Origin of the sequence: Paraburkholderia sp. RCC_158 (genome assembly GCF_041355255.1) — a bacterium.
In the GTDB taxonomy this organism is placed as follows: domain Bacteria; phylum Pseudomonadota; class Gammaproteobacteria; order Burkholderiales; family Burkholderiaceae; genus Paraburkholderia; species Paraburkholderia graminis.
The window spans coordinates 57,672-519,044 of record NZ_JBFUPM010000001.1; the positions used below are offsets into that span (position 1 = coordinate 57,672).

Annotated in this window: 410 protein-coding genes and 6 pseudogenes (2 of these 416 running past the window's edge); 176 read left to right on the forward strand and 240 right to left on the reverse strand. The window is 62.9% G+C overall.

The genetic code is table 11. The annotated features are described in order from the left end of the window. The 18 genes from AB6809_RS00260 to tssB all read right to left on the reverse strand — a co-directional run. Window positions 1-802, reverse strand: the start of a protein-coding gene (locus AB6809_RS00260) for a serine/threonine-protein kinase (RefSeq protein ID WP_029970281.1). It extends 2,057 nt beyond the left edge of the window; the window shows 802 of its 2,859 coding nt (coding positions 1-802); it begins with the start codon at window positions 800-802; its stop codon lies off the left edge, out of view. 10 nt (window positions 803-812) lie between these two features. Beyond that, window positions 813-1,529 carry a PP2C family serine/threonine-protein phosphatase gene (locus AB6809_RS00265; protein ID WP_029970280.1) on the reverse strand — a complete coding sequence of 239 codons (717 nt, stop codon included), beginning with the start codon at window positions 1,527-1,529 and terminating at the stop codon, window positions 813-815. After that, window positions 1,526-3,016: a type VI secretion system-associated protein TagF gene (gene tagF, locus AB6809_RS00270; protein ID WP_307259751.1), complete on the reverse strand. Its 1,491-nt coding sequence runs from the start codon at window positions 3,014-3,016 to the stop codon at window positions 1,526-1,528. The genes AB6809_RS00265 and tagF overlap by 4 nt, the downstream gene beginning before the upstream one ends. Beyond that, entirely contained in the window at window positions 3,013-6,588 is a 3,576-nt protein-coding gene (tssM, locus tag AB6809_RS00275; protein WP_371025924.1) for a type VI secretion system membrane subunit TssM, read from the reverse strand. The genes tagF and tssM overlap by 4 nt, the downstream gene beginning before the upstream one ends. A gap of 4 nt (window positions 6,589-6,592) precedes the next feature. Further along, window positions 6,593-7,933: a type IVB secretion system protein IcmH/DotU gene (gene icmH / locus AB6809_RS00280; protein WP_371025925.1), complete on the reverse strand. Its 1,341-nt coding sequence runs from the start codon at window positions 7,931-7,933 to the stop codon at window positions 6,593-6,595. Beyond that, the gene (gene tssK / locus AB6809_RS00285) at window positions 7,930-9,270 is read right to left on the reverse strand and encodes a type VI secretion system baseplate subunit TssK (protein ID WP_029970276.1); all 1,341 of its coding nucleotides are present in this window, start codon (window positions 9,268-9,270) and stop codon (window positions 7,930-7,932) included. Before tssK ends, icmH begins: the two co-directional genes overlap by 4 nt. Before the next feature lie 74 nt (window positions 9,271-9,344). After that, complete coding sequence (gene tagH, locus AB6809_RS00290; RefSeq protein WP_371025926.1) at window positions 9,345-11,036, reverse strand: type VI secretion system-associated FHA domain protein TagH; 1,692 nt, start codon at window positions 11,034-11,036, stop codon at window positions 9,345-9,347. After that, window positions 11,033-11,509: a hypothetical protein gene (locus AB6809_RS00295; protein ID WP_006049766.1), complete on the reverse strand. Its 477-nt coding sequence runs from the start codon at window positions 11,507-11,509 to the stop codon at window positions 11,033-11,035. The genes tagH and AB6809_RS00295 overlap by 4 nt, the downstream gene beginning before the upstream one ends. Before the next feature lie 68 nt (window positions 11,510-11,577). Then, on the reverse strand, window positions 11,578-13,467 hold the full coding sequence (gene tssI / locus AB6809_RS00300) for a type VI secretion system tip protein TssI/VgrG (RefSeq protein ID WP_029970273.1): 1,890 nt from the start codon (window positions 13,465-13,467) through the stop codon (window positions 11,578-11,580). 81 nt (window positions 13,468-13,548) lie between these two features. Next, window positions 13,549-14,229: a hypothetical protein gene (locus AB6809_RS00305; protein WP_006049768.1), complete on the reverse strand. Its 681-nt coding sequence runs from the start codon at window positions 14,227-14,229 to the stop codon at window positions 13,549-13,551. 166 nt (window positions 14,230-14,395) lie between these two features. Beyond that, window positions 14,396-15,406, reverse strand: coding sequence for a TcdA/TcdB catalytic glycosyltransferase domain-containing protein (locus AB6809_RS00310; protein ID WP_029970272.1), 1,011 nt, complete (start codon window positions 15,404-15,406; stop codon window positions 14,396-14,398). 3 nt (window positions 15,407-15,409) lie between these two features. Beyond that, window positions 15,410-18,196 (reverse strand): type VI secretion system ATPase TssH, encoded by a 2,787-nt coding sequence (gene tssH / locus AB6809_RS00315; protein WP_029970271.1) that lies wholly within the window; start codon window positions 18,194-18,196, stop codon window positions 15,410-15,412. 91 nt (window positions 18,197-18,287) lie between these two features. After that, window positions 18,288-19,319: a type VI secretion system baseplate subunit TssG gene (tssG, locus tag AB6809_RS00320; protein WP_029970270.1), complete on the reverse strand. Its 1,032-nt coding sequence runs from the start codon at window positions 19,317-19,319 to the stop codon at window positions 18,288-18,290. Then, the gene (tssF, locus tag AB6809_RS00325; RefSeq protein WP_029970269.1) at window positions 19,283-21,208 is read right to left on the reverse strand and encodes a type VI secretion system baseplate subunit TssF; all 1,926 of its coding nucleotides are present in this window, start codon (window positions 21,206-21,208) and stop codon (window positions 19,283-19,285) included. The genes tssG and tssF overlap by 37 nt, the downstream gene beginning before the upstream one ends. A 5-nt stretch (window positions 21,209-21,213) precedes the next feature. Continuing rightward, window positions 21,214-21,717 carry a type VI secretion system baseplate subunit TssE gene (gene tssE, locus AB6809_RS00330; RefSeq protein WP_029970268.1) on the reverse strand — a complete coding sequence of 168 codons (504 nt, stop codon included), beginning with the start codon at window positions 21,715-21,717 and terminating at the stop codon, window positions 21,214-21,216. A 54-nt stretch (window positions 21,718-21,771) separates the two neighbouring features. Next, window positions 21,772-22,275, reverse strand: coding sequence for a type VI secretion system tube protein Hcp (locus AB6809_RS00335; RefSeq protein ID WP_006049774.1), 504 nt, complete (start codon window positions 22,273-22,275; stop codon window positions 21,772-21,774). 110 nt (window positions 22,276-22,385) lie between these two features. Continuing rightward, the gene (gene tssC, locus AB6809_RS00340) at window positions 22,386-23,879 is read right to left on the reverse strand and encodes a type VI secretion system contractile sheath large subunit (protein WP_029970267.1); all 1,494 of its coding nucleotides are present in this window, start codon (window positions 23,877-23,879) and stop codon (window positions 22,386-22,388) included. An 8-nt stretch (window positions 23,880-23,887) separates the two neighbouring features. Continuing rightward, complete coding sequence (gene tssB / locus AB6809_RS00345) at window positions 23,888-24,409, reverse strand: type VI secretion system contractile sheath small subunit (RefSeq protein ID WP_029970266.1); 522 nt, start codon at window positions 24,407-24,409, stop codon at window positions 23,888-23,890. Between the two features lie 585 nt (window positions 24,410-24,994). On the opposite strand from tssB, the gene AB6809_RS00350 reads away from it, so the two are divergent. The 5 genes from AB6809_RS00350 (at window position 24,995) to AB6809_RS00370 (ending at window position 30,013) form a co-directional block, all read left to right on the forward strand. Further along, window positions 24,995-25,744, forward strand: coding sequence for a hypothetical protein (locus AB6809_RS00350; protein WP_371025927.1), 750 nt, complete (start codon window positions 24,995-24,997; stop codon window positions 25,742-25,744). Continuing rightward, window positions 25,741-26,661, forward strand: coding sequence for a DUF3365 domain-containing protein (locus tag AB6809_RS00355; protein ID WP_029970264.1), 921 nt, complete (start codon window positions 25,741-25,743; stop codon window positions 26,659-26,661). The genes AB6809_RS00350 and AB6809_RS00355 overlap by 4 nt, the downstream gene beginning before the upstream one ends. Then, window positions 26,658-28,127: a serine/threonine-protein kinase gene (locus AB6809_RS00360; protein WP_307259771.1), complete on the forward strand. Its 1,470-nt coding sequence runs from the start codon at window positions 26,658-26,660 to the stop codon at window positions 28,125-28,127. The genes AB6809_RS00355 and AB6809_RS00360 overlap by 4 nt, the downstream gene beginning before the upstream one ends. A gap of 344 nt (window positions 28,128-28,471) precedes the next feature. Continuing rightward, window positions 28,472-29,002, forward strand: a complete 531-nt coding sequence (locus AB6809_RS00365) for an RNA polymerase sigma factor (RefSeq protein WP_006049781.1) — start codon at window positions 28,472-28,474, stop codon at window positions 29,000-29,002. Between the two features lie 24 nt (window positions 29,003-29,026). Then, the gene (locus tag AB6809_RS00370) at window positions 29,027-30,013 is read left to right on the forward strand and encodes an anti-sigma factor (RefSeq protein WP_081653048.1); all 987 of its coding nucleotides are present in this window, start codon (window positions 29,027-29,029) and stop codon (window positions 30,011-30,013) included. Between the two features lie 68 nt (window positions 30,014-30,081). On the opposite strand, the gene AB6809_RS00375 is transcribed toward AB6809_RS00370, so the two are convergent. The 4 genes from AB6809_RS00375 to AB6809_RS00390 all read right to left on the reverse strand — a co-directional run bounded on the left by AB6809_RS00375 (window position 30,082) and on the right by AB6809_RS00390 (window position 34,501). Then, window positions 30,082-31,518, reverse strand: coding sequence for an amidase family protein (locus AB6809_RS00375; RefSeq protein ID WP_029970260.1), 1,437 nt, complete (start codon window positions 31,516-31,518; stop codon window positions 30,082-30,084). Between the two features lie 61 nt (window positions 31,519-31,579). Next, the gene (locus AB6809_RS00380) at window positions 31,580-32,038 is read right to left on the reverse strand and encodes a DUF3331 domain-containing protein (RefSeq protein WP_029970259.1); all 459 of its coding nucleotides are present in this window, start codon (window positions 32,036-32,038) and stop codon (window positions 31,580-31,582) included. 348 nt (window positions 32,039-32,386) lie between these two features. After that, entirely contained in the window at window positions 32,387-33,556 is a 1,170-nt protein-coding gene (locus AB6809_RS00385; RefSeq protein ID WP_029970258.1) for an MFS transporter, read from the reverse strand. Window positions 33,557-33,616: 60 nt separating this feature from the next. Beyond that, complete coding sequence (locus AB6809_RS00390; RefSeq protein WP_029970257.1) at window positions 33,617-34,501, reverse strand: oxidoreductase; 885 nt, start codon at window positions 34,499-34,501, stop codon at window positions 33,617-33,619. A gap of 368 nt (window positions 34,502-34,869) precedes the next feature. Here AB6809_RS00390 and AB6809_RS00395 point away from each other — a divergent pair, with 368 nt between their 5' ends. Both AB6809_RS00395 and AB6809_RS00400 read left to right on the forward strand, forming a co-directional pair. Beyond that, complete coding sequence (locus tag AB6809_RS00395; protein WP_029970256.1) at window positions 34,870-35,454, forward strand: uracil-DNA glycosylase family protein; 585 nt, start codon at window positions 34,870-34,872, stop codon at window positions 35,452-35,454. Between the two features lie 116 nt (window positions 35,455-35,570). Then, the gene (locus AB6809_RS00400; RefSeq protein WP_029970255.1) at window positions 35,571-36,926 is read left to right on the forward strand and encodes an LLM class flavin-dependent oxidoreductase; all 1,356 of its coding nucleotides are present in this window, start codon (window positions 35,571-35,573) and stop codon (window positions 36,924-36,926) included. Window positions 36,927-37,012: 86 nt separating this feature from the next. Here AB6809_RS00400 and AB6809_RS00405 read toward each other — a convergent pair whose 3' ends face one another. The 7 genes from AB6809_RS00405 to AB6809_RS00435 form a co-directional block, all read right to left on the reverse strand. Further along, window positions 37,013-38,596 carry an ABC transporter substrate-binding protein gene (locus AB6809_RS00405; protein ID WP_029970254.1) on the reverse strand — a complete coding sequence of 528 codons (1,584 nt, stop codon included), beginning with the start codon at window positions 38,594-38,596 and terminating at the stop codon, window positions 37,013-37,015. Between the two features lie 85 nt (window positions 38,597-38,681). Further along, window positions 38,682-39,614: a transporter substrate-binding domain-containing protein gene (locus AB6809_RS00410; protein ID WP_371025928.1), complete on the reverse strand. Its 933-nt coding sequence runs from the start codon at window positions 39,612-39,614 to the stop codon at window positions 38,682-38,684. Between the two features lie 21 nt (window positions 39,615-39,635). After that, a complete protein-coding gene (locus tag AB6809_RS00415) occupies window positions 39,636-41,453 on the reverse strand; it encodes an amino acid ABC transporter permease/ATP-binding protein (RefSeq protein WP_310032332.1) in 1,818 nt (605 codons plus the stop codon). 52 nt (window positions 41,454-41,505) lie between these two features. Beyond that, window positions 41,506-42,828 (reverse strand): LLM class flavin-dependent oxidoreductase, encoded by a 1,323-nt coding sequence (locus tag AB6809_RS00420; RefSeq protein WP_310032335.1) that lies wholly within the window; start codon window positions 42,826-42,828, stop codon window positions 41,506-41,508. A gap of 60 nt (window positions 42,829-42,888) precedes the next feature. Next, window positions 42,889-43,830, reverse strand: a complete 942-nt coding sequence (locus tag AB6809_RS00425; RefSeq protein ID WP_192699917.1) for an ABC transporter substrate-binding protein — start codon at window positions 43,828-43,830, stop codon at window positions 42,889-42,891. Between the two features lie 32 nt (window positions 43,831-43,862). After that, entirely contained in the window at window positions 43,863-44,414 is a 552-nt protein-coding gene (locus AB6809_RS00430; RefSeq protein ID WP_310032338.1) for a GNAT family N-acetyltransferase, read from the reverse strand. Window positions 44,415-44,601: 187 nt separating this feature from the next. After that, window positions 44,602-45,627 carry a succinylglutamate desuccinylase/aspartoacylase family protein gene (locus tag AB6809_RS00435; protein WP_310032342.1) on the reverse strand — a complete coding sequence of 342 codons (1,026 nt, stop codon included), beginning with the start codon at window positions 45,625-45,627 and terminating at the stop codon, window positions 44,602-44,604. 209 nt (window positions 45,628-45,836) lie between these two features. On the opposite strand from AB6809_RS00435, the gene AB6809_RS00440 reads away from it, so the two are divergent. Next, window positions 45,837-46,901 (forward strand): LLM class flavin-dependent oxidoreductase, encoded by a 1,065-nt coding sequence (locus tag AB6809_RS00440; protein ID WP_029970246.1) that lies wholly within the window; start codon window positions 45,837-45,839, stop codon window positions 46,899-46,901. A gap of 83 nt (window positions 46,902-46,984) precedes the next feature. Here AB6809_RS00440 and AB6809_RS00445 read toward each other — a convergent pair whose 3' ends face one another. Continuing rightward, window positions 46,985-48,175 carry a porin gene (locus AB6809_RS00445; RefSeq protein WP_371025930.1) on the reverse strand — a complete coding sequence of 397 codons (1,191 nt, stop codon included), beginning with the start codon at window positions 48,173-48,175 and terminating at the stop codon, window positions 46,985-46,987. A gap of 310 nt (window positions 48,176-48,485) precedes the next feature. Here AB6809_RS00445 and AB6809_RS00450 point away from each other — a divergent pair, with 310 nt between their 5' ends. Beyond that, the gene (locus tag AB6809_RS00450) at window positions 48,486-49,358 is read left to right on the forward strand and encodes a MetQ/NlpA family ABC transporter substrate-binding protein (protein WP_029970244.1); all 873 of its coding nucleotides are present in this window, start codon (window positions 48,486-48,488) and stop codon (window positions 49,356-49,358) included. Between the two features lie 27 nt (window positions 49,359-49,385). On the opposite strand, the gene AB6809_RS00455 is transcribed toward AB6809_RS00450, so the two are convergent. The 4 genes from AB6809_RS00455 to AB6809_RS00470 form a co-directional block, all read right to left on the reverse strand. Then, a complete protein-coding gene (locus AB6809_RS00455) occupies window positions 49,386-50,801 on the reverse strand; it encodes an MFS transporter (protein WP_029970243.1) in 1,416 nt (471 codons plus the stop codon). A gap of 81 nt (window positions 50,802-50,882) precedes the next feature. Beyond that, a complete protein-coding gene (locus AB6809_RS00460; protein ID WP_029970242.1) occupies window positions 50,883-51,491 on the reverse strand; it encodes a carbon monoxide dehydrogenase subunit G in 609 nt (202 codons plus the stop codon). 22 nt (window positions 51,492-51,513) lie between these two features. Beyond that, window positions 51,514-52,971 (reverse strand): UbiD family decarboxylase, encoded by a 1,458-nt coding sequence (locus AB6809_RS00465; protein ID WP_371025931.1) that lies wholly within the window; start codon window positions 52,969-52,971, stop codon window positions 51,514-51,516. 241 nt (window positions 52,972-53,212) lie between these two features. Continuing rightward, the gene (locus AB6809_RS00470; protein WP_029970240.1) at window positions 53,213-53,650 is read right to left on the reverse strand and encodes a PaaI family thioesterase; all 438 of its coding nucleotides are present in this window, start codon (window positions 53,648-53,650) and stop codon (window positions 53,213-53,215) included. A 427-nt stretch (window positions 53,651-54,077) separates the two neighbouring features. On the opposite strand from AB6809_RS00470, the gene AB6809_RS00475 reads away from it, so the two are divergent. Together AB6809_RS00475 and AB6809_RS00480 are read left to right on the forward strand one after the other, a co-directional pair. Continuing rightward, window positions 54,078-55,043, forward strand: coding sequence for a LysR substrate-binding domain-containing protein (locus AB6809_RS00475; protein ID WP_029970239.1), 966 nt, complete (start codon window positions 54,078-54,080; stop codon window positions 55,041-55,043). Window positions 55,044-55,047: 4 nt separating this feature from the next. Then, window positions 55,048-56,676, forward strand: a complete 1,629-nt coding sequence (locus AB6809_RS00480; protein WP_310032350.1) for a class I adenylate-forming enzyme family protein — start codon at window positions 55,048-55,050, stop codon at window positions 56,674-56,676. Window positions 56,677-56,844: 168 nt separating this feature from the next. On the opposite strand, the gene AB6809_RS00485 is transcribed toward AB6809_RS00480, so the two are convergent. The 6 genes from AB6809_RS00485 to AB6809_RS00510 form a co-directional block, all read right to left on the reverse strand. Continuing rightward, entirely contained in the window at window positions 56,845-57,222 is a 378-nt protein-coding gene (locus AB6809_RS00485; protein WP_006049807.1) for a RidA family protein, read from the reverse strand. Window positions 57,223-57,225: 3 nt separating this feature from the next. Further along, complete coding sequence (locus tag AB6809_RS00490; RefSeq protein ID WP_006049808.1) at window positions 57,226-58,629, reverse strand: MFS transporter; 1,404 nt, start codon at window positions 58,627-58,629, stop codon at window positions 57,226-57,228. Window positions 58,630-58,723: 94 nt separating this feature from the next. Further along, a complete protein-coding gene (locus tag AB6809_RS00495; RefSeq protein ID WP_029970237.1) occupies window positions 58,724-59,230 on the reverse strand; it encodes a (2Fe-2S)-binding protein in 507 nt (168 codons plus the stop codon). A gap of 2 nt (window positions 59,231-59,232) precedes the next feature. Next, window positions 59,233-61,548, reverse strand: coding sequence for a xanthine dehydrogenase family protein molybdopterin-binding subunit (locus AB6809_RS00500; RefSeq protein ID WP_029970236.1), 2,316 nt, complete (start codon window positions 61,546-61,548; stop codon window positions 59,233-59,235). Continuing rightward, window positions 61,548-62,441: a xanthine dehydrogenase family protein subunit M gene (locus AB6809_RS00505; protein ID WP_029970235.1), complete on the reverse strand. Its 894-nt coding sequence runs from the start codon at window positions 62,439-62,441 to the stop codon at window positions 61,548-61,550. Before AB6809_RS00505 ends, AB6809_RS00500 begins: the two co-directional genes overlap by 1 nt. A 46-nt stretch (window positions 62,442-62,487) precedes the next feature. Then, on the reverse strand, window positions 62,488-63,324 hold the full coding sequence (locus AB6809_RS00510) for an alpha/beta fold hydrolase (RefSeq protein WP_029970234.1): 837 nt from the start codon (window positions 63,322-63,324) through the stop codon (window positions 62,488-62,490). A gap of 357 nt (window positions 63,325-63,681) precedes the next feature. Between AB6809_RS00510 and AB6809_RS00515 the strand changes: the two genes are divergently transcribed. From AB6809_RS00515 to AB6809_RS00525, 3 genes are all read left to right on the forward strand, one after another. Further along, window positions 63,682-64,473, forward strand: a complete 792-nt coding sequence (locus tag AB6809_RS00515; RefSeq protein WP_029970232.1) for an ABC transporter permease — start codon at window positions 63,682-63,684, stop codon at window positions 64,471-64,473. A 121-nt stretch (window positions 64,474-64,594) separates the two neighbouring features. Beyond that, on the forward strand, window positions 64,595-65,587 hold the full coding sequence (locus AB6809_RS00520) for an ABC transporter substrate-binding protein (RefSeq protein ID WP_310032361.1): 993 nt from the start codon (window positions 64,595-64,597) through the stop codon (window positions 65,585-65,587). A 55-nt stretch (window positions 65,588-65,642) separates the two neighbouring features. Then, entirely contained in the window at window positions 65,643-66,479 is an 837-nt protein-coding gene (locus AB6809_RS00525; RefSeq protein WP_006049815.1) for an ABC transporter ATP-binding protein, read from the forward strand. A 91-nt stretch (window positions 66,480-66,570) separates the two neighbouring features. On the opposite strand, the gene AB6809_RS00530 is transcribed toward AB6809_RS00525, so the two are convergent. Beyond that, on the reverse strand, window positions 66,571-67,626 hold the full coding sequence (locus AB6809_RS00530) for a porin (protein WP_307259795.1): 1,056 nt from the start codon (window positions 67,624-67,626) through the stop codon (window positions 66,571-66,573). A gap of 89 nt (window positions 67,627-67,715) precedes the next feature. Further along, window positions 67,716-69,356 carry a UbiD family decarboxylase gene (locus AB6809_RS00535; RefSeq protein WP_006049817.1) on the reverse strand — a complete coding sequence of 547 codons (1,641 nt, stop codon included), beginning with the start codon at window positions 69,354-69,356 and terminating at the stop codon, window positions 67,716-67,718. 253 nt (window positions 69,357-69,609) lie between these two features. Between AB6809_RS00535 and AB6809_RS00540 the strand changes: the two genes are divergently transcribed. After that, window positions 69,610-70,212 (forward strand): UbiX family flavin prenyltransferase, encoded by a 603-nt coding sequence (locus AB6809_RS00540; RefSeq protein ID WP_029970229.1) that lies wholly within the window; start codon window positions 69,610-69,612, stop codon window positions 70,210-70,212. A gap of 1 nt (window position 70,213) precedes the next feature. On the opposite strand, the gene AB6809_RS00545 is transcribed toward AB6809_RS00540, so the two are convergent. Continuing rightward, the gene (locus tag AB6809_RS00545; RefSeq protein ID WP_307259802.1) at window positions 70,214-71,116 is read right to left on the reverse strand and encodes an SDR family oxidoreductase; all 903 of its coding nucleotides are present in this window, start codon (window positions 71,114-71,116) and stop codon (window positions 70,214-70,216) included. 98 nt (window positions 71,117-71,214) lie between these two features. Here AB6809_RS00545 and AB6809_RS00550 point away from each other — a divergent pair, with 98 nt between their 5' ends. Then, window positions 71,215-72,144, forward strand: coding sequence for a helix-turn-helix transcriptional regulator (locus AB6809_RS00550; protein WP_029970227.1), 930 nt, complete (start codon window positions 71,215-71,217; stop codon window positions 72,142-72,144). A 21-nt stretch (window positions 72,145-72,165) separates the two neighbouring features. After that, on the forward strand, window positions 72,166-73,608 hold the full coding sequence (locus tag AB6809_RS00555) for an HdeD family acid-resistance protein (RefSeq protein ID WP_029970226.1): 1,443 nt from the start codon (window positions 72,166-72,168) through the stop codon (window positions 73,606-73,608). 2 nt (window positions 73,609-73,610) lie between these two features. Here the strand turns inward: AB6809_RS00555 and AB6809_RS00560 are convergent, their stop codons facing one another. Then, window positions 73,611-75,776: a hypothetical protein gene (locus AB6809_RS00560; protein ID WP_029970225.1), complete on the reverse strand. Its 2,166-nt coding sequence runs from the start codon at window positions 75,774-75,776 to the stop codon at window positions 73,611-73,613. A gap of 299 nt (window positions 75,777-76,075) precedes the next feature. Between AB6809_RS00560 and AB6809_RS00565 the strand changes: the two genes are divergently transcribed. Beyond that, window positions 76,076-77,365, forward strand: coding sequence for an MFS transporter (locus AB6809_RS00565; RefSeq protein ID WP_006049823.1), 1,290 nt, complete (start codon window positions 76,076-76,078; stop codon window positions 77,363-77,365). A gap of 48 nt (window positions 77,366-77,413) precedes the next feature. On the opposite strand, the gene AB6809_RS00570 is transcribed toward AB6809_RS00565, so the two are convergent. Then, window positions 77,414-78,406: a LacI family DNA-binding transcriptional regulator gene (locus tag AB6809_RS00570; protein ID WP_006049824.1), complete on the reverse strand. Its 993-nt coding sequence runs from the start codon at window positions 78,404-78,406 to the stop codon at window positions 77,414-77,416. A 156-nt stretch (window positions 78,407-78,562) separates the two neighbouring features. On the opposite strand from AB6809_RS00570, the gene AB6809_RS00575 reads away from it, so the two are divergent. From AB6809_RS00575 to AB6809_RS00605, 7 genes are all read left to right on the forward strand, one after another. Further along, entirely contained in the window at window positions 78,563-79,414 is an 852-nt protein-coding gene (locus AB6809_RS00575) for an NAD-dependent epimerase/dehydratase family protein (protein WP_370882139.1), read from the forward strand. Between the two features lie 349 nt (window positions 79,415-79,763). Beyond that, on the forward strand, window positions 79,764-81,185 hold the full coding sequence (locus AB6809_RS00580) for a UbiA family prenyltransferase (RefSeq protein WP_371025933.1): 1,422 nt from the start codon (window positions 79,764-79,766) through the stop codon (window positions 81,183-81,185). Window positions 81,186-81,260: 75 nt separating this feature from the next. Next, on the forward strand, window positions 81,261-81,560 hold the full coding sequence (locus AB6809_RS00585; protein ID WP_232292279.1) for a ligand-binding protein SH3: 300 nt from the start codon (window positions 81,261-81,263) through the stop codon (window positions 81,558-81,560). A gap of 299 nt (window positions 81,561-81,859) precedes the next feature. Continuing rightward, entirely contained in the window at window positions 81,860-82,552 is a 693-nt protein-coding gene (locus tag AB6809_RS00590; protein WP_006049828.1) for a phosphatase PAP2 family protein, read from the forward strand. A gap of 54 nt (window positions 82,553-82,606) precedes the next feature. Then, window positions 82,607-84,172, forward strand: coding sequence for a hypothetical protein (locus AB6809_RS00595; RefSeq protein ID WP_029970222.1), 1,566 nt, complete (start codon window positions 82,607-82,609; stop codon window positions 84,170-84,172). Between the two features lie 145 nt (window positions 84,173-84,317). Continuing rightward, window positions 84,318-85,121, forward strand: coding sequence for a DUF72 domain-containing protein (locus AB6809_RS00600; RefSeq protein ID WP_029970221.1), 804 nt, complete (start codon window positions 84,318-84,320; stop codon window positions 85,119-85,121). A 197-nt stretch (window positions 85,122-85,318) separates the two neighbouring features. Further along, window positions 85,319-86,437 (forward strand): 3-deoxy-7-phosphoheptulonate synthase, encoded by a 1,119-nt coding sequence (locus AB6809_RS00605; RefSeq protein ID WP_006049831.1) that lies wholly within the window; start codon window positions 85,319-85,321, stop codon window positions 86,435-86,437. A gap of 179 nt (window positions 86,438-86,616) precedes the next feature. Here AB6809_RS00605 and AB6809_RS00610 read toward each other — a convergent pair whose 3' ends face one another. Further along, window positions 86,617-86,895: an HU family DNA-binding protein gene (locus AB6809_RS00610; RefSeq protein WP_006049832.1), complete on the reverse strand. Its 279-nt coding sequence runs from the start codon at window positions 86,893-86,895 to the stop codon at window positions 86,617-86,619. Window positions 86,896-87,245: 350 nt separating this feature from the next. Between AB6809_RS00610 and AB6809_RS00615 the strand changes: the two genes are divergently transcribed. After that, window positions 87,246-87,629 carry a hypothetical protein gene (locus AB6809_RS00615; protein ID WP_006049833.1) on the forward strand — a complete coding sequence of 128 codons (384 nt, stop codon included), beginning with the start codon at window positions 87,246-87,248 and terminating at the stop codon, window positions 87,627-87,629. A gap of 177 nt (window positions 87,630-87,806) precedes the next feature. Continuing rightward, window positions 87,807-89,780, forward strand: a complete 1,974-nt coding sequence (locus AB6809_RS00620; protein WP_371025934.1) for a putative bifunctional diguanylate cyclase/phosphodiesterase — start codon at window positions 87,807-87,809, stop codon at window positions 89,778-89,780. A 21-nt stretch (window positions 89,781-89,801) separates the two neighbouring features. On the opposite strand, the gene AB6809_RS00625 is transcribed toward AB6809_RS00620, so the two are convergent. Beyond that, window positions 89,802-90,530, reverse strand: coding sequence for a DUF899 family protein (locus AB6809_RS00625; protein WP_029970219.1), 729 nt, complete (start codon window positions 90,528-90,530; stop codon window positions 89,802-89,804). A gap of 261 nt (window positions 90,531-90,791) precedes the next feature. Between AB6809_RS00625 and AB6809_RS00630 the strand changes: the two genes are divergently transcribed. After that, on the forward strand, window positions 90,792-91,721 hold the full coding sequence (locus tag AB6809_RS00630; RefSeq protein WP_029970218.1) for a LysR substrate-binding domain-containing protein: 930 nt from the start codon (window positions 90,792-90,794) through the stop codon (window positions 91,719-91,721). A gap of 3 nt (window positions 91,722-91,724) precedes the next feature. On the opposite strand, the gene AB6809_RS00635 is transcribed toward AB6809_RS00630, so the two are convergent. From AB6809_RS00635 to AB6809_RS00645, 3 genes are all read right to left on the reverse strand, one after another. Then, window positions 91,725-94,010, reverse strand: coding sequence for an LPS-assembly protein LptD (locus AB6809_RS00635; protein ID WP_029970217.1), 2,286 nt, complete (start codon window positions 94,008-94,010; stop codon window positions 91,725-91,727). A 143-nt stretch (window positions 94,011-94,153) separates the two neighbouring features. After that, window positions 94,154-94,543 (reverse strand): hypothetical protein, encoded by a 390-nt coding sequence (locus AB6809_RS00640; RefSeq protein ID WP_371025935.1) that lies wholly within the window; start codon window positions 94,541-94,543, stop codon window positions 94,154-94,156. Beyond that, on the reverse strand, window positions 94,536-94,748 hold the full coding sequence (locus AB6809_RS00645; RefSeq protein WP_029970215.1) for a hypothetical protein: 213 nt from the start codon (window positions 94,746-94,748) through the stop codon (window positions 94,536-94,538). The genes AB6809_RS00640 and AB6809_RS00645 overlap by 8 nt, the downstream gene beginning before the upstream one ends. Window positions 94,749-95,160: 412 nt before the next feature. Here AB6809_RS00645 and bamA point away from each other — a divergent pair. Both bamA and AB6809_RS00655 read left to right on the forward strand, forming a co-directional pair. Then, a pseudogene (gene bamA, locus AB6809_RS00650) lies at window positions 95,161-97,395 on the forward strand (outer membrane protein assembly factor BamA); the annotation flags it as partial. A 136-nt stretch (window positions 97,396-97,531) separates the two neighbouring features. Then, window positions 97,532-98,782 (forward strand): MFS transporter, encoded by a 1,251-nt coding sequence (locus AB6809_RS00655; protein ID WP_029970213.1) that lies wholly within the window; start codon window positions 97,532-97,534, stop codon window positions 98,780-98,782. A gap of 21 nt (window positions 98,783-98,803) precedes the next feature. Here the strand turns inward: AB6809_RS00655 and AB6809_RS00660 are convergent, their stop codons facing one another. After that, a complete protein-coding gene (locus tag AB6809_RS00660; RefSeq protein WP_029970212.1) occupies window positions 98,804-99,409 on the reverse strand; it encodes a peroxidase-related enzyme in 606 nt (201 codons plus the stop codon). Between the two features lie 163 nt (window positions 99,410-99,572). Here AB6809_RS00660 and AB6809_RS00665 point away from each other — a divergent pair, with 163 nt between their 5' ends. Further along, window positions 99,573-100,538 carry a LysR family transcriptional regulator gene (locus tag AB6809_RS00665; protein WP_029970211.1) on the forward strand — a complete coding sequence of 322 codons (966 nt, stop codon included), beginning with the start codon at window positions 99,573-99,575 and terminating at the stop codon, window positions 100,536-100,538. 12 nt (window positions 100,539-100,550) lie between these two features. On the opposite strand, the gene AB6809_RS00670 is transcribed toward AB6809_RS00665, so the two are convergent. Together AB6809_RS00670 and AB6809_RS00675 are read right to left on the reverse strand one after the other, a co-directional pair. Beyond that, window positions 100,551-101,537 carry a zinc-dependent alcohol dehydrogenase family protein gene (locus tag AB6809_RS00670; RefSeq protein WP_029970210.1) on the reverse strand — a complete coding sequence of 329 codons (987 nt, stop codon included), beginning with the start codon at window positions 101,535-101,537 and terminating at the stop codon, window positions 100,551-100,553. Window positions 101,538-101,630: 93 nt separating this feature from the next. Beyond that, window positions 101,631-101,813 (reverse strand): hypothetical protein, encoded by a 183-nt coding sequence (locus tag AB6809_RS00675; RefSeq protein ID WP_006049846.1) that lies wholly within the window; start codon window positions 101,811-101,813, stop codon window positions 101,631-101,633. A 411-nt stretch (window positions 101,814-102,224) separates the two neighbouring features. Between AB6809_RS00675 and AB6809_RS00680 the strand changes: the two genes are divergently transcribed. Continuing rightward, window positions 102,225-102,605: a DUF3022 domain-containing protein gene (locus tag AB6809_RS00680; protein WP_029970208.1), complete on the forward strand. Its 381-nt coding sequence runs from the start codon at window positions 102,225-102,227 to the stop codon at window positions 102,603-102,605. 46 nt (window positions 102,606-102,651) lie between these two features. Here the strand turns inward: AB6809_RS00680 and AB6809_RS00685 are convergent, their stop codons facing one another. Next, window positions 102,652-103,266, reverse strand: coding sequence for a TetR/AcrR family transcriptional regulator (locus AB6809_RS00685; protein WP_029970207.1), 615 nt, complete (start codon window positions 103,264-103,266; stop codon window positions 102,652-102,654). Between the two features lie 83 nt (window positions 103,267-103,349). Between AB6809_RS00685 and AB6809_RS00690 the strand changes: the two genes are divergently transcribed. Continuing rightward, complete coding sequence (locus AB6809_RS00690) at window positions 103,350-104,501, forward strand: MBL fold metallo-hydrolase (RefSeq protein WP_371025936.1); 1,152 nt, start codon at window positions 103,350-103,352, stop codon at window positions 104,499-104,501. Between the two features lie 20 nt (window positions 104,502-104,521). Here the strand turns inward: AB6809_RS00690 and AB6809_RS00695 are convergent, their stop codons facing one another. From AB6809_RS00695 to AB6809_RS00705, 3 genes are all read right to left on the reverse strand, one after another. After that, window positions 104,522-105,607 (reverse strand): porin, encoded by a 1,086-nt coding sequence (locus AB6809_RS00695; protein WP_371025937.1) that lies wholly within the window; start codon window positions 105,605-105,607, stop codon window positions 104,522-104,524. Between the two features lie 124 nt (window positions 105,608-105,731). Further along, the gene (locus AB6809_RS00700) at window positions 105,732-107,033 is read right to left on the reverse strand and encodes a dicarboxylate/amino acid:cation symporter (protein ID WP_006049851.1); all 1,302 of its coding nucleotides are present in this window, start codon (window positions 107,031-107,033) and stop codon (window positions 105,732-105,734) included. 150 nt (window positions 107,034-107,183) lie between these two features. Further along, window positions 107,184-108,056 carry an amidohydrolase gene (locus tag AB6809_RS00705; protein WP_029970203.1) on the reverse strand — a complete coding sequence of 291 codons (873 nt, stop codon included), beginning with the start codon at window positions 108,054-108,056 and terminating at the stop codon, window positions 107,184-107,186. Window positions 108,057-108,257: 201 nt separating this feature from the next. Here AB6809_RS00705 and AB6809_RS00710 point away from each other — a divergent pair, with 201 nt between their 5' ends. Further along, entirely contained in the window at window positions 108,258-109,187 is a 930-nt protein-coding gene (locus AB6809_RS00710) for a LysR family transcriptional regulator (RefSeq protein WP_029970202.1), read from the forward strand. 68 nt (window positions 109,188-109,255) lie between these two features. Here the strand turns inward: AB6809_RS00710 and AB6809_RS00715 are convergent, their stop codons facing one another. After that, window positions 109,256-109,474, reverse strand: coding sequence for a hypothetical protein (locus AB6809_RS00715; RefSeq protein WP_307259888.1), 219 nt, complete (start codon window positions 109,472-109,474; stop codon window positions 109,256-109,258). A gap of 349 nt (window positions 109,475-109,823) precedes the next feature. Between AB6809_RS00715 and AB6809_RS00720 the strand changes: the two genes are divergently transcribed. Then, on the forward strand, window positions 109,824-110,834 hold the full coding sequence (locus tag AB6809_RS00720; protein ID WP_029970200.1) for a DUF2891 domain-containing protein: 1,011 nt from the start codon (window positions 109,824-109,826) through the stop codon (window positions 110,832-110,834). 52 nt (window positions 110,835-110,886) lie between these two features. Here the strand turns inward: AB6809_RS00720 and AB6809_RS00725 are convergent, their stop codons facing one another. Next, a complete protein-coding gene (locus tag AB6809_RS00725; protein ID WP_006049856.1) occupies window positions 110,887-111,312 on the reverse strand; it encodes a PRC-barrel domain-containing protein in 426 nt (141 codons plus the stop codon). Between the two features lie 193 nt (window positions 111,313-111,505). Between AB6809_RS00725 and AB6809_RS00730 the strand changes: the two genes are divergently transcribed. Further along, a complete protein-coding gene (locus AB6809_RS00730; RefSeq protein WP_029970199.1) occupies window positions 111,506-113,872 on the forward strand; it encodes a DNA polymerase II in 2,367 nt (788 codons plus the stop codon). A 43-nt stretch (window positions 113,873-113,915) separates the two neighbouring features. On the opposite strand, the gene AB6809_RS00735 is transcribed toward AB6809_RS00730, so the two are convergent. The 6 genes from AB6809_RS00735 to AB6809_RS00760 all read right to left on the reverse strand — a co-directional run bounded on the left by AB6809_RS00735 (window position 113,916) and on the right by AB6809_RS00760 (window position 120,192). After that, window positions 113,916-115,427, reverse strand: a complete 1,512-nt coding sequence (locus tag AB6809_RS00735) for an alkaline phosphatase family protein (protein WP_029970198.1) — start codon at window positions 115,425-115,427, stop codon at window positions 113,916-113,918. A 189-nt stretch (window positions 115,428-115,616) separates the two neighbouring features. Continuing rightward, a complete protein-coding gene (locus tag AB6809_RS00740; RefSeq protein WP_029970197.1) occupies window positions 115,617-116,840 on the reverse strand; it encodes a porin in 1,224 nt (407 codons plus the stop codon). Window positions 116,841-116,858: 18 nt separating this feature from the next. Then, window positions 116,859-117,338 carry a hypothetical protein gene (locus tag AB6809_RS00745; RefSeq protein WP_175130858.1) on the reverse strand — a complete coding sequence of 160 codons (480 nt, stop codon included), beginning with the start codon at window positions 117,336-117,338 and terminating at the stop codon, window positions 116,859-116,861. A 201-nt stretch (window positions 117,339-117,539) separates the two neighbouring features. Then, window positions 117,540-118,883: an MFS transporter gene (locus AB6809_RS00750; protein ID WP_006049861.1), complete on the reverse strand. Its 1,344-nt coding sequence runs from the start codon at window positions 118,881-118,883 to the stop codon at window positions 117,540-117,542. 107 nt (window positions 118,884-118,990) lie between these two features. Continuing rightward, the gene (locus AB6809_RS00755; protein ID WP_029970194.1) at window positions 118,991-119,350 is read right to left on the reverse strand and encodes a protocatechuate 3,4-dioxygenase; all 360 of its coding nucleotides are present in this window, start codon (window positions 119,348-119,350) and stop codon (window positions 118,991-118,993) included. Continuing rightward, the gene (locus AB6809_RS00760; RefSeq protein ID WP_029970193.1) at window positions 119,347-120,192 is read right to left on the reverse strand and encodes a gallate dioxygenase; all 846 of its coding nucleotides are present in this window, start codon (window positions 120,190-120,192) and stop codon (window positions 119,347-119,349) included. Before AB6809_RS00760 ends, AB6809_RS00755 begins: the two co-directional genes overlap by 4 nt. A gap of 399 nt (window positions 120,193-120,591) precedes the next feature. On the opposite strand from AB6809_RS00760, the gene AB6809_RS00765 reads away from it, so the two are divergent. Both AB6809_RS00765 and AB6809_RS00770 read left to right on the forward strand, forming a co-directional pair. Then, on the forward strand, window positions 120,592-121,293 hold the full coding sequence (locus AB6809_RS00765) for a GntR family transcriptional regulator (protein ID WP_029970192.1): 702 nt from the start codon (window positions 120,592-120,594) through the stop codon (window positions 121,291-121,293). Then, on the forward strand, window positions 121,290-122,636 hold the full coding sequence (locus AB6809_RS00770; RefSeq protein WP_307259896.1) for a LysR family transcriptional regulator: 1,347 nt from the start codon (window positions 121,290-121,292) through the stop codon (window positions 122,634-122,636). The genes AB6809_RS00765 and AB6809_RS00770 overlap by 4 nt, the downstream gene beginning before the upstream one ends. Before the next feature lie 12 nt (window positions 122,637-122,648). Here the strand turns inward: AB6809_RS00770 and AB6809_RS00775 are convergent, their stop codons facing one another. Next, window positions 122,649-123,761 carry a 4-oxalomesaconate tautomerase gene (locus AB6809_RS00775; RefSeq protein WP_029970190.1) on the reverse strand — a complete coding sequence of 371 codons (1,113 nt, stop codon included), beginning with the start codon at window positions 123,759-123,761 and terminating at the stop codon, window positions 122,649-122,651. 328 nt (window positions 123,762-124,089) lie between these two features. Here AB6809_RS00775 and AB6809_RS00780 point away from each other — a divergent pair, with 328 nt between their 5' ends. After that, the gene (locus tag AB6809_RS00780) at window positions 124,090-124,395 is read left to right on the forward strand and encodes a hypothetical protein (protein ID WP_029970189.1); all 306 of its coding nucleotides are present in this window, start codon (window positions 124,090-124,092) and stop codon (window positions 124,393-124,395) included. Window positions 124,396-124,622: 227 nt separating this feature from the next. On the opposite strand, the gene AB6809_RS00785 is transcribed toward AB6809_RS00780, so the two are convergent. Next, on the reverse strand, window positions 124,623-125,648 hold the full coding sequence (locus AB6809_RS00785) for a nitrilase-related carbon-nitrogen hydrolase (RefSeq protein WP_371025938.1): 1,026 nt from the start codon (window positions 125,646-125,648) through the stop codon (window positions 124,623-124,625). 94 nt (window positions 125,649-125,742) lie between these two features. On the opposite strand from AB6809_RS00785, the gene AB6809_RS00790 reads away from it, so the two are divergent. Genes AB6809_RS00790 through AB6809_RS00810 form a run of 5 tightly spaced genes read left to right on the forward strand, consistent with a single transcriptional unit; the run spans window position 125,743 to window position 128,715 of the window. After that, window positions 125,743-126,645 carry a LysR family transcriptional regulator gene (locus AB6809_RS00790; protein ID WP_029970185.1) on the forward strand — a complete coding sequence of 301 codons (903 nt, stop codon included), beginning with the start codon at window positions 125,743-125,745 and terminating at the stop codon, window positions 126,643-126,645. Between the two features lie 60 nt (window positions 126,646-126,705). Continuing rightward, complete coding sequence (locus AB6809_RS00795) at window positions 126,706-127,041, forward strand: helix-turn-helix transcriptional regulator (RefSeq protein ID WP_029970184.1); 336 nt, start codon at window positions 126,706-126,708, stop codon at window positions 127,039-127,041. Next, window positions 127,038-127,565 carry an SRPBCC family protein gene (locus tag AB6809_RS00800; RefSeq protein WP_029970182.1) on the forward strand — a complete coding sequence of 176 codons (528 nt, stop codon included), beginning with the start codon at window positions 127,038-127,040 and terminating at the stop codon, window positions 127,563-127,565. Before AB6809_RS00795 ends, AB6809_RS00800 begins: the two co-directional genes overlap by 4 nt. A 24-nt stretch (window positions 127,566-127,589) precedes the next feature. Then, window positions 127,590-128,024, forward strand: coding sequence for a DUF1801 domain-containing protein (locus AB6809_RS00805; RefSeq protein ID WP_029970181.1), 435 nt, complete (start codon window positions 127,590-127,592; stop codon window positions 128,022-128,024). Window positions 128,025-128,046: 22 nt separating this feature from the next. Beyond that, window positions 128,047-128,715, forward strand: a complete 669-nt coding sequence (locus AB6809_RS00810) for an O-methyltransferase (protein WP_029970180.1) — start codon at window positions 128,047-128,049, stop codon at window positions 128,713-128,715. 3 nt (window positions 128,716-128,718) lie between these two features. Here AB6809_RS00810 and AB6809_RS00815 read toward each other — a convergent pair whose 3' ends face one another. Continuing rightward, the gene (locus AB6809_RS00815) at window positions 128,719-130,869 is read right to left on the reverse strand and encodes a tetratricopeptide repeat protein (RefSeq protein WP_029970178.1); all 2,151 of its coding nucleotides are present in this window, start codon (window positions 130,867-130,869) and stop codon (window positions 128,719-128,721) included. 211 nt (window positions 130,870-131,080) lie between these two features. On the opposite strand from AB6809_RS00815, the gene AB6809_RS00820 reads away from it, so the two are divergent. The 3 genes from AB6809_RS00820 (at window position 131,081) to AB6809_RS00830 (ending at window position 135,449) form a co-directional block, all read left to right on the forward strand. Further along, on the forward strand, window positions 131,081-131,482 hold the full coding sequence (locus AB6809_RS00820) for a DUF2946 domain-containing protein (protein WP_029970176.1): 402 nt from the start codon (window positions 131,081-131,083) through the stop codon (window positions 131,480-131,482). Between the two features lie 133 nt (window positions 131,483-131,615). Next, window positions 131,616-133,916, forward strand: a complete 2,301-nt coding sequence (locus tag AB6809_RS00825; RefSeq protein WP_029970175.1) for a TonB-dependent receptor — start codon at window positions 131,616-131,618, stop codon at window positions 133,914-133,916. A 57-nt stretch (window positions 133,917-133,973) separates the two neighbouring features. Then, entirely contained in the window at window positions 133,974-135,449 is a 1,476-nt protein-coding gene (locus AB6809_RS00830) for a PepSY domain-containing protein (RefSeq protein WP_029970174.1), read from the forward strand. Window positions 135,450-135,494: 45 nt separating this feature from the next. On the opposite strand, the gene AB6809_RS00835 is transcribed toward AB6809_RS00830, so the two are convergent. From AB6809_RS00835 to AB6809_RS00850, 4 genes are all read right to left on the reverse strand, one after another. Then, entirely contained in the window at window positions 135,495-135,827 is a 333-nt protein-coding gene (locus AB6809_RS00835) for a DUF2322 family protein (protein WP_029970173.1), read from the reverse strand. Window positions 135,828-135,923: 96 nt separating this feature from the next. Then, entirely contained in the window at window positions 135,924-137,840 is a 1,917-nt protein-coding gene (locus tag AB6809_RS00840; protein ID WP_371025939.1) for an SMP-30/gluconolactonase/LRE family protein, read from the reverse strand. An 82-nt stretch (window positions 137,841-137,922) separates the two neighbouring features. Then, window positions 137,923-138,564: a DsbA family oxidoreductase gene (locus AB6809_RS00845; protein ID WP_310032424.1), complete on the reverse strand. Its 642-nt coding sequence runs from the start codon at window positions 138,562-138,564 to the stop codon at window positions 137,923-137,925. Between the two features lie 94 nt (window positions 138,565-138,658). Continuing rightward, the gene (locus AB6809_RS00850; RefSeq protein ID WP_310032426.1) at window positions 138,659-139,657 is read right to left on the reverse strand and encodes an SDR family oxidoreductase; all 999 of its coding nucleotides are present in this window, start codon (window positions 139,655-139,657) and stop codon (window positions 138,659-138,661) included. A gap of 178 nt (window positions 139,658-139,835) precedes the next feature. Between AB6809_RS00850 and AB6809_RS00855 the strand changes: the two genes are divergently transcribed. From AB6809_RS00855 to AB6809_RS00885, 7 genes are all read left to right on the forward strand, one after another. Then, window positions 139,836-141,671 (forward strand): thiamine pyrophosphate-requiring protein, encoded by a 1,836-nt coding sequence (locus AB6809_RS00855; protein WP_029970168.1) that lies wholly within the window; start codon window positions 139,836-139,838, stop codon window positions 141,669-141,671. A gap of 11 nt (window positions 141,672-141,682) precedes the next feature. Next, window positions 141,683-142,804 carry an enolase C-terminal domain-like protein gene (locus AB6809_RS00860; protein ID WP_310032429.1) on the forward strand — a complete coding sequence of 374 codons (1,122 nt, stop codon included), beginning with the start codon at window positions 141,683-141,685 and terminating at the stop codon, window positions 142,802-142,804. A 27-nt stretch (window positions 142,805-142,831) separates the two neighbouring features. After that, a complete protein-coding gene (locus tag AB6809_RS00865; RefSeq protein ID WP_006049885.1) occupies window positions 142,832-143,806 on the forward strand; it encodes a hypothetical protein in 975 nt (324 codons plus the stop codon). Then, on the forward strand, window positions 143,803-144,468 hold the full coding sequence (locus tag AB6809_RS00870) for a gluconate 2-dehydrogenase subunit 3 family protein (protein ID WP_006049886.1): 666 nt from the start codon (window positions 143,803-143,805) through the stop codon (window positions 144,466-144,468). The genes AB6809_RS00865 and AB6809_RS00870 overlap by 4 nt, the downstream gene beginning before the upstream one ends. Continuing rightward, window positions 144,458-146,101 (forward strand): GMC family oxidoreductase, encoded by a 1,644-nt coding sequence (locus AB6809_RS00875; protein WP_029970165.1) that lies wholly within the window; start codon window positions 144,458-144,460, stop codon window positions 146,099-146,101. The genes AB6809_RS00870 and AB6809_RS00875 overlap by 11 nt, the downstream gene beginning before the upstream one ends. Before the next feature lie 70 nt (window positions 146,102-146,171). Then, the gene (locus AB6809_RS00880) at window positions 146,172-146,756 is read left to right on the forward strand and encodes a glutathione binding-like protein (RefSeq protein WP_029970163.1); all 585 of its coding nucleotides are present in this window, start codon (window positions 146,172-146,174) and stop codon (window positions 146,754-146,756) included. A 45-nt stretch (window positions 146,757-146,801) separates the two neighbouring features. Further along, on the forward strand, window positions 146,802-147,413 hold the full coding sequence (locus AB6809_RS00885) for a hypothetical protein (RefSeq protein ID WP_029970162.1): 612 nt from the start codon (window positions 146,802-146,804) through the stop codon (window positions 147,411-147,413). A 3-nt stretch (window positions 147,414-147,416) separates the two neighbouring features. Here AB6809_RS00885 and AB6809_RS00890 read toward each other — a convergent pair whose 3' ends face one another. Together AB6809_RS00890 and AB6809_RS00895 are read right to left on the reverse strand one after the other, a co-directional pair. Next, entirely contained in the window at window positions 147,417-148,514 is a 1,098-nt protein-coding gene (locus AB6809_RS00890) for a lactonase family protein (protein WP_371025940.1), read from the reverse strand. A gap of 39 nt (window positions 148,515-148,553) precedes the next feature. Continuing rightward, window positions 148,554-150,104: a methyl-accepting chemotaxis protein gene (locus AB6809_RS00895; RefSeq protein ID WP_029970159.1), complete on the reverse strand. Its 1,551-nt coding sequence runs from the start codon at window positions 150,102-150,104 to the stop codon at window positions 148,554-148,556. A gap of 270 nt (window positions 150,105-150,374) precedes the next feature. Here AB6809_RS00895 and AB6809_RS00900 point away from each other — a divergent pair, with 270 nt between their 5' ends. Next, window positions 150,375-152,048 (forward strand): cyclic nucleotide-binding domain-containing thioredoxin-disulfide reductase, encoded by a 1,674-nt coding sequence (locus AB6809_RS00900; RefSeq protein WP_307259917.1) that lies wholly within the window; start codon window positions 150,375-150,377, stop codon window positions 152,046-152,048. A gap of 17 nt (window positions 152,049-152,065) precedes the next feature. On the opposite strand, the gene AB6809_RS00905 is transcribed toward AB6809_RS00900, so the two are convergent. From AB6809_RS00905 to AB6809_RS00940, 8 genes are all read right to left on the reverse strand, one after another. Further along, a complete protein-coding gene (locus AB6809_RS00905; RefSeq protein ID WP_029970158.1) occupies window positions 152,066-152,758 on the reverse strand; it encodes an OmpA family protein in 693 nt (230 codons plus the stop codon). A gap of 46 nt (window positions 152,759-152,804) precedes the next feature. Then, window positions 152,805-153,569: a flagellar motor protein gene (locus AB6809_RS00910; protein WP_029970157.1), complete on the reverse strand. Its 765-nt coding sequence runs from the start codon at window positions 153,567-153,569 to the stop codon at window positions 152,805-152,807. An 81-nt stretch (window positions 153,570-153,650) separates the two neighbouring features. Beyond that, window positions 153,651-154,886, reverse strand: coding sequence for a Crp/Fnr family transcriptional regulator (locus tag AB6809_RS00915; protein ID WP_029970156.1), 1,236 nt, complete (start codon window positions 154,884-154,886; stop codon window positions 153,651-153,653). A gap of 234 nt (window positions 154,887-155,120) precedes the next feature. Next, window positions 155,121-155,972 (reverse strand): carbohydrate ABC transporter permease, encoded by an 852-nt coding sequence (locus tag AB6809_RS00920; RefSeq protein ID WP_006049896.1) that lies wholly within the window; start codon window positions 155,970-155,972, stop codon window positions 155,121-155,123. Window positions 155,973-155,981: 9 nt separating this feature from the next. Then, window positions 155,982-156,950, reverse strand: a complete 969-nt coding sequence (locus AB6809_RS00925) for a carbohydrate ABC transporter permease (protein ID WP_029970155.1) — start codon at window positions 156,948-156,950, stop codon at window positions 155,982-155,984. Between the two features lie 369 nt (window positions 156,951-157,319). Continuing rightward, window positions 157,320-158,573 carry an ABC transporter substrate-binding protein gene (locus AB6809_RS00930; RefSeq protein ID WP_029970154.1) on the reverse strand — a complete coding sequence of 418 codons (1,254 nt, stop codon included), beginning with the start codon at window positions 158,571-158,573 and terminating at the stop codon, window positions 157,320-157,322. 89 nt (window positions 158,574-158,662) lie between these two features. Then, on the reverse strand, window positions 158,663-160,648 hold the full coding sequence (locus AB6809_RS00935) for a beta-galactosidase (RefSeq protein ID WP_371025941.1): 1,986 nt from the start codon (window positions 160,646-160,648) through the stop codon (window positions 158,663-158,665). A gap of 11 nt (window positions 160,649-160,659) precedes the next feature. Then, window positions 160,660-161,811, reverse strand: coding sequence for an ABC transporter ATP-binding protein (locus tag AB6809_RS00940; RefSeq protein ID WP_371025942.1), 1,152 nt, complete (start codon window positions 161,809-161,811; stop codon window positions 160,660-160,662). Window positions 161,812-162,001: 190 nt separating this feature from the next. On the opposite strand from AB6809_RS00940, the gene AB6809_RS00945 reads away from it, so the two are divergent. The 5 genes from AB6809_RS00945 to AB6809_RS00965 all read left to right on the forward strand — a co-directional run bounded on the left by AB6809_RS00945 (window position 162,002) and on the right by AB6809_RS00965 (window position 167,619). Then, the gene (locus AB6809_RS00945) at window positions 162,002-163,033 is read left to right on the forward strand and encodes a LacI family DNA-binding transcriptional regulator (RefSeq protein ID WP_371025943.1); all 1,032 of its coding nucleotides are present in this window, start codon (window positions 162,002-162,004) and stop codon (window positions 163,031-163,033) included. 391 nt (window positions 163,034-163,424) lie between these two features. Next, entirely contained in the window at window positions 163,425-164,429 is a 1,005-nt protein-coding gene (locus AB6809_RS00950) for a sugar ABC transporter substrate-binding protein (protein WP_053860103.1), read from the forward strand. A gap of 87 nt (window positions 164,430-164,516) precedes the next feature. Beyond that, window positions 164,517-165,503 carry an ABC transporter permease gene (locus AB6809_RS00955; RefSeq protein ID WP_006049903.1) on the forward strand — a complete coding sequence of 329 codons (987 nt, stop codon included), beginning with the start codon at window positions 164,517-164,519 and terminating at the stop codon, window positions 165,501-165,503. A 52-nt stretch (window positions 165,504-165,555) separates the two neighbouring features. Continuing rightward, window positions 165,556-166,353, forward strand: a complete 798-nt coding sequence (locus AB6809_RS00960; protein ID WP_006049904.1) for an ATP-binding cassette domain-containing protein — start codon at window positions 165,556-165,558, stop codon at window positions 166,351-166,353. Window positions 166,354-166,383: 30 nt separating this feature from the next. Next, window positions 166,384-167,619, forward strand: a complete 1,236-nt coding sequence (locus AB6809_RS00965; RefSeq protein ID WP_192699786.1) for an ROK family transcriptional regulator — start codon at window positions 166,384-166,386, stop codon at window positions 167,617-167,619. A 20-nt stretch (window positions 167,620-167,639) separates the two neighbouring features. Here the strand turns inward: AB6809_RS00965 and AB6809_RS00970 are convergent, their stop codons facing one another. Both AB6809_RS00970 and AB6809_RS00975 read right to left on the reverse strand, forming a co-directional pair. After that, on the reverse strand, window positions 167,640-170,726 hold the full coding sequence (locus tag AB6809_RS00970; RefSeq protein ID WP_371025944.1) for a transglycosylase domain-containing protein: 3,087 nt from the start codon (window positions 170,724-170,726) through the stop codon (window positions 167,640-167,642). Between the two features lie 215 nt (window positions 170,727-170,941). Continuing rightward, window positions 170,942-171,940 carry a LysR family transcriptional regulator gene (locus AB6809_RS00975; RefSeq protein WP_029970144.1) on the reverse strand — a complete coding sequence of 333 codons (999 nt, stop codon included), beginning with the start codon at window positions 171,938-171,940 and terminating at the stop codon, window positions 170,942-170,944. Between the two features lie 135 nt (window positions 171,941-172,075). Between AB6809_RS00975 and AB6809_RS00980 the strand changes: the two genes are divergently transcribed. From AB6809_RS00980 to AB6809_RS00990, 3 genes are all read left to right on the forward strand, one after another. After that, window positions 172,076-173,008, forward strand: a complete 933-nt coding sequence (locus AB6809_RS00980; protein ID WP_371025945.1) for a dihydrodipicolinate synthase family protein — start codon at window positions 172,076-172,078, stop codon at window positions 173,006-173,008. 77 nt (window positions 173,009-173,085) lie between these two features. Beyond that, complete coding sequence (locus tag AB6809_RS00985; protein WP_029970141.1) at window positions 173,086-174,375, forward strand: FAD-binding oxidoreductase; 1,290 nt, start codon at window positions 173,086-173,088, stop codon at window positions 174,373-174,375. A gap of 144 nt (window positions 174,376-174,519) precedes the next feature. Continuing rightward, window positions 174,520-175,230: a TetR/AcrR family transcriptional regulator gene (locus AB6809_RS00990; protein WP_029970140.1), complete on the forward strand. Its 711-nt coding sequence runs from the start codon at window positions 174,520-174,522 to the stop codon at window positions 175,228-175,230. 117 nt (window positions 175,231-175,347) lie between these two features. On the opposite strand, the gene AB6809_RS00995 is transcribed toward AB6809_RS00990, so the two are convergent. Genes AB6809_RS00995 through aroQ form a run of 3 tightly spaced genes read right to left on the reverse strand, consistent with a single transcriptional unit; the run spans window position 175,348 to window position 178,122 of the window. Continuing rightward, window positions 175,348-176,721 (reverse strand): MFS transporter, encoded by a 1,374-nt coding sequence (locus tag AB6809_RS00995; RefSeq protein WP_006052718.1) that lies wholly within the window; start codon window positions 176,719-176,721, stop codon window positions 175,348-175,350. A gap of 58 nt (window positions 176,722-176,779) precedes the next feature. Further along, window positions 176,780-177,658, reverse strand: a complete 879-nt coding sequence (locus tag AB6809_RS01000; protein ID WP_149029236.1) for a shikimate dehydrogenase — start codon at window positions 177,656-177,658, stop codon at window positions 176,780-176,782. An 8-nt stretch (window positions 177,659-177,666) separates the two neighbouring features. Continuing rightward, the gene (gene aroQ / locus AB6809_RS01005) at window positions 177,667-178,122 is read right to left on the reverse strand and encodes a type II 3-dehydroquinate dehydratase (protein WP_006052720.1); all 456 of its coding nucleotides are present in this window, start codon (window positions 178,120-178,122) and stop codon (window positions 177,667-177,669) included. 307 nt (window positions 178,123-178,429) lie between these two features. Here aroQ and AB6809_RS01010 point away from each other — a divergent pair, with 307 nt between their 5' ends. The 3 genes from AB6809_RS01010 to AB6809_RS01020 all read left to right on the forward strand — a co-directional run bounded on the left by AB6809_RS01010 (window position 178,430) and on the right by AB6809_RS01020 (window position 181,348). Further along, entirely contained in the window at window positions 178,430-180,313 is a 1,884-nt protein-coding gene (locus AB6809_RS01010) for a bifunctional sugar phosphate isomerase/epimerase/4-hydroxyphenylpyruvate dioxygenase family protein (RefSeq protein ID WP_371025946.1), read from the forward strand. A gap of 276 nt (window positions 180,314-180,589) precedes the next feature. Further along, entirely contained in the window at window positions 180,590-180,922 is a 333-nt protein-coding gene (locus AB6809_RS01015) for a hypothetical protein (protein WP_114157611.1), read from the forward strand. Window positions 180,923-181,087: 165 nt separating this feature from the next. Then, window positions 181,088-181,348: a hypothetical protein gene (locus AB6809_RS01020; protein ID WP_371025947.1), complete on the forward strand. Its 261-nt coding sequence runs from the start codon at window positions 181,088-181,090 to the stop codon at window positions 181,346-181,348. A gap of 31 nt (window positions 181,349-181,379) precedes the next feature. Here AB6809_RS01020 and AB6809_RS01025 read toward each other — a convergent pair whose 3' ends face one another. The 6 genes from AB6809_RS01025 to AB6809_RS01050 all read right to left on the reverse strand — a co-directional run bounded on the left by AB6809_RS01025 (window position 181,380) and on the right by AB6809_RS01050 (window position 186,334). After that, window positions 181,380-181,709: a hypothetical protein gene (locus AB6809_RS01025; RefSeq protein WP_371025948.1), complete on the reverse strand. Its 330-nt coding sequence runs from the start codon at window positions 181,707-181,709 to the stop codon at window positions 181,380-181,382. A 9-nt stretch (window positions 181,710-181,718) separates the two neighbouring features. Then, window positions 181,719-182,486 (reverse strand): AraC family transcriptional regulator, encoded by a 768-nt coding sequence (locus AB6809_RS01030; protein WP_006052725.1) that lies wholly within the window; start codon window positions 182,484-182,486, stop codon window positions 181,719-181,721. 186 nt (window positions 182,487-182,672) lie between these two features. Then, a complete protein-coding gene (locus AB6809_RS01035) occupies window positions 182,673-183,989 on the reverse strand; it encodes an FAD-dependent oxidoreductase (RefSeq protein WP_371025949.1) in 1,317 nt (438 codons plus the stop codon). After that, window positions 183,986-184,261: a (2Fe-2S)-binding protein gene (locus AB6809_RS01040; RefSeq protein WP_371025950.1), complete on the reverse strand. Its 276-nt coding sequence runs from the start codon at window positions 184,259-184,261 to the stop codon at window positions 183,986-183,988. Before AB6809_RS01040 ends, AB6809_RS01035 begins: the two co-directional genes overlap by 4 nt. Next, complete coding sequence (locus AB6809_RS01045) at window positions 184,254-185,381, reverse strand: NAD(P)/FAD-dependent oxidoreductase (protein WP_371026034.1); 1,128 nt, start codon at window positions 185,379-185,381, stop codon at window positions 184,254-184,256. Before AB6809_RS01045 ends, AB6809_RS01040 begins: the two co-directional genes overlap by 8 nt. Beyond that, window positions 185,378-186,334 (reverse strand): 4-hydroxyproline epimerase, encoded by a 957-nt coding sequence (locus AB6809_RS01050; protein WP_371025951.1) that lies wholly within the window; start codon window positions 186,332-186,334, stop codon window positions 185,378-185,380. The genes AB6809_RS01045 and AB6809_RS01050 overlap by 4 nt, the downstream gene beginning before the upstream one ends. 359 nt (window positions 186,335-186,693) lie before the next feature. Between AB6809_RS01050 and AB6809_RS01055 the strand changes: the two genes are divergently transcribed. Then, window positions 186,694-187,599, forward strand: a complete 906-nt coding sequence (locus tag AB6809_RS01055) for a dihydrodipicolinate synthase family protein (protein WP_371025952.1) — start codon at window positions 186,694-186,696, stop codon at window positions 187,597-187,599. 39 nt (window positions 187,600-187,638) lie between these two features. On the opposite strand, the gene AB6809_RS01060 is transcribed toward AB6809_RS01055, so the two are convergent. Continuing rightward, complete coding sequence (locus AB6809_RS01060; protein WP_307259940.1) at window positions 187,639-188,361, reverse strand: response regulator transcription factor; 723 nt, start codon at window positions 188,359-188,361, stop codon at window positions 187,639-187,641. Window positions 188,362-188,757: 396 nt separating this feature from the next. Between AB6809_RS01060 and AB6809_RS01065 the strand changes: the two genes are divergently transcribed. Together AB6809_RS01065 and AB6809_RS01070 are read left to right on the forward strand one after the other, a co-directional pair. Then, window positions 188,758-190,059, forward strand: a complete 1,302-nt coding sequence (locus tag AB6809_RS01065; protein ID WP_029970130.1) for an MFS transporter — start codon at window positions 188,758-188,760, stop codon at window positions 190,057-190,059. Between the two features lie 181 nt (window positions 190,060-190,240). Continuing rightward, on the forward strand, window positions 190,241-191,695 hold the full coding sequence (locus AB6809_RS01070; protein WP_307259942.1) for an MFS transporter: 1,455 nt from the start codon (window positions 190,241-190,243) through the stop codon (window positions 191,693-191,695). Window positions 191,696-191,908: 213 nt separating this feature from the next. On the opposite strand, the gene AB6809_RS01075 is transcribed toward AB6809_RS01070, so the two are convergent. The 6 genes from AB6809_RS01075 to AB6809_RS01100 form a co-directional block, all read right to left on the reverse strand. After that, window positions 191,909-192,181 (reverse strand): hypothetical protein, encoded by a 273-nt coding sequence (locus AB6809_RS01075; RefSeq protein ID WP_006052735.1) that lies wholly within the window; start codon window positions 192,179-192,181, stop codon window positions 191,909-191,911. 67 nt (window positions 192,182-192,248) lie between these two features. After that, on the reverse strand, window positions 192,249-192,680 hold the full coding sequence (locus AB6809_RS01080; RefSeq protein ID WP_006052736.1) for a DoxX family protein: 432 nt from the start codon (window positions 192,678-192,680) through the stop codon (window positions 192,249-192,251). Window positions 192,681-192,889: 209 nt separating this feature from the next. Next, on the reverse strand, window positions 192,890-193,351 hold the full coding sequence (locus tag AB6809_RS01085; RefSeq protein ID WP_006052737.1) for an RbsD/FucU family protein: 462 nt from the start codon (window positions 193,349-193,351) through the stop codon (window positions 192,890-192,892). A 109-nt stretch (window positions 193,352-193,460) separates the two neighbouring features. After that, the gene (locus tag AB6809_RS01090) at window positions 193,461-193,736 is read right to left on the reverse strand and encodes a hypothetical protein (RefSeq protein WP_006052738.1); all 276 of its coding nucleotides are present in this window, start codon (window positions 193,734-193,736) and stop codon (window positions 193,461-193,463) included. 65 nt (window positions 193,737-193,801) lie between these two features. Then, window positions 193,802-194,170: a nuclear transport factor 2 family protein gene (locus tag AB6809_RS01095; RefSeq protein ID WP_029970128.1), complete on the reverse strand. Its 369-nt coding sequence runs from the start codon at window positions 194,168-194,170 to the stop codon at window positions 193,802-193,804. A gap of 445 nt (window positions 194,171-194,615) precedes the next feature. After that, complete coding sequence (locus AB6809_RS01100; RefSeq protein ID WP_310032457.1) at window positions 194,616-195,839, reverse strand: IS110 family transposase; 1,224 nt, start codon at window positions 195,837-195,839, stop codon at window positions 194,616-194,618. A 275-nt stretch (window positions 195,840-196,114) separates the two neighbouring features. Here AB6809_RS01100 and AB6809_RS01105 point away from each other — a divergent pair, with 275 nt between their 5' ends. From AB6809_RS01105 to flhC, 4 genes are all read left to right on the forward strand, one after another. Beyond that, the gene (locus tag AB6809_RS01105; RefSeq protein WP_035570301.1) at window positions 196,115-197,035 is read left to right on the forward strand and encodes a helix-turn-helix domain-containing protein; all 921 of its coding nucleotides are present in this window, start codon (window positions 196,115-196,117) and stop codon (window positions 197,033-197,035) included. Between the two features lie 588 nt (window positions 197,036-197,623). Then, on the forward strand, window positions 197,624-198,847 hold the full coding sequence (locus AB6809_RS01110) for a YeeE/YedE family protein (RefSeq protein ID WP_114157621.1): 1,224 nt from the start codon (window positions 197,624-197,626) through the stop codon (window positions 198,845-198,847). Window positions 198,848-199,376: 529 nt separating this feature from the next. Then, on the forward strand, window positions 199,377-199,697 hold the full coding sequence (gene flhD, locus AB6809_RS01115; protein WP_006052742.1) for a flagellar transcriptional regulator FlhD: 321 nt from the start codon (window positions 199,377-199,379) through the stop codon (window positions 199,695-199,697). 13 nt (window positions 199,698-199,710) lie between these two features. After that, window positions 199,711-200,289, forward strand: coding sequence for a flagellar transcriptional regulator FlhC (gene flhC / locus AB6809_RS01120; RefSeq protein ID WP_371025953.1), 579 nt, complete (start codon window positions 199,711-199,713; stop codon window positions 200,287-200,289). Window positions 200,290-200,412: 123 nt separating this feature from the next. Here the strand turns inward: flhC and AB6809_RS01125 are convergent, their stop codons facing one another. From AB6809_RS01125 to AB6809_RS01170, 10 genes are all read right to left on the reverse strand, one after another. Further along, window positions 200,413-201,741, reverse strand: a complete 1,329-nt coding sequence (locus AB6809_RS01125; RefSeq protein WP_029970124.1) for an Nramp family divalent metal transporter — start codon at window positions 201,739-201,741, stop codon at window positions 200,413-200,415. Window positions 201,742-201,802: 61 nt separating this feature from the next. After that, window positions 201,803-203,005, reverse strand: coding sequence for an acyl-CoA dehydrogenase family protein (locus tag AB6809_RS01130; protein ID WP_035570300.1), 1,203 nt, complete (start codon window positions 203,003-203,005; stop codon window positions 201,803-201,805). A gap of 223 nt (window positions 203,006-203,228) precedes the next feature. Next, the gene (locus AB6809_RS01135; protein ID WP_029970121.1) at window positions 203,229-203,885 is read right to left on the reverse strand and encodes a methionine ABC transporter permease; all 657 of its coding nucleotides are present in this window, start codon (window positions 203,883-203,885) and stop codon (window positions 203,229-203,231) included. Then, window positions 203,878-205,038, reverse strand: coding sequence for an ATP-binding cassette domain-containing protein (locus AB6809_RS01140; protein ID WP_310401343.1), 1,161 nt, complete (start codon window positions 205,036-205,038; stop codon window positions 203,878-203,880). The genes AB6809_RS01135 and AB6809_RS01140 overlap by 8 nt, the downstream gene beginning before the upstream one ends. An 18-nt stretch (window positions 205,039-205,056) precedes the next feature. Beyond that, entirely contained in the window at window positions 205,057-206,454 is a 1,398-nt protein-coding gene (locus tag AB6809_RS01145; protein ID WP_029970119.1) for an LLM class flavin-dependent oxidoreductase, read from the reverse strand. Window positions 206,455-206,497: 43 nt separating this feature from the next. Continuing rightward, window positions 206,498-207,337: a MetQ/NlpA family ABC transporter substrate-binding protein gene (locus tag AB6809_RS01150; protein ID WP_006052749.1), complete on the reverse strand. Its 840-nt coding sequence runs from the start codon at window positions 207,335-207,337 to the stop codon at window positions 206,498-206,500. A gap of 211 nt (window positions 207,338-207,548) precedes the next feature. Then, entirely contained in the window at window positions 207,549-209,147 is a 1,599-nt protein-coding gene (locus tag AB6809_RS01155; protein WP_029970117.1) for an efflux transporter outer membrane subunit, read from the reverse strand. Window positions 209,148-209,160: 13 nt separating this feature from the next. Beyond that, window positions 209,161-212,346 (reverse strand): efflux RND transporter permease subunit, encoded by a 3,186-nt coding sequence (locus AB6809_RS01160; RefSeq protein ID WP_006052751.1) that lies wholly within the window; start codon window positions 212,344-212,346, stop codon window positions 209,161-209,163. A 70-nt stretch (window positions 212,347-212,416) separates the two neighbouring features. Further along, complete coding sequence (locus AB6809_RS01165) at window positions 212,417-213,625, reverse strand: efflux RND transporter periplasmic adaptor subunit (protein WP_006052752.1); 1,209 nt, start codon at window positions 213,623-213,625, stop codon at window positions 212,417-212,419. 45 nt (window positions 213,626-213,670) lie between these two features. After that, window positions 213,671-214,525 (reverse strand): alpha/beta hydrolase, encoded by an 855-nt coding sequence (locus AB6809_RS01170; RefSeq protein WP_029970114.1) that lies wholly within the window; start codon window positions 214,523-214,525, stop codon window positions 213,671-213,673. 172 nt (window positions 214,526-214,697) lie between these two features. Here AB6809_RS01170 and AB6809_RS01175 point away from each other — a divergent pair, with 172 nt between their 5' ends. Together AB6809_RS01175 and AB6809_RS01180 are read left to right on the forward strand one after the other, a co-directional pair. Next, a complete protein-coding gene (locus AB6809_RS01175) occupies window positions 214,698-215,702 on the forward strand; it encodes a LysR family transcriptional regulator (RefSeq protein ID WP_006049438.1) in 1,005 nt (334 codons plus the stop codon). Window positions 215,703-215,925: 223 nt separating this feature from the next. Beyond that, window positions 215,926-216,237 (forward strand): DUF4148 domain-containing protein, encoded by a 312-nt coding sequence (locus AB6809_RS01180; protein ID WP_029970112.1) that lies wholly within the window; start codon window positions 215,926-215,928, stop codon window positions 216,235-216,237. Window positions 216,238-216,482: 245 nt separating this feature from the next. Here AB6809_RS01180 and AB6809_RS01185 read toward each other — a convergent pair whose 3' ends face one another. From AB6809_RS01185 to AB6809_RS01205, 5 genes are all read right to left on the reverse strand, one after another. Further along, window positions 216,483-217,556: a purine nucleoside permease gene (locus tag AB6809_RS01185; protein ID WP_371025954.1), complete on the reverse strand. Its 1,074-nt coding sequence runs from the start codon at window positions 217,554-217,556 to the stop codon at window positions 216,483-216,485. 170 nt (window positions 217,557-217,726) lie between these two features. Further along, the gene (locus tag AB6809_RS01190; protein ID WP_107709391.1) at window positions 217,727-218,632 is read right to left on the reverse strand and encodes a cation diffusion facilitator family transporter; all 906 of its coding nucleotides are present in this window, start codon (window positions 218,630-218,632) and stop codon (window positions 217,727-217,729) included. A 137-nt stretch (window positions 218,633-218,769) separates the two neighbouring features. Beyond that, the gene (locus AB6809_RS01195) at window positions 218,770-223,629 is read right to left on the reverse strand and encodes an NAD-glutamate dehydrogenase (RefSeq protein WP_371025955.1); all 4,860 of its coding nucleotides are present in this window, start codon (window positions 223,627-223,629) and stop codon (window positions 218,770-218,772) included. Between the two features lie 180 nt (window positions 223,630-223,809). Next, window positions 223,810-224,589 (reverse strand): alpha/beta fold hydrolase, encoded by a 780-nt coding sequence (locus AB6809_RS01200; RefSeq protein ID WP_029970106.1) that lies wholly within the window; start codon window positions 224,587-224,589, stop codon window positions 223,810-223,812. Then, a complete protein-coding gene (locus tag AB6809_RS01205; protein ID WP_029970104.1) occupies window positions 224,586-225,620 on the reverse strand; it encodes a M14 family zinc carboxypeptidase in 1,035 nt (344 codons plus the stop codon). Before AB6809_RS01205 ends, AB6809_RS01200 begins: the two co-directional genes overlap by 4 nt. A gap of 289 nt (window positions 225,621-225,909) precedes the next feature. Between AB6809_RS01205 and AB6809_RS01210 the strand changes: the two genes are divergently transcribed. The 3 genes from AB6809_RS01210 to gabD all read left to right on the forward strand — a co-directional run bounded on the left by AB6809_RS01210 (window position 225,910) and on the right by gabD (window position 229,665). After that, entirely contained in the window at window positions 225,910-226,746 is an 837-nt protein-coding gene (locus AB6809_RS01210; RefSeq protein ID WP_371025956.1) for an EamA family transporter, read from the forward strand. A gap of 156 nt (window positions 226,747-226,902) precedes the next feature. Continuing rightward, a complete protein-coding gene (locus AB6809_RS01215; protein ID WP_371025957.1) occupies window positions 226,903-228,192 on the forward strand; it encodes a 4-aminobutyrate--2-oxoglutarate transaminase in 1,290 nt (429 codons plus the stop codon). 12 nt (window positions 228,193-228,204) lie between these two features. Further along, window positions 228,205-229,665, forward strand: a complete 1,461-nt coding sequence (gene gabD, locus AB6809_RS01220) for an NADP-dependent succinate-semialdehyde dehydrogenase (protein ID WP_029970099.1) — start codon at window positions 228,205-228,207, stop codon at window positions 229,663-229,665. A gap of 72 nt (window positions 229,666-229,737) precedes the next feature. On the opposite strand, the gene AB6809_RS01225 is transcribed toward gabD, so the two are convergent. Continuing rightward, entirely contained in the window at window positions 229,738-230,061 is a 324-nt protein-coding gene (locus AB6809_RS01225; protein WP_371025958.1) for a DUF4148 domain-containing protein, read from the reverse strand. Between the two features lie 111 nt (window positions 230,062-230,172). After that, on the reverse strand, window positions 230,173-231,201 hold the full coding sequence (locus AB6809_RS01230; protein WP_029970096.1) for a GlxA family transcriptional regulator: 1,029 nt from the start codon (window positions 231,199-231,201) through the stop codon (window positions 230,173-230,175). Window positions 231,202-231,632: 431 nt separating this feature from the next. Here AB6809_RS01230 and AB6809_RS01235 point away from each other — a divergent pair, with 431 nt between their 5' ends. The 5 genes from AB6809_RS01235 (at window position 231,633) to AB6809_RS01255 (ending at window position 236,156) form a co-directional block, all read left to right on the forward strand. After that, entirely contained in the window at window positions 231,633-232,607 is a 975-nt protein-coding gene (locus tag AB6809_RS01235) for a choline ABC transporter substrate-binding protein (protein ID WP_029970094.1), read from the forward strand. A 44-nt stretch (window positions 232,608-232,651) separates the two neighbouring features. Then, on the forward strand, window positions 232,652-233,581 hold the full coding sequence (locus AB6809_RS01240; RefSeq protein WP_029970092.1) for a 3-keto-5-aminohexanoate cleavage protein: 930 nt from the start codon (window positions 232,652-232,654) through the stop codon (window positions 233,579-233,581). 44 nt (window positions 233,582-233,625) lie between these two features. Continuing rightward, entirely contained in the window at window positions 233,626-234,591 is a 966-nt protein-coding gene (locus tag AB6809_RS01245; RefSeq protein ID WP_029970091.1) for an L-carnitine dehydrogenase, read from the forward strand. Window positions 234,592-234,664: 73 nt separating this feature from the next. After that, entirely contained in the window at window positions 234,665-235,180 is a 516-nt protein-coding gene (locus AB6809_RS01250) for a thioesterase family protein (protein WP_006049453.1), read from the forward strand. Continuing rightward, window positions 235,173-236,156, forward strand: coding sequence for an alpha/beta hydrolase (locus AB6809_RS01255; protein WP_029970090.1), 984 nt, complete (start codon window positions 235,173-235,175; stop codon window positions 236,154-236,156). The genes AB6809_RS01250 and AB6809_RS01255 overlap by 8 nt, the downstream gene beginning before the upstream one ends. A gap of 169 nt (window positions 236,157-236,325) precedes the next feature. On the opposite strand, the gene AB6809_RS01260 is transcribed toward AB6809_RS01255, so the two are convergent. From AB6809_RS01260 to AB6809_RS01290, 7 genes are all read right to left on the reverse strand, one after another. Then, a complete protein-coding gene (locus AB6809_RS01260; protein ID WP_029970089.1) occupies window positions 236,326-237,297 on the reverse strand; it encodes a response regulator in 972 nt (323 codons plus the stop codon). Between the two features lie 312 nt (window positions 237,298-237,609). Continuing rightward, entirely contained in the window at window positions 237,610-238,284 is a 675-nt protein-coding gene (locus tag AB6809_RS01265; protein WP_029970088.1) for an HAD family hydrolase, read from the reverse strand. Window positions 238,285-238,340: 56 nt separating this feature from the next. Beyond that, the gene (locus AB6809_RS01270) at window positions 238,341-238,988 is read right to left on the reverse strand and encodes a DUF2894 domain-containing protein (protein WP_029970087.1); all 648 of its coding nucleotides are present in this window, start codon (window positions 238,986-238,988) and stop codon (window positions 238,341-238,343) included. 16 nt (window positions 238,989-239,004) lie between these two features. Beyond that, a complete protein-coding gene (locus AB6809_RS01275; RefSeq protein ID WP_029970086.1) occupies window positions 239,005-239,652 on the reverse strand; it encodes an OmpA family protein in 648 nt (215 codons plus the stop codon). A 5-nt stretch (window positions 239,653-239,657) separates the two neighbouring features. Continuing rightward, window positions 239,658-242,189, reverse strand: a complete 2,532-nt coding sequence (locus tag AB6809_RS01280; RefSeq protein WP_029970085.1) for a DUF802 domain-containing protein — start codon at window positions 242,187-242,189, stop codon at window positions 239,658-239,660. 10 nt (window positions 242,190-242,199) lie between these two features. Further along, window positions 242,200-242,928, reverse strand: coding sequence for a DUF3348 domain-containing protein (locus tag AB6809_RS01285; RefSeq protein WP_029970083.1), 729 nt, complete (start codon window positions 242,926-242,928; stop codon window positions 242,200-242,202). A gap of 109 nt (window positions 242,929-243,037) precedes the next feature. Next, window positions 243,038-243,691 carry a helix-turn-helix domain-containing protein gene (locus tag AB6809_RS01290; protein ID WP_029970081.1) on the reverse strand — a complete coding sequence of 218 codons (654 nt, stop codon included), beginning with the start codon at window positions 243,689-243,691 and terminating at the stop codon, window positions 243,038-243,040. 125 nt (window positions 243,692-243,816) lie between these two features. Here AB6809_RS01290 and AB6809_RS01295 point away from each other — a divergent pair, with 125 nt between their 5' ends. From AB6809_RS01295 to AB6809_RS01305, 3 genes are read left to right on the forward strand one after another with little or no spacing between them, the layout of a single operon-like run. After that, window positions 243,817-245,103, forward strand: a complete 1,287-nt coding sequence (locus AB6809_RS01295; protein ID WP_006049462.1) for an MFS transporter — start codon at window positions 243,817-243,819, stop codon at window positions 245,101-245,103. Window positions 245,104-245,141: 38 nt separating this feature from the next. Continuing rightward, a complete protein-coding gene (locus AB6809_RS01300) occupies window positions 245,142-246,668 on the forward strand; it encodes an amidase (protein ID WP_371025959.1) in 1,527 nt (508 codons plus the stop codon). 11 nt (window positions 246,669-246,679) lie between these two features. Continuing rightward, window positions 246,680-247,912: an FAD-binding oxidoreductase gene (locus tag AB6809_RS01305; protein WP_029970076.1), complete on the forward strand. Its 1,233-nt coding sequence runs from the start codon at window positions 246,680-246,682 to the stop codon at window positions 247,910-247,912. Between the two features lie 58 nt (window positions 247,913-247,970). Here AB6809_RS01305 and AB6809_RS01310 read toward each other — a convergent pair whose 3' ends face one another. Then, window positions 247,971-248,297 carry a hypothetical protein gene (locus tag AB6809_RS01310; RefSeq protein ID WP_307259991.1) on the reverse strand — a complete coding sequence of 109 codons (327 nt, stop codon included), beginning with the start codon at window positions 248,295-248,297 and terminating at the stop codon, window positions 247,971-247,973. A 66-nt stretch (window positions 248,298-248,363) separates the two neighbouring features. Then, window positions 248,364-249,787 (reverse strand): annotated as a pseudogene (locus AB6809_RS01315) (putative bifunctional diguanylate cyclase/phosphodiesterase). A 252-nt stretch (window positions 249,788-250,039) separates the two neighbouring features. On the opposite strand from AB6809_RS01315, the gene AB6809_RS01320 reads away from it, so the two are divergent. Beyond that, window positions 250,040-250,990, forward strand: a complete 951-nt coding sequence (locus AB6809_RS01320) for a LysR substrate-binding domain-containing protein (RefSeq protein ID WP_006049467.1) — start codon at window positions 250,040-250,042, stop codon at window positions 250,988-250,990. Window positions 250,991-251,071: 81 nt separating this feature from the next. On the opposite strand, the gene mctP is transcribed toward AB6809_RS01320, so the two are convergent. Together mctP and AB6809_RS01330 are read right to left on the reverse strand one after the other, a co-directional pair. Continuing rightward, window positions 251,072-252,553 carry a monocarboxylate uptake permease MctP gene (gene mctP / locus AB6809_RS01325; protein WP_029966647.1) on the reverse strand — a complete coding sequence of 494 codons (1,482 nt, stop codon included), beginning with the start codon at window positions 252,551-252,553 and terminating at the stop codon, window positions 251,072-251,074. Further along, window positions 252,550-252,747, reverse strand: coding sequence for a DUF3311 domain-containing protein (locus tag AB6809_RS01330; protein ID WP_006049469.1), 198 nt, complete (start codon window positions 252,745-252,747; stop codon window positions 252,550-252,552). The genes mctP and AB6809_RS01330 overlap by 4 nt, the downstream gene beginning before the upstream one ends. A gap of 276 nt (window positions 252,748-253,023) precedes the next feature. Between AB6809_RS01330 and AB6809_RS01335 the strand changes: the two genes are divergently transcribed. The 3 genes from AB6809_RS01335 to AB6809_RS01345 are packed head-to-tail and all read left to right on the forward strand — an operon-like array spanning window position 253,024 to window position 255,701. Continuing rightward, window positions 253,024-254,445: a cache domain-containing protein gene (locus AB6809_RS01335; protein WP_029966649.1), complete on the forward strand. Its 1,422-nt coding sequence runs from the start codon at window positions 253,024-253,026 to the stop codon at window positions 254,443-254,445. Further along, window positions 254,442-255,089, forward strand: a complete 648-nt coding sequence (locus AB6809_RS01340; RefSeq protein WP_029966651.1) for a response regulator transcription factor — start codon at window positions 254,442-254,444, stop codon at window positions 255,087-255,089. The genes AB6809_RS01335 and AB6809_RS01340 overlap by 4 nt, the downstream gene beginning before the upstream one ends. Before the next feature lie 42 nt (window positions 255,090-255,131). Continuing rightward, on the forward strand, window positions 255,132-255,701 hold the full coding sequence (locus AB6809_RS01345; protein WP_051153887.1) for a hypothetical protein: 570 nt from the start codon (window positions 255,132-255,134) through the stop codon (window positions 255,699-255,701). Between the two features lie 40 nt (window positions 255,702-255,741). Here the strand turns inward: AB6809_RS01345 and AB6809_RS01350 are convergent, their stop codons facing one another. The 3 genes from AB6809_RS01350 to AB6809_RS01360 all read right to left on the reverse strand — a co-directional run bounded on the left by AB6809_RS01350 (window position 255,742) and on the right by AB6809_RS01360 (window position 257,648). Then, on the reverse strand, window positions 255,742-256,227 hold the full coding sequence (locus AB6809_RS01350; RefSeq protein WP_029966654.1) for a hypothetical protein: 486 nt from the start codon (window positions 256,225-256,227) through the stop codon (window positions 255,742-255,744). A gap of 27 nt (window positions 256,228-256,254) precedes the next feature. Next, window positions 256,255-257,052 (reverse strand): H-NS family nucleoid-associated regulatory protein, encoded by a 798-nt coding sequence (locus AB6809_RS01355; RefSeq protein ID WP_029966656.1) that lies wholly within the window; start codon window positions 257,050-257,052, stop codon window positions 256,255-256,257. A 257-nt stretch (window positions 257,053-257,309) separates the two neighbouring features. Next, window positions 257,310-257,648, reverse strand: a complete 339-nt coding sequence (locus AB6809_RS01360) for a hypothetical protein (protein WP_029966658.1) — start codon at window positions 257,646-257,648, stop codon at window positions 257,310-257,312. Between the two features lie 247 nt (window positions 257,649-257,895). On the opposite strand from AB6809_RS01360, the gene AB6809_RS01365 reads away from it, so the two are divergent. Continuing rightward, on the forward strand, window positions 257,896-258,201 hold the full coding sequence (locus AB6809_RS01365) for a hypothetical protein (RefSeq protein WP_029966660.1): 306 nt from the start codon (window positions 257,896-257,898) through the stop codon (window positions 258,199-258,201). A gap of 115 nt (window positions 258,202-258,316) precedes the next feature. On the opposite strand, the gene AB6809_RS01370 is transcribed toward AB6809_RS01365, so the two are convergent. The 3 genes and pseudogenes from AB6809_RS01370 to AB6809_RS01380 form a co-directional block, all read right to left on the reverse strand. Continuing rightward, on the reverse strand, window positions 258,317-259,390 hold the full coding sequence (locus AB6809_RS01370) for a DUF6765 family protein (protein ID WP_029966662.1): 1,074 nt from the start codon (window positions 259,388-259,390) through the stop codon (window positions 258,317-258,319). A gap of 220 nt (window positions 259,391-259,610) precedes the next feature. Next, window positions 259,611-260,009: an FKBP-type peptidyl-prolyl cis-trans isomerase gene (locus AB6809_RS01375; RefSeq protein WP_029966664.1), complete on the reverse strand. Its 399-nt coding sequence runs from the start codon at window positions 260,007-260,009 to the stop codon at window positions 259,611-259,613. A gap of 57 nt (window positions 260,010-260,066) precedes the next feature. Continuing rightward, window positions 260,067-260,830: pseudogene (locus AB6809_RS01380) on the reverse strand (carbon-nitrogen hydrolase family protein). Window positions 260,831-261,148: 318 nt separating this feature from the next. On the opposite strand from AB6809_RS01380, the gene AB6809_RS01385 reads away from it, so the two are divergent. The 4 genes from AB6809_RS01385 (at window position 261,149) to AB6809_RS01400 (ending at window position 267,002) form a co-directional block, all read left to right on the forward strand. Continuing rightward, window positions 261,149-263,806 carry a ligase-associated DNA damage response DEXH box helicase gene (locus tag AB6809_RS01385; protein WP_029966666.1) on the forward strand — a complete coding sequence of 886 codons (2,658 nt, stop codon included), beginning with the start codon at window positions 261,149-261,151 and terminating at the stop codon, window positions 263,804-263,806. Then, window positions 263,803-264,465, forward strand: coding sequence for a ligase-associated DNA damage response endonuclease PdeM (gene pdeM, locus AB6809_RS01390; RefSeq protein ID WP_029966668.1), 663 nt, complete (start codon window positions 263,803-263,805; stop codon window positions 264,463-264,465). The genes AB6809_RS01385 and pdeM overlap by 4 nt, the downstream gene beginning before the upstream one ends. Window positions 264,466-264,805: 340 nt before the next feature. After that, on the forward strand, window positions 264,806-266,194 hold the full coding sequence (locus tag AB6809_RS01395; RefSeq protein ID WP_029966670.1) for an FAD-binding oxidoreductase: 1,389 nt from the start codon (window positions 264,806-264,808) through the stop codon (window positions 266,192-266,194). Between the two features lie 217 nt (window positions 266,195-266,411). Beyond that, complete coding sequence (locus tag AB6809_RS01400) at window positions 266,412-267,002, forward strand: YSC84-related protein (RefSeq protein ID WP_006049483.1); 591 nt, start codon at window positions 266,412-266,414, stop codon at window positions 267,000-267,002. 91 nt (window positions 267,003-267,093) lie between these two features. Here AB6809_RS01400 and AB6809_RS01405 read toward each other — a convergent pair whose 3' ends face one another. Beyond that, on the reverse strand, window positions 267,094-267,633 hold the full coding sequence (locus AB6809_RS01405) for a YbaK/EbsC family protein (protein WP_371025961.1): 540 nt from the start codon (window positions 267,631-267,633) through the stop codon (window positions 267,094-267,096). 223 nt (window positions 267,634-267,856) lie between these two features. Between AB6809_RS01405 and AB6809_RS01410 the strand changes: the two genes are divergently transcribed. Then, on the forward strand, window positions 267,857-269,155 hold the full coding sequence (locus tag AB6809_RS01410; protein WP_029966674.1) for a YihY/virulence factor BrkB family protein: 1,299 nt from the start codon (window positions 267,857-267,859) through the stop codon (window positions 269,153-269,155). Window positions 269,156-269,551: 396 nt separating this feature from the next. Beyond that, window positions 269,552-270,751 (forward strand): porin, encoded by a 1,200-nt coding sequence (locus AB6809_RS01415; RefSeq protein ID WP_006049486.1) that lies wholly within the window; start codon window positions 269,552-269,554, stop codon window positions 270,749-270,751. Window positions 270,752-270,863: 112 nt separating this feature from the next. Here AB6809_RS01415 and AB6809_RS01420 read toward each other — a convergent pair whose 3' ends face one another. The 7 genes from AB6809_RS01420 to AB6809_RS01450 form a co-directional block, all read right to left on the reverse strand. After that, a complete protein-coding gene (locus tag AB6809_RS01420) occupies window positions 270,864-271,733 on the reverse strand; it encodes a proteasome-type protease (RefSeq protein WP_029966675.1) in 870 nt (289 codons plus the stop codon). 150 nt (window positions 271,734-271,883) lie between these two features. After that, entirely contained in the window at window positions 271,884-272,678 is a 795-nt protein-coding gene (locus AB6809_RS01425; RefSeq protein ID WP_006049488.1) for a transglutaminase family protein, read from the reverse strand. A gap of 10 nt (window positions 272,679-272,688) precedes the next feature. Then, window positions 272,689-273,639 (reverse strand): alpha-E domain-containing protein, encoded by a 951-nt coding sequence (locus tag AB6809_RS01430; RefSeq protein WP_029966677.1) that lies wholly within the window; start codon window positions 273,637-273,639, stop codon window positions 272,689-272,691. A 149-nt stretch (window positions 273,640-273,788) separates the two neighbouring features. Next, window positions 273,789-275,198 carry a circularly permuted type 2 ATP-grasp protein gene (locus AB6809_RS01435; RefSeq protein ID WP_029966679.1) on the reverse strand — a complete coding sequence of 470 codons (1,410 nt, stop codon included), beginning with the start codon at window positions 275,196-275,198 and terminating at the stop codon, window positions 273,789-273,791. A gap of 350 nt (window positions 275,199-275,548) precedes the next feature. Beyond that, complete coding sequence (locus tag AB6809_RS01440) at window positions 275,549-276,001, reverse strand: HU family DNA-binding protein (protein ID WP_029966680.1); 453 nt, start codon at window positions 275,999-276,001, stop codon at window positions 275,549-275,551. A 384-nt stretch (window positions 276,002-276,385) separates the two neighbouring features. Beyond that, window positions 276,386-277,858: a PLP-dependent aminotransferase family protein gene (locus AB6809_RS01445; protein WP_029966681.1), complete on the reverse strand. Its 1,473-nt coding sequence runs from the start codon at window positions 277,856-277,858 to the stop codon at window positions 276,386-276,388. Window positions 277,859-277,952: 94 nt separating this feature from the next. Further along, window positions 277,953-279,494, reverse strand: coding sequence for a peptide MFS transporter (locus tag AB6809_RS01450; RefSeq protein WP_029966682.1), 1,542 nt, complete (start codon window positions 279,492-279,494; stop codon window positions 277,953-277,955). A 390-nt stretch (window positions 279,495-279,884) separates the two neighbouring features. Here AB6809_RS01450 and AB6809_RS01455 point away from each other — a divergent pair, with 390 nt between their 5' ends. The 7 genes from AB6809_RS01455 to AB6809_RS01485 all read left to right on the forward strand — a co-directional run bounded on the left by AB6809_RS01455 (window position 279,885) and on the right by AB6809_RS01485 (window position 287,878). Next, window positions 279,885-280,457, forward strand: coding sequence for a helix-turn-helix domain-containing protein (locus AB6809_RS01455; protein WP_006049494.1), 573 nt, complete (start codon window positions 279,885-279,887; stop codon window positions 280,455-280,457). A 172-nt stretch (window positions 280,458-280,629) separates the two neighbouring features. After that, a complete protein-coding gene (locus AB6809_RS01460; protein ID WP_006049495.1) occupies window positions 280,630-282,258 on the forward strand; it encodes a peptide ABC transporter substrate-binding protein in 1,629 nt (542 codons plus the stop codon). Window positions 282,259-282,273: 15 nt separating this feature from the next. Next, entirely contained in the window at window positions 282,274-283,212 is a 939-nt protein-coding gene (locus tag AB6809_RS01465) for an ABC transporter permease subunit (protein WP_371025962.1), read from the forward strand. Window positions 283,213-283,214: 2 nt separating this feature from the next. Then, window positions 283,215-284,129: an ABC transporter permease gene (locus tag AB6809_RS01470; protein WP_029966683.1), complete on the forward strand. Its 915-nt coding sequence runs from the start codon at window positions 283,215-283,217 to the stop codon at window positions 284,127-284,129. 1 nt (window position 284,130) lies between these two features. After that, window positions 284,131-285,144 (forward strand): ABC transporter ATP-binding protein, encoded by a 1,014-nt coding sequence (locus AB6809_RS01475; protein ID WP_029966684.1) that lies wholly within the window; start codon window positions 284,131-284,133, stop codon window positions 285,142-285,144. Next, window positions 285,141-286,160 carry an ABC transporter ATP-binding protein gene (locus AB6809_RS01480; RefSeq protein WP_029966685.1) on the forward strand — a complete coding sequence of 340 codons (1,020 nt, stop codon included), beginning with the start codon at window positions 285,141-285,143 and terminating at the stop codon, window positions 286,158-286,160. Before AB6809_RS01475 ends, AB6809_RS01480 begins: the two co-directional genes overlap by 4 nt. A 155-nt stretch (window positions 286,161-286,315) precedes the next feature. Further along, window positions 286,316-287,878 carry an OprD family outer membrane porin gene (locus tag AB6809_RS01485; protein ID WP_029966687.1) on the forward strand — a complete coding sequence of 521 codons (1,563 nt, stop codon included), beginning with the start codon at window positions 286,316-286,318 and terminating at the stop codon, window positions 287,876-287,878. Between the two features lie 89 nt (window positions 287,879-287,967). On the opposite strand, the gene AB6809_RS01490 is transcribed toward AB6809_RS01485, so the two are convergent. Continuing rightward, a complete protein-coding gene (locus AB6809_RS01490) occupies window positions 287,968-288,858 on the reverse strand; it encodes an IclR family transcriptional regulator (RefSeq protein WP_029966689.1) in 891 nt (296 codons plus the stop codon). A gap of 279 nt (window positions 288,859-289,137) precedes the next feature. Between AB6809_RS01490 and AB6809_RS01495 the strand changes: the two genes are divergently transcribed. The 7 genes from AB6809_RS01495 to AB6809_RS01525 are packed head-to-tail and all read left to right on the forward strand — an operon-like array spanning window position 289,138 to window position 295,984. After that, window positions 289,138-290,229, forward strand: coding sequence for an ABC transporter ATP-binding protein (locus AB6809_RS01495; RefSeq protein WP_029966691.1), 1,092 nt, complete (start codon window positions 289,138-289,140; stop codon window positions 290,227-290,229). After that, window positions 290,222-291,136, forward strand: a complete 915-nt coding sequence (locus tag AB6809_RS01500; protein WP_029966693.1) for an ABC transporter permease — start codon at window positions 290,222-290,224, stop codon at window positions 291,134-291,136. The genes AB6809_RS01495 and AB6809_RS01500 overlap by 8 nt, the downstream gene beginning before the upstream one ends. A 30-nt stretch (window positions 291,137-291,166) precedes the next feature. Further along, window positions 291,167-291,961 carry an ABC transporter permease gene (locus AB6809_RS01505; RefSeq protein WP_029966695.1) on the forward strand — a complete coding sequence of 265 codons (795 nt, stop codon included), beginning with the start codon at window positions 291,167-291,169 and terminating at the stop codon, window positions 291,959-291,961. 23 nt (window positions 291,962-291,984) lie between these two features. Further along, entirely contained in the window at window positions 291,985-292,344 is a 360-nt protein-coding gene (locus tag AB6809_RS01510; RefSeq protein WP_029966697.1) for a (2Fe-2S)-binding protein, read from the forward strand. Beyond that, on the forward strand, window positions 292,341-293,774 hold the full coding sequence (locus AB6809_RS01515; RefSeq protein ID WP_371025963.1) for an FAD-dependent oxidoreductase: 1,434 nt from the start codon (window positions 292,341-292,343) through the stop codon (window positions 293,772-293,774). The genes AB6809_RS01510 and AB6809_RS01515 overlap by 4 nt, the downstream gene beginning before the upstream one ends. Continuing rightward, complete coding sequence (locus tag AB6809_RS01520; protein ID WP_029966699.1) at window positions 293,767-294,894, forward strand: FAD-binding oxidoreductase; 1,128 nt, start codon at window positions 293,767-293,769, stop codon at window positions 294,892-294,894. The genes AB6809_RS01515 and AB6809_RS01520 overlap by 8 nt, the downstream gene beginning before the upstream one ends. Before the next feature lie 43 nt (window positions 294,895-294,937). Then, on the forward strand, window positions 294,938-295,984 hold the full coding sequence (locus AB6809_RS01525) for an ABC transporter substrate-binding protein (protein ID WP_006049508.1): 1,047 nt from the start codon (window positions 294,938-294,940) through the stop codon (window positions 295,982-295,984). 87 nt (window positions 295,985-296,071) lie between these two features. Here the strand turns inward: AB6809_RS01525 and AB6809_RS01530 are convergent, their stop codons facing one another. From AB6809_RS01530 to AB6809_RS01585, 12 genes are all read right to left on the reverse strand, one after another. Continuing rightward, window positions 296,072-296,371, reverse strand: coding sequence for a hypothetical protein (locus AB6809_RS01530; RefSeq protein ID WP_029966700.1), 300 nt, complete (start codon window positions 296,369-296,371; stop codon window positions 296,072-296,074). Window positions 296,372-296,435: 64 nt separating this feature from the next. Next, a complete protein-coding gene (panE, locus tag AB6809_RS01535) occupies window positions 296,436-297,371 on the reverse strand; it encodes a 2-dehydropantoate 2-reductase (RefSeq protein WP_029966701.1) in 936 nt (311 codons plus the stop codon). Window positions 297,372-297,450: 79 nt separating this feature from the next. Then, entirely contained in the window at window positions 297,451-298,416 is a 966-nt protein-coding gene (locus AB6809_RS01540; RefSeq protein WP_029966702.1) for a nucleoside hydrolase, read from the reverse strand. Further along, window positions 298,413-298,802: a cytidine deaminase gene (locus tag AB6809_RS01545; protein WP_006049513.1), complete on the reverse strand. Its 390-nt coding sequence runs from the start codon at window positions 298,800-298,802 to the stop codon at window positions 298,413-298,415. The genes AB6809_RS01540 and AB6809_RS01545 overlap by 4 nt, the downstream gene beginning before the upstream one ends. Window positions 298,803-298,818: 16 nt before the next feature. Further along, a complete protein-coding gene (locus AB6809_RS01550) occupies window positions 298,819-300,096 on the reverse strand; it encodes a NupC/NupG family nucleoside CNT transporter (RefSeq protein WP_029966703.1) in 1,278 nt (425 codons plus the stop codon). 76 nt (window positions 300,097-300,172) lie between these two features. After that, window positions 300,173-300,382, reverse strand: a complete 210-nt coding sequence (locus AB6809_RS01555; RefSeq protein ID WP_006049515.1) for a hypothetical protein — start codon at window positions 300,380-300,382, stop codon at window positions 300,173-300,175. 29 nt (window positions 300,383-300,411) lie between these two features. Further along, a complete protein-coding gene (locus tag AB6809_RS01560; protein WP_371025964.1) occupies window positions 300,412-300,552 on the reverse strand; it encodes a hypothetical protein in 141 nt (46 codons plus the stop codon). A gap of 244 nt (window positions 300,553-300,796) precedes the next feature. Continuing rightward, window positions 300,797-301,429: a response regulator transcription factor gene (locus tag AB6809_RS01565; RefSeq protein WP_029966706.1), complete on the reverse strand. Its 633-nt coding sequence runs from the start codon at window positions 301,427-301,429 to the stop codon at window positions 300,797-300,799. Next, complete coding sequence (locus AB6809_RS01570; RefSeq protein ID WP_029966708.1) at window positions 301,426-303,057, reverse strand: response regulator; 1,632 nt, start codon at window positions 303,055-303,057, stop codon at window positions 301,426-301,428. Before AB6809_RS01570 ends, AB6809_RS01565 begins: the two co-directional genes overlap by 4 nt. Beyond that, window positions 303,054-305,216, reverse strand: coding sequence for an ATP-binding protein (locus AB6809_RS01575; protein WP_371025965.1), 2,163 nt, complete (start codon window positions 305,214-305,216; stop codon window positions 303,054-303,056). Before AB6809_RS01575 ends, AB6809_RS01570 begins: the two co-directional genes overlap by 4 nt. 151 nt (window positions 305,217-305,367) lie before the next feature. Then, window positions 305,368-305,688, reverse strand: a complete 321-nt coding sequence (locus tag AB6809_RS01580) for a hypothetical protein (protein ID WP_006049520.1) — start codon at window positions 305,686-305,688, stop codon at window positions 305,368-305,370. Window positions 305,689-305,834: 146 nt separating this feature from the next. Then, on the reverse strand, window positions 305,835-306,521 hold the full coding sequence (locus AB6809_RS01585) for a hypothetical protein (RefSeq protein ID WP_371025966.1): 687 nt from the start codon (window positions 306,519-306,521) through the stop codon (window positions 305,835-305,837). A 438-nt stretch (window positions 306,522-306,959) separates the two neighbouring features. Between AB6809_RS01585 and AB6809_RS01590 the strand changes: the two genes are divergently transcribed. Next, a complete protein-coding gene (locus AB6809_RS01590) occupies window positions 306,960-308,306 on the forward strand; it encodes a class I SAM-dependent methyltransferase (protein ID WP_029966711.1) in 1,347 nt (448 codons plus the stop codon). Between the two features lie 4 nt (window positions 308,307-308,310). On the opposite strand, the gene AB6809_RS01595 is transcribed toward AB6809_RS01590, so the two are convergent. Then, window positions 308,311-308,841, reverse strand: coding sequence for a universal stress protein (locus tag AB6809_RS01595; RefSeq protein WP_029966712.1), 531 nt, complete (start codon window positions 308,839-308,841; stop codon window positions 308,311-308,313). Window positions 308,842-309,043: 202 nt separating this feature from the next. Here AB6809_RS01595 and AB6809_RS01600 point away from each other — a divergent pair, with 202 nt between their 5' ends. Continuing rightward, entirely contained in the window at window positions 309,044-309,229 is a 186-nt protein-coding gene (locus AB6809_RS01600) for a hypothetical protein (protein ID WP_006049524.1), read from the forward strand. Window positions 309,230-309,278: 49 nt separating this feature from the next. On the opposite strand, the gene AB6809_RS01605 is transcribed toward AB6809_RS01600, so the two are convergent. Then, on the reverse strand, window positions 309,279-309,596 hold the full coding sequence (locus AB6809_RS01605; RefSeq protein WP_006049525.1) for a DUF1840 domain-containing protein: 318 nt from the start codon (window positions 309,594-309,596) through the stop codon (window positions 309,279-309,281). A gap of 300 nt (window positions 309,597-309,896) precedes the next feature. Here AB6809_RS01605 and AB6809_RS01610 point away from each other — a divergent pair, with 300 nt between their 5' ends. From AB6809_RS01610 to AB6809_RS01620, 3 genes are all read left to right on the forward strand, one after another. Continuing rightward, the gene (locus AB6809_RS01610; RefSeq protein ID WP_029966713.1) at window positions 309,897-311,063 is read left to right on the forward strand and encodes an HPP family protein; all 1,167 of its coding nucleotides are present in this window, start codon (window positions 309,897-309,899) and stop codon (window positions 311,061-311,063) included. 93 nt (window positions 311,064-311,156) lie between these two features. Continuing rightward, window positions 311,157-311,573 carry a MarR family winged helix-turn-helix transcriptional regulator gene (locus AB6809_RS01615; RefSeq protein WP_029966714.1) on the forward strand — a complete coding sequence of 139 codons (417 nt, stop codon included), beginning with the start codon at window positions 311,157-311,159 and terminating at the stop codon, window positions 311,571-311,573. Window positions 311,574-311,575: 2 nt separating this feature from the next. After that, complete coding sequence (locus AB6809_RS01620; protein WP_029966715.1) at window positions 311,576-313,375, forward strand: chloride channel protein; 1,800 nt, start codon at window positions 311,576-311,578, stop codon at window positions 313,373-313,375. A gap of 30 nt (window positions 313,376-313,405) precedes the next feature. Here the strand turns inward: AB6809_RS01620 and AB6809_RS01625 are convergent, their stop codons facing one another. Then, window positions 313,406-313,951, reverse strand: a complete 546-nt coding sequence (locus AB6809_RS01625) for a DUF488 family protein (RefSeq protein ID WP_029966717.1) — start codon at window positions 313,949-313,951, stop codon at window positions 313,406-313,408. A 195-nt stretch (window positions 313,952-314,146) separates the two neighbouring features. Here AB6809_RS01625 and AB6809_RS01630 point away from each other — a divergent pair, with 195 nt between their 5' ends. Further along, complete coding sequence (locus AB6809_RS01630; RefSeq protein ID WP_029966719.1) at window positions 314,147-315,238, forward strand: putative zinc-binding metallopeptidase; 1,092 nt, start codon at window positions 314,147-314,149, stop codon at window positions 315,236-315,238. 237 nt (window positions 315,239-315,475) lie between these two features. Beyond that, complete coding sequence (locus AB6809_RS01635) at window positions 315,476-317,323, forward strand: adhesin (RefSeq protein ID WP_307260041.1); 1,848 nt, start codon at window positions 315,476-315,478, stop codon at window positions 317,321-317,323. A gap of 76 nt (window positions 317,324-317,399) precedes the next feature. Here AB6809_RS01635 and AB6809_RS01640 read toward each other — a convergent pair. Then, window positions 317,400-317,741: pseudogene (locus AB6809_RS01640) on the reverse strand (DUF3443 family protein); the annotation flags it as partial. 160 nt (window positions 317,742-317,901) lie between these two features. Next, window positions 317,902-318,333: a phasin family protein gene (locus AB6809_RS01645; RefSeq protein WP_006049533.1), complete on the reverse strand. Its 432-nt coding sequence runs from the start codon at window positions 318,331-318,333 to the stop codon at window positions 317,902-317,904. A 374-nt stretch (window positions 318,334-318,707) separates the two neighbouring features. On the opposite strand from AB6809_RS01645, the gene AB6809_RS01650 reads away from it, so the two are divergent. Then, on the forward strand, window positions 318,708-319,163 hold the full coding sequence (locus AB6809_RS01650) for a hypothetical protein (protein WP_029966725.1): 456 nt from the start codon (window positions 318,708-318,710) through the stop codon (window positions 319,161-319,163). A 255-nt stretch (window positions 319,164-319,418) separates the two neighbouring features. Here the strand turns inward: AB6809_RS01650 and AB6809_RS01655 are convergent, their stop codons facing one another. Continuing rightward, window positions 319,419-319,811: a response regulator gene (locus AB6809_RS01655; protein WP_006049535.1), complete on the reverse strand. Its 393-nt coding sequence runs from the start codon at window positions 319,809-319,811 to the stop codon at window positions 319,419-319,421. A 133-nt stretch (window positions 319,812-319,944) separates the two neighbouring features. Then, window positions 319,945-320,937, reverse strand: a complete 993-nt coding sequence (locus AB6809_RS01660; RefSeq protein ID WP_029966727.1) for a LacI family DNA-binding transcriptional regulator — start codon at window positions 320,935-320,937, stop codon at window positions 319,945-319,947. A gap of 227 nt (window positions 320,938-321,164) precedes the next feature. Between AB6809_RS01660 and ptsP the strand changes: the two genes are divergently transcribed. The 4 genes from ptsP to AB6809_RS01680 all read left to right on the forward strand — a co-directional run bounded on the left by ptsP (window position 321,165) and on the right by AB6809_RS01680 (window position 326,932). Then, window positions 321,165-323,672, forward strand: coding sequence for a phosphoenolpyruvate--protein phosphotransferase (ptsP, locus tag AB6809_RS01665; RefSeq protein ID WP_029966729.1), 2,508 nt, complete (start codon window positions 321,165-321,167; stop codon window positions 323,670-323,672). After that, a complete protein-coding gene (locus tag AB6809_RS01670; protein ID WP_029966731.1) occupies window positions 323,669-324,724 on the forward strand; it encodes a 1-phosphofructokinase family hexose kinase in 1,056 nt (351 codons plus the stop codon). Before ptsP ends, AB6809_RS01670 begins: the two co-directional genes overlap by 4 nt. Window positions 324,725-324,737: 13 nt before the next feature. After that, the gene (locus AB6809_RS01675; protein ID WP_029966732.1) at window positions 324,738-326,555 is read left to right on the forward strand and encodes a PTS fructose-like transporter subunit IIB; all 1,818 of its coding nucleotides are present in this window, start codon (window positions 324,738-324,740) and stop codon (window positions 326,553-326,555) included. A gap of 71 nt (window positions 326,556-326,626) precedes the next feature. Next, a complete protein-coding gene (locus AB6809_RS01680; protein ID WP_081652988.1) occupies window positions 326,627-326,932 on the forward strand; it encodes a DNA-binding protein in 306 nt (101 codons plus the stop codon). A gap of 36 nt (window positions 326,933-326,968) precedes the next feature. On the opposite strand, the gene AB6809_RS01685 is transcribed toward AB6809_RS01680, so the two are convergent. Continuing rightward, window positions 326,969-328,870 (reverse strand): cytochrome c biogenesis protein DipZ, encoded by a 1,902-nt coding sequence (locus AB6809_RS01685; RefSeq protein WP_029966734.1) that lies wholly within the window; start codon window positions 328,868-328,870, stop codon window positions 326,969-326,971. A gap of 362 nt (window positions 328,871-329,232) precedes the next feature. Between AB6809_RS01685 and AB6809_RS01690 the strand changes: the two genes are divergently transcribed. Beyond that, on the forward strand, window positions 329,233-329,784 hold the full coding sequence (locus AB6809_RS01690) for a thioredoxin family protein (protein ID WP_029966735.1): 552 nt from the start codon (window positions 329,233-329,235) through the stop codon (window positions 329,782-329,784). An 85-nt stretch (window positions 329,785-329,869) separates the two neighbouring features. Beyond that, window positions 329,870-330,784 carry a LysR substrate-binding domain-containing protein gene (locus tag AB6809_RS01695; RefSeq protein ID WP_029966736.1) on the forward strand — a complete coding sequence of 305 codons (915 nt, stop codon included), beginning with the start codon at window positions 329,870-329,872 and terminating at the stop codon, window positions 330,782-330,784. A gap of 22 nt (window positions 330,785-330,806) precedes the next feature. Here the strand turns inward: AB6809_RS01695 and AB6809_RS01700 are convergent, their stop codons facing one another. Both AB6809_RS01700 and AB6809_RS01705 read right to left on the reverse strand, forming a co-directional pair. Then, entirely contained in the window at window positions 330,807-331,061 is a 255-nt protein-coding gene (locus tag AB6809_RS01700) for a 4-oxalocrotonate tautomerase family protein (protein WP_006049544.1), read from the reverse strand. 70 nt (window positions 331,062-331,131) lie between these two features. Further along, window positions 331,132-331,842 carry an SDR family NAD(P)-dependent oxidoreductase gene (locus tag AB6809_RS01705; protein ID WP_006049545.1) on the reverse strand — a complete coding sequence of 237 codons (711 nt, stop codon included), beginning with the start codon at window positions 331,840-331,842 and terminating at the stop codon, window positions 331,132-331,134. 345 nt (window positions 331,843-332,187) lie between these two features. Between AB6809_RS01705 and AB6809_RS01710 the strand changes: the two genes are divergently transcribed. Then, entirely contained in the window at window positions 332,188-333,126 is a 939-nt protein-coding gene (locus AB6809_RS01710) for a YihY/virulence factor BrkB family protein (protein ID WP_029966737.1), read from the forward strand. Between the two features lie 49 nt (window positions 333,127-333,175). Here AB6809_RS01710 and AB6809_RS01715 read toward each other — a convergent pair whose 3' ends face one another. The 10 genes from AB6809_RS01715 to AB6809_RS01760 form a co-directional block, all read right to left on the reverse strand. Beyond that, on the reverse strand, window positions 333,176-334,054 hold the full coding sequence (locus AB6809_RS01715) for an ABC transporter permease (RefSeq protein WP_029966738.1): 879 nt from the start codon (window positions 334,052-334,054) through the stop codon (window positions 333,176-333,178). Beyond that, the gene (locus AB6809_RS01720) at window positions 334,051-334,890 is read right to left on the reverse strand and encodes an ABC transporter ATP-binding protein (protein WP_029966739.1); all 840 of its coding nucleotides are present in this window, start codon (window positions 334,888-334,890) and stop codon (window positions 334,051-334,053) included. Before AB6809_RS01720 ends, AB6809_RS01715 begins: the two co-directional genes overlap by 4 nt. 84 nt (window positions 334,891-334,974) lie before the next feature. Further along, on the reverse strand, window positions 334,975-336,036 hold the full coding sequence (locus AB6809_RS01725) for an ABC transporter substrate-binding protein (protein WP_029966740.1): 1,062 nt from the start codon (window positions 336,034-336,036) through the stop codon (window positions 334,975-334,977). A gap of 76 nt (window positions 336,037-336,112) precedes the next feature. After that, a complete protein-coding gene (locus tag AB6809_RS01730) occupies window positions 336,113-337,039 on the reverse strand; it encodes a TauD/TfdA dioxygenase family protein (protein ID WP_371025967.1) in 927 nt (308 codons plus the stop codon). Window positions 337,040-337,194: 155 nt separating this feature from the next. After that, a complete protein-coding gene (locus AB6809_RS01735; protein WP_029966743.1) occupies window positions 337,195-337,755 on the reverse strand; it encodes a c-type cytochrome in 561 nt (186 codons plus the stop codon). Further along, complete coding sequence (soxC, locus tag AB6809_RS01740) at window positions 337,748-339,043, reverse strand: sulfite dehydrogenase (protein WP_051153890.1); 1,296 nt, start codon at window positions 339,041-339,043, stop codon at window positions 337,748-337,750. The genes AB6809_RS01735 and soxC overlap by 8 nt, the downstream gene beginning before the upstream one ends. A 125-nt stretch (window positions 339,044-339,168) precedes the next feature. Beyond that, window positions 339,169-340,512: an ATP-binding protein gene (locus AB6809_RS01745; RefSeq protein ID WP_029966747.1), complete on the reverse strand. Its 1,344-nt coding sequence runs from the start codon at window positions 340,510-340,512 to the stop codon at window positions 339,169-339,171. Then, the gene (locus AB6809_RS01750; RefSeq protein WP_006049554.1) at window positions 340,509-341,249 is read right to left on the reverse strand and encodes a response regulator; all 741 of its coding nucleotides are present in this window, start codon (window positions 341,247-341,249) and stop codon (window positions 340,509-340,511) included. Before AB6809_RS01750 ends, AB6809_RS01745 begins: the two co-directional genes overlap by 4 nt. Before the next feature lie 7 nt (window positions 341,250-341,256). Beyond that, window positions 341,257-341,379, reverse strand: a complete 123-nt coding sequence (locus AB6809_RS01755; protein WP_006049555.1) for a hypothetical protein — start codon at window positions 341,377-341,379, stop codon at window positions 341,257-341,259. Further along, window positions 341,376-341,747, reverse strand: a complete 372-nt coding sequence (locus tag AB6809_RS01760) for a GFA family protein (protein WP_029966748.1) — start codon at window positions 341,745-341,747, stop codon at window positions 341,376-341,378. Before AB6809_RS01760 ends, AB6809_RS01755 begins: the two co-directional genes overlap by 4 nt. A gap of 405 nt (window positions 341,748-342,152) precedes the next feature. Here AB6809_RS01760 and AB6809_RS01765 point away from each other — a divergent pair, with 405 nt between their 5' ends. Together AB6809_RS01765 and AB6809_RS01770 are read left to right on the forward strand one after the other, a co-directional pair. Beyond that, entirely contained in the window at window positions 342,153-342,383 is a 231-nt protein-coding gene (locus tag AB6809_RS01765; RefSeq protein WP_029966749.1) for a DUF4148 domain-containing protein, read from the forward strand. 71 nt (window positions 342,384-342,454) lie between these two features. Beyond that, window positions 342,455-342,871, forward strand: coding sequence for an organic hydroperoxide resistance protein (locus tag AB6809_RS01770; RefSeq protein WP_029966750.1), 417 nt, complete (start codon window positions 342,455-342,457; stop codon window positions 342,869-342,871). A gap of 90 nt (window positions 342,872-342,961) precedes the next feature. On the opposite strand, the gene AB6809_RS01775 is transcribed toward AB6809_RS01770, so the two are convergent. From AB6809_RS01775 to AB6809_RS01785, 3 genes are all read right to left on the reverse strand, one after another. Next, entirely contained in the window at window positions 342,962-343,297 is a 336-nt protein-coding gene (locus AB6809_RS01775; protein ID WP_029966752.1) for a DUF190 domain-containing protein, read from the reverse strand. After that, entirely contained in the window at window positions 343,294-344,001 is a 708-nt protein-coding gene (locus AB6809_RS01780; RefSeq protein ID WP_029966754.1) for a protein-L-isoaspartate(D-aspartate) O-methyltransferase, read from the reverse strand. The genes AB6809_RS01775 and AB6809_RS01780 overlap by 4 nt, the downstream gene beginning before the upstream one ends. A gap of 176 nt (window positions 344,002-344,177) precedes the next feature. Then, window positions 344,178-344,633: an SRPBCC family protein gene (locus AB6809_RS01785; RefSeq protein WP_029966756.1), complete on the reverse strand. Its 456-nt coding sequence runs from the start codon at window positions 344,631-344,633 to the stop codon at window positions 344,178-344,180. Window positions 344,634-344,819: 186 nt separating this feature from the next. Here AB6809_RS01785 and AB6809_RS01790 point away from each other — a divergent pair, with 186 nt between their 5' ends. Continuing rightward, window positions 344,820-345,698 carry an endonuclease/exonuclease/phosphatase family protein gene (locus AB6809_RS01790; RefSeq protein ID WP_029966757.1) on the forward strand — a complete coding sequence of 293 codons (879 nt, stop codon included), beginning with the start codon at window positions 344,820-344,822 and terminating at the stop codon, window positions 345,696-345,698. 33 nt (window positions 345,699-345,731) lie between these two features. On the opposite strand, the gene AB6809_RS01795 is transcribed toward AB6809_RS01790, so the two are convergent. From AB6809_RS01795 to AB6809_RS01825, 7 genes are all read right to left on the reverse strand, one after another. Then, window positions 345,732-346,040 carry a hypothetical protein gene (locus AB6809_RS01795; RefSeq protein WP_006049563.1) on the reverse strand — a complete coding sequence of 103 codons (309 nt, stop codon included), beginning with the start codon at window positions 346,038-346,040 and terminating at the stop codon, window positions 345,732-345,734. Window positions 346,041-346,133: 93 nt separating this feature from the next. Further along, entirely contained in the window at window positions 346,134-346,304 is a 171-nt protein-coding gene (locus AB6809_RS01800; protein WP_307260070.1) for a hypothetical protein, read from the reverse strand. 479 nt (window positions 346,305-346,783) lie between these two features. Further along, complete coding sequence (locus AB6809_RS01805) at window positions 346,784-347,614, reverse strand: OmpA family protein (RefSeq protein ID WP_035569616.1); 831 nt, start codon at window positions 347,612-347,614, stop codon at window positions 346,784-346,786. Window positions 347,615-347,658: 44 nt separating this feature from the next. Next, window positions 347,659-351,900 carry a YadA-like family protein gene (locus AB6809_RS01810; protein WP_029966759.1) on the reverse strand — a complete coding sequence of 1,414 codons (4,242 nt, stop codon included), beginning with the start codon at window positions 351,898-351,900 and terminating at the stop codon, window positions 347,659-347,661. Between the two features lie 643 nt (window positions 351,901-352,543). After that, the gene (locus AB6809_RS01815) at window positions 352,544-354,943 is read right to left on the reverse strand and encodes a CHASE2 domain-containing protein (protein WP_029966760.1); all 2,400 of its coding nucleotides are present in this window, start codon (window positions 354,941-354,943) and stop codon (window positions 352,544-352,546) included. Window positions 354,944-355,027: 84 nt separating this feature from the next. Beyond that, complete coding sequence (locus tag AB6809_RS01820) at window positions 355,028-355,807, reverse strand: response regulator transcription factor (protein ID WP_029966761.1); 780 nt, start codon at window positions 355,805-355,807, stop codon at window positions 355,028-355,030. 916 nt (window positions 355,808-356,723) lie between these two features. After that, the gene (locus AB6809_RS01825) at window positions 356,724-358,133 is read right to left on the reverse strand and encodes a PLP-dependent aminotransferase family protein (RefSeq protein ID WP_029966762.1); all 1,410 of its coding nucleotides are present in this window, start codon (window positions 358,131-358,133) and stop codon (window positions 356,724-356,726) included. Between the two features lie 187 nt (window positions 358,134-358,320). Between AB6809_RS01825 and AB6809_RS01830 the strand changes: the two genes are divergently transcribed. The 14 genes from AB6809_RS01830 to AB6809_RS01895 all read left to right on the forward strand — a co-directional run bounded on the left by AB6809_RS01830 (window position 358,321) and on the right by AB6809_RS01895 (window position 367,807). Continuing rightward, the gene (locus tag AB6809_RS01830; RefSeq protein WP_029966763.1) at window positions 358,321-358,938 is read left to right on the forward strand and encodes a nitroreductase family protein; all 618 of its coding nucleotides are present in this window, start codon (window positions 358,321-358,323) and stop codon (window positions 358,936-358,938) included. A gap of 79 nt (window positions 358,939-359,017) precedes the next feature. Next, entirely contained in the window at window positions 359,018-359,668 is a 651-nt protein-coding gene (locus AB6809_RS01835) for an FMN-dependent NADH-azoreductase (RefSeq protein ID WP_029966765.1), read from the forward strand. A 20-nt stretch (window positions 359,669-359,688) separates the two neighbouring features. After that, the gene (locus tag AB6809_RS01840) at window positions 359,689-359,952 is read left to right on the forward strand and encodes a DUF3331 domain-containing protein (RefSeq protein ID WP_081652980.1); all 264 of its coding nucleotides are present in this window, start codon (window positions 359,689-359,691) and stop codon (window positions 359,950-359,952) included. A 25-nt stretch (window positions 359,953-359,977) separates the two neighbouring features. Next, window positions 359,978-360,688: an SDR family NAD(P)-dependent oxidoreductase gene (locus AB6809_RS01845; RefSeq protein WP_029966767.1), complete on the forward strand. Its 711-nt coding sequence runs from the start codon at window positions 359,978-359,980 to the stop codon at window positions 360,686-360,688. Between the two features lie 36 nt (window positions 360,689-360,724). After that, window positions 360,725-361,681 (forward strand): AraC family transcriptional regulator, encoded by a 957-nt coding sequence (locus AB6809_RS01850; RefSeq protein WP_029966769.1) that lies wholly within the window; start codon window positions 360,725-360,727, stop codon window positions 361,679-361,681. Window positions 361,682-361,851: 170 nt separating this feature from the next. Next, a complete protein-coding gene (locus AB6809_RS01855; protein ID WP_029966770.1) occupies window positions 361,852-362,616 on the forward strand; it encodes a S9 family peptidase in 765 nt (254 codons plus the stop codon). 84 nt (window positions 362,617-362,700) lie between these two features. Continuing rightward, entirely contained in the window at window positions 362,701-363,336 is a 636-nt protein-coding gene (locus AB6809_RS01860) for a nitroreductase family protein (RefSeq protein ID WP_371025969.1), read from the forward strand. Window positions 363,337-363,475: 139 nt separating this feature from the next. Next, a complete protein-coding gene (locus tag AB6809_RS01865; RefSeq protein ID WP_006049576.1) occupies window positions 363,476-364,021 on the forward strand; it encodes a carboxymuconolactone decarboxylase family protein in 546 nt (181 codons plus the stop codon). Window positions 364,022-364,116: 95 nt separating this feature from the next. After that, window positions 364,117-364,812, forward strand: coding sequence for a glutathione S-transferase N-terminal domain-containing protein (locus AB6809_RS01870; protein WP_029966774.1), 696 nt, complete (start codon window positions 364,117-364,119; stop codon window positions 364,810-364,812). Window positions 364,813-364,884: 72 nt separating this feature from the next. Then, on the forward strand, window positions 364,885-365,355 hold the full coding sequence (locus AB6809_RS01875) for a pyridoxamine 5'-phosphate oxidase family protein (RefSeq protein WP_029966776.1): 471 nt from the start codon (window positions 364,885-364,887) through the stop codon (window positions 365,353-365,355). 43 nt (window positions 365,356-365,398) lie between these two features. Further along, window positions 365,399-365,848: a GNAT family N-acetyltransferase gene (locus tag AB6809_RS01880; RefSeq protein WP_029966778.1), complete on the forward strand. Its 450-nt coding sequence runs from the start codon at window positions 365,399-365,401 to the stop codon at window positions 365,846-365,848. 170 nt (window positions 365,849-366,018) lie between these two features. Continuing rightward, on the forward strand, window positions 366,019-366,525 hold the full coding sequence (locus AB6809_RS01885; RefSeq protein ID WP_006049580.1) for a YkgB family protein: 507 nt from the start codon (window positions 366,019-366,021) through the stop codon (window positions 366,523-366,525). 54 nt (window positions 366,526-366,579) lie between these two features. Continuing rightward, window positions 366,580-367,059: a DUF3788 domain-containing protein gene (locus tag AB6809_RS01890; RefSeq protein ID WP_006049581.1), complete on the forward strand. Its 480-nt coding sequence runs from the start codon at window positions 366,580-366,582 to the stop codon at window positions 367,057-367,059. A 121-nt stretch (window positions 367,060-367,180) separates the two neighbouring features. Then, on the forward strand, window positions 367,181-367,807 hold the full coding sequence (locus AB6809_RS01895; RefSeq protein ID WP_029966781.1) for a LysE family translocator: 627 nt from the start codon (window positions 367,181-367,183) through the stop codon (window positions 367,805-367,807). A gap of 31 nt (window positions 367,808-367,838) precedes the next feature. On the opposite strand, the gene AB6809_RS01900 is transcribed toward AB6809_RS01895, so the two are convergent. Next, a complete protein-coding gene (locus AB6809_RS01900) occupies window positions 367,839-369,254 on the reverse strand; it encodes a PLP-dependent aminotransferase family protein (RefSeq protein WP_029966782.1) in 1,416 nt (471 codons plus the stop codon). A gap of 258 nt (window positions 369,255-369,512) precedes the next feature. On the opposite strand from AB6809_RS01900, the gene AB6809_RS01905 reads away from it, so the two are divergent. Beyond that, a complete protein-coding gene (locus AB6809_RS01905) occupies window positions 369,513-370,841 on the forward strand; it encodes an aspartate aminotransferase family protein (protein ID WP_029966784.1) in 1,329 nt (442 codons plus the stop codon). A 43-nt stretch (window positions 370,842-370,884) separates the two neighbouring features. Here AB6809_RS01905 and AB6809_RS01910 read toward each other — a convergent pair whose 3' ends face one another. Further along, the gene (locus AB6809_RS01910) at window positions 370,885-371,415 is read right to left on the reverse strand and encodes a DUF6496 domain-containing protein (RefSeq protein ID WP_006049585.1); all 531 of its coding nucleotides are present in this window, start codon (window positions 371,413-371,415) and stop codon (window positions 370,885-370,887) included. A gap of 151 nt (window positions 371,416-371,566) precedes the next feature. Here AB6809_RS01910 and AB6809_RS01915 point away from each other — a divergent pair, with 151 nt between their 5' ends. Next, a complete protein-coding gene (locus AB6809_RS01915) occupies window positions 371,567-371,818 on the forward strand; it encodes a hypothetical protein (protein ID WP_006049586.1) in 252 nt (83 codons plus the stop codon). 32 nt (window positions 371,819-371,850) lie between these two features. Here AB6809_RS01915 and AB6809_RS01920 read toward each other — a convergent pair whose 3' ends face one another. The 11 genes and pseudogenes from AB6809_RS01920 to AB6809_RS01970 form a co-directional block, all read right to left on the reverse strand. Next, a complete protein-coding gene (locus AB6809_RS01920) occupies window positions 371,851-373,059 on the reverse strand; it encodes an ABC transporter substrate-binding protein (RefSeq protein WP_029966786.1) in 1,209 nt (402 codons plus the stop codon). Between the two features lie 158 nt (window positions 373,060-373,217). Beyond that, window positions 373,218-376,865: pseudogene (locus AB6809_RS01925) on the reverse strand (molybdopterin cofactor-binding domain-containing protein). Beyond that, the gene (locus AB6809_RS01930; protein WP_029966790.1) at window positions 376,862-377,380 is read right to left on the reverse strand and encodes a (2Fe-2S)-binding protein; all 519 of its coding nucleotides are present in this window, start codon (window positions 377,378-377,380) and stop codon (window positions 376,862-376,864) included. The pseudogene AB6809_RS01925 and the gene AB6809_RS01930 overlap by 4 nt, the downstream one beginning before the upstream one ends. A gap of 31 nt (window positions 377,381-377,411) precedes the next feature. Next, the gene (locus tag AB6809_RS01935; RefSeq protein WP_029966791.1) at window positions 377,412-378,611 is read right to left on the reverse strand and encodes an amidohydrolase family protein; all 1,200 of its coding nucleotides are present in this window, start codon (window positions 378,609-378,611) and stop codon (window positions 377,412-377,414) included. 29 nt (window positions 378,612-378,640) lie between these two features. Then, window positions 378,641-379,354 (reverse strand): ABC transporter ATP-binding protein, encoded by a 714-nt coding sequence (locus AB6809_RS01940; protein ID WP_029966792.1) that lies wholly within the window; start codon window positions 379,352-379,354, stop codon window positions 378,641-378,643. Further along, window positions 379,351-380,160 (reverse strand): ABC transporter ATP-binding protein, encoded by an 810-nt coding sequence (locus AB6809_RS01945; RefSeq protein ID WP_029966794.1) that lies wholly within the window; start codon window positions 380,158-380,160, stop codon window positions 379,351-379,353. Before AB6809_RS01945 ends, AB6809_RS01940 begins: the two co-directional genes overlap by 4 nt. Further along, complete coding sequence (locus tag AB6809_RS01950) at window positions 380,157-382,109, reverse strand: ABC transporter permease (RefSeq protein WP_029966795.1); 1,953 nt, start codon at window positions 382,107-382,109, stop codon at window positions 380,157-380,159. Before AB6809_RS01950 ends, AB6809_RS01945 begins: the two co-directional genes overlap by 4 nt. A gap of 163 nt (window positions 382,110-382,272) precedes the next feature. Continuing rightward, the gene (locus AB6809_RS01955) at window positions 382,273-382,857 is read right to left on the reverse strand and encodes an amino acid synthesis family protein (protein ID WP_006049594.1); all 585 of its coding nucleotides are present in this window, start codon (window positions 382,855-382,857) and stop codon (window positions 382,273-382,275) included. Window positions 382,858-382,914: 57 nt separating this feature from the next. Beyond that, window positions 382,915-383,505, reverse strand: a complete 591-nt coding sequence (locus tag AB6809_RS01960; RefSeq protein ID WP_006049595.1) for an amino acid synthesis family protein — start codon at window positions 383,503-383,505, stop codon at window positions 382,915-382,917. Beyond that, on the reverse strand, window positions 383,481-384,425 hold the full coding sequence (locus tag AB6809_RS01965; RefSeq protein WP_029966797.1) for a UPF0280 family protein: 945 nt from the start codon (window positions 384,423-384,425) through the stop codon (window positions 383,481-383,483). Before AB6809_RS01965 ends, AB6809_RS01960 begins: the two co-directional genes overlap by 25 nt. Window positions 384,426-384,464: 39 nt before the next feature. Further along, complete coding sequence (locus AB6809_RS01970; RefSeq protein WP_029966799.1) at window positions 384,465-386,057, reverse strand: hypothetical protein; 1,593 nt, start codon at window positions 386,055-386,057, stop codon at window positions 384,465-384,467. A 425-nt stretch (window positions 386,058-386,482) separates the two neighbouring features. Here AB6809_RS01970 and AB6809_RS01975 point away from each other — a divergent pair, with 425 nt between their 5' ends. Then, window positions 386,483-387,193, forward strand: a complete 711-nt coding sequence (locus AB6809_RS01975; RefSeq protein WP_029966801.1) for a TetR family transcriptional regulator — start codon at window positions 386,483-386,485, stop codon at window positions 387,191-387,193. Window positions 387,194-387,288: 95 nt separating this feature from the next. Here the strand turns inward: AB6809_RS01975 and pcaC are convergent, their stop codons facing one another. From pcaC to AB6809_RS02000, 5 genes are all read right to left on the reverse strand, one after another. Then, window positions 387,289-387,681, reverse strand: coding sequence for a 4-carboxymuconolactone decarboxylase (gene pcaC / locus AB6809_RS01980; protein WP_006049599.1), 393 nt, complete (start codon window positions 387,679-387,681; stop codon window positions 387,289-387,291). Then, window positions 387,678-388,469, reverse strand: a complete 792-nt coding sequence (gene pcaD, locus AB6809_RS01985) for a 3-oxoadipate enol-lactonase (RefSeq protein WP_006049600.1) — start codon at window positions 388,467-388,469, stop codon at window positions 387,678-387,680. The genes pcaC and pcaD overlap by 4 nt, the downstream gene beginning before the upstream one ends. A gap of 5 nt (window positions 388,470-388,474) precedes the next feature. Next, window positions 388,475-389,854, reverse strand: coding sequence for a 3-carboxy-cis,cis-muconate cycloisomerase (locus AB6809_RS01990; protein WP_029966802.1), 1,380 nt, complete (start codon window positions 389,852-389,854; stop codon window positions 388,475-388,477). A 92-nt stretch (window positions 389,855-389,946) separates the two neighbouring features. Beyond that, complete coding sequence (locus AB6809_RS01995; RefSeq protein ID WP_029966803.1) at window positions 389,947-390,606, reverse strand: 3-oxoacid CoA-transferase subunit B; 660 nt, start codon at window positions 390,604-390,606, stop codon at window positions 389,947-389,949. 13 nt (window positions 390,607-390,619) lie between these two features. After that, complete coding sequence (locus AB6809_RS02000; protein ID WP_006049603.1) at window positions 390,620-391,327, reverse strand: 3-oxoacid CoA-transferase subunit A; 708 nt, start codon at window positions 391,325-391,327, stop codon at window positions 390,620-390,622. Window positions 391,328-391,659: 332 nt separating this feature from the next. Between AB6809_RS02000 and AB6809_RS02005 the strand changes: the two genes are divergently transcribed. Continuing rightward, window positions 391,660-392,589: a LysR family transcriptional regulator gene (locus AB6809_RS02005; protein WP_006049604.1), complete on the forward strand. Its 930-nt coding sequence runs from the start codon at window positions 391,660-391,662 to the stop codon at window positions 392,587-392,589. A 130-nt stretch (window positions 392,590-392,719) separates the two neighbouring features. Beyond that, a complete protein-coding gene (folE, locus tag AB6809_RS02010) occupies window positions 392,720-393,370 on the forward strand; it encodes a GTP cyclohydrolase I FolE (RefSeq protein WP_006049605.1) in 651 nt (216 codons plus the stop codon). Between the two features lie 12 nt (window positions 393,371-393,382). On the opposite strand, the gene AB6809_RS02015 is transcribed toward folE, so the two are convergent. Then, window positions 393,383-394,288 carry a DMT family transporter gene (locus tag AB6809_RS02015; protein ID WP_029966804.1) on the reverse strand — a complete coding sequence of 302 codons (906 nt, stop codon included), beginning with the start codon at window positions 394,286-394,288 and terminating at the stop codon, window positions 393,383-393,385. Window positions 394,289-394,529: 241 nt separating this feature from the next. Between AB6809_RS02015 and AB6809_RS02020 the strand changes: the two genes are divergently transcribed. After that, entirely contained in the window at window positions 394,530-395,597 is a 1,068-nt protein-coding gene (locus AB6809_RS02020) for a VTT domain-containing protein (protein ID WP_029966805.1), read from the forward strand. 33 nt (window positions 395,598-395,630) lie between these two features. Here AB6809_RS02020 and AB6809_RS02025 read toward each other — a convergent pair. Further along, window positions 395,631-397,204, reverse strand: a pseudogene (locus AB6809_RS02025) (diguanylate cyclase). A gap of 88 nt (window positions 397,205-397,292) precedes the next feature. Next, window positions 397,293-398,174, reverse strand: a complete 882-nt coding sequence (locus AB6809_RS02030; RefSeq protein ID WP_006049609.1) for a CHAD domain-containing protein — start codon at window positions 398,172-398,174, stop codon at window positions 397,293-397,295. A gap of 215 nt (window positions 398,175-398,389) precedes the next feature. Here AB6809_RS02030 and AB6809_RS02035 point away from each other — a divergent pair, with 215 nt between their 5' ends. Continuing rightward, window positions 398,390-399,976 carry an inorganic phosphate transporter gene (locus AB6809_RS02035; protein WP_029966806.1) on the forward strand — a complete coding sequence of 529 codons (1,587 nt, stop codon included), beginning with the start codon at window positions 398,390-398,392 and terminating at the stop codon, window positions 399,974-399,976. A gap of 177 nt (window positions 399,977-400,153) precedes the next feature. Here the strand turns inward: AB6809_RS02035 and ppk2 are convergent, their stop codons facing one another. The 11 genes from ppk2 to AB6809_RS02090 all read right to left on the reverse strand — a co-directional run bounded on the left by ppk2 (window position 400,154) and on the right by AB6809_RS02090 (window position 413,093). Beyond that, window positions 400,154-401,080 carry a polyphosphate kinase 2 gene (gene ppk2 / locus AB6809_RS02040; RefSeq protein ID WP_029966808.1) on the reverse strand — a complete coding sequence of 309 codons (927 nt, stop codon included), beginning with the start codon at window positions 401,078-401,080 and terminating at the stop codon, window positions 400,154-400,156. A 108-nt stretch (window positions 401,081-401,188) separates the two neighbouring features. Continuing rightward, window positions 401,189-401,629: a glyoxalase/bleomycin resistance/extradiol dioxygenase family protein gene (locus AB6809_RS02045; RefSeq protein ID WP_029966810.1), complete on the reverse strand. Its 441-nt coding sequence runs from the start codon at window positions 401,627-401,629 to the stop codon at window positions 401,189-401,191. Window positions 401,630-401,793: 164 nt separating this feature from the next. Continuing rightward, window positions 401,794-403,527: a gamma-glutamyltransferase gene (gene ggt / locus AB6809_RS02050; RefSeq protein ID WP_029966812.1), complete on the reverse strand. Its 1,734-nt coding sequence runs from the start codon at window positions 403,525-403,527 to the stop codon at window positions 401,794-401,796. Window positions 403,528-403,667: 140 nt separating this feature from the next. Further along, window positions 403,668-405,074, reverse strand: a complete 1,407-nt coding sequence (locus AB6809_RS02055) for an aspartate aminotransferase family protein (RefSeq protein WP_029966814.1) — start codon at window positions 405,072-405,074, stop codon at window positions 403,668-403,670. Between the two features lie 31 nt (window positions 405,075-405,105). Beyond that, entirely contained in the window at window positions 405,106-406,608 is a 1,503-nt protein-coding gene (locus tag AB6809_RS02060; RefSeq protein ID WP_029966816.1) for an NAD-dependent succinate-semialdehyde dehydrogenase, read from the reverse strand. 143 nt (window positions 406,609-406,751) lie between these two features. Next, entirely contained in the window at window positions 406,752-407,243 is a 492-nt protein-coding gene (locus AB6809_RS02065) for an Lrp/AsnC family transcriptional regulator (protein WP_029966818.1), read from the reverse strand. Window positions 407,244-407,248: 5 nt separating this feature from the next. After that, the gene (gene doeB / locus AB6809_RS02070; protein WP_029966820.1) at window positions 407,249-408,271 is read right to left on the reverse strand and encodes a N(2)-acetyl-L-2,4-diaminobutanoate deacetylase DoeB; all 1,023 of its coding nucleotides are present in this window, start codon (window positions 408,269-408,271) and stop codon (window positions 407,249-407,251) included. A gap of 5 nt (window positions 408,272-408,276) precedes the next feature. Then, window positions 408,277-409,503, reverse strand: a complete 1,227-nt coding sequence (doeA, locus tag AB6809_RS02075; RefSeq protein ID WP_029966822.1) for an ectoine hydrolase DoeA — start codon at window positions 409,501-409,503, stop codon at window positions 408,277-408,279. A gap of 9 nt (window positions 409,504-409,512) precedes the next feature. Continuing rightward, window positions 409,513-410,514, reverse strand: a complete 1,002-nt coding sequence (locus AB6809_RS02080; protein WP_029966824.1) for a cyclodeaminase — start codon at window positions 410,512-410,514, stop codon at window positions 409,513-409,515. Next, on the reverse strand, window positions 410,511-411,518 hold the full coding sequence (gene eutB / locus AB6809_RS02085) for a hydroxyectoine utilization dehydratase EutB (RefSeq protein WP_029966826.1): 1,008 nt from the start codon (window positions 411,516-411,518) through the stop codon (window positions 410,511-410,513). Before eutB ends, AB6809_RS02080 begins: the two co-directional genes overlap by 4 nt. 171 nt (window positions 411,519-411,689) lie before the next feature. Further along, the gene (locus AB6809_RS02090; RefSeq protein WP_029966828.1) at window positions 411,690-413,093 is read right to left on the reverse strand and encodes a PLP-dependent aminotransferase family protein; all 1,404 of its coding nucleotides are present in this window, start codon (window positions 413,091-413,093) and stop codon (window positions 411,690-411,692) included. A gap of 267 nt (window positions 413,094-413,360) precedes the next feature. On the opposite strand from AB6809_RS02090, the gene ehuB reads away from it, so the two are divergent. The 4 genes from ehuB to ehuA all read left to right on the forward strand — a co-directional run bounded on the left by ehuB (window position 413,361) and on the right by ehuA (window position 416,507). After that, window positions 413,361-414,215: an ectoine/hydroxyectoine ABC transporter substrate-binding protein EhuB gene (gene ehuB / locus AB6809_RS02095; RefSeq protein ID WP_006049622.1), complete on the forward strand. Its 855-nt coding sequence runs from the start codon at window positions 413,361-413,363 to the stop codon at window positions 414,213-414,215. An 86-nt stretch (window positions 414,216-414,301) separates the two neighbouring features. Continuing rightward, window positions 414,302-414,961: an ectoine/hydroxyectoine ABC transporter permease subunit EhuC gene (ehuC, locus tag AB6809_RS02100; protein ID WP_029966830.1), complete on the forward strand. Its 660-nt coding sequence runs from the start codon at window positions 414,302-414,304 to the stop codon at window positions 414,959-414,961. Beyond that, on the forward strand, window positions 414,958-415,617 hold the full coding sequence (gene ehuD, locus AB6809_RS02105) for an ectoine/hydroxyectoine ABC transporter permease subunit EhuD (protein WP_006049624.1): 660 nt from the start codon (window positions 414,958-414,960) through the stop codon (window positions 415,615-415,617). The genes ehuC and ehuD overlap by 4 nt, the downstream gene beginning before the upstream one ends. A gap of 62 nt (window positions 415,618-415,679) precedes the next feature. After that, window positions 415,680-416,507: an ectoine/hydroxyectoine ABC transporter ATP-binding protein EhuA gene (gene ehuA, locus AB6809_RS02110; RefSeq protein ID WP_053859969.1), complete on the forward strand. Its 828-nt coding sequence runs from the start codon at window positions 415,680-415,682 to the stop codon at window positions 416,505-416,507. A 35-nt stretch (window positions 416,508-416,542) separates the two neighbouring features. On the opposite strand, the gene AB6809_RS02115 is transcribed toward ehuA, so the two are convergent. The 5 genes from AB6809_RS02115 to AB6809_RS02135 form a co-directional block, all read right to left on the reverse strand. After that, entirely contained in the window at window positions 416,543-417,946 is a 1,404-nt protein-coding gene (locus AB6809_RS02115) for an MFS transporter (protein WP_029966834.1), read from the reverse strand. A gap of 174 nt (window positions 417,947-418,120) precedes the next feature. After that, the gene (locus tag AB6809_RS02120; protein WP_029966836.1) at window positions 418,121-418,885 is read right to left on the reverse strand and encodes an NTP transferase domain-containing protein; all 765 of its coding nucleotides are present in this window, start codon (window positions 418,883-418,885) and stop codon (window positions 418,121-418,123) included. Between the two features lie 27 nt (window positions 418,886-418,912). Continuing rightward, window positions 418,913-419,941 (reverse strand): lysylphosphatidylglycerol synthase domain-containing protein, encoded by a 1,029-nt coding sequence (locus tag AB6809_RS02125; protein ID WP_029966839.1) that lies wholly within the window; start codon window positions 419,939-419,941, stop codon window positions 418,913-418,915. Beyond that, window positions 419,938-420,795, reverse strand: coding sequence for a 2OG-Fe(II) oxygenase (locus AB6809_RS02130; protein WP_029966840.1), 858 nt, complete (start codon window positions 420,793-420,795; stop codon window positions 419,938-419,940). Before AB6809_RS02130 ends, AB6809_RS02125 begins: the two co-directional genes overlap by 4 nt. After that, window positions 420,792-421,493: a CDP-alcohol phosphatidyltransferase family protein gene (locus AB6809_RS02135; RefSeq protein WP_029966842.1), complete on the reverse strand. Its 702-nt coding sequence runs from the start codon at window positions 421,491-421,493 to the stop codon at window positions 420,792-420,794. The genes AB6809_RS02130 and AB6809_RS02135 overlap by 4 nt, the downstream gene beginning before the upstream one ends. A 344-nt stretch (window positions 421,494-421,837) precedes the next feature. On the opposite strand from AB6809_RS02135, the gene AB6809_RS02140 reads away from it, so the two are divergent. Continuing rightward, window positions 421,838-422,305 (forward strand): hypothetical protein, encoded by a 468-nt coding sequence (locus AB6809_RS02140; protein WP_029966844.1) that lies wholly within the window; start codon window positions 421,838-421,840, stop codon window positions 422,303-422,305. Between the two features lie 66 nt (window positions 422,306-422,371). Here AB6809_RS02140 and AB6809_RS02145 read toward each other — a convergent pair whose 3' ends face one another. Both AB6809_RS02145 and AB6809_RS02150 read right to left on the reverse strand, forming a co-directional pair. After that, a complete protein-coding gene (locus tag AB6809_RS02145) occupies window positions 422,372-424,327 on the reverse strand; it encodes a PhoX family phosphatase (RefSeq protein ID WP_029966847.1) in 1,956 nt (651 codons plus the stop codon). 211 nt (window positions 424,328-424,538) lie between these two features. Beyond that, window positions 424,539-425,096, reverse strand: a complete 558-nt coding sequence (locus AB6809_RS02150; RefSeq protein WP_029966850.1) for a hypothetical protein — start codon at window positions 425,094-425,096, stop codon at window positions 424,539-424,541. A gap of 409 nt (window positions 425,097-425,505) precedes the next feature. On the opposite strand from AB6809_RS02150, the gene AB6809_RS02155 reads away from it, so the two are divergent. Together AB6809_RS02155 and AB6809_RS02160 are read left to right on the forward strand one after the other, a co-directional pair. Next, on the forward strand, window positions 425,506-425,862 hold the full coding sequence (locus AB6809_RS02155) for a hypothetical protein (RefSeq protein ID WP_006049635.1): 357 nt from the start codon (window positions 425,506-425,508) through the stop codon (window positions 425,860-425,862). Window positions 425,863-426,032: 170 nt separating this feature from the next. Next, window positions 426,033-426,551 (forward strand): metal-dependent hydrolase, encoded by a 519-nt coding sequence (locus AB6809_RS02160; protein ID WP_029966851.1) that lies wholly within the window; start codon window positions 426,033-426,035, stop codon window positions 426,549-426,551. Window positions 426,552-426,614: 63 nt separating this feature from the next. On the opposite strand, the gene AB6809_RS02165 is transcribed toward AB6809_RS02160, so the two are convergent. From AB6809_RS02165 to AB6809_RS02175, 3 genes are all read right to left on the reverse strand, one after another. Further along, window positions 426,615-427,460 (reverse strand): AraC family transcriptional regulator, encoded by an 846-nt coding sequence (locus AB6809_RS02165; RefSeq protein ID WP_029966852.1) that lies wholly within the window; start codon window positions 427,458-427,460, stop codon window positions 426,615-426,617. Next, complete coding sequence (gene epsC, locus AB6809_RS02170; protein ID WP_006049638.1) at window positions 427,460-428,386, reverse strand: serine O-acetyltransferase EpsC; 927 nt, start codon at window positions 428,384-428,386, stop codon at window positions 427,460-427,462. The genes AB6809_RS02165 and epsC overlap by 1 nt, the downstream gene beginning before the upstream one ends. 129 nt (window positions 428,387-428,515) lie before the next feature. Further along, window positions 428,516-428,749: a hypothetical protein gene (locus tag AB6809_RS02175; protein WP_006049639.1), complete on the reverse strand. Its 234-nt coding sequence runs from the start codon at window positions 428,747-428,749 to the stop codon at window positions 428,516-428,518. 219 nt (window positions 428,750-428,968) lie between these two features. Between AB6809_RS02175 and AB6809_RS02180 the strand changes: the two genes are divergently transcribed. Further along, window positions 428,969-429,421, forward strand: a complete 453-nt coding sequence (locus AB6809_RS02180; RefSeq protein ID WP_006049640.1) for a DUF3005 domain-containing protein — start codon at window positions 428,969-428,971, stop codon at window positions 429,419-429,421. A 210-nt stretch (window positions 429,422-429,631) separates the two neighbouring features. Next, window positions 429,632-430,237 carry a short chain dehydrogenase gene (locus AB6809_RS02185; RefSeq protein WP_006049641.1) on the forward strand — a complete coding sequence of 202 codons (606 nt, stop codon included), beginning with the start codon at window positions 429,632-429,634 and terminating at the stop codon, window positions 430,235-430,237. Window positions 430,238-430,286: 49 nt separating this feature from the next. Here the strand turns inward: AB6809_RS02185 and AB6809_RS02190 are convergent, their stop codons facing one another. The 6 genes from AB6809_RS02190 to AB6809_RS02215 form a co-directional block, all read right to left on the reverse strand. Then, complete coding sequence (locus tag AB6809_RS02190) at window positions 430,287-431,216, reverse strand: ABC transporter permease (protein WP_006049642.1); 930 nt, start codon at window positions 431,214-431,216, stop codon at window positions 430,287-430,289. Continuing rightward, complete coding sequence (locus tag AB6809_RS02195) at window positions 431,216-432,130, reverse strand: ABC transporter permease (protein ID WP_029966853.1); 915 nt, start codon at window positions 432,128-432,130, stop codon at window positions 431,216-431,218. Before AB6809_RS02195 ends, AB6809_RS02190 begins: the two co-directional genes overlap by 1 nt. Before the next feature lie 2 nt (window positions 432,131-432,132). After that, window positions 432,133-433,212, reverse strand: coding sequence for an ABC transporter ATP-binding protein (locus AB6809_RS02200; protein WP_029966854.1), 1,080 nt, complete (start codon window positions 433,210-433,212; stop codon window positions 432,133-432,135). A gap of 84 nt (window positions 433,213-433,296) precedes the next feature. Beyond that, a complete protein-coding gene (locus tag AB6809_RS02205) occupies window positions 433,297-434,466 on the reverse strand; it encodes an extracellular solute-binding protein (RefSeq protein ID WP_006049646.1) in 1,170 nt (389 codons plus the stop codon). Between the two features lie 288 nt (window positions 434,467-434,754). Then, on the reverse strand, window positions 434,755-435,705 hold the full coding sequence (locus tag AB6809_RS02210) for an SMP-30/gluconolactonase/LRE family protein (protein WP_029966855.1): 951 nt from the start codon (window positions 435,703-435,705) through the stop codon (window positions 434,755-434,757). Between the two features lie 39 nt (window positions 435,706-435,744). Next, window positions 435,745-436,677: a dihydrodipicolinate synthase family protein gene (locus AB6809_RS02215; protein WP_006049648.1), complete on the reverse strand. Its 933-nt coding sequence runs from the start codon at window positions 436,675-436,677 to the stop codon at window positions 435,745-435,747. Window positions 436,678-437,275: 598 nt separating this feature from the next. Between AB6809_RS02215 and AB6809_RS02220 the strand changes: the two genes are divergently transcribed. Next, window positions 437,276-437,980 (forward strand): LuxR family transcriptional regulator, encoded by a 705-nt coding sequence (locus tag AB6809_RS02220; RefSeq protein WP_029966858.1) that lies wholly within the window; start codon window positions 437,276-437,278, stop codon window positions 437,978-437,980. Here the strand turns inward: AB6809_RS02220 and AB6809_RS02225 are convergent. Then, on the reverse strand, window positions 437,964-438,281 hold the full coding sequence (locus AB6809_RS02225; RefSeq protein ID WP_006049650.1) for a hypothetical protein: 318 nt from the start codon (window positions 438,279-438,281) through the stop codon (window positions 437,964-437,966). The two genes, AB6809_RS02220 and AB6809_RS02225, sit on opposite strands and share 17 nt — an antisense overlap. 154 nt (window positions 438,282-438,435) lie before the next feature. On the opposite strand from AB6809_RS02225, the gene AB6809_RS02230 reads away from it, so the two are divergent. After that, the gene (locus tag AB6809_RS02230; protein ID WP_029966860.1) at window positions 438,436-439,029 is read left to right on the forward strand and encodes an acyl-homoserine-lactone synthase; all 594 of its coding nucleotides are present in this window, start codon (window positions 438,436-438,438) and stop codon (window positions 439,027-439,029) included. Between the two features lie 112 nt (window positions 439,030-439,141). Here AB6809_RS02230 and AB6809_RS02235 read toward each other — a convergent pair whose 3' ends face one another. Further along, complete coding sequence (locus AB6809_RS02235) at window positions 439,142-439,831, reverse strand: FadR/GntR family transcriptional regulator (RefSeq protein ID WP_006049652.1); 690 nt, start codon at window positions 439,829-439,831, stop codon at window positions 439,142-439,144. A gap of 234 nt (window positions 439,832-440,065) precedes the next feature. Here AB6809_RS02235 and AB6809_RS02240 point away from each other — a divergent pair, with 234 nt between their 5' ends. Continuing rightward, window positions 440,066-440,545, forward strand: a complete 480-nt coding sequence (locus AB6809_RS02240; protein WP_006049653.1) for a universal stress protein — start codon at window positions 440,066-440,068, stop codon at window positions 440,543-440,545. A gap of 47 nt (window positions 440,546-440,592) precedes the next feature. On the opposite strand, the gene AB6809_RS02245 is transcribed toward AB6809_RS02240, so the two are convergent. The 3 genes from AB6809_RS02245 to AB6809_RS02255 all read right to left on the reverse strand — a co-directional run bounded on the left by AB6809_RS02245 (window position 440,593) and on the right by AB6809_RS02255 (window position 445,702). Then, window positions 440,593-440,982 (reverse strand): two-component system response regulator, encoded by a 390-nt coding sequence (locus tag AB6809_RS02245; RefSeq protein ID WP_006049654.1) that lies wholly within the window; start codon window positions 440,980-440,982, stop codon window positions 440,593-440,595. A 253-nt stretch (window positions 440,983-441,235) separates the two neighbouring features. After that, a complete protein-coding gene (locus tag AB6809_RS02250) occupies window positions 441,236-443,830 on the reverse strand; it encodes a 2-oxoglutarate dehydrogenase E1 component (RefSeq protein ID WP_029966862.1) in 2,595 nt (864 codons plus the stop codon). A 231-nt stretch (window positions 443,831-444,061) separates the two neighbouring features. Continuing rightward, entirely contained in the window at window positions 444,062-445,702 is a 1,641-nt protein-coding gene (locus AB6809_RS02255; protein WP_029966864.1) for a methyl-accepting chemotaxis protein, read from the reverse strand. Window positions 445,703-446,236: 534 nt separating this feature from the next. On the opposite strand from AB6809_RS02255, the gene fnr reads away from it, so the two are divergent. Together fnr and AB6809_RS02265 are read left to right on the forward strand one after the other, a co-directional pair. Further along, window positions 446,237-447,025, forward strand: a complete 789-nt coding sequence (fnr, locus tag AB6809_RS02260; protein ID WP_307260131.1) for a fumarate/nitrate reduction transcriptional regulator Fnr — start codon at window positions 446,237-446,239, stop codon at window positions 447,023-447,025. 125 nt (window positions 447,026-447,150) lie between these two features. Next, window positions 447,151-448,479: an SUMF1/EgtB/PvdO family nonheme iron enzyme gene (locus AB6809_RS02265; protein ID WP_371025971.1), complete on the forward strand. Its 1,329-nt coding sequence runs from the start codon at window positions 447,151-447,153 to the stop codon at window positions 448,477-448,479. A gap of 80 nt (window positions 448,480-448,559) precedes the next feature. Here AB6809_RS02265 and AB6809_RS02270 read toward each other — a convergent pair whose 3' ends face one another. Further along, window positions 448,560-449,303 carry an SDR family oxidoreductase gene (locus AB6809_RS02270; protein ID WP_029966868.1) on the reverse strand — a complete coding sequence of 248 codons (744 nt, stop codon included), beginning with the start codon at window positions 449,301-449,303 and terminating at the stop codon, window positions 448,560-448,562. A 107-nt stretch (window positions 449,304-449,410) separates the two neighbouring features. On the opposite strand from AB6809_RS02270, the gene AB6809_RS02275 reads away from it, so the two are divergent. Further along, window positions 449,411-450,334 carry a LysR family transcriptional regulator gene (locus AB6809_RS02275; RefSeq protein ID WP_006049660.1) on the forward strand — a complete coding sequence of 308 codons (924 nt, stop codon included), beginning with the start codon at window positions 449,411-449,413 and terminating at the stop codon, window positions 450,332-450,334. Between the two features lie 71 nt (window positions 450,335-450,405). Beyond that, the gene (locus tag AB6809_RS02280) at window positions 450,406-450,708 is read left to right on the forward strand and encodes a VF_A0006 family four-cysteine protein (protein WP_029966869.1); all 303 of its coding nucleotides are present in this window, start codon (window positions 450,406-450,408) and stop codon (window positions 450,706-450,708) included. 53 nt (window positions 450,709-450,761) lie between these two features. Here AB6809_RS02280 and AB6809_RS02285 read toward each other — a convergent pair whose 3' ends face one another. Beyond that, window positions 450,762-451,685: a LysR family transcriptional regulator gene (locus AB6809_RS02285; protein ID WP_307260134.1), complete on the reverse strand. Its 924-nt coding sequence runs from the start codon at window positions 451,683-451,685 to the stop codon at window positions 450,762-450,764. A 72-nt stretch (window positions 451,686-451,757) separates the two neighbouring features. On the opposite strand from AB6809_RS02285, the gene AB6809_RS02290 reads away from it, so the two are divergent. From AB6809_RS02290 to AB6809_RS02335, 10 genes are all read left to right on the forward strand, one after another. Beyond that, window positions 451,758-453,011: an MFS transporter gene (locus AB6809_RS02290; protein WP_029966873.1), complete on the forward strand. Its 1,254-nt coding sequence runs from the start codon at window positions 451,758-451,760 to the stop codon at window positions 453,009-453,011. A gap of 33 nt (window positions 453,012-453,044) precedes the next feature. Continuing rightward, window positions 453,045-453,923: an alpha/beta fold hydrolase gene (locus tag AB6809_RS02295; protein ID WP_029966875.1), complete on the forward strand. Its 879-nt coding sequence runs from the start codon at window positions 453,045-453,047 to the stop codon at window positions 453,921-453,923. 137 nt (window positions 453,924-454,060) lie between these two features. Beyond that, window positions 454,061-454,939: a sap1 transcriptional regulator SapR gene (gene sapR, locus AB6809_RS02300; protein WP_029966876.1), complete on the forward strand. Its 879-nt coding sequence runs from the start codon at window positions 454,061-454,063 to the stop codon at window positions 454,937-454,939. 5 nt (window positions 454,940-454,944) lie between these two features. Next, the gene (gene ddpX, locus AB6809_RS02305; protein ID WP_029966877.1) at window positions 454,945-455,511 is read left to right on the forward strand and encodes a D-alanyl-D-alanine dipeptidase; all 567 of its coding nucleotides are present in this window, start codon (window positions 454,945-454,947) and stop codon (window positions 455,509-455,511) included. Between the two features lie 53 nt (window positions 455,512-455,564). After that, window positions 455,565-457,172, forward strand: a complete 1,608-nt coding sequence (locus AB6809_RS02310) for an ABC transporter substrate-binding protein (protein WP_029966879.1) — start codon at window positions 455,565-455,567, stop codon at window positions 457,170-457,172. Between the two features lie 20 nt (window positions 457,173-457,192). Beyond that, window positions 457,193-458,263: an ABC transporter permease gene (locus tag AB6809_RS02315; protein ID WP_029966880.1), complete on the forward strand. Its 1,071-nt coding sequence runs from the start codon at window positions 457,193-457,195 to the stop codon at window positions 458,261-458,263. Window positions 458,264-458,321: 58 nt separating this feature from the next. Next, window positions 458,322-459,236, forward strand: a complete 915-nt coding sequence (gene nikC / locus AB6809_RS02320) for a nickel transporter permease (protein WP_029966881.1) — start codon at window positions 458,322-458,324, stop codon at window positions 459,234-459,236. Between the two features lies 1 nt (window position 459,237). Continuing rightward, on the forward strand, window positions 459,238-460,146 hold the full coding sequence (locus tag AB6809_RS02325) for an ABC transporter ATP-binding protein (RefSeq protein ID WP_035569659.1): 909 nt from the start codon (window positions 459,238-459,240) through the stop codon (window positions 460,144-460,146). Next, window positions 460,143-460,910 (forward strand): ABC transporter ATP-binding protein, encoded by a 768-nt coding sequence (locus AB6809_RS02330; RefSeq protein WP_029966883.1) that lies wholly within the window; start codon window positions 460,143-460,145, stop codon window positions 460,908-460,910. The genes AB6809_RS02325 and AB6809_RS02330 overlap by 4 nt, the downstream gene beginning before the upstream one ends. A gap of 201 nt (window positions 460,911-461,111) precedes the next feature. Next, a protein-coding gene (locus AB6809_RS02335; protein WP_307260141.1) for a branched-chain amino acid ABC transporter substrate-binding protein crosses the window boundary here: on the forward strand, window positions 461,112-461,373 show its 5' portion. 887 nt of this gene lie beyond the right edge of the window; the window shows 262 of its 1,149 coding nt (coding positions 1-262); it begins with the start codon at window positions 461,112-461,114; the stop codon falls past the right edge of the window.

Genomic DNA, 461,373 nt, shown 5'->3' on the forward strand with positions numbered 1-461,373 from the left:
GCAACGCGCGCGCCATCGCGTCGATCAGCGGCCACGCCTCGCGAAACGGCATTCCCGAAGGACGCTCGCGAATCAGCGTGCGCAGATCCGTGCCGTCGATGTACTCCATCGTCATGAAAACGATCGTGCCGTCCTTGTCGAAGTCGTAGACGTGCACGATGTTGTCGTGAGCAAGCCGTTGCGCGCGGCGCGCTTCGCGTTGCAAGGCAATCAGCGAATCCGGGTGGCGACGGAACTCGTCGTTGAGCACCTTCACGGCCACGTAGGGATCGCGGTCGCGGGCCTCGACCTTGCGCTCGTCGCGCGCCAGATAGACGACGCCCATGCCGCCGCGCCCCAGTTCGCGCTCGAGCAGAAAGCGCCCTTTGAGCAGCTTGCCCACCGATGCATGATCGCCGCTTCGCGCCTGAGCTACACGCTGCCAGCTATCGCGGTTCAGGCTGCTGTCGCTGGACTTGCTATCGCTGGCGCTGCTGCCGTTCACATCGCTGTTGTTCGCATCGTTGCTTCGGACTTCTTCCGATCCCGCGTGGCTGACGGAACGGCTCGCGGGTTTGACGACGGTCGCGTCGTCCCACGATGCGCGCGATGAAACCCCCACTGCGGGTTGCACGACAGTGAGGCCGTCGTCGGCGTCAGCGGGCCTCGCATCGAGCGCCACTTGCTCGCGGCGGTACACGGAAGAAGACGAAACCGGCGCGGCGCGCCGCGCGAACAACCGCCGTGCGCGGGCCTCGATCAGAAGGAACAGTTGCCGTGCGCGCGCGCCGCCGGCGCCGAGGCGTGAGTAGATGTCGTTCATCGAAGGTCTATCAGGCTGCTTCAAGCCGTACGATCACGGCGGAAAGGTTGTCGCGCGCGCGGCGCGCAAGCGACAGCGCGAACAGGCGGTCCACCAGTTGCTGCGGGGTGTGCGGATCGCGGCATGCGTCGGCCAGTTCGCCGTCGCTCAGTTCCTTGTTGATCCCGTCCGAGCACAGCAGGAACAGCATGCCTGGGCGGCTGCCCGCCACCGCCCAGTCGACGAACAGCGTGTCCTCGACGCCGATTGCGCGTGTCAGCACCCCCGCCCCCGCTGCCGGCGCGCGCGTGCCGAACTGTGTGATGTCGGCTGGCTGACCGTGCACGTGATCGCGCGTGAGCTGAACCAGCGCGCCGTTTTCGTGCACATAGACGCGGCTGTCGCCAACCCAGCCGCACAGCACGAATGCCGGGGCGTGGACCAGCAGCGCGAGCGTCGAGCCGATCACGTCGACCTGCCGCGCCGCGGCTGCCGCGCGCAACTCGGCGTTGACCTGCTGCAACGTGTCTTCGATGGCCGCAATGAAGTCGTTCACGTCGGCGTCGCGAGTCAGCGCACCCAGCCGCTCGACGATCAGCGTGCTGGCGTAGTCGCCGGCCGCGTGGCCGCCGAGTCCATCGGCGACGACCCACAGTCCGAGGTCGTCGCGCACCAGGATCGCGTCCTCGTTACGGCGGCGCACGTTACCGGTTTCCGTGTGGCCGGCTGAGCGGCAGACCGTCCTCATGCGTCTATCTCCACGACCGCGAGCGGCCATTCTGCGGACGGCGCACGAAGCCCGGCCGCATTCGCCAGATAGGCGCGCGCGTCGTCGCAGGTCGGCAGCGCCAGCGCCGTGGCGAGACAGTCGCGCGAAAGCCGCGTGAGTTCGCGTGTGGCGAGCAGAAGCAGACGGTCGCCGCGTTCGAGCGAAAGCGCCGCTTCCTCGCAGTTCGGATCGCCGTGGGCGCCGATGCCGGGCATGTCGAGCCATGCGTCGCCGAACAGCAGATCGTCCAACTCGCCGCCCGTGCCCGCTGCGCGCTCGACGAACGGCGCGAGCAACTGGCCGGAGCGCCAGTGCCACAGCGCCGCGGCGCCGACGCGCATCACGCGGGCGGACGCGCCCTCGAAACACACGAGGACAGCCGCGCCGTTTTCGGCAGCCGCCCCGCTTGCTTCACGGCTTGCTTCACTGTTTGAATCACGCAGCCGCGCATGGAGCGACATCAGCCCGGCCCTGAGCATCCGGGCGTCGGGCGCGTTCAGCAGCACCGTCTCGCGGATGCCGCGCGCGGCCACGCGGCGCGGATCAGACGGACCGTCGTCGGCGCTCACGAGCAAAGTGCGGCCGTTGTCCAGCCACATCGTCGTGCTGCCGATCGGGGCGGTGCGAGGGACGAGGTCGGGACTGCTCGAGGTCGCGATCAAAGGCTCGCTTGCGGAGGCGGAGGCTGCCGTTACCGACGCGGCGTCGCTTGCATCGATATCCGATGAGCTAAAAGTATCGTCAGCGCGCAAGGGTTGCTCGTACGGTTGATACTGTCGATACGCTCCATGCGGTCCGTCCTGAACCGGCAGGCGTGAAGGCGCAAGCAGCGCCGCATAACTGCGCGGCAACCCGCGCGTCGCCAGCAATCGCGCCGCGCCCGCGGTCCACCACAGGCACCACGGACCCGGCTTCATGCAAAGCTGGCGCCATGCCTCGCTCAGAATCAGCCCCGCGCACGCGCTATCCGATGTCGCGAGTTCCCATTGCCCGCTGTCCCACGGCAATTCGCGCCAAAGCGCCGCCAGGTCGCGCGCGTCGCTGAATGGCCGGGGCAGCGTCACGACGCGCGCGTCGAAGGTCTCGACGCTGACTGCCTCGCCTTGAGCGCTGCGGTACACCCGCTCGAGCGCGTCGAACCAGCCGGGATTGCCGAACAGCTCCGCGACTTCGCCGGAACAGCGCGCCGCCAGCACGGTCGGGAATGCACGGCCGACACGGTCCACGGCCGGACCGGCGAGACCGCACCACGAGCCGTTGCCGCATACCTGTGACGGAAGCACGAACCGCCATGCCGCGGCGTGCTGCCAGGCGGACGCCCATCGCTCGCCGGTCTCGCGCCGCCCGATCTCGACCGCGCGCTGGAAGTGGCGATCCCATGCATCGACGAAGTCCGGCGGCAGCCGGCGCCGCACAAAGTCGCCTGCGCCGGGCAGCTTGCCGTAGAAGCCGACGGCGCCGCTCATCGCGGACACCTGAAGCGCCGCACTTCATTGCTGTCGAACGGATTGCGCAGGCTCGCCGGCCGGATCGGCAGCTTCAGAGCATGGCCGTCGAAATCGAACGTCGCCAGATAGCGAAGATCGCCCTGCTTTTGCAGGCGAGCGGCGTCGAGCGCATGGAAGAACGCCCATTCGCCGTCGAAGCGCAGCGGCGTGCCGAGCGGACGGCCGGCCACATCGAAAGCGCTGACCGACACGTGGCCCGACTGCGGGCCCGGCCACGCCATCGCGACGCTCGACGCCCCGCTAGCCGAATAGTCGTACTTCTGCCCGTCGATCTCGATCACGGCCCGCGCGATGGGCGCCTCGAACTGCGGCGCGAGCAGCGTGAAGCCGACCTGCACCTGAGCGCCGCTGCGAAAGAACATCTGACGGATGTCGTCGGCGGCCTGCGCGCCGGCCAGTACAGATTGCGGTCCCGGCGGCGAGCCCGGTTTCCAGCGCCATGCACGGCCGCCCGTATCGACTCTCTGCGCAAGCGTCGATTTGAAAAAACTGTCGAATCTGCCGCCGTTGCCAAACAGATCGGCGAAATTCTGCAACGGGATATCCGAGCCGCCGCTTGCCGCAAACGGATAGCGTCCATCGACGAAGTTTGCGCAGTCGCTGCCCGCCGCCGCGCGAAACTGATCGGCAAGGGCCGCGCTCCCGCCGCTCGCAACCAGATCGGCGCTCTTGCCGGTGAGCCCCTGAATCAGCCCGGCCACCTGCGGCGGCAGTTGCCCCGCTTCCTGGCGCGCGGCAAGCAGCGCCGGACTGTTCTGCGCGGCAGGGTCGCCCAGGTCGTTCATAGTCAGCAGGGTTTTGCCAAGCTGATCGAGCACGGCCAACGTATGGTCGAGCGGCGTCGCGCCGCTCGTGCCCGCGCCCGTGCCCGTGCCCAGTTGATCGATCTGCGCGAAATGTTCTTCGATGGCCGCGTCCGGCTGCCGCGAGCCGGCCGGGTTCGCATCGCCCGCCTTGAGCGTGACGCCGACGGGCAGCGGCGCGCCTGCGTTGCGCAGTTCGCCCGCGAGGCGCGTGTTCAGCGCGCGCTTCGCCGCGATGTTTTCACCCGCAAGCCGCGCCTGCGAGGCCAGCGAGTCGGCGCCCGCCGCCGCGGCGCTTGCCGGCGCGCGCAACATGTCGCTCGTATTGTCGCGAACCAGGTTGAGCAGCGCTTTTAGCGGCGAACTCGGTCCGGACAGTTTCGCGGCCATCGCGCTCGCGTCCTGAATGCTCGTGACCGGCTGCAATTGCAGATCGGCGAGCAAGGCATCCCAGTTCCGGATGTAGTCCTGCTCATAGAGCGTCAGCACCTGTTGTTCGTAGCGCGAGCGGGCTAGCGGATCGACGCGCCCGCTGTCGAACACCCAGTAGTCCTTCACGAAACGATCGACGGACTGGTCTAGCCCGCCGCTCACCTCGGACTGGAAATACGGCCGCGTGAAAAGAACCGGCAAAGGCTCGGACAGCGGCGCACCGCTCTTGCGGCGGAACACGTTGCCCAGCAACCCGAGCGACTGGTCGAGCCGCAGCGGCGACGCACCGGAGCGGCCCGCGTCCAGTTGCACGCTGCCGTAGATCAGCGTGGCGACGTCCGCTGTCTTCAGCGTCGAGCGCGCCTGAGCGATCAGTGCGTTGTCGAGCGGCAGTGCGCGCGGCTTCTGCGCGTCGCCGAGCCGGGCGGAGAAGTGCTTGTCGAGCGCAGTGCGAATCGCCGGGTCCTGCGGGAACAGCCGCTGCCACTCGACGCGCGCAAGCGCGGCCAGTTCGTCCGCGTCGAGATGCTGCGGCTCGCCGAGCATCAGGTAGCCCTTCAGATCGTCGTAGAGCGCTTGCGGATTGCTGGCGTTCTCGACGAGACCTTCGCGAAACCGCAGGTCGACGCCCGGCAGCAAGGTGCCGTCGAGCTCGCGCAGATATGCGCTGTGCGCCTGCGCGAAGAGCGCGTTGCCCTGATACAGGCCGAAGCGCATCGACCACGGCACGTGCGCGCGGTACTGACCCGCGGCGTCCTGCGTCGCGGAGATCACCTCGAGCCGCGCGAGCGCCCGCGCGAAATACGACTTGAGGTCAGGCGCGCCGGCAAGCGTAGCGGCATCGGGCAAGTCCTTCAGCGCGCCCTGAACTTCCGCGACGAACGCGCGGTTGCGCGCATAGCTGGTCGCGAATCCCGCGACCAGCACGAGGGTCACGACGGCGAGGCCCGCATAGGCGGCGGCCTGCATGAAGAGCTTTTGCCGCTCGAAGCGCGGATTCGTGCCCGCGAGACCGGACTCGCGAAACAGCACATCCTTCAGCAGGCGCTCGACGAAGTAGGTGTGCCGCTGCCCGGCGCCGGCCTGCACTCGCGCGGCGTCGACGCCGAAGGTGCGCGCGACCGCTCCCAGTATCCGGTCGATCGGCGCGCCCTCCTGGGTGCCCGAACTCAGGTAAGCGCCACGCAGCATCGGTGGCGTGCCGTACTCGTGACGCCCGAACGCGGCCTCGACGAACTGCCGGGCGATCTCGCGAAACGCACCCAGTTGCTGCGGAAAGCTCAGCACCGACGCACGCCGGCCGCGGTCGCGCTCGCCGTGCAGGCGCTCGATCAGGCGCGTGTTGAGGCGGTTGAGCAGCAGATCATATTCATCGGCGAAACGGCTGGACGCACTGCCGTCGAGGCTCACGCCCAGCGGGAAGGTGACGCCCCACACCTGGCTGCGCAACTGAGCGCCCAGGTCGTCGAAGAACTCGCCGAAGCCCGCTACCAGGTCGCATTTGGTGAACACGAGATACACGGGCACGGCGACTTTCAGATGCTGCGCGAGTTCGTCCAGACGACGGCGCACGGCGCGCGCATGCTGTTCGCGCGCGGCGTCATCGAAGCCGAGCAGATCGGACACGCTCATCGTCACGATGACGCCGTTCAGCGGCCGGCGCCTGCGATAGCGGCGCAGCAGCGCGAGAAACGACTGCCATGCGCTTGCATCGGCTTGCGCGTCGGAATCCTGCGTCGTGTAGCGGCCCGCGGTGTCGAGAAACACGGCCTCGTCGGTGAACCACCAGTCGCAGTTGCGTGTACCGCCGATACCGCGCAACGCGTCCTTGCCGAAGCGCTCGGACAACGGAAAGTCGAGACCGGAGTTTTGCAGCAGCGTGCTCTTGCCCGAGCCGGGCGGCCCGATCACGACATACCACGGCAGCGCGTACAGGTTGTTGCCGTTGCGGCGTGTCTTGCGCAGCGTGTGGATTGCTTCGCGAAAGCGCTGCAGCAGTTGCGCGCGCTCCTCGCTGCCGGGCTCCGCGGCGGCGAGCTGCGTTTCCTGGCCCGCGAGGTCGCCGGAAAGCCGTGCAGTCTTGCGCTGCGCTCTCCATTGCAGGACCTGCAAGGCGATCACCCATGCGAGCACCACGGCGAGAATCAATGCGACCCGCGCCGCCGCGCTCGCGAGCGGTTCGCGCTCGCCAATGCCCACGTAAGGGCCGCCGAGCCAGATCAGTGCCGCGATCAGCAGCAGGCCGAGCGCGTGCGTGAACCACCGGGACTTGACCCAGGTTTTCAGCGTGTTCATGGGTTCAGTTCTCCGGGATAAACAGAATTTCCACGCGACGGTTGCGCGCCCGGTTCGCCGGCAGATCGGCCGGCGTCGCGATCGGCTGCGACGAACCGGCGCCGTTTGCCTCCAGCCGGCGCGGATCGTCGAGTCCTTGTGCGAGGACCGCCAGCGTGTTCTGCGCGCGCGCCGTCGACAGCGCGAAGTTGTCCTTGAATCGGAGCGAGTGCACCGGTTGATCGTCGGTATGGCCCACCACGATCACGCGCCCGCGCACCTGGTTCAGCGCCGAGGCCACGCGGCGCAGCAGCGGAATCTCGTCGGGTAAAAGATCCGCTCCGCCCGAAGGAAACAGCGCGCCTGCCGCAAGGCGTATCGTGTCGCGGCCGTCGGCCTGCTCGTCCACGGCGAGCGCGCCCGATTGCTCGAGCGGCGCAAGCAGCGCCTTCAGGCTGGGGCGAGCGGGCCTGGGCGCAGCGGCCCCGGCGGGCGGCGGCGCGCTGCCTGTGCCGATCGCGGCAAGCTGCGCGCCGACGGGTTCGGCGAGCGCATTCAGCCGCGTGAAGAAGTACAGGAACGCACCGATCACAATGACCGCCGACGCGGCAGCGGCGATCCACAGCGGCACATGACGCATGACCGGATTGCGGCGGTCATCCACGCCGCGCCAGTGCGGCGCCAGTTCGGCAGCGGGCGCTTCGCGCAAGCCGCGAATCCGGCGATACAGATCGTCCTGAATGTCGGCCAGACGCCCGAGGCCGCCCGGCTCCACCAGATAGCGTCCGCCGAAACCGAGCGCGAGGCAGATGTACATCATCTCGATCAGATCCAGATGACGCGAGAAGTCCACGCTCAGCCGGTCGAGAATCTGGAAGAACTTGGCGCCGCCGTAGGTCTCGCCGTGAAACGTCACGAGCAGCGTCTTTTGCGCCCATCCGCTCAGGTCGCCCCACGGCGCGGTGTTCACGGCTTCGTCGAGCATGGTGCACAGCACGTAGCGCGCGGCCATCACGGTTTGCGTGTTGACACCGGCATCCTGCGCGTGACGCTCGAAGCTGTGCACGTGCGCGACGGCCTGTTCGCGCAGCCGCGCGACATCGGCGGGCGCCGCCACGCTGTGCCGCAACTGCACGCTGAGGAGCAGCAGCGGATTGGCGGCGCGCACGAGCGGATTGACGACGCCGCTCATCAATTCGCGCAGTTCGATACGCGGCGCGGCAGAAGCGGCCTGCTCGTGGCCGCGCGAAGGCGCATGCCGCGGCATGATGCGGGTTGCGTCGTCGGCGCCGGCTTGCGGCTGCGGACGGATCACGGTGGCGTCGAAGCGCCCGGCCGGCGGATCGTTGCGATTGGCGGTGTTCATGCGCGAACCGCCCACAGTTGAAGATCAAGGCCGGCAAAGCCGCTGCCGAAATGCATCGCGATGCCACCGGATGTCTTCAACATTCGCCACATCGCCGAACCGCGGTCGCACTCGAAATACACGAAGCCGGACGTATAAGGCAACTGGCGCGGCGCGACCGCCATCGACGACACGCCGATGCCCGGCAGTTGCAGATTCACGAGGTCGCGGATTTTCTCCACGGGGCCGATTTTCGATTGCGTGGGCAACTGCCGGCGCATGTCCTCGGCTTTCATATCGGCTCGCGCGGCGAGCACGAAGGTTGCCGTGTCGAGGAGCGTCGAATCCGGCACGACGCCGACCCACACGCCGTACTTGCGTTGCTGCAGCGGGATCGGCACCGCGCTCTGTTCGAGCACGGCGCTCAGCGCGATCCGCAATGCGGCGATCACCGGCTCGAAGCTCTCCCGCAGCAGTTCGTGCCGGTACGCCGGAAAGCTCTGCGCGCGCTTGGCCGGCGCGGTGAAGGTGGCCAGTTCGCCGGCCAGTTCGAGCAGCAGCCGGTACAGCGCTTCGGGATGCAGCAGCGGCGCTTCGGCCAGATGCGCAACGAGCGGCTGGTAACGGTTGATGACCTGCAGCATCAGGAAGTCGGCGATCTCCGCAGCGCCGCCCCGATCCGTTTGCGTGACGCGGCTCGCGAGCGCTTCGCCGCGCTGGTGAAGCAGGCCGAGCAGTTCCGACAGAAACGTCACCAGACGCTCGGCGGCCTGAGTCTGCAACGCGCTCGGCATGAAGCCGTCGTCGAGCGTCACGCGCCGGTCGGCCCGGCACTCGATCACGCGGGCGAGCGGAATCTGCATCAGTCCCTCGGCGGGCTGCGACTCCGGCATGAGCCGCGTGCTCATGCCCGCGACTTCCAGCACGGTAAGCCCTTCCATGCTGCCGGACGCGTCGTGCACTTCCGTCTCGCGAACCCGATAGCGCAATAGCTGGTCGGCGGCGCCCGCGCCGGTCCATCCGCTGTCTGCCCGCGTGGACGAGCGCAGCGGCAAGCTCAGATGAACGACCTGATCGCGCCAGTTCGAATCGATGTCGAGCGGCGCCGGCAGTGGATCGTCGCCCGGCATCGAAAAGGGCGTGCCGTCGGGAAACACGCCCCGCGCGCGCTTGATGCCGAGCTTGCCTATCGCGAGCAGATCGGGTTCGAGTTCGAGTTCCTGGAAGCCCCACGCATGCGGGCGCAGCCCGCCCGCGCGCAGTTCCACGTAGCGCTCGAAGTAGCGTTCCTGCTGCTGCATGTGCTGCGGCCTCAGAAACAGGCCTTCGCTCCATATGACTTTGTTGCGGTGGGTCATGTCGTCGGTTCGATCAAGAGTTCTGTGTGCGCCGCCCGGCTGCGGGCGGTGCGCTGACGCGGCGGCTGGGGTCACTATTGCGGGTCGTCGGCCGCGCGGGCTTTGAGGTGCGCGAGCTGTTGCTCGTAGGCCCGCGCGAATTCGTCGCCGAACAGGCGCCGAAAGCATTCGTCGGGGTCTCGGGTTAGCGCGTCGAACTGCTCCTTGTAGCGCTCCCAGTGGCGCGGCCGGCCGCCGAGCGGCAAGCGTCGCGCGCGGCCTCCGGACTCCTCGATGCGCGCGGGATCGAACTGGGCCAGCATCGACTGGAATGCCGAACGCACGCCGGCAAGCATGGCCATCTGGTGATTGCGGATGTCGGCGGCGGCATCGTTGAGCGCCGCGTTGCCGGACAGGAAGCCGCCGTCCGGCGGCGCGAACAGCCGCCTGACCGCTTCCTGCGCGGTCGGCGCGAACTTGAGCGGATTGTTCTCCGAACGCTGGATCAGCGTTGCAGGCAGCCGGAAGCGGTTCTTCAACTCGGCGCGGGCGCGCAGCACGTCCATCATCGCGTCGACCGCGATGTGGAGCATGTCGGTCAATTGTTGCGCTTGCGCCTCGGCATCGGCATCGGCGGATGCTGGCGGGGACGCGCTGGTTGTGGCGGGGGTTGGGTCGGGGGTCGTGGGTGGCGTCGGTGGCGTGGCTGATGCTGATGTCGATGGCGACGTTGCCGGCGTGGGTGACGAATCCGTAAGCGGAGCCGCTGCCGCCGGATCGACTGACGGAACCGCTGCGCCCGTCGGAATCGATGAGACCGGCGCGGCGGCCGGAGCCGGAGCCGGAGCCGGAGCCGGAGCCGGAGCCGAAGCGGGAGAATCGACGATAGCCGGCGACGCATGCTGCCAATCCGCCGACCGCCGTGAGTCCGTCGCCTGCGCTACATCCGCCGACGTCCCGGCGACGGGCTCGACATCGACCGGCTTCCGTTGCGGCCCGGAACGCGGTTCGACGCGGCTCCCAGTTGCGTCCCAGTCGTCCGGCAGCAGCGGGCCGCTTGTTCGCGGCAGTTCGACTTGCGGCGGGCGGAAGCGGTCCGCGACCGCCGGCATGTGGTTCCAGTCCGGCGCAGGCGGACCTGCGGGCGCAGCCTCGTCGGAATAAGAAGGCGGCGCGTCGAATAGCGCGAGCGGATCGAGACTCGCGCCCGCCGCTGCGGCATCGGCTGCACCGGGAATCAGCCCTTCCGCAAACCCTGCGCCGCCAGATGCGCCGGCACGCGCGGACGGCAGCACCAGACCCAGATCGAGCGGCTCGGCGTTCTGCGCGCGACCCGCTCCCACGTGAGAGGCCGGCAACGGCGGTGCCGACGCTGGCGGCAACGGCGCGGGCGCCGCCGCTTTGCGAGCATCCGTTGAAACGTTGCGCGAAACGTCGCGCGAGGTATCGTCCTGCCCGGCCGTCGCGCCGGAAAGACGCACCGTGATTTCGAATGTATCGATCTGCAGCCGGTCGCCGTTTTTCAGCGCCGCCGGATCGCCCCTTTGCAGCGCGGCGCCATTGAGCAGCATGCCGTTGGTGCTGCGGTCCTCGACGAAATACAGGCCGTTCAGATAGCGCACTAGAGCGTGCAGCCGCGACACACCCTCGGTGCCGAGCACCCAGTCGCAGTCTTCCGAGCGCCCGATGCTGCCGTCGCGACAGTCGAACACGTGCTCGCGCCGGCCGCCGAGACGCTCGGCACGTTCGCCCTGCACCGAAAGAATCAGATTGTGAGCGGTGCTCATTGCGTCGCTCCGTCCATATCGTTAGGGATGCCGAGCAGGCTCAGCGCGTCGCGCACGAACGCGGTGCGGCGCGCGTCGATCTGCGCCGGGACCAGCGCGGCCATGTAGCTGACGGCCGCCGTGGCGGCAATCGCGCTCAGGTGCTCGGGCGGCGGCGTCGGCTGCCCGTATCGTGGATTCAGGTTGCCGCCTGTCCAGCCGGCGGAGGCACAGGCCCATGCGCCGATCGTCCGGTAGCGGTGCTCGTTGGCAAACGACGCCGCGGCGGCGCGCTGCGCTTCGCCCGGATCGCGCACCCACGCTTCGGCAAGCGCGACACCTTCGCGGTCGTGCGCGCCGAGGGGCTGGCGGCTCGCGCACTGACATACCCACGCGACCGTGTAGCGACGCGGCAAGAGGCGCGCGAGCAGGCTCAGCGCGTCGGCGGCCAGTCCGTCGTCGAGCAGCGTCTGTACGGCGGCGCGCGGCGTCATCCCTGGTTCCAGGCGGGCGTTCGCCGGCGCGGATAGCCGCATCTGCCGGGCAGCGTCGAAGAGCGTAGTCATAGCGGCAGGATCATCGGCGCCGCGCCGCCGAGTATCGCGGTGGCCGTGCCGATCAGTTGCAGGTTGGTGGACTGCACGAGGCAGTCGGCCTCGGAGAGAATCTCCATCGCGGCAATCGAACTGATGTTCAGATTCGCCTTGGAATTGAGTTCCATCGCGAGCCCCGACGTCATCGCCACGTTCAGTTCGCCATTCACCGTAACGTTGGTGCCCTCGATCGCGATCTCACCCGTGCTGTTCAACGTGATGCTCGCGAGTCCGGTCACCAGCCTGATCTGCTTGCCGGCCGTCAGCGTGTAATTGCGCGCCACCTGCACGTCGTGGTCATGCTCCGATTCCTCGCGCAAATTCTTCTGCGCATGGATCAGCACCTCTTCGCTGCCCTTTTTGTCCTCGAAGCGGATTTCGTTGTAGTCCTCGGTGGAGCCGGTGTGGCTGCGGCTTTTGACGCCGCTCTGCGTGCGGTTTTCGGGCAGGCTGTACGGCGGCATGTTGTCCGCGTTATAGACGCTGCCGATAATCAGCGGCCGGTCCGGATTGCCGTCGAGAAAGCTGACCACCACCTCCTGTCCGACGCGCGGAATAAACTGCGCGCCCCAGCGCTTGCCCGCCCACATCTGCGCGACGCGCACCGGGCAGGAACTCTGCGCGTTTGGTTTGGCCGGGCGGTTCCAGAAGAACGTGACCTGCACACGGCCGTACTTGTCGACTGCGATGTCCTCCGGCGTGTTGCCTTCGACCACCGCGGTCTGCAGGCCGGCAATCACAGGGCGCGGCGTGAGCGGCATCGTGCGAAACGGCTGACGGCTGCGAATCGCCCTGAACGCGCAGCGAAACGGTTCCTCGCCTTCGTCCGCGCCGCCGCCCGTCACGTAGTCCGGCTCGACGAGCCGCATCTCGGTTTCGATCACGAGATATTCCTGGTTGGCGTCCGCAAGCGGAAAGTCCTTCAGCCTGAATAACGCACCCGTGGTGACGCCGCATGCGTCGGTGTGCCCGGCGCTCGTCAGCATCGGCACGTTGAGCGCATCGGCGCGCACCTGCGCGTAGCGCTGACCGTCCTGCAGACGCTGGTCGTGGCCGACGTAGTCGTACGCGTAGTCGTAGATGTCGAGACCGCTCACGCTGTGGGCATCGTCCTTATCGGTGACATCCTCGGTGGCAAGCAGCGACGCTTTCGGTTTCAGATAGTCGTAGTCGTCCAGTTGCACACGCGTTGCATTCATCGCCCGCGCAGTGGTCCAGTCGCTGATCGACGCCTTCATGCGTTTGCCGCGCGCGGTCGGCGGCGCATACGGAATCTGCTCGAAACCGGGTACAGGTGAATGCGCGCCGAGCGCGTCGGCCAGCACCATCGTGTGGACACCGTCCGCATGCGTGAAGAAGTAGTAGATGCCCTCCTGCTCCATCAGGCGGCTGATGAAATCGAAGCTGCTCTCGCGGTATTGCACGCAGTAATCGCGCGGCGCGTAAGTGCCGCTCAAGCTCAGTTTTACGTCCGCGTAGCCGGCATCGGCGAGCACCGATTTGACGATCTGCGGCACGCTCATGCTTCGATAGATACGACAGTCGCGCCGGCGCGTCGCCAACCACGCCTTCGGCACGACTCCGAAGGTGTAGACGGCGTAACGCACGTTGTCGATGTTCACGAAGCCGCCCTGCTCGCACTCGTTGACCATGCCGTTGAAGTACCGCGTATAGCCCTGCGGGGTGACGAGCTTGACGGTCATCGGCGTGCCGAGCAGTGCGCGCAGATCGACCTGCGGGTTCTTGCTGATCGCCTCGATCCGGTATGAAAACAGACGGCCGAGCGATTCTGTCGCGGTCATGTTCGAGAACAGCAGACTGGTGCCGAGGTTCGAGGCGAGCGTGATTGCGTGAGCCATGTGATTGACGAAAGCGGGTTGTGTGCTGAGCCGGTCAGTGCGGCGCGCGAAGCTGTGCGATGGTGCGTGCGTCCATGCGTGCTAGAGGACGACGTCCACGCTGAACCTCGGCAGGTTCGCCGCGGACTTCACGTTTTTCTCGACCTGTGTTTCGAGCGACGTTCTGAAGTTCTCGCGAATCTCGCTTTTGAAACGCGACACCGAGACCCAGCCGTCAAGCATCTCTTTGAGTGCTTCCTTTGTGATCAAGGTTTCTTTTGCGGGCAGCGCCGAATCTTCTATCAGCTTTTTGCGCAGCGTTTCCAGGTTGTCGCTACGCTTGTCCCAGCCGCCGTCACTCGCACCGCCGATGTGGATCGACTCGGGTCCGACATCGACCGTCACGCCGCTGTCCTCGATGGTGTCCTGCACACGCTTGCGCCGCACCGTCAGATGAAACTTGCTGACATTGATCTTGAGCGGCGAGGTCTTTTTCAGCTGACCGATTTTCAGCGTGGCGTTGACATGCGCGGACAGAAACAGAACGTCCTGCGCACCGTCTTCTTCGCTCACTGTCCACGGAATCACGACGGCGTTCGAAATCAGGTTCACGGACTTCGACTTGTTGTCTTTCGCGTCGTCGGCCAGCACGTTCCTGTATGTGAAGCGGGGATTCGATCCGTGCTCGAAGTTCTGGATCAGCCTCGTCACGAACTGCACGACATTCTTGTCGCTCAGTGTCGACAGTTCCGCGAATCCATCGTTGCTCTTTGCTGCTGGCATCGCCTTATCTCCCGACGCGGTTGGTTCGTCTCTCGAAGAACACAACAGCCGGGTCTCGCGATCTATTCCTTCCTCGTGAAGTAAAAAAATCGGCGCGCGCGGCGGGGGACGCTGGTTGTATCCGAGTGCGACGTGAGGCGACCTGCGGCGGCCTGCAACTCGAGCGTCAAAGCCAGTCGTGGAAGTAGCTGTCTCTGACCTTGTACATGGGGAAATACCAGTTGTCGCGCATGAAGATCTTGTTCTCCAGACTCTGCTCTGGAAGCTGCGAGCGGGCCTGGTCCTCAAACATCCGGTCGCGCAGTTTCGTGAAGCCCGAACTCTCGGCTGCGGCCGTGGGGCCGGTCATCCTGATCGTGCTGCGGCGCACGTCCTCCATGTACTCGGTGCGCAGCTCGTCGTTGGTTTTCAGCGAACGAAACCTGCTGTGTATCAGCGCTTTATACGACTTCAGGCCATTGCTGCCGGCGTGGCTTGCAATGATCGAGTTGCTGATGGGAGGCGGTTGATCTCCGCGAATATTCGCTTGCCACCAGTCCGCGCTGGTCCAGTCGTTTTCGCTTACGCCGTTGTGCCACGCGGGATTCACGGCGGAAAACCGCGGATAAGACTGATGGCAGACGATGTCGCCGAGCGGACTCACGCAACTGACGTCCGTATCCGCATAAATGCCGCCGTACTGAAGAAGAATCTCGATGCGCAGAATGTCGCTGGCCGAACCGAAGTTGGCGCCGCGATTGACGAGTTCCCTGCGATAAATCGCTGCGTTCTTGCCCATTTTCAGGTCGCGCTGCACTTCGCGAAGCTTGATCCCGTTCTCCTCGCAAAAGTTGATGATCGAGCTGACCTGCGTCGCGCGCATGCCTCGGAGGGTCTCGCCGCGCTGATTCAGATACTCTTCCAGATAGCGGATCGTGGCTGCATCGCCTCCTTTTTTTCCCAGCACCTGTGCGACTTCCTGCCATTGCGCCGCGGAAACGCGGCCAAGGCCTTGCGCTCCGTTCTGGTCGCTGATCTGCCGGCGGCGTTCGCCGGTCAGCAACTGGTTGGCGTCGATCCAGAGATTGACTTCCCAGTCGGGATTCATCCTCGGAAACGTGACGATGCAATCGCGATTCCGTTGCGGGATATCGCCGCCGATCCAGATGATATGAATGACCTTTGGAATGGCTCTCAACTTTCAAACCTCCTCATAGAGACCAGGTTGATCGAGGCACGCAGCGGAGTCGAACGAATACGCAAAATCGCCCTGCTCCACGCTCACGCGAACCTGCCGCACCTCGCCGCCGTCGATCAAGCGCGCAAGGAACTCGCGGCTGATTGCGGGCAGCATCGTGTTGGTGAGAATTGCGTCGATCATCCGGCCGCCGGATTCGCTCTCGGTACAGCGTCCGACGATCAGGCGAACGACCGCGTCGTCATAGTCGAACGGCACGCGGTAGCGCTCCTCCACGCGCCGCTTGATGCGGTTCATCTGCAGCGTGACGATTCGCGCCAGCATGTCCGCGCTGAGCGGGAAGTACGGAATCGCCACGAGCCGGCCGAGCAGCGCGGGGGGAAACACGTCCAGTAACGGCTCGCGCAGCGCCTTCGCGAGCCCGTCGGCATCCGGCATGGCGGCCGGGCGGCTGCAGAGTTGCGCTATCAGTTCGGTGCCGATGTTCGTCGTCAGCAGAATCAGCGTGTTGCGGAAGTTGATCGAGCGGCCCTCGCCGTCTTCCATCACGCCCTTGTCGAAAACCTGAAAGAACACTTCGTGCACGTCGGGATGCGCCTTCTCGATCTCGTCGAGCAGCACGACCGAATACGGCTTGCGACGCACCGCTTCTGTCAGCACGCCGCCCTCGCCATAGCCGACATAGCCCGGCGGCGCACCCTTGAGCGTGGATACCGTATGCGCCTCCTGGAACTCGCTCATGTTGATCGTGATGAGGTTCTGCTCGCCGCCGTACAGCGCCTCGGCCAGTGCCAGCGCGGTCTCGGTCTTGCCGACGCCCGAGGTGCCCGCGAGCATGAACACGCCAACCGGACGATCGGGATTGTCGAGGCCGGCGCGCGAGGTTTGAATCCGCTTCGCGATCGCTTCCATCGCATGGTCCTGGCCGATCACGCGCTCGCCCAGCACAGTCGCCAGATTCATCACGGTCTTCAGTTCGCTGCGCACCATCCGCCCTACGGGAATGCCCGTCCAACCGGAGACGACCGACGCGACCGCCTGGTAGTCGACGCTCGGCAGGATCAACGGAGCCTCGCCCTGGAGTTCGGCGAGTTCGGCCTGCAGGCGCTTGAGACGCCCAAGCATGTCCGCGCGCGCGGAAGGGTCGGGCGCAGAGGCCGCGCCCGTTTGCGTTATCCGATCCGGCTCGGCCTCTGCCGGCTGCGCGACGTCGTCACTTGTCCCATCGACCACCGCGCTATCGCCGCGCAGTTGCGCACGCAGCGTCAGAATCCGCTCGACCAGCGATTTCTCTCTCGCCCACTCCGACTCGCGTTGCGAGCGGCGCGCGCGTGCCGTGTCGAGCGAAACAGCGACGCGCGCTTCGCGGGCCGTCACGTCGATGCCCACGCTCTTTTCGCGCTCGATGATGTTCCGTTCGGTCTCCAGCGCCTCGATCCGCTTCGACATGTCGTCGATTTCAGCGGGCGTCGCATGCTGGCTGATCGCCACCCGTGCGCAAGCGGTGTCGAGAAGGCTCACCGACTTGTCCGGCAACTGGCGCGCAGGGATATAACGATGCGACAGCCTGACGGCCGCTTCGAGCGCCTCGTCGAGAATCTGCACGCGGTGATGCTGCTCCATCACGCTCGCGACACCGCGCATCATCAGAATGGCCTTTTCTTCATCCGGCTCGTCGACGGGCACAGTCTGGAACCGCCGCGTCAATGCCGGGTCCTTTTCGATGTGCTTGCGATACTCGGCCCACGTCGTCGCGCCGATCGTGCGCAGCGTGCCTCGCGCGAGCGCCGGCTTGAGCAGGTTTGCGGCGTCTCCGGTGCCGGCCGCGCCGCCCGCGCCAACCAGTGTGTGGGCCTCGTCGATAAAGAGAATCACCGGCCTGGGCGACGCCTGCACTTCGTCGATCACCTGGCGCAGCCGGTTCTCGAATTCGCCCTTCATGCTGGCGCCGGCCTGCAACAGACCGACATCCAGCGTGCGCACCACCACGTCCTTCAGCGCCGGAGGCACATCGCCGCGCGCGATCCGCAGCGCAAAGCCCTCGACGACGGCGGTCTTGCCGACGCCCGCCTCGCCGACCAGCATCGGATTGTTCTGCCGGCGGCGCATGAGTATGTCGACGACCTGGCGAATCTCGCCGTCGCGGCCAACGATAGGATCGAGCGCACCTTTGCGCGCCTGCGCCGTCAGATCGACCGTGAATTGCTGCAACGCCTGCTGTCTTCCCATCTGCGCCGGCGCAATGGAGCCACTGCTTTCGCCAGGCGCGGGCGCCGCGCCCAGACGGAAGCCGTCGGTCGCCTCCAGGCGGTCTTCGGGCGATCCCGCGACGATCTCACCGAACGCGTCCGCAAGCGCCTCCGCCTTCACTTTCGCAAACTCAGCCGACAACGCGAGCAGCGCGTTACGCAGATGGCGCGTGCGCAGCGCGCCGACGAGCAGATACCCCGTGCGAACCTGGGCCTCGCCGAACATCAGCGTGGCGAAGACCCAGGCGCGCTCGACCATTTCCTCGACGTCGGCCGACAGATCGCTGATCGTCGTATTGCCGCGCGGCAGACGCTCGAGCGCTGCGGTGAGATCGCGAGCGAGACTCGACGGGTTGACGCCGAAGCGCCTGACGATCCGGTGCAGATCGGAGTCCTGCAATTGCAGGATCTGATGCACCCAATGCGCGATTTCGACGTACGGGTTGCCGCGCAGTTTGCAAAACACGGTAGCGCTTTCGATGCTCCGGTAGGCAAGCGAATTTAGCTTGCCGAACAGCGCGCCGCGACTGATCTCGGCCATGATGGCGATCCTTTGAAATGGGGTGATCGGCGTGATGCCGCCGGTTGAAAGTCAGGACGCGAGCGCGTCGGTGCAATGCATTCGCATGGCCTCAGTCGACTGGCGTCAGCACGACGTCGTCGGCATCGACGGGCTTCGTGTAGTGACCCATCCATGTACTGAAGCCCATGCGACCCATCTGGCCGAGATGCGTCGCCGGCACTTCTTCTTTCATGAGCACGATCTGCACGTCCCAGCGTTTTTCTCCGCCCACGTAGAGCTTGACCGCGGCGACCAGTTCGGCGAGCGCATCGCCGCCCGGCAAAAAACGTTTGAACTCGCCAAGCGGCAACGGCCCGATCCGCAAGCGAAAGCGCTGCTGCGCGCCGCGCACGTGCGCACCGAGCGTCGCGTCGCGGCCCAATGACGCCACCGCAATGCCCATTCTCAGATGCGCATCGCGCGGCAACTGCATCCAGCCGGTCATGAACTCGAGCACCGCCACCGGCACGCCGAAGTAATGCGCGAGAAAGCCCCTGAGCCCCTCGGCATTGCGCGCCTGCGGCACCAGCCGGCCGGCGAAGAAGCGCTTGTACCGATCCGGCAGCGCATCGCGTCCTTCCAGTTGCGGCGCGGCCATTCCAATCAACGCGCCGACATACGTGCGAAAGCGGTCTTCGTCGGGGCGATCGAGTTGAACCGTGGGCTGTGCGTCAGCCCACGCGCGGTAAAAAAGGCTCAGCATCCGGTGATGAAAGATGTCGGCGAACGCCACCAGGGACGTGTCCTTCGCGTTGCGCTGACGCTCGACTGCATGCTCGGTCAGATGCAATGGCAACGGACCGTTCGGTCCGAACAGGCCGAGAAACAGCCCGTATAGCTTGCCAGGCGAACCCGCCGCTCCGCGCTCGAAGCGCTCGATGCCGCGCGGCGCAAACTCGAGCGTCGCCGCATGCGCAAGCCGCACGGGATCGTCGGCCGGCTTCGTCGAATGTCCGAGCCGCGGACGGTCCGGATACGCGCATTCGAGCCGGCGCATTGCCTCGAAAAATTCGAAGTCGAACGGCCGCTCGCTGAGCGCGGCTTCCAGTGCCAGAGGATCGGGCGCTAGAGGATTGGACGCTTGCCGGGTGTGGCGGGCCATCGGGCTACCTCGTTACGTTCGAAGGTGCGCAAGACGGTCTCCGTGAACGAATTCAGCGAGACGTAGCGCGCGAAAAAATGCTGAAGAACCGACGCGAGCAAAAACGCGCTGCTGCCCTCGAAGGCCGCGTCGCTGCACGTCAGTGTGATTTCGAGCCCGCGCCCGTAGGTGATCGGTCCGGGCACCGGCACGCGGCGCGTGGCGGCTCTCGCGGCGACCTGCTTGATGCCCTCGATTCTCCGCCGCGCCGCCGCGTCGAACTCGTCGCGATAGAGGCCGAGCATCTCGCGCAATGCGGCGGCGTTCTGCTCGCCTTCGTCGTTGCCATCCTTGCTGCCATTGTCGTCGCGGCTCGCGTTGAACAGCGACAGGTAATTCAATTGCAGATGACTGATGAGCCGCCACGCGGTCTCGCCGGTAGCGGTCGGCGCGCGCGGCCGGGTCGGACCGGCGATGCAGCGAATCGATGCGACCGGCGCGTCGGTGTCCAGCGTGAAATCGGTGTACGACTTGCCGACCGGCATATGCAACGGCAGATCGCGATTGGTGCATAACACCCGCAAGCCGAGTTGACGCAGCGTGGTCGGGTACGGCGCGTCGTTTGCGTCGACGAGCGCAATGAACGTCTCGCTGCCCACATAGCTGGAGCGCGCGCCGTTCTGCAATTGCCGGCCCGAAAGAAGACGCGGCTCGCGGCGCAACGTATAGAACGCCGACTGCGCGTGATGCCAGGTGCGCGACGTGCCGCCATAGAACGGCAAAAAGCTTTGCTGCGGTTCCTGACTGTCGCCGTAGCCTTGCACGTCGAGCACACTATGCACCTCGAAATCCATCGGACGGGTGCGATCGCCGATCACGTGATACTCGGTCTTGCCTTGCTGAAGATGAATCCGGTCGGCCCGCTGCTCGAACAGGTTGACCGCGGGCGTGCAGAACAGCCTGAAGTTGCCGGCGTCGAGCGCGTTATGCAGCCTGGCAGCACCGCGGTCGAGCCACACCACGATCTCGAACTCATTGCCCTGAGCCCGTGCGAGCACGGAGCGCAGTCCTGTGAATTCGACGAAGCGAAAGCGCTCCGGGCACGCGAAATATTCCTGTAGCAGTCTGTAGCCGCTAAACGAACGGTCGCCGTACGGCAGCATCGCCTCGTGTTCGCCGAAGCCGATTGCGCGCAGCGCCGCCGCGTCGTGATGCTCGCTGACGAATTGGCCTTCCTGCGCGCCTCGCGCCCTGATCGTGTAGCCCGCACCGTTTGCGAGCATCTGCTCGTACACGACGTTGGGCAGTTCGTCCGCTCCCGCCAAGTGGATCGGAAGGCTGTCGAGCGCCAGCATGTTCGCCTGCACCCCGGAGAGGGTGGAGAAGCGCAGCCGCAACCCCGCCCGGACCTCGCGCCCTGGCGGCGGCACGAGACCGGCGGCGGCAAGCGCGGCCGGCGTGTCGAAATAGCGCGCCTCGGCGAGTTCGAGCGGCCACAGCGTGACCTCGTGCGCGCTCCGGTACTCACACGCGGTACGGTCGCCGAAACCCTTCAGGCTGCGCATCACCGTGTGGCGCGCGACCGTGTGGCCGCCAGCGGGCAGATCTTGCGTCGCGTCCGGATGCATCTGCACCACCGCCATCGACGGAATCGGCAGCAGATAGTGCGGATAAATCATTTCCAGCAGATGCTGGGTGAACACCGGGTATTGCGCGTCGAGCTTCAATTGCACGCGTGCGGCGAGAAACGCGAAGCCTTCCAGCAGCCGCTCCACGTAGGGATCGGCGCATTCGAAGCCTTCCATGCCGAGGCGCCCCGCGATCTTCGGATAGGCGCTCGCGAATTCCGCGCCCATCTCGCGAACATGCTGCAGTTCGCGGTTGTAGTAGCCGAGAAGACGTGGGTCCATGATAGTCAACCGAAATGTTGCGAGACCCGGAATTCACCGGTCTCGAGATCGACGTCGGTATGCAGATAGAGCGCAAGCGGCATGGGTTGCGCCCACATCTGCGACTCGATCCGAAAACTCAGCGAGCGTGCGTTCATTACCGCGTCGTCGATATTCACGGCCACTTGCACCGTGTCCGCAATCAGGCGCGGCTCGAAGTCGATCAGCGCTGTGCGGATACGCTCCTGCAACATGCCTGCGTCGATGCCGGACAACGGTGCGCCCGCCAGATCCGGAATACCGAAGTTCAGCACGGAGTTAGCGACGTGATCGAGTCCCGGAAGACCGTCGCTGTCCCACTGCCGCGTGCAGTTCAGCAGCGCGGCAATGTCACGCGTCACATACTCGCGCAGGCGCGCCGCCGTGATCACGCGCTGCTCGCGGCTCTCGTCGGGCTCGTCCGGCGCCATGTCGGTGAGCCGGTCGAGCAACGAGGGCTGCAAGCGCTCCTGAGGGGTTAGCTCCGCCATCCGTTCGGTATCCTGATCGTAAGAATCACCTTGTCGTCCCGCACCTCGGCTCGCTTACTGTTTGGCGACCTGCTGGATGTCGAACGTGAAGTCCTTCGTGCCGCCGCTCGCCTTGCCTTCGTCGTCCTGGGGCTGGAACGAATACTTGAACTTGCCGAAGTGCAGCGTGATGTTTTCGGTCAGACGCTCATCGCCGCCGCTGCCGCCGGTCGCCACCGACGTAATCAGCACGCCTTCGCTCAATTCAATTGTCAGGAAGTCCGTTTGCTGACCGGTCGCATTGGTCACGTACAGATAGGCCGTGTCGAGGCGCGCGCCCGTGCAGCAGGCGTTGAGAATCGCGTTCGAACAGCTGTCGACGTATTTGGTGATGGTGATGTCCTGAATGTTCGCCTTGCCGCCGGACGCGTAGCCTGCGCCTGTGTGAAGGTTGCCGGTGTTGCTGACGCCCCAGGACCACGCGATGATCGGCACTTCGTTCTTGTGCTTCGAATGGTTGGACGCGCCCTGGATCGTGACCGAACCAGCGCCGAATTTCAGGTGCATATCGAATGCCATATTGACCTCTTCCCGTTGCTAATGAGTGTGCTCGCCGGTGCGGCGAACGTGGAGCCCGTGGCGTTTGCGCCGCGGACAGGTTTTCTGCATGGTGACGTGGTGCGGGACGCCTACGCCGCGAGCGCGGACGGCAGGCGGGACACGAGCCGCAGCGACACGGTCAGGCCTTCCAACTGGTAATGCGGCTTGAGGAAGAACTTCGACGTGTAGTAGCCGGGATTGCCCTCCACTTCCTCCACCACGACCTGCGCGGCGGCGAGCGGCTTGCGTGCTTTGGTTTCTTCGCTCGAATTCACCGGGTCGCCGTCGACGTAATTCATCACCCAGTTCGACAACCAGCTCTCCATCTGCTCACGCGTGCTGAACGAACCGATCTTGTCGCGCACGATGCACTTCAGGTAGTGCGCAAAGCGGCAGCACGCGAACATGTACGGCAGCCGCGCCGAGAGATTGGAATTCGCGGTCGCCGACGGATCGTCGTACTCTTCCGGCTTCGCCACCGACTGTGCGCCGATGAACGCGGCGACATCCGAGTTCTTGCGATGCACGAGCGGCATCAGCCCCATCTTGTCGAGTTCGGCCGAGCGCCTGTCGGTGATCGCAATTTCAGTCGGGCACTTCATATCCACGCCGCCGTCGTCGCTCGGGAAAGTGTGAACCGGCAGATTCTCGACTGCACCGCCCGACTCCACGCCACGAATGCGCGTGCACCAGCCATATAGCTTGAATGAGCGGTTGATATTCACCGCCATCGAATAGGCCGCGTTCTGCCATGTGTATTTCGACGAATCGGCGCCTTCCGTGTCTTCTTCGAAATCGAACTCGTCGACAGGGTCGGTCTTTGCGCCGTAAGGCAGCCGCGCAAGCGTGCGGGGCATCGTCAGCGCCAGGTAGCGCGCGTCGTCCATTTCGCGCAGCGAGCGCCAGCCCGCGTAGTCCGGCGTCGTGAAGATCATCGACAGATCGCGCGGGTTGGCGAGCTCACTCCAGTTCTCCATGCCGAGCAAGGTGGAATCGGCGGCGGAGATAAACGGTGCGTGGGCCGCGGCGGCCACCTGTGAGATGCCGCGCAACAGTTCGATATCCTGCGGACTGTGATCGAAGTAGTAATCACCGATCAGGCAGCCGTACGGTTCGCCGCCAAGCTGACCATACTCTTCTTCGTAAACGCGCTTGAACACCGGGCTCTGATCCCATGCAACGCCTTTGAAGCGCTTGAGGTTCTTGCCCAGTTCCTTCTTCGACACGTTCAGCACGCGGATCTTGAGCATCGGATCGGTCTCCGAGTTCGTGACCAGATGATGCAGGCCACGCCACGCGCCTTCCAGCCTCTGGAATTCCTCGTGATGCATGATGCGGTTCAACTGCTCGCTGAGCTTGCGGTCGATCTCCGCGACATACGCATTGATGGTTTGCGTGACGTCATCGGAGACGATGTTCGAATCCTGCAGCACCTGCTCGGCGAGCGTGCGCACCGCCGCCTCGACTTCCTCTCTCGCGCGTTCGTTCTTCGGGCGAAACTCCTTGTTGAGCAGCGCGGCGAAGTCGCTGGTTTCGCTCAGGGTGCCTTGCGCGGCTGTGTCCAACTGCTTCTGACTTTCCATGATCGCGCTCACTCCTGTCCGGGTTCGGTGTCAACGGGCTTCGGACTGGCGCTTAGCGATTGCAGCAGCGCAGGGTCCTTGAGCGCCTCGGCAATCAGTTTTTCCGCGCCGGCCTTGCCGTCGAGATAAGTGCCCAGGTTCGCCAGTTGCGTGCGTGCCTGCAGTAGCCTGGCGAGCGCATCGACCTTGCGCGCGACTGCCGCGGGCGAAAAGTCGTCCATGCTTTCGAACGTCATGTCCACTTCGAGATTGCCTTCGCCGGTCAGCGTATTGGGAACGTTGAAGTTCACTCGCGGCTTCATCGACTGCATGCGGTTGTCGAAGTTATCGACATCCACCTCCAGTGCCTTGCGCTCTTCTATCGGCGGAAGATCGCCGCTGTTCGCGCCGGAGAGGTCCGACATCACGCCCATCACAAACGGTATCTGCACTTTCTTCTGCGCACCGTACAGCTCGACGTCATATTCGATCTGTACGCGCGGCGCACGATTTCGCGCAATGAATTTCTGACTGCTCTGTCTCGTTGCCATACGCTCGTTCCTCTGGATGCATTCAGGTTCGGGATTCGAATGAGCCGGGTGCTGATGCCCGGCCGTCGTCCACGCTCACACAACAGCGCAGACTCGCGATCTATTCCGTGATTTGTGAATCGATCTGCTAGAGCTTTCGTCCATCGACGCAACCGCATTCCGCAACCAGAACATCTGGGCCGGCGTGAATATTCCGTCGCTCGAATGATTGCTTTGAAAATTCGCGGGAACCCACGCGAGCGCGCGACGCCGCGACATTCGTCGTGACGTGCCGGAATAAATCCGGGCAGCCGGCTGTTCAGTCAGCAACAGTGGTTATCGAACAGTGGCTTCAGTACACGGCACGCAATGACATCTTCCGAAGATCCCACACGCTTGCGCCCAATTGTGATTGCACCGATGCGGCTCTTACCCCTCTGCCTGCTCGCGCTCGCACCGTATGCGCACGCCGGCTGGACGATCGTGCAAACCGGCGCACCGGTGACGACGATCCACGAAAGCACTGTGTATCGGGCCGGCTCAGGCCAACGGCTCGCGCCAGACGATATCGTCGAAACGCCGCCCGATTCCAATGGCATCGTTCAGATGCAGGACGAAACGGGCAATGTGCTTGCGATGGGAAGTGACACTCGGGTGTTGCTCGCGCGCGATGGCCATGTCGCGCTGCTACGCGGCTGGCTGAAGGTGCAGCATGTTTGCGCCGCGGTCAATTGCGCGGTGCCTGTCGTTGAGACTGAGCGTATGCGTGTCACGCCGGCCGACCCCAGCGCGCTCGTGATTGCCGCGTCCACGCCGGCTTATGCCGGCGACGACGCGCACGCTGTGTTCTGCGAAAGCGGGTCCGCACAACTGGTCACGCTCGGCAAGCCGCATGACAAGCCGGCGCAGACGGCGATATCAACTCATCAGTTCGCGCGGCTTTCGAAAGCCAACGCAGGCGTTATCGTTTCGGCACGCCTTGACCCCGCATTCGTCGCCGCGATGCCACTCGCGTTCCGCGACGCGCTGCGCCCGCTGCCGCTGCGACCCGAGCCGGCCGCGTCTCGCCCGGCGAGCCCATCGGCAGCCGGCTCGCGCCCCGTGACCTACGCTGACGTGTCCGACTGGCTCGGCAGCGCGCTTGCGGTGCGAACAGACCCGGCCACGCGCTTTACTCAACGCTTTGGCGCACGCCTGTCAGATCCGGCGTTCCGCCGCGACATCCGCCAACACCTGCACGAGCTGCCGGACTGGCGGCCGCTCCTGCAGCCACGTCCGCGACCTGCGTGGAGGGCCGGCACAGCCGCTCCCGTTTCTGCCTACTCGTCCTACTCATCCGTATGGGCTCGACCATGAAGCTGTCACTCGCCATCAAGTTCAATCTCGTGTTCATCGCAATCTTCGCGATTGGACTGAGCGCGGCGGGCATCGTCGCAAATCATGTGCTGCAGCAGCAGTCGCTCGACGAAACCCGGCACGACGCCAATGTGCTGATGAGCGCCGCCGAGGCGATGCAGAATTACACGGCTCAGCACATCACGCCGTTACTCTCGACACAGATTCAGTATTCGTTCGTGCCCGAGTCCGTGCCCGCGTTCTCCGCGATTGAAATGCTAAATACGTTGCAGGGCGCGTTCCCGAACTTCTCGTATCGTTCGACGATGCTCAATCCGACCAACCTACGCGATCGCCCGACCGATTGGGAAACCGAAGTGATTGCGCATCTGCACGACAAGCCCGCGTTGAAAGAGGTGACTGGCGAGCGGCGCACTCCCGGCGGCGAACATCTGCTGTTTCTGGCGCGCCCCAGCCGGATCACGGACGCCGCCTGCATGCAGTGTCACAGCACGCCGTCGGCGGCGCCGCGCACCATGCTCGACAAGTACGGGCCGGCGAACGGTTTTGGCTGGACCATGAACGACGTGATCGGCGCAGAGTTCGTGTCGGTGCCGATGTCGGAATCGATCGCGCGCGGCCGGGCGCTGTGGCGCAGCTTCATGACCGCCCTGAGCGTCGTGTTCGCGGTCGTGCTGGTAGTCCTGAACGTGATGGTGCATGTGCTCGTCACGCGGCGCCTGCAGGCTCTCTCGCGTGCCGCCGACGAAGTCAGCCTCGGCAAACTCGGCGAAGTGGACTTACCCACACGCGGTAGCGACGAGATCGCTTCGCTCGCGGTGTCGTTCGGAAGAATGCGCACCAGTCTCGTGACGGCCTTCGAGATACTCGACGAGACCGGTGCGGCCGCAACCGTGCCGCACGGCTTGCAACCATGACCGCGACGAGCGGAGCGCCGCGGCAGATCGGCCGTTATCTGGTCGATGGCGTGCTTGGCCGCGGCGCGATGGGCACCGTTTATCTCGCCACCGACCCGCATATCCAGCGGCAAGTCGCACTCAAGACGATCAACCCCGAGTTGCTGCGCGACTCGCAGCAAGGGAGCAGCGCGGCCGATGCGGAACTGCCCGCGCGCTTTATCAACGAGGCGCGCGCGGCCGGGCGGCTCGTGCACCCGCATATCGTCGGTGTGTTCGACTATGGCGAGGCCGACGGCGTCCCGTTTATCGCACTCGAATATGTGCGAGGAGAAACGCTCGCCGCGCGGCTCGCGAAAGAGGCCCTGCATGGCACGAGATTGCCGCTCGTGCGCACGCTCGCTTGGTTCGCGCAGTTGCTGGACGCGCTGGCGTATGCGCACGAGGCTGGCGTGATCCATCGCGACATCAAGCCCGCCAATCTGCTGATCGCGCCGCGTGGCGAATGCAAGATCGCCGACTTCGGCATCGCGCAACTCGACACGGGCCGTCTGACGCAGATGGGCATGATGATCGGCACGCCTGCGTATATGTCGCCCGAGCAGTACACGGGCGCACCGATCGACGCACGCAGCGATCTGTTTTCCGCGGGCGTCGTGCTGCACGAGATGCTGACCGGCAAGTGCCCGTTCGCCGGCTCATCGGCGGCTGTCATGCAACAGGTGTTGAACGGCATGCCGCCCGCGCCGTCGAGCGAAACGCCTGGCCTTCCCGCCTCGCTCGATGCGATGGTGCGTAAGGCGCTTGCAAAAGAGCCCGAGGCACGCTACCTGTCCGCGCAAAGCTGGCGCGCGGAGTTGCTGAGCCTGCTGGATACGCTCGCGGCAGAACGCGATCCGGACGAGACGGTGGTCGCGGCGCCGGTGAATCGCGCGGCGCTTGCACCACCGCTTTCACCAGGGGCCGCCACCGCTACGGCTCACGCCGTATCCGCCGATTCTGTCGTCTGGCCTCCGGAATTGCTGGCGCAGCTCGAAGAGCGGCTCGCGCACCACGTTGGACCGGTTGCGTCGCTGCTCGTGCGGCGGGCGGTGGCACACGCAACGAACCCGCGCATGCTGGCGGCACAACTCGCGCGTCATCTTCCCGACGAAGCGACACGTCATCAATTCGACACGCTGTTGCAACGGCATACTGCCGGGCAGGGAGGCGCGTCTTCGCGGCCGGTGAGCGAGAGTATTCAACCTGCGGCACGCGGCACTTCCACCCAGGCACGCGTGCCCGATGCCGCGCATATCGAAGCAGCCGCACGGCAGCTTGCAACGCATATTGGGCCCGTCGCCCGCATCGTCGCGCAGCGGGCTGCGCTGGGCGCCGACACCGCGACCTTTCACAACCGGCTCGCCGATGCACTTCCCGCCACCGTCGACAGATCCGCGTTTCTTCGTGCGCTGAGCGAGCGGCTTGCTAACGCTTGCGGGCCGTGAACGGGCGGCGTGGGCATTGGCGTTGGCGTTCGAAATCACGTTCGCGCGCAAACGGCTAGAGCACGCGTGTTCAGTCCTTGTCATCCTGCATCGCTTGCCGCGATGGAATAGATCACCCGCTACGCGTGTTTATGTGATGTCGACTAGCCAGCGAATCCGCATCGTTCCATGGAAACAGACCAGACATCGCAGCCGGCAGCATGCGGCACGCAGGAATCGAAACGCAGTGCGGCGCGGCCGCGACCCGCGGTGCGAACGAAGGTCGCGTGCCTGCGTGAACAGATCGCGCGTACGCCTGCGCCGGCGGACGGCGGCCGCATGACATCCGGCGATGGACCGATTCGATGACCGCGGCAGATCTGTCCGCGCTGCTTCCGTCGATGCTTCCACGCCTGTGGACATTCGCGCTGCGCATTTCGGGCGACCGGCACGACGCCGAAGACCTCGTGCAGCGCGCCTGCGTGCGGGCGCTCGAACGCGCGCATCAGCTTCAGCCGGACACCGCGCCGCTTAGCTGGATGTTTTCGATCGTGCAGTCCACATGGATAAACGAGTTGCGTGCGCGCAGCGTGCGCAGTCGCTCGGGCATGGATTGGGATGACGAATTTCTCGAAACAGTCGCCGACCCCGCCGCGCGCACGCCTGAACAACACGCGATGGACGGACAGATTGTCGAAGCCGTGCAGCGGCTGCCCGACGCGCAACGCGTGGTGATGCTGCTGGTAGCGGTCGAGGGCCTCAGCTATCAGGAAGCGGCTCAAACCCTGGGCGTCCCTATCGGGACCGTCATGAGCCGCCTCTCGCGGGCCCGGCAAACCATCGGGGCCCTGTTCAGCGAAAAACAAAAAAGCGTGGCTCGCGCGAGTAATGAGTAATAGCAGAGACCAGGGGGCTTGACTATGGACGACATCCTGCTCATGGCGTACGTCGACGGCAATTTGCAGCCGCGCGAGCGCAAGGAAGTCGAACGCACAATCGTCGTCTCGGCCGATGTCGCCGAACGCGTCGCATTGCTCAGGGCGTCGGCGTTGCCGTATCGGCGGGCCTTTCAGCATCAGCAACTGCCACCGGTTCCGGAAAGCCTCACGCGCAACGTTGCGCAGTTGATAGAAGCGCAAACGCCGGCTCCTGGCATGAGAGCCGTGGGCAGGAACGATCGTGCCGCGGCGTGGGCTTCGCGCGCGAGCGGCCGCAGCCCGTGGTCCTTGCGTATGCGCGGGCCGTCCGGGGCTTCAGGCTCCGACACAGGTATTCAGTGGGCCCGGCCGGTGCGCGCACGCATTCGCGCCGCGGTTCCGTTGGCCGCGCTCGCATTCGTGACCGGTGCGTTCTGTGGCGCCGTCGTGCTGCGCCTCGCGGGAAGCAGCGCGCCCGGCGGTGTGGGGCAAACGCTTTCACAGCAGGCTATGCCGGCAGGCGTATCGCCGTGGATCATCGCAGCGGTCAATTATCAACGGCTCTATACGCGGGAAACCGTTGCGTCCGACTTGCCGATTACCGGCCTTGCGCACATCGTCGAAGACATTCGCCGCGACGACGGACTGTCGATCCACGTGCCGGACCTGCGTTCGCTCGGACTGACGTTCAAGCGCGTGCAACGGCTGCGCTTTAACGACAAGCCGTTGGTGCAGATCGTCTACCTGCCGGAGAAAGGCTTGCCGGTTTCGCTATGCGTGATGAGAGATGACAAGCCGGATGCGGCGCTCGCGCAGCAGGACGTCAACACGATGCAGGTGGTGACCTGGAGACAGGCGAAGCAGAGCTACGCGTTGATCGCCACCTCCGGCGACACCGACCTCGCGGCAATCGGCCGGCACATTGCACAAAGCAGGGCCGGCGAGATTCTCGGTCAGGCGCTGGCAGCGTATCAGGCACCGGTAAGCTAACCGACGCATACGCTCGCACAGCCGGCAACCGCCGCCTGTGCGCTTCATGCAAGCCCTGCGATGCCGGCTCAGACGCGCGGCGTAAGCGGCGTAAGCGACGTAAGCGGAGTGACCGGCATAACCGGAGAGAGCGGTGTGCCGCGTGCTTCGATCGCTTCACCCGCGAGCAGACACAAGTCCTCGCGGTAATGCGCGGCCACGATCTGCACACCCACCGGCACGCCGTTCACCAGTTGCGTCGTGACGGCAAGACCCGGCAAACCCATCGCAGGCAGCGCACGCATTGTGAGTTGCGCTTCCCATACGCGGTCGAAGCCCGCCGCGCCTTGCTGATCGAGATCGTCCGGGAACGGAAGCTCCGCCGACACCGGCATCAGCACGACCGCATACTGATCGAGAAACAGCCGCCATTCACGTAGCAAGCTCGTGCGGCGCACCAGCGACCGGCTGATTACGTCGGCCGGCAGGTCTTTCACTTTCAGGCGCGCCGCGTTCACCACCGCTTGCGCGCCGGGGTCGCCGTCGCGCGCCACCGAGTCGGCCAGCGCCTCGAAACCGTCGCCGAGCCACAGACGTTCCTGCAATTGCGCGGCTTCGCGCATCGACGGTGTGTCGTCGATCTCGTCGACGCGCCAGCCTGCGTCGCGAAGGCGTTGGGCCGCATCCAGCAACGCGTGCTCGACTTCCTTGACGATCTGCAGGCCGCCCGGACGCAGGCAAAGCGCGGCACGCAACGGCACCGCGCGTCCTTCGAGCGGCATCGGCAGATACCAGGGATCGCGCAAGTCGGGCGCGGCCAGTGCAACGAGGCCGAGGCGAAGATCCGCCACCGTGCGCGCCATCGGACCCGTGGCCGACATCAATTGCGCACCGATCGGGCGTTCGGGCGACGACGCGTTGAACGCGGGCACGCGTCCGAACGTCGGCCTGAGTCCGTGGATGCCGCATGCGTAGGCCGGATAGCGTATCGAGCCGCCGATATCCGTGCCGACCGCAATCTGCCCGATACCCGCGGTGACTGCCGCTGCTCCGCCGCCCGACGACCCGCCCGGCGTGAGCGATGGGTCGCGCGGATTGAGCGTGCGTCCATGAATCTGGTTGGAGGTGAACCAGCGCAGAGCGAAAGTCGGCGAATTGCTGCGGCCGAGCAGCACGGCGCCGGCCTTTTGCAGATTATCGACAGCGGGACTATTCACCTCGGCCACCAGGTTTTCCTGCAAACGCGTGCCGTTGGTGGTGGCGAAACCCGCGTGGTCGGTATTGATCTTGGTCGTGACAGGCACGCCCGCCAGCGGCCCCGGATCTTCACCGCGAGCAATCGCGCGGTCGACGCTGTCTGCCTGCTCCAGCACCCAGTCGGGCCGGTGCGCCACGACCGCGTTGATGAGCGGATTGACCGCATCGAGACGTAGAAGCGCGGACTGCGCCGCTTCGCGAGCGGACACTTCACGCGTTCTCACCCGCTTTGCCAGTTCAGTTGCGGACAATTGCCATAGTTCACTCATGTAGCCTCCAGTGTCGATGCCAACCGTATGCAGGCATGCATCCAGTCGCACGTGTAGCGGTTCAAAACGGCCAGCCGGCAGCGCCTTCTATTGGCAGATCGGTGCGCTGTCCGATCGCCTCCGCGAGGATCACCTGATCGCGATTGCCGGGCACCCGCATCTGCCGGATACGCGGGCGGAATATCCGGTCGCCGCGTCTGACTGCGCGGCCTGTCAGCGCGCATACGGAACCGACCCGCGCGAGTCCGCTGCACCATATCTGCTCGGCGTAGCGCCCGGTGCACGAGTCGCTCCACGATACGCTGATGGTCGCCGGCGACAACCATTCCACTACCGCAATCCGGGCCGGCCGGCTCGCGCGATGGTGGGATGCGTCGGCCATCGGCGAACGCGTGCCTATTCGGCACCGCTTGAGCGGCACGGGCTTCTTCCGCGCGCAGGCGTCCAGTTGTTCCGCGGAAGGATCGAGGACATTCAGCAATGTGCGAACCACGATGTCGTCGTCGGATAGCACTCTCATCGACTGATCTCCGGAAGCCGGTATGTTCGTAGTGGGAAGAGCAAAAGCTCGTGCTTAACGCCGCCTTGCTCGCGCAGCGTCGGTTTGCTGCTCATCGACGTGACGCCGCGCACCTGCATCGCCGCAGCGACTGCGACGCCTTTCGTTGCGCCGCTGCGCCGTTGCGCCGTTGCGAATCAGGGGTGTTTCAATTTGAACTGCGCAATGTATCGGCGGTGTTTCGGCGACGTATCGAAATGTATCCGGCCCATCGAACGCTTGCGGCCATCGTCAGCGACGGTCGCTTCATGCGGCATACCAATGAGCTACAGCAGAAGTCGCGGCGCACCACGAGCAAGCCGAGCTCCGTCACGCATTGGACAACGGCGCAATCGCGTGCCTGTCCCGCATGACCGCGAGGACAAGCGCGCCGACACCGCAGGCCGCCATCAATGCGATCAACGCGGGCGTGCCTATATGAACGAGCACCCAGCTTGCCACCGCCGGGAAACCGAACGTGCCGATGAAGTACGCCACGACGAACCATGTGAGCGCGGGCTGCCGGTGCGTCGCCGCGCAGTCGTTCACGGCCTGCGCCTGGATGGTCGGATAGACGAGCCCGTAGCCGATGCCCAGCAGTACTGCGCTTATCGAATGAAAAGCCGGCTGGTACGGCACGACGAACATGGCCGCGGTGCCGAGCACCATGATCGCCAGCAGAAGCCTGGTCGCGACTCCGTGATATAGCCTGACTACGACGCGCGTGAGCAGCCATCGCGCAACGACGACCGTCACCGCATAGAGGCTGAAGAACGTGCCGGCTTGCGCATGCGTGCCGCGAATGATGGACATCTGAAACGTCATCGACCCCGAAAAGACGCACGCGCACAGCGAAATCATCACGATCGGATACGCGGCGCGCGTTCGCCAGACAGCACCCGACTCGCGCAGCCAGTCCTGCTGCACCGGCGCTTCGTCCCGGTGCGGCGATACCCGCCCGAACGCTTCGAGCATCAGCGCGGCGACCGCGCATAAGCCGCCGACCACGTAGAACACGCTGGTGAGCGGCCAGTGCCACGAACGGATCGCCATTGCGGCCACGGCGGGACAGCCGCCAATGCCCGCCATCTGGATCGTACCGAAGCGCATGAACCAGAATCCGCGATCGGCGTCGCTCGTGCGTTCCGTCAACGACATGGGCGCGGCGAGACAGAACGCTCCCCAGCCGAAGCCCACGAGAAAGCCGGGGAGAATGCCAGGTGCGCTCATCCGGTCGACCGCAGCAAAGCCGATCACGCCGAGGCCAATGCACAGGGCCGCTAGCGCGGTGGTGCGCGCGCTGCCGATACGCCGGGCGAACCGGCCCACCACGAGCACGCCTACCAGTGTGCCAACCGTGGCTTCCGCCAGCGCGAGTCCGGTATCCAGATCGTTGCCCCCGAGAGACCGGAAATGCATCGACAGGAAAAACGTCGCCCCGTACCCGCTCGCCGTGAGCAAGGTGCCGATGAGCACGAAGAAGGCGCTGAATGGGCGCATGGCGAAATCAGTATCGGAGATGAACGACGACGTGAAGCGGTCCGGCGGATCGCGGCCGTATCAATCCGCGCCGCCGGCTTGCGTGGCTTGCGCGACGTGTGCAGTGTCAGCAGGCGGGTATGCAACGGATTCGCTGACCGCGCGCCATTCGGCGTCCTCCTGGGCGCGAAACCTCGCGGCATCGGCGGCTACCGCTACCGCGTCGCTGCCGACCAGCAGGCGCAACGGCGGCGCCGGCACTTCGGCGATATTGAGCAGCACCTGGGCAATGCGCGCCGGGTCGCCCGGCTGATTGCCGTCACTGCGGCGCAGGCGCTCCGCCACCGGACCGATGACCGGCTGGTAGGCTTCGCTGATCTCGGGAATCGTCATCGACGAACCGGCCCAGTTCGTTCGCATCGACCCTGGCTCGATCACCGTGACCTTGATGCCGAAGTCGCGGACCTCTTTGGCGAGCACTTCCGAGAAGCCGCCTACCGCCCACTTCGCCGCCTGATAGGCCGCGAGCCCCGGTCCTCCGACGCGTCCGCCGACAGACGAAATCTGCATGATGTGACCGGCGCGCTGCTTGCGCATCACCGGCAACGCTGCGCGGCTGAGATTGCAAACACCGAAGAAGTTGACGTCCATCTGTTCGCGCAGCGCCTGATCGGTCGCGTCTTCGATTGAAGCCAGGTCGGCGTAGCCCGCGTTGTTCACAAGCACGTCCAGACGGCCGAACTGCTCGACGGCGAGACTGACCGCGTCCCGCGCCGCGACCGGGTCGGTCACGTCCAGCGCGATCACGCGAACGCGATCCCCGTACCTGTCGGCCAGAGCCCGCAGCCGTGCCGTGTCCCGCGCCGTAGCGGTGAGCCGATGACCGCTCGCGAGCACGGCTTCGGCAAGCTCGCGCCCCAGCCCCACGGAACAGCCGGTGATAAACCACACTTTGTCGCCAGTCATTTGCGAGCTTCCTTATCGTTTGCAATTGATCTATCGACGGGACTCTGACGACACGTGTTCAATGTCCTTCAGGCGAGCTGACAACGCTCGCGCCCGGCGCCATGCAGCGATTAGAAGCGCGCTATGTATCCCACGTGTGTCGGCGAGGTATCGGAATGTATCGCGGCCCGGGCGAGGCGTGAAGCGGTGCGGGTTCGACAGGCTTTGTCGGCGGGATCGCAGTAGTCGATTGCGAGCAGATGCTAAGCTATCCGGCCGTTACCACCCACGGCGCAGTCTCTTGGAGGGCATAAGACTGTGCGGCCACGTCGAACAAGTCGGTTCGTTCCGACAGCGCCGTGCCCCCGGCAAACAACTACGGAATCATCATGCTCGATAAGCTGCTAAGCGACATTCGCAGTTGCACGCTTTGCGCATCGAAGCTGCCCCATGCACCGCGGCCGGTACTGGCCGCGTCGGCACAGGCGCGCATTCTCATCGTGGGTCAGGCGCCCGGTGCACGGGTGCACGCGTCGGGGATACCCTGGAGCGATGCGAGCGGCACGCGCCTGCGCGCATGGCTTGGCGTCGACGACGCCACCTTCTACGACGATTCGAAATTTGCCATCGTTCCCGTGGGGTTCTGCTATCCAGGCCGCGGCCGCAGCGGTGATTTGCCGCCACGGCCAGAGTGCGCGCCCCGGTGGCACCAGGAGTTGCTCCAACACCTCGGTGCGGTCAGGCTCACACTGCTGGTCGGACAATACGCGCAACAATTCGGACTCGGTGACGCACGGGGGCCAACCTTGACGGACACGCTCACCCGGTGGCAGGAATACGGGCCGCGCGTCATGCCGCTGCCGCATCCGTCGCCGCGCAACATCGCATGGTTCAAGCGCAATCCCTGGTTCGAAGCCGATGTTTTGCCCGCGTTGCGAGCGCGCGTGTCAATGGCGCTGACGTCGCCCGCTTAGTCCCCTCATACATATCGATGCCACAATTCCTTCGTGGTCGCGACCGCCGCGCTCATCGACAATGATCGAATCGGTCAGCACGTTCGTTGCTGACTTGTCCCGCATTCGACACGACCATGAGAACCGATCCGCCTCGCCAGCTTCATCTGAACGTCAACATCCTCCACTCCGGTTTTGTCCCTTCCGCATGGCGTACGCGCGATGCCGATCCGCGCGCGTTCGTCGATGTCGCTCACTACATTCGCGTCGCGCAGCTCGCCGAAGCCGCGAAGTTCGATGCGGTGTTTCTCGCGGATAACGCGTCGATTGCAGATCAGATCGACTTCCGCCCGATCACCGCACTCGAGCCGACCGTGCTGCTCGCCGCCATTGCCGCGGCCACCACGCATATCGGCATCATCGGCACGGCGTCGACGAGTTATAACGAGCCGTACAATATCGCGCGCCGCTTCGCCACGCTCGATCAGCTCAGCGCGGGCCGCGCCGGCTGGAACATCGTGACGACCGCCGATCTCGGCTCGGCGCGCAACTTTGGGCGCGAGGCCGTGCCCGACCACGCGCAACGTTACGAGCGCGCGGCCGAATTCACCGAGGTCGTGAAGGCGCTGTGGGATAGCTGGGAAGACGACGCCTTTATCGGCGACAAGGCGAGCGGCCGCTTCATCGATACGGCGAAGGTGCACCGCATCGAGCATCGCGGCAAATACTTCAGTGTCGACGGCCCGTTCAATCTGCCGCGCAGCGAACAGGGTCATCCCGTGCTGATCCAGGCCGGCGGCTCGGCCGACGGTCGCGAACTCGCGGCCCGCCATGCCGAAGCCGTGTTCTCCGCATCTCAATCATTCGACGAAGCCGCCGCCTACGCACGCGAACTGAAATCGCGAGCGGCAGCATGGGGCCGCGGCAGCGATGCGATTCGCGTGCTGCCGGGGCTTACGACGATCATCGGCGCAACCGAAGCCGAGGCTTTGCGCCGTCGCGATGAACTGATCGATCTGATTCCGTGGACCTATAGCCTCACGCGACTGGCCGGCATACTGGGCATTGGCGTCGAGCGCCTGAAACTCGACGAACGCCTGCCCGACGATCTCGCATTGCCCGGCGGCGGCAATGGTAATCACACGTTCTTCCACGCCACGCTCGCGCAGGCGCGCACGCATGGCTACACGGCGCGTCAATTGATTCGCGCGCTGGCGGGCGGCGGCGGACATCGTGTCGTCGTCGGCACGCCGGAACAGATCGCCGACGACATCGAGCACTGGTTCAAAGGCGGCGCCGCCGACGGCTTCAATCTGATGCCGGATGTTCTGCCGGGCGGGCTTCAAGACTTCACCGACGGCGTGGTTCCGCTGCTGCAGCAACGCGGCATTTTCCGCACCGATTACGAAGGACGTACGCTGCGCGACCACTTCGCGCTGCCGCGTCCGTTCAGCCGCCATCTGTTGCGGCGTGAAGCGGCCGCAACGGCGTAGTTCGAGCCGACCGCCGGAGCGATGCGATGCGATGCGATGCGATGCCATCGCATCGTCGTCCCGCACTCGCCGTAACGTAGACGCAATCACTCCAGCCACACGCCTTCGAAGCGATGACTGCCGAGCGGCGAAAACACCATCCCCTTCACACGCTTCGACACAGGCAGAGAGACGATGGAATGCGCAATCGGCGTATAAGGCACCTGCTGCTTGAAGATGACCTGCGCCTGCTGATAAAGCGCCGTGCGCTCGTCGACGTTCGCGGCTGCGCGCGCCTTGTCGATCAACGCGTTGAACGCCGGATCGCACCACTTGGACACGTTGCTGCCGTGCACCGCATCGCACCCGAGCAACGTGCCGAGCCAGTTGTCGGGATCGCCGTTGTCGCCTGACCAGCCGTAGAGCATCGCATCGTGTTCGCCGCCCTGCTTCGCGCGGCGGTTATATTCGCCCCACTCGTAGCTCACGATCTTCGCGCGCACGCCGATCTTCGCCCAGTCCTGCTGGATCAGTTGCGCCATCAATTGCGCATTCGGATTGTAGGGACGCTGCACCGGCATCGCCCATAGCGAAATCTCGAAGCCGTTCGGAAAGCCCGCCTGCGCAAGCAGCGCTTTGGCTTTTGCGGGATCGTAAGGTGCGTCCTTCAACTGCTTGTTGTACGACCATTGCGCGGGCGGCATCGGGTTCGACGCGATGGTTGCATTGCCCGAGAACACCGATTGAATGATCGCGGGTTTGTCGATGGCCATATCGAGTGCGCGGCGCACTTCCACGCGATTGAGCGGCGCATGTTGCGTGTTGTAGGCGACGAAGCCCACATTGAAGCCGACGCCCGAAACTGCGGTAAGCGCGGCGTTTCGCTTCACAACCTCGAGATCGGCGGGACGTGGAAACACGGACACCTGACATTCGCCGCTTGCCAGCTTCTGCATGCGTACCGCCGGATCAGGCGTGATCGCAAAGATCAGATGCGCGAGCTTGACGTCGTCCGGGCGCCAGTAGAAGGGATTGGCGTCGTAACGGATCAGCGCGTCCTTCTGGTACGAGCGGAACACGAACGGCCCGGTTCCGACCGGCAACTGATTGATGTCCGCCTCGCGATGCGCCGCGCTCAGCTTGTCCGCATATTCCGCCGACAGAATCGACGCGAAGCTCATCGCGAGATTGCGCACGAAAATCACGTCCGGCTCCTTGAGCCGAAAGCGCACGGTCAGAGCATCGACCTTCTCTATGCTCTCGATGTTCCTGTCGAAGCCCAAGTCGCTGAAATACGGAAAGCTGCTTGGATATGCTTTGCGGAACGGATCGTCGGCATGCAGCATCCGGTTAAACGTAAACAGCACGTCGTCGGCGTTGAAGTCGCGCGTCGGTCGAAACCATGCGGTCGTATGAAACTTCACGCCGCCGCGCAGATGAAACGTGTACGTGCGCTGATCCGCTGAAATATCCCAGCTCGTCGCCAGCGCGGGTTCGAGATCGAGCGTGCCGCGGCGGAACTGCACGAGTCCGTTGTAGACGGTATTGGTGCTCGCGTCGAAATCGGTGCTGGTCGTATGCTGGCCCGGATCGAAGCCGGCGGGGCTGCCTTCGGAGCAGAACACGAGTGTGCCGGTGGGCGCGGCGTGGACAGAAGCGCCGTTCATCAGCAGCGCGCCGGTTAGCACCATCGACACGCCAAGGCGCGAACCACGAAACAGGGCGTGCCGCAGCGACGCGCCGGGAAAAACGGAACGGAAGGTCATTGGAGTTGGATCAGAATTTTGGCAGGCCCGGCGGGTTGCTTTCGGAGCGGTTCAGCGCTTCGGCCCGAATTCCCCAGCGCGCGAGCGCGCGCGTGTACGTGCCATCGGCGATCACGCCATTGGTGGCGAGTGTCAGGCCGTCGACAAGTCCGCTGCCCTTGCGCGTTGCAATCGCCACGTCCGCTCTCGCGGGCCAGCCCGCATTCACGGTTCCCACCTGGCGAATCGCGCCGCTTCGCGCGGCGTCGTAGGCAAGCGGCGCATTGGGATTGAACTCCAAATCCGCCCGGCCGGAGAGCAACGCAACGCGGCTTGCCGCGTCGTCGTCGAAATACTGGAGCTCGACGGGTTTCAGTCCTTTCGCGATGTTCTGCCGGTTCCATTCGAGGATGATCTTTTCCTGAATCGTCCCCGAGCCGGTAATCACACGCAGGCCCGCAATGTCTTTCGGCTCCGCGATGTGACGTATCGGGCTGGCGGTTCGCACATAGAAGCCGTGCAAGCCCTGACGGTAACTGGTGAAGTCGAACTTCTCCTTGCGCTGCTCCGTCACGCCGACGTTCGAGATCACGGCGTCGTATTTCCCCGACGTCAAACCCAGGGGCCAGTCGGCCCACGTGATCGGCACGATGTCGAGCTTGAGTCCCAGGGCGTCGGCGATCAGTTGCGCGTAGTCCGCATCCGAACCGACGACGGTCCGCGCATCCGTCGCGTAAGTCGCGGTCGGCGGACCATGCGGCGAGATGGCGACTGTGAAAAGCCCTTCCTTCACGAACCGGTAGCGATTCGCGATTGCCGCAATCGCCTGCTCGTTTTTGCCGGTACGTATGCGTCCGGGCTGTTGCGGACTGAGGTCGATGCCGGTCTGCGCGCCATGTGCGCGGCCGATCGCCGTGAGCGCCGCCGCGATGCCCGTCATGACGAATCTGCGCCTGTTGATCATCGTGTTGCGAAGAAGGAGTGGTCAGAGCACACGCGACAGGAATTCGCGCGTGCGGGAATGTTGTGGATGGTTCAGCACGCTCGCCGGCGGACCGGCTTCGATAATCCGGCCGCGATCCATGAACACGATGGTGTCGGCCACTTCGCGCGCAAAGCCAATCTCGTGCGTGACGATGACCATCGTGGTGCCGGAGCGCGCCAGTTCCTTGATGACGTCGAGCACTTCGTTCACCAGTTCGGGATCGAGAGCGGATGTCGGCTCGTCGAACAACAGAACCTTTGGCCTCAACGCCAACGCGCGGGCAATCGCGACGCGTTGCTGCTGTCCGCCCGATAATTGCCGCGGCCACGCGTGCGCCTTGTCCGCGAGTCCGACACGCGCAAGCAGATCCCGCGCGAGCTGCTCCGCTTCCTTGCGCGGCAAGCGGCCAAGCGCGACAGGAGCCTCGACAATGTTGTCCAGCACGCTCAGATGCGGGAACAGATTGAAGTTCTGAAACACCATGCCGACGTCGCCGCGACGCCGCAGCACGTCGCGCTCCTTTAGCTCGTAGAGCGTCATGCCGTCGCGGCGATAGCCGATCAGTTCGCCGTCGATATCGATAAGACCGTCGTCGACGCGTTCCAGATGATTGATCGTGCGCAGCAACGTCGACTTGCCGGAGCCGGATTGACCGAGGATCACCGTGACGCTGCCGGGACGCATGGTGAGCGAGACGTTGTCGAGCACCTTGAGTGCGCCGAAGCTCTTCGAGACCTTCTGGATGACGATCTCGCCGCCTGTGCGCTGATCGATCCACGGATTCGCAGCGCCGGCGATTTTCGACTCGCTCGGCGCGATGGCGGCGGCAAGCCACGACTCGCCGGCAAATGCAGTTTCGCGCCGGCGCAGCACGAATCCTGCAAGCGCCTTGATCGCCTCTTCGAATGGCGACGACGTTGTGCTGCGCGTCGCGCCGCGCGAGAAATAGCGCTCCACGTACACCTGAATCGCGGAGAGCACCGAGAGAATGATCAGATACCAGACGGTTGCCACCATCAGCAGCGGAATGACCTCGAGATTGCGCCGATAGATGATCTGCACCGTGTAAAACAGCTCGGGCATGGCGAGCACATAAACCATCGCCGATCCCTTCGCGAGCGAGATGAGATCGTTGAACGCGGTCGGCACGATGGCCCGCATGGCCTGCGGCAGCACGATGCGCCGCGCCTGGCGAAGCCGCGGCAGTCCGAGCGCGGCGGCTGCTTCGAGTTGCCCCTGATCGACGGACAGGATGCCTCCGCGAATCACTTCCGCCGAAAAAGCGGCGTGATGCAGCGTCAGGCCGAGAACGGCTGCGCAAAAAGGACTGACGACTTCAGTAGTCGGCCAGTTACCGAATGCAATGCCGGTAAAGGGAATGCCGATGCTGATCGTCTCGTACAGATAGCCGAGGTTGTTGAGGATCAGCAGCAGCACGATGAGCGGGATCGAGCGGAACAACCACACGAACACCCAGGCGCTGCCTGCAAGAAGGGGCGAACGCGATACTCTTGCGAGCGCGATAAGCATGCCGAGCGCAAAGCCGATCGACGCACCGAGCGCCGTCAGCAGCAGTGTTCGCCCGAGTCCCGAGAGCACCGGTTCCGACAGAAACCATTCGGCAAATACGCCCCAGCCCCAGCGCGGATTGCCGAGCACGGAGTCGAGCACAAGCGCGATCAGAATAGCGGCGAGCGCGGCACCGGCAGTGCGCGCGCGATGCTTCGCTGGCACGACGTGATAGCGGTTGCGGTCCCGTTGCGATTCTGCTTGCGCGGAACCTGGCGCCTGGACGGCGACTTTAGCGGCTTCGTTCATCGTTCGTACTGTGTCCGTTGTGGTGTCCGTTGTGGTGTCCGTTCGCGTGTGTTCATGCAGTTTCGGTCAGCGTGTAGCGGCTTTCCTTGCGCGGCAAACCGAAGTGATCACGCAGCGTTGCGCCGCTGAGCGTTGTTTCGTAACGGCCGCGCCGCTGCAGTTCGGGAATCACGTAGCGGACAAAATCGTCGAGGCCCTGCGCCTGCACCGCGAAGCCGAGAATGAATCCGTCGGCGGCGCCCGCTTCTATCCAGCGAATCAGTTCATCGACCACGTGTTCGGCCGTTCCGAGAAAATGCGTCTTCGGCGTCGCGACTTCGAGCGCGACTTCGCGCAAGGTTTGTCCGTTGCTGCGGGCATTGGCCTTGATGCGGTCCGTCGTCGAGCGGAAGCTGTTGCGGCCAAGATCGCCGAGTTCGGGGAACGGGGCATCGAGCGGGTACTGCGTAAAGTCGTGATGATCGAAAAAGCGGCCGAGGTACGCGAGCGCTTCGTCGATATTGAGCAGATCGCGAATCGCGCGGTACTTGGCTTCCGCTTCTTCATGCGTGGCGCCGACAATCGGGCCGATACCGGGGAATATCTTCACGTCCTCGCGGCTACGCCCATGCGCCTCGGCGCTGTCCTTCACGCGCTGCGCGAAAAGCCGCGTCTCCTCCACCGAGACCGAATGCGTGAACACGGCATCCGCATATTTACCGGCCAATGCAATGCCCGCATCCGACGAGCCGGCCTGAAAGATCACCGGCTGACCTTGCGGCGAGCGCTGGATATTGAGCGGCCCCGCTACCTGAAAAAATTTCCCCTCGTGATTCAGTGGATGCAACTTGTCGCGATCGAAAAACACGCCGCGCTCGCGGTCGCGCACGAATGCATCGTCGTCCCAACTATCCCACAGCCCTTGCGTCACGCTCAGGTATTCATCCGCGATTTCGTAGCGCAACGCATGCTCGGGATGCGATCCGCCGTAGTTCTTCGCGGTGCCTTCGAGCGGCGTCGTGACGACGTTCCAGCCGGCGCGCCCGCCGCTGATCAGATCCAGCGACGCGAACTGGCGTGCGACCGTGAACGGATCGCTATACGACGTCGAGACCGTACCCGCGAGACCGATTTTCGACGTGACCGTGGCGAGTGCCGACAGGATCGAAATGGGCTCGAAGCGATTCAAAAAGTGCGGAATCGATTTCTCGTTGATGTAGAGACCGTCCGCGACGAACGCGAACGCAATGCCGTTCGCTTCCGCTTTTTGCGCCGTGCGGATCATGAAATCCAGATTGACGCTGGCATCCGCCGGTCCCGCCGGATGCTTCCACGCGTTCATGTGGCTGCCGGCACCTTGCAGCATGATGCCGAATGGGATGTGCTTCTTGCTCATGATGTCGTTCGCCAGACAGAAGGAAAGATCGAAGCCGGTGATGCGTTTTCGACCGCCGCGTCACGACTTCGGCAAGCCCGGCGGATTGGTCGCCGCCTTCGCGATCGCTTCGGACTCGAGATGCCAGCGCGCGAGCACCGAGCGATACTGTCCGTTCTGGATCAGATTGTTCAGCGCGATGGTGAGCGGCTCGGCAAGACCGCTGCCCTTGCGCGACGTCACCGCGACCTCCGCCGTGCGCGGCCAGCCGCCGCTCAAGGTGCCGACCTGGCGCGTCTTGCCTTGTCTCGCGGCATCGTAGGCAAGCGCGGCATTCACGCTCAAGATCGCGTCCGCGCGCCCCGACTGCAACGCCACCGACCTCACCGCATCGTCGTCGTAGTACTGCACGGAAACCGGCTTGAGCCCACGCGCAACGTTCTGCCGGTCCCACTCGAGCAGGATCTTTTCCTGATTGGTCCCGGCGTCGGTGATGATCCGCAGGCCGGCGATATCTTTCGGCTCGGCGATCTGCCTGATCGGACTATCGGTCCTCACATAGAAGCCGATCTGATCCTGCCGGTAGGTCGAGAAGTCGAACTTCGCCTTGCGCTCTTCCGTCACCGTGACGTTGGAAATCACCGCGTCGACCTTGCCGGACGCAAGGGCCAGCGGCCAGTCCGGCCACGCGAGAATCACGACATTCAGATGCTTGCCGAGACTGTCCGCAATCAGTTGCGCGAGGTCCGGGTCGAACCCGACTACGGTTCTCGCATCGCTCGCATAGGTGCTGATCGGCGGATGACCGACGACGATGCCCACCGTCAACGCATTCTTCGCGACGAAGGCGAAGTTCGAAGGTATGGCCTTGATGGCGGCCGGGTCCTCCGCGCCGCGAATGCGGTTCTGTTGCGCCGGGCTCAAATCGAAGCCCGGCGCCGCGGCGAGCGCCGGGGCACTGCCGGCCGTCATGCCGGCCATGCTCGCCAATAGAAGCGTTGCAAGATGCGCGCGCAATCTCATCGTCATGTGTTCCGTTGGAGTGTCAGGTTGGCTTAGCGGATCGCGAGATCGGTTTGTTTCGCGCGAAGGTCTTCGAGGGTATCGATGCGGCCCGGATCGAGCAGGTCCTTTCCGTAGCGCAGATGAACATGCACCTCGGGAGGCAACGACGTATCGAACAGGCTCACGTAGCCGCTATTCGCATACAGCGCCCAGGCTTCGGGCTGCCGGAAACCGGTGGTCAGATAAACGCGCGTATAACCCTGGGCGAGCGCACGCTGTTCTAGTTCCTGCACGACGCGGCGCGCGAGGCCCTGACGGCGCACATCGTCGCGTGTCCAGACCCGTTTGAGTTCCGCGGTGCGCGCGTCATAGCGCTTGAACGCGCCGCCGCCGATCGCCGCGCCCTCCCGCAGCAGCAGAATGAATGCGCCCTCCGGCGGAGCGAACGCCTCGGCCGGATAACGCGCGATTTCCTGCGCGGCCGACTCGCCGTTGTCCTTGTGAAACGATGCGTAACGCGTCGTATATTCGCGCTGCAATGCGCTTAGCAGAGGTTGGGCAAGCGGATCGAGCGGAGTGGTATCGACAACGCTAAAGCTCATGATGATCGACCGGAACGCGCCGGCTCGTCTTGTGGAATTCACACGATAGCGCGCAGTCGTTCGACGGCTAAACAAGCAATTGGTATATAAATATGGTGCCGCTGCGGCGAACGTTTTTTGTTGTCCGTTCGATTGCTCGCGCATCGCATTGCGTTATTCGCGCAGCGTATCCGTCAATAGAACATCGTCAGCGCGCGAGCTGCGTAAAGAACGTTGGATCGTCCTCTGCAAGGTGAAACAGACAATCGCCTCTTCGGACCAACGCGGGCACGCGCTTGCAAACGACTTCTCCGTCGCTGTCGAAATGGCGAATCACCGGCTCGCGCCACGGCGTATCTGGGAAATGGATTCGCGCAGCGGGTTGCCCCTGACTTACCCGGTCGCCGAGTTCGACAAGCGGCTCGTAAACGCCGCTGTCGTAGGCATAAACGTAGTGCCGCGCACCGGCGACGCGTCTGAAACGCGTGCTTGCAGGCGGCGATTCGGGGACGAGCGGGCCATGCAGCACACCGACGTGCCCAAGGAAATGCAGCAGCCCCTGGCGCGCTTCGCGAATCAGCGCGGAGCTGACCGTGCCCGCACCGCCGAGTTCGGTCGTGATGGACACCGCGCCTTGACGCCGCGCCGCCGCTGCCGCATGCACCGGATTCTCGCGATGAATGAATGCGTTCGGCAAACCGAAGGCATTCAGCAAGTCGATTAGCCGCGCTTTCCCGGCCTCGTCGCGCGGCTCGATCGCGAGCATGTTGCCGCCGTGATAGAGCAGTGAACTGCCGCCCGAATGCAGATCGATCAGATAGTCGACACGCGCCAGCAATTCATGCTCGATGTAATGCGCGACGATCTGCGTGGGCGAGCCTCGCGGGTCGCCGGGAAACGCGCGATTGAGATTGCCGTCGTCTATCGGCGAAGTCCGTAGACCCTGCTCGACCGCGGGCGCATTCGCGGCCGGCAACACGATGATTTGCCCCGTTAGATGGGCCGGATCGATCTCGCGCGCGAGTTGCGCGGCGAGAATTTGTCCTTCGTATTCGTCGCCGTGATTGCCGGCCATCACGAGCACGACAGGCCCGCTGCCGTTTCGTATCGACACGACGGGGAACGGCAGCCAGCCGTATGCGGAACGATGCACGGAGTGCGGCAAACGCAGATAACCGGTGTGCCGGCCGGCCAGGTCGAAGTCGACTTCGCTGACGATTGGATTCAGGTGCATATGACAGTTCTCTGGAAAGTGCCGGCAATTCGAGGCGTTGGCCTCATTAAACATCGGCCGGCGTCTTCGCATCGAACAAATCTTTTTGCCTTTACTTATTCTTCTAGATTGTTTGACCGCGCCGTTCATCGAGAAATACCATCGCCGTACTAATGATCGGCTCGTCGCGCCGCGCAAGCCCGAAATATGCCGTACTTCCAGAACCTCACATGACCGCCTACGCTTTAAGCCTGCTGGACAAGAGCCCGATCGCACGAGGCGAAACGCCGACCGAGGCGCTCAGGCGCACGGTCGAACTGGCGCGCCATGCGGAGTCATGGGGATACCGGCGCTACTGGCTCGCTGAACATCACAACACGAGTCAGCTCGCCTGCCCTTCGCCGGAAATCCTGATCGCTTATATCCTTGCACGCACCAATCGCATACGTGTCGGTTCGGGCGGCGTGATGCTGCAGCATTACAGTCCCTACAAGGTCGCGGAAAATTTCAATCTGCTGGCCTCGCTCGCGCCCGGTCGCGTCGATCTCGGCATCGGCAAGGCGCCTGGCGGTTTGCCGCTTTCGACGCGCGCGCTGCAATCGGCGCGCGACCCTGCGCACAAGCCCGATTTCGCTGCGCTCGCGTTCGAGCTGGACCGCTATCTCGCCGATGCTCTCGGCGCGAATCGCGAACACGATGCTGCCGACGGCGACGAGCAGTTCGGTTCCGTGCTGCGAGCCACGCCGCTGCCGCCTTCGCCTGCGCGCCCTTTTCTGCTCGGAGCAAGCGTCGAGAGCGCGGCGCTCGCGGCGCGGCTTGGCTGGGACTTCGTGTACGCGGCTCACATCAACGGCGCGCCGGACGAGATCGAGCGCGCGTTGGAGCGCTATCGCGCGGCATCGAACGGACGCAAGGCATTGCTGGCTCTCTCCGTCATAGCAGCAGAAAGCGCTGACGAAGCAGCGCGGCTCGCATCGGACACGCGGCGTTTTCGCGTGCAGGTCGGCGATCAGCAGCCGGTCACGGTGGGCAGCATCGCGCAGGCCGAAGAGTTCGTTCGTCAGGCAGGCGGCGGCGCTCATCGCATCGACGAACGCGAGAACCACATCGTGCATGGCACGTCCGATGCCGTGCACGATGCGCTCAGTGAACTGCAAGACCGCTATGGCGTGGATGAATTCATCATCGACAATCCGGTGACGGAAGCCGCGCAACGTGTCGCCTCGGTGCGCTTGCTGGCACGCGGGCTTCAGCACGGCAAGACGCGCGAAGCCGCCGAAGCGGCGCGCGGCTGAAACGACTCAGCAACTCAATCACGTATCACGTATCGCGTATAAGCCACGATGGCATGCATGCGCCATGCCGTCGCGGCCTCCGGTCAGAACTTCACGCGCAAGCCTGAAAGCACGGCCACCTGACGGTTCGTCGACGAAGCCGTGCCGGCATCGGCAATCGCCGCGATGGTGCGGTAGCCCGAGCCGACCCGCGTCGACTCATCGCCGACGGCAAGCTGATACACGCCGGACAGATACACGTCGGTGCGCTTCGACAATGCATAGTCGACACCGAGCGTGAACTGATGCCAGCGCGGCTTCAGATTCGCGCCGCTGGTCCCCGGCAGATTCGTCGCGCGGCCATCCGTATAGGTGTAGACGCCGATCAGCGTCAGCGCAGGCGTGAACAGGTAGCGTGCATTCAGGTCGTAGTTGTTGAACTTGCGCGACGAGCCGTCGCTGTAGTCGAGCTGCGTGTGACTCCATGCAAAGCCGACCGTCGCGCGGCCGAATGCGTAGTTGGTGCCCGCCACCGCGATCTGCTGGCGCACCACGCCGCCGTTCAATCCGTAGAAGAACGCGCCGCTGTAATCGTCGCCGCTCGTGGTCGACGCGCCTCCGACCGCACCGCTCGTATTCGACGTCGTATCCGGGTGATTCAGCACTACGTAGCCGCCGCCGATCGACAACGGTCCATTGACGTAGTTCGCCGAGATGCCCCATGCGCGGTTGTTGCCGAACCCTGTTCCGCTGCCGCCGCTGGCCTGATTGCTGAACGCATACAGGCCGTCCACCGTGAATCCGGCAATCGTGTCGCTGCGGAACTTGACGGCGTTATTGACGCGGAAAGTCTGGTTCAGGTTGTCGTTATCGCCGATGTGGGTCGACGGCGACCAGAAACCGGAGCCCGCGTATTGCGCCGCGAGATCCGCGAGCGGTTCGTACTGGCGTCCAAGCGTCAATGTGCCGATGCCGGTTTTCTGGACGCCGACAAACGCCTGCCGTCCGAACTCGCGGCCGCCTTGAGCCAGCGTACCGTCGTTGGGACGGAAGCCGCCCTCGATCGTGAACACGGCCTTCCAGCCGTCGCCCAGATCCTCGTTGCCTTTGAGGCCCCATCGGCTGCCGCTTAGCTTGCCGCTCGTCTGCTGGAAGTTGCTCGCGCCCTTCTGGTTGTTCGTGTAGGTGATGCCCGCATCCACGAGCCCGTACAACGTGACCGAGCTTTCCGCCTGAGCGGCGAGTGGAGCGATTGCAAGCAGACCGGCGGCGCTGGTGAGAGCGACTCGTTTCATCTTTACCCCTTGTTGTCGTGGTTAACATCATCGGCTGAAAGGGGTCCAATCTTAGGATCGCGAAATGCGGGAGACAAACATCGAAGTCGGGTTTGCTACGGATTGCTCCGTGCATTTGAAATTCAGCGAGACTTTAAATTGCAATTTCCCGGCACGCTTATCGCGGCTTGCATTGCGAGCGAGAACTGGCAATTGATAAGCAGAATTAGTTGTTTGGCGTTCGAAACGGCGCGTGATCTACTGCTTCGAATTCAAAGTTCTCTAGCAACGCTGCACGGTTGCCGGTGCGATCGCCACTACTTTCATCGTCATGTTCCGAACAATCACTATCCCGTCACCCTTCAAAAAACGCGCAGCCGGCGCGCTGCTGCTCGCCACCACGCTCAGCGCTCTCACCGCGCTAACGTCCATTAGCGCGCATGCCGCCGATAGCAAGAACACCGCGCAGGAATTGCGCGTCGGCTTCGTGCCTGGTCCTTACGCGGACGAATTCAAAGCGGGTGTCGAACCGCAACTGCGCAAGAAAGGCTATGCGATCAAGTACGTCGAGTTCAGTACAGGGCTCGAAGCAAATCAGGCCGTATATCGCGGCGAGATCGTCGCCGACGTGATGCAGCACGAGGTCTATCTGAAGTCGTATAACGAGCGCAACGGGACCGACCTCGTCGGCGTGGTGCAGGTGCCGACGCCGCCGATGGGTCTCTATTCGAAGAAGCACCGAACGCTGGCTGAAGTGAAACCCGGCGCGCGCGTCGCGGTGCCGAATGATCCGGTGAATCTCGAACGCGCGCTGAAGATTCTGCAGCGCATCGGCTGGATCAGGATCAAGCCGAACCCGAATCCCGTCGACGTGACCGAGCGGGACGTGATCGCCAATCCGGCCGGCATCAAGATCGTTCCGCTGGAATCGGCGCAAGCGCCGCGCGCGCTCGACGATGTGGATTACGCCGCAATTCAGGGCAATTTCGCGATTTTCAGCGGCCACAAACTGGCCGATGCGCTCGCGCTGGAAGAGATGACGCCGCCGTATATCAACCAGGTCGTCGTGAAGGCCGGCAACCGCAATGCGCGCGCGACGCAGGACATCGTTGACGCGTATCGGTCGGTGGAGTTTCAGCAGGCGATTCGCGGCAACCGCTTCTATGACGGCTTCAGGTTGCCGGCGTATTTCGCTAATGAGTGAGCGCGCTCATCGCAACCCACCGCCTTGTCACGGCGCGATTTCCTCGAGGCTTCGTTCGCGCGTCTCTGTCATTCTGAGTGCGCAAATCGCGCCGACCACCGCGACCACGGCGAACATCACGAACACCGAGCCGATGCCCCGCTTATGCAGCAGCAGTCCCGCAAGCGACGGTCCGACCGCGGACGCAAGACGCAGCCAGGAAGTGGCGAGCCCAGTGCTCGTCGCACGCATTCTGGTGGGATAAACCTCGGGCGTGTACAGGTACAGCACCGCCGCGATCGAACCGATCAGTCCATAACTCAGCGTGCCGAGCACCATTGCGCTCCACACGTCGTGCGCGGCAAAGAGCCCGAGGCATGCGAACAGAATCGCCGCCAGACAGAAAGCGGACACCGTCCAGTTGCGGCGGCCAACGCGATCGATCACATACGCGCAGATCAGCAGCAGCGCGACTTGTGCGACGTTGGTCATCGACGCGGCTCGCAGCGCGGTTTGCAGCGGCAGGTGATAAACCGAGCGATACAAGGTCGGCAGCCAGTTGTTCAAACTGTTCGCGATGAAAAACGCGGTCGCCCACAGCACCCACACGACGAGCGTGCGGCCGCGATAGAACGGCGAAAGCAGTTCGCGCCAGCCCGCGCGCGCATTCATCACGCCTTTGTTCGGCTGCTGGCGCCGGCCGGGTTCGATGCGGCGATCCGTGCTCGCTTCCATGTCGCGGACCACGGCTTCCGCTTCGTCGAATCGTCCTTTGGAAATCAGCCAGCGCGGCGATTCGGGCAAGCGCGCGATCAGCAGCGCGATCAGAAGCCCAGGCACCGCGCCGATCCAGAACATGATCTTCCAGCCGATGAGCGGCACGAGCCATGCGCCGATCTGTCCGGTCGCCATCAAACCGACCGGGAAAATCAGTTCGTATAGCAGAAAGTATTTGCCGCGGCCGTGAGCGTTGGACAACTCGCTGATGTACGTCGCCGCGACCGGCATTTCACCGCCCACGCCGATTCCCTGAATGAATCTGCACACCAGCAGCATCGCGAAACTGCCGCTCAATGCACAGCCCATGCTCATCACGGACATGATCGCGATGGCGATCGTCACGCTGCGAATTCGGCCGCGCCGCTCCGCGTACCAGCCGAACGTCAGCGCGCCGATGAATTGACCGATGTAGCTCGCGCCGATCAGCACGCCGATCTCCAGCGGCTCGATATGCCACAGGCCGATCAGCACCGGAAGCACGAAGGCGATCGAGAGCGCGTCGAACGCATCGAAGAACGTCGCGCTGCCGACGATGATCCGCGCCTTGGTATGCCAGCGCGAAAACGGCACACTCTCTATCCGGCGAATCAGCGCCGCGCTTGCAGCGTCGACAGCCGCTTCGACGGCCGCCGTCTGCGTGTCGTCGCGTGTGACTGCGCCCTGTAGCGTATTGCCATCCTGCATCGTCGTCTCCTGTTGCGGGTGCCGCGAGCGGCGTTCGGGCTGCGGCGCCCGATACGTCGTTCACGCATCCCGTCGTTGTTATCAATGCAATGCGTACACCGCGACGAGCGCAAGGACGACCACCACGCCCAGTGCCCACGTCCAGTTTCTTGCGCTCGTGCCTGCCGCTGTCTGCGAAGTGGCGCGCGTGCCTGCGTGAGCGTCGGCAGAAGCGGTCGCCGGGCGTGCTTCATCTTCCGCCGTCTGCTGCGGCCCAATCACAGCCGCCGTGAAGCGCCCAAAAAAGTCCTCGGCCATTTTTCGCGCGACACCGTCGATCAGTCTCGCGCCCACTTGCGCGAGACGCCCCCCAACCTGCGCATGCGAGCGGTACACGAGCCGCGTGCCGCCATTGTCGGCAAGCAGATCGACGTGCGCGCCGCCCTTGCCGAAGCCCGCCGCGCCGCCCGATCCTTCGAACGTCATCGAATACGACTGCGGCGGTTGTAAATCAGTCAGCACCATCTTGCCTTTGAAGCGCGCCTTGATCGGGCCGACGCTTGCAGCCATCACCATCTGAAACTGGTTGTCGTCGACGCGTTCGAACGACTCGCAGCCGGGCACCGAAGCCTTGAGGATTTCGGGGTCGTTCAATGCGGCCCATACGCGTTCGCGCGGCAGCGGCAAAATCTGTTCGCCTGTCAGTTCCATGTGCAACTCTCCTTGTCGTCCGTCAGCCGAGAATGTGTTCCCATTTCGCGCGCGTCTTGTCCTGCAGTTCCTTGCTCGCCTCGGCAACCTGCGGAAACTCCGCGAGAAAATCGAACGGACGGCACGCGTCGATAATCGCCTTCGAGTTGAATGGCGCCTTGTACGGATTCGCAATCGACATCGGATCGTTCTTCGACCCCATGCCGCGTTTGACGATGTCGATATCGATGTCCGGGTCGGTGCGCGTCGCGACGGCCCACATCACCTCCTGAAGATTCGCTGGGTCGATGTCCTCGTCGACCACGATCGAATAGCGCGACATGTATGCGCCCACGCCGCACTGGCTGAGAATGTGTCCCGCCTGCCGCGCATGTCCCGCATAGCGCTGACGGATCGACACCACGTTGAACATGCGCGCGCCGCCGATCTCATGCGCCCACACGCCGGCGACATCGGGCACGCCGGCCGCCTGAAGCGCATCGACGAGCAACGCCGAGCGCATCACGGCCTTCGAATACGAGTAGTCGTTCGGCGGCTTCGCGGGCGGGCTGCCCATGATGATCGGGTTGTTGCGATAGTAGATGCGCTCGATGGTCACCACCGGCGCGGTCTCCGCCTTGCCGGGGTAATAGCCGTGGAATTCGCCGAACGGCCCTTCGATCCTGACGTCGCCCGGATGCGCATAGCCTTCGATCACGATCTCCGATGCGCTCGGGAACGGCAGATCCGTCAACTGCCCTTTCACCACGGAGACAGGCTTCTTCAGGATCGCGCCGATATAGTTGTACTCGCACATGCCGAACGGCACTTCGATACCTGAAATCAGGTAGCCGAGCGGATCGCAGCCGATCACGATCGCCACCGGAAACGGCTTGCCCGCCTTCATGTGCTTGTCGTACTGGATCGCGCCGTGCTTGCCCGGAATCATGTCGAGGCCGACATGATTGCGGTCGTGAATCATCACGCGGTACGTGCCGACATTGATCCACTCCGAGTCGAGATCTTTCGTCACCACCATGCAGCCGGTGCCGATATACCGGCCGCCATCTTTCTCATGCCACAGCGGCGCGGGAAACGAAAAGAGATCGACGTCGCCGCCGGTCTGCACGTTGTCGAACACCGGGCCGTCCGCCACCGTCACCGGATCGTATTCCTGTGCATGCGCCTGCCATTGCTTCGGCTTGCCGCGCAATGTCTCGACCAGCGCGCGGTGCGTCGGCTGATGTCCGACGCGCAGGATCGACGACAATCGCGCCGGGCTCGCGGTGCTGCATGTCAGCGCGCGATGTCCTTTCGGATAGTCGGGGATATCGTCGAAAAGCAGCGCGGCGGGCCGCTCCTTCTTCACGTTCAACTCGCTGATCGCGCCGAGTTCCAGATTCCAGTCCGCGCCCGAAACGTCGGTCAGTTCGCCGAGCGCGCGCGCCTCGTCGAGCCATGCCCGCAGATCGAGCGGATGGGAAGTCGAGCTGTCTGTCACGTCGTGTGTCTCCGATAGTTTGGCGATTTGTATTCGTATTCGTATGCGGGATTGCGCGCGCCGTCGTCACGTGGCGCCGCTTCACTTGTTGATCGCCACAATGAGGCAATGCGGCGGCACACGCAAACGACCATCCTTCATGACAGGGATGAGAAGGATTCATGCGATGGTCGCGAATGCGATCGTGCGAATGGGACCGCGGCGCTGCGGCCCGCCGCGCGTCAGTTAAGTAAAGTTAAGTTCAGTCGAGCTCGCCAGGCGGGGCGCTCGACGGCTCGCGCCGGCCGTAACCGCCCGCATATTTGAAGGTGCCCTGCGCGGTAGCGATCAGCGTCTTCGAATCGATCCACGCCTCGCCGCGCGCGAAATAAACCGACCGCCCCTTGCGCTCGAGAAAGCCCTTGCCGATCAAGGTCTCGCCCACTCCCTTATCGAGGAAGTTGAGCGTCAGCGACAGCGTCACCGCGTGTATCGGCCGAAGCGGATCGGCGCTATAAAGCCCCGCATAACCGCAGGCCGCATCGAGCAGCGTCGCCACCACGCCGCCTTGCAGCACGCGTTGCCGGTTCAGCAATTCGGGCTGCAAGTTCAGGCGAAACTCCGCATAGCCATCGCGCCAGGCCGTGCGCGACAAGCCGAGGCTGGCAAGAAACGGATTTTCCAGCACATCGATATCCACTGTTGTTCTCTCCCTATCCGCGCGTGAACGGGCCTGACTGCCCAACGTTTCGGTTCTTCGCGCGCGGCCCGGCACATTGACGTTCCGGGTTTGTAACGATTGATTAATGTGCGCCGATAGACGACGCTTCGCTCGACCGGACCAAGAGTGCATGAGCGCTTTCCACGCGCGCAAACTAACTTTTCTCATGCCTGCATGAAAAAGTTTCATTTCCTCGGGGTCCGTAACCAGCCGATCATCCAGGCATCGGTGCGGCTTTCCGCGGGGCGGCCCTCCGCGGGGCGGTTTTCCGCAGGGCGGCTCTCCGCAGGGGGGCTTTCCGCAGGGCCGCCGGCACGTATTCCCGCGCCCGTGCGAGGCGCCTCGCGCGCCGATGAAACCCGCTAAGATCCACTACCCAGGCGTTCCTGCATTGCGCTGACAACAGATGAGACCCTATATCCCTTCGCTTCAGAGCCTGCTCGCATTCGAAGCTGCCTCGCGGCATTTGAGCTTCACCCGCGCGGCACAGGAACTCGAGTTGACGCAGACGGCCATCAGCCACCAGATCAAGACGCTCGAAGACCGGCTCGAAGTCAAGCTTTTCGTGCGGCGCCGAAACGTGCTCACACTCACGCCGGCGGCACGCGAGTATCTCGATTCGGTGCATGAGGCGATCAATCTGCTGTCCATCGCCACGGCGCACGCGCGCAAGAAAAAACCCAGCACCGTGCTCACGGTGACGTGCCTGCCCACCTACGCAGTCAAATGCCTGATCCCCGCGCTGCCCGAATTCCAGCGTGCTCATCCGGACATCACCGTGCACGTCGCAACGAGTTCGACGTTCAACGAGTTCGATCGCAACAGCTACGACGTCGCGATCCGTTACGGCTCCGGGCGCTGGGCGTCGGCGCGCTCGGACCGTCTGCATGGCGAGGAGTTTTTCCCCGTGTGCTCGCCCGCGGTGCTCGAAGAAGCGGGCAAGTTCGGATCGGTCGCGGAAGTGCTTGCACGCATGCGGCAGATTCGCACGTACTTTTATTCGATGTATCAGGACGATTGGCCCGCGTGGCTCGAAGCGGCCGTGCATGAGCCCGTCGAATTCGCCGGCGAATCCGTCTTCCATTTGCAGCTCACGTCGCTCGCGGCAGCCGTGGACGGCGTCGGCATTGCAATCGGCCGCACGCCGCTTGTGAACGGCGATCTGGCGAGCGGCAAACTCGTGGCGCCGTTCGACGTGCGTGTGCCGTCGAATTCCGCGTATTTCGTTTCGTCGCCGACCGACAAGGCACGCACGAAGAAAGTGGAAGCGTTCCGCGAATGGGCGCTCGCGCGGCTCGGTGAAAACCGCGCTCACGACGGCGCCGCGGCGCAATGCGAGGCGGCCTCGCCTTCCGTGCCCGAGCCCTGCTGAGCTCATGGTCAGCACGCATCCGCCCACGAACGATCCGCCCTTTCGCACTGTCGCGGCCCTGCTCGAACAGCATCGGCGCGCGACGCCCAACAAGCCTGCCATCGTCGATGTCGAGCGGCGCGCGAGCATGAGCTTCGAGCAACTCGCGCAATCGGTCGAGACGATCGCCAGACAATTCGCGCGGCGTGGCGTGACGAGAGGCACGCGCGTCGTGCTCGCCGACTGCGATGCGCCCGACAAGCTGCTGCTGTGGCTCGGCGCGTGGCGGCTCGGTGCAATCGTGTGTCCGCTCGACGTGCCCTTCGTCGGCGTAGAGATCGCACGGCAGTTGCTCGACACAATCAGGCCGAAGCTGATCGTGTTTCCCGTCGATGCCGTGGACCCCGCCGACACCTCCGTCGCCGCAGCGAACGTGCAGGTCGTGCGCTTCGCTTCGTGGGCCTCGGCCGGCCGCGAGAACATCGGCTGCGATGGCGACATCATCTCGCTCGAAGCAGGCGCGCACGACGACACGCCGCTGCCCGATGGCGCAACCGTATGCACGCTTCGCGACATCGCGTCGATGTGCTGCACGTCGGGCACGACCGGCATTCCGAAGATCGTCGTCTACGATCACCAGTCGTACTGGCTCAACGGCCTCGACAGTATCGACCTGCTCGGTTCGAGCCGCGACGACCGCATGCTCGAATACCGTTCGTTCGACTGGTACTCGGCGCAGATACTGAGCTTCATTCCGTTCCTGCAACTCGGTTCGACACTATGCGTCGCGCGCCGCTTTTCGCGCAGCAGCTTCGGCGACTGGGTCCGCGATCAGCGCATTACCGTTTGCGCGGGCGTGCCCACGGTGCTCAACATGCTTCTCGAAGCACCGCTCGAGGTGAGCGCCGAAACGTTCTCGTCGCTGCGCGCGATGACCTGCAGCACAGCGCCGCTATCGCCCGTTCAATGGATGCGCTTCGAAAAGCGCTACGGCATTCGCATCCTCAATCTGTATGGGTCGTCGGAAGCGGGATGGATGTGCGGCAACCGGCTCGAGCATCGCAAGCTCGGAACGGTCGGTTATCCGGCCGCGCATATCCGCTTCGGGATCGTGGATGCCGACGGTATGCCGTGCGCTGCCGGCGTCGAAGGCCAGGTTGTCGTCGACGGTGACAAGCTCGCGCTCGGCGTGCTTCAGCAAGACGGCTCGCTGCTGCCGATTCGCGGCGCGCCGCTTTTCACGCGCGATATCGCCGCACGCGACACGGACGGCTTCGTGCGCATGGCGGCTCGCATGGACGATCTCATCATTCGTGGCGGCGTGAAGATCGTGCCGCAGGAGATAGAGGATGTGATGCGTACGCATCCTCATGTGCAGGACGTCGCGGCGCTCGGTGTGCCCGACCCGGTGTATGGACAGGAAACCGTCTGCTTCGTGGTGTTGCAGCCGGACATCGCGCCGAACGTGGAGGCGCTGCGTGCGCATTGCCGGCGGCATCTGCCGCGCGAAAAGATGCCGATCAATATCTATCCGGTTGCAGCGCTGCCGCGCAGCGCGCGCGGCAAGATCTTGCGCGACGCACTGCGTCAGCAATGGTGGGGGATTGTCAGCTCAGGGCCGGAGTTGCCGGAGGCGGATCAAGACCAGGAGTAGGTCGTCGTCGCGCATCGCGAGCATCGCGCCGACGGGGCGCGGACTCGAACCCTACGTGCGCGTCACCGTGACGGGTACGACGCGGCGGCCCGTCGCGAGCCAGTCGGCGGCATTGCGCAGCACGCTCACGTCGATGCTGTCCATCGTGTCCTCCGTTGAGCGGCGCGCTTATGCGCCGCGATGCGCGACCATCTGCAACTCGACGAGAAAGCCGTGATGCAGCTCGGGCACCGGCACCACCGCGCGCGCCGGCTTGTGAGCGCCGAAATACTCCGCGTAGAGCCGGTTGAACTCCGGCCAGTTCTTCACATCGACGATGTACGCGGTGCATTGCACGACGTCGGTCAGCGCGCAGCCCGCCGCGGCCAGCACCTGCTCGCAATGAGCGAGCGTGGCGCGCACCTGGCGCTCGAAGTTGTCGGGGCCGTCCGTGGCCACGCCCGGCCCCGGCAGCATGCCCGAGACGAACGTGAAGCCGCCCGCCTGCACGGCCTGCGAATAGTGGCCGCCCGGAGACGGCGCATTGTCGGTGAAGATGAAATTCATGGTTCAAACCTCTTCTGGTAAGGGTTGGCCGCGCGTTTCCGGCAGCCACGGCGCGAGCGCGAGGCCGACCAGATAGATGAAGCCGACTATGACCGCCGCATGACCGTAGCCGCCGAAGCGGGTGATCAGTGTGCCGGCGACGAGCGGCCCCGTCCACGCAAGAAAGCGCGGAACATTGAAGCACAGCGCGATAGCGGTGCCGCGTACGCGCGTCGGATAAAGCTCGGGCAGCCACGTGGGCATCCACGTATATTGACCGAGGCTGAAAAAGCCTGCCACGCAGGCGACCGCCAGCAGCAGGCCGACGTCGTGCGTCCACATGAAGAGCACCGGCGTCAGCACGAACGCCATCGCGAAGAATAGACAGGTGATGCGCTTGCGGCCATAGGCGTCGGCGAGAAAGCCGAGGCCAATATAACCGCTGATCGCGCCGACGTTGTACGCCATGCCGGCAAAGCTCGCCCACGAGGCCGCAGAAAGCCCGGCATGCGCCGCGACCGAGCCGATGTAGGGCGGCACCCATGTCGAGATGCCCCACCAGCCGAGCGTCGTGCTGAGCGACATCAGCACGGCAATCCACGTGCGGCGGCGCAGCTTCGCGTCGGCCAGCAGATCGACGAGCGTAAAGCGCGCGAGCGACTGTTCGCGCGCGTCGAGCGTCACGCCCGACTTCCTGCGCGCGAGCGTCGCCTTGCGCTCCGTGTTCACACGCTGCCATTGCTCGGACTCGGGAATGCCCGCGCGCATCCACAGCGTCGCGAGACCGGGCAGCACGCCGATCAGATACATGTAGCGCCATGCATGCTCGCCTGCGCCGCTCATGAAAAGCCATATCAGCGACGCGACAAAAAAGCCCGTGCCAAGGCCGCACTGCATGAGCCCCGCGCCTTTGCCGCGATGCCGGTCCGGCCAGATTTCCGCAGTCATTGCGGTGCCCGTCGCCCACTCCGATCCCATCGCGAGACCGACGATGAAGCGCAGCGCCGCGAACGATGTCCAGTCCCACGACAGCGCGCTCAAACCGGTGGTCAGCGAATACGCGAGAATCGCGAACATCATCATCCGTTTGCGGCCGATATAGTCGGTCAGAATGCCGCCGATCAATCCGCCGATGCCCCAGCCGAGCAGCGTCAACGCGATCACGAGTCCCGCGTAGAACGGAATCTGCGCGTGGCCCGACGCCGGCAGCAACTGGCCGAGCGCGCCGCCCACGGTCAGAACCAGTGCATAGGTTTCATAGCCGTCGAAGAACCAGCCGAGATTGGACGCGATCAATGCGCTCCATTGCTGGCGGTTGATCGAGCGATACCAGACGGCATGGGTCGCGTCGTCCAGGGCGACCCGCGGCTCGCCGCCCAGGCTGCCGCGCGTGCCGCTGCCGGAGCTTTCCTCCAGAGGGTGCTGCATCGACTGTCTCCTCGATGTCGTTATCGCGCGCCATGCCGTCTGTTGTTCTTCAGACGCGCGTCACTGCGTTGATTTGCCATTGTTTGCAGGCGCGCTACGCGGCCACGACGGCCACCGTCGCCTTCGACTTGCGCATTTGCGCGGCGAGCTTCACGGCCTCGATGATCTCCGGATACGCGGCACAACGGCAAAGATTGCCCGACAGAAAATTGCGGATCTCCGCTTCGCTCGGGTCCGGATTGCGGTCGAGTAACTGGCGGCTCATCAGTATGAAGCCTGACGTGCAAAAGCCGCATTGAAACGCGCCGCACTCGATGAACGCCTGCTGCACCGGATCGAGTTCGCCATTGGCGTCCAGGTTTTCGATCGTGCTGACTTCGCCGCCGTCGGCCATTGCGGCGAGATAGAGACAGCCCGACACGCTCTCGCCGTTGACGATCACCGTGCAGCATCCGCACAAGCCCTGACCGCAGCTTTCGCGGGCGCCATATAGCGCGAACTGCTGACGCAGCACATCGAGAATCGTGTGATGCGGTTCGACCTCGGCGCCCACGCGCTCGCCGTTCAGCGTGAATTGAATGTTGATGGAAGTAGCGCTCATGTTTATTCCTCGGATAGCGGTTCATTGCGCGCGGCGCACAGCGCACGGTACACACGCTCGGGCGTGAGCGGCAGCGACTTCAGACGCACGCCGACCGCGTCTTCGATGGCCTCCGCAATCGCCGACGCGACGCCGAACGTCGAACTCTCGCCGACGCCTTTCGCGCCGAACGGCCCGTTGCTCTGCACCGAGTCGACAGTCTCGCGCCCGATGACCGGCGGAATATCGTGTATGCCCGGAATCTTGTACTCGGCGAACGACGCATTGCGAAGCTGCCCGACCTCGTCGAACTCCATGCGCTCGAACAGCGAAATGCCGAGCTGCATGATGGCCGCGCCGGATATCTGCGTGTCGACCACCTTCGGATTGATCGGCGTGCCGCAATCCACCACATGCTCGAAGCGCAGCAGCTTGAAGTGGCCCGTCTCCGTATCCACTTCGACTTCGACGCCGCAGCCGCCCACCATCCAGTTCGGTGTGATGTTCTCCGACTGCCCGGTCTCGTGTTCCGGCGACTTGTACGGCGGAATAAAGCTGCCTATGCCGACGATGTTGCCCGCCTGCATGCCGTACTTGCGCCGCAGCAGTTCGCCCGCGCGGCTCGCGGGCGCGGCCGGCACGCCGAGTTCATCGGCGAGTTCGGCGAGTTTGCGGTTCACGTCTTCAGCGGCGAGACGCACCGCGTGTCCCATGTGGAATGTCGAGCGCGAGCCGAGCGTCGCCATGTCGTAGGGCGTCACGTCCGTATCGGGCCGCATCACGCGGATGCGTTCGGCGGGAATGCCGAGCACTTCACCGGCCATCAGCGCAATCGCGGTTTCCGACGCCTGGCCCATATCGACCGTGCTCGAATAAACCGTGCAACTGCCGTCGCCCGCGAGGCTCACCATCGCCATCGACGTGGTGGGCGCAACCAGCGCCTTGAAGCCGACTCCAATGCCGCGCCCGCGCCGCAGCGTGCCTGTGCCGCGCTCGAACGGCGCCGCCCAGTTCATTCGCTGCGCGACGCGTTCGAGCACGAGACCGATCGCCGCGTCGTGCATCGGCGTGCCGGTTGCATGGGGACGCCCTTCGCGCAGGATATTGCGGCGGCGGAATTCGAGCGGATCGATACGAAGCGCGCGCGAAATCATGTCGGCATGGCTCTCGTAAGCCCACACCATCTGCGGAATGCCGAAGCCGCGAAAGGCGCCCGCAGGCGGCAGATTCGTATAGACCTGATACGAATCGATCCACACGTTCTCGATGTCGTACGGACCCGAAGCGGTAAAGCCCGACTTCTGCGTGACGCGCGGCCCGATATCGGCATACGCGCCGCCGTTCCACCAGACCTCGCATTTGCGCGCGGTAATGCGGCCTTCTTCGTTCACCGCCGTTTTCATGCGGAACGTGGTGGCGTGCTTGGTGATCGTGAAGAACTGCTCTTCCATTGTCAGCGAGATTTTCACGTTGCGCCGCGACAGCATCGCCAGCGCGACGACGAGCGCTTCGAGCTTGATATACAGCTTCGCGCCGAAGCCGCCGCCGAGCAGCGCCGACTTCACGCGCACGCGGTTCTCGTCCCAGCCCAGCAGACGCGCGATTTCGATGCGCACGAACGACGGGCTCTGCGACGCCGTATGCACCGTCAGCATTCCCGTGCCCATATCCGGCTCGGCAAGCGAGACCATCGGCTCGAGCGGCGTGTGCATCACCTGCTGCGTGGTGAACGTGTCGTCGAATACATGCGCGGCGCTTGCGAAGGCCGCCTCCACGTCGCCGCGCCGCAACTGGAAATCGAGCGCGACATTGGTGCCTTTGCGTCCGGCAAGATGCTTCAGGTCCGGGAACGTACCCGCTGGGCGCAGGAAGTCGTGCACGAGTACATCCGATTGCGCAGCCTCGACTTCGTTGAACACGGCCGGCAATTCCTCGTATTCGGCCATGATCAGATGCGTTGCCTCTTCGGCGATATGCGGATCGGCTGCGAGCACGACGGCAACGGGCTCGCCGATGTAGCGCACTTTATCCAGCGCGAGAATCGGCTGGTCGTGAAACGCCGGGCCATAGTAAGGCTCGGGAATCACCTTGCGAATATCCTCGCCGGTGTAGACGGCGAATACGCCCTCCATTTCACGCGCGGCGCTCGTGTCGATGCTGACAATCCTTGCGTGCGCCATCGTGCTGCGAAAAATCTTGCCGTACAGCATGCGCGGCAGCACGAGGTTATGAATGTACTCCGCGCGGCCCGTCACTTTCGAGCGCGCTTCGAGCCGGTTCAATGCGCGGCCCACCTGCTTTTGTGCTGGCTGTTCTTCCAGCGTCTTGTCGATCTTCATCACGCATGATCCCCGAATTGAGCGGCGCGTCCGCTCGCGGCGGCCAGCGCCGTGCGCACCGCGCGGCCCAGATAGACCTTCAGCAGTTGCTTCTTGTAACTCGCGGACCCATGAGGATCGCCGACGATATCCAGTTGCGCCGCAGCCGCTTCGCCCGCTTCACGCAGAATCGCGTCGTCGGGCGCCGCGCCGCGAAGCAGCGCCTCGGCATGCGTGAGCCGTGTCGGCCGGTCCGTCGCCGCGCCGACGATCACGCTCGCGCGGCCGATGCGCGGCCCCTCGATATCGAGCACGACAGCCACGCCGAGCGCAGGCCAGTCATGCGCCGCGCGGGTCGTGACCTTCATGTACGCAGCGGGCCGGCCGGCTTGCGGCGGCACGATCACTTCGGAGATCAGTTCATCGCGAGCGAGCACCGTTTCGTAATAGCCCGTGCACAATTGCTCGACGGGCACCGTGCGTTCGCCGTGCGGACCCGTGATCGTCACGCGTGCGCCGAGCGCGCTCAGCACCGGCGGCATATCCATATGAGGATCGGCGTGACCGAGGTTGCCGCCGATGGTCGCCACATTGCGCACTCGCACATTCGACAGCGTGCGCAACGTGCGGGCGATGAGCGGCCATCCCTCCTTCACGACCGGCGAATGCTCGAGCGTCGCGAGCCGCGTCAATCCGCCGATACGCAACTCGCCGTTGTCGTCCAGGCCGACCTGCGCATAGTGCGGCTCGATATCGCTCAAACTGACGAGCCGCGTCGGCCGCAGCACGCCGGCCTTCATCATCAACATCACCGCGGTGCCGCCGCCCACCGGGCGAATATCCGGGTCTTCCGGGTCCAGCAGCGCAATCGCTTCCTTCAGCGACCGTGGCTTCGCGAGCTCAAACGGAATCATCCAGGCACTCCTTGTTGCGCGTATTCGTTGCAGGTTTCTTGTGCATCTAGCGGGCGCAGCCTGCGCGATCGAGCAGCGCGTGCAGTTCGCGCGCGACGATGTCGGGCGTTTCCAGCGGCGTCAGATGACGCGCCTTCGGGATCTCGGTGAAGGTCGATCCGGCGATGCCCGCGTGCAACGCGCGCGCCATCGCGGGCGTCGCCGCATAGTCCTCTTCACCGACGATCACGCACGTCGGCACTTTCACCTTCGCCATCAGCGCGCGGCCGTCGAACGAACCGAGCATGCGGCCCGTCGCGGCGAACGCGGCAACGTCGTTGCGTAGAAAGGTGTCCACGCAACGTTGCACCACTTGCGGATGCGCGGCGCGAAACGCGTCGCTGAACCAGCGCGTGGTCTGGAATTCGACCAGCGGCGCAAGGCCGCCCGCCTCGGCCTTCTGGGCGCGCGCGTCCCAGTCCTGCGGCGCCGTCTCGCCGTACCACGCGGTCGTGTCGATCAGGCCCGCGCCGATCGCATCAGGACATGTGGCCGCGAATTGCAGCGCGACGCAGCCGCCCATCGACGCGCCCGCGATCAGCACGTTGCGAAAGTCCGTCGCGCGCAGCACGTCGTAGACGTCCTGCGCAAACAGCGACACCGTGTACGGACCAGCCGGCTTGCCGGACGCGCCGTGACCGCGCGCATCGATGGCGAGCACGGCTGCGCGCGGCAACAGCCGCTCGACGACAGGCGCCCAAAAGTGACGGTCCATCGCGAGCGAATGCACGAGCACCACGCGCACCGTGTTGTCTTTTGCGCCGTAGAGGGTGTAGCCGATTTGCGTGCCGTCACGCACGGTAACGTGCGACGACACGACATCGGGACTGATCGGTTGATTCATTGCGTGCTCCACTGGCTATCGGATGCGTTCGAGTTCGGGTCATCGAGCCCTCAGCCGGATATTGCGGGCTCGCCGTTGGACCGGCAAACGACGATCTTTCATGTAAAGCATGAAAACAATTCATCGCTTGCGAACGGACGTTCCATCGCATCGACGACCATGCGCGTTTCCTTATTGCGCATCGCGCCGCCGCACGCAGCGGATGAATTTCTCTCATATGCGGCATGAACAATTAGCGTTTGCCCGGCGCATGGCTGGCGGTCAATCTTGCTGCCAGAGCATGCCGGCGCATGTCCGCGCGCGGTCTCTTCCAGTTCTTCCCGCTCTTCCGCTTCTCAACCATAAAGGTCGAATGCCGTGAACTTCACCAGGAAAGTCCTGAGTTCGCAGTGGGTCCGTCCGCTGCTGCTTATTGTCGTCATCGTGCTTGCGTGGGATCTCGTGATACGCATCTTCAAGATTCCGCCGTATCTGGTGCCGACGCCCGAAGCGATCTTCCATCAGATCGCTGCGCAATGGTCGATGCTGCTGGAAGAGTCGTTGCCGACGCTGTACGCGACGCTCGGCGGCTTTGCGCTTTCGGTGCTGATCGGCGTGCCGATCGCGATGCTGGTCGCCGCGTCGCCGCTAATCGAGAGCTACCTGTACCCGCTCGTCGTATTTTCGCAGAGCATTCCGAAAGTGGCGATTGCGCCGCTTTTTGTCGTCTGGTTCGGCTTCGGACTCTTTCCGCGCATACTGGTTGCGTTCCTGCTCGGCTTCTTTCCGGTTGTCGTATCGACGGTGATGGGCTTCAAATCGGTCGAGAAGGATCTGACCGATCTGGCGAAGTCGATGGGCAGTTCGCCGGTGAAAACGTTCTTCAAGATCAGCCTGCCGCACGCGCTTCCGTCGATCTTCGCAAGCATGAAGGTGTCGATCACGCTCGCTGTCGTCGGCGCGGTGGTCGGCGAATTCGTCGGCGCGAATTCGGGACTCGGCTTCGTGCTGCAACGTGCAAACGGCAACTTCGACCAGCCGCTGATCTTCTCGGCGCTGGTCGTGCTGTCGGTGATCGGCGCGCTGCTGTTCGTCGCCATCGACATGCTGGAGCGCATCGCGATTCCGTGGCATGCGTCGCATCGCTCGCGGCTGCTTGGACGCGCTTAACGCGTTCGCGGCGCTCGCGGCGCTCGCGGCGTTCGCGCGGTTCCACCGCATTCGCTTTGACTACCCCACATCAAGAAGCAGACAGCACCCATTTCAGATGGGGCCACAGGAAGGAGACACCATGAAATCACGAAAGCCGACGCGCATGGCAGCCGCGCTCGCGTTTGCCGCGGTCTGCTGCACGGGCCACGCCGCTTACGCGAAAGACTCGCTGACATTGATGCTCAACTACACGGTCAACGGCGCGGTCGCACCGTTTTATCTCGGCAAGGTGAAGGGCTACTACGACGCCGAAGGCATCGATCTCAAACTGATGGAAGGACACGGCTCGGGCCCGACCGTGCAGGCCGTCGCGACGCACAACGTGGACATTGGCTACGCGGACTTCAGCACGATGGTCAAGGTCGCCGCGATGGGCGCACCCGTCAAAGCGATCGGCGTGCTGATGCAGGAAAATCCGACCTCCGTGGTCGGCCTCGCGGACAAGAACATCAAAACGCCGCAGGACATCAAGGGAAAAACGGTTGCGGTTGCGCCCGGCGACGCGTCGTCGCAGCTATGGACGATGTTCATGAACAAGGTCGGCCTGAAGGACTCCGACTTCAAGACCATCACCGGCAATCCGCAGACCACGATCAATGCGGTCATTACGGGTCAGGCGGATCTGCTGGTCGGCTTCGCGACGATCCCGCTGATCTCCGTCGAGCAGGCCACGAAGAAGCCCGCGCGCGCGATCCTGTTTGCCGACTACAACGTGAACGTGGCGACGCTTAGCATCATCGCGCGCGACGACATGATCAAGGACCATGCCGATCTGCTCAAACGCTTCATGCGCGCGACGGCGAAGTCCGTGAACGACAGCGAGAAAGACCCGGCCGCCGCGGTCGATGCGCTACTCAAGACGCTGCCCGCCGCCGGTTCGCGCGACACGATGATCCGCACGCTGCAGGCGACGATCCCGTTCTACCGCACGCCCGAAACCGAGAAGGCGCCGATCTTCCACGTCAGCGCGAAGAACATCGACGACTCCGTGGCCGCGATCGTGCAGTACAGCAAGCTCGATCCGTCGGCGAACGTGCCCGCGAAGTACTACACCGGCGCATTCGTTCCATGAGCCGCACTAGCGCCGCCGCGTCGTTCATTTCCGTTCACCCGAAACCCGCCCCGCTATGACCACCGTACTCAAGCTCGACGACAAGCATCACCGGTCTTTTTCCGCGCCCGCGCCCGCCAGATCGCTGATAGAACTGCGCGGCGTGACCAAGAGTTATCGCAGCGCGCAAGGCATGATGGAAGCGCTGAAACCGCTCGACTTCGACATCCGCGAACAGGAGTTCGTTTCGATCGTGGGGCCGTCCGGATGCGGCAAAAGCACCTTGCTGAAGATGGTCGCCGGACTCGAAGCGATCTCGTCGGGAACGATGACCTTGTCCGGCGAGCCGATTCGCGGCCCGCAAAAGAACGTGGGCATCGTGTTCCAGAGCGCCGTGCTGCTCGCGTGGCGCAACGTGCTCGACAACATCCTGTTGCAGGCGGAAATGCGCCGCATGCCGAGGCGCGAAGCACGCGAGAAGGCAATGCAGCTAATCAGCATGGCCGGTCTCGAAGGCTTCGAGCAAAAGTATCCGTGGCAACTTTCCGGCGGCATGCAGCAGCGCGTGTCGATCTGCCGCGCGCTCTTGCACGAGCCGTCCGTTCTGCTGATGGACGAACCTTTCGGCGCACTCGACGCAATGACGCGCGAGAGCATGAACATGGAATTGCAGCGCATCTGGCTCGAATCGAAGAAAACCGTGCTGCTCATCACGCACAGCATTCCTGAAGCGGTATTCCTGTCGGACCGCGTACTGGTGATGTCGGAACGGCCGGGCTCGATTGCCGCGATTTACGACATCGATTTGCCGCGTCCGCGTTCCCTTGAGGTGATGGCAACGCCGGCATTTCTGCATCACACGAAGACGATTCGCGCGCACTTCAATGCGCAAGGGTCGCTCGACGATCACTGATCTCCTCAAACGCAAAAAAAGGAACCGGTTGGAGCCTAAAGGCTTCCGACCGGTTTTTTTTGCGTGAGTTGAGATGCAGTAGAAGCTACGGCTAGAACCAGTGATTCATACCGAACGAGATGCCCGTCTGTTTCGCGTGACCCGACGCGTTCAACGTTGCGTTAGTGACATAAACGCCGGTGAAATGCGTATAGTCGATGTCCGCATAAAGCTCGGTGCGCTTCGAGAGCAGATAGTCGATGCCGAGAATCGCCACGTCTTTCCTGCCGTCCACGCCGCCGGTCTTGTTCTTGTTGTCGTAATACGCGGCGGTCACGCTAAAGAACGGCGTCGCCTGATAACGCAAACCGCCCCACAAGTACTGATTGCGTGTCATGCTGCGCGCCGAAGCGGGCGTGTCCTGCAAATCGAGGGAGTAACCGGCCATCACATCGACAGGGCCCACGCTCACCGTGCCGCCTGCCGTGTACTGGTCATTGCTGAAGTATTCGCTCGAGGTCGCCGTCAACGGATTGGACTTGTGCGTATAGCCCGCGCCCAGCTTGATCGTCTTGCCCCGATAGTTCAGGCCGCCGGCGAGCGTCGAGCCGTGTGCGGCGCTGCCCGGCACGCCGCCCAGCGCATATTCGCCGCGAACCACCCACGGCCCGAAAATGCCGCGATAGTTGATGTCGTTATCGTCGCGTCCGGTGTTGCCGCCCGACACCGCCGTCGATTCCGTAATGCCGAGGTAATGGAAGTCGAACGGCTCGAAGTCCTTGATCAGAAAATGCTGGAGCGTGAACTGCCGCCCAAAATCGACCTGCCCGAATGGCCCGCCTATTCCGACCGTCGACGTGCGCTGGAAGATCTGGTTGTTGGTGTTGTTATTCGCGCCGGTCGACAGCACGAAGCCTGCTTCCAGATTGAAACGCGCATAGTAGCCGCCTCCCAGATCTTCCTTGCCCTCCAGGCCCCAGCGGTTCGAGTTGTAGACGCCGTTCGACGCCATCGTCAACGCCGCGCCGCCCGCCTTCGTGCCGTTCACGAGATTGCGCAAGCCGCCGTCGAGCGAACCGTATAACGTGACGCTGCTTTGCGCATGCGCCGCGCCGCTCGACAGCCCAAGCAACGTGAATGCCGCGAGCGAGCGCGTCAACATACTCATTCGTACAGCCGGAAGTGCTTCTCCTTTGTCGTGCATATCTCCTCCATCGATGTCGTTCTATTGATATGGTGGCCGCTATCCGCGGCGCGTTAGATGTCTTTCTTTTCAGCGAAGAACCAGTCGGAATCCTTATTGATCCACTCAGGCCCGACGCGTTGACGCGTCTGTTCCTCGCCCGTTTCGAAGTACTCGCTCTTCACGGCGCGCTGCGCCATCGCTTCGTTGCGCTCGTCCCAGTCGCCCATCGAGACGCCGTACCACGGCCATTCCGGGCGCAGCGGCGGCAGCCCGAGTTCTTCCCAGATGGCCTTGGCGTTTTCCATGTACTCGCGCGTCGGCAGCGAAAGCGGCGGCAGCTTTTCCTTGCGTGTCGCGTTCATCAGGATCACGCCGTCAACGGCATCGTCGCCGCGTTGCGCGCCCGACGTGCGTGGTCCGTGTCCCGTATCGCGGCCATGCAGGATCTGCACGTCCTTGATCGCGTTCATCCGGTAGCTCATCGACCAGAAGATCGCATCGCTGTTTTCGGGGTTGATGTCGTTGCTCACGGCAACGACCAGCTTGCCGACAGCCGGTTGCAGCGACGCCGCGCCCATCAGCGCGCGCCATATTTCGGTTTCGGTTGCCTTCTCGCTGAACACCACGATCACGAGCTTGCGCAGATTGGTCAGCGGCTCGTGCATCACGACTTTTTCGACGCTTGCGATACGCAGCGAATTCTTCAAGTGATCGAGAAACAGCGGCTCGAACGCGACTTTCTTGACGAGCGAACTTTCGCTCGGCGTCACCTGGCTGATGATCGACACGAGATGCGCGTTCTTGCGTCGCGTAATCGCCGTGACGTTCATGTACGGATTGAATTCCTGCAAATTCACGTGACCGTGCGATTCGCCGAAAGGCCCTTCCGGTTCGAGCGTATCCGTCGGAACGAATCCTTCGATCACGATTTCAGCGTCGGCGGGCACAAGCAGATCGTTCGTCCTGCACTTCACCACGCGCAGCGGTTCGCCGAGAATCGCGCCGGCCACGCCGAGTTCGTCCACGTCGATTGGCAGCTTCTGGACGGAACAGAACGACACGGCCGGATGGCCGCCAATCACGAGCGCGGCAGGCATCGGCTTGCCCATCGCCTTGTACTTGAGCCAATGCTGATAGATGCCTTGCCCCATTTCGATCGACGGATTGCAGCCGACGCGGCGCTTACCCTTGATCTGTCCGCGATACGTGCCCATGTTCTGAATGCCGTTTTCCGGATCGACGGAAACGTACTGCGAGCACGTTGTGTACGGCGCGTTGTCGAAGCCCGGCGTCGAAATGGGAATCGGCAGATGCTCGAGACCTTGACCGTCGACATCGAGTTCATCGCCGATGAAACACACTTCCTGGCACGGCGCTTCGTTCACGAGAACGGGCGCGATCGGATTGCCCTTCGCCTGCTGCCACTTCTTGCCGATCTGATCGACGGGCACGCCCATGCCGATCGAGTAGACCTCGCGATTGATCGACAACGCGCCGACCACGACAGGCAACTCGTAGCGGCGTCCTTTGCTGTCGACGACGTTATGAAACACGAACGCCTTTCGATCCGACTCGGGAATGCCGCCGCGCAATTGCCAGCGCACGAGCGGATGGAGTTCGGTGTCCTTGTTGATTTCGCGGTGTACGTGAACGACAAGGCCCTTTTCCTCGAGGGCCTGCAAGTGGGTCTGAAACGAGGGGAAAGTTTTCATGGTTGTCCGGTGAATGATCAAGGGGAACGACGGTGAGCGCAGACTGACGCACAACGACCTCCCCTCGCAAACGCTGATTTCTCATGTACGTCATGAACGGATTTCATCCGCGGACAATGAAAAGCCCTCATGCGAGGCATGAACAGATTTCGTTTGAACGACAGGGGCCATGTCATGCAACCTGAGTGCGGAGACAGACGAACATACGAACCTACGAACCCGCCGCGCAGCGGATCGACAAGAGACGACGAACATGGACCGACGCAAACGTATCGTGGTGGGAATCAGCGGCGCTTCCGGCGTTGTCTATGGCGTGAGGCTGCTCGAGATGTTGCGCGAGCTCGACGTGGAGACTCATCTGGTGATGAGCCGCTCGGCGCAAATGACGCTCGCCTACGAAACCGACTTGCGCGCGGCCGACGTTCAGGCGCTGGCTTTCGAGCACTATCCCAATGCCGATATTGGCGCGGCGATTTCGAGCGGCTCGTTTCGCGTCGACGGCATGATCGTCGCGCCGTGTTCGATGAAAACGCTCGCGGAGATCGCGACGGGCAACACGGGTTCGTTGCTGTCGCGCGCCGCGGATGTGATGCTGAAGGAACGCAAACGCGTCGTGTTGATGGTGCGCGAGACGCCGCTGCATCTCGGGCATCTGCGCAATATGACCGCGGCGACGGAAACCGGCGCGATCATCTATCCGCCGGTGCCGGCGTTTTACGCGCGGCCCGACAGTTTGCAGTCGATGATCGATCACACGCTGGGACGCGTGCTCGATCTATTCGATATCGACGTGGGGACGGTGAAACGCTGGACGGGCGAACACAGTCAGAAGCTCGTCAGCGTGTCGAACGGTTGAGTCACGCCGGCACATCGTCGGCGTAACGTGCTTCGTCGAGATCGGCAATCAGCGTCGGGCCTGCTGGTTGCCAGCCCAAACGTGCCTGTGTCAGAGCACTCGACGCGGGCATATCGAGCGCCGCGAAGATCGCCATCCATCCGAAATACGCCTGCGTCTGCTCGCGCGCGATCGAAACGACCGGCAGCTTGAGGCCACGGCCCAACGCCTCCGCGATCTCCCGCGCGCTCACCCCCTCCTCGCCGACCGCGTGATAGCGCGCGCCGCGCTCCGCTCTTTCGATTGCAAGTCGATACAGCTTCACGACGTCCGATAGATGTCCCGCGGGCCAGCGATTACGGCCCTCGTCCACATACGCGCAAACCCCTTTCTCGCGCGCAATCTGGATGAGCGGCGTGATCAGCCCTTGCCGGAACGGGTTGTGCACTTGCGGCAGGCGCATCACCGAGACATTCACGCCTACCTCCAGCAGAACGTTACTCGCCAGCTCCGTTGCGAGTCGCGGATTCGGGTGCGCCGTGTTGAACACATCCTCCGTGGCGGGCTGCCCGTCGTCGCGGCTGCCCGCGCCCGTGCCCGACGTGACGAGCAACGGACGATCGGAACCGGCCAGCGCCGATCCGAGCGCTTCGATCACGCGTGCGTCCTTCTCGCAGTTCGCCGCGAAGCGCGAAAAGTCGTGGTCGAATGCGAGATGGATGACGGCGTCCGCGTTCGTGACGCCGCCGCGCACGCTGTCGACGTCTTCAAGCGTGCCGCGATGAACGTCGGCGCCCGCGGCGCGCAGCGCCTGCGCGCCCGCATCGGAGCGCGTCATGCCGATCACCTGATGACCGGCCTCGATAAGTTCGGGCACCAACGCCGAGCCGATGAAGCCCGTTGCGCCCGTCACAAAGATCCGCATGGCAATGCCTCCTTAGGTAGTCACCCTGTACTATGCGTTCATCCGCTATCCTGTTTAAGTAGTGACGTTATCCCGGTAAAAGGACTAACAGGCTCAGCATGTCAGTGAACGACGCTCAAACCCTCGGTGACTTTTTGCGCAGCCGCCGCACGCGTCTGGACCCGGCGAGCTTCGGCTTTTCGGGCCGTAGGCGCACGCCTGGACTGCGCCGTGAGGAAGTCGCCCAGCTTGCCCACATCAGTTCCACCTGGTACACCTGGCTCGAACAGGGCCGCGGCGGCGCGCCGTCCGCGCATGTGCTCGAGCGCATCTGCGCGGCGCTGATGCTCACCGATACCGAGCGCGAACACGTTTTCATGCTAGGTCTCGGGAGGCCGCCCGAGGTGCGCTATCGCGGCGTCGACGGTGTGAACCCGCGGTTGCAGCGCGTGCTCGATTCGCTCGACGCGAGCCCCTCGATCATCAAGACCGCGACGTGGGACGTGGTCGCGTGGAATGCGGCCGCCGCGGTCGTGCTGACCGACTACGGCAGGCTGCCGGCCGGCCAGCGCAACATCCTGCGCTTCCTGTTCGGCGACCCGGCCATTCGCGCGAAACAGCACGACTGGGAAAGCGTCGCGCGCTTCGTGGTCGGAACATTCCGCGCCGACGTGGCGCGCGCAGGGCTCGCTTCCGAAGTGGGCGAACTCGTCGACGATCTGCGCCGCGCCAACGCGGACTTCGACCGCATGTGGCGCGAAAACCAGGTGCTGGGTCACGGTGACGGCGAGAACGTAAAGCGCCTGCTGCATCCCACGCTCGGGCAGGTCGAAATGGAATATTCCCTATTCGCCGTCGATGGCCGGCCGGATCTCGGCATGGTCGTGTACACGCCATTGGATGCGCTCATGGCCGAGCGCATCCGCGCTGCCGCTCTTCAACATCGATCGATCGCCGCCAGCCGCCGACATGAAACTGCATCGTGGTCGAACGGCTCGCCTTTAGAGTGCGAACAGGACATGACGCGCGTCGGTGCCGGTGCAAACTGAACGCGTCAAGGAGGATTCGTTATGGTTCGTCTGGTCATGATTCTGCTCGGCGTCGATTACCTGCGCACGCGTTGGCGCTCGCTCAGGCTGATGGGCGCGGCTAGCCTGCTGCTCGGCATCGTCGTGTTCATCGACGCGCTCGACGGCGCGCTCTATTTTCCGATCACGCCGTTTGCGGTTTTGTTGCTGCTCGAAGGGCTCGCCACGCTCGCGGTCGCGTGGACCGGCATGGGCGGCCAGCGCACGCTGCGCTATGCGAAGGGCATTGCGTTCTCGTTGGCAGCCGCGCTGATTCTCGCGGGTCATCATCATGGACACTTCGCACTGTCGATGATTTTCGGCACGCTGTTTCTCGCCGATGGCCTGTTGCAGATCGTCTCGGCACATGTCGTGCGCTACCGTACGTGGCGGCTCGCAACGATTGGCGGCGGCGTGGAAATCGCGTTGGCGCTCTTCTTCTATCAGCCTTATCCCACGCATTATGTCGGCACCGTACCGTATTGCCTCGGCCTCGGTTTGATCTTCGGCGGCTGGAATCTGTTGTTGCTGAGTACGCGGGCGCGGCGCCTCGTGTCGAATCCCGCAGTCGATTCGGATGCCGAACGATCGGACAACAGCGATGCAGCGACTCGGGCCGCGATGACGAACATCGAATGGGACGGCCCGCCCGCCGCCGACGAAGCCGCGCTCACCGTGCATGTGTGGACCCCCGTCGGATCGGCCAAAGGCGAGGCGCGGCGACAGCCGATTGTCGATCGTTATATCGCGGCGGTGGATCGCAACGGCGTGATCTCGACCGGACACGCGGCGCTGGAAGCACCTGACGGCATTTACGTGAGCCTCTATCCCGCGGTGGAATTCGATCGTTCGCCGGATGACTTCGCGCGGCTCTTGCGTGCCACGCGCGAGAACGATGTGCCCGGCGTGTTCCAGCCTGACTATGCGACGGAATCAAAGGCGTGGTGTCCGTCGACGGTTCAGGTGCGCATACGCAATTACGATCCGGCCCGCTTGCGCCGCTTCTGGGACGCGTACCGGCAAGACACCACGTATAACCTGACGTCCCGCAACTGTTCGAGCAGTGTCTCGCGCGCGCTCGAGGCGGCGATCGAAGGGGCTTCGACACGCGTATGGGGCGGCCTCGGTGGCGTCGGCGGCCTCGGCGGGTGGCGGCCTTTTCTTCGCGTGATCACGACGCCGGAGCTATGGGTTGCTGCGCAAATACGCAAACGCGCGGCGACGATGGCGTGGACGCCCGGCCTCACGCTCGACTATGCGCGCGCGCTCAGCATGCTTGCCGATCCGCGTCCTTCCGGCTGGGTCAGGATGGCGCGTCTGGCCATGCGCAAGATGGTTCGATCGCGGCGTCTGGATCGTGAGCCTGCCGATGATCCGTCGATGCTGCGGACGCTCGTATCCGATCATCGAGCCACCGCAGCAAAGACGAACGAAGAACAACGCTAACGCTAACTGCTGTACTTCAGGCTCCAGCCGAACGTGCGGGTACTGCCGGCGTTGATCGTGAACGGCTGCGTCGTGCACGCGAAGTTCGAGTGCAACTGGCCGATCGGCGTCGTCGACAAGGGGTTCGTGGCGCCGCCCGCTGTCGTATCGAAGTTCGACAGCGCGCAACTGTCGAAACCGGTCGTGGCGTAGCCGGTCGCGCTGCTATTGGCGTTATTGGCGTAATTGACCGAGAAGCCGTCGCCGTTGGCGGTCGTGCTCTGGTAATCGGCGAATGAAGTGAAGTCGGTTTCCACCGTCACATTGCCGGTCAGCGTCGCCGAGCTCAGCGTATCGGTGCGCGTCAGCGTGCCTCGGCCGAATGTGAGCACCGTATGCGCCTGCAAATCCAGGTCCGTCGAGAACGCCGCGTTCTTCGCGGCTTGCCTGAACTTCGCCGTGTCGAACGACACGATCACCTGACCATTACTCTCCGTGACGTTGAGATTTTTATAGTACGTGACGGGTATATAGGTCTTGCCGTTATACGACACCTGCGGAATCAGCAATGCATAGCCGAGGTCGGTCGTACCGTAGATAAGCTTGTCGGAGAAAGGAACCGGGTAATACGGCGTGAATGAATTGTAGTCGGGCGCCTGGCTCAGATTCAGATTGATAACCCGATTGCCGTCACGCACGGTCAGAAGCGCCGCACTGTACGGGTGCGCGGTATCGGTGGGCTGGTTGTACCAGGTCAGCGTATAGCGCGGCCTTGCATCGAGCCACGCCTGATAGTCGGAATCGGCCATCGGCGCCTTGCCGCCGAAACCCAGTTTGCTCCACCACGCATCGACATACATGTACTGATGCAGCAGGCTGAAGTTCTCGCCCATCACGCGCGGCTTGCCGCGGTAAGTATCGGTGCCGCGGCCTTTCACCCACATGTTCACCGACGGAGTCGGCAACGTCGGGTCATACCAGAACGTTTCATAGCGGCGAGCCGCCTTATAGATGAACGTATAGGCGATCTGCATTTCCTGCGGCGTCAATACGCCGGCATTGGCTGCGGCAGTGAGAACTTCCATGAATGCCGAATCGCCATAAGGACCAATGGACCGTCCATAGTTGAAGCCCTCGCCGTCCGCGTTCAATTGAGGAAGAATAAGATCGACCGATTTCCTCAAATAGCCCTTCAATTCCGGCGTGAGATTGGCCTCGTTGCCCATTTCGAGTGTGCGCTCGACTACTTCGCCGATCAGCAACGTGCTGTATCTGTCGAAGCGCGCCTGGTCGTAATAGGTCGTGTGCGTGTTCGATGCTTCGTCGGAGAAGCCGCCCGACGAATCGTTGCGGATATGGTTCGTGAGCGTGTATAGCAACGCGTCGCGCGCGTTCATCGTGGCAACGGCCGGGTCGGTCGCGGACGAAAAGGTCGGATTGCTCCAGCCGAGTTTCTGCCGTAGTCCAGCAATGCCGTACGACACCGCATAGTAATTCTGCGCGGTATTCAGCGATGCAACGTCGATCGGCACGCCGGCCGCAGGACAGGTATTCGTCTTTCCGCTCGAATCCGCGCCGAACATGTCGCAGAAGGTTAGACGGTTTTGCAGCGTCGCGAGCATTGTGTCGCTGAATACTTCGTTGAGCATGCCGTGCGCCTTGAAATTGTTCAGCGCCACCAGGTAATAGTATTCGCCCCACGAAGTATTGGCGTAGGTGTAATTGCCGCCGCTCGGCTGCGCCATCATCGCGGTGGTGATCTTCTGGTAGGTCGCTAGATAGTCCGCGTATTTCGGATCGCCCTTCGCCTTCATATCGATCAGGATGTACGAAAGGCCGAGCGCGAGTTTGCCGGGCAGGAATTTGTCGCCCGTGTTGGTGTCGAGAACGTGTACCGGAGTGCCGTCGCCGAGATCCATCACGACCTGCGTGAAGTCCGGCGATTTCCTGATCAGATCGAAGAGCGCCCGCATCTGGCCCATCATCGTGATGGGCACATCGGTTCCTCGCGGAACGCTGGTATCGCTCGCGCCATAAACGATTGCATGCAGCGACGGCGCGGCTGTCGGCGTGGGCGTAGGCGCGGGCGGCTGGTTCGCATCGTCGGTGCCGCTGCCGCAGGCCGACATGAGAAGAAGCGTCAATGTACTCACAGCACACCTGCCGATGGACTTTCGTGGGGAACGCATGTCTGTCTCCTGATTAGTGTTGGATAGAGCTCGGCGGCTCCTGGCAACCTTCGAGAAAACGATTAACTTATTGCAAGGCGCTTATCCTCGCACCATTTCTCCGTCGCGCACAACCCTAGGTAAACTCAGCACTAGCATTGCGGCCGCAAAGCTCCTATTCTAGAAAAACGTTTTCCTAATTGGGTCCAAATCGCTGACCGCGCGCGACTGCGCCGGGTGCTGCGCCGCGGGCCCGGGCGCTCGTCGCCCGGCACAGAAAAGCGCGGCGCGACGAGCGAAGCCGTGCGACGGAGACATCCATGCAAACTGCCGTACTCGGTCTTGCCCGTACAGCCAGCCGCTACCGCTGGACGGTCTGCGCACTGCTGTTCTTCGCGACCGTCATCAACTACATGGACCGCCAGATTCTCGGGCTGCTCGCGCCGCTGCTGCAGCATGACATCGGCTGGACGCAGGTGCAGTACGGCCGCATCGTGATCGCGTTTTCCGCGTTCTATGCAGTGGGGCTTTTGTGCTTCGGGCGCATCGTCGACTGGCTCGGCACGCGCATTTCGTATGCGCTCGCCATGCTCGTGTGGAGCGTGGCCGCAATGCTGCATGCGGCGGTAGGTTCAGTCACCGGCTTCGCGATGGTCCGCGCGCTGCTCGGCATAGGCGAAGGCGGCAATTTCCCGGCCGCCATCAAGACAACCGCCGAATGGTTTCCGCGACGCGAGCGCGCACTTGCAACCGGCATCTTCAACTCGGGCGCGAATATCGGCGCCGTGTTCGCGCCCGCGATCATTCCGCCGCTTGCGCTCGCGTTCGGCTGGCGCGCGGCGTTCGTGATCATCGGCGCGCTGGGCTTGCTGTGGCTCGTCGTATGGTTCGCGTTCTACCGCTCGGCCGAACCGCGCTCACACGACGACGATCTCGACGAGGCACGCGACGAAGTCGAAGCACTCGACGCCGCCAACGTGAACGCGCGTGCGCCTGGTTGGGGCGTATTGATCCGCAAGCGCCAGACATGGGCGTTCCTGATCGGCAAGTTCCTGACCGACCCGGTATGGTGGTTCTATCTGTTCTGGCTGCCGAAGTGGCTCAACGAATCGCGCGGCATGGACATGCAGCATATCGGCCTGCCCCTCGTGTGCATCTACGCGATGACGACCGTGGGCAGCATCGGCGGCGGCTGGCTTTCGTCGGCACTATTGCGCGCAGGGTGGACGGTGAACGCCGCGCGCAAGACCGCGATGTTGATCTGCGCGTGCTGCGTGCTGCCGATTGCGTTCGTCTCGCAGGTCGACAATCTGTGGGGCGCGGTTGCGATCGTCGGCCTAGCGGCGGCAGCGCATCAGGGCTGGTCCGCGAATCTGTTCACCACGGCGTCGGACCTGTTTCCGAAGCGCGCGCTCGGCGCGGTGGTGGGCATCGGCGGAATGGCCGGTTCGATCGGCGGCGTGCTGTTCTCCGAAGTAATCGGCCAGGTACTGCAACGCACGGGGCACTACTGGGTACTGTTCGCTATCGGCGCGCTCGCCTATCTCGTCGCGTTTGGCGTGATGCACTTGCTGACGCCGCGTATGGCGCCGGCGAAACTCGAAGCGTAACAACAACGCGAGAAGCGCGAGAAGTACGGGTTGAAAGCGCGATATGTGTCAGCCGCAGGCCGCCGTGGATTCACGCACGATGAGCCTCGGCTCGCACATCGAATGCCCTGTTTGCGCGTGGCCCGCGAGTTGATCGATCAGCTTTTGCATCGCGAGTTCACCCATCTTCTCGCTTTGAATATCGACGGTGGTCAACGCGGGGGCCGCATATTCGCCGTACGGAACGTTGTCGACGCCGGTCACCGACAACTCTTGCGGCAGCTTGATGCCGAGCGACGCCGCCTCTTTCATGAAGCCGAGCGCGATAAGGTCGTTGTAGCAGATCACCGCTTGCGGCCTGTGCGGTCCAAGCATCACGCGCGAGCACGCGTGTTCGCCGGCATGCGCAGTGGGCGCATGCGCGTCGTACACGTCGAGCGTGAGACCCGCTTCCTCGAGACAATCGCGCGCGCCGCGAATGCGCTCGTCGTTGATGCGTGCCTGCCCAAAGCCGAGATAAGCGATCTGACGATGCCCGAGATTGAGCAGGTGCCTCGCGAGCATGTAGGTTGCGAGCCGGTTGTCGATGCCGACGCTCGGGATCGGCAGGGTCTCGCTGTGCCGCAACAGCACGAGCGGCTTGTCGAGATCGAGCAGCCATTGCGACTCGCTGTCGGACATGCGCGAGCTGATGATCAGCCCGTCGACGCGCTGCGCGAGTGCTTCGATCAACGGCTTTTCGCGCGCCTGGTTTTCGTCGGTATCCACGAGCAGCAGCGTGTAATCGTGGCGCAGCGCAATGCGGTTCGCGCCCTTCACGACGTTAGTGAAGTGCGGATTGCTGATGTCGAGAATCGTCAATCCGATCGCGCGTGTGCGGCCCGTAATCATGGATCGCGCAAGCGGATTCGAACGGTAGCCGAGATCTTCGATCGCCGCTTTGAGGCGCGCCTCCACGGGTGGCGAGAAGCGCTGCGCGCCGTTCATGAACTTGGACACGGTTGCGACCGATACGCCCGCGGCAGCCGCGACGTCGCGAATAGTTGGAGGAAGTTTTTTCATCGCGCAGTTAACGGGTTCTCCTGTTAACGGATTGTCGCAGAAATGGGCTGGCGCGCGTTTGTTTTGATTCGGTTGCAGGCTGCGGCGTGCCGCCGGTCGCGCGCCGCATAAAAACATTTTTGCAATTTAACCACGCAATATGCAGGAGTTTTATCGATGAGCCAAACCATCAGCGAATCGTCCACAGTAGATCGCAAGCCGTTCCGGCGCCTGCTTCTGACAGGCGGCGCCGGCAACCTGGGCCGGCAGTTGCGCGGCGCACTCGCGGAATGGGCCGAGGTCGTGCGCGTGACCGACATTGCGAGTCTCGGCGATCCCGCGGCGCATGAAGAAACGAGTGTGGTCGATCTCGCCGACCGCGCAGCGGTGATGCAACTCGTCGAAGGTGTCGACGCAATCGTGCACCTCGGCGGCATTTCCATCGACGCGCCATTCGACGATCTGCTCGGCGCGAACATCGCCGGCACTTACAACCTGTATGAAGCCGCGCGCAAACACGGTGTCAAACGGATCGTGTTCGCGAGCTCGAATCATGTGATCGGCTTTCATCCGGTGACCGAAGTAATCGACGCCGATTCGCCGCAGCGTCCGGATAGTCTCTATGGCGTGACCAAGTGCTTCGGCGAAGCGCTGTCGCGCTACTACTACGATCGCTTCGGAATAGAAACGGTGTGCATGCGCATTGGTTCGTCGTTTGAAGAACCTAAAAATCCGCGGATGCTCGTCACCTATCTGAGCTATCGCGACTTCATCGAACTCGTGCGCTGCTCGCTGTTCACCAATCGCGTGGGGCATGTTGTCGTGTACGGCGCGTCGGACAATCCGGCCAAGTGGTGGGACAACACCAAGGCCGCGTTCCTCGGCTTCAATCCGCGCGACAGTTCCGCGCCGTTCGCGTCGGGCTTTCCGGCAACGGCGCCTGACGGCTCGCGCGACGACCCGGCGCAGCGCTTTCAAGGTGGGCCGTTCGTGTTAGGCGAGCCGATGGAGAGTGAGAAGCCGCGCTAACTTCGTGAGGTGGGCTAATTCGTCATAGCAGCGAGCCCGCCATTCGGCTCGCCGCCTTGCGCGGTTTCGAGCGACGGGCAAGAGATCGCAGAAAAGGTTTGTCCGCAACCGGCATCAGCATCTGAACCGAAGGCGCATATATCGCTCAGATGCTATGCGCAAATCCTTAAGGAAACCTGAAGAACAGTTGCGCTTTAGCCAGTGTGACAGTTTTTTTAACGACGCCGCGACAAGTGTGTTCCGACGCACAGTGCAGAGCAAATCGAGCACTATTCTTGAAGAGGAAAGTGTATGCAATGCGCGTTGCCTGACGAATCAGGCATGCAGCCCAGACTCACACGAGGTGATGATGTCCCAGGCGAGCGTACCCCTTTGCGTCGATCTCGATGGCACGCTGACCAGCACCGACCTTCTGGTCGAATCTTTCCTCGTGCTGATAAAGCGAAATCCACTGTATGCGTTTTTTTGTATTGGGTGGCTGTTTCGCGGCAAAGCGCATCTGAAAGCGCAGATTGCCCAGCGGGCGGCAATCGATGTGACATTGCTTCCCTATAACGCGCGCCTCGTGGCGTTCCTGCGTGCAGAGCGATCCAGTGGCAGGGATCTGTATTTATGCACGGCTGCGAACCGCAAGTTCGCGGAACAGATAGCCTCATACTTCGGTTTCTTCGCGGGTATTCTCGCGAGCAACGACGCTCTGAATCTGTCCGGCGTCCACAAGGCGTGCGCTTTGTCCGAGGAATTCGGTCCGCATGGCTTCGACTATTGCGGCAACGCGCTGTGCGACGTACCCGTTTGGAAACAGTGCAGACGGGCAATCGTTGTGGGAACGCGCCCGATCGCCGAGGCGGCCGAGATGGTGAATCAGAAGGTTCTCTTCTTCGAGGAGCGGCGATCGCTCATCGGCCTGACCGTCAGGGAAATGCGTGTTTATCAGTGGGTCAAGAATCTCCTGATCTTCGTGCCGCTGCTCGCATCGCACCGTTTTACCGAAGGGGACACGCTTCGAGCCGAAGGCATCGCATTTTTTTCCTTCTGCTTCTGTGCGTCATCGGTATATCTGCTCAATGACATGCTGGACCTCGATGCGGACCGGCGCCACATAAGCAAGCGCAATCGGCCGTTTGCCTCGGGACAGTTATCGCTCGCTTTTGGCATGCTTATCGGGTGTGCGCTCCTCGTCGCCTCTGCGGGTCTTGCCCTGCTTTTGCCTTCCACATTTCAGCTCGTATTGGCCGGCTACTTCGCAACTACGCTTGCTTATTCGCTCAGGCTCAAACGGTTCGTGCTTATCGATGTCTTTGTGCTCGCGGCTCTTTACACCGCCCGCGTCGCGGCGGGCGGCGCCGCGGGGGACATTCCCCTGTCGGACTGGTTGATCATGTTTTCTATTCTGATCTTTCTCAGTCTCGCGATGGTGAAGCGCTACGCGGAGCTCGACGCGCTATTGCGCGAAGCGAAAGTTTGCGCAGTCGGGCGCGGTTACGTTACGCAGGATCTCGGCATTCTGCGTTCATTCGGCACGGCTTCTGGCTACGTCGCGGTACTGGTGCTCGCGCTCTACATGAATTCATCCGATGTACGGATGCTCTATCGGCACCCGCACGCACTCTGGTTGTTATTCGGGCTACTTCTCTTCTGGATTAGCCGTGTGTGGATGTTGGCCTTTCGCGGCGAGATGCATGACGATCCGATCGTGTTCACCTTCAAGAACCGCCTTAGCCTGCTCGTGGTCTGCCTCTGCGTAGCGACGGTGATAGCGGCAAGCTGACCCTCGACCATTCAATCGATGCAATTCTTTTTTCTGTTTCTGAGCGGCACGTGCAGTGCCTCGGCGAGCATTCTTTTGCGCATTGCGGCGCGGGTTGATAACGACCCCTCGTTGTTCGCGACCGGTGGCCGGCCGTTACTTTATCGACTCGCCGCGATAGCGGCTTATGGTGCCGGGTTCGGCCTTTATGCGCTGGCACTCAAGCGCGTCGAGCTGAGCGTGGCTTATCCGCTGATGGTTGCAGTCACGATCCTCGAGATTCTTGTGTTTGGCGTCGTGTCAGGCGAAGCGGTTTCGCCGCGGATCGTCGCAGGCGCAGGCTTCCTTCTCATAAGCGTGCTGTTGCTATACCTGCCGTCGAGTGCAAGGCCGTGAGCGTGGTGCTGACCTGAACTTCGCTGCTCATACCAGTACTTCGCGAGACTGCTTGCGCGTGACCCGATGTTCCGTGACGGCAATCTGAAAGCATTCTTCATTTCAGGCCACAACGGGAAATTTTTTGGAACGTAGCGTGCGCAAGCGCGCATTCGGGAGCCGATGTCGATCCTCCGACGGTGGCAAATATCATAATCTGGGTGTACCGCAGGTAGGAAAGCGACTCGTTGGGCGAACCCCTCCGCAAGACGGAGGGTTGCCGTCCGGTCCCAGTACGAACCTTACTGTCTACGCGAAAAATGAACAGCTTCGATACGAGCATCGAGACGTTCCTTAGCGGATTCAATTCGTGTGCGCTCTGCAATCATGCGGTGCAAGCCATTGCCAACATGTACACCTTCAAAGGTCTGGTTCTGATCCCGGCTTTGTGGTGGATATGGTTTCAATCGGCGGAGCGTCGGCAATGGAGGCGTGAAGTCGTGATTGCAACGGCCGTGAGTGGCCTGTTGGCCCTTCTTGCAGGAAGGCTTCTCGCGCATTTTTTACCCTTCCGTATGCGCCCCGCCTTTTCACCCGAGCTAAACCTTCATTTCCCATTTGTCCCGCAAAGCGAAAGCATGTTGTCAACGTGGAGTTCCTTTCCTAGCGATCACGCAATGCTGTGGATGTCGGTCGCAGTAGGACTCTTTGTCGTCTCGCGCCGCATCGGCATTCTCGCGCTTCTCTACGTCGCCATTTTCATTTGCATTCCGCGCGCCTACCTCGGCTTCCACTATCCGACGGACCTGTTGGCGGGCGCTGCGATCGGCATCGTCATTACCTATGTCATGACGCGCGATTCCGTGAGACCGCTTTACGCAACTCCTATATTGCGTTGGATCGAGCGCTACCCCGGACTATCGGCGATGCTTGGATTCGTGTTGTGCCTGGAACTTGTTACCCAGTTCGATGAGATTAGAACTTTCGCGACTTCGATCCTCAAGGTTGTTTGATTCGTTCGTTACCCGCACGACGCAAAGCGCTTTAACAACCTGAAAGGGGATTTGATGACTGCACAAAGAGGAACCGTGCAGGGCGGCAGGCCGTTGACTCTGTGGGCCGTCTGGCTAATCGCCACTCTCGTGGCCTCATTGCCGCTCTTCGTTTCGTCGATACCTCCGTTGGGGCAGCACTTTTATAATATCGTCAGGATAGACATTCTTGCGCATCCGGTTTCCTATGCCGGCGACTTCGTAGTTCGGTGGGACCCCTTACCCGATCTTGCGATGGACCTGACGGTCCCGTGGATCGCGAAGCTCATGCCGGTGGAATGGGCTGCGTGGCTCTTTATCGTTGTCGAACTCGCGTTGATCAGCTCGGGATGCCTGATCCTCAGCCGTGCGCTAAACGGCCGCTGGTCATGGTTCCCATTGACCAGTTTTCTGCTGCTCTACAACTGGATTCTGATTCGCGGCTACGACAACTTTCTGTTCGGAATCGGCCTTTGTTTATGGGCCATAGCGTTGCATGTCACGCTACGCCGGTCCACGGTCGCTCGAATCGCAGTGTCGTCTTGCAGCGCGCTTCTCATCTATTTTTGCCATCTGTTTCCTTTGGCCGTCTTTGCACTGGTCACGGGAACATGGGAGCTTGGCTGTCTGCTACAGGAAGACAAGTTCCGCATCCGGTCGATGTTCAGGCATGCGAGCGCAACCCTGGTTCCGTTGATACTTCCCGTGGTATTGCTGGCGCACAGCAGTACCGGCGGGCTTCGCGGTTCCGTCGACTTCGGTTTCATTCATCTATTCGCCAAAGTGAGCCGCTGGCTCGATGTGTTCGCAATCGGTAATCCTCCCGCCGACATTGCAATTCTGGCAAGCCTGGGCCTGACGTTAGCCGTGGGCTTTCTACTGAGGTGGTGGACGTGTCAGCCTGAGTGCCGGATAACCGTCATCGCGCTTCCGCTGGTGGCCCTATTCGCGCCATTCTCCGCATTTGCTTCTTATGGCGTTGTCGAGCGATGTGCGCTGAGCTTCGCGTTCCTGCTGACTGCACTGGTGGATGTGCGGGCTTCGAGACCGCGTCTGCAACGTGCCGGCGCGGTGGCGCTCACTATCGTCTTCCTGTTCCGCATTGCGACGGTAACTGCCGACTGGCGTGCGGCGAAGCCTGCCATTCAGGCATACAGGGCTACGTTTGCGTCCTTGAAATCAGGCTCTGTTCTGTTCCAGTACAAACAGGATACGACGTACCCGTCGCCAAGAACGGCGCCCGACCGGTGGAATCCGTATCTGGATAAAGTCGTCGCGCTCGCCACGCTTGATCGTGTTCTCGTACCGGATCTCTATTTGAAGGCGGGTCAACAGCCGGTGCTTTACCGCACCAAAAACGCCGCGTTGAGGAAGTTCCAGGACGACATTGAAAACGGCGATAAGGCATTCCGCGCAAACGACGATATGCTGCGCGCGTGGGCAGCAGACTTGCAAAAAACATTTCCGGACTTGCCAACCCGATTCACTGAGGTGTACCTGGCAGTGTTCGATCCGCAACGGCGCCTGTCTGAAACACTCGCTGGCTGGCAACTCGTTGCGACTTTACCGGAACATCGGCTTTACCGGATGCTTCCGCGATAACCCCCGTTTTGATGAATGCCCCGCCCCTTCCTTACACGCGACGCACGATCGAGTAAGCTACTGCCTGACGCAACGTAGGGCTGTCAGCGCTCGAATCGACACCGGGGCGCCGCGAGGCAAACCAGAACAACGAGGAAAACCGCATATGGCAACGCGCACGAAACCGCGAATCCGTGTGGGCATTGGTGGCTGGACCTATGCCCCGTGGCGCGGGGTGTTTTATCCCGAAGATCTAACGCAAAAGCGCGAGCTCGAATACGCGAGCCGCCAGTTGTCGACCATCGAAATCAATGGGACGTTCTACGGCTTGCAAAAGCCGGAGAGCTATGAAAAGTGGTATCAGGAAACGCCGGATGATTTCGTCTTTTCGCTGAAGGCGCCGCGCTACGCGACGAATCGAAAAGTACTCGCGGATGCCGGCGAGACCATCGAGCGTTTTTTCGCGAGCGGCGTGCTGCTGCTCAAACAGAAGCTCGGGCCCGTCAACTGGCAGTTTGCGCCGACCAAGAAATTCGACGGCGAAGATTTCGAGGCTTTCCTCAAGCTGCTGCCCGCGAGCATTGAAGGAATCAAGCTCAGGCATGCAATCGAAGTGCGCAACGAGAGCTTCAGGACACCCGAATTCATCGCGCTGGCACGCAAATACAAGGTCGCAGTGGTGCTGGCCGGCGACAGCGAATATCCGCAGATCGCCGACATCACCGCGCCGTTCGTGTACGCGCGCATCATGGGCACAACCGAGAAAGAGGCCAACGGTTATCCGGCGAAAGCGCTCGACGCATGGGCCGAACGCGCGCGCCAACTGGCGACGGGCACCACGCCCGGCGATCTGGAAACCTGTGGCGCGCCGCCCGCGAAAGCAGCCGCACGCGATGTGTATCTCTACGTGATCAGCGGTTTCAAGGAACGCAATCCGGCCGCTGCAAAGGCGCTGATCGAGCGGCTTTAAGCAACGCTTTCGAGCGGCTTTTGCTCAGTTCTCACTCAGTTCTCGCTCACTTCGCGCGCACCCTCGAGCCGCGCGGTGTCCGCGGTGGCGCGCGAATGTCATAATCCCGGCAGCGAATTGCGCGCGACCCACCGCGCAACGACACCCACATTCAAGGCCGCAAGGCCAGCTCACATCGACAAGTCCGGGAGAATACCTTGAGCGCCATCGACAATCCTCTGCACGACCAGGAAGTCGGCTCGGCCGACGCCACCCAGGACACTACCCGCATCGACGACGTTCGCATCGGCGCGGTACGTCCGCTCATTTCGCCCGCGCTGCTGCAGGACGAACTTCCCGTGCCGCCCACGGTGCAATCGCTGGTGGAAAAAACCCGCGTGGAAATCGCCGACATTCTGCACGGGCGCGACGACCGCCTCGTGATGATCGTCGGGCCCTGCTCGATTCACGATCACGACCAGGCAATCGACTACGCGCAGAAGCTAAAAGCCGCCGCGGATGCGTACAAAGACGACCTGCTGATCATCATGCGCGTGTACTTCGAGAAGCCGCGCACTACCGTCGGCTGGAAAGGCTATATCAACGATCCGCGTCTGGACGGCAGTTTCCGCATCAATGAGGGCCTGCGTCTCGCGCGGCAATTGCTGCTCGACATCAACGGACTCGGCTTGCCTACCGCAACGGAATTTCTCGACCTGCTGAGCCCGCAGTACATTGCCGATCTGATCGCCTGGGGCGCAATCGGTGCGCGCACAACGGAAAGTCAGAGTCATCGGCAACTGGCTTCGGGCCTGAGTTGTCCGATCGGTTTCAAGAACGGCACCGACGGCGGTGTGCAGATTGCCGCCGACGCAATCGTCGCCGCGCGCGCAAGCCACGCGTTCATGGGCATGACGAAGATGGGCATGGCTGCGATCTTCGAAACGCGCGGCAACGACGACGCTCACGTGATTCTGCGCGGCGGCAAGAAAGGCCCGAACTACGACAGCGCTTCAGTGGCGGCAACCTGCGCAGCGCTTAAGTCAGCGGGGCTGCGTGAACAGGTGATGATCGACTGCTCGCACGCGAACTCCGGCAAATCGCATTTGCGTCAACTCGATGTGGTTCAGGATCTCGCGCAACAACTGTCCGCGCACGAGCGCCGCATTATCGGCGTCATGCTTGAAAGTCATCTGGAAGAAGGCCGTCAGGATCTGAAGGCCGGCGAGCCGCTGCGTTACGGCGTGTCCATTACCGATGCATGCGTGAGCTGGACGCAAACGGAACCGGTGCTGGAGACGCTCGCCGAAGCGACGCGCAAGCGCCGCGCGAGCTGATTGCAGACGCAGCCTCGCTGCGTCGAGCGCGCTCGACGAAAGCCGGCGCACACGCGCCGCGCCATCCGCCGACGCGTTCGTCTATCGGGGCTGCGCAGCGCGCGATTCTTCACACTCGAGGCGTCGCTCGCAGCGCCATGACGGCGCATGGCGGACGCTCCAGTGTGAAGCGCGTTGCATTACGACGCGTTGACTGCTTCCTTGAACGCCTTGCCTGCGGTGAACTTCACCGTCTTGGCTGCGGCGATCTGGATCTCGGCGCCCGTCGACGGATTGCGGCCCACGCGTGCTGCACGCGCGCCAGTCGAGAAAGAACCGAAACCGACCAGTTGCACCGTATCGCCACCGACCACGGCTTTGGTCACCGCTTCAACGATAGCGTCGATGGTTTGGCCCGTGGCCGCTTTGCTTTCGCCCGTCGCTGCGGCGACTGCATCAATCAGTTCCTGTTTGTTCATAGCACTTCCCGTATGGTAATCATGGAAACGGCGCTACATCTGTCGCGCCGGGACCGACACACTAACGCATAGGCGCGCATTCGCGCAAACCCCGCGTGTAAGCCTTGTTTCACCCGCCCACTGGGGATTTGACGATTTTCTTCGGCAAAGTGCCATAAGAATCGCGCGCTTACGCGTTTCTCGCGCCGTACCGGCGCACGCGTCGAATCACAATCCGTTGCAATTTCAGTGCTTTAGCGCGGCCTCTCGCAATCGCCCAGCGATTTTTTACTATGTTATGGTGCCGCCCGCGAGCAGCGGCATTCGCCTTGCAACGCGCCAACAAGCCAGCAATCGGGAGAAAGAAAAAGATGAAATTTCGCCATATTGCAACATGTGCACTGCTCGGCGCGCTCGTCGGCGGCACTGCTTCAGCCGATGAAAACGGCTGCGCAACGCTCGCAAGCGCCACTCATTCGGCCACGCCGCAAGCTTTTCAGGTGCGCGACGGCGAGCCCGTGGATCTCATCAGCGGAATGAAAACGGTGCATGGCAAGCTGCTCGTATTCGGCGAAAACGGCATGTTTCGCGCTTACTGGCAGCCCGAAAACAGCGCCGAAAAGTATGTTCTGGCGAATGCCGGTGAGGACGCCGTGCGCCTCGTTTCGACGCCGCCGCAAGGCAGCCCCGCCACGCACGGCGAACCCGGTACGACGCTTGGACCCTTGCGCGTGCTGTCCTGTCCCACGCTTTGAGCCGCAATCCCAAGGTCAAAGTTACTCGAACGACGCGCGAATAAACGCCCCTTTCGCAACATGCAGGTCGTTCTTACCGTCTCACGAACTGAAGCTCGCATCGACTGCGCTCAAGGTCCGACCGGCCCCTGCCGATATACCAAGCTGCGTATGCGGCGCAAATGTTAAAGGACAGGAATGGTTGCAATAACCAGATTGCGAGAAGCGTTGTCGGTTGCGGAAGGAGACCCCGAGCTCGTGCGTTCGCAGGTCCAGGCGTTCGGCCGTCAGATTCCCCTTCTCTACTTCATCCTGATCGTCAATACGATGGCCGTCACGTTCACGCATTTGCATAGCGCGCCGGCGTGGATGTCCATCTACATTCCCGGCGCGCTTTGCACGCTGTGTGTCGTACGCTGCATGCGATGGTGGCGTGGCCGCAACCTGGTACTGACTCACGAGAAAGCCGTACCCGAACTGCGCCGGCTCATCTGGGTAGCGGGCATCTTCGGCATTGCATTCACTGCCTGGTCGCTGATGCTGCTGCCCTACGGCACGCCGTATGAACAGGCGCACGTCGCCTTCTATATGGCGACGACAGTAGTAGGCTGCGTGTTCTGCCTGATGCATTTGCGCGTGGCCGCGTTGCTGCTGCTATCGATCGTTATCCTGAGTTTTTCGACGTTCCTCGTCTTCACCGGCTCTCCGGTTTTCATCGCGATGGCGGTCGACATGACGCTTATCGGACTCGCACTCGCGTTCATCATCGAACTGTATTACCGCTCGTTTGCGGGAGTCGTGCACACGCAGCGCGATTTGCAGGCGAGTCAGGAGAAGACTCAACGACTCAGCGACGAGAACTTTCGACTCGCAAGCATCGACAGCCTGACCGACCTGCCCAATCGCCGCAGCTTTTTCGCCTCGCTGCGCGCGCTGTCCGAGCAGGCGCTCGCCACTGGCGGCGGCTTTAATGTGGGCCTTATCGATCTCGACGGCTTCAAGCAGGTCAACGATATCTACGGTCACGCGAGCGGCGATCTCGTGCTGCAGGAAGTCGGCGTGCGTCTGCTTGCGCTCGCTGAGCCCGGCATATTCTTCGCGCGGCTCGGTGGCGACGAATTCGGAATACTCGCGCAAAACCGACAATCGAACGACGCGCTGCTCGAATTGGGCCAGCGCATTTGCGACGCGCTCAGTCAGCCGTATCGCGTCGCGGGCAATATCGCGGAACTGTCGGGCACGATCGGCTGGGCCGCATTTCCCGACGCGGGCAACACCGTTACTCAAGTGTTCGAGCGCGCGGATGCGGCGCTTTATGTCGGCAAGGAAGGCCGTCGCGGCACAGCGGTGATCTTTTCCACGGAACACGAAACGCGCATTCGGCGTTCGAGTCTCGTCACGCAGGAATTGCGTCACGCGGAACTCGAGTCCGAACTCTTTCTGGAGTTTCAGCCGATCTCCGACGTCGTGACGAGACGGACAATCGGACTCGAAGCACTCGGCCGATGGCACAATCCGCGGCTCGGCGCAGTCAAGCCGGAAGAGTTCATCCGCATCGCGGAGCGCACCGAAATCATTCTGCGGATTACGGAAGTACTGCTGCATAAAGCACTCGCCGAAGTTCCGCATTGGCCAGCCGAACTCTATCTGTCGTTCAATCTTTCCGCGATCGATATTTCGACGTCGGCACGCGCGCGCCGTCTTATCGACATTGTTTCGGCAAGCGGCGTGCCGCCGCATCGCGTGTCGTTTGAGATCACGGAAACGGCGGTCACGCGCGACTTCGAGCAGGCCCGCTCCGCGCTCACGATGATCAAGCAGGCAGGCTGCCGCGTTTCGCTCGACGATTTCGGCACCGGCTATTCGAGCCTCAGTTACGTGCACCGTCTTCCGTTCGATTCGATCAAGATCGACCGCAGCTTTATGACCGACGTCGATTCGAATAGCGCATCGAAGAAGATCGTCAAATCGGTACTGGATCTGTGCAAGAACCTCGGGCTCGAATGTGTGGTCGAGGGGCTCGAGACTTCGTCGCAAGCGGAAGTGGTCAAGGCATTGGGCGCTCGCGCGGTGCAAGGCTACCTGTTCAGTCCGCCCATGCGTTCGGGCGCCGTGTCAGGCTATCTGCAATCCGCGCTCGCGCAAAGTCAGGCAAACGACGCAGCGAGCTAATCGCCCTTGCCGCGCGCCGCGCTAACGCGGTGCATTGTCGTATTGCAGCTTCGGATACCAGTCGCTGCCCCTGCCGCCTGGCGTCATATCGAGCACGGTCCAGATCGGCATTACGTCGGGCGCGCCTCGCGGGTCCTGGCCAGGATCGGCGGTCCACGGACCCATTTCCGCGGCCCAGAAGTGACGCACCGTCCCATTGGTTCTCGTGAACACGTTGAATGCGGGCACGTCGTCGCCGTCCGGATCTTCTCCCGCATAGTCGCGATTGAATGTATTGCCCGCCGACGAATACAGCCGCAAATGGCGCCAGCCGCGCTCTTTCTTGAAGGCGGCGAGTTTCTCTATCGGCGAACGCGCGATCACCGCAAATGCGACGCGCTGCAGAATGTCGGGCATTTCGCCGTCATACGCACTCAGCAGCGAAGTGCACATTGGGCAAGGCCGCTCGCGCTGTGGACCGAACATCCAGTTATAGGTGACGAGTGTGTCGTGAGTGCCGAACATTTGGGACAACGTGACGGGTCCGGACTCTCCTTCGAAACGATAATCCTCCGGCACCGCGCCGCCGAGCGGCAACGCACGGCGCTGCGCGGCGACGCGTTCGATATGGCGGCGCAGTTCGATTTCTTCAGCGAGTAATTCGTTGCGTGCACGCCGATATTCGGCGCTTTCGCCGGGAAAACGGCGCGGCAAGTCGGCCAGTTCGCGGGCCGGTTTGAGCGTCGATGAAGCCTGGTTCAGTTCAGTCATCTGGCATCTCCTGTCGATGAGAAAGGACAAGTGAGCGGCTAAAGGGCTAAAGGGCTAAAGGCGCGCCGCCCATATGCAGACGACGATCGAATCCACCGAGTATCGACAACGCGTGCAAACAATTTATCGCACAGTGCGCAAGAACTTCTTTCCGCACTGCAATGAAAACCGCTGCAAAACAATCGCCACGTCGCGGTATGCTGTCGCGAAACGGCACGCACGCGGCCTCGCGGGCGTTGCGCCGTCATATGGGGATGCAACATGCCGCTACGTCTGCCGCCTTTGCCCGCGCTCCGTTTTTTCGAAGCGGCGGGCAGGCATCAAAGCTTCAAGCTCGCCGCCGCGGAATTGAATGTGACGCCGAGTGCCGTCAGTCACGGCATTGTCGGTCTCGAAGAAGCGCTCGGCGTCGAACTGTTCGTGCGCGAGCCGCGCGGCATATCACTGACCGCGACCGGCGCCGACTATCTGTCATATGTTTCAGAGGCGTTTTCGCTGATCGCGATCGGCACGCAGCGTCTGCCGAATCATCGCGCGAATCGGCCGATTGCGTTGAGTTGCGCGCCGACGTTTGCATCGCGCTGGCTATTGCCGCGCTTGCAGCATTTCAAAGCGCGTTGGCCGAATGCCAACGTGACGGTCGACACATCGCATCGCCAGGTCGGTTTTCCCGTGGATGGATTCGATTTCGCAATCCGCTTGAGCCGCGCACCGGTTGCGGGCACCGCATGGACGCGGCTCTTTGGAGAACAACTCGTCCCCGTTTGCAGCCCCGCTTATCTCGAGTCGCTGCGCGACGAGCATGGCGCGCCGTCATTAGAGAAAGCCACGTTGATTCACGTGAACGCCGCGAGCGAAGACTGGCAGACGTGGCTCGAAGCGACCGGCACAGAGAAGCTCGATCCCGACGACGGCTTGCGTGTCGATACCATCCAACTCGCGTTCGAAGCGGCAAGCATGGGGCTCGGCGTTGCACTCGGCCGCAAGCCGTTGGTAGATCGCGACCTCGAGAGCGGCGCGCTCGTCGAAGCGGCGTTCGGCACGATTGACTCGGCGGGCGCGTACTGGCTCGTCAGTGCGGAGAATGGCGAACGTCGGCCGGAACTACTCGGCTTCAGGCAATGGATACTTGCGGAGGCCGAGCAGTTTTCGTGCGACGACGCCAGCGCCGATATCCACACGCCGCGATAGACGCTATTGATAATCGCTGAAGCGCGACACCGGTTCTTCCACCGTCGACGCGGGCGTATAGCCGGGCACGTTGGCGCGAAACTGATTGAGCAAACCGTTATCGACCTGCGAAAAGCCCTTCAACTGAAGCTGCATCAGCATGCGGGTTCCAGTACTCGGCGATGTGGCCGAACTCGTCGCATTGGTGTACTTTTCGAATGCGACACCGAGGGACCAGCAGTTAGCGTCGTATTGAATCCCAAGCAAGCCGGCAATCAGCCGATGCGCACTCATGTCGTAATTGACACGCGCAACGCTGACGACATTGCGCGCAAGCGGCCATTGCCCGGAGACAATGAACTGATTGACCGGCTGATAGTCGAGCGTACTATTGGCTCGCGTGTAGCGGTACGCCATATTCAACACCTCGTGCGCGCCAGGCGCCCAGCCAAATCCGGCCTCCGCATGCGTGAGGTAATGATTGGCCTGACTGTACTCGACAGCCTGCTCGGCGCTGAGATTGGACCCCACCTTGTATGAGGCGCCGAGAATAATGCCGGTCCGCGCCACCGTGCTGATATTGTCGGTGGACTGCAACGTCACGCGCGGCGTGCGAAAGTCATATTGCTGCGCGAGAACAAAGCGCGCGCGCTCATCCCCGCTTGAGGGGTCGATGAAGCGCGTGGTCAATGCCGCCGTCGCGCGATTCGCATCGGACACCCTGTCATTACCGACAAAGCTGTTCTCCATGAACAATTCGGCGAGTCCGAAATCCGCGGCGGCCGTGTCGAATAGCGGCACATACGACTGATTGCGATAAGGCGTGTACACATAGAAGAGGCGCGGTTCGAGCGTCTGTATGTACGACTGCCCGAACAGCCGCACGCTTCGCTCGAAGCGCATGCCGGAATCGAGGCTGAACGTCGGCACGTTTACGCTGAATGATTTGGGCTCGCCCGCGGGCATGTCGGAGCCGATCGACGTCAGATCGTACGCAGCGAAATGCCACGCCAGCTTCGGTGTAATGAACCAGCCCGGACGCTCGATTGGATAGCTCACATACGGATTGAAAACGAAGCGATTGCCTTGCGTCATATCCGACGACGAGATGGTGAAGCGCGTCGCATCTGCCTCGGCGCCAAAATCGAAACCGCCCACGTTGTAGCGCGCGTAGCGAACATTGACTTGCGGCTCGCGGTTGTAAGTGGAGTCGCTGGAAAAAGATTGCCAGCGCTGCTCGCGCGCCAATACGGTCCACGGTCCATTCGAATAGGTGAGCCCGGCTTCCTGCTGATACAGCGTGGTCGAGCCGGTCGGAAAGGCAATGCCCGACGCGAGATCGGTTACGACCGTGGAGTCGGAGACGCGGTTGTAATTGACGTATGCGCCGAATCCCGAGCCGAAATCCCAGTTCTCTTTCAACGCAATCGAATAGCGCTCTGTGTTGGTTATTGCATCGTGCGGCAGCCAGGCAACTGAAATGGACCCGGAATCGTTGGGCCGCAAATAACGGTAATCAGCTGTCAGCATTGCGCCTCTGCGCGTCATGATGCGTGGCGTCAGCGTGAGATCGTAGTTCGGTGCAAGGTTGAAGTAATACGGCAGCGCCACGTCGACGCCATTAGTGGAACTCATCGAGAAAGTCGGCGGCAACAGGCCGCTGCGCCGCGCGCCCGACAGTGGAAACGATAGCCACGGACTCGCGAGCAGCGGCACGCCCTGAAAGAACAGCACGCCGTTATGCGCGATACCCTCGTCAGTACCGGTATCCATGTCGAACTCCGATGCCTTCACGTACCAGGCCGGGTCCGACTCGCATTGACACGCGCTGTACGTGCCGTGATGCACGACCGAGCGTTCCTTATCCAGAAGATCGACGCGCAGTGCACTGCCCCAACCTCCCGTGAGATGGAACCGGTATTTGGGCACGCTGATATAGCCTTCATTCGCTGCCAGGTAAACATGCGCGTCCGGGCCGTCGAACACGTTGCCATTCTGAACGAGTTGTACGTTGCCATAGGCATCGGCCTTATCCGTATCCACGTCGTAATGCAATGCGTCGCCCTTCACGATGGACACGCCGCGCCGCAACTGCGCATGTCCCTTGAGCGACACGTCCGTGTCCGCGGTGGCCGTGACGGAATCGGCAATCGCCGATACGACTGGCTGCTCTCCCGCGCGCATAGGCTGCTCCGTCAACTGCGGCGCGAGCCGCAGACCCCATACACCGTCGACAGATTCGGCTTGCGCAGCCGCGCCGCTCAATTGCGCGTGACCGGCAAGCGGCGCATAGCCCGCAGTACACAGCATCAGAGAAACGAGCCGCCTTAAGCGAATGCGCTGAAATACACTGCGTAGTTTCAAAAGAGGTAACGAAAGGAAAGAATGAAGGACGCAGCAATGCGAAAAGAAAGCACGCCGACGCCGGCAGCGTATTCACGAATGGAATGCGGCTATTGCAGCGTCACTTCGCTCGCACGAGCCTCGTTTGCAGCCACCACGCCGCCGAGCGCATGTAGCAGATGAGGAATCTGCTCGGCGGGCAACGAAAACGACAGGCCCGCATTCGCCGATAGGTGAAAGCGGATCACCACCATGCCCATGCCTTCCAGCCGGCCAACTTCCCAACCCTGACAATGCAGTGCGAAACCTCTCTCCTGACCATCGTGAGCCACGCGTTCCGCATGCTCTATGGCATTGGGCAGCGCCACCAGAAGATCGTTGAGTACCGAACGATGCAGCGCGGCCGTGGGCTGATTGCCGTGAATCAGCAGGTACTGGCCGTCCGCCGTCAATTGCATGCCGGTGATCGAATCCAGCATGAAAGTCGAAATGTCAGCCACGAATCGCATCCTCTCGCGCGGGGTTGCCGCGCTCGCGCGCATCGACCGGATCGACCATAGCGACCGCATCGATCGCATCGATCGCAGAGCGCGGCACGTCGCGGCGCACGAGCAGCGACGCTGTAGCAAGGCGCAACGAAAAGATCGGCGTCGAACTGACGCGCAAGATCGCTGCAAGAACCGCCGGTGAAAAGAACTCCATCATGACCCGCCCTCCAAATCGCGTTACGCCGGTAGCGCAATCGCCGATTTCACAATAGCAGCGCCCATGCGCCATTGGGTTACACGCGCCCTACGCATTCTTCGCCTCTGTAACGCATTATTTCCACGCACAACGCTGACAGCCCCCGCGCACCGCCTCGTCGATAGATTGGACACCGCACGACCATAAGGCGCGGAAAGTTTCCGGTAACGATAGCCGCCGCACACGTCCCTATACTTCGCGCTTTCCAGAGCCCAATACCGTCGTTTCGAATGCGCCGTTTGCCTTCGAGCGTTCTCATCTGCGCTCGCGCGCGCTGCATCAGGATCGATAACTCAAGATGAACTTTCAAGCTTTAACGAGCCGGCTGGCAGGCGCGCTTTCATTCGCCGGCATCACGCTGGCAAGCAGCCCCGCGCATTCCGCCGAACCGTTCGTCGTGCAGGACATCAGGATAGAAGGTCTGCAACGCATCGAAGTGGGCACCCTCTTCGCCTATCTGCCGATCAAACAGGGAGAGACCTTTACGGACGATAAGGCTTCCGAATCGATTCGCGCGCTCTATGCCACCGGGTTTTTCAACGACGTGCGTATTTCCACCGAAGGCAATGTCGTCACCGTACACGTTCAGGAACGCCCGGCCGTCGGCACAATCGACTTCGCCGGCATTCACGAGTTCGACAAGGAAAACCTGACGAAGGCGCTGCGCGCCGTCGGTTTGTCGCAAGGCCGCTCTTACGACAAGGCGCTCGTCGACAAGGCGGAGCAGGAATTGAAGCGCCAGTACCTGACGCGCGGCTATTACGCCGCGGAAGTGACGACGACGATCACGCCAATCGACCGTAACCGTGTGGCGATTCTTTTCTCCGTGGCCGAAGGTCCGAGTGCAAAGATCAGGCAGATCAATTTCATCGGCAACAGCGTATTCAGCACGGACACGTTGCGCGACGAAATGCAGTTGTCCACGCCGAACTGGTTCTCGTGGTACACGAAAAACGATCTGTATGCGAAAGACAAGCTCACCGGCGACCTGGAACATGTGCGCTCGTACTACCTGAATCGCGGCTATCTGGAGTTCAACATCGAATCGACGCAGGTATCGCTTTCGCCGGACAAGAAGGATATGTATCTGACGGTCACGCTTCACGAAGGCGAGCCGTACACCATTTCTTCTATCAAGCTGGCGGGCAACCTGCTCGACCGCGAGAGCGAGTTGACGAAACTCGTGAACATCAAGGCCGGCGAGCGCTTTTCCGCGGAAAAGCTGCAGGCCGCGACGAAGGCCGTGGTCGACAAGCTCGGCGAATACGGCTACGCGTTCGCCACCGTGAATGCGTTGCCGAAGATCGATCAGCAACACCGTACGGTCGACCTGACGCTGCAAGTGGACCCGAGCCGCCGCGTCTATGTGCGCCATATCAACGTGACCGGCAACACTCGCACCCGCGACGAAGTAGTGCGCCGCGAAATGCGTCAGCTCGAAAGTTCGTGGTTCGACTCGAACCGCCTGATGTTGTCGAAGGACCGTGTGAATCGTCTGGGCTATTTCACCGATGTCGATGTGACCACCGTGCCGGTGGAGGGATCGCCGGATCAGGTCGACGTGGATGTCAAAGTCAACGAGAAGCCGACCGGCGCGATTACGCTGGGAGCGGGCTTTTCGTCCACCGACAAGGTGGTACTTTCAGCCGGCATTTCGCAGGACAATGTGTTCGGTTCGGGCACGAGCCTCGCCGTGAACGTTAATACGGCGAAGACGTACCGCACGCTTTCGCTTACACAAACGGACCCGTACTTCACCGTGGACGGCATCAAGCGTATTACCGACGTCTACTACCGCACCACCTATCCGCTCTATTACTACACTGATACGAGTTTTCGCATCATCACCGTGGGCGCGGATCTGAAGTTCGGCATTCCGTTCTCCGAGGCGGATACCGTCTATTTCGGCCTCGGACTCGAGCAGAACCGGCTGAGCACGGATTCATCGACGCCGCAAAGCTATAAAGACTATGTGGCCGAGTTCGGCAATGTGGTCAACAACGTGCCCATTACAGCAGGCTGGGCACGCGACAATCGCGACAGCGCACTGGTGCCGAGCCGCGGTTACTTCGTGCAGGCCAACAGCGAAGTCGGCACGCCGGCGGGCGGCACCGAGTACTACAAGACCGACCTCCAGGCGCAGTACTACTACTCGTTCTCGCGCGGCTTCATTCTGGGCCTCAATCTTCAGGGCGGCTATGGTAATGGGTTTGCCGGCAAGGCGTATCCGATCTTCAAGAACTACTACGCAGGCGGCATTGGCTCGGTGCGCGGCTACGAATCCGGCTCGCTCGGGCCGACCGACAAAACCACGGGCGACCCGATTGGCGGCTCGCGAATGGTCGTGGCCAACGTCGAAATGACGTTCCCGCTGCCCGGCACCGGATGGGACAGAACACTGCGCGTTTTCACCTTCGTCGACGCCGGCAATGTGTGGGGCAGCGAAGGCAATAGTACCGGCGCAAACGGCTTGCGCTACAGCTATGGCGCGGGACTCGAATGGATTTCGCCAATTGGCCCGCTGAAATTGTCGCTCGGCTTTCCGGTCGTCAAACACGCGACCGACAAGTATCAGAAGTTCCAGTTTCAGATCGGCACGTCGTTCTGATTCCGTCGACGCTTATTGCAAGCATTGCAAGCGCAAGCTGCATTGCACAGGTGAGCGGCATTCACCTGTCATCAAAAACTTTTCTTTTGCCGCTTCTGATACTCGCTGCGACCATTGTGTCAAAGGAGATCAGAACATGTCGACCACCAGTAGCAAACGCTTCACGCCCGCGTTCAATCACACGACGCTCGTCATTCTCGCCGCCGCGCTTGTTCTCAGCGCGGCAATGGGCATCCGGCAAACATTCGGGCTCTTCATCGGGCCTTTTTCGTTCGATCGAGGTTTGCCCGTCACGCTGATCGCATTCGCGATCGCACTGCACAATCTCGTGTGGGGCTTCGCGCAACCGTTCGCGGGCGCGGCCGCAGATCGCTATGGTTCCGCGCCGGTGGTCGCATTCGGCGCGACGACTTTTGCAGCGGGCCTGGGACTCGCGGCAGCCACGCCGAGCGGCCCGTTGCTGATCGTCGGCATGGGTCTGCTGGTCGGCATTGGCGTGAGTTGCACCACGTTCGGTGTCGTGCTGCCTGCGGTCGGCCGCGTTGCGTCGCCAGAAAAACGCAGCATGGCGATGGGTCTTGTCAGCGCAGGCGGCTCTGTCGGGCAAGTATTGATGGTGCCGCTCGTGCAAGGAATCAGGCTCCATGCCGGCATCGCGACGTCGCTCTTCGTGCTCGCTTTCGTGATGCTGATGGTCGCCCCGCTCGGCATCGTATTGGACCGTCGCGCGCCTGTAGGAGCGCCGCGGCATGAACCTCCCGCTGCGCCGTTACGCGATACGCTCGCACAGGCCGCGCGACATCGCGGCTACCGGCTGCTCACGCTCGGCTTCTTTACCTGCGGATTCCAGCTCGCATTTATCGCCACGCACTTGCCTGGCTATCTGTCGCTGTGCCATATGCCGATCGGACTCGGCGCAACCGCACTCGCGCTGATCGGTCTGTTCAATATGGTCGGCAGTTGGGGTTGTGGCTGGCTTGGTGGCCGCTTCCGCCAGCATTACGTGCTCGGCTGGCTCTATCTGATTCGCAGCGCGACGATCGGCGCATTCTTCCTGCTGCCGAAAAGTGCCGTCACGGTGGTGCTATTCGCAGCCGTGATGGGCCTCACATGGCTCGGCACGGTTCCGCTGACGAGCGGACTCGTCGCGAAAGTATTCGGCACGCGGCATCTTGGCAGCCTGTTCGGCGTGTGCTTTCTGAGTCATCAGATCGGTTCGTTTCTCGGCGCGTGGCTAGGCGGCGTCGTATTCGATCTGACGGGCTCGTATTCGCTGCTGTGGCAAGCAACGGTGGCGAGCGGACTTATCGCCGCGTTGCTGCACTTTCCCATTGACGATACCGCGCTGCCCACGCCCGCCCTCCGTTCCGGACCGGCGAGCGCATAAACGGCATAGCGCAGAATAAGCCTATTTTGAAGCAGTATCCGATGCGGCTTTCGGCACGCGGCCCATCAAATAGAACTCGTCGTTGGGACGCATCGAAATGACATTGGCCATGCGATTCGACAAGCCGAAAAATGCCGTGATCGCAGCAATATCCCAGATGTCTTCGTCGGAGAAGCCGTGTTCGCGCAGAAGCTCGAAGTCGGCTTCATCGACCCTGCCCGATTCGCGGCACACCTTCAATGCAAAGTCGAGCATGGCTTTTTGCCGCGCGGTAATGTCCGCCTTGCGATGATTGACGGCAAGCTGGTCCGCGAGCAAAGGCGCCTTTTCGTAGATGCGCACGATCGCGCCATGCGCGACCACGCAATAGAGGCAATTGTTCACCGCGCTCGTGGCCACCACGATCATCTCGCGTTCGCCTTTGGTGAGGCCGCCTTCCTTTAGCATTAACGCGTCGTGGTACGCAAAGAACGCGCGAAACTCATCCGGCCGATGCGCGAGCGTCAGAAATACATTCGGCACAAAGCCGGCTTTCTGCTGCACTTCGAGAATGCGCGCACGGATGTCGTCGGGCCATTCGCTGGGATCGGGCACGGGGTAGCGGCTGATCGGCTGAAGCGTTGTCATGCTGTGTCTCCTTTATCGCGCTATATGTAATGACGATTGTAGCGCTCGCGTCCATTTGCGGGGCACAGTGCACTTGCGCTCCACGCAATCGTGTTGCAGCTCTTCCAGAACTCGCGGCAATCCGGTATTTTGCATCGATTCAACTCGATGAGCATGCGCGTTCATGGACCGTCTTGAAGCAATGTCGATTCTGGTGGCCGCGGCGGAAAGCGGCAGCTTCTCCGCTGCCAGCCGCAAGCTACGCATGCCGCTGCCCACGGTAAGCCGCAAAGTCGCGGAACTGGAGGCGCATCTCAACGCGCGTCTTCTCGTTCGATCGACACGCAAGCTCACGCTCACCGACGCGGGCGTCGCCTATCTCGCGGCCTGCAAGCAGATTCTCGAACAGGTGAGCGAGGCGGAAAGCGCCGCCGCGGGCGAGTACAGCGCGCCGCGCGGAGAACTCGTGGTGACAGCGCCTGTCGTCTTCGGACGGCTGCATATGCTGCCCGTCGTCAGCGACTTTCTCGCAGCGTTTGCGGAGATAACCGTGCGGCTCGTGCTCGCCGACCGTAACCTGCATCTGCTGGACGAGCATATCGACGTCGCGCTGCGCATCGGCAAGCTGCCCGATAGCAGCATGGTCGCGACGCAGGTGGGCACCGTTGGCCGCGTCGTGTGCGCAAGTCCGCAGTACCTTGCGCAAGCCGGCGAGCCGCAAACGCCTGCCGATCTGGCGCGCTTCTCATGCATCGTTTCGGACGCGTTGCCTTCGAGTTACGTGTGGGAGTTTGGTGGACACCAGGCCCCGCAGCAGACGGTGCCGGTTCGTGCGCGGCTGTCGGTCAATACCGTTGAAGCGGCGATCGATGCGGCCATCGCCGGCGTCGGTTTGACAAACGTGCTGTCGTATCAGGCAGCAAGCGCGGTCAGTGAAGGAAAACTGAAACTGGTGCTGCGCGAGTTCGAGCCCGAGCCGATACCGGTGAGCGTCATGCATGCGGGACAAGGAAAATTGCCGCTGAAAACGCGTAGTTTTATCGATTTCATCGTGCCGCGTCTGCGCGCGGCATTGGCTCACGATAAGGAAATGCTGGGTGCAAAAGATCTCGCGCGCGGCAAGCATCGACGCGCGTCGCCGGGTCGATAACTCGTTCCGCAATCACCGCATGCGCAACACCGCCGCGCCGCTTAGTCTGCCGTCGCGCAGATCGTTGAGTGCCCGGTTTGCATCCGCGAGCGCATAAGGCCTGGTTTCGATTTGCAACGGCATTCGCGCCGCGAGTTGCATGAAGGCATGACCGTCGGCGCGCGTGAGGTTGGCAACCGAACACACGCGCCGTTCGCCCCACAACAGATCGTATGGGAACGACGGAATGTCGCTCATATGAATGCCACCGCACACGACAACGCCGCCCTTCGTCACGGCCCTCAATGCAGCGGGCACGAGCGGCCCGGCCGACGCGAAGATGAGCGCCGCGTCGAGTTGTTCGGGCGGCGTCTCGTCGCTGCCGCCGGCCCAGTGCACCCCGAGCCGCAACGCGAACTGCTGCGCGGCGGTATCGCCCGGACGCGTCAGTGCGAACACCGTGCGGCCCTGGTGCAACGCCACCTGCGCGACGATATGCGCGGCCGCGCCGAACCCGTAGATGCCGATTGCGCGCGCATCGCCTGCCATGCTGAGCGTGCGATAGCCGATGAGGCCGGCACATAGCAGCGGTGCCGCTTCGAGATCGGAATAGCGCTCGGGTAGATGCAGGCAATAGCGGGCATCGGCGACCGTGCGCTCCGCGTAACCGCCGTCGATCGTATAGCCGGTGAAGCCCGGCACGTCGCACAGATTTTCGCGGCCGCTCGTGCAATAGCGGCAGTGGCCACAGGTGTGGCCGATCCACGGCACGCCAACGCGATCGCCCACCTGGAACCCGGCGACGTCGTTGCCCAATGCCGCCACCGTTCCCACGATCTCATGTCCGGGAATGACAGGCCGCTTCGGATGCGCGAGTTCTCCGTCGACGACATGCAAATCCGTTCGGCACACGCCGCACGCGTGAATGTCGATCAGCAACTGGCCAGCCGCGGGTTGCGGATCGGACATGTCGCGCTCATGCAGCACCGCAGCGCTTCCGTCGAACACCATTGCGCGCATGTCATTCCTTCGTGCGTGGCGATGGCGCGGAGCCGCTCCATGTACTCGCCGTTTGCCGCGCGATGACGCGAACCAAACGCCGGCTTTGCAAGCTTACTGGCTCGCCGCGGATGCGCCTCCCATCGGCGGCGCGACGCTATTGCTCGTGGCAGCCGGCCCGCTCATGCCGGCCGTTCCCGCCGTATCGTTCGAGCCGGAGCGTTTGCACCCGAATGTGCCGCCTGCCAGCGCCGCGATCAATACCGCGACCATTGCCTTGCCTAGAACTCGTTCCATCATCCTCTCCTCACGGGTCGTGAGCGTCGGGCATCGCGCTTCTCGCCGTCGGCGAACGCGCGATCGCTTCGACAAATCGTGCGGACGCCGGCGATTGATTGCCTCACAAAGCGCCTTGAAACAGGACGCATGATCGACATGCCGACGCGACACGGCTTCGCAATATGCGACCGCCTTCTGTGCCTGTACAAGTTGCAATCCTGTGTAAAAAGCGCAACCCGTATGCGGCGTGCGCTCGCGTCGGTTATTGCGTCCGCGAACGCGCAGTCCACTGCATCCTCGCGTACATGGTTCGATGTTTGCGAGTTCGCATTGCAGAGTAAGGACGGCAACGCATAATCGGAACGCACGCATGAGTTGCGCCCGCTTTGACCACGCCGCCCTACGAACACACACTATGCGAGGTCAGTCATGCGCGAAACGGACCGGCAGCAGCGGATCGAGGAAATAGAACTGGCGCTCGCGAGCGCCTTTGAATCGCCGAAATCGCCGAGTGTCATTACCTACGATGAAGGCGCCACCTTTTACATGCAGTTGGCGTGGGTTCTGCAATCGCACGGCGATACATCGCTCGATACGCGTTGCGCCGCGACGCTCCGGTTTTCTCAGGCGCAGATAAACCGGTATGCGGCGATGGACACCATCAAGCGCAGGACGATTCAGGAGCGGCTCAAAGCGACTGTACAGACGCGTTTTGCGGAATTGAAAAGCTCGTCCCCAAACCAGAACGACTGTGCGCTTGAAGTGAATGTGGATGACAGTCTGTTCGACGTGCCGGAAGAACCTGTTTAATCGCGCGGCAGTTGAATGCGTTGTTGCGCGATAAAACGCTCGCCGCTTACGCGTAGCGCGCGAGAAACATATCCGCCGCGGATTCGGCGATTGTCTGCTGCTCGGTCTCGCTGAGCGGCGGCTGGCCCATCGTCACTTGCGGCCAGAACGCAAACGCCTTGACGAGCCCTTGCAACTGATGCGAGGCAAACACAGGGTCTGCAATTCGCAGACGCTGGTCGGCCGCGGCCGCGCGTATCCACACGGTCAGATCTTCCTCGCGTTCGCCGAGACGCGCGACCATATCGCGCGCGCGTTCGGGCGAATGAATGCCCGCGGCGATCGCAACGCGCGCGAGCGCGAGGAACGCTTCGTCGTTGATAAGCCGCAGTTTGCGCATTAAAAGTTCGATTAGTTGCTCGCGCAACGGGACGCTCGCCCGATACGCAAGTGTCTCGCCGGCGTGACTCGCGTCCCACAACTGCCGCAGTATTTCGGCGAAGAGCGCTTCCTTGCTGGGGAAATGGTTATAGACCGTGCGCTTCGATACATTCGCGCGCGCGGCGATGCGGTCCATGCTGGTGGCGTCGAAACCGGCTGCCAGAAATTCCTCGATTGCCGCGTTAATCACGGCGACACGCTTGCGGTCGGTGAGGCGTTGGTGAGTGACTGTGGGGTCCATCCGGAAATTTTACACTGTGCAGTTTACTTTTCGAGATTATAAAGTACACTGCTCAGTCTACTTTCCAACTCGGGACGCCACACATGACATCGCTCCTCGACTCCATCAGCCGGACTTTGGGTTTCGCTGCCGCGAGGCGCGGACGCGAGTTGTCCGCGCTGTCGGCGCAGCATGACGGCGAGCGCTTTCGCAACGTGAAGCCGCGTCCTGTCGAAGGCTTCGGCAAGACCTTGCGCATTGCGTGGAATGTGCTGCTCAACAAGCCGTCGGGCACGGTGCCGCTGGCCACCTTGCCGGTCGACAGATTGACGCGCGAGGATCTCGATACGGCGCCGGATAGAAGCCTTTACCGGCTCGGACATTCGACCGTGCTGCTCAAGTTGCGCGGCGAGTTCTGGTTAACCGATCCGGTGTTCGCAGAACGCGCTTCACCATTTCGGCGCTTCGGTCCCAAACGTTTTCATGCGCCGCCTATTGCGCTCGAAGATCTGCCGCCGCTTGCCGGCGTGATTCTTTCGCACGACCACTACGATCATCTGGATCACGAAACAGTGCTCGCGCTTGCGGCCACGACAAAGCTCTTTGTCACGCCGCTCGGCGTCGGCGACCGGCTTATCGAATGGGGTATCGACGCGGGCAAGGTGCGTCAACTGGACTGGTGGCAAAGCTTGGAGATCGACGGGATTGCATTCACCGCAACGCCTGGCCAGCATTTCTCGGGGCGCAGTCTGTTCGACGGCAACAGCACGCTGTGGGCGTCGTGGGTTATCGTCGATAACGATTTGCGCGTGTTCTTTAGCGGCGACACCGGCTACTTCGACGGCTTCAGGACCATTGGCGAACGCCTCGGTCCGTTCGACATCACGCTCGTCGAAACCGGCGCGTACGACGCGCAATGGCCGTACGTCCACATGCAGCCGGAAGAGACGGTACGGGCGCACGTCGACTTGCGCGGCCGCTGGCTTGTGCCGATTCACAACGGCACGTTCGATCTCGCGATGCACAGATGGTATGACCCATTCGAGCGCGTGCTGGGTCTCGCCGCTGCGCGCGGCGTCGCGCTTTCCACACCTCGCATGGGAGAGCGGCTCGACCTCACCGCGCCGCATCGTGGCGAGCGTTGGTGGCGTAACGCAATGGAAGTCGCCGAAGCGCCGCAAACGTCGCGGGGCCTGTTCGCGCGTCTGTTCTCGTGCAACAACGCACGGCGCGCGGAACCAGGCAGCAGCGCATAAGGCGGACTGTTTCATCGCACCTAGAAGGTGTGCTGCATTCCCACGCCATATGTGCTGCCTGACGGATTCGCCGTGAGTTTGTCGTATGAATAGACGGTATAGACGAACGTGCGTTTCGACAGAATGTGCTCGTGAGCAAGGCTCGCCGTGTTGCGCACGTTGCTGTGATTCAGCGGCGCACTGTGTTTGGTGCGCGCCCACTCGGCGAGTATCACGTTCGACGGCGTGAGCGGCACCGAAACGCCCAGTTCATAAGTGTGCGAGCCGGTCTCCACATTGTTATTGCTGGTCATTTGCGCGGCGCCGTAGACCTTCATGAACCTCGCGTCATACGCGGCTCCTGCGAGATAAAGGTACTGACCGCTTGACGGCGCAACCGCCGCAGTGCGTACGCGTTGCGCGGAAAATACCGCCGTGAGCGGTCCTTTTGCGTAGGTCAAATGCAGGCCGATATTGTCGCGCCCCTGGTGCCCCGTCGTGCTGCTTACGCCATAAATCGCGGTGCCCGTGAGCCCACCATAATTTGGCGAAACGTACTCGATTGCGTTTTGCCAGACCGTATCGCCAATCACCGTGTTGCTATAGCTCGCCGTGTACGACTGCACGATCAACGGCGAAAAGACAACGGAAGAACCGAACGGATTGACGAGTTGCTGGTTGATATACGTCGGGTTGGTTTGCTCGCCAAACTTGAACGTGCCGTATGCGCCGGTAAGTCCCACATAGGCGTTGCGTGAAAATAGCCCGTCAGTCGTATTGCGTCCCATCTGCCCGGTATTCGGCCGGAAAAAACTTTCGAGGCTGAAGATCACCGCGTTGCCGCCGCCAATGTCCTCGCGGCCGCGAATGCCCCAAAACGATGTCGTCATTCCGCCGCCGCCCATCTGCACCGTACTCGAGCGTGTCGTGCTGAGTTTGGAACTGTCGACGTACATGCCGATCAGGCCGTAAATCTGCACCGACGATGAAGACACGGACGCCGCGCCCGCCGCGGCTTGTGAAGAATCGGCGTGCGCGGTGCAGCTCGCCGCCATCGAAAGAGCCGTCGCAATGCACGCAGCGTTCACGTGCAGCATGCGGCGCATGGCATTTGTTTTTGTCCACATGAATCATGTCTCCAGACCAGTTTCTATTTTTTGAATGCAAGCGTCCCCTGCTGCGTGCGCGGATGCACTCGCAGTCATCAGGACACTGCAATGTATTCGGCGGCTAGACCGTCAATTCCTGCGCTTAATCCGTGCGTCGGCGCGACATGCCTGCATTGAGCTTCGATCGATCGAGCTCGTGTTCCCACGCGGAGACGACGAGCGTCGCGACGCCGTTGCCGATCGTGTTCACAATCGCGAGACCTGTACCCATGAAACGGTGAATGCCGAGAATCAGCACCATGCCGGACACTGGAATGAGCGGGAAAACCAGTAACGTCGAAGTCAGCATCACGAATGCGGCGCCGGCCACGCCGCTCGCTCCTTTCGACGTCAGCATCGCCACGCCGACCAGCGTCAGTTGCTGCATGAGGCTCAGTTCGATGTTGAATGCCTGTGCGATAAAAAGCACGGCCATCGTCAGATAGATGTTCGTGCCGTCGAGATTGAATGAATAGCCGGCCGGAATGACGAGTCCGACAACCGATTTCGAGCAACCAAGACGCTCGAGCTTTTCGAGCATCTGCGGCAGCGCGGCCTCGGAAGAACTCGTGCCCAGCACAATCAGGATCTCTTCGCGGATATAACTCATGAAGCGCAGAATGCTGAAACCGAGTAGCCGCGAAATCGCGCCGAGCACCACGATCACGAATACGAACAGCGTCGCATAGAAGGCGCCGATCAGTTTCAGCAAAGGCACGACCGCGCCGATCCCGTACGTGCCGATCGTGAACGCAATCGAGCCAAAAGCGCCGATCGCGGCCACTTTCATGATGATGTGCACGATGCCGAAAAAGGTATGCGCGAAATAGTCGATCATCGCGATGAGCGGGCGCCCGCGCTCTCCCGTGGCGGCAAGCGCAGCACCGAACAGCACGGAAATCAGCAGGATTTGCAGTACATTGCCCGATGCAAAAGCGCCTGTAACCGTGTCGGGAATAATGTGCATCAGGAACTCGACTGTATTCTGCTGATGCGCCGCAGTCGTATAACCGGCGAGAGCTTTCGTATCGATGGTGGCCGGATTCAGGTTAAAACCGCTGCCAGGATGAAAGACATGTCCTGCCACGAGCCCGACCACGAGCGAGAGCGTCGACACGATTTCGAAGTAGAGCAGCGCCTTGCCGCCTACTCGTCCGACTTTCTTCATGTCGCCCATTCCGGCAATGCCGGTCACGACGGTGCAGAAGATAATCGGCCCGATCACCATCTTGATCAGCTTGATGAACGCGTCGCCAAGCGGCTTCATCTTCACGGCAAGCGACGGCGCGAAATGCCCAAGCAGCACGCCAATAACGATCGCGACGAACACATGAAAGTAAAGCGTGCGATAGAACGGCTTCCTTGCGCCGGACGCGGACGAGGTCATGACGGCGCTCTCGCTCATGAAGCCGCTCCTGCTCGAATAACGCGGGCATTAGTGCTGATCATCTTTGTCTCCATCGGGAATAGTGAGCGGAAAGCCGATATATATACAGGTCGCTTTCCACAGAGCTGCCATCTGATGCGGCAGTTCTCGATACCGGTACAGCGTCAACTACGATGAGCGAAAGCCGTAAAGCCGCGCGGGATTCGTCACCAGCAGCTTTTCGCGCAATGCCTCGTCGGGGCAGAAACGGAACAGCAGGTCGACCAGTTCGCCGTCGTTCGGCATGTCCTTGCTGATATTCGGATGCGGCCAATCGGTGCCCCACAGTACCCGGTCCGGCGCGGCGTCGATGAGTGCTTGCGCGAATGGAATCGCATCGTCGAACGGCCGGTAGCCTGCCGAAACGCGCTCGGAACCGCATACTTTGACCCATGCGAGCGGATTGCGCATGAGATCGAGCAGTTGGCGAAAGGGCTGCTGATCGAGTCCCGCTTCGGCACGCACGCGGCCCATGTGATCGATCACGAACGGCACCTTGATGCGCGCGATCCGCTCCGCGTATTGCAGAATGTCCTGCGCGTCCAGATGCAACACGACATGCCAGCCAAGTTGCTCGATGCGTTCGAGTACGCGGTCGAACACATCGAGATCAGGCGCGCCGCCAAGATGAGCGACGAAGTTAAAGCGCACGCCTCGCACACCGCGCGCGTCGAGGTCGGCGAGTTGCGCATCGGTCACATCGCCATCGACGATCGCGACGCCGCGATAACGGCCGTCACTTCGGGCAATCGCGTCGAGCATCGCGGTGTTGTCGGTGCCATGACAACTCGCCTGCACGATCACGCCGCGGCTCACGCCGAGAAAATCGTGCAGCGCGACGAGTTGCGCGAAAGGCGCGTCGGGCGGCGTGTAGCTGCGATCGGGCGCATACGGAAAAACGTCGGCGGGACCAAAGACATGACAATGCGCGTCGCAGGCGCCGGCGGGCAGTCGCTGCGCGGGACGGACAGGATGGGGATCGGGCGGCAAGCAGGATTTCATATGTGCTTCGTCTCTATCTGGTTCTGATGGCCGCGGCGCGGCTGCGTGCGGCGGCTGCGGCGCGGCTGAGTGCGGCGGCTGCGGCGCGGCTGAGTGCGGCTGCGTATGTAAGCTGGAGTAAGCGGATTGTGGCGGCGCGCGCGGCTCGATACAATCGCTATACCAAACTAGCTGATATGTGTTTTTCACATAGCTCTCATCATGGACCTCAAGCAGTTGGAAGCGTTTGTGCACGTCGCCGAACTCGGCAGCTTTACGCGCGCTGCCATTACGCTCGACACCAATCAGCCGGCACTCAGCAGGCTCGTGCGGCAACTCGAAGTCGAATTGCGTCACACGCTGCTCGAACGCAATGGCCGCGGCGTCACGCTCACGCCGGCGGGTCAGCGAATGCTGGCTCATTCCAAAGGGATACTTTCGCAAGTGCAGCGCGCGTCACAGGATCTCGACGAATTGCGCGGCACCGTCGGCGGGCACTTTTGCATTGGCATCACGCCGAGCTTCGCGAAAGTCGCCACCCATGAACTCGTGCGCAGTTTTCGTACGTCGTTTCCGGGCGCGACTATTTCGGTTGCCGAGGGACTGTCGACCTACCTGATCGAATGGTTGATGATGGGCCGAGTGGACGCCGCGGTTCTCTACGACACGTTCGACACACCGCTAATCGACAAGCGCACTGTCTTTACCGAGGAGCTCTTTCTGATCGGTGCGGATGACGGCAAACCAGTTGCAAAGGCCGCGCGCGAGACGGTGAAAACCATCGCACTGCGCGACATTCCACGCTATCCGCTCGTCATTCCGGGCCGCATGCATGCAATCCGGCGCATGCTCGAATCGGTTGCGGCCGAACAAGGCGTGAGACTCAATATCGAACTCGAAGTAGACGCCGTGTCGTCGATTCTCGATCTGGTCAGCGAGGGCATCGGCTATGCGGTGCTGCCGCTCAACGCAACCGTGAGCGACGCGCTCAAGCGGCGCTTTCGCGTGATCCGCATTACCGAGCCGACTCTGTTCAGCCGGCTCGCCATTGCAACGAGCAGCAAGCACACGCTGTCGCAGCTCGCGGTTCAGGCGATTGCAATGCTCGAGGAGCGGGTATTGCCTCTTTATAGCGCAGTGCGCAGCCAGTAAGAAAAGAGAAGGCAATAGAGGCGGAGAACTCCGGCTATCGCTTCTAACCCCGCCAACAAGCCGAAGCCTCAATCCGTGACGATCACTGCAACGGCTTTCGCCTGTTTCAATTCAAATGTACTGAGCCGGCCCGCGCGAACGTCGAGTACCAGACGCTCGATCAATTCGACTTCGCGCTGCTGATCCAGGTCAACGTCCGTTGCGGACGCAATCTTGTCGAGGCATAGGCGTCGTCGCGCCAGCAGGAAATTGACGGCGCTGGCACGCCGCATAAAGAACTGCTCCATCTTCGTGTTTCTTCGTGTCGTCAGTGCAAAGACGCATTGCTTGTAGCGGAGCGCGACGTTAGCACGCGCATAAAGGCGGCCATAACGGTGTAAAGAACTGGAAAGAAACGCGGCTTGGACGCCGTGTCCGCTTGCGCTCACCTCCAGGCATCTTCAAGACCCATCGCCGCAGCTTTAGCTGCAGTTGCGCGTCGTTCGCAGCCGCAAACGCTAACATCGCGGCATTCCCGCTACTGCGACTAGAATATCCAGCATGCATCCGGCAGAGAACCACGCTCGCCGCTTTGCTATTGTCGGCCGCGAATACGATACTAATGGCCTGTTCTTATTCCGCCTCGAGGAACCGCCGATGACCGCCCTGCTCACTCGCGAATCCGCGTCGAAATTCGCCAATCTCGCTCTCGCTCATCTCACACGCGAATACCCGAACAAACTCACGCATTCGCTGGCCGGTCCGCAAGACGTGCAGAGCCCCCGCGCATTGCATCCGATTTTTTATGGCAGCTACGACTGGCATTCGTGCGTGCATGGCTACTGGCTGGTTCTTCATCTTATCGAGCGCTTCCCGGATTTGCCGGAAGCAGAACGTATCGTCGCCGTGGTGGACGAGCATTTGACGGCGGCGAACGTAGCCGGGGAACGCGCTTATCTCGAGTTGCCGCATAACCTGGGCTTCGAGCGGCCTTATGGCTGGGCTTGGTTGCTCGCGCTCAGCGCGCAATTGCATTCGTCAAAGCTCTCGCATGCCGCGCGCTGGTCGAAGACTTTCGCGCCGCTTACCGAGATCTTCGTCGAACGTTTCGAGACGTTTCTGCCGAAAGCCACTTATCCGCTGCGCGTCGGCACGCATTTCAACATGGCATTCGCGCTTGCGCTCACGCTGGATTTCGCGCGGCAAACTTCGCGCGGCTCGCTGGAGGCGTTGATTGTCAGCACCGCGGAGCGCTGGTTTTTGCACGACGTAGCGTGCCAGGCATGGGAGCCCGCCGGCGACGAATTCCTCTCGCCCTCGCTGATGGAAGCGGAGTTGATGCGGCGTGTGTTGCCGTCCGCGCAATTCGTCGACTGGTTTGGGCGCTTTCTGCCCGACCTCGGCGCAAAAAAGCCGGCTACGTTATTCGAACCGGTTACGGTAACGGACCGCACCGACGGCAAGATCGCGCATCTCGACGGTCTCAATCTGAGCCGCGCCTGGTGCCAGCGCTCGCTGGCTCGCGCGCTGCCGGCAGGCGACATACGACGCACGGCATTGCTCGATGCAGCCGAGCGTCACTTGCAAAGTGCGCTGCCTCATGTGGCCGGAGACTACATGGGCGAGCATTGGCTCGGGACGTTCGCCACGCTCGCCCTGGAGGCGTAAAGCAGTTGCGGGCCGGCCCTTCTAATCGGCCTGCCCGCACGCCGCTTTTACATCACTGCGTCGACAGCTTCTTCGGCTTCGGCGGCGCCTGCACCTTGCTGTACTGAAACTCGGGCGTCGCCTTCAACGCTGCCTTCGTCGCGCCCGGCAGATAGAAGTTGCCCGAGCGAACGTCGAGTGCCGCAATAGGCACCGCTACATCATGCGACGCAACGCCGAGAAAGCCGCCCGCGGCGACAATCGCTGCGGAAAGAGAACCATCCGGCGCCACCACCAGATCGCGGATCGAACCGATCTTCTCATTCTGATCGTTGTACACGGCCTTGCCGAGAATGCTCTTCTTCACGCTCCAGCCGCTCAGCAGCGCATTCGATTGTTCGATAGTCACGCCGAGCGGTTGCGTGCCGGCAACTTGCGCCTGCGCGCCGAAACTCGCTGCGGCAACCGCAGCGGCTACCAGAAGTTTGCCCAAAGTCATTTCATTTACTCCGTTTTTTTAGAAGACTGACCGGCGCAGGATCGCGCCGAGAGAAGCGCTGCCAACTCATCATACCGGCTACGTCGCGTGGCTGCAGACACGGTGCCATTGGCATCACGCGCTGCGGCTTGCGCGCGACGGTAGAATTGCATCAGGCGACAACACGCCTTTCGCAAGATCCAGGGTGGTGAGTTTGACAAAGCTCGAGCAGGGTTTCATTTTGACGCGGCATTGGCGGGACACGCCCGCCGGCACCGAAATCGATTTCTGGCTGGCAACCGACGGCGGGCCCCGTCACGTGCGTTTGCGCCATCAAACGTCCGTGGCATTCGTGCCCGCGGAACAGCGCGAGCGCGTCGAATCCATCTTGCGCCGCGAGGCGCCTCTCGATCTGCGTCCACTGGAATTGCGCGACTTCCATCACCGGCCGGTAATGGGACTTTATTGCCCGCAATATCGTCAGTTGACCGGCCAGGAAAAACGCTTGAAGCAAGGCGGCGTGGATGTCTATGAAGCCGACATCTTTCCGCCCGAGCGCTACATGATGGAGCGTTTCATCACTGCGCCAGTGTGGTTCGGCGGCGAACCGCAAAGCGACGGCACGCTTATCAATGGCGAATTGAAACCGGCGGCGGACTATCGTCCTTCATTGAAACTCGTGTCGCTCGATATTGAAACGAGCGTGCATGCCGAACTCTATTCGATTGCATTGGAAGGCTGCGGTCAGCGCCAGGTGTACATGCTAGGACCGCCGAATGGCGATGCGAGCCAACTCGACTTCGACCTCGAATACTGCGAAACGCGCGCCCAGTTGCTTGAAAAGCTCAACACATGGATAGAGCGGCATGATCCCGATGCGATCATCGGATGGAATCTCGTGCAATTCGATTTGCGTGTGCTGCAGCAGCATGCCGAGCAATACCGCGTGCCTTTGAAACTCGGCCGCGGCGGCGCCGTGATGGAGTGGCGCGAACACGGCCTGAAGCAGAACCACTACTTTGCGGGCGCTGCGGGGCGCCTGATTATCGACGGCATCGAGGCGCTGCGTTCGGCCACCTGGAGCTTTCCCTCGTTCAGCCTCGAGCATGTGTCGCAAGCGGTGCTGGGCGAAGGCAAATCCATCGACAATCCGTATCAGCGCATGGACGAAATCCAGCGCCGCTTCGACGAGGACAAGCCCGCGCTCGCCCGGTATAACCTGAAGGATTGTGAGCTCGTCACGCGCATCTTCGCGAAGACGGAACTGCTGCCGTTTCTGCTGGAGCGCGCCACCGTGACCGGGCTGCCCGCGGATCGTAGCGGCGGCTCCGTCGCTGCGTTCACGCATTTGTATATGCCGCGAATGCATCGGCAAGGCTACGTCGCGCCCAATATCGGCGACGTGGCCGGCGCCGCGAGTCCCGGCGGTTTCGTGATGGACTCGCGCCCGGGCTTATACGATTCGGTGCTGGTGCTCGATTACAAAAGCCTGTATCCGTCGATCATTCGCACTTTTCTGATCGACCCTGTCGGGCTCGTGGAAGGCATGCTGAATCCCGGCGACGATCAGTCCGTACCCGGCTTTCTCGGCGCGCGTTTTTCACGCACGCGTCATTGTCTGCCGTCGATTGTCAGTCAGGTATGGCAAGGCCGCGAAACCGCGAAACGCGAGCACAACAAGCCGCTTTCGCAGGCGCTGAAGATCATCATGAATGCGTTTTACGGCGTGCTCGGCTCGACCGGCTGCCGCTTCTTCGACCCGCGTCTTGCGTCGTCGATAACGATGCGCGGCCACGAAATCATGCACCGCACGCGCGAACTGATTCAGGCCGAAGGTTATGAAGTCATTTACGGCGACACGGATTCGACCTTCGTCTGGCTGCGGCACGCGCACAACGAAGAGGAAGCAGGCCGCATCGGACGCGCGCTCGTCGAGCATATCAACGCGTGGTGGCGGCAGGATTTACAACAGCGCTTCGGACTCGACAGCGCACTCGAATTGCAATTCGAGCGGCATTACCGGCGCTTCTTCATGCCGACCATTCGCGGCGCGGAAGAAGGCAGCAAGAAACGTTATGCCGGTCTCACCGTATCGGCGGATGGCAGCGAAGAGATCGTCTATAAAGGACTCGAAACGGTTCGCACCGACTGGACTCCGCTCGCGCAGCAGTTTCAGCAGGAACTCTATAGACGCATCTTCACGCAGCAACCGTATCAGGACTACGTGCGCGACTATGTGCGCGATACGCTCGCCGGCAAGCTGGACGATCAGCTCGTCTATCGCAAGCGTCTGCGCAGACCGCTCGGCGACTACGAACGCAACGTGCCGCCGCACGTGCGCGCCGCGCGCGTGGCCGACGAATTCAATCGCCGGCAAGGGCGTCCGCTGCAATATCAGAACGGCGGCTGGATCAGCTATGTGATGACGATTGCCGGCCCCGAGCCGCTCGAAACGCTGCGTTCCGCGATCGACTACGAACACTATCTCACGCGTCAATTGCAACCCGTTGCGGATGCAATCTTGCCGCTGTTGCGCGACGACTTTACACGGCTCACGTCTGGTCAAAAGCAGTTGTTCTGACGCCGCGCGACTCAGGGCTAACAGATCTTCTCAATCGCAACCATTATCTCGGCGCAGGGAAGCCGAGCGCGTCCGCCTTCGTGCGCAACTCGGCGAAACGGCCGCCTGGCGCACTCATGGCCGTATTCGGCACGAGCTGGCTCTTGTCCAGTTGCGCAATGCCGCTCGCGCCCGCGCCTGCCGTCGACAGATTCGAGCATGCCGAGCCGAAGGTGCCTTGTGCCACCGCGATGGCCGGCGCGTCGGTGCGCGCGGGATCGGTAAAGTCGAGCGCGTAGGCCATATTGAATGTCGCCGAATCGCTTGCGCGCACACCGAGTGGATCGAGACCGAAACGCCATGCGAGCAACTGGTGAATCGAACTCGGATCGAACGGATAGCGCGACACATAATTGGCGCGCACACGCGGCCCGAACAGCATGCAGGGCACGCGAAAGCCGAGCCTTCCGTCGTTGCCGAGCGAAGCCTCCGCACTCGACACCGGCTTCACGGGCGGCGCCACATGCTCCATGAAACCGCCCCACTCGTCGTACACGAGGATCATCAGCGTTCTGCTCCAGTTCGGGCTCGTGCGTAACGCGTCGTAGATCTGGCCGAGCAGCACCTGGCCGTTGCGCACGTCGGCATGCGGATGATCGTCGTTCGACGTACCCTGCGCTTCACCGCCAAAGCTCGGATCGACCATGCAGAACGAGGGCAAAGTACCTGCGGCTGCGTCGGAGAGAAAGTCGGAGAAGAGCTTTGAGCGGCCCACGTACCGCGTTCCGTAAAGCGCGGTGAACGGCACGTCGTGGAAGTAGTACGTCGACGAAATGTTCTTTGCGTCGAGACGGTCCCAGATGGTCGGCAACGACGAGGTGTCGAGCGTGTCGGACAAGCGGTCCGTTTGTCCGCTATGCAGATACACGCGGTTTGGATAAGTGTCCGCGAGAATGCCGCTCATGTAGTAGTCGCACACGGTGTACTGCGTGACTGCGCCGCGATAGAAGTCGAGATCCACGGACTGGAAATAGCCGATGGGAAGCAGGTCGCCGCGCGTGAGGCTTGTACCGGCCGTGAGCAGGAAGCCGTTCATTGCGCCATTGGCGAGATGAACGCGTCCGGCATCGTATGAATGATTCGGGTCCGCGAACGAGCACGCCTGGAAGCCATACGCGGGGTTCGTGGCGAGCGCGAACGGCGTGTGTGTTTCGCCGAACACGTCCTTGAAGTTCCGACCGGTCTGCGCGGTTTCCGCATTCGGGACCCAGCCCAGCAGATGATCGAATGAACGGTTTTCCATCGTCACCAGCACGACATGGTCGATGCCCGAGGTAGCGGGATCGGGTAGTGCGGGACGCGGGAGATTCGCACGGGCGGGCGGAATCGTGCCGACGGGCTGCGATCCGCCTGAGCCGGAGCCGCCATTGCTGCTGCCTCCACCGCCTCCTCCACAAGCCGACAATGCGATGGACCCTGCAAGCGCCGCGAGCACCTTGCGACGGCTCGGATCGGCGGGATCAGCCGGGGCGGCCAGGGTGGCCGGAGTGGCGAGTGTCGTGGGCTTGCTCGTCATGATCGTCTCCCTTATTAACTGCTTGCTGTTTTCGCGGAAGAATTCGCCACGCGGCTCCTGAAATACCGCGAGGCGATTTCGTGCAACAAGGGAGCAATTACTGTTCCGCGACAACAAAAAGCCGGGCTGACGCATGCAGTACATACATGCGGCCCGGCTTTTCAAACGACCACAAACTCAATCCATTCGTCAGAAGCGGTGAATGATGCCCACGCCGAAAGCGAACTGATTGCCGGTCGTCGACGGCGCGGTGTTGTAGCCGTCGCCGAGCGTCGCGGTGGCGTCGATGATCTGCCCAGCCCCGTTCGTGCCGAGCGTCTTCCCCTTCGCATGTTGATACGCTTCCAGCGCGTAAAGGCCAGTGCGTTTTGAAAGCGAGTAGTACTGTGACAGGTTGAACTGGTGATACTGCGCGCTGTCTTCAATACCGTTCGCGCGTGTCGCGCGCGTGTAGCTGTAGCCCGCGCCGAAATCCCACGCGACCATCGGCTTCCAGTGCAACACGAGACCGCCTGTATTGAAGATGGCCGTGTCGTGGAATTTCGATCCTGTGCCCGGAATGTACTGCACGTTCGTATAGGTCGCCGTGACGTCCCACGCGCTGTTAAACGTATAACCGCCGCCCACTGCGAAACGCTGCTGCGCCTGCGCGGTCTGATAGCCGTTCGTCACCGCGGATAGGCCGATCTGCGAGCCGCCGTTCGTGGTCGTGGAATCCGCGCCCCATGTGCCGCCGCCGAGCGTCGAGTTGTTGATCCGCGAGAAGCCGACCGCGAGGCCGATCGGACCCAACGCATATTGCGCCGCAGTGGACCATGTCGAGCCGCGGTTCGTGCTGCCGGCCACGCCGCCGAGCGAATACGAACCGCTCACAGTCAGACCGTATAGTTTCGGCGACGTGTATTCGAGCGTGTTGTTCGCGCGGTAAATCGTATCGAGACCGTCGACGTCGCCAGGATGCGCGCCATAGTAGCCGGTGAGCCAGGTCGTCGGACTATACGGCGACAGCATCTGGTAGTACGACGCATATTGGCGACCCGCCGTAAAAGTACCGTACGCGGGATTGGTAACGCCGACCCAGGCCTGGCGGCCGAACATCGCATTGCTGTATTGCTGCGCGCCCGTCCCCGAGTTAAAGCCTGATTCAAGCTGGAAAATAACCTTCGTGTTGCCGCCGAGATCTTCCCCGCCTTTAAGGCCAAAGCGGCTGCCGGCCCATACACCCGGCGTGAACTTGACAGCGGATTTGCCGCCGCTCGTCGAGCCCAGCGTGGATGTCTGATTGCTGGTATAGGAAAGGCCGTTATCGACGATACCGTACAACGTCACGCTGCTTTGCGCGAAGGCCGGCACTGAGGCCGCCAGTGCCGCGCCGAATAGCGCGACGTCAATTCCCCTGAGACTTCTTTTCATTCTCCAGATCTCCAATTGCTACGTCTTTGTTGAAATACTTTTTTGCGCTTCTCTTTCGAACCGGCGCTTCACCGTCAATGCAAGCGGCACGGTGAAGAAGATGTGAGACATAAAGCCGCCGATAATCACCGCGGGGTCGTAGTAGTTCGGGTGATTATCTGAAGCGATCATGATGGCCACGTGCATGACGATCCACGCGAGCACCGCATAGAAGAGTGCGACGAGCGTCGCTTCAATGCCGCGTCGGCGAAAGTATGGCCAGACGGCGGAGAACAGCACGCCCCATGCAATCGCGAACACGAAATGAATACCCGTGCCCACTACGTAGGCCCATATACCGATCGACTCCTGCACGCCTTTGCCGAATACGAGACCCGTTGCGTTGCGCGGAATGCCGGCGAGCGGCATCAGATGCTGCGCGCCGACCCAGATCAACGCCTCGTAAATCCAGATGATCACCGCGCCGAGCAATCCGCCCGCCACGCCCGCGCGAATCATTGCGTGACAATTGGGCCACGTCCACCGGGACGAAAGTTCTGTTCTTTTAAACTCGCTCGCGCTTGCACTCAACTTGCCGTCCATGTCTGCTCCCGGATAAACGCGCTGTAGATGTAGTAAGCGCGCGGTGTTCGCGTTCGATACAAGAACGGAGGCGCAAGCTGAACGCCGCAAGTTCTCGCCACTCACTGCAAAACAGATCTATGCGTCGGCAACCGGACTCGTAATGAAACGCAAGGCAAGCCGGTTCATCCCGATTGCCACGGCCGCGATAATGGCGGGAACCGCAAGCACCGAAAACACGACCTGGAAGCTGAATCCGAGCGACAGCAACGCGCCGCCCACGAGCGAACCGAGAATGCCGCCGAGCCGCCCAAAGCCGAGCATCCAGCTCACGCCGGTTGCGCGAGCGCGGGTCGGATAGCAGCTTGGCGCGAGTGCATTGAGCCCCGTCTGCGCACCGCTCATGAAGAAGCCCGCACACGTGACGAGAACCGGCAACAAACTCGACTTCAGTGTGCCCATGCCGAGCGCGAAGATGAACACGCCGCCAAGCAGATACGCGGCGCCAATCACGCCGTTGCGATCCAGACGGTCCATCGCGAAGCCCACCGCGACGGCGCCAATCGTGCCGCCCAACTGGAACATGCCGGTGATCGCAGCCGCGCGTTCGACGGGCAAGCCGGCGTCCTTGATCAGCGTCGGCAGCCAGCCGGTCAACAGATAAATGATGAGAAGGCCCATGAAATACGTGAGCCACAGCATCAGCGTGCTGAGCGCGTAACCATCGGCGAATAACATGCGCACCGGCGCCTTTGCCGCAACCACGGGTTCGGGCGACGTGAAACGCACGTCCTTGTCGAACAGGTGGCCGCAGACGCGTCCGAGCGTCGCCGCGATACGTTCGTTTGGCATCTTGCGCACCAGCATCAGGCGAGCGGACTCGGGCAAGAGCCACAACAAAAGCGGCACGCTCACGATCGGCAGGATGCCGCCGAACATGAACACCGAGCGCCAGCCGTAGTGCGGAATCAGCGAGGCCGCGACGAAGCCGCCCGCTCCCGAGCCGAAATTGAAGCCCGTAAACATGATGGTGAGCAGCAGCGAACGGCTGCGCGACGGCACGTATTCGGAAAGCAGCGTCGTCGAATTCGGCATGGCCGCGCCGAGTCCGAGGCCAGTGAGGAAACGCAGTACGACAAGTTGTACAGGCGTTTCGGCGAACGCGCAGATCAGGCTGAAAAAGCCGAAGCAGAATACCGAAGCGATCAATACCTTCTTGCGTCCGATGCGATCGGCAATCGGACCCGCGGCCAATGCGCCGACCGCGAGGCCGACCATCGCAGCGCTCATCACCGGACCAAACGCGGTACGGCTCACGCTCCAGTCATGCATGATGACGGGCGCGACGAAACCCATCACGGCCGTATCGAGGCCGTCCATCATGACGATCACAAAGCAGAGAACGAGGACGAGCCATTGATAGGGCGACACCTTGCGCGCGTCGATAAACGCCTTGATGTCGACTGAATCTGCAGATTTCATGCTTGTCTCCGAAGAAAATAGTTTCCCGTCCCGGCTTTCGATGGAAGCCGGATTTTGTTCTGGTATCCCAATTAAATGCGCCGGCAGGCGGCACGGTGTCCGGCCTTCTACACGGCTTCCGGCACCTTGCGCGTCTTCAGAAACGCTTCGAGCGTTTCGCCTCGCATGCTTGCGTACATGCCCAGATTGGTGATCTTCACGACGCGCGCGAATTTCTCCAGCACGAAGAAACACACGCCATAGCGAATCAGGCCGATCCAGTCGGCGTTATCGACGAGCGTGCGCTCCTCGGGTGTCAGACCTGCCGCGTCATAAGCCGCCTCGCGGTTCTCGAGCCACAGCGTGCGCGCCGCGGCTTCGCGCATTTGCCAGAAGAAGCGGTTCAGCCGCATGGCCTTCATGCTCTGGCGAATGTCGAACGGATAGGTGCCCGTCAGTTCTTCGACGCCGATCAATTGCGGATTCATTGCGCCACCTCGTCTTCGTAAATCGTGACGGCCATTGCCGTGCTGGTCGCCAGGTAATAGTTGCGATGTAGCTCGCGCACCGTTGGCCCGAGCGCGCCGCGCATCGCGAGCCACATGATCGTTTCGACGCTTTCCGCGCCGCCCAGGCGCACATAGTCGACATGCTTCATCGCGGCCAGACGCTCTGGTTCGTGAACGATCAGGTCCAGAAATTCCATGTCCCATTCGGTGTTGTTAAAGCCGCTGCGCTCGCCGTGCACCTGATGCGAGAGACCGCCCGTGCCGACCACCACGACATCAAGGTCCGCTTCATACGATTCGATCGCGCGGCGCAGTGCCTGTCCGAGCCGATAGCAGCGGTTCGCGGTCGGCAGCGGATACTGCAGCACGTTGACCTCGATCGGCACGAGCGCAAGCGGCCAGCCGCCCGCATGCGGCAACATCAGCGAAAGCGGCGAATTGCAGCCATGATCGAGCGGACGATCCTGGAAGATCGTGAGATCGAACTCGTCGTTGACGAGTTGTTCGGCAATGTGAATCGCGAGGTCGGGGTGGCCCGCTATATCCGGAAGCGGGCGTTTGCCCGCGCCCTCGTCCGCGAATTCATGAGTGGCCGATACGCCCAGTGCAAAGGTCGGATAGCAGTCGAAGAAAAAGCTGTTCGCGTGGTCGTTGTAGAACATCACCATCGCGTCCGGCTTGCGCTCTGCGAGCCAGCTCGCCACAGGTTCATAGCCCTTGAAAAGCGGCGCCCATGCCGGATCGTTCTGCTTGCCCTTGTCGTACGCCATGCCGATAGTCGGCACATGCGAAGTGCCGATGCCGCCAATGATCCTTGCCATTTCGTTTGTCTTCCGTTACTTCGTGCTGCGCTATTGCCGTGTGCGAATCGTATAGGTTGCCGGGAATGCGAAAGAAGCGTTGGCAACCGCCTTGGGATACGAAGATAGGAATTGTGCGGGTTTTCGGGAAGTACGGGTTAACGCGCGAGATGAGGAGAATCGTCGCTACCAGTGCAGTGCGAGAGCCCTTCCGTCTTCATGCAATGACTCGCGAGCCGCATGGTGCCGGGCCGATTTGGTATCCCAAATGGATTTGCGCTTACTTCGCAACCGTATTTCCGCCACGGCCGCCAATAAACAAAACAGATGGCCATAAAACCAACTCGCAAGACGCTTTCGAAGCGTGGTGCAACCCGGCTCGCGTGGCTATACTGGACGACGTCCAACGAGTAGACGACGATGAACGAAACCACTCAGCAGGCCATTGTTCAGACCTTACGCGAGAAAATCCTGGCAGGCGAACTGTCGCCCGGACAACGGCTCGTCGAAGCGCAACTCGCGCAATGGCTCGGCGTGTCGCGAACGCCGCTGCGTTATGCGCTTAGCGTCTTGTCATCCGAAGGACTGCTCGATCGCTCCGGCGCCCGCGGTTATGTGGTGCGCCGTTTCAGCGTGCGCGACGTGTTGAACGCGATCGACGTGCGCGGCGTGCTCGAGGGTCTCGCCGCGCGTTCGGTTGCCGAGGGCGGCGTGGGCGCGGCGCTCGCCGCCGCACTCGACGACTGCCTGCGCGAGGGCGACGAGATTTTCCGCAACGGCCAGCTAAAACCCGGCGACGACGTGCGTTATGCCGACATGAACGGGCGCTTTCACTCGCTCATCATCGAAGCCGCGCAAAACGCAGCGGTGAGCGCCGCGCTGAGCCTGAACGACAAGATTCCGTTCGTCTCGCCGTTCACCATCGCATTCGACGAAGCCGCGCGCGAGCGCCAGTTCATGATGCTGATGTACGCGCACCGCCAGCATCATGCGATCACGGACGCGTTGAAGAATGGCGAAGGCGCGCGCGTAGAGGCGTTGATGAAGGAACATACGCACATCTCGAAGGAAAGCCTCAATCTGTCGCTGCCGGCTTTGCACCTGATTGCGGGCGCGGCATGACGCAGAACGCAGCGCCTCGTCGCGTGAGGAACCAGGGCACCGCGCAAGGAACCACGGCTACGTCCGCAAGCGCCGCCACGCGCACTACGCCCGCAAATACCAAAGACCTGCTCAACCTCGCGCAACTACGCGCGTTTCGCCTCGTCGCCGACAGGGGCAGCGCGACGCGTGCGGCGGCTGCGCTGTTTCGCGCGCAATCGGCTGTTACTCGATCGGTACAGGAACTCGAATCGGCGCTCGGCGAACCGCTCTTCGATCGTGGTCCTTCAGGCATGTTGCCCACGCCGGTCGGGCGCGCGGTCCTGCTTCGCTGCGAGCGGATTTTTGCGGAGCTCGAAGAACTCGCGCAATGGTGCGCCGCGCGCCAGACGCGTCGCCGGCCCGCTGCTGAGGGCGCGTTGCCCGCGTATTTGCTGAACACGCGGCGGCTGCAAATCTTCGTCGCGCTGGCACGGCATCGTCATATGCCGAGCGCCGCGAAGACGTTCGGCATCAGCCAGCCTGCCGTGAGTACCGCGATTCGCGTACTGGAAAGCGGCTCGAGTTTGAGCCTCTTTCATAGAAGCCCGCGCGGTATTCTGCTCACGACGGAAGGCGAAACTTTTCTGCTGCACGTGCGCCGCGCATTGAACGAACTGCGCCACGTACCCGACGATATCGCCGCATTGCGCGGCAATATCCAGGGCGCGGTGACCGTCGGCGCATTGCCGCTCGGACGCACGCTAATCCTGCCGAAAGCCATCGCGAAGATGAGCGCGGAAAATCCAGGCGTGCGCGTCGTCACCGACGAAAGCGCCTATGAAGCGTTAGTGGCGGGTCTGCGAGCGGGCGACATCGACTTCATTCTCGGCGCACTGCGCGAAAACGACGCGACCAGTGGCCTGCGGAACGAGCGCCTGATGTCGGAGGACATGGTGCTTCTCGTGCGCCGCGATCACCCGCTCACGCGCGCGCATGAGCCGCGTATCGCCGATCTGCGCGACGTGCAATGGATTCTGCCGCGCAGCCACGCGCCGGCTCGCGCGCTATTCGAAGCGCAATTCAAGCGGATGAAAATCAGGCCGCCGCTGCCCACCGTCGAAACGGCCGACCTCGCGGTGATTCGCGGCCTGCTGCTGGGCACCGACATGGTTGCGGCGCTGTCGGCGCAGCAGTTGCACTACGAAGTGCAAACGGGCCAGCTCGCGGTGCTCGACGTGCCGCTTCACAATACGCGCCGCGACATAGGGCTGACGCTGCGCGCGGCGGGTACACCGTCGCCGGCGGCTCGCGCGCTGATCGACGCGATTCGTTTGTCGGTGGTGGACGTTACGCGTACCGTCAGCACCGCCACGACGAACTAGCGGCCGTTCAGTTTATAAAGAACCTCTTTGTTCCCACACCGAAGCAGGAATGCCGACCACGCCGTCGAACAACCAGCGCGCGGTGCGCAGCAGCGCCGCGCTCAACACCACGGGACGATCGCGCTCGCCGCCGAGTGTGAGTTCGACAGTGAACTCGCCAGTCGGATGCTCGACGGACACCTGCTTGCGCGCGCCTTCTGCATCGACGTTTGCAAGGCCGTCGCAGACAGTTCCCGGCAACACAGCAGCGGTTGCCACGCTGACCGCGCCGAGCACGCCAATCGACGCATGGCAGCGGTGCGGAATAAAGCTGCGCGTGGAGATGGTGCCGCCATCGCGCGGTTCGGCGACGAGACACATCTTCGGCACAGTGCGCGTGCTGACATCGCCGAGGTTCATCATCGGGCCTACGGCCAGGCGGATTTTTTCGATGCGCGCCTTCAGTTCCTCGTCGGCATCCAGTTCCTCGCGCGTTTCGTAACCGCTGCGTTGCAGGTCGCGCGCGCGCATCAGCACGAGCGGCATGCCGTTGTCGATGCACGTCACCTCCACGCCTTCAACGGTGTCCTTCAATTGACCCGTCGGCAAAAGCGCGCCGCATGTCGAACCGGCCGTGTCCCTGAATTCGAGTGGAATCGGCGCGGCGCCGCCAGGCACGCCGTCGATGCGCGCGTCGCCTTCATACGTCACGCGACAATCCGGCGTGCTGACTGTGGCCACTGCAATCTGACCGGTGTTCACCATGTGAATGGCCACACGCGTGCTGCCGTCTTCCGCTTTGACGAGTCCGCGCTCGATCGCATACGGCCCGACGCCCGCGAGAATGTTGCCGCAATTCTGACCGAAATCGACCCGCGCTTCGTTGACGACAACTTGTGCGAACAGATAGTCGACGTCGGCGTCCTCGCGCGACGAGCGGGAAACGATCGCGACCTTGCTGGTCAGCGGATCGGCGCCGCCGATACCGTCGATCTGCCGCGGATCGGGCGAGCCCATCACGGCGAGCAGAACACGGTCGCGCTCGGTCGGATCGGCGGGCAGGTCGGACGCCATGAAAAACGCGCCCTTCGACGTGCCGCCGCGAATCAACATGCAGGGAATGCGGGTCTGTGTGCGACCGGACATCGCGGGTCTCCAACGCTAATGTGGCTGTCATTGTAGATTTGGCACGCGTCGATCAAGCGCCTAAAGCGGCCCATAAAGCCATCTAATCTGCTTATCGGTAACGATGGCATCACGCGTTTTTGCAGATCACAAAGCGCGTGTAAACGCGCTTTGTCTACGTAGCTGCAATGCGTTGGTGCAGCGCACTTGAAAGCCATGCTTTCTACAGACAAAAACCCTCGCCCCGCCCATGCCCGCGATTGCCCTTAAAAACGCCTTCTATTCGACCAATTGAAGTTCGCTCGCCCGGCGCACACTGTTTTCGTGCCAATCGCGCCAGGAGCCTCAGATGTCTTCCCGCCATCGCCCGAATCGCCCGGACCGCCCTGATCGCCCGTTCGACGAAAATCTGCCCGAGTTGACGGCAGCCGAAGCGAGCCCAGCGCCCGCTGGCGACACGGGCACCATGCACGACCTGCACCTCGCTTCGCAAAATGTGTTGCGCCTCGCGACGCAGACGTACAATGCAGCGGCGCGGGGAGATGAAAGAGCGGCGCACGCAGCGCGTGCTTCGCTGGAAAAGCAGCTTGGATTGGCCACGCATTTGATCGACGAGATTCTTTCCGCCGGCGACGACCAACCCACGATGCACTGACCGGCTGGCAACACAGTACAGCCAACGATAACGACAGCACTTCTATAACGTTCGAGACACGAAATGAGCGCTTTGACGGTAATTCTCTGCATTTGGGCGATGGTTGCTGTGTGCGCGGTGCTGTTCATCCGAGGCGCGACGGCGCGAATCGAGCGCCCCACGAAATCGACGCAAAGCCGTCCGGCGCGCTTTTCAATCGCGGAATAGGTGTTCTGGCGCGGGTCGCATCAACCGATGACGCGATTGCGTCGGACCTGCGCAAACGACACTGCAACCGCGCCTTTCGCCGACACGCGTTGCGCGTCGAAGTCCGTGGCGTTTAACGCAGAGCGGCTCAATGCGCCGTAAAGATTCGATCGACGGGCGCCGAGCCATTCGCGCCCAGGGCTAACCCCTATCAGCCTCGTGTCGAGTTCGGCATAGACGAGGCCGCCTGTCGTTTCGCCGCTCGACATGTCCGCCAATATGCGGCCGAACGGATCGACGATCATCGCTGCGCCGGCCCGTTTCGGCTGCCCGACGATATCGGCGCCATCGCTGAACACGACAAACATTCCGTTATCGACGGCTCGCGCAGGCAGCCAACGGCATAGCCATTTTTCGGCACTGCATGCGGCTTTGCAACGCGCCGCATTCGCTATCGACGCGCGGTTAAGCGCCTGCTCCATCGACATCGGCTGAGTCCACTCACTCCCCTCCTCGCTCACACCATACGTTCGATGCGGCGCGATCAGCAGCGTCGCGCCCATCAGCGCCGCCATGCGCACGTTCTCGACCACATAGTTATCGGCGCCGATCAGGATACCGATGCGAATACCCGCTGACGCAGCGAACACGGTGAAGCGATCGCCGCTGCCAATGCGCGGATGCTCGAACGCATGCAGCTTTCTGTGGCAATAGCGCACGCCGCCCGGCAGACACACCAGATAGCTGTTGAACAACTGCCCATCCGTCGCGCGTTCGATAAGTCCCACACCAGCCGCGACGCCAGTGCGCTCGACGGCATCCATGACCGCGCGCACGGAAGGACTATCCAATCGTTCAGCAAGCGCATTCAGTTCGGCACGGTTCAGCTTCGCCATGCTCGCGTATCCGCTGATACAAGCCTCGGGAAAGACCACGAGGTCGATGCTCCGCGAAGCGGCAAGCGTCAACCAGTCCGCAATACACGCGACATTTTGCGCGGCTTGCCCGCGGCACGACACCAGCGGCACCGATGCAACACGAAACGACGAAGCGAACGAAGACAGCATTTTCACGGCCCGGTGAAGTAAGAACAGCACCATTGGACCGCGCTACCATCCATACGTAAAATGAAAGTTTCGGTGCATTCGATTACTTTGAAGAATGGAACTCAAACTACTGCGGGCATTTCTCACCGTCACCGAGCTGCGCCATTTCGGCCAGGCAGCGGACGTGCTATGCGTGAGTCAACCCGCTCTTAGCAAGCAGATCGCGGCATTGGAAGCGAGCCTCGGCGCGCGTCTTTTCGAGCGTGGCCGGCATGGCGCGGAACTCACTACTTTTGGCGCTGGCTTTCTCGCCGATGCGGAAGCGCTAGTTCGCGATGCCGACCAAATCCTCGCGCGGGCACGCGAGGCGAGCAGCGGCGCGCGCGGTTTTCTGCGCGTGGGTCTCGGGCTCTCCACGCTGACCGAAGTCCCGCAACTGGTCGCCGACTTTCGCAAGCGCTATCCCAACGTCAGCGTGACGCTCAACGACCTGTCGTCGGCGGAGCAAACGCGGCGGCTTCTTTCCGGCAAGCTCGAAGTGGGCTTTCTGCGCTTGCCGGCCGACACCGGCGTCTCCGCATTCGCGATGCTCGACGAGGCACTCGGGCTGGCTATTCCGCAGCACGCACGCTGGAAACGCCTTCCTTCGGACCTGAACGAACTGAACGAGTCGGGCTTCATTGCACTCGCGCGCGGACGGGGTCCGGGCCTCGCCGCGCAGATCGACCAGTGGTGTGCCGCGCATCGTTTCGTGCCCAATGTGATCCAGCAGACCGACGACATTCAGACCGTGCTGGCCGGCGTGGCCGCAGGCGTCGGCGCCGCGTTTCTGCCGTCCCGCGTGCAGTATTTGTTGCGCGACGCGAGAGTGCTGCCGTTGCGCGGACCCGGCGCCAGTTGGCGCATCGGTCTCGCATGGCAAACCGCGCGCGACGATGCGGTCGTGAAATGCTTCGTCGAGTTTGTGAAGGCGGCGCGGAAAGCGAAGCGAAGCCGGAGCCAACCAAACGAATCGTGAGGCTTTCGCATCCACAGCCACGGCTTGACACGTATATGCCTCACGGAGTATATAAACGACATGGACTCAACTTTCGCCATCATTGCCGAGCCGAGCCGTCGCGCCATTCTCAGTCTGCTTGCATCGTCGGAGCAGTCCGTGGGCGATATCGAAGAGCAGCTCAACCTTTCGCAGCCCTCTGTTTCGAAGCATTTGCGCGTGCTTCGTGACGCCGGCTTCGTCGAGTCTCGCGTCGACGCGCAACGGCGCGTCTATCGCATCAAACCGGAGCCGCTCATGGAGATCGACGCGTGGCTTGCTCCGTTCCGCCGTTTCTGGTCGGTTCATCTCGACGCGCTCGAGCGTCATCTCGACCAGACTCATCCCGCACCACGTCGCAAGGAGAAGAAGCGATGAGCAATCGCGATTCATACAGGCCCGGCCCCGCCGCCGGCGCGGAAGTTCAGAAAGACGGAGACCGGTGGACGCTCGTCCTCGTGCGCGAACTGCGTCATTCGCCGGAGAAAGTTTGGCAAGCGCTGACGGACCCGACGAGCCTGCGCGAATGGGCGCCGTTCGATGCGGACCACAGCCTTGCATCAGTCGGTCCGGTCAAACTTTCGACAGTGGGCACGCCCACGCCCCAAGTATCGGAGACGCAAGTCACGCGCGCCGACGCGCCGAATCTGCTCGAGTACCGCTGGGGCGAGAACGATCTTCGCTGGCAACTCGAATCGCTAGGCGACGGCACGCGTTTGACGTTGTGGCACAACATCGACCGCAAGTTCATCTCGATGGGCGCAGCCGGCTGGCACATATGCCTCGACGTGCTCGACCATTTCCTCGCGGGCGATCCGCTGGGACGTATCGTCGCCGGCGATGCGATGAATTTCGAATGGCCGCGTCTGAATACCGAATACGCGAAGCAATTCGGCCTCTGAACCTAACAAGCTCGGGAGAGCACTATGAATAAATCGGCTTCGTCGGAAGCACTGCCGGCCTCGGAACTGATCGACAAAAGGATTGCCGATCTCGCGGACTGGCGCGGCGCCACTTTGAGCAGAGTGCGCAAGCTCATCCACGAAGCCGATCCTGACGTGATCGAAGAATGGAAATGGATGGGCACGCCTGTGTGGTCGCATGATGGCATCATCTGCACAGGCGAGTCGTATAAGTCGGCGGTGAAGCTGACGTTCCTGAAGGGCGCTTCGCTCGCGGACCCGGCCAAGCTTTTCAATTCGAGTCTCGACGGCAATGCGAGGCGCGCAATCGACATTCACGAAGGCGAGGAACTCGACGCGAATGCGTTTAAGGCCCTGATTCATGCGGCAATCGCGCTTAACGAATCGAGCAAGGCATCGGGCAAGGCATCGAAGGCAAAGCCGAAGCGCGCGAAGTAGTTCACACCATGCAGGAGAAACGATGGACGAGAACCTCTGGAATACGATCGACGAATATCTGACAAGCAGCCTTTTACCCGAGGATGCGTCGCTCGACGCAGCATTGCGCGCAAGTGCCGAGGCGGGTTTGCCGTCCATCAACGTCGCGCCGAATCAGGGCAAGCTGCTGCATCTGCTCGCGAAACTGCGCGGCGCGCGGCGTATTCTCGAAGTCGGCACACTCGGCGGCTATAGCACGATCTGGCTCGCAAGAGCGCTGCCGCCAACCGGTCAACTCATCTCTCTCGAAGCAAACGGCGACTATGCCGAAGTCGCGCGCGCGAACCTGGAACGCGCGGGCGTGTCGGGCGTTGCGTCGATCGTCGTGGGCGCCGCGGCGCAAACGCTCGCGCAGTTCGTCGCCGATAACGTCGAGCCGTTCGACATGATTTTTCTCGACGCCGACAAGAAAAGCTATCCCGAGTACCTGCGCCTGTCACTGCAATTGAGCCGCGTCGGTACGCTGATCGTCGGCGATAACGTGATTCGCCGCGGCCGCATTGCCGATCACGCGAGCAGCGATCCGGACGTAGCCGGCCTGCATGAATTCTTCAGGCTGCTTGGCAGCAATCCGCGCCTCGATTCCACTGCGATTCAAACGGTCGGCACAAAAGGGTGGGACGGCTTTTCGATGACGCTCGTAACCGCGTAGCGGCTACTCGCGCACACCGAATCGCGCGACGCACGCCTGTCTCACTCTTTCGACAACCGCCGTCCACTCCTCGCCCCGCTCGCGGCGAAATAGTCGCAGCGTGTGCGGATACCACGGCGAATCGCTGCGCTCGTGCATCCATCGCCAGTCCACATCTTTCTCCGGCAGCATCACCCAGCAGGGTTTGCCGAGCGACGCAGCGAGATGCGCGATCGACGTGTCGACGCAAATCACCAGATCGAGTTGCGCGACGATCGCGGCGCTGTCGGCAAGATCTGTCACCATCGAACCAACGTGGAGCAACGGCTGATCAGATGGAGGATTGCGCGCTTCATCTTCTCCGTGCCCCTTTTGCAGACTCACGAAGCTGAGACCGGCCACGCTCCATAGCGGCGCGAGCGTGGCAAGCGACGGAATCGAACGATTGGCGTCGTTATGATGCTTCGCATTGCCCTTCCACACGAGACCGATCTTGCGCCCCGGCGGCAATGCGTCGAGCACAGGCCGCCATTTTTCCACGAGCGACTCTTCGGCCGCGAGCCGGACCGGCCGCGGAATCGTATCGACGGTTGTGCGCAAATGCAGTGGCGCACTCAAGAGACTCGTCCAGCAATCATAATCGGATGCACGCGCCGCTGCCCTCTCGTGATCGAGCACAGAGTCCACACCGTCGACGCGAGTCATCAGCCGATGCAACGCGGGCGCGCAGGCAAACGCGATATGCGCGGCGCCCTGCGCCTTCAGTAACGCGAAATAGCGGCTGAATTGCAGCATGTCGCCGAGACCGTCTTCCTGCCAGACGAGCAACGATCGTCCCGAGAGCGCGTCGCCCTGCCACTGCGGACACGATAGCCGCTGAGCAGTCTGCCGATGCACGAAACCCGTCTGCTGATAGCGGCATTCATAAAGCGGCCAGCCTTCCTCGAAACGTCCCATGCTCAGCAGCAATGTCGCGAGCCCGAAGCGCGCGTCGCCGTAATCGGCGCGTAACGAAAGTGCGCGACGGTATGCGCTTTCCGCCTCGGGCAGACGCGTCAATTGCGCGAGCGCGGCGCCGAGGTTGTAATGCGCTTCGGCCAGATCGGGATCAGTGGATAGCGCCTGTTCGAAAGCATCGACGGCTTCGGGCAAACGGTCGAGCAGGCGCAGCACGCAGCCGAGATTGTTATGAGCGGGCGCTATGTCGGGACGCAGGCGAACCGCTTCGCGATAAGCGGCCGCGGCTTCCTCCATGCGTTCGAGTTTGAAGAGCGTGATGCCGAGGTTGTAATGAGCCTCGGCGTAATCGGCGCGTAGCGCGATTGCCTTGCGATACGCGGACTCGGCTTCGGGCAGCCGCGCAAGATCGGTCAGCGCCGCGCCGAGATTGACGTGAGCCTCCGCGTAGTCGGGGCGCATGGTCAACGCAAGCCGGCAAGCGAGTTCGGCTTCGGTCAGACGCTGCGCAGCCTTCAACGCGCCGGCCAGGTTATTCAATGCCTCCGGATAATGCGGCTGGATGCTGAGCGCCTCGCGATAAGCCGCGTCTGCTTCGTCGACACGACCGAGATCCATCAACACGTTGCCCAGATTGTTGTGCGCTTGCGCGTGCGCCGGCAATCGGCGCAGCGCCTCGCGATATGCGGCCTCGGCTTCATGCAGGCGCCGCAGCGTTTGCAATACGACGCCGTGGTTATAGTGCGCGTCGGCATGGTCCGGGCGAAGGGAAAGCGCACGCCGATACGACACCTCGGCCTCTTCATGATGGCCTTGCGCATGCAGCACCGCGCCCAGTTGATTGTGAGCGTCCGCATGCTCGGGCCGCATCGCGATGAGTTGCCGATAAATTGCTTTGGCCGCCGACAGGCGACCGCGCGCTTTCAGCAATGCGCCGAAGCTCTCATACACTTCGACATAACCTGGCGCGATACGCAGGCATCGGCGCCAATGGCGCTCTGCATCGTCCGCGTGACCGAGACGGCACGACGAAGCCCCGGCGATGTTCAGCGCGTCGGCCATTGCGTGAATCGCTGCATCGTCGAGCGTGCTTTCGTCGCGCTCGATCGCGGGCATTACCGTCGATAATGCCGCGGCAAATTCATCCGCCGAGTAGAGCGCTATCGCCTGCTGGTTGAGTTGTGCAATTGAAGAGGCGAGCGTCTGCGTGAAAGTCATGAGTCCAGTAACGTTGCGAGTGCGGCGTCCACGCGCGGGATCGCCCATGTTGCACAAAGGCCAACATGTACCACGCAGATTAAGCGATGCGGCCGCGTTGTAACGGCGGGAAATGAGCGGATTTCCGGCTTCAATCCGTCGTTATGCCGGACATCGGGCAGAAAAATGTGCGTGGCAGTGCTAGAATCGCCGCGTTTTCCTGCTCATCGCCATGACTCCACACTCCCGCAACCGTCTGACCGCCTGGCTTGGCCTCATCGCCATGTGGCTCGTCGTGTTTGCGCCGGTCGTGAGTCAGACGCTGGTCTCCAACCGGGCGCAGGAGCCGATTGCCGCGCTATGTTCGGCGCTGCAAACCGTTCAGCCCGGCGCGATGCAGCACGCCAGCCGCGCCGACACATCGGCCGTCCACCTCAGTCACGACGACGCCTTCGGCGCTTGCGGCTACTGTCATCTGTTGCAGCATCATGTGGCCATGCCCACGGTTGCGGCCGCGCAGCCGCCGGTTGTCATCGTCATGACAGGCACGGCGCCGCCCACTCTCTCCACCCGCTTCACACCACTCGGCGCGTTCCCTTCGGGACGCCCTAGAGCACCGCCCTCCGTTTCCTGATCGTCGTTGTTCCTGATCGCCCGCGCATTGCGTGCATTGACCACATGTGGCCGCGTTAGCCACATGCGGCCGCATTTGCCGCATCTGTCGATGGCGCGCGCGATCGTCCGTTCAATGCATGAAGGAAACGCTCATGTCGATCTTCTCATTGCGAAGGCTGCGCGCCTTCGTCCCTACAGCGATGACCGCGTTCGCGGCGGCACCGGTCCACGCCGACACGACGCTGCCCGCCGTCAGCGTGAGTGCGAATAGCGCCGCAAACGAAAGCGTCGCGCCCCGCGCCGTCGATCCGAATCTGCCGGCTTCGGTCGAAACAGTCACGCGCGAGCAATTCTCCAACTGGAATGTCGTGAACACCGAGGACGTGCTGAAGTACATGCCGAATCTCGCGGTTCGCAAACGCTTTATCGGCGATCTGAATTCGATCATCGCAGTGCGCGGCACGAGCAATACGCAAAGTGCGCGCGGTCTCGTCTATGCGGACGGGTTACTGCTGAGCAATCTGCTGGGCAACAACTTTTCATTTCCACCGCGCTGGTCGATGGTGTCTCCCGACGAGATCCAGCAGGTCGATGTGATTTATGGCCCGTATTCCGCGCTCTATCCGGGCAATTCGCTTGGCGCGACCGTATTGATCAGCACGCGCATGCCAAAGAAATTCGAAGCGGAAGCCGACGTGAAAGCATTCACGCAGCACTTCAGCCTTTATGGTGTGAACCGTAATTTCAACGGCAGTGAAGCGAGTGCTTCTATCGGCAACCGGATCGGCAAGTTCTCGTTTCTGCTCGGCGTGAACCATCTGGAAAACACGAGCCAGCCGCTGCAATTCGCGACGCTCGCCAAATCGGGCACGCCCGCGAAAGCCGGCGACACGCCGGTTACAGGAGCGTACTTCTACAACAACCAGACCAATACGCCGACCGCCATACTCGGCATTAACGGCGAAGGCATCGAGCACACCGTGCAGGACCAGTTCAAGCTGAAGATGCAGTACGACTTCACGCCGACACTGCAAGGCGCTTTTACGCTCGGCTACTGGCATCAAACGTATAACAGCGAGACGTCGAGTTTTCTGCGCGACGCGAACGGCAACGCGGTGTACGGCGGCAAGGTTTCGATCAACGGCTACGAGTACACGATTCCCGCTGCCGCATTCGCGCCGAGCCTGGGCCATAGCGAGAACTGGCTCTATGGCGTGACGCTGAAGACGCGCAACGCCACCGGCTGGAACGGCGAGGCGATCGCTTCGTATTACGACGTCGGCAACAGCGTCGCGCGTCTTGCAAGTTCCGGCGCGCCCGGCAATGGCGCGGGCACCGTGACCTTCGGCAACGGCACCGGCTGGAAGACACTCGACTTGCGCAGTACTTACACGCCGGCGTCGACGCAAGCGGGCCTCGCGAATCATGCGCTCGCTTTCGGCTACCACTACGACAATTACTTTCTCGACAACGAAAGTTACTCGACGCTCAATTGGCGCGACGGCTCCGCGACTTCATTCGCCAACGCATTCGCCGGCAAGACGCAAACTCAGGCGCTCTACGCACAGGACGCATGGCGCTTCCTGCCGCGCTGGAAATTCGTGTATGGCGTGCGTTACGAAGACTGGCGGGCGTACGACGGATCGCAAGCGTTGCCGGGCACGAGGGTTGCGCTCGCTAACGCCAGTGAGCAGCACTTCTCGCCGAAGGCTTCGCTGTCATTCGACGTGAGCGACGATCTGACGTTACGCGCGTCGGTTGGCCGCGCATATCGCTTTCCGACAGTCAGTGAGTTGTTCCAGGGGCAAATCAACGGCTCCTCGATCGTCAACAACAACCCGAACCTGAAACCGGAAGACGATCTTTCGAAAGAACTCACCGCCGAATGGGCGCATTGGAATGGCATCTTCCGTTTCTCGCTGTTTCAGGACGACGTGAAGAACACGATTTTCAGCCAGACGGATACAACCGTGATTCCGAACGTGACGAACTTCCAGAACATCGGCAAAGTGCGTTCGCGCGGCGTGGAAACGAGCTATTCCGGCGAAAACGTATTCATGCGCGGACTCGATCTTCTGGCAAGCGTCGCTTATACGCAATCGAAGATCATTGCCAATGCGCAGAACCCCGCGAGCGTCGGCAAGTACTTTTATCGCATTCCGCTATGGCGCGTGAATGTGGCGGCGACCTATCGCTTCGACGAGCGCGCGGCAGTGACACTCGCCGCGCGCTATTCGGGCCGCCAATACAACACGCTCACGAATACCGACACGAATCCGGATGTATTCGGCGGCACGAGTTCTTACACGGTGGCGGACGCGAAGTTCACGTTCAGGCCCACGAAGCTGAGCGAAGTCGGCATTGGCGTCGACAACATTTTCGATGCGCGCTACTTCGTCTATCACCCTTACCCAGGACGCACGTTCTATCTGGAAGCGAAGTTGCGCATGTAACGCGCAATCGTAGCGTTCTAGCGCAAGAACCAGATCAATTTGCTTCAGGAGGATTCAATGTCCACCATCGCACCGCATAACGCCGTATTAGGCACGACGAGTCCCAGCAGCGGCTATCGCACGCTCTGGCGATGGCACTTCTACGCCGGCCTCTTCGTGATGCCGTTTCTCATCGTCTTGGCAATAACGGGTACGTTGTACTGTTTTCAGCCGCAGATCGAACCGCTGCTTTATCCGCGGCTTCTCGTCGTCGAACCGCAAACGGCGCCGCGCATGTCAGAAGACGCGCTGCTCGCGCGAGCGCGTGCGGCCATGCCGTCCAATGCAATCGCCGTCACCGCCGCGATCTCGAACACGCCCGAGCGCAGCACGGAATTCATTTTTCGTCTCGCGGACGGCGAAAAGCAGAGCGTCTATCTGAACCCGTATAGCGGAGAAGTACTCGGCACATTGAGCGTCGAGCGTCGCTTGATGCAGGTCGACCGCATGCTTCATCGCAAGCTGTTGCTCGGCAAACCGGGCGAACTGCTGATGGAGCTTGCCGCATGCTGGACACTCGTGATGATCGGCACCGGCATCGCGCTGTGGTGGCCGCGCGAAACGACACGCGTGCGGGATGCACTCGTGCCGCGTCTGACGTTAAAGGGCCGGCCGCTGTGGAAGAGCATCCACGCGGTCATGGGCATCTGGCTCGCACTCGGCGCGCTTGCATTCGTATTGACCGGTTTGCCGTGGTCCGGCTCGTGGGGTCAGCAGTTCAAGGCGCTCGCGACCGCTGCGAAGCTCGGCGCTCCGCCTGGCACGTGGGGCGGCTTGCCGTTGCGCTCGGCGCTGCCTGCGGGCACGAGCAAAGAGATCGACGCGAAGACAAAACCAGGCGCACAAGCAGAACACGCCGCGCATATGGACTCCATGCCCGGCATGGTGATGGACGACTTGCCGCTGCCGCAAACGCCGTGGGCCGTCGGCAATGCGCCGGTGCCCGCTTCCGCCGATGCGAAAGCAGCGGCCCCGTTGCCGCTCGGCCACATCGTCGCGCAAGCCGCGTCGCTCGGTGTCACGAGCGGCTACAACATCGCGCTGCCGACATCCCCGACGGGCGTGTATACCGTGTCGTATTTCCCGGCCGATCCGCAACTGGAACGGACCATCTATATCGATCAGTACAGCGGCGCGATTCTCAAGGACATTCGCTATGCCGACTATGGCGGCGTGTCGAAAGCGGTCTCGTACGGCACGTCATTGCATATGGGCCGCTATTTCGGCGTCGCCAATCAGATTCTGTGCGCCGCGATTTCGTTGGGGCTCGCGTTGATGGCCGTGACCGGCTGCGTGATGTGGTGGAAGCGCAAACCGCAGCGCTCGCTCGGCGCGCCTTCGCGGGAAAGAGCCGCACCGCCGATGCGCGGGTGGAAAACGGGCCTCGTCATGCTCGGCATTGTCTTTCCGTTGATGGGCGCAACGCTTGTCGCCGTATGGCTCGCCGACCGCGCGATATTCGGCCGCGCGGCGCACGGCCTTCAAGGTCGTTAAAAGGCGTGCTAAAGCAAGCGGCGTTAACGGCGGCCCGAATCGAATTCAGTCCGCCGCAATTACGTCGATGCGCAAAGCCGGCGCGCCCGCTGCAATCGCGAGAAGATGGTCGACATTCGGATGAGCGCCGGGCCGGTTGCGCGCGTCGGCGGTATGTTCGCCGAACACCGCGAGGCCGTGTTCGGCGGCTTTGGCGTCGAGCGCACCGAACGTCTGTTGCAGATAGTTGTACACCGCGAGCGAGCCCTGTTTGCCCGGCTTGTTCTCGATGCTCGCAACAACGGCGCCTTGCGCGTCGATCAGATCGATACGCGCAATGCCGTCGATTGCAGGCATATGCGCGAGGTTTTCCTTGAATACGTTGCTCGGCTGAATCACTGAAACCACTCCTTTAAGCGGGAAAATGCCACGAGGGCCGTATCTTATCCGATGGCCTACGTGATTAGCGCGAAGCCTCACGCAGGCCCACGCCGCTTACGGTGTCCAGCGATGCACGATCATGCTCGACCCGTTGTAGTTGTCTTTCGTAATCACGTATTCGCCGCTTGCCCGCAGAAACGCTCGCAGTCCGTACATCGAATCGACATCGTTGCCGACATCCACAGTACCGGGGCTATTGTTGATGAGCGTCGCGTCGAGATTGCCGGTGTTCAGGTTGAACGCGTCGATGTTCGGCACCGTATGCACGTAGCCGACAAAAAGATAATTACCCACTGCGGTAATCGACTTCGGATTCGCGCTCGTGAGATTGATCACCGGCTGAGGCTGTGTCGTATTACCCGCGCTCCAGCCGTGATACACCTCGATGCGCGACTGTATCGCCGTCCAGTCCCAACTGCCTGCCACGCCTTGCGCGAGAATCATCGTGTCGCTTTCGGGCAAATAGATGATGCGCGTCAACGGCCGGATACTCATTGGAATCTTGATCGTGACGGCCGAGCCCCACAACGGCTTACCGTTTCCGTCGAAACCCGTAAGCGGGTAATGATAGATATGGTTTGTTCTGTCGAGACCCGCCCACACATCGCCCCTGCTGTCGATGCAAAAGCCTCCCGTCACCTTCACCGTCGTGTTGAACGCCGGGCCCGGCAAAGAGCCATCCGGTATTGCAATGTAGCCGCTCGCCGAATTGAAATGATAGAAGTTGAAGGTGTCGGGGTTCTGGCCGGACGCGACGAGAATGCGGTTTCCGCCCACCGCGACGAGTTGCCCGAAGTGCTGCCCGCGCTGCGTGTCGTTGATATTCAGGCGCGGGTCTGACGGATAAGTAAACGGGTCGACGGTATTCGCAACGAAGGTGCCGCCCGCGGTGCCCGTGTAAATATGCGCGCCGCTGTAAAAGTACGCGCCGTCGGTCAACGGGTCCGGTGCCGCGACCGCTTCGAAGTTCAGTGCCTGCAGTTTCCATTGCAGATTGCCGGCGCTGTCGTAGGCATGCAGATCGGTCGGACCATTGCGGCCCATGTCCCAGCCGCCGCCCCACGGATTGTTGAGCACATACAGGGTGCCCGCTGCGTCCCTGCCGATGCCCGCTACGCGCGTGAAGCGCTTGTCGCCGACCTGCCCTTTGATTCCGGTAGTCGTATCCAGGTAGCCGCCCTGAATGCCGAATGTACCGGCCAACGTCGGCGCGCCCGCCACGTTATAGATCTTGATGTTCATGTCGGGGCCTTCGTCGCCGACCATGAGCCGTCCCGTCGATGCATCGAAGTACAACGCCGATGGCCGCGAAGCGGCGGGCATCTGGATCGTGTTGAGCGACGCGCCGCCCGCGCTGAATTGCGATATGACGCCAGCGCTTTTTCGCGCGACCCACAGATTGCCCGCAGCATCGAGTGCGAGCGCGCCGGGACCGGACACCGCTATATCCTGCTGCCACACGCCGTCAGTCGTATAGACACGCACACGGTTGCCGTAAAAGTCGCTGACATAAAGCAGCGTGCCTGCCGTGGCGAGTCCGGTGATGACATCCGCATGAGGGATGCCGGTCCACACGCTGACCGGAATGCGAAGTTCGAGCGCTTTCGTTGCACGGTTATAGCGCCCGACCGAGCCGCTGCCGAACGACCTGTTGTATTGCAACGCCGTGAAAATCGACGTCGCATTGCCGGTTATCGCGCTGCCCTGGAAGTCGGCGTGCGTGCCGATCGAGCCGATGTTCTGACCGTTCTGATAGATCGCGACGCCGCCCTCGTTCTCGTCCCACAACGACGACGTATAAATCACGCCTTCCAGGGCGACCCACATTGAACGCGCGCCGTTGCCGACGTGCGCGGCCAGCGTGCCATAGGTATTGGCGAGCCAATCGGTCGTATATTGCGCATGAGCTACGCATGCAAGCGCCATCAGCGCGAAGCCGAGCAACGCGGCATGGATTCGTTTGGTGACCATGAACGGAGTTCTCCGGCTGTATTTCGTTTACGTCAAAAAAAGGCCTGCTATTGCGCAGGCATTCACATACGAAAGTGCCGGATTATGCTTCGGCCAGAATCTGCTGAATGACCTGTTCGAAGGTTTCGACAGGTTGCCCGCCGCTCACCAGATAGCGGCGATTGAAAATGATTGCCGGCACCGACTGAATGCCGTGCGACTGGAACTCTTCTTCTTCGGCGCGGACTTCGTCGGCATAGTCGCCGTTTTGCAGTACCTTGCTCGCAGCCTCGGCGTCCAGTCCCACCGACTGCGCGACTTCGACGAGCACGTCATGATTGCTCGGATCGCGGCCTTCCGAATGATAGGCGCGCAGCAGCGCGAGCTTGAGCGGCAGTTGCTTGCCTTCGAGACCTGCCCAATGCAACAGGCGGTGTGCATCGAACGTGTTGTAGACATGCGTGCGCGGACCAAACTCGAAGCCGACGCTCGCGCCGCGCTCGCGGATCATGGCCTGCGTTTCTTCGATCTGCTCGGGCGTGCGTCCGTATTTCTTGCCCAGATAATCGACAATCGCCTCGCCCTCGGGCGCCATCTGCGGATTCAGTTCGAACGGGTGCACGACGATCCGCGCATCCACTGCGTCACCGACGCGCGACAACGCGAGTTGCAGCGACGAAAGGCCGATTGCGCACCAGGGGCATGCAATGTCGGAAACGAAATCGATGGTGAGCGGCTGGGACATGGCTTTCCTAAGGGCTGTGGGATAGGTGTATTGTCACCTATCCTCGTGACTCTTACCTGGTGGCCGGCAAGAACCCTTTGTTACGCCGTCGTATCTATGCGCCGCGATTCTTTCTGATCAAAAATCCGATGCCGCCGACGATCCCTATTCCTGCCAATGCGCATAAAAAGCCACGGTGACGAACCGCGCACATCTCCAGGCTTACGGGTTTCGACTCACGGTCGAAACGTCCGTGCGCGCTGTAATCGCCGGGTACGGGATCGAACAGATTGTTAGGCGCGTCAGGAGCAAGCGGCTCGTCGGTGACCTGTCCTGAGTAGCCCGCCTTTGCCAGGTATCTGTCGAGCAGTCCGGGCGCGATGAAGTTGGCCAGTATCGCCTTGACCGTCGGAAAACCCACCCACACCTCGCGACGCTTATGCGTCGCAGCGAAATAGATCGCGCGCGCGGCCACTTCCGGCTGGAAAATCGGCGCGACGGGCTTGGCCTTCTTGCCCATCTTGTTGAGCGACCAGTCGAATTGCGGCGTATTCAGTGCGGGCAAATCGACCATCGTCAAATGCACATTGAGCCCGTCGTGAATGATCTCGGAACGCAGCGAGTCAGTGAAACCTCGCGCCGCGAATTTTGCGCCGCAATAGACGGATTGCAGCGGCACCGAACGATAACCGAGTGCGGACCCCACATTGACAATCGTTCCGCGATTGCGCGTGCGCATGCGTGACAGTGCGGCCATCGTGCCGTGCACCTGGCCGAGGTATGTCACCTTGGTGCCTCGCTCGAATTCCTGCGCAGTCAGCTTCGATACCGGCGCGAAGACCGTGGCCATTGCAACGTTGACCCACACGTCGATAGGTCCAAGCTCCGTTTCGGTGCGCGTTGCCGCTTCTTCCACGCGCGCGGCGTCGGCGACGTCGGTTGGAATCGCAATGGCACGCACGCCGTATTGAAGGCGAAGCTCGGCGGCCGCGCGTTCGAGCCGCGCCAAATCGCGTGAAAGCAATGCGACATCGTAGCCATGTCGCGCGAATTCTTCGGCGGTCGCGCGTCCCACTCCGGCGCCCGCGCCTGTCACAACGACGACTTTATTCATGACGAATCCCTTGCACGACATGCACCGCGTTTTACTCACAAGCGCCCAGCAAAAAGCGAGCCCGCTTCATTCACCGCGCAGGTTCGCAAGGAAGCAATTCATTCTTTCTGAGTGAAAGAACGCGGAACGTGGTTTGCAACCTCGCATGTGTGACGATCTTTATTGTGAGGAGCTGTCCATGTCCACAACTGTCGGTGACTTCATCGTCGAGCGACTCCAGGCGTGGGGCGTGCGCCGAATTTTTGGCTATCCCGGCGACGGCATCAACGGCGTGTTCGGCGCGTTGAATCGCGCGCAGAGTGAAGCGAAGAAGCATCACAAGAACACGGACCAGCCGGCGCCTATCGAATTCATTCAGGTTCGTCACGAGGAAATGGCCGCCTTCATGGCGTCCGCGCATGCAAAATTCACAGGCGAGCTCGGCGTTTGTATCGCGACGTCGGGGCCTGGCGCATCGCACCTCGTGACGGGACTTTACGACGCCCGCATGGACCATATGCCCGTGCTGGCTATCACCGGTCAGCAGGCGCGCGCGGCGCTCGGCGGCCACTATCAGCAGGAAGTCGATCTCGTCTCGCTCTTCAAGGACGTCGCGGGTGCGTTCGTCGGACAGGCGTCGGTGCCCGCGCAAGTGCGGCATCTCGTGGATCGCGCGATACGTACCGCACTTTCCGAGCGCAAAGTGACGGCGCTCGTGCTGCCGAACGACTTGCAAGACTTGCCGTACGAGCCTCCTGCGCGCAAACACGGCACGCTGCATTCGGGCGTCGGTTATCGCGAGCCGCGTCTCGTGCCTCAGCCTGAAGATCTTCAGCAGGCCGCCGACGTGCTCAACGCCGGCAAGAAGGTCGCGATTCTCGTCGGCGCCGGCGCACTGCATGCAACGGACGAAGTGATCGCCGTCGCGGAAAAACTCGGTGCAGGCGTGGCAAAGGCGCTGCTCGGCAAAGCGGTGTTGCCCGACGATCTGCCGTGGGTCACCGGCTCGATCGGCCTGCTCGGCACGAAGCCCAGTTACGATCTGATGACCGAGTGCGACACGCTGCTGATGATCGGCTCCGGCTTTCCGTACTCCGAGTTTCTGCCGAAGGAAGGTGCGGCGCGCGGCGTGCAGATTGACCTGAAAGCCGACATGCTGAGCCTGCGCTATCCGATGGAAGTGAACCTCGTCGGCGATAGCGTGGAAACGCTGCGCGCGTTGCTACCGTTACTCGAACACAAGCAGGACCGCGGGTGGCGCAAGACGATCGAAGGCTGGACTGCCGACTGGTGGAAGACACTCGACGAACGCGCACACGAGCCCGGCAAGGATGCCGTCAATCCACAGCGCACGGTATGGGAACTGTCGCCACGCGTTCCGTCGAATGCAATCGTGACGAGCGATTCAGGCTCCTGTGCAAACTGGTATGCACGCGATCTGAAGGTGAAGCGCGGCATGATGTGCTCGCTCTCGGGTGGCCTCGCGTCGATGGGCGCGGCAGTACCGTATGCGATCGCCGCGAAGTTCGCTTATCCGGAGCGGCCCGTCATCGCGCTGGTCGGCGACGGCGCCATGCAGATGAACAACATGGCCGAACTCATCACCGTATCGAAGTACTGGAAAGGCTGGGCCGATCCGCGCTGGATCTGCATGGTCCTTAACAATCAGGACCTGAACCAGGTCACGTGGGAACAGCGTGTGATGGAGGGCGATCCGAAGTTCGAGGCTTCGCAGGACATTCCTTCGGTGCCGTATCACAAGTTCGCGGAATTGATCGGCCTGAAAGGCATTTATGTCGACGACGCCGAACAGATGGGCGCGGCCTGGGACGCTGCGCTTGCTGCGGACCGCCCTGTGGTGATCGAAGTAAAGGCCGATCCGAACATCGCGCCGTTACCGCCGCACATCACGCTGGCTCAGGCGAAGGCGTTTGCATCGACATTGTTAAAAGGCGATCCCGACGAAGGCAATGTGATTGTGCAGACCGCGAAGCAGGTGCTTGGCGCAGTGCTTCCGGGCCGTCACGACAAGTAAGGCACGCGGCGATGAGCAAGGCGGCATCTGCACGAGGCGGCTCGCAAGTTCCGGTTAGCGCGGTGCGGGCGAGCGCCTACCGCATTCCCACCGACGCCCCCGAAGGCGACGGAACGTTCGAGTGGAATGCGACGACGCTCGTCGTCGTCGAGGTCGATGCGGGTGGTCAAACAGGAATCGGCTATACGTATAGCGATTCCAGCATCGTCGCGTTGATCGCGAACACGCTGTCGCCCTGTGTGACCGGCGAGGACGTCGCCGATATTCGCGCGCATTGGAACCGCATGCAGCGTCAGGTGCGCAATCTCGGACGTGCGGGACTTGCGGCCACGGCAATCTCCGCAATCGACTGCGCGTTATGGGACGCGAAAGCGAAACTGCTCGGCGTGCCGCTCGTGCAACTGCTGGGCGCGGCGCGCGAAAGCGTGCCGCTTTACGGTAGCGGCGGCTTCACGACATACAACGACGGGCAATTGCGCGATCAGCTTGCCGGCTGGGTCGAACGCGACGGCTGCCGTTGGGTCAAGATGAAGATCGGCAGTCAACCGCATAAAGATCAGGCGCGCGTGAAAGCCGCGCGCGAAGCTATCGGCGACGCGGGTCTGTTCGTCGATGCCAACGGCGCGTTCTCGCCGCGCGAGGCGCTGTACCATGCGCGCCAATTTGAAGCGCAACAGGTCGCATGGTTCGAAGAGCCGGTCTCATCCGACGATGCAGCCGGCTTGCGCTTTGTGCGCGAACACGCGCCGTCCGGCATGGACATCGCGGCCGGCGAATACGCGTACACGTCCGACGATTTCCGCACGCTGCTCGCCGAGGGCTCCGTGGATGTACTGCAAGCCGACGTGAGCCGTTGTGGCGGCATCACCGGATTCCTGCAGGCCGCCGCGCTTTGCGACGCGTTTCACATGCCGCTTTCCGCGCATTGCGCGCCCGCATTGCATCTGCATGTGGCTTGCGCGGTGCCGCGGCTGCGTCATCAGGAGTGGTTTCATGACCATGTGCGCATCGAGGCGATGTTGTTCGACGGCGCACCCCGAGCGCATGACGGCGTCATCACGCCCGACCTGTCGAGGCCCGGTTGCGGCCTCGCATTCAAGCACAAGGACGCGGCACAGTACTTCGTTGCATAGGCGCGAAAAACGCAGGAGCAGGTATCGATGGGGACGCAACGCATATTTAGCGTGTTATGCGCGGTGGCCGGAGCTGCCGCTTTAGCGCGATTCACCGGGCGCAGGGCAAACGCAAATCGGCGCACACGCGCGACGCCTCGAAGACCAGCGCTGCGCTCAATCGACAGCGTCACCCACGCCGCGCCCGCAACTCAGGCACACGTCGAAGCCGCACGGCGTTTCAACCATAGTTCGGCGCTGCTCGCCTTCTCGGTGCTCACGGACAGTGCGATGGAACACTACCGCGGTTCCTTCGACAATCCGGCGATGTATACGCCGCTCGTCAGCGCGAGTCTTTCGCTGATCGCCGGTTTGCACGGCGGCGCGGACCATAGACAGCAAACGCACCACGCGCGTCATTTGATCTATCGGACCGCGGCTGCGGCCGGCATCGCCGGCACGGGGTTTCACTTGTACAACGTCATGAAGCGCCCTGGCGGCTGGAGCTGGAACAACCTGGTTCATGCGGCACCGGTCGGTGCGCCGATGGCCTTGCTGTTGTCGGGCGCACTCGGCGCGGTGGCCGAGCGATTGCGCGACGAGCCCGCGCACGAGCCGCAACTTCTCGGCATGCCTGCGGGCCGCGCGCTGGGATTGCTCGTGGCGGCCGGACTCATCGGCACGGTCGGCGAAGCGGGCTTGCTGCATTTTCGCGGCTCATTCCAGCATCGTGCGATGTACGCACCCGTCAGCGCGCCGCCGTTTGCAGCGGCGCTGCTTGCGCACGCCGCGCTGGCCGCGCCGCGCGAGCGCTGGTTCACGCGCCTATGGCTGCGCATCACGACCGCGCTCGGTATCGCGGGCGCCGGCTTCCACGCGCGCGGCATCGCGCGGCGCCAGGGCGGATGGCGCAACTGGAGCCAGAACCTGTTCGCCGGCCCTCCGCTGCCGGCGCCGCCGAGCTTCTCGGCGCTCGCGCTCGCGGGCCTTGCCGCGCTGCGGCTCAGGGAGACGGAGAAATGAAAACCGGCAGACCAACGAAAAGAGCGACACGTTACCCCGGTTACGACGTGTTGAGCAAACGCGACACACCGTCATGGGATGAAGTGTCTCGCGTCGTTATCGACGAACGGCTGGCGGTGCCGCGCGAGCCGCGCTTCTTCAATGCGATGGAATGGCTTGCGGTGACGTCGCTCTGCGCGTGCGTCGTGCCGCAGGCAAACGCGCAGCCGCTTGTGCCGGTCGCCGCCATGCTCGATCATCGCCTATACACGAATCAGGGCGATGGTTATCGAAACGCCGCGTTGCCGCCGATGCGCGACGCGTGGCGCACGGGCCTAGCCGCGCTCGATGCCGAGAGCCGCGAGCGGCATGGCCTGCCGTTCGCAAGCCTCGATAGAACCGCGCAGAACGCATTGCTCGAACAGATGCAGCGCGGCGAACTCGTGCATGCGGCGTGGCGCGGCATGCAACCGGAAGTTTTCTTTGCGGAGCGAGTACTTCACGACATCTGCGGTCTCTATTACTCGCATCCGCATGCCTGGAGCGAGATTGGTTTCGGCGGCCCGGCCAATCCGCGTGGCTACGTGCGCATGTATTTCAACCGTCGCGATCCGTGGGAACCCGTCGAGGCGCAATCGGGCAGCGAGGATAAAGCCGCGAGGGAGAATCGCCGTGTTCGATGACGCTCTCTATCATCCACGCGGCAAGCATGGCCGCGCGCCCGATGTGTTCGAACCGCGCGGCTGGGTGCCAATGCGCGAATATTCGAACGACGACGAAGTGGACTTCGCGATCGTCGGCACGGGCGCGGGAGGCGGCACGCTCGCGTGCCGCCTCGCGGAAAAGGGCTTCAAGGTAGTCGCCTTCGATGCGGGCGCATGGTGGCGTCCACTCGAAGAATTCGCGTCCGACGAAGCGCATCAGCAAAAACTCTTCTGGACCGACGAGCGCATCTGCGACGGCGACAACCCGCTCAAGCTCGGCCATAACAACAGCGGCAAGGCAGTGGGCGGCAGCACGGTTCACTTCGCGATGGTCTCTCTGCGCTTCAGGCCCGAATGGTTCAAATCGCGCGCGCTGCTCGGCTATGGCGCGGACTGGCCGCTCGACTGGCGCGAGATGTGGCAGTACTACTCACAGGTCGAGGACGCGCTGAAAATCGCCGGGCCCGTCAATTATCCGTGGGGACCGAAACGTCCACGCTATCCGTATCGCGCGCATGAATTGAATGCCGCGGCGATGGTGCTCGCGCGCGGCTGCGAGGCGCTCGGCATCGGCTGGAGCGCAACACCGCTCGCGACACTCTCGGCGCCGCGCGGCAAAGCGCATCCTTGCGTGTATCGCGGCTTTTGCGTGTCCGGCTGCGCGACCAATGCGAAGCAAAGCGCCCTCGTCACGTGGATTCCGCGCGCGTTGCAAGCCGGCGCGGAAGTGCGCGATCTGGCGATGGTCGGCCGCATCGACATGAATGATGCCGGGCTTGTTACGGGCGTCGAGTACATTCGCGAAGGACGCTGGCAATTCCAGCGCGCGAAGAACGTTGTCGTCGCCGGCTATGCAATCGAAACGCCGCGCCTTCTGCTCATGTCCGCGAATAGCCGCTTTCCCGACGGTCTCGCGAATAGCTCGGGTCTTGTCGGCAAGAACCTGATGGTGCAGGCCAACCAGGCCGTGTACGGCACGATGGACGAAGAGATACGCTGGTACAAGGGACCGCCGTCGCTTGCGATTACCGAGCACTGGAACTACGCGGACCAGAACAAGGATTTTTTCGGCGGGTATGCGTATATGAGCCAGGGTCCGCTGCCCAACGCATGGGCAGCCGCGCAAAATGGCCGCGGCCTGTGGGGCGAAGCGCTCGCTGACGAGATGCACAAGTACAACCATCAGGCGGGCCTGAAGATAGTCGGCGAAATGCTGCCGCAGGAACGCAACCGCGTGACGCTCGCCGACGAAAAAGACCAGTACGGCTTGCCCGTTGCACGCGTGACGTACTCGTACTGCGATAACGACAAACGCCTCATTGCCCATTCGCTGAATTTCATGGAGCAGGCGCTCGCCGCCGCGGGCGGCAAGGACATCTGGCGCGAAACCGACGATACGTGCCACCTGAACGGCACCGCACGCATGGGCGACGATCCGGCAAAGAGCGTTGTCAATGCGGATTGCCGCAGTTGGGACATCCGCAATCTGTGGATTTGCGACGGCTCGGTGTTTCCGACAGTGGGCGGTGTCAACCCTTCGCTGACGATTCAGGCCATTGCATGCCGAACAGCGGATCGCATCGGCGCCCTCGCCGCGCGCGGCGAACTATAAGCATGGCCGCCGAGGCACGCGGGATGCTCCATTAAAAATCGCCAACTGCTGCATGAAGGAGGGCCGCATCATGAAGCTTTACTATTCGCCGGGCGCGTGCAGTCTTGCCGATCACATCGCGATGCACGAGGCCGATATGCAATTCGACCGCGTGCGCGTCGACCTCAAGACAAAGACGACTGAGACCGGCCAGAAGTTCGATGAAATCAATCCCAAGAGCTATGTACCGACACTCGAATTCGACGACGGTCAACGGCTCACGGAAAACGTCGCGATCCTTTCGTGGATCGCGCAACGCAAGCCCTCGCTTGCACCGTCGGGAGAACTCGGCGCTACTCGCCTGATTGAAATGCTCGCCTTTATTTCAACGGAGATTCATAAGCAATTCGGCCGCGTATTCAAGCCGGCGTCGGACGAGGAAGCGAATGCCGCGCGCGAGAAGATCGGCCAGCGTTTCCAGCTCATATCGACAATGCTTAAAGGCGATTATCTGTTCGGCGCAGAAGCGAGCGTCGCGGACGCCTATCTGTTCACCATGCTTCTATGGGCGAACAAAGTGAAGATCGAGGTCCCGCAAAAACTCGCAGAGTTCTCACAACGCATGCGCGGGCGGCCCGCGGTGCAACTGGCCTTGAAACACGAAGGGATCGAATAAAGCTGCGCGCTCGCGTTGGTCCGCCAGCCGTTCGCCGAGGAAATCATGTCGACCGACCCAACCCTCACGATCCTGATGTACTTCGTTTTGCCTGTGTGGCTTGCGGCCGGTTTCGCGGACTGGCTGTGCCATCGCGCGACTCGAATCGAATCCACGACCGGCGCGAAAGAATCGGTGATCCATCTGTTGATGTTTGCCGAAGTCGGACTGCCGCTACTCGCCGCGATCTTTCTCGAGATCAACGCGGGCATCATTCTATTGATGATCGTCGCGTTCTTCGTTCACGAAGCGACCGCGCTGTGGGACGTCAGTTATGCAGTGAGTGGACGCAAGGTGACGCCGTTCGAACAGCACGTTCATAGCTTTCTCGAACTCGTCCCGCTGATGGCGATACTGCTTGTCGTCGCCCGTCACTGGACGCAATTTCTGGCGTTGCTCGGCCTAGGCAGAGAGCCGGCGAGATTCGAATTGACCGCGAAAAGCGAGCCGTTACCCGTCGCCTATATCGCGATTCTGTTCGCGTTGATTCTGCTATTCGAGCTACTGCCTTACCTCGAAGAACTATGGCGCGGCTTGCGCGCCCGCCGACGCAGCGCTGCGTCGGCGGGCGGGCCGGCGTCCGCGTCGCCGCATGCGCGGGGACGCAGTTCGCCGTAGACCTCAATCGTTCGATCCGTTGAACTCGACAATCTCGATCCAGTTCGCGCCCTTGCCGACCGGGTACTGACCGAGCGCGCTCAATGCGCCCGTCTCGCGATTGATCCGGTATGCGCTCAGGTTGGTCGACAACTGACCGACCGCAAGCAGGTAATTGCCCGAAGGATCGATATTGAAGCCGCGCGGCTGCTTTTCGGTCGGATAGGTGCCGATGCGCGTCAGCTTGCCCGATGCACGGTCCACGCGATAAGCAGCGAGCGTGCTCGACGTGCGTTCCGATGCATAGACGAAGCGGCCATCGGGCGTGATGTGAACATCCGCGCCCCACGGTTTGTCGCCGGAGAAGTTGGGCGGCAGAATGGAAACGGTTTGCACCGGCTTCACCGCATCGCGTTGCTTGTCGAATGCGAGTACATGCAGCTTGCCGTCGAGTTCGTCGATCAGATAAACGAAGCGCTCATCCGGCGAGAACACGAAATGGCGCGGACCCGATTTGGCCGGCAGCGAATAGGCGGGCGCCGCGTCTTGAGTAAGCGCGCCGTTCGCCGCGTCGAACTTCAAACGCAACCATGCGTCGGCGCCAAGTACTGACGCGAACACATAACGATTGTCGGGCGCATTGCGAATAGCGTGCGCCATCGGGCCCGTCTTGACGATCTGCTGAACATCGCCGGCAACGCCATTTGCACCGATGCCGTTCACCGCCAGCAGGTTGCCGCCATACGACGCGGAGAACAGATAGCGGCCGCTCGCGTCGGTCGACACATATGCCATGCTTTCCGCGAGCGGCGCCTTGCCGAGTTCGGTCAGGCGTCCGTCAAGCGGACTGACTGCGAAGCTCACCACGCGAAAAGGCTTTGAACGCAGACCTGCATAGAGCCGCAAATGATTCGGCGAAAAAGCCATCGGCATGACCGTGCCGCCAACGCTCACTGTTTCGACCGGCTTGAGTGCGCCATTCGACTTATCGAGGCTGAACACCGAAATGTCCTGACTGTCCGCATTCGACACATACGCATACGTGGACGCGTGCACGGTGGCGCACATCGTCACGCCGGCTAACAGAATTGCGACTGTACGCGAGACGGCTTTAACGCTCATATTTGTTTTCCGACTAGTTTGGTTTGGAGACTGACGGCGTTATCGCAGACGGAATGCCGACACCGCATCGTTCATCGACTGCGCCTGATGCTCGAGCGCGCTCGCAGCGGCGGCGGCCTGCTCGACGAGCGCGGCGTTCTGTTGCGTGACCTGATCCATCTGGCTGACGGCTTTGCCGACCTGCTCGATGCCCGCGGTTTGCTCGACCGTCGCCGACGTGATCTCCGCCATGATAGTCGCAACGCCCTGCACTGCGCCGACGATTTCGTTCATCGTGTGGCCTGCCTGTGTGACAAGTTCGTTGCCGCTGCGCACGTCATCGACGGAAGCGGAAATGAGCGCCTTGATCTCTTGCGCGGCGCTCGCACTGCGTTGAGCCAGCGTGCGCACTTCACCCGCGACGACAGCGAAGCCGCGGCCCTGCTCGCCCGCACGCGCGGACTCGACGGCGGCGTTGAGCGCGAGAATGTTGGTCTGGAATGCAATGCTGTCGATCATGCCGGTGATCTCCGCAATCTTGTGCGAGCTTGCGGTAATGGCCGTCATGGTGTGGACCGCGCGCTGCACGACGTCGCCGCCGCGCTGTGCGACGTCGGCGGCGCTCGCGGCAAGCGTGCTCGCCTGGCGCGCGTTATCCGCGTTCTGTCTGACGGTGGAGGTCAGTTCTTCCATGCTCGCCGCGGTTTCCTCGAGCGAAGCCGATTGCTCTTCGGTGCGGCTCGACAAATCGAGGTTGCCCGCTGCAATCTCGCGCGCGCCGCCGTGAATCGCCTCGCAACTGACGCGCACGTTCGACACGGTATGCGCGAGTCCGGCCTGCATCCGCGACATCGACGTGAACAACTTGCCGATCTCGCTCTTGCTGCCTTCAGGAATAGACGCGGTCAGATCATTGCCCGCAATCCGGTCGAGCAGTTTCGACGCCTGCTGCAACGGGCGAATCACAATGGTGCGCAACGCAAAGTGCGTGGCGACGATCAATGCGAGGGCAAGCGCAACACCAGTCAAAACCATCGCGACGATCCACCCGTATTCGCGTTCGGTTCTCGTCGCTGACTCCTTTGCAAGCGCACCCGCAAGGTTCTGGAATTTTTCGACGTTTGCCGAATAGACCTGACCGGCAAGTGTAATGTCGCGATCGTTGATGGCGACGTAGGCGTCGGTATCGCCACGCTGAAGCGCGTCGAAAGCTTTCTTTAAAGTGGCCGCCAATCCATTCGACGAATCGACGAGCTGCTGTTTCAACGCATCGTCCTGTCCCACGAATCGGGACGCCGCCGCAAAAGCGCGCGTCTCGGCATCCGCGCGATCGAGCGTTCGTTGCGCGCTGCCAAGTGCGGAATCGCGCGTGGCGAGATCGTTGCGCTCCTTCAACGCGGCATAAGCGCGCGTAAGCGCTGCCCGCGTGCGCGTGCTGTCCTTATAGCCATCGTTGGCGAGGATCTCCTGAGTGGCGATCTCCTGAAGCCGCTGGGCGTTTTCATTCGAGCGGCCGAGTGCGAATACGCCGACCACGCCGCCGAACATGATCATCGCGGCAAAGACGACCAGCACTGCAAGTAAGCTGTTTTTTACGGTTAAATCGCGCATGCTTCCTAGACCCTTTTCATTGTCTATTTCTCTAATTCCTCTCGTCTTTTACGGCAAAAGAAGCGCGAACTTGAGCAGAAGCGCTCTCGCGCTGTTCGGCCGCACGTTCTCCGCCTTACGCACTCTTTACTGGCGAGTGGACTCTGGCGCACAATCTCGGCGAAAGCGGCCTCTCCGCGGCCTTTTCTTGCTGCCGATTGTTCGCATTCGCATGCCAATCCGGCGGCGCAGCGACACGCTGCATCGTGCGTCTTTCCAATCGGACCTCTCATGAGCGATAAAACTTCTGGCAAGCGTGAAGATTTGCTGGCAGGCGGCAGCCGTCACCACCAGATCTTCCCCAGGCTGAACGACGCGCAGTTCGCGGTACTCGAGCGCTATGGCGAGCGGCGCAAACTGAACACCGGCGACGTGCTGTTTACCGAAGGCGATCGCCACATTCCGATGTACGCGATCATCTCGGGCACCATCGAGGCGACGCGCGGCAGCGGCGATACGCTGCATGTTCTCGGCACGCATGGGCCCGGCAGTTTTACCGGCGAAGTCGGCACGCTCGCGGGGCGCGGCGCGGTGGCGTCCGCGCGCGCGACGAGCGATTGCGAAGTCATCGTGATCGACGAAGAATCGCTGCGCGCGCTCGTGATTGCCGAAGCGGAACTGAGCGAGACGATCATGCGCGCATACATTCTGCGCCGCGTCGCCTACATACAGGATCAGAGCGGCGGCGTGGTCGTGATCGGCAGTTCGGCTTCTTTTCCGACACTGGTATTGCGGCACTTTCTGAGCCGTAATGCGCAACCGTCGGCATACTTCGATATCGACGAGCACGAGGAAGCCAAAGCACTCTTGGAACGTTACGGCGCCACGAAAGAACATCTGCCGGTACTCGTCACCTTGCAAGGTGTCGTGCTGAAGCGCCCGACAAATCGCGCCGTTGCCGACGCAATCGGTTTGAGTCCCGACAGATTGAATGGCGAACGGTTCGACGTGGTCGTGGTCGGCGCGGGACCGGCGGGCCTGGCCGCAGCCGTCTATGCCGCGTCGGAGGGATTGCGCGTCGCGGTTCTCGACACGAAAGCGCCGGGCGGCCAGGCCGGCACGAGTTCGAAGATCGAAAACTACTTTGGGTTTCCCACCGGCATCTCCGGTCAGGCGCTTGCCGGACGCGGCCTTTCGCAATGCCGCAAATTCGGTGCTGAAGTCGGCGTGCCGATCGAGGCGCTCGGTATTGAATGCGACAAGGGTCAGCCGTTTCACATCCGCCTGAGTCACGACGAGCATGTGTATGGCCGCGCAGTGGTGATCGCAACAGGCGCGCGTTATCGCAAGCCGGAGCTCGCACGTCTCGAACATTTCCAGGGCCGAGGCGTGTACTACAGCGCGACGTATATGGAAGCGGCGTTTTGCGGCAACGAAGAACTCGTCATTGTCGGCGGCGGCAATTCGGCGGGACAGGCTGCCGTATTTCTCTCGGGCTTCGCGCGCCATGTGCATATCGTGATTCGCGGCGAAGGACTTGCCGCGAGCATGTCGAACTACCTGATCCGACGCATAGAGGCAGCGCCGAATATTACGGTTCATGTGCGAACGCAGATCGTCGCGCTAAACGGTGAAGCGCATCTCGAGTCGATTCAATGGAATCAGCAAGGGCGAATCGAAGAGAAGCCTATCCGCCATGTGTTCCTGTTTCTCGGCGCGCAACCTAATACCGGCTGGCTTGGCGATTGCGTCGAACTCGATAGAAATGGCTTCGTGCTGACCGGTCCCGATGTCGCTCACAAGTGGACGTCCGAGCGCACCGGGCATTTTCTCGAAACGAGCCGGCCGGGTATTTTCGCAGTGGGCGACGTGCGCAGCGGCTCGGTGAAGAGAGTCGCGGCAGCCGTTGGAGAAGGCGCAGCCGCGATTCAGTCTCTTCATCAGTACCTTGCGCTCGGCGTTTGATGCTTCCCGTTTGGCGCTCAGTACTCGACGAGTATTGTCACGCGGCGATTGGCGGCGTTGGCCGCCGCATCGTTGCCGATGATAAGCGGGAAATTGTCGGCACGGCCGATTGCCGCCATGCGATGCGCTTCTATGCCCTTGTCCGCGAAGAAGCGCACCACCGCGCCCGCGCGCGCGGACGACAGTTCCCAGTTGGATTCGTATTTCGCCGTGGCAATCGGCAAACTGTCCGTGTGCCCTTCCACGAGGATGTTATTTTTCGCACGGTCGCGCAGCACCGCTGCAATGCGTTCCAGCACCGCGAACGATTCGGGCAAAAGACGCGCATCGCCGGAATTGAACAGTACTTTCGCATTGATCGCGATTTCCACGCCTTGCGGCATGTGCGAAATCGTAATCTGGCGATTGTCCTGCAAGGGTGCAAGCAATGACAGAAGCTGCTTTTTTGCGGCGTCTTTCGCGTTCGCTGCCGTGATCGGCGGCTCTACGTCGACAGCTTCCTTCACCGGACGATGCTGCAGCGTCTGTATTTGCAACTCGCTGTTCTTCGCGAGCTGCAAGACATAAAGCGCGAGAAACAGCACCATCAGTGTAGTAATCAGATCGGCGTATGAAATCAGCCAGCGGTCCGACTGCTCGCCGCTATCGTGGCCGTCATCGTGCCCGTTCTTGTCCGTCGCGAGACGCTTGCTGCCAGTGGTTGTGCTCATACATGCAGGTCCGCTATCAGTTGATGCACGACTTCTGTCGACTCGACTAGCCGAGCAATTCGGCAGATCGTTCGCGCACGTCGCCCGCCAAACGCGTTTCGATCGTATGCGGCGATTCCTTACGCGAGATCGCGAGCAAGCCGTCCAGATACAAGCGCCTGAAACGCAATTCGCTATCCACCTGCGCGCGGATCTTTCCCGATAGCGGCAGAAATACAAGGTTCGCGAGCCCAAGGCCATACAGCGTGGCGACGAATGCGACCGCAATGCCCTTGCCCAGTTGCGACGGCTCGAGCATATGCCCCGTTACCTGAATCAGGCCGAGTACCGCGCCGAGAATGCCGAAGGTCGGCGCATAACCGCCCGCCTGTTGCCAGATGCGCGCGGCCGCCATGCAATTGCGCTCGTAGGCGTCGACTTCGCGCTGCAATGCGTCTTCGAGCACCGCAGTGGAAACGCCGTTCGCGAGCAGTTCGAGACCTCGCTTGGCGAATGGGCTAATGCCTTTCGCGTCGATCGATTCGAATGCCAGCATGCCGTTCAGTTTCGCCTGATCGCCCCATTCGAGCAGAACGGAGAGACTCTCGCGATCCACTTGCCGCGCCTTCACGAAAGCAAAGCGCAGCAGCTTCACGCCGTCGTAAAACCGCGCCCATGTGTTCTGGATCATCACTGCGCCCAACGTGCCGCCAAGGACAATGACAAACGCCTCCAGTTGAAGCAGCGACGTAAAGTCGCCGCCCTCGAGCGAGAAGCCCGCGACGATCGCCGCGACGCCGAACACTACGCCAAATACCGTCAAAAAATCCATACGTCCTCGCGACCGGCTGCACGAGCCTGCGAATTACAGTTAAAGATTGCGTTCGGCCTTCTAGACCGAACGCAACGGGCGTCAGGATTCGACCGGCGCGGCATGCGCCGCGGGCGACTTCAGTGCGCGGACGGTATCGATGAAACGCTGCTCGATTTCCACAATCTCGACGGGATCGATCTTGATCTCGCGGCGCATCACCCACGACACTTCTTTCTTTCTCGCTTCGGTCATGACGGATTGCAGGCGCTCGTCCACCGGCTGTCCGGCTGACGCCGACAGCAGTTTCGCGAGGTCGTAGGTATCGAACGCACTCACTGCTTCGAACAGGGTTCGCTGATCGACGAACTCGAGATCGTCGAGCGAATTCAATTCACCGGCACCGCGCGCATTGCGGCGCGAGAAATAGCTGAGGCCTTTCTCTTCGACGTAGTTGAGAACCTTGGTCTTGCGGAACGCGAAGAGGTCTTCGGCAATCTCCGAATGCGAGAGCTTGTTCAGAATCACCTTTCTGTCGACGCCGATCAACGCTTCCAGATCGTCGAGTTCAATCAGTTCGAGTTCGCTGCTGATCGAAACGTCGAGATCGTGATTCGCGACCTGCTGCGCGCGCTCGGTGATTTTCACCGGATCGAACGTGACGAGTTGCCGGCCCACTGCACCGTCGCTCGCCGAATAGCGTCCCGACGTATTGTTCAGCCGCTCCGAGCGTCCCGATTCGATGGAGACCAGATTGAGCTTCTCCATGCGCTTGAGCATCGCCATCACATGCGGGCGCGAATGGCCTGCAATCGCGTTGCACTTCTTGATGACTTCGGGAAGCGGAATCGAGACTTCCTCGTTCTGAGGACGGCGAGCGCGTGCATCGAACCGGTCAGTCGCCTCGGCGCCTGCCATCAACGACAGCACATGCGCGTAGGACAGTACGCCTGGGAGAAAATCGGCATGCGTATTCGTCGCGAGAATGTCGTCCTTCTTCTTGACGCGCCGTATCATCGTGCGAACGATATGACGCAGAAGCGGCGACACGCGTTCCAGTTCTTCTTCGACGATACCGCCTGCGATAGCCGTCAATTGACAGAAGCTCAATGCCTTGGCGGTGTGCGCTCGCGGCTCGGGCGGCAACAACGCCGCTTCGCCGAAAAACTCGCCCTTGCCGAGCGTAGCGAGAATGACCTTTTTTTCATCGCACTGCGTGGAGATTTCGACTTTGCCATCTGCAATGACGTAGATGACTGCGTCGCCCAAGAAGCCTTCCGAATAGATGACTTCCCCCGGAGCCGCGGTGCGAGTCCATGGCGAGCGTTGTTGGTTCACGATTGCTACCCCCGATGAGCTTTGGTCCAGCGCGTGCCTTTTCTCAGGCACGAGTCAGTTCGACGGTCTGACTTATTTCACTAGATAACGACAAGCCCTTCCCGATCTTTAATGAGGGGAAACGTGATGACAATTGCGCAAACGTTTGCCAGTCGTACTGGCAAAGCTGGGTGTGCTTTGCCGGACTTATTATTCTTTTGCCGTGGCTTTTTTTAGCGTGAGGCGATCGCCGGTTTAGCCCTTCGTCGCACCGAACGTCAAGCCGGCGACAAAGTGTTTTTGCATCGCAAAGAACATTGCCACCGAAGGCAGCGCAGCGAGAATGGAGCCTGCGGAAACGAGGTTCCAGGCAGTCGTCCATTGACCCTTCAATGCAGCAACGCCGACTGTGATCGGCGCGGCATCGTCGCCTTGCGTCAGACACAGCGCCCAGAAGTAATCGTTCCAGACAAAGGTGAAAACCAGGATCGCCAGCGCGGCGAGCGCGGGCCGTATCAGTGGAAGCACGATTTTGAAGAACACGGTCCACTCGTTTGCGCCTTCGATGCGCGCGGCCTCGACAAGTTCGAACGGCAACTGCTTGATGAAGTTGCGCAAGAAAAGCGCGCAAAACCCGGTCTGAAACGAAACATGAAAGAGGATCAGTGCGCTAACCGTATTGAACACGCCGAGTTGCAACGACAGGTCGCGCACCGGAATCATCAGCACCTGCACGGGGACGAAGTTGCCCGCGACAAAGGTGGCGAATAGCGAGGAATTGCCGCGAAAGCGATAGATGGCGAGCGCGAAGCCCGCCATCGCCGCAAGTGCGATCGAGCCGATTACCGCAGGCACGGTAATGAGTACGCTATTCCAGAAGTAATGCAGCATCGGCGAAGTGGTGAGCGCCTCGCGATAGTTGTCGAATAGCGCGAAGTGTTTGGGCCAGCCCCAATAGTTGCCCTCGCTGAGTTCTTCCGTCGACCGCACTGAGGTAACGAGCACGGCGATCATCGGCAGAAGCCAGATCAGCAGTGCAATCGGCAAGGTGAGTTTGTAGACGCGGCGCGTGGCCGGTTTCCATTTGTCGATGGGAATTGGAAACATGGTCGCTCCTTATTGCTCGGTGCGCAGCATGCGCCGCAAGTGATAAACGATATACACCAGCATGATGCCGAACAGCACGACGGCCACTGCCGCCGAATAACCAATGCGGTAGTACTTGATCGCCTGGTCGTACATGTAATAGGCGAGTACCGTCGAGCTTTCGAACGGACCGCCGCCTGTCATCACCGAGATCAAATCGAAACTGCGCAATGCGCCGATGATCGTGACGACGATTGCCATGAACGTAGTAGGTCGCAATTGCGGAAGTATCACGTGCCACAGCATCGACCAGCCGCGTGCGCCTTCCATGCGCGCGGCCTCTATCTGCTCGGCATTGAGCGATGTGAGTCCGGTCAGATAGAGAATCATGCAATAGGCGGTTTGCGGCCACAGTGCCGCGAATACGATGCCGAAAGTCGCGTAGCGCGGATCGCCGAGTACCGGCACGCCGTGGCCGAGAATCAGCGCGAGCAGGCCGAATGTCGGATCGTAGAACCACGAGAAGATCAGTCCGACGACGACGCCGGACAAGACGAACGGTGCAAAGAACAGCGATTTGACGATACGGATACCGGCCACTGCCTGATTCAGGTAGAGCGCGACGGCGAGTCCCATCGGCGGGGCGAGGAGGAATAGCAGCAACCAGATGACGTTGTTCTTCAGCGCCGTATAGAACGTTTGCGCGTTGAACAGCTCGACGTAATTGGCGAGGCCGACGAAAGTCGGCTCGGTCATGCCGTCCCAGTTGAAGAAGCTCAGGCGTATTGTCGAGAGAATCGGCCAGATCACATAAATGGCCACCATCACGCAGGCCGGCGCGAGAAACAGAAAGGCCGCGCGCCGTTGGCGCCTTGCAGTGGGCGAAGGACGGCGGCCGCGCGTGCGGACATTCGGCGCGCGGTCACGCGATGCGGGCAGCGCGGAGCCGCCCGGCTGAACGGGTCCGTCCACGGTGTGACGGGTGACGGAATGCGACAAAGTGATTCTCCTGTCGGTGGGAGTTGGTGCTTTAGCACCTACTCTCACCCCATGCAAAGCTGTCGATCAGAGTTAGCGCTTTAGCGCTTACTCTGGTCCCATGCAAAGCTGTCGGTGGGAGTTGGTGCTTTAGCTGTCGATCCGGAGTTCGCGCTTTAGCGCGTTACTCCGGTCCCATGCAAAGCACCTACTCCTACCCATGAAAAGCTGTCGACCAGAGTTAGCGCTTTAGCTGTCGATCCGGAGTTCGCGCTTTAGCGCGTTACTCCGGTCCCATGCAAAGCTCTTACTCCCACCCCATACAAAGCTGTCGACGCGTGTTATCGGCCAAGCAAAAACACCAAGGCGGCCGCCCGACCGCCCCCTTCCCTACTTCTTATAAATCCGCTTCCGCGTCTGCTCCAACTGCGCGAGCACACTATCAAGCTTCGACGGATCGGAAATGAACTGCTGCATGCCCTTCATGCCTTCATCGGCCATTTCCTTCGTCATGTCGCGATCATAGAACTGCGCAATGCCGCCCTTCGTATTCGCAAGAATCTGGAAGCCGATCTTCGAAATCGGATCTTCCGGCTCCGGTGACTTGCTGTTCGCCGACAACGATCCAAGCCCCGTGGCGAGCTTCGCGCCGATTTCCGGCGTCTCGACAAAGGCGAGGAACGTATGCGCATCCGCCTTGTTCTTCGCTTTCGACGGAATATGCAGCGATTCGACCGGACCATCTTCCGCAGTCGGCACGTTAGCGTCGATGATCGGGAACTGGAAGTAGCCCATTTGAGGCTTCACGTTCGCCGGAAAACCCGCGGTAATGAACGTGCCCATCAGCATCATCGCGGCTTTGCCCTGGAACAGGAACGGCTGCACCGAATCGAGATCGTAAGAGAGCGAGTTGTCGATGAAATAGCCGGCGTCGATCAACTGCTTCCACGTCGTATAAACCTTCTTCACACGCGGATCGGTGTACGCAATCTCGCCCGCCATCAACTTCTGGTGGAATGCGTTGCCGTTCACGCGCAGATCCAGATAATCGAACCAGCCGGCGAGCGTCCACGAATCGCGGCCCGCAACGGCAATCGGCGCAATGCCGGCTGCCTTCAACTTCTTGCAGTCGTCGAGAAACTGCTCCCACGTTTTCGGCTCACCGGAAATGCCGGCCTTCTGAAACAGATCCTTGCGATAGAACATGCCCCACGAGTAGTACACCGTGGGCGCCGCATATTGCTTGCCCTTATACGACGAGGCTTCTTTCGTCGACGCATACATGTCGTTCCAGCCGTTCTTCGCCCAATCGCCGCTCAGGTCTTCAAAGAGGCCGCGCTGCGCGTAATAGGCCATGCGTTCGCCGTCATGCCAGTTCACGATGTCGGGCGCGACCGTGGAGAGCCAGCCGGGCAACTGCACCTTGTAGGCTTCTTCGTCGATAAACGATACCTTCACGTCAATGCCAGGATGCGCCTTCTTGAAGTCGTCGACCACCGACTGCCACACCGCGCGCTGGCTCGCGCCCTTGAACGCGATGTTCGCAGTCAGCGTGCCGGCCTGCGCAGTACTGACAACGGACGTTCCGAGCGCAGCCGCAGCGAGCGCGAGTGTCAGCAGAACCTTGCGTGGTTTCATTTTCATGCTACCTGTCTCCTTTATTCCTTGATTTTGCGTCGTTGTCGTTACTGCATGGAATTCCGGCTTGCCAATCGTCCCGTTACCCGAACCGGTCATTTCGATCTATACGCTGCCACGCCCTGTGGTTCGACTGCGCGCGAACCGATAATGAACGCGTCGTCTGCCACATCGGCGATGGTGTGTGCGCAATCGCCGTAGTTGAACACATAGGTCAGCGCACCACGCCGGCTGATGCGTACGCTTTCGCCGAGCGGCATCGTTTGAATGCCTGCCTGCTGTGCGATTTGCGCAAAGAGCCGAACCGTCAGCGCGTCGTCGAACAGGCTTGCAAAGTAATGAAATGCGCCGCTTCGCACATATGCCGGGTGGCCGTCCGCGAAATGCGCGAGCACGTCGAACGAATTCGTGCCATTGCTTTCGATGAAATCGCGCCAGTGACGCGCGACGCCATCCTCAGCATCCGCGTTCTGTGTGCCGAGAAGACGCACAGGTTCGGTCACATTGGGCCGCATCGATTCGACGCGCCATACTCGCAACGGCAATACATCAGCGAGCGGGCCTGGCGGAAGATTCGCCGGGATCTGCAAGTCCTGAGTCTTCGAACCGGTACGTGGGCCGAGCACCACTTGCGCGCCCGACTTCGCGAGGCGCGCGGCAAGATCAGCGGACACGACCGGCAACGGCGGCACGACGATCAGACTGTAGCCGTCCAGCGATGCATCGACCGGCACCACATCCACATCGAGACCTAGTGCGCGCAATGCCGAGTAGTACTCGAATGCAAAGCGCGGATAGTGAAAGTCCGCACCCTGCGGATGAATCTCGAAGAGCCACTTCGCCTCATAGTCGTAGACGAGCGCGACCTTTGAACGAATCGCGGCGTCGGCGTCGGCGTTCGCCGCGAGTACAGTGCCGATTTCCTCGGCCACGCGCGCGGCCTCGCTACCGCCCACGTCGAGGCGGTTATCCGGCGTATTCAGACCCGCATGCATCTGCTCCTGCGCAAACGGCGCCTGACGCCAGCGGAAATACGACACGCAACCCGCGCCATGCGCAAACGCCTCCCAACTCCACAAACGCACCATGCCAGGCAGCGGCGCGGGATTCCACATCGCCCAGTTCACTGGACCCGGCTGCTGCTCCATCACCCAGAACGGCAGCTTCGACATGCCGCGGTACACGTCGTGATTGAACGACGCAAAGTCGGGATGACCGCTGCGCAGCCAGCGCGCTTTCACGTCCGGCGCAAACCATTGCTCTTCGAGTGCGCCGAGCGGATAGCTGTCCCACGCGGCAACGTCGAGATCGGCGGCAACATTGTAGTGATCGAACTCGGTGAAGAGCTGCATGAAGTTGTGCGCAATCGGCCGCCCCGGCGAATGCGCGCGAATGATCTCGACCTGCATGCGGTTATAGCGCGCGACTTCATCGGAAGCGAAGCGCCGGTAATCGAGCCGATGCGAAGGATGCGCTTCGGTCACGGTGGCGACCGGTGCGTCGATCTCGTCGAAACTGCGGTATTCCATGCTCCAGAACACGGTGCCCCACGCGCGGTTCAATGCGTCGACAGTTTGATAGCGCGCTTTCAGCCACTCGCGAAAACGCTCCACTGCCGCGGGCGAATAACTGACCACGGTGTGATGGCAACCGAACTCGTTATCGGTCTGCCAGTAACGAACGGCCGGGTGCTTGCCATAACGCTCGGCAATTGCAGTGCAAATCTTCTGCGACGCCGCGAAATACGACGGCGACGAAAAGTCATAGTGACGACGCGAACCGAACGCGCGCGGCCGGCCATCGGCGCCAATCGGCAAGATGTCCGGATGACGGTCGATCAGCCACTTCGGCGGCGTCGCGGTCGGCGTGCACATTACAACCTGCAGACCGGCCGCGCCGAGTACTTCGATCGCGCGATCGAGCCACGCCCAATCGTATTCGCCGGGCGTCGGTTCAATGCGGCTCCATGCGAACTCGGCTATTCGCACCTGTTCGATGCCGAGTGCTTTCATCCGGCGCGCGTCGTCTTCCCACATCGACTCTGGCCAGTGTTCCGGGTAGTAGCAGACTCCAAGGCGCATCCGAATGTCCTTTATGCGTAGTGTTCGACGGATTCCAGCGAAGCGGCGGCAAAGCCGTCTTCGGTAAACAAATGCGTGGCGTGGCGCGGCACACGCAAATGCGCGCGATCGCCCGGCGCGAGATGCGTGTCGCCCGGCGCCTTTGCGATCAGCGTGAAGCCGCCTGGCTGATCGAGATGCACGTAGCTGTGTTCGCCGAGTTGTTCGACGAGCGAGACGGTGCGTGTGAGCACCGCTTCGTCCTGAAGCGAAGACGTATCGATGAATTCAAGGTGCTCCGGACGCACGCCAAGCGTCACCGGTTGGGCGACCTGGAGCGCGGCGCCATCCACGGGCACGCGTACGTTTTCGAGCGTCGTGTCGAGCGTCACGATTACGCCTTGCGCGTCGACGGAAGCAACACGTCCCGGCAAAAAGTTCATGCGTGGAGAACCGATAAAGCCGGCCACAAAGCGGCTTTTCGGACGGTGATACAACTCGAGCGGCGCGCCGATTTGCGCGATGCTGCCGTAGCGCTCCGTATCTTTGCCCGCATGCAGCAACACGATCTTGTCCGCGAGCGTCATCGCTTCGATCTGATCGTGCGTGACATACACCACGCTCGCCTTCGCAAACTGCTTATGCAGCCGCGCGATTTCAATGCGAGTCTGACCGCGCAGTGTTGCGTCGAGATTGGAAAGCGGTTCGTCGAACAGAAACACGCCGGGCTGGCGCACGATTGCGCGGCCAATTGCAACGCGTTGACGCTGACCGCCCGAGAGTGCTTTCGGCCTGCGTTCGAGCAGTGCTTCGAGTTGCAAAATGCGCGCGGCTTCGCGTACCTTGCGGTCGATTTCTTCCTTGGGAGTTTTGGCGAGCTTCAATCCGAAGGCCATGTTCTCGAACACGGTCATATGCGGAAAGAGCGCATAGCTCTGAAACACCATCGCGACGCCGCGCTGTGCGGCCGGCACGTCGTTCATGATCTTTCCACCGATCGACAAGTCGCCGTCGGTGAGATCTTCGAGCCCCGCGATCATACGCAGCAAGGTCGACTTGCCGCAGCCCGAGGGGCCGAGAAAAACGCAGAATTCGTTCTCGCCGATTTCCAGATCGACGTCGCGAATCACCGGCGCGCCGTCGCCATACGCTTTCTGTACGCCTCTTAACGAAATGCTCGCCATCGCATCGACTCCGTGATTTAATCGGCTCGACGACGGAGATTAAGCGCTTAATCAGCAAGACCTAAAAAATCGATCGCATGCGATCGCCGGTCCTTGCCTGTCTCCATGTCGTTTTGTCTGTGCGACAGATGGTGCCGTGCCTTGCGCTTTGATGCAAATGCCGGGTAACCATCCCAAATAATGACGATCTATGCCCACACTCAGTGAAGTCGCGCGCCACGCGGGCGTGACGCCCGCCACCGTTTCGAACGTGCTGCGCAATCGCGGCCGCGTCGGCGAGGCGACGCGTCAGCGCGTACTTAAAGCCGTCGATGCCCTCGGTTATCGCCCGCATCTTGCCGCTCGCGCGCTGGCCGAAGGCCGCGCGCCGACGCTCGCGTTGATGGTGTCGAGCATCGCCAATCCGTTCTATCCGGAGTTCGCGCTCGCCGTCGAACGCGCGGCGCGTACGAGCGGCCACTTCGTCATCATTTGCAATACTAACGAAGATCCGGTGACGGGCCGCGCCTACCTCGATCAGATTGCCGGCACGCTGTCCGAGGGCGTGCTGGTGACGAACGCGAACCTCGAACTCGCCGACCTTCATGTGACCGAATCGCGCGGTACGCCCGTGGTTTTATGCGTGTGGGAGCGGCCCGACGATCCGCCGGGCTTGCCATGCGTCGCGGTCGACTTTCGTCTGGCCGGCGAGCTTGCCGGCAAACATCTGCTCGAGTTGGGACATCGGCGGATAGGCGCGATTGTCGGGAGCAAGGCGTCCGGCGTTCACGCAACGCGCTACGAAGGTTTCGTCGATGCACTGCGCGCGGCCGGCATGCGCAGGAACCGCGTCCGACATGCAGCGGATACGATCCACGGTGGCTACACGGCGGCGCGCGCGTTGCTCGAAGCCGACCCGCAACTCACTGCGATCTTCGCGACCAACGACCTGCCGGCGCTCGGCGCGATGCATGCCGCCGCGGACCTGGGCCTCGCGGTGCCCGGGGATTTGTCGGTTGTCGGCATCACCGATATTCAACTCGCTCGCGAATCGCGGCCCGCGTTGACCACGGTCGCGGTGCCGACCGTCGAAGTGGCCGGACTCGCGGTGTCGCTGCTGCGCGAGTTGATCGAGTCGTCGTATGGACAAAAGGCACGCGGCAAAACGAAAGTGCCGATGCGCGTTTCGTCCGCGCCGCAACTCGTGGTGCGAGCGTCGAGCGGCACGCCGCGCTCGCGTTGATTTTCCCCTCGCACCGCTGCAAACGGAGCGAAGCATGCGCGGCTTTTAGTCGCTAACGCATGCCTTTTAGCTTTCAGACAACTTTCACCGCAGCCAGGACTTTCCCCAATCGGCGTCACTCGACGCTGCATCGCATCACCGCCGGAGAGCCCGACCCCGTATGACTTTGCGCGCCTAGACGTGACTCGCCGCACTCTCACCCCCGCTCACGAGATTCCTTGACGCGCTCGTTCGCGCCTGCTGTACTAAATCAACCAAAGTGATTTAGGCGGCTTCTTCCGACCTCACATCACGGTTCGAATCAGCCGCCGTTCGGGTTGCGCCGCGCAGCGTTCGCATGTGCAACCGCCGGCAGTTCAAACGTCGTTGCCAATAACTGGAGGAGCGTCCCATGAATCTGAATTCCCGCAGGCTTCCTGTCGCCAGGAAAATCGTCTCCATGTGCGTCGCGGCGTCGGCGGTCTGGTGCACGAGCGCGAGCCAGGCAGCCGACCAGCCGGTCGTCGGCCTCATCACGAAGACCGACACGAACCCGTTTTTCGTGAAGATGAAGCAAGGCGCGGAAGCGGCTGCGTCGAAAGACGGCGCGAAGCTGATTACCGCCGCAGGCCGCTTCGACGGCGATAACGCGAGCCAGGTGACCGCGATCGAAAACATGATGACGGCCGGCGCGAAAGCGATTCTGATCACGCCGAGCGACACGAAAGCGATCGTGCCGAGCATCAAGAAAGCGCGCGCGGCCGGCGTGATGGTGGTCGCGCTCGACACGCCGACCGATCCGCAGGACGCCACCGACGCCCTCTTCGCCACCGACAACTTCAAGGCCGGCGTGCTGATCGGCAAGTACGCGAAAGCCGCGTTGAACGGCAAGCCCGCGAAGATCGCCACGCTCGATCTCGCGCCAGGCGTGTCGGTCGGCGTGCTGCGTCATAACGGATTTCTCGAAGGCTTCGGCGTGAAGGAAGGCGACGCGTCGATCGTGTGCAGCCAGGACACGCGCGGCGATCAGGCGAAAGGCCAGACCGCGATGGAGAACTGCTTGCAGAAAGCGCCGGACATCAACGTGGTTTACACGATCAACGAGCCGGCAGCCGCGGGCGCGTATCGCGCGTTGAAAGCGGCGGGCAAGGACAAGAGCGTGATGATCGTCTCCATCGACGGCGGCTGTGAAGGCGTGCGCAACGTGAAGGCCGGATCGATTGCCGCGACCTCGCAACAGTATCCGTTGAAGATGGCCTCGCTCGGCGTGACGGCGGGCGTCGACTACGCCAAGACCGGCAAGAAGGTCACGGGCTATCAGGACACGGGCGTGACGTTGATCACCGACAAGCCGATGTCCGGCATCGACAGCAAGGACACGAAGTTCGGTGTCGACAACTGCTGGGGCAACAAGTAACGCGCACTGCACGGCGGCCCACGTAACGGGCCGCCGAACGATTCGCCGCGCGGCGCCTGCCGCGCTCATGTCTCGAGGTCATCCATCATGTCGACTCCCTCCGCGCCCGCGGGCCATCCGCGCCATTTCTCCGACCGTCTGCCGTCGCTCGCCGAAGTCGGGCCGCTCATCGCGCTCGTGCTGGCTTGTGCATTCTTCATTTCGCAAAGCAGCCGGTTCCTGTCGTTCCAGAACCTCTCGCTGATTCTTCAGCAGACGATGGTCGTCGCCGTCATCGCAATCGGTCAGACGCTGATCGTGCTGACCGGCGGCATCGATCTCTCATGCGGGATGGTGATGGCGTTCGGCTCCATCATCATGACGAAGTTCGCGGTCACGCTCGGCCTGCCGCCGGCCGTCGCGATTCTTTGCGGTATCGCCGCGAGCACATTGTTCGGCGTGCTCAATGGCGTGCTGATCACGCGCATCAAACTGCCCGCGTTCATCGTCACGCTCGGCACGCTGAACATTGCGTTCGCGCTCACGCAGATCTATTCGAATGCGGAAAGCGTGTCGAATCTGCCCGACGCGATCATGTTCTTCGGCAACACGTTCAAGCTCGGTCCCGCCGATGTCACGTACGGCACGGTCCTCACGCTGCTCATGTATCTGGCCACATGGTTCGTGCTGCGCGACACGGTTCCTGGGCGGCACCTGTATGCGCTCGGCAATAACGCCGAGGCCGCGCGGCTGATGGGCTTGTCGTCGCAGAAGATCCTGCTCACCGTGTACACATTGGCGGGCGCGATCTATGGCGTCGCGGCGCTGCTGTCTGTATCGCGTACCGGCGTGGGCGATCCGCAAGCGGGGCAAACGGAGAATCTCGACAGCATTACCGCGGTGGTGCTCGGCGGCACGAGTCTTTTCGGCGGACGCGGTTCGATTTCCGGCACGCTGCTCGGCGCGCTGATTGTCGGCGTGTTTCGAAACGGCCTGACACTGATCGGCGTTTCTTCGGTCTACCAGGTATTGATCACCGGCATGCTGGTGATTCTCGCGGTGGCCGCGGACAAACTTTCTCATCGCCGCGGTTAAGCACAGCACCGCCAACATCTTGCATGCAGGTCCGGACCGACAGGAGCCCGTGATGTCGACAACTACTTCCGCTTCTTCCCCGCTGCCCGTTTTACAGGCGCGTGGGCTCGTCAAACGTTATGGCAATGTGACCGCGCTCGACGGCTGCGATTTCGAGGTGCTGCCCGGCGAAATTCTCGCGGTGATCGGCGATAACGGCGCAGGCAAATCGTCGTTGATCAAGGCGCTGTCCGGCGCGACCGTGCCCGACGAAGGCGAGATTCTGCTCGACGGCAAGCCCGTCAAATTCCGCAGCCCGCTCGATGCACGCGCGCAAGGCATCGAAACGGTCTATCAGGAACTCGCGGTCGCGCCCGCGATGAGCATCGCCGAAAATCTCTTTCTCGCGCGCGAATTGGTGAAGCCCGGCTGGCGCGGCTCGATCTTCAAGATGATCGACAAGCGCCGCATGCTGGAGGAAGCGACTGCGCATATGAAAGACCTGCAAATCGGCATTCGTTCGATGCGCCAGGCCGTCGAAACACTGTCGGGCGGTCAGCGCCAGGGCGTCGCGGTCGCGCGCAGTGCGGCATTCGCGCGGCACGTCGTGATTCTCGACGAGCCCACCGCCGCGCTCGGCGTGAAGGAAGGCAACATGGTGCTCGAACTGATTCGCCGTGTGCGCGACCGCGGGCTGCCGGTGATTCTCATCAGCCACAACATGCCGCACGTATTCGAAGTCGCGGACCGCATTCATATTCAGCGGCTCGGCCGGCGCGCCGCGCTCGTCAATACGAAAGACGTGCACATGTCCGAGGCCGTTGCAATCATGACGGGCGCGAAAGAAGCCGACGTCAAGGCGATTGCATGATGCAGTCACTTCGCTGAGGGGCTCATCGTCATGGATACCACGGGCATGCGCCCGCCCCTCAAACGCACGGTCGGCTCAAACCAGGTCGGCATGCGGCAATTCAACGAACGCATCGTGCTGCAGGCGATCCGCCTGCACGGGCCGCTGCCGAAAGCCGACGTGGGCCGCCTGACGCGTCTTTCGATGCAGACGGTGTCGATGATCGTCGACCGTTTGATCGACGACGGTCTGCTGGAAAAGCAGGCGCGCGTGCGTGGCAGGATCGGGCAGCCGTCGGTGCCGATTGCGTTGCGTGCGGACGGTGCCTATACGATCGGCATCAAGGTCGGGCGCCGCAGCCTCGACGTGCTGGCGATGGATTTCGCCGGCCGCGTTGTGTGCCGCGACGTGTTCGAGTATCCGTATCCCGATCCGCGCACGCTGTTTCCAGCGCTTGAAACAAGGCTCACTCGCGTGAATCAGACGCTCGGCGCGAGCGCGAGCAAAGTGGTCGGCGTGGGCGTGGCCGCGCCGTTATGGCTCGGCGGCTGGCGCGATCTGCTCGGCGCGCCGCCCGACGCGCTGGATGCGCTCGATGCATGGCACGAGATCGACTTGCGCGCGCGCATCGCGACCATGACGGGCCTGCCGGTGGAATTCTCGAAGGACACCACCGCCGCCTGTGCCGCCGAACTCGTGATGGGCCAAGGGCGCGGCATCCACAATTTTTTGTATCTGTTCGTGGGCACGTTCATCGGCGGCGGACTCGTAATCGACGGCCGCTTGCATGGCGGACCGCACGACAACGCGGGCGCGGTCGGCTCCATTCCGCTGCGCGAAGGCAGCGCGCGCAAGCCGGCCAGGCAACTGCTGCACGCGGCATCGGGCTTCGTGCTCGAACGCCTGTTGAGTGAAGCGGGCAAGCCGGCTGCGGCCGCGCACGATCATCGCGCGTTATCGCCGGATATGTGGCGGCATACCGAGGAATGGCTCGATAGCGCGTGCCCCGCGATTGCCAACGCGCTCACGAATGCGGCAGCGCTGCTCGATCTCGAAGCAGTGGTGATCGACGGTGAACTCGACCGGCAAATGGTGCGCGAAATCATTCGCCGCACGGAGCGCGTGCTCGATCGATTCGAGTGGGAAGGAATGGTGCGTCCGCAACTATTGGAAGGCGCAATCGGCGCCGACGCGCGTGCGATGGGCGGCGCAATACTGCCGCTCTACGCGCACTTCGCGCCGGTGCATGAACTCTTTCTCAAGCCGGCGACCGAGCCCGCTTATTGATTTGCAGCGACGCGTTCAGTTCATTGCGCCGCGACTCTCTTCACCGAGACCGAAGCGGTCTTTGCGGGCGCGGACTCGAGCAACGGTTGCAGCGCGGGCGCCATCGACTTCAGCAATTGCACGGAAAGCGCACTCGTGAACTCGTAGCGTGCGGCATACGGTTCGTGTACCCACGCAGTCAGCGTGCCGTAAAAGCGGTCGCCGATAGCGAACACGAACGTCGCGCTGCGATTCACCTTGCGCGATTCGATGAGGCGCGCGCCTTTGGCAAATACGTTGAAGCGCTGATCGCCGGTGCCGGTCTTGCCGTAAACTTCCATAGTCCGGCCGTCGGGGAACGTGATGCCTTGCGCGAGACGCCGCGCCGTGCCGCCCGTCACCACATCGCGCAACATGCCTTTTACCGTTCCCGCTATTTCCGGCGAAAGCTGCTGTTGCGGCGCGGTTGCCGCGCGGCGGAAATGCGTTTCGTATGGCGTGTCTTTCGCGAAGTCCAGTTGCGTGATGCTTTCGGTCGGCACCTTGTTGCCGTCGTTCGCAATCAGGCCGATCAGTTGCGCGAGCGCGGCGGGCCTGTCACCCGACGCGCCGATTGCCGCTGCATACGAAGGCGTCAGCGTCTCGAACGGATAGCCGAGCGCCTGCCACGATTTGCCGATGGCTTCGTAGGCGCGCAATTCGACCATGCGTTTGATGCGGCGATCCTGCGTCGCGTGGTAACGCGTTTTGAAGAGCCACGAATAGGTCTGCAAACGCACGTCGCCGCTTGCGTTCTGAATTTGGTTGAGCGTGGCGTTCGGATGCTCGCGCAGATAATTGAGCGTCCACAACTCCAGCGGATGCACGCTCGCGATATAGCCGCGGTCATTCAGATTGAAGCGGTCGATTCCGTATTTGGCGTAGAGCTTTGCGAGGTCTTCATCGTCGAGTATCGAGGCGGCCGGCGTGTTTCTCAGCGCAGCGCGCATCTTCTCGTTGAACCACGCGTTGGACTCGTCGGGCGCGACGCTGCGCAATACGGTCGCGACTTTCGGCGGCGATTTGCGCACGCCGAGCAGCAACAAAGCGAGCGCCTGGTCGCGCGTCTTGCCGTGATACTTCGTATAGAACCGGTGCATGTATACGCGGCTTTCCTGGTCGGCGAAACGCGTCAGATACATCTTGCGAATCGCGGGATCGTTTAGCCACTGCGACGAAGGCCCGGTCGTCTGCACCATCTCATAGTGAACGATGTCGCGCATCATCCGCACGAACACGAGATTCACCGAATGCTGGAACGCGCGACGAACCGTGAGAATGCGGCTGTTGTCGTCGGAATCGAAATTGTTGAAGCTCTGCGCGCCGCCGCCTGTATAGAACGTTTCGCCGGGACTCGCCGAGTATTTGCGTTCGACGGCTGCATCGAGCATGGGTTGCAATGAGCGGTCACGTGTATGCGACAAGTAGTCGAGCGCCCAGCGCGTCAATTGATCGTTTGGATCGGGCTTGATGGCTTTCAGCTCCGTCGCGCTGAGAGCGGCGTAACGGCCATGCAGTTGAGACACGATCTGCAAATACGTCACCATGGTGCGCAGTTTCGCGGTGGAACCGAGATTGAGCCGCGCGCCGGAATTGATGTCGAACGGCTGGTTCACGCTGTCCGTTTGCACTCGCACGAGGTTCGCGCCGTCGCGCCGCTCGAATAGTGTGAAGCTGTAGGCGATTTTCGACGGATCGTCGGACGCGCGCAGCATTTCGAAACCGACGAGACCCGCGGCCTTCGCGCCCTCGCGTGTGGCGGCGGCGGCAAGCCTCTCGCTCACGGCCTGTTGCACGGCATTGTTGAGCGTGCCCGTGGCTTGCAGGTCGAGCCGGTCAAGTTCGTAGAAGCTCGGAATGCCGAGCGCCGCGAGCAGGTTCGAGCGCATCGACGTGACGGCCTTGCGCGACACGAACGAGCCCGTGTTCTGAGCGGGTTTTGGCGCGCGGTGCAACTGCACGTTCGTCGACAGCGCCGCATCGCGCAGCGCGGCGGAAATCACGCCGCCACTCGCGAGCAAGCGCAAATAGCTGTCCGTCAGCCGCTCGAGTTCCGGATAGCCGCGATGCAGGAAATACGACGGCGCGCGCTGCGCGATCATCAACGACAGTACTTCGCGGAAGGCTTCTCCTTGCGCCGCCAAATTCTCTTCACTTGAAGGCGCGGCGAGTATGCGGTTCACGTCCGCGAAATCGCGGCCGTACCACGCGGCGAGCCCGTCGCCCATGCCGTTGATTTCGCCGATGCCAGGCTGCGCGGCCAACGGCACCGAATTCAGGTAATGCACGACGATCTGCTGACGTGCGGGCATCGTTTGCGGGCCGTTCAGATAGGCACGCACAGAAGCGGATGCAATCTGCCGCAGCTTTTCCGGCGGCGTTGCAGTGCGGCCGCCAGCCGAGTGGCGGAATTTCTCGATCTGCGTGGCGAGCGTGCTGCCGCCAGGCGTCGGCTGATGATGATTGAATACGCGCGCGCCCTGATCGGCCAGCGCGCGGCTAAAGCGTCCCCAGTCGATCGCCGGGTTACGGTTTGGCTGATTCGGATCGAGCAGATAGCGGTCTTCGATAAAGAGCAGCGAATTGACTATGACGGGCGGAATCGCCTCGAAGCTCGCATAGGCACGGCCTGGAAAATTCGCGCTGAAAAGCGCTGCGCCGGTGCCGTCGAAGAGTTGCAAACCGGCCTGGTCTTTCTCGGCATACGGCAGAAAAAGACTTCTGTCCGCGAGCGAAAGCATGCGTTCCGAATCGCGCGCCTGCGCGGTGATTTCGAAGCCGCGTTGCAGCAGGCGCTGCTGGATGGACGGCAGCAACGCGTAACCCAGGCGCGTGTCGTAAGGGCCTTTATCGGTTTCGGGGAAGCGAATGGAATGACTGGGGCCGTCGTCGACCGTGAAACCGACGTCGCGGGTCAGTTCGGACAGATAGTGCGCTTGCAGCCGGGACGTTTCTATTTCGAGCTGGCATAAGCGTGCAAGCCACGCCAAGCCCAGCAACAACGCCGCCGCCAGCGCCCATTTGATCCACTTGCGCACCGGGCTGGTGCCGGTGGCGCGAAGCGGAAACCGAACCGATGGCCGATTCATGACTGCTCTCCCCGAACGGGCGCCAGGCTCGTAAATCCGGCACCCTTTAAGGAGTTTAGCTCGGACGCCGACACGCAATTGGTTCGGATAAACCCCCAGTGTCGCGGCTACAACACCCGCTGCGGCGACATAGCAAAGTGCGAATTACCGTGCGATATTTAACGTCTGCGCGATGTCGGCCGCGAGTGGGTGTGTCAGTCGAAAAAACCGCTTGTTCAGGCGGCTTTTCGTTTCGTGGCGGGTGCGCGCTTTGGCTTTGGCTTCTGCATGTCCGGCTCGTCGCGCATCTTCATGTGCTGCCGCAGCAATTCGACAAAGCGTTCCGCTGGCGGCGACAGCACGCCGCCTTTGCGCGTCACGACACCGAAAGTCTGCGAAGGCGATTTCAGTTTGACCGGCACCGCGCGCAGCATTTTTTGCCGAATGAACATCTCGGCGATGGCAGTCGGCAACAACGACACGAGATCCGCGCGGCTTTGCAATAGCGCGACGGTCACAAAAGTCGATGCCGTCGAGATCGGGTTATCCGGCATTGTGAGCCCCGCCAGATCCATCTCGCGTTCGAGCAGCGCGTGCAACGGCATATGCGACGGATACATCACCCAACGATGATCGGCCAGATCGCCGAGCTTCACTTCCTTTCTCGGCAACGGCGGATGACCATAGCCCACCACCACCGATAACGGCTCATCCGCAAGCGGACGATACTGGTATTTCGATGGATCGGCTGCCACGGCGGCGCGGCCGATCATGAGATCGAGGCGGCCGTCGTCGAGTTGCGCGAGCATGCGCGCGCTCGTGTCCTCCACCACTTCTATCGACAGGTTCGGATGTCCCGCGTGCAGCCGATTCACGGCGGGAATCACGCACTGCGGAATCGCGCCCATGATCGCACCGATCGCGAGGCGCCCGCCGCGCCCCGAGCGTATTTCAGCCACGTCCTGACATAACGCGGTGAGGTCCGTCGCGACGAGGCGCGCATGGCGGATCACGCAATGCCCGAGCTGATTCGGAATCATGCCGCTTTTCGAACGCTCGAAAAGCGGCGCCTCGAACATCGACTCGAGTTCCTGCAACGCTTTGCTCGCGGCAGATTGCGTCATCGACATGAGGCCGGCCGCTTTATGCAGCGATTTCTGGTCGTCCAGCGCGATCAGCAATTGCAACTGCTTCATGCGCAATTTGCCGAGCAGAACGTTCAACGTGTTTTTCATGAAAGCCGCGGTGAGTCGTAAAAGCGATCACAGGATGGAAACAATTCAATATACCCGGCCGCCGCAGCGCCGTATAGTCGGCGGTGGAGACATCGACACTGCCGTGCCCTACCACTTCTAAAAGGCGCCTGAATCATGAGCCAAACCACCCATGCCGCCGCGATGCGCGGCGTCTTTCCTGTTGCTCCCACCATTTTCGACGACGCCGGCCGGCTCGATCTGGAAGGCCAGAAGCGCTGCATCGATTTCATGATCGACGCGGGTTCGAACGGCCTGTGCATTCTGGCGAACTTCTCCGAACAGTTCGCGCTTTCGGACGACGAACGCAACACGTTGATGCACGTCGTGCTCGATCACGTGGCGGGCCGCGTGCCGGTGATCGTCACGACCACGCATTTCAGCTCGCATCAATGCGCGGAGCGCAGCCGCCGCGCGCAAGAGGCCGGCGCCGCGATGGTGATGGTCATGCCGCCTTATCACGGCGCGACGATCCGCATCGGCGAGCGCGGCATAGAAGAGTTTTACCGCACGGTGTCCGATGCGATCGACATTCCGATCATGATCCAGGACGCGCCCGTTAGCGGCACGCCGCTGTCCGCGCCGTTTCTCGCGCGCATCGCCCGCGAAATCGAGCACGTGTCTTACTTCAAGATCGAAGTGCCGCAAGCCGCCAACAAGCTGCGCGAACTCATCCAGTTGGGCGGCGATGCAATCGTGGGTCCGTGGGACGGCGAGGAAGCCATTACGCTGATGGCCGATCTCGATGCGGGCGCAACGGGTTCGATGACAGGCGGCGGCTATGCGGACGGCATTCGTCTGATCGTCGACGCGTACGCTGCCGGCGATACGGAAGCCGCCGCCGCGCATTATCAGCGGTGGCTGCCGCTCATCAACTACGAAAACCGCCAGGGTGGCCTCGCATCGTGCAAGGCGTTGATGAAGGAAGGCGGCGTGATTCGCTCGGACGCGGTGCGTCATCCGTTGCCGGCGATGCATCCCGCGACGCGCGAAGGACTTCTCAAGATCGCGCGGCGGCTCGATCCGCTGGTATTGCGCTGGGGCCAATAAAGCGCGGCCGTGTCTTGCGGCAAGTGAGCGGCTAAGCGGCTGGACGCGGACACGCGAATGCCGCTACGCTAGCCGCCATGGACAACTTTTACGAAGCGACTGTCGCTCGCCCCTCTGCTTACGCGCCGCTCGCCGGACGCCACAGTGTCGACGTTTGCATCGTCGGCGGCGGGCTTGCGGGACTCTCGACGGCATTGGGGCTGGCTGAACGCGGCGTCGCGAATGTCGCCGTGCTCGAAGCGCGGCAAGTCGGCTTCGGCGCATCTGGGCGCAACGGCGGCTTCGTTTTCGGCGGCTATAGCCTCGACTGTGCCGATCTGCTGAAAACGCTAGGCGCGGTTCGCGCGCGCGAGCTTTACGCGCTTACGACCGACGCCGTCGATCTGATGCGAGCCCGCATCGCGCGCTATCGCATCGATTGTGACGCAACCGACGTCGGCGTGATTCTCGCCAACTGGTTCGACGAACCGGCGCGTCTCGACGCGCAACGGCGCCTGATGCGCGATTCGTTCGGCGTCGATTGGGAACCGCTGACGGCAGACCAGCTTGCCTCGCAATTGAAGACCCGCCGTTATCACGGCGGTCTCTTCGAGCGCAATGCGTTTCACTTTCATCCGCTGAAATACGTGCTCGGCGTAGCGAATGCCGCGGCCAATGCGGGCGTGCGGATACACGAGCAGTCGCCTGTCGTGCGTTTGCAGCGCGAGGGCGCGGGCTTTATCGTGCATACGCCGCAAGGCGCAATCGACGCGCGGCACGTCGTGATGGCGGGCGGCGGCTACGCGCGCAACGTCCATGCGAAAGTCGAGCGCGCGGTGCTGCCCATTGCGACCTATGTGATGGCGACCGAGCCGCTCGGCGCGCGTCTGCAAGATGCAATCGATACGCGCGCGGCCGTCTACGACACGCGCTTCGCATTCGACTACTACCGGCCGTTGCCCGATACGCGCATTCTGTGGGGCGGACGCATCTCGGTGCGAGATCGCGCGCCTGAAGTCATCGCGCGATTATTGCGGCGCGATCTGCTAAAGGTGTATCCGCAACTACATGACGTGCGCATCGACTACGCGTGGGGCGGACTGATGAGCTACGCGCGTCACAAGATGCCGCAAATCGGCCGCGGCGCGGACGGCGTCTGGCACGCGGTCGGCTTCGGCGGACACGGCATGGCGCCGACCACCGTCTCCGGCGAATTGCTGGCCGCAGCCATTGCGGGCGAGCGCCCGGTGCCCGAAGCGTTCGCCGCGTTCGGTCTGACGCCCGCATATGGCGCGCTCGGACTCGCTGCCGCGCAGTTGACCTACACCGCGATGCAAACGCGCGATGCGCTCGCCGCGCGCCGCCGGCTATCGCGACGCCCACACTAAAGGCGGCCGGCGCGTGGACTGCATTCAAGCCGTCTCGAGCGGGCTCGATGCAACGCGCGATGCAACGCTCGACACGCTTGAACCTCGCGTCGGCGCGGGTTTTCGCCATGCTAGAATGCGCCGTCACCGCCGCTCGAATAGACAATGAAAAAGGGAAGCAAGGCCGCCGGGCCCGATATCAACGGCATCCCGTCCGACGCGACGCAGAAGGACGCGCGGCGTAGCGATGTCCGCCGCAAGTACGATCCCGAACAAACCAAACGCAATATCCTCGACGTCGCGACGCAGGAGTTCTCCGCGATGGGACTGACGGGTGCGCGCGTCGATGCGATCGCGGAGCGCACCAACACCACCAAGCGCATGCTGTACTACTACTTCGGCAGCAAGGAAGGGTTGTATCAGGCGGTGCTCGAAAAGGTGTATGGCGACATTCGCGCGCTCGAACAGGATCTGCATGTCAGTGAACTCGACCCCGTGGAAGGCATGCGCGCGCTGGTCGAATTCACGTTCGACTATCACGACCGCCAGCGCGACTTCGTGCGCCTCGTGACGATAGAAAACATTAACGGCGCGAAGTATGTCGAGCAGGTGAAGAGCTTTAAAGGCCGCAACGTCACCGTCATTCACACGATAGAAGATCTGCTTGCGCGCGGTATCGCGGCGGGCAAATTCCGCAATGACGTCGATGCAATCGATCTGCATCTGCTGATCAGTTCGCTGTGCTTTCATCGCGTCGGCAATCGTCATACGTTCGGCACAGCGTTTGGCCGCGATCCGTCGCATCCGAGGTTGCGCGCGCGTCATCGCGCGATGATCGTCGACGCTGTGTTGCGTTTCGTGCGTAAGGAAGATTGAAGCGAAGGTTGAAGCGCGTCGCTCGCAAATGCAAAACGGGACGTGGCTTGCGCCACGTCCCGTTTTTTATCGCGCTTGAGTTTGCGTTTGCAACTGCGTTTGCACTCAAACAACCGCTCAGTCCACCAGCACAATCCGCTTGATGTCGCCGACAATAAAGATGTACGACAGCGCGCCAATCAGCGCCACGATGCCGATAAACACGAGCGCGCCGACAAACGATCCCGTCGCCGCGACGATAAAGCCGACCACGAGCGGCGTCACGATGCCGGCCAGATTCGCGGCGAAGTTGAAGATGCCGCCCGTCACGCCGAGCAGTCCTTCGGGCGCGATATCGGACACCAGCGTCCAGCCGAGCGCCGCCATGCCTTGCGCAAAGAACGCCACCGACAGGATCGCGATCACCGCGACGTTGCTCTCCACGTAGTTGGCGAGAATGATCGTCGACGCGAGCAACAAGCCGGCGATGATCGGCAGTTTGCGCGCGACGTTCGCCGACTTGCCGCGACGCAGCAGCCAGTCGGAAAAGAGCCCGCCGAACATCACGCCGATCGACGCCGCAATGAACGGCATGATCGCGAAGAAGCCGATTTTCAGCCAGCCCATATGACGTTCGGTCGCGAGGTAAGTCGGGAACCAGGTGAGAAAGAACACGAGCGTCGAGTTGCCGGCGAACTGGCCCAGACAGATGCCCGTCAATTGACGATGCTTCAGCAAGCGGCCAATGGTGCGCCATTCGAAGCCGCTTTTCGCGGGCGCCGCGGCAGAGGCGGCGCTGCTATGCCGCTGCGTGAGACCGCCGCCTGCTTCGATATAGTCGAGTTCGGCCTGATTCGCCGACGGATGATCGCGCGGTTCGCGATACAGCAGCCACCAGATGCCGCCGAACACGATGCCCACGCCGCCCACCACATAAAAGAGCGAACGCCAGCCGAATGCGCCCATCAGCATGAACAGGAACGGGCTGAAAAACGCGAGCCCGATATATTCGCCGACGGTGTAGGTGCCCGTCGCCATCGCGCGTTCGCTTTGCGGGAACCACGTCGCAACGACGCGGCTATTGGTCGGAAAGCACGGCGCTTCGGAGACGCCGAGACCGAGGCGGAATACGAACAGGCCCGCGATGCCATGCACGAGTCCTTGCGCGAGCGTGCATAAGGACCAGAAGGTCATCGACAGAAAGTAAGTCAGCTTGCTGCCGAAACGGTCGAGAAAAAGCCCGCCTGGAATCTGCGAAGCGACGTAGCTCCACGAGAACACCGAGAACAGCAGGCCCATCATCGCGGCGTTGATGCCCAACTCTTTCGTCAACTGCGGCGCGGCAATGCCGAGCACTGTGCGGTCGAGATAGTTGATCATCGTGCCGACGGCGAGCAGTCCGAGTATCTGATAACGCGCATTCGAGCGGCGCGCCGTGCTCGTGCTCATTTTCGTATTTGCGCCGGACTGTTGATTGGCGTCGGATGGACTGGATTGAATCGGTTGTGGCATAGGTGGTCGTCTCCTCAAACTATTTAGGTATCCGTCATTTACCGGCGTGCGCGACCGGTTAGCGTTCCAGCAGTGACTGGAAATGCGTATAGACGCGCTCGGCATCCGGTTCGAGCCCGGTGAAAATACGCATCGCGTCGACTGCCTGATACACCGCCATGCCGCCGCCCGACAATGTGCGGCAGCCGAGCGCTTCCGCGGCCTGCAGCAGCGCGGTGCGAATCGGGAAGTAGACGATGTCGGCGACCCACAAGTCGCGATGCAGCAATTCGGCGGGCAACGGCAGGCCCGGCAGCTTCGCCATGCCGGTGGGCGTCGCGTGAATCAGGCCGTTGGCGGTGGCGAGCGTCTCGCCGAGGGATGTGCCGGCAGTGACCGTGCGATCGGCGAAGCGCTTCTGCAATTCGGCGGCAAGCGATTCGGCGCGCACGGGATCGACGTCGAACAGCGTGAGCGTTTGCGCGCCCATTGCGAGCGCCGCATGCGCGACGGCCGCGCCTGCGCCGCCTGCACCGAGTTGCACGACGCGTTCGAGCGACACGTCAGGCAAGCCGCGTTGAAAAGCGCGCGCAAAACCGGACCAGTCCGTGTTGTGGCCGATGCGTTTGCCGTCCTTGAAAAGCACGGTGTTCACGGCGCCGAGCGCGCGTGCATCGTCGGACAATTCGTCGAGCAGCGGAATCACAGCCTGCTTGCATGGATACGTGATGTTCAGCCCGTTGTAGCCCATGCGTTCGGCGGCAATCAGCAGATCGGGCAGCGCCGAAATGTCCAGCTTCAACGCTTCGAGGTCGATGCGGCGATACACGTAATGCAAGCCGAGCTTGCTGCCTTCCTCCTCGTGCATGGCGGGGCTCAGCGAGCCGCTGATCCCCGCGCCGATTAATCCGACCAGATATGAATTGGCGCTGGCCTGCGCGTTCGTTTGTGCATTCATTGGCGTAGTCATTTCGCCGCCCTATTCTTAAGGATGGTGACCATGCGCTCGAGCGCGAGCACATAGCCTTGCGTGCCGCAACCGACGATGATCGCGTCCGCCACCGCCGACACATACGAGTGGTGACGGAACGCTTCGCGCCGATGCACGTTCGATATGTGTACTTCGATGACGGGCTTTTCGATGGCGGTGAGCGCGTCGGCAATCGCGACGGACGTGTGCGTGTACGCAGCCGGATTGATGACAATGCCGTCGACCTTCGTGCGCGCAGCGTGCAGCCAGTCGATCAGTTGATGCTCGGCGTTCGACTGGCAGAAATCGATGGACAGATCGAGGCGCTCTCCCGCATCGCGGCAAAGCCGGGCGACGTCGTCGAGCGTCTCGGAACCGTAGATAGCCGGCTCGCGTGTGCCGAGCAGGTTGAGATTCGGTCCATTGAGGACCAGTACTGACGCAAAGCTCATAGTCGTCTCCAGCGGGTAGAACAGGAAGCGCAGAGCCGCGGGCTCGCAACGCTTCTCAACGTATGGCGAAGTGTGCGCGCATTCAGCCGTGTCCGTCATTCGGGGTTTATACGAATTTGTACCATCTAGTTAGTTTGTATAGACTGTCGGAAAATGCGCTTATTCTGGGAAATTCTGGCCTGCGTCTTGCTCACAAAGTAACGAACCAGGCCATTTGACGCATCGCAACATCGCTGCGAAGAGCCTGCGCCGTAGCCACAGCGCGCGATCGCGATAAGCCGTCTGACCGTTTTTGCAGGAGCTGTTCATGCAACGTTCGATTGCCACCGTGTCGATCAGCGGCACCCTCGTCGAGAAGCTGACCGCGATCCACGCGGCCGGCTTCGAGGGCGTCGAGATTTTCGAAAACGATCTGCTGTATTTCGACGGTTCGCCCGCCGACGTACGGCGCATCGCCGAAGATCTGGGCCTGAAAATCATGCTGTTTCAGCCGTTCCGCGATTTCGACGGCGTGAGCGCGGAGCGTCTCGCGCGCAATCTCGATCGGGCAAAACGCAAATTCGACGTGATGCACGAACTGGGCACGGATCGCATTCTGGTGTGCAGCAACGTGCAGCCCGACACCCTCTGCGACGATGCGCTGATGACCGACCAGCTCGGCGCGCTCGCGCAGGCGGCCGAGGCGGCCGGCGTGATCGCCGGTTATGAAGCGCTCGCGTGGGGCCGACACGTGAAGACGTACCGGCATGCGTGGAAGCTCGTGAACGCGGTGAACCATCCCAATCTCGGACTTGTGCTCGACAGTTTTCATACGCTGTCGCTTGGCGATACCGTCGACGGCATCGCCGACATTCCGGGCGAGCGCATCGCTTTCGTGCAGATCGCCGACGCGCCCAAGCTCGCAATGGACGTGCTCGAATGGAGCCGCCACTACCGCTGCTTTCCGGGTCAGGGCGATTTCGACGTCGCGAGCTTCACGGCGCAAGTCGTGAAAGCGGGCTACAAGGGGCCGCTTTCGCTGGAAATTTTCAACGATGGCTTTCGTGCCGCGCCGACCACGATCACCGCCGCGGACGGGCATCGTTCGCTGCTGTTTCTCGAGGAGCAGACGCGTGCGTTGCTGGACAGCGAGCGGCAACCGGCCGGTGAGCTCTATGAGTCGCCGGCCGCGCCCGCGCACGTCGGCTATCAGTTCCTCGAATTCGCCGTGGATCACACCACGCGCGCGCATCTCGCCGACTGGCTCGGCAAACTGCGCTTTCGCCAGGCGGGCCAGCATCGTTCGAAAGACGTGACGCTTTATCAGCATGGCGCCGCTTCGATCGTGCTGAACGCGGAGCCCGATTCGTTCGCTAATGCGTTCTTTCAGCAGCATGGTTTGTCGCTGTGCGCGTCGGCGTTTCGCGTCGACGATGCGCATCAGGCATTCGAGCGCGCCGCCGGCTTCGGCTATGCGCCGTTCTCCGGCCAGATCGGCCCGTACGAACGCGTGCTGCCTGCCGTGCAGGCGCCGGACGGCAGCCTCAATTACTTCGTCGACGAAACACCTGACCAGCCGACGCTGTTCGAAGCCGATTTCGTTCTGACGGACATCAACGGTCCGGCGGAAGTGGGGCCGCTCAGCCGTATCGATCACGTGTGCCTTGCCGTGCCGGCGAATTCGCTCGATACGTGGGTGCTGTTTCTGCGCACCGCGTTTGGCTTTCAGGCGGAGCCCGGCGTGCTCGTGCCCGATCCGTATGGCCTCGTGCGCAGCCGCGCGCTGCGCAGCCGCGACGGCTCGGTTCGCGTGGTGCTGAATGCGTCGGTGGATCACCATACTGCGGTCGCCGAGGCGCTGCATACCTATCACGGCTCGGGTCTGAATCATGTCGCGTTCAGCACGGGCGACATCTTCAGCGCGATTCCCGAATTCGTCGCCGATGGCTTGCCGGTGCTGCGCATCCCGCGTAATTACTACGACGATCTGGCCGCTCGCTACGCATTGCCGGACGAGATGCTCGATGCGCTGCGCGAGCACAACATCCTGTATGACCGCGATGAGCGCGGCGGCGAATTTTTCCACGCCTATACGGAACAGCTCGATCAGCGCTTCTTCATGGAGATCGTCGAGCGGCGCGGCGGTTATGACGGCTACGGCGCCGGCAACGCGGCGGTGCGGCTCGCAGCGCAGGCGCAGCGGCGGAGATAGGCGGCGCTCAGCGTTGGCGTGTCGGCTTGTTGGCGTCTTTGCTTTTCGCCGCCGCTACGGGTTCGCAACCGCGCAAAGCAACGCGGCAGGCACGCGCCGTGCGGATCGGCTAGAAGCGGGCTCTCGCCCGATATAATGCAGCCTGATTCGCGGTCCAAGCCGTGCGGCTGCATCGCCGGTCATGTCAGCGGCGGTGTCCGCAGCGTGAGCCCGAGCCCGCTCGTCGCGGGCTTGCGCCCGCACTCACCGCCCGCCGAACGAAACGCCAGGAGAGATATGAAGAAGTTTGCCGTAGTCCTGTCAGTTCCCCTCCTTTTCAGCGCTTGCGCCTATTTCCAGAAGAATCCGGACGCCGGCGAGCCGGTCACGGACACCACCACGCAGCGCTCGGTCAACGACGTCGTCGCTTGCCTCACGCAACTCGCGACGAACCACAACGCCGCTTTCAAATCCACGTCGATCCCGCAAGGACAGATGCTCGACTTCGGCGATTCGAACATCGTCAAGGTGCGCAGCGACAATGGTGCGACAACGTACCGCTTCTACGCGGGCAAGCGCCACGTCAATAATCTGTGGATCGAAACCGCGGGGAAAACCTGCGCGCCGTAAGTCACGCAAGCACAGCAGAAAGCAATCGAAAGCCCGGTCGTTAAGGGTTGGTAAGCTGCGCCGCTGCCATCTTCGTGTCACGGTGTTACAGGACAATGGTTCTTAAGAACCGTTTAAGACTTCGTCCCCATCATGCCTCGGACACTACCGCACGAGGTGCGCACCATGAACCAGCCCGAACAAAATACCAACGACAACGCGCCGCCGGCGAAGCGTCCCACCATCCTGCGCCGCCTGCTGAGCCATCACGAACTGGCGACGCTGCTGCTCCTGCTGCACGCGCCGATCGACGCGTCCGCGAAACCCGAGATTCCGCAACTGCACGAAGCCGGTCTGATCGAAACGATTTCGAACGATGCCGGCGGCTCGCGCATCCGTTTGACGTCCGAGGGCAATGCCGTGCTGCGCGGACTCGGTGTTAAGTAACGCTACGCCTGCACACCTGCGCTTGCCACGGTTACGCTTGCCACACGCCGTACCCCGCTTCACGCAGTCCAATCGCCAATTCGACTTCCATGTCCTGTGCGCCGCGATAGGGCATCGGATTGAACACTTCGTATAACTCGCGCACGAGGCGCAAGCCGTAGTCGCGCACGTAGCGATTCGCCTGAATGCCGGCCTTGTGCCGGTCGAAGCGCAGATCGGGATCGAGCCCGGTCATCCCCACATACACGCAGGGCTTGTCGAACCGGTAGTCCGGATTCGCGCGGCGAAAGCGCGGCTCGTTCCAGACGGTGTCGTCGAGCAAGACGACGTACACGTAATAGTGATGCTTGCGGCGAACCATAAGCCAGGTTCAGTTCCTCGACGTGCCGTGCAGCAGCATCCGGTATTCGGTCGGCGTGACGCCGACAGTCGCCTTGAATTGCCGCGTGAACGCGCTGTGATCGGTGTAGCCGCATAGCGCGGCGACGTCGGTGACCTTGTCGTTCGAGACCAGCAGCGCGGTCGCGGCATCGAGCCGCGTCTTCAGCAGAACCTGACGCGGCGTCAGATGAAACACCTTGTGAAAGTAGCGCTCGAGCTGCGCGACCGACATATCCGCCATCGCGGCCAGTTGCTTCAGGTTCAGCGGCTGCACGTAGTTTTCCTGGATGAACTGCACGACCGTCGCGAGCCTGCTATACGCGGGATGGCTGCTCTCGTCCGCTCTCAGATCGCGTGAGATGCCGGCCAGTCCGATGATCTTGCCCGCCGCGTCGCGCAACGGCTGCTTGCTCGTCAGGCACCAGCCCGGCTGACGTCCCGGATAAAGATGCAATTCGAGCTGATCGATCATCTGATTGCCGACGTGGATCACGCCCTCGTCCTGCGCCGTGTAGATGCGGCCGAAGCGGCGCGGAAACACGTCCTCGGCGGTCTTGCCGAGCAGCGCCGTTTTCTCCTTGAAGCCGCAGCGCGAAGCGAGCGTGCGGTTCACGAGCGCGTAACGCGCGTCGGCGTCCTTCACGAAGAAAACGACGTCGGGCAGCGCGTCGAATACGGGCTCGAGCTGCCGGAAGTGCGACAGCATGGCGGACAACGGTGCTTCGTCAGGGGGAAACTGATGAGCCAGCGTGTTCATCGTGCGGGTCCCGTGGGTCCGAGCCGGTTGTGAGAGCAGATGCGTGAGCGGTTTGTGAGGCTTGTGGCGCTGCGTTGTTTGCAGCCGATGCGGTTCGGTTCTGGTCGATTCACCATGCATGCGCCGTCGATTATAAAGCCGCCGATTCGCCGACAATATGCGCGTGCCGGCGATGATCGGCGCACGTCATTCGGCCTGCGGCGGATGCCCGGCCGCTGCGATCAGCGTGCCGATTTGCGCGGGACTGAATGGCGGACGCGGCGCCGCCGATGGCCAACCAAAGTACACGTTGGCCGCGGTCCCGCAGATCTTTCCTTGGCAGGCGCCCATCCCGCAACGGGTGTGCAGCTTGGCGTCGCGCCAGTTCTGGAACGCGCGCACTTCGCCGACGCTGACGTCTTCGCAGCGGCATAGCAGGGTGTCGTCGGCGGGCGGGATGCGCGCGGCGGGCTGCAGAGCGAAGGCGGTTTCGACGCGCGCCGCGAAGCGGCGCCAGCGTTGGCGTTGTGCATGGAGCGTGCGGAGGCGGGAGCTTGCGGTTAGTTCGGGGCTCGATCCGTCGACGCTGCTGCGTTCACCCACGCCCAACCCCGCGATTTCCCCTTCGATCGACGCCAACTCCGCGCCGCCCACTCCTGTGCACTCGCCCGCCGCGAACACGCCCTCGACCGAGGTGCGCTGCGAAGCATCGACGACGATGCCGCCTGCTTCGTCGATCGCACAGCCGAACGCCTGCGCGAGCGTGACATTCGGCACCAGCCCAAAGCCGCACGCGACACGCTCGCAATCGAGCGTCACCCTGCGCTCGCCGCGCCGGATCGTGACCTGTTGCACGCGGTGTTCGCCGTGCGCCGCTTCGACCATGCTGCTCGTCCAGTAGCGCGTGCCGCCGAAACCGCGCGTCATGCTCACGGCCTGCCGCAGCTTCGCGGGTTCGCGTAGAAGCGAAGCGCCAAAACGCGCGACCTTTATGGCCGAACCCTGCTCGACGACCGCGAGCACGCGCGCGCCCGCGGCGCGTGCCGTGGCCAATGCGGCGATCAGCAACGGACCGCTGCCCGCAATCACGACGCGCTCGCCGCGTACCGGCATGCCGCCTTTTATCAGCGCCTGCAGCGCGCCCGCGCCGGTGACGCCGGGCAGCGTCCAGCCGGCGAACGGCAGCAAGCGCTCACGCGCGCCCGTCGCCAGAATCAGGCGCTCGTATGTCATGCACACGCCGCCTCGTTCCGCCGATTCGACCAGCAGACCACGCGGCGCGAGCGGCGCGATGACGCGCGTCGACGGAAAATGAGTCACGTTCCCGTGGCGGCTTAAATCGGCGAGCAGAGCGCGCAGCGGCGACTGCGGCGCGATGCCCGGTCCCTGCCGCCAGATCTGGCCGCCGACGCGCGGATTGTCGTCGAGCAACGCGACGGCCGCGCCTTCGCGTGCCGATGCAAGCGCGGCGTGGAGACCGGCCGGGCCGGCGCCTACTACGATCACGTCGAAGTGCTGAGTCACGGCGCGTTCACCTTCTGCGTATGCACGACTTGCCCATCGCGGCACAACGTCTGGCACGCAAGCACATGCGCGCGTCCATCTACCGTTACGCGGCATTCCTGACAGACACCCATCCCGCAGAGAACAGCGCGCGGCTCGCCCCGCACGGACAGCCGCGTGCCGCTCGCGCAACCGCCAACCACCAGCGCCGCCGCCACAGTCGTCCCAGCATCGACCTCGACACTCACTCCGTCGATAGTCACCCGAACCCGCGCCACACCACCCTCACTCATGCGCCACCTCTCGCACGAACCGCGCAGGCAAATAAGGCTCAACCGGAATCGCCGCCGTCTCTCCGACGATCTGTGCGGCAAGCAGCTTCGCCGTCGCAAGCGATGTCGTCACGCCCAGCCCCTCATGCCCAACGGCGAGCCACACGCCGGGCGCGGCGTCGCCGGCCGGACCGATCAGCGGCAGGCCATCCGGCGATGCCGCGCGAAAGCCGGTCCATGCGCGAATGCCGTTGAGCTGCGGCAGCATCGGCAGATAGTGCGCGGCGCGCTGCAGCATCTGCGCGAGCACGGGCATCTCGACTGCGGGGTCGGTCGTGTCGAACTGGCGCGATGAGCCGATCAGCAACTGCCCCGTCGGCCGCGGCTGCGCATTGAATGCGACCGACGTGCCCGTCGCGTGGTGCGCGCTCTTGATATAGCCGAGCTCGAGCAATTGATGATGGATCAGCTCGGGATAGCGGTCGGTGATCAGCAGATGGCCTTTCTTCGGTTGCAGCGGCAGCGTCGGCACGAGTTCGCGAGCGCCGAGGCCGTTTGCGACGATTACATGCCGCGCGCCGCGCCGCTCGCCGTTCGCGAGCGTGACGCCCGTTGCATCCACGGAAATGACAGGCGCGCCGAGCCGCACGCCGATGTTCGCCGACGCAGGCGATTGCGTCAGCAGCCACTCGGCGGCCGTCGGCGCGTACACGATGCTGTCGTGCTCGATGCGCAAACCGCCGACAAGCGACGCCGCCACCGCCGGCTCGCATTCGCGCAGCGAGGACGCGTCGAGCAGTTGCGCTGCAACGCCATGCGCTTCGTAAGCGGCGTGCATGGCGCGGGCGGCTTGCCATTCTTCTTCGTCGGCGGCGAGCCAGAGCGTGCCGCAGCGCGCGAACGCGTCGCGCGTGCGCAGTCGAGGCGCGAGTTGCAGCCAGAGGTCGCGCGAGTAAAGTGAGAGCGCCAGTTCAGCGGGCGAGTCGTTCATCACGACGATATGGCCCATCCCGGCCGCCGTCGCGCCGCCGCCGATGCCTTGCGCGTCCAGCACCTCGACGCGCATGCCGAATGCGGCGAGTTCGGCCGCGCAGGCCGCGCCGACGATGCCCGCGCCGACGATCAATGCATCCGCCGTCATGCCGTGCGGATGCCCCACGCGAACGGATCGCGTTCGTCGAAGCAAAGCCGCCCTTCCGCCGTGATATGCGCGTGTCCGGTGATGGTCGGAATCACGCCGAGGCCGTCGTCCGCGTGACGATAGCTCGCCTCGAACACGCTGCCGATAATGCTCTCCTGCCGCCACACCGCGCCTTCGGCGAGCTTGCCGTCCGCCGCGAGGCACGCGACTTTCGCGCTGGTGCCCGTGCCGCACGGCGAGCGGTCGTACGCGTTGCCCGGACAGAGCACGAAACTGCGGCTGTCGATGCCGTCGCGCGAACCCGGCTCGAAGAGCTCGATATGGTCGATCAACGCGCCGTCGGCGCCGGTGAGCCGCTGCGCGATCAGCGCGTCGCGGATCGCGGCGCTGAACGCCGTCAACTCTGGAATGTGCGCCGGCTCCAACGAACGGCCATGTTCGGCGACGAGGAAAAACCAGTTGCCGCCCCAGCCGATGTCGCCCGTCAATACGCCATATCCCGGCACGTCCACTTGAACGGCCTCGCGATAGCGATACGCCGGCACATTGCGCACGGCGACGCTGCCGTCGTCGTTGAGCGTCGCTTCCACCACGCCGACGGGCGTCTCGATCCGATGACGCCCCGGCGCGATCCGCCCCATATGCGCGAGCGACACCACGAGGCCGATCGTGCCGTGTCCGCACATGCCGAGATAGCCGACGTTGTTGAAGAAGATCACGCCGGCCGCGCACGACGGGTCGTCGGGTTCGCACAGCAGCGCGCCGACCACCACGTCCGAGCCGCGCGGTTCGGTGACGATGCCGGCGCGCCAGTCGTCGAAGCGCGTGCGGAATACGTCGAGCCGCTCTGCGAGCGTTCCGCCGCCGAGATCGGGGCCGCCGGACACGACGAGGCGGGTCGGTTCACCGCCGGTGTGGGAGTCGATGATATTGAGCGTTTTCATGACGCACATGGTAGGAACGGCGCACGCGCGAGTCTTGGTGCGACTGCGCGTGGATTGTGACGATTTCTGCATAGGTTGTAGTTTTACCGCTGCGTGGTTCCGCAGGCCACGCAACGCTGAATGAACTTGCGGCCGCGCCTCGGCCGCAGCGGCAAAGGCACGGCCGTTTGCCCAGCGCGGACCACCGCGCACGCACCGGCCAGCCGCCTCTTAACATATCGCAAAAACGCAGCACCGCCCCACGGCCGCATTGCGGCCCAGAACCCCACTATGCCGAAATCGTCATCCGCCACGCGCGATTGACGCAAGACGGCGGCGTTTTCGCTGCTTACACTGCGCTTCGACTCATCACATTCAGGAGAGCAGTCGTGGCGCATATCTGGGAAGGCGTATTGCCGGCGGTCACCACCAAGTTCAACGCGGATTTCAGCATAGACCGTGCGTGGACCGCAAAGAATATCGAAGCGCAGATCGACGCGGGCGTGGACGGCATCATCGTCTGCGGATCGCTTGGCGAAGCGTCCACGCTCTCGCTCGACGAAAAGCTGGAAGTGCTCGACATCGCCGTGGACGCGTCGCGCGGCCGCGTGCCGGTGCTGCTGACGATCGCGGAAAACAGCACGCTCGACGCCTGCCGCCAGGCCGAACACGGCAGCCGGCGCGGCGCCGCCGGTTTCATGGTGCTGCCGGGCCTGCGCTATCTGTCCGATCGGCGCGAGACGCTGCATCACTTTGGCAGCGTCGCCGACGCAAGCGCGCTGCCGCTGATGATCTACAACAATCCGCTCGCGTACGGCGTCGATATGACGCCCGAGATGTTCGCCGAAATCGCCGACGAGAAAAAGATCGTCGCGATCAAGGAATCATGCGGCGACGTGCGGCGCGTGACCGATCTGATCAACGCGGTCGGCGACCGCTTCGCGATTCTGTGCGGCGTCGACAATCTCGCGATGGAAGCCATCCTGATGGGCGCGCATGGCTGGGTGGCCGGTCTCGTGTGCGCGTTTCCGCATGAGACGGTGGCGATCTACAAGCTGTTGAAAGCGGGACGCCTGGAAGAAGCGCGGGCGATTTACCGCTGGTTCGCGCCGCTGCTCGCGCTCGACGTATCGTCGAAGCTGGTTCAGAACATCAAGCTCGCCGAAGCGATGGTGGGACTCGGCACGGAGCCGGTCCGCCCGCCGCGCCTGCCGCTTGCCGGCGACGAGCGCGCGGCGGTGGAAGCGTTGATCCGCAAGGCGCTAGAAACGCGGCCGCAATTGCCGCGCCTTTGAGCGAGTGCCGGTGTGCGAGTTTGAGCGTGAATAAAGGCTTCAGGCCGCCTGCGGCTGCGCGTGCATAGCATCCTCGTGACGCAGATGCAGCAGCCTGTAGCCGCTCTTATAAACCGGCTGCAAGCGAAACTCGTTTTGCGGCTCGATTGCGAGCAACAGACGCAGCCGCGACACGTGGCTGTCGATGGTGCGCGTGAACTCCCGGAATTCGCGGCCCCACACCATCGCGAAAATGTGATCGCGCGACATCACGCGGCCAATGTTCGAGAAGAACAGCGAAGCGAGCCGGTATTGCGTGCCGGACAAGGCGACCGGCTGGCCGCGCAGCATGACGACCTGGCGATGCGTGTCGAAGCGGTACGGTCCCACGTCGAAGCTCGCGGTGCCGAAGCGCTCCGGATAGGCGCGCCGCAGCAACGCCGTGACGCGCTCGCGGAATTCGGCCGGGCGCAGCGGCAGTGACGCGTAGTCGTCGGCGCCGTTGACGAACGCGCGCACCATGCTCTCCTCGGACGTGTCGCGCGACACGAAAATCACCGGCATCCGGTCGCCGCCGACCGCGCGCGCCGTGCGCAACACCTCGGTGCCCGACAGGCGCGTGCCGTGCCAGTCCAGCACCAGCAGATCCACGGTGGATCGGGCAAGCGTTTTCGACATGGTGAGACCGTCGTCGTAGCCCGCGCAGGTATGGCCCGCGCTCGTCAGAATCTTTTCAATCGACTGACGCATGACGGGATCACGTTGGAGAATGGCAATGCGCATGGGATGACTCATAACTGATGGCGTGGACGCGATTCTCGAAGGCCCACCCGCGCTATCCCATAGGACCAATCCTAATTTAGCGTTTGCTCAGACGAATCCGCTCGACGAATCGCCGACGGACTACAGCCGACTTCCTGTACCCAGGCCCGGCTTTCCCCAAGCCCGCCACGAAACGCGGACTCAAGCAGAACTTTCCCAATCTAATTAAGCACTTCCCGAGGCGAATCGCTTTCATCCTGTAAAATCGCCGGTTGGCTTACTTCGTCATCGCGCCGCCCTACCCGGGACGGCGCGCCGGTGTCCCGCGCTCTACCCAGCCGTTGCCACACTTCTCGCCCGACGAGCGCCGTTTTTCCACGCCACACGTGGTTTCCAATTCAACACAACGACATAGCAATGCAAGCGACAAATCTGGGTGGAGCGCAGGCTGTCACCCCACGCCCGCTTGGGCGCAGCGACTATAAAACGCTCGGCCTCGCGGCCCTGGGCGGCGCACTCGAGTTCTACGACTTCATCATCTTCGTGTTTTTTGCGCCGGCAATCGGCCAGCTATTCTTTCCGGCCGCGATGCCGGACTGGCTGCGCCAGGTGCAGACCTTCGGCATCTTCGCCGCGGGTTATCTGGCGCGGCCGCTCGGCGGCATCATCATGGCGCACTTCGGCGATCTGTTCGGCCGCAAGCGCATGTTCACGCTGAGCGTGCTGCTCATGTCCGTGCCGACGCTGATGATGGGTCTCCTGCCCACCTACGCGAGCATCGGCGTGATGGCGCCGGTTCTTCTGCTGCTGTTTCGCGTGATGCAGGGCGCGGCGGTCGGCGGCGAGGTGCCGGGCGCGTGGGTGTTCGTCTCCGAGCACGTGCCCGAGCGGCACATCGGCTATGCGTGCGGCACGCTGACGGCCGGGCTGACGGCGGGCATCCTGCTCGGCTCGCTGATCGCGTCGGCGGTGAATCGCAACTTTGCGCCCGCTGAAATCGCCGATTACGCGTGGCGCATTCCGTTCCTGATCGGCGGCGTGTTCGGCATGTTCTCGGTTTATCTGCGCCGCTGGCTGCACGAGACGCCGGTGTTCGCCGAACTCAAGCAACGCAAGGCGATCGCCGCCGAAGTGCCGCTCAAGGCCGTGCTGCGCGACCACGGCCGTGCGGTCATCGTGTCGATGCTGCTTACGTGGATGCTGTCGGCCGCGATCGTCGTCGTGATTCTGATGACGCCGACGCTGCTGCAAAAGCAGTTTCACATCGCGCCGGCCACCGCGCTGCTCGCGAACTGCGTGGCGACGCTGTGCCTGACGATCGGCTGCGTGATGGCGGGCTCGATCGCCGGGCGCGTCGGCGCGGGGCGCACGATTTTCATCGGCGGCCTGGCGCTGGCGGCGACCTACTATGCGATGTTCCAGCAACTCGCCGTCGATACGTCCACGCTCGTGCCGCTGTACGGCGTGACTGGTCTGCTCGTCGGCGTGATCGGCGCGATTCCGTTCGTGATGGTGAAAGCCTTTCCGCCGGTCGTGCGCTTCTCGGGCATCTCGTTTTCATACAACGTCGCGTACGCGATCTTCGGCGGACTGACGCCGATCGCCGTGTCGCTGATGATGAAATCGAACCCGATGGCCGCGCCGTTGTACGTCGGCACGATCTGCGTGCTGGGCGCGCTGACTGCGCTCTTCATCAAGGACGCGCCGCACAAGCGCTGATCCGGCGTGTGCGCTCATGAATGACGCGAACGGCGCGCCTTTGACGGCGCGCCGTTTTCGCATGTGCGAGCGAGTGCGTTCGTTCAGGCGGCGACGCGACTGAGCGCATATCCTGCACGGTCTTCCACCGACATCGACACTTCACGCCGGCCCGAAACATCGGGCGCGCCATCGGCCTACGATGTGTCGCATGAACTCCCAAAAAACACCCGTTTCGCCCGCCCTCGGCCGCGTGCTCGCGACCGTCAGCGTCGGCTTCGTCGTCACGCAGTTGGACGTGACCATCGTCAATATTGCGCTGCCGCAGATCGGCGCGAATCTGCACGCGAACGTCGCGGGCCTGCAATGGGTCGTCGATGCGTACACGCTCGCCTTCGCCGTGCTGATGCTGTCGGCCGGCGCGCTCGGCGACCGCTTCGGCGCGCGCCGGCTGTATGCGGCGGGCATCGTGCTGTTCGCGCTGGCGTCGCTTGCCTGCGGCCTCGCGCTCGACGCGCCGATGCTCGTCGCGGCCCGCGCGCTGCAAGGCGTCGGCGCCGCCGCGATGCTGCCGAACTCGTTGGCGCTGCTCAACCAGTCGTATGGACACGACCCGAAACTTCGCGCCCGCGCGGTCGGACTGTGGACGGCCTCGGGAGCCATTTCGATCGCCGCAGGCCCGGTGTTGGGCGGAGTGCTGATCGCGGCCTTCGGCTGGCGCAGCATTTTCCTCGTCAATCTGCCGATTTGCGCCGCCGGCTTTCTCGCGACCTTGCTGTGGGTGCCGCGTCCGCAGGCCGCCGCGAAAGCGGATACCAGCCCGCGCGGCATCGACCTCGGCGGCCAGTCGCTCGCCATCGTCGCGTTGACCGCGTTCGTCGCCGCCGTGATCGAATGGCGGCCGCTGGGGCTCAGTCATCCGCTCGTCGCGGGCGGCTTCGTGCTCGCGGCGCTCGCGGGCGGCGCATTCGTCGCCGTTGAGGCGCGGGCGCGCGCGCCGATGCTGCCGCTGTCGCTCTTCAGCAAGCGCAGCTTCAGCGCGGCCGTGCTGTTCGGCATCTGCGTGAACATGACTTATTACGGCATGGTCTTCGTGCTGAGCCTGTATTTGCAGCGGGCGCGCGGCTACACGCCGTTGCAGGCCGGGCTCGCGTTTTTGCCGCTGACCGGCGGCTTCCTGATTTCGAACGTGGCAAGCGGCTGGGTGGTTGGACGCTTCGGCGTGCGTGTGCCGATGATCGCCGGCGCCATCACCGCCGGGCTCGGCTACGGCCTGCTGCATTTCGTCGATGCCGGCACGCCGCTCATCGGCTTGCTGCTGCCGTTCCTGCTGATCCCGTCCGGCATGGGGCTCGCCGTGCCGGCGATGACGACCGCCGTGCTGGCATCGGTGGAAGCGCGGCGCGCGGGCACGGCATCGGCGGTATTGAACACGGCGCGCCAGGCGGGCGGCGCGGTGGGCGTGGCCGCCTTCGGCGCGCTCGCGAGCGGCTCCGCGGCGACGCAAATCGTGGCGGGCATGCAGACGGCGACGGCGATCTCGGTCGGCCTGCTGGTGTTCGGCGGCGTGATGAGTTGCCTCGTGCATCCGCAGCCGCATTCGTCGTCGACGGCGCGGGGCGACGCGGACTCCGTGCGCGTGGGCAATTCGCGCTGATGTTGCAGACTGGCTGTCGAGGCTTCGTGCGCCGCGTCTCGGTTCGCGTTCGTTCGTCTCGGCTCGCCTTTAAACGCACGCGCAATAAAAAACGACCCCGGCGGCTCGAGGCCACAGGGGTCGTCAGCGGTCTATCGGGCGTCTATCCGGCGTCTATCCGGCGTCTATCCGGCGCTCAGCCACGAGCGCGCCCTGCACCACTGCGCCGGCGAGCTACAGCGGCGCTTCCTGAATCGTGCCGGTGTTGATCGCGGCTTCGATCAGCCCTTCGTTTTGCGCCTTGCTGATTGCATCGGCGATCAGTTTTTCCGGCTCTTCGATCTCCGCCTTGATCGCGCCCAGGAATCCGGACGCATCGAGAACGACGAGCGTTTTCGCGGAATCGGCAAGGCTGATGATCACGCGATGCGGCGTGGGCCCTTCGCCAAGACTCGCGCACAACTGCAGCACCTTGCCCCCAATGGATTGCTCGAAACTTTGAATCATATGTGCTCCCTTGATTGCGGCCGAATACGGCAGCCGGTCGAACCGGCTAAATCGTGAACGCGGGCGCTCAAAGGCCCAACCCGCTGCGCGGCGCGCGCGCACCGTCGATACTGATACGCCCCGCGCCGGTCACGAACAGCAGCAGAAAACCACCGGCGATACCGATGTTTTTCCAGAAATGAATCACCATGTCGCGCTGCAAGGCGGCGTCGGTCACATTCCAGAAGTCGTGGCCCAGGACCGCGGTTGCCACCGTATAGACCGCCATGATGAGCGCGAGCGGACGCACCTTGAAGCCGACGATCAGCAGCAGGCCGCCCAATGCCTCCACGGCGGTGGCGATCGGCGCGGCGATCTGCACGAACGGCACGCCCTTCGAATGCAGGTAGCCGACAAAGCCCGCATAGCCCAGCAGTTTCATCACGCCGCCCCACAGGAACAGAACGGCAAGCGCGATACGCGCGATGAGAATAACGCCGGAATCGACGGGACGCGTCATGAGGTGCTCCTGTAGATGAATAAGCAGCAGACCCGGTTAAAGGGCCACAGTTCCCTGCTTTGCCTCTGAGCATAAGTGGATTGCCCGCGCTTTCCAAGGCGGGCAAGCGTTGGATGCGTAGTCTGCGACGCCGGGGATGCCCGGCGGCACGATTGGCTTCAAACGTCTTCACCGACGCTGACGCCGCGAACCGGCGGCGTCGTGCACGATCAACGCGGCGCGTCGGGCGCGAGCAGCACGCCTTTCGTGAAGACGAAGCAGCCGTAGCCACGGTCTTCACCCGTCGCGATCACGCAATACGCTTTGCGCGCGCGCTCGTAAAACGCGAAGCGTTCGATGGATGCAAACGGCACCTCGCGCCCCTCGGCGGCATTGACCTCGATCTGCGCCTCGCGCTGCACGGCCGGAATGGTATGCGGCTCGCCGACGACTTCCATCCGCGACGCCGGTTGCTCGATGAAGGTATCGAGCGGCAGCACGGAAAGCACGGCGCGGACCGCACGCGGCGCGCTCACGCCGTCCAGATGAAGCAGCTTGCCGAGCACCGTGGAATGCGCGACCGAGTTGCCCGGAAAGTTCGCGTCGCAGATCACGAGTTCGTCGCCGTGACCCATTGAGCGTAGTGCATGCAGGATGTCGGCGTTAAGCAGGGGATCGAGGTTCTTTAGCACTGTGTCTCCATGCAAGTTGCTTGCGGTTATTCGAATGGATTGAATCGATTGCCTTGATCGCAATACGGCAAACGATTGTAGCAAGCAACGTCGCGCGCTTCGGAGAGATTCAGTGCGCCGCGCAAGACGCGCCGGGCGCGCCGGACGCCCCACGCCTCTTGCCGCGGCAACGCCACCGCAACCATCCGATGATCGCGAGCAGCATCAGCCCCGCGCCGCCGAGCACCGGTTCGCGCCAGCCGAGCAACGCGGTGAACATGAACGCGCGCGTGCCGGCGAGCAGCGCGAAGCCGGCGATCGCGCCGGAGAACGCGTCCATCGCGGCAGCGAATCGCGCGAACGTTCTGACGGGCGAACGAGTCGTGACGCCGGCGGGCTCGTGCATGATGCTCTCCATGAAAGATGGGCGGTGGTGATTGGCGATGGCTAATTGCGATTGGCGGTGGCCGCTCAGGCGCCCGCTGGCACCTGGCCGAGGAAGCCGGTCACGGACTGAAGGCGCCCGTGCGCGTCGACCGTGCCGAAGTCGGAGCCCTTGACGATCGCATCGCCGGCGGGCGTCACGAGTTCCCACGAAAAGCGCAGGCGATTGCCGAAGCCGTCGACGTCGGTCGAGCGGCGAAACGTGTGACCGGCAAAGCGCTCCTGCACGGCCTGGATCATCGCGTCGATGCCGTCGTGGCATGCGCCGGTCATCAGCGGGTCGCGGTAGTCGGCGTCGCGCGCCCACGTCGCGGCGATCAGTTCGCGGCGGCGCGCGCCGTCGGTCTCGTTCCATGCTTCGAAATAACGGTCGATCAGGTTGGTATGCGCGTTCATCTCCCACTCCTATGGCGTGATAGAGCGCTACGCTCGGCACGCGGGTCGCGTGCGGCGGGCTCGGAGTGAAGATTCGCGGTTTGCGCGACGTCGGTCGATTACGTGGCAGGTAATCGGGGTGCTGCGGTGGGCGGGGCAATGTGGCGGCTGGGGTGGCGAGGCGGAGCCATGCGCTGCGAGAGGAGCAGCGAGGCGCGGCCACGCGCGGCGAGCGGCAGCGGGAGCGACGGGACGGGGACGGCCAGCGGCGAGGCGTAGCACTGCGCGGCGAGAGCGGAAGCGAGGCGCGGCCACGCGCGGCGAGCGTCGACGCGAGCGACGGGGCGGCTAGCGGCGAGGCGCAGCCATGCGCGACGAGAGGGGCAGCGAGGTGCGGCTACACGCGGCGAGCGTCAAGCCACAAACGACCCGCGGCGAGCACCACCCATTACCTGGTAAGAAGCCATTATGATGAAGAAGCTGGCTGTACCGGGTAGCCGAGATCCGTGAGGCGCTTTAGCAATCGCTTAACGGTGCTTTGCATGTCGTGCCGGGTAAAATAGTCTGCACCGAGGTCTGCATATTCCACGCCATTGCGAAGCATGTGCCACGCTGCGGTGAGCATCGACGCAGCGACTGCGATGATTGCTTTCTTTGAACCGCGCCGCGCCTTGATGCGGTTGAACTGGGCGAACAGATAGCTGTTCTTCGTCCGTACTGCGGCCCATGCGGCAGTCACGAGTGCCGTCTTGAGCCATGTGCCGCTTTTGCGGACGCGCGTACTGCGGCGCTTACCGGCGCTCTCGTCATTGCGGGGGCACAGTCCGGCCCACGATATGAGGTGAGCGGAATCGGGAAAGCGTGTCATGTCGACCCCAATCTCGGCGACCAGGACCCGGGCGGTCAGGTCACCGACGCCGGGAATGGTTCTCAGCAGTTGAACGTGCTGGCGGATTGGCGTCAGCGCGAGTCCCACTGCGGCATCCAGATCAGTCAGCGCGTGTTCGAGGGCGTCGATGAGCTGCAAATGGAGCGCGAGCATCGCACGATGATGGGAAGTTATGCGCCCGCGCAATGCCTCGCGTAGTTCACTCGTCTTCCTGCGCGCGTGACCTTGCGCAAGTGCCGCAAGCAGCACCGGATCGTCCTCGCCAGAGATAATGGCCTTCAGGATCGCGCGCCCGCTACCGCCGAGTACGTCAGCAAGAACACTGCCGAGTTTGAGGTTCGCATCCTCGAGCACCTTCTGGATACGCAAACAATGCTGGGCGATCTCGCGCGTCAGCTGTTTGCGTGTGCGTGTCAGATCACGTAACTCCTGGATCGCGGCGGGAGGGACGAAGCTGGAGCGGATCAGCCCGTGTGCGAGCAGGTCTGCGATCCACGTCGCGTCATTCACATCGGTTTTACGGCCGGGAACATTCCGGATATGTGCAGCGTTGCCGAGCACGAGTTCGAAGGAGCCCTCGAGAACGTGCCACACTGGCTTCCAGTAGACGCCTGTGGCTTCCATGGCCACGTGAGAACAGCCATGGACGGCTAACCAGTCCGACAGTGCCAGCAATCCCTTGGTGGTACTGCAAAAGCTCTGCACTTCATGGTGCTCTGGCGCGGACACACAACGAACGCAGGCGACGATGATGTCCTTATGTATGTCCAGCCCGGCACAGCGCGGATAGAGTACCTGCATGCTGCCCTCCTGCAAGATAGAGATTGGCAGCGGCGACAACCCTCGTTATCGGATTCTGGTAAGCGTGCTCCGGCAGGGCGACATGCGCCCTCGGGCACAATTCGGGGTGCTCGCAGGGTTGCGGGTCCAACTCTCAAACGGGCTCAGTGCACCAGATAATGGGCCGACCTCGACCACCGCTGCCCCGTCATCGTATTCCTTCCGGCACCCACCCGCAGCAGTCGTGCGCTTCATACTTCGGGGTCGGGCAAAACCCGATGAATCACTCCCAAGTAATGGATTGCCGCGGCGCTTTGGCTATCATCGGTGGCATGAACACACTTTCTCTTGCGCAAGGCGCCGCGTCGGCGCCGCCCACGGCCAGCCGCAGCGTCGGCGATCTGCTGCGTGAATGGCGGCAGCGTCGGCGAATGAGCCAATTGCTGCTCGCCGCCGAAGCCGACATCTCGACGCGGCATCTGAGCTTCGTCGAGTCCGGCCGCGCGACGCCGAGCCGCGAAATGGTGATGCACCTCGCCGAGCGCCTCGACGTGCCGCTGCGCGCGCGCAACGCGCTGCTGGTCGCCGCGGGATACGCGCCGCTGTTTCGCGAGCGTCCGCTGTCGGACCCGCAACTGAGCGCCGCGCGCGAGGCCGTCGAACTGGTGCTGAAGGGCCACGAGCCGTATCCGGCGCTTGCCATCGACCGTCACTGGACGATCGTCGCCACCAACAATGCGCTAGCACCGCTGCTCGCGGGCGCGAGTCCCGAATTGCTGAAGCCGCCCGTCAACGCGTTGCGCCTGAGCCTGCATCCGGAGGGCATTGCTTCGTCGATCGTCAACTGGCACGCGTGGCGCGAGCACGTGCTCGCGCGGCTGCAACGGCAAATCGACGTAAGCGCCGACGACACCCTCAGCGCGCTGCGCGACGAGCTGGCTGCTTACCCGAGCCCGCCCGGCGCCGCCGCGCCCGATGCCGCCGATAGCCCGCTCAACCAGATCGCCGTGCCGCTGCGGCTGCGCACGCCGCTCGGCGTGCTGTCGTTCTTCAGCACGACGACGGTGTTCGGCACGCCAGTGGACGTGACGCTTTCTGAACTCGCCATTGAGGCGTTCTTTCCGGCGGATCCGCAAACCGCGGCCGCACTGCGGGATTTCGCGGAGAAGCAGCGCGTGGACGGCGCTGCGGACAGGGAGACGGCTGCCGGCGCGTGAACGCGTGGTCGTGCGTAGTCGCTTATACGCGCGACGCAACGCCGGGCTGCCCGCAAGATCGGCGACGCCCTCTCGCGCGTCGCCTGAAGCAGTGCCGCGAGGTTGCGGTCGGGATCGTGGAGTTGATTGACGTCTGCGGGTTCAGCTCCCGGTCGCGAACAGGCGGAACCAGAACGCATATGACAGCGCTCCGCTTGAGCAACCGCACACGGCGACGCGACGCTCAACGGACCGCAGACGCCGGCACAGCGCTTGAGCGACCGCAGACGGCGGCGTTGCGCTCAACGGACCGCGTGTGGCAGCGCTCTGCTCAACCGCCCGCAGACGGCGGCGTAACGCTCAACGGACGGCAGCCAGCGCCACGCCGAACCGACAGGCACACGCCAGCTCCCCGCCGAACCAACGCACATACGCTAGCGCCCCTCTCGACCGAGACACACACCCCGCGCCCCGCCCCTCTGCGCGAATCTCCCCCACGTGCTATCTTTTTCGATCCACTTTGCATGTGTCGACCCAGCGCGCTGAGCCTCCCGACGACGTTCACGTCGCGAGCCGCCGCCGCGCCAAAGTCCGCCTACCGTACTCATCATGTCCGATCTCTCCACTCCGCTTTCGCGCGCACCGCGCCGCTACGATCTCAACCCCAAACCGCTGGCCGCGGCGCTGCTGCTGATCGCGCTCGGCGCCGTCTATCTGGCGCAGACGGTCAGCGGCCGCCAGGCCGCGCTCTACATAGTCGGCGCGCTGCTCGGCCTGTCGCTCTACCACGCGGCATTCGGCTTTACGTCGGCGTGGCGCGTATTTATCGCCGATGGCCGCGGCGCCGGCCTTCGCGCGCAGATGCTGATGCTCGCCGTCGGCGTCGTGCTGTTCTTCCCGGCGCTCGCGTCGGGCAGCCTGTTTGGGCATCCGGTTGTCGGTCTGGTCGCGCCCGCGGGCACCTCCGTGGTGGTCGGCGCGTTCATGTTCGGCGTCGGCATGCAGCTTGGCGGCGGTTGCGCGTCCGGCACGCTGTACACGGTCGGCGGCGGCAGCACGCGAATGATCGTCACGCTCGCCGCGTTCGTCACCGGCTCGGTCGTGGCCACCGCGCATATGCCGTTCTGGACCGCGCTCCCGTCGCTCAAGCCGCTCTCGATGGTGACGACGCTCGGCGCAGGCAGCGCCATCGCGCTCAATCTGGCGATTTTCGCGGCCATCGCCGCGCTGACAGTGCTCGTCGAACGACGCCGGCACGGAGCTCTCGTCAACGAGGCGGCGCGCCCGCCGCGCGCGTCGCCGTGGCTGCAAGGGCCGTGGCCGCTGTTCGTCGGCGCGCTCGCCCTCGTGCTGCTCAACTTCGCGACGCTCGCGCTGTCGGGCCGCCCGTGGGGCGTCACCTCGGCGTTCGCGCTGTGGGGCGCAAAGCTCTTCGCCGCGCTCGGGATAGACGTCGCGAGCTGGCCGTACTGGGCGACCCGCGCGAACGCGGGCGCGCTCGCAGCGCCTGTTACACATGACGTCACGACCGTCATGGACGTCGGCATCATTCTCGGCGCGATGGCCGCCGCCGCGCTGGCCGGGCGTTACGCGCCGGTCTGGAAAGTGCCGATGCGCTCGCTGATCGCGGCCGTGGTCGGCGGCCTGCTGCTCGGCTACGGGGCGCGCCTCGCCTACGGCTGTAACATCGGCGCCTACTTCAGCGGCATCGTCTCCGGCAGCCTGCACGGCTGGCTGTGGCTCGTCGCGGCGTTTGCCGGCAACGTACTAGGCACGCGCCTGCGGCCCGCGTTCGGCCTCGAAGTCGAACGGGTACGTCGCACCGGCTGCTGATTTTCACCGAGGAAGTTACAAAGTCGCCCTGGTTTGTAACCGGGGCGGCAGCAGTCCGTTACAACTATTCTGTCCCCAAAGCACGAAAAGCAGACGGTATTTATTACACATTTTGCTTCGGCTTTTCTCTTTCCCTTTCATTCAGACTTATTTACCGGTTGTGCGCACAACGATCGGCTGTTGCGCGGACGATACGCCGTCATCCCCGCCCTACAAGGGTTTTCATGGATCAGACCATTGCCGGCACGGCCGCAAAAGCCGTGTAGCATCGCCTATTACAGGCCAGTGAAATTCTTACCGAAATTTGATGCATCTTTTTGAGATATTTTTTCGAGAAGGGATTGATTTCTTGTTTTGCCCTTCATACAATTCGTCCCAAGCTGTTACGAAATGTAACGCGATGTATCAAAAGGTCGCCATCTGTATCAACCGAGCGACCCGTAGCCGAAGGACAACGTTTTCGGCGAGGCACAAAAGAGATAACGGCAAAAAGCCGACTTAGTAATTCGGGGCTTCGGAAACACAGAAAATGGACCGTAGCAGCGAGACGCTGGACTCAATCCGCGAGATTAACCTGTCGTACATCATGCTTGCGCAACGTATGTTGCGTGAGGACAAACCCGTCGGCATGTTCCGTCTGGGCTTGTCGTCGGAACTGGCCGATCTGCTTGCCGGGCTGTCGCTCGCGCAGATCGTCAAGCTGGCCTCTTCCGATCAGCTTTTGTGCTTCTTCCGCTTCAACGACCACTCGATGTTGTCGGCGTTGACGCAAACGACGAAGCACACCGCAGTTGCACCGACTCACGCGGCCATCCTGCTTGCAGGCCAGCCCGCCGAGCAATTTGCCTAATAGGGTGACTGCGATGCTTAAGCGTAGCCTGACGGAAGACGCACAAGAAGTGTTTCGCGCCATCGCGCTGATCGAACTGGGCGCACGCTTGCAGGTGCTCGAGAGCGAGTTGACGCTCTCGCGCGATCGCATGATCCGCCTGTATCGTGAGGTGAAGGGCGTATCGCCGCCCAAGGGCATGCTGCCGTTCTCGGCGGACTGGTACATGACGTGGCTCGCGAACATTCACGCTTCGCTGTTCTACAACACGTACCTGTTCCTCAAGAACGAAGCGCGCTGCTCGCATCTCGACGCGCTGACGAAGGGATATCGGCTGTATCTCGAGCACTGCAAGCACAGCGAAACCGAACCGGTGCTGGACTTGACGCGCGCGTGGACGCTGGTGCGTTTCTTCGACGCCGACATTCTGCAACTGACGAAGTGCTGCCGTTGCACCGGCAAGTTCGTCGCGCACAAGCACGACTTGCAGCACAACGTGGTGTGCGGCGCGTGCCAGCCGCCGTCGCGTGCCGGCAAAACGAAGAAGGCCGCGGCGGCTCGCCAGGAAGCAATGGAAGCTGCGCAGGTCGCGCAGGTCGCTCAAGCCGCCTGAGCCAGGCAACTCGTTGGACCCACGATGACGGCTGGTCCGCCCGATTCGTACCGAAGCCTCAAGAAAAAGTCCGCGCAGAATAAATTCTGCGCGGACTTTTTTGTTTGGTGCTGCGCTGTTCTCTTACCCCGCCAGTCCCACCGTCTGCACGACAAGCCAGAGATTCGCCGCAGTAATCACCGCAAACAGCGACCACGCGACGATTCTCGTCAGCAGCGTATTCGCGAACTCGCCCATCAGCGAACGGTCGCCCGTCATGCGGATCAGCGGATAAAGCGCGAACGGCAATTGCAGGCTCAACACGACCTGGCTTGCGACGAGCAGTTTGCCCACCGCGCCGTTGCCCATCATCTGCACGCCGATCAGCGCGGGAATCAGCGCGAGCGCGCGTGTGATGAAGCGACGCTGCCAGCAAGGAATCTTCAGCTTCAGAAAGCCTTCCATGATGACCTGTCCCGCCACCGTGCCCGTGAACGTCGAGCTTTGTCCCGATGCCAGCAGCGTGACCGCGAACAACACCGCCGCGAAGCCGGTGCCGACAATCGGCGCGAGCAGCTTGTACGCGTCTTCGATTTCGGTGACCTGATTGTGGCCGGTTGCATGAAACGCAGCGGCCGCGAGAATCAGGATCGCCATGTTGATCATCAACGCGAGCAGCAGCGACGCGATGGTGTCGATGCGCGACATGCCGATTGCGGAGCCGATGCTCGCGGGATCGCGCTTGACCGCGCGCGTCTGCACGATCGACGAATGCAGATACAGGTTATGCGGCATGACCGTCGCGCCGAGAATGCCGATCGCGAGATACATCGGCTCGCGCGAACTCAGCGCCTGCCACGACGGAATCAGCCCTTGCGCGACCGACGGCCAATGCGGCTTCACGAGCGCAAGTTCGACGATATAGCCGACGCCGATCGTCGCGATCAGGCCGAGCATGATCGCTTCGAGATCGCGGAAATTTTTGCCCTTCAGGCCGAGCACGATCAGCGTATCAAATGCCGTGAGCAGCACGCCCGTGGTCAGCGAGCATTTGAAGAGCAGATGGAATGCAAGCGCGCCGCCGAGCACTTCGGCGAGATCGCACGCGATGATCGACAACTCGGCGAGCAACCATTGGAACCGCGCGACGGCCGGCGAATAACGCGCTCGCGATAGTTCAGCGAGATCGCGCCCGGTGACGATGCCAAGACGCATGCTCAGGCATTGCAGCGCCATCGCCGCGAGACTCGAGAGCATGACGACGAACAGCAGACTGTAGCCGTAACGCGAGCCGGCCTCGATGTCGGTCGCCCAGTTGCCGGGGTCCATATAGCCGATCGACACCAGCAGGCCGGGGCCCGCGAACTGCAGGATCTTCTTCCAGAAAGGCGCGCCTTGCGAGACGGCGACCGAGCCTTGCACTTCGGATGGACAAAACGGCGCCGTTGCCGTGGTCGGTAGTTTGAACTGCAATCCGGGAATCTCTCGAGGAGGAATAAAACCGCCGCGCAGAATGGCTGCGCCGCGGACCGCCTCAAGTGTACAAAGAAACTTCCGGCAATGTCCCGCTCAGTGCATAACGGCCGACATCGCGCACGCGATAGTCGAGCGGATCGTGCAGCGTGTGCACGCGCGCGTTGCGCCAGAAGCGGTCGAGTGCAAGCGGCCCGTGCGTGGCGCGCGCGCCGCATGCATCGAACAGTTTTTCGCTGACGTCGAGCGCCGCGCGATGCGCGACGATTTTCGCTTCCGATGTGGCGAGCGCCACATGCGCGCGCGCTTCGGCGGACAGCGAGGGGCCTTCGCGCCACGCGGCGTCGAGCGCCTGCGCGGCGCGCTCCGCCAACGCCTCCGCGCTCACCGCCTGGATGCGCATTTCGCCGAAACGCTGGATCAGGTACGGATCGTCGGTCGCTTTGGCCACGCCCGAAGTCAGCCACGGTTTGCCGTATTGCGTGACATACGTGCGGGCTTCGTCGAGCGCGCCTTGTGCAATGCCGACGAACAGATTGGTCATCACCTGCTGCGAGACGAGCGTGCGCAAACTCGCGTATGGCGTATCCGCGCGATGCAGCACTTCATCCGGCTCGACCCTGACCTGCGCGAATGAAACGCTGCCGCTGTCGGTCTGCCGCTGCCCGATCGGATTCCAGTCTTCATTGACGGTGATGCCCTCGCGCGTGGTCGGCACCACTGCAAATACCGAGTTGCCGGTGAGCGGATCTTGTGCGGAGACCGTCATCATCTGCGAGCCGCGCGTGCCTGAGCAAAAGCCCTTCTGGCCGTTCAGAAGATAGCCGCCGTCAATCGTTGCACTTGCAACAAGGCGCGTATCGAGCGGATTCACCGCATTGCCCCACCACCAGCGTTCCTTGACTGTGCCGCTCAAATAGCGCGCGCGCTGTTCGGCATTGCCCCACACATTAATGCTCACTTCCTGCAGGAACGTGAAGCCGAGCAGATGAGCAAGCGCGCTGTCGACCTGCGCGATCTTGCGAATCACCTGATAGATATGCGGCCACGATGCGCCCTCGCCGCCGAATTCGCGCGGCACGGCGAGCGTGAGCAGGCCGGCGTCGGCGATCCACTGTTTTTCCTGCGCGGCATGGCCGCCGGCAAGATCGCGTTGCGCGGCGCTCGCATGCAATGCGTCGAGCAAACCGGTGAGATCTCGCACCGCCGGCGCGGCGGACGCCTCGCGCGCGTGCAGCGCCGCGGCGTGACCAGAATCGTTCATGCTGTTTCCAGTGATGATGTTTGCGGTGTGACCTGCGGTGCAGGCGGGACCGTGCTGGGGCTCACGAGAGGCTCACGGCCGTCATCCAGCAGGTTTCATGATAGGTGGTGATGCCCGCGACCGATAGGAGTGGCGCTATTCGTCATGCGAAAGCGCTGTATCAGCCGGTCGCCTTAAGAGCGTCGCGAGTACCCTGCGTTCGTTCGACGCACGACGCCGCTTGTCACGCGCGTTGCGCGAGCCGCCGCACGAAGCGGTCGCCCACCAGTTGCACCGCCGTCACGATCGCAATCAGCAACGCGATGACCGTGACCATCACCGTGGTATCGAAACGCTGATAGCCGTAACGGATCGCCAGATCGCCAAGGCCGCCCGCGCCGACCGCGCCCGCCATCGCGGAAGAACCGATCATCGCCACCACCGTGATCGTGAAGCCGCCGACAATGCCGGGCAACGCCTCAGGCAACAGCACATGCCAGATGATATGCCGGCGCTGCGCGCCCATTGCCTGCGCTGCCTCGATTAGTCCACGGTCCACTTCACGCAGACTCACTTCGGCCACGCGCGCGAGGAACGGAATCGCGGCGATGCTAAGCGGCACGACTGCCGCCCACACGCCGATCGTCGTGCCGATGAGTAAGCGCGTGAGCGGCAGCAACGCGACCAGCAGAATGATGAACGGCGTCGAGCGGAACGCATTGACGAGCGCGCCCAGCGTGCTGTTCACCGCACGCTTTTCGAAGATGCCGCCGCGCGTGGTCGTGACCAGCACCAGCGCCAACGGAATGCCGACGAGCGCCGCGATCAACGCGGAGATACCGACCATCAGCACCGTATCGCGTATCGCACCGACGAGTTCGGAAAGCCAGAGCTCAGACATAGCCCAGCACCTCGACATGATTCGCGTGGCCGCGCGCGCGTTCGAGCAATGCGGCAATCTGCGCGTGCACACTCGCGCGTCCGTTCGCGCGCACTTGCGCCGACACGATCAGGCGCCCTTGCGCATGCCCCTGAATCCGGTCGATGCCGCCATGCACGAAACTCACGCTGCTTCCGTCGACGCTGAGCGCGGACGCGAGGCCGGCGAGATCGGGATCGCGCGCGTCATCGCCGGTGAAGCGCACGTCGAGCAGAACGCGTGCGTCGGCTTGCGCGATATCGGCGAGCGGCTTCACGCGCTCCGCGAGATCGGCGGGCAAATCATGCACCAGCGTGCGCAGCAACGCTCGCGTGGCATCGTGCTGCGGCTCGCCGAATACGCGCCACACCGGGCCCGTTTCGACCACACGGCCACGCTCGATCACGGCAACCGTATCGCACACTTCACGAATCACCTGCATTTCGTGCGTGATTAGAACAACAGTCAGCTTCAGGCGCCGATTAATGTCGCGCAGCAGTGCGAGAATCGCCTGCGTCGTTTCGGGATCGAGTGCGGACGTGGCCTCGTCGCAGAGAAGAATGTCGGGGTCCGTAACGAGCGCGCGTGCAATGCCGACGCGCTGCTTCTGCCCGCCTGACAAACTGGCCGGATACGCATCGCGCTTCGCCGCCAGACCGACGAGTTCCAGCAATGCATCGACCTTGGCGTCAATTGCCGCCTTCGGCACGCCCGCAATTTTGAGCGGCAACGCGATGTTCTCGCGCACCGTCTTTGCGGACAGCAGATTGAAGTGCTGAAACACCATGCCGATGCGTCGGCGCAGCGTCACGAGTCCGCGTTCGTCGAGTTCGCCGACACTTACGCCATTCACTCGCACCGCGCCCGAGCTCGGCTTTTCGAGTCCGTTGACGAGCCGCAGCAACGTCGATTTGCCCGCGCCGCTGCGCCCGATAATGCCGAACACTTCGCCGCGCGCAACGTTCAACGTGACGTCCGCGAGAGCCGCGGTCGACGCGCCGCGCGTGCCCGCAAACACTTTGCCTACGTTGTCGAATACGACAGCGGCCTGCGTCGGCGCCGCGTTCGAAACAGGTTCGGCTGCGCGCGACGGCGCGTCCTGAATGAACTGCGGCACATCGAAAAGATTAGCCATGCTTTGCTCCTGTCAGACTTACGCGGTTTGCTCGACGTTTGCACGCGCGCGCCGATGCTGCGCGCCGGCATGCACATCGGGCAAACGCGCGCGGCCGCCGCCGAACAGCTTCTCGCGCAAAGTCGGCGCGGGATCGTAGTCTTCCTTGTAGACGCCGCGGTTTTGCAGTTCGGGCACGACGAGATCCACGAAGTCCTCGAACGATTCCGGCATCACCGTGCGCGTCAGATTAAAGCCATCCACGCCCGCTTCTTCGATCCACGACACGAGTTCGTCGGCAATCTGCTGCGGCGAGCCGACCACCGGTTTCGCGCGACCGCCGAGCGTCATCTGTTCGAGCACTTTGCGTTTGGTCCACACGCCGCTCACGCTCTTTTTGGAAATGGCTTCGACCGCGGATTGCATCGACTCCGTCTTCACATACGAGATCGGCTCGTCCAACTCGTATTGCGAAAAGTCGATACCTGTCGAGCTGGAAAAGTGCGCGATGCCGCCTTCAGCGCTTGCATAGCGCCGGTACTCTTCGAACTTCTCCTGCGCCGCGCGCTCCGTTTCGCCGACCACTACCGTAATTCCGGCGAAGATCTTGATGTCGTCGGGCGAGCGCCCAAAGCTCACGGCTCGCGCGCGAATGTCGTCGACAATGGAGCGCGTCAACTGCTTGTTCTGTCCGCCGACAAACACGCACTCCGCATGACGCGCCGCGAAATCCACGCCGCGGCTCGAAGAACCCGCCTGATACAAAACCGGCGTGCGTTGCGGAGAAGGCTCACTCAAATGAATCGCGTCGATCGAATAGTAGGGACCGTCATGCTTCACGCGATGCACCTTGCCCGGCTGCGAAAAAATGCGTGCGGTGCGGTCGCGCACCACGGCGTCGTCTTCCCAGCTTTGCTCCCAGAGCTTATAGACCACGTCCATGTAATCGTCGGCGCGATCATAGCGGTCGTCGTGACTGATCTGCTGCGCGAGTCCCATGCCGCGCGCGGCGCTGTCCAGATAGCCGGTCACGATATTCCAGCCCACGCGGCCTTTGGTCAGATGGTCGAGCGTCGACATGCGGCGCGCGAACAGATACGGCGGCTCATACGTGAGATTCGACGTGACGCCAAAGCCGATATGCCGCGTCACATGCGCCATTGCAGGCACGATGAGCGCCGGGTCGTTGATCGGAATCTGCACCGCCTCGCGCAACGGCGTATCGGGACCGTTTTGATAAACGTCGTATACGCCGACGATATCCGCGAGAAAGATGCCGTCGAACTTGCCGCGTTCGAGCGTCTGCGCGAGACTCGTCCAGTAGTCGAGATCCGTGTAGTGCGCAGAGCGATCCCGCGGATGCGTCCACAAGCCATGATTGATGTGGCCGACCGCATTCATATTGAACGCGTTCAGCAGGATCTTTTTCTTCGGCATCGCGTAGTCGCTCCTGTTGTTCTATCCGGCGCGCGAGCGCCCCTTACCACGCGACTGCGTACAGATTGCCGAACGCTTTATCGAGCGCGGCGCGCACGGCCGGCGAATGCTGATAGATCGAAATGAACTTGCGAATACGCGGATCGTTCGCGCTTTCCGGACGCACGACCCATTGAATCGCGTAGTTCTTGTTCTCGAGGCCGTCGAATAGCAGCGCGCTATTCGGGTCCGTCGTTCCCGCGAGCTTGATGAAGCTCGGGTAGCCTTGCGCGAGGTCGACGTCGTCGAGCGAACGGGCGAGTTGCGAGGCTTCGAGCTGAACGATCTTCAGATGCTTCGGGTTGTCGATAATGTCGAGCGTCGTCGCGCGATAGTCGATGCCCGGCGTCAGCTTGATCAGGCCCGCGCGTTGCAGCAGCAACAGGCCGCGCCCGCCGTTCACTGGATCGTTTGCGATGGCCACGGTCGCGCCGTCTTTCAGTTCGTCGAAGCGTTTAATCTTTTTCGAGTACAGACCGATCTTCATGATCGTGCCCGGCGCAATCGCGACAAAGTTATAGCCGCCCTGCTTCTTTGCATTCTCGAGAAACGGAATGTGCTGGAAGTAATTGACGTCGATGTCCTTGTTCGCGAGCGCGGCGTTCGGCGTATTCCAGTCGGTGAATTCGATCACCTTTACATCGAGTCCCTGCTCTTTCGCCTCGCGCACCGCGATTTTGAGTGCTTCGATTTGCGGGCTCGTCGCCGTGCCGATCTTCAGCGTCGGCGCATCCGCCGCGAACGCGGGCGCCGCGGGCAAAGCGAGTGCAAAGCCGAATGCGCTCAGAAGCGCGAGCGTCGGCGCACGGAAAAAGCGCCGTGCGTTGGAAAGAAAAGTGCGCATGGTGGACTCTTGATGAAGATGTGATGTATTCGCGGCGAGTCAGATCGACGGCCTGCGCCAAGGTGCGAATCATCATAGAGGCCACGATGCCTGCGGGTCTACGAACGGATTTTCGAAAGGAAAGCGCGAAAAAAGATTTGCGAAAAAAAACCGGAGCGCGCTTGCGGCGCGATCCGGTTCTACAACAGCAGTCAATAATAGACCGAAGCGTTTAGCGCTTTGCCACCTGTTGGTCGGAAGGTGCAGCCGGCGTTGCAGCCGAGCCCACAGCCGTATCCGACGCCGGCACATCGCCCCAACCGCCGCCGAGCGCGCGAATCAGGTTGACGGTCGCGACCGCTTGCGTGCCCTGCAAATGGCTCGCTTGCAGTTGCGTGCTCAACACCTGCCGCTCGCCGTCGATCACGTCCAGATAGCTGACCGCGCCCTCGGTGTACTGCGTACGCGACAGACGCGCCGCGCGTTGCGACGCCTGCACGGCATTGTTTTGCTCGCGCATCTGATCGTCGAGCAGACGCAGATCGGCCAGGTTGTCCTCGACTTCGCGGAACGCGACCAGTACTTGCTGACGATACTGCGCGACGTCCTCGTCGTATTTCGCACGAGCCTGCGCGAGATTCGCCTTACGCCGGCCGCCGTCGAACAGCGGCAGCGTCAATGCCGTGCCGGCAAACGGCCCGAGAATGAACGCGCGGCTCGACCACATGAAGAGATCGCCGAGCGTGGCCGACTCATAGCCGAATGCGCCGGTAATGTCGAGCTTCGGGAAGAACGCCGACTTCGCCAGACCGACGCGCGCATTTGCCGCCGCCATCGCGCGCTCGGCCGCCGACACATCGGGCCTGCGTTCGAGCAGCGCCGAAGGCAACCCCGGCGGCACGCGCACTCCGACCGGCACGAGCGGCGCTTCGGCGAACGAGAAGTCTGCCGGCGGCTTGCCGAGCAGAATCGCGAGACTATGCTCGGACGCCGCGCGCTGACGTGCGACGCCTACTGCGTCGGCGCGTGCGCTCGCGAGTTCATTGCGGGCACGCGACACATCCAGTTCGCTAATGTCGCCTTCCTTGAAGCGGCGCTCGACGAGCTTCAGCGTATCTTCACGCAACGCCACTGTACGGCGATACAGGTCCTGGTCGGTATCGAGCTCGCGCAACTGGAAATAGTTTTGCGCGACGTCGGCCTGCAGCGACAACTGCACCGAACGGAACAGCGCTTCGCTTTGCTGCTCGTCCGCACGCGAGGCGTTCACGTTCGAACCGACACGCCCGAACAGATCCGCCTCATACGACGCGCCGACCTGCGCGCGCCAGATGGTGCCGGTCGTGCCGCCCACGCTATCCGGCTGGAATTGCGAGGCCGCCGACGCGCGTTCGCGCGTCGGGCCGAAGCCCGCGTCGAACTTCGGAAACCAGTCCGACTTCGCCGCACGCGTGACCGCACGCGCCTGCTGCACACGCGCCGCCGCCGCTTTCAGGTCCTGATTCGCGGCAGCCGCCTGCTCTTCGAGCGCGTCGAGTTGCGGGTCGCCGAAAATCTTCCACCATTCGCCGCGATGCGCGTCGTCCGCGGGTTGCGCGGTTTTCCACGTACCGGTGTCCTGAGCCGACGCACCCGACGCACCCGATGCACCCGACGCAGCCGATGCAGCCGACGTTCCCGAAGCCGCTACCGGCGCTTCCTTGAACGCGGTCGGCGTGTCCACTTCGGGACGCTTGTACGTGGGCTCAACCGAGCAGGCGGCGAGCAGCGCGAGCAGCAAACCGCTCGCTGCCGCACGGCCCCATCCACTCAAAATCTCAAAGCGTTTCATTGTTGTTCTCTCCTCAGGCGTCCGTGACCGGCGCGCCGATGCGCGGCGAATCCTTCTGCGCGACATGAATCGTCCCGCCGGCCAACGTACGCAGCACCACATAGAACACCGGCGTCAGCATCAGCCCGAACAGCGTCACGCCGAGCATGCCGAAGAACACCGCAATCCCCATTGCATGACGCATTTCCGAACCGGCTCCGGTCGACAGAACCAGCGGCACCACACCCATGATGAACGCGATCGACGTCATCAGAATCGGCCGCAGACGCAAGCGGCTCGCTTCAATTGCCGCCGACAGCGGCGTGTGTCCGTCGTGTTCCAGTTCGCGGGCGAACTCCACGATCAGAATCGCGTTCTTCGCCGACAAGCCCACCAGCACCATCAAGCCGATCTGCGTGAAGATGTTGTTGTCGCCGCCCGTGAGCCATACGCCGGTCAACGCGGACAACACGCTCATCGGCACGATCAGGATCACCGCGAGCGGCAGCGTCAGGCTCTCGTACAGCGCGGCCAGCACGAGGAACACGAGCAGCACGCTGATCGGGAACACCCACAAGCCTGCATTGCCGGCAAGAATCTGCTGATACGTCAGATCGGTCCATTCGAGCTTCACGCCATGCGGCAGAACTTCCGCCGCCACGCGCTCAGCCGCGGCCTGGGCCTGTCCCGACGAGAAGCCCGGCGCCGGTCCACCGTTGATGTCCGCGGCCGTATAGCCGTTGTAACGCACCACCATTTCCGGACCATACGTCGGCGTGACCGTGACGAGCGACGACAACGGCACCATGTCGCCCGCGCTGTTGCGCGTCTTCAGTTGCAGGATGTCGTCGGCGCGTTGACGGAACGGCGCGTCCGCCTGCACCCGCACCTGATACACGCGGCCAAAGCGGTTGAAGTCGTTCACATACAGCGAGCCGAGATAGATCTGCATCGTGTTGAACACGTCAGTGACCGGCACGCCGAGCTGCTTCGCCTTCACACGATCCAGATCCACGTTCAGTTGCGGCACGTTGATCTGATAGCTCGAGAAGGTCGGGCCAAGCTCAGGCGTTTGCGCCGCCTTCTTCACGAATGCCTCCGCTGCCTTGTTCAACTCCGCGTAGCCGAGCGCGCCGTGATCCTCCAGTTGCATCTTGAAACCGCCGAGCGTGCCGAGACCAAGCACGGGTGGCGGCGGAAACACGGCAACGAACGAATCCTTGATCGCGCCATATTGCTGATTCAACGAGCCCGCAATCGCGCCTGCCGAGAGCTTCTTGTCGCCGCGGTCCTTGAACGGCTTGAGCGTGACGAACACAATGCCCGCGCTCGAACTGTTCGTGAAGCCGTTCACCGACAAACCGGGGAACGCCACCGCGCTTTCCACGCCCTTTTGCTTGAGCGCGATCGCGCTCATATCGCGGATCACTTTTTCCGTGCGATCGAGCGACGCGCCGTTCGGCAGTTGCGCGAACGCGATCAGGTACTCCTTGTCCTGCGCGGGCACGAAACCGCCCGGCACGATACGCGCGATCAGCACCGTTGCACCGACCAAGATCGCGTACACCGCGAGCATCGCGCCCTTACGGCGCAGCACGCCCGTCACGCCGCGGCCATAACCTTCCGAGCCGCGATGGAACACCTTGTTGAAGCCCTTGAAGAAGCGGCCCAGCAGGCGGTTCATGATGCGCGTGAGGAAGTCTTCCTTCGCGCCATGACTGCGCAGCAGCATCGCGGACAACGCCGGCGACAGCGTCAGTGAATTGAACGCCGAGATCACCGTGGAGATCGCGATGGTCATCGCGAACTGCTTGTAAAACTGGCCCGTGAGACCCGTCATGAACGCGAGCGGCACGAACACGGCGACGAGCGTCAGCGCAATGGCGATAATCGGCCCGCTCACTTCCTGCATCGCCTTGTACGTCGCATCGCGCGCACTGAGCCCGTTTTCAATGTTCCGCTCGACGTTCTCCACCACGACGATCGCATCGTCCACCACAATGCCGATTGCGAGCACCATGCCGAACAGCGACAGCGCATTGATCGAGAAGCCGAATGCAAGCAGCAGTGAGAACGTGCCGACAATCGACACCGGCACGGCGATCAACGGAATGATCGACGCACGCCACGTCTGCAGGAACACGATCACGACGATCACCACCAGCGCGATGGCTTCGAGCAGCGTATGCACGACCGCCTCGATACTCGAACGCACGAACTGCGTCGGGTCATAGACGATCTTGTATTCGACGCCCGCGGGCATGTCCTGCGCGAGATCCTTCATCGCGGCGCGAACTTCATCGGAAATCGCCAGCGAGTTCGCACCCGGCGCCTGATTGATTGCGAGCGCAACGGCCGGCTTGTTGTCGAGCAGCGAACGCAGGCCGTATTCCGACGCCGCGAGTTCGACGCGCGCAATGTCGCGCAGATAGGTCACACCGCCATCGGGCGTGGTCTTCACGATGATGTTGCCGAATTCGTCCTCGGTCTTCAGACGGCCGCGCGCATTCACCGACAACTGCAATTGCGTGCCCGGCACCGAAGGCGACGCGCCGATCACACCGGCCGCCACCTGAATGTTCTGCTCGCGAATCGCATTAGCCACTTCGGTCGCGGTCAAACCGCGCTGCGCGACCTTCTGCGGATCGAGCCACACGCGCATTGCGTAGTCGCCCGAACCCCACAACTGGACCTGGCCCACGCCCTGAATCCGCGCGAGACGATCCTTCACGTTCAGAACCGCGTAATTGCGCAGATACGTCATGTCGTAGCGGTCGTTCGGCGAGATCAGGTGCACGACCATGGTGAGCGTAGGCGAGCTCTTGATGGTCGTCACGCCGAGCCGCTGCACGTCTTCCGGCAGACGCGGCAACGCCTGGTTCACGCGGTTCTGCACGAGCTGGGTCGCGAGGTCCGGGTTCGTGCCGAGCTTGAAGGTGACCGTCAGCGTGAGATTGCCGTCGCTGTTCGCTTGCGACTGCATGTACAGCATGTTCTCGACGCCATTGATCTGCTCTTCGAGCGGCGAAGCGACGGCTTCCGCGATCACTTTCGGATTGGCGCCCGGATACTGCGCGTGGACCACGACCGACGGCGGCACCACTTCCGGGTACTCGGAAATCGGCAGCTTGAAGAGCGAAATCACGCCCGCCAGCAGAACCAATACCGATAGCACGCCCGCGAAAATCGGCCTATCGATGAAGAATTTGGATATGTTCATTGGAAGCTCTTGATGTTTGGAGCAAGCGGTTGGAGCACGCGCCGCGCGTTCAATGCCGCGGCGCGAACGCTCACGAGTTCTTGTCCGCTTTGGCGCGCTGCTGCGCGAGCGGCGCGCTGTTCGGGTCCTGGTCGGTCGTCATCGGCACCATGTGCGCGCGCACCGCGTCGCCGGGCCGCACGCGCTGAACGCCGTTCACCACAATCCGGTCGCCTGGTTTCAGGCCGCCCTTCACGACACGCAGATTGCCCTGCATGTCGCCGAGCGAAATCTCGCGATACACGACGTGATTGTTCTGGTCGACCACCAGCACGAACTTCTTGTCCTGGTCGGTGCCGACGGCGGCGTCGTCGATCAGCACCGCCGGATGCGGTTCGCTGCCGCCCACTTTCACGCGCGCATACAGGCCCGGAATCAGCGTGCCGTCCTGGTTGTCGAAACGCGCGCGCACGCGGATGGTGCCCGACGACGTATCCAGACGGTTATCCACCGACTCGATCGTGCCGCTGCGCGAGTAGCCGCTTTCATCCGCGAGACCGAGTTCCACCGGCACCTTGCCGCCGTCTTTCGCGCGACGCAGGTATTGCAGATACGTTTGTTCGTCCGCGTCGAACGATGCGTAGATCGGCGACACCGACACGAGCGTGGTCAGCGGCGCCGAGCCCGCACCTGCCGACACCACGTTGCCCACCGTGATTTCCGCGCGCGATACGCGGCCCGATACCGGCGCCGTGATCTTCGTATAGCCGAGATTGATGCGTGCGGTTTCGAGCGCGGCTTGCGCGGCCTTCAGGTTCGCACTCGCTTCGCGCGCGGCGTTCTGCTTCTCGTCGTAATCGCGCTTGGCGATCGCGTTGTCGGTGATCAGGCGTTGCGCGCGTTCCCAATCGCTTTGCGTGTAGCCCGTGCGCGCCTGCGCGGCCGCGAGCTGCGCTTCCGCGCGCGCGACTTCCGCCGCGTACGGGCGCGGGTCGATCACGAACAGCGTGTCGCCTTTCTTCACGAGCGCGCCGTCCTTGAAGTTAACGGACACGATGGTGCCTGGCACCTGCGAACGCACGTCCACTTTTTCTACCGCTTCTAGACGGCCCGAATAGCTCTGCCAGTCGGTGATCGTTTTTTGCACCACGGTGGCGACATCGACTTCCGGCACGATGGTCGGGGCGGCAGGCGAACTCGCGTCCACGCGGATTGCGCCGAATGTGCCGAGTCCGGCCAGCACGAGTACCGCTAGTGTGGCAACCGCCACGCGGCGGCGGGAAAGAGGAAGGATGGTCATGTGTAGCTCCCGGTATCGTTGATTAAAGTTCTGCTTGTTTCTGTTTCAGCGATGGGCGCGCGCATCGAAGCGCCACTGAAAAAATCGCACTGCCTCCTGCAAGGCGGGCGGATGATCGGCGAGCGCCGCATGCGAGACGGCCGGATAGCGGACCACCTGGGTCAGCACACCGGCGTCGATCAGACTGCTCGCGTATTTCTCCGCCTCGACATGCAGCACGTCGTTTTGCGCCGTCGCGATCAGCGTGGCCGGCAAGCCGGCGAGCCGCGACGATTCCAGCGGCGCCGCATACGGATGCATGCGTTGCGACGCCTGCGGCAAGTACGCGCGATAACAGGCCGCGCATTCTCTTGCCGTGATGTCCGAGCCGAGGCGCTTTTCATCGCCAAGGCGCGTGAGACTCGGGTCCAGCATCGGCCCGAACAAAGCTTGCGCGGAAATTTGCACGTCGCCGCGATCGCGCGCGATGAACGCGAGGCAATTGGCCAATTGGCCGCCCGCGTCGTGGCCGGCCACGCCAACCTTCCTGCTATTGCCGCCAAATGCACGCGCCCGCGTCTGCACCCACAATGCCGCGCGATGTGCGTCTTCGGGCGCAGCGGGAAATGGAAACTGCGGCGCGAGCGAATAACCGACCGACACCACCAATGCAGGTAAATGTTCTGCGAAATAACGCGACGCAAAGTCGGCCTGATCGATCGACCCCTTCGTAAAGCCGCCGCCGTGAAAATAAAGCAGTACCGGCAGTGCGGTTTTCTTCGGCTGCCGGTACAAACGCAACGTGATGTCCTGCGCGTGTCCTTCTATCTGTACGTCAGTGACTTCCAGTGCCGTGCTGTCGGCCCCGGCCGGCGCAATGCCGGCGGGCACAAATGAGTACGGCGGTTTGAATGCTTCCATGTCGAGCCGCGCAATGCGCAAAGAACTTCAATGGTGCGAATTGTGGGTTCGGCAGACTCGTAAATAAATGCCTATAATCCGGCAACACAATTCGGCCCCTCTGAACAATCGAACCGATTGCTCGGCGGATTCGAATCCTGCTCAGTACGCCTGCCCCTTCTGGAGGTTTGCAATGGACCGGCTTCAGGCCATGCAAGTGTTCACGCGTGTCGTCGACACAAACAGCTTTACTCGCGCGGCTGAAACGCTCGACCTGCCGCGCGCATCGGTTACCACGATCATTCAGAACCTCGAAGCGTTCCTCGGCACACGGCTCATGCACCGCACGACGCGGCGCCTGTCGCTCACGCCGGACGGCGCGGCGTACTACGAACGCTGCGTGCGCATCCTCGCGGACGTGGAAGAGACCGAGGCCAGTTTTCAGAGCGGCAATAAAAAGCCGCACGGCAAGCTGCGCATCGACATGCCGGGTTCGATTGGCCGCCTGCTGGTGATTCCACAACTATGTGAATTCCACAAGCGCTACCCGGACATCGATCTGCAACTCGGCTTGTCGGACCGGCCGGTCGACTTGCTGCAGGAAGGCGTGGATTGCGTGGTGCGCGTCGGCGCGCTACAGGATTCCTCGCTGGTGGCGCGACGGATCGGCCTCTTCGAGGGCGTGTCGTGTGCGTCGCCGGAGTACATCGAACGGGCCGGCATGCCGACTTCGCTCGAGGACCTGGAAAATCACAAAGCAGTCAATTACTTCTCGAGCCGCACGGGACGCACGCTCGATTGGGCATTCCTGGTTGATGGTAAAGAGGTTGAAGTAAAAATGAAGAGCATTGTGTCGGTGAACGACGCCGATGCCTACGTGACCTGCGGGCTGGAAGGTTTTGGCCTGATTCAGCCGGCGCTCTTCATGGTGCTGCCGCATTTGCGTGCGGGCCAACTCGTAGAAGTACTGCCCGAGATGAAGCCTTTGCCGATGCCTATTTCGGCAGTCTATCCGCACAGTCGGCATCTGTCGCCTAAAGTCCGTGTTTTCGTAGACTGGATTGCGGAAGTGTTCGACCGCTGCCCATTACTGAGTGGCCGCGGCACGCTCGACGCAACCTGCTCGAAGCGCACGCTCGAAGAACGCGAGTCCGCTCCGGCACTCGACACACCGGTTATATCCGAATGGGTCGCGTGACTCAACTCAATTGAAGTGCAAATAGTGAAACAGTGAATTCCAACCGCGGCGCTAATGCCGCGGTTGTTGTTTCGGCCTGTGTTTATAAGGCTTGTCGTTCGATTGTTCTGGAATCGCGACAATTCATTTCGCGAAAGCGCAATTTATCGGCGCTCCCTCGAAGTCTACATTTCACCCTGTCGCAGCACCCGTCGTGCTGCAAATGAATCGACAGGAGTGAATCATGAAACGCAATCTTCTCGCAGGTCTTACTCTCTCGCTGCTCGTGAGCGCGCCGGTATTCGCACAGAGCAACGGCATCGGCCACGCAGGCAGCTATCAGACTCAACCCACCGCCTCGACGACGGCGACGGGCGGCAAGACGCGCGCCGAAGTGCAGGCCGAACTGGTCGCCGCCTATCGCGACGGCTCGCTGCCTTCGCTCAATCGCACGACGTATCCGAACAAGGGCTTGATCGGCCAGACGCAAGCCGCGCGTATCGCGCTGCAGGAAGGCACGAATGGGGATGTCACGCGCGTGGCAAACGGTCAGTAAATTCTCAGCAATGCAACAAGAAGCTCGCCGCAATAGTTAGCCATCCGGATTAAATGCCGATGACGGCGAGCCGAACAGATCTCAGCACTTTATAAAGGAGCACACCATGACACCATCGGAACTCGACCACTGGAACACCGACTCCGCAGTATGGACGCCGTATCGCGCGCCGCAACGCTAATGCGCCGCGCCATTGCAACAAGGGCCGCAGTTCACATCGGGCGGCCCTTGTTGCAATCATTGGATTAGCGCTTCGGCACGCCTTCGCGCCATTCGCCCCAGTGCGTGACAATGTCCTGCACAAGCGGATTGCCCGAGCGATACAGGTTTTCCAGCGCAATCGTAAAGCCGCCTTGTGCTGAGTAGTTGAGCAAGTTATCAGCGCTCGTCTGTCCGTCATAAGGGCGGTCGAAATCCGAGCCCGCACGCACTACAGCCACGCGGTTCAAATCGACCTTATGCACCGAAGCCGCGCGTTTCAGTGCTTCATACGTCGCATTGTCTTCCTGCTGCGTCGTGCAATACGTGCCCTTTCCATCGGTCAATATTTTGGTCCAGTCGCGAGCGCGCTGCCCGAGCAATGTGCCGGACCACCATGTGTCGCCGGCGAGCGTATCGCACTGAATGACGGTCGGCGGACGATTAGCCGGCGCGTACGAATACTTGGCGCGCGCAGCCTGCGCCTGCGCATTGTCGGAAAGCACGACGTTGCGCGATAAAGCGAATGCCGTATCGGCAAGCTGCGTATTGAGCTGGAATACTTCGGTCCGGTAATCGAGCGGTGGCTTTTTCGCGGGGCTCTTTGTATTGATCCCAAGATAGCCGGTGTTCCAGCCGGCCGGAATTTCGCGCCCGTCAATTTCCCATTGAATGCCGAAGTCGACGAGATATTTCGCCCACGCCGCCGAGCCCACCGTGCCCTGTTGAGGATCGATGCCGGCAATCCCCGCGACCATGAAATACGTATGCCGCAAATCGAAACGCGGCGAGAACGTCAGCGCCATGATGGACGCCGCGGCATTCGTGTGGCCCATGCCGGTCGTCATCACGCAGACGTCCTGGCGGTTGCAATGCACTGCCGGATAATCCGGCGACAAGCCGTCCACCGGAATATCGCGCCACGGTCCGAGCTTGTCGAGCCACACCTGGCCCTCGGGACCGAACATCGAGATGATCATCACCTTGACCGGCCGCCCGCGCGAGCCGCCGTCGCCATGCGAGAAAGCGTCGCTGTCGTCCGCGCTTGCGGGTCCGGAAGTAAAGGCTGCGCATGCCGCGAGTGCAATGACGGATAGCGCGCCCAATGTGCGAGTCAGCATCGTGATCTTCCTTTTGCTTGTGATGCAGTTGGGGAGAGTGCCGCTTCAAGCCGGAAGAAGTATAGATGCGACGAAATTATTGTCCACTACACGACACGTCGATTACGTTAATCGCACGAAGCTCTCCGCGAGTGGCGAGTCGCCAGTCGCGTGCACCAGACAAAGGAAAATCACGCGCGCGGTACATCCGGTTCGAAAAACACCCAGCGCACTTGCGGAAAGGCGGCCTGCAAATCGGCCTCGATGATGTTGATCGCATCGACCATCGCGCGGCCGCTCGCATAGTCGATCATTTCGGCCTGCACTGCGACCACCACGTGACGTCCCCATTGCAGCGTGATCATATTGATGATGCCGCGAATTTCGCTGCGCGCGCGCAAATGCGCCTCGATGGCGCGGCGCACTTCGGGGCTCGCCGATTCGCCGACGATCATCGACTTCACCTCGCGCGCCACCAGTCCCGCGATCACCATCAGCAGCAAGCCGACGGCGATGGAGCCAAACGCGTCGTACATAGGATTGCCGGTCACGAGCGTGAGCAGCACCGCGGCAAACGCGATCGCGAGGCCCACGAGCGCCGCGATATCTTCGCCGGCGACAACCAGTAGTTCCGACTCGCGCGTTTCCCTGAACCATCGCCAGATGTTTTTCTCAGGATGCACGCGGCGGATTTCCCTCAGCGCGCCCCACAGCGAAAACGCCTCGAGCACCACCGACACGCCGAGCACCACGAGCGCGACATACGCGTACTGCAATGGCTCGCGCGCCATCAGCCGATGCACGCCTTCATAGACGGAAAACGCGCCGCCCACGAAGAACAGCAGTAACGCGACGAGCAGCGAATAAAAGTTGATCTCGCGGCCGCCGCCCATTGGATGCAAGGGACTCGCCGGCCGGCGTGCCTGACGCAGGCCGAACAGCAGCAGCAATTGATTACCGCAGTCGGCGGTCGAGTGAATGGCTTCGGCGAACATCGAGCCGGAACCGGTGAACGAAGCGGCAGCGAACTTGCAAACGGCAATGCCAAAGTTGGCGGCCAGCGCATAAATAATGGCTTTCGGCGATTCTTCTTTCATCGTTATCGAGGGCGTTGTTCAATTTGCGAAAGGCTTTGGGCTTCCGGGAATGCGTATTATGGCCATGCCGCACAGCATGTCCAACAGCGGCGCGCCATGTGTTGCGCCGCGCCGTCAACGCAGTCTCCACGCAACCCTCATGCCCTCTCGAGCGCGGCCATCTCGCGCACGATCACCAGCAGCATCGACAGACTCGCGCCCCCCGTGGCGCGCAAATCGGCAAGCAAACGCGCATAGCGTTCCAGTTGTGCGCCCCGCCTGTCGCGCCAGGCTTGAACCAGCGTGTCGGGCGCGGCTGAGTCGTCGGCGCCGGCGAGCGCGCTCATGGTGAGCGCGCGTTTGAGGCGCGCGAGTTCCGCCAATGCCGATGCGCGCGCGAGCATGTCCCAGTGCGACGGCGCGGGCAGCGCGGCCGCGCGTTCGCTGATCCAGTGGTAATTCAGCAGCGTGCCGAGCGCGAAATAAACGCCCGCCACGAGTTCGAGTTTGCGCTCGCACGTCGATGCCACTTCCGCAATGTCGAGCAGCGCAGCCGAGATTTCGCCACTGGCGATGCGCACCGCGAGGTCGCTGTCGACGCCCGCATCCACCAGCACGCGTTGTCGTTCGGACAGCGCTTCGAGATCCGCGGCCGGCAACAGCGCGGGCCATTGCGGCGCGAGACGTTGCGCGGCGTCGCGGCAACGCGCGAGCAGATCCGTCACGTCGTCGCCATTCACCGCCGGCGACGACAGATGCCGCAAGAACCACAACGCCGAGCGTTCGACGAGCCGCGCGACTTCGACGAACATGCGCGCCTGCACGTCGTCGGCGACGCGGTTATCGAGCGCGTCGATGCTGTGCCAAACGTGATCGAGGTCGAACACATCGCGCGCCATGATGCAGGCCCGCACGATGTCGCCCGGCCGCGCATCCGTCTCCTCCATCAGCCGGTGCACGAACTCGCAGCCGACGCGGTTCACGAGTGCGTTCGTGAGATGCGTCGCGAGGATCTCGCGGCGCAGCGGGTGCCGCTGCATCGGCTCGCTGAAACGCTGGCGCAAGGGCTTCGGAAAGTATTCGATCAGCATGTCGCTGACGAGCGGATCTTCCGGCACCGGCGATTCGAGCAGCGCATCGTACAGCCACATCTTGCTATACGCGAGCAGCACTGCGCGCTCCGGCGTGGTGAGTCCTTGTTTCGCAGCTTGCCGCTCAGCCACGTCTTCGTCGCTCGGCAGAAACTCGATTCCGCGATTCAGGCGGCCCGCGCGTTCGAGAAAACGCATGAGGCGAGCTTCCGCATCGAGCAGTTCGACGCCGAAACGGCCTGCAATCGACAGCGCCTGCGTCTGATAGTAGTTGTCCTTCAGCACGAGCAGGCCGACTTCGTCGGTCATTTCGGCGAGCAGCGCATTGCGCTGCTTGTCGGTCATCTCGCCGTCGGCCACGACCAGTCCCAGCAGAATCTTGATGTTGACCTCGTGGTCCGAGCAGTCGACACCGGCGGAGTTGTCGATTGCATCCGTATTGATGCGCCCGCCGCGCTGCGCGAACTCGATGCGGCCGAGTTGCGTGAGCCCGAGATTGCCGCCTTCGGCCACGACTTTGCAGCGCAATTCGGCGCCGTTCACGCGGATCGCATCGTTCGCGCGGTCGCCCACTTGCAGATGCGTTTCGCGCGTCGCCTTCACGTAGGTGCCGATGCCGCCGTTGTAAAGCAGATCGACGGGCGCCTGCAAAATCGCGCGCATCAGTTCGGCGGGCGACAACGCCGGCGCACTGATACCGAGCACCGACTGCACCGCGGGCGACAACGGAATCGTCTTGGCGGTGCGCGCAAATATGCCGCCGCCCGCTGAAATCAGCGAAGGATCGTAGTCGGCCCAACTCGAGCGGTCGAGAAGAAAGAGCCGCCCGCGCTCGGCAAGACTCGTCGCCGGATCGGGATTCGGGTCGAGGAAAATATGCCGATGATCGAACGCGGCCACGAGCCTGATATGCGGCGACAGCAGCATGCCGTTGCCGAACACGTCGCCCGACATATCGCCGATGCCGACCACCGTGAAGTCCATCGTTTGAGTATCGACGCCCATTTCGCGGAAGTGCCGCTTCACCGACTCCCACGCGCCGCGCGCGGTAATTGCCATCTTCTTGTGGTCGTAGCCGACCGAGCCGCCGGACGCGAATGCGTCGTCGAGCCAGAAGCCATATTCCTGCGAGATCGCGTTCGCGTAGTCGGAGAACGTGGCCGTGCCTTTGTCGGCGGCGACGACCAGATACGGGTCGTCGGGGTCGTGCCGCACCACGTCGCGCGGCGGCACGACGGTTGTGCCCGCAAGGTTGTCGGTCAGATCGAGCAGGCCGCGCAGAAACGTTTGATAGCAGGCAATGCCTTCGCGCATCGAGGCATCGCGCTCGCTTTGCGGCGGCGGGTTCTTCACGACGAAGCCGCCCTTCGAGCCGACCGGCACGATCACGACGTTCTTCACCATCTGCGCCTTCATCAGGCCCAGCACTTCCGTGCGGAAATCCTCGCGACGATCGGACCAGCGCAAGCCGCCGCGCGCGACACGTCCGCCACGCAAATGCACGCCTTCCACGCGCGGCGAATAGACCCATATTTCGAACATCGGCTTGGGCTCGGGCAAGCCGGGCACTTGCGCGGGATTGAACTTGAACGACAGATACGGCTTCGGCTTGCCATCCGCATCGAACACGTAATAGTTGGTGCGCTGCGTCGCCTTGATGACGCCGAGAAACTGCCGCAAGATGCGGTCTTCGTCGAGATTGGGAACCTGATCGAGCGCGCCGTCGATCGTCTTCATCAAGTTCTCGATGCGCGCTTCGCGTGTGCCGCCATGCGCCGGATCGAAGCGCGCGACAAACAATTCGACGAGCATTCGCGCAATCGCGGGATTGCCGGTCACCGCGCGCTCGATATACGCGTCGCTGAACGTGGAGCCGACCTGGCGCAGATACTTCGCATACGCGCGCAGTATCGTCACTTCGCGCGCGTTCAATTGCGCACGCAGAACGAGGCGGTTGAAGTCGTCGCTTTCTATCGCGCCGGTCCATACCTGCTCGAACGCGTCTTCGAAAAGGTCCTTCACGCGCTCGATGTCGAACTCCGCGTCGTCGGCAAGTTCCAGGCCGAAGTCGTGAATCCATGCTGGCGTCGAGCCGAGCGCCTCGATCAGATACGGCCGCTCTTCATCGACGCGCACGCCGAGATGTTCGAGCATCGGCAAGCTGCGCGACAGCGCGATCGGCATGCCCGCGCGATACACCTTGAAGCGGAACGCGCGCGGCCCGGCTTCGATCGGACGATAGAGGTTCATCGCGAGCCGCTCGCTGCCCTGCACGCGTTCGATCAACTCGATGTCGCGTACTGCCGTGCGCGCGGCATAGTCGTCGCGATAGCCCGGCGGAAACGAATCCGCGTAGTGTTGCAGCAGACGGTTGCCCTGCTCTTCGCCGAATGCGTCGAGCAGCGCATCGGCAAGATCGTCCTGCCAGCGGCGCGCGACCTGCACGAGGCGCGCTTCGAGTTCGCGCGTGTCGACACGCGGCATGCCGCCCGGCTTTGCATGAACCACGAAGTGAATGCGCGCGAGTGTCGATTCCGAAAGCAGCGGCGTGAATTCGACGCTCGCTCCGTTGAAGGCATCCGCGAGCAGATTGGCGATACGTTGCCGCAAATCGGTGTTGTACTTGTCGCGCGGCACGAACACGAGGCACGACACGAAGCGGTCGAAGCGATCGCGCCGCACGAAAAGACGCGTGCGCTGATGTTCCTGCAAACGCAGTACACCGAGCGCGGTATCGTAGAGCTGGTTTTCGTCGGCCTGGAAGAGTTCGTCGCGCGGATACGTTTCGAGCACCGTCACGAGCGATTTCGCGAGATGACCTTTCGGCAAGAATCCGGCGCGTCTCACGATATTTGCGCATTTGCGCCGCACGATAGGAATTTCCGCCGCCGACAAAAAATACGCGGTGGATGTGTAAAGCCCGATGAAGCGCCGCTCGCCGATCACCTTGCCGTCCGCGCCGGTCAGCTTGATGCCGACATAATCGAGGTAGCCTGGCCGATGCACCGTCGCGCGCGAGTTGGCCTTGGTGAGAAAGATCGGCGACGCGCTTGAAATGATTTCGGCGGCGGCCGGAGGCAATACAGTTACTTCCGATGCGGCCGCCGCGCCGTCAGCGCTTGCGCGCAATTCGTCGCGCATGATGCCGAGGCCCGAACCCGGCACCGCACGCAAGCCGTAGCCCGTGCCTTGTTGTTGCACCAGTTCATAGTCGCGCTGGCCAAGAAACGTGAAATGATCGGCGACCATCCATTCGAGAAACGCACGCGCTTCCATCGCATCCGGCCCGCTCTCGCCGACCTTCATGCCTTTGATCGTGACGCGCGCGAGTTCGACTATCTTCGGCCAGTCTTCCACCGCGGCGCGCACGTCGCGCAGCACTTTCGCGATGTCGTCGCGCAGCGCATCGAGCTTTGCCGCGTCGCCGCAACGGTCCACTTCGAAGTGAATGAACGAGGCCAGTTGCGAGCGCGTGTCGGCGGCTTCTTCGGCGCCTTGCGTCACGCGCGCGATGTCGCCATCGGCACCGCGCCAGATGCGAAACACCGGATGCACGACCGAATGCAGCGCGAGTCCCTGGCGATTGACCGCCATCGAAACGGAGTCGACCAGGAACGGCATGTCGTCGTTGACGATCTCGATCACCGTGTGATCGGAATGCCAGCCATGCTGTTCGAGAATCGGGTTATAGACGCGCAGCCTTTCCTTGCCCGGCACGAAGCGCTGCGCGGTCTGCCAGTGCGCGAGCGCGGCGCCGTACAGATCGGGGATGGAGCGGCCTTGCAGATCGTCGGCGTCGACGAAATCGTAGTAGTGCCGCAAAAACGGTTCGACGATGTCAAACGCCGGCTCGGGCAAGCGCGCTCGTGCAAACTCGACGACATCGTTCAGCAAGTGCGTGACGGCTTCTTCGTTCTTTGCTTGCATGATGAACTCCCCCGGTTGGCGGCAATGTGGGAATTGCCCGGATCGGATGCATCGTCTGAGGAACGATTATGCACCTGCATGCAGCAGGGCGACCGGCGCCGCGAGTTAGGTTATACCCGCTGCCTCGGCTTATGCTGCAAGCGCGCAATTGCGCGCTTAACGCGGCTGGCCTATCGCGGCTTAACGCGTGGCCGTGCTCTCGACGGTTTCGTGGGCAAGCCATGCGCGGATCTGCTCGGCGACCCACGCGGGATCGTCGTGCGGCAGATCGTGACCGGCCCACGCATGCTCGCGATGCGGCGCGCCCCACGCCGCCGCGAGCCTTGCCGAACATGCGGGATCAACGAGCCGGTCGTCGCGCGACGACAGAAGCAGCAGCGGGCAAGCCGGTTTTGCCGCGTCCGCGGTAAAGCGCGCCGCCGCCCACAATTGCCGCCATGCATTGCCGCGGCTCACCGGTGCGCCGCGGCGAATCGTGGCCCATGATTCGAGATCGGCCTGGAGCGTGTCGGCGTTATTGCACGTCAACCGATGAATAACAGTCTCGGCGCGCGTCGCGTCGTGCCAATGCGTAGCAACTGTCACGAGACCCGGCCACGCCGACGGACGCAGCCGCTCATGCACGCGGCTGAACGGACGCATGCTCGTGTTGATCAACACGAGCCGCTCGATGTCATCGGGATGCCGCTGTGCCCAGGCGGTCGCGACCATGCCGCCGAGCGACATCGCCAGTATGTTGAACGGGCCCGCCGCGCCTCGTTGCCTCGCAGCCGCGCGCACGAATTCGACCATCGCGGCGACCGTCGACGGCGCGCGCAACTGCGCGAATTCGCCGTTGCCCGGCAGATCGAGCAGCAGCAGATGCGGCCCGCCGCCAGTGGCTTCGCGCAACGCGTCGGGCAGGCGTCCCCAATGACGCGTCTCGCGTGTCAGGCCGCGCAGCAAAACCCACGTGCTCATGCGGTGTGCGCCTTGTACCAATGATCGATCGCGCTTTGCAGCAATTGCTCGCGGCGGTTGCCTTGCGGCAGCCAGCGCTGCGACGAGAAAGCCGCGCGCGCCAGAAAATCCAGCAGGTTCGCGTGACGCCGCAACACGCGCGCCGTGCGATGCGCCTTCACCGGATTGAAGAAGCCCTGACGCGAAAACAATTGGCGCGGGTTCTTCTTGATCCACAGCCATGAGCCGAGTTCGAGCGTCATCGGCAGAAAGACGTTGGGTGCGGGCGCGCGGTCGTACGCGAAGTCCCACAGGTCGCCGTGCAGCAGATATTGATGGCTTTGCGGCTCGAACGTGTAGCCATGATGCGGATGCGAGCGCTCGAACATCGTTTTCAGCACGTACATTTCCGGCAAATGCGGCATCAGCTTGCGAGTGCGCGCGTACGGAAACCAGATGCTGTCGCTCCAGCCGTAGCCCGAATGGCAATCGAGCGCGATGCTCAACGGCCGCGCCGCCAGTTCCGTTTCGACCACCTGAAGCAGCGCGGCAGCCTCGGCTTCCATCGGAGCGCCGCGGCGTCCGCGATACCACGGCAGCCATGCGCCGACGCGCTGGCCGCCGGCGAGCAGCGGCACGCGTTCGTCGGCGTTTTGCGGCGCATTGCGCATCAGGTCGACGCCGTTCGGATTGGCGCGCGTGGCCGCCCACATCCCACCGGGATTGACGATCGGCATAAACACGAGGCGAATGGACTGCAGTTGGCGGACGAGCAGTTCGTCCCACTCGAGCCGCGCAAGCAGCGCGCGCATGTAGTCGAGCACGAGTTGCGAGCCGATTCGCTCGAGCCCATGAATGCCGCCGAAGAAGCCGATGGCCGGCGCCTGCGGATCGGTCGAGCCGATGCTCGCGGTATGCACGCCGAAGCGCCGGCCGCGCACCGTCGTCTCGCAGACCGTGCGGATCGCGAAGCTCGCGCTGCCCTGATCGAGGATCGTCTTGAGATCTTCGTACTCCGCAAAGGTGTCGGGAAGGAAGCTCAAAGGCTGCATGTGGGCGTCGCGAGGAGTGCGGGAGGTCAGGGACGGCACGGCGAATGACGCAATATAGCCTGGCTGCAAGTCAACCTGCATGACGGCTGAACAGATGTGAAACGCCGTCACACGCACGTCATTTGGCCGTCATTTGCCCGTCATTTTCGGCGCCACAAATTTGCGATTTTCGCCCCATAAAGCCCCTTTGCTTTAGTCGCCCACTCATCGCGTCGCGCGTTCTGCTGGAATAATCACGGGCTTGCGGCCGGAGTCGGGCCAGCTAACCCTTGGCCCGTTCTCGCCTTCAATGGAAACCGTCGTCGTCCTGCTGGTCCTGCTGTCGGCGCTGCTCCACGCGACGTGGAATGCGTTCCTGCATCTGTCGGAAGACCGCATCTGGCTGCTCGGCATGATGGCGATTCCTTACCTCGCCGTGAGCGCGGTCGGCGTGATCGTCCTGCCGATACCCGCGCCTGCCGCGTGGCCATATATCTTCGCGTCGGTCGTGCTCGAGTTCGGCTATCTGCTCGCGTTGATCCGCGCTTATCGAAGCGGCGACTTCGGCCAGATCTATCCGATTGCGCGCGGCCTGTCGCCGATGCTGGTGTTCGTCGGCGCGCTCGTGTTCGCTCATGAATCGCTGAAACCGCTCGCGGCGATCGGCGTCGCGCTCGTGTCGTGCGGCATCGTTTCGCTCGCGTTTCGGCGCGGCATGCGCTTCTCCGGGGAGAGCGTGCCGTTCGCGCTGCTGACGGGCTTTTTCATCTCCACGTATTCGGTTGTCGACGGAATCGGCGCGCGCGTCGCGGGCAATGGCCTCAGTTACATCATGTGGGTCTATCTGATCTGGAACGTGCCGCAGTTTCTGCTCGCGTGGCATTGGCGCGGCGGGGCGAAGGGGCTGTTCATCGGCCGCGCGGTGGTGTTCAAGGGCATCGCGTCGGGCGCGCTCGCGTTGTTCGCGTATTGCCTGATCATCGAGGCTTACCGTTATCTGCCGATCGCGATGGTCTCCGCGCTACGCGAATTGAGCTCGATCTTTGCGGTGCTGATCGGCTGGCTGTTCATGCGCGAGAAGCTGACCGCGCGGCGCATCGTGGCGTGCGCACTTGTTACGCTCGGGGCAGTGCTGATTCGCATCTGACGCAAATCCGCCGCGCTCGGTGAATCCGCTCGCCGGCCAAATTGGCTCCTACATTTTTATAGAAATGGCTCTGAAGCTCAGAGCCAAATCTCACTATAGTCGCTGCATGTGCCGCGCCTTGCCGCGCGGAGTCCGCCGACAGCGAGGAGCCACGTGATGAACCTGAAGAACGCAGAACTGAAGAGCCGCAAGGACGCAGCCACGCCGCGCGGCGTCGGCGTAATGTGCGATTTTTACGCGGCGCGGGCCGAAAACGCGGAACTCTGGGACGTGGAAGGCCGCCGCTTCATCGACTTCGCCGCCGGAATCGCCGTGTGCAACACGGGCCATCGTCATCCGAAAATCGTGGCCGCGATTCGCGACCAGCTCGATCATTTCACGCACACCGCGTATCAGATCGTGCCGTACGCGTCGTATGTCGAACTCGCTGAAAAGCTCAACGAGCGTGCGCCCGGCGATCATCCGAAGAAAACCGCTTTCTTCACGACCGGCGCCGAAGCCGTCGAAAACGCGATCAAGATCGCGCGCGCCGCGACCGGGCGTCCGGGCGTGATCGCCTTCACCGGCGGCTTTCACGGCCGCACGCTGATGGGCATGGCGCTGACCGGCAAGGTCGCGCCGTACAAGCTCGGCTTCGGGCCGTTCCCGTCGGACGTGTTCCATGCGCCGTTTCCGAATCCGTTGCATGGCGTGACCACCGCCGATTCGCTGAAGGCCATCGACTTTTTGTTCAAGGCCGACATCGATCCCAAGCGCGTGGCCGCGATCATCTTCGAACCGGTCCAGGGCGAAGGCGGCTTCTATCCCGCGCCGGCCGAGTTCGTGCGCGCGCTGCGCAAGCTGTGCAACGAGCACGGCATTCTGCTGATCGCCGATGAAGTGCAAACCGGCTTCGCGCGCACCGGCAAGCTGTTCGCGATGCATCACTACGACGTCGTGCCTGACCTGATGACGGTCGCCAAGAGCCTCGCGGGCGGCATGCCGCTGTCGGGCGTCATCGGCCGCGCCGACGTAATGGACGCCGCGGCGCCCGGCGGACTCGGCGGCACGTACGCGGGCAATCCGCTCGCGCTGGCGGCGGCGCATGCGGTGCTCGACATCATCGACGAAGAGAAGCTGTGCGAGCGCGCTGTCGTTCTCGGCGATCGCGTCAAGGCCAAGCTGATCGAACTGCAAAAAGATGCGCCGCAAATCGCCGATGTGCGTGGCCCTGGCGGCATGGTGGCCGTTGAGTTCTGCAAGCCGGGCAGCGTGGAGCCGGACGCGGACTTCACGAAGCGCGTGCAGGCGCGCGCGCTCGAACGCGGCCTGCTGCTGCTCGTGTGCGGCGTTTATTCAAACGTGGTGCGCTTCCTGTTTCCGTTGACGATTCAGGACGCCGTCTTCGACGAGGCGCTCGCCATTCTCCAGGACGTCATCAAGGACAGCGTTGCTGTCGCAGCCTGAGGAAAACGACCGATGACCACGCTGACTCTGAAAGACCCGTCCCTGCTGAGGACCGCCGCCTACATTGCGGGCGAATGGCAAGGCGCCGACGACGGCGCGACCTTCGACGTCGTGAATCCCGCGACCGGCGAAGTAATCGCGACGGTGCCGCGCATGGGTGCGGCGGAAACACGCCGCGCCATCGACTCGGCGAACGCCGCGTGGCCCGCATGGCGGGCAAGCACCGCGAAGCAACGCGCGGTGGTCCTGCGCAAATGGCACGACCTGATGCTGGAGAACGCCGACGACCTCGCGCTGATTCTCACCACCGAGCAAGGCAAGCCTCTTGCCGAGGCCAAGGGCGAGATCCAGTACGCCGCGTCGTTCCTCGAATGGTTCGCGGAAGAAGGCAAGCGCGTGAATGGCGACACGATTCCGACGCCCGCGAGCGACAAGCGCATTGTCGTGACGAAGGAACCGGTCGGCGTGTGCGCCGCCATCACGCCGTGGAATTTCCCGGCCGCGATGATTACGCGCAAGGTCGGCCCGGCGCTCGCGGCGGGCTGCCCGATCATCGTCAAACCGGCTGAAGCCACGCCGCTCTCGGCGCTCGCGCTCGCCGTGCTTGCGGAACGCGCGGGCGTGCCGCGCGGTGTGTTCAATGTGGTGACGGGCGAGCCGAAGGCGATCGGCGCAGAAATGACCGGCAATCCGGTCGTGCGCAAGCTGTCGTTCACGGGCTCGACGCCGGTCGGGCGTCTCTTGATGGCGCAGTGCGCGCCGACGGTGAAGAAGGTATCGCTGGAACTGGGCGGCAACGCGCCGTTCATCGTTTTCGACGACGCGGATCTCGACGCCGCCGTGGCCGGCGCGATTGCGTCGAAGTATCGCAACAGCGGCCAGACCTGCGTGTGCACGAACCGCTTCTACGTGCACGACAAGGTCTACGATGCCTTCGCCGACAAATTGCGCGCCGCCGTCGAACAACTGCAAGTGGGCCGCGGCACCGAGGCCGGCGTCACGCAAGGTCCGCTGATCAACGAAGCGGCTGTGCTCAAGGTCGAGTCGCATATCGAGGACGCGCTCGCCAAAGGCGCGCGCGTGCTCACGGGCGGCAAGCGTCATGCGCTCGGTCACGGCTTCTTCGAGCCGACCGTGCTCGCGGATGTCACGCCCGACATGAAAGTGGCGCGCGACGAAACCTTCGGGCCGCTCGCGCCGCTGTTCCGTTTTTCATCGGACGACGAAGTAATCCGGCTCGCGAACGATACCGAGTTCGGTCTTGCGTCGTACTTTTATAGCCGCGACATCGGGCGCGTATGGCGCGTCGCGGAAGCGCTCGAGTACGGCATGGTGGGGATCAACACCGGACTGATTTCGAACGAAGTGGCGCCGTTTGGCGGCGTCAAGCAGTCGGGTCTGGGGCGCGAAGGCTCGCACTATGGCATCGACGATTATGTGGTCGTGAAGTATATGTGTGTGGGTGGGGTTTGAAGGGGGGAACGGCAGGCTGAGGCGTGCCGTTTTTTACCTATCGCGCGACGAACCTCGCCGCGCCGCCGTCAATCAGTGGCCGACATAAACCGGCGCCGAATACGAGCTCGAAGTGACCTCAGCCCGGCTGCCCGCTTGCGACGATCCGTTGGTCGCCGGGCCATAGCCGCTCGTGTGAGCGGTGCCGTTCTGCGCGGCGACGCGCGCTTCGGCGGCCTGGATGTTCGCCGGGTAATCGTAGTCGTTCGACGTTGCCGGGTTGTAGCCGGCCTTCTCCAGTTGAACCAGTTCGGCGCGAACCTGAGCGCGCGTGACCGGCTGGTTCGACCGGGCAAAAGCAGCAAGCGGTGCGGAAATAAGAGCGGCGATAACAGCAGCTTCGATCAGCGATTTCATGATGACCTACCTCCAGAGATTGTTTTGTCAGGCGCTGAAGGCGTTGTGTCTTCAGCCGATGAACACAGTCTAGGAGGCCGGCGACCTAGGGTAAACCCCGAATCGGTGAATTCACTGTTGCTGCGCTTGTGATAATCCTTCAACACGCGCATTAATTAGCGCTTTGGGTGGCACCAAACCGCCGCTCGCCTGCCGGTCGCTCCTCGGGCTTGCACCGAATCGCGCACGATAAGTCCGCGAGAAGTGCGACGGCGACTCGAATCCGCAGGCGACGCAAATCGACGTGATCGACATGTCGGTCTGTTGCAAAAGCTCGCGCGCGCGGCCGAGCCGCAACTGCAGATAGAAGTGCGTCGGCGTGTCCTTCAGCGACGCGCAAAAGAGCCGCTCCAGTTGCCGGCGCGTCACGCCGATTTCCTGCGCGAGCCGGTCGGGCGTCAGCGGCTCTTCCATGTGCTGCTCCATCACGCCGATCACCTGGATCAGCTTGCGGTTGTGCACGCCGTAGCGCGCGGCAATCTCCATGCGCTGATGGTCGGAGCGCTGGCGGATGCGGCTCACCACGAACTGCTCCGACACGGCGGACGCGAGCGCCGCGCCGTGCTTGCGTCCGATCAGGTCGAGCATCATGTCGATCGACGCAGTGCCGCCCGCGCACGTGATGCGCCGCGCGCCGATCTCGAACAGTTCCTGACTGGCATCCAGCGACGGATAACGCTCGCGAAATGCCGAGAGCGCCTCCCAATGCACGGTCACGTTGTCCGCGCCGCCCAGCAGCCCGGCTTCGGCGAGCACGAAGCTGCCCGTGTCGATGCCGCCGAGCGTCGCGCCCGCGCGCTCCAGGCGCTTCAACCATTCGGCGAGTTCGCGCGTGTAGCAGGCGAGCGGCTCGAAGCCCGCCACGACGAAGAGCGTCGCCGTGCTGTCCGTGAGGTCCGTGCCACGCAGGTCGCCGATGGCCGCGTCCGCGTTGATCGAAATGCCGTTGCTCGCTGCAACCGGCGCGCCGTCCAGACTGAGAATGCGCCATCGGTACAACTCGCCGCGAAAGCGGTTCGCCACGCGCAAGGGCTCGACGGCGGACATGAAGCCGATCGCCGAATAGCCCGGCAGCAGCAAAAACGATATTTCTTCAGGCATGTCGCGGGAATCCGGTGAAAGGCGGCGTGAAAGTGACAAGCCGTCGAAAGCAGCGAAAAGCGCAAGTGAACGCGCGGTTTCCGGCGAGCGTAGCAAGCAGACTGCGAGCGGACAAGGCGCGCCAAAATTGGTCCATAGCCGATGCCGTGCCGCAATGCCGCCGGAAGCTCGCTGCAATGCCGACGCCCGCTCGCGCATGCTGGTTTTCCCTCGTTGTCGCGTGGAAGCAAGAACGGGTCGCTGATGGTCGCTTTGGCGGCAATATGGGGCATTAACGTTAGTGCCATTCCAACCGCATCGTCGATGGACTCACATAGCACCTCACGCATCACTTATCACTTGCCGGTGGGCCGCAGTTCGCATTCGCGCATCAAAGCGGCCCTTTCGAAAACGCGCTGTCAGACGTGCATAAGCGTCAATAGGGGAAGGTCATGAAGTCACGCATCACCACCTTGCTTGCCCAACTTGCCCGGCTTGCGTGCCTCGCGGCCGCGGGCGGCGCCGCCGTCGCCGCGCTGCCCGCGTTTGCGCAGGATCCGCCCGCGTGCCGCGCGGTGCGTTTCGCCGACATCGGCTGGACGGACATCACGTCGACCACCGCGCTCGCCTCCACGGTCTTCGAAGGGCTCGGTTATCAGCCGGTCACGACCGTTGCTTCTGTGCCGATTTCGTTTGCCGGTTTGAAGACGAAACAGCTCGACGTGTCGCTCGGCTACTGGTGGCCGGTGCAGGAGAAAGCGATTGCGCCGTTCGTCGACTCGAAGGCAATCGACGTGCTGCAGCCGCCCAACCTGACCGGCGCAAAAGCAACCTTCGCCGTGCCGGGCTATGCGTACGACGCGGGCCTCAAAACATTCGCCGACATCGCGAAACATCGCGATCAGCTCGACGGCAAGATCTACGGCATCGAGCCTGGCAGCAGCGCCAACGCGGCCATCCAGAAGATGATCGCCACCAACAAGTTCGGCCTCGGCGGCTTCAAGCTGATCGAATCGAGCGAAGCGGGCATGCTCGTTTCAGTGGAGCGCGCGATCCGCGACAAGAAATGGGTGGTGTTTCTCGGCTGGGAACCGCATCCGATGAACATTCAGATCGACATGAAGTACCTGTCCGGCAGCGACGGCGTGTTCGGCCCCAACGACGGCGAAGCGCGCGTTTATACGTTGACGTCGCCCGACTATCTGACGCGCTGCCCCAACGCGGGCAAGCTCGTAAGCAACCTGCGCTTTTCGACGCAGCTTGAAAACGTGGTGATGCAATCGGTGATGAACAAGCAAAAGCCCGCCGATGCCGCGAAAGCCTATCTGAAGAAAAACCCGCAAATACTCGACGCGTGGCTCGCCGGCGTGAAGACCTACGACGGCAAGGACGGTTTGCCTGCGGTGAAAGCCTATCTCGGGCTTTGATTTTCGAAGCGTCGCGCATTGAACATCTACAGGAACTTGCACGCATGAACCATGAAGTCATCGTGACCTGCGCGGTCACCGGCGCCGGCGACACCGTCGGCAAGCATCCCGCGATTCCGGTTACGCCGAAGCAGATCGCCGAGGCCGCCATCGAAGCCGCGAAAGCAGGCGCGACCGTCGCGCACTGCCACGTCCGCGATCCGAAGACCGGACGCGGCAGCCGCGATCCGCAGTTGTATCGCGAAGTGGTCGACCGAATCCGCTCGTCGGGCACGGACGTCATCATCAATCTGACGGCGGGCATGGGCGGCGATCTGGAAATCGGTCCCGGCGAAGATCCCATGCGCTTCGGCGCGAACACGGATCTGGTCGGCGGCCTGACGCGCCTCGCGCATGTCGAGGAGCTGTTGCCGGAAATCTGCACGCTCGATTGCGGCACGCTCAATTTCGGCGACGGCGACTATATCTATGTATCGACGCCCGCGCAATTGCGCGCCGGTGCAGCGCGCATTCAGGAACTGGGCGTAAAACCCGAACTGGAGATCTTCGACACGGGGCACTTGTGGTTCGCGAAGCAGTTGCTCAAGGAAGGGCTGCTCGACGCGCCGCCGCTCTTTCAGCTATGCCTCGGCATTCCCTGGGGGGCGCCCGCCGATACGACGACCATGAAAGCGATGGCCGACAACCTGCCGCCCGGCGCGCAATGGGCCGGCTTCGGCATCGGCCGCATGCAGATGCCGATGGTCGCGCAGGCGATGCTGCTCGGCGGCCACGTGCGCGTCGGCCTCGAAGACAACATCTGGCTCGATAAAGGTGTGCCCGCAACCAACGGCACGCTCGTGCAGCGCGCGGTGGAAATCATCGAGCGTCTTGGCGGACGCGCACTGACGCCCGCCGAAGGCCGGCGCAAGCTCGGCTTGCCCGCGCGCGGCGAACGGCAACTCGAACGGCGCGCAGCCGGCGAATACGCGTGATCGCGACAACCAGCAACGCATAGGCAAACAAGGAAACGTCAGCAATGGCAGTGATCGTCAACATCAAAACATTCGCCGCGATCGGCGCGGGCGTGATCGGCAGCGGCTGGGTGGCGCGCGCGCTCGCGCACGGGCTCGACGTGATCGCGTGGGATCCGGCGCCGGGCGCGGAAAAACAGTTGCGCGAGAACGTCGCGAATGCATGGCCCGCGCTCGAGCGCGTCGGCCTCGCGGAAGGCGCGTCGCCATCGCGGCTGCGCTTTGTCGATACGATCGAGGCGTGTGTCGCCGACGCCGACTTCATTCAGGAAAGCGCGCCCGAGCGCGAGGAATTGAAGCTCGCGTTGCACGAGCAGATTAGCCGCGCGGCGAAGCCCGACGCGATCATCGCGTCGTCGACGTCGGGGCTTTTGCCGAGCGATTTCTATGCACGCGCTGTGAACCCGGAGCGTTGCATCGTCGGGCATCCGTTCAATCCGGTTTATCTGCTGCCGCTCGTGGAAGTGCTCGGCGGCGAGCGCACGGCTTCTGAGACCATCGACGCCGCGCTGCGCATTTATCGCTCGCTGTCGATGCGCCCGCTGCGGGTTCGCAAGGAAGTGCCCGGCTTCATCGCCGACCGGCTGCTCGAAGCGCTGTGGCGCGAGGCGCTGCATCTGGTCAACGAGGGCGTCGCGACCACCGGCGAAATCGACGACGCGATCCGCTTCGGCGCGGGCATCCGCTGGTCTTTCATGGGGACGTTCCTGACCTACACGCTCGCGGGCGGCGACGCGGGCATGCGCCATTTCATGCAGCAATTCGGTCCCGCGCTGGAGCTTCCGTGGACTAAACTGATAGCGCCGAAGCTGACGGACGAACTGATCGACCGCGTTGTCGACGGCACCGCCGAACAGGTCGGCCCGCGCTCGATCAAGCAACTGGAGCGCTACCGCGACGACTGCATCACGAGCGTGCTCGCGGCGATTGGCGAGGCTAAGGCGCGGCATGGGTTGATGGCTGCGGATTGACGCCGGCGCGGCGCGCGACCCAATTCGCACGTCGCACGCCGCACACAAACCCAAGACCACGGAGACCCGCAGCATGCCGCAAACCGCTTCTTCCCTGCCCTGCTATCGCGACACGGTCCGCGCGGAATGGGTCGACTACAACGGCCATTTGCGCGACGCGTTCTACATGCTGATCTTCAGCTTTGCGACCGACGAGCTGATCGACCGGATCGGTTTGCCCGACGCCGTGCGCAAGGAACGCGGCCGCTCTATCTACACGCTCGAAGCGCACATCAACTATCTGCACGAGATCAAGGAAGGCACGCGCGTGCGTGTCGATATGCGCGTGCTCGCGCATGACACCAAGCGGCTGCATCTCTACCTCGAAATGTTTGCCGACGAAGGCGACACGCCGGTCGCCGCGGGTGAGCAAATGCTGCTGCACGTCGATACGAGCGGGCCGCGCTCCGTCGCATTCGACGCCGACGTCGCCGCGCGCGTAAAAGAACTGGCCGACGCGCAAGCCGCATTACCAGCCGCCGCCTACGCGGGCCGCATGATCGGCCTGCCCGCCGCCGCGCAACGCAGCCGGAGCCAACAGCATGCTTGAGCCGCAAATGGCGGCGTTCATCGCGCGAGCCGCCGCGCTGTATCCCGGAGGACATAACACGTCGGGCGCGTCCATCGCGCCGCCCGAGCAACGCGAAGCCTATGACCGTTACGCGGCCGCGCTCACTCCGCCATTGCCGCCGCAAGTCGTCACCGAAGATGCGCAATTCGAGGCCGCTGTGGGTCATCCGATTGCGTTGCGGCTCTATCGCAACCGTGCGAAAGCGGACGGCATGCCGCGCGGCGTCGTGCTGTACTTCCACGGCGGCGGCTTCGTGCTTGGATCGCTGGACAGCCATCAACTGATCACGGCGCGCCTTGCCGCGGACACGGGCCTCGACGTGATCGCCGTCGATTACCGGCTCGCGCCCGAACACCGCGCGCCGTCCGCGCACGACGACTGCCTGGAGATCACGCGCGCCGCCCTGCAACGCAGGCTGCCCTTTGATCTTCCCGCCGACGCCGCGTTGCAACTGGCCGGCGACAGTGCCGGCGGCACGCTCGCGGCCAGCGTGGCGATGCGTTTGCGCGACGAGGGCATCGACGGGATACGCGGTGTTGCGCTGATCTATCCGATGCTCGGCACCGACCCGCAGCCGCCCGCACGCGACACCGAAGCGCACGCACCCATGCTGACGCTCGCCGACGTCCACGCGTTTCGCGACATGTATTGGGGCGGAAGTTGGGGCCGCAGTTCGGGTGAAAGCGCGCCGTATCCCGAGTGGACGGTGCCGCTCGACGCCGCACGTTATGACAGCCTTCCGCCTACGCTCGCGATCGGCGCGGAGCACGATCCGCTCAGAGACGACGCCCGCGTATTCGCCGAACGCATTCAGGCGGCGGGCGGACAAGCGCGGCTATGGATCGGCGCCGGACTCGTGCATGGCTGCTGGCGCGCCATCGAATCGAGCCCTGGCGTGCAAGCCATGCATGACGAAGTGTGCCGCTTTCTGTGCGCGAACGCCGGAGCGGCTTGAGCGGCGTATTCGCATGGGCCTTATGGGCGATCAATAAAACCGCGCCAATGCGTCGTCATCCAGGCGCCGTTACGCGAGCCCTATCCGAATTGCACGGCTCTTGTCGCGCATGAATGGCCACATCGCGCATTTCCCCAACAGCATGGAATGTCTCGTCGTGCCGGCAGCCCTAGCGTGCCCGGTCGCTCCGCCACTGCGCGAACGTCAGCGGCCTGACGCCGCCTTGCGCCACTTCCGGCGACTCCACCTGGCTCCAGCAGTAGAACGCGTCGCCCCAACCGGGAATGGGCTGCGGCTTGAGCATTCTGAATTCGACATTCGACCGGAACGCAAGATGCGGCCAGAAAAGCGGCATGACCTCGCGCACGGCCATCTGCCTGAGCAGATCGGCCGGGCCGCTTTCGTCCGCGACGATTTCGCCTTGCGCAATCCAGTCGTGCTCGGCCCACGCGACGAACACGCTCGCCCTTCCCTCGCGATCGAACATCAGAATGGCATTCTGCTCGGGACGCCAGTAATACTCGACAATGCATTTGTCCTTCACGACCTGATCGATCACGGTGCGCGTGCGCGGATCGCAATATGTGATGCCGTTCTCGCCCAATGCGAGCCAGCCCGCCTCGGAGCAATGGCGGCTCTTCGCGTCCTTCAGAAAATGCACGAGCCGGTTCGCCGAATCCGCGTCGGTCTTGCGCAGATATAAATCGACAATGCCCGCATTGAATGCCTTGACGGCGACGGTTTCGTCGGCGACGCCCGTCAGCAGGATTTTTGCGCAATGCAGGTTGGATATCGACGACAGAAACTCGACGCCGCTTATACCCGGCATGTCGTAGTCCACCACGACCGCGGCTACCTCGGAGAAACGCGAATCGCGCGCCAGCACGTCGCGCTGCGGCGACGTTTCGACGAAGCGTTCAAAGCCCGTCTCGCTCAAACACGCGGAAGCCGGCGCGAACTCGAGCGAGTTTTCGCGCGCGTGCTGACGGATAAAAGCCAGCGCCGTTTGCGGACGCGAGAAAAACAGATTGGTGGAAACATCCGGGAAGAAACGGCGCAGCGCGTCGAGGTAGTTGTCGTTGTCGTCGACGAAAACAACCGTGGTCGGATAGGAGACGGGTGGTCGAATAAACTTGTTCATATTTTCACGTGGTTCGTCAGCCCCGCCGCAGGCGGGATCGCCGTGACAGGCTCGCCGGTCGCCGCATGCGCTCACGTGGAACATGCCGGGCGCGCCGCCGCTGCGTACACGCCGGTCTTTCTATCGCTGTTGCCGGGCCGGTTCCCGTTGATCCATATAGTACAGGGAGTGCAGGGCTCCTGGCTGCAACAGTACAAAGTTCTGTGTGCTTGCTGCAGCGTATGCGGCCTGAATGAAACCAATGGGCAATGCAAAAAACGCGGCGCAGCCAGCGCATTTCGTCGCGGCCGCGTCATGCCGCAATGCGCGCAACTACGGTCGCGAGGCTACTTCGTCGAGATGATCGAGCAGAGCCGCGGGGTCGTCGTAGACGCGCAGTGCGCCGGCCCGTTCGAGTTCTTCCGTGCCGTAGCCGCCCGACAGCAGGCCCACGCCGAGCGCGCGGCAGCGGCGCGCCGCGAGCATGTCCCAGATGCTGTCGCCGACCACGACCGAATGTTCGATCTGCACGCCGAGACGTTCGGCGGCCGCGATGAAAAGATCGGGATCGGGCTTCGCGTATTTGACGTCGTCGCGCGTCACGACGACTGCTTTTGACGGATCGACGCCGAGCGCCTCCAGATTCACCGCCGCGGTTTCCATGCGGCCGCTGGTGGCGACGGCCCACGGCGTGCCCGCCTGCGTGAGCGCATCGAGCAGTTCGCGCGCGCCCGGCAGCGGACATACTTGCGCGCGCAACCTTTTATACGCCGCCGCGTGCGCATGACGAAGACGCTCGCCGCGTTCGGCGCTGATGTCGCCGTGCGTCTCACGCAGAAGCTGATTGGTGAAGAGGCCGCCGCTCATGCCGATCTTTCGATGAATCCGCCACACCGACAGCGAAATGCCCTCGCTGTCGAGCGCTTCTTTCCAGGCCAGCACGTGTTGATAGACGCTATCGACGAGCGTGCCGTCGAGATCGAACAGAAATGAGGTCTGGATACGCATGGTGGGCTCCTTTCGATGGCTACCCGCCAATATGCCACGTCAAGCGCCGCGAGGCATCAACGCGTCTTGCCGCGACCGCCCTTGGCGCCCGTCGCCGCGCGCGGCGGCTCCTTGCTGGGCGGGGCGCCGCCGTTCAATTGCTCGATCCACGACAACGCGTCGACATACGAGAGAAACTGTTTCAGATAGCCCGGCGACAACTCGCGCATCAGCGACAGCGAGCGATGCACGAGGCTGCTCGAATTGAGCGGCCCGGCGTTGCCGGGCGCCGGTTGCAGCGACTGCCGCAACTGCTTGTCGGTGCGGACTTTGGCCCACGTCTGCCGGAAATAATCGAGTTCGGGGAGTTCGGGATAGGCGGCGTGGTTGCGCTCGCGGTGTTGCGACGCGCTTTGCAATTCGGCGATGAGCTGGACGAGCGGGCCTGCGCCTGTTGTCGATTCGGCTGTGCGGGCAGCGTTATCGGTTTTCATCGCGCCGCATGCGTCGCGCTCGGCCGCAGCTATTTGCCGCGCATACGCATCAAGCAACACGGCGAGCCTCTCGTCGAGCACGCGGCGAGTCTCGCCGCGCTGCGCGGCGGCACGCCGCTCCAACGCGTCGATGAAACGAAACCGCGGCGGATCGACACGATCGGCGCCGCGCTCGCGCCACGCGTCGAGCGTCGCGCGCGGCGTCTGTGTGTCGCCTGCGGCTTCAGTCATGGGATCGCTCGCGCCGTTACTCACGAGGCTTCCCCGCGGCCGCCGACAGTCTCGGCACCGGCGCGATTTCCACGCGACGGTTGCGCGCGCGCCCTTGCTCGTCGGCATTCGAACTGACGGGCTGGCCGGAGCCGAATGCCGCCGCGAACAGCGACGGCGCCGGCACGCCCGCCTCGATCAACGCGCGCGTCACCGTCAGCGCGCGCTGCGCCGACAACTCCCAGTTGTCCGCGAAACGGCGATTGCCTTCGCGCAGCCGCTGATCGTCGGTAAAGCCGCTCACCATCAGGATCTGGTCGCTCGCGCGCAGATAGGCGGACAGCGGGCCGGCCAGGCTCTTCAACAGATCGCGCCCTTGCGGCTGCAACTGGTCGGAGTTGAGCGCGAACAGCACATTGCCGCTGATGCCGATGCGCCCGTTCACGAGCGTCACGCGGCCGGCCGCGAGCGGGCCGGCGAGCGCCTCTTCGAGCGTCTTGCGGCGCTGCGTTTCAACCTGACGCTGCTTGACCTCCTGCTCGAGCTTGTTCGACAGTTCCAGTTGCACGCCGATGACGGCCACCAGAATCAGCATGAACGCGCCGAGCAGCACGGACATCATGTCGCCGAACGCCGCCCAGATCGGCGTGCCCGGCTCGACGCCGCCGTCGATGTCCTCGCTCATCCCGCTCATGCCGCCTCGACTCCATCAGCCGAGCGCCGCGCCGCAAGCTGCTGCAGATCTTCGACGATCTGCTTTTGCGACATCACGCTCAGATCGATAACTTCGCGCGCCTGCGCCACGTAGTAGGCAAGCTGTTCGTCGCTGCGCGTGAGCGACTTGTCGAGCGCCGCTTCGATTCTCTCCAGATGCGCGACGAGCTTGTCGTTCGATTCGCCGAACAACTGCACCGCCGCGCCGAACGCGTCGCTGAGGCTCGCCACTTCGACGGCGCCGCCCGCGATCTGCGCGGCTATCGTGCCGATCTTGTGGGCCTCGGCCTCGACCTTGTCGGTGAAACGCGTGCCGACGCGTTCGAGCAAATCCGCCGACGTCGCGACGAGCGCATCGACCGCCGTGCGCTGTTCCGTGGATGCATGGTTGACCGCGTCCAGCAGCGTCTCCAGGGTTTCGAGCAGACGGCTGCGCTCCTGCAGCATCGCCGTGTCGCGCACCATGCTGTCCGACAGCTTCTGCCGCAATTCGGCGACCACTTCGGCAGCGGCCTTCGGCGCCTCGGACGCCGCCTGCACGAGCCGCGAAATTTCAGCGATGGTTTCGCTGGCATGCGCCTGCGTCTGAGCCGAAATATCGCGCGCGGTCTGCTCGAGCGTGTCGCAAATCTGCTGCTGACGGTTGGCCGTCAGTTCGCCGGCTTGCTGCCATTCCTGGCTCAGAGCGCTCGCCATCGAGTCGAGCTTCGATGTCCATGCGGTGAGGCGTGCTTCGTTGTGTTCGCCGGCTTGCTGCCATTCCTTGGTGAGGGCGCTCGCCATCGAGTCCAGCTTGGATGTCCATGCCGCGAGGCGCGCTTCGTTGTGTTCGCCGGCTTGCTGCCATTCCTTGCCGAGCATCGCCACCATCGAATCGAGCTTCGACGTCCACGCCGCGAGACGCGCTTCGTTGTGCTCTCCCGCCTGCTGCCATTCCTTACCGAGGGCGCTCGCCATCGAATCGAGCTTCGACGTCCACGCCGTGAGCCGCTCTTCGTTATGTTCCCCGGCTTGCTGCCATTTCTCGCTAAGCGTTGTCGCCATCGCATCGAGCTTCGCGGTCCACACCGCAAGCCGCGCTTCGTTCTGTTCGCCCGCCTGCTGCCACTCCTTGCCGATCATGCCCGCCATCGACTCGAGCTTCGCCGTCCACGCGGCGAGCCGCGCTTCGTCTCGCGAGGCCAGTTGCGTCTGCAAGTCCGCATGCGACTCGCCCACGTTGCGCACCAGCGACGCCGAGTGCTCCGCGAACGCCGCCGCCGCCGCAACCAGCGCCTGCTCGTGCCGCGCCGCCAGCGTCGCGCCCGACTGCTCGTGGCGCGACAGCGCGTCGTTCCACGTCTGCGAAAGCTTGCCCGCCGCGGTTTCGAGGCGCGCGGAAACGCCGTCGACAAGTCCCGCCGAGCGCTCGTCGAAAGTCTGCGTGAAGCGCTCCAGCGAAGCCTGCAATTGCTGCGTCATTGCATCGTTCGAACGTTGCTGGCCGGCGAGCGCGTCGTTCCAGATGCCCGCGATCTTGCCGGTAGCCGACTCGAAACCGTTCGACAGCGCATCCAGTTGCCGCTGCACCGCCTGCGAGACGCTCTCGTGCAACGAGGCGCTTTCGCGCGCGAGGCCGGCCATCGTCGCCTGCATGACCGGTTCGAGCGCCGCGCCGGCAGCACGCGTGCTGTCCGCGACGCTCTGCTTCAACGACTGCTCGACCGATGCGGCGAGCCGCGTGTACGCGGCCTGCGCCTTGTTGTGAAACGTCTCCTGGCTTGCAAGCTGGCGCTCGTTGAAAGCGAGGCTGTGCTGCTCCATCGCGGCCATCATCGTTTGCAGGCGATCGACCAGCGTCGGCATCAGTTCCGCTTGCCGTTGCAGGAGCCGGAAGCTCTCGTCGCGCTGATGAGCCTGCGAATAGATGCGCAGGCTCGTGGCGATCCTGAGGTCGAGCTGTTGCGCCGCTTCGAGCCGCTCGCGACGGCACAACGCCGACAACAGGCCCAGCATCGCGGAACTCGCCACGCCCGCGATCGACGTACCGAACGCGAAGCCCAGGCCCTTCACCGGCGCGGCCAGCGAAGCGCGGATCGCGGCCAGATCGGTTGCGCTTTCGAGCGCCATGCCGGTGCCGCGCAAGGTCACGACCATGCCGAGCAGCGTGCCGAGCATGCCGAGCAGCACCAGCAAGCCGACGAGATAAGGCGTGAGCGCAGGCCCCGGCAACGCGACGCGCTCGCCTTCGATGCGAAGACGAACCGTATTGCGCAAGCCCGGATGCAATTCCTCAAGCCACGCGCCAAGCCGCGGCGGCGGCTCGGCGAGGCGCGCGACGGCGCGAATGAGCGTCGCAGTCGCCGTGCTATAGCGCCGCAATTCGAGCGCGCCAGCAAGATAGAACGCGCCGATCAGCAGCGTGACGGCCAGCGCCAGCCAGTTGGACCCGACATAGCCGATGGCAATGCCGCACACCGCGGCGAGACCTGCCGCGAACACAACGAGATCAATACGATATCTGGACATGGCGTCCCGGTTAGCGAGTACGAAGGGCGGCAAGCAACCCTTCGACTGGTTGTAAACGAATATCCAGCTCGGCAAGCAACACGCTTTGCATGTCCTTGCGGAACACGTCGAGCCAGGGGCCGGGCGCGCCGGGGGCGGCTTGTGCGCCATCGCCATCGTCCGGCAGCGGCTGTGCGCTGTCGCGCAGACGCTCGAAGTGTCCGGCGAGCAGCACCGGCAGATTGGCCAGCAGGCTTCGCTCGCGTTCGCCGAGCGCACGTTCCATCACGGCATCGAGCACCGCGAGACGGCCCATCGCAGGATTCCTGGCGGCAAGCAACGCGCGCAGCCGGCCGCGCAGATTGCCGACACCCGTTTCCATCGACTGCTGCATGGCCTGGTAGCGCTGGCGAAAGAGCGCGTAGTCGACGGGCGCGGCCTGCGGCTCCACATACGCGGGACCGCGGCGCCTGGCGGTCGCGAACGCGCTGTCGCCGGTAATCGTACCGACGAGCGCGGCCCGCGCGCGCGCGCATTCCGCCTCCTCCACGCTGCCGAATGCTCGCGCGCCCGCAGCCGGCGTGGGCGGCGCGCCGCTGAGCGCCGACGACAGCGCGATCGCATCCGTCCAGCCGAGCCACTGGCTCAGCCGGTCGGATAGCGATTGCCGTGGTTCGGGAACGTCGACATTGGCGAAGCGCGCCAGCAGGCGAACGAGCGCCGGGCCGCTGAGAGCTGTGCGCTGGGGGGCTTGCAACATACCACCGGATGCAAAAAAATCAGCAGTTTACACGCTGACGCGCACGACGGCTTCGCTCCCCATTACAACGTCCTCGCACGCAGACATCGTGGCGCTCGAGAATAGGCGTTCAAATCGCTCCGCGCGGCCGATGCTCGTCCGTATCGACGCAGCACACCAGCGCATCCGCATCTTCTTCGCCGACGCTCACATAGATGTGCCCGACCGAGCTGTCGAAGTACAGGCTGTCGCCCGGCATCAGCCTGAACGACTTGCCGTTCTCGAAGCGCAATTCAAGCTTGCCGGAGAGCAGAAAGACGAACTCCTCGCCCGAATGCCGGATGTACTCGGGAAAGTCCGACACGGCGCGCGCATGGATGTGCGCGCGCATCGGCATCATGCGTTTGCCGGTGAGGTTGTTAGCGAGCATCCCGTACTCGTAGTTCGGCGTGTCGTACACCTGCTGCTTGCCGGCCGCGGTGAACGACGGCTTCATCGCGCCGGCCGCCGGCTTGCGGCGCCGGCCGAAAATCGCGTCGAACTCGAGCTCGAGCGAATGCGCGAGTGCCGCGAACTTGTCGTAGGTCAGCGCGATGTCCCCGCGCTCGGCCTTCGAGATCGTCGATACCGCAATGCCCGAGCGCTCGGACAATTCGGCGAGCGTCAGCCCGCGCGCCTTGCGCGCCTGCCGCAAATGCCCGCCCACCAGTTTGTGATCGAGCGACGGCGGCGCTTCATGCGCGTGCGCCTTCGGTTGTTTCACTACGGCTACGGCTTTGACCATGTCACTGATTCCGCCTGGCTTCCTTGCTTCTCGCCTGTCCACAAAAATTTCTCGTATGCGAGAAATTATTTTTTTCTCGTATATGATAACTCACGTCGATTCCACCTTTATGTGGGGCCCGTATCGTGTCTACCCTTGCGCTCAGTCAGTCCCGTTTGACGAAGACCCGCGTCATCACTGCCACGACCATCGGCACGGCGCTCGAATTCTACGACTTCACGATCTACAGCTTCTTCGCGATCCAGATCGGGCAGTTGTTCTTTCCGGGCGCGTCGCCCGTCAATCAGTTTTTACTGTCGATCGGCGTATTCGGCGTGGGCTTCGTGGTGCGGCCGCTCGGCGGCGTCGTGATCGGCGCGTATGCGGATCGCGCGGGCCGCAAGAACGCGATGGTCCTTACGATCATGCTGATGGCGCTTAGCTGCGCGATGATCGCGTGCGCGCCCACTTACGCGGTCGCCGGGTTTGCGGCGCCGCTCATCGTGCTCGCCGCGCGGTTGATACAGGGCTTCGCGGCGGGCGGCGAGTTCGGACCGGGCACGACGCTGCTCGTCGAATATGCCACCGACAACACGCGCGCGTTCTTCGCGAGCTGGAACTTCGCGGCGACCGCGGCAGGCCTCGTGCTCGGCGCGCTGGTCGCGACGCTCGTCAACGTGCTGCTGCCGAAGCAGGCCGTGCTCGAATGGGGCTGGCGGATTCCGTTCGTGCTCGGCATCGTCGCCGCGCCGGCCGGCATGCTGATCCGCCGGCGCCTCGAAGAAACGCTGACCGCGCGCAAGCCCGGCGAAGCCGCGCCGAGCGGCGCGCTGAAGGCCGCGCTGACCACGCATCTCAAGCTGACGATTCTCGGCACTTTCGCCGAATTGGGCGGCTCGGTGTCGGTCTACATCACCGCTTTTTTTCTGCCGAGTCATGCGGTGCGGGCGCTGCATCTATCGTCGACGTCGGCGGTGATCTCCGGTATCGTCAGTTCGCTTGCGCTGTTCGTCGCCGCGCCGCTCGCCGGCATGCTCGCGGACCGCTACACCCGCAAGCGCGTGCTCGTGATTTCGCGCGTCGTGATGCTGTTGCTCGTGTATCCGGCGTTTGCATTCCTGAGCGCGCATCCGTCGATGACGGCGCTTTGCATCGTGTCCGCGCTGCTCGCCGTGTTCGTATCGGGCCAGATCGTGCCCGTGCTCGTGATGATCCCGGAACTGTTCCCGAAGCATGTGCGTGCAACCGGAATTGCATTGACGTATGTTGTGAGCGCATCGTTTTTCGGCGGCTTCTCGCCGTTTATCGCAAGCTGGCTGGTCGCGCGCACCGGCAATCCGCTCGCGCCGGCCTGGTATGTGGCCGCCGCGTGCGCAATTTCGCTGGTGCCGGTAATCTGGCTGAAGGACCGCACCGGCGAAGCGCTCGGCTGACCAAGAAAGACACAATGAGCACAATGAGTGGAGACGATATGAGTCGAGACAACGATTTGCCCGGCCGCAGCGCGGTCGAGTTGCGCCGGATGATCGGCGCGAAAGAGATCTCGCCCGTCGAACTGCTGGAGGCGTGCATCGCGCGAATCGAGGCGGTGAATCCGGCGGTCAACGCGATCACCGCAACCGACTTTGTGGCCGCGCGCGCCGCCGCGAAACGCGCGGAAAAGCAGGTACTCGACGGCGAGCCGCTCGGCCTTCTGCACGGCTTGCCGCTCGGCGTGAAGGACCTCGAAAATACCGCCGGACTCCTGACGACTTATGGTTCGCCGATGTCGCGCGGCAACGTGCCCACGCAAGACGTGGTGCTCGTCGAGCGTCTGCGTGCCGCCGGCGCGATCGTCACCGCGAAGACCAACGTGCCGGAACTCGGCGCCGGCGCGAACCCGCGCAATCCGGTGTGGGGCGCGACCGGCAATCCGTTCAATACGGCATTGAATGCAGGCGGCTCGTCGGGCGGTTCGGCGGCCGCGCTTGCGTGCGACATGCTGCCCGTGTGCACCGGCTCGGACACCGGCGGCTCGTTGCGCATTCCCGCTTCCAAATGCGGCGTGGTGGGCTTTCGTCCGACGCCGGGACTCGTGCCGAATTCGCGCAAGCTGGTGGGCTGGTCGCCGATCTCGGTGGTTGGACCGATGGGCCGCAGCGTCGCCGAAGCGTGCTTGCAGCTCGCCGCTACCGTGGGCATCTCGGCGGGCGACCCGCTCAGCTTTGCCGCCGATCCGCTCAGCTTCGCCGCGCCCGCCGACATCGACCTCGCCACATTGCGCGTGGGCTGGACCGAAGACTTCGGCAGTTGCGACGTGGATGCGTCGATCCGCAACGTGTTTCGCGAACGCATCGCGCTGATCGCGCCGTCTTTCCGTTCATGCGAGGAAGTGAGCTTCGATCTCGGCGACGTACACCGCTGCTTCGACGTGATCCGCGCGGAGAGCTTCGTCGCCGGTCTGCACGATGCCTACACGCGCGATCCGGCGCAACTCGGCCCGAACACGCGCGCCAACTACGAGCTCGGCGCAAGCATGAGTCTCGCGGACAGCGCGTGGGCTCAAGCCGAACAGACGCGCATCTTCAAACGCTTTCAGGCCGCGTTCGAGCAGTACGACGTGATCCTCTCGCCGACCACGCCCGTGTCGCCGTTTCCGTGGCAGCAGTTGTACGCCGCGCAAATCGACGGGCGCGAGCAGGACAACTATTACCGCTGGCTCGCGCTCACCTATGTCGTCACGCTGACGACGCATCCGGCGCTGTCGCTGCCGTGCGGTGTCGATCACGCGGGCATGCCGTTCGGCTTGCAAATCGTCGGGCCGTTTCATGGCGACCGCAAGACGCTCGCCGTCGCGCATGCGATGGAGCAGGTGTTCGCGCAGTCGCCTGCGTTGCGCCGTCCGCGACCCGATCTGTCGAAGCTCACGAAAGCGGACGCGTCGTTGAAATCGATCGTGACGTCGCCCCCTCTTTTTAACGACGCCGACGCGAACGGCTCGGGCCTCTCAGCAGTTTAACGATGACAACAATGAAGTTCGATACCGTCGTACTCGGCGCCGGCATTGTCGGCGTGTGCGTGGCCGTGCATTTGCAAAAGCGCGGCCGACAGGTCGCGCTGGTCGACCGCAAGGCGCCAGGCAACGAGACCTCGTTCGGCAATGCCGGATTGATTCAGCGAGAAGGCGTGTACCCGTACGCATTTCCGCGCGGACTGGGTGCATTGCTTCGCTATGCGCGCAACCAGTCGCTCGACGTTCGCTACCACGCCGATGCGCTATTTCACGCGGCGCCGTTTCTGTGGAGATACTGGCGCAATTCCGATCCGGCGAAACACGCCGCGATTGCAAAGTCATATTCGACGCTGATCGAACATTGCGTGAGCGAGCATCGCACGCTGGCCGCGCAAGCGGACGCGAGTGCTTTGCTGCGCCCCACGGGCTGGATCAAGGTGTTTCGCAGCAACGCTGCTCAGGACGCGGAACTGCGAGTCGCCGATCGATGGAGCCGCGAATACGGCGTCGAATTCGAAGCGCTCGACGCCGCCCGCCTGCAGCACATCGAGCCCGATCTCGACAAGGCATTGCTCGGCGGCCTGCGCTACACGCAAGCGGATTCGGTGAGCGATCCGAACGCGCTCGTCACGGCCTACGCGAAATACTTCGAGGCGCTCGGCGGACGGTTCTTCACCGGCGACGCCAATACGCTGCGCAACGGCTGGGAGGTCACGACAAACGCAGGGACGATCGCGGCTTCATCGGCGGTGGTCGCGTTGGGGCCGTGGTCCGGCGTGCTCAGTTCGCGGCTCGGGTATCGGCTGCCGCTCGGCGTCAAGCGCGGCTACCACATGCATTACGCGGCACGCGCGGGCGCGCGCCTCAATCATCCGGTGCTCGACGCCGAGCGGGGCTATCTGCTCGCGCCGATGGCGCGCGGCATCCGCCTGACGACCGGCGCTGAAATCGCATTGCTCGATGCGCCGAAAACGCCCACGCAACTCGCCGCCGTCGAACCGATTGCACGCACGCTGTTCCCACTCGACAAACGCCTCGACGATCAACCGTGGATGGGCGCGCGGCCCTGCACGCCGGACATGATGCCCGTGATCGGCCGCGCCGAAAAACATCAGGGCTTGTGGTTCGCATTTGGTCACGCGCATCATGGACTCACGCTCGGGCCGGTGACCGGTCGCCTGATCGCCGAAATGATGACGGGTGAAGAAACGCTCGTGGACACGCATCCGTTCAGAGTGGACAGGTTCTAACGTCAAACGCGGGCAGCGCGCTTGCCGCTTCGTGCGGGAAGCGCGCCTGCTGCTTCATTTAGTGCAGCGGTTGCAGCGCGGTCCAGCGCGTCCAGCCGCTGTCGCCTTCCACGGCGCTGATCCGCAATGCGCGCGAGCCGTCGGCGAAAATGATCGACTCGGCATGACATGCTTCGGGGTCCGGAATATCGCGCGGACCCACAAAGCTCACGACATGTTTGAACGAAAGATTGCCTTCGCGCAATATGTCGAGATAGGCAGGCTCCTCGTTATCGAATGGCTGAGCGGTGCAACGGTTCAACAGCACAGCAGCGATTTCTGCATCACACATGTTCTCTCTCTCCTGACTGACTAACGCGACACCTCCCATGCCGGTGGCGTTCAAGCTCGTCATTTTTATGAAATCATTCTAGAAGTCATGGCCGAAAACGCCAGCCCTCTCGCGCATTCGTTATCTGGGCATACGCTTTCTCCTGAAGCGGTCCGCGTCCGATAATCTGCCGGCGCAATCGGCCGCGGTTCCAGGGCGGCCGAACAGATAACCTTGCAGCGCGTCGCAGCCCATCTCGCGCAGCATCACTGCCTGCTGTTCGGTTTCCACGCCTTCAGCCGTGACGCACATTCCGCATGCATGAGCCATTTTTACGAGCGCCTCTGCAATGGCCGCGCAATCCGTGTCGTCCGGCAAACCGGCGACAAACGAGCGGTCGATCTTCAGGCCATGCAGCGCAAAACGCTTCAGATACGACAGCGACGCGTAGCCCGTGCCGAAGTCGTCGATTGCGAGCGTGACGCCTAGTTTGGCCAGTGCGGCCATCGTCGCGCGCACGGTGGCATCGTCCGGCAGCAGAATGCCCTCGGTGATTTCGAGCTGCAAAGCGGAGGGGTCGAGCCCGCTGTTCGCAAGGCACGCAGCGACACGTTGCACGAGCCGCGCGTTGAACTGCACCGGCGAAATATTCACGGACACACTGACATCCGGCGCGATGCTCCAGCGCCAGTTCGCGACCTGTGCGCATGCCTGCTCGAGTACCCAATCGCCGATGTCTTCCATCAAGCCCGCCTGTTCGGCAATCGGGATGAATTCGGCGGGGGCCACGTCGCCAAGTTCGCTGCTGGTCCAGCGCAACAATGCCTCCACAGCTATGGTTTCGCGCGACGCCGCCGCCACGACTGGCTGATACGCAATTGTTAATTCGCCCGCCTCGAGCGCATCGCGCAGCCGGTTCTCGATCGCAAAGCGACGCTGCGCAGCCTCTTTCATATCGCGCGTGAAAAAGCACACGTTGCCGGGTGATGGACTTTCGCGCGACGCATCGCGGCGCCGGCATCGCGCATCAACAGCGACGCATCGCGAGCGCCGTCGTTGGAGCGAGCAACGCCCACCGACGCACTCACGCGATACTCGCGCCCCGCGATCACGAACGGCTCGGCGAATAACGCGAGCATCTGTTGCGCGAACGCGGCTAGCATGGGCATGTGGCCGTGATGTTCGGTAACGATCAGGAACTCGTCGCCGCCGATCCGCGCAAGCAGATCGTTCGTGGCGAGCGCGCGCGCGAGCCGCTGGGCGACGCTGCGCAACAGGCGGTCGCCGAGATCGTAGTCAGCAATGTCGTTGATCCTGCTGAAGCCATCCACGTTGACCACCAGCATTGCCACACGCGCCGCCCGCGCAGACTTCAGAAGCTGTTGAGCGCGCCCTGTCGCGTACGCGCGGTTATAGACACCCGTGAGCGAATCGACAAACAAAGCATGCAGGAGCCGTCCATCCGCCACCCTTTGCACAGTAGGGCTTTTCAATGTTGCGTCGTCATGTGCGAAGCGCAATGGAACGCCGGAAGCGGTTGCCGGCACGGAAACTTGCTCGGTCATCATTACACTCCTATGCTAGGCATTACGCATTCAGCAGACAGCTTGCCGTTTTATGCATGCAGCTAAATTTTTATAGCCGTCAAGACTACGAGGTGTAGAGCTTTATCGCGCGAGAAAAAACACGCGCCGCCATGCGGTAGCCGTGCCTCCACGATATTCCCGCATAGGCCGCTTGAGAACGCGCCACGCCGGTGAACGCGTAAAGCAACGGCAAACGCTTTACCACACGCGGTATAAACCGCTGGGCCACAAATGAAAATTCATCAGCTACGCGCCCTCATCGCCATTGCCGATGCGGGAAGTGTCAGGGGTGCCGCGCGAACGCTCAATTCGTCGCCGGCGGCCGTAACGCAAAATATTCAGCAACTGGAAGAAGCGGCACACGTTCAACTCGTTGTGCGCACATCGTCCGGAGTGACGCTCACCGAATGCGGGCAAACCCTGCTTTTGCATGCACGGCTCGTCGCCGCGCAAATGGTGCGTGCGCATCAGGCGATGGACGCAATGCGCGGCGAGCCAAGCGGGCGTCTTTCGATTGCGGTGACCGCGTGGGTCGCATTGACATTTCTGCCCGAAACAGTCGCGCGCTTTCGCGCCAGAATGCCGGCAATACAACTAGAATTATTCGAAGGCTTACTCGCGATCGCGACACCGCGCTTGCGCGACGGCAGCCTGGACATTTATGTCGGGCGTCAATCGCCGAGTGTCTCTGCGTGCGATTTCAACTATCAGCCGCTGTTCGCCACGAGCCGCGCGGTCGTCGCACGCCTGGGTCATCCGCGCGCGGAATCGCGTTCTCTCGCGGAATTGCTCGACGACGACTGGCTGGTTGCGCTCGATCCGGAAACCGAGGGGCATGCGCCCTATCAGATGTTTTCCCGCTACGGATTGCCGGTGCCGCGCAGCATCCACTTTCTCCATTCGCTCACCGTGGCGGTCGCACTGCTTAAGCGCACGGACATGGTGAGCATTTTTCCGTGGCCGCTCGTCGAACTCTGCGCGGCGCGCGACGGTTTGTGCGCGATCCCTTTGCGCGAAGAACTCGAGGACTCGACGGTCGGCATCATCACGCGCACGGGCGAGCCGTCCGATGCCGCGTCGCAGTGCTTTATCGATTGCCTGCTCGAAACGATCCGCGATGAATCGTGGGGCCGCACGACGGAGATTCGCCGCGCCATGCAATCGGTGGAAGTGCTGGTTTAGCGTGCCTCGCTCGCTTTAAATAAAAAACGCCGCGAGCCCGAAGGCCCGCGGCGTCAATAACACTCGATCCGTAAAGAACGATCAGGCGGTCACGGCCACTCGCCGCGGCGACAGCGCCGACACGACGAACGCCACCACGATGTTCGCGACCAGTGCGATCATGCCGATATAAACCGGATACACCGCGTCGCCGAGATGCAGTGCGAACACCGGCTTGAGCCCTTGCGAAATCGCGAGCGACGTGCCGAGCAAAATGCCGACGAGCCAACCGCTAAAGAGACCCGGCGTATTCAGGCGCCGCGTGTACAGCGAGAACACGATAGCCGGGAAGATCTGCAAGATCCACACGCCGCCGAGCAGTTGCAGGTCGATTGCATATTGCGTCGGCAGGAACACGATGAACAGCAACGCGCCGAACTTCACCACGAGCGACACGATCTTCGCGTTCGCCGCCTCGGCCTCAGGCGTGATATTCGGCGACACCAGCGGGCGCCACAAATTGCGCGTGAACAGATTCGCCGCGCCGATCGACATGATCGCTGCCGGAACCAGTGCGCTAATCGCAATTGCAGCCGCCGCAAAGCCGACGAACCACGACGGGAACAGCGTATTGAAAAGCGCCGGCACGATATCCGAAGCCGACTTCACATGCACGCCGGCCGCAATCGCCATATAACCGAGCAACGCGATCAAGCCGAGCAGCAGCGTATAAGCCGGCAGGAAGATCGCATTCTTGCGGACCGTTTTTGCCGAAGAGGACGAGAGCACCGCCGTCATCGTGTGCGGATACATGAAGGCCGCGAGCGCCGAACCCAGTGCGAGCGATGCATACGCGGTGAATTGCGTCGGCTTGAGAATGATGCCGGTCGCGCCGCCCTTCGCCTTGAAGTAGGTATCCGCTGCGTCGAACACATGCGCATAGCCGCCGAGTTTCGCGGGAATCAGCCACACCGCCGCGATCACGACGATGTAAATCATGATGTCCTTCACGAACGCGATCATCGCCGGGGCGCGCAAGCCGCTTGCATACGTGTACAGCGCGAGAATCACGAACGCGACGATCAGCGGCAATTCGCCGGTCACGCCGAGTCCCTTGATCACCACTTGCATGCCGACCAGTTGCAGCGCGATATACGGCATGGTCGCCACGATACCGGTCAACGCGACCGCGGCCGGAAACCACTTGCCGCCGTATTCGCCGTGCACGTAGTCCGCTGCCGTGATGTGGTTCTTCGCGTGTGCGATTTTCCACAACTTCGGCATCACCGCGAACACGAACGGGTAAACGATGATCGTGTACGGCAACGCAAAGAAACCATATGCGCCGACGGAATACACGAGTGCGGGTACGGCGATCACCGTGTAGGCGGTATAAAAGTCGCCGCCCACGAGGAACCAGGAAATGACCGTGCCGAACTGCCGGCCGCCCAGACCCCATTCGTGCAATTGCGTGAGGTCGCCGCGTTTCCAGCGGGCGGCAAAGAAACCGATTACCGTGACAAGCACGAAGAATGCGATGAAGACGGTCATCGCCACCGGATTGACGGGGTTCAGGTCGCTCATTTGACACCTCGGTACACGACGTAAATCAGCAGCGAGGTCAACGGCACCCACAGGAACTGATACCAGTAAAAGAACGGAAAACCGGCGAACGACGGACGCGTGTCGTTATAGAACGGCAGCCACAAGAGCGCGATATACGGAAGCAAAAGAATGAGCCATAGCCATGACCGGCCGGCGGATGGGGAGGTCTCCATGTACATCTCCTAGGTCTATTATTGACACCACGCATCCGGACTTGTGATCCGGCGCGCGGAAATCCGGTAACGGGTATTCGTGTGAAATACCCGCGCAGTCATCTGCCGAAACCGGAATCTGCTTTTGCGCACTACCGACGCATGAGCGCGAAAACGTCCGCAAGACGCAATGCGCCGCGGGGATGTAGTATTCGCCTTCGTAAGCGTCCTCACAAGCGCGCAACTACGTAAGCCGGCTACGTATTACTACGTAGTCCACTGGCCGTCTTTTCAACGATGAAACTCAAAGCCAAGATCGTCTTGCTGGCTATCGTGCCCTTTCTCGCGGCTATCGCCAGCATCGAAATCGGCGTGCGCCGCGAAGCGACCGCGCTCGCGCAAACACAGCACGCGACGACTCAGGCCGCGTACATGGCGAGCAAGGAAATCGAGCTCAAGCATTACGTCGAATTGGCCACGTCCGCGATCGCGCCGCTTTACGAAGCCGGCGAAGATAACGCACGCGACGACGCGCTGCGCCGCACGCGCGCGCTCGACGTGCTCGAGAAGATGGACTTCGGCAAGGACGGCTATTTCTTCGTCTACGACATGCATGGCCGTTCGCTCATGCATCCGCGCGAGCCGCATCTCGTGGGACGCGATTTGTCGGAACTGCGCGATCCGCAAGGCGTGCTCACCATCCAGAAGCTGCTCGCCGCGGCATCGCAAGGCGGCGGCTATGTGCGCTATCTGTGGCATCGTCCGTCGACGGGCAAGCTCGCTTCGAAACTCGGCTACGTGGTGCCGCTCGAACGCTGGGGCTGGATGATCGGCACCGGCATCTATCTCGACGACGTCGACACGGCGCTCGCGCATATCGACGAGCGCGCGGCGATCAATATCGATCGCACGATGATGTGGATCGACGCGATCGCACTCGCGGGGCTCGCCGCTATCGCGCTGTGCGCGCTCGTGCTCAACGTCACCGAATATCGCAGCGCCGACGCAAAGCTGAAGCGGCTCGCGCAGCAGGTGGTCGAATCGCAGGAGAACGAACGCGCGCGGCTTTCGCGGGAATTGCACGACGGCATCAGCCAGATGATGGTGTCAGTGAAGCTGCTGCTCGAATCGGCGCTCGCGCGTTTCGAGCGCAGCGAAACGCGCGTGCCCGCCGCGGAAGCCGCGCTGTCGACCAGTCTCACGCGTCTCGGCGACACGTTGCGCGAAGTGCGGCGTATTTCTCATGCGCTGCGCCCGTCGATGCTGGACGACCTGGGCGTCGCGGCAGCCATCGAACAACTCACGCGCGAACTGAGCGAACAGTCGGGCATTGAAATCGGCTTCACGCAGATCACGCATACTCACGCCGCGGTTTTAACGGATGCGGTGAACACCGTCCTGTTCCGCATTGCTCAGGAAGCGCTGACCAACATCGTGCGCCATGCGCGTGCGTCGAACGCGGCGCTCTCGCTGGAAGTGTCGAACGATGCCGTCACGCTCACAATCGCCGACAACGGTTGCGGTTTCGATGTCGCGCACGCGTTTGTCGGCCGCCGCTCGGGCGTGGGACTGCGCAATATGCGCGAGCGCGTGGAGGCGTTAGGCGGTACGCTCGCGCTCAACTCGCAGCCTGGCCATACGCTCGTCACCGCGCGTGTTCCGCTCGTCGCCGGTACGACGGAGCCTCATAAGCAGAGCTTGCAGGAAGCGTCTTCATGAACGACATCTCACATCCCATTGCCCGCCTGATCCTGGTCGACGACCATCCGCTCGTTCGCGACGGCTTGCGTGCGCGGCTCGAAGCAGTGCGCAACCTGGAGGTAGTCGGCGAAGCAGGCAATGCACAGGAAGCGCTCGCGCTCGCCGCGAGCCTGGAGCCTCACCTCGTGCTGATGGATGTCGGCATGAACGGAATGAACGGCATTGCGCTTGCCGGCATGTTTCATGAGCGATTCCCCGCGATCCGCGTATTGATGCTGTCGATGCACGACAACCTCGAATACGTCACACAGGCAGTGCGCGCGGGAGCAAGCGGTTACGTGCTGAAGGACTCGCCGTCGACCGAAATCATTCAGGCGATTAGCGCCGTGCTCGGCGGAAAGACGTATTTCAGCGCGGGACTCGGCGCGCGATTGATTCAGGCTTCGGCGATGCAATCGCCGGTTGAACGGCTCACGCCGCGCGAACGCGATATTCTCGATGCACTCGCCGAGGGTTTGTCGAGCAAGCAGATTGCTCAACGCAACGATCTGTCGGTGCGTACTGTCGAGACACATCGCCTGAACCTGAAGCGCAAGCTCGATATTGAAGGTCAGGCCGAGTTGATCAAGTTCGCGGTCGAGAACCGGCGCACGAGCCGCTAATAAGAAGAACGTCTCGCTGCGCAACGAGTGGAGACAATCAGCATGACACTGAGACGATTCACGCCGCGGCCGGCGAGTGCATTGCAATGCGCGGCTTTATGTCTATCGTTGTTTTCCGCTCTGTCTTTCGCTCACGGCGAAGAACAGCGAATCAATCGCGGAGATGACCCGTTCTTTCAGACTTCCAAAGCCATTGACGGATGCCCAGCGCCGCTCGGCCCACTCGAAACCGAACAGGAATGGCTCGCCGACAGTCATTACCGCATTGAACGCGGCAACAGTTGCTGGATAGAAGGGCGTTGCCGCTTACCCAACGCTTATCTGTACGACAAGGAAATTGCGGAGGCCGTGCAGCGGCGTCTCGCCAATATCAATGCCGCGACTCATTGGCGCGAACATTCGACGCTTTGGCTCACGCTGCAACGACGCTTTATCTATGTGGAAGGTTGCGTCTCGCCTGGCTTCGACAAGCAGGCGTTCCTCACCGAACTCGCGAAAACCGCGGACGTCGAACGCGTAATCGACAATACGACGACCAACCCGCGCGCCGCACGACTGCCTTATAGAACGCTTGCAGAGCCGGATCGGCCGGTACTCGATCCGGGCAACTAACCTGGCGCGCGGCAAACAGGCAGCGCCGCTCTGAATAGATCTACCGTACGAGTGCGAACGCCTCGCGGCTTGCGATTTCAGCCGCGCCGTATACACCGACCAGCGTGTAATCGGACGCTATGCACTCGAACGTGGACTCCAGAAACGTAATGACGAAATGACGCTTCGCCAGTTCCGGCAATGACACTGCGGCGAGTTCATCGACAAGAGAAGAGTTGATCACTTCCTGCGCGGCAAAAGCGGCCAGACCTTGCGACGCGAGCGGATGAATCTCGAGATCGCCATCGCCCGGCGGCCCTAGCCGATGAAACTGCGTGTCGGGAAATAGCACTGCGCAGAACGGATCGTCGTCGGGATCGAACGGACCGAACCGCTCGAAGTCGGATTCCGCAATCGGATAAGCGAGAATCACGCGGCGATCGCTCGCGACAATGAACGGCTCCGCTGCGTCGGCTGCGGGATGAGGAACTGAGTCCAGCAGGAGAACCTGATCCTCCTGCTGGGGCGATTCATGTACGCTCGTCATGTACTTCGCTGTGCCAGTGCAGTGCGCTTATGCGCTCGCCGCGGTGGACGCGACCGGTGCCGCTGCGGTCACTGCGGGTTGCGAACTTGCGGCTTTCTTGCGGCCCGGAAGTTTGCTCGCAGTTTTGCTTGCGACTTTCGTTGCTGCCTTCTTAGCGGTGACTTTTCGCGCGGCGGTTTTCTTTGCAGCGGGTTTTACCGCAGCTTTTTTAGTGGCAACAGATTGACTACCCGCCCGCGCCTTTTTCGCCACAACCTTTTTCGCAGCCGCGGATTTCACTTTACCGGCCTTACCCGCCACCGACGCTGCGCCGCCGTCGATCAGAAACCTGCTGCGATCCTTCACCGATGCAAGCCATGCAGGCGCCGGGCCGCGTCCGCTCCAAGTCGCGCCGGTTGACGGATTGCGATACTTCGGCGGTTGTGCGCCTTTCGGCTGACCTTTGGCTTTCGCGTTGTTAGCGGCAACGCTGCCCCACTTCGATTCGCTTGCGCCGTCGATGAGAAACACGCTGCGGTCTTTCGCGGTTGCAATCCAACCGGGCGCGCGGCCGTGTCCGGTCCAGGTCGCACCGGTTTTGTGATCGCGATACTTCGGAATCTTCTGTCCGGCCGCCGCGGCCTTTGCGTTGCCGGCATGGCCGTTAAGGCCCTTGGCCGCGCGCCGCGCTTTTGCTTGCGCTTCGATGTCGGCGGTAGTCAGGCCGTGCTTAAGCATCAATTCGCGAATCTGGTCGATTGCGACTTGCGCTTTCCTTGCAATAAGGGCGTCAGCTTGCGCCTGGAGCTTCTTAAGCTTTGCCTGGATTTGCTCTAACGTGGGCATTGAATTGCTCCTTATGTGGTAATCGAACGAACTATGCCATGAATAACGTGGGAACGGCATAGCCGGATGGCCATAAAAAACCGAATTCTGACTTGCTCTACGCGTGCGGAATACAAAAAGTTCTCTTCGATGCAATCGATAGACGCTTTTAGCATGCATTCGTTCTTTGCCTGTGCCACTTTTTATGGACTCTTTATTACGCGTTGCTTCTTTGTTTATTCCGACACTCTCTTTCTTTCCAATTGTTGCCGGATAGGTCAGGTCGGGGTAAAAACGACAACCTGACGGTCCGCAATGTATCTGACGCTGCGCAAAAAGCGATACTGCTGGCCATCGGCGGTGATCCGGTTAAGTCCTATGCGGGTCAGCGCGAGAATCTCGTCAGCCTGCTCCGCCTGTACCACGCCCTCATCGCGCAAATCTTCCAGAGAAGCGGACGGATCGCCTATATAAACACTGCGCACGTGCGCGCCAATTCTCATGAGAACGACGCTTTCGCCCTCGTCGAGCGCGAGTTCAAGATAGGCCGCCAGAATTCGCAGCGACTCGGGCGTGCAAGTCTGGGCCTGATAGATCGCGGCATTCGATGGCGTCATGTCGGTTCCCCGTCACCTGTATCGAGAAAAGGCGGCACTGTGCATTGCGGCAAGAGCCGCTTCTACTATAGGCAAGCATTCGGAGATTCAAAGGCTTCGAGTTCATTTTTTAACGCCGCAGTGGCCGTAACCGTGCGTTACCAATCTCGCAGCGCTGTTTCACCTGTGTCGTGGGCACGCTTCTACACTTCAACCGTCCATCGAGACAAAGCTTTGGCAGCGCACTTCAAGTGCAAGGAGAAGGAAAATGAACAAGAAGATCGTTGGCGCAGCACTCGGTCTGGCAGTTCTCGCCGCATCGTCGGTTGCTTCTGCTCATGTGAATCTCGCCGTCGGCGTCGGCATTCCGGTCGGCGTCTATGCGCCGCAGCCCGTTTATGTGGCGCCTCCGGTTGGGTACGGCCCTGCCCCGGTCGCGGTAGCCTATGGCGGTTATCGCGCTTATGACGGCCGCGACGCGTGGCGCGAACGCCGCGAATGGCGGGAACACGAATGGCGCCGCGAGCACTGGCGCGAGCATGAATGGCGCGAGCGGCAACGCTGGGGTTATTGAGGCGGCGCCATCGCTTTAAGCGTTGTGGCGTTCAGTACTTTCATCTGAAACCGGGCCATAAAGACATAAAGAGGCCGCCCGCGTGGCGGTCTCCACTCATTCGCGCATGAGCGCATCATGCGATTCGCAGGCCGTGAGCCGGCAGCACTTCCTGAGTCGTCACGAAACGGTGCTGTTTTACCGCGTCATGAAAGAGCCGGTAGTCGCTCTTTTCGAATGCCTCGCTCCACACGGGCTTTTCGCCGGAGTCGTCTTCCGCGCGAAGACCGGTGGCTTTGTACTTCCATGAGCCGACTCCCTTCGGCACGTAGTCCGGAATGGCCTCTTTCAGGCCGGGAATGCCGCCCTCCTTCACGAACTCGCAGATCGCCCGCAACCGCTCGTTGTCGTCCATGATCCGGTTGGTATCGAGCAATTCGGTGAGCGTCGCTTTCACGTTTTGCGGCATGCCCTCTTCGTTTTCGAAGTCTTCGCGCCCGGCCACATACGCGCGAACCGCACGGCACGCCATGTCGGCGGCCTCGACAAACTCCGGCAGGTTGTGTCGCTGTATGAACATATTCCTGCCGTCGATGTAATGCCATTTCGCCCACGGCTGATCCGGATAATGCAACGCGGCGCCGTGGCCCACAGGTAGCGCAAGCGTCAGCACATCAGCTTCGACGTGCTGCACCAGGTGCTGCATGGCAAGCGTCAGATTCTCGAGCCAGCCCGTGCGCGTGCAATCCTGCGCCTCGAGAGAATGAACCCGGTTGCCCGGACTTTCGATGCCCGCGAACCCCTGGTGCGCCCACGTATCCACATACGTATGCAGCGTCACGCCGAGACGATGCAAGCCCATCTCCGTGCTGCGCTGCCGGATGGCGCGCCGCACCACCTCGCGCGCGACCGCGCTGTCCGCGCGGCACACGGCTTTTTCGTCGAGCGTCGCGCCCTCTCCTGCCGGCAGAAAATGAAACGGCGCCCACACGAGCCGGTTCTGGTCGTTCTCGGTATTGGCGTAGTCGAAGGTCTTGTGGGCGGTGGCGAAGCGTTCGAACGTCTCGCCGCCCTGAAAGCGCAGGATGCCCGGCGTGGTTGCATCGTCGACATACTGGCACGCATGGGCGACCGTCAGCGCCTGGCTCGGCGTCATTCCGCCAACTCGCGCGACGATATAGACCACGCCGTAATGAAAGTCGATATTCATGGCAGATTCTCCTCATGCACGATGAATGACTACAACAGCACTGGTAAACGAGCGAGTAGGCGGCGAGTTGAAAAGACGTCGTTCTTTATTGCCCTACGCGGTGTTGTCGTGTTTTATTCCATCCTCTATCCGACTGCGGGCCACTGCGGGCCACTGCAGCCCATAAAAAAACCCCGCTACGTTATCCGTTGCGGGGTTGCGTTTCAGCGCACGTCGCGCCTTATTTGACGATGTCGACCAGCTCGACTTCGAACGTCAAGTCGCTGTTCGGCGGAATCGTGCCCACGGCGCGGCTGCCGTAGGCGGTGGCGGCCGGGCACGTCAGTTTTGCCTTGCCGCCCACTTTCATGGTTTGCACGCCCTGCGTCCAGCACGGAATCACGCGGTTCAGCGGGAACGTTGCCGGACCGCCGTGCTTCGCGGACGCGTCGAATTCAGTGCCGTTCGCAAGCGTGCCGCGATAGTTGACCTTCACGACATCGGTGGCGGCTGGCTGCGCGCCGGTGCCTTGCACGAGGTGTTCGACAACCACGCCCGAAGGCAGCTTCTCAGTAGAAGCGGCAGCCATCGCCGTCGACGAAAGTACAGTAGCGGCAAGCAGAGCAACGATAGATTTCAAAACGAATCTCCAGATGGGTAGTACGGTTCATTCTAGCGCACGGAATAGAGGGCGCTGCTAATCCAGCCGCAGCACCGCAACGTTATCGGCCGCCATATCGCCATGCGCGACGAAATCGGCAAGTGCGGTTTCCCGTTCGCGGACATCGGCAACCACGGCCGGATCGAGCCGCGCGACGATGACTTCTTCCCGTTCGCGGCTGGCTTCTTCAATCACATCGCCATAGGGACTCCAGATTGCGCTCGCACCGCATGTGTCCCAGCCGCCGGTCATGCCGACATGATTCGACAGCAACACATACATCGTATTGTCGAACGCGCGTGCGGGGAACCAGATGCGCGACTGGTGATAGCCGGACTTCACGCTGAAGAGCCCGCTCACTAGGTAGGCGTGCGCACCGTTTACCGCGGCCATGCGCGCGTGCTCGGGAAAGCCCGAGTCGTAGCACACGCCGAGTGCGAGCCGCCATCCGTCGAGTTCGAGCATGCAGCCTTGCGTGCCCGGCCGGTAGATTTCCGCTTCGCTTCTATATAGATACTGCTTGTGATACGGCTTTGCGTCCTCGCCGCGGCAATCGAATACGAGCGACGAAATACGCAGGCCGTCCGCGCCGCGCGTGGCCGCGCCGACAATTGCCGCAATGCCGCGTCGGCGCAAATCTCGCGGATCGGATCGAGACGTGCATCGGCGAGTTCGAATGCATATTGCGCTGGGTCGCCGGCGATCAGGCCGGGTTCATAGCCGCTCAAGAACTTCTCGGGAAAAACCACCAGTCGGGCACCGCGATCGGCGGCAAGACCGGTCAATTCGACCGTCTTCATGATGTTTGCCGTCACGTCTCCGCAAACCGGTTGCGCTTGCGCGGCTGCAATTTGCAGGGGTGATCGGGGCAACGCTGCGAACTTGTTATTCACCGTCAACTCCGTTATTGAATCGAGCGCAGGTTCAGCGCGTACCCGATTGCGGATGGCCAATGGCGGGAGCCCGCGCGTCTGAAGCGAGGCATTTAGACATGGACTGCGGCGGCGTGTCAGCGCAATTCTCTTGAACCAGCGCTTTGCGCGCGCGGTCCACGTAGAAGAGGTACGGCGAAGTATCGTCGTGCGCAACCCGATGCCAACGAGCGCTTTCAACTTTCAATGAACGAGCCGGTCGATCCCGACAAGCAGGACAGTGCGCCGCCTTCGGCCGTGCCGGAGCGACCCCGCGCGCCACGGCCGCGACGCATTCCGCGCAGCCGCGAGCAACAGGCGCGGCTCGACGCTCGCGAGCCGGCATTCGAGCCGCTGCCGTTTTCCATCGACGAAGAGGCGGCGCGGCGCCCTTTCGCCGGGAAGCTGCATGCGTGGTTCGAAGCGCGGCGTTGGCAGCCGTTCGATTTTCAGCGCGAGGTGTGGCGCGAGATGGAGCGAGGCGCGAGCGGCTTGCTGCATGCAACCACGGGCGCGGGCAAGACGTGGGCCATCTGGTTCGGCGCGCTTGCCGCGTTCGCGCGAGCCGTACCTTCCCATTCAGCGGCGACGCGTCGGCGCGCCACAAGCATGCAGCCCGAGCCGCTCACCGTCCTCTGGATCACGCCGATGCGCGCCCTTGCCGCCGATACGGCACGCGCACTGCAAAGCTCAGCGATCGAACTGGCCGTGCCGTGGACGGTGGGCTTGCGAACCGGCGACACGTCCTCCGCCGAACGCGCGCGGCAGAACCGGCGCATGCCGTCAGCGCTGATCACGACGCCAGAGAGTCTGTCGCTGATCCTGACGAGACCGGATGCGCGCGAAGTACTCTCGCACGTAAAACTGGTGGTCGTCGACGAATGGCATGAACTGCTCGGCAACAAGCGCGGCACGCAGACACAACTGGCGCTGGCGCGGCTCGCGCATTGGCGGCCCGATTTGCAGATATGGGGCTTGTCGGCGACGCTCGGCAACCTTCCCTTCGCCGCCGATGTATTGCTCTCCCCGGTCAGAACCCCGCGTGTCAGCGTGCACGGCAAGCTGCCGAAGGCATTGATCGTGGACACGGTTATTCCCGAGACCATCGAGCGATTTCCTTGGGGCGGTCATATGGGCATGCGCCAGGTCGAGGCCGTGGCCGATGCAATCGGCGAGGCGCAGACATCGCTCGTATTTACCAACACGCGCTCGCAATGCGAAGTCTGGTACCAGGCGCTGCTCGAAGCGCGTCCGCAATGGGCCGGCGCAATTGCGTTGCATCATGGTTCGCTCGATCAGGAAGTGCGCGAGTGGGTCGAGCGCGGCTTGAAGAACGGCTTGCTAAAGGTCGTTGTATGCACATCGAGCCTGGATCTCGGCGTCGACTTTCTGCCTGTGGAGCGCGTGTTTCAGATCGGCTCGCCGAAAGGCGTCGCGCGTTTGATGCAGCGCGCGGGCCGCTCGGGTCACGCGCCGGGACGGCCGTCGCGCGTGACCATCGTGCCCACGCACGCGCTCGAACTCGTCGAAGCGGCCGCCGCGCGCGAAGCAGTCGCGAAGCGGCAAATAGAAAGCCGCGAAACGCCGGACAAACCGTTTGATGTTCTCGTTCAGCATCTGGTGACAGTGGCAATTGGCGGCGGCTTCGACGCGCGCGATCTCTACGACGAAGTTCGCACGACGTACGCGTACCGGCAACTAACGCAAGATGAATTCGATTGGGCATTAGGTTTCGTCGAAGGCGGCGGCACCGCGTTGCGCGCGTACCCGGACTACCACCGCGTGGTGCGCGAAAGCGACGGCCTGTACCGCGTGCCGCGCGAAGATCTGGTGCGGCGGCATCGCAACAACGTCGGCACGATCGTCGCGAACGGCACGCTGAATGTCGCGTATCTGGCGGGCGGCCGCATAGGCGCAATCGAAGAGTCGTTTATTTCGCGGCTGAAACCCGGCGATATTTTTACCTTCGGCGGACGTGCGCTCGAATTGATTCGCGTGCAGGACATGACTGCGTGGGTCAAACGCGCGACCTCGGCACGCGGCGCGATGCCGCAATGGGCAGGCAGCCGCATGCCGCTCTCCTCGGAACTCGCCGAGGCGACGTTGACGATGCTCGCGCGCGCCGCCGGCGGCATCTATGACGAACCCGAGATGCGCGCCGTTCGGCCGCTGCTCGAATTGCAGCAGAAATGGTCGGCTCTGCCGCAGCCCGGTTTGCTGGTGGCCGAAGTACTCAAGTCGCGCGAAGGGCATCACTTCTTCTGTTATCCATTTGCGGGGCGCACCGCGCATATCGGTCTTGGCGCATTGCTCGCCTGGAGAATCGCGCGAGAGAAGCCCGGTACTTTTTCTATTTCAATGAACGACTATGGTTTCGAGCTGTTGTCCGCGCAACCATTCGACTGGGCCGCGGCATTGGAGAGTGAATTGCTCTCGGCGGAACAACTCGATCACGACATTCTGGCGAGCCTCAATTCGTCGGAGTTGTCTCGACGACGATTCCGCGAAATTGCGCGCGTGTCGGGGCTCGTGTTTCAGGGACATCCAGGGCAGCAGAAAAGCGCCCGGCAATTGCAGGCCTCCAGCGGCCTTTTCTATGAGATCTTCCGCAATCATGACAGCGGCAATCTGTTACTCGATCAGGCTGATACCGAAGTGCTATTGCAGGAACTCGACGCGAAACGCATTCGTAGCGCGCTAGAACGAATGAACGCGAGCCGCCTCGTTCTCATGCATCCGAAAAAACCGACTCCCTTTGCGTTTCCGCTTATCGTCGGACGCCTGCGCGAGAAAGTCAGTACAGAGAAGCTCGCGGATCGCGTACAGCGCATGCTTGCGGAACTCGAGAAGGCGGCCCGCGTATGAAGCCTGCGTCGTTGCCCGTTGAAATTGCCGGCCATCCGCTCGTGCTGTCGAGCTTGCGCGCGGCCTTCGATCCCGCGCTGCGCTGTCTTTTCGTCGCCGATGCGCATTTCGGCAAGGACGCCGTGTTTCGTGCGCGCGGCGTGCCGGTGCCCATCGGTTCCACTGCCGACAACCTGATGCGTCTGGACATACTGATCGCCGAATTCGAACCGTCCACGCTCGTCTTTCTCGGCGATCTGCTGCATGCACGCGAGGCGCACGCCGAAGAGATTCTCGATGCATTGCATGTCTGGCGCGCGCGGCATCCGAGTTTGCGAATCTTGCTCGTAGAAGGCAATCACGATCGGCATGCGGGCGCGTTGCCTGGTACGCTCAATGTGGAACTTGTGCTGGAGCCGTGGCGCGTTGGACCGTGGGCGCTGTGTCATCACCCGCAGACCGTCGACGGCGCGTACGCGCTCGCCGGCCATCTGCATCCTGTCTATCGAATCGCGACGCGCAACGACTCGGTTCGCGTGCCGTGTTTTCGTTTCGGCGTGCAAGGCGGCGTGCTGCCCGCATTCGGCAGCTTTACCGGCGGTGCGCGCGACGACGGCCGCGTGAGTGGAGAAAGGGTTTTCGTCGTGGCTCACGACAAGGTCATTGAAGTGCCGCGCTGAGCCTTTCACGCAACGCGCGACTCACGCGAGTTTCGTCATACCTGTCACGCCAAAACTCCGCTATTAGCAGAGTTCGCCAACACTTTCACACGCGATCTTTTCCGCAAGCACATGCACCATTCGCGGCGCCGGCATTCCGTTGTCGGCGATACACGCTCGCAAAGGCACGCTGCGCGTGCTTCGCAGCAAACAGCGAAGCGCACGCGGGTTTACGTGCGTTTGAGTAGCGCGAAGCTCGCCGTTTACTGGACGCTGAACCAGGCTGTCAACATTCTTTCGGTCTGCTTGGGTCAGCCGACAGCGCTTGAAAAAGCGCCCTTACAACACCAGGAGACAAGCCATGGCTCAAGTGTCGAGCAGCGCCATCGAAGAACTGAAAACCGCCATACGTGGGCAGCTAGTACTGCCCGACGATCCCGGTTTCAACGAAGCCCGCAGCATCTGGAATGCAATGATCGACTGCCGCCCGGCGATGATTCTGCGCTGCGCCGGCGTCGCCGACGTGCGTCGCGGCATCGCGTTCGCGCGCGCGAATGATCTGCCGCTTGCGCTTCGCGGCGGCGGTCATAACATTGCCGGCAGCGCGCTATGCGAAGACGGTCTCGTGATGGACTTCTCGCAGATGAAGTCCGTGCGAATCGATCCGATTGCAAGACGCGCGTATGTGGGACCGGGCGCAACGCTCGCGGACTTCGATCACGAAGCGCAAGCCTTTGGACTCGCGACACCGCTCGGCATCAATTCGACCACGGGCGTCGCGGGCTTGACGCTCGGCGGCGGCTTCGGCTGGCTCAGCCGCAAATACGGCATGACGATCGACAATCTGATTTCAGCCGACGTGGTCACCGCCGAAGGCGAACTGCTTCGCGCCAGCGCCGAATCGAATGAAGATCTGTTCTGGGCGATTCGTGGCGGCGGCGGCAATTTCGGCGTGGTCACGTCGTTCGAATTCGCACTGCATTCCGTCGGACCGATGGTGTACGGCGGGCTCGTCGTGCTGCCGTTCGCCGAGGCGAGAGACGCGCTCGTCAAATATCGCGCGGCAGCCGCGCAGATGCCCGACGACCTGAGCGTGTGGGCAGTGCTACGGCTCGCGCCGCCGCTGCCATTCCTGCCCGCCGAAGTACACGGCAAGCCGGTGATCATCTTCCCGATGTGCTACACCGGCCCGATCGCAAACGGTCCTTCGGCGGTCGCGCAAGTGAAGACGTTCGGCACGCCCGTCGGCGAACATCTCGGCGAAATGCCGTATGCGATGTGGCAACAGGCATTCGATCCGCTGCTCGCGCCCGGATCGCGCAACTACTGGAAGTCGCACAACCTCGCCAATATCGACGATGGTCTGATCGATGCATTGCTTCAGTCGATTGAGAATCTGCCTTCTCCACAGTGCGAGATTTTCTTCGGGCAGATCGGCGCGCAAACGCAACGCGTGCCGGTGAATGCGACCGCCTACTCGAGCCGCGACACGCAATACGCGATGAACGTGCATGGCCGCTGGGAAGATCCCGCCGACGATGAACGTTGCATCGCGTGGGCTCGTGCCTTCTTCGAGCAGGCAGCGCCGTTCTCGCTCGGCAGCGTCTACGTGAACTTCATGACGCAGGAAGAAGCGGGCCGCGTCGCCGATGCATACGGCCCGAACTTCGAACGGCTCGTCGCGGTTAAGAGCCGCTACGATCCGCACAACCTCTTCCGTCATAACCAGAACATTCGTCCCGCCATGTAATGCGTGGCAGCGAATAAAGGAACCCGCGGAGGAATCCGCGCGAGTCTCAGCGCGGATTCCTCGCACCCGACGCATGAATGTCCCTTTGCGCGGGCGGCATGGATCAGGCACGGCAAATGCTGCTTTATCATTGATGCTGGCCCTATTGGCCAACGTCACAGCATTACCTTTGATCCATAAACAAAAACCGCCTCGATAACGTAAAAGGACAACTATCATGCGCAGACGACAATTCATCACGACGGCCGGCGCGGCTTTCGCTACCGCGGGCCTCGGCCTTGCCGGTTGCACCACCACGTCAGGGTCGTCGGGCACGTCGGCGTCCGCGAACGCCAACAAGCGCGACACGATCAACGCGGGTATCGACTCCACGCTTTCGCGTCTCTACGCGAACGTCGGCGGTTCGCGCGAACTCGTGGCGAAAGCGCGCGGCGTGCTGGTGTTTCCGTCGGTGATCTCGGCGGGCTTCTGGGTCGGCGGCCAATACGGCGAAGGCGGGCTGCGCGTGGGCGGTCGCACGACCGGCTACTACAGCACGGTGGCGGGATCGTTTGGCTTGCAGATCGGCGCGCAGTCGAAGGCGCTTATCTTCCTGTTCATGACGCAGGAAGCACTCGACAAATTCCTCAATAGCCAGGGCTGGGCAGCGGGCGCCGACGCAACCGTCGCGGTGCTCAAGGTCGGCGCGAACGGCGCGATCGACACATCGACGGCGACAAGCCCGGTCGAAGCATTCGTGCTGACCAACGGCGGCTTGATGGCGGGCGTATCGCTGGAAGGTACGAAGGTGTCGCGCCTCATCATCTGATCGTCGACAAGCCACGCGGCCGCTGTGCGGACCGCGTGGCGCTTCTGCATTACTCAGTCACTCAGTCACTCACTCACTTAACCGGCGATAGTTACTCCGCCGCGAGCGTCATCTGCGCCACTTCGCAGCGCGGCCATTGACGCAACACGTCCGGCGCGAGCAGCAGTTTGGCCGCGCGAATGCCCGCGCCCATGACGATCTGCGCGCGCTCCATGACGGCGGCATCGACGAGAATGCGCCAGTCCTGCGGCAAGCCGAAAGCCGTAATGCCGCCGAACTCCATGCTGCTCAGTTCGACCGCAAGCTCACGCTTCGCGAACGACAGCCGCTGCGCGCCGAGCGCTGCCTTCACCGCGCCGTTGATGTCGAGCCGCAGCGACCCGAGCGAAACGAGCGCCGCATAGTGCTCGCCGCCGTCCTTCTTGTAGCGCACGACGATCGTATTCGCGCAGTCCTCGAGACCGAAGCCATAGCGCGCGCTGAAGGCGGCGGTGTCCGACGCGTCGTCGGTGACGGAGAAAACCGTGACGCCCTGTTGCGGCAACTGCGCGAGCACTTGCGGCGGCAAACGCGTGGCGAGTTCATCGGCGGGAATCACGTCCAACTGCTTTACGGCTTCGTGCGAATGCATGGCGATCGAGAGAAGTAGAGAGGAAGGCCATCGCATTCTAGCGGCATGCGCGCGGTGCGGCATGCAATGCGGCGCGCGGCGGGGTATGCAATGCGGCGTGCGGCCAGTGCGCTTGCTATAGTCACAGGCACAACGCTTGCGAACGACGGCCATACGGAGGCTGCGCCCGGCCGGCCCGAGCGGCTCGCGCCTGCGCACCGCCCGAACCAGTGAGACTTCGACCATGGACATCGACACGCTTTCCGCCGGCAACCTCCAGCACATGGCTCGCACGCAGGCGAACTGGGCGATCGGAGCACTCAAGCAGTTTTCCGAAGACCGCTGCACTGCGCTGGCAGCGAGCATCGCGTTCTACGCTGCGTTTTCTTTGGCGCCGACGCTCGTCATGGTGATCGCCGTGGCCGGCTGGTTCTTCGGCGCCGAGGCCGCGCGCGGCGAACTGTTCGACCACATCCACGGATTGCTCGGCGACCAGGCTGCGGCAGGCGTGCAGACCATCGTCGAAAACGCGCATCACAGCGGCAGCGCGGGCGGCGTGGCCGCGATCATCTCGTTCACGATGCTGGCCATCGGCGCGTCGGCCACTTTCTCTTCGCTTAACAGCGCGCTCAACGTCGTATGGCCGTACACCGGTCCGCGCACGTCGAGCGTGCTTGCGCTGGTGCGCGTGCGGCTGATCTCGTTCGGGCTCGTGCTGGGCGTCGCGTTTCTGCTGATCGTCTCGCTCGTGCTCGATACTGTGATCACGTATGTCGGCAAGTGGCTGTGGGGCGACTCGCCTTATGTGGTGATCGGCAATCTGCTGCAACTCGGCGTCGGCTTGCTCGTGCTGGCGTTCGCATTCGCCGGGCTGCTAAAGTTTCTGCCCGACGCGAGCGTGCGTTGGCGCGATGCGCTGGTCGGCGGGGTCGTCGCGGCTGTGCTGTTTTCGGCGGGCAAGAAGCTGTTCGCGCTGTACCTCGCGCACGCCGGCATGGCGAGCTCGTTCGGCGCGGCCGGATCGCTCGCGGTGCTGTTGATGTGGCTGTACTTTTCCGCGGCAGTGCTGCTGCTCGGCGCGGAATTTTCGGCGGCGCGCGGCCGGTTGAACGACCCGCGCGGCGGTTGGGGCATGCAGCCCGACGCGCCGCCGGGCAGCCGCGCGAAGCTGGCGTCGGTGTTGGCGGCGTCGACGGTTCCGGGCGGCGCGGCGTTGCACGCCGGTTCGTCCGATTCGGGCGACGCGCGGGCTTCGAGGATTGGCGCTGTGTCCGCCGGAGTTGAACCGCCGCGGTTCGAGACACACGCAAAAGCATCGGTAGGCGCGAAGGCGCTCGGCGTCGGACGCTCGGTGCTTTCCGCCGAAGCGGGCGCGACGCATCTGGCGGCCGTTACGCTGCTTGGCGCGAGCCGCAAAGCCGTTGCGGCGAATCGCTACGTGCGCGAGCATCCGTGGAAGTCGGTCGCGCTGGCCGCGGCCGCCGGCCTCGCGGCGGCCCGCATGGCGCGGCACGCGCGCGCGGACGACGACGGTTCCAAATAGCCCGGCGGTTGCACAATCCGCGCCGCACCTTGTTGGTGCGTGTGGATCACAATCGCACCCGTCTGTCTACTCCCTTTTCGGCCAAAATGCATGGCGCCGCTTGGCCGCGCTCCCGCCGCCGTCGCTTCGCTAGACGACTTCATTACATATCTATTACAAATAAATGCCGGAAGTAGGCACACTCAAACGTTCATCGTCAACGAAACAACAATAATGCGAATGCAACGAATCAATATTGCCGAAAAGGCAACAATCCCGGATGAGCTTTAAATACAAGGGTTTGCGCGGGTTGTCGGTTTTTGGCGACACTCTTTTTTTTCCAGTTCTTGCCGATTGACGCAGTGAGCTATTCTCCTTTCCGCAACAAGTAAACTAATCATCTGCGTGGAGAAATGGATGAAACGAATCGCACTGTCTACCCTCTCGCTGGCGCTCCTGGGCGCAACGGGCGTCGCTCACGCTCAGAGCAGCGTGACCCTGTATGGCTTGATCGATGAATCGGTCCAGTACGTTCACAACGCCAACCCGGCTAACAACAATCTGTGGCAGCTCGCAGCGGGTAACCTGCAAGGCAGCCGCTGGGGCCTGAAGGGCTCGGAAGACCTGGGCGGTGGCTTGAAGGCGATTTTCCAGTTGGAAAGCGGCTTCAACCCGAACAACGGCAAGATGGGTTCGTACGGCACGGGCACGAAGCTGTTCGGTCGCCAGGCATACGTCGGCTTGACGCAAGATGCATACGGTACGCTCACGCTGGGTCGCCAGTACGATCCGCTGGTCGACCTGGTTCAGCCGCTGACGGGTGACAACTTCTTCGGCAGCACGTTCACGACGCCGGGCGACGTTGACAACAACGACAACAGCTCGCGTACGAACAACGCAATCAAGTACGTTTCGCCGGTGTGGGGCGGCTTCCAGTTCGAAGGCATGTACGCACTGGGCGGCGTTGCGGGCGCAACCGGCGCAGGCCAATCCTGGGCAGGTGCAGCAACGTGGTCGGGCGGTCCGTTCAGCGTTGCAGCTGGCTACTTCCGCATGCAGAACGCGAACACGCTGACCAGCCGCGGCGTCGCTCCGGGCAACCAGGGTGGCACGTGGAACGCAGGCGTGACGTCTGACGGTACGTTCGACGGCTCGAACATCAACGGCGCGTACGCATCGGCCAAGCAGATCGACATCACGTCGGCGGCTGCACAGTACGTGACCGGTCCGTTCACGTTCAACGTTCGCTATAGCTTCGCGCAATACAAGCCGGACGCGTTCTCGGGCTTCACAGAGCAAGAGAAGTATCACGTTGCAGGCGCGTACGCTGGCTACCAGCTCACGCCGGCAATGCTGCTTGGTCTGGGCTATACGTACACGCACGGCGCAGGCGACACGTCGGCGAACTACCACCAGGTTTCGCTGGGCGGCGACTACTTCCTGTCGAAGCGCACCGACCTGTACCTCGTTGGCGCATACCAGCACGCAAGCGGTCATCAGCGCGATGCAGCGACCGGTGGCATTGTCAACGCCGGTGCATCGGTTGGCTCGTATGGCTACCAGGCCGGTTCGAGCAGCCAGGAGATCATCAGCCTGGGCATTCGCCACAAGTTCTAAATGGGCTTGACGGACTGCTGAAGCTTACGCAGTTCGAAACCAGCCACGGGCGCAAGCCGGTGGCTGGTTTTTTTTCGTCCGTAGGTTTTGTTGTGGCGGGCAGCGGTTGAGCCTACCGCTGCGCCTTGCCTTTTTCCGCCTGCGCCAGAGTCTGCGCCGGCTTGGCGTCGAATTCATGCTCGACGCCGTCCGCGCCCACCGGCGCGCGATGCAGCACCAGCGCCCGCTCGCGCTGCAACGTCGGCACCTGCTGCGACTCCTGCCAGTCAGGATCGGGAATCTCGCCGAACACCTGACGCAGCCGCTCGCCCCACGTGCGGTGAATCATCTGGAAGTAAGCGTTGTCGTGATCGATCGACACGAAGCGCGTGACGCGCAGCGTGTCCTTCTCGTAGACGAGCAGATCGAGCGGCAGCCCGACCGACAGGTTCGAGCGCACGGTCGAATCCATTGAAATAAGCGCGCATTTCGCGGCTTCGTCGAGCGGCGTGGACGGCGTCAGCACGCGGTCGATGATCGGCTTGCCGTACTTCGCCTCGCCGATCTGAAAGTACGGATTCACCGCCGACGCCTCGATGAAGTTGCCCGCCGCGTAAATCATGAAAAGACGCGGCCGGTTGCCCGCAATCTGCCCGCCGAGGATAAAGCTGCAATTGAAGTCGACGCCGAATTCCTGCAGCGCCTCCGCCTCGCGCTGATGCACGGTGCGCACCGCCTGGCCGATCACGCGCGCGGCGTCGCCCAACGTAGGCACGTTCCACAGCGTGGGCTGCGACGCATCGGCCGGTTCCGACAGTTCGTGCAGCACCGCTTGCGTAAGCGACAGATTGCCCGCGCCCAGCAGGACCAGCATGCGCTCGCCCGGCTGCTCGAACACCGCCATCTTGCGCGCGGTGCTGATGTGATCGACGCCCGCATTGGTCCGTGTATCGGAAAGGAACACGAGACCTTCCTCGACGGTCATCGCTACGCAGTAAGTCATAGTGAAACGTACCCGCAAAAAAAGACTTGAACGACGCTATTGTAATGCGGCGCCGATGCGCCCTTTCTCGTATTACGGCGTCTGCGGTTATGTTCTTGATAGCGATGCCGCGTTGGCGTGGGCGAAGCGCCGCCGCTGCCTCGTCGCCGGCTACTGCGGCGTGCTTGCGCTGACCGTCACCGACACGTTCAGTTGCTCCTCCCTACCGCCGATGCGCCGTCCGCGCACCGGCGCTGCGGCCTCGTAATCACGCGCCACGGCGAGGCGGCAATAGATCTCGCTGGCAAAAGCCGCATGCGTGACGTCGACGGAAACCCAGCCGTCGAGCCACACGTCCACCCACGCATGGCTCGCCGCGTGCGGCACGTCGCCCGGTTCGATATAGCCGCTCACGTAGCGCGCCGGGACGCCGCGCGCCCGGCAGCATGCGAGCATCAGATGCGCGTGGTCCTGACACACGCCGTTGCCGAGCTCGAGCGCCTGCGCCGCCGTGCTGGTCACTTCCGTCACGCCGGGGTGGTAGCCGACGCGCTCCACGATCCGCTCGGACAGCGCAATCAGGCTCGACGTGCTCGTGAGGTCAGGAACCGATCCGGCCAGTTCGCGGACCGCCGCATCGGCCTCCGTCAAACGCGTCGCGCAGGTGAAATGCTCGAGCGGAATCGGGCCGGCATCGTCGCGAAGACGGCCGTCGATGAGCGGGATCGTGTCGACTTCGCCGGATACGTGAAGGCGGATCTCGTTATGCGGCTTGTTGATGACGAGCGTGTGCAGCGCGTTGCCATAGGCGTCGACGGCCGCGTCGAGCTTGCCCGGCGCGTCGATGTTCCAGCGCCGCACGACCTGCGACGCGCCGCTTGCCGGCGTCAGCCGAAGTTGCTGGATCGAGTAATGGACAGTCGCTTCATAACGATAGGACGTCTCGTGGCGGATCGTCAGGTACATAAGCACTCCGTCAGGCGACTGGCAGCATCAGATAAGTACGCGCGACGAGATTGCCCAGCTCGAACACGCGAGCCAGGAACTGCGTCAGATACGCGTGCAGGCCGGCTTCGAAAATTTGCCGGATGTCGGAGTAAAGCAGTTCGGCGCGCAGCTTGCCGGCAAACCGTTCGCACTGGTTCGAGCCCGGCGTGCGCAGCATCGCCAGATTCGCGCAGACGCCTTCGAGCGAAGCCAGCAGCGAGCGCGGCATCTGCTGATTGAGGATCATCAATTCGACGACGCGCGCCGGCGTCACGACGTCGCGATAAACCTTGCGATAGATCTCGAGCGCCGACACCGAACTCAGGATCGACGTCCAGTAATAGAAGTCCTCCAACTGACGCGCGGCGTCGCGTGAATTCGGCTCGACGTCGGCAAAGCGCACGTCGAGAATGCGCGCGGTGTTGTCGGCGCGCTCCAGAAAAGTGCCGAGCTGCGTGAAGAAAAATGCGTCGTCCTGCAACGCGGTGCCAATCGTTACGCCACGCGAAAGGTGCGAGCGAAACTTCACCCATTCGAACAACGCGCCGGGATTGCCGGACGCCTGATCAGACGAAATGCGCTCGTTGAATTCAAGCCACGTATCGTTGATGGTCTCCCACCATTCGGTCGTTAACGTGCCGCGCACCGCACGCGCGTTTTCGCGCGCCGCATGCAGACACGAGTGGATGCTCGACGGATTGGTCGCGTCCGCCACCATGAAGTCGAGCACGTGTTCGCGCGTCGGCTCGTCATGACGCTCGGCGAAAGCGGCCTCGAGTTCGGAGATGCGCAGCACCGACCGTTGCGCGCGCGCCTCCTGTTCGGGCGTCTGCGGCAACAAAAGCGCCTTGAGGTTGATGTCGAGCATGCGGGCGGTGTTCTCCGCGCGCTCCATGTAGCGGGCCATCCAGAAAAGGTGATCGGCGGTGCGGCTTAGCATGACGGCGTTCCGTGTCTGATGACGCGAGATGTTGAGTTAAAGGCTCGCGCTGGTTATCCCGCTGGTTTCCTATGCGCCCGCGGCATCTGACAAATGCCCCGGCGCGCTGGGTTGCACGCGCGGCTATCGGGAGCCGTGCGGCAACCGCTTCAGTCGACCATCCACGTGTCTTTGGTCCCGCCTCCCTGCGACGAATTGACGACGAGCGAGCCTTCCTGCAACGCGACGCGCGTCAGTCCGCCTGCGACCATCGTGACGGTCTTGCCCGACAGCACGAACGGACGCAGATCGATATGGCGCGGCGCGATGCCGGCTTCGACGAAGGTCGGGCATGCGGACAGCGCGAGCGTCGGTTGAGCGATATAACCCGCGGGCCGCGCGATCAGACGCTCGCGGAACGCTTCAATCTCGGCCTTCGTCGATGCGGGTCCGACGAGCATGCCGTAGCCGCCCGCGCCATGCACTTCCTTGACGACGAGTTCCGCCAGATGCGCGAGCGTGTATGCAAGATCGTCCGGCTTGCGGCACTGGAACGTGGGCACGTTATTGAGGATCGGTTTCTCGCCCAGGTAGAAGTCGATCATGTCGGGCACGTACGGATAGATCGATTTGTCGTCGGCGATGCCGGTGCCCATTGCGTTCGCGAGCGCGACGCGTCCCGCGCGATACGCGGTCAGCAGACCCGGCACGCCAAGCGCCGAATCGTTGCGGAACGCGAGCGGGTCGAGAAAGTCGTCGTCCACGCGGCGATAGATCACATCGACACGCTTCGGTCCCTGCGTCGTACGCATGAACACATAGTTGTCGTCGACGAACAGGTCCTTGCCTTCCACGAGTTCGACGCCCATCTGCTGCGCGAGGAACGTGTGCTCGAAATACGCGGAGTTGTACATGCCAGGCGTGAGCACGACGACGACCGGATCGTCGACGCCTTCGGGCGACACCGAGCGCAACGTATCGAGCAAAAGGTCGGGATAATGCGCGACCGGCGCGATGCGGTTGCGCACGAACAGCTCGGGGAAAAGCCGCATCATCATCTTGCGGTTTTCGAGCATGTACGAGACGCCCGACGGCACCCGCAGGTTGTCTTCGAGCACGTAGAACTCGCCGTCGTCGCCGGCACGCACCACGTCGACGCCGGCAATGTGCGCGTAAACACCGAGCGGCACATTCACGCCCTGCATTTCGGGCCGGTATTGCGCGTTGGTATAGACCTGCTCGGCGGGCACGATGCCGGCGCGCACGATCTTGCGATCGTGATAGACGTCGTGGATGAAGAGGTTCAGCGCCTGCACGCGCTGACGCAAACCGGCTTCCAGCGTCTGCCACTCGTGGCGCGGAATGATGCGTGGAATCAGATCAAAGGGAATCAGCCGCTCGGTGCCGGAGAGGTCGCCATTCACGGCGAACGTGATGCCGACCCGGCGAAACAGCAGGTCCGCTTCCGCACGCTTGCGCGCGATTGCTTCGTTGCCCTGCTTCTCTAGCCACCGCTCAAAGCGCGCGTAATGTGGCCGCACGGCATCGTCATGATGACGCATCTCGTCATAGCATCGCATGTCACGCCCCGCTCTTGTTGTCGGATAGAAGGCGAATGCGCTGCGCATTCGGTGTTCGACTTCATTCAAGCAAGCGCTATGCCATTGGGCTTTTAGCGCGGAATCCGACCGACATGCACATGAAGCGCGCATCGAAAAGCCTGGCGCCTCGCTGCCATCGTACTGCTGCGGCCCACGATGCGCTAGTAGAGTGCATGGATCGATCGGCGATGCACCACGCCGTTGTTCGCCATGAAAAAATCCCCGTGGATTTGCATCCACGGGGATTCAGACTACTTGCAGTGCGAGGCTCGAAATACGCTACGTCAACTGTAGCCGTGAGCGACGCATCAAGTGACGCAGAAGCGCGATTAGCCTGCTGCAGCGTCCTTCAGCTTCTTCAGCGGGCGTGCCTTGATGCGCACGCTAGCCGGCTTGGCCGGGAACCAGCGCTCTTCGCCCGAGAACGGGTCTTTGCCGAAGCGCTTCTTCTTGGCCGGCACAGCTTGCACGACGATCTTCAGAAGACCCGACAGCGTGAATTCGCCCGCGCCCTTCTTGTGGACAGCGCCGAGGATCGTGTCTTCGAGCGCGGCCAGGACGGCCTTGGCAGCCCTCGGTTCGACGCCAGCGCGTTCAGCAACGTGAGTAGCCAGCGAGGCCTTCGTGAAGGTGTCCTTGATCGGCGACGGTGCGCTGGACGCCTTCACGGCGACCTTCTTAGCTGCGGAAGCTTTCTTCGCAGGGACTTTCTTTGCAGCAACCTTCTTGGTCGGTACCGGGGCAGCAGCCTTCTTGGCCACCTTTTTTGCGGAAGTCGGCATGTTTCTCCTACCTGTTGTGGTCAGTGAATTGCACGAAGCGCACACGGTATGCGCACGCTTCAACGCCGGATTCTACAAGCGCTCAAGCGATTTGCGCGACTCTTTTATGTATAACAGCGCAGGTTTGTTGCGCGGCGCAGACTGCGCAACACATTTTGAGCCTTGTTTCAGGGGCTAAACTGCTTCGGCGGAGCTAGCGGCGTCGATTCGTAAAGTGCGTTACAAGCCGTTTCAACCCATGTATAGCGGCATATTCTGCGTGACCGGCTTGTGCGGGACACACGATTGCCGCAACCTTTTTAACGCTTCGGGTAACTCCGCATTGGCCGCGCGATGTTGGCCGTTGCAACGCCATTACGTCGCGCCGGCGGTCCAGGTGCGCTATCAGGCGATGCCTGGCAGGATGTCCGCGAGCTTCGTCAACGCTGCGTCGATATGCTGCCCGGCGATGCTGCCGTAGCCGAAAATCAGACCGGGCCGCGGTTTTGCGCGCTGGTAAAACGGCGCGAGACCATACAGGCCAATCGACGCCTCGCTCGCCGCCGCCACCAGAACCTGCTCGGTCAACGGCGCCTTCAGGTGCGCGGCCAGGTGAATTCCGGCCGTCGGCACGATCGGCTCGAACCACGGCGCGAGATCGCCTTGCAGATGCGCGAGCAACGTCGCGCGCCGCGCCGCGTACGTCTTGTGCATGCGCCGCAGATGCTTGGCGAAATCGCCGTTGAGCATGAACGATGCAAGCGCAGTTTGTGTGAGCGTGCAGCCGTGCCAGTCCGCGATTTGCCGCGCCTTGAAAAGCGGCTTGTATAGCGACGCGGGCGGCACCACATAGCCGACCCGCAACTCCGGGAAGATGGTTTTCGAAAAGGTGCCCACGTAGGCGACGAGTCCCGCACGGTCGAGGCTTTTCAACGGCTCCATCGGCCGGCCTTCGAAACGGTACTCGCAGTCGTAGTCGTCTTCGATGATCACGGCGCCGCGTTTTTGCGCCCATTCCAGCAGTTCGACGCGGCGCTCGAGACTCATCGGCATGCCGAGCGGAAACTGATGCGACGGCGTCACATAGACGAGCCGCGCATTGTCCGGCAGCTTGCCGACGATCAAACCTTCGCGATCCACCGGCACGTGCGCCACCTGCGCGCCGGTTGCGGCGAAGCATGCATGCGCGGGCGGATAGCCGGGGTCTTCGATGGCCGCGACTTCGCCTGGACCGAGCGTGACGCGTGCAAGCAGATCGAGTGCGTGCTGCGCGCCTTGCGTGACGATCACCTCTTCCCAGTTGCTCGACACCGCCCGATTGAATGCGAGGTAGCGTGAAATCGCGAGCCGCAGTTCCTGTTCGCCGGCAGCGTCGCGGTATGTTCCGGGGCCGCGCGATTGCGCGCGCAGCGCGTGATTCACGCAGCGGCGCCAGACGTCGAACGGAAAGAGCGTCTTGTCGATCGCGCCGCCGACGAAATCGTAGGGCGACGCAACCGAAGGCCGCGGCAACGGCAAGCTGTCGGGCATCTGGTCCCACAGCGGTTGGGCGCGCACGGCGTCCTTCGTCGCCTGCTCACGATCGCGCGACGAGTCGGCCGCGCGCGCATGCGGCGAGCGCTCGGTCGGCAAGCGCTCGAGCCCGTCGGCGACGAAAGTGCCCGAACCGGCCCGCGCGGTGAGATAACCCTCGGAGAGAAGCCGCTCGAAGACGTCGAGCGTCGTCTTGCGCGACACGCCCAGTTGCGTCGCGAGATCGCGCGTGGACGGCAGGCGCGTGCCGCCGGCGAGACGCCCTTCGAGTATGCCGGCCCGCAGTTGCCGATAGATCTGTCCGGAGAGATCGTGATGGCCTTCGACGGCGATGTGAATTTCCATTCTGGCTGCTACCTGCTGGCTACCTGTTATGTCATCGCCATGATACTTCCGCGAGACGTATGGCAAGCGCCAGTTGAACGCGCCGGCGGGCTTGTTACTGCGCCACCGCGCCGCTTCGTGCAGCGTGCTCTTTGGCGTCGTCACGCGAAGCGTCGCTGCATCGTTGATGCTCGCGCGAGAGCTTGCGCATCAGCGGCAACAGCAGCACGGCGACCAGCGCACCCGCGGCCGCGAGCCATCCCAGGCCGGTAAACAGCTTCGTATAGAGCGGCAACGATTCGAGCGGATGCATGTCGCCGGCCGGCATCTGCGCGAAATTCGCGACCACGCTGCCCAGATACTGCGATACGCCGGTTGCCACGAAGTACGCGCCCATCATGAAGCCGCTCATGCGCGCGGGCACGTAGCGCGCGATCATCGCAAGGCCGAGGCCGCTCACCAGCAGTTCGCCGAGCGAGTACAAGCCATAGCCGCCGACCATGAACCACGACGACACGCGCCCTTCCACCGCATAGCGGCCGCTTGCCGCGTAGACGAAGAAGCCGGCCGCCACCACCGCAAAGCCGACCGCGTATTTCGCCGCGACGGGAACGTCCTTGCCCCGCTTCGCGAGCCGCGTATACAGCAGCGCAAGCAGCGGACTCAGCAGCATGATCCAGATCGGATTGAGCGCCTGGAACTGCGCCGCGCTCCAGGTGAACAGCGTCGCGCCGAACAGCGAGAAGCGCGGATCGACATTGCGCAGCGCGAACAGCGTGAGCGACGTCGACATCTGCACATAGAACACGAAAAACAGGATCACCTGCGCCGTGAGGATCAATGCGGCCACCAGACCCGCGCGTTCGGAGCGCTCGCACTTGAGCAGCATGTAGCCGAAAATCGCCAGAATCGCGAGGCCCGCCGCATACACGCACGCCACCGCGATGGCCTTGTGCTGCAGCACGAACATCGCGATCGCGCCAAGCGCAATGCCGCCGAGCGCAATCGCGCCGACGCGCTTCCAGCGCACGGGCTCGGCATCGGGCGCGGAGCCGATATGCGCGAGCGTGCGGAACATCACGAAGTAATTCGCCACCGACAGCAGCATCCCCGCACAGCAGACGGCGAAGGCCGCGTGCCAGCCCCAATGGTCCTTGATCCACGGCGTGGCGAGCATCGACACCGTCGAGCCGATATTGACCGCCATGTAGTAGATCGTGAACGCGCTGTCGATGCGCGCGTCGTCGCCTTCATAGATGCGCCGCACGAGATTGGCCGCGTTCGCCTTGAAAAGCCCGTTGCCCACGACGATCACGCCCAGCGATGCATACATGAACGCGAGCTGGTCGTTCGGCAGCGCGAGCATCAGATAGCCGGCCGCGAGCACGATGGCGCCGAAGATCATCGTGCGTCGCGTGCCGAGAATCTTGTCGCCGATCCAGCCGCCGATCGACGGCGATGCGTACACGAGCGCCGTGAACGCGCCCCACGTGAGCGTGGCGTGGCTGTCCGCGAAATGCAGCTTGTCGATCATGAACAGCACGAGCAACGCGGCCATGCCGTAATAGCCGAAGCGTTCCCACATTTCGATCAGAAAGACCGTGGAAAACGAGCGCGTCTGCGAGACCTGCGCTTCAGGGCGTTGTGGTGAATCCATCGAGTACCTCTTGTTTCAAATAGTGGGGCTGTCGGCAAACTGCCGCGCGCCGTGAATCATCGGATTGCAAAAACGGCTGGACGGCCATGCGTTGTTCGGCTGCATGCGCAAGCTTGCGTTTCGTGTCGTGCGCGGGCCGCGCTCATATCCACAATGCATGGATGCGGACACTGCCTAAAGTCGCCGTACGTCTGTCTGAATCGAAGCGCGGCTTTTCGCGTCGCCCGTCGGATCGGCGGACCGGCTGTTAGCTTCTGGCAACATAGCGTGTTGTCTCGAAAAAGGCGTTCCGTTTGAAGCCGGGATCTCAGGCCCGCAGTCCCGGCAAGGCGCCATCAAACCATATTCGCTTATATCAAACAAATTTTGACGGGCTAATTTCCTCCTGCTATGGTCACGACAATTCATAAGAGCAATTCGGCACTCGAAGTAGGCAGCAAGATTCGCGCGTTGAGGCAACGTCTGAAGCGCACGCTGGACGACACGGCAACTGCGGCGGGTATCTCCAAGCCGTTTTTGTCGCAGGTGGAGCGGGGCCTCGCGTCACCCTCCATCACGTCGCTGGCGGGCATCGCTCACGCGCTCGGGGTGACGGTGCAGTATTTCGTCGATACGCCCAGCGAAGAGCGTTCGGTCAGCCGCGGCGATCAGCTGAAGTTTTTTGGCTTCGCGGACTCGGCGAATCTGTTCGCCCGTTTGACGAACGTGACGGGCGGCCGTCAGCTCGAGGCGATCCTCGTGAAGATGCCGGTCGGACAAAAGCGTTCGGAAGTCACGACGCATGCCGGCGAAGAGTTTATGTATGTGATCGACGGCGAAGTGTCGTTGACGCTGGAAGGCAAGACCTTCGTGTTGCGCGCAGGAGACAGCGCGCATTACGAATCGACTGTGCCGCATAGCTGGGCGAATACCGCACGCGTGGAGTCGGTGGTCGTCTGGGTCGGCACACCGAGACTGTTTTAAAGAAGCAGGCTAGTTTTCCGGTTCATCCGGCAGGACAGCCTGCATTACCAAATGTAAGGATTCCTGCATGTCTGACAAACAACAAGGGCCGCCCCGGCCCGAACAAAGCAGATAGCAAGGCGCTTTAGCGCCGGCGCGTTCTTCTCCCGACCTTTCCTGCGATTCCGAACCGATGAAAACCCCGTTTGCTTACGCGACGGCGCTGAGTGCGCTCGTCCTTACCTTGACGTCTTCGCTTTCTTCTTCGGCGTTTGCCGTCACCGTGCCGGCGGGCGTCACGCTCGCCGCCAGCCAGGAAATGACCCGCCAGGTGCCGGGCGAAACCGAGTCACTCGATCCAGCGCACATCGAATCGTGGACCGGCAACACCATCGGGCTCGACATGTTCGAAGGACTCACGCGCATCGACGCGGCCGGCGCGATCGTGCCCGGCGTCGCGCAATCGTGGACGCGCACGGGGCCCGACACATGGGTCTTCAAGCTGCGCCACGACGCCCGCTGGAGCAACGGCCAGCCCGTCACCGCAAACGATTTCGTCTATGCGTGGCAGCGCGTGCTCGATCCAAAGACCGGCTCGAAATACACAGTGCTGGTCGAGTTCGTGAAGAACGGCAAGGCGATTCTCGCGGGCAAGGCGCCGCTCTCGAGCCTCGGCGTTCGAGCCGCCGATCCGTACACACTCGAAGTCACCACCGAGGTGCCCGCCGCTTTCTTCCCGCAACTGGCCGCGATGACGACAATGGCGCCGGTCAACCGCGACGTCGTGACCAAGTTCGGTGGCGACTGGACTCGGCCGGGCAATTTCGTCGGCAATGGTCCGTACATGCTGGCCGATTGGCAGCCGGGTAACCGGCTCGTCGGCGCAAAGAGCAAGACGTACTGGAACGCAAGCAAGGTCGTGATCACCAAAGTGACCTATCTGCCGATCGAAAACGACGAAACAGCAATGCGCATGTATCAGGCCGGCCAGTTCGACTACACGTATTCGATTCCGTCGGGCATCTACGCGCAGGTGAGCAAGCAGTTCGGCGGCGAGCTGAAGACCGGCCTGCAGATCGCGACGTACTACTACAGCCTGAACAACGAAGATCCGCTGTTCAAGGACAAGCGCGTGCGTCAGGCACTGTCGATGGTCCTCGACCGCGATCTGCTCACGCAGCGCCTGACCGCCGACGGCGAGCTGCCCATGTACGGTCTCATCTCGAAGGGCACGCAAGGCGCGGACATTTTCAAGCCCGAATGGGCAAGCTGGCCGATGGCAAAGCGCGTCGACTATGCGCGCAATCTGCTGAAAAGCGCGGGCTATTCCGATGCGAAGCCGCTCACCTTCACGCTCACGTACAACACGAACGATCTGCACAAGAAGGTCGCGCTCTTCGCGACATCCGAATGGCGCAGCAAGCTCGGCGTTACCGCGAAGCTTGAAAACGTCGAATACAAGGTGCTGCTTAAACAGCGCCACGACGGCAAGGTGCAGGCTTCGCGCGACGGCTGGTTCGTCGACTACAACGACGCGATGTCGTATTTCGATCTGATCCGCTGCCACAGCGTGCAGAACGATCAGCGCTACTGCAATCCGCAAGTGGACAAGACCGTCGACGAAGCCAACCAGCAGCTCGACGACGCAAAGCGCACGGCCCTGCTCACCAAGGCGCACGACATGGCGATGAACGACTATCCGATGGTGCCGCTCTTTCAGTACTCGGCGGTGCGGCTCGTGAAGCCGTATGTAGGCGGCTACACGTCGACCAACTACGTCGATCAGCGCGCCACGCAGGACATGTATCTGATCAAGCATTAAACGCGGAGCATCGACATGCTGGCCTATACGCTGCGCCGCACGCTGTGGGCGATCCCGACGATTCTCGCCGTGATCACCGCGTGCTATCTGCTGCTGCATCTCACGCCGGGCGGGCCGTTCGACACCGACAAGCAACTGTCGGCGGCCGTGCTCGCGAACCTGAACGCGAAGTATCGGCTCGACGAACCGCTGTGGCTGCAGTATCTGCACTACCTCGGTTCGCTGCTGCACGGCGATCTCGGCCCGTCGTTCCGCTATGCCGACTGGTCGGTCAACGACCTCGTGTGGAAAGCGTTGCCCGTTAGCCTCGGCGTGGGCGGTGTGTCGGTGCCGATCGCATTGGTCATCGGCGTCACGCTCGGCACGCTCGCCGCCGTGCGGCGCGACCGTTTCGTCGATCACATGGTGATGGTGCTCGGCAATATCGGCAACGTGGTGCCGCCGTTCGTGCTCGGGCCCGTGCTCGTGTGGATCTTCGCGGTCCTGCTGAAGACGTCCGACGGCCACGGCTGGCTGCCTGCGGGCGGCTGGGGCGAAGGCGAATGGCGTTACCGCGTGCTGCCGATCGTGCTGCTCACGTTCATCAACGTGGCCGCCATTGCGCGCGTGATGCGCGGCAGCATGATCGAAGTGCTGACCGGCAACTTCATTCGCACAGCACGCGCGAAGGGCTTGCCCGGCCGCACGATCGTTCTGCGCCACGCGCTGAAGCCCGCGCTCATGCCTGTCGTGTCGCTGCTCGGCTCGGTGTGCATTTCGTCGATCACCGCGGCCGTCGTCACCGAATCGGTGTTCGCGCTGCCGGGCCTCGGGCAACTGGTCGTCAACGGCGCGATCAATCGCGACTACACGCTCGTGCTCGGCCTCGTGGTGCTGACCACGGCCGTCGCAGTGCTCTTCAATCTGCTGGTCGACCTCGCGTATGCGTGGCTCGATCCGTGTATCCGGTATTGATCATGGCCCGCTCTCTTCAACCGGCTGCCGCGGCGCTCGATCCGCTCGCGGCCATTGCAAACGCTCCGCGTTCGCGCGGCCCGCTCGCCACCGCCGCCGCGCGCTTCGTGCGCAATCGCGCCGCATTCGCCGGCTCGGTCGTGCTGGTGCTGATCGTGATTGCGTGTGTCGCGGGCCCGTGGCTGCTGCCCAACGGTCCCATCGACAGCGACTGGTCCGCGATCAGCCTGCCGCCCACGCTGCAAAACATGCACTGGTTCGGCACCGACGAACTCGGCCGCGATCTGCTCGCGCGCACACTGCAAGGCGGGCGCGTGTCGCTCGAAGTCGGCCTGCTCGGCACGCTCGTGTCGGGACTGATCGGCGTCGCGTACGGCGCGACCGCGGGCTATCTCGGCGGACGCGTCGACGCGGTCATGATGCGCATCGTCGACATGATGTACGCGATCCCCTACATGCTGATCGCCATTCTTATGATGACGATGTTTGGCCGCGCGTTCTATCTCGTCGTGCTGACCATCAGCGCGTTTTCATGGCTCGACATGGCGCGCGTCGTGCGCGGTCAGACGCTGTCGCTGCGCTCGCGCGAATTTATCGACGCCGCGAAAGCGATCGGCGTGAGTTCGCGCTCGATCATCGCGCGCCATATCGTGCCGAACCTGTTCGGCGTCGTGGTCGTGTACGCGAGCGTCACCGTGCCGAACATCGTGCTCACCGAGTCGGTGCTGTCGTTCCTCGGCCTCGGCGTGCAGGAACCCATGACGAGCTGGGGCGTGCTGATTCAGGACGGCGCGCAGAAGCTCGAATCGATGCCGTGGCTGCTGCTCTGCCCGGCCGTGATGCTGTGCGTGACGCTCTACTGCGTGAATTTCGTCGGCGACGGTCTGCGCGACGCATTCGATCCGAAGGACCGCTGACATGCCGCTACTCGAAGTCAAAGATCTCAGCGTGCGCTTTACGCGCCGCGAAGGCGCGCCGGTCGACGCCGTGCAACGCGTGTCGTTTTCACTTGAAGCGGGCCGCACGCTCGGCATTGTCGGCGAATCGGGATCGGGCAAGAGCCAGACGGTGATGGCCATGCTCGGGCTGCTCGCGGGCAACGGCAAAGTGTCCGGCGAAGCGCGCTATCGCGGCGACAATCTGCTCGCGATGAAGGAAAGCGAGCTCAACAGGATTCGCGGCAACCGCATCGGCATGATCTTTCAGGACCCGATGACGTCGCTCAATCCGTTCCTCACCATCGAGCGGCAGATGACGGAGACGCTGCAACTGCATCGCAAGATGACGCGCCGTGAAGCGCGCCGCCGCGCGGTCGAAGCGCTCGAATCGGTGCGGATTCCCGATGCGCCGCGACGCATCGGCATGTATCCGCACGAGTTTTCCGGCGGCATGCGGCAACGCGTGATGATCGCGATGGCGCTGCTGTCCGAGCCCGAAATTCTGATCGCCGACGAGCCCACCACTGCGCTCGATGTGACCGTGCAGGCGCAGATCATCGAACTGCTGCGCGAACTGAATCGCGAGCGCGGCACCGCCATCATCCTGATCACGCACGACATGGGCGTCGTGGCCGGCCTGTGCGACGACGTGATGGTGATGTACGCCGGCCAGACCGTCGAACAGGCGAGCGCCGCAGCGCTCTTCGCGGCGCCGACGCATCCGTACACGCGCGGCCTTCTCAACGCATTGCCGCGTTTGACGAGCGATGACATGAGCGACAGCGACGACGATCGCCCGTTGCAAACCATTCCCGGCAATCCGCCGCTGCCTGGCGAAATCGTCGCGGGCTGCGCATTCGCGCCGCGCTGCACGTATTGCACGGACGTGTGCCGCGAGTCGCGTCCGTCACTCGTTACAGCGGACGGTTATCCAGAAGCACGTCGCGCCTGTCATCGTCCCGTGAGCGAAATCCTGGAGGCACAACACGTATGAACGCGACTTCCATTGCAAGCGGCGAAGCCGCGACGCTGCTCTCGGTCGAGCAACTGAAGGTGCAATTCGGCGTGCCGCGCGGCGCGTACCCGTGGTCGGGCAAGACCATGCTGCGCGCCGTGGACGGCGTGTCGTTCAACGTGCGGCGCGGCGAGACCGTGGGCCTCGTCGGCGAATCGGGTTGCGGCAAGTCGACACTCGCGCGCGCGATCATCGGACTCGCGCCGGTGGCAAGCGGCAGCGTGCGCTGGCTCGGCAACGAAACGGTGCTGCCCGGCACGCGGCGCGATACGACGCTTTTACGACGCGACGTGCAGATGATTTTCCAGGACCCGCTTGCGTCGCTCGATCCGCGCATGACGATCGAACAGATCGTCGCCGAACCGCTCATCGCACATGCCAGGAATCTCGCGCGCGCCGACGTGCAGCGCCGTGTTCTGACGATGCTCGAACGCGTCGGTCTCAACGCGCAGCATTTGCGCCGCTATCCGCACGAGTTTTCCGGCGGCCAGTGTCAGCGTGTCGGCATTGCGCGCGCGCTGATCTCGGAGCCGCAACTCGTGATCTGCGACGAACCCGTTTCCGCGCTCGACGTGTCGATCCAGGCGCAGATCGTCAACCTGCTGCGCGATCTGCAACGCGAGTTGTCGCTGTCACTGCTGTTCGTCGCGCACGATCTCGCGGTCGTGAAAGCCATCAGCCACCGCGTGCTCGTGATGTACCTCGGACGCGTAATGGAGTTCGGCGATAAGCGCGACGTTTATCGCACGCCGCTTCATCCGTATACGCGCGCGTTGCTCTCCGCCGTGCCGGTGCCTGACCCGACGGTGGAGCGCTCGCGCCGCCATCTGCTGTTGCGCGGCGAGATTGCTTCGCCGTTGAATCCGCCGTCGGGCTGCGCATTTCGAACACGGTGCCCGGACGCGATCGACGCCTGCGCAGCGCAGATTCCGCAGCCCGTCACGCACGGCGCGAGCGCGACACGGGTGGCCTGCATTCGTGTCGGCGACGGCTAAAGCCAGCGGCCTTTAAGACAACGACCTCATTCACCGGCGCGGCGCTTACGTCACGCCGTGGGATTCGCTCGTCATGTCATCAGCATGACGAGCGATCAGCATGGACTGGCTAAGCGCCAGCCAGAGTTTCAATAACAACTGTCGAGACATTCCCAATGAAACATAACCCAACAAAAAACCGGTCAAAAAAGTCCGGACTCACTGCCGCGATCTGCTGTGCCTTCACCCTTCCCGCGCTCGCCATCGCCGCCAACGCATATGCCGACGACAGCGTGACGCAGCCCGCGCCCGACGCAAGCAACGCTGCGCCTGCCGCGCAAACGTTGTCGTCGCCCGCGCAAGTGACGCAGGCCCAGCCCGCGAACAAGCGCCGCGCGGATCAGGGCGGCCAGCTTCGCAACGACCAGCCGGATACGACGAACGCCATCGTCAACGCCGAGGCTTCGCAAACCGTTCTTCCGCCGACACCGCCGTCGAGCCAGGCGGCGAGCAAGGGCTTCATCGCCGATAGTCATCTGAATCTGCAGTTCCGCAACTACGCGGACTACTTCCAGGCGCCGCCTAACACCTATCGTCATGCGTGGGTGCAAGGCGCGCAGGTCAACTATGAATCGGGCTTCACGCAAGGGCTCGTCGGCTTCGGCGTGGATGCGTCGCTGTTCGGCGCGCTCAAGCTCGACGGCGGCAACGGCGCGGGCAACATGGTGCATGTGGGCAAGAGCGGCGGCGGCTCGCAGCAGCTCGCGTGGGCCTATCCAGGCATGTACGACATCAAGGGACGCATCTCCGAAACGGTCGTCAAATATGGTTTGCAGGACGTAACGAATCCGTTTCTCGAACCGCACGACAACCGCGCGCTGCCGCCGACTTTTCTCGGCGTCTCGCTCGTCAGCAACGATCTTGCTCACACGACGCTCGAGGCCGGCAGCTTCACCAAGGTCGATGCACGCGGCCACACGAATCTGAGCAATCTGACCACTTCGTATGGCGGCACGCGCATCGACCGGGTGACGTATCTCGGCGGCACCTGGCACTATGCGAAGAACGGCGAGATGGCGCTCTACGTCGATCAGGCCGACGATGTCTGGCGTCAGTACTATGGTTCGGTCGCGCAGTCGTTCGGCGACCCGACCACGATCAAGTGGAGCGGGCTCGCCAACATCTACTCGACGCACGATACCGGCGCGTCGCGTCAGGGGCACATCAACAGCAATGCGTATAGCCTTTCCGTGTCCGCGCAGCATGGGCCGCATGCGCTGTTGCTCGGCTATCAGCAGGTGCTCGGCGACCAGTTCTTCGACTATGTGAACGAGACCAACGGCATCTACCTGACCAATTCGATGGATGTCGACTACAACGCACCGCACGAGCAATCGCTGCAATTGCGCTATACGTTCGACGGAAAATACGCGGGCGTGCCCGGACTCAAGGCGATGTTGTGGGGCGCGTATGGCTGGGGCGCGGACGCATCGGCGGGCGCTGCGGAGAACGCGTCGCCCAGCGCCGCGCTGCATGATCTGTACTGGAAGAACGGACAGCCGGTGCACGGCCATCATCACGAGTTCGGCTTCGTTCCGAGCTATACGCTGCAGAGCGGCCGCTTCAAGGACACCAAGGTCACGTTCATCGCGATGTGGCACAACGGCAGCAATTACTACTCGGACGGTAACAACATGGAGTACCGCCTCGTGGTGAATGTGCCGGTGAAAGTGTTCTGAGCGCCGCGCGTTTGCGCTGCGAGAGAAGGCGTCACGTTGCGCATGTCGGCACGTGACGCCGGCCATGCAGGCGCGGCGCGTCGTACTTTTTATTCCTGCTCCGAGCCCGCGATACGCACGCTCGTCATCGCGCGCGAGAGGCCGTGCATGGGCCGGCGCAACGCGACGTCGAACGGATTGGTTTGCGGGCCGATCGCCTCGGCCTGACGGCGCAGCAACTCCACCACCATCGGCAGGCGGTCGTCGCTCAAACGCGCTGCCAGCGTGCCGACGCTCAACGCGGCAACAGCCACGCCGGTGCGGTCGAGAATCGGCACGGCCACGCCCGCCATGCCGTCGAGCACGCCGCTATTGCGGCCCGCGTAGCCCAACTGCCGCACGCGTTCGATCTCGGTGCGCAAATACACTTCGTCCAGCACGCCATAGCCGCGAATGCGCGGCACATTAAAACGGATGATTTCCTCGCGCTCCGCTTCGGGCAGAAACGCGAGAATCGCGAGACTCCCTTGCCCCACGCCGAGCGCCACGCGTCCGCCAATATCGCCGGTGAACGAGCGGATCGGAAACGGCCCTTCGCAGATGTCGAGACACACTGCGTCGAAACTGCTTTTGACGAGCAGAAAAATCGTGTCGCCCAAACTCGCGCACAGTCTCAGCAACGCGGGACGGCATAGCGTACGCATGCCGCTCGGATTGCCCGCCTGGGCCGCGAGCGCGAAGAAGTTGACGCTCAGCCGATAAAGCTTCGAGCCCTCGTCCTGCTCGACGACGCCCTCCGCGATCAACGCCTGCAGGATGCGATGCACCGTGCCTTGCGTGAGCCCGACCGCTTTCGCGAGACGCGTGACGCGGGCGCCGTCCGACTGCGCGTCGGATAACGCGCGAATCACGGCAAAGGCGCGCTCCAGCATTCCGGTGCCGGGCGCCGCGCCGGTTTCATCGACGTTCTGGCTGAGATCTCGTTTGACGGCAGCATTCATCGTTCAGGCTCTCGTTTATTCCATTGACCGGAACACTATAAGGTGTGTCGTCCGGCAGCGAAATGATGCCCGAGTTTCGTTCCGTGTTGTACGTTAACGCGGAAATGCAGGGATTCTCCCAAGCTCACGCAGCGGAACGATTTGGCTCGATGCCATCGCCGCTATTCCGATTACCGGAATTTTTCCGAAACTTATATCGTCAATCGGAATTCGCAATTGACGCCGGGTAATTTGGCTGGCTAGAGTCGACTCCATCGAGGCATTCAAAGGCCACACCCCATGTCTTTCCTCACACTCACAGACGTCGGCAAATCGTTCGGCGAGCTTCAGGCGGTCGCGGACGTCAACCTGTCGGTGGAAAAAGGCGAGTTCGTTTCGCTGCTCGGGCCGTCCGGTTGCGGAAAGACGACCACGTTGCAGATGATCGCCGGCTTCCTCGAAACGACACGCGGACGCATCACGCTCGACGGTCGCGACATCACGCATATGAAGCCGAACAAGCGCGGCCTCGGCGTGGTGTTTCAAAGCTACGCGCTGTTCCCCCATATGAGCGTGGCGGACAACGTCGGCTTCGGGCTTGAGATGCGCAACGTCGACAGGGCGGAGCGCAAGGAGCGCGTGCGCGAAGCGCTGTCCCTCGTGCGGCTCGATCCGCTAGCGCATCGTTTTCCGCGCGAATTGTCCGGCGGTCAGCGGCAACGCGTGGCGATTGCGCGCGCCATCGTCATCGCGCCGCCGGTGCTGCTGCTCGATGAACCGATGTCGAATCTCGACGCCAAGCTGCGCGAGGACATGCAGTTCGAACTGCGCGGCATTCAACGCAAAATCGGCACGACGACGATCATGGTCACGCACGATCAGTCCGAAGCGCTGTCGATCAGCGACCGCGTGGTCGTGATGGAAGCGGGCCGCATCACGCAGATCGATACGCCGTATGAAGCCTACGAGCGGCCCGAGAATCGCTTCGTCTCGCAGTTCATCGGCAAGGCGAACATGCTGCCCGGCACGGTGATCGCGCGCGACGGCGACGCGATCCGCATCGACCTCGGACACGATCTGTGCGAAACCGGACGCACCGCGCAACTGCCGGCGCGCGAGCGTGTAATCGCCCCAGGCGACGCCGTGACGCTGTGCATTCGCCCGGAAAAACTGCGCCTGTGCGCGCCCGATGCGGGACGTGTAAGCGCCACCGTGACGAGCCGCTTCTTCCTCGGCAGCCAGTGGCTTTACCGGCTGGACAGCCGGCTCGGTGAAGTGCTCGTGTGTTGCCAGAACGAAGGCAACGAGCCGCTGCCCGAAGGCGCGGCGGTTGGCGTCGACTGGAACAGCGAGGCGATCCGCTTTATTCAACGGGATGCGCAGCATGGATAGCACGCTGCCCGCAACGGAGGACGGCAAGACGGCATCCGCAAGCACGAGGCGCGCGCCGTGGCGCGCATTCGTGCCGCTCTGGCTGATGTGCCTGCCCGCATTCCTGCTGTTCGTCGCGCTCGTGCTGGTGCCGCTTCTGATGACACTGGTGCTGAGCTTCTATCGCTTCGATCCGGCGAGCGGCCCGATCGCCGCATTCCAGTTCGGCAATTACGCGGAAGTACTCGGCTCGTCGTACTTTCACACGATCTTTCTGCGCACGTTCGGCATTGCGTTTCTCGTCACGCTGCTATGCGTCGTGATCGGCACGCCCGAGGCTTACGTGCTGTCGCGCATGCGCGATCCGTATCGCTCGATGTTTCTGCTGGTGATTCTCGCGCCGCTGCTCGTCTCTGTTGTAGTGCGCGCGTTCGGCTGGAGCATGTTGCTCAACAGCAGCGGTCTCGTGAACCAGGCGTTCGCTCTGATCGGCCTTGGACCGTACAAGCTCGAATACACGACGTTCGCGATTGTCATCGCACTTGTGCACGTGATGCTGCCGTTCATGGTGATTCCCGTGTGGACCGCCTTGCAAAAGCTCGATCCGCAAACGGAAAACGCCGCGCTGTCGTTGATGGCATCGCCCGCGACCACCCTGCGCCGCATCGTGTTGCCGCAACTCACGCCGGGCATTCTGTCGGGCAGCCTGATGGTGTTCGGTTTGTCGGCAAGCGCATTTGCGATTCCGGGCTTGCTCGGCGGACGTCGTCTGAAGGTGGCTGCGACCGCCGTCTACGACGAATTCCTCGGCTCGCTGAACTGGCCGCTCGGCGCGACCATCGCGCTGCTGTTGCTGGTCGCGAACCTGATCGTGATGCTCACTTACTACCGGGTTCTGGAACGCAGGTACACCAGAAGCCTCGGTTGATACAACGTACAACGGCTGCGCGAGAACATCATGAGAAAGAACGGTCCTGTTGCGCTGATTTTCCACACGCTCGTCATTGCGTTCGTGCTCGCGCCGCTCGTGATCGTGGTGCTGGTTGCGTTCACGCCCGACGAAACGCTCACGTTGCCGACGCACGGCGTGTCGCTGCGCTGGTTTCGCGCGATCCTCAATTACCCGGATTTCATCGCGGCATTCGTCAATAGCCTGAAGCTCGCGTTTGCATCGGCGACGCTCTCGCTGATCGTCGCGCTGCCCGCCGCGCTCGCGATCGGCCGCGCGCGCTTTCCCGGCCGCGCTTTTCTGAATGGCTTGCTGCTCTCGCCGCTCGTGATTCCCGGCCTCGTGCTCGGCATCGCGTTGCTGCGCTTCTTCGCGATGATCGGCGCGACCGGCTCGTTCACGTGGCTGATCGTCGCGCACATGATCATCATCACGCCGTTCGTGATGCGGCTCGTGCTCGCCTCGGTCAGCGGTCTGGATCGCAGCGTCGAGCACGCCGCGCATTCGCTCGGCGCCGATCCGTGGACCACGTTCCGCCGCATTACGCTGCCGATGATTCTGCCTGGCATCACCGGCGGCTGGCTGCTTGCGTTCATCAACAGCTTCGACGAACTGACGATGTCGATCTTCGTCACCTCACCGCAGACGGTCACGCTGCCGGTCCGCATGTACATGTACGCGACCGAGTCCATCGACCCGATGATGGCCTCCGTGTCCGCGCTCGTGATCTTCATTACCGCGGGCGCGATGCTGCTGCTCGATCGCGTGTATGGGCTCAATCGCATTCTGATCGGCCAGCACTGATGTCTTCTTCCGCTCACGCTCTCATGCCGTCCAACTTGCCGTCATCTCACCCTTCAACGTCCGCGCGCGAGCCGCAATTCGTGCGCGTGGCCGAAACGCGGCGCGAACCGCTGCGCTTTTATATCGACGGCGATGAGGTCTCCGCGCTGCAAGGCGATACGTTGCTGACCGCCGTGCTGATGCAACAGCGCCGCGTGCGCGACAGCGAATTCAGCGGCGCGCCGCGCGCGGGCTTCTGTCTGATCGGCGCATGCCAGGACTGCTGGATGCGCACCGAGGAAGGCAAGCGCGTGCGCGCCTGTTCGACGCTCGTCACCGACGGCATGCGCGTTCTCACACGCGACCGTTCGGCGGATGCCGCAATCAGCGGAGACGCGCCATGAACGACGCTCGCCGCGTGGTGATTGTCGGCGCGGGACCGGCCGGCGTGCGTGCCGCCGAAACGCTGGTCGCGGCAGGCGTGCGCCCTATCGTGATCGATGAAAACGCGCGTTGGGGCGGACAGATTTATCGCCAGCCGCCCGCCAACGGCGGCTTCGAGCGCTCGAAAAAAACACTGTACGGTTTCGAGGCGCACAAGGCCGATGCGTTGCATACGACGATGGCCGCGCTGCTGCCGCACATCGACTATCGCCCGGACACACTGGCATGGGCTTGCGAAGCGGGCCGCCTCGATACGCTCGCCGCGGGGCGCGAAATCAGCGTGCCGTTCTCGCATCTGATCATTGCAAGCGGCGCGACCGACCGCGTTCTGCCGCTTCCTGGCTGGACGTTGCCCGGCGTCTACACGCTCGGCGCGGCGCAGGTCGCGTTGAAGGCGCAAGGCTGTGTAATCGGCCGGCGTGTGGTGCTGGCGGGCACGGGACCGTTGCTGTATCTCGTCGCCTATCAATACGCGAAAGCCGGCGCGCAGGTGGCCGCGGTGCTCGACACAAGCCTTTTTTCGCGGCAGATCGCAGCCGCGCCGAAACTCGTCCGCGTTCCGTCGACGTTCGCAAAGGGTCTGTATTACGTGGGTTGGTTGAAGGCACATGGGATACGCATCGAGCGCGGCGTGCAGTTGGTCGGTATTCGCGGCGCACTGAATGTCGAGTCGATTGAATGGCGCGGCTCTTCGGTTAGTTCGCCACCCGAATCAATACAATGCGATGCGGTCGGCGTCAGTTTCGGCCTCAAGCCCGAAACGCAGCTTGCGGATCTCGCGGGCTGCCGCTTCCGCTTCGACGCGCTCAATCGCTGCTGGCTGCCCGAACTCGATTCCGCGGGACGCAGCTCCGTGCGCGGCCTCTATCTGGCCGGCGACGGCGCGGGCATTGCCGGCGCCGATGCCGCCGAACTCGCCGGACGCAGTGCCGCGCTAGCGTTGCTCGACGACCTCGGCATCGCGCATCCGCGCGGACCCGGCATGTCCGATGCCGCCTCGCTCGGACGCAGCCTGCAACGTATCGCCGTGTTTCGCGCGGGCATCGAAACAGCTTTCGCGCCGCCCGCGAACTGCGCGGCGCAGTGGCCCGACGATATGACGGTGTGCCGCTGCGAAGAAATCGACGCGGGCACGTTGAGGCACTGTATCCGCGGCGGCGAGGCAAACGAGATCAATCGCCTGAAGGCGCTCACTCGCGTCGGCATGGGACGTTGCCAGGGCCGCATGTGCGGCGAGGCGGCGCTTCAACTGCTTGCCGAGGAAACCGGCCGGCCGCTCGAAGCGGTTGGCCGTCTGCGCAGCCAGCCGCCGGTCAAGCCGATTCCGCTGTCGCCCGCGCTCTATGCGGACGACGTCGCGGAGATTCCCGAGAAGGCGCGCGATGAGTGACGCCGTGCACTACGACGTCGCGATTGCGGGCGGCGGACTTGTCGGTTCGTCGGCGGCATTGGCGCTTGCGACACGCGGCTTGCGCGTGGCTCTAATCGAGCGGCGTTTTTGCGGCGCGCAGGCGAGCGGCGTGAACTACGGCGGCGTGCGTTGCCAGGGCCGCCCGGTCGAACAGATGCCGCTCGCGATGCGCGCGCGGCGCGTGTGGGACCGCTTGCCGGAATTGATCGGCATCGACGGCGAATTCACCGTGTCGGGACATTTGCGGCTTGCGCGCAGCGAAAGCGATCTCGCCGCGCTCGAGCAATGGGCCGGCATGGCGCGCGAATACGGACTGCATGCGCAGTTGCTAAGCGGCGAGTCGTTTCGGCGACGTTATCCGTGGCTTGGCGAAGCGGCGATTGGCGGTTCGCTGTGCGCGAGCGACGGTCATGCGAATCCGCGTCTCGTCTCGCCCGCGTTCGCACGCGCCGCGCGTGCCGCGGGCGCCGACGTGCGCGAGCAAACCGAACTGGGCGACATTCGTCACGACGGCCGACGCTTTCAGATGCGTGCCGGCAATGACGACATCAGCGCGGACTGGCTGATCAATTGCGCGGGCGCGTGGGCGAATACCGTTGCAGGCTACTTTGGCGAAAGAGCGCCGATGAAGCCGATCTATCCGAACATGTGGGTCACCGAGCCATTGCCGCTTTTCATCACGCACAACCTCGGCGTATATGGCGGCGGCATCTATGCGCGGCAAGTGGCGCGCGGCAATTGCGTGATCGGCGGCGGACGCGGCAGTGGCGATGGCGAATACGGCCGGCCGTCGACGGAAACCACGCGGGCCGTGATGCGCGATGCGTGCGCGCTGCTGCCCGCGCTGCGCGAGGCGCTCCTGATCCGCACATGGAGCGGCGTGGAGGGCGAGACGCCCGACAACAATCCGATCATCGGAGCGAGCCGCGCGGTGCCGCGTCTTCTGCATGCATTCGGTTTTTCGGGCGGCGGCTTTCTGCTCGCGCCCGGTGTCGGCGAAGTGCTCGCCGATCTCGTCATCGACGGCGCCACGGCCACGCCTCTCGACGCGTTTTCGATTGGCCGCTTTGCGCAGCTTGCTACGTCATCCGTCGCATAGAACCACGCTTGGAAACCACATTCACGAAACCTGGAGATCATCAATGAAACTGTTCCGAACGATCGCGGCGCTCGCCGCCTTGTGTGCATTCGGCGCGGCAGCGCCTGCGTGGTCGCAGACCAAAACCATTTACATCGGCATGAATGGCGGGCCGATGGAAAAGGCTTATACGAGCCAGGTGCTGCCCGACTTCGAGAAAGCGAACAATGTGAAAGTGGTGGTCGTGCCGGGCACGTCGTCGGACATTCTTGCCAAGCTGCTCGCGAACAAGGCAAGTCCGCAAATTCATGTGGTGTTTCTCGATGACGGCGTGATGGCGCGCGCCGTGAGCATGGGCGTATGCAAGAAGCTCGACGATTCGCCGGTGCTCAAGGAACTCTATCCGTTTGCGCGCATGAAGGACGACATGGGCGCGGGCGTGCAACTCGGCATGACGGGCATTGCGTACAACAAGAAGCTGTTTGCCGAGAAAGGCTGGGCGCCGCCCACTTCATGGATGGATTTCGCCGATCCCAAGTACAAGGGCAAGGTGGTGTTCCAGTCGGCGTCGAGCAGCACGTTCGGCCTGCACGGCTTTCTCGCGATCAACCGTTTGATGGGCGGCAGCGAGCAGAACGTCGAACCCGGCTTCACGAAATGGGCGAGTACGGTGGGCCCGAACGTCGTCGAATACGTGCCGAACTCGGCGAAGATTTCGGAAATGGTGCAGACCGGCGAAGCAGGTCTCTTTCCGTTGACGCCGACTGCCGTCGGCGATCTCTCCGACAAGGGCATTCCGGTCGCTTACGTGAATCCGAAGGAAGGTCCGGTGCTGTTGCTCGTCGATCTGTGCGTGGTCAACAACAACCCCGATCCGCAGCTTGCGCAAAAGCTCGCGCAATTCCTGCTGTCCGCGCCGGCGCAGACCAAAGCCGCCGAAGCGGGCAAGCAGATTCCGACCAACCGCCTCGCGAAGATGACGCCGGCGATGCAGCAAAGCCTCGGCAATCTGGAAGACCTCGTGCGCAAGGTGACGGTGGTGGATTGGGACACGATCAACGCGCATCGCGCGCAGTGGGACACGCGCTGGAACCGGCAGATCGAACGCTGAGCGCAGCGGTTCGTGCTTCGACATAAATGAAAAATCGCGCGCCTCGTTGCATAGAGGCGCGCGATTTTCTTTGTGTGCGAATACGTTTTAGAAGATGACCGACACGGCCACCGCAAGCCAGATCGCCGCTACGCCGCCGAGAAACAGATGTCGCGCAATGCGTATTTTCACGTCGCTCGTTTCGGGTTCGACAGGCGTCGTTGCCATCCACGGTACGAGCCCGAGGCAGCCGAAGCCCAGTAGCGCGAGGATGAACACGATCACGTCCGCTACCCGCCAGCCGGTCGGCTCATACATTCCCCAATAGCCGAGAAACGCAATACCGATCGAGAAGATGGTCGCGGACGCAGCGCTAAGCGCGGGCACCGATCCGATTGGAGCCGGCATGTTGACCTCCTCCGGTCATGGGGCTACGACTCACCACTCACGCTCACCGCTTAAATTCTCTACGTCACGATGTACGCGTTTGCCTTGCCTCATACGTCTTCAGATGGCTATACGCGATGCGCAGCAACGACAAACTCTGCTCGCTCTTTTGCGCTTCGCCGCCGCGCGCGATCAGATCGCCGAGAATATGATCGGCCTCGGTGTGCGAGTGGTTCTCTACATCGCGCAACATGGAAGCGGTAAGCGGCGACGGCGTAAAAAGCATTTGCGTGGCACGCGCATCGAAATCCGGCGCCATCGTAAAGCCATGATGTTGCGCAACCGCGCGGGCCTCGGCGAGCAGATTCTCGATCACGCGCTTGCCGTCCGGTGCGAACAAAATCTCGCCAATCGAGCCGCGCATCAAACATGTACTCGCCGCGAGCGTCGCAAGGAACACCCACTTTTCCCACATGCGCAGCAAGATGTTCTCGCTGACCACCACGTCGAAATTCGCGTCGGCCATCGCGTCGGCAATCGCCTGCACGCGTTCGGAGACGCCGCCCGCCAGTTCGCCGAACGTGACCGCGTGCGTGTCGTTCAAATGCACGATCTGCTGATCGGCGTTGAGCGTGGCCGCAATCACGCATTGGCCGCCGAGCACGCGCGCTTCGCCGAATCGTTGCGTGAGCACGTCGATATGACGCATGCCGTTCAGCATCGGCAGAATCACTGTCGATTCGCCGACGAGCGGTGCAAACGAATCGATTGCATCGTCCAGACTGTATGCCTTGCAACTTAGCAGCACGACATCGAACGGTTCGGCGTTCACGCCGGCCAGAATCGTCTTGACGTCACGCTGCGTAAGATCGCCGCGCGCGCTTTTGATCACCAGTCCGTCGCGCCGAAGCCTGTCCGCCCGGCCCGCGCGCACGAGAAAAGTGACGTCCTGTCCCGCCGCTGCGAGCCGTCCGCCGAAGTAGCCGCCCACGGCGCCCGCGCCTACAACCAGAATTCGCATCTTTGGCCTCTCGAATGAATGTCGTCGCTCGAAGCAATGTAGCAAAGATTGGCGCAATGCACCGGACAAGCGCACATGCTCACGGCTTCGCGCAGACGGTGTTCTCGTATAACGCGAGCATGCCGGCCGCGTCGACGCCGACGCATGCCTTGCACGCGGGCCGCGAGTCCCACGCAGGCGCGGGCACCGGCATCGTGGACGGCTTCAGTATCGTCTGGCCGACGGCGATGCCTTCCGTCAACACGCGCACCGGACCGCTGCGCGTGGTGTACAGATGCGGCGCCAGCACATACGCGACCGCCGACGAGTCATGCACATAAATGCCTTTTAACTGCGCGCTTTGCTGATGAAACGCCTCGTAGTGCCGCGATACGTCCCAGATGAACTGGCCCGCGGCGCCACCGCGATCGCGGATCGACGCAAGATACTCCTGGCTCATGATGGTGCGCTGCGTGACGTCGAGCCCGACAATGGCGACAGGCCACGGCGCGCCGAACACGATGTCGGCGGCGTCAGGATCGCCGAGAATGTTGGCCTCGGCTGCGGGCGTCACGTTGCCGAGCACGCCCTCGGTGCCGAACGCGCCGCCCATCACGACTACCTGCTTCACGAGCGGCGCGATCTGCGGATCGTCGGCGAGCGCGAGCGCGAGATTGGTCAGCGGGCCGACTGCCAGCAACGTGACTTCGCCGGGATGCGCACGCACGCTGTCGATAATGAACCGGTGCGCGGGCCGCGGGTCGAGCGGTGCAGCCGCCGAGTCGCCCAGCACGATGTTGCCGAGGCCGTTGTCGCCATGAATCCACGCGAGCGGCTGCGGCGCGGCGCGCTCGAGCGGAGCCGCGGCGCCGCGCGCGACCGGCACGCCGGGCGCGAAGCGGCCCGCGAGAAAGCGCGCGTTATGCGTGGTCGTCTCGATCGTCGCGTTGCCGAACACGCTCGTCAATCCGAGCAGTTCGATATCCGGATGCAGCGCCTGGAAGACGAGCGCCATCGCATCGTCGACACCGGGGTCGGTGTCGTAAATCACCTTGTGCCTGCTCATAGATAGAACGCGTCCGGCAGTTGTTCGCGCGCGGTCGTGTCACGCGTCGCGCCATGCAGGTTGCCGAGTCGAATGCGCAACTCGGGGCCGCCGAGTTCAATGATCACCTGGCGGCACGCACCACAGGGCGCAATCGGCCCATCCGTGTCGCCGATCACGGCGAGCGCGGCAAACTGGTCGCGCTGGTAGCCCGCTGCAATCGCGCTGAAAAACGCGGTACGTTCAGCGCAATTGCACAAACCATACGACGCGTTCTCCACATTGCAGCCGTCGAATACGCGGCCGTCTTTCGTCAGCAACGCAGCGCCGACCTTGAATTTCGAATACGGCGCATAGGCCTTTTCTCGCGCGGCACCCGCGCGCTCCAACAGTTGTTCCATGTTCATGCGAGACGTCCTCGAATCAATTGAGCGTAATGAACATGCCCGCGATGGTCGCGCTCATCAGATTCGAGAGCGTTGCCGCGAGCACCACACGCAAGCCGTAGCGCGCGACTTCGGCGCGTCGTTCCGGCGCGACGGCGCTAAAGCCGCCCGTCAGCACCGCGATCGACGCAAAGTTCGCAAAGCCGCATAACGCAAACGACAGAATAGCAAGCGTACGCGGATCGAGCGCCTGCAGGCCCGCTGCGCTCACGCTCGCGGCATCCTTCAGATAGGGCGACAACGATGCGTATGCAACGAACTCGTTGAGAATGATCTTCTGCCCGAGAAAATTGCCGGCAATCGCGGCCTCGCTCCACGGCACGCCGATCAGCCACGCGAGCGGTGCGAACACCATGCCGAGGACGGATTGCATGGACAGATCCGGGTGGCCGAACCAGCCGCCTATGCCGCCCACCAGGCCGTTGAGCAATGCGATGAGTCCGACGAATGCGATCAGCATCGCGCCCACCATCACGGCGATTTTGAGTCCGACGGTCGCGCCCGAGCTCGCCGCTTCGATCACATTGGCGGGACGCTTTTCGTCGAAGTTGAGGTTGTCGAGATGAACGCGGCTCGGTTCCGTCGACGGATGAATGATCTTGGCGAACAGCAGTCCGCCGGGCACGGCCATGAACGACGCGGCGAGCAGATATTCGATTCGCACGCCGAGCCCCGCATAACCCGCGAGCACCGAGCCCGCGACCGCGGCCATGCCGCTCGACATCACCGCGAATAGTTCGGCACCCGTCATGTCGCGCGTAAACGGTTTGACGACCGCGGGCATTTCGCTTTGCCCGAGAAAGATCGTGGTGACGGCGGAAAACGATTCGAGCTTCGACACGCCAAGCAGTTTCTGGAAGACAGTGCCGAGTACGATCACGATCCAGCGCATCACGCCGAGGTAGTAGAGAACGGAAATAAGCGCCGTCACGAAGATGATGGCCGGCAGCACGCGCACCGCAAACACAAAGCCGCCGTCGCCGAATACCTGAAACATCTTCGCCTGCACGAGTCCGCCGAACAGGAATTCAATGCCGGCATTTCCGTAGCCGAGCACGCTATTCACGCCGGTCGCCGCGGCCGCGAGAATCGTCTTGCCGAGCGGCACGAACAGAATGAATGCGCCAATGCAGAATTGCGCGAGCAAGGCGCTACTTACAGTCCGTAAGCGAATAGCGCGACGATTGGTCGAAAAGATAAAGGCGATGAGCAGCAGTACGGCAATGCCGAGTACGTCGCGAGCGATAAGTGCCATGTCTCTTGTTCTTCATATGAAAGTGGCACTGATGCTAAACGAAACTGCTGCGGGAGAGAAATGTTTAAAGCGCGAATCAGTGAGATTTGGAAAAGAACACGACAGCGCCTTCTTGCGGCGTAAGGCCGAGGCTGAAATAACCTTCGAGCCGCTCAGCATCGGCGTCGTTCAGTTCGAAGGGCGCGCGAATGAAACCGGACACTACTGCATGGTCGTACCACACGCTCATCCACATGCGCAGCGCCAGTACTTCCGGCGACACCAAACCCCATTCCTGTCGGGTCATGATCCTGCCTCCGTTGCGCAAACTGCCGTTTAGGCGGCCATCATGGCGATCCTCATGGCCGGCCGCTCGTCAGGCGGAAAGACGTGCCAAAGGCCGTCGCCGTGTCGAAAGAAAAACAGCGTGAGTGCGCCGGCCTCGCGTTGCGCCTCGACGCAGACGCAGCGCTTCATCCCACGACGCGGGGACGGTTGCAACTGCACGCGTGCCGATGCGGCACCTGTTGCGTCGAGCCACTTCTCGATAAGGTCACGCAATGATCGCTCTGACGCTGCCATTAGGTCCTCCGCCGGTTCCCATCATGCATCGTAAGTCGGCGGTGGCAACGCCTCCATCGGCGGCGGCGGAATGTCGGTTCAGGAATGCCTGTTTTGAGGCTCAGGTTTTCCTGACGCGTCAAAATTACGTGTTCGTGACCTACTCGGCGACGAGTCCGTGTCTGATCGCATAGCGAATCAGATCGGCGTTATTGGCGAGGCCGAGCTTCTGCATAAGCCGCATCTTGTGCGTGCTGATCGTCTTCGCGCTGAGCGCGAACGCGTCGGCGATGTCATTCAGGCTCTTGCCGAGCGCGAGCATCTGCAGAACCTGAAACTCGCGATCGGAAAGAATTTCGTGCGGTGGCGCATCGCCCGAATAGGTTTCGAACACGATCCCCTCAACGAGCTTCGGATCGATAAAGCGCCCGCCTTCGGCAAGCTTGCGAATCCCCGCGAGCAACACGTCAGGGTTGCTGTCTTTCGTCACATAACCGGTTGCGCCCGCGCGCAGCGCGCGAGAGACGACTTGTGCCTCGTTATGGATGCTCAACACGAGTATCGGCAGCGATGGACGCTCGGCACGCACGCGCCGGATCAGATCGACACCGCTAATGCCGGGCATCGTCATGTCGAGCAACAGCAGATCGACCTGACAGGTGCGCAGCTTTTCGATTACTTCGGAGCCTTGCGCCGCTTCGCCGGCCACGACGATGTCGGGCGTCGTTTCGATTATCTGCTTGAGACCTCCGCGCACCAAAGGGTGATCGTCGGCAATCAAAAGGTTGATCATGTCTGAAGCCCATCCTGAAGCGGTATATGAATCGAAACCGAAGTGCCGGTGCCCGGCGCGCTGTCGATCAGCAACGATCCGCCAATCAGACGCGCCCGCTCGCTCATGCCGAGCAGTCCGTATGAATAATCGCGGCGCACCGCCTCCTGATCGAAACCGCAGCCGTCGTCGCTCACATGCAGGTCCAACGCGGCCTGCGTACTCGTGAGCGTGACGTCCGCGCGCGTCGCGCTGGCATGCCGCGCGACGTTGGTCAGCGAAGCCTGCACGATACGGAACATGGCGGTTGCGTGCGCATCGGACAGTATGGGCTCGTTGCCGTTCAGGCGGAACTGGCAGGCGAGTCCGCTGCGCCGCCCGAAATCGTCGACGAGCCATTCGAGCGCCGACACGATACCGTAATTGAGCGCGGCCGGCCGCAAATGACTCGCGACGTTGCGCACCATCCAGATGGTTCTCTCGACGAGTTCACGCATATCGTCGGCTCTTCTCGCGACTTCCTGATCGCCGGGAAGACGCATCTTGAGCAGCGACACATCCATTTTTAGCGCAGTGAGAAGCTGGCCCAATTCGTCGTGAATTTCCATCGCGATGCGCTTTCTCTCTTCCTCGCGAATCGCTTCCATATAGGCGGAAAGTTCTCGCAATTGCTCGCGCGACTCGACCAGTTCCTGTTCGATGCGTTTGCGTTCCGTGATGTCGTTAAGGCCGACGAAGATCGCCGGCGCATCGTCATAAGTCGCGACGCGCGCGGTGGCGATCGCCCAGAACATCGTGCCGTCCGGCCGCCTGAACTTGACCTCGGTATTGCGAAAGTTCCCTTCATGACGCAGTTGGTCGACCAGCCGGTCGCGGTCGTCAGTGTCCGCATAAAGCTCGCCGATATTCGTGATGTGTGTGGTCACGTAGTCGACGCCGAATAGTTCGCGCAACGGTTTGTTGGTATAGAGAATGCGCCCTTCCGGCATCGACGTAATGCAAAGCGGCACCGGGCTCGTCTCGACAATTGTGCGAAAACGGAACTCGCTTGCAACGAGCCGCGCTTCGGCGCGCCTGCGCTCCTCGACCTGCGCTTGCAGCGTTGCATTGGCCCGCGCGAGTTCGTCGGTGCGCTGAGCGACGCTTTCTTCGAGACCGTCGCGCACGCGCGACAATGCACTTTCGGCCCGCTGGCGCACGAATACTTCTTCCTGCAATTGACGGTTCTGCGCAATCAGCTTCTGGTGCATGCCTCTTAACGCGAGATGCGTGCTGATGCGCGCCATCATCTCATCGACGTGAACGGGTTTTGTGAGGTAATCGACGCCGCCTGCGGAGAAGCCTTCGACCATGTCATCGCTGCCCGTTAGCGACGTCATGAAGATCACGGCGATATTGCGCGTGCGCTCGTCGGATTTGAGGCGCCGGCAGGTTTCGAAACCGTCGATGCCCGGCATTCTCACGTCGAGCAGAATCAGATCGGGCTGCGAGAATTGCGCCCGCTGAATCGCCTCCGGACCGTCGAGCGCGACCAGTACCTTGAAGCCGCGCGCGACCAGGCTTTCGACGACGACCGCGAGATTCGCGGGGTTGTCGTCGGCGATCAGAACAGTGGGCGAAGCGTCGCCAGGAAGAGTCATCTCGCTCATCTTACCGCCTGACGTTCGAGTTGCTCTTCGACAAGATGCAGCAGCGTCTTGGACTGATAGCCCTTCGCGAGAGAAAGAATCCGCGCGGTGAACGCGTGGTAATGCGGGGCATGTCTGCCGACGCGCTCCGCCCACAGCGCGATTTCCTGCATATCGCCGCGGCGCGCGAGCAGATGCAACTGCTGAAGTTCTCTTTCGGGCACGGGGACAAGCGGTGCAGTCGGTGCATCGAGCACGACCGCAGGATCGTTGGCTTGCGTGTAAGTCCATTCGAGGTCGAGCAAACGCGCGAGTTGCGCGAGCAGTTTGTCGAAGTCGATCGGCTTCGAAAGAAACGCATTCGCGCCGGCCGCGAGGCTGCGTTGTTCGCCCACGCCGGAAGGACTCGCCGATGTCGCGATGACCGGCACATTCGCAAAGCCTTGAATCTGCCGCAATCTGCGGGTCGCTTCGAGTCCGTCCATATCCGCCATCACGACGTCGGTGACGATCAGCGCGGGACGTTCGCTCAAGATCCTCGCAAGTCCTTGCCGGCCGCCTGTCGCCTCGACGATCTGGAAGCCGAGCCGGCCGAGATACTCGACCATGACCGCGCGGTTCATCGCGACATCGTCGATCACGACGACCTTGCGGCGCGGCCCTTTGTAACCCGTCGCCATGCGCGCGTCCGTGCGGGCAGGCGCCGCGAGCGGCGCGACGACTGCCGCCGCGTCGAGTTCGAACCAGAACAGACTGCCGCGGCCAGGCTGGCTTTGCACGAGAATCTCGCTGCCCATTGCGCGAAGCAACTGCTGACTGATCGTGAGGCCGAGCCCCGTGCCGCTCGCGCCACGCTCCGTATGCATGATCTGTTCGAAAGGCTCAAAGATAGTCTGGAGCTGATCGGCATCCATGCCGATGCCCGTATCGCGCACTTCAAAGCAGACCTTGCCCGCCGCGCTCATTTCGATCAACAGGCTCACGCTGCCCTGATCCGTGTAATTGAATGCGTTGACCAGCAGATTCAGCAGCACCTGACGCAAGCGCCGTTCGTCCGCGCGTACTGCATCGGGCACATCGGGCGCAACGCGCCAGATAAACTCGACATGCTTCTGCGCAATCTTCACTTCAATGATCTCGCGAATTGCGTCGAGTGTGCCGGCGAGCGGCACGTCATTCATCTCAATGCGCAAGCGGCCCGCTTCGACCCGCGCGAAATCGAGCGCGTCGCCAATCAGTGCGAGCAGATGTTCGCCGCTGCGTTGAATCACGCCGACGCCTTCGCGATGGTGCTCGCTCAGGCTTGCGTCACGCCGCAAGATCTGCGCGTAGCCGAGAATGGCGTTTAACGGCGTGCGCAATTCGTGACTCATGTTGGCGAGGAACTCCCCTTTCGCGCGATTCGCGGCCTCGGCCGAGCGACGCGCTTCGCGCTCGGCGGCGGCTTCGCGCTCGTCGAGATAGGCGTGGTGCAGGCGCGCGCCCATCGAATTGAAGGCCGTCACCACGCGTTCCAGTTCGTCGGGCTCACGGGGCGCGCGCCGATTCAGTTTCAACGGCTGCGCGGGCTCGCGAAAATCGTAGTCCTCGACAGTATGCGCGAGTACCGCGAGATGACGCGTCACGAGCCGCGTGAGTACGTAGAAGATGAAAAGAGAAACGAGGAAGGTATTGGCGGCCTGAGTAACGAGAATGAGCAGCGCCGTGTGCGTGAGATCGTCGTAGAGATCGTTCAACGTCGCCTGCACATACAGCGTGCCGATGCGTTGTTCCTTGCCGAGCACGCGATAGACGAGCGGGTACTCGCGCGTGATTGCGGGTCCGCCTGCGGGCTTGCCGGCGGACACGAGCAGCGGCGCCGTGCCGCTTCCGGACTGACGCACCTGAGCCGTGCTGACGTCCGCGAGACGCACAATGCCGCCCAGTTCGAGCCGCAATTGCGCATCGTCTAACCGCCACAGCGCCTCGCCGAGACTATCGCGGTAGCTTTTATCGATGTCCGCGAGACGGTTCTCGATCAGCGCAACACCGGCGCTGTAATCGCGCTCGATCTGCAGCGCGGTCAACAACAAGGTGAGCACGCAACTAAACAGAATCACGACTGCGAGAAGCCGGAGCACGACACTGTGCCGCAACCGCCTGAGCGGATACCGCCACTGTCCCATGAGGTCGACAGCCATATTGCCCCCGCAAGCATGGTGATGTCAGTTCGCGTTGCGCGCTCGTGCAGCGACTGCGGTTTTACGGCACCCGCCTTAAACAAGCGGTTATTACGTTATGACGCCATGCGAGAGCGTTGCCGGATTGCGTGCCCAGCGTGCTGCATTCGACTCACGACGAGAGGCGGATTCCGGTTGCCCCTGCCGGCTCGTGCACTGCGCGAAGCAGAAGATCGTCCACGCAATCGGCCAGTTCGCGAAGCATTGCCGCGACGTCGCCATCCAGTTCCGTATGATGAGACTTGCGCAATTCCCGCAGTGTTTCGCCTACTCGCCTGATCGCTTTCGGTCCGCTGTCGACCAGCGGCCAGCAATGCAGCAGATATCCCAGCGGCGTGATGCAGCGTCGTTCGCACCAGATATCGAATAGCCGGAAGCAGATCGAATTGATATGCTCCACCTCGTTTTCGCGCTGCGACAGATACGGAATCATTTCTGCTCATCCGGTTAGGCCATTTTGACCTGCTCATCATAGAACGAAGCGCATCGCACGGCAGTCAGTCAGCGCGGAGAATGCGCCAGGGGTATCCCGATTCGCGGGTAAGGAAATCCTGACCCGGCTCGCACATTGCCATTGTCCTAGCGGTTGCGCGCCACAATTGGCCACTGCATCCAGTACTCTTCCGGAATCCTTCGGTCTGCTGCGGAAAGATAGCGATTCTCCAGTTCAATCACTGTCCGCTCGCGCAAATCGGCCTGCGCCAACGCACCCTGAATGTACGGATGCGCATTGAAAAGCCGCATATACGAGCCGTTTTTATATGCCGCCATGAAGCCGCGCTCGATTGTCGATGCCAAAGCCGGATTCCGGCGAGCGACATAAAACAGAAAGTCGGACCGGTACTTCAATAGCAAACGTTTTTCCACCGTCAATTCAGGGTCGATCCGATTGTGCGCTTCAATTTCGGGGAATGCCTCGATGAGTCCCCTGGGGTAATAATCTATTCGCCCGGCGCGCGTCATCGCGAAGAGCGTGTCGGTGCTCGACGTTTCGACCTTCAAACCGGCGTCGAGCAGAATGTCGGTGTCGACCCAGCCGAGCCCTTGGCCGGCCGTCAACTGCCGCAGATCGGCGAGGTTTTGAACGCGGTCGAATTGGGCTTGCCGGTCTTTTCTTATGACGAAGAGGCGGTAGCCGATCAAGCCGCGATTCACCGGAATAGGGACGACGTTCAGGCCGCTTTCGGCGCGCCTGTCCATACTCGTCCAAAGAAGATTGATCGAATTGCCGTCGGCCAATTCGGTTAACGCGCGGCGGCGCTCCATCGCGACATCGGCCTGACGAATCGAGTAGGTGACGTTGGCCGTCTTCATGGCCAGATCCAATACCGCGAGTGCGAATGCCGCGTGCACCTCGCCGCCAGTGCGGATTCGCGGATACACGATCTCGAAGTCGGCTGTCGACATGGTGGGCGGGCGGCCGAGCATGCCGGCCGTACCTAACGCCGCGAGTACAAAGTCCCTGCGCTGCATGATGTGTCGACGTCTGATGAAATGCGCGGGGCGTCCGCATCGACGCCCTGCATGTAAGCATCCTGTCACTGCAATGAAAGCTTTGCAATGAGGGGAAAGGCGGGCTAATAGCGAATGCGCTGGTTGCTATGTCAACGTTTTCGATTGCTTATACAGCGTTGCTTAGCTCGTTTGTCGCGGCACGAATGATGCTTCCCAGAAACACGAAAGTTCTCACGAGGAGTCGACGCCATGACGCTTTGGAGCCTTTTGCGTTCGCCCGCAGAACAGCAGATAGCCGGCATGCCGGTGCCCTGCGCCGTCGCGCTGCCCGACGGCCATCGTATCGGCGCGCGAGAGGCGCGTCTGTCGTTTGAGATTCGCGACATGCGGGCGCTGCTGCACCTGCGGCAGGGCGCGATCGGGCGGCTCGCGGAAGACTATGTGGAAGGCCGGCTGGAAATCGAAGGCGACATGCACGACCTGATGGCCGCCGCGCCGGCTTTGCTGCGCGGCGACCCTACGCACGAATCGCATGGATGGCTGCTCGATCGCGTGAGCCGCACGCGACGCGCCGTGTGGGAGCGCACGCATCATAGCCGTGCAAAAGACGCCGCGCAGATTCAGCACCATTACGACATCTCCGATGACTTTTACGCGCTGTGGCTCGATCCGCTGCGCGTGTATTCGTGCGCCTACTTTTCTTCACCGGATATGTCGCTTGCCGACGCACAGAAGGCAAAGCTCGATCACATCTGCAAGAAACTGATGCTGCGCTCCGGCGAACGTTTTCTCGACGTGGGCGCGGGCTGGGGCGCGCTGTTGCTGTGGGCCGCGGAACACTACGGTGTTGCCGCTACCGGCATTACGCTGTCGAGGAATCAGCATGCGTACGTCAACCGGCTCATCGAGGAAAAGGGACTGCAAGGGCGCGTCACGATGCTGCTGCAGGACTATCGCGACGTCGACGAATCCGCGCCCTTTGACAAGATCGCTTCGGTCGGCATGTGCGAACACGTCGGCCGCCCTAACCTGCCTTTGTACTTTGCCAAGATGCGGCGACTGCTCCGGCCCGGCGGTCTTATGATGAATCACAGCATTACCGCCGGCGGCGTGGAAAACGGAGAAGTCGGCGGAGGCATGGGCGATTTCATCGACCGATATATTTTCCCCGGCGGCCAGCTCGTACACGTGAGCGTCATGATGGATGCGATGACGCGCGGCAATCTCGAAGCGGTCGACGCAGAATGCCTGCGCCCGCATTACGCGCGCACGCTCTGGCATTGGGCCGATGCGCTCGACGCGCATATCGACGAAGCGCGCCGCATTCTCGGCGAGCACGCGGAAAAGATCATTCGCGCCTACCGGCTTTATCTCGCCGGGTCGGCAATGGGATTCGAACGCGGCTGGACGTCGCTGTTTCAGATCGTTGCATCGCGTCCCGCAGAGCCGGCGACAATACACGACGAATCGGCCGGCCGCCTGCCGTGGACCCGCAGCGACTATCCATTCAATCGCACGTACATGTATGCCCGCAACGCTGCTATCGATCGGGTGAATGAACTGGAGCACGCGAACGGCGGCGGGCAGATCGATTGAGGCGTCACGAATGCTCGACTGGAGACGTCGTTTCGCCGGGACTCGCGGCACCGCGCGATTCCGAGGCTGATTCCACGGCCGATTCCGCGGCCAATTCGGTTTCCGGCCCCATCGTGACGAGCACGCTGCAACTCACCCTGTCGAGCAACAGGCCATCGGTTCTGCCGCCCCACCACCGTGCGAGCCGGCCGGCCCGATGATGTCCCACAACAATCAGATCGACGTTCAGCTCTTTGGCGAAGTAAGGAATCTGATCGAGCGGATCGCCGATCGCAAAGTGCCCGGTCGCGTGAATGCCCTTGGCGGCCAGCTTTTTCAAGCCTTCGTCGAGCACGCTTTTGACCGAATCGTTAATCATATCCACCGGTATCGCCGACGTAATATCCGCGCCTTGCACCCACGCGGAATTGTCGATGACAGAGAGCACATGCACCTGCGCTGCGAGTTCTTGCGCAAGACGGGCACCGTCCGCAAGCGCGTGCTGCCCTTCGCGGGTTCCGTCATAACAGAGAAGAATGCGGTTGAAGGCCGACATGTCGTTCCTCCTCCAAGGAAAACGAACCTGCGCAATTCAGTATATGCCGCTTTGCGGCATAAGCGAGGTAGACCGCAACGCTGCTGTGCACGGCCTCCAACTACTCATCGACTGATACATCATAATATGACATATAATGAAGGCGAGGGCGATCCGCGCAACATGTTGTCGATGCCGGTCGCGCTTCCCGTGGGAGGATCAAATGATCATTGGCAACGATTTCGAAATCGGCTTTCTGCTGGTCGCCTTTGCGCTGCTCGGCATCATTCTGATCGGCGCGTTGCTCGACACTCTGCACCTGCAGAGACTGCATCCCCGGCTCATAGGCGCGACGGTCGGAGCGCTAGTCGGCTTCGCGCTGATCGAAGCCGTGCCGCTATTCACCTAGCCGATAAACGCGGCCGCAACATCTGAAGAACGCGTCGGCACGGCGGGGGTTACAGCCCCCAGATAATGTCCGCGCCGCGTTTGCGCGCCTCGCGCAACATATCCAGAAATGGCCATGCACGTTGCGAAAGCCCATTGCTCGGCTCACGCCGATTGCCAGGCGAGCGATGCAACGCCTCGAGCGCGACTTCGGCGCTGGCGTCTTCGGTAATGGCCGATTCCAGGCGGTTAATCGCGGCGGGCAATTCGTCGTGCATGATCACGCCCCGCTCGTTCAGACGCTTACCGATCAGCCCCAATAGATATTGGGCGAGGTCGCGAAGCATCACCACATCAGGTGACGCACTGGATTGAAAAGTGATCAGCATGATGGCTCCTTTTGCATACGCACGCAGCGCGGTTGAGTGCCGTTAGGCACCCATCCCATTTATATCACAACGTGATTTAAATGACAGATGAAATCGCGCCGCTAGCGCGGCCGGCGAATGGAGCCCAACGCCGTACTGATACGCTGCCCCGCTGAATCGGAACCCCTCGTCGTCTGCCCACGCGCGGGCCGTTTATATCATATTGAAATATAATCATGACCAGACGGTATTCGCGTTGCCCGGGGTTTCCCTGGTATCGTCGCACTCCAGCACAATCCACTCACTCGCCTTTTTCGCACCTTGTCCCGCTCTCTCGTCCTGCGCTGGCTGTCCAGCTTCGTCCCCGTACCAGTCACAGTGCAATGGCAGGAGCGCGCGCGTTCCTGTCTGGGCGCGCTGATCGGCATCGCGTTCACCGGCGGCTCGATGTACCTGCTGTTCGGACCCGGCGCGAACATTCCGCTGCTGGTTGCGCCGATGGGCGCTTCGGCCGTGCTGCTGTTCGCGGTGCCGGCAAGTCCGCTGGCGCAGCCGTGGTCGATCATCGGTGGAAATCTGGTTTCGGCGACGATCGGCGTCACCTGCGCTAACGTGATTGCCGACCCGACACTCGCGGCCGCGCTGGCAGTCGCGCTGGCGATATGCGGGATGTTCGCGCTTCGCTGCGTGCATCCGCCCTCGGGCGCGGTCGCTTTGACCGCCGTGCTCGGCGGGCCGGCAATTCATGCGCTCGGCTACCGCTTCGTGCTCGAGCCGATCGCCGTGCAATCCGCCGCGTTGCTGGCCGCCGCGATCGCCTATCACGCCGCGACGGGCCACCGCTATCCGCATTCGGTGCGCGCGGCACGCGGCGCGCCGGGCAGTGCGGCCGACGCGTCGTCGCGCGCCGGCTTCACGCGCGCCGACCTCGAAGCGGTGCTCAGGCGGCGCAGCGAAATGCTCGACATCGATCCGGACGACCTCGAATCGCTGCTGCGCGAAACACAGCTTCAGGCCTTCTCACGCAGCTTTAACGAGTTGACCTGCGAGAACATCATGTCGCGCCACGTCGTGTCGGTATCGGCGGCGACGCGCGCGGTCGCCGCCTGGGCGCTGCTCAAGCGCAACAAGGTCAAAGCCCTGCCCGTGATCGACGCGGACCACACGCTGGTCGGCATCGTGACGCGTGCCGACCTCGTCGATAAAAGAATCTTTGGCCAGTTCGTGCCGTTCGTCGCCTATTTCGACGGCTGGCTGCGCGGCGATGCACTGCGTGCGCCGACCGTGGGCAGCGTGATGACGACCGACGTGTGCACCGTCAAAGTGAATGCGCCGATAACGGACCTCGTGCCGATGTTCGCGGACTACGGGCACCACCATATTCCTGTACTCGATGCCGCCGGACATGTAGTCGGCATGATTACGCAAGTCGATCTGATTTCCGGTCTTTATCGTCAGACCGTGGTGAAGGCGCAGCAGGCCGCCTAAGGATTGCGGCAAGCTATCGGCAGACGAATAGCACCGGTCGATTACATCATTTTGTGATATAATTTTTGTCTTCTTCAAGCAGGCAGACGAACAATGAAAGAACGGGCTCGCGGGCTGCGCAAAGCCGACTTTGAGCAACTGTCGGAGTTCCGCTATCAGATGCGGCGCTTCGAGCGGTTCTCGGAACAGGCCGCGCAGAGCGAAGGCATTACGCCGCTGCAGTATCTGTTGCTGCTGCATATCAAGGGCTATCCGGAGCGCGACTGGGCAACAGTCGGCGAACTGGCCGAGCGGCTTCAGGCTCAGCATCACGGCGTCGTCGCGCTGGTGTCGCGCTGCGAGGCGCTCGAGCTCGTGCGCCGCCAGACTAGCGAGACCGATCGCCGCCAGGTTGAAGTGCACATTGAAAAAGCCGGCGAGCGGGTGCTTGCGAGACTCGCGGAACTGCACCGCGCCGAGCTGAAATCGCTGAAAGGCGCGTTCCAGGTTCCCCAGATCGACCTCGACTAACTATGACCATGGACTCCCACAAGCGCGACTTCTCCGCGAACGCACGGCTGCCAGGCATCTTCGCGCTCGCTGCGTGCATCGGCGCGGTCAGTACGCTGGCAGCATTCGTGCTGCTCAATCTGATTCATCTGTTCACGAACCTGTTCTTCTTCGGCACGCTGTCATTCGCCGAACATTCGCCGGCGCATAACAGCCTGGGCGTTTGGGTCATTGGCGTGCCGGTAGTCGGTGGACTGATTGTCGGATTGATGGCGCGCTTCGGCTCGGAGAAAATCCGCGGTCATGGCATTCCCGAGGCAATCGAAGCCATTCTCTTCGGCAAAAGCCGTATGTCGCCGAAAGTGGCAGTGCTCAAGCCGCTTTCGTCGGGCATCGTGATCGGCAGCGGCGGTCCGTTCGGCGCCGAGGGGCCGATCATCATGACGGGCGGCGCGCTCGGTTCGCTGATCGCGCAGTGCTTCAAGGTCACGGCGGCGGAACGCAAGACGCTGCTCGTCGCGGGCGCCGCCGCGGGCATGACCGCCGTGTTCGGCACGCCGCTGGCGGCCGTGCTGCTGGCGGTCGAATTGCTGCTGTTCGAATGGCGGCCGCGCAGCTTCCTGCCGGTCGCAGTGGCGTGCGCGGTGGCCGGTTTTGCTCGCGCGGCGTTCTTTGGCACGGGTCCGCTCTTCCCGCTCGAAACAGCCGCGCCCGATGGCTGGTCGCTATTTTCCTGCCTGATTGCAGGGCTTTTGTCCGGTGCGCTGGCGTCGGCACTGTCCGCCTCGCTCTACAAGACCGAAGATCTTTTCGGCAAGCTGCCGATTCACTGGATGTGGTGGCCCGCGCTCGGCGGCATCGTCGTCGGTATCGGCGGATGGCTCGAACCGCGCGCGCTCGGTGTGGGCTATGACGTGATCGGCGATCTGCTGCATCAGCACATCGCGTTACAGATCGCAATCGTGTTGCTCGCGGTGAAGGCCGTCATGTGGGTCGTCGCGCTCGGTTCCGGCACGTCCGGCGGCGTGCTCGCCCCGCTGCTGATGCTCGGCGCGGGGCTCGGCACCGTCCTCTCGCACTGGCTGCCGGGCAATGAGCCTGCGTTGTGGCCGCTCGTGTGCATGGCCGCGACACTCGGCGCCACGCTCGGTGCGCCGCTCACCGCAATCGTGTTCGCTTTCGGCCTCACCCACGACAGCAATGCGCTGCTGCCGCTGCTCACTGCAACGCTCGTCGCGCATGGCTTCGCCACCGTGACCATGCGCCGCTCGATCATGACGGAAAAAATCGCGCGGCGCGGCTATCACATCTACCGTGAGTACGGCGTCGATCCGCTCGAGCGCCATCACGTGGATGAAGTGATGACCGCCTCGGTCGACTCGATCGATGCCGGCATGACAGTCGGCGCGGCGCTCGACACCTTCTTCGGCGCGAAGCAGACTCGCCGCGCGTATCCCGTCGTGCGTGAAGGCGCGGTAATCGGCGTGGCCGATCGCGCATTGCTCGAACAGTTCCGCGATGAGAACCCCGATTTGCGCACTGCCATGAACGTAGACAGTGTCTTCGAGCGGCGCTCGCCAGTGTTCGCGTTGCCGACCGAAACATGCCGACTGGTTGCGACGAGACTTGCTGTGCACAGCCTCGAACGGCTGCCCGTCGTGGCGGATTCGAAGTCCATGCGTCTTGTTGGCATCGTCTCGCGCAGCGATCTCGTCAAGCCGTCGCTCACTTACTTCGAAGAAGAGCACAAGAAAGAGCGGTTCCGTCGTCTGACGCCGACGCGCGCGAAACGCCGCTTCGCTCCTATCGGCAAGGCCGGCTAAGCGCAACCGGCTAGCCGCAACGATTCCGCTTCAATGCGAAGCGGAATCCGCACGATAGATCAGCAGGCCGTCAGGCTGCGCCTGCGCAGCCGGCGTGATGGTTGCGGTGTCAACGTGCTGCGCGCTCAAGATGTGGCACACCGGTTCGCCGTGCATCAGCAGGTAATCGGTAATGATGCGCCGGTGGCAACGCCACCAGACTGCTTCGGAGCACATGATCGCGCAACGGCGGCGATGCCCCAGTTCCCGCAGTTCCGCCAGTCCCTTCTGAAAAGCGTCCGTCATTGCGTAATCGGCGTAGTTACGAAACGCGGGATGCGTCCAGTAGTCGTTCACAGACGGACCTTCGTCCTTGCGGCGGCCGCGCCGCCCACCCAGTTCCTCCAGATGCACGTAGTCGATATGAGCCGGCGCCAGCGACTCCGGCAACGTATCGCGGTTAAACTGCGGGTTCGTTCGCGAACGCGGAATGCTGCGCACGTCGACTAATACTTCGACGTCCGAATTTTCCAGCAGACCGATGAACTCGGAAAGCGTGCGCGTGGAATGCCCGATCGTAAAAAACGGCCGCGTCATGATCACCTCGTGACTTCGCAGTATGCAAAGGATTATATTGCCAGCAAGGCGTTGGCCGATTACCTGACTCGCTGCACATTCAGCACGCATCAGCCATGCCCGAAACCGGCGACGTCAGCGAAACGCGGCACGGACATTGCGCAAAGCCCAGGCTTCTTACTGGCACTTCAGGCCACTCACCGCTCGAGCTTCGTCATGAAAACGTTCCACTGCAACCGCTGCTCGCAACGAGTGTTCTTCGAAAACGTCCGCTGTGAACGCTGCGAGGCACTGCTCGGCTATCTGCCGCTACTGCGTGCAATCAGCGCGTTTGAAGATGCAGGCGAAGCGCGCTGGCGCAGCCTGCATCCCCAAGCGGACGGTGCGCTTTACAAGCAATGCCACAACTACGCGGTGGAAAACGTCTGCAACTGGATGATTCCGGCCGATTCGCCCGACACGCTATGCCGCGCCTGCCAACTGACGCGCACCATTCCGAATCTCAGCACGCCGGATAACCGGCTCTACTGGTATCGACTGGAAGTGGCGAAACGGCGGCTGCTTTACACGCTTGCCGAACTCGGTCTCGACGTCAAATCGCGTCGGCAAGATCCGCAGCAAGGTCTCGCGTTCGAATTTCTCGAAGACAGTGGCGACGGTTCGCGTGTGATGACCGGCCACGACAACGGGCTTATCACGCTCAACATCGCCGAGGCCGACGACGCGCATCGCGAGAAAGTCCGCACTGCGATGGGCGAACCGTATCGCACGCTGCTCGGCCACTTCCGCCACGAAACCGGGCACTACTATTTCAGCCGGCTGATAGCGAACAATCCGCGCTGGCTCCCAGCGTTCCGCGAGCTTTTCGGCGACGAGCGCGCGAATTACGGCGACGCACTCGACACCTACTATCGTGTCGGCGCGCCGGCCGACTGGCAGGCGTCGTACATCAGTGCGTATGCAACGATGCATCCCTGGGAAGATTGGGCGGAGACATGGGCGCATTATCTGATGATCGTCGACGTGCTCGACACGTCGACCGCGTATGGCATCGCGCTGCTTTCCGACGATCCGCGCGAGCCCACGCTGACTGACCGCACGCCCGTTGAAAACGCGAGCTTCGATACGCTCATGAAGCGCTGGTTTCCGCTCACCTACGCCTTGAACGGCCTGAATCGCAGCCTCGGCATGCCGGACGGCTATCCGTTCGCGTTGGCCGCGCCCGTGGTGGACAAACTGCGCTTCGTGCATCGAGTGATCGCGGAAGCGGGGGACAAATCGCCGGCTTCGCCGCCAGCACAGCACTAGCAGCGCCGGAGTCCGCGCTCACAGCCGCGCCGGCCTGCAGGAGTCGTCCAGGAGTTCCGTCTCAAAAATAAGACTGCTCCTAGATACCTGCCCGCTCAAATCTCTGAAAATCGTATTTAGCCGACGAGACATGCGTCGCAGTCTGATCCAGGCTGCCCGCATTTCCGCCGCTCGCGTTTTCCATTGATTACGACGGCCGCGCAGAACACCGCAAGCCGCTCACTACTGACCACGGCCATGAGCACACAATTTTCCCTCGATCGTTTCGAATCCCAGGTCCACGCCGGCGACTACGACGCCGCGCATGAAGAGTTCGCCGCACTGCTGGACACCCTGCGGCAAAATCGCGGCGGGCTCGGTATCGAGCGCTTTGCGAAAAACCGTCCGAATCCCGCCGACGACGAAGCCGCGCGGCAAACGCTGCAGCGCATCGCGGACGCCTTCACAGCGCTGCTCTCGGCACCGGAATACGCGCTTGACGCCGACAGGATCAACGTCATGTTCTGCGGCCGTTCCTGGATCGATATGATTTTCGCGGTGAGCTCGTACGGTTCGACGGACCACATCGTCGAGAAACTGCTCGAGACGTCGCGTGACAGCGACGACGCCGCGGCTCGCGACGTATTGACCCGCAAGCAACTCGTGCTCTACACGTCCGGCTCGAAGTACGACATCGATTTCGAGGAACTTCACAAGTGCGACCCCGTGCTTGCGACGAGTCTCGCCATTTCAATTGTCAGTGCTGCCGTACATATCTCGCCCGCCGCGCACGACAAGCGCGAACGTCTGCTCGAATGGCTTCCGGCAAAGGTCGACTTGGTGGAAGACCTGGACGATCTGCCGGCCAACGCGGTTTTCGGCTCGTATATGCACTGCAGCTATTCCACTTCGCCGAAGCGGCATGAGCTCAAGCGCAGCATCAGTCGTCTGGTACGCAAAAAGCTGGAGACCCTCGAGTTGCTGGGACCTGAATCCAGCGTTGCCCATAGGCCAGTTAAAGGACGTAAGCCAATCATGCTTGTCGTGCTCGAATGGTTTTCCGGCGGCCATTCTATTTACCGGACGCATTCGCGCACCATGCTCGCGGCACGCGAACATTTCGAAGTCGTCGCGTTCGGCGAAGATCAGCACGTGGACGAAACCGGCCGCGCGGTTTTCGACCGCTTCATCGAGTTCGAGCATCCGGAGTTTATCGGCGACTGCATTCGGCAGATTCAGGAATTCGCCGAGCGGGAACGACCCGACGTGCTGTATATGCCGAGCGTCGGCATGTTCGCTCATACGATCTTTCTATCGAACCTGCGCGTTGCTCCATTGCAGATTGCCGGACTCGGCCATCCCGCGACCATGCATTCCGCGCACATCGACTATGTGAGTGTCGAGGACGATTTCGTCGGCGACCCGGCGTGCTTCAGCGAGAAGTTGCTTCGTCTTCCGAAGGATGGACAGCCGTATGTGCCTTCAAAACTGCTGACGCCCATCACGGCATCCGTTCCCGAACGTCGCGACGTCGTGCACATCGGCGTGACGGCAAGCGCCATGAAAATCAACCCGCACTTTCTCGAGACATGTAAAGCGATCGTGCAGACAGCGCGTGTGCCGGTGCACTTCCACTTCATGACCGCCTGGAGCGAAAGCATCGATCTGGCCTACGTCAGGAAATCTATTCATGCAACGCTGCCCGAATCCGACGTGGACGTGTACGGCTCGCTCTCCTATCCTAACTATCTGAAAGTACTGAACGGCCTGGACATGTTCGTGAGCCCCTTCCCGTTCGGCAACACCAACGGTATCGTCGATTCATTCACGATGGGTCTGCCGGGCGTCAATCTTTGCGGGCCGGAAGTCTTCGAACATATCGACCGCGGACTTTTCGAGCGCGCGGGTCTGCCAGACTGGCTCACGACCTACTCCAAGGACGAATACGTGAAAGCCGCAGCACGTCTCGCAGAACAGCACGACGAACGCGAAGCGCTGCGCCGGCGGCTGATCGAAGATAAAGCCGTCGAGCGGATCTTTAAGGGCCGCCCGCAGGCATTCGGCAAATCCGTACTCAAGCTGCTACAAGAGTTGGACAAGCAATAAAGAACAGCAGGTCAAACGAGAGCCACACCGGCCTATAACCCGGTGTGGCTTTTTTATTGGCGGCTCTCGCAACGGTTCAATACGCGACGTAAGGCCCGACGCCGCTCGGTGTGGCCTGCTGCTCGATGGCGGCGTACACGTTGCGTCCATAGAAGAACGGCAAGCCCCAATCGAAAATCGACGATGTCACGAAAGCGGGCCCTGCCAGCAGCGGCAATGCGGAGTCGCCGGCATAGGTCTGCGCAACCGTATTCGCATTGGCCACGCTGAAATTCACCGCGCTCGTCGCGCCGTTCGCGCCTTCGATCATCGCGCTCAACTGCTGTGTCGAAGACGGGCAGTAATACGCGTTGTTCGGACTCGCGCAAACCGGCAACACGCTGCTTCCGAAAAGGAGCCCCGTGGCGCGCAGCGAAGCGAACGATGTAAGCGCGCGCTGAAATTTCCGCCGCTTTAAACGAGCAACGACGAGCGCGGCACATGAAAAAGCCGCGAAACGTTCGCCGGATTTCGACGACCTTCCGCGGCCTGGCTTGCGAACGGCATCAGCCGTCCGCGAGCGGCAGACTACTGGGCAATCACGTCTTCTGCTGTTGCTGCTGCAAAAGCGAGCGCAATTCCTGCACGTTTTCTTCGACGCGTTTTGCGATCACCGCATACGACTCCGCTTGCGTCTGATACGCCGCCTGCGCGAGCTGCTGCATGTCCGCGAGCGACTTGTGCAGGCTTTGCTGGATCAGCTCCGCGGTTTTTGGCGAAGGCGTGCTGCCGCTTGCCGATAGTTGCGTCGTCAGCGATTGCAACTCGGCCAGCGTCGTGCGCAACATCTCCGCCTGTTTCTGCGCGAGCGACTGCATGCCTTGAAACGCAGTCTGATTCGCCTGAACCAGTGCTTCGACGTCCTTGCGCCGTGCTTCCATGATGGCGGGCACGTCGAAGCCGGGCAGCTTGAACTGCTCGAGCATTTTGGTGAAATCGCCAAACGGATTGGCGGTATCAGGTCGGTCCATGCGAAATCCTCCTTTACGGTTGAACGATCGCCGGCGGCGCTGCGCCGCATGATTCACGCGACGCAAACACAATCACACACGCAGGCGCTCCCGGTGCGCCGCGCCCCTGCGGCCGCGCTGCGCGGTTGCGGGGTCGGACGGCACATTGCGTCCATCATGCGCCATCCGACGTCATTGCGCCAGCGCATGCGCCGTTCCACGCGCCGTGCGAAGTTCTTCGCGGCGCGTCTCCATCCGCATGCACACGCGCATCGGCAGCAAGAGTTCGTAAGTGTGCGGACACGCGTTCGTAACCCGCGGCGACGGTGTCTCGTCTATCTTTTCGATGAACCGGCGCACTGTCGCGCCGGCATTTGTCGAATGGGAGCGACGTGATGAAAAAACAGATATTGGGCGCGGCGCTGGCCGCCGCGATAAACCTCGCCGCAATCGCGGCAACAACCGCATCGGCAGAAGAAAACGCGCCGCCGCCCGCGCACGCGCAAGGCGATGCGCCGCATGGACCTCATGCCGCGATGGAGCCCGCCGGTCCAATCGGCCCGATGGGTCCCGGCTTCGCAGTCGTCAACGATCTCGAACAGTTGCGCCGTCTCTACGCGCTGAGCGGACGACCGGGCGACATCGTCGCGGTCTATCACGACGTGCTGAACAAAACGCAGGACCCGATGCTGCGCCACTACGTGTACGACTCGCTCGCGCGCGAGCAGTTGAAGCCCGCCAATCCCGAGCAGGCAATCGCCACGTTGCGCACGAGCCTGTCGGGAGACCTCGCGGCAATCGACAAGATGCCGCGGCCGCCATTCGATCGCGCGCCGCAAAGCAAGCCCTAGCAAACACGCATCGGCAACTGGAAGCGCTACCGCAAACACGCTCGCGCCGACGTTCTTCGCGCAGCGTTGGTTCTCCCACATTGCTGTTCACTGGCCGCTTTTTCGTCTTCCCTCTGTTGATTAGGATAAGGACTGTTTAAACGTCAGTGCGGGTGAAGCATGCGCTATCCAGTCGATGTGGCCGTCGCCGCCGGGTTGCTGGTGTTCGTGCTGTGCTGCATCGTCACGCTCGCCTTGCACTGATCGATCGCATGCTCAGTTTCTCTCGCGCCACAGCGTGCGCATCAAGGCGAGCAGCACGTTAGGCGCGGTGCCCTTCTGACAATAGCCGTCGAAATTGTGTCGGCCGCGGCCGGTCTCCCGCACGTGTTCCTCATCGAGCGAAGTGAACGCAACAATGCCGAGGCTCGGCGTGGGCAGATAGCTGCGCAGCGCGCTTGCTGTTTCGTAGCCGTCGCGCCCCGGCATCATGATGTCGAGCACGACCACGTCGGGCACCCAGTCTTTTACGCACGCGAGCGCCTCGTCACAGCCGTTCGCCGAGCGCGCTTCCACACCTTCATACGATAGATACGTCGCAAGCGCTTCGGCCGCATCCTCGTTGTCGTCGACCACGAGGACACGCGGCACCTCGTGTAATACCCGCACCTGGCGGGCGCTCCACCTTTGACAGGTACTCGTTGTTGCTGACATGTAATAGCGATTGGCGAGAGAAAAACCATCGCGATCCAGCAAGTGGCATACCAAATGGCCATGAACGTGGCCGGTGAAGCGCGAAGCGCTAGCGCGCCGCGGTGGACCCGCGAACCACGAGATCGCCAGGCAGCACGAGCGAACGTGTGGACATGGAAGGATCGGCGAGACGCTGGGTAAGCAATTGCATGGCGATCTTGCCGATTTCATACACCGGCTGCGCGACGACGGTGATGCCCGGCGTGACGAGGTCGGTCCACGCGTCGTTGTCGAAACCGGCGAGCGCGATGTCGGTTCCAGGCGTCGCGCCGCGCGCGCGCATCTCGCGATACGCGCCGAGCAGCAACAGCCCGTTGCTCGCGACAATCGCATCGGGCCGCGTATCCGCGTCGCGCGCGAGCCACGCGCCGACATGCTCGAGCGCGCTCGCCGGGTTCGGTTCGACGAATTCCGCCAGCACCGGCAAGCCATGTCGGCCAAGCGCGTGCGCAAAACCATCGTGACGCTCGCGGCCCGTCGTACTCGCGTTGCCGAATAGCCCGGCGATGCGCCGGTAGCCGCGCTCCACCAGGTGCTCGACGAGGCGCGCCGCCGCGTCGCGGTTATCGAGCACGACGGCATCCGCGCTGCCCGCCGGCCCGGCGCGGTCGATCATCACCACGGGAAAGTCATAGGCCTGCGCCTTGAAACGCTGCGCCGCGTCGTGCGTCGGCGAATAGATGCAACCCGTGACGCGCTCCTCTTCCATCAGCCGCAGGTACATGGCCTCTTTCTCGGCGTTTTCGTCCGTGTTGCAGAGGATCACGCGCAAGCCCTGCTGATAGGCGGCGTCTTCGACGGCGCGGCTGACTTCGGTGAAGAACGGATTGCGCACGTCCGACACGATCAGGCCGATGGTCGCCGTATCGCCGGAACGCAGACGCCGCGCAGCCGCATTCGGCCGATAACCCAATTGCTCGATCGCGCCCAGCACGCGCTGACGCACCGCATCGCGCACCGGCCCATTGTTCGAGAGCACGCGCGAAACCGTCGTGACCGACACGCCGGCGGCTTCCGCAACATCCTTGATTCGTAGATTCATGAAAGTGGTATCGATTCCTCGAATCGCTCGGTATTTTCCCTGGATTGCCCGACGACCTCGGTATTTGCCCGCTGTCGCCGGACACAGGCTGCTCGGCTCTTTCGAGCCATTCTACCTGCGTTCATGCCATTTCAAGTGAACTATGCCGCTTGCGGGCAACGCTTGACGGACAAAGTGGTATCGATTCCAATAACACCCACTTCAACGATTCGTTTTCAGGAGACGCGATGCCGTCGCTGCTTACCGCGGAGCTGGTTCGATTGAACGCACGGGCCAGTTCGAAACACGACGCGATCGTACAGGCGGGCGAACTGCTGGCCGCGGCCAGCTATATCGAGCCCGGCTACGTCGACAGTCTTCACGCTCGCGAAACAGTCTCGAATACGTATCTGGGCAGCGGCGTCGCCATTCCGCACGGCATGCAGGAAGACCGCCATCTGATCCGGCGCACCGGCGTCGCGGTGCTGCAATTGCCCGAGGGCGTCGAGTGGCACGACGGCGAGCGCGCCAACCTGGTCGTCGCGATTGCCGCTCAGTCGGACGAACACATCGCGCTGTTGCAACGCCTCACGCGTCTGATCGGCGACGCGGACAAGCTGCGCGCGCTCATCGACGCACGCGATCCGGGTCTGATCGTCGATGCGCTCAACGGCGCCTCAGTCGATCCGGTGACGAGCGTCGTCGACAGTACGCCCGCCGATTTCGCGCAGCGCGTGGAACTGGTGCTCGACTATCCGCATGGACTACACGCGCGGCCGGCAAGCGCATGGGTGGCCACGGCGAAGCGCTATCAGGCCGCCTTGCGCGTGCGCAACGGCAAGCTCGCCGCCGATCCGAAGAATCTCGTCAGCCTGTTGCAACTCGGCGCGACCGCGAACGCGCAACTGGTGCTGTCGGCGCAAGGCGTGGACGCCGCCGACGCGCTCACGGCCCTCAAGCGCACCATCGAAGCGCTGTCCGCCGAAGAGCACGAGCGCGCCGCCGCGGCGCGCGCACGTCGGCAGAAAGCGCAGCCGGTGTCGTGGGAACCGGCCGATCCGGCGACGGTGTTCGAAGGCGTCAGCGCCGGGCCCGGCTTTTCCATCGGCCCGATCCGCGTGATGCGCACCGCGCAGCTCGACATTCAGGACCAACCGCAAGAAACCGTCGAAGCGACGCATCGGCTCGACACAGCTTTGCGCCTTACCGCCGACGAACTCGACGCGCTCACACGCGACACGACCGCACGCCTCGGCGCGGAAGAAGGCGCGATCTTCGCGGCGCACCGCGAACTGCTCAACGACACCGACTTGCTCGCCGAAGCCGCACGCCTGCTGCTCGACGGACACGGCGTTGCGTGGTCGTGGCATCAGGCCGCCGAACGTCAGGCCGCGCGCCTCGCCGCGTTGCCCGATCCGCTGCTCGCCTCGCGCGCGACCGATCTGCGCGACGTCGCGCGGCGCGTGCTCAAGCACCTCGGCGAAAACGTCGCGACAGACACGCGCTTCGACACGCCCGCCATCCTGATCGCCGAAGATCTGACGCCATCGGACACGGCGATGCTCGACCCTGCCGTCACGCTCGGCTTCTGCACAGTGTCGGGCGGCCCGACCTCGCACACCGCGATTCTCGCGCGCACGCTCGGCGTGCCGGCGGCGGTCGCGTGCGGCGCCGCATTGATGAATATCGACGACGGCAGCGCCGCCGTGCTCGACGGCACGAGCGGCCGTCTGTATGCCGGCGTGTCGGCGCGCGACCTCGAGCGAGCGCGTCAAACGCAAGCCGAACTCGCGGAACAGGCTCGACGCGCCGCGGCGAATCGCGCGCTGCCCGCCGCGACACTCGACGGCCACGTGCTCGAAATCGGCGCGAACATCACGCGCCCGGATCAGGTGCGCGACGCGATCGCGAACGGCGCGGACGGCGTCGGCCTGATGCGCACGGAGTTCCTGTTTCTCGAACGCCACGATGCGCCGAGCGAGGACGAACAGTACGACTGCTATCGGCGCATGGTCGAAGCGAGCGGCGGACGTCATCTGATCATTCGCACGCTCGACATCGGCGGCGACAAGCAGGTGCCGTATCTGAACCTGCCGCACGAATCGAATCCGTTTCTCGGCGTGCGCGGGCTGCGTCTGTGCCTGCGCCGTCCCGATCTGTTCGTGCCGCAGTTGCGCGCGCTCTATCGCGCGGCCAAAACAGGCCCGCTGTGGATCATGTTCCCGATGGTCTCCACGCTGGACGAAGCGCGTCAGGCGCTCGCGCTCGCCGAGACCGTGCGCGCCGAATTCGACGCGCCGAAGGTGCCGCTCGGCATCATGGTCGAGACGCCGTCGGCGGCCGCGTTTGCCGATCACTTCGCCGCGCTCGTCGACTTCTTTTCGATCGGCACGAACGATCTGACGCAATACGTGCTCGCCGTCGACCGCGAACATCCCGAACTCGCGCGCATGGCCGAAAGCCTGCATCCCGCCGTGCTGCGCATGATCAAACAGACCGTCGACGGCGCGCGGCGTCATCGCAAGTGGGTCGGCGTATGCGGCGGCCTCGCGGGCGATCCGCTCGGCGCGTCGATTCTTGCGGGCCTCGGCGTCGATGAACTGTCGATGAGCTCGCGCGACATTCCCGCCGTGAAGTCGCGGCTGCGCGCGTCGCGTCTCGACGCATTGCAGGCGCTCGCGCGCCGCGCGCTGGATTGCGAGGACGTCGACGCGGTTCGCGCGCTCGAAGCCACCGAGATCAAGGCGGCCGCATGAACACGGTCGTCACCGTCACGCCGAACCCGGCGCTCGATCAGACCGTGCGCGTCGCGAATCTCGCGCTCGGCGAGGTCAATCTCGCGGCATCGCTCGAATTCAACGCGGGCGGCAAGGGCGTGAATGTCGCGGGCTGTCTCGCCGACTACGGCATTGCGACGATCGTCACGGGCCTGCTCGGTCGCGACGACGCGACCGCATTCGACGCGATGTTCGCCGACAAGCAGATCGTCGACCGCTTCGTGCGAATCGCGGGGCGTCCGCGCATTAACGTGAAGGTGGTCGATACCGCGCGCGATCAAACCACCGACATCAATCTCGCGACCTCGCTGCCGAACGCGGCCGACGTCGACGCACTGGAACGGCGCGTGATCGAACTCGCCGCGCCGGGCCGCTGGTTCGTGCTGGCGGGCAGCTTGCCGCCGGGCGTGGACGTGTCGTTCTATCGGCGGCTCACGCGCGCATTGCATGCGGCGGGCGCGCAGGTCGCACTCGACACGAGCGGCGCGCCGCTCGCCGACGCGCTCGCGGCGAACGAGCCCGGCGCGCTGCCGGATCTCGTCAAGCCGAATCGCGCGGAACTGGAAGCCGCGCTCGACCGTTCGCTCGCCGACGACGACGCGTTGATCGAGGCCGCGTGCGAGCTGGCCGAACGCGGCGTCAAGTACGTGGTCGTTTCGCTCGGCGAGCGTGGTGCGCTCGGCGTGACGCGCTTGCATTCCGAAGCGCATTCTTCGCAAGCGCACTCCCAAGCAGCGGCAAGTGCCGGAGCCTATGAAGGCTGGCGCGCGGCGCCGTTGCGCGTGCCGGTGGCAAGCACCGTCGGTGCCGGAGACGCGCTCGTCGCGGGGCTCGTCGCAAGTCTCGCGGAAAAGCGTCCGTGGCAGGAGGTCGGCCGGCGCGCCACCGCCTTCGCCGCGGGCAAGCTCGCGCGCGTCGGTCCGCATCTGCCGGATCGCGCGACGCTCGACGCGCTCGCCGCGCAAGTCGAATTGCGCACCTTCAGCGTCGCCGCGAACCCGCTGCGCGTGACCCAACATCAAGCCGTGTAAGCCAGGAAGAGCAATGGACAAGCTGATTGGACTGGTATCGTCCCCGCAACAAAGCGCGTCGCCGATGGTCGCAGCGCAGGCCTTGAACCGCGCGGCGCAAAAACGCGGCGCTTCGCTCGCCGTCGAAACGCGCAGCGCGCTCGGCGTCCAGCATCCGTTGAATGCGGCGCAGATCGACGCGGCGCAAGCGGTACTGATCGCCGCGGACGCCGATGAGCGCATCGACGAAACGCCGTTTGCCGGCAAAACGATTCACCGCGTGTCGCTCGACGACGCGATCCGCGAAGCCGATGCGGTGCTCGCACGCGTCGCCGCGAATGTGGCTTCGAATACGGCGCAAGGCGGAGGCAATGCACACGCCGCGCAAGGCCCGCAAGCCTCGCCACGCGCGCTGAAAATCGTTGCGATCACATCGTGCCCGACCGGCATCGCGCACACCTTCATGGCCGCCGAAGGATTGGCGCAAGGCGCGAAGTCGCTCGGTCACGAGATTCACGTCGAAACGCAGGGCTCGGTCGGCGCGCAAAACACGCTGAGCGACGAGCAGATCGCAGTTGCCGACCTCGTCGTGATCGCCGCCGATACGCAGGTCGACAAAAGCCGCTTTCGCGGCAAGCCCATCTACGAAACCGGCACGAAGGGCGCGATCGGCAAAGGCGCGGCGTTGATTGAACGTGCGATTGCCGAAGCGTCCGTCGATGGCAACGCGCCCGCTTCGCAAGCAAGCGCAAGCGCAAACGGTCAATCGGCGGCGGGCGGCGCGCTCGCCGATCAGGTCGCCGCAGCGAAGAAGCAGCGCTCGGCGAAAGCGTCGGGACCGTACCGGCATCTGATGACCGGCGTGTCGTTCATGCTGCCGTTCGTGGTGGCGGGCGGCCTGCTGATCGCGATTTCGTTCGCGCTCGGCGGCATCTACGCATTCGACGACGCGCACAAAGGCACGCTGGCGTGGGCGCTGTTCCAGATCGGCGCAAAGTCCGCGTTTGCGCTGATGGTGCCGGTGCTGTCGGGCTACATCGCGTATTCGATTGCGGACCGTCCGGGCATCACGCCCGGCATGGTCGGCGGCATGCTCGCCGCGAGCCTCGGCGCGGGTTTTCTCGGCGGCATTATTTCGGGCTTTCTCGCGGGCTACACGGCGTTGCTGATCAGCCGCAAGCTCAAGCTGCATCGCAACCTGGAGGGTCTCAAGCCGGTGCTCATCATCCCGCTAGTCTCGACGCTCGTCGTCGGTCTGCTGATGATCTACGTGGTCGGCACGCCCGTCGCGACCGCGCTGCACGGCCTCGAAAACTGGCTTCGCTCGATGCAAACCGGCAGCGCCGTCACGCTCGGCCTGCTGCTCGGCGCGATGATGGCCTTCGACATGGGCGGCCCGGTCAACAAGGCCGCGTATGCGTTCAGCACCGGTTTGATCGCAAGCCAGGTCTACACGCCGATGGCGGCGGCGATGGCCGCGGGCATGACGCCGCCGCTCGGCATCGCGCTCGCGACGTGGATTTTCCGAAACCGTTTCGTCGCCGACGAGCGCGAAGCGGGCAACGCGGCCGCGGTGCTCGGCATGGCGTTCATCACCGAAGGCGCAATTCCGTTCGCCGCGCGCGATCCGATGCGGATCATTCCGGCATGCGTGATCGGCTCGGCGATCACGGGCGCGATTTCGATGGCGTCAGCGGTCGATCTGAAAGTGCCGCACGGCGGCATCTTCGTGCTGCCGATTCCGAACGCGGTCACGCATCTCGGCATGTATGTGCTGGCGATCGCGGTGGGCACCGTCGTCACGGCGCTTGCGGTCGGTGTGCTTAAGCGGCCGGTTCAGGTGGCGGCGTGAGCGGCGCGAACTTCGCGAGGGTCGCGAACGTCGCGGGCCTCAGTTCACTTCGACGGCAAAGCGTGCGTGACATGAAACGGCACGATATGACGCAACGCCTCAGCGAAATTTATCGCGGCTTCGATCTGCTGATCGAAGCCCTTCCCGCTGATGACGCGCAACGCATTCGCGTACAACGCACGATTACACGAAAGCTCGGCGAGCGCATGCTTACCGTCGATACGCGTTGCGACACGACTGCGTATTCGACTGACACCTCGCATGAATTGCTATCCAACGCCCTGCGCGATGCGCGCGAAGCGGTCGACCGTCTGCTCGGCGGCTGGCATCCGGCCTATGCGCACGCGCAGTCCCTGCATAAGCCGTCGGCGCATTAGCCCGTATGCGAGTAGCGCACGGCTCGTCGCGTTTGGCTAACCAAACGTGAACGCATACGCGCTCGCGCCGGCATCCAGAAACTCGATTTCAAACGTTCGATCCTGAACCGCGCCGCTTTGGCGCACGAGCTGGTAAAGCCGCTCTTTATCGACGACGCCCACGCCGTTTGCATCCGTGTCGGCGCCGTGCGAAGCGCCCGGCGGCTTGCCGTCGAGCGTCACTCTGAAACGCACCGGCTTGCCGTCCGCCATCGGTCCCAATACGAGATGCAGATCGCGCGCGTGAAAGCGATAGGCGATCTTCGCGCCGCTCGCGCCGGATTGCGCGCGCTCGCCGGCAACGTTCCATTCGCCGTCGAGACTCCAGCTTCCTGTACGCAGCCGCGCGGGGCTGCTGTACGCGCGGAGCATGTCGGGCGCCAATGTTTCCGGCGACGCAAAACCTTCTGCCTGGCGATAACCGACGTACGTCTCGCCCGAGCGCAAATCCTGCGGATCGGCGGCGGCCTCGACGCCCGACGCTTTCGCGGCGCCAGCGGACGCGGGCAGTTTCGAATGCCCGGCGTCCGCGAGCAATTGACGGATGACCTGTTCCGACTCGTCGTATCCGCCTTCGCCGAAATGGTGATAGCGAATCTCGCCGCGCGCATCGACGATATAAAAGGCCGGCCAATACTGATTGTCGAAGGCCTGCCACACGGCGAGTTTGTTATCGACGGCAATCGGATAGTCGATATGCAGATCGGCCGCCGCGCGCTTCACATTGGCGATGTTGTGCTCGAACGCGAACTCGGGCGCGTGCACGCCGATCACGACGAGCCCCTGATCGCGATACCTGTTCGACCACGCCTTCAGATACGGCAACGTGCGCAGACAGTTGATGCACGAGTACGTCCAGAAATTGACGATCACCACTTTGCCGCGCAGATCGCTGGTTTTCAGCGGCGGCGAATTGAGCCAGTCGACGGCGCCGGACAGCGACGGCATCGCGCCTTCGGCCGGTAACGAAAGTTTTTCGGCTGCGGGCGTCGGGTTTGTCGCGGCCGCGGGTTCTGCGGTCATGCTCACTTTCAGAAGCGCGCCAGCGTTTGGCTGCTCTGCGTTCATGGCCTGCGAATCCGCAGCCTGTGAATCCGCAGCCTGTGAATCGCCGGCCGTTGAATCGACCTGCTGCGCATTCGCCTTCTCCGCTTGAACGTTCCGCGAACCCGCACGCGGCGACCAGCGCTGCACCAGTTTCTCTTCGATACCGGTCGTATTCAGCGACGGCAACAGCGCCAGCACGCGCGTATCGAAGCCGAGTGCAATGGCCGCAGCGGACAGCACCACGGCCGCGCCGAGCACCTGACGCACGCGCTCGCTCACCGCATACGAGCGCCTGAGCGACGCGACGACGCGTCCGCCGATTGCGAGCACGATCGCAAGCGATGCCGCCGCGCCCGCTGCGAACGCGAGCAACGGCAACACGCCCGCGCCGCCTGGCCGATGCAGGATCACGCCCGTCATCACAAGGCCGAGGATCGGTCCCGCGCACGGCGCCCACAGCAAGCCGGTCGCAACGCCGAGTACCACCGACGACATCACGCGAGGCTCGCCGCCGTCGCGGCGCACCGCGCCATCCAGACGATTGCCGAGGTTCACGAGCGGATGCGTGAGCCGCTCGGCCATCGACGGAAACAGCAGTGCCGCGCCGAACACGGCGAAGAACGCGAGCGCGATCCAGCGGCCGTATTCGTTGACGTGCGCGACCCACGCGCCGCCGGCCACCGCGAGGCTCGCGACGGCGGCGAACGTCAGCGCCATGCCGGCGAGAAGCGGCACGCCGTGACGCACGAACGACTGATCGACGCGCGCGAACACGAGCGGCACGACCGGAAGAATGCACGGACTCAGGATGGTAAGCATGCCGCCGGCGAAGGCGAGAAGTGTGAGCAGCATAACGGTGTCCTTTTTGTTCAATGAGCGTGTTACGGCATTCATGCATTGAACTACCGGGACGTATCGCGCTTGTGTCGGCGAACGCGGCGTTGTGCAAGCTCGTGTATCGGCCTGCTGCGTAGATACAGTGCGATACAAAACGCGTCCGGCGAGGCATACGAGCGGCACACACACGCACACACGCGCGCACGGGTTTGTATCCCAACGTATCGCACAGCGGCGCGGACACAGAACGTTGCACAGGCAGCCGCAAGCGACACACGCCAGATACGTCCACGGCGTCCAATGACTATCCAAAGACATCGCGCTTGCCGATCAACCCTCGCGCGCACCGCGCCTCTCATGCAAAGGACGATTCCATCATGCACGCCCGACTCAAAACCCTCGCCACTATCGGCTCCTTCATCGCCCTCGCGTTGCTCGCCAGCCTGCTTGCGACGCGCGGCAGCGCGCTCACTGCCGCCGAACGGAATACGCCGGTTGCGCCGCAAATAACCGGCATCGACACATGGATCAACGGCTCGCCGCTGACGCTTTCGCAACTGCGCGGCAAGGTCGTGCTGGTCGATTTCTGGACCTACTCGTGCATCAACTGCGTGAACACGCTGCCGTACGTGAAGAACTGGTACAAGCAGTACGGCAATCAGGGCCTGCAAGTGATCGGCGTGCATACGCCGGAGTACCCGTTCGAACGCGATGCCGGGCATGTGCGCGCTGCCGTGAAGAAGTTCGACATTCAATATCCGGTCGCGCTCGACAATCAGTACGCAACCTGGAACGCGTTCAATAACCAGTATTGGCCCGCGGTGTATCTGTTCGACAAGACAGGACATGTCGTGTACAGCCACTTCGGCGAGGGCGATTATGCGCAGACCGAAGCGAAGATTCGCGAGCTGTTGGCGCAACCGGGCTGATGCAGCGCCGCATTGAAGTGTTGACGCCGCCATGCCCGCCTGCGAGCATGCGGCAATCGAAATCAATCAGCCTGTCGAGCGGCCCATGCGAGCACCCAATCATCTCAATGCACTGCGTGCCTTCGAGGCCGTCGGCCGGCATCTGAGTTATGTCGCCGCTGCGGAAGAACTGCATGTGACGCCCGCGGCAATCGGCCAGATGATTCGCGGACTCGAGGAGACGCTGGAAATCGAGCTGTTTCATCGCTCGACGTCGGGTGCATCGCGCCTCGTGCTCACCGACGCGGCGCGCGCCGCCATGCCGGAATTGCAGGGCGGCTTTGAACTGCTCGCACAGGCGGTCGAAAGGCTGAAGGCCAGCAAGGCGCGCATAACGGTCACCGTGACAGTGCCGCCAGCGCTTGCCGACAAGTGGTTTTTGCATCGCGTGGAGCGGTTTCAGCGCAAGTATCCGCGCTACGATTTGCGCATCGACCTGTCGCTGAAACTCGTCGACTTTGTCGCGGACAGAGTGGACGCCGGCATCCGCTACGGCACCGGTCAGTGGCCGGATCTCGCCGCGACCTTCCTGATGCGCGACGAGTTCTTCCCTGTGTGCAGCCCCGCGCTGCTCGAAGGCGAGCATCCGCTCAGAACACCGGCGGATCTCAACTACCATCCGTTGATTCACGACATATCGATGCGCGCGGCGCCCACGTTTCCCACCTGGCGATCATGGGTGCAAAAGACGGGCAACGCAGGGCGTGTCGATTGCGATCGCGGTCTGCAGATCAACGACTCCGCCGCCGCGATTCATACCGCTATCTCGGGCAACGGCGTCGCGCTCGGCAGAACGTGCCTCGTCGAGCGCGACATCGCAGAAGGCCGGCTGGTGCGGCCGTTCCCCGACGCGCAGACGTGCGAGCTCGCCTATTACGTGGTGCATAGAAAGGACAACGGCAACGAGCCGGCTGTGGTCGCGTTCAAGGAGTGGCTGCTTGCCGAGGCGAACGCGCGATAGCCGCGCCCCGCATTAGTACTCTCTAATCTGTCTTCGCGCCGCCCGACGCCTTCAGCGCCAGTTGCTTGCGGTATTGCTCCACAGGCAAGCCGCCCCAGCCCCAGTTATCCATATCGACTTCTTCGATCACGACGAACGTCGCTTCGAGCGGCTTGTTCAGGACATCGAGCAGTACATGGCTGACACCGCTGATCAAGCGCGCTTTTTCTTCCGCCGTGACGGCAGTTGCGCCAGGCTTCGTTCCCTCGCGCGTGACCTGAATCGTGACGATAGGCATGTCGTTCTCCGTGGCAAAGGCGGGCGCCGCGAATCGGCGCCCGTTGTTCCGCTGTTGTTAAAGGCCGCGCTTAGTGGCCGGCGCTCTGGCCGCCGTCGACGTGCAGGATCTCGCCCGTCACGAACGGCGCCGAATCCAGGTACAGCACCGCTTGCACGATGTCGTCCATTTCGCCCATATGACCCATCGGATGCAATGCGCCGAGCCCCGCATGCGTTTCCGGCGCGTGCATCGGCGATTTGATGATGCCAGGCGAGACCGCGTTCGCGCGAATCCCGGCTTTAGCGTACTCGATCGCGATGGACTTCGTCGCCGCATTCAACCCGCCCTTGGTCAACGACGCGAGCACCGAAGGCACGCCGCTAATCGCATGATCGGTGAGACTCGTCGTGATCGTGACGATGTGGCCGCTTTCGTGCTTTTCCATCTCGGCAATCGCGAGCTGCGTGATATTGAAGAAGCCGTCGAGGTTGACGCCCTTCACCAATGCGTAGTCTTCAGACGTATAGCTCGTGAACGGCTTCGCGACAAACACGCCCGCGTTGTTGACGAGCGTATCGACGCGCCCGAAACGCGTCACCGCCTCTGCAATCACGCGGCGTGCGGTGGCGGGATCGGCGATGTCGCCCGCCACCGTCGCGATGTTCGGATCGTCGAACGGTGTAATGCCGCGAGCCGTCGCAACCACGCGATAGCCGCGCTGACGAAACGCCTTCACCAGTTCCGCGCCGATGCCTTGCGAGGCGCCAGTAACGATCGCCACTTTTTCCGACGTATTCATGTTGTGCTCCAGAGTTGTTGTCATGCAATTCAGAAATGAGAGCGGTTGCCTGGCCGGCTGCCGCTGTGTGCCGCGAGTCTTGCAGTGCGCCCTCGGTGACTGAACTATCGGCTTTGCGCAGGCATTAAACAAACGAGAAGATTTGCGTCGGCGGGAAAGAAAAACTACGGCGGTTCTGGATGCCGATGGCTAAACGGTCGTGCCGAACGCACCGGCCACCGTGACACGCCCGCCTGGCGGGCACGCGACATGCGGCGTGCAATCCAGCGCTGCGGCTTCGGCGGCCCGGTCATCGGCTAGTCGAATCGAATGCGGCGCGCAATCACGCTCAATGGCGAGGCGTTTATGAACAAGGTCTCTTCACCCGCCGCGGTGCCGAAAAAACACGGAAGGCTGCGCGGCGCTTTCACCACCGTGGTCAACGCAGGCAAGCGCTTCATGTCGGACCGCTGCCCGATGATGGCCGCGAGCGTCGGCTTTTACTCGGCGTTCTCGCTTGCGCCGACGCTGCTGATGGTGCTCGCGGTCGCCGGCTGGTTCTTCGGCGAGGACGCCGCGCGCGGACGTCTGTTCGAGCAGGTGCGCGGCATTATGGGCAAGGACGCCGCGGAAGCGATGCAGACCATCGTCGAACACGCGCATCGCGCGAGCGGCAGCGGCATTGCCGCCGTGGTGTCGGTCGTGTTGTTGATCATCGGTGCGTCGGCGACTTTTACTTCGCTGAACACCGCGCTCGACGTGGTGCTCGAGGCGGAGAAAAACGTCAAAAGCAAGGGCAGCATTACGTGGCTCGTGCGCACGCGGCTGGTGTCGGTCGGCATGGTGCTCGGCCTTGGCTTTCTGCTGGTCGTGTCGCTCGTGCTCGACACGGCGATCACGTTCGCCGGACACGCGATATTCGGCGATTCGCCGTTGGTCGTCGTTACCGCGATCGTGCAAACGGTACTCGGCCTGATCGTGCTGGGCGCCGCGTTCACCGCCCTGCTTCGGTGGATGTCAGACGCGCAGGTGAGTCTCCCCCATGCGGCGGTCGGCGGCATGACGGCGGCGATACTGTTTTCGGTCGGACGGCATCTGTTCGGGCTTTATCTCACGCATGCGGGCACCGCGAGTTCTTTCGGTGCCGCAGGCTCGCTCGCCGTGCTGATGATGTGGCTGTATTTTTCGGCGGCGGTGTTTCTGTTCGGCGCGGAGACGACAGCCGAACTCGCGGGACGCAATGAAGTAAAAGACGAGGAGAAAGACCGGCCATTGTCCGTAGGCGCGGCGCGCTCGCGCGGTTAAAACGCGCATTGCAAATGAAAAAAGCGGCCTCGCGGCCGCTTTCGCATGACTAGTGCTGCACGCCCCAGCGCCGCACCGTCACCCGTTCCAACGTATCGAACACGAGATGTTCGATCAAGAGCCCGATCACGATTACCGCTGCAAGTCCCGCGAAAACGCGGTCCGTGTAAAGCTCGTTGCGATTCTGGAAAATGTACCAGCCGAGTCCGCCGTTGCCGGAACTCGCGCCGAATACCAGTTCGGCCGCGATCAGCGTGCGCCACGCAAACGCCCAGCCCACCCGCAAGCCGGCGAGAATCGACGGCAACGCGGCCGGCATCAGAATCAGCAGTACGTGGCGCATTCCCGTCAGGCCGTAGTTGCGTCCGGTCATGCGCAGCGTCGCCGGCACCGACTGGAAACCGGAGTACGTGTTGAGCGCGAGCGGCCACAGTACCGAATGCACGAGCACGAATAACAGACTGCCGGTGCCGAGACCGAACCAGAGCAACGCGATCGGCAACAGCGCGATGGAAGGCAGCGGGTTGAACATCGCAGTGAGCATCGACAGCAAATCGCGGCCCACACGCGTCGACACAGCCAGCGACGTCAGCACGAACGCAAGCGCCGCACCCAGCAGATAACCGCGCAGCAGCACGGACATCGACACCGCCGTTTTTTGCAGCAATTCGCCGGACAACACGCCCTGCACGAACGCGATGAAAGTCGCGCCGAAGGTGGGCAGCAGCAGATCGTTATTGACCACGCGCGCGGCGATTTCCCACACGGCGATCAACACCAGCGCGATCAGCACCTTGCGCACCCAGCTTTGCGCGAAGACGCGTTTGCCGAGCGGCAATGGCGCTTCGAGCACGAAGTCGCCAGGCGGTTCGAGCGGGCGTTCGTATTCGTCGCGAATCGGCGGCAATAAGGTGGCGGGCGAACTCATTGCGCGGCCTCCGTCTCTTCGAACAACAGGCGATGAATACGCGCGACGCTGCGCTGAAAATCGTTGCGCCCGAAGCTGTCGTGCGAGTACTGATGACTGTTCAACTCGGCACGCACGCGGCCCGGATGCGGCGACAACAGCAGAATGCGGTTTCCCACGACCAGCGCTTCCTCAATCGAATGAGTCACGAACAGCAGCGTGAAATTGACCTCTTCCCACAAACGCAGCAGTTCTTCCTGCATCTTGCGGCGCGTCAATGCGTCGAGCGCGGCGAACGGCTCATCCATCAGCAATACACGCGGCTGCATCGCGAGTGCGCGCGCAATCGCGACGCGCTGCTTCATGCCGCCCGATAACGTGTGCGGATACGCATTCGCAAACGCAGCGAGGCCGACCTTGTCGAGATAATGCAACGCACGCTCATTTGCTTCGGCACGCGCAAGCTTCTTCGCGACGCGCAGCGGAAAGGCCACGTTTTGCAGCACCGTTTTCCACGGCGGCAACTGATCGAACTCCTGGAATACGACGATGCGATCGGCGCCAGGACCGCGCACGAGCTGACCGTCGAGCGAGATGGTGCCCGAGCTCGGCTCGATGAAACCGCCCACGGCCTTCAGCAACGTCGACTTGCCGCAGCCCGACGGGCCGAGCAGCACGAAACGGTCGCCGCCGTAGACGTCGAAGCTGACCTCGTGCGTCGCGCGGACAATGCGCTCGCGCGTGCGGTATTCGAGGCTGACGTTCTCGACTGCGAGCAGTTTTTCGCTGACGGCGGGACCGCTGCGCACGGCGCGGTCAGCGCGTTCGGGAAAGAGTAGCGTGGGATTAGCCACCATCGGATCGCTCCCAGGTTGCGGATTGCGCGAGCGGCTCACCACCGCCCCGCAGTCCGCTGAAGTTAGAAACACGAAGCGTCATGCTCAACTGCCTGCCGCGGTTGCCGGGTCGTCGAAGAAATAGTCTTTCCACGACTTCGGCTCGTTTTTGATCGCCCCCACGCGATACATGAACTGCGCGAGAGCGAGCGTGTTTTGCGGCGCGATCTTGAACTCCACTTGCGGATTCTTGATGATCTTCAGGAGCAGCGCGCGATCGATTTTCGACTTGTTCACACGCAGATAAATATCGGCGGCGGCGTCAGGATTTGCCGCAATGAAACGCGATGCGTCGGCGAGTGCATCGACGAACGCGCGGTACGTTTTCGGATTGCCGTCGCGGAATTTTTCCGTCGCATAGAGAACCGTTGCGGAACTCGGGCCGCCGAGCACATCGTAGGAATTCAGCACGATATGCGCCTTCGGATTGCCCGCAAGTTCCTGATCCTGAAACGGCGGATTGCCGAAGTGACCGGTAATTTCCGTGCCGCCCGCGATGATCGCCGCCGCCGCATCAGGATGCGGCAGCGCCTGCGTGTACTTGTCGAGACGGTTGTATTCCTTGTCGCCCCAGCGCTTCGCGGCCGCGTATTGCAACACGCGCGACTGCACCGACACATTTACCGCCGGCACCGCGATGCGGTCTTTCGCGCCGAAATCGGCAATCGTCTTGACGTCCGGATTGTTGCTCACGAGGTAGTACGGCAGATTGCCGAGCGAAGCGACGCCCTTCACATTCTGCTTGCCGTGCGTGCGGTCCCAGATGGTCAGCAACGGGCCCACGCCCGCGCCGGCGACATCCACGGCGCCCGACAGCAACGCGTCGTTGACGGCGGCCCCGCCCGAGAGCTGCACCCAATCCACCTTGATATCGAGGCCCTGCTTGCGCCCTTGCTTCTCGATGAACTGCTGATCGCGCGCGACGTTCAGCAGCAGATAGACAATGCCGAACTGTTCGGCAATGCGGATCTGTCCTTCGGCATGCGCGGGTATAGCGGCGCTCATGCCGGCCGCGCCGATAGAAACGGCGAGCAACGTCGCGGTGAAACGACGCTTGAAATGATTGACTGTATGACTGAAAGCGGTCGAATGAAACCTGGCGAACATCGAAACTCCGATCGGCGAGTGGCGTTTAAGTATTTGAGTTGTGTGAATGTCACGGCGCGCTAGTCACGCACAACGATCAGAACGGCACGTCGCCTTCGATCGTCGTGCGATAAAGCTTGCGCCGCTGGTCATCCGGCGTGCCGGCCGCGAGGTGCATCAACGAACGGTTGTCCCAGAACACCATGTCGTGTTCCGCCCAGCAATGCCGGTACACATGTTCGGCGCGCACGCTGTGCGCGAAGAGTTCTTCGAGCAATTGCCGGCTTTCGTCTTCGGGCAAGCCGATTACACGCGTCGTGAAATGCTCGCTCACGAACAGCGCCTTGCGCCCCGTCTCCGGATGCGTCCGCACGATCGGATGCACGACCGGCTTCACTTGCGCGATCTGCTCGGCCGACAGATTCGGCCGCCACGGGCTGCGCTTTTGCAGTTCGGCGTACTTCGCGAGATACGTGTGTTCGGCCGTGCGTCCTTCGACCGCGCTGCGCAGATGCGCGGGCAAGGTGTCCCACGCGAGATGCATGTTGGCAAACAGCGTGTCGCCGCCTTCGGCCGGCAATTCCTGCGCATGCAGCAAGGAACCGAGGCTCGGTTTTTCCTTGTAGGACAGATCGGAATGCCAGTAATGACCGGCATCGCCGAGACCAATTGGCTTGCCGTTTTCGACGATATTCGACACCACCAGCACTTCCGGATAGTCCGGCAACTGGAACTGATGCAGCACATGGATCTGCAACGGACCGAAGCGGCGGCTGAAAGCAATCTGCTCATCCGGCGTAATGCGCTGATCGCGAAACACCAGCACGTGATAGTCGAGATGCGCGCGATGAATGCGCGCGAAATCCGCCTGGGCAAGCGGCTTGCTCAGATCGAGGCCGAGCACTTCGGCGCCGAGCGGGCCGTCGAAAGCGCGAATCTCGATGGGCTGATCGGCAATGGCGCCGCCGGCGGCGTGGGCATCATGGGCATCGTGGGCGGCGGTGGAAGCAAAGGCTGTCGTCACGGGAAACTCTTCGTCGTATCGGGTCGCAGTCAGATGAATGTACCGGCGCGCGCACCCGACGACAACGAAGCAAATCCGATACGTTTATCTGCTGGAGTGATAAACCCGATGTTTTAACGCGCGACGACGCGCACGAGCAATATTACGGCTCCATGTCAGAGCTGGCCCGGACGCGGATCGGGCACGAAGCCATCGCGATTCGGCATCGCGACGCGCGGCAGCGATGCCGCGTCGAGCCGCGTGTCCGCGGGCACAATGCCGTTCTGGTTCAGCAGAAACGCGCTGACCGCATAGACCTCGTCGGCGGAAAGGGATTCGGGCGCGTTGTACGGCATCGCGCGGCGAATATAGTCGAAGAGCGTCGTGGCGTACGGCCAGTAGCTGCCCACGGTGCGCTTCGGCTTCGCGCCCGACAACGTGCCCTGGCCGCCCACGAGCGGATCGCCGAGACCGCCCTCGCCGCGCGCGCCGTGACACGCCGCGCATTTCGTGGCGAACACGCGCGCGCCGGTGGCCACGTCGCCGCTGCCGGCGGGCAGGCCGCGCCCGTCGGGTGCGATGTCGATGTTCCAGGCAGCGATGGTCGTTTCGTTAAGCGGCGTGCCGATGCCGTAGGTCGCGCTTGCATCGCGGGAATCGGGCTTGATGGACGAGCACGCGGCGAGCGTCGTCATGAAAACAAGCGCGGCGATGCGCGTCGAAGGGCGTTCACGCATTGCGCACCTCGCCGCTCGCATCCACGCGCCATTGCTGGATCGCGTTGTAGTGGTACTGCGAATTCAGGCCGCGCGCGGCGACGAGTTGCGCGCGCGTGGGCTGCACGTAGCCGGTGGAATCGGTAGCGCGCGAAAGTATCTCGGCCGGCGCGCCGTCCCAGCGCCAATCCGCTTCGAAACGAGTCAGCGCACGGTCGCGTGCCGCGCCATCAAGACGCGCGAGCCGCCATGACGCGCCGCCATCGGTGGAAACTTCGACTTTGCGGATCGTGCCGCGCCCCGACCACGCAATGCCGCTAATCGCGTAATAACCGTGCGTGGTGAGGCGATGCCCCGGCGATGGCCGCGTGATGACCGACTTCGCATCCATCTCGAACACGAACTGACGCGCGGTGCCGTTCGCGAGCAGGCTCGTATATTTCGACGTCTCCTCGCGCGTTTGCAGCGGCGCGTCGACCACCTTGAGTCTGCGCAGCCACTTCACATTGGTATTGCCCTCGAAGCCGGGCACGATGAGCCGCAACGGATAACCGTTCTCGGGCCGCAAGCGTTCGCCGTTCTGCGCATAGACCACGAGCGCGCGCTCGAGTATGCGATCGAGCGGCAGGCTGCGCGTCATCGCGGCGGCGTCGGCGCCTTCCGCGAGCAGCCACGCGCCGCCGTTAGCGTTGCTTTGCGCGGACACGCCGCCGACCTCTTCTAGCAACGTGGAAAGACGCACGCCTGTCCATTCGCAACACGACAGCAGACCGTGCGTCAGTTGCACCGGCAAGCCGCTCGGACCATTCCATTCGCTGCCGGTATTGCCGGAACATTCGAGGAAATGGATGCGGGATTCAGCGGGCAGCCGCAGCAGGTCGTCCATCGTGAAGAGCTTCGGCGTGCGCACGAGGCCGTGAATCGCGAGCCGATGCTGATCGGCGTCGATGTCGGGCACGCCGCCGTGATGACGTTCGTAGACGAGGCCGTTCGGCGTGATCGTGCCGTGCAGGTCCGCAAGCGGCGTCATCGACGAAGCCGCGCCGGGCAGCGGCCATTGGCGGGCACTTCGGCGCACGACGCCGGCCTCGCGCGGCGACGGCACGCCATACGGATGCTCGAGCACCGGCGCGCCCGGCACGCGGCTCGACGGCGCGACTTCGAGCGGCCTGAGCAATTCGCCCGCGGCTGCCGCCGCGCCTTGCGACGCGACCAGACCGCCCGCCGCAAGACGGCCGAGCAGACGGCGGCGGCTACGCGACGAAGGTGGATCGGGCGGCAGATTTAACGGCGTGTTGCTTTGGCTCATTGCGGCAGCGGCGCTTCATGGAGAAGTCGACGATGCTAGCAATGCGATGCGCCGCGGCAAAACGATCAATCGTGATATGCATTGCAGCGAATGCGGGCTTTCGCTTTATTCGCTACTGGCCACGCTCACTCGACCGTAGCCGGCGACGCCTTCACGAGATTGCGCAGCGTGAGCCTCGCCTCCAGCCCGCCGCCGGCGCGATTATGAAGTTCGAGCGTGGCATCCATCGCAAGCGCGAGTTGACGCGCGATCGCAAGGCCAAGCCCTGTGCCGCCCGTTTGCCGATTGCGCGATCCTTCGATCCTGTAGAACGGCTGGAACACATCTTCGAGCGAATCGGCGGGAATGCCCGGGCCGCGATCGAGCACGGAGATGGTGGCGTGCCTGTCCGGCGACATCGCGATCTCGATCTGCGCCGCGCCGCCGAACTTCAGCGCGTTATCCACGAGATTACCGACGATGCGCCGCAGCGCCTGCGGCCGCGTCATCAGCGGCATGTCGAAGCGGCCATGCAGTGACACGGCCTGGTCGGCATCCACGTAATCGCAAACGAGGCTGTCGAACAGCGCATCGGGATCGATGCGGCACGGCGTTTCCGTCGCGCCGTGCAGCGTGCGCGCATACGTGACGCCCTCTTTCACGAGCGCTTCCATTTCCTGCAAATCCTGGCGCAGCTTCGCGCCTTCGGCTTCGGCGTCCATCATGTCGACGCGCAGACGCATGCGCGTGATCGGCGTTTGCAGATCGTGCGAAATGGCCGCGAGAATCTGCATGCGTTCGGTCACGTACATCGCAATGCGTTCCTGCATGGCGTTGAAAGCGCGAGCCGCGCGTGCGATTTCGGAAGGCCCGCTTTCGCTGAGACGCCCGGCCTTGAGATCGGGGCCGAGCGCATCGGCGGCTACCGCCAACTCGTTGAGCGGACGCGTGGCCGTGCGCACCGCGAACCAGCAGCAGCCGAGCAGCACCGCGAGTTCCAGCAGCAGCACGAGCGGCAACCAGCGCGACAGCGGCGCGCCGGACATCGGCCGCATGTCGATGGTGAGCGGCGAGCCGTCGCTGAGCTTCAGATGAACCTGCAGCCGTTCGCGCTCGCCCGGCACCGCATTCACCGTGAGCGGGTAGTTTGTGCCGATGCCATCCGCGATGGAGCGCGCGACGCGCGCCGACAGATTCGCATCCACCGGGCCGCCGCTCACGCCGGGGCCCAGCATGAACTCGTAACTGCGCCGCGCGAGACGCGGCAGCCATTGAGCGCGTTCGTTAGCGGGCAGATGATCGAGCAGCGCGACCGAACTCACGACCTCGCGTTCGATGTAACCCATCATCACGTTCGTCATGGTCTGGTCGCGTTCGGTCATGGTGAGCCAGAACGACAGCGCCTGCGCCGACGCGAGTCCGACGAAGAGAATCAACGTCAACCTCGCGAACAGCGTGCGCGGCCAGTGCAGCGACCGAAGAAATGTCATTGCGGGTCCCCGATCACGTTCACGGCCGCGGAAAACACATAGCCTTCGCTGCGCAGCGTCTTGATGTAACGCGGCTCGCGCGCCTCGTCGCGCAAGCGCTGACGCAGACGGCTCACCATCAGATCGATTGAGCGGTCGAATTGATCGGCCTGACGGCCTTGCGTGAGATTGAGCAGTTGATCGCGTGTCAACACGCGCTGCGGATTGTCGAGGAATACGCGCAGCAAGCGGTATTCGGCGCCGCTTAGCGCGACCATCGTGCCTTCGGCGTCGAGCAGATGACGCGCCGTGGTGTCGAGCCGCCAGTCGCCGAAGCCGAGCATTTGCGCGCTTTCGGTCACCTGCATGCCGGGCGGCAGCATGCGCGCGCGGCGCAGCACCGCGCGAATGCGCGCGAGCAGTTCGCGCACCGCAAAGGGCTTGGGCAGATAGTCGTCGGCGCCCATTTCGAGGCCGAGAATGCGGTCCGCTTCTTCATTACGCGCGGTGAGCATCAGCACGGGCACCGTGCGAAATTTGCCCGCGCGCAGTTCGCGGCATAGCACGAGGCCGTCTTCGCCGGGCATCATCAGATCGAGCACGATCAGGTCGGGTGCGCCCTGCTCGAGAGCGGCGCGCATTTGCCGCCCGTTGGCCGCGAGCGAAACCCGCATGCCGTTCTTCTCCAGATAGCCGGCGATCAGTTCGCGAATGCCGCGGTCGTCGTCGACGATCAGTACGTGGTCGATCGTGTCCATGAATGGATCATCTCTTTTGACGTTTCACCTGCACCCGGCTCGCGCACAGCATCGAACACTGGACCGGATGCGCCCATTCGGCCGCCACACCGCCCGCGATGAACGCGATGATTGCAAGCAGCCGCTTCATGCGTCCTCCACGACGGAAAGACTGGCGCCGTCGGAAAGACCGGCATCCAGCGTATACGGATCGATCCCTTCCAGGCAACCGATATTGACGCGCCACAGCTTCGCGTCCCGGCGTGTCTGATGAAACGGATAAATACCGCAGTGCCTGCAGAAGAAATGCTTCGCGACGCGCGTGTTGAACTGATACAGCGTGAGCGCGTCCTCGCCTTGCGTGATCGTCAACTGGCCGGCCTCGAACGGCGGGCTCATCAGTGCGCCCTTGCGGCGGCACAGGCTGCAATTGCAGCGCGCGGCGGGCGCAAGCGGTGTCCTGACCTCGAATTTGACGGAGCCGCAGTGGCAGCTTCCCTTTAGCGTTTCGGTGTTCATCAGCATCTCCGTGACTCTCGATGCCTGCTTTATAACGCGCGGCCGGCCGCAGTTTATGTCGCAATGTATCCGAACCTGTATCTGACACAAAACATTGCACCGGTGCGCTCTAGCTGGGTTGGCCCGCGTTCGGCCGCGTTTCGCCCGCGTTTCGCCCGCGTTTCGCCATTTCGCGGCGCGCGGCGTCGATCAATTTGTATCGCACTGTATATGCGGCGCCGCGAGATACACAGCATTGCAATACGCCGCTTCGCCGACACAAGCCAGATACCCGGCGCGACTCTAATCTCATCAACGACGGATTCGAGGCCACGCCAGATGTTGCGATGCGGACATCGCCGCTCTTCGGCAAGCCTCGCTGAAACCCGACGGATGCTTTGCTTCCCACCTATTCTGGAGAACGACATGAAAGTTTCGATGATCGCTTTGGCTCTGGCTGTTTCCGCTACGACGCTTCCGGCTTTTGCCGCCAATCCCGCCGCTGCCGTGAGCAACGTCGACGGGCAGCACACGCAGCAATGGACGCCGGCGCAGAACACTGCGGCGAAGAGCCGCCTGGAGGTTCGCCAGGAACTGGCGCGTGCGACGAAAAGCGGCGAGTTGGCATCGCTGAACAAGATTTACCAAGGGAGCTAAAGCGGGCTGCTAAGCGGCCACGCTCTTGGTACTTTTCCTTATCTACCGACTTATTACCGACGGAATCGATCATGACCCAATCAGACAAAGTGCTGTATACCGGCAAGACCCACACCACCGGCGGACGCGATGGTGCGTCGCGCAGTTCGGACGGCCGGCTCGACATCAAGCTCGGCTCGCCCGGCGCATCCGCGACCGGCACGAACCCCGAGCAGATGCTGGCCGCGGGGTGGTCCGCGTGCTTCATCGGCGCAATGGGTATCGCGGCGAAGACGCTGGGAGTCGCACTGCCCGCCGAAACCGCCGTCGATGCCGAAATCGATCTGGCAATGAACAATAGCGGCTACTTCCTGCGCGCGCGGCTCAATGTCAGCCTGCCAGGAATCGAACGCGAGACTGCGCAGAAGGTCACGGATATGGCGCACCAGACGTGTCCGTATTCGAAGGCGACGCGCGGCAACATCGACGTGGTGATTACTGTGGTTTGATGGCGACCGCGTGTGGCTCGCTGCATGACGCCGGCGCTCTTTGCGGAGCGCCGGCGTGTTTGTCTTTGGGTCTGCACCGCAGCGAGCGCGCTACGGCGCAGCGTTCCCATCGTCGTCGCCGGTTACACCGAATTCGACGGGCGTCTTCACGTAGAACAGATGCACGTCCTGGGCGCGCAGCCGCTCGAACAACCTGGCCGCTTCGTCGCTCGTTACCGCCATCACGACCGATAACGGCTGATCCGCCAGCTCGAAAAAATGCGCCGAATGCACACGATGATGGTGGCCGATGCCCTCGCTCGCCGGTATCACGGTCGCGCCGCGCAGACCGAGTTCGCCGGCCAGAACGACGAGCCAGTCGGCCATCGGCTTGCCGCGATGCCGCCGATCCTGCTGCGTGAAAAAAGTGATCTGATAGCCGTTCATGGCGACGTCTCCTGGATGCGCTGCGGCGCCGTGCCGTCCGATTGCGCCGCATCGGGCGCGGGCCACGCGTCGGCGCCGACGAGCGGCACGAAGCTCACTTCGCCAAGCGAGCAGCTTTCGTAGTCGTCCTCGCTGCGGCGCACGAGTTTGACGAGCTTCTGATAGTGCCGCTCGCGGCCGACCGGCATCACGATCCGGCCGCCGATCGCGAGCTGCTTGCGCCATATCCGCGGAATATGCGGGCCGCCCGCTGCGGCGATGATCGCGTCGTACGGCGCATGTTCCGCGAGTCCCGCCGTGCCGTCGCCGAGATAAACGGTCACGTTCGAAATGTTCAGCCGCGCGAGAATGTCGCGCGCCATCGCGACCAGGTCCGCGTGACGCTCGATCGAATGGACATGGGCGGAAAGTGCGGCCGCGACGGCAGCCGCGTAGCCCGAACCGGTGCCCACGTCGAGCACGATGTCGGCGGACGAAAGCTCCGCGGCCTCGATCATCGTTGCGACGATCGCCGGCTGCGAGATGGTCTGATCGTTGCCGATGGGCAGCGGCCTGTCTTCGTAAGCGAGATCGCGCAGACAGTCGGGCACGAACGCTTCGCGCGGCACGCGGCGCATCGCATCCAGCACACGTGAATCGCAAATGCCGCGGCGGACGAGCTGCCGCTCCACCATCCGCTCGCGGGCCTCGTTGAAATCGCTCATGGCCACCTCCGTCTTGCAGCCGGCGTCTGCCTGCCTGCGTGCCGCGTTGCAGCAGATAGCCGCAGCGCACGCATCGACACGTTTGCCGGCGAATGCGGGACCTACATTCAGTCTACGCGCAGAACGAGTCCGACAAAACGGGCGGCGAAGATGGCATTAAACGGTGGACGTGCCCCTCAAACCGGCTCGGCCGGAATCTCCGGTTCGACCAGCTTCGCGAGTTGCATCAGCGATTCCTGCCAGCCGAGGTAGCACATCTCCACGGGTATCACCTCGGGCACGCCTTCCTGAAGAATCGAGACTTCGGTGCCGCACAGCACCGTGCGGAACGTGATCGTCGCGAACATTTCGCCGGGCAGATTCGGATCGTCGAAGCGGTCGGTATAGCGGATTTTCTCGTTCGGCACGAGTTCGACGTACTCGCCGCCGAACGAGTGGCTGTGGCCGGTGCCGAAGTTGCGAAACGACATCTTGTAGGTGCCGCCCACGTGCCCTTCGAAGTGATGGACCTGGCAAGTAAAGCCATACGGAGGCAGCCATTTCGCGAGCGCGTCCGGTTCGAGGAACGCCCGATAAACGCGTTCGGCAGGCGCGCGCAGCACGCGGTGGAGTTTGATGGTTCCGGTAGTCATGGTAAGCCGCCTTTCGGTTGAGAAGTTGGACACACTGCTACGACGATTCGACGGCAGCGGAATCGACACGCTGCGCGATAAAAATCGTCACGCGTTGTGGGTGCCGTTACGTCGGCCGGACACCGCGGACGGCTCAACCCGCCTCTGAGCGATAGACTACCAACACAGCTCTTGCAGGAGAATCTCATGCGGCTCGTCGACTGGAATATTCAGTGGGGACGCGGCGTGGATGGCCGCGTCGATCTCGCCCGCATCGTGCGCGAGGCGCGCGCGCTGTGCGATTTCGACATCATGTGCATGCAGGAAGTGACGCGCGGCTTTCATGAGCCGCAGCAGATGGGCGGACTGGCCGGTGGTCCCAGCGCCGATCAGTTCGCCGAACTCGCCGCGTTGCTGCCCGGCATGACCGTAATCGACGCGATCGGCTCGGACCTTCCGGGCGTCGGCGTCGGCGGCGGCAAGCAGCGGCGGCAGTTCGGCAACGCGATCGTCACGCGTCTGCCGGTCAGACAGGTGCTGCGCCACTCGCTGCCGTGGCCCGCCGACCCGGCGAAGCCGTCGATGCTGCGCGTCGCGCTCGAGGCCGTGATCGATACCGACGTCGGACCATTGCGCGTGATCAGCACGCACCTGGAGTTTTATTCGGAAACGCAGCGGCTCGCGCAGGTCGAGAGGCTGCGCGAGCTGCATCAGGAAGCATGCGGGCACGCACGCCGCCCGGCGCGCGCCGAGAAGCAGGACAGCCCGTTCGCCGACAGCGGGCGGCCGATGAACGCGATTGTCTGCGGCGACTTCAACAGCGCGTTCGAAAGCGCCGCGTATCGCAAGATGCTCGAGCCGATTGCCGGCGCGCCCGCATTCGCCGACGCCTGGACGCTCGCGCACGGCAACGACGCACGCGCCGCGACGGTCGGCCTGTACGACCGCGAGCAATGGCCGGACGGACCGTTTGCCTGCGACTTCGTGTTCGTCACCGAAGACCTTGCGCCGCGCGTCGCGTGCTGCGAGGTCGACGCGCACAGCCGGTCGTCGGATCATCAGCCGATGTGGCTCGAACTGCGCTGAGCGGCAACGTACGACGAAAGCGCGGGCCGCGCGCTAGATGCGCGGCAGGTCGTCGATGCATTTTTCGATGTGGCCGTCGGGGACGTCGGTGTCGATTCCGTCATGCCCGTTGGTGTGGGAGACGGCCACGATTTTCGGCCCGAGAAAGCGCGTGCCGCCGAGCGTGAAAAGCGACCAGACAGCGTCGCCGCGACGGATCGCGGCCACCACCTGAGCGACTTCGACGATCGAGGTCGGCGACAACCAGCTGCGCGTGGCGGGGTCGACCGTGGCCCAGCGCACATGCGTGATCCGGTCGTTCGAAGGGTTGATGCGCACAGCGTCGATACCGAATGTAGCCATGATATTTCCCCCCAGCACCCTGGCACTGACGATCCTAGCATGATGGTCCAAGCCGTCCGGCGGGGCAAGGGGCAGCGTTGCGGGACTTCCGCGTCATTTACCCGCGCCGGGAAACTCGCGGCAACCGAGCAGCAGTCGGTCGCCCGGCACCGCGCCTGGCGCAAGCGCCGCGGCGTGCGTCTGGCCGTCGCCGCACTGCCATTGCGCTGTCAGATCGCTGCGGCATGACAGGACGCCTCCACCGGCGACGTCACCGATCAGCATGTAGGTTCAGGCTGTGCGGCCATCGCATCGACGCGCGAGGTCGAGCGTGGCGTTGCCCTCCTGCTGGCCGCAGTTTCGGCCGTAGGTTCCTGCGACGATTGTTATGGTGTTCGATGGATTCGCGTCGGCCGCAGATGAGTTGTAGCTGGCGGACGCCTGGAATGTCAGGGATGCCAGGCATGTGGCACTCACAAGCATTCTGGCGCGCGACGCAGCGAGTCGGCGGATTTTCATGAGCGGCCTCCGGGGGGCCGGACGGCAGGGGTAAACCTATTTTAGGCGCTGCCATGCGATACGCGGGGCCGCGAGACGACTAATCGAAGAAGACCAGCCAACCTGCGAAGGCGCGGCTCTATTGCCTGATTGCGGTGGCTCTGCCCGAGCACTTCGCAAATCCGGGGTACTGGCGAGCGGTCACCGGAACAACCGCTCCCCACACTACCCCCACTGCATATCACCGCAACCCCAACCACCAACCCTCACCGCTGCCCGTAAATCGCAATCGTCACCCGCCGGTCTTTCTGCAGGCAAGCAATGACGGCAGGCGTTTCACCCGGCGGGCAATGGGAAACCGGCTGCGACGATCCCGCGCCCGAAGCGCGAATGCGCTCAGCGTCGAGGCCGTGCGCCACCAGATACGCCTTCACGGTTTCGGCTCGCGCCTGCGACAGCGCACGGTTGCTCTCGTCTGAACCGATACGGTCGGTGTGGCCCACCACGTCGATGCGCGTCACGCCGTCTTCCTTGCGGATTTTCTCGATCGCGGCGTCCAGTTCGGCGCGGCCGCGCGGCAGCATCGAGTTGAGGCTCGATTTCCCGAACGGAAACAGCGCCTCGCCTTCGAACGTAAACTGTTCGAGCGCCGCCGGCTTCGCCGCGACCGGAGCGGGCGCAACCGGTGCGGCGTCGCTCATCAAGTCCGCACACTGTGGATCGCGCCAGTACGTCGCGCTCACGCGCATGTTCTTGTCGAACTGCACCTGATATTGACACGACACCACCCGGTCGCCGCGACGGAAATCGAACAGGTAGTTCCAGACATGATTGCCCACGAACCACTCGTTAAAGTGCGGCGGCCCGATCAGGTCATAGAGCTGGTCCTTGTTGAGCCCGGTACTCACGTTGCGCAGGTTCGCCACGTTCACGAACGTGCCGCCGGCCGGCGACGCGGACGTGGCGTCCGGAAACTTCGGCGGCGTCTGCGGCACCGCGCATCCCTGCATGACGACGGCAGCCGCGAGGCACATCGAAAGCAGCATAGCTGGTTGTAATTTCATGATTCGCTTGTTGTCTTGTTTGAGGTTTCGCATCGGCTCGGCTACTGCGGCTAGTGCGCTTTCCGCGCCTTCCGCGTCTACCACTGGTAGCCCGCGCCCATTACGGCGCCGTAGGTGCCGCGCGTGTTCGTCGAGACGGCCGCCTTGTAGACCCAGTGGTTGTTCTCCGAGATCGTGGAAACGCCGAGCGCCTGGCCCGACTGACCGCGATACACGCTGCCCGCAATCGACACCATGCTCTTGCCCGGCCCCGACGGCTGCGGCAGGCCGGCTACGGCCATCGCCGTGGCGGTGCCGCCGTCGGCGTCGCGGCGATACGAGTCGAGGTTGTTGCGCAGGCCGGCCACCTGGCTGTCCGTGTAGCTGTTCGCCTGTGACAGCGCGTTGCTCACGCTCGCGTTGAGCTGGCCGACGTTCACGGCATCGGTCGGCGCCGTGCCCGCCGCGACGTTGACGACCTGGCGCGTCGAACCCGCGGAGCCCACCGCAACCACGTTCGAGCGGCCGCCGTCGTCGCTGCCCGCACCGATTGCCGCAGATCCGCTGCCCGACGAAGTCGCGCCCGTACCCACGACCGTCGAGCCGTTGCCCGTCGCCTGCGAGCCGTTGCCGACCGCCGTGCTGTTCGAGCCCGAGGCGACAGCACCGGCGCCGCCCGCGGACGAGTTCGTGCCCGTCGACGACGGCGCCGTGTTGTTGCCGGTGCCCGGCGTCGACGTATAGCCACCGCCGTTATTGGTGGTGTTCTGGTTGATGAGCGTCGTGAGCTGGGAAGCGACGGCGTCGAGTTGCGAGACGTTCACGGCGTCGGTGCCGAGGCGCCCAGGGGCCAGGCCCGTGATTTGCCGGTTGCCGACGTTGATTTCCCCCGCCGACGATTGCGGACTGCTCAACCCATACGCCACGTAGTTGCTGAGCGCGCCGACCGTTGTCAGCGAGCCGGCGCCGAGCGCGATGCTGTTCGCCATCGTCGCGCTAGCTCCCGAGCCAAACGCGATGGCATCCACGGCACTGCTGCGCGCGCCCGAACCAATCGCAACGCTGCCGACGTTGGCCGCGCTCGAATTCGCGCCCTGCGCAATCGACTGTGCGCCGCCCGCCACGCTGCCGCTGCCGAGCGCTATTGCGTCGGCCTGCGCGGCGCTTGATGCCTGGCCGATCGCCACGCCGCCCGGCGCCGTCGCATCCACGACTGCGCCGTTGCCGATGCCCACGCCGTTGTCGCCGTTCACGACCGTCGTGGGGCCCACCGCGATGGACTCGGCGCCGACGGCGAGCGAGTCGGCCGCCGTCGAGTTCGCGTGGAAGTACAACTGCCCGGTCACGGCAAACGACGACAACGCGCCGGCAAGCTGACGCACCGTGACGGCGTCCTGCGCTTCAGTGCCGTCCGCGACGTTGGTGAGCTGGCGATAGGTGTTCGTCGACGCATTGCCGAACGACACCGCACCGAGCAGCGTGCGATCCGACGTGTTGTACGGAATCGAATGCGTGCCGTTGGCAATCGAACCGACGCCTGAGAGCACGGCGCGATCTGATACGGAGCCCGAACCAATCGCCACGCCGTCGTCGACGGTGACGCTCGACAGCGTGCCGAGCGCAAGCGAGTTGGCGTTCTGCGCCGAGGCCCCATTGCCCGCGGCGAGACTCGAGGTGCCGGCCGAGACCGCGGCCGGGCCGATGGCGATGCTGTCGGTGCCCGTCGCCAGGCTGTCCGCGAGCGTCGAGCTTGCGTGGAAGTACTTGATGCCCGCGCCGTTGTTGATGTTGTCGATGGCGGTACTGTTGGCCGTCACCTGCTGGTTGGTCGCGTAGAGCTGCGAGCCGTTCACGGCGTCCGTGCTGGATTGGCTCAACTCGCCCGCGGCCACGTTCTGGATCTGCCGCGTGGCGCCCGACGTGCCCACACTCACGACGCCCGCGGGTGCGCCGCCGGCGAAGGTGTAGCTCACGCCGCCAATGGTCGCGCCCGACGTCGGTGTCGCGGCCGTGGTGGTGGAACCCGCACCCAGCGCCACGCTGTTCGCGACACTGGCGATGGCGTTGGAGCCGACGGCCACCGCGTTCGCCGCCGTCGATTGCGTGTTGCCGCCCACGGCGATTGCATCCGTGCCCGTGGCGACAGAATCGGCCAGCGTCGAATTCGCGTGGAAGTACTTGATGCCCGCGCCGTTGTTGATGTTGTCGATGGCAGTGCTGTTGGCCGTGACCTGCTGGTTGGTCGCGTAAAGCTGCGAGCCGTTCACGGCGTCCGTGCTGGACTGGCTCAACTGACCTGCGGCCACGTTCTGGATTTGCCGCTCGGCACCTAACGCGCCCACGCTCACGACGCCCGCAGGCGACGCGCCGGCGAACGAGTAGCTCACGCCGCCGATGGTCGCGCCCGAGGTGGGCGTCGACGTGGTCGTCGTGGAACTGGCGCCCAGCGCGACGCTGTTGGCCACGCTCGCGTTGGCGCCCGAGCCGAGTGCGAGCCCGCGCGATGCGGCAGCCTGCACGACGGCCGTATCGCCCAGTGCAACTGAGCCCGCGCTGTTGGCCTGCGACGCGTTGCCGAGCGCGACGGAGCCTTGTCCCGTCGCCAGGTTTCCGTTACCGAGCGCGATCGCGCCCTGTCCGTTGGACGTGTTGTTCGCGCCCATCGCGATGGCGCCGTTGCCGATGGCCGAATTCGGATCGCCGATCGCCACTGCGCCGTTGCCGCTCGCCGTCTGGGCTTCGCCGAGTGCGACGGCGCCCGTGCCGCTCGTCACCTGCGAATTATGGCCGCCCGCAATGGCGCCGGTGCCGGCCGCGGCCACGACGATGTTGTTGGCGCCGAAGGCGACCGTCATCGTGGCGAGCGCCTGTGAGCCGATGCCCATTGCCGTCGCGCCTGCCGCGGACGCGACCGCCGTATAGCCGACCGCGGTGGCGTTGTTGGCGCTTGCCGTGGTCGCGCCGCCCAACGCCGTGGTCTGCACGCCGGTGGCGAGCGCGTTGATGCCGAGGCCCGTCGCGTTCAGGGCCGTTGCATGAACGCCCGCACCCAGCGCCGTCGCGGAGGTTGCCGTGGCGCTCGCGTTGAGACCGAGCGCCGAGGTGTTGTCGACGGTTGCATTCGCGCCCGCGCCGAGCGCGACGGCCGAGGTGCCGGTCGCCCTCGCGAGATTGCCGAAGGCGCTGCTCGACAGTCCGGATGTCAGCGCGCCGACGCCCACCGCAACCGAACTGTTGCCGCTGGCCGTCGCGCCGCTGCCGAAGGCTTGAGCCGACGCGCCGCTCGCAATGGTGTTGTTGCCCATCGAGATCGCGAAGTTGCCGGTGGCCTGCGTGCCGGAGCCCGGTACGCCTGCGGTGCCGCCCACGCCGATCGCAATCGCCCCAGTGCCCGACGCGCCGCTGTTCACGCCGACCGCGACGCCGGATGCGCCGCTCACCATCGCGCCCGAACCGACCGCGACACCGGCATCGCCCGCGGTGGTCGTGATCGCCTGATTGCCGATGGCGACCGACGTGCCGGCGGCCGCAGTCGACAAGGGTCCGAGGGCCGTCGCGTGATCGCCCGATGCCGTTGCCCCGGCCGCTCCCGCGAACGAAGAGGCGCCCGAAGCGTTGGCAGCGCCCGCCGCGACAGCGGCCGCGCCCGAAGCGTTGGCGAACGATCCTAATGCGGAGCTACTGGTATTCGACGCCTTGGCGCCGGGTCCTAACGCACTGGAATTGAGGCCGGTTGCGCCTGCCGAAGTACCGTAAGCCGCAGCACCTTGAGCCGTTGCGCTGGACAGATAGCCGGTCGCAGTACTGTTGACGCCGCTCGCAACACTGGTGCTGCCGATCGATACGGCGCTGGCTCCCGACGAAACGGCGCCGAGCCCTACCGCAACGGTGCCCGTGGTGCTCGCCGTCGAGTTAATACCTACGGCCGTCGAATTGTTTCCGGAAGCCAGCGCGCCTGGCCCCAGTGCGCTCGCTGAGATGCCCGTGGCGATCGCCAGGTTGCCCAACGCCGTGGAGTTCTGCTGCGAGGCAGTCGACCCTATACCGATTGCGATTGCACTGGTCGATCCGCTCGCGCTGCCGCCGTCCAACGCAAACTGCGCATGCGCGCTCGGGGCGGCGAGTCCGCTGCCCAGCAGCACCAACGCCGCCGCGGCAAGCGATGGCATGGCACGACCACGGCTGCGCGCGTCGGTTGCGTCGCTGCTTGCGTCGGCGGCGCAGACATTGACGACGCCCGCAGACGCGCCTTTGCCCTTGCCGTTGGCCCGGTCGAGTTCGGACGCGGCGACGAAGGCGCCGAGCGCCGCGTTCCACACAGTGCGGTAAGTTCGATTCATAGATTTCCCTGCCTGTAAGCGGCGTGTTCCACACAGACGCATCACGCACTCATGGCAGCTTGAATCTGCATAAGTGCGATAAACGTCTGCCGAGCTAAATAAATAACCGTTTCTTATCGACGAATGAGGTCCTCGCCTCGAATAATTCGAGTCGAACGAATAACGTCAGACAGGGGCGAGCAAAAATACCCGCAATCCGATCGATTGCGTATTTTTTAAGCGCTGGTTGTCGTAATTCCGTTACCTGAATCAGGCGAGAACCCGGTGAAACATAGAGTAAGGGATAGGCCGATGGAAAAGAGAGCGGACAATATTGAACAATTGTCACTGAAATGTGACAAAGTTGAACGGGCATGCCGACAGTCACGGCTCGCCTGCCTGTCCGGGCGTCGGCAAAGTCAAGAAACAGGCCGACGCATGTCACATTTGACGTTTTTTTGTGCAGCCGGATTAATGCGGACTGATTGTTTATCCGTAATTCTCGAACCGGTCGAAATGCGAATTCTTTAAGCGCAAGACGCAATTGGCGTACCGCGCCATATATCGCGGCGCGATCCCGGTTTGTCGCAAAGGTTTTTCAAAGCTATTGAAGATTCTTCAGGAAATGCCGTCGCGCGCATTTGGCGCCATCAGCGAATGACTGTTATTCAGGCGAGCCGGATTTTTTCGGCAAAAGAAGCGTAAAGAGGGAACCGTGTCCCACTTCGCTCTCGACATCAATGTGCCCGCCGAGCGTGTCGATGACGTGCTTGACGAAGGCGAGCCCGAGTCCGTGTCCAGGCGCCGGATGATCCGACGGAAGCCGGAAGAATTCCGTGAACAGGTTGGGTATCTGATCGGCCGGTATGCCGCTGCCCGTGTCGGCGACGGTCACGGCCCAGCGCTCTCCGCGCTCACCTGCCGCCACTCTGACCGTCGCCCGCGGAGGGCTGAACTTGATGGCGTTGTCGATCAAATTGGCGAATGCCCGGCGCAGCAGCGGCGCATCGGCCACTACCAGCATGCCGGGTTCGGCGGCGAGGTGCACGGCTGTCTGCTTCGCGCTGGCCTGCGGCCAGAGATCGTCGACGGCGTCGCCCAGCAGCAAGGCCAGGTCGACAGTGCTCGCTGCGGGCGGCCGGCCTTCGGCACGCGCGAGCAACAGGAACTGGTCGGCGAGGCTGAGCGACCACTGCGCGTAGTGGCCCACGAGTTCCACGAAGCGTGACTCCGGCAGATCGGCGCCCGCATGGCGACGCTGCTCGATCAACGCGAGTATTGCGGCTTGCGGCGAGCGGATGTCGTGCGACAGAAAGCGCAGCGCAGAGTCGCGCTGACGTTCGGCGATACGCATCGGCGTGACGTCGGCCACATGAAAGATGAGCGCAGCGTCGCGCGCATGCAGCGCGGGCACCACCGCGCACTTGATGAGCAGCGAACGACGTTTTGCGTCGACAATTTCGATGCCGTCCATCTGTGCCGCAGATTCCACGCGCGATGCTGCGCTGCTCTCACTTGCGGCACGAGTAGCCGGCTCGGAACGCGCGGTCTCGGCAAGGCGTTGCAGCGCTCTTTGGACGTACTCGACGGCATGCTCGGAGGCCGTCATGTCGCGCACGACATCCGTCGCAAGCCGGCCCGCGGGACGCCGCGGCGAGTCTGGCGCGTGCGAGTCGGACTCGTACAGCGCGACGGCCTTCCGGTTCGCGAGCATGACGACGCCCGAAGACGCCACCACGAGCGTCGCCTCGGGCAGGCTGTTCATCCACTCGGAGATGAAAGACGCCGAACGCCGCAACCGCGCGACGACAGCGCTCATGACCATGACGCGGCGATGCAGCGGGTCGATCGCGGGTCGATGCATGGGCGGCTCGCCGGGGAAGCCAGGCTCTGCCATTGCGCGCGCCGCCGCCTCGCTCAGATAGCGTAACAGCGCCTCCTGCCGCCGCCACGCGCTGACCGGATAGGCCACGAGACAGGCGGCCACCGCGGTGCCTGGAAAGAAGAACACGTGCATGGTGTTGAGCAGCACGAGCGACGCGGCGCACGCCGCGAGTGCGAGCGCCGCGGCGGCGATCAACCCCGAGCGCGGTCCTAGCGTGAACTGCGCGGCGCACAGCAACGGCAGCATGCACAGACTGAACAGAAGTTGAGCGGCTGTCGGCGCTGCACGCACGAACGAGCCGCTCGCGAGCGCACTCGTCGCTTCGGCGAGAAACTCCACGCCCGACAGCAGATGCCTCCCGCGGCCCGGCGTGACGAAATGCGTGTCGGCGGCGCTCGCCGTCGGCCCGACGATAACGACCGCGTCCTTTAACGCGCTCGAAGCCACGCGGCCTTCGAGCATATCGACGAACGAATACGACGCGTAGGACCGCTCGCGTCCGAGCGGCACGTAACGGCGGCACGCGCTGAACCAGCGGCCGGCCTCGCGTGCCGGCGCTTCGCCGCATCGCGCGACAGACAAACCACCGGTACGCAGCAGCGCCACGCTCATGTGCTCGTAGACGGCGGACGGTCGACCTTCCTGTAGATAGAAACTGCGCGTGGCGCCGTCGGCGTCCGGTGCGGCGTTGGCTTCGGCAAGCGCAAAGGCCGCCTCGGCCATCGGCGCGACGGGTTCGATGACTTCCGGCATGCCGGCTGTATCGGCGTCGCCCGAGACAACCACCACCGGCAACACGACGCGGCCATTGCGCTTCATCGCGTCCGCGAGTCGATGGTCGCCGGCCGGCTGGAGCCTTCCGTGGTTGGTCATGGCCACGTCGAGTCCCACGGCTGCGGCTCCGGCGGCGGTCAACCGGTCGATGAGCGCGGCGTAGTCCTTGCGCGGCACGGGCCATCCGCCGAGCGCCTGCACGCTCGCGTCGTCGATGGCGGCCAGCACGATCTTCGCCGGCGACGGCCTTTGAAGGCGCGGCTGCGCGATGTCGAAGAAGAACAGATCGGCGCGGCGCAATACGCCCGACATCGTCAACGCCACACATACGAGCACGAGGAACACGCCGAGCGCGAGGCATTCACGCGCCATGTCGACGGGCGCGGGGCTGTCGTCGGCGTGCATCAGCGCGCGCCCGAGAGGTTGTCGACCGGCTGTCCCGCTGGTCGGACACGCTCACAGGCCGCCCGCTTAGGCCGCTTAGCCCGCTTACTCATAGGCGAGTCCGGCCGGCGCCCACTGCGCCGCCTGCACTGGTTGCGCAGGCGAATGATGGCTCGACGCCGCGGGATGAAGCGTGCGCGCCGGCACGGCCTCGAGACGATAACCGTGCGTGTAGACGGAACTCAGCCGCAGTCCGTTTTCAGGTGCGAGCGCAAGCTTCTGGCGCACGCGATAGATGTGCGTGTCGAGCGTACGCGAAGCCGGATCGAGTTCACGCCCCCACGTGCTGATGCTCACCACCTTGCGCGATAACAGCTTGCCCAGATTGTTGAAGAAGAACGCGATGAGATCGAATTCCTTCGGCGTGAGTTCGATGCGTTGACCGCGCAGCGACACGGTGCGCTCCACGGAATCGAGCACATACTCGCCCGCGCAGATGAGGCCGCCGTGCTCGTTGCCGCGCGTTGCGCGCCTCAGCAGCGCGTTCACGCGCGACACCAGTTCTGCGACGCGAAACGGCTTCACCAGGTAGTCGTCGGCGCCCGCTTCCATCGCGAGCACGACGTCGTCTTCGAGCGATTTGCTGGTCACGAACAGCACGGCAGGCGATGCGCCGAGCGTGCGGCGAATCCAGTAAAGCAGTTCGAAACCGGTCATTCTGGGCAGCAGCCAGTCGACAATCACCAGGTCGAACGGCTCCGAGCGCAGCAAGCGGACCGCCTGCTCGCCGTCACTCACCTCGACGATCTCGTGCCCGAGGGGCTCCACGACCCGCGCCGCGGATTTCGCGTGAACGGGATCATCTTCGACTATCAGCACACGCATGGGTGTCATCCTTCATTAGCACTTGGGCGGCATGGCCTTCACGGTCGTTGCGCTGAAACCCGGCGGCATCTGCGCGACGCATGCTCGTTGCACGACACGGTGTGCAAGCACGGGCGCAGCAGACCCGTCCTCGACATGCGAGGAGGCATTAACCGTTGGCATCGAGACGCGAAGTAGCAGGCCGAAAATTGCTCAGCGGCCGGCGCAAGGAGCGCGTGGGAATGCTGATTGAAGTAGATTGACTACCTGTTTTTGGCCGTATCGACAGCCTGTTACCCTCTGGGTGCTCATATTGGCGTGCCCTCACCAAGCTGCTTGTTCGGTCGTTCGGTTTGTTCGGTTGCGCTATCGGTGCGTCCGCGTGGCACGAACTCTCCGACAATCGTCAGTATCTCTTTTCGAAAACTCTGCGAGCACTATCTTTTGTCCAATGCGGCAACACGCGTCACAGCGCTGTAACGGTTGGTAAGGCAAGTGCTCGGCGGGACTTTGGCATATGCCCATTTATTTGTCTACTTAAATCCACACAATAACGACGTGTATTGTTTATTTAACAATCGGGGCAGGATTGAATGATCTGTAGCAACTGCCTGGCATCGGCCTGGTGACCGCCAGATGACGGCGGGGCGGGCGTCCTGGGCCGACGTGTGTTTTAAACAACCGGACGCCGATGCAGAGCCGCCGGTGATGGCAAACCGTCTGGCCGGCCGGATTGTTTCGGCATTTCGGGAAAAGCATTGGCGATCATCGGTGCGAATTCAATGAATGTCGCGATAAGCTCCGACTGATATTTTTTTGCCGTCGAATTACTTAATTTACAAAAACTGTCAATTGCCCGTTCTAAACGCTGTATGAGAATTACAACAAATGGGAAGGGCGATTATTTATCGTGTACCCGGCTTTGGTGTGCATCTCATCAGCGATATCGGTCGATGATCTCAAAGAGTCGCTGACACGACGTGGCCAGGTGCTGCTCAGGCGCCGTCGCAACGCCGAGCAAAAGCCCCGGTAATGTCCACGACGGAGTCGCGAACCACACGGACAACGGCGATGGCGCCATGCCGACGGTCATCGCTTCGCGAACGATCCGCACGTCGGGCGCGCCGTCGGGGAGTCGGAGAAGTACTGCCAGGCCGGCATTGACCCACTCCGCGTCGCGCATTCTTAACTGCTCGCATAGCGCGTCGCGCTGGGCGGAATAAAGACGCTTGAGCCGGCGCACGCGCCGGATGTAGTGACCGTCACGCATGAATTGCGCTGTGGCGAGCTGAATGACTGGCGATGGTGCCGGGGCAAGCGTTGCGGCGACCTCGGCGAATGCGTTGGCCAGTTCGTTCGGCGCGACGACAAATCCAAGTCGCAGCCCCGGGCTAATCGTCTTGCTGAACGAACCGATGTGAATGACCCGTTTGCCCTCGTCCAGCGACGCGAGCGCAGGTGCCGGCCTGCCTTGCAGTTGGAGCTCGCCGAGGTAGTCGTCTTCGATGATCCACGCGTGGCTCGAGGCTGCCCATTCGAGCAGTTGAAGCCGTCGCCTGAGCGACAGCGTCGAGCCGAGGGGCGCTTGTTGACCTGGCGTCACGACTGCTAACGCGGCGTCCGCGGCGTTCTCGATGCCATAGCCTACGTTGAGGCCTTCTGCATCCACCGGCACCGGCACTATGTTCAAACGCGCGAGTTCCAGGCCTTTGCGCGTGACCATGAAACCGGGCTCTTCCATCCAGACCTTTCTGCCTTCCAGGCCTAACACCCGCAGTGCAAGCCCCAAGCCGGCGCTGTATCCGGAAGTGATAAAGATCTGCTCGGGGTAGCAGTGGACGTTCCTCGCGATGGACAGATAGCCCGCGATCTCTCTGCGCAATTCGAACTCACCTCTCGGATCGGGATAGAGCAGCGACGACAAACATCCGGTCTTCAGCAGGTTGGAAGAACGCGCGCGTGCAAAGAGCTGTTCGGGCAGACCTTCAAACGCCGGAATGCCGAGCTGGAAGATCGCCGGCCCGGCGTTCATCTCCTCGTAAGCCCGCATAAAGGCGCCGAGCTGCGGCGCTTGCGCCTGAGTCGCCACCACGCGCGGCCGCGGGGCGACGCGGGTGCCGCCCGCCCCGAATGTCTCGATCATCTGCGCGTCGCATAACCGTTCATAGGCCGCTTGAACCGTACCGCGCGCCACGCCGAGCTGCGCCGCCAGGTCCTGCCACGAGGGCAGCCGCGTGCCGGGTGCGAGCAGCCCGGCCTCTATGGTCCTGCTAATGCTCGCACGAATCTGTTCTGCGAGGGGCAGCTTCGCTGTCCGGTCGAGCCGAATTTGCAGGTCTGGATGCATGTTCTTGGTACACACGAAAATGGGGAATCTTGGTTCTTCTATTCGTACCATCGATGGTACAGAATATTCCCACCATAGCAGGTAGAAATGTGAGCCCAATAGGGAGATACCAGGCCATGCCCGATCGACGGATTCGAGCGAGTAATAATTCGCATATCGAACTATCTATTCACCCATAGGATTAACCATGACCAATGCAGTCATCGAATGTATCCTGAGCCGCAGCGCCGCCAAGTACTACGACACGGCTGCGACGTTGAGCGACGACCAGATCCGCGAACTCGTGCGAATCGGCACATCCGCGCCGACATCCTTCCACTTGCAGAACTGGCGCTTCATCGCAGTACGTACGCCCGAGGCCAAGACACGACTTAGCCCGATCGCGTGGAATCAGCCCGCGATCAAAGATGCGGCGGTTACGTTCATCGTCTGCGGACAACTGGTCGATACCAGCGTCATACCGGAGCGCCTCGCTCCGCTCGTGGAAGCGGGCGTCATGCCCGCCGCGATGGTGCCGGAATGGGAAAACCCCGCACGCGATCTGTACATGGCGCACCCGCAGCGCCGGCGCGACGAGGCGGTACGTACGGCCACTTTCGGCGCATCGGCGATGATCTATGCGGCCCGTTCATTGGGCCTGGGTTCGACGCCGATGATCGGTTTCGATGCCGAAGCCGTGCACCGCGAGTTCGGATTGGCCGAGGACGAAGTGCCGGTCATGTTGTTGTCGATAGGCGCGGAGCGTCCGGGAAACTGGGCGCAGAAGCCGCGCCGTCCCGTGGCCGATGTGCTGGCGCTCGTCTGATGATTAGTAGAACCGGCGATGTGCGGGAACAGGTGGCCGATTCCGCCATTGCCTTTGTGAAGCCGCTGGAGAAAGCCGCATGAATATCCTGCACATCGATTGCAGTCCGCGACGCGAGTCGCACAGCCGGCAGCTATCGTCGGCAGTCGTCGACAAGCTCCTCTCGATCCTCCCCGACGCGAGTATCAGCCGCCGCGATCTGGGCTATGAACCGATACCTCACGCGGGCGCCGACTATGCCGCCGCGCTCGCGACGCCCGCGTCGCTGGCCGCGGCTGGACGCTCCGCCGACGCGCTACTTCTCGCGGAGCAACTCATTGACGAAGTCGAGCGTTCCGATGTCGTTGTCATCGGCACGCCGATGAACAACTTCACGGTGCCGTCCGTTCTGAAAGCGTGGATCGATCAGATCCTTCGTGTGGGCCGCACGATGAAGTCGACACCAGCCGGCAAAGTGGGAATGCTTCAGGACCGCCCCGTGTTCGTCGCGATCGCTTCGGGTGGCGTGTTTGCTGGTGAGCGAGCCAATCAGCCGGATTTCCTCACGCCTTACCTCACCGCCGTCCTCGGCTGCATCGGTTTCAATACAGTCCATTACCTGCCTTTGCAAGGCACAGCGTTTATCGATGAGGCTCGCGCCAACGAACTTCGCCGCTCGCTCGTCGCGACGATCGAACCGGCAATGGTCAGCCTCATGCAGACCTCGCTTGAACAAGCGTCGAGCCGGTAACTTATCAGGAACGTTCGTCCTTGCGCGTCTCAATCGTGGAAAAGCTGTCGTCGACAACGATCAGCGTATGCTGGAGCGATCCTTGTTCGGGTCATTGCGCGGCCCAGGTCTGGGGCATCTGTGTCGCGCGTGTGGATGCCGTTTGCGTGCTGTCCGGTAAGCCGATACGCCGCGGGGATTCGATATTTCGTCCGCGTGTGTATCGATCGCAAGTGCCGCTCAATCGCCATCGCATGATCCTGGCCTCCGCAGTAGCTGGATTCCCCGAGAAACCATCCTTTTGAAAAGTACTAAAGTATGAGCACATGTATGAGTACATCGAGAAAGGTTGTCGTCGTTACCGGCGCCTCGCGCGGGATGGGCGCCGCGATCGTTCGGGCGTTTCGCGAACTGGACTGTGCCGTCGTTGCCACCTCGCGTTCGATCGAACCATCGGACGACGCGAACCTGCTGACGGTAGCCGGCGACATCGGCGACCCGGCAACCGCGCGACGTGTCATCGCCGAGGGCGTCGCACGATTCGGGCGGATCGATACGCTCGTGAACAACGCCGGCATCTACATCGGCAAGCCTTTTACCGAACACACCGCGGAAGACTATGCGGCCGTGATGAACGTGAACATGGCGGGCTTCTATTACATCACGCAGCTAGCAATCGCCGAGATGGAAAAGCATTCGAGTGGTCATGTGGTGAGCATCACGGCCAGCATCGATCAGGTTGCAATCAGCGGGGTCTACTCGGTCCTCGCGGCGCTGACGAAGGGCGGCATCAACGCGGCCACGAAGTCGCTGGCAATCGAGTACGCGAAGAAGGGAATCCGCGTGAATGCCGTCGCGCCCGGAAACATGGACACGCCGATGCACGCGCCTCAAATCCACGAAGCGCTGCGAGCTTTCAACCCGATCGGGCGCCTGGGTGAAACACGCGATATCGCCGACGCTGTCGTCTTTCTCGATTCGGCGCCGTTCATTACTGGAGAAATCCTGCACGTCGATGGCGGACAAAGCGCGGGCCACTGAAACGCTCTTCTCCATGCCGAAGCCTAACGAAGCCCTATGTCTCAAGTCGATTGGCTGAGCCACCTGCTGCAAATGATCACCATCACCGGCCGGTTGGAAGTCCGTTGCGCGTATGGTGCGCCGTGGCGCGTGGCCTGGCCGCAGGCCAGTGCGCAAGAGGTTCCCTATCACGTCGTGCTCAAGGGCCGGGCCATCATCGAGGACCCCGAGACAGACACGGCGCGCGAACTGGTAGCCGGCGATGTCGTGCTGCTGCCTCACGGCTCGGCGCACGTACTGCACGACGGCAGCGGACATGCGCCCGGACCTACGTGCGAACGCCGTGATTCCGCCGGTTTGATGTTCAGCGAGAACGACGGCCAGGGCGAGCGTCTTGACATGCTGTGCGGGCGATTTCTGATCGGGCCGCCTCATGATCGGCTGATCCGCAATTACCTGCCCACGAATGTCGTCGTCCGGACCCTGGAAGGTCACGGTGAAAAGGATGTGGGGTCTGCACCGAACCACCTGGCGAGCTTCGTGGGGATGATGCGCGAAGAGTCGACGGGTGACAAAGTCGGCGGATACGCGATCGTCAACGCCCTCTCCTCGGCGCTCTTCACGCTCGTGTTGCGCGAGGCGAGCGAATCCGAAGAAGCCCCGGCGGGCCTGCTGGCACTGGCCGGCAATCCGCGACTCGCGCCGGCCATTTCAGCCATGTTCGCCGATCCCGCGCGGCCCTGGAACCTGCCTGAGCTAGCCGACTTATGCAGCATGTCGCGCGCCACTTTCATGCGGCACTTTCAGGACACGCTCGGGTGCTCGGCCGTCGATCTGTTGACCGATATCCGGATGAGCCTCGCTGCCAACGAGTTAAAGAAACCGATGATGACCACCGAGGCCGTGGCCGAGTCGGTTGGGTATCAATCGGTGTCGTCATTCCGCCGTGTATTCACCGAGAGGATGGGCATGACGCCGGGGCAATGGCGGCGGCTGGCGCGCAACGGCCAATAGCGGTCCCAGTGCCGGTCCCGAATCATCGCTTCACGTCGACTTGATCCTTTTGGATACTTTATTGAGCAAATCCAGTCTCGAAAGCCGCATCGACGAGGCCTAAAGTGGAGGCTCCTAACCGCCTGACACAGCATCGACGCAACGCACGCTGATACGAGAGAGACCGACTTATGAGCGCACAAGCTTTCGAATTTGACGGACCGCACGGCTACCGTCTCGCCGGCAGGCTGGAATTGCCGGACGGCGAGCCGCGTGGCTGGGCCATCCTCGCCCACTGCTTCACGTGCGGCAAGGACAGCCTCGCCGCCAGTCGCGTCGCACGAGCGCTCGCCGCTCACGGCATTGGCGTGCTGCGCTTCGACTTCGCCGGATTGGGTAATAGCGGTGGAAGCTTCGCCGACACCACTTTCGCCGCCGACGTGGACGACCTGGTTGCGGCCGGCAACGCGATGACCAGCGACGGCAAGCCGCCATCGATTCTGGTCGGCCATAGCCTCGGCGGCGCAGCCGTCCTGATGGCCGCGGGCCAGATGCCGGGCATTCGTGCGGTGGCCACGCTGGCTGCTCCATTCGATACGCGCCATGTGTTGCATCAGTTCGCACCGCAAAGCCTTAAAACCATCGAGGCGCACGGCGAAGCGGAAGTATTGCTGGCTGGCAGGCCGTTCGTCGTGCGCAAGAGTTTCGTCGACGACCTGGCGTGTCACAACCTCGAGTCGCGAATCGCCGGGTTGCGCATTCCATTGCTGGTGCTGCATTCGCCACTGGATTCGACAGTGGGCATCGAGAACGCCGCGCGTATTTTTGCGGCTGCGAAGCACCCCAAGAGCTTTATTTCGCTGGACAACGCGGACCACCTGCTGACGCGCCGCGCCGACGCCGACTATGCGGCCGCAATGATCTCGACCTGGGCGAGCCGGTATCTGATTTCCTGATTTGAATGACATGTGCTTTTGCGCTCCGGGTGGAGCGCGGGCACTTGTACGCCTAAACCTACCCTCCTACACACAGGAATCCTTATGAAAACCGAAATCAACATGACCAACCCCGTCATCGAATGCATTCTGAGCCGCAGCGCGGCCAAGTACTACGACCCGGCCGCGACCTTGAGCGACGAACAGATCCACGAGCTCGTGCGGATCGGTACGAGTGCGCCGACATCGTTCCACTTGCAGAACTGGCGCTTTATCGCCGTACGCACGCCCGAAGCCAAGGCGCGACTGAGCCCGATTGCGTGGAACCAGCCTGCGGTCAAAGATGCAGCGGTCACTTTCATCGTCTGCGACCAACTGGTCGAAACCGGCGTGATTCCGGAGCGTCTTGCACCGCTGGTGGAAGCGGGCGTCATGCCGGCAACCATGGTGCCGGAGTGGGAAATCCCCGCACGCAATCTGTATATGGCGTACCCGCAGCGCCGTCGTGACGAGGCCGTGCGCACCGCGACTTTCGGCGCGGCGGCGATGATCTATGCGGCCCGCTCGATGGGCCTAGGTTCTACGCCGATGATCGGTTTCGATGACGAAGGCGTGCACCGCGAGTTCGGACTGGCCGCGGACGAAGTACCGGTTCTTCTGTTGTCCGTAGGCGTGGAGCGAGCCGGCAACTGGGCGCAGAAGCCACGCCGTCCCGTGGCCGAAGTGCTGGACCTGGTATGAAGTGAAAGACAGGCACAAGGTGTCGCCTGCTTGAAGGGCAAAGCCGCTTCGACCCGCAACATGGGCGCGAAGCAAATCAACGGATGGTCTCCCAATGACCGTTCTCAATCTGTAAAACCAGTAATTAAGGATGACTACGATGGCAAGGACTACTACTTTAACGCCGGAACAGGTGCCGGCCGATTCGAAGCCGACGCTCGACGCGTTCACCAAAAATATCGGCTTCACGCCGAACATGATGTCGAGCTTCGCGCAAAGCCCGATCGCGTTCAACGCATGGGCCACGCTGCTCGGTTCGCTGAGCAAAGCACTCGACGTAAAGACGCGTGACAGCATCGGTCTCGTTGTCTCCGAGGTGAACGGCTGCAACTACTGCCTGACGGTGCACAGCTTTACCGCCGAGCATATGGCGAAGCTGCCGGCCGATGAAATCATCCTCGCCCGCAAAGGACATGCTGCCGACCCAAAGCGCGACGCCGCGGTTCAGTTTGCGCGCAAGGTCATCGAGACCCGCGGGCAAGTCAGCGACGCCGATCTGAAAGCCGTCCGCGATGCCGGCTACACGGATGCAAACGTGATGGAGATCGTCGCGCTGGTGGCCATGTACTCGCTGACGAACTTTTTCAATAACGTGTTCGATCCCGAGAAGGACTTTCCCCCGGTTACGCCGGCCGGCTCGATCTGAACTTTATTCCCTCGTCTGCGAGGGAATTGGGAAACGAGGCGGAAGAGCCGGTCATACGACGGCTCTGCCCCGCTGGCTTACCCAGGAGAACAAGCATGACACTCGATCATCCAATTTTCACGCGCTGGCCGGCGCGGCACCCTGATCGGCTCCAGCTCTTTTCGTTACCGACGCCCAACGGCGTGAAGGTCGGGATCATGCTTGAGGAAACGGGTCTTGCGTATGAGGCGCACCGCATCGACATCATCGCAAGCGAGCACCATGACCCGGCTTTTCTCGCCCTCAATCCGAACGGCAAGATTCCGGCGATCTTCGATCCCGACGGTCCCGGTGGACGGCCGCTTGCGTTGTTCGAATCGGGAGCGATCCTGATCTATCTCGCCGAGAAGACGGGACAACTCCTTTCCACCGATCCCGTTACTCGCTACGAAACGATCCAGTGGCTGATGTGGCAGATGGGCGGTGTCGGGCCGATGTTCGGCCAGGTTGGCTTCTTCAACAAATTCGCCGGCAAAGCGTATGAGGACAAGCGCCCGCGCGACCGCTACGTCGCGGAATCAGCGCGGCTGCTCGGTGTTCTCGACCAACGGCTCGCGGGCCGCGACTGGGTAATGGGCGCTGAGTACAGCATCGCCGATATTTCACTGCTCGGCTGGGTACGCAACCTGATCGGCTTTTATGAAGCGCGTGAGCTTGTCGGCTTCGACCGCTTCTCGCATGTCGAGCGCTGGTTCGAGCGCGGTCTCGCGCGTCCGGCGGTGCAGCGCGGGTTGGCAGTGACCGCGGCCTGAAGCAAAGCAGCCGAAAACGTTTTGCATAGCGAAGCATAAAGCCGCTCAAATTCTTTTCAAGCGAGGATCTCCGTGATCGAAATCAACGCCGACGCAGAGGCGATCATCAAGCGGGCGATATTGTCATTCGTCGCGACAGTCAACGACGATGGAACGCCGAATCTTTCGCCGAAGGCATCGTTGACAGTCAGGAACGGTGTTCTCTACTTCGCCGATATCGCCTCGCCCGCGACGATACGAAACCTGAAACGCAAGCCCGCCGTCGAGATCAACGTAATCGACATCTTCGAGAGGCGCGGTTATCGATTCAAAGGTCATGCGTCGATCCTGCCGCCAGGCGATGACGAGTACTCGATGATCGCGGACTGGGTCCGCTCGACGAACGGCCCCGAGTACCCCGTCGATCACGTCGTCAGGATCGAAACGCTTTCGATCTCTCCGCTGCTGTCGCCGGCGCATGTATTCGCGGAGCCTGCTCGAAGTCAGGACGAAATCAGGAACACTTACTATCAAAAGTACGGTGTGAAACGCATCGGCGAATAGGCGAATAACGCGAGAAGTACTCGCGCAAGCCAGGAGAAAATCTATGCTATCGGTTGAGATCAAAGCCATTGAAAAGAACGACTTTGATATTTGGCTTCCTCTGTGGAAAGGCTATCAGCGATTCTACGAAGTGGATATCCCCGAGTCGGTGACGCTCGAAACATGGGCACGCTTCGTGGACCCGATGGAGCCGATGCATGCGGCGCTTGCCATGATGGGCGAACACGCGTTCGGGCTGGTGCATTCCATCTACCATCGATCCACCTGGACAACAGCCAACTACTGCTATCTGCAGGACCTGTTTGTCGCAGCCGATGTGCGTGGCGGCGGCATCGGCCGCGCGCTGATCGAGCATGTTTATGCGGACGCGAAACGTCGCGGGGCGGCGCGTGTGCACTGGCTGACACACCGAACGAACTCTGCCGCCATGCGGCTTTATGAAAGCGTCGGACATCGCTCGGGCTTCGTCCAGTACCGGAAACTGCTCACCTGAAAATTCCCGCGCGAGATCTCGTCAGAACTCCTTCGACACATCAAGCAACCACGCCTTCTTTGATCCTTTTGAGCATTTTATTGAGCAATTGCAGTCTCGAAACCCGCATCGGGCAAGCCTAAAGTGAAGGCTCCTGATGACCGACCCACAACCTGAATTGGAAACCCAAAATGTCTATTCCCACAGATCAGCTCCGTCTTCAAATCGCCGAGAAAAGCGCAGGATCGCTCTCTAGTCTGGCTCTACTCAGATGGGCGCTTGTCATCGTCTTTCTTTGGTTCGGTGCAATGAAATTCACCGCCTACGAAGCCAACGGCATCGCTCCGTTCATTATGCACAGCCCGATCATGAGCTGGTTGCATTCCCTGTTCGGAATTCAAGGGGCAAGCGACGTTATCGGCGTACTCGAACTGTCGACTGCGGCAGCGCTGACTATCGGAGCCTTCGTGCCCGTTTTCTCTGCATTGGGTGCAGCGATGTCGGCCGCGACCTACTTCATCACGCTGACTTTCTTCCTGAGCACGCCAGGCGTAGCCGAAGCGACGGCGGGTGGGTTTCCTGCAATTTCAGCCTTGCCTGGCCAGTTCCTTCTCAAAGATGTCGTTCTACTGGCTGCATCGCTTTCTCTCCTTGTGGCGTCCATTCAGGCCTCGTGGGCAAACGCTCAGAAGCCGTGACCTGGATGAACTTTCGATACCGCGATTAACGGTACCGCGCGAAGCATTCCACCCATGCAGATGAAGAGGAAAGCAAACGTGAACGAGTCCACTGAGATCGGCGACAGAATCGCCGACAAATCTTCGCAGCCCGACGAGCGCACTATCCGCGACTGGATGGGACCGGAGGCGTTCGAGCATTGGGTCGAACTGCGGAGCTGGATCGACGCATCGTATCCCGGTGTTTTTGCGCCAGACTGGCTATATGGCGGCAAGAAGCGCGGTTGGTCACTGCGCTACAGAAAGACCAAGGCGCTCTGCACGCTGTTGCCCGCATACAGGCTGTTGTCGGTTCTGGTGGTCCTGGGGCGAGCTGAACGGGAGAAGTTCGAGGCGCGGCGTTACTTCTGGAGCCCACAGTTGGTGAAGCTCTACGATGAAGCCCGCGCCTACCCCGACGGCAAATGGCTGACTGTCCCGATTTCATCCGCGGATGATCGGCATGAGGTGACCGAGCTGATGCGTATGAAGCGCCCTACGCTTTCACGCGATTGAATCGTACGTCGCGGAAGCCACGTTCTCTGTACCGGACATCATCCCGCGATCCGTACCGGTACTGTACCGGAAACGCTGGCTAGAATGGTCAAAATCTTCTAGCCTCGTTCCGGAGCCCGCCATGTCCTACCTCACGCTCAGCGCGCTGCCCGCCGGCATCCTGTTCGCGCTCGTCACCAGCATCACGCCTGGTCCGAACAACACGATGTTGCTCGCGTCGGGCGTCAACTTCGGTTTTCGCCGCACCTTGCCGCACATTTCAGGTATCAGCGCCGGCGTCGTGCTGTTGATGCTATCGGTCGGCGTCGGACTCGGCGAAGCCTTCGTGCATTTCCCGGTGCTGTACACGGTGCTCGAAGTGGCGAGCGTCGCCTACCTGCTTTATCTCGCGTGGAAAATCGGCACGTCGGGCGAACTGAAGGTCAAGCAGGGCGAACGGCGGCCCATGAAGTTCTATGAAGCCATCGCGTTTCAGTGGGTCAATCCCAAGGCGTGGATGATGGTGCTGACCGCGGCCACGACCATCCATCTGAGCGAGAGCTACAGCATGAACGCAGTGGCAATGGCGGCGGTGTTCTATGTGATCGGCTTTCCGTGCATCTGCCTGTGGGCCGGGTTCGGCACCGCGATGCGGCGCGTGTTGTCCGACGCGAGGCGTCTGCGCGCTTTTAACATCACGATGGCGCTGCTGCTCGTGCTTTCGCTGTATCCGATCGCGCTGAAGCTGCTGGACGCAGCCACCTCGTAAGCGAGCGAGAGACGCGCCAGGCGATGCGCATCTAAATCGCTCCGCGCCCCACTCGCGCGATGAAGCGCCACAACGCATCGTCGGTCGAATAAGGGGCGTTGAAGCGAAACCATGCGCTCGGCGCGTCGTCCGGCCGGAAGTATGAGCCGGGCGCAAGCCAGATGCCGTGCTTGAGCGCGGCCGTCGCGACGTCGCCAGCAGACGCGGGATCAATCGGCAGGCGAGCCCACAGAAACAACCCCGCTCGCGGCCGATGAAACACTTCGAGCCCAAGCGAGTCGAGCCGCTCCTCGACGGTCGCATGCGCGAGCTTGAGCCGCTCGTTGACCGCTTCCACGTGACGCGCGTAGCGGCCCTCGAGCAGAACCTTATCGACAATCCGCTCGATCGCCTCCGACGACGTCAAGCCCACCGCCATCTTCGTGCGCGCCAGTTCGCGCAGCACCGCGCGCTCCGCGACCACGTAGCCGCAGCGCAGCCCCGGCGTCACCGTCTTCGAAAAGCCGCCGACATACAGCACGCGCTGCAAGCCTTCCATCGCGGCAAAAAGCGGCGCGCCGGACGGCGCCAGTTCGCGGCTCACGTCGTCCTCGATCACCCACATGCGCTGACGCTCGGCGATCTGCAGCAGGCGGAACGCCGCCGACATGCCGAAGGTCGCGCCGGTCGGATTCTGCAGCGTCGTGTTGACGAAAATGGCCTTCGGCTTGTGCTCCGCGACGAGCGCTTCGAGCAGCTCGGTATCGACGCCCGCGGGCGTGCGCGGCACGCCATGCACGACGAGTCCGGCGAGCTTGAGAATCTGCAGCAGGTTGCAATAGCCGGGATCTTCGACGATCACCGCGTCGCCTGCGCGCAGCAACGTGCGCACGATCAGATCGAGCCCTTGCGTCGCGCCCTGCGTGAGCAGCACGTTGGACACGTCGACGGGCAGACCGCGCCGGTCGAGCTGCTCGGCGATGCGCTCGCGCAACGGCGCGAAGCCGTAGGGATGGCCGTAATCGCCGAGCCGCGCGGCAGGCACCCGGCTCATCGCGCGCAACGCATGCTGCAAACCGGTCTCGTTGATCCATTCGTTCGGCAGCCAGCCGCCGCCGGCCTTGATCGGCACCGAATGATCGGCGAATACGTCGGACAGAAGCCAGGTCGCGGTGAGGCTCGGCGGCTGCCAATCGGTCACGGCCGCTCGCGGCGCAGGCGAGCGCGCCGCCACGCGATAACCGGAGCCGCGCCGCGCGACCACGAGCCCCATCGACACCAGACGGTTGTACGCCTCCGTCACCGTGAAGGTGCTCAACTCATGCGTCTGCGCAAGTTGCCGCACCGACGGCAGCAGTGCGCCCGCGCGCAGCGACTGCGCCTCGATGGCTTGCGCGAAGCCTTGCACGACCTGGTCGACGAGCGTGGGAGCGGCGCGCCGGTCGCGCTCGAGATTCAATTCGATCATGGTCGGAAGTGTGGACTCGGAACGAAAAAGCCGGCCGCGACGCACGGCCCGAAGCGGATCGCGTCGGCACAGTTACCGCCGATCCACCAACACAGTTAGCGCGACACCGCGTCAACTGTTTATGCCGCCATTAAACCGCGAACGCTACAGTTTTGGCTACGCCCAAAGGAAGTCCCCTTGGCAGACGCCCCGAAGCAACTATTCTTGGGGGACGCCCAAAGGAAGTCCCTCTTGGGAAACCACTTCGAGGAGAAACCCATGACTTCGCGCCCCGTCATCGACGATCTGTCGTCTTTCTGGATGCCGTTCACCGCCAACCGCCAGTTCAAGGCCGCGCCGCGCCTGCTGGAATCGGCGAAAGGCATGTACTACCGCAGCACGGACGGCCGCGAAGTGCTCGACGGCTGCGCGGGCCTATGGTGCGTGAATGCGGGCCACAGCCGCGACGAGATCGTCGCCGCGATCACGAAGCAGCTTTCCACGCTGGACTTTGCGCCGACGTTCCAGATGGGCCATCCGCTCGCGTTCGAAGCGGCCACGCGAGTCGCCGAGCTGATGCCCGAAGGCCTCGACCGCATCTTCTTCACGAACTCGGGTTCCGAATCCGTCGACACCGCGCTGAAAATCGCGCTCGCCTATCACCGCTCGCGCGGCGAAGCGCAGCGCACGCGCCTGATCGGCCGCGAGCGCGGTTATCACGGCGTGGGCTTCGGCGGGATTTCGGTCGGCGGCATCGCGCCGAATCGCAAGACGTTTTCCGGCGCATTGCTGCCGGCCGTCGATCATCTGCCGCACACGCACAATCTCGAGCAGAACGCGTTCTCGAAGGGTCAGCCGGCGTGGGGCGCGCATCTCGCGGACGAACTCGAACGCATCGTCGCGCTGCACGATGCGTCGACGATTGCCGCGGTGATCGTCGAACCGGTCGCCGGCTCGACGGGCGTGCTGATTCCGCCGCAAGGCTACCTGCAGAAGCTGCGCGAAATCTGCACGAAGCACGGCATCCTGCTGATTTTCGACGAAGTGATCACGGGCTTCGGCCGCGTCGGCAAGGCCACGGCCAGCGAATATTTCGGCGTGACGCCCGACCTGATCACGATGGCGAAGGCGATCAACAACGCGTCGATCCCGATGGGCGCAGTCGCGGCGAGCCGCACGGTGCACGACACGATCGTCAACGGCGGCGCACAAGGCGCGATCGAGCTGTTCCACGGCTACACGTATTCGGCGCACCCGGCCGCGGTCGCCGCCGCCATCGCGACGCTCGACCTGTATCGCAGCGAGGGCCTGTTCGAGCGCGCCGCGTCGCTCGCGCCGACGTTCGAAGCCGCCGTTCACTCGCTGCGCGGCGCGAAGCATGTGAAGGACATCCGCAATCTCGGGATGATCGCCGGCATCGAACTCGAATCGCGCGACGGCGCACCGGGCGCGCGCGCTTACGAGGCGTTCGTCAAATGCTTCGAGGCGGGCGTGCTGGTGCGCTTTACGGGGGACATCCTGGCGTTTTCGCCGCCGCTCATCATCAACGAAGAGCAGATCGCGCATCTCTTCAAGACGGTCGGCGACGTGCTGGCCACGGTGCAGTAAGGCGACAGCGAACAACGGCGCGCAGGTCGCGCGCCGTCCGCCGTCAGTGATGCTGATGCGCGCGCGCAGCGCGTGTCTGCGCCGCCTTCTTCGCCGCGGCTGAACGTCCGGCTGCGCCTTTCGTCGCGGCAGCCTTCTTCGCCGCCGCCGAGCGGCTCGCGGCCGGCCGCTTGGCCGCCGCCGACTTCGCCTGCTTCGACATCGCCGAGTGCGATGCGCCGGCCTTGCTTTCGCGCTTCAGCACATTGGTCGTGGTGCGCGAGCGCTTCGCCGTCGACTCCTTGCTGGCGGTCTTTTTCGCGGCGCCCTTCTTGTGTCCCGCGGCGCTGTCCTTCTCCGCCTTCTTGCGCGTCGCCTCGCTCGTGCTGCCCTTCTTCGGCGCCTTTAGATCGACGCCCGCGCGACGCGCCTCCGACAATCCGATCGCAATCGCCTGTTTCGGCGAGCGCACGCCGTGCTTGCCGGCGCGCACCTTGTCCACCTGTTCCTTGACGAACTCTCCAGCTTGCGTGCTCGCCGACTTGCCGGCGCGTTTGTCGGCTTCCGCACGCTTGAGGGTTTTCTTCTCGGGCATGACAGTTCTCCGGTTGACTGTGGCCCATGCAGTGAAGCAATGGCTGTGCCGCAGCGCTGAGACACTTCGCCAGGACTCGCGCCGTTCACGGGGACGGCGTATGGTGTGGTCAAGGGTCGGCGCACTGGACCGGTCCGAATGGGAGACACTGATGAAGATCCCCACCGTGCGCGCAGGCGCGCATATCGAAGGCGTTCACTGGATCGCGGAATACGCGGAAGACGTCCACGAAATTCGCATCTTCCGCGAAGGGCAGGAAATCGACGTGCACGACGCGCCATCGTCGCTGTTCGGCGACGAGGAGAACGCGGGCTCGAAAAGCACCGCCGACCATCGCGCGGTCGAAGCGGCGGTGCTGGCCTACTTGCGGCGCTTCGTGGCGGAGCACGACGCGGAGGAATAGCCGCCGACGCCGGGGCCGACGCCGACGCGTGCTTACTCGCCGGGCCGCAGCTTTTTCACGTCGGCATCCGACGGCTGCACGCTCGCGCCGTCGATGTAGCGATACGACGTCATCACGCCCTTGCCGTCCTTCAAACCGGTCACGCCGACGTAAGCGCCCATCGTCGACTGATTGTCCTGCGCGCGATAGGTGATCGGCCCGAACGGTGTATCGACGGCGAGACCCTTGAAGGCGGCCGCGAGCTTGTCGGTATCCGCGGAACCGGCCTTTTTGATGCCCGCAGCGATCGACATCAGCGCCGAGTAGCCGACCACCGAGCCGAGCCGCGGGTAGTCGTGATACTTCGCCTGGTAGGCGTCGACAAACTTCTTGTTCGCCGCTGTATCGATCGAATACCACGGGTAGCCTGTCACGATCCAGCCGGCCGGCGCTTCGGCGCCCAGCGGATCGAGATAATCCGGCTCGCCCGTCAGCAGCGACACCACCGTGCGGTCCTTGAAGAGGCCGCGCGTATTGCCCTCGCGCACGAACTTGCCGAGGTCGGCCCCGAACAACACGTTGAAGATCGCGTCGGGCTTCGCGTCGGCGAGAGCCTGCGTGACCGCGCCCGCATCCACGTTGCCGAGCGGCGTGGCCTGTTCGGCGACGAACTGCACGTCGGGTTGCGCGGCGGTGAGGAGCTTCTTGAACGTCGCGACCGCCGACTGCCCATACTCATAGTTCGGATAGACAAGCGCCCAGCGCTTTTTCTTCAGCTTGGCCGCTTCGGGCACGAGCATCGCGACCTGCATATACGTGGAAGGACGCAGACGGTACGTGTATTTGTTGCCGTCGGCCCAGACGATCTTGTCGGTCAACGGTTCGGCGGCGAGGAAAAAGATCTTTTTCTGCTTCGCGAAATCGGTGAGCGCGAGGCCGGTGTTCGACAGGAAACCGCCGAACAGCAGTTGCACCTGTTCACGAGCGATCAGCTCCTGCGCGACGCGAATGGTGTCGCCGGGGTTGCCGTTGTCGTCGCGCGAAACGACTTCGAGCTTTTTGCCGAGCACGCCGCCCGCGCCGTTGATCTGTTCCAGCGCGAGATTCCAGCCGTTCTTGTAAGGCCCGAGAAAGGCCGGCTGCGCCTTATAGCTGTTGATTTCCCCGATCTTGATGGTCTGCTGGGCATTGGCGCCGAAGGCGGCGAATGAAACAACCGTCGATAGCGTCAGGCGAGAGATCCATCGTGCGCGCGTGGTCATGCGTTTCTCCGTATCAATGGGATTGCGGGAATGCGTTGGTCTTCTAACAGGCTGTTCTATCAGGCGTTGCGGCGGCGTTCAAGCGGCCGGGCGGGCAGTGGCTCGTGCGTTCGTTCTTGCGTTCGTTCTTGCGTTCGTTCTTGCGTCCGTTCGTGCGCTCACTCCGCGCTCGCCCTCGCGCGAATCCTCGCGACGCTTGCCGCCACATTCTGCCAGGCAGGCTTGCCGCCCGCGAATTGCCCGCGCAGATACGACACGAGCTCGGCGACCTGGGCGTCGTTGAAACTGTCGCGGTAAGCCGGCATCGTACCGAGTTCGGGCCGCGCAGGCGAGCCGATGCCGTCGAGAATCACGCGGATCAGATTATCCGGCGTCGCGCCATGCAGGTTCGTGTTGAGCGCAAGTGACGGATGCGCGCCGAACAGTTGCGGCCCGCTGCCGGTGTGATGACAGGCCGCGCAAGCGCCGTCGAACAGCCGCGCGCCGACGCTGGACGGCGCGCCGTTGATCGTGCTCGCCGCTTCGTATTGCCGCGCCATCGCCGCGACATCGACGTTCGGTTCCACTGGCGCGAGCGACGCGAGATACGTCGCCATCGCGCGAATATCGCTGTCGGGCAGCGCCGCGAGATCGGCGACGACGGGCGCCATCGGTCCCGCCGCGACGCCGTGCAGCGGCGCATGGCCGAAGCGCAAATAGCGGAACAGCTCGTCCTCGGTCCACGGCACCGGCGCGTTCGATAGCGACGATAATGCGGGCGCTTCCCAGCCTTCCGCGCTGCCTCCGCCCATGAAGGCCGCGCCGCTTTTCTCGGCGCCGAACGCATTGCGCGGCGTGTGACACGCGCTGCAATGCCCGAGCCCGTTGACGAGATACGCGCCGCGATTCCATTGCGCGCTTTGCGTCGCGCTGGCGGTGAACGTGTTGCGTCCGAGAAAGAGGCCGTTCCATGCGGCCATCAACGGACGCGCGCTAAACGGAAACGGCAGCTTCGTTTCCGGCGGACGAAAACGCACAGGCGTTTGCGACATCAGATACGCGTAGAGCGCGTTGAGGTCGTCGTCGGAAGTATTTTTGAAGGACGTGTACGGGAACGCCGGATAGAGCCGATGCCCGTCGCGGCTGACGCCTTCACGCATCGCGCGGACAAACGCTTCGAGCGACCATGCGCCGATGCCCGTCTGCGCATCCGGCGTGATGTTCGTGCTGTAGACGGTGCCGAACGGCGTTTCGAGCGGCTTGCCGCCCGCGTTCGGCACGCCGTTCTTCGCGGTGTGGCAGACCGCGCAATTGCCAAGCGACGCGAGCACCTTGCCGCGCGCGATCAGCTCGGGCGCGAAGGCGCTCGCGAGCGGCGGCACGATCGGCGCGAGCGCGGACGGCGCCAGCGACAACGCGCCGAGCCAGCCCGCCGCGCCGGCCGCGAACGCCCCTAGAAAACCGAGCCGCCAGCGCTTTTTCCTGCGCGCGGCGGCCTCCTCTGCTTGTGCATCGGCGAGCGCCGCGCGAATCCTTTCGGGCGTGAACGGCGGCCTGCGAAAACGCACGCCGGTCGCGTCGTACAACGCGTTGGCAATCGCCGCCGCGCCGGGCAGCGACGCGGATTCGCCCGCGCCCATCGGCGGCTCGCCGTGACGCGGCATCATCACGACGTCGATCACCGGCACTTCGCGAAACGTGAGAATCGGATACGCGCCCCACTCCTGGCTCGTCACCGCGTTGCCGCCGAACGTCACGCGTTCTTTCAGCGCGCGGCTCGTCGCCTGAATCACGTTGCCGTGAATCTGGTGACGCACGCCGTCCGGGTTGATCGTCGTGCCGTTGTCCTGGCCGACCACGACGCGCGTCACCGCGAGTTCGCCGCTTCGGCGATTGACTTCGACGTCGGCGACCCACGCGCACCACGCGGCGCCGAAGCCGGGGAATTTGCTGTGCACGTAGCGGGCGTAGGCGATACCGCGGCCTCGTGCGATGTCGCCTTGGTCGCTTTGTTCGCCTCGTTCGTGAACCTCAGCGTCAGTGGCTTCGCGCACGCGCGGCTGCCAGCCCGCGCGCTCGGCCACCGCTTTCACGAGATCGGCCGCGCGCGGGTCGCGCAAATGCTTCAGCCGAAACTCGACCGGATCGGCGCCCGCTTCCACTGCGAGTTCGTCGATGAACGACTCGTGCGCGAAAGTGTTCGGCAACGCCGACACGCCGCGCAGCCACGACGCGCGAACAATAGGCGGCGTGTCGTCGCAGACGACGCGCATCGCCTCGTAGTCATACGGCGGCACGGCCGTGCGGTCGCCCATCTCGAACACCTGCGGCTCGCCGGACAGCGTGCCGGTCAGCAACAACGCCAACGTGGGCGCATCGTTCGATGGATAACGCGTCGCGAAGTCGTAAGCCGCGAGTTCGCCCTCGGCGCTCAACGCGCCGCGCACGTCCATCAATTGCGCGGCGCCCTTCGGCTCCCACGCATGCTCGTCCTCGCGCGACAGTTGCACGCGCACCGGCGCGCCGGCCGCACGCGAGAGCAACGCGGCGTCGGCGGCGACGTCGTCTGCGCAATTGCGGCCGTAGCAGCCGGCCGCATCCATGCGCACGATCTCGATGTGCGCTTCGTCGAGCGCCATCAGCAACGCGAGGTCCGCGCGCAGCGAATGCGGGTTCTGCGTGCCGGACCACACCTTCAGCGCACCGTCGCGATAGTCGGCCACCGCGCACGACGGTCCAATCGACGCATGCATCTGAAACGGCCATACGTACGTGCGATTCAGCGTGCGAGCCGGATCGCGTGAAAGCGCGGCGTCGACATCGCCGTCGATTAAAAGCTCGCGCCGCTTCGCAGGATTCGCGCGCAATGCGGCTTCCACTTCCTCGCTGGTATCCAGCGGCGGCAAGGCTTCGGTGGTTCTCCATTGCACGTCGAGCCGCTTCGCGGCCTGCTGCGCGATTTCCTCGCGCTCCGCCACGATGCCGACGAAGTCGCGTATCACCACGACCTTGACGATGCCGGCCATGTCGCGGATCGACTCTTCATCGACACGCAGTAAACTGTTACCAATGAAGTTGCCCTGCGCGATGCCCGCATATGGCGGACGCACGACGCGCCCATGCAGCATGCCGGGCACGCGCACATCGTGGACGAAACTCAATTCGCCCGTTGCCTTCGCGGGAATATCGACACGCGGCGCGCGCTTGCCGACGATGTTGTATGCGGTCGGGTCTTTGAGCGGCGCGTCGGTAGTCAACTGGAGTTCCATGCGTTGCCCCGCGATGAGCTCGCCGTAGGCGATGCGCTTTGCACTCCCACTTGCATTTGCATCGTCGCGTTCGAACACGATGCCATCGCGCACATCGAGCTTTTCCACGTCAACGCCAAGCCGTATCGCCGCCTGCTCAAGCAGCCATTGCCGCGCCTGCGCCGCGGCGTGCCGCAACGGCACGGCCGTTATCTGAAGCGTGGCGCTGGCAATCGTCGGCCCCTGATTCGGCGTCTCGTTCGTATGACCGAGCACGATCGACACGCGCGTCAACGGCACATCGAGTTCTTCCGCGACGATCTGCGCAAGCGCGGTGCCGATGCCCGTGCCGAGATCGACGTGACCGTTGAACGCGATCACGCTGCCGTCGTCGCGCACGGCGAGGAACATGTCGGCGTCAGTGGGCACGAACGACGACCGCTAGCCCGGCTGACCGGCCGCCGGTTGAACCGGTGCTTGCGGCGGCCGCATGACGATCAGCACGCTCTGCGCGTCGTAGAGTTGTTTGCGCGACGGCGGCGCCGCGCGTCGATCGACGCTGAAGTCCGGTCCCGTCATGCGCTCGCCTCTTTATCAGCGGTCTCTTGAACAGGCTTCTGCGTGGCGAGCAATTCAGCGGCGCGCTGCACGGCCCGCACGATTTCGATATGCGTGCCGCAACGGCATAGATTGCGCGACAACTCGCGGCAAATCGTCTCGACGCCCGGATGCGGATCGCGCTCGAGCAGCGCCTTCGTCGTCATGATCATGCCGCTCAGACAATAGCCGCATTGCGCCGCCTGCTCGTCGATAAACGCCTGTTGCACCGGATGCAGCGCGGCACGCGTGCCGAGTCCTTCGAGCGTGGTGATCTCGTGGCCCAGCGCGACCTTCGCCGTGGTCACGCAGGCGCGCGTCGGCATGCCGTCGAGCAGCACCGTGCATGCGCCGCACTCGCCCAGTCCGCAGCCGAATTTCGGACCATTGAGCGCGAGGTCGTTGCGCAGCAGGTAAAGCAAAGGCGTGTCCGCGCTGGCGCAGACGACATGCGTCGCGCCGTTGACCTTCAGCGCGAGCGGCGCCGCCCCGTTCATGAGCGCGCCGACCGCGCTCTAAGACGCGCATTCATAGCACCACCGGCACTTCGGTCGCGGGCGGCGTATTGCGGCTGCGCCGGCAACGGATCAAGCCGTCGATCATCACCATGCCCACGCCTGGAATATCGCCGAGTTGCACGCTTTCGAGCAGCGTGTCCGCGGCCGTATGCTGCGCGCGGTCCATGAAGACAAGGTCGGCGGGACGGCCCACTTCGATCAGCCCCTGACGCAAGTTGCGTTGCCGCGCCGTGTTGCCCGTCGCGAAGCAGAACGCGATTTCCGCAGGCACGTCGGCGAGGCTCGAAATCAGCGCGATCATGCGCAAGATGCCGAGCGGCTGCACGCCCGAGCCCGCCGGGCTGTCGGTGCCGAGAATGATCCGGTGCGGGCATTTCAGTTCGATCGCATGACGCGCCGTCAGCAATGCAATGCGTTCGTTGCCGTTATGAACGATCTCGAGCGCGCGGCTCGACTGCTCGCACAAGTCGCAAACATGGCGGTAAGACAGCGACGTATGCCCGCCGTTGACGTGGCCGATCACGTCCGCGTCGGCTGCAAGCACCGCGTCGCGGTCGATCAGCCCCGAGCCCGGAATCGACGGACCACCTGTATGAATCGTGCTTTGGATGCCGTACTTGCGCGCCCACGCGACCATTTGCGCGGCTTCCTCGCCGGCCTTCACGCTGCCGAGACCGACTTCGCCCAGCAGCTTCACGCCGGCTTCGGAGAGCTCCTTGAAGTCCTCTTCGACCATGCCCTTTTCGATCACCGGCGCGCCCGCCATCACCTTGACGCCACCGCCGACGCCCGCCGCACGCATGCCTTCGAACGAACGCTGCGCGGTGATCGCAAGCGCCTTCACGCCGAGCACATCTTTCGGACGGCCAGGTAAATGCACTTCGCCCGCCGAGATCATCGTCGTCACGCCGCCGTTCAGATTCGATTCGATCCAGCCGAGCTGATTCTGACGCGGCGTCCAGTCGCCGAATACCGGATGCACATGCGAGTCGATCAGGCCAGGTGCTACCGTCGTTCCCTTGCAATCGACGGTAGTACGCGCGCCTTCGAGGTCGCAGTCCGCTTCCTTGCCGATCGCGACGATCAGGCCGTCGTCGATCACGAGCGTATCGGCGTCGAGAATCGGCTGATCGATGTCGCCGGATAACAGCAGGCCGATGTTCGTCACCGCGACCTTGCCGGACAATCCTGTCAACGTCTCTGCTGCCATCTGCCTCTCCTTTTGCAACGACTGTTCGATTACACGCTCAGATAAGCGCGCCTCACGGTTTCGTTCTTCGCCAGTTCGCCGATGCTGCCGCTAAAGCGGATTTGCCCTTTTTCAAGGACATAAGCGCGGTCGCTGACCATCTCGGCGAAGTGCAGGTTCTGCTCCGACAACAGAATGGACAGCCCCTCGCGCTTCAGTTCGAGGATCATGTTGGCCATCTGTTCGACGATCACGGGCGCGACGCCTTCCGACGGTTCATCGAGCAATACGAGGTACGGGTTGCCCATCAGCGTGCGCGATACCGTCAGCATCTGCTGCTCGCCGCCGCTCATCTGGCCGCCGGGACGCTTGGGCATTTCGCCGAGATTCGGAAACAGGCGGAACAGCTTTTCCGGCGTCCATTGCGGCGCGCCTTCGCGCGGCGGCTGACGGCCCGCGTCGAGGTTCTCCATCACCGTCAGATCGGCGAACACGCGCCGGTCTTCGGGAACGAAGCCCATGCCCATGCGCGCGATCTTGTACGGCGGCAGCGCGGCGATGTTCTGTCCGCGAAACGTCACTTCGCCCTGGCGGCGCGGCAGCAAACCCATGACCGCTTTCATCGTGGTCGATTTACCCGCGCCGTTGCGGCCCATCAACGCAACCACTTCACCGCGTCCCACTTCGAGGCCGACGTCGAACAGAATATGCGCGCGGCCATAAAACGCGTTGAGGCCCGCGACTTTCAGCATCGGCTCGCTCATTGCAGGACTCCTTCGCCGGTGTGGCCGCCTGCCGTGTCATGCAGCGCCGCGTGCGGCTGAAACGTCTTGCCGGTGCCGAAATACACTTCCTGCACGCGCGGATCGTTGCGGATCGTCTCGCCGTCGCCTTCGGCAATCAGCTTGCCGCGCGCGAGCACGATCATGCGGTCGGCGTAGGCAAATACGACGTCCATGCTGTGCTCGGTGAACAGCACGCCGATCTTCTGCTCGGTAACGAGCCGCCGCGTCAGCGCCATCAGTTCGTTGCGCTCCTTTGGCGCCATGCCCGCAGTGGGTTCGTCCATCAGCAGCAGCTTCGGGCGGTTCGCGAGCGCAATCGCGAGTTCGACGCGCTTGACGTCGCCATACGCGAGCACGCCGCAGGCGCGCTTCGCGTCGGCGGCCATGCCGACTTGCTCGAGCAGTGCGAACGCTTCATCGGCGTAGCGCGAGCCCGCGGGTTTCCACAGGCCGAAGGTTTTGCGTTCGCGCGAAACGAGGGCCATCTGCACGTTTTCGAGTACGGTCATCGAATTGAAGGTCGCGGCGATCTGGAATGTGCGGCCCACGCCGAGCCGCCAGATGTCGCGCGGACGCATGCCGACGAGTTCGTGTCCGCCGAAACGGATAGAGCCCGACGAAGGCGGCAACTGTCCGTTGACCATGTTGAAGCACGTCGATTTACCCGCGCCGTTCGGGCCGAGCAGCGCGAGAAGCTGGCCGGCTTCGAGCGTGAACGACACGTTGTCGACGGCCTTCAGTCCACCGAACGACTTCGAGAGGCCGGACACTTGCAGCAAGCTCATAGCCCCTCCTTGATCGCCGCGCGCTGCGAAGTGGGTGCGGTGGTTTTGTCAGCCGCGTCGTTCGCATTGTCGTTGATGTCGTCGCCGAAACGATCGCGAATAAAGCCAACGATGCCTTGCGGAAACGCGATCACGAGCAGCAAAATCGCGAAGCCCAGCAGCGCCTGCCAATAGTCGGTCTGCCGCGCGACGGTGTCCTGCAGCCACGTGAACACGGCCGCGCCCACGATGGGGCCGGTGAGCGTCTGCAAGCCGCCGAGCAGCACCATCACCAGACCGTCGACGGAACGGCTCACGCTGATCACCTCCGGCGAGATCGTGCCTTTCGAGAACGCATACAACGACCCCGCGAGTCCGCAGAACAGCGACGCGATCACGAACGCCGCCCACTGCACGCGCTTCACGTCGATGCCGATGGCCTCCGCGCGCAACACCGAATCGCGCGACGCGCGCATCGCATAGCCGAGTGGCGAAAACAGCATGCGCCGTAGCAGCCACACGCCGATCACCGCGCATACGAGCGTCACGTAGTAAAACGCCACCGGCGACGAAAGCCAGTCGGCCGGCCACAAACCGAGAATGCCGTTGCTGCCGCCCGTCACATCGTCCCATTGGAAAACGACCGACCAGACGATCTGCGCGAACGCGAGCGTCAGCATCGCGAGATAAACGCCGGACAAACGCACGCAGAACCAGCCGAACACGAGCGCGCCGCCGACTGCGAGAAGCGGCGCGAGCAGCAACGCGGCTTCCATCGGCAGATTGAGTACTTTGAGAAAGAGCGCCGCGCCATACGCGCCGAGCCCGAAATACGCGGCGTGGCCGAACGAATGCATGCCGCCCGGTCCCATGATGAAATGCAGACTCGTTGCAAACAGAACAGCGATCAGAATTTCCACCAGCAGCACCGGCATATACGGGAATGCGTTGGCCAAAAGCGGCGCGAGAAGCAGAACCAGTAGTACGATCGCAGCCAGCCATTTGACGCGCTTGCCTGCGGGACGCAACGGCGCTTCGGGCGCCGCCATGCCGCGCACCGCGGCACTCGCGCGGCCTAGCAAACCCCACGGCCGCACGACCAGCACGACCGCCATCACGACGAATTCCGCGACCAGCGTAAAGCGGCTCAACGACAGGCCGACGCCGAAAATCGTCACATGCCCAATGCCGATGCACAGCGCCTTGATTTCCGCGATGATGAGCGCGGCCACGAATGCGCCCGGAATCGAGCCCATGCCACCGACCACGACGACCACGAACGCATTGCCGATCGTCTCCAGATCGAGAGAGAGATTCGCCGACATGCGCGGCCCTTGCAGCGCGCCGCCCAGACCCGCGAGAAACGCGCCGACGAAAAACACGCCGGTAAACAGCCACGCCTGATTGATGCCGAGCGCGCCGAGCATCTCGCGGTCCTGCGTCGCCGCGCGCACGAGCGTGCCCCAACGCGTGCGCGTCAGCGCATACCAGAGCAGCAGCAACACGACCGGGCCGATCACGATCAACGCGATGTCGTAGGTCGGCAGCGGATGGCCGAGGAAATTCACCGCGCCGGCAAGATGCGGCGCGCGCGGCCCGAACAGATCTTCCGGGCCCCATAGCCACAACGCGGCATCGCGAAAGATCAATACGAGCGCGAACGTGGCAAGCAGATGAAATAGTTCGGGCGCCTGATAAATGCGCCGCAACACGATGACCTCGACCAGCGCACCAAGCACCGCGACGACGAGCGCCGCGGCCAGCACCGACAGCCAGAAGCCGCCCGCCGTATGTCCGAAGCGGCTCGCGATGCTGTACGCGATGTAGATGCCGAACATATAGAACGAGCCGTGCGCGAAATTGACGATGCGCGTCACGCCGAAGATCAACGACAAACCGGCGGCGACGAGAAAGAGCGTCGACGCATCGGCGAGTCCGTTGACCAGTTGTACCAGCAAATTCGAAAGCATCGAGACCCTCGGCAGCTTGCCGACCGCCCGCACGCGACATGCGCATGCCACTCGGCCAGCAGACGTTGCGGCGCGTGCGGCACCGTGCTCGCACGCATCAACGGCAGCACACTACCTGAAAGAAATCCCTTGTGGGGACGCGCGAAACAAATGCATGCACACCTCAGCGCAAACCATCCTCGCCCTTGATCTCGTTCGCCTGCAAGCCGCCGATGCGCGGCAGCGGCCGGCCCGACGCCGTCACCGCCACCGCGACGACGATTTCATTGGCACGCGGCGCGTCCGACACGCGCGCCTCGATGGCGTCGAAATGACTGCGCACGAAAGCGGCGTCCTTGTGGCCGAGCGGCACGTCGATTGCCGTGCCGAGCGTGCCCATTTTTTTCGCCGACGGCACGAGCGCCGCGCCCTTTTCGACGGCTGCGCGCAGCGGCGCGCCGAGCTTCGGATGCAAGATCGCGGCCGCGTGTTCGAGTTCGCCCGCCTCGCCGACAATCGCGGCCTTGCCGTAGCTCTGCGCTTCGCCGGGTTCGATACCGAGCGCCTCGACGCAGCGCTTGCCGAGCAGCGCGCCTAGTTCCTCGCCGGCGTCGATCAGCGCGTCGAGCTTTGCCTCATAGCGGCCCGCATACGGATTGTCGATCACCGCGATCGCCACCGCGCGGCGCGCGGGCGGATCGATGTTCTGGCCCATTTCAATGCGGGTTTCGTCCACTTGCACGACCAGCTTGCGAAGCCTGATTGCCATTTCGCTCTCCGAGATTCGATGTATGCGTTGCGACCTTCAGTGAACATGCAGCGCGGTTCAGCGCAAGCCGTCCTTGCCCACAATCGCCTCCTTGGCGAGCCCGCCGACGCGCGCATGCACGCGCTGTCCCGTGCTCATCACGAGGATGAACACCACTTCGTCCGCGGCGGGCGCGCCCGGCACGCGCACTTCGATTGCGTCGAAGTGACTGCGCACATAGCTCGCGTTGACATGCGTGAGCGGCACGTCGAGCGCGGTGGACGGCGCTCCCACCTTTTTCGTCGACGGCACGATTGCGTTGGTCGGCACGCCGTTCTTTTCTAGCAGCTCGCGCATTGCATAGCCGCCCGGCACATGCCACAACGCGCCGTGTTCGAGTTCGCCGCGCGAGCCGACAATCGCGCCCTTGCCATAACTTTCTATCGACGCATGCGGCACCGCCATCGCCGCGAGCAGACGCTGCGCCATGTCGAAGCCGATCGGCTTGAGCGCTTCCATCGCGTGTTCGATGTTCGGCTCATAGCGGCCGGCGAACGGGTTCGTCATCACGGCGGCGATTGCGCCGCGCCTTAAAGGCTCTGCCGGCGCGGGGCCGAATTCGTGAAAGATGTCTTCGACGTGCGTCAGCACGCGGCGTATTTCGAACACGGAGCCTCCGTTGTTGAGTGAGCGCGATGCATCGTCAGCAACGCGTGTGTGCCGTGCATGCCGGCTGTCCGCACGCGTCCTTGCAGGAACAACGCAGCGCCTTCTATCAGGCCGCGCTGGACCAAGCGCCGCGCGGCTTCCACGCCGCGAGCAAGCGCGAAGTCGATGAGCGGTTGCGGCAGCGCAGGGACATCCACGGTCACGAGCCGATCCCCGAGGTCGGTGTCGTCCTTCAGCGACGAAGCCGGCTTTCGCACGATGCCTGCATGATCGAGGTTCACCGCGTTGGCGATCATCGTCGCGGCCGCGTCCGCGCTCGCCGCGTCGCCTGCGAGGACGGTCACGCTGTCGGCAATGCCGAGGCTGAAGCTCCGCCCGCGCCAGCCGCTCGTCGCGATGCCGCGAATCGGCATGCTTGCGTCGATTGTGAGGTTGGCGTCGAGCGTATCGCCGTTTGAACGCTGCGTCTTCGTGAGCCACTGCGAGAGATCCGCGAACACGCCCACGCGATATTGCTGACCTTCGGTCAAATGAAACGCGATGTCGCCGCCGTTGTTGATGAACGCGCGCGACACGCCTTCGCGTTTGAATACACCGATCAGTTCGTCCGCGACGCCGCCTGCAACGGCTGCCATCGGCGTGATAAAGCGCGCGCGATGCGGATGGCATACGGCCCACATGCTGCGCGCCACGCGGCCTTGCAACGGGCATTCGTTGAGCGGTGCATCGGCGCGCACGGGTTGCCGAAGCGTTTTGAGTTCGCTGACCAGCTCGGGCAATACATCGACGAAACGCGCCCAGCACGCTTCATATGCGGCTTGCAGCGCGGCGGGTTCGCCGTCGGCGCTGAGGATAAGATCGATCGGGCCATGCTGCCAATGCCAGCGCGTCGCGTCGATACGGGTGCGGGTTGGATTCATCGCGTGGTTGTGGGCCGAATTGTTAGCCGCGTTAGTCGGTTAGCCCAGCATCGGCGGCATGGCGGGCGGCCACGGATTGTCCGGATTGCGCGCCAACGTTCGACGCGCGAGCGGCGCGCCTTCCGTATGTTCGGGACCATTCGCGAGCACGCTCTCCAACGAACGCACCGCATCCAGATGGCCGCCGAGATCGCGATAAGCGTCATACGTCATGGTGAATTCGATCGGCGCGACGATCGCCGGCGTGGGCACGGTGCCGAACGAACGGTCGGGCATGCGCGACACGTCGACCATCACAGTGATGCCGCCGCCTGGCCACACATAAGCCGGCGCGCCGCCGCACGTCACGTTCACGAGCTTCTGCTTGATCGCACGCGTGAGCAGCACGGGGTTCTCGGTCGCGCCCGCGCGCAGACTGCCGCCCGCGCCGCCGAGAAACAGCACCGTGGCAAGCGACGGCTCGCAGTTTTCGCCGATGCGTTCCACCGTGCGGCGCACCGCATCGGGCATCGCCGCGACGCGCGGCACGAGCTCATGATCGAGTTCATACCACTGCGCGTGCTCGCCGGTAGTCGACACCATCAGGAGACGCATGCCGGGTTGAGCGACAGCGGGATCGAAGCCTTCGATAATCGCGAGCGGGTCTTGTATGTCGGTGCCGCCCCAACCGATGCCTGGATTGGCCACCTGAAAATAGCGTCCTGGCGTCGATTTGCGTCCGCGAATCTTGATGCCCGAGCGCGTCATGCCGAGGCAGCGCCCCGCCTGATGCTCGGTCAACACGCCGGTGATGTGATCGTCGACTACAACGACTTCGTCGACATGGCCGAACCATTGCTTCGCGAAAATGCCGATGGTCGCCGAACCGCAGCCGACGCGCATGCGCCGTTCCTCGACGCCGTCGACCACTGGCGCCGCGCCCGCGCGCACCACGAGACTCGCGCCGCCGTCTATGCTGAGTTCAACCGCCTGCTTGTTGCCGAGTGCAAGCATCATGTCGCAGGTCACGCGGCCTTCTTTCTTGCTGCCGCCGGTCAGATGATGCACGCCGCCGAGGCTCAACATTTGCGAACCGTATTCCGCCGTCGTCACATGGCCGACGATCTCGCCCTGGCAACGCACGTTCGCCTGCTCGGGTCCGAGAAAGCGATCCGTGTCGATTTTGACCTTGAAGCTGCAATAGCTGAAGATGCCTTCGGTGACGACCGTGACCATGTCGACGTCGTCGAGCTTCGAGGCAACGATGAAAGGCGCGGGCTTGTAGTCGGGATAGGTGGACGATGCGCCCACGCCCGTGACGAAGAGCGCGGCGTCGGCCGTATCGTCACGCGCTTCTTCTGGAGATGCGCCGAATTCGACCAGTGCATCTGCGCTATCGGCTTGCGAGCGCGACAGGAATACGACAGGGTCGACGCGAATCAGCCGCCCGTCCGCATTCGCATAGCGATCGCATGCGCCGGTGCGCCCTTCGGAGATCTGACACAGCACCGGACAGGCATTGCATTCGATCTTGTTCGACGCCATACGCTCGCTGCGCGGCGCCGCCTTCTCGAGCACGGTGGGACCCGGCGTCGAGGCGATATCGCCGTCGACGCGTTCCGCACCGAAATCGACCTTCGTATGTTCTGTCATAGTGGGGTTCCATACGACGACATCACAATCGGTCCTGCCCGGCTGACGAATAGCCCTTGTTTCAGGGCACTTTCGCGTGACTCGCATGATTCCACGCATGATTCCATGTTGCGGTCACTTACCGTTCGTGTAGTGTTCGCTACACCAAACATGTCTGAAATCTACCCGATCAAAATAGACTGCGCAATGAGTTTCCGGCCTGCGAGCGGATGGTGCGCCGCCGCATTCAAACGCTGACTCGAACATTGAACGCGGCCTCGTCGCCAGAGATTCAATTTACGCCGAAGCAGTTCACCGTGCATCGCTAGAAAGAGACTCGGCAGTCTGCAATGCGCACGGTATGATGAGGACGCCTGCATTCCAACGAAGCGCGCGCAAGAGAGTTCAATCCCTTCAACACGCCAACGAAGAGATACCAGATCGCCATGAATTCCACTGCCGGCCGCAAGCCGGGCGCCACGGGCATCCGTGCGAAACAGGCACAGGACACGCGCGCCAAGATTCTGAAAGCGGCAATCAAGGTCTTCGCGAAGCAAGGCTATGCGAGCGGCCGGGTGGAAAGCATTTCGAAGGCCGCGCGCTCGCACGACCGCATGATCTACTACTACTTCGGCAGCAAGGAGCAGTTGTTCGTCGAAGTGCTGGAGACCATCTACACGCAATTCAACGAAGCGGAAAGCAAACTCGACCTCGACCTCGAAGACCCGGTTCACGGCCTCGAACAGATGGTCGAATTCGTCTGGCAGTACTATCTCGATCACCCTGAGTTCGTCACGCTGCTATCGAGCGAGAACCTGCATCAAGGCAAGCATGCGAAGAAGTCGTCCAAGCTGAAGGAGATTTCCGGCTATGCGATTTCAGTCGTGCAGAAGTTGCTGGACGCAGGCAAGGCGCAGCACGTTTTTCGCGCCGACGTCAAAGCACGCGACGTGTATCTGATGATCGCGTCGCTCGGTTATTTCTATAACGCCAATCAGTACACGTTAGGCGCGTTTCTCGGCGAAGCGCTGATGGACAAGGCGGCGCTCGCGCATTGGCGTGAAGTGATCAAAGACACGGTGTTGCGCGCGGTGCGTCTGCAATTGCCGGTTGATGTCGCGTCGAATGCTAGCTTGAGTGCGGACACGGAGGCATAAGTAAAGCACTCGAGAGAGACAACCGCACAATAAAAAAACGCACGCCGTACCAGAGGCGCGCGTTTCTTCATCAATCCATTGCTACAGCAAAACCCTCAAGTCTTCGCCGCCGCATCGTCTTCGCGGAACAGCTTATCGGCGAGATGAAACGCCGAGTTCGCCGCCGGCACGCCGCAGTAAATCGCGGTTTGCAGCAGCACTTCCTTGATCTGCTCGCGCGTCACGCCGTTGTTTTTCGCGGCCCGCAAATGCAGCGCGAGTTCTTCGCTGCGATTGAGCGCGACCATCATCGCAATCGTGAGCAGGCTGCGCGTGTGCCGCGGCAAACCTTCGCGCGTCCACACTTCGCCCCACGCATAACGCGTGATGAAGTTCTGAAACTCTTCCGTCAACTCCGTGCGGTTGGCAAGCGAGCGGTCCACATGCGCGTCGCCCAATACCGCGCGGCGCACGCCGAGTCCGGCTTCGTAGCGGTCTTCGTCGTTCATTTGGGCTCCGTCAAAAAGTCGATCACTGCCTTCGTGAACGCATCGGCCTTCTCGATGTTCGAAATATGCGAGGCGTCCAGTTCGACGTAACGCGCGGCCGGAATCGCCTGCGCCAGTTCGCGGCCTTGCGCGGGCGTCGCGGCCACGTCGTGCGTGCCGCTGATCACGAGCACCGGCAGCTTGATGCCAGGCGTCTCAGGACGCAGATCGGTCGCGTCGATCGCATCGCAGTTCGACGCGTAGCCTTCCTTGTCGGTATGCACGAACACGTCGCGAATCATCGCAAGCACGACGGGCTCGCGCTCGAAGTAATCCGCCGTGAACCAGCGCGGCAACACCGCGTCGGCGAGTGCCTGCATGCCTTCCGTGCGAGCGCGTGCGGCGCGCGGCACCCACACTTCCGGCGAGCCGATGCGCGCCGCCGTGTTCGCGAGCACGACGCGCTCAAAGCGGCTCGCATGACGCGCGGCCAACGCGACGCCCGTGAGTCCGCCCATCGACACGCCGCAAAAATGCGCGCGCGCGATCTTCAGCGTATCCATCAGGCCGAGCACGTCGCCCGCCAATTGTTCGATCGTGTACGGTCCTTTCGGCGCTTCCGAATGTCCGTGACCGCGCGTGTCGTAGCGCAGCACGCGAAAGTGCTTCGACAATGCCGCGACTTGCGGCGTCCACATGGACAGATCGCTGCCGAGCGAATTCGACAGAATCACCCACGGCGCGCTGCCGTGACGATCGCCGTCGATCCGATAGTGAAGCTCGGTGCCGTTGACTGCGGCGTATGGCATGCCGGTTACTCCTTCGAAGTGGCGCGCTGCGAACGCGCGGTATGAAGCGCCAGCGCTGCGTCCACGTAAGCGTGCGCCTGGCCGACGTATTGAGCGGGATCGAGCAGTTGCTTAAGCCGCTCAACAGAAAGATGCTGGGTCACGGCGGAGTCCGCGGAGAGCACGTCCAAAAGCGTCTGCCCTTCGCGGATCGCCGCCTTCGACGCGCTCTCGACCAGATGATGCGCGTCGAGCCGGCCGATGCTGTCGCCGAGCGCGAGCATCACCGCTTCGCCGAGAATCAGGCCGTGCGTGACGTCGAGATTCGCGGCCAGGCGCGGCATGTTCACGTTGAGTCCGCTCGCGATCTGCCCGATGTTCGCAAGCGCGCCGCCCGCGAGCCGCGCGAGATCGGGCAACGCATCCCACTCGGCTTGCCAGCCGCCGAGCGCGCGCTCGTGTTCCTGCACCATGCCCGCGAACACCGTGGCGACGAGCCCCGGCGCGCGCGTGGCCGCCGTGAGCACCGCCGCACAGCCGACCGGATTGCGCTTGTGCGGCATCGTCGACGATCCGCCTTTGCCGGCCGCGGCCGGCTCCGATAGTTCGTCGATTTCCGTTTGCATTTGCAGCGAGATGTCGCGCGCGATCTTGCCGAGCGTGCCGATCAGCATGCCGAAGAACGATGCCGTTTCAGCGATGCGATCGCGCTGCGTATGCCACGGCAAAGTGGGCACAGCGAGACCGAGTTCCTGCGCGAGCGCTTGCGTGACCTGCGGCGCCGCATCGCGCAGACTCGCGAGCGTGCCGGCCGCGCCGCCGAATTGCAGCACGAGCACGCGCGCGCGCAATGCGTCGAGCCGTTCGCGATGACGCAGCAATGCATCGAGCCATTGTGCGAACTTGAGACCGAGCGTGATAGGCAGCGCCTGCTGCAACCACGTGCGGCCGATCATCGGCGTCGCGCGATGCGTGGCCGCGAGCTTCGCGATGGCGTCGCAAGTGGATTGCAAGCCGCTGTCGAGCAAATCGAAGGTGTCGCGCAGTTGCAGGACCGTCGCCGTGTCGATGATGTCCTGGCTCGTCGCGCCCCAATGCACGTATTTCGATGCTTGCGCGTCGGCGGCTTTCACGCGCGCGGTGAGTTGCTTGACGAGAGGAATCGCGAGATTGCCGCCGAGCGCGGCGTCGCGCGCGAGCGCGTCGGCGTCGAGTTGATCCGCATGACACGCGGCTTCAATTGCCGGGACGGCCGCCGCGGGAATCACGCCGTGCGCGGCCGAAGCGCGCGCGAGCGCCGCTTCGACGTCGAGCATCCGTTGCAGTGTGGCGCGCGGCGCCCAGATGTCGTTCATCGGCTGCGTGCCGCAAAGAAGGCCGGTGAGCCGGCCGCTGGAGTCGAGCATGATGACGTCGATGATCGGATGATCTGGTGAATGTAGCACTGCGGGCAGTATGACGCGTTGCGCGTCACAGTGCCCGCAGTTGTCAGCCGCGCTTAAGCGGCCCGCGCCGCCTGCGTGCCGTCGATCAGCGGCACGCCCGTGAGTTTCAGCAAGGCGTCGAAGTCGATGTCCGAGAAAATCTCGCGCACGACGAGGCCCTGGTCGGTCACGTCGATCATCGCGAGATCAGTGTAGATGCGGTCGACGCAACCGACGCCCGTCACCGGATACGTGCATTCCGCGGCGATCTTGCTTTCGCCCTGCTTGGTCAGATGCTCCATCATCACGTAGACCTGCTTCGCGCCGATCGCGAGGTCCATCGCGCCGCCGACCGCCGGAATCGCGTCGGGCGCGCCGGTGTGCCAGTTCGCGAGGTCGCCCTTCGCCGAGACCTGGAATGCGCCGAGCACGCAGAAGTCGAGGTGGCCGCCGCGCATCATCGCAAACGAATCGGCGTGATGGAAAAACGCGCCGCCCGTCAGCAGCGTGACGTGCTGCTTGCCGGCGTTGATCAGTTCGTCGTCTTTCTCGCCCTTCGCGGGCGCCGGGCCCATGCCGAGCAGGCCGTTTTCGCTGTGCAGGAAGATTTCCTTGTCGGCGGCGAGGTGGTTCGCCACCAGCGTCGGCACGCCGATGCCGAGGTTCACATACGCGCCTTCCGGAATATCCAGTGCGACGCGCTTGGCCATTTCATCGCGGGTCAGTTTCTTCATGTCGGTCTCCGGTTCAGGCTGCGGCGTCGCGCGGATTGGGTTGCGGGGCATGTGCCGCTTGCGGCACTTCGATCACGCGCTGCACGAAAATGCCCGGCGTCACGATGTTTTCCGGGTCCAGCGCGCCGAGCGGCACCACTTCCGACACTTGCACGATGGCGGTCTTTGCGGCGCTTGCCATGATCGGCCCGAAGTTGCGAGCCGTCTTGCGATAAACGAGGTTGCCCCAGCGGTCGCCCTTATACGCTTTGATCAGTGCGAAATCCGCGTGAAGCGGCGACTCGAGCACGTAATGCCGGCCGTCGATCAGACGCGTTTCCTTGCCTTCGGCGAGCTTCGTGCCGTAGCCGGTCGGCGTGAAGAATCCGCCGATGCCCGCGCCGGCCGCGCGGATGCGCTCGGCCAGATTGCCTTGCGGCACGAGTTCGAGTTCGATTTCGCCGGCGCGATAGAGCGCGTCGAATACATACGAATCCGTTTGACGCGGAAACGAGCAGATGATCTTGCGCACGCGCTTCGCCTTCAGCAGCGCCGCGAGGCCGATGTCGCCGTTGCCCGCGTTGTTGTTGACGATGGTGAGTTCGCGCGCGCCCTGCTCGATCAGCGCGTCGATCAGTTCCGACGGCATGCCGGCCGTGCCGAAGCCGCCGATCATGACGGTCGCGCCGTCGTGGACATCGGCGACGGCCGATTGAAGTGACTCGAAAATCTTGTTGATCATGTCGAATTTCCTTGAGAGGCGCTACGCGCGTCGGGCTCGCCATCGCGTTGTCGGCGCTGTTTCGCGAACCTTGCAATGTTCTTATAGCGAACACTGATTCGATTAGCGAACGATTCGAAGATTATGGTTGCGCTTGCGCCGCATTGTCAAGGCGCGGACTTTCCCTTAATCATAGGTTCCCGCAAGGCGAAGTGCGCGCCACCTGGCCGTCGCGAGCCGCCGATTCTGACCGGCAGCAAAGAAAAACCCCACTATCGCGTTCGGCGATTCTTCCGCTACCCTTTATCGACACATCGAATACGAACAGCACCACGCGACCCTCGTCGAAAAGCATGTCGGACACGAACCTTGACCTGAACCTGATCCCCTACCTCGTTGCGATGGAGGACACCCGCAACGTGAGCCGCGCGGCCGAGCAACTCGGCGTGAGCCAGCCGCGTGTGAGCACGGCGCTCGGCCGGCTGCGCGAATATTTCGACGACCCGCTGTTCGTGCGCACGTCCAAAGGCATGGAGCCGACGCCGCGCGCGCTGGCGATTCTGCCCGCGGCGCGCGACGCGCTTCTGCGAATCGAAAAAGGCATGCTCGACGCGCAGGAGTTCGATCCCGACACGAGCACGCATACCTTTTCGATCGCGCTTTCCGACGTCGGCGAAATCGTGTTTTTGCCGCGGCTATTGCAGCTTTTCGCCGAGCGCGCGCCGCACGCGAATCTGCGTTCGGTGTCGCTGCCGCCCTCGCATGTGGAACGCGGGCTCGAATCGGGCGACGTCGATCTCGCGGTCGGTTACTTCCCCGATCTGTCGGGCAATAACTTCTTTCAGCAGCGGCTCTTCACGCACCGGTTCATTTGCCTGATGCGCACCGGTCATCCGCTATCAAAAGCGCCGCTGACGCTCGCGCAATATGTCGCGTCGGGACATGCGGTGGTGCGCGCCGAAGGACGCAGCCAGGAAGTCCTCGAACAGTACCTCGTGAAAAAGCGCATCAAGCGGCGCGCGGTGCTGGAAACGCCGCATTTCATGAGCCTGCCGTTCATCCTCGCGCGCACGGACCTGATCGCCACGGTGCCGCACGCGATCGGCTTCGCGTATGTGTCCGAGCATGCGTCGATCACACTTGTCGAACCGCCGCTGCCGCTGCCGCGCTTCGATTTGCGGCAGCACTGGCATCGCAAGTTTCATAACGATCCGCGCGGCACCTGGCTGCGTGGCGTGGTCGCGGAACTCTTCAACGATGCGCTCGACGAGTGGCCGAAATGAAACCGTCAGCTCCGCGACGCCTGAAGGGGCATCGGCACGTTATGCCGTAAACATGGAACAATGGCTGTACTCATGAACCCGCGCGCTCCACTCCACTCGAGGTCGACGCGCGATCGCGGAGGAGCGACGGATGACCAGCAGCAAGACAGAACAAACCACAGCCACGAATGCAACCGAGGCCGCGAATGGCCGCCCGAGCCGCGAGGAAGCGGAAGCAGCGGTTCGCGTGCTGCTGCGTTGGGCCGGCGACAACCCGGAGCGCGAAGGGCTCATCGACACACCGGCGCGCGTCGTGCGCTCGTATGAGGAGTTCTATGCGGGCTATCAGATCGACCCGCGCGAGATTCTCGCCCGCACGTTTTCCGAAGTAGACGGCTACGACGAGATGATCGTGCTGAAGGACATCCGCTTCGAAAGCTATTGCGAACATCACATGGTGCCGATCATCGGGCGCGCGCATGTTGCTTATCTGCCGGGACATCGCGTGGTCGGCATCTCGAAGCTCGCACGGCTCGTCGACGCATTCGCGAAGCGTCTGCAGATTCAGGAAAAGATGACGGTGCAGATCGCCGATACGCTGAACGACGTGCTGCAACCGGAGGGCGTCGGCGTAATCCTGGAAGCCTCGCATCAGTGCATGTCGACGCGCGGCGTGCACAAGGCCGGCGTAACGATGGTCACGTCGCGCATGTTGGGCACGTTCCGCACGGACCCGTCCACGCGGCGCGAGTTTCTGTCGATCGTCGGCAATCCTGGCGCGGTGGCGGTGCATAACACGTAAGCGCGGAGCCCATCACGCCATCTTCCGCGCGCCGAGCGATTGTCCGAACGTCGCGAGCATCACGGCGCCCAGCACACAGGCCACGCCCGTAAGCTGCGCCGCGCTGACCGGCTCGCGCAGCAGCAGCGCGGCCAACGCCAACGCGCTGACCGGCACGAGCGCGGTCATCAGGCCGGCTTCCGCGCCGCTGACGCGCGCCGCGCCTTCATACCAGAGGACGAAACCGGCCACCGTCGGCACCAGCGCGTAATACAGCACGCCGCCGAGAGCCGCCGCGTCGATCGGCATGTTCCAGGCTTGCTCGAAGCAGGCGGGCACGATCGAAACCGCGAAGCCGATGCCGCACATCAGCGCCGACAGCGGCAGCGGTGCAACCGGCGTGCGCAGCTTGCGATTGAGCAGAATGAACAGCGCCTCGCAGACAATCGCCGCGAACACCAGCAGGTTGCCAACAATAGAGCCGCCCGCGTGCGGCGCGGCGTTGTCGCCGGCATACACGGTGCACGCAAGCACGCCCGCTGTCGCCAGAACGATCGCGCCGAGCAGCGCCGGCGACGGGCGCTCGCCCAACGCGAGCATGGCCACCATCGCCGATACCGCGGGCAAGGTGCCGGCGATCACGCCGGCATCGCCGGCAGAAGCGAGCTTCATGCCGCTGATCAGCAACACCGTATAGCCGACGCTGCCCGCCGCGGCCTGCGCGATCACCAGCGCGGTGTCGCGACGGTCGAGGCGCGGCCAGCGCACGCCGCGCCAACGCATCACGAGCACAAACAACGGGAACGCAATCGCAAAGCGCAGCGCGGTCGCGCTGAACGGCGGCAAGCCGGCCGCAATGGACTTGCTGACCACCACCGTGCTGCCGACGCCGATCATCGCGAGCGCGCAGCAGATGTAGCCGACATACCGTGAATTCATCGTGCTTCTCCGGGACAAGGGACCAGCACGCAGATTAAGCATGCGGCGCGCGCAGGTCTTGAACGAAATTGCAGACCGACGCGCGATGGCCGCGTGCGCGATCCATCGAGTATCCTGATTGGCGAAGCACGCGAACAAACGACGCGAAGCCGTGCGGGAACAGGCTTTGCGTAGGCGTCGGGCCAGGCAGCCGGCAATACCGGCGCAGCCAACTTGCCAACAACAAACAGGAGCCGCTTAATTGGTCGAGTTTCCGTCGTCGGCGGTATCCACCTGGGGCGGCGCGATTGTCTTCGTCAACGTGCTGTTGACGCGCCTCGGCGTACCGATTCCCGCGGTCCCCGTCCTGCTGTTCGCCGGTTCCGCGATTGCCGCGGGCAACCTGTCGTTCTGGCCGGTGCTCTCCGCGGCCGTGCTGGGCGCGTTGATCGGTGACGGCGTCTGGTTCACCGCGGGCCGTCTTTACGGCCGCAAGCTGATCCGCGTGCTCGGCCAGATGCTGCCTGCCGTCGATGCCCGCGTCGAACAGGCGCGCGCGCTGTTCGAGCGCTTCGGCGTGCCGCTCGTGTCGATCTCGAAGTTCGTGCCTGGCCTCGCGCTGGTCACGCCGCCGCTGATGGGCACCACAGCCGTCGACGCCCGCATCTATGCGCTGTGGGACCTCACCGGCGCGATGGCGTGGGCCACGTTCTGGCTGCTGGGCGGCGCGGCGGCGGAGCGGCAGTTGCACATGCTGTTCGCGTTCGTCAGAGCACAAGGCGGGACCGTGATCGACCTGCTGATAGCCGTCGCGTTGCTGTATCTCGCGTACCGGCTCGTGATGCAGCGGCGGGCGCGGCGTGAAGCGGCTCTCATCGCCGATGGCGATGCCGACGCGGATGGCCGACGATCGCACGCATCGGGCCGCAAGCCGACACCCAAGGTACTCGACGCCCGCCCGCAAAGCGCGGCGCTCGACGCCGCGTCGCCGATTCCCGGCGCGCTCGCACTCGATCCGCACTCGCCCGAACAGATCGACTTCGCCCTGCGCGCCAACGACATGGTGATCTACTGCGTATGCCCGGACAGCGCCACCGCCGCCGAGATCAGCGTGCGGATGCGCAACTACGGCTATACGCGGATTCGCGCGCTGCATGGCGGACTCGATGCATGGCAGCGGCGCGGTTTTCCGGTGGGCTTGCTGCTCGCCGATGAGCCATCGACGGGCAAGCTCGAACACGCGCACGCCGAATCGGGCGGCGACGCACACAATGCGGACAACGCCGTGACGCTGCGCGGTTTCGCGCCGCGACGCAGGGCCAACGCATGAGCAACGTCGGCGCGTTGGCCGAGCGCCGCACGCTTACGACGGCGAGTCCTCCGCCACCGATCCCACCGCCGACCGTCCGCAAGAAACGCGATTGCGTCCCGCCGCCTTCGCGAGATAAAGCTGCCGATCGGCGGCGGCCAGCAGATCGAGCGCGTTCGCGCCCTGCGCGGGCACCATCGTCGCGCAACCGACGCTCACCGTGACCGCCACGCTGCCGTCGCCGCCATGCAAGATGTCCTGCGCCTGCACGTTGCGGCGAATCTTTTCGGCCACGGCAGCGGCGCCATCGGCTGACGTGTCCGGCAGGATCACGGCAAACTCCTCGCCGCCATAACGCGCGACCAGGTCGACGGCGCGGCGCACCGTCGACGAAATGCATTCGGCCACGGCGCTGAGCGCCTCGTCGCCGCTTGCATGGCCGTAGGTGTCGTTAAAGCGCTTGAAATGATCGATGTCGATGAAAAGCGCCGACAGCGGCTGACCCGTGCGCCGCGCGCGTCGCCATTCCTCGTCGAGCCGGTTGTCGAGCACGCGGCGATTGCTGAGACCGGTCAGCGGATCGGTCGCGGCGAGCCGCATCAGCGCGGCCTGCGCGCGCAGCTTGTCGCGCAGTGCAAACGCCAGCAGCCACGACACGATCACGAACACCGTGCCGAACGCGAGCGTCAGCGCGCCGGCGATCATCGCGCGGTGGCGCCACGGCGAGAGCACGTCGTCGACGGCGGGCGCGCGGCTGCGATCAGCGGCGTGCCCGGCACATGCACGAACGTGAACATGCGTTGCACACCGTCGACGGCGGAGCGCGCCACATACGAACCGTCGCGCTGCGCGGCCATGCGCAGGAAAGTCGGCGAACCGGCGATGCTCGCGCCGATGTCGCGCGGCGAGTACGGCTTGCGCGCGATCAGCGTGCCGTCGTCCATCGCGATGAACACCGAGCCGTGCTGGCCCACGCTGATCCGGTCGAGCAGACGCTGGAAATACTCGATGCGGATCGCGAGCAATGCGACGCCGGCAAAGCCGCCGTTTTCGTCATTGATACGCCGCGTCAGACCTATCGACAACTTACCGTCGCGCAAGCGCGAACGAAACGGATGCGACAGATAAAGTCCCACTGCCGGATTGCGCTGATGCACGAGGAAATAGTCGCGGTCGGTGAAGCGAACGGTCGGGCTGATCTCGCCGCTTTGCGACGCGATCACCTCGCCCTTCGCACCGACGACATATGCGCCGCCGAGATACGCGGCCGTGGTCGCGCGATCGAACAGCACCGCTCGCTGAAGGTCGGGCGGCAGATCCGCGCTCAGGTGATGCTCGGCGCCGTCCACCATCGCCTGCAACGAAAGCGCATAGATCTCGACGTTCCTTTCGAGGTCGCTGGAAATGATCGAGACGAGATTCTGCGACGTCTCGCGCGCATGGTCGAGCGCGTCGGCGCGGCCGTTGAGGAGCGTGAGCAGCGTGAGGCCCGCCATCGCCACGGCGACCAGCGTGCCGGCCAGACCCGCGAGCACCGGATGATTGCCCACGTAACGCGCGACGCCGGCTGCTCCGTGCCGCAAATTTCTGCGCCAGCGCCGTCGCTGCCAATGCGCTCGATGTGCCACCTGCGCGTTGCCTCCGTTGCAAGCGGGCCCGCATGAATCGACATCGGGCCGTTATGAGTTATTTACCTTCGGACGTTACCTTCGCGCGTCACAGTTTGCGCAGCAGCCCGGCTGCCGAACGCATCCGGCGCTTGCGCTCCTTGTGCAGCCACTGCAGCACGTCCGCTGCGTCGCCCGAGCCGGCGAACAGGCCGGCGTTGTCGCGCAGCAATACTTCGCTTGCGACGATATCGTTTAGTGTCCCGAAACGTTTTTGTACCTGCTTCAAACGCTTCAGCGTGCGCTTGTGGCTGCCGCTCAACACCGGCTCGAAGAATTCCAGCAGATAGCGGAGCTTCTTACCGGCTTTTCTTACGTCGTGAAAAGCCGCGTAGTTCGAGCGCTTTGCGTGGCGCGCGCGTTTCGCGCGCTTCATCAGCGAACGCTCGGACGCTGCGACCCGCTTGTTGGCAAACTTGCGCAGCGGCACGCGTTCATGTGCGGTATTGATGTCGGTGGATGCGCTCGTCAACGCGTCCCGCAGCAGATGTTTGACGTCCGCGTTCGTCAGCGTTTCTCGGCTCGTTGTGAGCGCATCGCCGCGCGCTTTCTCGAGCGTCGGCGCGACGCTGCCCGCGCCACTGTCTTCATGCCGGATCAGTTCGATCAGGATGTCCCAGTCGCGCGTCTTGCCGGCCGCCGTGGCCAGGTACTTGTAGAGCGCGCGTTGCCGCGTGTTTTCGCCCTTTTCGAGGAGCGGCGCGAAGGCCCACCACAACGAACGCAAGCGGCGCAGCGAAACGCGGAGTTTGTGCAGCGCTTCGGGCGATGGATCGTCGCGCACCGCATTGGCGTACGCGATCGCGTCGCTCACGAGCGGAGCCGCATACGATGCGAACGCCGCCTGCGCCGTCGGCTCGCTCGCGTTGGAACCGCTGGCCGCGGCGCCTGCGTCCGCTTTGCGGTTTTCCTTGTGACCGTCGCGCTTCATTGAAGCTCCCTGGAAAGTGCTGCGCGTTTCCAGCGTAGCAAAAAAGATTCCCGCATGCCGCTAGCACCCCGCCTCGCAGCGGCAAAACCGAGGCGCGATCCGCCAGCGTCGTCAGGTGCGAGCCCTTCTGTGCGAGCGCCGGCCGTTGTCATCGTACCGACACACGCGCCCAGCAGGATCGGTGGTTCCGCGACATTCTTCCAGGGGCACACGTCATGCCGGAGCTTTCATACCCGCAATCGAGCGGGGTCAGTGGCAAGGGGCGCAATCTTGGCCTCGTGGTTTTCCTCGCCGTGATCGTAGTCGGCATCGGCTATTGCAGCATGCAGCTCGTGGGCGACCTGCAACCCGTGCGCGAGGGTTCCATCCTGCCGTATCTGCTACTCGGCGTGGCGCTGCTGATCGCGCTTGGCTTCGAATTCGTCAACGGCTTTCACGATACCGCGAACGCGGTGGCGACCGTCATCTACACGCATTCGCTCGCGCCGAATCTCGCGGTGGTGTGGTCGGGCACATGGAATTTTCTCGGCGTGCTGACTTCGAGCGGCGCGGTCGCGTTCGGCATTCTGCAACTGCTGCCGGTTGAACTGATTCTGCAAGTGGGCAGCAGCGCCGGCTTTTCGATGGTGTTCGCGTTGCTCATTGCCGCGATCATCTGGAACCTCGGCACCTGGTATTTCGGCTTGCCGTCGTCGAGCTCGCATACGCTGATCGGCTCGATCATCGGTGTCGGCCTGATGAATCAATTGATGCATGGCGCGAGCGGCACGAGTGGCGTGGACTGGAACCAGGCGCTGGGCGTCGGCAAGTCGCTGCTGTTTTCGCCGCTCATCGGCTTTCTCGCGGCCGGCCTGCTGCTGATGATCCTCAAAGCCGTTGTGCGCGTGCCCGCGCTTTACGCCGAACCGAAGGGCAAGGAGCCGCCGCCGTTCTGGATTCGCAGTCTCCTGATTCTGACCTGCACGGGCGTTTCGTTCGCGCACGGTTCGAACGACGGCCAGAAGGGCATGGGCCTCATCATGCTGATCCTGATCGGCACCGTGCCGACGGCGTATGCGTTGAACAAGGCCGTCACGCCCGCCGAAACGCAGACCTTCGTCGCGGTCGCCCAGCAAACGTCGGCCGCGCTCGCGCGCTATACGAACGGCGCGCCGCCGTCGGCCAATCCGCGCGCCGATGTCGAAGCCTATGTGCGTACGCATCAACTCACGCCTGCAACCGTGCCCGCGCTAAAACAACTGACGGACGTGATCGCGCAGCAAGTCGGCGCATCGGGTTCGATGGCCGGCGTACCGCAAGGCATCGTCGATAACGTGCGCAACAACATGTATGTCGCGTCGGAAGCGATCCGCCTGATGAACAAGGCGAAGCAACCGGCGTTCGCCCCGGAAGACGCGAAGGCCATCGACAACTTCAAGGCGCAAACGGATCACGCCACCAAGTTCATTCCGACGTGGGTCAAGGTCGCGGTCGCGATTGCGCTGGGCCTGGGCACGATGGTCGGATGGAAGCGGATCGTCGTGACTGTCGGCGAAAAAATCGGCAAGCAGCATTTGACGTACGGACAGGGCGCGTCCGCCGAACTGGTCGCGATGATGACGATTGGCGCGGCCGACATGTACGGTCTGCCGGTGTCGACGACTCACGTGCTGTCTTCCGGCGTGGCGGGCACGATGGCCGCGAACGGCGCGGGCTTGCAATGGGCGACGGTGCGCAGCCTCGTGCTCGCGTGGGTGCTGACGCTGCCGGTATCGATCGCGCTCGCGGCGGGATTGTATTGGGTGTTTCGGGCGGTGTTTTGAGGTGCTATGCAGCTTCGCTCGGACCGCAGTGGTTTAGCGCCGCTGCTGCGGTCTGAAGGCGCCGACATGATGCTGATGAGATTTGAGGTGATTAAGGCCCGCATTCGCCTCGAATCATGAGTCGATTAAAAGGCGCGCGCTTCTGAGTCGATCGCGCGCACGTAATCGACTCCCCCCTCAATAAACCTCAGGCACGATCATCGAGGCCGGCACCGGCTGGCGGCTGTACTCGTCGTGATAAACACGCGCCGGCAGTTCGACACGCGGATGCTCGATCTCGTGATACGGCACCTGGTTCAGCAGATGCTGGATGCAGTTCAGCCGCGCGCGCTTCTTGTCGACGGCCTGCACGACCCACCACGGCGCCTCGGGAATATGCGAGCGCTGCAGCATCACTTCCTTCGCCTGCGTATAGGCCTCCCAGCGGCGCCGGCTTTCGAGATCCATCGGACTGAGCTTCCACTGCTTCAGCGGATCGTGAATGCGGTTCTGGAAGCGGATTTCCTGCTCTTCGTCGGTGATCGAAAACCAGTACTTGACGATCTGCACGCCGCTGCGCACCAGCATCTTTTCGAACTCCGGCACGGAGCGGAAGAACTCTTCGTATTCGTCGTCGGTGCAAAAATTCATCACGCGCTCGACGCCCGCGCGGTTGTACCAGCTTCGATCGAACAGCACCATCTCGCCGCCGGCCGGCAGATGCGACACATAGCGCTGGAAATACCATTGCGTGCGCTCGCGATTGTTCGGCGCCGGCAGCGCCGCGACGCGGCACACGCGCGGATTGAGCCGCTGCGTGATGCGCTTGATCGCGCCGCCCTTGCCCGCGGCATCGCGTCCTTCGAAAATGACCACGAGGCGATGCCCCGTCTCAACGATCCAGTCCTGCAGCTTGACCAGTTCGCCCTGCAAGCGGAACAGCTCGCGGAAATACATCTTGCGTGCTTCGCGGCTCTCCGGCGTGAAGGCCTCCGAACCGTCGAGTATGCGGTCGTCGACCTCCATCTCGAGTTCCTCGTCGTACGCGTCGATGAGGTCCTCCTCGAAACGGCGTTGCCGCTCAGTCAGCAACTCGGCTTCGGGTCTCGGGTCCTGCTCTTTCATTGCGGCTCTCCTGACGACGGAAATGATCGGGCGCGCGGCGGCAAGCGCGACGCGGACGCGCCCGATTATCGGTGCGCCCGGTGTCAGCCGTGTTACCGTTCAGCCGTTTCATGATAGCGAGTTTTTCGCCGACGCCCGCGCGTCGCGCAACGGTTTCGCGAAGCTGAGTTCGTGGCCGTCCGGATCGCTGATATGAAAATAGCGCTCGCCCCAGGGCGCATCGGACGGCTCCAACGACGGCTCGAAGCCCGCCGCCAGCGCCTTGCGATAAACCGCGTCGACATCGGACACATAGACGATCACGCGGCCCCACCAGCTAACCGGCGCACGCGGATCGGCGATCAGATTCAGATACGTTCCGCCGAATTCGAACGACGTAAACGCCGCTTCTTCTCCGCCGAATTTGAGCGGGAAGCCGAGAGCCTGATAGAAGCGCACCGCTTGCCGCATGTCGCCGGTGGCGAGCGTAATCGCGCTGAGCGACTCGATGCGCGGCTCGGCATCGGACGATGGTGCAGGCACATCGGAAGGCGTGGCAGACGAATTCATGGTGGCTCACTCCCTGGGTAGCGGCCGCGAACGGCGCGCGAGTACCGGAAAGTGTCTCACACGGCACGGAAAAAAGACCCCGGGCTCTTTCGAGCGCGAGGTCTTCCGTTAATTGTGAGCGGCACATCTCAACCCATGCACCGCTCACACAATCCGCACAACGCTTACTGGATAATCCGCGTCACGCCACGGCCACGCGGATCGGCTGCCGGTTCGGGCGTGTTGTCGTTGATCTTGATCGCCTGAATGTCGCCGTTGAAATTCTGCGCCTTCAGCGTATAGCCCTTTGCTTCGACGGCCTTTGCAAGCTCGCCGTCGATCGGCATATACGGCTCCCAGAAAATCGTGTTCGGCGGCAGCAACTGATGATGGAAACGCATCGCGGCGACCGCTTCCGGCAGCGGCATATTGAAGTCGTAGACGTTGTTGATCACCTGGAAGATCGACGTGAAGATGCGCGAGCCGCCCGGCGTGCCGATCACAAGCGACACCTTGCCGTCTTTCGTCAGAATGGTCGGGCTCATGGACGAAAGCGGGCGCTTCTTCGGTTCGATCGAATTGGCGTCGCTGCCCACCACGCCGAACATGTTGGCGACGCCCGGCTTCGCGGAGAAGTCGTCCATCTCGTCGTTCAGCACGATACCCGTGCGATCGGCGACCACGCCCGAGCCGAAGTAACCGTTCACGGTGTACGTGTTCGACACCGCGTTACCCCACTTGTCGACGACCGAGAAATGCGTGGTTTCCGCTTTCTCCGGCATCGACGTGCCGAGTCCCGGCTGCACGCTCTTCGTGTCCGACGGCGTTTCCGTATTGACCTCGGCGGCGCGCTTCGCGATGTAGGCGTCGTCGGTCAATTGCGCGACCGGCACCTTGTAGAAGTCCGGATCGCCGAGATATTGCGCACGGTCCGCGAATACGCGCTTTTCGATTTCCGCGATCAGGTGAATGTATTGCGGCGAATTGAGCGGCACGTCCTTGAAGTCGTCCGCGCGATCGGCTTTCATCTTCAGCAGTTGCACGAGGCCGATGCCGCCCGAACTCGGAGGCGGCGCGGTGTACACGCGGTAGCCTTTCCAGTCGGCCTGAATCGGCTGACGCCATACGGCCTTGTACTGCTGCAAGTCGGCCTTGGTGATGAGGCCGTGACCGCGCATGGACTCGGCGATCAGATCAGCCGTCTTGCCCGAATAGAAATCTTTCGCGCCCTGATCGGAAATCCGCTGCAATACGGCGGCGAGATCCGGTTGCTTGAAGTTGACGCCCTGCTTCAGGTTGCCAAAGTAGGTGTCGAAGTTCGTCTTGCCGGCGAATTCCTTGGCCGCCGCATCGCGGCGCTCCTGCAATTGCTCGCTGACCACGAAGCCGTCGCGCGCATAGTGGATGGCCGGTGCGAGCACCTGCTTCCATTTGAGCTTGCCGAAGCGGCGCTGCGCCTGCCACATGCCGTCGACGGTGCCGGGCACGCCCACCGCGCGATAACCGTACAGGCTCATGCCCTTGATGACCTCGCCCTTATCGTCGAGATACATGTTCTTCGTTGCCGCCAGCGGCGCGCGCTCGCGATAGTCGAGAAAGTACGGCTTGCCGGCCACGTACAGCGTCATGAAACCGCCGCCGCCGATGTTGCCCGCTTCCGGATAAGTCACGGCAAGCGTGAAGGCGATGGCCACCGCGGCATCGACCGCATTGCCGCCTTCCTTGAAAATCTGTTCGGCGGCATCCGCGCTGTACTCGTCCGCGACCGCGATGGCGGACGCGGTGAGAACCGCCGGCTGCGCTTTGACGGGCGGCTTCGCGACGGCCGGCGTGGCCTCGAGAAAGCCGAAGGAAACAGACAACACAGTGGCCAGTGCGAACACGCTGGCCGACGATCTGGCGTTGCGGAACAACCTCATTGTTAATCCCCCAAGACGACTGTTTCACCTGACGATAACGACAGTTCCCTTGGGCTTATAACATGCGAAGCGCCTCTTTGCGAAGCCGCGCAAATCCGTAAGGCACCTGCTGCGGCACACAAAGAGGCGTACGGCTTCGATTAAACAGCAGCCGCGGGCGTGAGAACCTGCGAGGCCACTTCATCCACTGCGGCGCGAGCGAGCTTGACGATTTCGTCGACCTCGTCGCGCGAAGTCACGAGCGGCGGCGCGAAACCGAGAATGTCGCCATGCGGCATCGCGCGGGCGATCAGGCCGCGTTGCAACGCAGCAGCCGACACGCGCGGGCCGACCTTCAGCGCCGGATCGAACGGACGGCGCGCGTCCTTGTCGGCCATGAATTCGAGCGCGGCCAGCATGCCCACGCCACGCACTTCGCCGACGAGCGGATGCGAATCGAACGCGGCATGCAATTGCTCGAGCAGATACGCGCCGGTTTGCGCCGCGTTTTGCGTAAGATTCTCGCGCTCGAGAATATCGAGGTTCGCCAGCGCCGCTGCCGCGCAGATCGGATGTCCCGAGTAGGTCCAGCCGTGCCCCATCGGACCGAATTCCTGCGAAGCCTTGTCGATCACATCCCACACGCCTTCGCTCACAATCACGCCGGAGAGCGGCGCATACGCGCTCGTCAAACCCTTCGCGACGGTGATGAGGTCGGGCGTCATGCCGTAGTGCTGCGCGCCCATCTTCGAGCCGAGACGGCCGAAGCCGCACACCACTTCGTCGGAGATCAGCAGAATGTCGTGCTTCTTCAGCACCTCTTGGATCGCGGGCCAATAGCCGGCAGGCGGCGGCAGAATGCCGCCCGTTCCCATGACCGGTTCGCCGATGAACGCAGCGATCGTGTCGGCGCCTTCGCGCGCGATCAGTTGCTCCAGTTCCTCGACGCAATATGCGACGAACTGCGTTTCGTTCATGCCGGCCGGCGCATTGCGATACCAGTGCGGACACGTGGTGTGCTTGACGCGCTCGATCGGCAGGTCGAAGTATTGATGAAAACTCGGCAGACCCGTGAGGCTGCCCGTCACGATGCCCGAGCCGTGATAGCCGCGCTGCCGCGAGATGATCTTCTTCTTGTTCGGCCGGCCCTTCACGTTGTTGTAGTACCAGACGAGCTTGATCTGCGTTTCGTTCGCGTCCGAGCCCGACATGCCGTAGTACACCTTCTTCATGCCCTGCGGTGCCCAATCGATGATGCGCGACGACAGTTCGATGATCGTATCGGTCGAGTGGCCGACATACGTGTGATAGTAGGCAAGCTTCTTCGCCTGCTCGTAAATGGCCTCGGCAACTTCGGTGCGTCCATAGCCGATGTTCACGCAATAGAGACCCGCGAAGGCGTCGATAAAAGACTTGCCTTGATGGTCTTCAATGCGGATGCCTTTTGCGCCCGTCACGATGCGGCCCGGCAGCGCGCCGCTCGCATGGTCGTGAGCATGCGTCGACGGGTGCATGAAATGCGCGCGGTCGGCGCTGAAGAGTTGATCGAGTTGTTCGGGCTGAGTCATCAAATGCTCCTTCGTTGAATGCGTGAATGAGTTAGGCGGCCGCGGCGCTGCGAGCGGGCAGGCTTTGCGTGACCGGCAAGCCGAGTTGGCCGAGGCAGAAATAGCGTGTTTCCACAAAAGGTTCGAAGCCTTCGGCGCCGCCTTCGCGGCCGAGTCCCGACGACTTGATGCCGCCAAACGGAATCGGCGCACCCGTGAACTTCGCGCCGTTCACCGAGACCATCGCGAAGTCGAGGCGCCGAATCAGTTGAAAGACCGTGTTCAGATCGCGCGCGCAGACATATGCGGCAAGACCGTACTCGGTGTCGTTCGCGCGCTCGATTACTTCGTCCAGCGAATCAAATGGCGTGAGTGCGGAAATCGGCGCAAAGTTTTCTTCGTCGTAGATGCGCATGCCAGGCGCGGCGTCGGCCACCACGGTCGGCTCGAAGAACCAGCCGCCGCGTTCGTGCGCCGATCCGCCAACTGTGATGCGCGCGCCCTTGGCTTGCGCATCGGCGACGCGCTGCATGGTCGTGTCGAATGCGGCTTGATGCATCAGCGGGCCGACGTCCACATCGGCTTCGAATGCCGAGCCCACTTTCAATGTGCGAACGGCGTCGCTGTATCGCGTGACGAACGTCTCGTACAACGGACGCGCAACGAAAATGCGATTGGCCGCGCAGCAATCCTGGCCCGACGTCTGGAATTTCGCGGCGATGGCGACGCGCACGGCCTGTTCGAGGTCGGCGTCTTCGGTGACGATGAACGGCGCGTTGCCACCCAGCTCCAGCGCCGTCTTCTTGATGCCCGCGTTTGCGACGGCCTGCATCACGAGCCCGCCGACGCGAGTCGAACCGGTGAAGCTCACCGAGCGCACGCGTGAATCGCCAACCAGCGTTTGCATCGCCATTTGCGGTTCGCCGAGCACCACGTTGAATACGCCCGCTGGAAAACCGGCTTCTTCGGCGAGTTGAGCGAGCGCGAGCGCGGAGAACGGCGTTTCGTGCGCGGGCTTCACGACGACCGTACAACCGGCCGCGAGCGCGGCGGCCGCCTTGCGCGTGATCATCGCGCAAGGGAAATTCCACGGCGTGATCAACGCGGCAACGCCCACCGGTTCGATCACGGTGCCCAGTTGCGCGCCGTCGATATGCGTGGGAATGGTGCGGCCATTCAGACGCCGCACTTCATGCGCGAACCATTCGACGAAGCTCGCGCCATACGCAATCTCGCCGCGTGCTTCGGCGAGCGGCTTGCCCTGTTCGAGCGAGAGAATCGCCGCGAGGTCGTGCTGATGGCGCAGGATCAGTTCGTGCCAGCGTAGCAGCAGCGCCGAGCGCTTCGCGACCGGCAGCCAGCGCCACGCGGAAAAGGCGCGCTGTGCGGCGTCGACGGCTTCCGTGATCTGCGCCGCGTCGAGCATCGGCACATGCCCGAGCACTTCCTGATCCGCGGGATTGCGCACGGCGACACTTGCCGCGCTTGCGCTATGCACCCAGCGCCCGTCGACGTAACACAGCGATTTGAACAGAACCGGATGACCCAGCAACATGACGACCTCCTGTGTGCGATGTATGTCTGTCACTGTACGTTGAGCGGCCTCGCGGTTTTTTCGGTTCGCGTGCGCCGAAGCCGGCGTTTTTTCCGTAATGCGCGGCGGCGCGTGGTGTTTTTTCGGCAGCGTCGCCGCGTGCTTCAACTGTCGTCGCCGGACGATTCGTCGGCCCAGTCGGGCACACCTTCGGGCATGCTTTTCACGACCTTCGTGACGATGTACGTGAAGTACTTTTCGATACCCAGTTCAGCCGTGAGCAAGGAATCGATAAACCGCTGATAGTGGTCGATGTCGCGCGCCATCACGTGCATCACATAGTCGACGCCGCCGCCCGTCGCATGGCATTGCACGACTTCGGGCGACGCGCCAATGCGTTCCTCGAAACGCCGCATGTCCTGCGCGGTATGCCGCGCGAGCGTGACCTCAACCACCACGCGCGCGCCCTTGAACGCGCGCAGCCAGTCGACGTCCGCGCGGTAACCGCGAATCACGCCGCTGTCCTCGAGGCGCTTGACGCGCTCCCATGCCGGCGAAATCGACAGATTGATTTCCTCCGCGAGACGCGACTTCGTGATGCGTCCGTCGCGCGCAAGAATGCGCAGAATCGCCAGGTCGTAGCGGTCGAGTTTCATCGCGCTCAGACGCTCACCGGTATGCCGCGCTCGACGACATCGGCGACCACCGCAACCGTATCGCCGATGCGCACGAGCCCCGGAAAATGCCGAGCCGCGAGCAGACCGCCGCGGCGTGCGCGATATTCGACCGGCGCAACGCCCGTGCGCGACGCATCGTAGATTCGCGCGATCACCTCGCCGCTTTCCACCATCTCGCCGAGGTCCTTGCACAATTCGAGCAGGCCGTCGTGTTCGCTCGTGGTGAAGCAGGTGCCGTCGGGCATATCGAGCAATGTGGTGGTGCGTGCCGCTTGCTCGCCCGGTTCCTGAACGAGAATGCCCGCGTGCTGCAAAAATCCTCGCACGCCGCGCACTGCGATCGCGACGCTTTTTGCGCTGGCCGTGCCGCCGCCGCCGAGTTCCGTCGATACGAAAACCTTGCCCGCTTCCTCGGCCGCGGTATCGAAGAGTCCAACGCTGTCCAGTTCCAGCATACGCATCGAATAAGGAGCGCCGAATGCGCGCATCGCCGCTTCGCAGCGCGCCTGCTGCCGCTCGTCGGATAGCAGATGGATCGCGGCAAACGGCACGAAATCCAGCGTGCGGCCGCCGGCGTGCAGATCGAGCACATAGTCAGCGAGCGGCAGCAAATGGCGCTGAAAGTAATCGGCGATCTTTTCGGTGACGGTGCCGTCCGGCTTGCCAGGAAAACTGCGATTCAGATTGCCGCGATCGATCGGCGACGTGCGACTGCCCGCGCGAAACGCCGGGTAGTTCATGAACGGCACGATAATCACGCGGCCTTTCACGTCCGCGGCTCTGAGCGTCGACGCGACTTGTGAAAGCGCGATCGGTCCTTCGTATTCGTCGCCGTGATTGCCGCCTGTGAGCAACGCGGTCGGCCCTTCGCCGTTGCGAATCACGGTGACGGGAATCATCACGGCGCCCCACGCGGACGCATCGTGCGAATGCGGCAGTTTTAGAAAGCCATGCTGTTCGCCGTCGACATTGAAGTCGACGGTCGGCTGAATAGGCGAGGCGCGCATATGCACTACTCCTTCACGAACAGCTTGCGCGGCGTATTGCAGAACGTCTCGACACCGTTCTCCGTGATCAGGATGCTTTCGGTAATTTCGAGTCCCCAATCGTCGAGCCACAGGCCCGGCATGAAGTGAAACGTCATGCCCGGTTCGAGCACGGTCTTGTCGCCTGGACGCAGACTCATGGTGCGCTCGCCCCAATCGGGCGGATAGCTCGCGCCGATCGGATAACCGCAGCGGCTGTTCTTTTCGATGCCGTATTTATGCAACATCGCGAAGAATGCGTTGGCGATGTCCTCGCAGGTGTTGCCTGGTTTGGCCGCGGCAAGACCGGCCTCGATGCCTTCGACCACCGCGCGTTCGCCGTCGATGAAATGCTTGGGCGGCTTGCCGAGAAACACCGTGCGCGACTGCGGACAGTGATAGCGCTTGAAGCAGCCGGCGATTTCGAAGAACGTGCCCGCGCCTTTCGCGAACGGCGTGTCGTCCCACGTGAGATGCGGAGCGGCGGCGTCCGCGCCGGTCGGCAGCAGCGGCACGATGGCCGGATAGTCGCCGCCGTAACCGTCCACGCCGCGAATGCCCGTCGAATAGATCTCGGCCACCAGATCGTTCTTGCGCATGCCCGGCTCGATTCGCTCGACAATGCGCTCATGCATCGCCTCGACAATACGCGCCGCCACGCGCATATATTCGATTTCGCGCGGCGACTTCACTGCGCGTTGCCAGTTCACGAGGCTCGTCGCGTCATGCCACTTCGCGTTGGGCAGATGCTGGACGAGCGAGCGGTAAGCCGCTGCGCTGAAATAGTAGTTATCCATTTCGACGCCGATCCTGAGCGCGCCCCAGCCGCGCGCTTCAATCACATCGCGCGCGAGGTAGTCCATCGGGTGACGCACGGCGGACTGCACATAATGATCTGGATAACCAACTATATGGTCGTGCTGCATGAACACCGTGCGCTTCGCGCCGTTTGCGTCCTGACCGCGGCCGAACCATACCGGCTCGCCGTCAAGCGCAAGCAGCACGCATTGGTGCACGTAGAACGACCAGCCGTCGTAGCCGGTCAGCCACGCCATATTGGTCGGGTCCGACACGATCAGCAGTTCGATCCCGGCGGCCTGCATCGCCTTGCGGGTCTTGCCGATACGTGCGTCGTATTCCGCTCGTTCGAACGGCAGGCGTACAGCCAACGCCTGATCGCTCACATTGCGTTCCAGTTGAGTTGTCTCGGACATCGTCCCCTCTTAGCGCTCTACATCGTTACGAAAAACGGTTCCTGCGTTCGCGGCTCGCGCACGCTGCAAGGCGAGCGCGGCAATCGCCGTGTCCTGTGCGCCGGTGCCGGTGAGATCGCAGATCGTCACGTCCGTATCGCTCGTCCGGCCCACGGCCTTGCCCGCGATCACTTCGCCCAGCTCGGCAATCGACGCGTCGGCCTTGATCGCGCGCGCATTCAGCGCATGATGCAATTCGCCCAGCACGCGCGTTTGCTGCACGCGATCGCAGATGTAGCGCGCCGCCGCCAATGCCGCCGGCGCGATCTCATTCTTGTGCTCGGCGTCCGAGCCCATTGCGGTGATATGCAAACCGGCGTGCAGATGCGCGGCTTCGATCAGCGGCGTGCGGCTCGGCGTCGTCGTGATCGCGACGTCCGCTTCGGCGAGCGCATGAGCGACATCGCGTGCGGCTTCGCAGCGCACGCCGAGCGTTGCGGTCATCTCTTCGGCAAACCGCTCTGCGTTGGACCGATTGCGAGCCCACACGCGAACGTGTTCGACGCGGCGCACCAGCATCAGCGCCTGCAATTGCAGACGCGCCTGTTCGCCCGCGCCGAGCACCGCGACTTGCGGCGTGTGCTGCTTCGCGAGCCAGCGCGCCGCGACCGCGCCGGCGGCTGCGGTACGCACCGCCGTCAGATAGCCGTTATCGAGCAGCACCGCTTCGGTCAGGCCGGTCTTCGCGGACAGCACCAGCATCAAGCCATTCAGGCTCGGCAAACCGAGCGCCGGGTTATTGAAGAAGCCCGGACTCACCTTGATCGCGAAGCTGTCGAAGCGCGGCAGATAAGCGGTCTTGACATCGACCTCGCCGTTTTGCGCGGGCAGATCGAGACGCAGGATCGGCGGCATCGCGACATCTTCCGTGGCCAGCGCGAGGAAGGCGGCTTCGACCTGATCGATTGCCGCGAGATCGAGCGGCACGAGTTCGCGAAGCTGCGCTTCGCCGAGCAATGTGATGGACGTCATGAGCTTTGATGAGAATGGGATTGCGCGGGCATCGCACTGACGATGCGGCGATGCAGATCGATGTCGATATTCGCGCCGGTCACGATGATGACCAGCGGGCCGCGTTCAGCACGCGTGTCGTGCAGCGAGCCGTCGAGCAGCGCGGCGAAGCCCACTGCGGCCGCGCCTTCCACGACGAGACGTTCATGCTGATAGGCATGCACGATGCCGCGCGCAATCGAGTCCTCATCGAGCAACAACGTGTTGTCGATGAGATCGCGCGTGAGCCGGTACGTATAGCGGTTTTCGAGGCCGATGCCGCCGCCGAGCGAATCGGCCAGCGTATCCAGCTCTTCGACAAGCACGGGGCGTCCCGCTGCGAGACTCGCATGCATGGCTGCGCCGCGCGCCATCGTCACGCCCGTCATGCGAATCGCGCGATTCGCGCTTCGGGCCGCGAACGCAACGCCCGCAAACAGACCGCCGCCGGACAACGGCACGACGATATGCGCGACGTCCGGCAACGCTTCGACGATCTCGAGCCCGATGGTCGCCTGCCCCGCGATCACGTTGAGATCGTCGAACGGGGGCACATAAGCAAAGCCTTCTTCGCGCACGAGCCGCAGCGCTTCATGTTCCGCATCGTCCTGGCTCTTGCCGACAATGCGCACTTGCGCGCCGAGCGCGCGCACGGCCTCTACTTTGTTGCCGGGCACGAGCGCCGACATGCAGACCGTCGCCTCGATACCGAGCGCACGCGCCGCATGTGCCACCGCACGCCCATGATTTCCCGTCGATGCAGTGACGACCTTGCGACAGCCCTGCTCGACAAGTTGAGCGAGCGCGTTGGTCGCGCCGCGCAGCTTGAAGCTGCCGGTGGGCTGCACCGTTTCGAGCTTGAGGAACACCGGCGCACCGGCAATGGCCGACAGGCTCGGCGATTCCATAAGCGGCGTGCGCAACACGCGCCCCTCGATACGGCGACGCGCGCGATAGACATCGGCCAGCGACAGAACAGCGGACATGAACTCGGCCCTGCACGAAAGGGTTAATTCGATGCCTGCGCTGCTTCACGACGACTAACGCGTCATGCCGGCTGCGGCCGCATCGTTTGAATGCAGCCCAGTCTAATGTTCTAAAAAACGATTTCTATTGTCCTAGTTCATTTCGCGCACACTGCGCGAGCCATGCAGCGTTTATGTGAAATCGTGCACCTGAGGATACTGCTCGAACACCTCGCGCATCGTGTCGAGCGCCGCCTTGTAGGTATCGTCGCTCACTTCCGCGCCGACACACACGCGCACTGCGTTCGGCCGGTCCGCGCCGCGCACGAGAAACGGATCGGCGGAAGTCACCGCTATGTCGCGATTGCGCAGTTCCCGCACGAGCCGCTCCGCCTGCCAGTGCTCGGGCACGCGCAGCCACGCGGACAACGCTTGCGGATGGGCGCCAAGCACATAGCCGCCGAGCGTTTGCTGAAGCAGCGCCTGGCGTCGTCCGAGCCGTTCGCGCTGAACCTGCACGAGGCGCTCCGCTGTGCCGTCGACGATCCAGCGCGTCGCGACCTCGGCCATCGGCGACGTGGCCATCCAGCTACTCACGCGCAACACGCTTTCCGCGCGTAGCGCGAGTCGCCGCGGCGTGGTCAGATAGCCGATGCGCAAGCCCGTCAGCACCGACTTCGTCATGCTCGTGCAGTAGAACGACAACTCGGGGATGAGGCTCGCAATCGGCGTCGCGGCCTTGGCGGGCAACGGTCCGTAGACGTCGTCCTCGATCACGTACACGCCGTAGCGCTCCGCAATCCGTGCGATCGCCCGGCGGCGCGAGTCGGGCATCATCGCGACAGTGGGATTGTTCAGCGTGGGCGTGCAGACGAGCGCGCTGATCCGCTCGCTGTCGCACATCTCTTCGAAATGCTCGGGATGGATGCCGTATTCGTCGATCTCGAGTCCCTTGAGCGTGAAGCCGAGCACGTTGGCCGAGCCGATCACGCCGTGATCCGTGAGGCTTTCGCACAGCACGGTATCGCCGGGACCGACGAGCGACGCGAGCGCGAGAAAGATGCCGTGCGCCGCGCCGTTCGTCACGAGCAACGTATCCGCCGAAGCCGGCATGCCCAACGACGCGAGCCACGCCACGCCCGCCTGCCGATGATGCTCGAAGCCGGCAATCGGCCGGAATGCGCGAATCCACGGCTGGTCGTCGAGCGTGGACAGCGTCGCGCAGACCTTGCGCCACATCGCATCGTGCTCGGGCGTATGAATGATGCGCGCAATCGAAAAGTCGACCACCGAGCGCTCGGCCGTATCGAGCATGTAGTTCGACATGGTTTCCGTGACGCGCGCCGCAACGAAACTGCCGCGCCCGACCTCGCAGCGAATCAGCCCTTGCCGCTCGAGCTCCTTATAGGCGTTGGTCACCGTCTGCACGCTGATCGCGAGTTCCGCGGCGACATCGCGTTGCGGCGGCAGCCGCGCGCCCGCAGGCAGCGACGCGCTTTCGATATCGCCAGCAATCGCCTTCACCAGCCGTTTGTACTTCGACTCCACGCCGTGCACCGCACGCACCGCATCACGCCACTGCCCAATCACTTGCATCCTCCGTCATTCGATGTCGCGAGCCCGTGCGACGCGTTACTGCGCCCGTCCTGTCGTCGTATACCCTTGCCCGACAGCCGCGTATAAGCCCGCCGCGCCGCCTATTCCCGCTTCCCATACTGCCGCGAAACAGGCCCGGAAAATTATTGTCCTAGAGCAATCGGATTAAAAAATTGGCTTTGTATGCTGCATTCAAGGTTGCGGCGGAAGGCCGGGCAAGACGCCTAATTCATCACCTCATTCACCACTGCTATCAACGGAATCGATATGAAAGCGAAGCGCACTTCAGGATTGCTGGGAGCCCTCTGCGTCGCCGCGGCGACCCTGAGCATGGCGGCGCAACATGCGTCGGCTGAAACGACGTTGCAGCGCATCCAGCGCACCGGCGAAGTGCGTATCGGCTACGCGAACGAAGCGCCGTTCGCGTACACGACGCCGGACGGCAAGGTGACCGGCGAGTCTCCGGAAATCGCCCGCAAGATTTTTGCGCGGATGGGCGTGAAGAAAGTGGACGGCGTGCTGACCGAATGGGGCTCGCTGATTCCAGGCCTGCGCGCGGGCCGCTTCGACGTGATCGCGGCCGGCATGTACATCACGCCGGAGCGCTGCAAGCAGGTCGCGTTCGCGAATCCGCAGTATCAGATCCAGGACACGCTGCTCGTGCCCAAGGGCAATCCGAAGAATCTTCATAGCTATGCGGATATCGGCAAGCAGCCCGACATCAAGCTCGCGGTGATGGCGGGCGCGGTGGAACTCGCCAATTCGCGCGATGCCGGCGTGAAAGACGCCCAGCTCATGCAGGTGCCGGACACGACCGCGCAATTGCAGGCCGTGCGCGCGCGCCGCGCCGACGCCGCGGCGGGCACCGCGTTGACCATGAAGGGCCTCGCCGCGAAAGCCTCCGACCAGGTGGAAGCGGTTGCCAATTTCAAGGGCGACCCGAAGCACACCGGCTACGGCGCGCTCGCGTTCCGCCCGGAAGACACGGACCTGCGCGATGCGGTCAACAAGCAATTGCACGATTGGCTCGGCACGCCCGATCATCTGCAAACCGTCGGCGCATTCGGTTTCGACAAGACCAATCTGACGACGCGCACCGCCGCCGACATCTGCGGCAAGTAAGCGAGTCTCGGGCGTGCCGGCCACGCCGGCTCTGAATTCAAAGGCGTGTGCACACGCACATGCCGTCATGCAAGCGAGGACCCGCCATGCGTGAACTGTTTCCCCTGCTGCTTCAAGGCACACTCGTGACGGTCGAGATCGCCGCGCTGGCCACGGTGCTCGCGATCGCGATGGCGTTTATCGCGACCGCCGCCAAGCTCGCGCCGTGGACGCCGCTGCGCTGGCTCGGCAATGCGTACGTCGAGATATTCCGCGGCACCTCGTTGCTCGTGCAACTGTTCTGGTTTTTCTTCGTGCTGCCGCTGCCGCCGTTTCGCATCGAAATGACGCCGTTTACGGTGGCTATCGTCGGACTCGGTTTGCATTACGGCGCGTACGGTTCCGAGATTTTGCGTGGCGCGTTGCGTTCGGTGCCCGGCGGACAATTCGAGGCCGCGCTCGCGCTCAACATGTCGCCACTCACCAGAATGCGCCGCATCATATTGCCGCAAGCGATGATCAATGCGCTGCCGCCCGCGACCAATCTGATGATCGAGTTGCTCAAGGGCACCTCGCTCGTGTCGCTGATTACGCTCTCCGATCTGACGTTTCGCGCACGGCAACTCGACGAAGCGACCTTCAAGACCGCGGAGATTTTCATGCTCACGCTCGTCATCTACTTCGTGCTCGCGCAGATTCTGGTTGCGTTGATGCGGCATTTCGAGCGCCGCGTGAGCCACGGCATTCTCCAGAGGGCCGCCCGATGAACAGCTTCTTCGACCTGCATTACGCGGAGCAGATTCTGCCGGCGCTGTTGCGCGCGTCGATGTACACGATCTTCATCACGTTGATCGGCTTTGCGATCGCGCTCGTGCTTGGCCTCGTGCTGGCCGTGCTGCGGCGCAGTCCGGTCAAGGCCGTGTCGCGCACGGTGGGTTTTATCGTCGAATTCATTCGCAGCACGCCGCTGCTGATTCAGGTCTACGTACTGTTTTATGTGCTGCCGGTGTATGGCATCACGATGTCCGCATTGACGGCGGGCACTGTCGGTATCGCGCTGCATTACGCGTGCTACACGTCGGAGGTGTATCGCGCGGGACTGAACGGCGTGGCGCGCGGCCAGTGGGAAGCGGCGTGCGCGTTGTCGTTGTCGCCGTGGCGCACATATAGCGGGGTGATTCTGCCGCAGGCGATTCGCCCGGTGATTCCCGCGCTCGGCAACTATCTGGTGGCGATGTTCAAGGACACGCCGGTGCTGTCGGCGATTACCGTCGTCGAATTGATGCAGCAGGCGAAGAACATCGGCTCCGAAACGTTTCGCTATCTCGAGCCGATTACGCTGGCCGGCATCTTCTTTCTGTTAATCAGCATCACGTTCGCGCAACTCGTGCGGCGGCTCGAATACGGTCTGAGGTTGCCATGACCGTGAGAACCGACGTCGACACCCCGACCCCGCCGCATTCGGCCTTATCCGTGGAGAACCCGATGAAACGAGACGATCCCGCTTCCGTACTCGACCCGCAGGCCGGCGCACCGGGCGAGGCGCCCATGGTGCGCTTCGCCGGTGTCACGAAGCGCTATGGCGCGCTGACGGTGCTCGACGAACTCGACCTGGATATTGGCCGCAACGAGAAAGTCGCGATCATCGGTCCGAGCGGTTCGGGCAAGTCGACGTTGCTGCGCGTGCTGATGACACTCGACCCGCTCACGGGCGGCATGATCGAAGTAGACGGCGAGCCGCTCACGCATATGCGCAAGAACGGCGAGCTGGTGCCCGCATCGCTGAAACATTTGCGGCGCGTGCGCAGCAAGATCGGCATGGTGTTTCAGAGCTTCAACCTGTTTCCTCACATGACGGCGCTCGCCAATACGATCGAAGCGCCGATGCAGGTACTCGGCCTGTCGCGCAAGGAAGCGACCGAGCGCGCACGCGATCTGCTGTCGCTCGTCGGCCTCGAGGACAAATGCAATCACTATCCGTCGCAGTTGTCGGGCGGTCAGCAACAGCGCGTCGCGATTGCGCGGGCGCTGGCGATGCGGCCCAAGGTGATGCTGTTCGACGAAGTGACGTCGGCGCTCGATCCCGAGTTGTGCGGCGAGGTGCTGAACGTGATTCGCCGTCTCGGCAGCGAGCACAATCTGACCATGCTGATGGTCACGCATCAGATGGGCTTCGCGCGCGAATTCGCGGACCGTGTGTGCTTTTTCTCGCAAGGCAAGATCATCGAGCAAGGTCCGCCGCAGCAGTTCTTCAGCGCGCCGCAGCATGAGCGCACGCAGCAGTTCCTGCGCGCGGTGAAGGAAGCGGTGTAGCGTCAGGGCGGCGCTTATCGCGCCGCTTCATGCGGTCACGCGGTGCCGCGGCGGCCGCGTGCGATTTCATCGCCGGCGTCGTGCGGCAGGCGCGCCGTGACCGGAATCGACAGGAACGAGAACAGACCGACCACCACGAACGCCGGCCAGAAGTCGGAGAACACGATGCTCGAATGGCCCTGCACGTTATGCGAAATCTGCAGCACGATGCCCGCGATGGTCACGCCGAGCCCGAGTGAAATCTGCTGGATCACGCTGGCGACACTCGTCGCGCGGCCGACGTCGCGGCTCGGAATGTCGGCATACGCCAACGTGTTGAGCGAAGTGAACTGAAGCGACGGAAAGAAACCGCCGAACAGCACGACGCACCAGATCAACCAGTGCGGCGTGCCGGGAAAGAACAGGCCGTAGACTGCAATCGCCACGCCCGCACAGCCCGCGTTGAACATCAGTACCGTGCGAAAGCCGAAGCGTCCGAGTATGCGTGAGGCCGCCGCCTTCATGAAGATCGAGCCGAACGCGGAAGCGCAGGTGATCGAACCCGACACGAATGCGGTCATGCCGAGACCTTCCTGCAACGCGAGCGGCAACAGAAACGGCACCGCGCCGAGGCCGATGCGAAACAGCGATCCGCCCGCCACGCTCGCGTGAAAACTGGGAATGCGCAACAGGCGCAGATCGAGCACCGGCGCTTCCACGCGATTCGCGTACAGCACATAAATCACGAGCAGCACGACGCCGACGCCGCACATGCCGAACGACACCGGATTCGACACGAGTTCGCCGCCCACCAGCGAAAGCCCGAGCATGAACAGCGACGCGCCGCTCGCGGACAGCAGAAAGCCGGTCCAGTCGAGCGGGCCCGGATGTGCCTCGCGCACATTGGCGATGTGCTTGTTCGCCAGCCAGATGCCGAACAGGCCGATCGGAATATTGACGAAGAAGATCAGCCGCCAATGCAGATACGTCGTGATGAATCCGCCGAGCGGCGGACCGACCACCGGCCCGAGCAACGCGGGCACCGTCAGATAATTGACCGCGCGTATGAAGTCCGACTTCGGCACCGAGCGGAAAATGATGATGCGGCCGACCGGGACCATCATCGCGCCGCCAATGCCTTGCACGAAGCGCGCGACCACGAACATGCCGAGCGACGTGGACGCCGCGCACATCAGCGAGCCGGCCATGAAAATGCCGATTGCCGTGCGAAACACGGTGCGCGAGCCGAAGCGGTCCGCGACCCAGCCGCAGATCGGAATGAAGACGCCGAGGCCGATCACATACGCGGTGACGGCGAGCTTTAGCGTGATGGGGTCCTGACCGAGATCGCGGGCCAAGACGGGCAGCGACGTCACGATAACCGTGCCGTCCACGTTTTCCATGAACATCGCGCACGCGACGATCAGCGGGACGATGAAAGCGCCTAAAGCGAAGGGCATTGGCAGGGCGACGGGTGACAAGGCCGTCGGCGTAAAGCGTCGATTATGGCATTGCATCGGCGACGCATGTTGTTGCCGATGGTGCTCGTATAGACCTTGAACGACAAAGAGCCGGCATCGAGCCGGCTCTTTGTCGTGTGCGTCAAACGCGCTTAGCGAGGAGTCAGTGGGGACTCAGCGTGAAGCGCTGACGAGCGGCTGCAACTGCGGCAGGATCTCAGTCGTGGCGCGCGCCACGTCGTTCGGGAAGTCGATTTCGATCCACGGCGCGCCGGTCACGTCGGCGGTATCGAACACCTGGCTGCGCTCGAGCAGCAGGTCGCGCACGGCTTCCTCGTGCGGCAGGTTGGCCCGGCCGCTGTCGACATAACCCGCGACGATTTCCGCAAAGCGCCGCGCGGTTTCTTCGCGGAAACGGAAGAAGCCCACCGACTCGCCAATCGTGTCGTACTCAAGATTCACCGCAAGCTGCTTGCGCAACTCGACCGGCACGCCGTCTTTCAGACACAGTTTGACGGGCTCGTCGCCGGCTTCAAAGTCGCGGTCGATCAACAGACGGTTGACCGTTTCGCCCGCGACCAGCGCGGCCAGGATGCGCTCGTCGTAGAGCACGTCGGCGTCCATCAGCAGGACGTCGCCGCCGCGCGTGAGCGCCTCGGCCACCGTGTGCACCGTCAGCACGCTGCCCAGGTCATAGCGCGTGTTCAGCACGGTTTCGACCGCGTGCGGCCAGTTGATGCGCGCCAGTTCCGCCTGCACCGACTCGGGCTGAAAGCCGAGCGCCAGCACGACTTCGGTCACGCCGGCGGTTTCGAGCATCTGCAGATGCCGCTCGAGCAGGCTCAAGCCGTCGAACTGCAACAGGCATTTCGGGAACTGGGCTTCCGGCGGTTGCTGGAGACGCAGGCCGAGGCCCGCAGCGAGAATGATGGCACGCATGCGCGGTCCTTTGAAAAGATACGGAGTTTAATCGACAGCGGGAACGCGCCCAAGGGCACGCCGCCTTTGCCAGCTTCTTTCGCTGAAGTGCAAAACCAGCAGACCCGGCAAGCCTAGCAGGATTTCGCGCGCGCGCTTGGTCAGCGAGAGCGCGAGCGCCGCGTCCGGCGGCAAACCGACCAGCGGCCCGAGCAGCAGATAACCGCCTTCCTGCACGCCGAGCGAGCCTGGAATCATGAAAGCCGCGCCGCGAATCGCCTGGCCCAGGCTTTCGAGCAGCAGCGCGTCGACCCAGTCGACGGGATGGCCGAGAAAGCGCAGCGCGAGCCACACTTCCACCGTGCCGACGATCCAGCCGGCGAGGCTGAGCGCGAAGCTCGCCGCGACCCGGCCGCGCTCGCGGTACATGGCCTGCACGGCGGCGTCGACGGCTTCGGCGCGGTTCATCAGCCCGGACCAGTCGCGTTTGCCGAACACTTTCGACAATACGCCGAGCAGCCGGCCGAACAGCCCACGCCGCTGCGCATAATAAAAGCCGACGATCATGCCGCCGAGCACGGCCGTTGCGATCCACGTCGCGGTTTGCAGGTCGTGCAGCGCGCCGTGTGCGGCATAGGCGCCGAACGTCAGCAGCCCGAACAGCGCGAAGATGATTTGCGCGAGCGCCTGGGCCGTCGTGCTAACCGTGATGGCCGCGGCCGCGTCGCGCATGCGCATGCCGCGCTGCGACAGTTGCCGCACCATCACCACAGGCCCGCCGATCTGGCCGGCCGGCAGCAGGCTGTTCACGGATTCGCCGATCCAGCGGGCGAACAGCGCGTCGCGCACTGCAAGGTGCTGCTGCGGATGAGGCGCCCGCTCGCGGCCGCGCGGCAACAGGACGGAGATCGCGACCGCGTCGAGTGCGAGCGGCACGACGTGAAACGCCGCGACGAGCGCGAGCCCCCAGCCGGCCGCGAGCAGCGTCGAGGCGACCGAACCGAAACCCTGCCATGCGAGCAGGCCGACAAACAGCGCCGTCCCGATCGACAGCAGAATCAGGGCCGCGCGAGTCATGCGCGGTCCTTGCGAGTACCGCGGGTATTCGCCTGAGTCATTTGACGAAACACCTGGCGGAAGCCGAAATAAGCAATCGCGTCTTTCATGTTGGAAATCAAACGGCGCCACGGACGCATGTTCGGGTCCGTGACGTATTCAAACGTGAGCGATACGCGCATTTCATTCGGGCCGGCCGGCGTGATGCGATGGCGCAGCTTGTCGCCGTCGAAAAACACGAGGCCGCCCGGCGGAATTTGCACCGAGCCGGGTTGGTCCGGCACATCGGGATTGCGCGTATGCAATTCATAGTCGAGCCGGCACGACGATTCGTCGATCACGCCGAGCAGCAACGTGTAGCGGCGGCCGTCGTAGTACGAAGTGTCGTAGTGCCAGCCGATGTGATCGCCGGGCCGCGTGTAGTAGTAGAGCGCGTAGGCGTGCGGATCGTCCGCGGGCGACACTTGCAGCTTGTCGCCGCTCAGTTGTTCGAGCCAGCCGATCAGCTCTTTCGAGCGATACAGCTCGGCGATAAACGGCGCGAGGCGGTCGATCGTATGACGGCTCACGCTGCCGCCCTGCTTGTGGCCCGGCAGATAGTTGCGGTTCACTTCGTCGAGCAGCGCACGCGCGCTGTGCACGAGTTGCGCGGTGACTTCGGGCGCGAGGAAGTCCTCCATGTAGAGGAACGCGCCCTGATCGGCGAAGTCCTTGCGCAGCCGCGGAGTGTCGAATGCACGGGTGCGGCTCGCGACGGCACGGTCGGCGTCCGGCGCTGCCGGGGCTGCGGGAACTGCCGGGGCTATGTCCAGCGCAGCCGCGGCGTGTTGTTCGGGAATCGATGCGCTCACGTCGTCTTCGGCGTGTGTACTCATTTGCCTGCCCACGCCTGAGTCGTTTCGGTGGCAGCCGCAGCCGCCGCGGACGGCTGCGCCGTGCGGCGCACCACGCGCCAGTAGTCGATCATGACCCACACCGCGAAGAGCGGCGCGCCGATCGACGCGGCGACGACGAACGGCATCGTCACACTCGTCAACGTGACGATGGGCAGCAGATACAGTACGTCTTCGGTCTCGAAGCCGCCGACGGCCGCCTGCTTCGTGCCCGCCTTGCCCGCCATTTCCTCGATACGCATGCGCAGAAAGAAAATCAGCGCGACCGCGACGCCCGCGACGGCGCCAAGCCAGCCGGCGTCCACGGTGAAGCCGCCGAGATTCGACGCGCCTGCGCCGATACCCATGCCCATGAACAGCATGACGGTGACGAGCGCGTCCGAAGCCAGGTCGTAAAAATGACCGATCCGGCTCGTCTTGCCGCTGATGCGCGCAAGCTCGCCGTCGGTGTGATCGACAAAGTTTGAAAGCACGATCAGCACCGCGCCCGCATTGGCCCATGCGAAGCCGCCGCGCGCGAGGCACAGCGCGCCTGCGACGCCGATCAACAGACGCAGCGTAGTCAGATGATTGGGCGAAACGCGCGTGTTCACGAGCGGAGTCACGAGCCGGCGGGCCAGCCGCGCGTCCCAGGTCTTGGGCGGCGGCACATTAATTGGAGTGTGCGGTGTTGAATTCATAACCCGGAAATATATACGGGATCGCGAAAGATTGCTTTCTTCGCGTCAGTTTCTTTGCGGTTTATCGGGCTCGCTAATCGTTTGCTAACCGTTTGCCGGTAATTTGCTAATGCTTTGCCGACGACTTGCGATGATTTGTCACCTACAGCGAATGAAGCAGGATTTGCCGAACCGCGATAAAGTGCGAGTCCTGCTGGGCCGGCCTCGCGCGATCGCACCAATGCGCAACGTCTTCGCGAGCTGCCTGCTCTGAGTTTATCGCCGCGCCGCGCGTTGTAGACACGCTACATCGACACTATATCGACACTACATCGCGCCAGATCGACTATGCCGCCGTCCGTGCCATGAAACGCTTTTTTTCTTCTTCCGTATCGCGTGCCTTATGCCGTGCCGTCCTCGCTGTCTTCGCTATCGCGGCCGGCGCGCTGCCGCTCGCCGTGCATGCCGCCGCGCTCGACGCGCCGCTCGCCTGCAATGAAACCGGCCATCAGTTCATCGCCGATCTGGCCGGGCAGCAACTGATCGATCCGAAACCGACGCGCGTCGAAAGCAATTCGATCAACGCATTCTCTCCCGCGCAAGGCGCAGACCTCAGCGCATTCGGATTTCACGTCTTCGCGGTGGTCGGCTACGAAAAGGACGACCCGATGTTCCGCGTGGGAGACGGCGAGCCGGTCGCACGCTCGGCCTATGGCGTGGTCGTGTTCGGGAGCGAATCGAAGGTGAAGAACGCGGTGACGTCGGCCGGCGGGACGGCGATCGTGCACCGCGTGGCGCCGCTCATCACGGCGATCTTCTGCAAGCGGAGCTGAGGCGGCGCATGGGCGCCCCGCGCATGGGCGATTCGATGCAGGCGCGCGCCGCCTCGGGTGCGAGAGTTACAGCTTGATCGACGTCGGATCGGCCGTCAGATAGCCGACCGTCGCGCCGAAGCGGTCCTTATAGTTGGCGCGCACGAGCGGATCGAGCGTCGCCTTGACCTTGTCGTGCAGCGGACTTTCCCAATCGCCGACGTGCTGGAAATTGCTCATCACGTAGGTCCAGCCGTTGATTTCATCGACCGCGTGCAGGCCTGTCGATTCCGCGCCGGCCGGACATGACAGCACGCGCGAGAGCGTCTTCGTGTCGACGTTGTACGCCCACAGGAAGTTGTTCACGTGCATGCCGCTGTCCTCGCCGATGAACAGCGTGCGCAGCTTCTCCGAAAACTTGAGGTTGTCCGGGTTCGCGATGCGCTCTGGGTTCGCGGTGTTGCCCAGCGCATCCGCCGTGGAGAGATCCTCGCCGACGAGCGCCGCGGGCGCCGCCATGTCGACCGGCACCCATTCGCTATTGATCGCGCCGCCGCTGCGGTCGAGCTGGGCGCCCTTCATGTTCAGCGCGTAGACCGCGCCGGCGCTGATGGTCCTGTCGACCGCGACATCCGTCGATGCCGCATTGCCGCGCACCATCGACTTCTCGATACGCGACATCGCCGAATACAGCACCTTGTCCTTGATATTGACGGTCGTCCCTTCGAGTTTCGTGAAGCCCATGCTCGCGCCGGCAAGCGCCGCGTAGCGATGCGTCTCCAGGAAAGTCGCGGCCTTGTTCATGCCCGGCTTCACGCGAATCCAGTTGAACGTGCCGTTGAAATTGATCTTCGTGTACGACGGGTCGGCGGGATCGGCGGTCTTGACGTCCATGATGTCGGCCGCGGTCAGCGTGTTCGCGAGTGCTTCAATTTCGCTGCTCGTCGCGTGGCCCAGGTTTATCCACGACAGCGTCGCCGCGCCCGCGCCGCTCGACGACACCTGCGTCCATTTCGCGACGTACAGCGTGCCCGCCGACAGGTCCGCTTCGCGGTCCGCGATGAACATGAAGAGGCCGCCGTTGGTGGCGTCGTCGCCCATCAGCACGGTGCGCTTGTCCGGCATTACCTGAACCAGTTCGTGCGAGATGCGGCCAAGGCAGTAATGTTTCTTGATGCTGCCGGTGCCGTCGGGATTCACGGTCACTTCAGGCAAATGGCCGTAGTGATACGGATTCGCCGCGGTGTCGCTGCCGTACAGGTTGCGGCTAAAGCCCTTGAACTGGCTATTGGAAGAGATCGTCGCCGCGTCCGGCTCGTACTCTTCGCTCGACAAATGCGTATTCCACGGCGACAGGCTTGCGCCGCACGTGATCCACAAGCCATGCACCTTCGACGTATCCACGTTGTGATAGCCGACCAGCGTGAGCTTGCCGGTCGCCTGGTCCTGGTCGAGCGTGAGCACGGCAATCGGCGACGGCAACTGGCCGTACATCGACACCAGACTCTGATCGCGCGTGGCGTATTCGAATTGCACGACAGCGAACACCGCCTTGCCCTTGATGCCCTTGACCGTGGGATTGTCGAGGCGAATCAGCGAGCTGCCGTCCGGGCAATCGGAATAGAACTGGCGCTCCTTGCCGGCCACGGATTGATCGACGATCGGCTGATTGTTGATGTCGACGTAGCCGCCCGCGAGAATCGTCCCGCCCTGAATGTTCGGCACCATGTCGCCGGTGATGAAAAACGGCTGATACGACAGTTTAAACGCGCGGCTGCTGCCGTCGCTCAACTGCACCGTCAGCGTGGAGGCGACCGTGGTCTTTGCCATCGCCGCGGGGTCGGCCAGCGTCGGCGCGGCCATCGAACCGAAAGCCGCCGACACGAAGCTGGCAACCGGTTTAACCGTCGTCGCGAGATCGTTGCTGCTGCCTCCGCAGGCGCTCAACATGGACGCGGTGGCGAGGCCGCCTAATGGCAGCATCGGTACACCGGCAAACAGTTTCAGGGCCTTGCGGCGGGAGAGATCGAACGGCTCTGCCATGTTGTCGTAATCCTGGTTGTGGTGGCGTGGGTTGACTCACAGCCGGCACGACCCGGATCGAAACCATGGTTCACACTCGCGCCGCTATGACGCGAGGATTCTATGAAGCGAATGTGAAAGTATATTGACAGCCGTTAGTAATAGTTGCGGCGCTTGCCCTGCGCTGCTCATTCCTTACCCTGCGCTGCTCATTCCTTTGCGAGCGGGATTTTCAGCCAGGACGGCGGAATTCGTTTTCGACCCACGCCGAAGCGCTCGCCTTGCTCAGCTTGAAATTCGGCGCGACCTGCACTTGCGCGAGCTGCTCGCCGAAAGTGTCGAGTGCGGTCAGCAGCGCGTACGGCTCGTCTTCGTCGGGGACGATGTCGAGCGTGATGTCGAGTTCGTCGTTGCCGTCCGCGCTCGGCACACGTACGGCCTTGTGAAGCTGCGCGCGCAACTGCTGCTCATGACGGCGCAATACTTCCGACGCGGTTTTGACGAGCGTGTTGAATGCGCCGGTGTCGAGCGGCTTCGGGTCTTTCTTGTTGCGGCCCATCGTCCACGGGCCGACGAGCGCGGGTTCCGCTTCGCCGTCCTTGATCATTGCGACGGCCCAGCCTTCGTCGTCTTCGTTCTTGATGACGCGCGCGGTCCAGCCGTCGTCGCGCCAAAGACGGTCTTCGTGGACCACGTCCAGCTCGCCTTCGAGTTGCGCGGCGTCCGGTGCGGACGAGCCTTCCGTCGTGGAAAGAGCAGGATCGGACGATGGAAGGTTGGGGTCGGTCATTGCAGGTTCACTCACTTTCGCTGGACTAGTACACATGTCGAGCCTGCAATTCTACCTGCCTTGAGCGCGCGGAACGTCGCACTATGACGAACGGACAAGTCGAAGCGGGCATCTGGCGATTTGCGCGGCCGCTTGTAAAGCCTCTATAAAAGCCGCTCAAAAACGCAGCGACGTATCAGCTTGTAACGGAAGTGACGGCGCGAATGCGTGCTGGGTATACTCGGGCGTCCGCTTCTTGCTCGCGATTGAAATCGTGCTTGCAGCACGATTGTCAAACCGGCGAAGAGCGGCTTTGTCGCGAAGCGTGCATTGCGTTGGCCGCTGCATTAGCCAGCGCATTGATTAGTGCACGTCATGCTTCGCCCGCCACAAGTTCCCGCGCCCGACCACGGACGCCGACGACATCGACATGAAACGAATCTTTCTGCTCGCTTCCACCACCGCTGTCATTACGACACTCGCGGCTTGCGGCTCGTCCAGCGGACCTTCCGCGCGCGACCCGTCGCAGCCCATGATCTATGTGTCCTCGCAGCGCGCGCCCGCGTACGTCGCGAGTTGCCTGGAAAGCCGTTTGTCGCGAGTGCGTCTGTCGCGCGTCGGCACCGCGACCGAAATCGCAGTCGGCTCCGACTCGAACAATTCGTACTTCGTCACGCTGACGCCGTCGAACGCCGGCTCCGTCATCAAGGTGATGCATCCGGCCAATGCGCCCGACGATCCGCCGGAACCGGAAATGCGCTTTAACATTGCGCGATGCGCGACGTGAGGTTTGTGCGAGGCATGCTCGTTCTCATGTGATGCGAGCATGGATCGCGCTTCGCGCGCCATGCCGGGAGATGAACTTTTAGTTCGGCGTCCCGGCTATTTTTTTGGGCGGGCATCTGCGAACATAGCCGCCCTTTCTTCTTCACGCGGCGCGGCGCGCCACTCATTCCGATGGCATCGAGCAACGCACATCACGCAACCGGTTTCGCGGCCGGCGCCATTGCCGCGGCGCTCGTCATGCACACGGGCGGCGGCCACGACGGCCTGTTTTATCTCGGCGTACTGATGAGCTTTATCGCGGGCGTCGCGGGAAGCACGGCGCCCGACTGGCTCGAAGTCGCCTGGTGGTCGCGCAAACGCAAGCTGTGGATCACGCACCGTACGTTGACGCACTGGGGCATCGGCTGGATCGCATTGCTCGCGGTTTCATACTTCCAGCTCGGGCACTCCATCTATGCGGCCGCAGCCTTCGGCTTCGCATGCGGCGGACTGATGCATCTGCTCGCCGACTGGCCGAACCCGCTCGGCGTACCGTGGATCGCCGGACGGCATTCGTTGAATCTGTGGAATAGCGGACATTGCGATCTGATCGTGGTCGCCGCTTCATGGGCCGCGGCCTGGTTTATCGGGCGACATGTGGGGCTGCCCGGCACGCACGAACTCGATGTGCTGAAGCATCTGCGGTTCTAGTGGCGCGCTTCATGCCGAACGTGCATCGAAGCGCCGCTCGGCTCACGCGTCCCCCCACGCTGTTTAACGCATCGCCGCAGCATAGTTGGCCGGCGTAACACCGAGCAGGCGCACGAAAGCCCGCGTCATGTGACTCTGATCGGCGAAGCCGGCCGCAGCCGCCGCGTCGGCAAGCGATACGCCGCGCGCTATCAATTGCCGCGCCAGCACCACGCGCCGTTGCATCCGGTACGCGTGCGGCGGCAAGCCCGTTTCGTGCGCGAAAGCTCGCAGTAACTGAAAGCGGCTAATGCCCGCTTCGTCGGCGAGATCGGCGAGTGTGAGGGGCGCGGCGGGGTCGTCGTCGATGCGTGCTTTCGCATGCGCGATAGTCGCAACCGAACTCGTGCCCAACATACGCGCATGACCGGTTGCCCGACACGTTGCATGCGCGGACAGCAAATGCGCGACCAACTCGACCAGCGCCTGTTCACACGCGAGATCGTCACGCGCGGAAGGCTGCACGGCCATCGCAAACAATCGTTCGAACAAATGCTTGAGCAGCGGATCGTGCGCGACCGGCTGCGTGAGCTCGACCTCGCGGGCTTCGGTCGCGTTCAGTTCGGCTGCGGCGCTGATGAGCATCGACGGCTCGAAATACAGCATGTGCCACGCGCGGCCGCGCTCGTCGAGCGGACTGCCGTCGTGCACTTCGCCGGGGTTGACCATGATCGTGTCGTTCATGCGCGCTTCGACGGGACCGCGGCCGCTCGCCGACTTATGTCCACCGCTGACGATCACGCCCACGCCGAACCGGTCATGCGAATGTCGCGGAAACGCGCGCGCGGTTTCGGCGACGGTCGCCTCGACGCCGGCAATCGCGCAACGGGGCATGTGGACGCGGCCACGCGTCCCGTCGCGCGCCGGCATCAGCGCCGCCCTTCGTCGCCGCGCTCGCCTTCGCGGACCTTGCCTTGCGAGACGCTGCTGCCGGGCGGCACGCTATGCGTGAGCCACACATTGCCGCCGATCACCGAGCCGCGCCCGATCGTCACGCGTCCGAGAATGGTCGCGCCGGCGTAGATCACGACGTGGTCCTCGACGATAGGATGCCGCGCATTGCCTTTGATGAGCGTGCCGTCGACATCGGCGGCAAAGCTCTTCGCACCGAGCGTCACCGCCTGGTACACGCGCACGTGCTCGCCGATGATCGCCGTTTCGCCGATCACGACGCCCGTGCCGTGGTCGATGAAAAAACTCGGGCCGATCGTCGCGCCCGGGTGAATGTCGATGCCGGTCGCGGAGTGCGCGATCTCGTTGATGAAGCGCGCGAGCAACGGCACGCCGAGACGATGCAGCGCATGCGCGAGACGATGATGCGTCATCGCCCATACGCCCGGATAGCAAAGCAGAATTTCAGTGATGTGCTGCGCGGCCGGGTCGCCGGTGAACGCGGCCTGAATGTCGCTGACAAGCAGCGCGCGAATGCCCGGCAACTGCGTGCCGAACTGGCGAGCCACTTCGAAGGCGCGCTCGCGCAACTCGGCCTCCGGCGTTTGCGCGTGTTCCGGCAGAAATCGCAGCGCACGGCGAATCTGTTCGGCGAGCAAACGCAAGGTGCTTTCTAACGTATGGCCGACGTAGTAGTCGACGGTTTCGTCAGTCAGATCGGGCGCGCCATAGTGCGTGGGAAACAGCGCGGCACGCAAGCCGGCGACGATGCCGACCACCGCTTCGCGTGACGGCAACTCGCGAATGCCGAGCGGATGCCGCGTGCGATGCAGTTCTTCACGCGACGCGCGCAAGTCCGCGACGATTTGTTCGAGGCCCCAGTTCTGGGAAGGCACATTAGGCATAAACGGACAGCGCCGTGCGGCGAGCACGGTATCGAGTGATTGTCCCGAGAGATTACCGCGTTTTGCGCGGGCTCGCGCAGCATTGCGCGAAGCGCGAGTGCGAATGCAAGTCCAGGCGCAACTGCCCGCTCAGATGGTCACGCTGCTCGCGTCGATCCAGCGCACGGCCCAATCGCGCGCATGGGCGATGGCCGTGGCTTCGTCGGGGAAGCAAAGGTCGGTTGGAAAAAAACGGTTGGCGACGAGCTCGCCGTCGCTCGAGCGCGAGATGACCACGTAAGGCTGCCACTTGCCATCGCCGGCGCGCGCCGGTGCGCAATTTAACAAATAGCCGCGATGTGTGAATGCAGCATCAAAGTGCATATGTCACCCGCCCTGACGGCCCCGTAGAATGTTTTAAGTAAGCCCGCGTTCATCGCGCCGCGTTTGCAAACAGCGGCAGCAATTCCACGCCGGAGTATGATCATACTCTGTAGAAAATGCGCGTTCATTAAAAAAAACGAAAGACGCGCGAACGCAATCGCCCTGCAAAAGGAACGGACCTTGCTCTCGGGGACCTCACTTCCTGAAAGGAGAATGCATATGAACAGCGCTATCGACAATTCCGCAGACGCGCCCAAAGCAACCGTCAAAAGCCACTCATGCAGCGCGGAACTGTATAACGACCGCACGCACGACAGCACCGTGGACACCGACGGCAAGAACCACGAAGCCGCGCGCATTGCGGGTCAAAGCCCCATTGCCGTCGACGAAATCACGACCAGCAACGCGACGCTCGTCAACAGCGTGGCGGAAGCGCTCGACGGCATGGCGGGATTCGACAGCCGGGTCGGCGGCAATCATCTGCTGCTTGCGCTCGAGCCTGGCTATACCGTCGTCGACAAAGGCATGGTCGAGCCGCAGGGAATCCATTCCGCAGAGGATCTCTTCGACTATTCGCGTGCGGGCGAGAATCGCGGTGAACGCGGCCGCATCCATTATGCCCTTAATCATTTGCGGCCTACGCGCGTGATCGAAATACATCGAGTTAGATAATCATGTGGTTTGCGCGCGTGTTTGAATCACGGCGATGAAGCCGAGCGGTCCGGAGATAACAGCGCGCACGCCGTTTAAATAGCAATGCGCGTTTTTTATCGGATGTCTTCGATTACAAACCGGTGGTTGCGAGACCTGCTCGCCGCCGGGCGTTTTTCTGCCATGCGGCCCGGTGCACAATCGGCGCACATCAACTCGACGGAGCGGTAAATGAAAAAGATCCTCGTGATCGGCGCCACCGGCACACTCGGCCAGGCAGTGAGCGCGGAGCTGAAGGCTCGGCATGAAGTCATCGAAGTGGGCGCGACGCGCGGCCAGTATCAGGTGGACAGCACGGACCCTGCGAGCGTCGAGCGGCTCTTTCGCGAGATCGGCAAGGTGGATGGCGTGGTCACGGCCATCGGCAAAGTGCATTTCGGACCGCTGCCGCAAATGACGAGCGAGCAGTTCTGGGTCGGCCTGCGCGACAAGCTGATGGGACAGATCAACGTCGTGCTCGCAGGGCAGAACTATGTGAACGACGGCGGCTCGTTCACACTGACGAGCGGCATTCTCGCCGACGAACCGATCCGCGAAGGCGCGAATGCGACGACCGTCAATCTCGCGCTAGAGGGTTTCGTGCGAGGCGCGGCGATCGAACTGCCGCGCGGCATCCGCATCAACGTCGTGAGCCCGACAGTGCTGAGCGAATCGATGGAAAGCTATGCGCCGTACTTCCGCGGCTTCGAGCCGGTCACCGCGCAACGCGCCGCGCAAGCGTATCTGCGCAGCGTGGAAGGCGCGCAAACGGGGCGCGTGTATCGCGTCGGCGAATAAGCCTCGCGTGTGGGCCCACGTGTGAGCCGCGCGCGATGCGCGGCTCCGCTCAATGCTTCTGCTCCTTCACGCGCGAGACGATCTGCGTCGGGCTCACGAACTGCAGCGCGATCAACACCCAGATCAGCGTGATCGCCATGTAGATCATCGCCATCGCGTCGATGGATTGCGGCGCGCGCACGCCCGTTGAAAACACCGCGTAGTACAACGCGACCACAAGCGTTTGCGTCGCGGGCCCAGCAGTGAAAAACGTCAGCTCGAACATGCCGATGGTCCGCACCAGCACGAGCAGCGCGGCGGCGAGCATGCCGGGCACGAGCAGCGGCAGCAGCACGTAGCGGAAATAGCGGAATGTGTTGGCGCCGAAGATGCGCGCCGCCGCTTCCAGATTCGGATCAATCTGCTCGATGAAAGGCGTCATCACCAGAATCACGAACGGCAGCGCGGGCACGAGGTTCGCGAGTATCACGCCGCTCAGCGTGCCGGCGAGGCCGACCTTGTACATCACGGTCGCCATCGGAATGCCATAGGTGACGGGCGGCACCATCAACGGCAACAGGAATATCAGCATCGCGAGGCGCTTGCCGGGAAACTGCACGCGCGCAAGCGCATAGGCCGCGGGCACGCCGAGCAGCACCGACAGCAGCACGACCGCGCCGACCACTTCGACCGTGACCCACAGCACGCTCGCCAGTTGAAAATCGCTCCACGCCTGCGCATACCAATGCAGCGTGAAGCCTTGCGGCAGCAAGGTGCCGAACCAGCGCGTCGCGATCGAGTTGACCGCCACCGTCGCGATCAGCAGCACGACGTTGACGAGGAAGAACACCATCGCGCCCCACACGATCACGCGCCACACGCGGCCCGGCACGCTCGCGCGCTGCTTCGCGCGCTTGTGGGGTTCGCGAGCGTCGTCGCCCTGCTGCGTGGATGCGGATCTTGGCCATGAGCCCGGCGCGCCGCGATGTTCGCTCGTCATCAGCCTTTGCCTCCTGTTGCCGGGCCGCTATACGACAGGCGGCGCGCGCCGAGCATCGCGACGACCACGAGCAGTTGCACGAAGCCCATTACCATCGCAATCGCCGACGCGAGCGAATAGTCGTAACTTTCGAACGCGGCTTCGGCGGCGGCAATCGACATCACGCGCGTCGGCCCTGCTGGCGCACCCAGCAGCACCGCCGATGGAAACACCGAAAACGCCTGCACGAACGAAAGACACGCGGCCATCGTCAAGCCCGGTATCAGCAGCGGCAAATAGATGCGGCGGAACTGCTCCCACGGACTCGCGCCGAGCGTGGCCGCGGCGCTCGCGAGCGTCGGATCGATGCCGGTCACATACGAGAGCGTCAACAGGAACGCGAACGGAAAGCCGGACACGATCAGCGAAATCAGCACGCCCCAGAAGTTATGCGTGAGCCGCACTTCGCGCGTATAGAGATGCAGGCCCTGCAGCGCCTGCGGAAACCAGCCGTTGGGTCCGAAGTAAGTGAGCATGCCGTCGGCGATCAGCACGGTGCCGAGCGTGACCGGAATCACCAGCAACGTCGTCACGAACTTCTGATAACGCGAATGCCGACGCAATGCGAACGCGACCGGCACCGACACGCCGACGTTGATCAGCGTCGCCGGCACCGCGAGTTTCAGCGTGACGATGATGGTCGGCCACATCGACGTGTCGGTGAAGAACGTCAGATAGTTGGCCCATGCACTGCCGCCGTTCATCGGCCTGAACGACAACGCAAGGCCGTACGCGAACGGATAGATGAACAACGCGACGATGACGAGCAGCGCAGGCGTAACAAGCCATGCCTTGCCGTCGCGCTGTCTTGCGCGAGCGGTGCGAGCGGTGGGCGCGGTCGGCGGAACAGGCGCGGGATACGTCGGCGTATTCATGTTTATGCCGCCTCTGCGTCGTAGACGAGCGTGCGCGACGGCGGCACGCGCAGGCTGATGCGCTCGCCCTCTTCGAATTCGCCGGCCACGCGCGCCCACAATTCGCCGAACGCGGTCTTCACGCGCAGCAGCGAACTGTTGCCGCCATATTCGACGACGGTGACCAACGCATCGAACGCGTTCTCCGCGCCAGGCGCCGCGCGTTCCATGTCTTCTGGACGCAGCGCGACGCTCACGCGCTTGCTGTTGAACCCGGCCATCGGCGTGCCGATCAGACGCACGCCGTCTGCGCTCACCAGAACGCCTTCGCCTTGCGTGCCTTCGAGTGTGAATTCGGCGACATTGCGATAGCCCATGAAACGCGCGACATGCAGATTCCGCGGACGCGTGTACACCTCTTTCGGCGTCGCGACCTGCTGCACGACGCCCTCTCTCATCACGACGATGCGATCAGCCATTGAAAGCGCTTCGTCCTGATCGTGCGTGACGTACAGCGTCGCGCGTTCGAGCTGGCTGTGAATGCGCCGGATCTCCGCGCGCATTTCGATGCGCAGCTTCGTGTCGAGATTCGAAAGCGGTTCGTCCATCAGAATCAGCGGCGGCTCGATCACGATGGCGCGTGCAATCGCCACGCGCTGTTGCTGGCCGCCGGAAAGCTGTCCCGGCAACTTGCGTTCGTGGCCGACGAGCTGCACGAGTTGCAGCGCCTCACGCGCGCGCCGCATGATTTCGCTTTTGCCGACGCCGCGCATCTTCAGACCGAAGCCGACGTTGTCGAGCACGCTCATGTGCGGAAACAGCGCGTAGTTCTGAAACACCATGCCGAAGCCGCGTTTTTCCGGCGGCAATACGTCGATACGTTTGTCGTCGAGCCAGATGCCACCGCCGCTCAACGGCTGCAAGCCGGCGATGCAGTTGAGCGCCGTCGACTTGCCGCAGCCCGACGGTCCCAGCAACGCGATGAACTCGCCGCGCCGGATGTCCAGATCGAGCCCTTGCAGCGCCGCGATCGACTGGCCTTCCGCATTCGTGAAACTGCGGCTCACCGAATCGAGCCGCAACTGTTCAAAGTGATGCTTCATGGCGGTTCCCTGATGCGCGCGACCTGTCACGGGTCGCGCGCGAATCGCACTGGCATGAGTGGAAGCGCGGGCTGTCCGCCGTGGCTATTTGGTTTTTTGCGCACCCACTTCCGTGTCCCACTTCTTGAAGGCGGCGACCATCGCCGCTGCATTGAGCGGCAACGCGTGCGGACGTTCCGCGAGCAGCTTGGCGTACTCGGGACGTCCGTACTTCTTCAGGACTTCCTGGCTATGCGCGGGCGCTTGTGCTTCGGTAACGCCCTTGATTGCCGGTCCCGGATAGAAGTAACCGTCGTCGTAAGTCAACGCCTGCTGCGCGGGCTCGAGCATGAAATTCATCAGCTTGTAGAGCACGTCGAGCTTTTCCTTCGGCACGCCCTTTGGAATCACCATGAAGTGCGCGTCGTTCACCCACGTCATGTTGTCGAACGCCTGCACGCGAAATTCGGCCGGCACGATGCCGAGCGCGCGCGGGTTGATGTCCCAGCCCGTCACCGTCACCGTCATGTCGCGCGTGCCCTCGCCGAGTTCTTTCATGACCGCCGACGTGCCGCCTGGATAGTACGGAATGCACTCGTTCAATTGCTTGAGGAAAGCCCAGGTCTTGTCCCAGCCGTTGATCGGGTCCTGTGGATTTTTATCGCCGAGCACATAGGGCAAGCCCATCAGAAACGTGCGGCCTGGTCCCGAGTTCGCGGGCCGCGCGTAGATGAGTTTGTCCGGGTGAGCCTTGCACCATTGCAGCAGTTGCTCGGGCGTTTTCGGCGGATCGCTGACTTTGGCCGGGTTGTATTCGAGCAGCGGTCCGGCCGGCATATACGCGACTTCGAGGCCGAAGCCTTGCGCGAGCTCCTGCATCTTGCGCGGGCCGGGCGCGTACTTGTCGAGCACGCCGGGGAACTGCGCGGCGTTATCGGGCAGCAGCTTCGTCCAGAGGTTCTGTTCGATGCCGGCCGCGAGCGCGTCGGTGCCGGTCAGCACGAGGTCGATGTCCGACCGGCCCGCCCCCTGCATCGCCTTGATCTTGCCCGGCAACTGCGGCGCGGGCGCGTTCGTGTAGGTGATATTGGCGACGAGGTTCGGGTACTTCGCCTTGAATGCCTCGAAGCCCTTTTGCGTGAGTTGAAGATCGCCGGCGACGTCGACGATATTAAGCGTGACAGGATCGGCCGCAAACGCGGCGGACCCGAATGCGGCGCTCGCCGCGAAACATACCGACACCAGCCTGAGCGCCAACCTGTGTGAAACAGTCATTGCGTCTCCTCGCTTCTTGGTATGAGGTCCGCCGGTCGAGTGCCCCGAGCGTCTCTTTCAACCCTTGCAACATAGCGAAGCGGAACAGCCGATGTCAAGCAAATGTGCTTGCTGGCGCGTAGCACTGGATTTCGCTGCGCGAGGCCCGAAGGCCTTTGCCGTCAATGATTTGACGAAGTTGTATACGAGGGCAAACCCCGAGCCGCTGATTCGCCGAGGCAAGCAGCGGGCGTTTGTCAGGCAACTAGCCCTCCTGAGCAAACCGTGCGCGCGGCGTTGTGATTGTCATCAGCCGCCGCGCGCGCCTTGCGTGTTCACATACAGCGAGTAAAGGCCGTGGCTCGCCGCCATGAAAAGCCGGTTGCGATGACGCCCGCCGAAGCACACGTTCGCGCAACGCTCCGGCAATGCAATATGGCCGATCGGCTCGCCTTGCGGCGTGAAGATGCGCACGCCGTCGAGTTCGTCGGTGCCCATGCCCCAACCGCACCACAGGTTCCCGTGGATGTCGACGCGAAAACCATCCGGCGTGCCTGGGCCTGCATCGATCAGCACGCGATTGTTCGAGAGCGCCGCGCCCTTGCCGCCGGCATCGGCATCGACGTCGAACGCACGGATCTTGCGCGGCTCGCCGCGCGATTCGACGATGTAGAGCAACGACTCGTCCGGCGAAAACGCGAGGCCGTTGGGTCCGAGTATGTCGTCGGCGACCACGCTCACTTCGCCCGACTGGCCGTCGATGCGATACACGCAAGCCGGCAGTTCCGACTCCTGCTTCTCGCCTTCGTAGAAGCCGTCTATGCCGAAGGTCGGATCGCTAAACCAGATCGAGCCGTCCGATTTCACGACCACGTCGTTCGGCGAATTGAAACGCTTGCCGCGATAACGATCCGCCAGCACGGTGATCGAGCCGTCGTATTCGGTGCGCGTGACGCGGCGCGTCAGATGCTCGCAGCTCACGAGCCGGCCTTGGCGGTCGCGCGTATGGCCGTTCGCATTATTCGACGACTGGCGGAACGTGCTGACCGCGCCGCTCGTTTCGTCCCAGCGCAAGATGCGGTCGTTGGGGATGTCGCTCCACAGCAGATAGCAGCCATCGCCGATCCAGACCGGTCCCTCGGACCAGCGCGCGCCCTGATACAGGCACTCGACCGACGCCGACGCCAGGATCAGCGACTTGAAGCGCGGATCGAACACGCGCACGGAAGGATCGGGATAGCGTCGGCTGTTGTCGGTCATGCTGTCTCTACGTGGATGGATTGAGCGTGGATTGAGCGGTCACGTCGCGCGCTCGTATTCTCTTTCGAGCGCGAGCAGCGTGCGCGCGGCATCGGCGATCTTCGCATGATGTTCGGGCGGCGTCGAACTGAGCAGCGGCAGCAGCGGCCCCATGTCGGCGATCTGCGCGAACGTGACCGCGTCATGCAGCACGCGGATCAGCGAGATGTCGTCGCGCAAGGTTTCGAGCGGAAGGAACGCGTCGTACAGGCGCTGCGCGGTGTCATGGTCGCCGCGCTTCGCCGCGTGCAACAACGCGGTCACCATGCGCGGCGCGATGCAGCCGGAGCCCGTCGTCCATGCGGCGAGGCCGAACTCGCGCAGATGCACGAGCGCCGGGCGCTCGCCCATGCCCGATACGATCTTGCCCGCCGGCACATGTTGGAGCAGCCGGCGCAGATACGGATCGTCAGCGGGATTCTTGCGGACGATCGCATACTTGACCGCCAGCAATGTGCCACGCTCGACAAGCCGCGCGAGCGTCTCCACTTCCACATAGTCTTCGCTCTTGATGTACAGCGTGAGCGGAATGCCGGCTGCATCGACGATGCGCGTCAGCCCCGCTTCGACGCCCTCCGAAGTCGTGAAGCCCGCGAGCGGCAGCACCATCGCCGTGCGGTAGCGGGTCTGCGCGAGAATCCGCGCCTGATCCAGCATTTTTCCGTAGTCCGGGCCGATTGCCGGAATGACGCGCGTGTCGTCGCTCGTGCTCTCGGACAGCATATCCAGCAAGTCGCGATATTCGCTCACGGCGACGTGATACAGATTGGCGTTGCCGCCATAGAGCAGCGTGCGCACGCCGCCCGCCTCGATGTGGCGGATCAGCGCGGCGTTCTGAGCGGCGTCGAGTGCATGGTCCGCGCGGCGCGCCAAAGGCGGCACAGCCATGACCGACGCAGCGAGTTCGCTGTCTTCGAATGGGGATTCGTTCATGAGACGGGACGGGAGTCGAGTGGAGTGGAATGGAATGGAATGGAAACAGGCTCCCAAGGTAGCATCGGCCGCGAGAAGTTGTCAAACAACTTTGCGAGCGATAGCGCGGGCGCGAAGGGTTCGCGTTCGCGGCGAAATGCCCAAACGCAGCGCATCGCCTTTTATATGACAATGCGTGCGAGGACCGTGAATAGCGTGAGGAAGCAAAACTGCATCGCAAATCGGTGATTGCGGTAATAGCCGCGATTTGGCAAATGAGGTCGTTTTGCGCGTTTGATTGGCAGTCGTCGCAGCGCGGGGATGAGGCCGCGAACCGGCGGCGCAGCGCTAAACCGTTGCTGCGTGCGGCTCGCGGCGGCATAGGGCGCCAGAAGGCGCATAACTGCGATCCCGACGAGCGGATTTACTGCCGGCAGCAATTATGCAGAGGTAAAGCCCGGATTAATGCCGGCAGTCTCGTGCGGGGCTCTTTCTGTGCAACAGGCTTTTAGTGATAGATTGCGATTAAAGCAGCCGTAAATAAAAACCTGCGCAAATGACCTACCGGATATTTGCGAGTCTGAGAGAGTCGAAATTGTCGCTACATTTTATCGAGCAGATGGCGCCGCTACTGGACGCCGCCGACGAGGCGGCGTGGTTCGGTGCCGTCGCGGATCTCGCCGAGACGTGGGGATTCGACCGGCTTCTGATTGCCATGCTGCCGCGCCCGACCATTCGGCTGGAAGACGCGTATGTGCGCAGCACCTATGCGCCCGCGTGGCGCCGCACTTACGACGAGCAGGGTCTCGTGCACATCGACCCGACCGTCGCGCATTGTGCGACGCGCTCCACGCCGCTTGTCTGGTCGCCGGAAATCTTCATCACGGCGCCGCAGCAGTCCATGTACGAGGAAGCTCGCGCGCACGGTTTGCGCGCCGGCGTGACATTGCCGATTCACGGCCCGAATCAGGAAGCCGGCATGATGTGCTTCGTGAACGACGCAAATCCGACCGACACCTTCTGGCGTCATATCGACGTCGTGCTGCCCAACCTTGTGCTACTGCGCGACCTGGTGATCGACACCAGCCAGCGCCATCTGCATACGCACACGCAGACGCTGTTGCCGAAGCTGACGCCGCGCGAACGCGAGTGTCTTCAATGGACCGCGCGCGGCAAATCCACGTGGGAAATTTCGCATATCCTGAACTGCTCGGAAGCCGTGGTGAACTTCCACATGAAAAACATCAGGACGAAACTCGGCGTGAATTCGCGGCGCGCGGCAGCCGTGATTGCGACGCAACTCGGGCTTATTGACCCGGGTTGAGCAAGGCGGCGGCGTCGCGGCTATGCAGCACGCGCTCGGCGCGGCCGAGGTCCGCATCCGAGACGGTCTTGGTGAAGTACAGCCCCAGCAGGATCGAAACCGGTGCCGGGATTTCCGCGCCGGATTCAAAGCGGCTGCCGCGCGACTGGGTGACGCCGAAACGCGCCCAGAAACGGCGCTGGCTCTCTTTTTTCTTTTTGCGGTAAGCAATGATCAAGACCCGGTCCACCGCCGTGGAAGGCTCCGCCGAACGCGTTTGGAGGCCGGTTTGCGGTTGCCAGTGATTGTCGAGAAGTTCCATTTTCGTGTCCCGTCGGTTGAGTGCTGTTGCTATCTCAAATTCTGCGTTATCCGATAAGCATGCACACCTATCCAGGTAGATAGGTGGCGGAACGATTCAGAATGCATAAGTTTTCCTGCGTATTGGTTTTCCCCAACACGTTCAGGAGAACGTCATGCAAACAGCAATCCGGATTGGAATGCGTCAAGAGTTCGACAACGAGGACATCAACGAGATGTACCGCCTGCGGGCGCGGGTGTTTCACGGCCGGCTGGGGTGGGATATTCCGACCATAGCGGGCATGGAGATCGACGGCTACGATGCGCTGGGACCGCATTACATGCTGATTCAGGGCGACGACCGGCGCGTGCGCGGCTGCTGGCGCCTCATGCCGACCGAGGGGCCGAACATGCTGAAAGACACCTTCCCGCAACTGCTGCACGGCGCGGCGGCGCCGGTTGGGCGGCACATCTGGGAACTGAGCCGCTTCGCGATCGACACGAGCGGCGAGGAGAAGTCGTTCGGTTTCGCCGATGTGACGATGCAGGCGATCCACGAGTTGGTCACGTTCGCGGACCGCATGGGCATCACGCGCTATGTGACGGTGACCACGACGCCAATTGAACGGCTGTTGCGCAAGACCGGCATTGAAATCAGCCGGCTCGGTTCACCGCTGCAGATCGGCGTGGAACGCGCGGTAGCGTTGGATATTGCCGTGAGTCCGAAAACGCGCACGGCTCTGTTCGGGCCGATGGCCGCGGCCGCTTAGCTCCTCCACTGCTTCGCTGCTCCGCCGCCTGGCTGCCGGCCGCCGGCCATCGCAACTGTCCACGCGCTGCTAACCCTGCTCGATCCGCGCGCGGCGGATCACGCGAAGCTCCCTACGAACCAAACATCCGTTCGAGCGCATTTTCCAGATGCGCTCGCATCGCCTGCCCTGCCGCCTGCGGGTCTTTACGGCGGATCGCGTCGAGCACCGCTCTGTGCTCAGCCTGCACCAGGCGCTGCCGCTCCACGGTTTTCACGAGCGAGAGATTGCGCGACAGGTTCATGCTGAAAACAATCTGTTCCTCGATGAACGACATCACCGTGATGAAAAACGGGTTCCGCGACGCGCGCGCCACCGCGAGGTGGAACAGGAAGTCGTCGTGTGCGCCGATGCCGCGCGTCTCGATGATGCGTTCCAGTTGCTGCCACGCTTCTTCGATTGCGGCGATGTCGTCGGCGTCGGCTTTGAGTGCCGCATGCTCCGCCGCGCCCGTCTCCGTGACGATGCGAAATTCATAGCAACGGCGGATGTCGGACAGCGTTTCGAGCGGCGCAAAACGCCGCACGTCGGGATCGGGCCGCCGCGCGACCGTCGTACCCGAACCGTGGCGCGTCACGATGATGCCGTCGGCCCTCAGCCGCGCCAGCGCCTCGCGCACCGTGGGCCGCGAAGTCGAAAAACGCTCGGCCAGCGCGTGCTCGGTGGGCAGCCGCTGACCTTCCTTGTACTCGCCTTCGAGAATGCGATTCAGGATGTCGCCGTAGATCTTGTCGGGCAAGCCCGTCGTTTTGCGCTCGTTCATCGGCCGGGCGGATGCAGCTTGTCAGAGTAGGCTCCAATTGTAAGGCAAACCCTGGCGGCATTCGCCGCGTTTCACACGCCTGCAATCGGGTGAAAGGCCGCCGCACCTCGCTGCCAATGTGCGGTCTGTCCGCGCGGCTCCACGTCAAAATTTGTGAACCGCTTGATTTACATCCTGTCCGAACGCAAGTCGGTGGATCATGATCGAAATTTCGCAACCTGACGTGGAGTGGATATGTACACACGCATTCTTGTAGCGGTCGACGGCAGCCAGACTTCGCGCCACGCCTTCGAGGCGGCGCTCGCGCTCGCCAGATCGACGGGCGCTGTTTTGCAGCCGCTCTATGTCGTCGAAAATACGCCGATGTATTTCGAGGCGCCCGGCTACGATCCTTCGGTGCTTCGCAACCGGCTGATCGAACAGGGCAAGGAACTCGGCGTGGAGTTGGCGCGCGAAATGGACGCGCAAGGTGTGAAGGGCGAGATTGTCGTTAGCGAGGCGGCGTCGCTCGATGATGTATCAACCGCTGTGCTCAAAGCCGCCGCCGACTTCAACGCCGATCTGCTCGTCATGGGCACGCACGGCCGGCGCGGATTTCAACGGCTGATTCTCGGCAGCGTCGCCGAGCGCTGCGTGCGCCAGGCGCGCTTGCCGGTGCTGCTGATTCCATCGGCGGCAACCAAGCAGGCCGACGATCCGCACGCGGATATCTGAGGTCGCCGCAACGGCGTGCGGCATGCGGCATGCGGCAATCGGCAGCATCAAGGCTGCCCGCCGCGTTGCAATGCGCGATGAGTCACGTGATCGTCCAGCAAGCGCCGCATCGTCGCGAGCAGGATCGCGCCGTCCACGGGCTTGCGCAGGAATCCGTCGAAGCTCACGAAGGCGGGCGGGCTTGGTTCTCCCGAGACGAGTATGAACGCGACGTCGGCGAGACCCGGCAGCGTGCGCAACCGGTGGCATAGCTCGCTGCCCGACATGACCGGCATGCGCCAGTCGGCAACCACCACGTCGACCGGCGCGGCCATGAACTGCGCGAGCGCCGACTTGCCGTCGAGCGCCGTCTTTACTTCGTAACCCCCCGCGGCGCAGACGGCGCTCCATGCATCGAGCGCCTCGGCGTCGTCATCGACCAGCAGTACGGTTGCCATGTGCAATTGTCCTATCGCTTCGACGACCTGCTTCGCAACCCGCATGCCAACGCGCGCTGCCCGCTTGCGCGAGCCGGCGTGCCCGTAGGCAAGCCGCGAAATCAGGCTGTGAAACGAAGCCGGAAAGCGCGAGGCTGCCGCCATGCGGCATGGTTAATTGCCGCTCGCGAGAGCCTCGCGTGTTGCTGCCTGTTGTTGTTAACAATAGCAACTCAATCGCACCTCGGCAGGCAAACCGCTTGACGTTGCAACGTCAGCCGCGCGCGAGAGCAGCCGCGACGAGGCGCTGCTGTTCGTCGCGATGCGCGCGTATCGACGAGTGAGCGCCCGACGGACTTTCGCGCCGGCACACGTCGACAATGCGGCAGTTCGCCGGCACCGCCTGCTCGATTTCGTCGCGTACGAAATGCCATGCGCCGTGCTTCTTTTCCTCTTCCTGCGCCCACACCACTTCCTCGAGTTGCGGGAAGGCGGCGAGCGCAACGGCAAGCTCGCTCGTCGGAAACGGATACAACTGCTCGACGCGGATGAGCGCGGTTCGCGTGTCGCCGCCAGCATCGCGCGCTGCCTGCAAGTCATAGAAGAACTTGCCGCTCGACAGCACGACGCGCGTCACGTCTTGCGGCGAAGCGACGCCGCTATCGTGCAGCACCGGAAGAAACGCGCCGCCGATCAACTCGCCGAGCGGCGAATGCGAGCGCGCATTGCCATAGAGCTGTCCTTTCGGCGACATCACGACGAGCGGCTTCGGCTCCGCGCTCAACGCCTGCTCGCGCAGCATATGGAACCATTGCAATGACGTCGACGGCATCACGACCTTCATGTTGCCGCCCGCGCATAGTTGCAGAAAGCGGCTGACATACCCGGTCGAATGCTCGGGACCGACGCCTTCGTGGCCATGCGGCAGCAGCATCGTCAAACCGGAGCGCTGGTCCCACTTGTACTCGCCCGCGGCAATGTATTGGTCGATGATCACTTGCGCGCCGTTCACGAAGTCGCCGAACTGCGCTTCCCAGATTGCCAGGTGCGAGCCGGTCTGCACGCTGTAGCCGTATTCGAAACCCAGCACCGCCTCTTCGGTCAGCGGCGAGTTGACGATGTCGAACTCGCCTTGATGCACACCGAGGTTTTGCAGCGGCACATAAGGCTCGGTCGCGTTTGCGGTGTCGCTTGCCGCGTTGCCTTGCGAATGCCACACCGCATGCCGATGCATGAATGTGCCGCGACCGACGTCCATGCCGGAGATGCGCACACTATGGCCGTCGTCAAGCAACGTCGCATAAGCCAGGTTTTCCGCGAAGCACCAGTCGACGGCCGCGGTTTCATCGGCGACGCTCTTTTGCCACTGCGCGGTGATGTTGCGCAGCAACTCGTGCAGCCGGAACGCGGGCGGCGTGCGAGTCAACGCCGCGGTCAACGACTGCATGCGCGCGAGCGACAACGGCCGCGTGCGCTTTGTCCGGTTGCCGTGAGACCGTGACGAAGTTCGCGCGGACGGCGGCGTCGTCTGAAGCTCCTTCAACGCTTCTGCACGCAGCACGTCGAGCGGCGTGTCTTCGCCGATGGCCGCGTGATACAACTCGGTGACGGTCTGATGCATCGCGATCGCCGCTTGCTGCAACGGCTGCGTGAGCGCGGGGATGTCATGCTCCGAGTGACCCAGACGCCGATAGCCGATCAGGTCGATGATCACATCGGCCTCGTGCTCCATCCGGTATTGCAATGCGAGCTTCGCGGCGCGCATCACTTCGTCGGGACGATCGGCGTTCACGCGGATCACGGGCGCGTCGATCATCCGCGCAATGTCCGTGCAATACGAATACGCTTCGGCGTCCATCCGGTTCGGCGTCGTGAAGCCGATCTGATTGTTCACGATCACATGGATCGTGCCGCCCAATGCATAGCCGTCCTTGCGTGTCATGTTGAGCGTTTCCATCACGATGCCCTGGCCCGCGAAGGCGGCGTCGCCGTGCATGACGAGCGGCAGGCAGCCGAAGCCGCGATGCTCGTCCTGGTACGCGCGCGCCATGCCGCTCACGACCGGATAGACGCTTTGCAAGTGCGACGGATTGGGCGCAAGGAAGATCGCGACATCGCCGTCTTGCGTCTTTCTCACCGTGTTGGCGCCGAGGTGATACGGCAGATCGCGCTGCACGGCCGCGGCTTCCGAATCGGGATCGAGACAATCGACCAGCTTCGCCGGATCGAAGTCCATCACGTTGGCAAGCACATTCAGGCGCCCGCGATGCGGCATGCCCGCGAACACCTGCCGAACGCCATGAGCGGCAGCCTGATCGACGATTGCTTCGATGAGCGGCACGAGGCTCTCGCAACCTTCGAGCGAGAAGCGCTTCGCATGTTCGAATCGCGCCGCCACATGACGCTCCCACGTTTCAGCGGCCACAAGACGGCGCAGCACACGGCGGCGCGGCTCGCGCGCCGGCAACGGCGCAAGCTGCTCCGTCTTGAGCCACGCGGACAACTGGGCGCGGCGCTGCTGATCGCGGATGCCGGTCAGATCGAGGCCGATCGCGCCGCAATAGACGCGCCGCAATTGCCGCTCGAGTTCATGCACCGCAGCCGAAGGCGGCAGCAGCGGATTTTCGGCGCCGATCGGCTGCGCCGGATCGAGCCCATGAAACACAGGGTCGAGTTCGGGCACCTCGGGCACGGGCGCAAGGCGCAGCGGATCGAGCGACGCCTGACGATGACCGTGCTGACGGAACGCGTCGATGAAGCGCCGGACCTGCAGCGTCCGCGCTACCGGCGACAGGTCGCCTGCCGGTTCGATAACCGCGCCGGCTGGCGAGCGTGAAAGAACAATCGATTCGGAAGAGACGTGGGACATGTTGGATAGCGTGCGGAAGAAACCGTTAATCGGATTCCGCTGTCCGCATGCGAATGCTCGGGGCGTACGCCCGCGACGGCAACGCGACGGTTGGCCGTGATCTTCGGCAGACAGCGAAACGGGAAAGAGCGCGATGCGGATGCGGGCTTGCAGCAGCGCTCGGTCTTCTATGTGTTATCGAGCCGGTCCGCGCGACCGGCTCGTGTCTCCGTCCGTTGCCTGCCTCGACTTCTACTGGGCCGACACGAGCCAAGCACCCGCATCGCTGACATCATTCGAGCGATGCGCATGCGAGTCGCGCGTGACGCGACGTTGTTTCGACGTGGCGTCGTCGAGCTTGAAGGTGCTGACGGTCTGCGTGAGTTGCTGCGCCTGGTCTTGCAGAGCCTGCGCCGCGGCGGCGCTTTGCTCGACGAGCGCGGCGTTTTCCTGCGTCACCTTGTCCATCTGCGTGACGGCGTGGTTGATCTGCTCGATGCCTTCGCTTTGCTCCTTGCTCGACGAACTGATCTCGGCCACGATTTCCGTCACATGGCGAATGCTCTTCACGACTTCGCCGATGATCTGTCCGGCTTCCTCGACCATCTTGCCGCCGGTGCCGACCTGACTCACCGAGTCGGCGATCAGCTCCTTGATTTCCTTCGCGGCAACGGCGCTGCGCTGCGCGAGGCCGCGCACTTCGCTCGCGACCACCGCGAAGCCGCGCCCGTGTTCGCCCGCGCGCGCCGCTTCCACCGCTGCGTTGAGCGCGAGAATGTTGGTCTGGAACGCGATGCCGTCGATCACGCCGATGATCTCGACGATCCTGCGCGACGACTCGTTGATGGCGGTCATCGTGCTCACGACCTGGTTCACGGCTTCGCCGCCGCGCACCGCGACATCCGACGCGCTCGACGCAAGCTGATTGGCCTCGCGTGCGTTATCGGCGTTCTGCTTGACCGTCGACGTCAACTGCTCCATCGCGGCCGCCGTCTCTTCGAGCGAGCTCGCCTGATGTTCGGTACGGCTCGACAGGTCCATGTTGCCGCTCGCCACTTCGCGCGTCGCCTGGCTGATCGTGTCCGTGCCCTGGCGCACTTGCGCGACGATGCCGTGCAGATTGCCGGTCATGCGTTCGAGCGCGGTGAGAAGGCGGCCCACTTCATCGGTCGAATCGATGTGCAGATGATGCGTGAGATCGCCGGCCGCGACCGCTTCGGCGAGAACGACCGCACGGTTGATCGGCCGCGTGATGGTGCGCGTGATGAAGATGCCGGTCGCGATCGCGATCACCGTGGCGAACAGCGCAAGCAGAATCATTTGCAGCTTCGCGTTGTGCGCTTCGGCGACGGCTTCGGCGACATCGCGCGCCATCCGGTCCGCCTGCACGTCGACCATCTTGTCGACGAGAACGTAATAAGCGTCCTGCAGCCGCGCCATGTCGCCCTGATAGACGTCGCGCGCGTCCTGCTGCTGGTTCTTGCTGACCAGATCGAAGAAGCTCTTAACGCTCACGCCGTAAGCCGAGCGCGCGTCGAACTGCTGCTTGAAGAGCGCCCTGGTTTCATCGCTCGTCAGGTGCTTTTCGAGCTCGGCGTAGGCTTGCGCATTCGCTTTGCGGATCGCCGCGTAGTCGTCCATGTACTGCTTGGCTTTATCGGGCGACGTGGTCAGCAGCAGATTGCTCAGAATGCCGTTTGCCTTGTATCCGTTGCTCTTGATCTGATTGCTGAGCGCGATCAGCGTATACCGATTGCTGACGATCTCATCCATCTTCGTGTTGGTCGACTCGAGATGCTCGATACCGACGACAGCCGTGCCGACCAGCAGCGCGACCATCAGCGCAAAGGCGGAGCCAAGACGAACCCCGATTTTCAAATTCGAAATCTTCATGTGTCTAATTCCTTCCCCAACCGCTCGATAAAAGTTGTCGCGAAGCGCGCGCAGGTCACCGCATTGCGGCACCGCCCCCGCTTCGGCGTGAACACATCCGCCTCGTCTCAAGGCGGTTCACTCGATGACGCCGACATGGGCGCGTTGTAGTCCGCCCCTTTCTCGTTGCCGCCGCATTCTTCAGACAATATGACGACAAAAACTCCTAAACCTTGAGAGTGGTGTGCGCGAGAAAGAAAAAAATTCGCCAAACGTTTGCGAGTGCGCGGGAAAGTCGCTGGTTGACGCAAACGTTGAGTAAGAGCTCGCGCGGGCGGGAAAGCGCATTCGGACGCTTCCGCGTTTGGAGGACGCAAGGCGCGGCGTTCTGACGTCGCTCAAGAGGCTTGAGCGCGGGAGCGCGTCATTTTGCCGCGAAACGGGGGACAGAGCCGGTGGGACAATCAATCATTACCTCCTGACATCGGCTCAGACATGTTGACCCCTACCGTTGTGATTCCCGCCCCGCCTTCCGCCCCGACTTCCGCCCCGAGTTTGGCCCCGGCTCCCGCCGTTCAGGCCGGCTCCGCCGTCACCTCGCCCGCAGCGCGAGCCAGCCGCCGGGCGACGCCGCGTGCCGCCACGCGCACGCCCACCCGCAGCGCCGCGCGCTGCTCGAGCTGCTCGATGCGGCAGTTGTGCATGCCGCAAGGCTTGTCGAACGACGAACTTTCCAAACTCGAAACGCTGATCTGCTCGGCGCGCTCCGTGCATCGCGGGGAAGCGCTGTACCGCAGCGGCGACCGTTTCGACAACATTTACGCAGTGCGCTCCGGCTCGATGAAAACCGTCATGGCGCACCGCGACGGGCGCGAACAGGTCACGGGCCTGCGGCTTGCCGGCGAAGCGCTCGGCCTCGACGGCATCAGCGAAGACCGGCACGCGTGCAGCGCGCTCGCGCTCGAGGACAGCACCGTGTGCATCGTCCCCTACACCGCGCTCAAGTCGCTGTGCCGCGAAATCGGCTCGATGCAGGAGCGCCTGCACAAGCTGCTCGGCGAGCAGATCGTGCGCGAAGCCGCCCAGATGATGGTGCTCGGCTCGCTGTCGGCGGACGAACGGGTCGCGGCCTTTCTGCTCGACGTCTCCGAGCGCAACGCGCAACGCGGCTATTCGTCGGCGGAGTTCAATCTGCGGATGACGCGCGAGGACATGGGCAGCTACCTCGGCATGACGCTCGAAACCGTGAGCCGCACGCTGTCAAGATTTCAAAAGCGCGGCCTGATCGACACGCAAGGCAAGCACATTCGCATCGTCGATCTGGACGGCTTGCGGCAGGTCTAAACCCCGCGCACAGGGCCGGCCGCGGCCCTTTGCACGTTTTTCCGGCGGGTCTTTTGCCTTGGCATGGCAACTGCGAGCGGGTACAGTCTTTGTTTAGTCCGTCCCCCGCAAGGAGACCCGGCGAAATGAACCGCGATCCCCGCCCGCATCACCCGCTCGTTCAGCGTCTGATCGACGCGCGTCAAGTTACCGACGCTCTCTTCTCCATCGTCAAGCCCGAGTTTCTGTACGAAAGACCGATCCGCGAGCGGCATCGCATCGTGTTTTATATCGGTCACCTCGAAGCTTTCGACCGTAATCTGTTCGATCAGCGTCTGTTCGAACTGCCCGCTTTCGATCCCCAACTCGATCAGCTTTTCGCCTTCGGCATCGATCCGGTTGATGGCGGCTTTCCCACCGATCAACCAGGCGACTGGCCTTCGCTCCAGACCGTGCGCGAGTATGGCCTGCGCGCTCGCGAACAGATCGACCGCGAACTGCGCGCGCTGACCGATTCCGCGCGCGTCGATGCGTCGGAGCAATTGCTGAATGTCGCGATCGAGCATCGGCTGATGCACGCGGAGACGCTTGCGTACATGCTTCATCAATTGCCGCTCGCACAGAAAGTGACCGAGCTGCGCGAGCCTGTCGTGACCGGTCCGGGGCGCGCGAACGGCGTATCGTCGATGGTCCGGGTGCCTGCGGGCTCGGCCACGCTCGGGATGCGGCGCGACGGCGGCCGCTTCGGCTGGGACAACGAGTTCGGCGAATTGCAAGTGGACGTGCCGGCCTTTGAGATCGACCGCTATATGGTGACGAACGGCGCGTTTCGCGCGTTCATCGACGCGGGTGGTTATCGCGAGCCGAAGTGGTGGTCGGAGCAGGATTGGGCGTGGAAGGAAGCCGAGGGCATCGAGCATCCGGCATGCTGGTCGCGGCGCAGCGTCAACAGCGAACGTAACGGTGAAGACAGCGGCGAAGGCAGCGGCCGTCGCGACGAATGGACGTTGCGCACCATGTTCGACGACGTGCCCTTGCCGCTCGACTGGCCCGCGTACGTCAGCCACGCCGAGGCGAGCGCCTATGCGTGCTGGGCCGGCAAGGCGCTGCCCACCGAAGCGCAATGGCAACGCGCCGCGCAGGGCGCGCCGCACGTGGGCTCGGGCAACTTCGATTTCCGTAGCTGGGACCCTCGGCCCGTCGACGCTTATCCCGACAACGTGAGCGCATTCGGCGTGGAAGGCCAGTTTGGCAACGGCTGGGAATGGACGTCGACATTGTTCGACGGCTTGCCGGGGTTCGAGCCGTTTCCGTTCTACCTGGGTTACTCGGCCAATTTCTTCGACGGCAAGCATTTCGTGCTGAAGGGCGGATCGGCGCGCACCGCGCAGTGCATGTTGCGGCCGACGTTTCGCAACTGGTTTCAGCCGCATTATCAGTACGTTTATGCGGGGTTCCGCTGCGTGAGCGCGTGACGAATCACGCATAAGAGAACAAGCCTGCCGAAAAAACCGGCAGGCTTGCTTATGCGTCGCTTCCTGCTCGCGCGACTCGATCAGGCGTTGAAACCGCCGTCGATCGTCAAGCTCGCGCCCGTGACAAATGCCGCTTCCGGGCTGACAACATACGCGACCATCCCTGCGATTTCATCCGGCCGTCCATGACGCGGAAGCGCCATGAAACCGTGCAGCATCGACGCGAAATCGCCAGATTCAGGGTTCATGTCCGTATCGGTCGGACCGGGCTGCACGTTGTTGACCGTGATGCCGCGCGGACCGAGATCGCGCGCGAGACCTTGCACGAGTCCGCGCAACGCGGACTTGCTCATTGCGTACGCGGCGCCGCCGGGAAACGGCATGCGTTCGGCGTTGACGCTGCTGATGTTCACGATACGGCCGCCCTCGCCCATATGCGGCAACACCGCCTTCACCGCGACGAACACAGCGCGCACGTTGACTTGCAGCGTTCTGTCGAAGTCTTCGAGCGAGAACGTCTCGACCGGGCCCAGCGCGAGCACGCCCGCGTTGTTCACGAGAATATCGATCTTGTCGAATTTGCCGGCGACATCGTCGATCGCGCGGCTCACCGCGGCGGCATCGCCCGCGTCCGCTTGCAATGCGAGCGCGCGGCCGCCCTGCTGCTCGATGCTGCCGGCGAGTGCCTGCGCGGCCGCCGACGAACCCTTGTACGTGAACGCTACCGTCGCGCCTTCCTTCGACAAACGTTGCACGATTGCCGCGCCGATGCCCCGGCTGCCGCCGGTGACGAATGCAACTTTGCCAGTCAGATTTGCAGTCATGTCTTGCTCCAATGGGTGAGTGAGTGGAGAGCAGTATCGTCCTGACATTCCCCTTCGACTAGCGTGTGATCTAGACTATCTCTTTCAACTATTTGTCCGAAATCGCCGTGGAGCCTCTCAACCTGATCGAATCGTTTGTGCTCAGCGCAGAGCACCTGAGCTTCTCGGCGGCGGCGCGCCGGCTCGGCCTGACACCGGCCGCCGTGAGCAAGAACGTGGCGCGGCTCGAGACCTCGCTGGGTCTGCGGCTCTTTCAGCGCAGCACGCGCAAGCTCACGCTGACGACCGAAGGCGAGAAGCTGTTGCGCGAAGTCGCCGCGCCGTTCACCGCGCTGCAAGACGCGTTTGCCGGTGCTGCCGTCCAGGACGGCAGGCCGGCGGGCACGCTCAAGGTGAGTCTGGGACTGGCATTCGGCCGCGAATATCTGGTGCCCTTGCTGGGCGAATTCCTCGAGCACTATCCGGCGATCGTGCCGGATTGGCACTTCGACAACCGGCCCGTCGATCTGATCGCCGACGGCTTCGACGTCGCCATCGGCGGCGGCATTGAACTGACGCCGGGAATCGTGGCGCGCGAGTTGGCGCGCACGCATGTGATCGTGGCGGCATCGCCGGCTTATATGGCGACGCGCACGATGCCGAGGCACCCATCCGAACTGAGCGCGTTCGACGGAATCGTTCGCCGCTCGTCGACAACCGGCCGGTTGCGCGCGTGGACGCTGCAGAACCATGTGGGCGAGCAGTACCAGGCGGAGTGCCGCACGCGCATGATTTTCGACGACCCCGAAGCGATCGCGCACGCAGCGATGCACGGCCAGGGCGTCGCCTTCCTGCCGATGCCGCACGCAGCGCCCTGGCTCGCAAGCGGCGCGCTGATGCGTCTCTTGCCGGCGTGGTACGCGGACCAAGGACCGATATCGATCTACTACCCGAACAAAAAACTGTTGCCGGCGAGGACGCGCGTGTTTATCGATTTCGTCGTCGATGCATTTCGAAAGCAGAAGCTCGCCGCGAAATTCGACGGCCGATAAGGCGGCGCGTGTCCACCTATAACGCACATGCTACGATTATCTGCCGTCATCTCAGCGAGCTTTCCGCACTCATGCTCAGACTCGTTTATGTGCTTGTTTCAGCAGCGCTCGCCGCGCCGCTGCCGGCTTTCGCATTCGGAGGCGGGAATCCCGAGTACGACCAATGCATTCTGAATTCGCTCGCAAATAGCCAGAGCAATTACGCGGCGCGCGCCATTACCAATTCGTGCATCGCGCTCTACAAAAACGGTGCACTGCTGTTGCCGCGTGAAAGGGCCTATCACGTGTGTGTCTTGCAGAATGTGCAGAGCGTGCGAGGCGCGTTTGCAGTCAACGAAATCTTGCACGCGTGCCGTCGGCAGAATCCTATGTGAGGCGATGCGGACTCACGTTGCGCAACCGCGCTTGTTCTAATCAACCCGCCGCCCTAAAGCGCGACGCTTTCGAGCCGCGACGCCAGAAACTCCACGAATAGCCGCGTGCGCGCAGGCAGGCGCCGCGTAGGCAACCATAGCGCCTGCAACGGCAGCGGCGACAGTTCATAGTCGGTCAGGATCAGTTCCACGCGACGCTGCTGCACCAGTTCGCCAATCTGCCAGTACGCGGCCCGGCCAATACCGAGACCGCTCGCAACGGCGTCGTTGATCGCCGCCGTGCTGTTGCTTTCAAAGCGTCCGCGCACCTGCACCGACTCCTCCACTCCGCGTTTGCTGCGATAGCGCCACAGCGAGGCTTCCGGTAATGACGAGCGGATCACGCAATCATGCTGCTTCAAATCAGCCGGCCGCAGCGGACGCCCGCGCGCCTCGAGATAAGCGGGCGACGCGAACGTCACCCGGCGGATGGTGCCGAGCCGCCGCGCAATCAGATTCGAGTCAGGCGTCTCGCCGATACGGATGGTGACGTCCGCGCCGCTCGTCGCCGGATCGTCGTACTCCTCGGACAGATCGAGCGACGCCGTGAGTCGCGGATAGCGCGCGAGAAACGCCGCCACCAGCGGCGCGATATAGCGCGGACCGAAGAGCGTCGGACCGCAGATACGCAGACGCCCCGACACCGTAGTTGCGTGCTCGGCCAGTTCGGCGCGCGCCATCGCCAGATCGGCGAGCACCTGCTTGATGCGCGTGTAGAACTGCTCGCCCGCCGTGGTGAGCCGGCACTGCCGCGTGGTGCGCGCGACGAGCAGCGTTCCCGCCTCGCGCTCGAGCACTTGCAGCGAGCGGCTGACCGCTTGCAACGACCGGTCGAGCCGTCGCGCGGCTGCAGTCAGGTTGCCTTCCTCGGCAATCGCGACAAAAACCTCGAGGTCGCGCAGCGATCCATTATCCATTTTTTCGGGAGAAAGAGTCATTTTCCGCCCCGATTATCTATCAGAGAAGCGCGAGTAGCATACGAAGCATCGTTCTCGCGGAGCCACCTGCGTATGCCATCGACCAATCAGAGTCCTGCCGCCGTTGCGACGCCCGCATCCATCGCGACGCGCCCTTATGCGATTGCCGTCGGCATCGCGGTACTCGGTTTGTACGCGTCGCAAGCGCTCGTCAACGATCTCGCCACGTCTGTCGGACTCGGCGCGTGGGCCAACATGGTGACGATGCTGACGCTCACCGGCTACGCCGCCGGCCTGCTGCTTCTCGTGCCGCTCGTCGACCTGTTGCCGAACCGGCCGCTCATCATCGCGACGCTCGGCGCGCAAGTGTTGGCGCTCGCCGTTCTCGCCGCCGCTCGCGAGCCGGTGGCCTTCCTCGCGGCGTCGTTTTTCGTTGGGCTGACGTCGAGTGCGATCCAGATGCTCGTGCCCGTCGTCGCATCGCAAGCGCCGGAGGCCGATCGCGGCCGCGTCGTCGGCGACGTGATGAGCGGCCTGATGCTCGGGGTGCTGTTGTCGCGGCCGGCGGCGAGCCTGATCGCCGGCGCGTTCGGCTGGCGCAGCTACTACGCGATCGACGCCGCCGCGCTTGCCGTCATGTCGGCATGGCTGTGGACGCATGTACCGGACCGGCGTCCCGTTCATCAAAGCTCGTATGCCGCGTTGATCGGCTCGCTGCTGCATCTGATCCGCGACGAACCGGTGCTGCGGCGGCGCGCGCTGTACCAGGGTCTGTTGATGGTGTCGTTCAACCTGTTCTGGACGAGCGTGGCTTTGAAGCTCGCGAGCGCGCCGCTGCGGCTCGGCCATGTCGGGGTGGGTCTGTTCGCGCTGGCCGGCGCGGGCAGCACGATCATCGCGCCGGTCGCGGGACGTCTTGGCGACCGTGGCCTCGACCGGCAAGCGACCATCGCCTTCCACTCGATCGTCGTATTGGCAAGCTGCATCGCGCTGCTCGGCGGAAGCAGCGGCCTGTCGCCGGCCGCTTCGCTCGCGCTCCTCGTGCTCGCGGCGCTGCTGCTCGATCTCGGCGTGATCGGCGATCAGGCGATGGGGCGCCGCGCGGTCAACCTGCTCAACCCGCAGGCACGCGGCCGCGTGAACGGCCTTTTCACCGGACTCTTTTTCGTCGGCAGCGCAATCGGTGCGCTGCTCGCGGGGCCCGCATGGGCGTTCGGCCACTGGATGGGTGTGTGCATGGCCGCCGCGGCATTTGCGCTCGCGGCTAGCGTACTGCATGTCGTGCAGACGGCAGCGCCGACGCGCACGTCGCGCACGGCGCCTTCTGGTGCCGAGCCACGCCCTTGATATCGCACCTTTCCACTTGAGGACAAACCGATCATGGATGCAACCCGTTCTACTTTCCGCTATTCGACGGTGAACGTCGACGGCGTCGACATTTTCTATCGCGAGGCAGGGCCGAAGGACGCGCCGACCCTTCTACTGCTGCATGGCTTTCCATCGTCTTCGCGGATGTACGAACCACTCATGCCGTTTCTCGCGCCGGAGTTTCGCGTTATCGCGCCGGACTATCCGGGCTTCGGCAATAGCGAGGCGCCTTCGCCCGAAAGCTACGCGTACACGTTCGACAACATCGCGCGATCCATCGAACTGTTCACCGAAGCGTTGAAGCTCGATCGCTACGTGCTGTTCATGGCCGACTATGGCGGCCCGGTGGGATTCCGGCTTGCGATGGCCCGGCCGGACAAAGTGAAGGGCATCGTGATTCAGAATGCCGTCGCGCATGAAGAAGGACTCGGACCGCTGTGGGAAACGCGCAAGGCATTCTGGAAAGACCGCGCGCAACACGAAGCGAGCTTGCGGGCCAATCTCGCCTCGCCGGATGCGTTGAAGCTGCGGCACGTGGGCACGAGCCCGAACCCACAGCGCTACGACCCGGACAACTGGCGCGACGAAGAACAGTTTCTCGCGCGCCCCGGACAGGCCGCCATGCAGACCGACCTCTTCTACGATTACCGCACGAATCTTGAATCGTATCCGCGCTGGCAAGCGTGGTTGCGTGAGCATCGGCCGCCTACGCTCGTGACCTGGGGCAAGTATGATCCGTCGTTCACCGTGCATGGCGCCCACGCCTACAAGCGCGACGTTCCGGACGCAGAAGTGCATGTGCTCGATGCCGGCCACTTCGCGCTGGAAGAAGCGAGCGACGACATCGCCGCGTTGACGCTCGATTTCATGCGGCGCGTGTGGGCACGTTGACACAGTATGCATCGCGCATCACCGACTATCGACCCGTGCTCTTTGATTAAAAAATTAATGTAGCGCCGGCTTTATTGTCCTTGTCAGATAGCTACCACAGCACGCTTTCATGACAGGTAAATAACGAATAGCCCGCGATGCGTACTGCGTTTACCGATACGGTCCAGGAGAGCTTCACCACGCTCACGCCGACAGCCAAGCGCATTGCCACCTATATGCTGGCGAATATCGACCGGCTCGGCCTTGAGACGGCCGATCAGATCGCGCAGCAAACGGGAACGAGCGGCATTTCCGTTGGACGCTTTCTGCGCAGCGTCGGCTATCGCAATCTGGATGACCTGAAGCGCGAGTTGCGCGGCGCACAAACGCGTCCGTGGTTCATTACCGACCGGCTCGACGAGTATCGCAGCGAGCGCCACGACGAACACTCGGAGGGCATGAGCCGGCAGCATGCGGCACTCGCACGGTCGCTCGATCTCGAAGTCGATGCGGTGCGCTACGTCTATCAGCTCGCAGAAAGCGAAGCATTTGGCCGCGTCACTCAACATGTTGCGACAGCGGACGCGGTCTATATCGTCGGCATTCAATCGACTCGCGGCATATCGAACGCGTTCTTCAGCTACCTCGAATATCTGCGGCCACGTGTGTTCTATTCCGACGGCATGTCGGGTTCCTATGTGGATTCATTGAACTCCGAATTCGCTTCGCCCTATCTGATTGTGACGGACACGCGCGCCTATTCGCGCATCGCACGCCGTTATTGCGAAGCCGCGGCACAGCGCAAGATCGCGTTTGCGCTCGTCACCGATCTCTATTGCCCGTGGGCGCGCGACTTCAATTGCGATCTGTTGCAAGTGAAGACGGATGTCGGCCAGTTCTGGGATTCCCTTGCGCCGCTCACGTGTCTGTTCAATCTCTTGCTGAGCTCGATTGTCGAGCACCTCGGCCCTGCCATCGACGAGCGCGTTGCGCGTAATCGCGAACTGCAACGCGAACTCGATCAGTTCGAATTCTGACCACCATGACCGACAAACATCGCCTGATACACATTACGCACGACACGCATCGTGTGGACATCGACCTCGTTTACGCGACGTCGCGCAACTTCACCGGCAAGCCGATTTACCGCGAAGCGCATTGCCTGCTGCTCGAACCGGCCGAAGCCGCATTGCGTAAAGCCGTCGAACTCGCGGAGAGCATAGGCATGAGCTTGCTCATCTTCGACGCGTACCGTCCGCCTCAAGCGCAAAAAGTACTGTGGGACTTTCTGCCCGATCCGACTTACATAGCCGAACTCGGCCGCGGCTCAAACCATAGCCGGGGCACGGCTATCGACCTGACGTTGATAGACGGCAATGGCGAACCGCTCGACATGGGCACCGGTTTCGATGAAATGGTGAAAGCCTCGGAACACTTTCACCACGGCCTGCCGCAAGCTGTGCAGCGCAATCGGCTGCTGCTGCTCGGCATCATGCACGCAGCCGGCTTTACGCACATCGCAAGCGAATGGTGGCATTACGAATTGCCTGGCTCGCGCGCGCTGCCCGTCATCGACAACAGCGAGAGCGGCCCATTGAAGTTGATGTGATTGATTTCCGGCTGTCCATTTGCAGGTTCTCTTCCTTTAGATACGGAGCGAGTATGAATCTGGTTTTGCGCAATGCGCTGGCAGCAGTCGCGGTGGTATCCGCGCTGACATTTTCCGTCACGATGACAGGCAGCGCGCTCGCGGCGACGCCGAAAGACATGCTTGTCATGGCCACGACGCTCGACGAGTTCTCGACACTCGATCCCGGCGAAGTCTATGAACTTGTGCCCGAGGAATACGTTGCGAATACCTATGACCGTCTTGTGCGAGTCGATCTGAAAGACCCGTCGAAATTCAATGGCGACGTCGCGCAATCGTGGAGCGTGAGTCCCGACGGTCTCACGTTCACTTTCAAGATTCGCTCTGGCCTCAAGTTCCATTCGGGCAATCCGCTCACAGCCGATGATGTCGCATGGTCGATCCAGCGCTGTGTGCTGCTGGATAAAGGCGCGGCCGCCGTGCTGCAAGGCATTGGCCTCACCAAAGACAACGCGCTGGAGAAAGTCCAAAAGATCGACGACTCGACAGTCAGCATCACGACCGATCAGAAATACGCGCCCACCTTTGTACTCAATGTTCTCGGCGCGTGGCCCGCATCGGTGCTCGATAAAAAGCTGCTGATGTCGCATCAGAAAGGCAATGACTTCGGCAACGAATGGCTGCGCACGAATGAGGCCGGATCGGGCGCATACAAGCTCGTCAAATGGACCGCCAACGACAGCATCATTCTGCAGAAATACGACGATTACCGCATGCCGCTCGCGATGAAGCGCATCGTGCTTCGTCACGTTCCCGAAGCGTCGAGCCAGCGCCTGCTGCTGGAAAATGGCGATGCTGACGTCGCGCGCAATCTGAGTCCCGACGATCTCGCGGCATTGACGAAATCCAACAAGGCGCATGTGATGGCAGTGCCGCAAGCGACACTGCTCTATCTCGGTCTGAACGTGAAGAACCCGAATCTCGCGAAGCCGGAAGTACAGGAAGCAATGAAATGGCTGATCGATTACAACGGCATTCAGACGAACGTCGTGAAGACGACTTATAAGGTTCATCAAACGTTCTTGCCGGAAGGTTTTCTCGGCGCACTCAACAGCAACCCCTATCACCAGGACGTTGCGAAGGCGAAGGCACTGCTCGCCAAAGCGGGCTTGCCGAACGGCTTTAGCGTCACGATGGATGTGCGCAGCGCCTATCCGTACAACGAAATTGCACAGGCAGTGCAAGCCAATCTGGCTCAAGGCGGAATCAAAGTCGAGATCATTCCTGGCGATAACAAGCAGACGCTCGCGAAGTATCGCGCGCGTCAGCATGACATTTATATCGGCGAATGGTCCGCCGACTATATCGACCCGCACAGCAATGCGCAGGGCTACGCGTGGAATCCGGACAACTCCGACAAGTCCTCGTACAAGATGCTCGCATGGCGTAATTCGTGGGACATTCCCGATTTGACGAAACAGACCAACGCCGCGCTTGCCGAGTCGTCCACCACAAAACGCGCACAGCTTTATCAGACGATGCAAAAGGACATGCTCGCGCATTCGCCGTTCGTCATCATGTTCCAGCAGGTATCGCAGGTAGCGATGCGCCCAGGCGTGTCTGGACTCGAAGTGGGGCCGATCAACGACCTCGTTTCGTATCTGCACGTGAAGAAGCAGTAATCGCCTGGCGGCGCTGGATCATGTCGACAACCCTGACTCCTATCGACCGCATTCGCGCCGTGTCCGCGCGCCGCGCAAGCGTGCGTTGGACACTGCGCGTGCTGCGCTGGGCGCTCACGCTCGCCATCACGTTTACGGGCCTGCTTGCCGTGACGTTTGTGATTGGCCGCAAGGTGCCGATCGACCCTGTGCTCGCGATACTCGGCGATCGCGCGTCGGCGGCCGCCTATGCGGCCGCGCGTATCGAGTTGGGTCTCGACAAGCCGCTTGCCGAGCAATTCCTGATCTACGTGAGTGCGGTACTGCATGGCGACCTCGGCATGTCGCTGCTAACGGCCAAGCCCGTACTCGACGACATCCGCCGCGTCTTTCCCGCGACGCTCGAACTGGCGACGCTCGCGACCATCGTCGGCGTATTGGTCGGCGTGCCGCTCGGCGTCGTGGCGGCGACGCGGCATAACCGCTGGATCGATCACGTTGCGCGCTTCGTGGGGCTGATCGGCAGTTCCGTGCCTGTATTCTGGCTCGGCCTGATGGGACTGTTGCTGTTCTACGCGAAGCTGCATTGGGTGTCGGGTCCCGGCAGACTCGACCCGGTGTTCGACGGCATGGTCGACTCGCGCACAGGCAGCCTGCTCGTCGATTCGCTGATGGCCGGCGAATGGGACGTGTTCTTCAATGCGATCTCACACGTCGCGTTGCCTGCCGCGATACTCGGCTATTACTCCGTTGCGTATCTGAGTCGAATGACGCGCTCGTTCATGCTCGATCAGTTGAACCAGGAGTACATCACGACGGCGCGCGCGAAGGGCGTGCCCGAACGGCGCGTCGTGTGGGTGCATGCGTTTGGGAATATCGCGGTGCCGCTGCTCACGGTGATCGCGCTTTCGTATAGCTTCCTGCTCGAAGGTTCGGTGCTGACCGAAATCGTATTCGCGTGGCCTGGCATTGGCTCGTATCTGACGGGTGCGCTGCTCAATGCCGACATGAATGCCGTACTCGGCAGCACGCTCGTGATAGGCGCCACTTTCATCGCGTTGAATCTGCTCACCGACGCGCTCTATCGCGTGTTCGATCCGCGCGCCCGCTGATGCAACGGAGACTATCTACGTGCGTCCTCCTCTCGAACATTCGACGCAGGACTGGCCGATGAATGCGCCGCGCCTTTCGTGGAAGCAATGGCTGCTCACCGACACACCCGCGTCGCGCAAGCAGGCCGCGTTGGGCCTTGCCTATCGACGCTGGCGGCGTTTTGCGGGTAATCCTTTATCCGTGTTCGGCTTTGCGATTCTGATGGTGCTCGTGATCGTCGCGATCATCGGACCGTGGATCGCGCCACATGATCCGTTGCGCCAGGTGCTCTCCGACCGCTTGCTGCCACCGGGCTCGGCATCGCATTGGCTCGGCACCGATCAGCTTGGGCGCGATATTCTCTCGCGCATCATCTATGGCTCGCGACTGACTCTGTCGATAGCGATCCTCGTGGTCGTGTTGGTCGTGCCAATCGGCCTGATGATCGGAACAACCGCGGGCTTCTTCGGCGGCTGGGTCGATAACGTGCTGATGCGCATCACCGATATTGCGCTCGCGTTTCCGAAGATCGTGCTCGCGCTCGCGTTCGCTGCGGCGCTCGGGCCCGGCGTGATCAATGCGGTGATCGCGATCTCCATCACCGCGTGGCCCGCGTATGCGCGTCTCGCGCGCGCCGAAACGTTGAGGCTCGTGCAGGCCGACTTCATCCAGATCGCGCGTCTGCAAGGCGCGTCGAATCTGCGCATTTTGCTGCGCTATGTGATGCCGCTGTGCATGTCGTCCGTGATCGTGCGCGCCACGCTCGACATGGCGGGCATCATTCTCACTGTCGCGGGTCTCGGCTTTCTCGGGCTCGGCGCGCAACCGCCGAGTCCCGAATGGGGCTTCATGGTCGCTTCCGGCCGCAACGTGCTGCTCGATTCATGGTGGGTCGCGACGCTCCCGGGTTTCGCGATCCTGCTCGTGAGCCTCGCGTTCAACCTGCTCGGCGACGGATTGCGCGACGTGTTCGATCCGCGTCACGGAGACTGACATGCGCAACGACGAAGCGGATGCACCGCTGTATGAAATCGACGATCTGCGCATTGCCTTTCGCGCGCACGACGGCACGCTGAATGAAGCGGTGCGGGGTTTGTCGTTGACGTTGAAGAAGGGCGAGCGACTCGGCATCGTCGGCGAATCCGGTTCTGGAAAGTCGCTCACGGGCCGCGCGCTGCTCGGCTTGTTGCCGCCCGCCGCGCATTGCACGGCCAAGCGGCTACGCTTCGACGGACACGACATGCTGACCATGCCGACGGACAAACGCCGCCGCTTCTGCGGCTCGCAGATGGGCATGGTGCTGCAGGACCCGAAGTATTCGCTCAACCCGGTCATGACCGTCGAGCAGCAGATGCGCGAAGCGTTCGCGCTGCACGAGCCGAAGCTTGGCCGTCGTGCAATGCGGGCAAAAGTCATTGCGGCGCTCGAGTCCGTGCATATCCGCAATCCTGAACGCGTCGCCCGCTCTTATCCGCATGAACTATCGGGCGGCATGGGGCAACGCGTGATGATCGCGATGATGGTTTCAACAGGCCCGCGTCTGCTGATCGCCGACGAGCCGACGAGCGCACTCGATGTGCTCGTCTCGATGCAAGTGCTGGCCGTGCTCGATGAGCTGATCGAAAAGCATCAGACCGGCCTCATCTTCATCAGTCACGACCTGCCGCTCGTGATGTCGTTCTGCGACCGCGTGGTCGTGATGTACGCCGGCCGCGTCATCGAAACGTGCGCCGCGCGCGATCTGATCCACGCGCAGCATCCTTATACCCGCGGGCTGCTTGCGGCCAATCCGCCGCTTGTCGACCCACCGGCCGAATTGCCCGTGCTCTCGCGCGACGCCGCGTGGCTCAGCGAGATCGGCGACGTCAGCGACATCGGCCAGCAGCAAGGAGCGTCGCTATGATCCGCGTCGATGCACTGACCGTGCGCTTCAAGACGGTTGCCGGACTCTTCGATGCGGTACGCGGTGCGAGCTTTCATGTCGAGGCCGGTGAAGTCTTCGGTCTCGTCGGTGAATCAGGCTCCGGCAAGTCGACTATTCTTCGCGCGCTGAGCGGACTCGCGCCGGCTGCCGAAGGGTCCGTGCATATCGCCGGCGCGGATCGCGACATGCGCGGGCGTCATGTGCAGATGGTCTTTCAGGACCCGTATGGCTCGCTGCATCCGCGCTTCACCGTCGATCAGACGCTGCGCGAACCGCTCAACATAAACGGAATCGGCGGCGAGGAAGCGCGCATTGTGAATGCGCTGCGTGAAGTCGGCCTCGATCCGTCGTATCGCTTCCGCTATCCGCATCAATTGTCGGGCGGACAGCGACAGCGCGTTGCGATCGCGCGCGCGTTGATTGTCGAGCCGCGCGTGTTGCTTCTCGATGAACCGACTTCCGCGCTCGACGTCTCCGTGCAAGCCGAAATCCTCAACCTCCTCAAGCGCCTGCATCGCGAGCGGAATCTCACGATGATTCTCGTCAGCCACAACCTGGCGGTAGTCGGCTTTCTGTGCTCGCGCGTGGCGATCATGCGCAATGGAGAGATCGTTGAAGAGCTTCCGATCGAGAAGATTCGCGCGCAGCAGGTCGAGAGCGAGTACTCGCGCACGCTGTTGCTCGCGACCGGCGGTTATCAGCGCAAGGCTGTCGAAGCATTGGGCGTGGACGCGTCTTTATGAAAGATCGCGTCGAAGCAGCCGCCGACTCGCGCTCGCGCGCAGCAGGAGTATTTGTCCCGATTGCTTCGTGTTGCCCTGCTGTGCCGTAATGCGGACAGGGACCGTCGAGAAAGTTAAAGACGGAGCGTTATCAGTCTTCCTGGCGGCCGTTCGCGGACGCCATAGCAGTGACCTCATGCTTGCCGACAAAAAGGAGAAGACATGCGTTTTGCTAAGACTTTCACCCCTATCGCAGTTGCAGTTGCGGCACTGCTCGCCGTCGCACCGCTCGCCTCTCGCGCGGAGACGGTCGTCAAAATCGGCTTTGCGGCACCGCTCACGGGGCCCAACGCCAGTTACGGCAAAGACCTGCAGAACGGCGTCAAAATGGCGCTCGACGACGCCAAAGCGCAAGGCGTCAAGATCAACGGCCAGCCTGTCTCGTTCGAACTCGTCTCCGAAGACGATCAGGCCGACCCGCGTG

Coding starts and splice junctions, on each gene's coding strand:
- AB6809_RS00695 (WP_371025937.1), bottom strand. CDS start 105,607: ATGTGGACAAAAACAAATGCCATGCGCCGCATGCTGCACGTGAACGCT.
- AB6809_RS02265 (WP_371025971.1), top strand. CDS start 447,151: ATGAACCGCGATCCCCGCCCGCATCACCCGCTCGTTCAGCGTCTGATC.
- AB6809_RS01795 (WP_006049563.1), bottom strand. CDS start 346,040: ATGGCTACATTCGGTATCGACGCTGTGCGCATCAACCCTTCGAACGAC.
- AB6809_RS00910 (WP_029970157.1), bottom strand. CDS start 153,569: ATGGATTTTTTGACGGTATTTGGCGTAGTGTTCGGCGTCGCGGCGATC.
- AB6809_RS00460 (WP_029970242.1), bottom strand. CDS start 51,491: ATGGAACTGACAGGCGAACAGATTTTGCCGCTGCCGCGCGAACGCGTA.
- AB6809_RS01505 (WP_029966695.1), top strand. CDS start 291,167: ATGAGAAAGAACGGTCCTGTTGCGCTGATTTTCCACACGCTCGTCATT.
- AB6809_RS00630 (WP_029970218.1), top strand. CDS start 90,792: ATGCCGCTACGTCTGCCGCCTTTGCCCGCGCTCCGTTTTTTCGAAGCG.
- AB6809_RS01200 (WP_029970106.1), bottom strand. CDS start 224,589: ATGAGCACGTGGGTTTTGCTGCGCGGCCTGACACGCGAGACGCGTCAT.
- AB6809_RS01690 (WP_029966735.1), top strand. CDS start 329,233: ATGCACGCCCGACTCAAAACCCTCGCCACTATCGGCTCCTTCATCGCC.
- AB6809_RS01575 (WP_371025965.1), bottom strand. CDS start 305,216: ATGGCTGTCGACCTCATGGGACAGTGGCGGTATCCGCTCAGGCGGTTG.
- AB6809_RS01565 (WP_029966706.1), bottom strand. CDS start 301,429: ATGATCAACCTTTTGATTGCCGACGATCACCCTTTGGTGCGCGGAGGT.
- AB6809_RS00520 (WP_310032361.1), top strand. CDS start 64,595: ATGAAATCACGAAAGCCGACGCGCATGGCAGCCGCGCTCGCGTTTGCC.
- AB6809_RS00740 (WP_029970197.1), bottom strand. CDS start 116,840: ATGAAAAGAAGTCTCAGGGGAATTGACGTCGCGCTATTCGGCGCGGCA.
- AB6809_RS01290 (WP_029970081.1), bottom strand. CDS start 243,691: ATGGTCAAAGCCGTAGCCGTAGTGAAACAACCGAAGGCGCACGCGCAT.
- AB6809_RS01530 (WP_029966700.1), bottom strand. CDS start 296,371: ATGCCGGCTCCAATCGGATCGGTGCCCGCGCTTAGCGCTGCGTCCGCG.
- AB6809_RS01510 (WP_029966697.1), top strand. CDS start 291,985: ATGCCGTCCAACTTGCCGTCATCTCACCCTTCAACGTCCGCGCGCGAG.
- gabD (WP_029970099.1), top strand. CDS start 228,205: ATGACCACGCTGACTCTGAAAGACCCGTCCCTGCTGAGGACCGCCGCC.
- AB6809_RS01910 (WP_006049585.1), bottom strand. CDS start 371,415: ATGCCCGAGAAGAAAACCCTCAAGCGTGCGGAAGCCGACAAACGCGCC.
- AB6809_RS00420 (WP_310032335.1), bottom strand. CDS start 42,828: ATGAGCAAGAAGCACATCCCATTCGGCATCATGCTGCAAGGTGCCGGC.
- AB6809_RS00365 (WP_006049781.1), top strand. CDS start 28,472: ATGACCGCGGCAGATCTGTCCGCGCTGCTTCCGTCGATGCTTCCACGC.
- AB6809_RS02180 (WP_006049640.1), top strand. CDS start 428,969: ATGAACAGCGCTATCGACAATTCCGCAGACGCGCCCAAAGCAACCGTC.
- AB6809_RS01400 (WP_006049483.1), top strand. CDS start 266,412: ATGCGCAGACGACAATTCATCACGACGGCCGGCGCGGCTTTCGCTACC.
- AB6809_RS01040 (WP_371025950.1), bottom strand. CDS start 184,261: ATGAGTGAGGGTGGTGTGGCGCGGGTTCGGGTGACTATCGACGGAGTG.
- AB6809_RS00725 (WP_006049856.1), bottom strand. CDS start 111,312: ATGACTTTGGGCAAACTTCTGGTAGCCGCTGCGGTTGCCGCAGCGAGT.
- AB6809_RS00400 (WP_029970255.1), top strand. CDS start 35,571: ATGAGAACCGATCCGCCTCGCCAGCTTCATCTGAACGTCAACATCCTC.
- AB6809_RS01135 (WP_029970121.1), bottom strand. CDS start 203,885: ATGTCTGAGCTCTGGCTTTCCGAACTCGTCGGTGCGATACGCGATACG.
- AB6809_RS01255 (WP_029970090.1), top strand. CDS start 235,173: ATGCTTGAGCCGCAAATGGCGGCGTTCATCGCGCGAGCCGCCGCGCTG.
- AB6809_RS00850 (WP_310032426.1), bottom strand. CDS start 139,657: ATGAATAAAGTCGTCGTTGTGACAGGCGCGGGCGCCGGAGTGGGACGC.
- AB6809_RS01485 (WP_029966687.1), top strand. CDS start 286,316: ATGAAACATAACCCAACAAAAAACCGGTCAAAAAAGTCCGGACTCACT.
- AB6809_RS00950 (WP_053860103.1), top strand. CDS start 163,425: ATGAATCTGAATTCCCGCAGGCTTCCTGTCGCCAGGAAAATCGTCTCC.
- AB6809_RS01650 (WP_029966725.1), top strand. CDS start 318,708: ATGAAAAAACAGATATTGGGCGCGGCGCTGGCCGCCGCGATAAACCTC.
- AB6809_RS00430 (WP_310032338.1), bottom strand. CDS start 44,414: ATGAGCTTTAGCGTTGTCGATACCACTCCGCTCGATCCGCTTGCCCAA.
- sapR (WP_029966876.1), top strand. CDS start 454,061: ATGCGTACTGCGTTTACCGATACGGTCCAGGAGAGCTTCACCACGCTC.
- AB6809_RS01300 (WP_371025959.1), top strand. CDS start 245,142: ATGAGTCGAGACAACGATTTGCCCGGCCGCAGCGCGGTCGAGTTGCGC.
- AB6809_RS01130 (WP_035570300.1), bottom strand. CDS start 203,005: ATGAACGATTCTGGTCACGCCGCGGCGCTGCACGCGCGCGAGGCGTCC.
- AB6809_RS00410 (WP_371025928.1), bottom strand. CDS start 39,614: ATGATCAACAGGCGCAGATTCGTCATGACGGGCATCGCGGCGGCGCTC.
- AB6809_RS01480 (WP_029966685.1), top strand. CDS start 285,141: ATGAACGCGACTTCCATTGCAAGCGGCGAAGCCGCGACGCTGCTCTCG.
- AB6809_RS01930 (WP_029966790.1), bottom strand. CDS start 377,380: ATGAACGGGGCGGCGCCGCTCGCGCTGAAGGTCAACGGCGCGACGCAT.
- AB6809_RS01770 (WP_029966750.1), top strand. CDS start 342,455: ATGACCCAATCAGACAAAGTGCTGTATACCGGCAAGACCCACACCACC.
- AB6809_RS01385 (WP_029966666.1), top strand. CDS start 261,149: ATGAACGAGCCGGTCGATCCCGACAAGCAGGACAGTGCGCCGCCTTCG.
- AB6809_RS01430 (WP_029966677.1), bottom strand. CDS start 273,639: ATGCTAAGCCGCACCGCCGATCACCTTTTCTGGATGGCCCGCTACATG.
- AB6809_RS01045 (WP_371026034.1), bottom strand. CDS start 185,381: ATGACGGCGGATGCATTGATCGTCGGCGCGGGCATCGTCGGCGCGGCC.
- AB6809_RS00755 (WP_029970194.1), bottom strand. CDS start 119,350: ATGAATCCGCAATTGATCGGCGTCGAAGAACTGACGGGCACCTATCCG.
- AB6809_RS01170 (WP_029970114.1), bottom strand. CDS start 214,525: ATGGAAGCATTCAAACCGCCGTACTCATTTGTGCCCGCCGGCATTGCG.
- AB6809_RS01360 (WP_029966658.1), bottom strand. CDS start 257,648: ATGACGCCATCGAATGCCGCGATCTATCAGGCCCAGACTTGCACGCCC.
- ehuA (WP_053859969.1), top strand. CDS start 415,680: ATGAAACGAGACGATCCCGCTTCCGTACTCGACCCGCAGGCCGGCGCA.
- AB6809_RS00305 (WP_006049768.1), bottom strand. CDS start 14,229: ATGCCAGCAGCAAAGAGCAACGATGGATTCGCGGAACTGTCGACACTG.
- AB6809_RS00765 (WP_029970192.1), top strand. CDS start 120,592: ATGAACGAAACCACTCAGCAGGCCATTGTTCAGACCTTACGCGAGAAA.
- tagH (WP_371025926.1), bottom strand. CDS start 11,036: ATGAGCACCGCTCACAATCTGATTCTTTCGGTGCAGGGCGAACGTGCC.
- AB6809_RS01065 (WP_029970130.1), top strand. CDS start 188,758: ATGCAAGCGACAAATCTGGGTGGAGCGCAGGCTGTCACCCCACGCCCG.
- AB6809_RS01370 (WP_029966662.1), bottom strand. CDS start 259,390: ATGAATATCGACTTTCATTACGGCGTGGTCTATATCGTCGCGCGAGTT.
- AB6809_RS01475 (WP_029966684.1), top strand. CDS start 284,131: ATGCCGCTACTCGAAGTCAAAGATCTCAGCGTGCGCTTTACGCGCCGC.
- AB6809_RS00450 (WP_029970244.1), top strand. CDS start 48,486: ATGTTCCGAACAATCACTATCCCGTCACCCTTCAAAAAACGCGCAGCC.
- AB6809_RS02080 (WP_029966824.1), bottom strand. CDS start 410,514: ATGACGTCCATCACATTGCTCGGCGAAGCGCAGCTTCGCGAACTCGTG.
- AB6809_RS00840 (WP_371025939.1), bottom strand. CDS start 137,840: ATGGTCACCAAACGAATCCATGCCGCGTTGCTCGGCTTCGCGCTGATG.
- AB6809_RS00575 (WP_370882139.1), top strand. CDS start 78,563: ATGAGCCAAACCATCAGCGAATCGTCCACAGTAGATCGCAAGCCGTTC.
- AB6809_RS01935 (WP_029966791.1), bottom strand. CDS start 378,611: ATGGCAGCAGAGACGTTGACAGGATTGTCCGGCAAGGTCGCGGTGACG.
- AB6809_RS00610 (WP_006049832.1), bottom strand. CDS start 86,895: ATGAACAAACAGGAACTGATTGATGCAGTCGCCGCAGCGACGGGCGAA.
- AB6809_RS00885 (WP_029970162.1), top strand. CDS start 146,802: ATGTCGACCGACCCAACCCTCACGATCCTGATGTACTTCGTTTTGCCT.
- AB6809_RS01175 (WP_006049438.1), top strand. CDS start 214,698: ATGGACCGGCTTCAGGCCATGCAAGTGTTCACGCGTGTCGTCGACACA.
- AB6809_RS01885 (WP_006049580.1), top strand. CDS start 366,019: ATGTCTATTCCCACAGATCAGCTCCGTCTTCAAATCGCCGAGAAAAGC.
- AB6809_RS01905 (WP_029966784.1), top strand. CDS start 369,513: ATGACTTCGCGCCCCGTCATCGACGATCTGTCGTCTTTCTGGATGCCG.
- AB6809_RS02130 (WP_029966840.1), bottom strand. CDS start 420,795: ATGAGTACACACGCCGAAGACGACGTGAGCGCATCGATTCCCGAACAA.
- AB6809_RS01675 (WP_029966732.1), top strand. CDS start 324,738: ATGGACAAGCTGATTGGACTGGTATCGTCCCCGCAACAAAGCGCGTCG.
- AB6809_RS01660 (WP_029966727.1), bottom strand. CDS start 320,937: ATGAATCTACGAATCAAGGATGTTGCGGAAGCCGCCGGCGTGTCGGTC.
- eutB (WP_029966826.1), bottom strand. CDS start 411,518: ATGTCCGCTGTTCTGTCGCTGGCCGATGTCTATCGCGCGCGTCGCCGT.
- AB6809_RS00675 (WP_006049846.1), bottom strand. CDS start 101,813: ATGGAACGAGTTCTAGGCAAGGCAATGGTCGCGGTATTGATCGCGGCG.
- AB6809_RS01185 (WP_371025954.1), bottom strand. CDS start 217,556: ATGCTGACTCGCACATTGGGCGCGCTATCCGTCATTGCACTCGCGGCA.
- AB6809_RS01415 (WP_006049486.1), top strand. CDS start 269,552: ATGAAACGAATCGCACTGTCTACCCTCTCGCTGGCGCTCCTGGGCGCA.
- AB6809_RS01550 (WP_029966703.1), bottom strand. CDS start 300,096: ATGGCACTTATCGCTCGCGACGTACTCGGCATTGCCGTACTGCTGCTC.
- AB6809_RS00965 (WP_192699786.1), top strand. CDS start 166,384: ATGGATACCACGGGCATGCGCCCGCCCCTCAAACGCACGGTCGGCTCA.
- AB6809_RS01790 (WP_029966757.1), top strand. CDS start 344,820: ATGCGGCTCGTCGACTGGAATATTCAGTGGGGACGCGGCGTGGATGGC.
- AB6809_RS01855 (WP_029966770.1), top strand. CDS start 361,852: ATGAGCGCACAAGCTTTCGAATTTGACGGACCGCACGGCTACCGTCTC.
- AB6809_RS01490 (WP_029966689.1), bottom strand. CDS start 288,858: ATGAATGCTGCCGTCAAACGAGATCTCAGCCAGAACGTCGATGAAACC.
- AB6809_RS01410 (WP_029966674.1), top strand. CDS start 267,857: ATGGACATCGACACGCTTTCCGCCGGCAACCTCCAGCACATGGCTCGC.
- AB6809_RS01900 (WP_029966782.1), bottom strand. CDS start 369,254: ATGATCGAATTGAATCTCGAGCGCGACCGGCGCGCCGCTCCCACGCTC.
- AB6809_RS01865 (WP_006049576.1), top strand. CDS start 363,476: ATGGCAAGGACTACTACTTTAACGCCGGAACAGGTGCCGGCCGATTCG.
- AB6809_RS02245 (WP_006049654.1), bottom strand. CDS start 440,982: ATGGCAACCGTACTGCTGGTCGATGACGACGCCGAGGCGCTCGATGCA.
- AB6809_RS01110 (WP_114157621.1), top strand. CDS start 197,624: ATGTCCGATCTCTCCACTCCGCTTTCGCGCGCACCGCGCCGCTACGAT.
- AB6809_RS02045 (WP_029966810.1), bottom strand. CDS start 401,629: ATGAATTCGTCTGCCACGCCTTCCGATGTGCCTGCACCATCGTCCGAT.
- AB6809_RS01850 (WP_029966769.1), top strand. CDS start 360,725: ATGTCTCAAGTCGATTGGCTGAGCCACCTGCTGCAAATGATCACCATC.
- AB6809_RS00815 (WP_029970178.1), bottom strand. CDS start 130,869: ATGACTTTCACGCAGACGCTCGCCTCTTCAATTGCACAACTCAACCAG.
- AB6809_RS01015 (WP_114157611.1), top strand. CDS start 180,590: ATGAAGAAGTTTGCCGTAGTCCTGTCAGTTCCCCTCCTTTTCAGCGCT.
- AB6809_RS01150 (WP_006052749.1), bottom strand. CDS start 207,337: ATGCGCACTTTTCTTTCCAACGCACGGCGCTTTTTCCGTGCGCCGACG.
- AB6809_RS01780 (WP_029966754.1), bottom strand. CDS start 344,001: ATGAGCGATTTCAACGAGGCCCGCGAGCGGATGGTGGAGCGGCAGCTC.
- AB6809_RS01870 (WP_029966774.1), top strand. CDS start 364,117: ATGACACTCGATCATCCAATTTTCACGCGCTGGCCGGCGCGGCACCCT.
- AB6809_RS00480 (WP_310032350.1), top strand. CDS start 55,048: ATGGTCAGCACGCATCCGCCCACGAACGATCCGCCCTTTCGCACTGTC.
- AB6809_RS01815 (WP_029966760.1), bottom strand. CDS start 354,943: ATGCACGCCGACGACAGCCCCGCGCCCGTCGACATGGCGCGTGAATGC.
- AB6809_RS00930 (WP_029970154.1), bottom strand. CDS start 158,573: ATGAAAATGAAACCACGCAAGGTTCTGCTGACACTCGCGCTCGCTGCG.
- AB6809_RS02015 (WP_029966804.1), bottom strand. CDS start 394,288: ATGAATTCACGGTATGTCGGCTACATCTGCTGCGCGCTCGCGATGATC.
- AB6809_RS00580 (WP_371025933.1), top strand. CDS start 79,764: ATGTCCCAGGCGAGCGTACCCCTTTGCGTCGATCTCGATGGCACGCTG.
- AB6809_RS01275 (WP_029970086.1), bottom strand. CDS start 239,652: ATGAGCGAGGACATCGACGGCGGCGTCGAGCCGGGCACGCCGATCTGG.
- doeB (WP_029966820.1), bottom strand. CDS start 408,271: ATGCGCGCCTCGCCTATTCAGCCGACCGTCGACTTCAATGTCGACGGC.
- AB6809_RS01695 (WP_029966736.1), top strand. CDS start 329,870: ATGCGAGCACCCAATCATCTCAATGCACTGCGTGCCTTCGAGGCCGTC.
- AB6809_RS01460 (WP_006049495.1), top strand. CDS start 280,630: ATGAAAACCCCGTTTGCTTACGCGACGGCGCTGAGTGCGCTCGTCCTT.
- AB6809_RS02330 (WP_029966883.1), top strand. CDS start 460,143: ATGATCCGCGTCGATGCACTGACCGTGCGCTTCAAGACGGTTGCCGGA.
- AB6809_RS02195 (WP_029966853.1), bottom strand. CDS start 432,130: ATGAATACGCCGACGTATCCCGCGCCTGTTCCGCCGACCGCGCCCACC.
- AB6809_RS00265 (WP_029970280.1), bottom strand. CDS start 1,529: ATGAGGACGGTCTGCCGCTCAGCCGGCCACACGGAAACCGGTAACGTG.
- AB6809_RS00425 (WP_192699917.1), bottom strand. CDS start 43,830: ATGAGATTGCGCGCGCATCTTGCAACGCTTCTATTGGCGAGCATGGCC.
- AB6809_RS01240 (WP_029970092.1), top strand. CDS start 232,652: ATGAACCATGAAGTCATCGTGACCTGCGCGGTCACCGGCGCCGGCGAC.
- AB6809_RS02295 (WP_029966875.1), top strand. CDS start 453,045: ATGGATGCAACCCGTTCTACTTTCCGCTATTCGACGGTGAACGTCGAC.
- AB6809_RS00870 (WP_006049886.1), top strand. CDS start 143,803: ATGAAAACCGGCAGACCAACGAAAAGAGCGACACGTTACCCCGGTTAC.
- AB6809_RS00600 (WP_029970221.1), top strand. CDS start 84,318: ATGGCAACGCGCACGAAACCGCGAATCCGTGTGGGCATTGGTGGCTGG.
- AB6809_RS01920 (WP_029966786.1), bottom strand. CDS start 373,059: ATGACCACGCGCGCACGATGGATCTCTCGCCTGACGCTATCGACGGTT.
- AB6809_RS02280 (WP_029966869.1), top strand. CDS start 450,406: ATGCTCAGACTCGTTTATGTGCTTGTTTCAGCAGCGCTCGCCGCGCCG.
- AB6809_RS01020 (WP_371025947.1), top strand. CDS start 181,088: ATGAACCAGCCCGAACAAAATACCAACGACAACGCGCCGCCGGCGAAG.
- AB6809_RS01010 (WP_371025946.1), top strand. CDS start 178,430: ATGCAACGTTCGATTGCCACCGTGTCGATCAGCGGCACCCTCGTCGAG.
- AB6809_RS01805 (WP_035569616.1), bottom strand. CDS start 347,614: ATGCGAAACCTCAAACAAGACAACAAGCGAATCATGAAATTACAACCA.
- AB6809_RS02125 (WP_029966839.1), bottom strand. CDS start 419,941: ATGACTCGCGCGGCCCTGATTCTGCTGTCGATCGGGACGGCGCTGTTT.
- AB6809_RS00655 (WP_029970213.1), top strand. CDS start 97,532: ATGTCGACCACCAGTAGCAAACGCTTCACGCCCGCGTTCAATCACACG.
- AB6809_RS01425 (WP_006049488.1), bottom strand. CDS start 272,678: ATGTACCTGACGATCCGCCACGAGACGTCCTATCGTTATGAAGCGACT.
- AB6809_RS01605 (WP_006049525.1), bottom strand. CDS start 309,596: ATGCTGATCACTTTTCAATCCAGTGCGTCACCTGATGTGGTGATGCTT.
- AB6809_RS01860 (WP_371025969.1), top strand. CDS start 362,701: ATGAAAACCGAAATCAACATGACCAACCCCGTCATCGAATGCATTCTG.
- AB6809_RS02285 (WP_307260134.1), bottom strand. CDS start 451,685: ATGACTCTTTCTCCCGAAAAAATGGATAATGGATCGCTGCGCGACCTC.
- AB6809_RS01590 (WP_029966711.1), top strand. CDS start 306,960: ATGACGCTTTGGAGCCTTTTGCGTTCGCCCGCAGAACAGCAGATAGCC.
- nikC (WP_029966881.1), top strand. CDS start 458,322: ATGAATGCGCCGCGCCTTTCGTGGAAGCAATGGCTGCTCACCGACACA.
- AB6809_RS01765 (WP_029966749.1), top strand. CDS start 342,153: ATGAAAGTTTCGATGATCGCTTTGGCTCTGGCTGTTTCCGCTACGACG.
- AB6809_RS00810 (WP_029970180.1), top strand. CDS start 128,047: ATGGACGAGAACCTCTGGAATACGATCGACGAATATCTGACAAGCAGC.
- AB6809_RS01195 (WP_371025955.1), bottom strand. CDS start 223,629: ATGCAAGCAAAGAACGAAGAAGCCGTCACGCACTTGCTGAACGATGTC.
- AB6809_RS02055 (WP_029966814.1), bottom strand. CDS start 405,074: ATGACTCAGCCCGAACAACTCGATCAACTCTTCAGCGCCGACCGCGCG.
- AB6809_RS00860 (WP_310032429.1), top strand. CDS start 141,683: ATGAGCAAGGCGGCATCTGCACGAGGCGGCTCGCAAGTTCCGGTTAGC.
- AB6809_RS01955 (WP_006049594.1), bottom strand. CDS start 382,857: ATGGCAATCAGGCTTCGCAAGCTGGTCGTGCAAGTGGACGAAACCCGC.
- AB6809_RS00415 (WP_310032332.1), bottom strand. CDS start 41,453: ATGAACGAAGCCGCTAAAGTCGCCGTCCAGGCGCCAGGTTCCGCGCAA.
- AB6809_RS00505 (WP_029970235.1), bottom strand. CDS start 62,441: ATGATTCCGTTTGAGCTCGCGAAGCCACGGTCGCTGAAGGAAGCGATT.
- AB6809_RS01105 (WP_035570301.1), top strand. CDS start 196,115: ATGGATTGCCGCGGCGCTTTGGCTATCATCGGTGGCATGAACACACTT.
- AB6809_RS02325 (WP_035569659.1), top strand. CDS start 459,238: ATGCGCAACGACGAAGCGGATGCACCGCTGTATGAAATCGACGATCTG.
- AB6809_RS00990 (WP_029970140.1), top strand. CDS start 174,520: ATGAAAAAGGGAAGCAAGGCCGCCGGGCCCGATATCAACGGCATCCCG.
- AB6809_RS00670 (WP_029970210.1), bottom strand. CDS start 101,537: ATGCGCGCAATGGTGTTCGACGGAAGCGCTGCGGTGCTGCATGAGCGC.
- AB6809_RS02140 (WP_029966844.1), top strand. CDS start 421,838: ATGAAACGCTTTTTTTCTTCTTCCGTATCGCGTGCCTTATGCCGTGCC.
- pcaC (WP_006049599.1), bottom strand. CDS start 387,681: ATGAACGACGAAGACCGCTACGAAGCCGGACTCGGCGTGCGCCGCGCG.
- AB6809_RS01405 (WP_371025961.1), bottom strand. CDS start 267,633: ATGCATTCGCACGAAGCCGTAAAGCAGTTGGACGTGATTCCCGCCGAT.
- AB6809_RS01190 (WP_107709391.1), bottom strand. CDS start 218,632: ATGAAAGAAGAATCGCCGAAAGCCATTATTTATGCGCTGGCCGCCAAC.
- AB6809_RS01725 (WP_029966740.1), bottom strand. CDS start 336,036: ATGTTCGCCAGGTTTCATTCGACCGCTTTCAGTCATACAGTCAATCAT.
- AB6809_RS01215 (WP_371025957.1), top strand. CDS start 226,903: ATGAACCTGAAGAACGCAGAACTGAAGAGCCGCAAGGACGCAGCCACG.
- AB6809_RS01080 (WP_006052736.1), bottom strand. CDS start 192,680: ATGACGCGTCCCGTCGATTCCGGCGTTATTCTCATCGCGCGTATCGCG.
- AB6809_RS00715 (WP_307259888.1), bottom strand. CDS start 109,474: ATGGAGCAGTTCTTTATGCGGCGTGCCAGCGCCGTCAATTTCCTGCTG.
- AB6809_RS01095 (WP_029970128.1), bottom strand. CDS start 194,170: ATGAACGCGCATACCAACCTGATCGACCGTTATTTCGAAGCATGGAAC.
- AB6809_RS01205 (WP_029970104.1), bottom strand. CDS start 225,620: ATGCAGCCTTTGAGCTTCCTTCCCGACACCTTTGCGGAGTACGAAGAT.
- AB6809_RS01950 (WP_029966795.1), bottom strand. CDS start 382,109: ATGCTTTCGAATTTGCTGGTACAACTGGTCAACGGACTCGCCGATGCG.
- AB6809_RS00525 (WP_006049815.1), top strand. CDS start 65,643: ATGACCACCGTACTCAAGCTCGACGACAAGCATCACCGGTCTTTTTCC.
- AB6809_RS00830 (WP_029970174.1), top strand. CDS start 133,974: ATGTCCACCATCGCACCGCATAACGCCGTATTAGGCACGACGAGTCCC.
- AB6809_RS01435 (WP_029966679.1), bottom strand. CDS start 275,198: ATGCGATGCTATGACGAGATGCGTCATCATGACGATGCCGTGCGGCCA.
- doeA (WP_029966822.1), bottom strand. CDS start 409,503: ATGTCCGAGACAACTCAACTGGAACGCAATGTGAGCGATCAGGCGTTG.
- AB6809_RS02210 (WP_029966855.1), bottom strand. CDS start 435,705: ATGACCGACAACAGCCGACGCTATCCCGATCCTTCCGTGCGCGTGTTC.
- AB6809_RS01745 (WP_029966747.1), bottom strand. CDS start 340,512: ATGACATTTCTTCGGTCGCTGCACTGGCCGCGCACGCTGTTCGCGAGG.
- AB6809_RS02250 (WP_029966862.1), bottom strand. CDS start 443,830: ATGTCCCACGTCTCTTCCGAATCGATTGTTCTTTCACGCTCGCCAGCC.
- AB6809_RS00960 (WP_006049904.1), top strand. CDS start 165,556: ATGTCGACAACTACTTCCGCTTCTTCCCCGCTGCCCGTTTTACAGGCG.
- AB6809_RS01775 (WP_029966752.1), bottom strand. CDS start 343,297: ATGAACGGCTATCAGATCACTTTTTTCACGCAGCAGGATCGGCGGCAT.
- AB6809_RS01165 (WP_006052752.1), bottom strand. CDS start 213,625: ATGACCATCCTTCCTCTTTCCCGCCGCCGCGTGGCGGTTGCCACACTA.
- AB6809_RS00560 (WP_029970225.1), bottom strand. CDS start 75,776: ATGCGTTCCCCACGAAAGTCCATCGGCAGGTGTGCTGTGAGTACATTG.
- AB6809_RS00690 (WP_371025936.1), top strand. CDS start 103,350: ATGACATCGCTCCTCGACTCCATCAGCCGGACTTTGGGTTTCGCTGCC.
- AB6809_RS00620 (WP_371025934.1), top strand. CDS start 87,807: ATGGTTGCAATAACCAGATTGCGAGAAGCGTTGTCGGTTGCGGAAGGA.
- AB6809_RS00385 (WP_029970258.1), bottom strand. CDS start 33,556: ATGCGCCCATTCAGCGCCTTCTTCGTGCTCATCGGCACCTTGCTCACG.
- AB6809_RS01075 (WP_006052735.1), bottom strand. CDS start 192,181: ATGATTCAAAGTTTCGAGCAATCCATTGGGGGCAAGGTGCTGCAGTTG.
- AB6809_RS01895 (WP_029966781.1), top strand. CDS start 367,181: ATGTCCTACCTCACGCTCAGCGCGCTGCCCGCCGGCATCCTGTTCGCG.
- AB6809_RS00945 (WP_371025943.1), top strand. CDS start 162,002: ATGCCCACACTCAGTGAAGTCGCGCGCCACGCGGGCGTGACGCCCGCC.
- AB6809_RS00820 (WP_029970176.1), top strand. CDS start 131,081: ATGACTCCACACTCCCGCAACCGTCTGACCGCCTGGCTTGGCCTCATC.
- AB6809_RS00745 (WP_175130858.1), bottom strand. CDS start 117,338: ATGATTCGCGCGGGCGTGGCGGGCGGATTGCTCGGCGCGGTGATCATC.
- AB6809_RS01345 (WP_051153887.1), top strand. CDS start 255,132: ATGACACTGAGACGATTCACGCCGCGGCCGGCGAGTGCATTGCAATGC.
- AB6809_RS01320 (WP_006049467.1), top strand. CDS start 250,040: ATGAAAATTCATCAGCTACGCGCCCTCATCGCCATTGCCGATGCGGGA.
- AB6809_RS01940 (WP_029966792.1), bottom strand. CDS start 379,354: ATGAGCGAGCCGATGCTGAAAGTCGCGGGCCTCAACGCGTTTTATGGC.
- AB6809_RS01995 (WP_029966803.1), bottom strand. CDS start 390,606: ATGAAGAAACTGACCCGCGATGAAATGGCCAAGCGCGTCGCACTGGAT.
- AB6809_RS02115 (WP_029966834.1), bottom strand. CDS start 417,946: ATGCCCTTCGCTTTAGGCGCTTTCATCGTCCCGCTGATCGTCGCGTGC.
- AB6809_RS01710 (WP_029966737.1), top strand. CDS start 332,188: ATGAACAAGGTCTCTTCACCCGCCGCGGTGCCGAAAAAACACGGAAGG.
- AB6809_RS00900 (WP_307259917.1), top strand. CDS start 150,375: ATGAGCGATAAAACTTCTGGCAAGCGTGAAGATTTGCTGGCAGGCGGC.
- AB6809_RS00920 (WP_006049896.1), bottom strand. CDS start 155,972: ATGTTTCCAATTCCCATCGACAAATGGAAACCGGCCACGCGCCGCGTC.
- AB6809_RS01210 (WP_371025956.1), top strand. CDS start 225,910: ATGGAAACCGTCGTCGTCCTGCTGGTCCTGCTGTCGGCGCTGCTCCAC.
- AB6809_RS00940 (WP_371025942.1), bottom strand. CDS start 161,811: ATGGCGAGCATTTCGTTAAGAGGCGTACAGAAAGCGTATGGCGACGGC.
- AB6809_RS01715 (WP_029966738.1), bottom strand. CDS start 334,054: ATGAGTTCGCCCGCCACCTTATTGCCGCCGATTCGCGACGAATACGAA.
- AB6809_RS00570 (WP_006049824.1), bottom strand. CDS start 78,406: ATGAAAAAACTTCCTCCAACTATTCGCGACGTCGCGGCTGCCGCGGGC.
- AB6809_RS00720 (WP_029970200.1), top strand. CDS start 109,824: ATGACCGCCCTGCTCACTCGCGAATCCGCGTCGAAATTCGCCAATCTC.
- soxC (WP_051153890.1), bottom strand. CDS start 339,043: ATGAGCCAAAGCAACACGCCGTTAAATCTGCCGCCCGATCCACCTTCG.
- AB6809_RS01470 (WP_029966683.1), top strand. CDS start 283,215: ATGGCCCGCTCTCTTCAACCGGCTGCCGCGGCGCTCGATCCGCTCGCG.
- AB6809_RS00360 (WP_307259771.1), top strand. CDS start 26,658: ATGACCGCGACGAGCGGAGCGCCGCGGCAGATCGGCCGTTATCTGGTC.
- AB6809_RS00825 (WP_029970175.1), top strand. CDS start 131,616: ATGTCGATCTTCTCATTGCGAAGGCTGCGCGCCTTCGTCCCTACAGCG.
- AB6809_RS01685 (WP_029966734.1), bottom strand. CDS start 328,870: ATGCTGCTCACACTTCTCGCCTTCGCCGGCGGCATGCTTACCATCCTG.
- AB6809_RS01810 (WP_029966759.1), bottom strand. CDS start 351,900: ATGAATCGAACTTACCGCACTGTGTGGAACGCGGCGCTCGGCGCCTTC.
- AB6809_RS00535 (WP_006049817.1), bottom strand. CDS start 69,356: ATGAAAACTTTCCCCTCGTTTCAGACCCACTTGCAGGCCCTCGAGGAA.
- AB6809_RS01495 (WP_029966691.1), top strand. CDS start 289,138: ATGTCTTTCCTCACACTCACAGACGTCGGCAAATCGTTCGGCGAGCTT.
- AB6809_RS00555 (WP_029970226.1), top strand. CDS start 72,166: ATGGTTCGTCTGGTCATGATTCTGCTCGGCGTCGATTACCTGCGCACG.
- AB6809_RS01260 (WP_029970089.1), bottom strand. CDS start 237,297: ATGAACAAGTTTATTCGACCACCCGTCTCCTATCCGACCACGGTTGTT.
- AB6809_RS02215 (WP_006049648.1), bottom strand. CDS start 436,677: ATGAACGAATCCCCATTCGAAGACAGCGAACTCGCTGCGTCGGTCATG.
- AB6809_RS00565 (WP_006049823.1), top strand. CDS start 76,076: ATGCAAACTGCCGTACTCGGTCTTGCCCGTACAGCCAGCCGCTACCGC.
- AB6809_RS01455 (WP_006049494.1), top strand. CDS start 279,885: ATGGTCACGACAATTCATAAGAGCAATTCGGCACTCGAAGTAGGCAGC.
- AB6809_RS01970 (WP_029966799.1), bottom strand. CDS start 386,057: ATGACAGAACATACGAAGGTCGATTTCGGTGCGGAACGCGTCGACGGC.
- AB6809_RS00350 (WP_371025927.1), top strand. CDS start 24,995: ATGCAGGACGAAACGGGCAATGTGCTTGCGATGGGAAGTGACACTCGG.
- AB6809_RS02290 (WP_029966873.1), top strand. CDS start 451,758: ATGCCATCGACCAATCAGAGTCCTGCCGCCGTTGCGACGCCCGCATCC.
- AB6809_RS01835 (WP_029966765.1), top strand. CDS start 359,018: ATGAATATCCTGCACATCGATTGCAGTCCGCGACGCGAGTCGCACAGC.
- AB6809_RS01645 (WP_006049533.1), bottom strand. CDS start 318,333: ATGGACCGACCTGATACCGCCAATCCGTTTGGCGATTTCACCAAAATG.
- AB6809_RS00545 (WP_307259802.1), bottom strand. CDS start 71,116: ATGCGGATCTTTGTGACGGGCGCAACGGGCTTCATCGGCTCGGCGTTG.
- AB6809_RS01450 (WP_029966682.1), bottom strand. CDS start 279,494: ATGGATTCACCACAACGCCCTGAAGCGCAGGTCTCGCAGACGCGCTCG.
- tssM (WP_371025924.1), bottom strand. CDS start 6,588: ATGAACACGCTGAAAACCTGGGTCAAGTCCCGGTGGTTCACGCACGCG.
- AB6809_RS00375 (WP_029970260.1), bottom strand. CDS start 31,518: ATGAGTGAACTATGGCAATTGTCCGCAACTGAACTGGCAAAGCGGGTG.
- AB6809_RS02230 (WP_029966860.1), top strand. CDS start 438,436: ATGCAAACAGCAATCCGGATTGGAATGCGTCAAGAGTTCGACAACGAG.
- AB6809_RS00700 (WP_006049851.1), bottom strand. CDS start 107,033: ATGAGCGAGAGCGCCGTCATGACCTCGTCCGCGTCCGGCGCAAGGAAG.
- AB6809_RS00845 (WP_310032424.1), bottom strand. CDS start 138,564: ATGTCCCAGCCGCTCACCATCGATTTCGTTTCCGACATTGCATGCCCC.
- AB6809_RS02035 (WP_029966806.1), top strand. CDS start 398,390: ATGCCGGAGCTTTCATACCCGCAATCGAGCGGGGTCAGTGGCAAGGGG.
- AB6809_RS01060 (WP_307259940.1), bottom strand. CDS start 188,361: ATGCGCATTGCCATTCTCCAACGTGATCCCGTCATGCGTCAGTCGATT.
- ehuD (WP_006049624.1), top strand. CDS start 414,958: ATGAACAGCTTCTTCGACCTGCATTACGCGGAGCAGATTCTGCCGGCG.
- AB6809_RS01365 (WP_029966660.1), top strand. CDS start 257,896: ATGAACAAGAAGATCGTTGGCGCAGCACTCGGTCTGGCAGTTCTCGCC.
- AB6809_RS02220 (WP_029966858.1), top strand. CDS start 437,276: ATGGCGCCGCTACTGGACGCCGCCGACGAGGCGGCGTGGTTCGGTGCC.
- AB6809_RS01600 (WP_006049524.1), top strand. CDS start 309,044: ATGATCATTGGCAACGATTTCGAAATCGGCTTTCTGCTGGTCGCCTTT.
- AB6809_RS01420 (WP_029966675.1), bottom strand. CDS start 271,733: ATGACTTACTGCGTAGCGATGACCGTCGAGGAAGGTCTCGTGTTCCTT.
- tssG (WP_029970270.1), bottom strand. CDS start 19,319: ATGGCCCGCCACACCCGGCAAGCGTCCAATCCTCTAGCGCCCGATCCT.
- tssB (WP_029970266.1), bottom strand. CDS start 24,409: ATGGCAACGAGACAGAGCAGTCAGAAATTCATTGCGCGAAATCGTGCG.
- AB6809_RS00485 (WP_006049807.1), bottom strand. CDS start 57,222: ATGAATTTCATCTTCACCGACAATGCGCCGTCTCCGGGCGGCCACTAT.
- flhC (WP_371025953.1), top strand. CDS start 199,711: ATGCTTAAGCGTAGCCTGACGGAAGACGCACAAGAAGTGTTTCGCGCC.
- AB6809_RS01025 (WP_371025948.1), bottom strand. CDS start 181,709: ATGGTTCGCCGCAAGCATCACTATTACGTGTACGTCGTCTTGCTCGAC.
- AB6809_RS02185 (WP_006049641.1), top strand. CDS start 429,632: ATGAAAAAGATCCTCGTGATCGGCGCCACCGGCACACTCGGCCAGGCA.
- tssH (WP_029970271.1), bottom strand. CDS start 18,196: ATGGCCGAGATCAGTCGCGGCGCGCTGTTCGGCAAGCTAAATTCGCTT.
- AB6809_RS01225 (WP_371025958.1), bottom strand. CDS start 230,061: ATGAAATCGCTGATCGAAGCTGCTGTTATCGCCGCTCTTATTTCCGCA.
- AB6809_RS01705 (WP_006049545.1), bottom strand. CDS start 331,842: ATGAATACGTCGGAAAAAGTGGCGATCGTTACTGGCGCCTCGCAAGGC.
- AB6809_RS01235 (WP_029970094.1), top strand. CDS start 231,633: ATGAAGTCACGCATCACCACCTTGCTTGCCCAACTTGCCCGGCTTGCG.
- AB6809_RS00880 (WP_029970163.1), top strand. CDS start 146,172: ATGAAGCTTTACTATTCGCCGGGCGCGTGCAGTCTTGCCGATCACATC.
- AB6809_RS01585 (WP_371025966.1), bottom strand. CDS start 306,521: ATGGAGCGCCGCCGCGCGTTAACCGAATTGGCCGACGGCAATTCGATC.
- AB6809_RS01720 (WP_029966739.1), bottom strand. CDS start 334,890: ATGGTGGCTAATCCCACGCTACTCTTTCCCGAACGCGCTGACCGCGCC.
- ehuC (WP_029966830.1), top strand. CDS start 414,302: ATGCGTGAACTGTTTCCCCTGCTGCTTCAAGGCACACTCGTGACGGTC.
- tssE (WP_029970268.1), bottom strand. CDS start 21,717: ATGGCGGAGCTAACCCCTCAGGAGCGCTTGCAGCCCTCGTTGCTCGAC.
- AB6809_RS01580 (WP_006049520.1), bottom strand. CDS start 305,688: ATGATTCCGTATCTGTCGCAGCGCGAAAACGAGGTGGAGCATATCAAT.
- AB6809_RS00355 (WP_029970264.1), top strand. CDS start 25,741: ATGAAGCTGTCACTCGCCATCAAGTTCAATCTCGTGTTCATCGCAATC.
- tssF (WP_029970269.1), bottom strand. CDS start 21,208: ATGGACCCACGTCTTCTCGGCTACTACAACCGCGAACTGCAGCATGTT.
- AB6809_RS00760 (WP_029970193.1), bottom strand. CDS start 120,192: ATGGCAAGGATCATTGGCGGCATCGGCACTTCGCATGTGCCGACTATC.
- AB6809_RS02205 (WP_006049646.1), bottom strand. CDS start 434,466: ATGACTGTTTCACACAGGTTGGCGCTCAGGCTGGTGTCGGTATGTTTC.
- AB6809_RS01990 (WP_029966802.1), bottom strand. CDS start 389,854: ATGCTCGACTCCAGCGGCCGGCTCACCGGCCTTCTTTGCGGCACGCAG.
- AB6809_RS00455 (WP_029970243.1), bottom strand. CDS start 50,801: ATGCAGGATGGCAATACGCTACAGGGCGCAGTCACACGCGACGACACG.
- AB6809_RS02240 (WP_006049653.1), top strand. CDS start 440,066: ATGTACACACGCATTCTTGTAGCGGTCGACGGCAGCCAGACTTCGCGC.
- AB6809_RS00800 (WP_029970182.1), top strand. CDS start 127,038: ATGAGCAATCGCGATTCATACAGGCCCGGCCCCGCCGCCGGCGCGGAA.
- AB6809_RS01520 (WP_029966699.1), top strand. CDS start 293,767: ATGAGTGACGCCGTGCACTACGACGTCGCGATTGCGGGCGGCGGACTT.
- AB6809_RS01525 (WP_006049508.1), top strand. CDS start 294,938: ATGAAACTGTTCCGAACGATCGCGGCGCTCGCCGCCTTGTGTGCATTC.
- AB6809_RS01465 (WP_371025962.1), top strand. CDS start 282,274: ATGCTGGCCTATACGCTGCGCCGCACGCTGTGGGCGATCCCGACGATT.
- AB6809_RS01090 (WP_006052738.1), bottom strand. CDS start 193,736: ATGCACGAGCCCGCCGGCGTCACGACTCGTTCGCCCGTCAGAACGTTC.
- AB6809_RS00390 (WP_029970257.1), bottom strand. CDS start 34,501: ATGACTGGCGACAAAGTGTGGTTTATCACCGGCTGTTCCGTGGGGCTG.
- AB6809_RS02005 (WP_006049604.1), top strand. CDS start 391,660: ATGTCGGACACGAACCTTGACCTGAACCTGATCCCCTACCTCGTTGCG.
- AB6809_RS01915 (WP_006049586.1), top strand. CDS start 371,567: ATGAAGATCCCCACCGTGCGCGCAGGCGCGCATATCGAAGGCGTTCAC.
- AB6809_RS00750 (WP_006049861.1), bottom strand. CDS start 118,883: ATGAAATCTGCAGATTCAGTCGACATCAAGGCGTTTATCGACGCGCGC.
- AB6809_RS01500 (WP_029966693.1), top strand. CDS start 290,222: ATGGATAGCACGCTGCCCGCAACGGAGGACGGCAAGACGGCATCCGCA.
- AB6809_RS00380 (WP_029970259.1), bottom strand. CDS start 32,038: ATGAGAGTGCTATCCGACGACGACATCGTGGTTCGCACATTGCTGAAT.
- AB6809_RS01515 (WP_371025963.1), top strand. CDS start 292,341: ATGAACGACGCTCGCCGCGTGGTGATTGTCGGCGCGGGACCGGCCGGC.
- ppk2 (WP_029966808.1), bottom strand. CDS start 401,080: ATGAAAGAGCAGGACCCGAGACCCGAAGCCGAGTTGCTGACTGAGCGG.
- tssC (WP_029970267.1), bottom strand. CDS start 23,879: ATGGAAAGTCAGAAGCAGTTGGACACAGCCGCGCAAGGCACCCTGAGC.
- AB6809_RS00955 (WP_006049903.1), top strand. CDS start 164,517: ATGTCGACTCCCTCCGCGCCCGCGGGCCATCCGCGCCATTTCTCCGAC.
- AB6809_RS00995 (WP_006052718.1), bottom strand. CDS start 176,721: ATGCCACAACCGATTCAATCCAGTCCATCCGACGCCAATCAACAGTCC.
- AB6809_RS00645 (WP_029970215.1), bottom strand. CDS start 94,748: ATGATGGAGTTCTTTTCACCGGCGGTTCTTGCAGCGATCTTGCGCGTC.
- AB6809_RS00680 (WP_029970208.1), top strand. CDS start 102,225: ATGCGCGAAACGGACCGGCAGCAGCGGATCGAGGAAATAGAACTGGCG.
- AB6809_RS00475 (WP_029970239.1), top strand. CDS start 54,078: ATGAGACCCTATATCCCTTCGCTTCAGAGCCTGCTCGCATTCGAAGCT.
- AB6809_RS01305 (WP_029970076.1), top strand. CDS start 246,680: ATGAAGTTCGATACCGTCGTACTCGGCGCCGGCATTGTCGGCGTGTGC.
- AB6809_RS02150 (WP_029966850.1), bottom strand. CDS start 425,096: ATGACCGACCCCAACCTTCCATCGTCCGATCCTGCTCTTTCCACGACG.
- AB6809_RS02165 (WP_029966852.1), bottom strand. CDS start 427,460: ATGCCGGCGCGCGACGGGACGCGTGGCCGCGTCCACATGCCCCGTTGC.
- AB6809_RS02200 (WP_029966854.1), bottom strand. CDS start 433,212: ATGAAGCATCACTTTGAACAGTTGCGGCTCGATTCGGTGAGCCGCAGT.
- AB6809_RS01180 (WP_029970112.1), top strand. CDS start 215,926: ATGAAACGCAATCTTCTCGCAGGTCTTACTCTCTCGCTGCTCGTGAGC.
- AB6809_RS02270 (WP_029966868.1), bottom strand. CDS start 449,303: ATGACTGCAAATCTGACTGGCAAAGTTGCATTCGTCACCGGCGGCAGC.
- AB6809_RS00790 (WP_029970185.1), top strand. CDS start 125,743: ATGGAACTCAAACTACTGCGGGCATTTCTCACCGTCACCGAGCTGCGC.
- AB6809_RS01620 (WP_029966715.1), top strand. CDS start 311,576: ATGACCATGGACTCCCACAAGCGCGACTTCTCCGCGAACGCACGGCTG.
- AB6809_RS00395 (WP_029970256.1), top strand. CDS start 34,870: ATGCTCGATAAGCTGCTAAGCGACATTCGCAGTTGCACGCTTTGCGCA.
- AB6809_RS01785 (WP_029966756.1), bottom strand. CDS start 344,633: ATGACTACCGGAACCATCAAACTCCACCGCGTGCTGCGCGCGCCTGCC.
- AB6809_RS00510 (WP_029970234.1), bottom strand. CDS start 63,324: ATGAATCAACCGATCAGTCCCGATGTCGTGTCGTCGCACGTTACCGTG.
- AB6809_RS01280 (WP_029970085.1), bottom strand. CDS start 242,189: ATGTCCAGATATCGTATTGATCTCGTTGTGTTCGCGGCAGGTCTCGCC.
- AB6809_RS00335 (WP_006049774.1), bottom strand. CDS start 22,275: ATGGCATTCGATATGCACCTGAAATTCGGCGCTGGTTCGGTCACGATC.
- AB6809_RS01350 (WP_029966654.1), bottom strand. CDS start 256,227: ATGACGAGCGTACATGAATCGCCCCAGCAGGAGGATCAGGTTCTCCTG.
- AB6809_RS01965 (WP_029966797.1), bottom strand. CDS start 384,425: ATGAATCCAACCCGCACCCGTATCGACGCGACGCGCTGGCATTGGCAG.
- AB6809_RS01355 (WP_029966656.1), bottom strand. CDS start 257,052: ATGCCCACGTTAGAGCAAATCCAGGCAAAGCTTAAGAAGCTCCAGGCG.
- AB6809_RS01880 (WP_029966778.1), top strand. CDS start 365,399: ATGCTATCGGTTGAGATCAAAGCCATTGAAAAGAACGACTTTGATATT.
- AB6809_RS00785 (WP_371025938.1), bottom strand. CDS start 125,648: ATGCTGTCTTCGTTCGCTTCGTCGTTTCGTGTTGCATCGGTGCCGCTG.
- AB6809_RS02155 (WP_006049635.1), top strand. CDS start 425,506: ATGAAACGAATCTTTCTGCTCGCTTCCACCACCGCTGTCATTACGACA.
- AB6809_RS00435 (WP_310032342.1), bottom strand. CDS start 45,627: ATGCACCTGAATCCAATCGTCAGCGAAGTCGACTTCGACCTGGCCGGC.
- AB6809_RS01395 (WP_029966670.1), top strand. CDS start 264,806: ATGGCTCAAGTGTCGAGCAGCGCCATCGAAGAACTGAAAACCGCCATA.
- AB6809_RS01890 (WP_006049581.1), top strand. CDS start 366,580: ATGCAGATGAAGAGGAAAGCAAACGTGAACGAGTCCACTGAGATCGGC.
- AB6809_RS01160 (WP_006052751.1), bottom strand. CDS start 212,346: ATGAACATATCCAAATTCTTCATCGATAGGCCGATTTTCGCGGGCGTG.
- AB6809_RS00590 (WP_006049828.1), top strand. CDS start 81,860: ATGAACAGCTTCGATACGAGCATCGAGACGTTCCTTAGCGGATTCAAT.
- AB6809_RS01250 (WP_006049453.1), top strand. CDS start 234,665: ATGCCGCAAACCGCTTCTTCCCTGCCCTGCTATCGCGACACGGTCCGC.
- AB6809_RS00895 (WP_029970159.1), bottom strand. CDS start 150,104: ATGCGCGATTTAACCGTAAAAAACAGCTTACTTGCAGTGCTGGTCGTC.
- AB6809_RS02065 (WP_029966818.1), bottom strand. CDS start 407,243: ATGAAACTCGACCGCTACGACCTGGCGATTCTGCGCATTCTTGCGCGC.
- AB6809_RS01670 (WP_029966731.1), top strand. CDS start 323,669: ATGAACACGGTCGTCACCGTCACGCCGAACCCGGCGCTCGATCAGACC.
- AB6809_RS01625 (WP_029966717.1), bottom strand. CDS start 313,951: ATGACGCGGCCGTTTTTTACGATCGGGCATTCCACGCGCACGCTTTCC.
- AB6809_RS01330 (WP_006049469.1), bottom strand. CDS start 252,747: ATGGAGACCTCCCCATCCGCCGGCCGGTCATGGCTATGGCTCATTCTT.
- ggt (WP_029966812.1), bottom strand. CDS start 403,527: ATGAGGTTGTTCCGCAACGCCAGATCGTCGGCCAGCGTGTTCGCACTG.
- AB6809_RS00490 (WP_006049808.1), bottom strand. CDS start 58,629: ATGCAGCACCCTCTGGAGGAAAGCTCCGGCAGCGGCACGCGCGGCAGC.
- AB6809_RS00780 (WP_029970189.1), top strand. CDS start 124,090: ATGTCTTCCCGCCATCGCCCGAATCGCCCGGACCGCCCTGATCGCCCG.
- AB6809_RS01545 (WP_006049513.1), bottom strand. CDS start 298,802: ATGAACATGGAACAACTGTTGGAGCGCGCGGGTGCCGCGCGAGAAAAG.
- AB6809_RS01270 (WP_029970087.1), bottom strand. CDS start 238,988: ATGACTGAAGCCGCAGGCGACACACAGACGCCGCGCGCGACGCTCGAC.
- AB6809_RS00710 (WP_029970202.1), top strand. CDS start 108,258: ATGGACCTCAAGCAGTTGGAAGCGTTTGTGCACGTCGCCGAACTCGGC.
- AB6809_RS00405 (WP_029970254.1), bottom strand. CDS start 38,596: ATGGTGCTAACCGGCGCGCTGCTGATGAACGGCGCTTCTGTCCACGCC.
- AB6809_RS01555 (WP_006049515.1), bottom strand. CDS start 300,382: ATGACCCGACAGGAATGGGGTTTGGTGTCGCCGGAAGTACTGGCGCTG.
- AB6809_RS02160 (WP_029966851.1), top strand. CDS start 426,033: ATGGCATCGAGCAACGCACATCACGCAACCGGTTTCGCGGCCGGCGCC.
- AB6809_RS00735 (WP_029970198.1), bottom strand. CDS start 115,427: ATGACGAGCAAGCCCACGACACTCGCCACTCCGGCCACCCTGGCCGCC.
- AB6809_RS01140 (WP_310401343.1), bottom strand. CDS start 205,038: ATGGCTAATCTTTTCGATGTGCCGCAGTTCATTCAGGACGCGCCGTCG.
- ddpX (WP_029966877.1), top strand. CDS start 454,945: ATGACCGACAAACATCGCCTGATACACATTACGCACGACACGCATCGT.
- AB6809_RS01735 (WP_029966743.1), bottom strand. CDS start 337,755: ATGCGTGAACGCCCTTCGACGCGCATCGCCGCGCTTGTTTTCATGACG.
- AB6809_RS01285 (WP_029970083.1), bottom strand. CDS start 242,928: ATGTTGCAAGCCCCCCAGCGCACAGCTCTCAGCGGCCCGGCGCTCGTT.
- AB6809_RS01680 (WP_081652988.1), top strand. CDS start 326,627: ATGAAACGGCACGATATGACGCAACGCCTCAGCGAAATTTATCGCGGC.
- AB6809_RS00615 (WP_006049833.1), top strand. CDS start 87,246: ATGAAATTTCGCCATATTGCAACATGTGCACTGCTCGGCGCGCTCGTC.
- tssK (WP_029970276.1), bottom strand. CDS start 9,270: ATGACCCACCGCAACAAAGTCATATGGAGCGAAGGCCTGTTTCTGAGG.
- AB6809_RS01825 (WP_029966762.1), bottom strand. CDS start 358,133: ATGCATCCAGACCTGCAAATTCGGCTCGACCGGACAGCGAAGCTGCCC.
- AB6809_RS00500 (WP_029970236.1), bottom strand. CDS start 61,548: ATGAAGATCGACAAGACGCTGGAAGAACAGCCAGCACAAAAGCAGGTG.
- AB6809_RS01595 (WP_029966712.1), bottom strand. CDS start 308,841: ATGTCGGCCTTCAACCGCATTCTTCTCTGTTATGACGGAACCCGCGAA.
- AB6809_RS00660 (WP_029970212.1), bottom strand. CDS start 99,409: ATGACAACGCTTCAGCCGATCAGCCGCTACCCCGTGCCCGATCCCAGC.
- AB6809_RS01615 (WP_029966714.1), top strand. CDS start 311,157: ATGAAAGAACGGGCTCGCGGGCTGCGCAAAGCCGACTTTGAGCAACTG.
- AB6809_RS02175 (WP_006049639.1), bottom strand. CDS start 428,749: ATGCACTTTGATGCTGCATTCACACATCGCGGCTATTTGTTAAATTGC.
- AB6809_RS02030 (WP_006049609.1), bottom strand. CDS start 398,174: ATGAAGCGCGACGGTCACAAGGAAAACCGCAAAGCGGACGCAGGCGCC.
- ptsP (WP_029966729.1), top strand. CDS start 321,165: ATGCCGTCGCTGCTTACCGCGGAGCTGGTTCGATTGAACGCACGGGCC.
- AB6809_RS02120 (WP_029966836.1), bottom strand. CDS start 418,885: ATGCGTGCCATCATTCTCGCTGCGGGCCTCGGCCTGCGTCTCCAGCAA.
- AB6809_RS00295 (WP_006049766.1), bottom strand. CDS start 11,509: ATGACGCCGCGCGCCGCCGTACAGACGCTGCTCGACGACGGACTGGCC.
- AB6809_RS00370 (WP_081653048.1), top strand. CDS start 29,027: ATGGACGACATCCTGCTCATGGCGTACGTCGACGGCAATTTGCAGCCG.
- tagF (WP_307259751.1), bottom strand. CDS start 3,016: ATGAGCGGCGCCGTCGGCTTCTACGGCAAGCTGCCCGGCGCAGGCGAC.
- AB6809_RS01445 (WP_029966681.1), bottom strand. CDS start 277,858: ATGGAAATTCACATCGCCGTCGAAGGCCATCACGATCTCTCCGGACAG.
- pcaD (WP_006049600.1), bottom strand. CDS start 388,469: ATGCCATACGCCGCAGTCAACGGCACCGAGCTTCACTATCGGATCGAC.
- AB6809_RS01700 (WP_006049544.1), bottom strand. CDS start 331,061: ATGCCTATCGTCACGATTCAGGTCACGCGCGAGGGAACGAAGCCTGGC.
- AB6809_RS00795 (WP_029970184.1), top strand. CDS start 126,706: ATGGACTCAACTTTCGCCATCATTGCCGAGCCGAGCCGTCGCGCCATT.
- AB6809_RS01335 (WP_029966649.1), top strand. CDS start 253,024: ATGAAACTCAAAGCCAAGATCGTCTTGCTGGCTATCGTGCCCTTTCTC.
- AB6809_RS00980 (WP_371025945.1), top strand. CDS start 172,076: ATGAGCCAAACCACCCATGCCGCCGCGATGCGCGGCGTCTTTCCTGTT.
- AB6809_RS00770 (WP_307259896.1), top strand. CDS start 121,290: ATGACGCAGAACGCAGCGCCTCGTCGCGTGAGGAACCAGGGCACCGCG.
- AB6809_RS01630 (WP_029966719.1), top strand. CDS start 314,147: ATGAAAACGTTCCACTGCAACCGCTGCTCGCAACGAGTGTTCTTCGAA.
- aroQ (WP_006052720.1), bottom strand. CDS start 178,122: ATGAGCTTTGCGTCAGTACTGGTCCTCAATGGACCGAATCTCAACCTG.
- AB6809_RS01755 (WP_006049555.1), bottom strand. CDS start 341,379: ATGAAGCGGCTGCTTGCAATCATCGCGTTCATCGCGGGCGGTGTGGCG.
- AB6809_RS01845 (WP_029966767.1), top strand. CDS start 359,978: ATGAGTACATCGAGAAAGGTTGTCGTCGTTACCGGCGCCTCGCGCGGG.
- AB6809_RS01155 (WP_029970117.1), bottom strand. CDS start 209,147: ATGAAACGCTTTGAGATTTTGAGTGGATGGGGCCGTGCGGCAGCGAGC.
- epsC (WP_006049638.1), bottom strand. CDS start 428,386: ATGCCTAATGTGCCTTCCCAGAACTGGGGCCTCGAACAAATCGTCGCG.
- AB6809_RS00445 (WP_371025930.1), bottom strand. CDS start 48,175: ATGAAACGAGTCGCTCTCACCAGCGCCGCCGGTCTGCTTGCAATCGCT.
- AB6809_RS00970 (WP_371025944.1), bottom strand. CDS start 170,726: ATGAATCGGCCATCGGTTCGGTTTCCGCTTCGCGCCACCGGCACCAGC.
- ehuB (WP_006049622.1), top strand. CDS start 413,361: ATGAAAGCGAAGCGCACTTCAGGATTGCTGGGAGCCCTCTGCGTCGCC.
- AB6809_RS01800 (WP_307260070.1), bottom strand. CDS start 346,304: ATGCTGATCGGTGACGTCGCCGGTGGAGGCGTCCTGTCATGCCGCAGC.
- AB6809_RS00705 (WP_029970203.1), bottom strand. CDS start 108,056: ATGAAATCCTGCTTGCCGCCCGATCCCCATCCTGTCCGTCCCGCGCAG.
- AB6809_RS00635 (WP_029970217.1), bottom strand. CDS start 94,010: ATGCTGTGTACTGCGGGCTATGCGCCGCTTGCCGGTCACGCGCAATTG.
- pdeM (WP_029966668.1), top strand. CDS start 263,803: ATGAAGCCTGCGTCGTTGCCCGTTGAAATTGCCGGCCATCCGCTCGTG.
- AB6809_RS01340 (WP_029966651.1), top strand. CDS start 254,442: ATGAACGACATCTCACATCCCATTGCCCGCCTGATCCTGGTCGACGAC.
- AB6809_RS01030 (WP_006052725.1), bottom strand. CDS start 182,486: ATGAACACGCTGGCTCATCAGTTTCCCCCTGACGAAGCACCGTTGTCC.
- AB6809_RS00540 (WP_029970229.1), top strand. CDS start 69,610: ATGGACCGACGCAAACGTATCGTGGTGGGAATCAGCGGCGCTTCCGGC.
- AB6809_RS02255 (WP_029966864.1), bottom strand. CDS start 445,702: ATGAAGATTTCGAATTTGAAAATCGGGGTTCGTCTTGGCTCCGCCTTT.
- AB6809_RS02145 (WP_029966847.1), bottom strand. CDS start 424,327: ATGGCAGAGCCGTTCGATCTCTCCCGCCGCAAGGCCCTGAAACTGTTT.
- panE (WP_029966701.1), bottom strand. CDS start 297,371: ATGCGAATTCTGGTTGTAGGCGCGGGCGCCGTGGGCGGCTACTTCGGC.
- AB6809_RS00985 (WP_029970141.1), top strand. CDS start 173,086: ATGGACAACTTTTACGAAGCGACTGTCGCTCGCCCCTCTGCTTACGCG.
- AB6809_RS02310 (WP_029966879.1), top strand. CDS start 455,565: ATGAATCTGGTTTTGCGCAATGCGCTGGCAGCAGTCGCGGTGGTATCC.
- AB6809_RS01070 (WP_307259942.1), top strand. CDS start 190,241: ATGTGTCGCATGAACTCCCAAAAAACACCCGTTTCGCCCGCCCTCGGC.
- AB6809_RS01830 (WP_029966763.1), top strand. CDS start 358,321: ATGACCAATGCAGTCATCGAATGTATCCTGAGCCGCAGCGCCGCCAAG.
- AB6809_RS02060 (WP_029966816.1), bottom strand. CDS start 406,608: ATGTTGCTGGGTCATCCGGTTCTGTTCAAATCGCTGTGTTACGTCGAC.
- AB6809_RS00865 (WP_006049885.1), top strand. CDS start 142,832: ATGGGGACGCAACGCATATTTAGCGTGTTATGCGCGGTGGCCGGAGCT.
- tssI (WP_029970273.1), bottom strand. CDS start 13,467: ATGGCTCACGCAATCACGCTCGCCTCGAACCTCGGCACCAGTCTGCTG.
- AB6809_RS00775 (WP_029970190.1), bottom strand. CDS start 123,761: ATGTCCGGTCGCACACAGACCCGCATTCCCTGCATGTTGATTCGCGGC.
- folE (WP_006049605.1), top strand. CDS start 392,720: ATGACCAGCAGCAAGACAGAACAAACCACAGCCACGAATGCAACCGAG.
- AB6809_RS01000 (WP_149029236.1), bottom strand. CDS start 177,658: ATGAATGCACAAACGAACGCGCAGGCCAGCGCCAATTCATATCTGGTC.
- AB6809_RS02135 (WP_029966842.1), bottom strand. CDS start 421,493: ATGAATTCAACACCGCACACTCCAATTAATGTGCCGCCGCCCAAGACC.
- AB6809_RS00440 (WP_029970246.1), top strand. CDS start 45,837: ATGACCGCCTACGCTTTAAGCCTGCTGGACAAGAGCCCGATCGCACGA.
- AB6809_RS00665 (WP_029970211.1), top strand. CDS start 99,573: ATGGACCGTCTTGAAGCAATGTCGATTCTGGTGGCCGCGGCGGAAAGC.
- mctP (WP_029966647.1), bottom strand. CDS start 252,553: ATGAGCGACCTGAACCCCGTCAATCCGGTGGCGATGACCGTCTTCATC.
- AB6809_RS00855 (WP_029970168.1), top strand. CDS start 139,836: ATGTCCACAACTGTCGGTGACTTCATCGTCGAGCGACTCCAGGCGTGG.
- AB6809_RS01560 (WP_371025964.1), bottom strand. CDS start 300,552: ATGAAGCGCTGCGTCTGCGTCGAGGCGCAACGCGAGGCCGGCGCACTC.
- AB6809_RS01245 (WP_029970091.1), top strand. CDS start 233,626: ATGGCAGTGATCGTCAACATCAAAACATTCGCCGCGATCGGCGCGGGC.
- flhD (WP_006052742.1), top strand. CDS start 199,377: ATGGACCGTAGCAGCGAGACGCTGGACTCAATCCGCGAGATTAACCTG.
- AB6809_RS01265 (WP_029970088.1), bottom strand. CDS start 238,284: ATGCGTATCCAGACCTCATTTCTGTTCGATCTCGACGGCACGCTCGTC.
- AB6809_RS02225 (WP_006049650.1), bottom strand. CDS start 438,281: ATGGAACTTCTCGACAATCACTGGCAACCGCAAACCGGCCTCCAAACG.
- AB6809_RS02000 (WP_006049603.1), bottom strand. CDS start 391,327: ATGATCAACAAGATTTTCGAGTCACTTCAATCGGCCGTCGCCGATGTC.
- AB6809_RS01145 (WP_029970119.1), bottom strand. CDS start 206,454: ATGCCGAAGAAAAAGATCCTGCTGAACGCGTTCAATATGAATGCGGTC.
- AB6809_RS00495 (WP_029970237.1), bottom strand. CDS start 59,230: ATGAGCGCTACTTCCATCAACATTCAATTCACGCTGAACGGCGAGCGC.
- AB6809_RS00550 (WP_029970227.1), top strand. CDS start 71,215: ATGTCAGTGAACGACGCTCAAACCCTCGGTGACTTTTTGCGCAGCCGC.
- AB6809_RS01100 (WP_310032457.1), bottom strand. CDS start 195,839: ATGCAGGTACTCTATCCGCGCTGTGCCGGGCTGGACATACATAAGGAC.
- AB6809_RS01440 (WP_029966680.1), bottom strand. CDS start 276,001: ATGCCGACTTCCGCAAAAAAGGTGGCCAAGAAGGCTGCTGCCCCGGTA.
- AB6809_RS02090 (WP_029966828.1), bottom strand. CDS start 413,093: ATGCAAGTGATTGGGCAGTGGCGTGATGCGGTGCGTGCGGTGCACGGC.
- AB6809_RS01570 (WP_029966708.1), bottom strand. CDS start 303,057: ATGAGCGAGATGACTCTTCCTGGCGACGCTTCGCCCACTGTTCTGATC.
- AB6809_RS02315 (WP_029966880.1), top strand. CDS start 457,193: ATGTCGACAACCCTGACTCCTATCGACCGCATTCGCGCCGTGTCCGCG.
- AB6809_RS01540 (WP_029966702.1), bottom strand. CDS start 298,416: ATGAGCAGGCACAAGGTGATTTACGACACCGACCCCGGTGTCGACGAT.
- AB6809_RS02235 (WP_006049652.1), bottom strand. CDS start 439,831: ATGAACGAGCGCAAAACGACGGGCTTGCCCGACAAGATCTACGGCGAC.
- AB6809_RS00905 (WP_029970158.1), bottom strand. CDS start 152,758: ATGAGCACAACCACTGGCAGCAAGCGTCTCGCGACGGACAAGAACGGG.
- AB6809_RS00890 (WP_371025940.1), bottom strand. CDS start 148,514: ATGAGCGTTAAAGCCGTCTCGCGTACAGTCGCAATTCTGTTAGCCGGC.
- AB6809_RS01820 (WP_029966761.1), bottom strand. CDS start 355,807: ATGCGTGTGCTGATAGTCGAAGATGATCCCGTTCACGCGAAATCCGCG.
- AB6809_RS00805 (WP_029970181.1), top strand. CDS start 127,590: ATGAATAAATCGGCTTCGTCGGAAGCACTGCCGGCCTCGGAACTGATC.
- AB6809_RS01975 (WP_029966801.1), top strand. CDS start 386,483: ATGAATTCCACTGCCGGCCGCAAGCCGGGCGCCACGGGCATCCGTGCG.
- AB6809_RS00595 (WP_029970222.1), top strand. CDS start 82,607: ATGACTGCACAAAGAGGAACCGTGCAGGGCGGCAGGCCGTTGACTCTG.
- icmH (WP_371025925.1), bottom strand. CDS start 7,933: ATGAACACCGCCAATCGCAACGATCCGCCGGCCGGGCGCTTCGACGCC.
- AB6809_RS01230 (WP_029970096.1), bottom strand. CDS start 231,201: ATGCCTGAAGAAATATCGTTTTTGCTGCTGCCGGGCTATTCGGCGATC.
- AB6809_RS00625 (WP_029970219.1), bottom strand. CDS start 90,530: ATGACTGAACTGAACCAGGCTTCATCGACGCTCAAACCGGCCCGCGAA.
- AB6809_RS01945 (WP_029966794.1), bottom strand. CDS start 380,160: ATGAGCTTGCTGCAAGTGTCCGGCCTCTCGAAGTCGTTCGGTGGACTG.
- AB6809_RS00975 (WP_029970144.1), bottom strand. CDS start 171,940: ATGAAAAACACGTTGAACGTTCTGCTCGGCAAATTGCGCATGAAGCAG.
- AB6809_RS01760 (WP_029966748.1), bottom strand. CDS start 341,747: ATGAACACCGAAACGCTAAAGGGAAGCTGCCACTGCGGCTCCGTCAAA.
- AB6809_RS02190 (WP_006049642.1), bottom strand. CDS start 431,216: ATGACGAGCGAACATCGCGGCGCGCCGGGCTCATGGCCAAGATCCGCA.
- AB6809_RS00685 (WP_029970207.1), bottom strand. CDS start 103,266: ATGGACCCCACAGTCACTCACCAACGCCTCACCGACCGCAAGCGTGTC.
- AB6809_RS01050 (WP_371025951.1), bottom strand. CDS start 186,334: ATGTGCGTCATGAAAACGCTCAATATCATCGACTCCCACACCGGCGGT.
- AB6809_RS01635 (WP_307260041.1), top strand. CDS start 315,476: ATGAGCACACAATTTTCCCTCGATCGTTTCGAATCCCAGGTCCACGCC.
- AB6809_RS00935 (WP_371025941.1), bottom strand. CDS start 160,648: ATGCGCCTTGGAGTCTGCTACTACCCGGAACACTGGCCAGAGTCGATG.
- AB6809_RS00530 (WP_307259795.1), bottom strand. CDS start 67,626: ATGAGTATGTTGACGCGCTCGCTCGCGGCATTCACGTTGCTTGGGCTG.
- AB6809_RS01750 (WP_006049554.1), bottom strand. CDS start 341,249: ATGGACACGATCGACCACGTACTGATCGTCGACGACGACCGCGGCATT.